General features: G+C 65.0%; 388 protein-coding genes, 9 tRNA genes, 2 rRNA genes, 41 pseudogenes, 1 riboswitch and 1 other annotated feature (1 of these 442 only partly in view). Of the genes and pseudogenes, 191 read left to right on the forward strand and 249 right to left on the reverse strand.

Annotated elements, in window-relative coordinates:
• The 13 genes and pseudogenes from I3K84_RS18450 to I3K84_RS18510 form a co-directional block, all read left to right on the forward strand.
• Window positions 1-2407 (forward strand): 23S ribosomal RNA (locus I3K84_RS18450); it begins 469 nt to the left of the window's first position.
• A 120-nt stretch (window positions 2408-2527) separates the two neighbouring features.
• Window positions 2528-2640, forward strand: a 5S ribosomal RNA gene (gene rrf / locus I3K84_RS18455).
• A 74-nt stretch (window positions 2641-2714) separates the two neighbouring features.
• Window positions 2715-3452, forward strand: coding sequence for a 16S rRNA pseudouridine(516) synthase (locus I3K84_RS18460; RefSeq protein WP_196995145.1), 738 nt, complete (start codon window positions 2715-2717; stop codon window positions 3450-3452).
• A gap of 159 nt (window positions 3453-3611) precedes the next feature.
• On the forward strand, window positions 3612-4586 hold the full coding sequence (locus I3K84_RS18465; RefSeq protein ID WP_196996135.1) for a YncE family protein: 975 nt from the start codon (window positions 3612-3614) through the stop codon (window positions 4584-4586).
• Window positions 4573-5409, forward strand: a complete 837-nt coding sequence (locus I3K84_RS18470) for a polysaccharide deacetylase family protein (protein WP_196995146.1) — start codon at window positions 4573-4575, stop codon at window positions 5407-5409. Before I3K84_RS18465 ends, I3K84_RS18470 begins: the two co-directional genes overlap by 14 nt.
• A 50-nt stretch (window positions 5410-5459) precedes the next feature.
• A complete protein-coding gene (locus I3K84_RS18475) occupies window positions 5460-6458 on the forward strand; it encodes a sterol desaturase family protein (RefSeq protein ID WP_047351605.1) in 999 nt (332 codons plus the stop codon).
• Between the two features lie 15 nt (window positions 6459-6473).
• Window positions 6474-7376, forward strand: coding sequence for an EI24 domain-containing protein (locus I3K84_RS18480; protein WP_011804619.1), 903 nt, complete (start codon window positions 6474-6476; stop codon window positions 7374-7376).
• On the forward strand, window positions 7373-8194 hold the full coding sequence (locus I3K84_RS18485) for a molybdopterin-binding protein (RefSeq protein ID WP_088887341.1): 822 nt from the start codon (window positions 7373-7375) through the stop codon (window positions 8192-8194). Before I3K84_RS18480 ends, I3K84_RS18485 begins: the two co-directional genes overlap by 4 nt.
• A gap of 156 nt (window positions 8195-8350) precedes the next feature.
• Window positions 8351-9766, forward strand: a complete 1416-nt coding sequence (gene glnA, locus I3K84_RS18490) for a type I glutamate--ammonia ligase (RefSeq protein ID WP_135147892.1) — start codon at window positions 8351-8353, stop codon at window positions 9764-9766.
• Window positions 9767-9972: 206 nt separating this feature from the next.
• A complete protein-coding gene (locus I3K84_RS18495; RefSeq protein WP_015912808.1) occupies window positions 9973-10476 on the forward strand; it encodes a hypothetical protein in 504 nt (167 codons plus the stop codon).
• Window positions 10477-10510: 34 nt separating this feature from the next.
• Entirely contained in the window at window positions 10511-11581 is a 1071-nt protein-coding gene (gene glnL, locus I3K84_RS18500; RefSeq protein WP_196996136.1) for a nitrogen regulation protein NR(II), read from the forward strand.
• A gap of 51 nt (window positions 11582-11632) precedes the next feature.
• Window positions 11633-13168, forward strand: coding sequence for a nitrogen regulation protein NR(I) (gene ntrC, locus I3K84_RS18505; protein WP_196995147.1), 1536 nt, complete (start codon window positions 11633-11635; stop codon window positions 13166-13168).
• 181 nt (window positions 13169-13349) lie between these two features.
• A pseudogene (locus tag I3K84_RS18510) lies at window positions 13350-14114 on the forward strand (PA2169 family four-helix-bundle protein); the annotation flags it as partial.
• 121 nt (window positions 14115-14235) lie between these two features.
• Here I3K84_RS18510 and I3K84_RS18515 read toward each other — a convergent pair.
• Window positions 14236-15688: pseudogene (locus I3K84_RS18515) on the reverse strand (IS5 family transposase).
• A gap of 92 nt (window positions 15689-15780) precedes the next feature.
• Between I3K84_RS18515 and I3K84_RS18520 the strand changes: the two are divergent.
• A pseudogene (locus I3K84_RS18520) lies at window positions 15781-15999 on the forward strand (PA2169 family four-helix-bundle protein); the annotation flags it as partial.
• A gap of 42 nt (window positions 16000-16041) precedes the next feature.
• Here the strand turns inward: I3K84_RS18520 and xth are convergent.
• The 8 genes from xth to I3K84_RS18555 form a co-directional block, all read right to left on the reverse strand.
• Window positions 16042-16818, reverse strand: a complete 777-nt coding sequence (gene xth, locus I3K84_RS18525; protein WP_011804626.1) for an exodeoxyribonuclease III — start codon at window positions 16816-16818, stop codon at window positions 16042-16044.
• A 70-nt stretch (window positions 16819-16888) separates the two neighbouring features.
• Window positions 16889-17383, reverse strand: a complete 495-nt coding sequence (locus I3K84_RS18530) for a dihydrofolate reductase (protein ID WP_196995148.1) — start codon at window positions 17381-17383, stop codon at window positions 16889-16891.
• Window positions 17384-17385: 2 nt separating this feature from the next.
• Entirely contained in the window at window positions 17386-18081 is a 696-nt protein-coding gene (locus tag I3K84_RS18535) for a phospholipase D family protein (RefSeq protein ID WP_011804628.1), read from the reverse strand.
• Between the two features lie 56 nt (window positions 18082-18137).
• Window positions 18138-18266, reverse strand: a complete 129-nt coding sequence (locus I3K84_RS22470; protein WP_255352815.1) for a hypothetical protein — start codon at window positions 18264-18266, stop codon at window positions 18138-18140.
• Window positions 18263-19225 carry an IS5 family transposase gene (locus I3K84_RS18540; protein ID WP_196995149.1) on the reverse strand — a complete coding sequence of 321 codons (963 nt, stop codon included), beginning with the start codon at window positions 19223-19225 and terminating at the stop codon, window positions 18263-18265. The genes I3K84_RS22470 and I3K84_RS18540 overlap by 4 nt, the downstream gene beginning before the upstream one ends.
• An 82-nt stretch (window positions 19226-19307) precedes the next feature.
• Entirely contained in the window at window positions 19308-20141 is an 834-nt protein-coding gene (locus tag I3K84_RS18545; protein ID WP_011804629.1) for a thymidylate synthase, read from the reverse strand.
• Between the two features lie 52 nt (window positions 20142-20193).
• A complete protein-coding gene (locus tag I3K84_RS18550; RefSeq protein WP_196995150.1) occupies window positions 20194-21618 on the reverse strand; it encodes an FAD-binding oxidoreductase in 1425 nt (474 codons plus the stop codon).
• A 41-nt stretch (window positions 21619-21659) separates the two neighbouring features.
• Entirely contained in the window at window positions 21660-22076 is a 417-nt protein-coding gene (locus I3K84_RS18555) for a DUF2069 domain-containing protein (RefSeq protein ID WP_123676570.1), read from the reverse strand.
• A gap of 21 nt (window positions 22077-22097) precedes the next feature.
• Between I3K84_RS18555 and I3K84_RS18560 the strand changes: the two genes are divergently transcribed.
• Window positions 22098-23387, forward strand: a complete 1290-nt coding sequence (locus I3K84_RS18560) for a YihY family inner membrane protein (RefSeq protein ID WP_011804632.1) — start codon at window positions 22098-22100, stop codon at window positions 23385-23387.
• A gap of 24 nt (window positions 23388-23411) precedes the next feature.
• Here the strand turns inward: I3K84_RS18560 and hpnE are convergent, their stop codons facing one another.
• Window positions 23412-24716: a hydroxysqualene dehydroxylase HpnE gene (gene hpnE / locus I3K84_RS18565; protein WP_196995151.1), complete on the reverse strand. Its 1305-nt coding sequence runs from the start codon at window positions 24714-24716 to the stop codon at window positions 23412-23414.
• Window positions 24713-25552, reverse strand: coding sequence for a presqualene diphosphate synthase HpnD (gene hpnD / locus I3K84_RS18570; RefSeq protein ID WP_011804634.1), 840 nt, complete (start codon window positions 25550-25552; stop codon window positions 24713-24715). Before hpnD ends, hpnE begins: the two co-directional genes overlap by 4 nt.
• A 147-nt stretch (window positions 25553-25699) precedes the next feature.
• On the opposite strand from hpnD, the gene I3K84_RS18575 reads away from it, so the two are divergent.
• Both I3K84_RS18575 and I3K84_RS18580 read left to right on the forward strand, forming a co-directional pair.
• Window positions 25700-26590: a UDP-2,3-diacylglucosamine diphosphatase gene (locus I3K84_RS18575; protein WP_011804635.1), complete on the forward strand. Its 891-nt coding sequence runs from the start codon at window positions 25700-25702 to the stop codon at window positions 26588-26590.
• A 5-nt stretch (window positions 26591-26595) separates the two neighbouring features.
• On the forward strand, window positions 26596-27762 hold the full coding sequence (locus I3K84_RS18580; RefSeq protein ID WP_196995152.1) for a glycosyltransferase: 1167 nt from the start codon (window positions 26596-26598) through the stop codon (window positions 27760-27762).
• Window positions 27763-27845: 83 nt separating this feature from the next.
• On the opposite strand, the gene hpnC is transcribed toward I3K84_RS18580, so the two are convergent.
• Window positions 27846-28736, reverse strand: coding sequence for a squalene synthase HpnC (gene hpnC, locus I3K84_RS18585; protein ID WP_196995153.1), 891 nt, complete (start codon window positions 28734-28736; stop codon window positions 27846-27848).
• Window positions 28737-28823: 87 nt separating this feature from the next.
• Between hpnC and I3K84_RS18590 the strand changes: the two genes are divergently transcribed.
• From I3K84_RS18590 to I3K84_RS18645, 12 genes and pseudogenes are all read left to right on the forward strand, one after another.
• Window positions 28824-30077, forward strand: a complete 1254-nt coding sequence (locus I3K84_RS18590) for an efflux RND transporter periplasmic adaptor subunit (RefSeq protein WP_196995154.1) — start codon at window positions 28824-28826, stop codon at window positions 30075-30077.
• Between the two features lie 11 nt (window positions 30078-30088).
• Window positions 30089-33238, forward strand: coding sequence for an efflux RND transporter permease subunit (locus I3K84_RS18595; RefSeq protein ID WP_196995155.1), 3150 nt, complete (start codon window positions 30089-30091; stop codon window positions 33236-33238).
• An 89-nt stretch (window positions 33239-33327) separates the two neighbouring features.
• A tRNA-Leu gene (locus tag I3K84_RS18600) sits at window positions 33328-33414 on the forward strand.
• A 78-nt stretch (window positions 33415-33492) separates the two neighbouring features.
• Complete coding sequence (gene tig / locus I3K84_RS18605; protein WP_047351258.1) at window positions 33493-34803, forward strand: trigger factor; 1311 nt, start codon at window positions 33493-33495, stop codon at window positions 34801-34803.
• A 123-nt stretch (window positions 34804-34926) separates the two neighbouring features.
• Window positions 34927-35535, forward strand: coding sequence for an ATP-dependent Clp endopeptidase proteolytic subunit ClpP (gene clpP, locus I3K84_RS18610; RefSeq protein WP_015912823.1), 609 nt, complete (start codon window positions 34927-34929; stop codon window positions 35533-35535).
• A 97-nt stretch (window positions 35536-35632) separates the two neighbouring features.
• On the forward strand, window positions 35633-36898 hold the full coding sequence (gene clpX, locus I3K84_RS18615) for an ATP-dependent Clp protease ATP-binding subunit ClpX (RefSeq protein WP_011804642.1): 1266 nt from the start codon (window positions 35633-35635) through the stop codon (window positions 36896-36898).
• A gap of 139 nt (window positions 36899-37037) precedes the next feature.
• The gene (gene lon / locus I3K84_RS18620) at window positions 37038-39458 is read left to right on the forward strand and encodes an endopeptidase La (RefSeq protein ID WP_172206602.1); all 2421 of its coding nucleotides are present in this window, start codon (window positions 37038-37040) and stop codon (window positions 39456-39458) included.
• A 97-nt stretch (window positions 39459-39555) separates the two neighbouring features.
• Window positions 39556-39631: transfer RNA gene (locus tag I3K84_RS18625), tRNA-Gly, on the forward strand.
• A 227-nt stretch (window positions 39632-39858) separates the two neighbouring features.
• Window positions 39859-41007 (forward strand): annotated as a pseudogene (locus I3K84_RS18630) (tyrosine-type recombinase/integrase); the annotation flags it as partial.
• A 181-nt stretch (window positions 41008-41188) separates the two neighbouring features.
• The gene (gene istA / locus I3K84_RS18635) at window positions 41189-42733 is read left to right on the forward strand and encodes an IS21 family transposase (protein ID WP_196995156.1); all 1545 of its coding nucleotides are present in this window, start codon (window positions 41189-41191) and stop codon (window positions 42731-42733) included.
• A 36-nt stretch (window positions 42734-42769) separates the two neighbouring features.
• Window positions 42770-43507, forward strand: coding sequence for an IS21-like element helper ATPase IstB (gene istB / locus I3K84_RS18640; RefSeq protein ID WP_011805003.1), 738 nt, complete (start codon window positions 42770-42772; stop codon window positions 43505-43507).
• A 153-nt stretch (window positions 43508-43660) separates the two neighbouring features.
• Window positions 43661-44464: pseudogene (locus tag I3K84_RS18645) on the forward strand (integrase); the annotation flags it as partial.
• 63 nt (window positions 44465-44527) lie between these two features.
• Here I3K84_RS18645 and I3K84_RS22345 read toward each other — a convergent pair.
• Together I3K84_RS22345 and I3K84_RS18655 are read right to left on the reverse strand one after the other, a co-directional pair.
• On the reverse strand, window positions 44528-44863 hold the full coding sequence (locus I3K84_RS22345; protein ID WP_231403488.1) for an isochorismatase family protein: 336 nt from the start codon (window positions 44861-44863) through the stop codon (window positions 44528-44530).
• A gap of 319 nt (window positions 44864-45182) precedes the next feature.
• Entirely contained in the window at window positions 45183-46301 is a 1119-nt protein-coding gene (locus I3K84_RS18655; protein ID WP_231403305.1) for an IS630 family transposase, read from the reverse strand.
• Window positions 46302-46433: 132 nt separating this feature from the next.
• Here I3K84_RS18655 and I3K84_RS18660 point away from each other — a divergent pair, with 132 nt between their 5' ends.
• Window positions 46434-47423, forward strand: a complete 990-nt coding sequence (locus I3K84_RS18660; protein WP_009516242.1) for a GlxA family transcriptional regulator — start codon at window positions 46434-46436, stop codon at window positions 47421-47423.
• 24 nt (window positions 47424-47447) lie between these two features.
• On the opposite strand, the gene I3K84_RS18665 is transcribed toward I3K84_RS18660, so the two are convergent.
• Complete coding sequence (locus I3K84_RS18665; RefSeq protein WP_035624309.1) at window positions 47448-48083, reverse strand: LysR substrate-binding domain-containing protein; 636 nt, start codon at window positions 48081-48083, stop codon at window positions 47448-47450.
• A gap of 119 nt (window positions 48084-48202) precedes the next feature.
• On the opposite strand from I3K84_RS18665, the pseudogene I3K84_RS22355 reads away from it, so the two are divergent.
• The 3 genes and pseudogenes from I3K84_RS22355 to I3K84_RS18675 form a co-directional block, all read left to right on the forward strand.
• Window positions 48203-48346, forward strand: a pseudogene (locus I3K84_RS22355) (transcriptional regulator); the annotation flags it as partial.
• A 68-nt stretch (window positions 48347-48414) separates the two neighbouring features.
• Window positions 48415-49641: an IS256 family transposase gene (locus I3K84_RS18670; protein ID WP_103738104.1), complete on the forward strand. Its 1227-nt coding sequence runs from the start codon at window positions 48415-48417 to the stop codon at window positions 49639-49641.
• Between the two features lie 39 nt (window positions 49642-49680).
• Window positions 49681-49836, forward strand: a pseudogene (locus I3K84_RS18675) (helix-turn-helix domain-containing protein); the annotation flags it as partial.
• 31 nt (window positions 49837-49867) lie between these two features.
• On the opposite strand, the gene I3K84_RS18680 reads toward I3K84_RS18675, so the two are convergent.
• From I3K84_RS18680 to I3K84_RS18690, 3 genes and pseudogenes are all read right to left on the reverse strand, one after another.
• Window positions 49868-50758: a LysR family transcriptional regulator gene (locus I3K84_RS18680; RefSeq protein WP_196995157.1), complete on the reverse strand. Its 891-nt coding sequence runs from the start codon at window positions 50756-50758 to the stop codon at window positions 49868-49870.
• Between the two features lie 208 nt (window positions 50759-50966).
• Window positions 50967-54086 carry an efflux RND transporter permease subunit gene (locus tag I3K84_RS18685; RefSeq protein ID WP_011804653.1) on the reverse strand — a complete coding sequence of 1040 codons (3120 nt, stop codon included), beginning with the start codon at window positions 54084-54086 and terminating at the stop codon, window positions 50967-50969.
• Window positions 54083-54286 (reverse strand): annotated as a pseudogene (locus I3K84_RS18690) (copper-binding protein); the annotation flags it as partial. The pseudogene I3K84_RS18690 and the gene I3K84_RS18685, both read right to left, overlap by 4 nt.
• A gap of 86 nt (window positions 54287-54372) precedes the next feature.
• Here I3K84_RS18690 and I3K84_RS18695 point away from each other — a divergent pair.
• Window positions 54373-55491: an IS630 family transposase gene (locus I3K84_RS18695; RefSeq protein ID WP_231403305.1), complete on the forward strand. Its 1119-nt coding sequence runs from the start codon at window positions 54373-54375 to the stop codon at window positions 55489-55491.
• Window positions 55492-55494: 3 nt separating this feature from the next.
• On the opposite strand, the gene I3K84_RS18700 is transcribed toward I3K84_RS18695, so the two are convergent.
• Window positions 55495-56475: a copper resistance protein B gene (locus I3K84_RS18700; protein WP_011804654.1), complete on the reverse strand. Its 981-nt coding sequence runs from the start codon at window positions 56473-56475 to the stop codon at window positions 55495-55497.
• Window positions 56476-56500: 25 nt separating this feature from the next.
• Entirely contained in the window at window positions 56501-58393 is a 1893-nt protein-coding gene (locus tag I3K84_RS18705; protein ID WP_011804655.1) for a copper resistance system multicopper oxidase, read from the reverse strand.
• A gap of 243 nt (window positions 58394-58636) precedes the next feature.
• On the opposite strand from I3K84_RS18705, the gene I3K84_RS18710 reads away from it, so the two are divergent.
• Together I3K84_RS18710 and I3K84_RS22360 are read left to right on the forward strand one after the other, a co-directional pair.
• Window positions 58637-59296: a heavy metal response regulator transcription factor gene (locus I3K84_RS18710; RefSeq protein ID WP_011804656.1), complete on the forward strand. Its 660-nt coding sequence runs from the start codon at window positions 58637-58639 to the stop codon at window positions 59294-59296.
• A 61-nt stretch (window positions 59297-59357) separates the two neighbouring features.
• Window positions 59358-59636: pseudogene (locus I3K84_RS22360) on the forward strand (transposase); the annotation flags it as partial.
• A gap of 9 nt (window positions 59637-59645) precedes the next feature.
• Here I3K84_RS22360 and I3K84_RS18715 read toward each other — a convergent pair.
• Window positions 59646-60806, reverse strand: a complete 1161-nt coding sequence (locus I3K84_RS18715; RefSeq protein WP_196995158.1) for an IS30 family transposase — start codon at window positions 60804-60806, stop codon at window positions 59646-59648.
• A 62-nt stretch (window positions 60807-60868) separates the two neighbouring features.
• Between I3K84_RS18715 and I3K84_RS22365 the strand changes: the two are divergent.
• Window positions 60869-61237, forward strand: a pseudogene (locus I3K84_RS22365) (IS3 family transposase); the annotation flags it as partial.
• 211 nt (window positions 61238-61448) lie between these two features.
• Here the strand turns inward: I3K84_RS22365 and I3K84_RS18725 are convergent.
• Together I3K84_RS18725 and cadR (I3K84_RS18730) are read right to left on the reverse strand one after the other, a co-directional pair.
• Window positions 61449-63383: a cytochrome c/FTR1 family iron permease gene (locus I3K84_RS18725; RefSeq protein WP_011804659.1), complete on the reverse strand. Its 1935-nt coding sequence runs from the start codon at window positions 63381-63383 to the stop codon at window positions 61449-61451.
• Between the two features lie 127 nt (window positions 63384-63510).
• Entirely contained in the window at window positions 63511-63945 is a 435-nt protein-coding gene (cadR, locus tag I3K84_RS18730; protein ID WP_011804660.1) for a Cd(II)/Pb(II)-responsive transcriptional regulator, read from the reverse strand.
• A gap of 94 nt (window positions 63946-64039) precedes the next feature.
• On the opposite strand from cadR (I3K84_RS18730), the gene I3K84_RS18735 reads away from it, so the two are divergent.
• The 3 genes from I3K84_RS18735 to I3K84_RS22600 all read left to right on the forward strand — a co-directional run bounded on the left by I3K84_RS18735 (window position 64040) and on the right by I3K84_RS22600 (window position 67902).
• On the forward strand, window positions 64040-66439 hold the full coding sequence (locus tag I3K84_RS18735; protein ID WP_009518529.1) for a heavy metal translocating P-type ATPase: 2400 nt from the start codon (window positions 64040-64042) through the stop codon (window positions 66437-66439).
• Window positions 66436-67530 (forward strand): signal peptidase II, encoded by a 1095-nt coding sequence (gene lspA / locus I3K84_RS18740; protein ID WP_196995159.1) that lies wholly within the window; start codon window positions 66436-66438, stop codon window positions 67528-67530. The genes I3K84_RS18735 and lspA overlap by 4 nt, the downstream gene beginning before the upstream one ends.
• A gap of 102 nt (window positions 67531-67632) precedes the next feature.
• Entirely contained in the window at window positions 67633-67902 is a 270-nt protein-coding gene (locus tag I3K84_RS22600; RefSeq protein WP_041835936.1) for an integrase core domain-containing protein, read from the forward strand.
• 24 nt (window positions 67903-67926) lie between these two features.
• On the opposite strand, the pseudogene I3K84_RS18750 reads toward I3K84_RS22600, so the two are convergent.
• The 3 pseudogenes from I3K84_RS18750 to mobH all read right to left on the reverse strand — a co-directional run.
• A pseudogene (locus I3K84_RS18750) lies at window positions 67927-68250 on the reverse strand (conjugal transfer nickase/helicase domain-containing protein); the annotation flags it as partial.
• Window positions 68251-68369: 119 nt separating this feature from the next.
• A pseudogene (locus I3K84_RS18755) lies at window positions 68370-69822 on the reverse strand (IS5 family transposase).
• Window positions 69823-69922: 100 nt separating this feature from the next.
• Window positions 69923-71506, reverse strand: a pseudogene (gene mobH / locus I3K84_RS18760) (MobH family relaxase); the annotation flags it as partial.
• A gap of 298 nt (window positions 71507-71804) precedes the next feature.
• On the opposite strand from mobH, the gene I3K84_RS18765 reads away from it, so the two are divergent.
• Genes I3K84_RS18765 through I3K84_RS18775 form a run of 3 tightly spaced genes read left to right on the forward strand, consistent with a single transcriptional unit; the run spans window position 71805 to window position 72984 of the window.
• Window positions 71805-72122 carry a type II toxin-antitoxin system PrlF family antitoxin gene (locus tag I3K84_RS18765; protein ID WP_038204260.1) on the forward strand — a complete coding sequence of 106 codons (318 nt, stop codon included), beginning with the start codon at window positions 71805-71807 and terminating at the stop codon, window positions 72120-72122.
• Window positions 72122-72580: a type II toxin-antitoxin system YhaV family toxin gene (locus tag I3K84_RS18770; RefSeq protein ID WP_011804662.1), complete on the forward strand. Its 459-nt coding sequence runs from the start codon at window positions 72122-72124 to the stop codon at window positions 72578-72580. Before I3K84_RS18765 ends, I3K84_RS18770 begins: the two co-directional genes overlap by 1 nt.
• A gap of 26 nt (window positions 72581-72606) precedes the next feature.
• Window positions 72607-72984 (forward strand): DUF3742 family protein, encoded by a 378-nt coding sequence (locus tag I3K84_RS18775; RefSeq protein WP_011804663.1) that lies wholly within the window; start codon window positions 72607-72609, stop codon window positions 72982-72984.
• 15 nt (window positions 72985-72999) lie between these two features.
• Here the strand turns inward: I3K84_RS18775 and I3K84_RS18780 are convergent, their stop codons facing one another.
• The 16 genes from I3K84_RS18780 to I3K84_RS18855 all read right to left on the reverse strand — a co-directional run bounded on the left by I3K84_RS18780 (window position 73000) and on the right by I3K84_RS18855 (window position 87043).
• On the reverse strand, window positions 73000-74517 hold the full coding sequence (locus I3K84_RS18780; protein ID WP_196995160.1) for a conjugal transfer protein TraG N-terminal domain-containing protein: 1518 nt from the start codon (window positions 74515-74517) through the stop codon (window positions 73000-73002).
• 14 nt (window positions 74518-74531) lie between these two features.
• Window positions 74532-74891 (reverse strand): hypothetical protein, encoded by a 360-nt coding sequence (locus tag I3K84_RS18785; RefSeq protein ID WP_009518522.1) that lies wholly within the window; start codon window positions 74889-74891, stop codon window positions 74532-74534.
• Window positions 74888-76282 (reverse strand): integrating conjugative element protein, encoded by a 1395-nt coding sequence (locus I3K84_RS18790; RefSeq protein WP_196995161.1) that lies wholly within the window; start codon window positions 76280-76282, stop codon window positions 74888-74890. The genes I3K84_RS18785 and I3K84_RS18790 overlap by 4 nt, the downstream gene beginning before the upstream one ends.
• Window positions 76283-76291: 9 nt before the next feature.
• On the reverse strand, window positions 76292-77239 hold the full coding sequence (locus tag I3K84_RS18795; protein ID WP_196995162.1) for a TIGR03756 family integrating conjugative element protein: 948 nt from the start codon (window positions 77237-77239) through the stop codon (window positions 76292-76294).
• Window positions 77236-77682 (reverse strand): TIGR03757 family integrating conjugative element protein, encoded by a 447-nt coding sequence (locus I3K84_RS18800; protein ID WP_011804667.1) that lies wholly within the window; start codon window positions 77680-77682, stop codon window positions 77236-77238. The genes I3K84_RS18795 and I3K84_RS18800 overlap by 4 nt, the downstream gene beginning before the upstream one ends.
• Before the next feature lie 163 nt (window positions 77683-77845).
• Window positions 77846-78340, reverse strand: a complete 495-nt coding sequence (radC, locus tag I3K84_RS18805) for a DNA repair protein RadC (protein WP_003119996.1) — start codon at window positions 78338-78340, stop codon at window positions 77846-77848.
• A 179-nt stretch (window positions 78341-78519) separates the two neighbouring features.
• A complete protein-coding gene (locus I3K84_RS18810) occupies window positions 78520-79284 on the reverse strand; it encodes a thioredoxin domain-containing protein (protein ID WP_196995163.1) in 765 nt (254 codons plus the stop codon).
• 24 nt (window positions 79285-79308) lie between these two features.
• Complete coding sequence (locus I3K84_RS18815; RefSeq protein ID WP_196995164.1) at window positions 79309-82200, reverse strand: conjugative transfer ATPase; 2892 nt, start codon at window positions 82198-82200, stop codon at window positions 79309-79311.
• Window positions 82200-82649 (reverse strand): TIGR03751 family conjugal transfer lipoprotein, encoded by a 450-nt coding sequence (locus I3K84_RS18820; protein WP_009516217.1) that lies wholly within the window; start codon window positions 82647-82649, stop codon window positions 82200-82202. The genes I3K84_RS18815 and I3K84_RS18820 overlap by 1 nt, the downstream gene beginning before the upstream one ends.
• Window positions 82630-84060 (reverse strand): TIGR03752 family integrating conjugative element protein, encoded by a 1431-nt coding sequence (locus tag I3K84_RS18825; RefSeq protein ID WP_011804670.1) that lies wholly within the window; start codon window positions 84058-84060, stop codon window positions 82630-82632. The genes I3K84_RS18820 and I3K84_RS18825 overlap by 20 nt, the downstream gene beginning before the upstream one ends.
• Window positions 84050-84958 (reverse strand): TIGR03749 family integrating conjugative element protein, encoded by a 909-nt coding sequence (locus I3K84_RS18830; RefSeq protein ID WP_009516219.1) that lies wholly within the window; start codon window positions 84956-84958, stop codon window positions 84050-84052. The genes I3K84_RS18825 and I3K84_RS18830 overlap by 11 nt, the downstream gene beginning before the upstream one ends.
• A complete protein-coding gene (locus I3K84_RS18835; protein ID WP_009516220.1) occupies window positions 84955-85647 on the reverse strand; it encodes a PFL_4703 family integrating conjugative element protein in 693 nt (230 codons plus the stop codon). Before I3K84_RS18835 ends, I3K84_RS18830 begins: the two co-directional genes overlap by 4 nt.
• Window positions 85644-86042, reverse strand: a complete 399-nt coding sequence (locus tag I3K84_RS18840) for a TIGR03750 family conjugal transfer protein (protein ID WP_009516221.1) — start codon at window positions 86040-86042, stop codon at window positions 85644-85646. Before I3K84_RS18840 ends, I3K84_RS18835 begins: the two co-directional genes overlap by 4 nt.
• 11 nt (window positions 86043-86053) lie before the next feature.
• Window positions 86054-86413, reverse strand: coding sequence for a TIGR03745 family integrating conjugative element membrane protein (locus I3K84_RS18845; protein WP_003090173.1), 360 nt, complete (start codon window positions 86411-86413; stop codon window positions 86054-86056).
• 16 nt (window positions 86414-86429) lie between these two features.
• Window positions 86430-86663 carry a TIGR03758 family integrating conjugative element protein gene (locus I3K84_RS18850; RefSeq protein ID WP_003050225.1) on the reverse strand — a complete coding sequence of 78 codons (234 nt, stop codon included), beginning with the start codon at window positions 86661-86663 and terminating at the stop codon, window positions 86430-86432.
• Window positions 86660-87043 (reverse strand): RAQPRD family integrative conjugative element protein, encoded by a 384-nt coding sequence (locus I3K84_RS18855; RefSeq protein WP_011804671.1) that lies wholly within the window; start codon window positions 87041-87043, stop codon window positions 86660-86662. The genes I3K84_RS18850 and I3K84_RS18855 overlap by 4 nt, the downstream gene beginning before the upstream one ends.
• Window positions 87044-87246: 203 nt before the next feature.
• On the opposite strand from I3K84_RS18855, the gene I3K84_RS18860 reads away from it, so the two are divergent.
• From I3K84_RS18860 to I3K84_RS18895, 8 genes are read left to right on the forward strand one after another with little or no spacing between them, the layout of a single operon-like run.
• Window positions 87247-87717, forward strand: a complete 471-nt coding sequence (locus I3K84_RS18860; RefSeq protein ID WP_003050245.1) for a helix-turn-helix domain-containing protein — start codon at window positions 87247-87249, stop codon at window positions 87715-87717.
• Window positions 87714-88289, forward strand: coding sequence for a PIN domain-containing protein (locus I3K84_RS18865; RefSeq protein ID WP_003153636.1), 576 nt, complete (start codon window positions 87714-87716; stop codon window positions 88287-88289). Before I3K84_RS18860 ends, I3K84_RS18865 begins: the two co-directional genes overlap by 4 nt.
• Window positions 88290-88306: 17 nt before the next feature.
• Window positions 88307-89221, forward strand: a complete 915-nt coding sequence (locus I3K84_RS18870) for an AAA family ATPase (RefSeq protein ID WP_003050256.1) — start codon at window positions 88307-88309, stop codon at window positions 89219-89221.
• Entirely contained in the window at window positions 89218-89688 is a 471-nt protein-coding gene (gene cap8 / locus I3K84_RS18875; protein ID WP_011804672.1) for a type III CBASS phage resistance system CD-NTase-associated protein Cap8, read from the forward strand. Before I3K84_RS18870 ends, cap8 begins: the two co-directional genes overlap by 4 nt.
• A complete protein-coding gene (cap7, locus tag I3K84_RS18880) occupies window positions 89685-90185 on the forward strand; it encodes a type III CBASS phage resistance system CD-NTase-associated protein Cap7 (protein ID WP_011804673.1) in 501 nt (166 codons plus the stop codon). The genes cap8 and cap7 overlap by 4 nt, the downstream gene beginning before the upstream one ends.
• Complete coding sequence (locus I3K84_RS18885; RefSeq protein WP_011804674.1) at window positions 90185-91087, forward strand: CBASS oligonucleotide cyclase; 903 nt, start codon at window positions 90185-90187, stop codon at window positions 91085-91087. The genes cap7 and I3K84_RS18885 overlap by 1 nt, the downstream gene beginning before the upstream one ends.
• 38 nt (window positions 91088-91125) lie before the next feature.
• On the forward strand, window positions 91126-91851 hold the full coding sequence (nucC, locus tag I3K84_RS18890; protein ID WP_003050273.1) for a CBASS effector endonuclease NucC: 726 nt from the start codon (window positions 91126-91128) through the stop codon (window positions 91849-91851).
• Window positions 91852-91860: 9 nt separating this feature from the next.
• Window positions 91861-94485 carry an AAA family ATPase gene (locus I3K84_RS18895; RefSeq protein ID WP_196995165.1) on the forward strand — a complete coding sequence of 875 codons (2625 nt, stop codon included), beginning with the start codon at window positions 91861-91863 and terminating at the stop codon, window positions 94483-94485.
• Window positions 94486-94525: 40 nt separating this feature from the next.
• Here I3K84_RS18895 and I3K84_RS18900 read toward each other — a convergent pair whose 3' ends face one another.
• The 8 genes from I3K84_RS18900 to I3K84_RS18935 all read right to left on the reverse strand — a co-directional run bounded on the left by I3K84_RS18900 (window position 94526) and on the right by I3K84_RS18935 (window position 101964).
• Window positions 94526-95275, reverse strand: a complete 750-nt coding sequence (locus I3K84_RS18900) for a TIGR03747 family integrating conjugative element membrane protein (protein WP_023108453.1) — start codon at window positions 95273-95275, stop codon at window positions 94526-94528.
• Window positions 95272-97464: a type IV conjugative transfer system coupling protein TraD gene (gene traD, locus I3K84_RS18905; protein WP_196995166.1), complete on the reverse strand. Its 2193-nt coding sequence runs from the start codon at window positions 97462-97464 to the stop codon at window positions 95272-95274. Before traD ends, I3K84_RS18900 begins: the two co-directional genes overlap by 4 nt.
• Window positions 97465-97468: 4 nt before the next feature.
• On the reverse strand, window positions 97469-98017 hold the full coding sequence (locus I3K84_RS18910; protein ID WP_196995167.1) for an integrating conjugative element protein: 549 nt from the start codon (window positions 98015-98017) through the stop codon (window positions 97469-97471).
• Window positions 98014-98604, reverse strand: a complete 591-nt coding sequence (locus I3K84_RS18915) for a transglycosylase SLT domain-containing protein (protein WP_196995168.1) — start codon at window positions 98602-98604, stop codon at window positions 98014-98016. Before I3K84_RS18915 ends, I3K84_RS18910 begins: the two co-directional genes overlap by 4 nt.
• Window positions 98586-99311, reverse strand: coding sequence for a TIGR03759 family integrating conjugative element protein (locus I3K84_RS18920; RefSeq protein WP_011804680.1), 726 nt, complete (start codon window positions 99309-99311; stop codon window positions 98586-98588). Before I3K84_RS18920 ends, I3K84_RS18915 begins: the two co-directional genes overlap by 19 nt.
• A 16-nt stretch (window positions 99312-99327) precedes the next feature.
• Window positions 99328-99963, reverse strand: a complete 636-nt coding sequence (locus I3K84_RS18925) for a hypothetical protein (protein ID WP_011804681.1) — start codon at window positions 99961-99963, stop codon at window positions 99328-99330.
• Window positions 99960-100526: a PilL N-terminal domain-containing protein gene (locus tag I3K84_RS18930; RefSeq protein WP_011804682.1), complete on the reverse strand. Its 567-nt coding sequence runs from the start codon at window positions 100524-100526 to the stop codon at window positions 99960-99962. Before I3K84_RS18930 ends, I3K84_RS18925 begins: the two co-directional genes overlap by 4 nt.
• A gap of 349 nt (window positions 100527-100875) precedes the next feature.
• Window positions 100876-101964, reverse strand: a complete 1089-nt coding sequence (locus I3K84_RS18935) for an IS5-like element ISDisp1 family transposase (protein WP_011803559.1) — start codon at window positions 101962-101964, stop codon at window positions 100876-100878.
• A gap of 79 nt (window positions 101965-102043) precedes the next feature.
• Between I3K84_RS18935 and I3K84_RS18940 the strand changes: the two genes are divergently transcribed.
• Genes I3K84_RS18940 through arsH form a run of 5 tightly spaced genes read left to right on the forward strand, consistent with a single transcriptional unit; the run spans window position 102044 to window position 105078 of the window.
• Window positions 102044-102340: a helix-turn-helix transcriptional regulator gene (locus I3K84_RS18940; RefSeq protein ID WP_196996137.1), complete on the forward strand. Its 297-nt coding sequence runs from the start codon at window positions 102044-102046 to the stop codon at window positions 102338-102340.
• Window positions 102341-102342: 2 nt separating this feature from the next.
• The gene (locus I3K84_RS18945) at window positions 102343-102837 is read left to right on the forward strand and encodes an arsenate reductase ArsC (protein ID WP_011804684.1); all 495 of its coding nucleotides are present in this window, start codon (window positions 102343-102345) and stop codon (window positions 102835-102837) included.
• Between the two features lie 10 nt (window positions 102838-102847).
• Window positions 102848-103924, forward strand: a complete 1077-nt coding sequence (gene arsB, locus I3K84_RS18950; RefSeq protein ID WP_011804685.1) for an ACR3 family arsenite efflux transporter — start codon at window positions 102848-102850, stop codon at window positions 103922-103924.
• A 16-nt stretch (window positions 103925-103940) separates the two neighbouring features.
• Window positions 103941-104363, forward strand: a complete 423-nt coding sequence (gene arsC, locus I3K84_RS18955; protein ID WP_011804686.1) for an arsenate reductase (glutaredoxin) — start codon at window positions 103941-103943, stop codon at window positions 104361-104363.
• The gene (gene arsH, locus I3K84_RS18960) at window positions 104356-105078 is read left to right on the forward strand and encodes an arsenical resistance protein ArsH (RefSeq protein WP_023108446.1); all 723 of its coding nucleotides are present in this window, start codon (window positions 104356-104358) and stop codon (window positions 105076-105078) included. The genes arsC and arsH overlap by 8 nt, the downstream gene beginning before the upstream one ends.
• Before the next feature lie 58 nt (window positions 105079-105136).
• On the opposite strand, the gene I3K84_RS18965 is transcribed toward arsH, so the two are convergent.
• The 17 genes and pseudogenes from I3K84_RS18965 to merT all read right to left on the reverse strand — a co-directional run bounded on the left by I3K84_RS18965 (window position 105137) and on the right by merT (window position 118727).
• Complete coding sequence (locus I3K84_RS18965) at window positions 105137-107416, reverse strand: helicase-related protein (protein WP_033986397.1); 2280 nt, start codon at window positions 107414-107416, stop codon at window positions 105137-105139.
• Window positions 107417-107552: 136 nt separating this feature from the next.
• Window positions 107553-107858 (reverse strand): hypothetical protein, encoded by a 306-nt coding sequence (locus I3K84_RS18970; RefSeq protein WP_011804740.1) that lies wholly within the window; start codon window positions 107856-107858, stop codon window positions 107553-107555.
• 89 nt (window positions 107859-107947) lie between these two features.
• Entirely contained in the window at window positions 107948-108268 is a 321-nt protein-coding gene (locus I3K84_RS18975; protein WP_003098896.1) for a hypothetical protein, read from the reverse strand.
• A 50-nt stretch (window positions 108269-108318) separates the two neighbouring features.
• The gene (locus I3K84_RS18980) at window positions 108319-109428 is read right to left on the reverse strand and encodes a DUF6094 domain-containing protein (protein WP_196995169.1); all 1110 of its coding nucleotides are present in this window, start codon (window positions 109426-109428) and stop codon (window positions 108319-108321) included.
• 64 nt (window positions 109429-109492) lie between these two features.
• Complete coding sequence (locus I3K84_RS18985) at window positions 109493-110140, reverse strand: hypothetical protein (RefSeq protein ID WP_003098901.1); 648 nt, start codon at window positions 110138-110140, stop codon at window positions 109493-109495.
• Window positions 110141-110216: 76 nt separating this feature from the next.
• The gene (locus tag I3K84_RS18990; RefSeq protein WP_003098905.1) at window positions 110217-110477 is read right to left on the reverse strand and encodes a hypothetical protein; all 261 of its coding nucleotides are present in this window, start codon (window positions 110475-110477) and stop codon (window positions 110217-110219) included.
• 16 nt (window positions 110478-110493) lie between these two features.
• Window positions 110494-110901, reverse strand: coding sequence for a hypothetical protein (locus tag I3K84_RS18995; RefSeq protein ID WP_003116821.1), 408 nt, complete (start codon window positions 110899-110901; stop codon window positions 110494-110496).
• Between the two features lie 104 nt (window positions 110902-111005).
• Complete coding sequence (locus I3K84_RS19000; protein ID WP_003116822.1) at window positions 111006-111347, reverse strand: hypothetical protein; 342 nt, start codon at window positions 111345-111347, stop codon at window positions 111006-111008.
• A 94-nt stretch (window positions 111348-111441) separates the two neighbouring features.
• The gene (locus tag I3K84_RS19005; protein WP_003116823.1) at window positions 111442-112131 is read right to left on the reverse strand and encodes a DUF3275 family protein; all 690 of its coding nucleotides are present in this window, start codon (window positions 112129-112131) and stop codon (window positions 111442-111444) included.
• Window positions 112132-112225: 94 nt separating this feature from the next.
• The gene (locus I3K84_RS19010) at window positions 112226-113053 is read right to left on the reverse strand and encodes a DUF932 domain-containing protein (RefSeq protein WP_196995170.1); all 828 of its coding nucleotides are present in this window, start codon (window positions 113051-113053) and stop codon (window positions 112226-112228) included.
• Window positions 113054-113197: 144 nt separating this feature from the next.
• Window positions 113198-114127 (reverse strand): DUF3577 domain-containing protein, encoded by a 930-nt coding sequence (locus tag I3K84_RS19015; protein WP_196995171.1) that lies wholly within the window; start codon window positions 114125-114127, stop codon window positions 113198-113200.
• Between the two features lie 399 nt (window positions 114128-114526).
• Window positions 114527-114890: pseudogene (locus tag I3K84_RS22370) on the reverse strand (XF1762 family protein); the annotation flags it as partial.
• Window positions 114891-115031: 141 nt separating this feature from the next.
• Window positions 115032-115334 (reverse strand): annotated as a pseudogene (locus tag I3K84_RS19025) (DUF3085 domain-containing protein); the annotation flags it as partial.
• Between the two features lie 27 nt (window positions 115335-115361).
• Window positions 115362-116368: pseudogene (locus I3K84_RS19030) on the reverse strand (Tn3 family transposase); the annotation flags it as partial.
• Window positions 116369-116377: 9 nt separating this feature from the next.
• The gene (merA, locus tag I3K84_RS19035; RefSeq protein WP_003098932.1) at window positions 116378-118066 is read right to left on the reverse strand and encodes a mercury(II) reductase; all 1689 of its coding nucleotides are present in this window, start codon (window positions 118064-118066) and stop codon (window positions 116378-116380) included.
• 10 nt (window positions 118067-118076) lie between these two features.
• Window positions 118077-118364 carry a mercury resistance system periplasmic binding protein MerP gene (gene merP / locus I3K84_RS19040; RefSeq protein ID WP_003116826.1) on the reverse strand — a complete coding sequence of 96 codons (288 nt, stop codon included), beginning with the start codon at window positions 118362-118364 and terminating at the stop codon, window positions 118077-118079.
• A 12-nt stretch (window positions 118365-118376) separates the two neighbouring features.
• Window positions 118377-118727, reverse strand: coding sequence for a mercuric ion transporter MerT (gene merT / locus I3K84_RS19045; protein WP_011804695.1), 351 nt, complete (start codon window positions 118725-118727; stop codon window positions 118377-118379).
• 71 nt (window positions 118728-118798) lie between these two features.
• On the opposite strand from merT, the pseudogene I3K84_RS19050 reads away from it, so the two are divergent.
• Window positions 118799-119140 (forward strand): annotated as a pseudogene (locus I3K84_RS19050) (MerR family DNA-binding protein); the annotation flags it as partial.
• Here I3K84_RS19050 and I3K84_RS19055 read toward each other — a convergent pair.
• The 4 genes from I3K84_RS19055 to hsdR all read right to left on the reverse strand — a co-directional run bounded on the left by I3K84_RS19055 (window position 119135) and on the right by hsdR (window position 125145).
• Complete coding sequence (locus tag I3K84_RS19055) at window positions 119135-120253, reverse strand: IS630 family transposase (protein WP_231403305.1); 1119 nt, start codon at window positions 120251-120253, stop codon at window positions 119135-119137. The pseudogene I3K84_RS19050 and the gene I3K84_RS19055 overlap by 6 nt on opposite strands.
• Window positions 120254-120295: 42 nt before the next feature.
• Window positions 120296-121072, reverse strand: coding sequence for a restriction endonuclease subunit S (locus tag I3K84_RS19060; protein ID WP_196995173.1), 777 nt, complete (start codon window positions 121070-121072; stop codon window positions 120296-120298).
• Window positions 121073-121083: 11 nt separating this feature from the next.
• Entirely contained in the window at window positions 121084-122562 is a 1479-nt protein-coding gene (locus I3K84_RS19065) for a class I SAM-dependent DNA methyltransferase (RefSeq protein WP_196995174.1), read from the reverse strand.
• A gap of 99 nt (window positions 122563-122661) precedes the next feature.
• Complete coding sequence (gene hsdR, locus I3K84_RS19070) at window positions 122662-125145, reverse strand: EcoAI/FtnUII family type I restriction enzme subunit R (RefSeq protein ID WP_196995175.1); 2484 nt, start codon at window positions 125143-125145, stop codon at window positions 122662-122664.
• Between the two features lie 371 nt (window positions 125146-125516).
• Here hsdR and I3K84_RS19075 point away from each other — a divergent pair, with 371 nt between their 5' ends.
• Window positions 125517-125819: a hypothetical protein gene (locus tag I3K84_RS19075; protein ID WP_196995176.1), complete on the forward strand. Its 303-nt coding sequence runs from the start codon at window positions 125517-125519 to the stop codon at window positions 125817-125819.
• 561 nt (window positions 125820-126380) lie between these two features.
• On the opposite strand, the gene I3K84_RS19080 is transcribed toward I3K84_RS19075, so the two are convergent.
• The 13 genes from I3K84_RS19080 to cadR (I3K84_RS19140) form a co-directional block, all read right to left on the reverse strand.
• Window positions 126381-126456 (reverse strand) — tRNA-His (locus I3K84_RS19080).
• A gap of 49 nt (window positions 126457-126505) precedes the next feature.
• The gene (locus tag I3K84_RS19085; RefSeq protein WP_015912839.1) at window positions 126506-128428 is read right to left on the reverse strand and encodes a SurA N-terminal domain-containing protein; all 1923 of its coding nucleotides are present in this window, start codon (window positions 128426-128428) and stop codon (window positions 126506-126508) included.
• A gap of 59 nt (window positions 128429-128487) precedes the next feature.
• Window positions 128488-128563: transfer RNA gene (locus tag I3K84_RS19090), tRNA-Val, on the reverse strand.
• A gap of 14 nt (window positions 128564-128577) precedes the next feature.
• Complete coding sequence (locus I3K84_RS19095) at window positions 128578-128850, reverse strand: HU family DNA-binding protein (protein ID WP_011805814.1); 273 nt, start codon at window positions 128848-128850, stop codon at window positions 128578-128580.
• Between the two features lie 406 nt (window positions 128851-129256).
• Window positions 129257-129823 carry a CDP-diacylglycerol--glycerol-3-phosphate 3-phosphatidyltransferase gene (gene pgsA, locus I3K84_RS19100; protein WP_041836028.1) on the reverse strand — a complete coding sequence of 189 codons (567 nt, stop codon included), beginning with the start codon at window positions 129821-129823 and terminating at the stop codon, window positions 129257-129259.
• Window positions 129824-129871: 48 nt separating this feature from the next.
• Window positions 129872-131845, reverse strand: a complete 1974-nt coding sequence (uvrC, locus tag I3K84_RS19105; RefSeq protein WP_011805816.1) for an excinuclease ABC subunit UvrC — start codon at window positions 131843-131845, stop codon at window positions 129872-129874.
• Window positions 131846-131945: 100 nt separating this feature from the next.
• A complete protein-coding gene (locus tag I3K84_RS19110) occupies window positions 131946-132566 on the reverse strand; it encodes a DUF6806 family protein (RefSeq protein ID WP_041836029.1) in 621 nt (206 codons plus the stop codon).
• Between the two features lie 12 nt (window positions 132567-132578).
• A tRNA-Leu gene (locus tag I3K84_RS19115) sits at window positions 132579-132670 on the reverse strand.
• Window positions 132671-132803: 133 nt separating this feature from the next.
• Window positions 132804-132879, reverse strand: a tRNA-Gly gene (locus tag I3K84_RS19120).
• A 114-nt stretch (window positions 132880-132993) separates the two neighbouring features.
• Window positions 132994-133067 (reverse strand) — tRNA-Cys (locus I3K84_RS19125).
• 628 nt (window positions 133068-133695) lie between these two features.
• A complete protein-coding gene (locus tag I3K84_RS19130) occupies window positions 133696-134280 on the reverse strand; it encodes a hypothetical protein (RefSeq protein WP_011804719.1) in 585 nt (194 codons plus the stop codon).
• A gap of 38 nt (window positions 134281-134318) precedes the next feature.
• Window positions 134319-136016, reverse strand: coding sequence for a site-specific integrase (locus tag I3K84_RS19135; protein WP_196995177.1), 1698 nt, complete (start codon window positions 136014-136016; stop codon window positions 134319-134321).
• Between the two features lie 298 nt (window positions 136017-136314).
• A complete protein-coding gene (gene cadR / locus I3K84_RS19140) occupies window positions 136315-136755 on the reverse strand; it encodes a Cd(II)/Pb(II)-responsive transcriptional regulator (RefSeq protein ID WP_011804717.1) in 441 nt (146 codons plus the stop codon).
• A 77-nt stretch (window positions 136756-136832) separates the two neighbouring features.
• Here cadR (I3K84_RS19140) and I3K84_RS19145 point away from each other — a divergent pair, with 77 nt between their 5' ends.
• The 10 genes from I3K84_RS19145 to I3K84_RS19190 all read left to right on the forward strand — a co-directional run bounded on the left by I3K84_RS19145 (window position 136833) and on the right by I3K84_RS19190 (window position 147873).
• Window positions 136833-139094 carry a cation-translocating P-type ATPase gene (locus tag I3K84_RS19145; protein ID WP_011804716.1) on the forward strand — a complete coding sequence of 754 codons (2262 nt, stop codon included), beginning with the start codon at window positions 136833-136835 and terminating at the stop codon, window positions 139092-139094.
• A gap of 7 nt (window positions 139095-139101) precedes the next feature.
• A complete protein-coding gene (locus tag I3K84_RS19150) occupies window positions 139102-139812 on the forward strand; it encodes a transglutaminase family protein (protein WP_011804715.1) in 711 nt (236 codons plus the stop codon).
• A 63-nt stretch (window positions 139813-139875) separates the two neighbouring features.
• Complete coding sequence (locus I3K84_RS19155) at window positions 139876-140238, forward strand: DUF2946 family protein (RefSeq protein WP_011804714.1); 363 nt, start codon at window positions 139876-139878, stop codon at window positions 140236-140238.
• Between the two features lie 164 nt (window positions 140239-140402).
• A complete protein-coding gene (locus I3K84_RS19160) occupies window positions 140403-141728 on the forward strand; it encodes a TolC family protein (RefSeq protein ID WP_011804713.1) in 1326 nt (441 codons plus the stop codon).
• Between the two features lie 58 nt (window positions 141729-141786).
• The gene (locus I3K84_RS19165) at window positions 141787-142347 is read left to right on the forward strand and encodes a hypothetical protein (protein WP_011804712.1); all 561 of its coding nucleotides are present in this window, start codon (window positions 141787-141789) and stop codon (window positions 142345-142347) included.
• A complete protein-coding gene (locus tag I3K84_RS19170; protein WP_011804711.1) occupies window positions 142344-143462 on the forward strand; it encodes an efflux RND transporter periplasmic adaptor subunit in 1119 nt (372 codons plus the stop codon). The genes I3K84_RS19165 and I3K84_RS19170 overlap by 4 nt, the downstream gene beginning before the upstream one ends.
• Window position 143463: 1 nt before the next feature.
• A complete protein-coding gene (locus tag I3K84_RS19175; RefSeq protein WP_196995178.1) occupies window positions 143464-146583 on the forward strand; it encodes an efflux RND transporter permease subunit in 3120 nt (1039 codons plus the stop codon).
• Between the two features lie 39 nt (window positions 146584-146622).
• Window positions 146623-147009: a hypothetical protein gene (locus I3K84_RS19180; RefSeq protein WP_011804709.1), complete on the forward strand. Its 387-nt coding sequence runs from the start codon at window positions 146623-146625 to the stop codon at window positions 147007-147009.
• 5 nt (window positions 147010-147014) lie between these two features.
• The gene (locus I3K84_RS19185) at window positions 147015-147551 is read left to right on the forward strand and encodes a hypothetical protein (RefSeq protein ID WP_011804708.1); all 537 of its coding nucleotides are present in this window, start codon (window positions 147015-147017) and stop codon (window positions 147549-147551) included.
• 4 nt (window positions 147552-147555) lie between these two features.
• Window positions 147556-147873 carry a YnfA family protein gene (locus tag I3K84_RS19190; RefSeq protein ID WP_011804707.1) on the forward strand — a complete coding sequence of 106 codons (318 nt, stop codon included), beginning with the start codon at window positions 147556-147558 and terminating at the stop codon, window positions 147871-147873.
• Window positions 147874-148120: 247 nt separating this feature from the next.
• Here the strand turns inward: I3K84_RS19190 and I3K84_RS19195 are convergent, their stop codons facing one another.
• From I3K84_RS19195 to I3K84_RS19210, 4 genes are all read right to left on the reverse strand, one after another.
• A complete protein-coding gene (locus tag I3K84_RS19195; RefSeq protein ID WP_041835938.1) occupies window positions 148121-148447 on the reverse strand; it encodes a type II toxin-antitoxin system RelE/ParE family toxin in 327 nt (108 codons plus the stop codon).
• Window positions 148444-148680, reverse strand: coding sequence for a type II toxin-antitoxin system ParD family antitoxin (locus tag I3K84_RS19200; protein WP_196995179.1), 237 nt, complete (start codon window positions 148678-148680; stop codon window positions 148444-148446). Before I3K84_RS19200 ends, I3K84_RS19195 begins: the two co-directional genes overlap by 4 nt.
• 100 nt (window positions 148681-148780) lie before the next feature.
• Complete coding sequence (locus tag I3K84_RS19205; RefSeq protein ID WP_041836223.1) at window positions 148781-151720, reverse strand: Tn3 family transposase; 2940 nt, start codon at window positions 151718-151720, stop codon at window positions 148781-148783.
• Window positions 151721-151888: 168 nt separating this feature from the next.
• The gene (locus I3K84_RS19210) at window positions 151889-152389 is read right to left on the reverse strand and encodes a DUF305 domain-containing protein (RefSeq protein ID WP_003098996.1); all 501 of its coding nucleotides are present in this window, start codon (window positions 152387-152389) and stop codon (window positions 151889-151891) included.
• A 450-nt stretch (window positions 152390-152839) separates the two neighbouring features.
• Between I3K84_RS19210 and I3K84_RS19215 the strand changes: the two genes are divergently transcribed.
• From I3K84_RS19215 to I3K84_RS19320, 22 genes are all read left to right on the forward strand, one after another.
• On the forward strand, window positions 152840-153586 hold the full coding sequence (locus I3K84_RS19215) for a hypothetical protein (protein WP_003120040.1): 747 nt from the start codon (window positions 152840-152842) through the stop codon (window positions 153584-153586).
• 118 nt (window positions 153587-153704) lie between these two features.
• Entirely contained in the window at window positions 153705-153917 is a 213-nt protein-coding gene (locus tag I3K84_RS19220) for an AlpA family transcriptional regulator (RefSeq protein ID WP_003090093.1), read from the forward strand.
• A gap of 42 nt (window positions 153918-153959) precedes the next feature.
• Window positions 153960-154835, forward strand: coding sequence for a ParA family protein (locus tag I3K84_RS19225; protein ID WP_003090095.1), 876 nt, complete (start codon window positions 153960-153962; stop codon window positions 154833-154835).
• Complete coding sequence (locus I3K84_RS19230) at window positions 154819-155088, forward strand: hypothetical protein (protein WP_003050422.1); 270 nt, start codon at window positions 154819-154821, stop codon at window positions 155086-155088. The genes I3K84_RS19225 and I3K84_RS19230 overlap by 17 nt, the downstream gene beginning before the upstream one ends.
• Entirely contained in the window at window positions 155081-156760 is a 1680-nt protein-coding gene (locus I3K84_RS19235; RefSeq protein WP_196995180.1) for a ParB family protein, read from the forward strand. Before I3K84_RS19230 ends, I3K84_RS19235 begins: the two co-directional genes overlap by 8 nt.
• Before the next feature lie 14 nt (window positions 156761-156774).
• Window positions 156775-157335: a DUF2857 domain-containing protein gene (locus tag I3K84_RS19240; RefSeq protein WP_196995181.1), complete on the forward strand. Its 561-nt coding sequence runs from the start codon at window positions 156775-156777 to the stop codon at window positions 157333-157335.
• Between the two features lie 3 nt (window positions 157336-157338).
• A complete protein-coding gene (locus tag I3K84_RS19245) occupies window positions 157339-158571 on the forward strand; it encodes an STY4528 family pathogenicity island replication protein (RefSeq protein WP_023113902.1) in 1233 nt (410 codons plus the stop codon).
• A 430-nt stretch (window positions 158572-159001) separates the two neighbouring features.
• The gene (locus I3K84_RS19250) at window positions 159002-159796 is read left to right on the forward strand and encodes a PFL_4669 family integrating conjugative element protein (RefSeq protein ID WP_003090099.1); all 795 of its coding nucleotides are present in this window, start codon (window positions 159002-159004) and stop codon (window positions 159794-159796) included.
• The gene (locus I3K84_RS19255) at window positions 159793-160320 is read left to right on the forward strand and encodes a DUF3158 family protein (protein ID WP_196995182.1); all 528 of its coding nucleotides are present in this window, start codon (window positions 159793-159795) and stop codon (window positions 160318-160320) included. Before I3K84_RS19250 ends, I3K84_RS19255 begins: the two co-directional genes overlap by 4 nt.
• A 73-nt stretch (window positions 160321-160393) precedes the next feature.
• Window positions 160394-160846, forward strand: coding sequence for a single-stranded DNA-binding protein (locus I3K84_RS19260; RefSeq protein ID WP_003120036.1), 453 nt, complete (start codon window positions 160394-160396; stop codon window positions 160844-160846).
• Window positions 160847-161121: 275 nt separating this feature from the next.
• The gene (locus tag I3K84_RS19265; RefSeq protein WP_033962290.1) at window positions 161122-163143 is read left to right on the forward strand and encodes a DNA topoisomerase III; all 2022 of its coding nucleotides are present in this window, start codon (window positions 161122-161124) and stop codon (window positions 163141-163143) included.
• 531 nt (window positions 163144-163674) lie between these two features.
• Window positions 163675-165285 carry a DNA cytosine methyltransferase gene (locus I3K84_RS19270; RefSeq protein WP_038204406.1) on the forward strand — a complete coding sequence of 537 codons (1611 nt, stop codon included), beginning with the start codon at window positions 163675-163677 and terminating at the stop codon, window positions 165283-165285.
• 243 nt (window positions 165286-165528) lie between these two features.
• Window positions 165529-166086 (forward strand): hypothetical protein, encoded by a 558-nt coding sequence (locus I3K84_RS19275; protein ID WP_023108433.1) that lies wholly within the window; start codon window positions 165529-165531, stop codon window positions 166084-166086.
• A 333-nt stretch (window positions 166087-166419) separates the two neighbouring features.
• Window positions 166420-166641 carry a hypothetical protein gene (locus tag I3K84_RS19280; protein WP_003120032.1) on the forward strand — a complete coding sequence of 74 codons (222 nt, stop codon included), beginning with the start codon at window positions 166420-166422 and terminating at the stop codon, window positions 166639-166641.
• Window positions 166642-166662: 21 nt separating this feature from the next.
• Window positions 166663-167055, forward strand: a complete 393-nt coding sequence (locus I3K84_RS19285; protein WP_003050375.1) for a hypothetical protein — start codon at window positions 166663-166665, stop codon at window positions 167053-167055.
• Window positions 167056-167237: 182 nt separating this feature from the next.
• Window positions 167238-167924 (forward strand): hypothetical protein, encoded by a 687-nt coding sequence (locus tag I3K84_RS19290; RefSeq protein ID WP_003116830.1) that lies wholly within the window; start codon window positions 167238-167240, stop codon window positions 167922-167924.
• An 83-nt stretch (window positions 167925-168007) separates the two neighbouring features.
• Window positions 168008-168745, forward strand: coding sequence for a hypothetical protein (locus I3K84_RS19295; RefSeq protein ID WP_011804696.1), 738 nt, complete (start codon window positions 168008-168010; stop codon window positions 168743-168745).
• A 97-nt stretch (window positions 168746-168842) separates the two neighbouring features.
• Entirely contained in the window at window positions 168843-169121 is a 279-nt protein-coding gene (locus I3K84_RS19300; RefSeq protein WP_003116828.1) for a hypothetical protein, read from the forward strand.
• A gap of 347 nt (window positions 169122-169468) precedes the next feature.
• Window positions 169469-170293, forward strand: a complete 825-nt coding sequence (locus I3K84_RS19305; protein ID WP_003098941.1) for a hypothetical protein — start codon at window positions 169469-169471, stop codon at window positions 170291-170293.
• A 144-nt stretch (window positions 170294-170437) separates the two neighbouring features.
• Window positions 170438-170626 (forward strand): hypothetical protein, encoded by a 189-nt coding sequence (locus I3K84_RS19310; protein ID WP_005408893.1) that lies wholly within the window; start codon window positions 170438-170440, stop codon window positions 170624-170626.
• 47 nt (window positions 170627-170673) lie between these two features.
• A complete protein-coding gene (locus tag I3K84_RS19315) occupies window positions 170674-171792 on the forward strand; it encodes an IS630 family transposase (RefSeq protein ID WP_231403305.1) in 1119 nt (372 codons plus the stop codon).
• A gap of 319 nt (window positions 171793-172111) precedes the next feature.
• On the forward strand, window positions 172112-172447 hold the full coding sequence (locus I3K84_RS19320) for an isochorismatase family protein (protein WP_231403488.1): 336 nt from the start codon (window positions 172112-172114) through the stop codon (window positions 172445-172447).
• 63 nt (window positions 172448-172510) lie between these two features.
• Here I3K84_RS19320 and I3K84_RS19325 read toward each other — a convergent pair.
• The 6 genes and pseudogenes from I3K84_RS19325 to lon (I3K84_RS19350) all read right to left on the reverse strand — a co-directional run.
• A pseudogene (locus tag I3K84_RS19325) lies at window positions 172511-173314 on the reverse strand (integrase); the annotation flags it as partial.
• A gap of 153 nt (window positions 173315-173467) precedes the next feature.
• A complete protein-coding gene (istB, locus tag I3K84_RS19330) occupies window positions 173468-174205 on the reverse strand; it encodes an IS21-like element helper ATPase IstB (protein WP_196995183.1) in 738 nt (245 codons plus the stop codon).
• Window positions 174206-174239: 34 nt separating this feature from the next.
• On the reverse strand, window positions 174240-175784 hold the full coding sequence (gene istA / locus I3K84_RS19335; RefSeq protein WP_196995156.1) for an IS21 family transposase: 1545 nt from the start codon (window positions 175782-175784) through the stop codon (window positions 174240-174242).
• A 181-nt stretch (window positions 175785-175965) separates the two neighbouring features.
• Window positions 175966-177114 (reverse strand): annotated as a pseudogene (locus I3K84_RS19340) (tyrosine-type recombinase/integrase); the annotation flags it as partial.
• 227 nt (window positions 177115-177341) lie between these two features.
• A tRNA-Gly gene (locus I3K84_RS19345) sits at window positions 177342-177417 on the reverse strand.
• Window positions 177418-177514: 97 nt separating this feature from the next.
• On the reverse strand, window positions 177515-179935 hold the full coding sequence (lon, locus tag I3K84_RS19350) for an endopeptidase La (protein WP_172206602.1): 2421 nt from the start codon (window positions 179933-179935) through the stop codon (window positions 177515-177517).
• A gap of 62 nt (window positions 179936-179997) precedes the next feature.
• Between lon (I3K84_RS19350) and I3K84_RS19355 the strand changes: the two genes are divergently transcribed.
• Together I3K84_RS19355 and I3K84_RS19360 are read left to right on the forward strand one after the other, a co-directional pair.
• On the forward strand, window positions 179998-181116 hold the full coding sequence (locus I3K84_RS19355) for an IS630 family transposase (RefSeq protein ID WP_231403305.1): 1119 nt from the start codon (window positions 179998-180000) through the stop codon (window positions 181114-181116).
• Between the two features lie 114 nt (window positions 181117-181230).
• Complete coding sequence (locus I3K84_RS19360; protein WP_231403305.1) at window positions 181231-182349, forward strand: IS630 family transposase; 1119 nt, start codon at window positions 181231-181233, stop codon at window positions 182347-182349.
• Window positions 182350-182566: 217 nt separating this feature from the next.
• Here I3K84_RS19360 and I3K84_RS19365 read toward each other — a convergent pair whose 3' ends face one another.
• The 6 genes from I3K84_RS19365 to I3K84_RS19390 all read right to left on the reverse strand — a co-directional run bounded on the left by I3K84_RS19365 (window position 182567) and on the right by I3K84_RS19390 (window position 188965).
• Complete coding sequence (locus tag I3K84_RS19365; protein ID WP_196995184.1) at window positions 182567-183235, reverse strand: mechanosensitive ion channel domain-containing protein; 669 nt, start codon at window positions 183233-183235, stop codon at window positions 182567-182569.
• Window positions 183236-183273: 38 nt separating this feature from the next.
• On the reverse strand, window positions 183274-184299 hold the full coding sequence (locus I3K84_RS19370; RefSeq protein WP_196995185.1) for a diguanylate cyclase domain-containing protein: 1026 nt from the start codon (window positions 184297-184299) through the stop codon (window positions 183274-183276).
• Window positions 184300-184372: 73 nt separating this feature from the next.
• Window positions 184373-185920 (reverse strand): lysine--tRNA ligase, encoded by a 1548-nt coding sequence (gene lysS / locus I3K84_RS19375; RefSeq protein WP_011806371.1) that lies wholly within the window; start codon window positions 185918-185920, stop codon window positions 184373-184375.
• A 35-nt stretch (window positions 185921-185955) separates the two neighbouring features.
• Window positions 185956-187032: a hypothetical protein gene (locus I3K84_RS19380; protein ID WP_231403367.1), complete on the reverse strand. Its 1077-nt coding sequence runs from the start codon at window positions 187030-187032 to the stop codon at window positions 185956-185958.
• A 71-nt stretch (window positions 187033-187103) separates the two neighbouring features.
• A complete protein-coding gene (locus tag I3K84_RS19385) occupies window positions 187104-187976 on the reverse strand; it encodes a glycosyltransferase (protein WP_196995186.1) in 873 nt (290 codons plus the stop codon).
• Window positions 187970-188965 (reverse strand): glycosyltransferase family 4 protein, encoded by a 996-nt coding sequence (locus tag I3K84_RS19390; protein WP_103737448.1) that lies wholly within the window; start codon window positions 188963-188965, stop codon window positions 187970-187972. Before I3K84_RS19390 ends, I3K84_RS19385 begins: the two co-directional genes overlap by 7 nt.
• A 30-nt stretch (window positions 188966-188995) precedes the next feature.
• Here I3K84_RS19390 and I3K84_RS19395 point away from each other — a divergent pair, with 30 nt between their 5' ends.
• Window positions 188996-189700, forward strand: coding sequence for a bifunctional 2-polyprenyl-6-hydroxyphenol methylase/3-demethylubiquinol 3-O-methyltransferase UbiG (locus tag I3K84_RS19395; protein ID WP_196995187.1), 705 nt, complete (start codon window positions 188996-188998; stop codon window positions 189698-189700).
• A gap of 3 nt (window positions 189701-189703) precedes the next feature.
• Here I3K84_RS19395 and I3K84_RS19400 read toward each other — a convergent pair whose 3' ends face one another.
• The 3 genes from I3K84_RS19400 to I3K84_RS19410 are packed head-to-tail and all read right to left on the reverse strand — an operon-like array spanning window position 189704 to window position 192771.
• A complete protein-coding gene (locus I3K84_RS19400; RefSeq protein WP_135148129.1) occupies window positions 189704-191017 on the reverse strand; it encodes an exopolysaccharide biosynthesis polyprenyl glycosylphosphotransferase in 1314 nt (437 codons plus the stop codon).
• Complete coding sequence (locus tag I3K84_RS19405) at window positions 191014-192117, reverse strand: glycosyltransferase family 4 protein (protein ID WP_196995188.1); 1104 nt, start codon at window positions 192115-192117, stop codon at window positions 191014-191016. Before I3K84_RS19405 ends, I3K84_RS19400 begins: the two co-directional genes overlap by 4 nt.
• Window positions 192118-192123: 6 nt before the next feature.
• Window positions 192124-192771 (reverse strand): LON peptidase substrate-binding domain-containing protein, encoded by a 648-nt coding sequence (locus tag I3K84_RS19410; RefSeq protein WP_015913951.1) that lies wholly within the window; start codon window positions 192769-192771, stop codon window positions 192124-192126.
• 85 nt (window positions 192772-192856) lie between these two features.
• On the opposite strand from I3K84_RS19410, the gene I3K84_RS19415 reads away from it, so the two are divergent.
• Window positions 192857-193405 (forward strand): YggT family protein, encoded by a 549-nt coding sequence (locus I3K84_RS19415; RefSeq protein WP_011806363.1) that lies wholly within the window; start codon window positions 192857-192859, stop codon window positions 193403-193405.
• 78 nt (window positions 193406-193483) lie between these two features.
• Here the strand turns inward: I3K84_RS19415 and accD are convergent, their stop codons facing one another.
• The 25 genes from accD to grpE all read right to left on the reverse strand — a co-directional run bounded on the left by accD (window position 193484) and on the right by grpE (window position 220177).
• On the reverse strand, window positions 193484-194356 hold the full coding sequence (gene accD / locus I3K84_RS19420; protein WP_011806362.1) for an acetyl-CoA carboxylase, carboxyltransferase subunit beta: 873 nt from the start codon (window positions 194354-194356) through the stop codon (window positions 193484-193486).
• Window positions 194357-194416: 60 nt separating this feature from the next.
• Complete coding sequence (gene trpA / locus I3K84_RS19425; RefSeq protein WP_047350757.1) at window positions 194417-195226, reverse strand: tryptophan synthase subunit alpha; 810 nt, start codon at window positions 195224-195226, stop codon at window positions 194417-194419.
• On the reverse strand, window positions 195223-196491 hold the full coding sequence (gene trpB, locus I3K84_RS19430) for a tryptophan synthase subunit beta (protein WP_011806360.1): 1269 nt from the start codon (window positions 196489-196491) through the stop codon (window positions 195223-195225). The genes trpA and trpB overlap by 4 nt, the downstream gene beginning before the upstream one ends.
• Complete coding sequence (locus I3K84_RS19435; RefSeq protein WP_011806359.1) at window positions 196492-197235, reverse strand: phosphoribosylanthranilate isomerase; 744 nt, start codon at window positions 197233-197235, stop codon at window positions 196492-196494.
• Complete coding sequence (gene truA / locus I3K84_RS19440; protein ID WP_172207931.1) at window positions 197232-198056, reverse strand: tRNA pseudouridine(38-40) synthase TruA; 825 nt, start codon at window positions 198054-198056, stop codon at window positions 197232-197234. The genes I3K84_RS19435 and truA overlap by 4 nt, the downstream gene beginning before the upstream one ends.
• A 70-nt stretch (window positions 198057-198126) precedes the next feature.
• A complete protein-coding gene (locus I3K84_RS19445; protein ID WP_041836077.1) occupies window positions 198127-200784 on the reverse strand; it encodes a FimV/HubP family polar landmark protein in 2658 nt (885 codons plus the stop codon).
• 268 nt (window positions 200785-201052) lie between these two features.
• A complete protein-coding gene (asd, locus tag I3K84_RS19450) occupies window positions 201053-202183 on the reverse strand; it encodes an aspartate-semialdehyde dehydrogenase (protein ID WP_011806356.1) in 1131 nt (376 codons plus the stop codon).
• 279 nt (window positions 202184-202462) lie between these two features.
• Window positions 202463-203236 carry an SDR family oxidoreductase gene (locus I3K84_RS19455; RefSeq protein ID WP_196995189.1) on the reverse strand — a complete coding sequence of 258 codons (774 nt, stop codon included), beginning with the start codon at window positions 203234-203236 and terminating at the stop codon, window positions 202463-202465.
• 162 nt (window positions 203237-203398) lie between these two features.
• Window positions 203399-204472 carry a 3-isopropylmalate dehydrogenase gene (gene leuB / locus I3K84_RS19460; RefSeq protein WP_011806354.1) on the reverse strand — a complete coding sequence of 358 codons (1074 nt, stop codon included), beginning with the start codon at window positions 204470-204472 and terminating at the stop codon, window positions 203399-203401.
• 96 nt (window positions 204473-204568) lie between these two features.
• A complete protein-coding gene (gene leuD, locus I3K84_RS19465; RefSeq protein WP_011806353.1) occupies window positions 204569-205219 on the reverse strand; it encodes a 3-isopropylmalate dehydratase small subunit in 651 nt (216 codons plus the stop codon).
• Between the two features lie 41 nt (window positions 205220-205260).
• Complete coding sequence (locus tag I3K84_RS19470) at window positions 205261-205668, reverse strand: hypothetical protein (RefSeq protein ID WP_011806352.1); 408 nt, start codon at window positions 205666-205668, stop codon at window positions 205261-205263.
• A 31-nt stretch (window positions 205669-205699) separates the two neighbouring features.
• Complete coding sequence (locus I3K84_RS19475; protein ID WP_011806351.1) at window positions 205700-205822, reverse strand: entericidin A/B family lipoprotein; 123 nt, start codon at window positions 205820-205822, stop codon at window positions 205700-205702.
• Window positions 205823-205835: 13 nt separating this feature from the next.
• A complete protein-coding gene (gene leuC / locus I3K84_RS19480) occupies window positions 205836-207257 on the reverse strand; it encodes a 3-isopropylmalate dehydratase large subunit (RefSeq protein WP_196995190.1) in 1422 nt (473 codons plus the stop codon).
• A gap of 40 nt (window positions 207258-207297) precedes the next feature.
• Window positions 207298-208254, reverse strand: a complete 957-nt coding sequence (locus I3K84_RS19485) for a LysR family transcriptional regulator (RefSeq protein ID WP_047350751.1) — start codon at window positions 208252-208254, stop codon at window positions 207298-207300.
• Between the two features lie 185 nt (window positions 208255-208439).
• Complete coding sequence (locus tag I3K84_RS19490) at window positions 208440-209804, reverse strand: MBL fold metallo-hydrolase (protein ID WP_196995191.1); 1365 nt, start codon at window positions 209802-209804, stop codon at window positions 208440-208442.
• A gap of 44 nt (window positions 209805-209848) precedes the next feature.
• On the reverse strand, window positions 209849-211009 hold the full coding sequence (locus tag I3K84_RS19495) for a cytochrome P450 (protein WP_196995192.1): 1161 nt from the start codon (window positions 211007-211009) through the stop codon (window positions 209849-209851).
• A gap of 64 nt (window positions 211010-211073) precedes the next feature.
• Window positions 211074-212558 carry a 4-hydroxy-3-polyprenylbenzoate decarboxylase gene (gene ubiD, locus I3K84_RS19500; protein ID WP_172207910.1) on the reverse strand — a complete coding sequence of 495 codons (1485 nt, stop codon included), beginning with the start codon at window positions 212556-212558 and terminating at the stop codon, window positions 211074-211076.
• A gap of 56 nt (window positions 212559-212614) precedes the next feature.
• Window positions 212615-213202: a UbiX family flavin prenyltransferase gene (locus I3K84_RS19505; RefSeq protein ID WP_011806345.1), complete on the reverse strand. Its 588-nt coding sequence runs from the start codon at window positions 213200-213202 to the stop codon at window positions 212615-212617.
• On the reverse strand, window positions 213199-213597 hold the full coding sequence (locus I3K84_RS19510) for a putative zinc-binding protein (protein ID WP_015913934.1): 399 nt from the start codon (window positions 213595-213597) through the stop codon (window positions 213199-213201). Before I3K84_RS19510 ends, I3K84_RS19505 begins: the two co-directional genes overlap by 4 nt.
• A complete protein-coding gene (locus I3K84_RS19515; RefSeq protein ID WP_172207908.1) occupies window positions 213594-214112 on the reverse strand; it encodes an SCP2 domain-containing protein in 519 nt (172 codons plus the stop codon). The genes I3K84_RS19510 and I3K84_RS19515 overlap by 4 nt, the downstream gene beginning before the upstream one ends.
• Window positions 214113-214137: 25 nt before the next feature.
• Complete coding sequence (locus tag I3K84_RS19520) at window positions 214138-215040, reverse strand: U32 family peptidase (RefSeq protein WP_011806342.1); 903 nt, start codon at window positions 215038-215040, stop codon at window positions 214138-214140.
• 109 nt (window positions 215041-215149) lie between these two features.
• Window positions 215150-216196: a peptidase U32 family protein gene (locus I3K84_RS19525; RefSeq protein WP_011806341.1), complete on the reverse strand. Its 1047-nt coding sequence runs from the start codon at window positions 216194-216196 to the stop codon at window positions 215150-215152.
• A gap of 190 nt (window positions 216197-216386) precedes the next feature.
• Window positions 216387-217517 (reverse strand): molecular chaperone DnaJ, encoded by a 1131-nt coding sequence (gene dnaJ / locus I3K84_RS19530; protein ID WP_135148585.1) that lies wholly within the window; start codon window positions 217515-217517, stop codon window positions 216387-216389.
• A gap of 95 nt (window positions 217518-217612) precedes the next feature.
• A complete protein-coding gene (dnaK, locus tag I3K84_RS19535; protein ID WP_196995193.1) occupies window positions 217613-219553 on the reverse strand; it encodes a molecular chaperone DnaK in 1941 nt (646 codons plus the stop codon).
• Window positions 219554-219640: 87 nt separating this feature from the next.
• A complete protein-coding gene (gene grpE / locus I3K84_RS19540) occupies window positions 219641-220177 on the reverse strand; it encodes a nucleotide exchange factor GrpE (protein WP_011806338.1) in 537 nt (178 codons plus the stop codon).
• Window positions 220178-220416: 239 nt separating this feature from the next.
• Here grpE and rpsF point away from each other — a divergent pair, with 239 nt between their 5' ends.
• The 5 genes from rpsF (at window position 220417) to dnaB (ending at window position 223477) form a co-directional block, all read left to right on the forward strand.
• The gene (gene rpsF, locus I3K84_RS19545) at window positions 220417-220794 is read left to right on the forward strand and encodes a 30S ribosomal protein S6 (protein ID WP_011806337.1); all 378 of its coding nucleotides are present in this window, start codon (window positions 220417-220419) and stop codon (window positions 220792-220794) included.
• 25 nt (window positions 220795-220819) lie between these two features.
• Window positions 220820-221110 (forward strand): primosomal replication protein N, encoded by a 291-nt coding sequence (gene priB / locus I3K84_RS19550; RefSeq protein ID WP_088886279.1) that lies wholly within the window; start codon window positions 220820-220822, stop codon window positions 221108-221110.
• Window positions 221111-221128: 18 nt separating this feature from the next.
• Window positions 221129-221410, forward strand: a complete 282-nt coding sequence (gene rpsR, locus I3K84_RS19555; RefSeq protein WP_011806335.1) for a 30S ribosomal protein S18 — start codon at window positions 221129-221131, stop codon at window positions 221408-221410.
• A 14-nt stretch (window positions 221411-221424) separates the two neighbouring features.
• Complete coding sequence (gene rplI / locus I3K84_RS19560; protein ID WP_011806334.1) at window positions 221425-221877, forward strand: 50S ribosomal protein L9; 453 nt, start codon at window positions 221425-221427, stop codon at window positions 221875-221877.
• Between the two features lie 181 nt (window positions 221878-222058).
• Entirely contained in the window at window positions 222059-223477 is a 1419-nt protein-coding gene (gene dnaB / locus I3K84_RS19565; protein ID WP_011806333.1) for a replicative DNA helicase, read from the forward strand.
• 71 nt (window positions 223478-223548) lie between these two features.
• On the opposite strand, the gene I3K84_RS19570 is transcribed toward dnaB, so the two are convergent.
• The 4 genes from I3K84_RS19570 to I3K84_RS19585 all read right to left on the reverse strand — a co-directional run bounded on the left by I3K84_RS19570 (window position 223549) and on the right by I3K84_RS19585 (window position 226861).
• Entirely contained in the window at window positions 223549-223914 is a 366-nt protein-coding gene (locus tag I3K84_RS19570) for a hypothetical protein (RefSeq protein WP_015913927.1), read from the reverse strand.
• Complete coding sequence (locus I3K84_RS19575) at window positions 223914-225677, reverse strand: PhoH family protein (protein WP_047349452.1); 1764 nt, start codon at window positions 225675-225677, stop codon at window positions 223914-223916. The genes I3K84_RS19570 and I3K84_RS19575 overlap by 1 nt, the downstream gene beginning before the upstream one ends.
• A gap of 155 nt (window positions 225678-225832) precedes the next feature.
• Window positions 225833-226321 carry a peroxiredoxin gene (locus tag I3K84_RS19580; protein ID WP_011806330.1) on the reverse strand — a complete coding sequence of 163 codons (489 nt, stop codon included), beginning with the start codon at window positions 226319-226321 and terminating at the stop codon, window positions 225833-225835.
• A 165-nt stretch (window positions 226322-226486) separates the two neighbouring features.
• Window positions 226487-226861, reverse strand: a complete 375-nt coding sequence (locus I3K84_RS19585) for an Mth938-like domain-containing protein (RefSeq protein ID WP_047349453.1) — start codon at window positions 226859-226861, stop codon at window positions 226487-226489.
• A gap of 152 nt (window positions 226862-227013) precedes the next feature.
• On the opposite strand from I3K84_RS19585, the gene I3K84_RS19590 reads away from it, so the two are divergent.
• The 6 genes from I3K84_RS19590 (at window position 227014) to moaD (ending at window position 233256) form a co-directional block, all read left to right on the forward strand.
• Window positions 227014-228246, forward strand: coding sequence for a pyridoxal phosphate-dependent aminotransferase (locus I3K84_RS19590; RefSeq protein ID WP_011806328.1), 1233 nt, complete (start codon window positions 227014-227016; stop codon window positions 228244-228246).
• 70 nt (window positions 228247-228316) lie between these two features.
• On the forward strand, window positions 228317-229678 hold the full coding sequence (locus tag I3K84_RS19595) for a homoserine dehydrogenase (RefSeq protein ID WP_088886284.1): 1362 nt from the start codon (window positions 228317-228319) through the stop codon (window positions 229676-229678).
• A 15-nt stretch (window positions 229679-229693) separates the two neighbouring features.
• Window positions 229694-231124: a threonine synthase gene (gene thrC / locus I3K84_RS19600; RefSeq protein WP_196995194.1), complete on the forward strand. Its 1431-nt coding sequence runs from the start codon at window positions 229694-229696 to the stop codon at window positions 231122-231124.
• Between the two features lie 79 nt (window positions 231125-231203).
• Window positions 231204-231755, forward strand: coding sequence for a molybdopterin-guanine dinucleotide biosynthesis protein B (gene mobB, locus I3K84_RS19605; protein WP_103737464.1), 552 nt, complete (start codon window positions 231204-231206; stop codon window positions 231753-231755).
• Window positions 231752-232996 carry a gephyrin-like molybdotransferase Glp gene (gene glp / locus I3K84_RS19610; protein WP_196995195.1) on the forward strand — a complete coding sequence of 415 codons (1245 nt, stop codon included), beginning with the start codon at window positions 231752-231754 and terminating at the stop codon, window positions 232994-232996. The genes mobB and glp overlap by 4 nt, the downstream gene beginning before the upstream one ends.
• A complete protein-coding gene (moaD, locus tag I3K84_RS19615) occupies window positions 232993-233256 on the forward strand; it encodes a molybdopterin converting factor subunit 1 (protein WP_047349457.1) in 264 nt (87 codons plus the stop codon). The genes glp and moaD overlap by 4 nt, the downstream gene beginning before the upstream one ends.
• A gap of 6 nt (window positions 233257-233262) precedes the next feature.
• On the opposite strand, the gene I3K84_RS19620 is transcribed toward moaD, so the two are convergent.
• From I3K84_RS19620 to I3K84_RS19630, 3 genes are all read right to left on the reverse strand, one after another.
• Window positions 233263-233592: a hypothetical protein gene (locus tag I3K84_RS19620; RefSeq protein WP_011806322.1), complete on the reverse strand. Its 330-nt coding sequence runs from the start codon at window positions 233590-233592 to the stop codon at window positions 233263-233265.
• A gap of 78 nt (window positions 233593-233670) precedes the next feature.
• A complete protein-coding gene (locus tag I3K84_RS19625; RefSeq protein WP_083766773.1) occupies window positions 233671-233811 on the reverse strand; it encodes a DUF3149 domain-containing protein in 141 nt (46 codons plus the stop codon).
• Window positions 233812-233923: 112 nt separating this feature from the next.
• On the reverse strand, window positions 233924-234178 hold the full coding sequence (locus I3K84_RS19630; protein ID WP_011806321.1) for a hypothetical protein: 255 nt from the start codon (window positions 234176-234178) through the stop codon (window positions 233924-233926).
• A 66-nt stretch (window positions 234179-234244) separates the two neighbouring features.
• Here I3K84_RS19630 and moaE point away from each other — a divergent pair, with 66 nt between their 5' ends.
• The 3 genes from moaE to I3K84_RS19645 all read left to right on the forward strand — a co-directional run bounded on the left by moaE (window position 234245) and on the right by I3K84_RS19645 (window position 237763).
• Window positions 234245-234721, forward strand: coding sequence for a molybdopterin synthase catalytic subunit MoaE (gene moaE / locus I3K84_RS19635; RefSeq protein ID WP_015913919.1), 477 nt, complete (start codon window positions 234245-234247; stop codon window positions 234719-234721).
• Between the two features lie 68 nt (window positions 234722-234789).
• Complete coding sequence (clpB, locus tag I3K84_RS19640; RefSeq protein WP_196995196.1) at window positions 234790-237393, forward strand: ATP-dependent chaperone ClpB; 2604 nt, start codon at window positions 234790-234792, stop codon at window positions 237391-237393.
• Window positions 237394-237457: 64 nt separating this feature from the next.
• Complete coding sequence (locus tag I3K84_RS19645) at window positions 237458-237763, forward strand: hypothetical protein (protein ID WP_047349461.1); 306 nt, start codon at window positions 237458-237460, stop codon at window positions 237761-237763.
• 83 nt (window positions 237764-237846) lie between these two features.
• Here I3K84_RS19645 and I3K84_RS19650 read toward each other — a convergent pair whose 3' ends face one another.
• Entirely contained in the window at window positions 237847-238251 is a 405-nt protein-coding gene (locus I3K84_RS19650) for a GFA family protein (protein WP_011806317.1), read from the reverse strand.
• A 115-nt stretch (window positions 238252-238366) separates the two neighbouring features.
• Here I3K84_RS19650 and I3K84_RS19655 point away from each other — a divergent pair, with 115 nt between their 5' ends.
• The 4 genes from I3K84_RS19655 to I3K84_RS19670 all read left to right on the forward strand — a co-directional run bounded on the left by I3K84_RS19655 (window position 238367) and on the right by I3K84_RS19670 (window position 242767).
• The gene (locus I3K84_RS19655) at window positions 238367-239803 is read left to right on the forward strand and encodes a coniferyl aldehyde dehydrogenase (RefSeq protein ID WP_196995197.1); all 1437 of its coding nucleotides are present in this window, start codon (window positions 238367-238369) and stop codon (window positions 239801-239803) included.
• Window positions 239804-239958: 155 nt separating this feature from the next.
• Window positions 239959-240480: a GNAT family N-acetyltransferase gene (locus I3K84_RS19660; protein WP_047349507.1), complete on the forward strand. Its 522-nt coding sequence runs from the start codon at window positions 239959-239961 to the stop codon at window positions 240478-240480.
• An 8-nt stretch (window positions 240481-240488) separates the two neighbouring features.
• Window positions 240489-241661: a class I SAM-dependent methyltransferase gene (locus I3K84_RS19665; RefSeq protein ID WP_196995198.1), complete on the forward strand. Its 1173-nt coding sequence runs from the start codon at window positions 240489-240491 to the stop codon at window positions 241659-241661.
• A gap of 95 nt (window positions 241662-241756) precedes the next feature.
• Complete coding sequence (locus I3K84_RS19670; protein WP_196995199.1) at window positions 241757-242767, forward strand: tRNA-dihydrouridine synthase; 1011 nt, start codon at window positions 241757-241759, stop codon at window positions 242765-242767.
• Here the strand turns inward: I3K84_RS19670 and I3K84_RS19675 are convergent.
• The 4 genes from I3K84_RS19675 to I3K84_RS19690 form a co-directional block, all read right to left on the reverse strand.
• On the reverse strand, window positions 242727-244457 hold the full coding sequence (locus I3K84_RS19675) for a phosphatidylserine/phosphatidylglycerophosphate/cardiolipin synthase family protein (protein ID WP_196995200.1): 1731 nt from the start codon (window positions 244455-244457) through the stop codon (window positions 242727-242729). The genes I3K84_RS19670 and I3K84_RS19675 overlap by 41 nt on opposite strands.
• 121 nt (window positions 244458-244578) lie before the next feature.
• Window positions 244579-245670: a bifunctional diaminohydroxyphosphoribosylaminopyrimidine deaminase/5-amino-6-(5-phosphoribosylamino)uracil reductase RibD gene (gene ribD, locus I3K84_RS19680; protein ID WP_370567755.1), complete on the reverse strand. Its 1092-nt coding sequence runs from the start codon at window positions 245668-245670 to the stop codon at window positions 244579-244581.
• 52 nt (window positions 245671-245722) lie between these two features.
• Complete coding sequence (locus I3K84_RS19685) at window positions 245723-246175, reverse strand: type IV pilin protein (protein WP_370567756.1); 453 nt, start codon at window positions 246173-246175, stop codon at window positions 245723-245725.
• Window positions 246176-246185: 10 nt separating this feature from the next.
• The gene (locus tag I3K84_RS19690; protein WP_196995202.1) at window positions 246186-249869 is read right to left on the reverse strand and encodes a pilus assembly protein; all 3684 of its coding nucleotides are present in this window, start codon (window positions 249867-249869) and stop codon (window positions 246186-246188) included.
• A 159-nt stretch (window positions 249870-250028) separates the two neighbouring features.
• Between I3K84_RS19690 and I3K84_RS19695 the strand changes: the two genes are divergently transcribed.
• Entirely contained in the window at window positions 250029-250991 is a 963-nt protein-coding gene (locus I3K84_RS19695; protein WP_011806097.1) for an IS5 family transposase, read from the forward strand.
• Window positions 250988-251116 (forward strand): hypothetical protein, encoded by a 129-nt coding sequence (locus I3K84_RS22475; protein ID WP_255352815.1) that lies wholly within the window; start codon window positions 250988-250990, stop codon window positions 251114-251116. Before I3K84_RS19695 ends, I3K84_RS22475 begins: the two co-directional genes overlap by 4 nt.
• Before the next feature lie 3 nt (window positions 251117-251119).
• On the opposite strand, the gene I3K84_RS19700 is transcribed toward I3K84_RS22475, so the two are convergent.
• The 4 genes from I3K84_RS19700 to I3K84_RS19715 are packed head-to-tail and all read right to left on the reverse strand — an operon-like array spanning window position 251120 to window position 254087.
• A complete protein-coding gene (locus I3K84_RS19700; protein ID WP_231403369.1) occupies window positions 251120-251944 on the reverse strand; it encodes a PilX N-terminal domain-containing pilus assembly protein in 825 nt (274 codons plus the stop codon).
• Complete coding sequence (locus I3K84_RS19705) at window positions 251944-252873, reverse strand: PilW family protein (protein WP_231403370.1); 930 nt, start codon at window positions 252871-252873, stop codon at window positions 251944-251946. Before I3K84_RS19705 ends, I3K84_RS19700 begins: the two co-directional genes overlap by 1 nt.
• A 12-nt stretch (window positions 252874-252885) precedes the next feature.
• Window positions 252886-253542 (reverse strand): type IV pilus modification protein PilV, encoded by a 657-nt coding sequence (gene pilV / locus I3K84_RS19710; RefSeq protein ID WP_196995203.1) that lies wholly within the window; start codon window positions 253540-253542, stop codon window positions 252886-252888.
• Window positions 253521-254087 carry a GspH/FimT family pseudopilin gene (locus tag I3K84_RS19715; protein ID WP_196995204.1) on the reverse strand — a complete coding sequence of 189 codons (567 nt, stop codon included), beginning with the start codon at window positions 254085-254087 and terminating at the stop codon, window positions 253521-253523. The genes pilV and I3K84_RS19715 overlap by 22 nt, the downstream gene beginning before the upstream one ends.
• A gap of 161 nt (window positions 254088-254248) precedes the next feature.
• On the opposite strand from I3K84_RS19715, the gene cbiB reads away from it, so the two are divergent.
• The 8 genes and pseudogenes from cbiB to I3K84_RS19755 all read left to right on the forward strand — a co-directional run bounded on the left by cbiB (window position 254249) and on the right by I3K84_RS19755 (window position 262232).
• Window positions 254249-255226, forward strand: a complete 978-nt coding sequence (gene cbiB / locus I3K84_RS19720; protein WP_196995205.1) for an adenosylcobinamide-phosphate synthase CbiB — start codon at window positions 254249-254251, stop codon at window positions 255224-255226.
• The gene (locus I3K84_RS19725; protein WP_196995206.1) at window positions 255219-256223 is read left to right on the forward strand and encodes an aminotransferase class I/II-fold pyridoxal phosphate-dependent enzyme; all 1005 of its coding nucleotides are present in this window, start codon (window positions 255219-255221) and stop codon (window positions 256221-256223) included. The genes cbiB and I3K84_RS19725 overlap by 8 nt, the downstream gene beginning before the upstream one ends.
• Entirely contained in the window at window positions 256220-257701 is a 1482-nt protein-coding gene (locus I3K84_RS19730) for a cobyric acid synthase (RefSeq protein ID WP_196995207.1), read from the forward strand. The genes I3K84_RS19725 and I3K84_RS19730 overlap by 4 nt, the downstream gene beginning before the upstream one ends.
• A gap of 30 nt (window positions 257702-257731) precedes the next feature.
• Window positions 257732-257924, forward strand: a riboswitch (cobalamin riboswitch).
• A 44-nt stretch (window positions 257925-257968) separates the two neighbouring features.
• Window positions 257969-258730, forward strand: a complete 762-nt coding sequence (bluB, locus tag I3K84_RS19735; RefSeq protein WP_123675944.1) for a 5,6-dimethylbenzimidazole synthase — start codon at window positions 257969-257971, stop codon at window positions 258728-258730.
• 105 nt (window positions 258731-258835) lie between these two features.
• The gene (gene cobT, locus I3K84_RS19740; RefSeq protein WP_196995208.1) at window positions 258836-259894 is read left to right on the forward strand and encodes a nicotinate-nucleotide--dimethylbenzimidazole phosphoribosyltransferase; all 1059 of its coding nucleotides are present in this window, start codon (window positions 258836-258838) and stop codon (window positions 259892-259894) included.
• Between the two features lie 423 nt (window positions 259895-260317).
• Window positions 260318-260554: pseudogene (locus I3K84_RS22375) on the forward strand (UDP-N-acetylglucosamine 2-epimerase); the annotation flags it as partial.
• A 50-nt stretch (window positions 260555-260604) separates the two neighbouring features.
• Window positions 260605-261384 (forward strand): polysaccharide deacetylase family protein, encoded by a 780-nt coding sequence (locus I3K84_RS19750; protein WP_231403371.1) that lies wholly within the window; start codon window positions 260605-260607, stop codon window positions 261382-261384.
• Window positions 261351-262232, forward strand: coding sequence for a hypothetical protein (locus I3K84_RS19755; RefSeq protein WP_231403372.1), 882 nt, complete (start codon window positions 261351-261353; stop codon window positions 262230-262232). The genes I3K84_RS19750 and I3K84_RS19755 overlap by 34 nt, the downstream gene beginning before the upstream one ends.
• Window positions 262233-262269: 37 nt before the next feature.
• Here the strand turns inward: I3K84_RS19755 and nth are convergent, their stop codons facing one another.
• Window positions 262270-262920, reverse strand: a complete 651-nt coding sequence (gene nth / locus I3K84_RS19760; protein WP_047349476.1) for an endonuclease III — start codon at window positions 262918-262920, stop codon at window positions 262270-262272.
• A gap of 104 nt (window positions 262921-263024) precedes the next feature.
• Between nth and I3K84_RS19765 the strand changes: the two genes are divergently transcribed.
• The 5 genes from I3K84_RS19765 (at window position 263025) to I3K84_RS19785 (ending at window position 266242) form a co-directional block, all read left to right on the forward strand.
• Entirely contained in the window at window positions 263025-264227 is a 1203-nt protein-coding gene (locus tag I3K84_RS19765; RefSeq protein ID WP_103737483.1) for a PLP-dependent aminotransferase family protein, read from the forward strand.
• 5 nt (window positions 264228-264232) lie between these two features.
• The gene (locus I3K84_RS19770) at window positions 264233-264448 is read left to right on the forward strand and encodes a SlyX family protein (RefSeq protein WP_103737484.1); all 216 of its coding nucleotides are present in this window, start codon (window positions 264233-264235) and stop codon (window positions 264446-264448) included.
• Window positions 264449-264524: 76 nt separating this feature from the next.
• Window positions 264525-265526, forward strand: coding sequence for an aldo/keto reductase (locus tag I3K84_RS19775; RefSeq protein WP_196995209.1), 1002 nt, complete (start codon window positions 264525-264527; stop codon window positions 265524-265526).
• An 18-nt stretch (window positions 265527-265544) separates the two neighbouring features.
• Window positions 265545-265991, forward strand: coding sequence for a CopD family protein (locus I3K84_RS19780; RefSeq protein WP_196995210.1), 447 nt, complete (start codon window positions 265545-265547; stop codon window positions 265989-265991).
• The gene (locus I3K84_RS19785; protein WP_196995211.1) at window positions 265991-266242 is read left to right on the forward strand and encodes a DUF3820 family protein; all 252 of its coding nucleotides are present in this window, start codon (window positions 265991-265993) and stop codon (window positions 266240-266242) included. Before I3K84_RS19780 ends, I3K84_RS19785 begins: the two co-directional genes overlap by 1 nt.
• A gap of 113 nt (window positions 266243-266355) precedes the next feature.
• Here I3K84_RS19785 and ytfE read toward each other — a convergent pair whose 3' ends face one another.
• Window positions 266356-267078: an iron-sulfur cluster repair protein YtfE gene (ytfE, locus tag I3K84_RS19790; RefSeq protein WP_015913884.1), complete on the reverse strand. Its 723-nt coding sequence runs from the start codon at window positions 267076-267078 to the stop codon at window positions 266356-266358.
• Window positions 267079-267167: 89 nt separating this feature from the next.
• On the opposite strand from ytfE, the gene I3K84_RS19795 reads away from it, so the two are divergent.
• Window positions 267168-267668, forward strand: coding sequence for an Rrf2 family transcriptional regulator (locus I3K84_RS19795; protein WP_047349478.1), 501 nt, complete (start codon window positions 267168-267170; stop codon window positions 267666-267668).
• Window positions 267669-267722: 54 nt separating this feature from the next.
• On the opposite strand, the gene I3K84_RS19800 is transcribed toward I3K84_RS19795, so the two are convergent.
• Window positions 267723-268634, reverse strand: a complete 912-nt coding sequence (locus I3K84_RS19800) for an HTH-type transcriptional regulator ArgP (RefSeq protein WP_047349479.1) — start codon at window positions 268632-268634, stop codon at window positions 267723-267725.
• 70 nt (window positions 268635-268704) lie between these two features.
• Here I3K84_RS19800 and I3K84_RS19805 point away from each other — a divergent pair, with 70 nt between their 5' ends.
• Window positions 268705-269340, forward strand: coding sequence for a LysE/ArgO family amino acid transporter (locus tag I3K84_RS19805; RefSeq protein WP_015913881.1), 636 nt, complete (start codon window positions 268705-268707; stop codon window positions 269338-269340).
• A 73-nt stretch (window positions 269341-269413) separates the two neighbouring features.
• On the opposite strand, the gene I3K84_RS19810 is transcribed toward I3K84_RS19805, so the two are convergent.
• The 4 genes from I3K84_RS19810 to I3K84_RS19825 all read right to left on the reverse strand — a co-directional run bounded on the left by I3K84_RS19810 (window position 269414) and on the right by I3K84_RS19825 (window position 274862).
• Window positions 269414-270199 (reverse strand): MetQ/NlpA family ABC transporter substrate-binding protein, encoded by a 786-nt coding sequence (locus I3K84_RS19810; protein WP_196995212.1) that lies wholly within the window; start codon window positions 270197-270199, stop codon window positions 269414-269416.
• Between the two features lie 54 nt (window positions 270200-270253).
• On the reverse strand, window positions 270254-270721 hold the full coding sequence (locus tag I3K84_RS19815; protein WP_196995213.1) for an ABC transporter substrate-binding protein: 468 nt from the start codon (window positions 270719-270721) through the stop codon (window positions 270254-270256).
• Window positions 270722-270904: 183 nt separating this feature from the next.
• Window positions 270905-273607, reverse strand: coding sequence for a molybdopterin-dependent oxidoreductase (locus I3K84_RS19820; RefSeq protein WP_196995214.1), 2703 nt, complete (start codon window positions 273605-273607; stop codon window positions 270905-270907).
• Window positions 273608-273773: 166 nt separating this feature from the next.
• Window positions 273774-274862: an IS5-like element ISDisp1 family transposase gene (locus I3K84_RS19825; RefSeq protein ID WP_011803559.1), complete on the reverse strand. Its 1089-nt coding sequence runs from the start codon at window positions 274860-274862 to the stop codon at window positions 273774-273776.
• A gap of 187 nt (window positions 274863-275049) precedes the next feature.
• Here I3K84_RS19825 and I3K84_RS19830 point away from each other — a divergent pair.
• Window positions 275050-276284 (forward strand): IS3 family transposase gene (locus I3K84_RS19830; protein ID WP_085947515.1). Its coding sequence is split into 2 segments (ribosomal slippage): window positions 275050-275338 and window positions 275338-276284, totalling 1236 coding nucleotides; the frame shifts between segments, so codons are not numbered across the junction.
• Window positions 275328-275444: a sequence feature (AL1L pseudoknot), on the forward strand. (Overlaps the previous gene by 117 nt.)
• Window positions 276285-276522: 238 nt before the next feature.
• Here the strand turns inward: I3K84_RS19830 and serB are convergent.
• The 7 genes from serB to mfd all read right to left on the reverse strand — a co-directional run bounded on the left by serB (window position 276523) and on the right by mfd (window position 287339).
• Window positions 276523-277236 carry a phosphoserine phosphatase SerB gene (gene serB, locus I3K84_RS19835; protein ID WP_196995215.1) on the reverse strand — a complete coding sequence of 238 codons (714 nt, stop codon included), beginning with the start codon at window positions 277234-277236 and terminating at the stop codon, window positions 276523-276525.
• Window positions 277237-277283: 47 nt separating this feature from the next.
• A complete protein-coding gene (locus I3K84_RS19840) occupies window positions 277284-280280 on the reverse strand; it encodes a DEAD/DEAH box helicase family protein (RefSeq protein WP_196995216.1) in 2997 nt (998 codons plus the stop codon).
• A gap of 14 nt (window positions 280281-280294) precedes the next feature.
• A complete protein-coding gene (locus tag I3K84_RS19845) occupies window positions 280295-282274 on the reverse strand; it encodes a site-specific DNA-methyltransferase (protein WP_196995217.1) in 1980 nt (659 codons plus the stop codon).
• Between the two features lie 89 nt (window positions 282275-282363).
• Window positions 282364-282996, reverse strand: coding sequence for a hypothetical protein (locus I3K84_RS19850; protein WP_196995218.1), 633 nt, complete (start codon window positions 282994-282996; stop codon window positions 282364-282366).
• 65 nt (window positions 282997-283061) lie between these two features.
• Window positions 283062-283475 (reverse strand): type II toxin-antitoxin system VapC family toxin, encoded by a 414-nt coding sequence (locus I3K84_RS19855; protein ID WP_196995219.1) that lies wholly within the window; start codon window positions 283473-283475, stop codon window positions 283062-283064.
• Between the two features lie 16 nt (window positions 283476-283491).
• Window positions 283492-283770 (reverse strand): hypothetical protein, encoded by a 279-nt coding sequence (locus tag I3K84_RS19860; protein ID WP_196995220.1) that lies wholly within the window; start codon window positions 283768-283770, stop codon window positions 283492-283494.
• A 71-nt stretch (window positions 283771-283841) separates the two neighbouring features.
• Complete coding sequence (mfd, locus tag I3K84_RS19865; protein ID WP_196995221.1) at window positions 283842-287339, reverse strand: transcription-repair coupling factor; 3498 nt, start codon at window positions 287337-287339, stop codon at window positions 283842-283844.
• A 101-nt stretch (window positions 287340-287440) separates the two neighbouring features.
• On the opposite strand from mfd, the gene ispD reads away from it, so the two are divergent.
• Both ispD and ispF read left to right on the forward strand, forming a co-directional pair.
• Window positions 287441-288280 (forward strand): 2-C-methyl-D-erythritol 4-phosphate cytidylyltransferase, encoded by an 840-nt coding sequence (ispD, locus tag I3K84_RS19870; protein WP_196995222.1) that lies wholly within the window; start codon window positions 287441-287443, stop codon window positions 288278-288280.
• A 20-nt stretch (window positions 288281-288300) separates the two neighbouring features.
• On the forward strand, window positions 288301-288780 hold the full coding sequence (gene ispF / locus I3K84_RS19875; protein WP_135148652.1) for a 2-C-methyl-D-erythritol 2,4-cyclodiphosphate synthase: 480 nt from the start codon (window positions 288301-288303) through the stop codon (window positions 288778-288780).
• Window positions 288781-288855: 75 nt separating this feature from the next.
• Here the strand turns inward: ispF and I3K84_RS19880 are convergent, their stop codons facing one another.
• Together I3K84_RS19880 and ompR are read right to left on the reverse strand one after the other, a co-directional pair.
• Window positions 288856-290361, reverse strand: coding sequence for an ATP-binding protein (locus I3K84_RS19880; protein WP_135148651.1), 1506 nt, complete (start codon window positions 290359-290361; stop codon window positions 288856-288858).
• An 83-nt stretch (window positions 290362-290444) separates the two neighbouring features.
• Window positions 290445-291176 carry a two-component system response regulator OmpR gene (gene ompR / locus I3K84_RS19885; protein WP_011806277.1) on the reverse strand — a complete coding sequence of 244 codons (732 nt, stop codon included), beginning with the start codon at window positions 291174-291176 and terminating at the stop codon, window positions 290445-290447.
• Between the two features lie 220 nt (window positions 291177-291396).
• Here ompR and I3K84_RS19890 point away from each other — a divergent pair, with 220 nt between their 5' ends.
• Window positions 291397-292110, forward strand: a complete 714-nt coding sequence (locus I3K84_RS19890) for an SIMPL domain-containing protein (RefSeq protein ID WP_196995223.1) — start codon at window positions 291397-291399, stop codon at window positions 292108-292110.
• Window positions 292111-292189: 79 nt separating this feature from the next.
• Here the strand turns inward: I3K84_RS19890 and I3K84_RS19895 are convergent, their stop codons facing one another.
• A complete protein-coding gene (locus I3K84_RS19895) occupies window positions 292190-292972 on the reverse strand; it encodes a 3-hydroxybutyrate dehydrogenase (protein WP_011806275.1) in 783 nt (260 codons plus the stop codon).
• A gap of 69 nt (window positions 292973-293041) precedes the next feature.
• Between I3K84_RS19895 and I3K84_RS19900 the strand changes: the two genes are divergently transcribed.
• From I3K84_RS19900 to rimO, 5 genes are all read left to right on the forward strand, one after another.
• The gene (locus tag I3K84_RS19900) at window positions 293042-293977 is read left to right on the forward strand and encodes an alpha/beta fold hydrolase (protein ID WP_196995224.1); all 936 of its coding nucleotides are present in this window, start codon (window positions 293042-293044) and stop codon (window positions 293975-293977) included.
• A gap of 26 nt (window positions 293978-294003) precedes the next feature.
• Complete coding sequence (locus I3K84_RS19905) at window positions 294004-296217, forward strand: bifunctional (p)ppGpp synthetase/guanosine-3',5'-bis(diphosphate) 3'-pyrophosphohydrolase (protein WP_231403491.1); 2214 nt, start codon at window positions 294004-294006, stop codon at window positions 296215-296217.
• A 60-nt stretch (window positions 296218-296277) separates the two neighbouring features.
• Window positions 296278-296354, forward strand: a tRNA-Val gene (locus I3K84_RS19910).
• 199 nt (window positions 296355-296553) lie between these two features.
• Window positions 296554-297123 (forward strand): polyhydroxyalkanoate synthesis repressor PhaR, encoded by a 570-nt coding sequence (gene phaR / locus I3K84_RS19915; RefSeq protein WP_011806272.1) that lies wholly within the window; start codon window positions 296554-296556, stop codon window positions 297121-297123.
• Window positions 297124-297150: 27 nt separating this feature from the next.
• Complete coding sequence (gene rimO, locus I3K84_RS19920) at window positions 297151-298542, forward strand: 30S ribosomal protein S12 methylthiotransferase RimO (RefSeq protein ID WP_015913872.1); 1392 nt, start codon at window positions 297151-297153, stop codon at window positions 298540-298542.
• 92 nt (window positions 298543-298634) lie between these two features.
• On the opposite strand, the gene I3K84_RS19925 is transcribed toward rimO, so the two are convergent.
• The 3 genes from I3K84_RS19925 to I3K84_RS19935 form a co-directional block, all read right to left on the reverse strand.
• Window positions 298635-298994, reverse strand: coding sequence for an FKBP-type peptidyl-prolyl cis-trans isomerase (locus I3K84_RS19925; RefSeq protein ID WP_011806270.1), 360 nt, complete (start codon window positions 298992-298994; stop codon window positions 298635-298637).
• A gap of 128 nt (window positions 298995-299122) precedes the next feature.
• Window positions 299123-299428, reverse strand: a complete 306-nt coding sequence (locus tag I3K84_RS19930) for a helix-turn-helix domain-containing protein (RefSeq protein ID WP_011806269.1) — start codon at window positions 299426-299428, stop codon at window positions 299123-299125.
• 174 nt (window positions 299429-299602) lie between these two features.
• Window positions 299603-300505, reverse strand: coding sequence for a LysR family transcriptional regulator (locus I3K84_RS19935; protein WP_047349488.1), 903 nt, complete (start codon window positions 300503-300505; stop codon window positions 299603-299605).
• Between the two features lie 111 nt (window positions 300506-300616).
• Here I3K84_RS19935 and I3K84_RS19940 point away from each other — a divergent pair, with 111 nt between their 5' ends.
• The 3 genes from I3K84_RS19940 (at window position 300617) to I3K84_RS19950 (ending at window position 303932) form a co-directional block, all read left to right on the forward strand.
• Window positions 300617-301588, forward strand: a complete 972-nt coding sequence (locus tag I3K84_RS19940; RefSeq protein ID WP_047349489.1) for a hydroxymethylglutaryl-CoA lyase — start codon at window positions 300617-300619, stop codon at window positions 301586-301588.
• A 37-nt stretch (window positions 301589-301625) separates the two neighbouring features.
• Window positions 301626-302834, forward strand: a complete 1209-nt coding sequence (locus tag I3K84_RS19945; protein WP_196995226.1) for a CaiB/BaiF CoA-transferase family protein — start codon at window positions 301626-301628, stop codon at window positions 302832-302834.
• Window positions 302835-302930: 96 nt separating this feature from the next.
• Window positions 302931-303932: a tripartite tricarboxylate transporter substrate binding protein gene (locus tag I3K84_RS19950; RefSeq protein ID WP_172207793.1), complete on the forward strand. Its 1002-nt coding sequence runs from the start codon at window positions 302931-302933 to the stop codon at window positions 303930-303932.
• A gap of 44 nt (window positions 303933-303976) precedes the next feature.
• Here the strand turns inward: I3K84_RS19950 and I3K84_RS19955 are convergent, their stop codons facing one another.
• From I3K84_RS19955 to dnaG (I3K84_RS19970), 4 genes are all read right to left on the reverse strand, one after another.
• Entirely contained in the window at window positions 303977-304435 is a 459-nt protein-coding gene (locus I3K84_RS19955) for an isoprenylcysteine carboxylmethyltransferase family protein (RefSeq protein ID WP_172207790.1), read from the reverse strand.
• A gap of 164 nt (window positions 304436-304599) precedes the next feature.
• Window positions 304600-305559 (reverse strand): ketopantoate reductase family protein, encoded by a 960-nt coding sequence (locus I3K84_RS19960; RefSeq protein ID WP_172207788.1) that lies wholly within the window; start codon window positions 305557-305559, stop codon window positions 304600-304602.
• A 204-nt stretch (window positions 305560-305763) separates the two neighbouring features.
• Window positions 305764-308157 (reverse strand): RNA polymerase sigma factor RpoD, encoded by a 2394-nt coding sequence (rpoD, locus tag I3K84_RS19965; RefSeq protein WP_196995227.1) that lies wholly within the window; start codon window positions 308155-308157, stop codon window positions 305764-305766.
• A gap of 285 nt (window positions 308158-308442) precedes the next feature.
• Window positions 308443-310389: a DNA primase gene (gene dnaG / locus I3K84_RS19970; RefSeq protein ID WP_196996142.1), complete on the reverse strand. Its 1947-nt coding sequence runs from the start codon at window positions 310387-310389 to the stop codon at window positions 308443-308445.
• Window positions 310390-310484: 95 nt separating this feature from the next.
• On the opposite strand from dnaG (I3K84_RS19970), the gene I3K84_RS19975 reads away from it, so the two are divergent.
• Both I3K84_RS19975 and I3K84_RS19980 read left to right on the forward strand, forming a co-directional pair.
• A complete protein-coding gene (locus tag I3K84_RS19975) occupies window positions 310485-312131 on the forward strand; it encodes an acyl-CoA synthetase (protein WP_196995228.1) in 1647 nt (548 codons plus the stop codon).
• A gap of 59 nt (window positions 312132-312190) precedes the next feature.
• Window positions 312191-313423, forward strand: coding sequence for a multidrug effflux MFS transporter (locus I3K84_RS19980; protein WP_196995229.1), 1233 nt, complete (start codon window positions 312191-312193; stop codon window positions 313421-313423).
• Between the two features lie 92 nt (window positions 313424-313515).
• Here I3K84_RS19980 and I3K84_RS19985 read toward each other — a convergent pair whose 3' ends face one another.
• Entirely contained in the window at window positions 313516-314568 is a 1053-nt protein-coding gene (locus tag I3K84_RS19985) for an Ldh family oxidoreductase (RefSeq protein ID WP_103739106.1), read from the reverse strand.
• A 432-nt stretch (window positions 314569-315000) separates the two neighbouring features.
• Between I3K84_RS19985 and I3K84_RS19990 the strand changes: the two genes are divergently transcribed.
• The 3 genes and pseudogenes from I3K84_RS19990 to I3K84_RS20000 all read left to right on the forward strand — a co-directional run bounded on the left by I3K84_RS19990 (window position 315001) and on the right by I3K84_RS20000 (window position 318821).
• On the forward strand, window positions 315001-316116 hold the full coding sequence (locus I3K84_RS19990; protein WP_011806257.1) for a TRAP transporter substrate-binding protein: 1116 nt from the start codon (window positions 315001-315003) through the stop codon (window positions 316114-316116).
• A gap of 127 nt (window positions 316117-316243) precedes the next feature.
• The gene (locus tag I3K84_RS19995; protein WP_011806256.1) at window positions 316244-316864 is read left to right on the forward strand and encodes a TRAP transporter small permease subunit; all 621 of its coding nucleotides are present in this window, start codon (window positions 316244-316246) and stop codon (window positions 316862-316864) included.
• Window positions 316861-318821 (forward strand): annotated as a pseudogene (locus I3K84_RS20000) (TRAP transporter large permease subunit). Before I3K84_RS19995 ends, I3K84_RS20000 begins: the two are co-directional and overlap by 4 nt.
• Before the next feature lie 36 nt (window positions 318822-318857).
• Here the strand turns inward: I3K84_RS20000 and I3K84_RS20005 are convergent.
• Entirely contained in the window at window positions 318858-319979 is a 1122-nt protein-coding gene (locus I3K84_RS20005) for a substrate-binding domain-containing protein (protein WP_011806254.1), read from the reverse strand.
• A 50-nt stretch (window positions 319980-320029) separates the two neighbouring features.
• Here I3K84_RS20005 and I3K84_RS20010 point away from each other — a divergent pair, with 50 nt between their 5' ends.
• The 3 genes from I3K84_RS20010 to I3K84_RS20020 are packed head-to-tail and all read left to right on the forward strand — an operon-like array spanning window position 320030 to window position 322361.
• Window positions 320030-320767, forward strand: a complete 738-nt coding sequence (locus I3K84_RS20010) for an ABC transporter permease (RefSeq protein WP_011806253.1) — start codon at window positions 320030-320032, stop codon at window positions 320765-320767.
• A complete protein-coding gene (locus I3K84_RS20015) occupies window positions 320764-321540 on the forward strand; it encodes a phosphate ABC transporter ATP-binding protein (RefSeq protein WP_231403374.1) in 777 nt (258 codons plus the stop codon). Before I3K84_RS20010 ends, I3K84_RS20015 begins: the two co-directional genes overlap by 4 nt.
• A complete protein-coding gene (locus I3K84_RS20020; RefSeq protein ID WP_196995230.1) occupies window positions 321537-322361 on the forward strand; it encodes a substrate-binding domain-containing protein in 825 nt (274 codons plus the stop codon). The genes I3K84_RS20015 and I3K84_RS20020 overlap by 4 nt, the downstream gene beginning before the upstream one ends.
• Window positions 322362-322687: 326 nt before the next feature.
• Here I3K84_RS20020 and modC (I3K84_RS20025) read toward each other — a convergent pair whose 3' ends face one another.
• The 3 genes from modC (I3K84_RS20025) to modA (I3K84_RS20035) all read right to left on the reverse strand — a co-directional run bounded on the left by modC (I3K84_RS20025) (window position 322688) and on the right by modA (I3K84_RS20035) (window position 325309).
• Complete coding sequence (modC, locus tag I3K84_RS20025; protein WP_370567757.1) at window positions 322688-323764, reverse strand: molybdenum ABC transporter ATP-binding protein; 1077 nt, start codon at window positions 323762-323764, stop codon at window positions 322688-322690.
• An 8-nt stretch (window positions 323765-323772) separates the two neighbouring features.
• Window positions 323773-324456, reverse strand: coding sequence for a molybdate ABC transporter permease subunit (gene modB / locus I3K84_RS20030; protein WP_047349501.1), 684 nt, complete (start codon window positions 324454-324456; stop codon window positions 323773-323775).
• 91 nt (window positions 324457-324547) lie between these two features.
• Window positions 324548-325309: a molybdate ABC transporter substrate-binding protein gene (modA, locus tag I3K84_RS20035; protein WP_196995232.1), complete on the reverse strand. Its 762-nt coding sequence runs from the start codon at window positions 325307-325309 to the stop codon at window positions 324548-324550.
• A 133-nt stretch (window positions 325310-325442) separates the two neighbouring features.
• Between modA (I3K84_RS20035) and I3K84_RS20040 the strand changes: the two genes are divergently transcribed.
• The 6 genes from I3K84_RS20040 to I3K84_RS20065 all read left to right on the forward strand — a co-directional run bounded on the left by I3K84_RS20040 (window position 325443) and on the right by I3K84_RS20065 (window position 331086).
• Window positions 325443-326228, forward strand: coding sequence for a TOBE domain-containing protein (locus I3K84_RS20040; RefSeq protein WP_196995233.1), 786 nt, complete (start codon window positions 325443-325445; stop codon window positions 326226-326228).
• A gap of 172 nt (window positions 326229-326400) precedes the next feature.
• A complete protein-coding gene (locus I3K84_RS20045; RefSeq protein ID WP_196995234.1) occupies window positions 326401-327171 on the forward strand; it encodes an ABC transporter ATP-binding protein in 771 nt (256 codons plus the stop codon).
• 1 nt (window position 327172) lies between these two features.
• Entirely contained in the window at window positions 327173-327886 is a 714-nt protein-coding gene (locus I3K84_RS20050; RefSeq protein WP_196995235.1) for an ABC transporter ATP-binding protein, read from the forward strand.
• Between the two features lie 44 nt (window positions 327887-327930).
• Complete coding sequence (locus I3K84_RS20055; protein WP_196995236.1) at window positions 327931-329133, forward strand: ABC transporter substrate-binding protein; 1203 nt, start codon at window positions 327931-327933, stop codon at window positions 329131-329133.
• A gap of 48 nt (window positions 329134-329181) precedes the next feature.
• Window positions 329182-330066, forward strand: a complete 885-nt coding sequence (locus I3K84_RS20060; protein WP_196995237.1) for a branched-chain amino acid ABC transporter permease — start codon at window positions 329182-329184, stop codon at window positions 330064-330066.
• 18 nt (window positions 330067-330084) lie between these two features.
• A complete protein-coding gene (locus I3K84_RS20065) occupies window positions 330085-331086 on the forward strand; it encodes a branched-chain amino acid ABC transporter permease (RefSeq protein WP_196995238.1) in 1002 nt (333 codons plus the stop codon).
• A gap of 201 nt (window positions 331087-331287) precedes the next feature.
• Here the strand turns inward: I3K84_RS20065 and I3K84_RS20070 are convergent, their stop codons facing one another.
• The 3 genes from I3K84_RS20070 to I3K84_RS20080 are packed head-to-tail and all read right to left on the reverse strand — an operon-like array spanning window position 331288 to window position 336164.
• Window positions 331288-332430, reverse strand: a complete 1143-nt coding sequence (locus I3K84_RS20070) for a lipocalin-like domain-containing protein (RefSeq protein ID WP_196995239.1) — start codon at window positions 332428-332430, stop codon at window positions 331288-331290.
• Window positions 332430-333521: a PLP-dependent cysteine synthase family protein gene (locus tag I3K84_RS20075; protein WP_196995240.1), complete on the reverse strand. Its 1092-nt coding sequence runs from the start codon at window positions 333519-333521 to the stop codon at window positions 332430-332432. Before I3K84_RS20075 ends, I3K84_RS20070 begins: the two co-directional genes overlap by 1 nt.
• 9 nt (window positions 333522-333530) lie before the next feature.
• Window positions 333531-336164: an ABC transporter permease gene (locus I3K84_RS20080; RefSeq protein ID WP_196995241.1), complete on the reverse strand. Its 2634-nt coding sequence runs from the start codon at window positions 336162-336164 to the stop codon at window positions 333531-333533.
• 135 nt (window positions 336165-336299) lie between these two features.
• Here I3K84_RS20080 and I3K84_RS20085 point away from each other — a divergent pair, with 135 nt between their 5' ends.
• Complete coding sequence (locus tag I3K84_RS20085) at window positions 336300-336728, forward strand: Hsp20/alpha crystallin family protein (RefSeq protein ID WP_196995242.1); 429 nt, start codon at window positions 336300-336302, stop codon at window positions 336726-336728.
• Here the strand turns inward: I3K84_RS20085 and I3K84_RS20090 are convergent.
• From I3K84_RS20090 to I3K84_RS20100, 3 genes are read right to left on the reverse strand one after another with little or no spacing between them, the layout of a single operon-like run.
• A complete protein-coding gene (locus I3K84_RS20090) occupies window positions 336725-337402 on the reverse strand; it encodes an ABC transporter ATP-binding protein (protein ID WP_196995243.1) in 678 nt (225 codons plus the stop codon). The genes I3K84_RS20085 and I3K84_RS20090 overlap by 4 nt on opposite strands.
• Window positions 337399-338370 (reverse strand): tRNA (adenosine(37)-N6)-dimethylallyltransferase MiaA, encoded by a 972-nt coding sequence (gene miaA, locus I3K84_RS20095; RefSeq protein ID WP_196995244.1) that lies wholly within the window; start codon window positions 338368-338370, stop codon window positions 337399-337401. Before miaA (I3K84_RS20095) ends, I3K84_RS20090 begins: the two co-directional genes overlap by 4 nt.
• The gene (locus I3K84_RS20100; RefSeq protein ID WP_172207733.1) at window positions 338360-339616 is read right to left on the reverse strand and encodes a multidrug effflux MFS transporter; all 1257 of its coding nucleotides are present in this window, start codon (window positions 339614-339616) and stop codon (window positions 338360-338362) included. Before I3K84_RS20100 ends, miaA (I3K84_RS20095) begins: the two co-directional genes overlap by 11 nt.
• A 144-nt stretch (window positions 339617-339760) precedes the next feature.
• On the opposite strand from I3K84_RS20100, the gene I3K84_RS20105 reads away from it, so the two are divergent.
• Window positions 339761-340750: a 2-hydroxyacid dehydrogenase gene (locus tag I3K84_RS20105; RefSeq protein ID WP_196995245.1), complete on the forward strand. Its 990-nt coding sequence runs from the start codon at window positions 339761-339763 to the stop codon at window positions 340748-340750.
• A 7-nt stretch (window positions 340751-340757) separates the two neighbouring features.
• Here the strand turns inward: I3K84_RS20105 and I3K84_RS20110 are convergent, their stop codons facing one another.
• The 3 genes and pseudogenes from I3K84_RS20110 to I3K84_RS20120 form a co-directional block, all read right to left on the reverse strand.
• Window positions 340758-341195, reverse strand: coding sequence for an HIT family protein (locus tag I3K84_RS20110; protein ID WP_015913835.1), 438 nt, complete (start codon window positions 341193-341195; stop codon window positions 340758-340760).
• Between the two features lie 420 nt (window positions 341196-341615).
• Window positions 341616-343448: a phosphodiesterase gene (locus tag I3K84_RS20115; RefSeq protein WP_196995246.1), complete on the reverse strand. Its 1833-nt coding sequence runs from the start codon at window positions 343446-343448 to the stop codon at window positions 341616-341618.
• Window positions 343449-343670: 222 nt separating this feature from the next.
• A pseudogene (locus I3K84_RS20120) lies at window positions 343671-344693 on the reverse strand (porin).
• A gap of 255 nt (window positions 344694-344948) precedes the next feature.
• On the opposite strand from I3K84_RS20120, the gene I3K84_RS20125 reads away from it, so the two are divergent.
• Entirely contained in the window at window positions 344949-345572 is a 624-nt protein-coding gene (locus tag I3K84_RS20125; protein WP_047351073.1) for a Crp/Fnr family transcriptional regulator, read from the forward strand.
• 247 nt (window positions 345573-345819) lie between these two features.
• Window positions 345820-347922, forward strand: coding sequence for a diguanylate cyclase (locus I3K84_RS20130; RefSeq protein WP_196995247.1), 2103 nt, complete (start codon window positions 345820-345822; stop codon window positions 347920-347922).
• A 35-nt stretch (window positions 347923-347957) separates the two neighbouring features.
• On the opposite strand, the gene xdhB is transcribed toward I3K84_RS20130, so the two are convergent.
• Together xdhB and xdhA are read right to left on the reverse strand one after the other, a co-directional pair.
• Window positions 347958-350363 carry a xanthine dehydrogenase molybdopterin binding subunit gene (gene xdhB / locus I3K84_RS20135; RefSeq protein ID WP_196995248.1) on the reverse strand — a complete coding sequence of 802 codons (2406 nt, stop codon included), beginning with the start codon at window positions 350361-350363 and terminating at the stop codon, window positions 347958-347960.
• Window positions 350360-351883: a xanthine dehydrogenase small subunit gene (xdhA, locus tag I3K84_RS20140; RefSeq protein ID WP_103739155.1), complete on the reverse strand. Its 1524-nt coding sequence runs from the start codon at window positions 351881-351883 to the stop codon at window positions 350360-350362. Before xdhA ends, xdhB begins: the two co-directional genes overlap by 4 nt.
• Window positions 351884-352063: 180 nt before the next feature.
• Between xdhA and I3K84_RS20145 the strand changes: the two genes are divergently transcribed.
• Both I3K84_RS20145 and I3K84_RS20150 read left to right on the forward strand, forming a co-directional pair.
• A complete protein-coding gene (locus tag I3K84_RS20145; protein WP_196995249.1) occupies window positions 352064-353665 on the forward strand; it encodes an ABC transporter ATP-binding protein in 1602 nt (533 codons plus the stop codon).
• A pseudogene (locus I3K84_RS20150) lies at window positions 353652-353990 on the forward strand (ABC transporter permease); the annotation flags it as partial. The gene I3K84_RS20145 and the pseudogene I3K84_RS20150, both read left to right, overlap by 14 nt.
• Here I3K84_RS20150 and I3K84_RS20155 read toward each other — a convergent pair.
• Window positions 353962-354225 (reverse strand): annotated as a pseudogene (locus I3K84_RS20155) (aldehyde dehydrogenase family protein); the annotation flags it as partial. The pseudogenes I3K84_RS20150 and I3K84_RS20155 sit on opposite strands and share 29 nt — an antisense overlap.
• A gap of 68 nt (window positions 354226-354293) precedes the next feature.
• Between I3K84_RS20155 and I3K84_RS20160 the strand changes: the two are divergent.
• Together I3K84_RS20160 and I3K84_RS22480 are read left to right on the forward strand one after the other, a co-directional pair.
• Window positions 354294-355256 carry an IS5 family transposase gene (locus I3K84_RS20160; protein WP_011806097.1) on the forward strand — a complete coding sequence of 321 codons (963 nt, stop codon included), beginning with the start codon at window positions 354294-354296 and terminating at the stop codon, window positions 355254-355256.
• On the forward strand, window positions 355253-355381 hold the full coding sequence (locus I3K84_RS22480; RefSeq protein WP_255352815.1) for a hypothetical protein: 129 nt from the start codon (window positions 355253-355255) through the stop codon (window positions 355379-355381). The genes I3K84_RS20160 and I3K84_RS22480 overlap by 4 nt, the downstream gene beginning before the upstream one ends.
• 27 nt (window positions 355382-355408) lie before the next feature.
• Here I3K84_RS22480 and I3K84_RS20165 read toward each other — a convergent pair.
• From I3K84_RS20165 to nagAa, 7 genes and pseudogenes are all read right to left on the reverse strand, one after another.
• Window positions 355409-356068: pseudogene (locus I3K84_RS20165) on the reverse strand (aldehyde dehydrogenase family protein); the annotation flags it as partial.
• Window positions 356069-356116: 48 nt separating this feature from the next.
• A pseudogene (gene nagB, locus I3K84_RS20170) lies at window positions 356117-356896 on the reverse strand (1,2-dihydroxy-1,2-dihydronaphthalene dehydrogenase NagB).
• A gap of 63 nt (window positions 356897-356959) precedes the next feature.
• Entirely contained in the window at window positions 356960-357544 is a 585-nt protein-coding gene (locus I3K84_RS20175; protein ID WP_196995250.1) for an aromatic-ring-hydroxylating dioxygenase subunit beta, read from the reverse strand.
• A gap of 14 nt (window positions 357545-357558) precedes the next feature.
• Window positions 357559-358902 (reverse strand): aromatic ring-hydroxylating dioxygenase subunit alpha, encoded by a 1344-nt coding sequence (locus tag I3K84_RS20180; RefSeq protein WP_196995251.1) that lies wholly within the window; start codon window positions 358900-358902, stop codon window positions 357559-357561.
• 106 nt (window positions 358903-359008) lie between these two features.
• Window positions 359009-359323: a non-heme iron oxygenase ferredoxin subunit gene (locus I3K84_RS20185; protein WP_011806222.1), complete on the reverse strand. Its 315-nt coding sequence runs from the start codon at window positions 359321-359323 to the stop codon at window positions 359009-359011.
• Window positions 359324-359387: 64 nt separating this feature from the next.
• Window positions 359388-359924 (reverse strand): annotated as a pseudogene (gene nagG, locus I3K84_RS20190) (salicylate 5-hydroxylase large oxygenase NagG); the annotation flags it as partial.
• 45 nt (window positions 359925-359969) lie between these two features.
• Entirely contained in the window at window positions 359970-360956 is a 987-nt protein-coding gene (gene nagAa / locus I3K84_RS20195; protein ID WP_011806220.1) for a naphthalene 1,2-dioxygenase/salicylate 5-hydroxylase systems ferredoxin--NAD(P)(+) reductase NagAa, read from the reverse strand.
• A gap of 116 nt (window positions 360957-361072) precedes the next feature.
• Between nagAa and nagR the strand changes: the two genes are divergently transcribed.
• On the forward strand, window positions 361073-361978 hold the full coding sequence (gene nagR, locus I3K84_RS20200) for a naphthalene degradation transcriptional regulator NagR (protein ID WP_011806219.1): 906 nt from the start codon (window positions 361073-361075) through the stop codon (window positions 361976-361978).
• Here the strand turns inward: nagR and I3K84_RS22380 are convergent.
• Window positions 361945-362256: pseudogene (locus I3K84_RS22380) on the reverse strand (hypothetical protein); the annotation flags it as partial. The gene nagR and the pseudogene I3K84_RS22380 sit on opposite strands and share 34 nt — an antisense overlap.
• A 145-nt stretch (window positions 362257-362401) precedes the next feature.
• Between I3K84_RS22380 and istA (I3K84_RS20210) the strand changes: the two are divergent.
• Window positions 362402-364006 carry an IS21 family transposase gene (gene istA / locus I3K84_RS20210; protein WP_034303860.1) on the forward strand — a complete coding sequence of 535 codons (1605 nt, stop codon included), beginning with the start codon at window positions 362402-362404 and terminating at the stop codon, window positions 364004-364006.
• Window positions 364003-364767: an IS21-like element helper ATPase IstB gene (gene istB / locus I3K84_RS20215; protein WP_011804279.1), complete on the forward strand. Its 765-nt coding sequence runs from the start codon at window positions 364003-364005 to the stop codon at window positions 364765-364767. The genes istA (I3K84_RS20210) and istB (I3K84_RS20215) overlap by 4 nt, the downstream gene beginning before the upstream one ends.
• A gap of 347 nt (window positions 364768-365114) precedes the next feature.
• Here the strand turns inward: istB (I3K84_RS20215) and I3K84_RS20220 are convergent, their stop codons facing one another.
• Entirely contained in the window at window positions 365115-368030 is a 2916-nt protein-coding gene (locus tag I3K84_RS20220; protein ID WP_003158660.1) for a Tn3-like element IS1071 family transposase, read from the reverse strand.
• A 145-nt stretch (window positions 368031-368175) separates the two neighbouring features.
• A pseudogene (locus tag I3K84_RS20225) lies at window positions 368176-369453 on the reverse strand (Tn3 family transposase); the annotation flags it as partial.
• 32 nt (window positions 369454-369485) lie between these two features.
• On the opposite strand from I3K84_RS20225, the gene I3K84_RS20230 reads away from it, so the two are divergent.
• Entirely contained in the window at window positions 369486-369686 is a 201-nt protein-coding gene (locus I3K84_RS20230; RefSeq protein WP_176430801.1) for a hypothetical protein, read from the forward strand.
• Between the two features lie 370 nt (window positions 369687-370056).
• On the opposite strand, the gene I3K84_RS20235 is transcribed toward I3K84_RS20230, so the two are convergent.
• From I3K84_RS20235 to I3K84_RS20260, 6 genes and pseudogenes are all read right to left on the reverse strand, one after another.
• A complete protein-coding gene (locus tag I3K84_RS20235) occupies window positions 370057-370365 on the reverse strand; it encodes a hypothetical protein (protein ID WP_011798712.1) in 309 nt (102 codons plus the stop codon).
• 228 nt (window positions 370366-370593) lie between these two features.
• Window positions 370594-370926, reverse strand: a pseudogene (locus I3K84_RS20240) (transposase); the annotation flags it as partial.
• 325 nt (window positions 370927-371251) lie between these two features.
• Complete coding sequence (locus tag I3K84_RS20245) at window positions 371252-372844, reverse strand: IS91 family transposase (protein ID WP_020229221.1); 1593 nt, start codon at window positions 372842-372844, stop codon at window positions 371252-371254.
• A gap of 62 nt (window positions 372845-372906) precedes the next feature.
• Complete coding sequence (locus I3K84_RS20250) at window positions 372907-373908, reverse strand: IS1595 family transposase (RefSeq protein ID WP_196995252.1); 1002 nt, start codon at window positions 373906-373908, stop codon at window positions 372907-372909.
• A gap of 136 nt (window positions 373909-374044) precedes the next feature.
• Window positions 374045-374239, reverse strand: a pseudogene (locus I3K84_RS20255) (hypothetical protein); the annotation flags it as partial.
• A 144-nt stretch (window positions 374240-374383) separates the two neighbouring features.
• Entirely contained in the window at window positions 374384-377086 is a 2703-nt protein-coding gene (locus tag I3K84_RS20260; protein ID WP_008344252.1) for a Tn3 family transposase, read from the reverse strand.
• A gap of 183 nt (window positions 377087-377269) precedes the next feature.
• On the opposite strand from I3K84_RS20260, the gene I3K84_RS20265 reads away from it, so the two are divergent.
• Window positions 377270-377407, forward strand: coding sequence for a hypothetical protein (locus tag I3K84_RS20265; RefSeq protein WP_196996147.1), 138 nt, complete (start codon window positions 377270-377272; stop codon window positions 377405-377407).
• A gap of 118 nt (window positions 377408-377525) precedes the next feature.
• A complete protein-coding gene (locus tag I3K84_RS20270; protein ID WP_008344252.1) occupies window positions 377526-380228 on the forward strand; it encodes a Tn3 family transposase in 2703 nt (900 codons plus the stop codon).
• Between the two features lie 345 nt (window positions 380229-380573).
• On the opposite strand, the gene I3K84_RS20275 is transcribed toward I3K84_RS20270, so the two are convergent.
• From I3K84_RS20275 to parA, 17 genes are all read right to left on the reverse strand, one after another.
• Window positions 380574-380837: an EexN family lipoprotein gene (locus I3K84_RS20275; RefSeq protein ID WP_023110645.1), complete on the reverse strand. Its 264-nt coding sequence runs from the start codon at window positions 380835-380837 to the stop codon at window positions 380574-380576.
• On the reverse strand, window positions 380834-381778 hold the full coding sequence (locus tag I3K84_RS20280; RefSeq protein ID WP_023110646.1) for a LysR family transcriptional regulator: 945 nt from the start codon (window positions 381776-381778) through the stop codon (window positions 380834-380836). Before I3K84_RS20280 ends, I3K84_RS20275 begins: the two co-directional genes overlap by 4 nt.
• Before the next feature lie 136 nt (window positions 381779-381914).
• Complete coding sequence (locus I3K84_RS20285) at window positions 381915-382364, reverse strand: hypothetical protein (RefSeq protein ID WP_023110647.1); 450 nt, start codon at window positions 382362-382364, stop codon at window positions 381915-381917.
• A 30-nt stretch (window positions 382365-382394) separates the two neighbouring features.
• Window positions 382395-382676: a hypothetical protein gene (locus I3K84_RS20290; RefSeq protein WP_023110648.1), complete on the reverse strand. Its 282-nt coding sequence runs from the start codon at window positions 382674-382676 to the stop codon at window positions 382395-382397.
• Between the two features lie 109 nt (window positions 382677-382785).
• On the reverse strand, window positions 382786-383493 hold the full coding sequence (locus I3K84_RS20295) for a hypothetical protein (protein WP_060092220.1): 708 nt from the start codon (window positions 383491-383493) through the stop codon (window positions 382786-382788).
• A 48-nt stretch (window positions 383494-383541) separates the two neighbouring features.
• Window positions 383542-384150 carry a hypothetical protein gene (locus tag I3K84_RS20300; protein ID WP_012584379.1) on the reverse strand — a complete coding sequence of 203 codons (609 nt, stop codon included), beginning with the start codon at window positions 384148-384150 and terminating at the stop codon, window positions 383542-383544.
• Window positions 384151-384186: 36 nt separating this feature from the next.
• Window positions 384187-384975, reverse strand: coding sequence for a CerR family C-terminal domain-containing protein (locus I3K84_RS20305; RefSeq protein ID WP_196995253.1), 789 nt, complete (start codon window positions 384973-384975; stop codon window positions 384187-384189).
• On the reverse strand, window positions 384938-387673 hold the full coding sequence (locus tag I3K84_RS22605) for a glycosyltransferase (RefSeq protein ID WP_370567759.1): 2736 nt from the start codon (window positions 387671-387673) through the stop codon (window positions 384938-384940). Before I3K84_RS22605 ends, I3K84_RS20305 begins: the two co-directional genes overlap by 38 nt.
• Window positions 387670-389415: an AarF/ABC1/UbiB kinase family protein gene (locus I3K84_RS20320; protein ID WP_196995254.1), complete on the reverse strand. Its 1746-nt coding sequence runs from the start codon at window positions 389413-389415 to the stop codon at window positions 387670-387672. Before I3K84_RS20320 ends, I3K84_RS22605 begins: the two co-directional genes overlap by 4 nt.
• A gap of 9 nt (window positions 389416-389424) precedes the next feature.
• Entirely contained in the window at window positions 389425-390915 is a 1491-nt protein-coding gene (locus I3K84_RS20325) for an efflux transporter outer membrane subunit (RefSeq protein ID WP_196995255.1), read from the reverse strand.
• Window positions 390908-394216 (reverse strand): efflux RND transporter permease subunit, encoded by a 3309-nt coding sequence (locus I3K84_RS20330; RefSeq protein WP_196995256.1) that lies wholly within the window; start codon window positions 394214-394216, stop codon window positions 390908-390910. The genes I3K84_RS20325 and I3K84_RS20330 overlap by 8 nt, the downstream gene beginning before the upstream one ends.
• Window positions 394213-395373: an efflux RND transporter periplasmic adaptor subunit gene (locus tag I3K84_RS20335; RefSeq protein WP_196995257.1), complete on the reverse strand. Its 1161-nt coding sequence runs from the start codon at window positions 395371-395373 to the stop codon at window positions 394213-394215. The genes I3K84_RS20330 and I3K84_RS20335 overlap by 4 nt, the downstream gene beginning before the upstream one ends.
• Before the next feature lie 185 nt (window positions 395374-395558).
• Complete coding sequence (locus I3K84_RS20340) at window positions 395559-397550, reverse strand: relaxase/mobilization nuclease and DUF3363 domain-containing protein (protein ID WP_196995258.1); 1992 nt, start codon at window positions 397548-397550, stop codon at window positions 395559-395561.
• A gap of 436 nt (window positions 397551-397986) precedes the next feature.
• Window positions 397987-398586: a S26 family signal peptidase gene (locus I3K84_RS20345; RefSeq protein ID WP_196995259.1), complete on the reverse strand. Its 600-nt coding sequence runs from the start codon at window positions 398584-398586 to the stop codon at window positions 397987-397989.
• Window positions 398583-399122, reverse strand: a complete 540-nt coding sequence (locus I3K84_RS20350; RefSeq protein ID WP_187576137.1) for a DUF2840 domain-containing protein — start codon at window positions 399120-399122, stop codon at window positions 398583-398585. The genes I3K84_RS20345 and I3K84_RS20350 overlap by 4 nt, the downstream gene beginning before the upstream one ends.
• Entirely contained in the window at window positions 399119-399403 is a 285-nt protein-coding gene (locus I3K84_RS20355) for a hypothetical protein (RefSeq protein WP_012249096.1), read from the reverse strand. Before I3K84_RS20355 ends, I3K84_RS20350 begins: the two co-directional genes overlap by 4 nt.
• The gene (gene parA / locus I3K84_RS20360; protein ID WP_196995260.1) at window positions 399400-400038 is read right to left on the reverse strand and encodes a ParA family partition ATPase; all 639 of its coding nucleotides are present in this window, start codon (window positions 400036-400038) and stop codon (window positions 399400-399402) included. The genes I3K84_RS20355 and parA overlap by 4 nt, the downstream gene beginning before the upstream one ends.
• 167 nt (window positions 400039-400205) lie before the next feature.
• Between parA and I3K84_RS20365 the strand changes: the two genes are divergently transcribed.
• Window positions 400206-401774 (forward strand): IS1182 family transposase, encoded by a 1569-nt coding sequence (locus I3K84_RS20365; protein WP_196995261.1) that lies wholly within the window; start codon window positions 400206-400208, stop codon window positions 401772-401774.
• Window positions 401775-402106: 332 nt separating this feature from the next.
• On the opposite strand, the gene I3K84_RS20370 is transcribed toward I3K84_RS20365, so the two are convergent.
• The 3 genes and pseudogenes from I3K84_RS20370 to I3K84_RS20380 form a co-directional block, all read right to left on the reverse strand.
• Window positions 402107-402964 carry a replication initiator protein A gene (locus I3K84_RS20370; protein WP_196995262.1) on the reverse strand — a complete coding sequence of 286 codons (858 nt, stop codon included), beginning with the start codon at window positions 402962-402964 and terminating at the stop codon, window positions 402107-402109.
• A 26-nt stretch (window positions 402965-402990) separates the two neighbouring features.
• Window positions 402991-403272, reverse strand: coding sequence for an AlpA family transcriptional regulator (locus I3K84_RS20375; RefSeq protein WP_003107109.1), 282 nt, complete (start codon window positions 403270-403272; stop codon window positions 402991-402993).
• Window positions 403273-403355: 83 nt separating this feature from the next.
• Window positions 403356-403571 (reverse strand): annotated as a pseudogene (locus I3K84_RS20380) (DUF2285 domain-containing protein); the annotation flags it as partial.
• A gap of 38 nt (window positions 403572-403609) precedes the next feature.
• Between I3K84_RS20380 and I3K84_RS20385 the strand changes: the two are divergent.
• A complete protein-coding gene (locus tag I3K84_RS20385; protein ID WP_231403305.1) occupies window positions 403610-404728 on the forward strand; it encodes an IS630 family transposase in 1119 nt (372 codons plus the stop codon).
• Here the strand turns inward: I3K84_RS20385 and I3K84_RS20390 are convergent.
• Both I3K84_RS20390 and I3K84_RS20395 read right to left on the reverse strand, forming a co-directional pair.
• Window positions 404726-405292: pseudogene (locus tag I3K84_RS20390) on the reverse strand (transcriptional regulator domain-containing protein); the annotation flags it as partial. The gene I3K84_RS20385 and the pseudogene I3K84_RS20390 sit on opposite strands and share 3 nt — an antisense overlap.
• Window positions 405293-405601: 309 nt before the next feature.
• Window positions 405602-405952 carry a DUF2958 domain-containing protein gene (locus I3K84_RS20395; RefSeq protein WP_196995263.1) on the reverse strand — a complete coding sequence of 117 codons (351 nt, stop codon included), beginning with the start codon at window positions 405950-405952 and terminating at the stop codon, window positions 405602-405604.
• Between the two features lie 243 nt (window positions 405953-406195).
• Between I3K84_RS20395 and I3K84_RS20400 the strand changes: the two genes are divergently transcribed.
• From I3K84_RS20400 to I3K84_RS20410, 3 genes are read left to right on the forward strand one after another with little or no spacing between them, the layout of a single operon-like run.
• Entirely contained in the window at window positions 406196-406486 is a 291-nt protein-coding gene (locus tag I3K84_RS20400) for a helix-turn-helix domain-containing protein (RefSeq protein ID WP_004355982.1), read from the forward strand.
• Window positions 406487-406494: 8 nt separating this feature from the next.
• A complete protein-coding gene (locus I3K84_RS20405; protein ID WP_004355979.1) occupies window positions 406495-407058 on the forward strand; it encodes a hypothetical protein in 564 nt (187 codons plus the stop codon).
• A 33-nt stretch (window positions 407059-407091) separates the two neighbouring features.
• Complete coding sequence (locus I3K84_RS20410) at window positions 407092-407928, forward strand: macro domain-containing protein (RefSeq protein ID WP_004355978.1); 837 nt, start codon at window positions 407092-407094, stop codon at window positions 407926-407928.
• A gap of 105 nt (window positions 407929-408033) precedes the next feature.
• Here I3K84_RS20410 and I3K84_RS20415 read toward each other — a convergent pair whose 3' ends face one another.
• The gene (locus I3K84_RS20415; RefSeq protein WP_004355976.1) at window positions 408034-408348 is read right to left on the reverse strand and encodes a DUF736 domain-containing protein; all 315 of its coding nucleotides are present in this window, start codon (window positions 408346-408348) and stop codon (window positions 408034-408036) included.
• 892 nt (window positions 408349-409240) lie between these two features.
• On the opposite strand from I3K84_RS20415, the gene I3K84_RS20420 reads away from it, so the two are divergent.
• On the forward strand, window positions 409241-409906 hold the full coding sequence (locus I3K84_RS20420; protein ID WP_004355974.1) for a hypothetical protein: 666 nt from the start codon (window positions 409241-409243) through the stop codon (window positions 409904-409906).
• 174 nt (window positions 409907-410080) lie between these two features.
• Here the strand turns inward: I3K84_RS20420 and I3K84_RS20425 are convergent, their stop codons facing one another.
• The 3 genes from I3K84_RS20425 to I3K84_RS20435 all read right to left on the reverse strand — a co-directional run bounded on the left by I3K84_RS20425 (window position 410081) and on the right by I3K84_RS20435 (window position 413320).
• Window positions 410081-410260, reverse strand: coding sequence for a hypothetical protein (locus I3K84_RS20425; RefSeq protein ID WP_004355972.1), 180 nt, complete (start codon window positions 410258-410260; stop codon window positions 410081-410083).
• A gap of 88 nt (window positions 410261-410348) precedes the next feature.
• Window positions 410349-412424 carry a ParB/RepB/Spo0J family partition protein gene (locus I3K84_RS20430; protein ID WP_196995264.1) on the reverse strand — a complete coding sequence of 692 codons (2076 nt, stop codon included), beginning with the start codon at window positions 412422-412424 and terminating at the stop codon, window positions 410349-410351.
• Between the two features lie 65 nt (window positions 412425-412489).
• A complete protein-coding gene (locus tag I3K84_RS20435; RefSeq protein ID WP_187576135.1) occupies window positions 412490-413320 on the reverse strand; it encodes a DUF932 domain-containing protein in 831 nt (276 codons plus the stop codon).
• A gap of 710 nt (window positions 413321-414030) precedes the next feature.
• Between I3K84_RS20435 and I3K84_RS20440 the strand changes: the two genes are divergently transcribed.
• On the forward strand, window positions 414031-414957 hold the full coding sequence (locus I3K84_RS20440; protein ID WP_012249084.1) for a hypothetical protein: 927 nt from the start codon (window positions 414031-414033) through the stop codon (window positions 414955-414957).
• 61 nt (window positions 414958-415018) lie between these two features.
• On the opposite strand, the gene I3K84_RS20445 is transcribed toward I3K84_RS20440, so the two are convergent.
• The 10 genes and pseudogenes from I3K84_RS20445 to dnaG (I3K84_RS20490) all read right to left on the reverse strand — a co-directional run bounded on the left by I3K84_RS20445 (window position 415019) and on the right by dnaG (I3K84_RS20490) (window position 426306).
• Window positions 415019-415369, reverse strand: a complete 351-nt coding sequence (locus I3K84_RS20445) for a DUF2958 domain-containing protein (protein WP_012249083.1) — start codon at window positions 415367-415369, stop codon at window positions 415019-415021.
• A 284-nt stretch (window positions 415370-415653) separates the two neighbouring features.
• Window positions 415654-416159 (reverse strand): annotated as a pseudogene (gene radC, locus I3K84_RS20450) (DNA repair protein RadC).
• Window positions 416160-416493: 334 nt separating this feature from the next.
• Window positions 416494-418290 carry a DUF2326 domain-containing protein gene (locus I3K84_RS20455; protein ID WP_012249081.1) on the reverse strand — a complete coding sequence of 599 codons (1797 nt, stop codon included), beginning with the start codon at window positions 418288-418290 and terminating at the stop codon, window positions 416494-416496.
• Complete coding sequence (locus I3K84_RS20460) at window positions 418277-418528, reverse strand: ABC-three component system middle component 8 (RefSeq protein ID WP_228708800.1); 252 nt, start codon at window positions 418526-418528, stop codon at window positions 418277-418279. Before I3K84_RS20460 ends, I3K84_RS20455 begins: the two co-directional genes overlap by 14 nt.
• A complete protein-coding gene (locus I3K84_RS20465; RefSeq protein WP_012249079.1) occupies window positions 418494-419474 on the reverse strand; it encodes an ABC-three component system protein in 981 nt (326 codons plus the stop codon). Before I3K84_RS20465 ends, I3K84_RS20460 begins: the two co-directional genes overlap by 35 nt.
• Window positions 419475-419508: 34 nt before the next feature.
• The gene (locus I3K84_RS20470) at window positions 419509-419829 is read right to left on the reverse strand and encodes a helix-turn-helix domain-containing protein (protein WP_012249078.1); all 321 of its coding nucleotides are present in this window, start codon (window positions 419827-419829) and stop codon (window positions 419509-419511) included.
• Between the two features lie 3 nt (window positions 419830-419832).
• Window positions 419833-420192 carry a type II toxin-antitoxin system RelE/ParE family toxin gene (locus tag I3K84_RS20475; protein WP_187576132.1) on the reverse strand — a complete coding sequence of 120 codons (360 nt, stop codon included), beginning with the start codon at window positions 420190-420192 and terminating at the stop codon, window positions 419833-419835.
• A gap of 38 nt (window positions 420193-420230) precedes the next feature.
• Window positions 420231-421439, reverse strand: coding sequence for a site-specific integrase (locus tag I3K84_RS20480; RefSeq protein WP_012249076.1), 1209 nt, complete (start codon window positions 421437-421439; stop codon window positions 420231-420233).
• A gap of 241 nt (window positions 421440-421680) precedes the next feature.
• Window positions 421681-424074 (reverse strand): RNA polymerase sigma factor RpoD, encoded by a 2394-nt coding sequence (gene rpoD / locus I3K84_RS20485; protein WP_196995227.1) that lies wholly within the window; start codon window positions 424072-424074, stop codon window positions 421681-421683.
• 285 nt (window positions 424075-424359) lie between these two features.
• Complete coding sequence (gene dnaG, locus I3K84_RS20490; protein WP_196996142.1) at window positions 424360-426306, reverse strand: DNA primase; 1947 nt, start codon at window positions 426304-426306, stop codon at window positions 424360-424362.
• Between the two features lie 95 nt (window positions 426307-426401).
• Here dnaG (I3K84_RS20490) and I3K84_RS20495 point away from each other — a divergent pair, with 95 nt between their 5' ends.
• Window positions 426402-428048: an acyl-CoA synthetase gene (locus tag I3K84_RS20495; protein WP_196995228.1), complete on the forward strand. Its 1647-nt coding sequence runs from the start codon at window positions 426402-426404 to the stop codon at window positions 428046-428048.
• A gap of 59 nt (window positions 428049-428107) precedes the next feature.
• Window positions 428108-429340: a multidrug effflux MFS transporter gene (locus I3K84_RS20500; RefSeq protein ID WP_196995229.1), complete on the forward strand. Its 1233-nt coding sequence runs from the start codon at window positions 428108-428110 to the stop codon at window positions 429338-429340.
• A 92-nt stretch (window positions 429341-429432) separates the two neighbouring features.
• Here I3K84_RS20500 and I3K84_RS20505 read toward each other — a convergent pair whose 3' ends face one another.
• Window positions 429433-430485: an Ldh family oxidoreductase gene (locus tag I3K84_RS20505; protein WP_103739106.1), complete on the reverse strand. Its 1053-nt coding sequence runs from the start codon at window positions 430483-430485 to the stop codon at window positions 429433-429435.
• Window positions 430486-430917: 432 nt separating this feature from the next.
• Between I3K84_RS20505 and I3K84_RS20510 the strand changes: the two genes are divergently transcribed.
• From I3K84_RS20510 to I3K84_RS20520, 3 genes and pseudogenes are all read left to right on the forward strand, one after another.
• Window positions 430918-432033, forward strand: coding sequence for a TRAP transporter substrate-binding protein (locus tag I3K84_RS20510; protein WP_011806257.1), 1116 nt, complete (start codon window positions 430918-430920; stop codon window positions 432031-432033).
• Window positions 432034-432160: 127 nt separating this feature from the next.
• Window positions 432161-432781, forward strand: a complete 621-nt coding sequence (locus tag I3K84_RS20515; protein ID WP_011806256.1) for a TRAP transporter small permease subunit — start codon at window positions 432161-432163, stop codon at window positions 432779-432781.
• Window positions 432778-434738: pseudogene (locus I3K84_RS20520) on the forward strand (TRAP transporter large permease subunit). Before I3K84_RS20515 ends, I3K84_RS20520 begins: the two are co-directional and overlap by 4 nt.
• Window positions 434739-434774: 36 nt before the next feature.
• Here I3K84_RS20520 and I3K84_RS20525 read toward each other — a convergent pair.
• Entirely contained in the window at window positions 434775-435896 is a 1122-nt protein-coding gene (locus I3K84_RS20525; protein ID WP_011806254.1) for a substrate-binding domain-containing protein, read from the reverse strand.
• A gap of 50 nt (window positions 435897-435946) precedes the next feature.
• Between I3K84_RS20525 and I3K84_RS20530 the strand changes: the two genes are divergently transcribed.
• The 3 genes from I3K84_RS20530 to I3K84_RS20540 are packed head-to-tail and all read left to right on the forward strand — an operon-like array spanning window position 435947 to window position 438278.
• On the forward strand, window positions 435947-436684 hold the full coding sequence (locus I3K84_RS20530) for an ABC transporter permease (protein ID WP_011806253.1): 738 nt from the start codon (window positions 435947-435949) through the stop codon (window positions 436682-436684).
• A complete protein-coding gene (locus I3K84_RS20535; RefSeq protein ID WP_231403374.1) occupies window positions 436681-437457 on the forward strand; it encodes a phosphate ABC transporter ATP-binding protein in 777 nt (258 codons plus the stop codon). The genes I3K84_RS20530 and I3K84_RS20535 overlap by 4 nt, the downstream gene beginning before the upstream one ends.
• A complete protein-coding gene (locus I3K84_RS20540; protein ID WP_196995230.1) occupies window positions 437454-438278 on the forward strand; it encodes a substrate-binding domain-containing protein in 825 nt (274 codons plus the stop codon). Before I3K84_RS20535 ends, I3K84_RS20540 begins: the two co-directional genes overlap by 4 nt.
• A gap of 326 nt (window positions 438279-438604) precedes the next feature.
• Here I3K84_RS20540 and modC (I3K84_RS20545) read toward each other — a convergent pair whose 3' ends face one another.
• The 3 genes from modC (I3K84_RS20545) to modA (I3K84_RS20555) form a co-directional block, all read right to left on the reverse strand.
• Entirely contained in the window at window positions 438605-439681 is a 1077-nt protein-coding gene (gene modC / locus I3K84_RS20545; RefSeq protein WP_370567757.1) for a molybdenum ABC transporter ATP-binding protein, read from the reverse strand.
• An 8-nt stretch (window positions 439682-439689) separates the two neighbouring features.
• Complete coding sequence (gene modB / locus I3K84_RS20550) at window positions 439690-440373, reverse strand: molybdate ABC transporter permease subunit (protein ID WP_047349501.1); 684 nt, start codon at window positions 440371-440373, stop codon at window positions 439690-439692.
• A 91-nt stretch (window positions 440374-440464) separates the two neighbouring features.
• The gene (gene modA, locus I3K84_RS20555; protein ID WP_196995232.1) at window positions 440465-441226 is read right to left on the reverse strand and encodes a molybdate ABC transporter substrate-binding protein; all 762 of its coding nucleotides are present in this window, start codon (window positions 441224-441226) and stop codon (window positions 440465-440467) included.
• 133 nt (window positions 441227-441359) lie between these two features.
• On the opposite strand from modA (I3K84_RS20555), the gene I3K84_RS20560 reads away from it, so the two are divergent.
• The 6 genes and pseudogenes from I3K84_RS20560 (at window position 441360) to I3K84_RS20585 (ending at window position 447012) form a co-directional block, all read left to right on the forward strand.
• Window positions 441360-442145 (forward strand): TOBE domain-containing protein, encoded by a 786-nt coding sequence (locus I3K84_RS20560; protein WP_196995233.1) that lies wholly within the window; start codon window positions 441360-441362, stop codon window positions 442143-442145.
• Between the two features lie 172 nt (window positions 442146-442317).
• Window positions 442318-443088 carry an ABC transporter ATP-binding protein gene (locus I3K84_RS20565; RefSeq protein WP_196995234.1) on the forward strand — a complete coding sequence of 257 codons (771 nt, stop codon included), beginning with the start codon at window positions 442318-442320 and terminating at the stop codon, window positions 443086-443088.
• A gap of 1 nt (window position 443089) precedes the next feature.
• Window positions 443090-443804: pseudogene (locus I3K84_RS20570) on the forward strand (ABC transporter ATP-binding protein).
• Window positions 443805-443848: 44 nt separating this feature from the next.
• A pseudogene (locus tag I3K84_RS20575) lies at window positions 443849-445054 on the forward strand (ABC transporter substrate-binding protein).
• 48 nt (window positions 445055-445102) lie between these two features.
• Window positions 445103-445990 (forward strand): annotated as a pseudogene (locus tag I3K84_RS20580) (branched-chain amino acid ABC transporter permease).
• An 18-nt stretch (window positions 445991-446008) separates the two neighbouring features.
• Window positions 446009-447012 (forward strand): annotated as a pseudogene (locus I3K84_RS20585) (branched-chain amino acid ABC transporter permease).
• Window positions 447013-447213: 201 nt separating this feature from the next.
• On the opposite strand, the gene I3K84_RS20590 reads toward I3K84_RS20585, so the two are convergent.
• The 4 genes and pseudogenes from I3K84_RS20590 to I3K84_RS20605 all read right to left on the reverse strand — a co-directional run bounded on the left by I3K84_RS20590 (window position 447214) and on the right by I3K84_RS20605 (window position 452097).
• Window positions 447214-448356, reverse strand: coding sequence for a lipocalin-like domain-containing protein (locus I3K84_RS20590; protein WP_196995239.1), 1143 nt, complete (start codon window positions 448354-448356; stop codon window positions 447214-447216).
• Window positions 448356-449181 (reverse strand): annotated as a pseudogene (locus tag I3K84_RS20595) (pyridoxal-phosphate dependent enzyme). Before I3K84_RS20595 ends, I3K84_RS20590 begins: the two are co-directional and overlap by 1 nt.
• Window positions 449066-449446 carry a hypothetical protein gene (locus tag I3K84_RS20600; protein WP_196995265.1) on the reverse strand — a complete coding sequence of 127 codons (381 nt, stop codon included), beginning with the start codon at window positions 449444-449446 and terminating at the stop codon, window positions 449066-449068. The pseudogene I3K84_RS20595 and the gene I3K84_RS20600 overlap by 116 nt, the downstream one beginning before the upstream one ends.
• Window positions 449447-449464: 18 nt before the next feature.
• Window positions 449465-452097 (reverse strand): annotated as a pseudogene (locus I3K84_RS20605) (FtsX-like permease family protein).
• Between the two features lie 135 nt (window positions 452098-452232).
• Here I3K84_RS20605 and I3K84_RS20610 point away from each other — a divergent pair.
• Window positions 452233-452661, forward strand: coding sequence for an Hsp20/alpha crystallin family protein (locus I3K84_RS20610; RefSeq protein ID WP_196995242.1), 429 nt, complete (start codon window positions 452233-452235; stop codon window positions 452659-452661).
• Here I3K84_RS20610 and I3K84_RS20615 read toward each other — a convergent pair.
• The 3 genes from I3K84_RS20615 to I3K84_RS20625 are packed head-to-tail and all read right to left on the reverse strand — an operon-like array spanning window position 452658 to window position 455549.
• Window positions 452658-453335, reverse strand: a complete 678-nt coding sequence (locus I3K84_RS20615; protein ID WP_196995243.1) for an ABC transporter ATP-binding protein — start codon at window positions 453333-453335, stop codon at window positions 452658-452660. The two genes, I3K84_RS20610 and I3K84_RS20615, sit on opposite strands and share 4 nt — an antisense overlap.
• Entirely contained in the window at window positions 453332-454303 is a 972-nt protein-coding gene (gene miaA / locus I3K84_RS20620) for a tRNA (adenosine(37)-N6)-dimethylallyltransferase MiaA (RefSeq protein WP_196995244.1), read from the reverse strand. Before miaA (I3K84_RS20620) ends, I3K84_RS20615 begins: the two co-directional genes overlap by 4 nt.
• Window positions 454293-455549 carry a multidrug effflux MFS transporter gene (locus tag I3K84_RS20625; RefSeq protein WP_172207733.1) on the reverse strand — a complete coding sequence of 419 codons (1257 nt, stop codon included), beginning with the start codon at window positions 455547-455549 and terminating at the stop codon, window positions 454293-454295. The genes miaA (I3K84_RS20620) and I3K84_RS20625 overlap by 11 nt, the downstream gene beginning before the upstream one ends.
• Window positions 455550-455760 lie beyond the last annotated feature (211 nt).

A 455760-nucleotide genomic window follows, 5' to 3' on the forward strand; every position in this document is an offset into this window, starting at 1 on the left:
GCGAAAAGAACCCCGGGAGGGGAGTGAAATAGATCCTGAAACCGCATGCTTACAAAAAGTCGGAGCCCTTAGGGGTGACGGCGTACCTTTTGTATAATGGGTCAGCGACTTACATTCAGTGGCGAGCTTAACCGAATAGGGGAGGCGTAGAGAAATCGAGTCCGAACAGGGCGTTCAGTCGCTGGGTGTAGACCCGAAACCAAGTGATCTATCCATGGCCAGGATGAAGGTGCCGTAACAGGTACTGGAGGTCCGAACCGACTAGTGTTGCAAAACTAGCGGATGAGCTGTGGATAGGGGTGAAAGGCTAAACAAACTTGGAAATAGCTGGTTCTCTCCGAAAACTATTTAGGTAGTGCCTCAAGTATTACCTGCGGGGGTAGAGCACTGTTTTGGCTAGGGGGTCATGGCGACTTACCAAACCAAGGCAAACTCCGAATACTGCAGAGTACAGCTTGGGAGACAGAGCACCGGGTGCTAACGTCCGGACTCAAGAGGGAAACAACCCAGACCGCCAGCTAAGGTCCCTAAAATTGGCTAAGTGGGAAACGAAGTGGGAAGGCTAAAACAGTCAGGATGTTGGCTTAGAAGCAGCCATCATTTAAAGAAAGCGTAATAGCTCACTGATCGAGTCGTCCTGCGCGGAAGATGTAACGGGGCTAAGCCAGTTACCGAAGCTGCGGATGTGCAATTTATTGCACGTGGTAGGAGAGCGTTCTGTAAGCCTGTGAAGGTGTCTGGTAACGGATGCTGGAGGTATCAGAAGTGCGAATGCTGACATGAGTAGCGTTAAAGCGGGTGAAAAGCCCGCTCGCCGTAAGCGCAAGGTTTCCTACGCAACGTTCATCGGCGTAGGGTGAGTCGGCCCCTAAGGCGAGGCAGAGATGCGTAGCTGATGGGAAACAGGTCAATATTCCTGTACCGATCAATAGTGCGATGTGGGGACGGAGAAGGTTAGCTCAGCCAACTGTTGGATATGTTGGTTCAAGCCTGTAGTCGTGCCTGGTAGGCAAATCCGCCGGGCTTAGATGAGGGGTGATAACGAGTCTGCTTGCAGACGAAGTGAGTGATACCCTGCTTCCAGGAAAAGCCACTAAGCTTCAGCTATTGACGACCGTACCGCAAACCGACACTGGTGCGCGAGATGAGTATTCTAAGGCGCTTGAGAGAACTCAGGAGAAGGAACTCGGCAAATTGATACCGTAACTTCGGGAGAAGGTATGCCGCAAGTAGGTGAACTTGTACAAAGGGAGCCCAAAGCGGTTGCAAAAAATCGGTGGCTGCGACTGTTTAATAAAAACACAGCACTCTGCAAACACGAAAGTGGACGTATAGGGTGTGACGCCTGCCCGGTGCTGGAAGATTAAATGATGGGGTGCAAGCTCTTGATTGAAGTCCCAGTAAACGGCGGCCGTAACTATAACGGTCCTAAGGTAGCGAAATTCCTTGTCGGGTAAGTTCCGACCTGCACGAATGGCGTAACGATGGCCACACTGTCTCCTCCTGAGACTCAGCGAAGTTGAAATGTTTGTGATGATGCAATCTCCCCGCGGAAAGACGGAAAGACCCCATGAACCTTTACTGTAGCTTTGTATTGGACTTTGAACGGATCTGTGTAGGATAGGTGGGAGGCTTTGAAGTGAGGTCGCTAGATCTCATGGAGCCAACGTTGAAATACCACCCTGGTGCGTTTGAGGTTCTAACCTAGGTCCATTATCTGGATCGGGGACAGTGCATGGTAGGCAGTTTGACTGGGGCGGTCTCCTCCCAAAGCGTAACGGAGGAGTTCGAAGGTACGCTAGTTACGGTCGGACATCGTGACGATAGTGCAATGGCATAAGCGTGCTTAACTGCGAGACTGACAAGTCGAGCAGATGCGAAAGCAGGACATAGTGATCCGGTGGTTCTGTATGGAAGGGCCATCGCTCAACGGATAAAAGGTACTCTGGGGATAACAGGCTGATACCGCCCAAGAGTTCATATCGACGGCGGTGTTTGGCACCTCGATGTCGGCTCATCTCATCCTGGGGCTGTAGTCGGTCCCAAGGGTATGGCTGTTCGCCATTTAAAGAGGTACGTGAGCTGGGTTTAAAACGTCGTGAGACAGTTTGGTCCCTATCTTCCGTGGGCGCTGCAGATTTGAGGAAGCCTGCTCCTAGTACGAGAGGACCGGAGTGGACACACCTCTGGTGTATCGGTTGTCACGCCAGTGGCATTGCCGAGTAGCTAAGTGTGGAAGAGATAACCGCTGAAAGCATCTAAGCGGGAAACTCGTTTCAAGATGAGATCTGCCGGGGCCTTGAGCCCCCTGAAGGGTCGTTGTAGACCACGACGTTGATAGGCTGGGTGTGGAAGTGCAGCAATGCATTAAGCTAACCAGTACTAATTGCCCGTGCGGCTTGACCCTATAACTTTGACTGCCAATCGCAGTTCAAGACTGTTATGCCAAGTACGCAATCAAATCCACGCTGATTCACAGACTCTATGAATTCGCTGTGCAGTCCTCACTGCTCAGCAACCCTTTATGCCTGATGACCATAGCAAGTTGGTCCCACTCCTTCCCATCCCGAACAGGACAGTGAAACGACTTCGCGCCGATGATAGTGCGGGTTCCCGTGTGAAAGTAGGTCATCGTCAGGCTCTTACAGCCCAAACCGCCCTCCCACTAACACAGTGGGAGGGCGTTTTGCTTTGCAGCGATAACGCCGTATTTCATGCAGCTTCAGGACATTCTCTATTCGCAAGGATTCGGCACGCGCCGCATTTGCGCCGGCTTGATTCAGCAGGGCAGAGTTGCCATTCATGCGACAGGCACCCTAGAGCCCACGATCTGCCAAGACGCGACGCAGGATATTGATGTCGAAGGTTTGGTGTTGCGCGTTCAAGGAGTGGATTGGCCATACCAACCCAGGGCCTATGTCATGCTCCATAAGCCTGCAGGAACCGAGTGTTCGCAAAAGCCATCGGCCTATCCCAGCATCTACACGTTGTTGCCCGCTCCGCTTAGGCAGAGGCCCAGCAAGGGTTCTGTGGATGGTGTGCAGGCCGTGGGGCGCTTGGACCAGGACACCACCGGTTTGCTGTTACTCAGTGACGATGGGCAATTCATCCACCGCATGAGTTCGCCCAAAAAGCATGTGCCAAAGGTGTACCGTGTGACTGCCAAGCATCCGCTGACCAAGGAGCAGGTCGACCGCTTGCTGGGAGGTGTGGTGCTCGATGATGACCCACGCCCTGTGCGGGCGGCTGCCTGCGCGCTAGTCGACGCGCATGTGCTTGACCTGACCCTGACGGAAGGGAAGTACCACCAAGTGAAGCGCATGATTGCCGCGGTAGGCAATCGGGTGGAAGCCTTGCATCGGTCGCACATCGGCCGTTTGGCATTGCCGGCGGATATGCAGCCGGGGGAGTGGCGTTGGCTCGGCGAAGAGGACCTCGCCCTGCTGCGGTAGCGAAAGACAGACAAGTGGTCTGCGCCCGTCGCGATCCAATAGGCGGTTGCGTCAACGTCGCGCACATCGCGTCCGTTGTCTGCAAGTCACTTCTGTGAGTGATGTCCGAATGTTCGCAGGCGGGTGCCCAGTAGGAAGGGGAGCAGGGTGGTCAATCAGATGATGAGGCGCGTGGCATGCGCGTGGTGGGCTGCTTGGCTGGTGTGGGGAACGTCCGCTGGTGCGAGTGAGCCACCGGTGTTCGTTCTCAATTCGCTGCAGGCGGACATCAGCGTCATCGACCCCGCGACCTGGACCGAAATCGGCCGTATTGCCACTGGCAAGGAGCCGCACCACCTGTACCTCACGCCTGACGAGAAATCGCTGATTGTTGCCAACGCGCTCGGCGATAGCCTGACCTTCGTGGACCCGGCCACTGCGCAAGTGCAGCGTACGGTGCGGGGGATCGTGGATCCTTACCACTTGCGGTTATCACCTGACATGAAATGGTTGGTCACGGCGGCCAACCGCCTCAACCATGTGGACTTCTACCGTTGGGACGGCAAGGAGCTCACGCTCGTGCAGCGCGTGTCCACTGGCAAGACGCCAAGCCACCTGTGGATCGATGCCGGCAGCCGCACGGTGTATTCGACCATGCAGGACAGCGATGAGCTGGTGGCCATCGATATATCGACGCAAAAGATCAAGTGGCGCACAAAGACAGGTGCCATGCCGGCGGATGTGTACGGCAGCCCCGACGGCAAGCATCTTTTTGTCGGCCTTACCGGCAGCGATAGCGTGGAGGTCTTCGACATTGTCGGTGAGCAGCCGCGCAGCGTGCAACGCATCAAGACGGGAGATGGCGCCCATGCCTTTCGCGCTGCGGGCGACGGTCGCCATCTGTTCGTGAGCAACCGAGTGGCCAATACCATCAGCAAGATCGACATGCAGGCGCTGCGCGTGGTGGATGGCTATCCGGCGCCCGGCGGGCCGGACTGCATGGATGTCTCGGCGGATGGTCGCTGGCTCTACGTCAGCGCCCGCTGGGCGCGCAAGATGCTCGTGATCGACACGGTGGAGCGCAAGGTGGCACGGGCCGTTCAAGTGGGCAAGTCTCCCCACGGCGTTTGGACACTCCGACATGCCAGGCGCTGAGCCACGCGGCCGCTCCCCCAGAGCACGGCGGAGGTGGCATATTTGTTGCGCTTCAATTTTGATAGCTGCTGGCGCTTATCCAGCAAGCGCTACAGGCCAAAATGACTGCAAAGGCGCTGTGTACCTGACTTTTGACACTGGCCACATGGGCGTTGCGCATCTGGTGGCCGAGGTGCTTCAGCGCCAGCAGGTCAAGGCGACCTTCTTTGCCGCAGACGAACCGACTCAGACGGGCGGCAGCAGCCTGGATGGCTACTGGGCGCCCTGGTGGCGCGCGCGCGCTGCAGAAGGGCACGAGTTCGCATCGCACACGCTGCACCATGTGTACTGGCGTGCCGACCAGGGGACGCCGCTGCAGCCGCGGTTCAAGGTCAGACCATCGGCCGGTCCTCAGGCAGGTCAGGACCTGACGATGACGGGGGCGCAATACTGCGCACAGATCGATGGCGCTGCGAGCCGGTTGCGTGTCCTGACGGGCCGGGAGCCGCTCCCGCTATTCCGCGCGCCGGGCGGCAAGACCTCGCAGCGCCTGCTGGAGGCTGCCAAATCCTGCGGTTATACGCATGTGGGATGGAGTGCTGCGGGATTCCTCGGGGACGAGCTGCCCAGCGACCACTACAGCAATACGGCCCTGCTGGAGCGTGCGTTGCGCACCGTTCGTGACGGCGACATCCTGCTGGCGCATCTGGGCATCTGGTCACGCAAGGATCCATGGGCACCCGCTGTGCTGGAGCCTCTCGTCAAAGGCCTGAAGGCGCGGGGCCTGTGCTTTCGCACGCTGCGCGAGCATCCTGTGTACGGAGCACAAGCGCAGAGAAAATGACACAACGCCCGGCTATGCTGCCGCGCACCCACGCAACGCCACGGTGACTCATGTCAGGGCTGACCTATTTATTCGATACCGCGCAGCAATGGCTGTTCGAGACGCTGGTACAGCCCGCGCTCTTCATGCTGGGCCAGGCCAATGTGCTGGAGGACGGTTATGCCGCCACCGGGTGGCTGCTGGTGGGACTGCTGCAACTGGGGGTGATGGTCGCGGTGATCGGGCCTTTGGAGCGTTGGCGCCCGGTGGAGCTGTTGCGCGACCGTGATGCCGTGCACGTGGACATGCTTTACACGCTGATCCATCGCCTGGGTCTTTTTCGCCTGGCACTGTTCTTCACCACGGAGCCTCTGTGGAATGCACTGTTTGGCGCCCTGCGCGCCCATGGCTGGAAGACCCTGCAGCTGGATGCGCTCTGGCCGGGTGTCTCCGACTTGCCCGTCGTGAGCCTGCTGCTATACCTGCTGGTGTTCGACTTCGTGGACTATGGGATCCACCGCGGCCAGCACCGCTTTGAATGGTGGTGGAGGCTGCATGCGCTCCACCATTCGCAGCGGCAGATGACGATGTGGAGCGACAACCGCAACCATCTGCTGGACGATCTGCTGCGCGATGCCATCATCGTGTTCGTCGCGCAGTGCATTGGTGTGGCGCCGGGGCAGTTTGTCGCCATCGTGGCCCTCACGCAGCTCAGCGAGAACCTGCACCACGCCAACCTGCGCCTGTGGTTCGGCCAGGTGGGCGAGCGCCTGTGGGTCAGCCCGCGTTTCCACCGCATGCACCACGCCATGGGCGTGGGCCCTGAAGCTGCACCTGGGCAGGGAACCGATCAGCACCTGCATGCGGCAGTGCCCGGGGGCAACAACTTCGGCGTGTTGTTGCCGTGGTGGGACATGTTGTTCGGTACGGCCAACTTCGAGCATCGCTACGAGCCCACGGGCGTGCGCGACCAGGTGGAGGCGGACGCGGACGGCCGCGTGCGTGATTACGGGCGGGGGTTCTGGGCGCAGCAGTGGCGCGGCCTGCTGCGGCTGGTGGGGCGGGCGTAGAGAGCCGATCGCGCTATGCTCGCGCGCATGGGGCTTTTCATCGATTCCTTCTGGCGCGCAGTGGGCTATTGCCTGATGCCGCGCGTCATTGCGCTGTCGCTGTTGCCGCTGGTGCTGATCACGGTGGTGGCGCTGGGCGGCGGCTACCTGTTCTGGACAACTGCCGTGGCCTGGACGCAGACGGCGCTGGAAAGCTCCACCTGGCTGGGCCTGCTGTGGGGGTGGCTGCACAACTTTGGCGTGGATAACCTGCCCGTGGCGCTAGCGCCGCTGCTGGTGCTCATGGGAGCCACGCCACTGATCGTCATTGTCTGCGTGCTCGCGGTGGCCGTATTGATGGCCCCTGCCATCGTGACTCTGGTGGCGCAGCGGCGTTTTGCGCAACTGCAGCGCAAGCGGGGCGGTTCATTCCTTGCCAGCGTGCTGTGGTCTCTGGGGTCGACCATCGCGGCGCTCATTGCGCTGGTGCTGTCCATGCCGCTGTGGCTGGTCCCGCCGCTGGTGTTGATCCTGCCTCCGCTCATCTGGGGATGGCTCACCTACCGTGTCATGGCCTTTGACGCACTGGCCGAACACGCGAGCAAGCCGGAGCGGCAGGAGATTTTCAAGCGCCATCAGCTCAGCCTGCTGAGCATTGGCGTGCTGAGCGGATTTCTAGGGGCCGCGCCCGGCATTGTCTGGGCGTCGGGCGTGGTGTTCGCAGCGGCGTTCCTCGTCCTGGTGCCGATCGCCATCTGGATCTACACGCTGGTGTTCGCCTTCTCATCGCTGTGGTTCACGCATTTCTGTCTGGCCGCGCTGCAACAGCTGCGCGAGCAGCGAGGCGAACGCCCGCCGGGCGATACGCCTGCAACCGCCGCGCCCGCAACGCCAGCGCCTTCTTTGCCATCCTCGTCTCACCTGCAGGACAACCCATGACACCGGCTTTCGGCCTCATCATCGTTGGCGATGAAATCCTCTCGGGCAAGCGGGCGGACAAGCACCTCGCCAAGGTCATCGAACTGCTTGCGGCACGCGGGCTTGCGCTGTCCTATGCGGACTACGTAGGCGACGACCGTCCGCGCATCACGGCGGCGCTGCAGCGCGCCTTCGCCTCGTCGGACATCGTGTTCAGCTGCGGCGGCATTGGTGCCACTCCCGACGACCACACACGCCAGTGCGCGGCGGCCGCGCTGCAGCGCCCGTTGGTCCTGCACCCCGAGGCCAAGCGCCTGATCACCGAGCGCATGCAGGATGTGGCACGGGAACAGGGCGAGGCGTTCGACCCCGACCGCGCCGACAATCTGCATCGGCTGAACATGGGCGTTTTTCCTGAGGGTGCGCGCATCATTCCCAACCCTTACAACAAGATCCCCGGCTTCTCGTGTGACGGCCCTGGGGGCGGCATGGTGCATTTCGTGCCGGGGTTCCCGGTCATGGCTTGGCCTATGGTGGACTGGGCACTCCAGCATTACTGTGCCCCGTGGTTCAACCAGCAGCCGCAGATGGAGCGCTCCGTCGTGCTTTACGGCGCGATGGAAGCCGCGCTGACCCCGCTCATGGAGCGGGTCGAGGCCGGACATCCGGGGATCAAGGTGTTCAGCCTGCCGAGCGTGGACCACCCGGTACACGGGCGCCATGTGGAATTGGGCGTCAAGGGGGCCGCTGCCTTGGTGCCTGCCGCGTGGCAGGCGCTGCAGGAAGGTTTGCACCAAACAGGTGCATCCATAGGCCCTGAAATGGTGCGCAAATGGTAAGAAGGCGGGCCACTTAAAATCCTGCACGCGTTTGGTGCGCCGTCGCAGGGCTCTGCGCCCGGCTTGCCCCGTACGGGTGTCCCCATTCGCTGGCACGCAAACTGCTTTTCTGTGCGCATCATTGTTGATGAGCACTTCTATCCCTGGAGAACCCTGATGGCCAAGACCGTTGCAGACGTGATGAAGATGGTGAAGGAAAACGAAGTCAAGTTCGTGGACTTCCGCTTCACGGATACCCGCGGCAAGGAACAGCACGTCACCGTGCCGATCTCGCACTTCGACGAAGACAAGTTCGCCTCGGGCCATGCGTTCGACGGCTCGTCGGTCGCCGGCTGGAAGGGGATCGAGGCGTCGGACATGCTGCTCATGCCCGATCCGAACACCGCCAACATCGACCCGTTCTTCGAAGAAACCACCATGATCATGGCGTGTGACGTGGTGGAGCCGGCCGACGGCAAGGCCTACGACCGCGACCCGCGCTCCATCGCCAAGCGTGCCGAGGCGTACCTGAAGGCCTCCGGCATGGGCGACACGGCCTATTTCGGCCCGGAGCCCGAGTTCTTCATCTTCGACGGCGTGCGCTGGAGCACCGATCCCAACCACACCTTCTACGAGATCGAAGAGTACGAAGCCCCCTGGAATACCGGCGCCAAGCTCGAAGGCGGCAACCGTGGCCACCGTCCCACCACCAAGGGCGGCTATTTCCCCGTGCCCCCGGTCGACAGCACGCAGGACATGCGCGCCGAGATGTCCCTGATCCTTGAATCCCTGGGCATTCCGGTCGAGGTGTTCCACCACGAAGTGGCCGGTGCCGGCCAGAACGAGATCGGCACCCGGTTCAGCACGCTGGTGGAGCGTGCCGACTGGACCATGCTGCAGAAGTACGTGATCCACAACGTGGCCAACGCCTACGGCAAGACCGCCACCTTCATGCCCAAGCCCTACCACGGCGACAACGGCTCGGGCATGCACGTGCACCAGTCGGTCTGGAAGGACGGCAAGAACCTGTTCGCCGGCGACGGCTATGCGGGTCTGTCGGACTTCGCGCTGTACTACATCGGCGGCATCATCAAGCACGCCCGCGCACTGAACGCCATCACGAACCCTGGCACCAACAGCTACAAGCGCCTGGTGCCGCACTTCGAGGCGCCGGTGAAGCTGGCCTACTCGGCCAAGAACCGCTCGGCCTCCATCCGCATCCCGTTCGTGGCCAACCCGAAGGGCCGCCGCGTGGAAGCGCGCTTCCCCGATCCGCTGATGAACCCCTACCTGGGCTTTGCGGCCCTGCTGATGGCGGGTCTGGACGGCGTGGAAAACAAGATCCACCCGGGCGAAGCCGCTACCAAGGACCTGTACCACCTGCCGCCGGAGGAAGACAAGCTGGTGCCCACCGTGTGCCACAGCCTGGACCAGGCGCTGGAAGCGCTGAACAAGGACCGCGCGTTCCTGACCAAGGGCGGCGTGTTCACCGACTCCATGCTCGACGCCTACATCGAGCTGAAGATGCAGGAAGTCACGCGCTTCCGCATGGCCGTGCATCCCGTCGAGTACGACATGTACTACTCGCTGTGATGGCAGGGGCTCAGGCCCCCGACTGTTGTCAACAAGGCGGCTCCGGCCGCCTTTTTCTATGGACGGGCTGCGTGCGGGGTTGACGGAGCACGGCAGCCCGTCGCACCAAAACCGCAGCGTTGGGCCGTCGCAATTGGCGGGTTGGAGTGATTGGGGGATACTCACCGGCACCGCGCATGCCCGACGCATGCCATGTGAGGAATTCGATGAAAAGCACTTTGTTCGCCCTGACCGTTATCGCCGCCGTGCTGCAGCCCGCCTGGGCGCAGGACCGCATCTACCGCTGCGGCAACGAATACACCAACAACGCCACGCAGGCCAAGGAGCGCGGCTGCAAGCTCGTGGAAGGTGGCAATGTGACGGTGCTGCAGGGTTCGCGACCGGCGGCGGCCTCCTCGGGCGGCAGCGCCGGCGCTTCCGGTGCCAGCGCCAGCAGTTCGCCCGCGAACGCTCCGCGCGTGGGCGCGGCCGACCAACGTGCGCGCGACGCCGATGCGCGCGCCATCCTGGAGTCTGAACTGAGCAAGGCGGAAACCCGCCTGGCCGAGTTGCGCAAGGAGTACAACGACGGCTCGCCTCAGCGCACGGCGCTGGAGCTGCGCAACCCGCAGGGCTACATCGAGCGCACGGCCGAGCTCAAGGCCAGCGTGGCCCGGGCCGAGGCCGATGTGGCCGGCATCAAGCGCGAACTCTCGCGCCTGAACAAGTAAACGCCGCGGTCCCCGCGTGCGGCACAAAGGCGCGATCATCCAAGAGCCCACCCCAACGGACCGCTACCAGGCGCTGGACCTCGTCTCCACGCTGATTGCCGTGCTGCACCCCGGCGGGGCGGCTATCTTCGTCAACGCAGCGCTGGAAAACGCCCTGGGCCTGTCGCGCCGCACGCTGGAAGGCGTGGACTTCGCCGGCCTGTTCACCGATCCGACCATCCTGCAGACGGCGCTGGCCGGCGCGCGCGGGCGCGACTTCGCGGCGCTGCGCTTCGAAGCCGTGCTGCGCCGCTCGCCGCAGGAGCCTTTGCCGGTGCACGCCAGCGTGGCGGTGGTGGAGCACAGCGGCGACGTGATCGTAGAGCTGTGGCCCCTGGAGGCGCAGGCGCGCCAGGACCGCGAGGAGCGGCTGCGCGAGCAGGCGCAGGCCAACAAGGAGCTGATCCGCAATCTGGCGCACGAGATCAAGAACCCGCTGGGCGGCATCCGAGGGGCGGCGCAGCTGCTGGAGATGGAGCTGGAAAGCCGCGACCTGACCGAGTACACCCAGGTCATCATCCACGAGGCCGACCGCCTGCAAAGCCTGGTGGACCGGCTGCTGGCGCCGCACCGTCACCCGCACCTCGTCGGCGATGTGAATATCCACGAAGTCTGCGAGCGCGTGCGCTCCCTGGTACTGGTCGAGCATCCGCAGGGCCTGGCCGTGCTGCGCGACTATGACACCTCCATCCCTGAGTTTCGCGGCGACCGCGCGCAGCTCATCCAGGCCGTGCTGAACATCGTGCAGAACGCGGCGCAGGCGTTGCACGAGCGCATTGCCGCGGGCGACGCGGTCATCACGCTGCGCACGCGCGTGGCGCGGCAGGTCACGTTCGGGCGCCAACGCTACCGGCTGGCATTGGAATTGCATGTCATCGACAACGGACCGGGCGTGCCCGAAGCCATCAAGGAGCGGATCTTCTATCCGCTGGTGACGGGGCGGGACGGGGGATCGGGACTGGGCTTGACGCTGGCGCAAACCTTTGTGCAGCGACACCATGGGCTCATTGAGTGCGAGAGCCAGCCGGGCCGCACCGACTTCCGCATCCTCATACCACTGCCTTGAGTCCCTGACACGCACGACCCCAACGGGTAAAGGTAAAGGGAGCTGGAACACATGAAGCCGATCTGGATAGTAGACGACGACCCTTCGATCCGCTTCGTCCTCGAAAAGGCGCTGGCGCGCGAAAACCTGCCCACGCGCAGCTTCACGCAGGCGCGCGATGTACTGGACGCGCTGGCCGATGTGGCCGCGGGCGACCCCACCCACCAGGGACCGCAGGTCCTGGTGAGCGATATCCGCATGCCGGGCGGCTCCGGCCTGCAACTGCTGGAGAAGGTGCGCGGCCTGCAACCCGGTCTGCCGGTCATCGTGATGACGGCGTATTCCGACCTGGACAGCGCCGTGTCCGCCTTCCAGGGCGGCGCCTTTGAATACCTGCCCAAGCCGTTTGACCTGCCCAAGGCGGTGGAGCTGATCCGCCGCGCCGTGGAGGAAAGCCAGCGCGAGGAGGTCGCCGAGCAGCAGCTCACCGCGATGCCCGAGATGCTGGGCCAGGCACCCGCCATGCAGGACGTGTTCCGCGCCATCGGCCGTCTGAGCCAGAGCGTGGTCACGGTGCTGATCACGGGCGAATCTGGCTCGGGCAAGGAACTCGTGGCGCGCGCGCTGCACAAGCACTCGCCCGTGGCGGGTGGGCCCTTCGTGGCCATCAACACTGCGGCCATCCCGAAGGACCTGCTGGAGAGCGAGCTCTTCGGCCATGAGCGCGGTGCCTTCACGGGTGCGCAGACGCAGCGGCGCGGGCGCTTCGAGCAGGCCGAGGGCGGCACACTGTTCCTTGACGAAATCGGCGACATGCCCTTCGACCTGCAGACGCGCCTGCTGCGCGTGCTGTCGGACGGGCAGTTCTACCGCGTGGGCGGCCATGCCGCCGTGAAGGCCAATGTGCGGGTGATCGCCGCTACGCACCAGAACCTGGAGCAGCGCGTGAAGGACGGTGCCTTCCGCGAGGACCTGTTCCACCGCCTCAACGTGATCCGCCTGCGCCTGCCGGCGCTGCGCGAGCGCAGCGAAGACGTGGCCATGCTCACACGCTACTTCCTGCAGCGCAGCGCAAGGCAACTGGGCGTGGAGCCCAAGCGCATCTCCGACGCAGCGCTGGCCCTGCTCACACGCTTTGCCTTCCCCGGCAACGTGCGCCAGCTGGAGAACATCTGCCACTGGCTGACGGTGATGGCGCCCGCGCAGGTCATCTCGGCGCAGGACCTGCCGCCCGAGGTGCTGGAGGCCACGCCGCATCCCGCCGCGCCGTTGCAGGGCGTGGCGGACGAGGTCGCCGCTGGCGCGACGAGCGCGTCGACCCCCGCGCTGCCGCCTGCGCCGGCGGGCCTGCGCACCGACCAGGCCGCTGCCCTGGATGGCATGGGCTGGGAGCCCGCGCTGGTGAGCGAGGCCCAGCAGCTGCTGCGCAGCGGCCAGGCCGACGTGTGGGACGTGCTCACGCGGCGTTTCGAGTCGCGCCTGATCCGCACGGCGCTGCAGGCCACGCACGGGCGGCGCATGGAAGCAGCGCAGCGCCTGGGCATCGGCCGCAACACCATCACGCGCAAGATCCAGGAACTGGGCCTGGATGCGCACGATGATGAGTGAAACAAGGCGCTGGCGCTTTAAGAGAAAGCGCTGGCAGCTATTGATTCGATAGCATAAGGCCTTGTGGCGCGCATGCACAGCGTGCGCGTGAGTCCTACAGGCAGGGGCTGCCGTCACCGACCCGATGGTGCCCGGGGGGCTTCAACAATGAATTCATTGTTCAACCAACCGGAGTCGATACATGTCGGATTTCAAGGATGCCAATCGTGACCCCCTGACCAATGAACCGGGGGCCCACCCCATCGGCACGGGCGTAGGCGCCGCGGGCGGAGCCGTTGCGGGCGCCGCCACGGGCGCCATCGGCGGCCCCATCGGTGCTGCCGTGGGCGGTGTGGCGGGAGCCATTGTCGGCGGTCTGGCCGGCAAGGCGGCGGCCGAGGCGGTCAACCCCACGGCCGAGGACGCCTATTGGCGTGAAACCTATCAGCGCGAACCGTACTACGTGACCGGCCGGGCCTACGAAGAATACCGCCCCGCCTATGAGATGGGCTGGAGCGCCGCCAGCCGCTACCCCGGTGATTTTGAAACGGTGGAGCCCGAACTGTCGCGCGACTGGGGCCGCGCCCGGGCCCAAAGCTCGCTGGAATGGGCGCAGGCCCAGCCCGCCGCGCGCGCCGCGTGGGACCGCGTGCGCCGCAACCCCACGGTAACCGCGTCGGGCACCGCGGCAGGCGCCACGCTGATGGACAACGAGGACGTGGTGGACGTGCTGGACGATCTGCTGGAATGCAGCCGCGACGGCGAGTACGGGTTTCGCACCTCGGCCGAGCGTGCGGATTCGCCCGAACTCAAGAGCCTGCTGGAGCGCCGCGCCCAGGAATGCGCAACCGCCGCCGCGGAGCTGGAGAGTGCGATCCGCAGCCACGGCGGCGAGCCCTCCAGCGGCGGCACCATGGCCGGCGCGCTGCACCGCGGCTGGGTGTCGGTGAAGGCGGCGTTGAGTACCTAGTCGGCCCTGAAATATTCATTTCAAGCCTGGGAGAGCCTGCCAGCCCCCAAGGTCAGCCGGTTGGCCAGGGCTGTGCACAGGGTTGATCGGGCATCAGCAGCCCAAGAGCGCATGTCCATCACAGCGGCCAGCCAAGAACGCTCCTGTGTGCTGGCTTGCAGCAGGCACAAAAAAACCACCTGCAAGAAGGCCACCCCCTTCTTGACGATCATGCGCAGCAGCCACTTGATGTTGTAGCCGGCCGCGCACAGCACCGCGTGCAGGCGGTCGCCCTGTTCGCCCTTGAGGTGGCAGCGACCCATGCGGTGATCGGCCTTGAGGTGCCCGATGATGGGTTCAATAGCCTGGCGCCGCCTGAGCAGCTTTCTTTCCTGCTCACTGATCCGCTTGGCCTTGCCCCGGTGCACGATGTGCACATCCGGGTTGTCCGCATCCACCCCCCGGTAGCCCAGATCAACGAACGCTGTCGCTGGTTTTGCATCGCTGTCCTGCATCAGGATCGTGGCCTGCTCCAGTTGCTCTGTGAGGGTGTGACCATCGTACGGGTTGCCGTGGAAGGCCCGGGCGCCCACGATCAGGTTGCCTTTGAGCGTGCTGGCAATGCCCACCTTCACGCCGAACTCGTAGGGCTGCTTGGCCTTGCCTTTGCTGATGCAGTCCACCTCCGGGGCATGCCAGGCGTACAGCTTGGGCTGTCCATCCACCGCCTTGCGCTGGCCGCTCTGGGCCACGATGCGCGCGGCCTTGCTCAATGTCTGGGCGAGCGCTTGGCGCACGGCTTGCCCGATGGCGCTGGCCCCAGTGGCGATCTTCCTCTCGATCTCGCGCTGCAGCCGCCCGACGATGGTGCGCTGGCGCTTGATGGCGCGGCGCATGCGCTTGAACTGGCGCGCGTGGGCATAGCGCCCGGCCTTGCGGCCCAGCTCCTTGCCTTCCTTGGCAAAGGTCTGCTTCAAGTCGATGCCGGCACCCTTGGCTGCTTCGACCAGCTTGACCCTGGCTGTCTCCAGCAGGCGGCTGTCGGTGGGGTGCGCAATCGCCTTGTGCTGCACCGTGCTGTCCACGATCACGCGAGAGAGCTCCTGCGGCTTGATCAGCTTGAGTTCAACGGCCACGTTGATGGTCTGCGCCAGCAGCTCTTCCACGCCTTCTTCGCCCAGCAACTGACGGAACTTGACCAGGGTGGTGGCGTCGCAGGGCTGGCGGTCTTCGTAGTACGCGCAGCCCGAGAAGAACTGCCAGCGCGGGGTGTCGGCCCAGCGGGCCACCACGCCCTCATCGGATTCGTTGAACGCGTGCTTGAGGTACAGCAGCGAGACCATGATGCGCAGCGCCACGCGCGGGCGCCCGGCCTTGCTGGCCGCAGCCTGGCGCTGGGGCTTCTCGCCGAACAAATCCAGATCGGGCATGGCCTGCCCGGCGTGGGCCTTGCGCACCAGCAGGTGGGCCACCCGCGCCTCGATCTCCTGCCAGGGCATGCGCGAAGACAGCACCGCCAGCGGATGGCGCAGATCGATCATCTGGTCGATGCGCGAGCGGAAGAAATCGTCGGTGGCGGGGCAGGTGAACATCACGGCACGAAACTCCCAGAAATCAAGGCGGATGCGCTATCAGAACGGGAGAAATTATACGCCGGAATGAAGAAAATATCCAGCAAAATCAATGGCTTACGAATAAATCAGGGGCGACTACCTATGACGACAAGGCTGTGCTGGAAGAGTGCGAGCGCGGCGAGGACGTGGCCATGGCCCGCTACAACAAGGCGCTGGAAAACGCACTGCCACCCGCCGTGCGCACCCTGGTCGAGCGCCAGGCCCAGGGCGTGAAGCGCAACCACAACGAAGTGCGCGCGCTGCGCAACCGTTACCAGGCCGCGTCCTGATGGCCTTCAGCGCGGGCGCCTGTCGCCCGCGTCGGCCACCTGTCAGCCCAGCGACACCACGACCGGCGCGTGGTCGCTGGGCTGCGGATTTTTGCGCGGCGCGCGGTCGATGCGGCAGGCCGTCACGGAGGGTCGCAGCGCAGCGCTGACCAGGATGTGGTCGATGCGCAGCCCGCGGTTCTTCTGAAACCCCAGCATGCGGTAGTCCCACCACGAATAGCTCTTCTCGGGCTGATCGAACAGGCGGAAGGCGTCGGTCAGACCCAGCCCCAGCAAGTCCTGGAAGTGCTGGCGCTCCTCTACCGTGTGGTGGATGGTGTCCTTCAAGCCCACGGGATCGAAGGAGTCGCGGTCCTCGGGGGCCACATTGAAGTCGCCCACCAGCACCAGCCGTGGATGCGCGGCCAGCTCGGTGCGCAGCCAGTCGCGCAGCGCCTCCAGCCACAGCAGCTTGTAGCTGAACTTCTCGGTCCCTGGCGCCTGGCCATTCACAAAGTAGCAGTTCACCAGGCGCAGCGGGCCTTCAGGCGTATCCAGCGTAGCGGCGATGACGCGGGCCTGCTCGTCGCCATGGCCCGGGATATTGCGCACCACGTCGCGCAGCGGCGTGCGGCTGAGGATGGCCACGCCGTTATAGGTCTTCTGGCCGAAGCACACCGCGTGGTAGCCCGCTGCTTCGAAGGCGTCGTGCGGGAATTTCTCGTCCACCAGCTTGAGCTCCTGCAGGCCGATGGCGTCCACGGGGTTGGCCTCCAGCCAGGCCAACACCTGCGGCAGGCGCACGGAGAGGGAATTGATGTTCCAGGTGGCGATTTGCATGTTTTTGGCCTCCAGCGCTTTTGCAGCAAGCGCAAGCAGCTATCAAAAATAGAGTGATAAAGGCGGGGCGTCAGCTGCGGCGCTCGAAGGTCACGAAGGCGTAGGGCAGGCCGCCCGCGCCCACATGGCTGCTGCGGGCCGTTTCCACCCATTCCGGTCCCAGGGCCGGCGCGTAGGCATCGCCCTCGTAGTCCTGCGCGATCTCGGTCACCTCGACGCGCGCCGCCAGGGGCAGGGCCTGGGCGTAGATCTGCGCGCCGCCGATGACCCATGCCGTGGTGCTGCCGGACTGCTGGGCCAAGGCGAGTGCCTCAGGCAGGCTGGATGCGCGCTGGGCGCCGCTTTCCTGCCAGTCGGCCTGGCGCGTCACGACGATGTTGGCGCGCCCCGGCAGCGGCCGAAAGCGCGGGGGCAGCGAGTCCCAGGTCTTGCGGCCCATGATCACCGGGTGGCCCTGGGTGAGCGCCTTGAAATGCGCCAGGTCTTCGGGCAAATGCCAGGGCATGGTGCCGTCCTTGCCGATCACGCCGTTGGCGGCGCGCGCGTAGATGAGGGCAGTTTGCATTGCTATTCGAATTGCAAATCGTCGGGCCAGATAAAGTAAGAGCCAAATTTTTTACTGAATTTGTACTCGCCACCTGCATCTTTACCCTTAGCCGTGAGGTGGGGCTTCCCATCTTTGAGTTCTAGATGCCCTGTGCCAATCAGACGTTCAATGAACTGAGCTGTTTTAAGGCCGTGTTTGGCTGCTATTTTGGATGAAGTTAATTTACTTCCCGGTTCTTCCTCTGTAGTTTCTTCGGAATCTTTTGAATTTATCCGCTCTAAAGATATTCTTACCTCTTCGCTGATCCGGATAATGCGTTGAGCCTCTTCGTAGGCGTCGCGATAAAGTTCTGGATCATCGGTGCGATTAAATAAAACTCCCATTTCGTTATTATTGACTTGACTGAATTCATAGAGATTCAGGCTTGTTACAATGCAAAACGATTCGTTTATGTAGCATTTTGCGTGCAAATTTTTACAAAAGCTTGTGCGGATGTAAGTGAGGTCATTTAGCCAGGAAATTTCCTCAGGCTGAAGTTCGCTTTTTCCGTAAACGATTCTTACATCAATTTTAAGCCTGTTTTTGTCTGCTAGAAGCTCCTTGATTCGATCGTTAAGTTTTAAAAAAGGACTGATTAAAACTAGGCGATCTTTCGCATCTTTGATTAGTTCTTCTAGAAAATAATTGGTTGCGCTAGTGTTCAAAAACTTAGCCATTGATATTGCTTGGTATTTAAGTTAAGGATGCCCTGAATAACTCGAATGCGTAAGTGCTACAAGGTCACCGGTTTCAGATAGTGCGATGGATGGCGTTTAGCCTGGGTCTTCGCACCACTTTCCACGCCCTTGCGGGCCATCTGCACCGCCTTTGCGGCCATTTGCCTGATTTCAGGGGCACTCATCCCTGCGCCTCCAGCAATTGATGGCGCACCATCCAAAGATTGGACAGCGCAAACAGCGTCTTGAGCTGCAACGTGTTCTTCTTCAATCCCCGGTAGCGCACCTTGGTGTATCCAAACTGTCGTTTGATCACCCTGAAGGGATGCTCCACCTTGGCACGGATGCTCGCCTTGATCTTCTCCACTTGGTCTATCAGCGCGTCAACGGGGTTGTTCTCTTTGTCCAGCGCTCTGCGTTTGCCTGGGCGCATCGCGATGTGCCAGGTGACGTCCTTCTTTGCATCCGGGCGCTTGTCGATACCTTGGTAGCCCGCATCACCAAACCCGTCTGTCTCCTGCCCGTGCAGCAAGCTGTTGCCCTCTACAACGTCGGCCACGTTACCCGAGGTGCCTATGACGGTATGCACGAGTCCCGAGTCTGCATCCACGCCGATATGGGCCTTCATGCCAAAGTGCCATTCGTTGCCCTTTTGGCTCGAATGCATCTCTGGGTCGCGCTTTCTGTCCTTGTTCTTGGTAGAGCTAGGCGCTGCGATCAGTGTGGCATCGACCGCAGTGCCTGCCTTGAGCAGCAAGCCCTGGGCTGCCAGAAGCTCGTTGACAGTGGCCAGAATCTGCTCGGCCAGCTTGTGTTTCTCCAGCCGATGACGAAACCTCAGGATGGTGCTCTCGTCAGGCACCCTCCCATGGACATCAAGACCTGCAAACTCCCGGTAGATCGGGGTGTCAAAGAAGGCCTCTTCCATCGCCAGATCTGACAGGGTGAACCACTGCTGCATGCAGTGGATGCGCAGCATGGTCTCCAGGGCAAAGGGTGGGCGGCCGTTCTTGCCTTCGGGGTAATAGGGCGCAATGAGTTCGACCAGAGCAGCCCAGGGCACCACCAAATCCATCTGGATCAGCAGTTCTTGCTTGCGGGTCTTTTTGGTGCTCAGTTTCAGGTCAAGGCTGCTTTGCTTCATGGGCGGGGAGGATGCCATGACTTCCTGGCTTCTAGCAGACTGCGTTCGGGGTTTTGCAGGATTTCCTTAATGAAAAGACTGGCTACACCGCCACCGGCGCCTTGATGGCGGGGTGGTGTTCGTAGCCCACCACTTCGAAGTCTTCGTAGGCGTAATCAAAGATGGATGCGGGCCGGCGCTTGATCTGCAGCGTCGGGTAGGCATAGGGCTGGCGCGCCAGTTGGGTCCGCACCTGCTCGAAATGGTTGCTGTAGATATGGCAGTCGCCGCCGGTCCAGATGAAGTCACCCACTTGCAGGTCGCACTGCTGCGCCACCATGTGCGTGAGCAGCGCGTACGACGCGATGTTGAACGGCACGCCCAGGAAGATGTCTGCGCTGCGCTGGTAGAGCTGGCAGCTCAGTTTGCCCGGCTCACCAGCCACCTGGGATGGCGCCACGTAGAACTGGAAGAATGCGTGGCAGGGCATGAGCGCCATCCGGTCCAGCTCGGCCACGTTCCAGGCGCTCACGATGATGCGGCGGCTGTCGGGGTGGGTCTTGAGGGTGTCGATCACCTGCTGGATCTGGTCGATGTGGCCGCCGTCCGGCGTGGGCCAGCTGCGCCACTGCACGCCGTACACGGGGCCCAGGCTGCCGTCGTCGCGCGCCCACTCGTCCCAGATGGTGCAGCCGCGCTCCTGCAGCCAGCGCACGTTGCTGTCGCCGCGCAGGAACCACAGCAGCTCCAGGATGATGCTCTTGAGGTGCACCTTCTTGGTGGTCACCAGCGGAAAGCCCTCGGAGAGGTCAAAGCGCATCTGGTGGCCGAACACGCTCTTGGTGCCCGTGCCCGTGCGGTCGCCCTTGGCCGTGCCATGTTCGAACACATGGCGCATCAGGTCTTCGTATTGGTGGCGGATGGGGCGTGGGGTCATGGTCTTGAATGAAAAGTGGCTCCAGCGCTTGCTAGACAAGCGCCAACAGCTCTCATTTTTGAAGAATGCAGCCCGGGTTCATGAGGCCCTGCGGGTCCAGGGCCTGCTTGATGGCGCGCATCAGCCCCAGGGCCACGGGCGACTTGTACTGCGCCAGCTTGTCGGCCTTGAGCACGCCCACGCCGTGCTCGGCCGAGAACGAGCCGTCGAACTGCGCCACCGCGTCGTACACCAGGGCGTTGACGCGGTCCTCCTGCGTGCGCAGGAACTCCCGCGCATCGCCGCCCGCCGGCGCCTGTACGTTGTAGTGCAGATTGCCGTCGCCCAGGTGGCCGAAGTTGACCAGGCGCACGCCGGGAATCTCGCGCTGCAGCAGCGCATCGGTGTGCTCCACGAACGCGGGGATGCGCGACGCGGCGATCGAAATGTCGTGCTTGATGTTCAGGCCTTCTTCGGCCTGGGCCAGCGGAATGCTCTCGCGGATATGCCACAGCTCATGCGCTTGCGACAGGCTCTCGGCGACCACGGCGTCCAGCACGCAGCCGTCCTCGAAGGCCAGTTCCAGCAGCGCCTCGAAGCGCTGGCGCGCGTGTTCTTCGGATTCGCTGTCGCTGTTTTCCAGCAGCACGTAGTAGGGTGGCGCGCCGTCCAGCCCGGCGAACGGCACGCGCAGCTGCGGCATGTGCTTGATGACCAGCGACAGCGCGAACTGCCCCATCACCTCGAAACCCGTGAGCCCGGCCCCCAGGTGCTGGTGCGACAGGCCCAGCAGGCGCACGGCCGCCCCCATCGACGGCACGGCGGCCCAGGCGGTGAGCTGCGCAGCGGGCTGGGGGAAGAGCTTCATGGTGGCCGCGGTGATGATGCCGAGCGTGCCTTCGCTGCCGATGTACAGGTCGCGCAGGTCGTAGCCGGTGTTGTCCTTGCGCAGGCCCGAGAGGCCGTTCCACACCTCGCCCCGGGGCGTAACCACCTCCAGGCCCAGGCACAGCTCGCGCGTGTTGCCGTAGCGCACCACCTGCGTGCCGCCGGCATTGGTGGACAGGTTGCCGCCGATGGTGCAACTGCCTTCTGCGGCAAGCGACAGCGGAAACAGCAGATCGGCTTTCTCGGCCGTCTCCTGCAGGGCCTGCAATATGCAGCCGGCCTCCACCGTCATGGTGAGGTTGTCGCGGTCGATGGCGCGCACCGCATTCATGCGCGTGAGGCTCAGCACCACCTGCGTGCCGCTGCCGTCGGGCGTGCTGCCCACCGACAGGCCGGTGTTGCCGCCTTGCGGCACGATCGCCGCGCCGGCATCGGCACAGGCGCGCACCACTGCTGCCACCTCGGCCGTGGAGCCCGGGCGCACCACGGCCAGGGACTTGCCATGGGAGCGCTTGCGCCAGTCCTGTTCATAGGCGGCAAGGTCGCCCTCGGTCAGTACATGGGCGGCGCCAACGATCTGGCGCAGGGTGTCGAGCAGGGCAGTGGTCATGGCGGTCAATCCAGTCGATGTCAGGCAAAGGCTCCGTACGCTCAGGCAGGCGCGGCGGCGCGGGCCGCCTTGGCGGCACGCTGGCGCAGCCGCACATGCAGCGCGCAGGCGGTGAACAGCAGCAGGCACAGCACGATCTCCAGGCCCGCCAGCCAGTTGCCGGGCGCCGGGTCGCTCCAGGCGCGCACCACCCCTTCGGTGAAATACAGCCACACCAGCAGGCTGACCCAGCGGTAGGTGTACATGCGCCGCTTGAGCAGCCCGGCCAGCGGCACCGCCAGCGGCAGGGCCTTGATCGCCAGCCACGAGCCGCCCGGGCGCACCGGCGCCAGCCACAGCTCCCAGGCCAGGCACAGCACGATCAGCGCCGCCAGGCTGCCCACGGCCAGCCAGCGCGTGGCCGCCACGTCGGTGGCGATGTGCAGGGCGGGGGCGGGGGGCAGGGTTTCGCGATGCATGGGGCTGGCATCATATCGGTCATGTCGTTGTCCCTACAGTCCATTGCAGTGCGTGCCGAGGAGTGGCTGGTGGAGCTTTCCCACTTCCCCTGGCGCACCACCGCGCAGACGCTGCGCGAGCGCTTTCGCGAGGACCGCCTGGGGCTGACGGCCAGCAGCCTCACCTTCACCACGCTGCTGTCGCTGGTGCCGTTCGTGACGGTGGCGCTGGCCATGTTCACCGTGTTCCCCATGTTTGCCGAGATGCAGCTCGTGCTGCAGCGCTGGCTGGTGGACAGCCTGGTGCCCGACAGCATCTCGCGCCCGGTGCTGGGCTACCTCACGCAGTTCGCCGCCAAGGCGCATGGCCTGGGCGCGGCGGGCTTGTCCATCCTCATGGTGACCGCGCTGGCGCTGATCCTCACCATCGACCGCACGCTCAACAACATCTGGCGCGTGCAGCGCCTGCGCCCGCTGGGCCAGCGCGTGCTGATCTACTGGGCCGCGCTCACGCTTGGTCCGCTGGTGCTGGCGGCCAGCCTGGCGCTGACCACCTCGGTCGCCAGCGCCGCGTCGCGCGGTATCGGCGACACGCTGCCGGGCGGAGCGCGCCTGCTGTTCGATGCGATCGAGTTCTTCGTGCTGGCCGCCGGCATGGCGGCGCTGTACCGCTATGTGCCCAACACCCAGGTGCATTGGCGCCACGCCTGGGCGGGCGGGGTGTTCGTCGCTGTGGGCATCGAGCTGGCCAAGAAAGTGCTGTCGCTGTACCTGGCGTCGGTACCCACCTATTCGGTGCTGTACGGCACGTTCGCCACGCTGCCCATCTTGCTGCTGTGGGTGTACGTGGCCTGGGTCATCGTGCTGCTGGGTGCGGTGGTGGCCGCCTATCTGCCGAGCCTGCTCGCCGGCGTGGCGCGCTGCGCCACGGGCGAGGGCTGGGCCTTCTTGCTGGCCGTGGAGGTGCTGCAGCAGCTGCACCGCGCGCGCCAGCAACCGCCCCACGGGCTGAGCGTGCTGGAGCTGGCCCAGCGGCTGCGCGTGGATGTGCTGCAGGTGGGGTCCGTGCTGCCGGTGCTGGCGGCGCTGGATTGGGTGGTGCGGGTGGACGAGACGGCCGCCGACGGGTCCGACGCAGCCGACGCACGCTACGTGCTGCTGGCCGAGCCAGCCACCACGCACATGGAGCCGCTGGTGCAGCGCCTGCTGCTGGCGCGCACCCCGCCGCTGGAGCGCCTGTGGGCGCACACGGGGCTGGAGGTGCTCACGCTGGCCGACGTGCTGCCGCGCGAATCCGCGCAGCGGCCGCCTGAGATGCTCCTTAAACGATAGCTGTTAGCGCTTGATGGGTAAGCGCTAGAGGCTGTTTTGGCCTAAATCATGCGCGGCCGCCGCGCCGTGCAGTACCGCGCCCTCCAGCGTGGCGGGGTAGGGCCCTGCCACGTAGTCGCCGCAGGCCTGCAGTCCTGGCGCAATCACGCGCGGCGGGCGCGCCAGGGCGGGCGTGCAGGCAAAGGTGGCGCGCTTTTCCACCACCGTCTGCACCGCGCGCAGGCCGGGCAGGGCCAGGTCCTCGGCCGCCTGGGCCAGCACGTCGCGCTCCAGCGCGGTGCGCTCGCCCTCGAAGGCGCTGACCACGAACGCCAGCAGCCCGGCCGGGCCGCCCAGCAGCGCGCGGTCGAAGACGAACTGCGCGGGCCGTTGTGCCCGCGCGCGCAGCGCCAGCATGGGGCGGGGCAGCAGCGGGGTGCGCGCTCCCGGCAGTTCGGCATACACGGTGGCGATGGCGCCAAAGCGCAGTGCCTGCGCACCGGCGGCCCAGGTCTGCAGGGCGGGGCGCTCGGCTGCGGGCACGGCGGCGTCGGCCACCAGGCGGGCGGACTCGGTGCTGCTGGTGGCCAGCAGCACGGCGTCGAACGCGCAGCCGTCCACGCGCCAGCCGGCCTCGTCGCGTGCGAGTGCCTGCACGCGTTGGCCGCGGTGCACCGCGTGGCCGCGCTGCTGCAGCCAGTGCGCCGCGGGCTCGGGGAACAGCGCGCCCAGGTCGGTGCGCGGCAGCAGCAGGTGGGAGCCGCCCCGGCCGGCGAACAGGCTGTCGTGCAGCACGCGCAGGAACACCTGGCCGCAGGAATCTTGCACGGGCGTGTTCAACGCCGACACGCACAGCGGCGCGATGAACTCGTCCACCAGCCGCTGTGGCAGGCCCGCGCACAAGTCCGCCACGCTGGTGCCCGGTGCGCACCGGAACCCCGCCAGCCGCCAGCGTGCGGCGCGCGCCAGCAGGGCCGCACGCTCGCGCAGGCTCCAGCCGCGTGCGCGGGCGATGCCGGCCAGCGCATCCCAGGGCGGCGGGGCATCGGGCAGGGCCAGGCCGCTGCCGTCGGGGAACACCAGCGCCAGGGGTAGGCGCAGCAGGGCGGAGTCGGGCGTGACGCCCACGGCGCGCATCAGGCGCAGGCATTCGGCATAGGCGCCGATGAGGATGTGCTGGCCGTTGTCCAGCACCAGGGGCGAGCCGTCTGCGCGCTGGCCGGCCACGGCGCGCGCGCGCCCGCCCAGGGTGCGGCTGGCCTCGAACACGCTGACCGTGTGGCCCGCCTGGACCGCATGCACGGCCGCGGCCATGCCGGCCCAGCCGGCGCCGACGATGGCAACCTTCACATCATCCCCAGCGCCTGCACCTTCCAGGCCAGCCAGAACTTGCGCAGCGGCGTGAGGCTGGTGCGCTGGTGCAGTACCTGGAAGTTGTCGGCCTCGATCTCGCGCAGCAGCGTGCGGTAGATGCTGGCCATCATCAGGCCGGGCTTCTGCGCGCGCCGATCCACGTCGGGCAGCAGCGCCAGCGCCTGGTCGTAGAAGAGGTGCGCGCGCTCGGCCTGAAAGCGCATCAGCGTGGTGAAGCGCTCGGAGTACTCGCGCTTGGTGATCTCGTGCGCCTTCACATCGAACTGCTGCAGCTCGGAAATGGGCAGGTAGATGCGCCCGCGCATGGCGTCCTCGCCCACGTCGCGGATGATGTTGGTGAGCTGGAACGCCAGGCCCAGCTTGTGCGCGTACTGCGTGGTGCGCTCATCTTGCTGGCCGAAGATGCGCGCCGCCACCTCGCCCACCACGCCGGCCACCAGGTGGCAGTAGCGCGCCAGACCCGCGAAGTCCAGGTAGCGCGTCTGCTCCAGGTCCATCTGGCAGCCCTCGATCACGGCCAGCAGGTGGCGCTGTTCGATGCCGTAGGCGGCCGCATGCGGCATCAGCGCCTGCATCACCGGGTGGCTGGGTTGCCCGGCAAAGGCCTTGGCCACCTCGCCCTGCCACCAGGCCAGCTTGGCCTGGGCCACGCTGGCTTCGGAGACTTCGTCCACCACGTCGTCCACCTCGCGGCAAAAGGCGTAGAAGGCCGTGATGGCCGTACGCCGCTCGCGCGGCAGGAAGAGGAAAGCGTAGTAGAAGCTGCTGCCGGAGGCGGCGGCCTTTTGCTGGACGTACTGTTCAGGACTCATGGGGGCGTGATTCTCCCATGGCCCTGGGCGGGGCTCGCGGGGGAAACATGCGCGGCGCAGGGCCTGAGCGCTGCGCCGCCGCAACGTCACGGGCCAGACGTGGAAATGTCATGCCGCTGTCGTGGCGCCGGCCCACCATGCCTGTTCATGATGCGCGACGATGCCTTCCTGAACGCCTGGAAATCCTCGGCGGCCCGGCCGCCGGACGACCCAGCGGATGATGCATGCGACCCGGCGCGCCCCCCGCTGCGCTACCGCACGCTCTGGATCTCCGACCTGCACCTGGGCACGCCCGGCTGCCAGGCGCAGGCGCTGCTGGACTTTCTCAAGCACACCGAGTGCGAGACGCTGTTCCTGGTGGGTGACATCATCGACGGCTGGCAACTGCGCCGCCAGTGGTACTGGCCGCAGGCGCACAACGACGTGGTGCAGAAGCTGTTGCGCAAGGCCCGCAAGGGCACGCGCGTGATCTTCATCCCCGGCAACCACGACGAGTTTGCGCGCCGTTATGTGCAGCTCAACTTCGGCGGCGTTGCCGTCGCCGAGGACTGGGTGCACGAGACGGCCGACGGCCGCGCACTGTGGGTGATCCATGGCGACCTGTTCGACGGCGTGATCCAGTGCGCCAAGTGGCTGGCCCATGTGGGCGACTCGCTCTACGAATTCACGCTCAAGCTCAACCGGCACCTGAACACCCTGCGCGCGCGCCTGGGGCTGCCGTACTGGTCGCTGTCCAAATATCTCAAGCTCAAGGTCAAGCGCGCCGTGAGCTACGTGGGCGACTTCGAGAACGCGGTGGCGCGCGAAGCGCGCAAGCGCGGCCTGCACGGCGTGGTGTGCGGGCACATCCACCATGCGGAGCTGCGAGACATCGACGGCATCCTGTATGCCAACGATGGCGACTGGGTGGAAAGCCTCAGCGCGCTGGCCGAGCACGCCGATGGGCGCCTGGAGATCCTGCACTGGGCGCAGCACATGCCCGTGCAGCGCAAGAGCGGCGCAGAACTACCGCAACCCATTCCTGTCACTACCGATTGAAGTCCATGGCGCCTGAAGCTGCCCCGTTGGTCGAGCTGATCTATTTCAATGCCGGGGGCGGACACCGCACCTCCGCGCTGGCGCTGGAAGCGGCCATCGCCCGCGCCGGGCTGCCGTGGCAGGTGTGCCGCACCAATCTCTTCGAGGTGCTGGACCCGAACGCGCGCTTTCGCCAGTGGACGGGCATGGAGCCGGAAGACGTCTACAACAAGCGCCTGGCCCGGGGCTGGACGCTGGGGCTGACGCACGAGTTGCGCCTGCTGCAGGGCATGATCCGCTGGAGCCACCAGCGGCTCATGCAGTCGCTGCGCCGGCACTGGGCGGCACGCCGGCCGGCGATGGTGGTGTCGCTGGTGCCCAACTTCAACCGCGCCATGGCCGACGCGCTGGAGCAGGCCCTGCCAGGCGTGCCCTACGTCACGGTGATGACCGATCTGGCCGACTGCCCGCCCAGCTTCTGGATGGAGCCGCAAACCCAGCAGATCGTGGTCTGTGGCTCGCCTTATGCCGTGGACCAGGCGCGCGCTGCGGACTTTCCGCCCCACCGCATCTGGGAAACCTCGGGCATGGTGCTGAGTGCGCAGTTCCATGCGCCGGTGGACCAGGATCGTGCCGCCGAGCGGGCGCGGCTGGGGCTGGACGAGCGCCCCGTGGGGCTGGTGCTGTTTGGCTCCGAGGGTTCCAGGGAGATGGTGACGATAGCCCGCCGCTTGACGGACACCCCGCTGATCCTGGCCTGCGGGCGCAACGCGGCCCTGGCGCAGGCTCTGCGGGTACTGCGCCGCAACGCGCCTACCGTGGTGCTCGAATACACGCGCGAGATGGCGCGCGTCATGCAGCTGGCGGACTTCTTCATCGGCAAGCCGGGCAGCGGCAGCCTGAGCGAGGCGGTGCACATGGGGCTGCCGCCCATCGTCACGCGCAATGCGTGGACCATGCCGCAGGAGCGTTACTGCACGGAATGGGTGGGTGAGCAGGGCCTGGGACTGGTGTTGCCGAGCTTCCGGTCCATCGCATCGGGCGTGCAGGCCCTGCTGGCCGACCTGCCGCGCTACCAGGCCGCGACGCGGCGCATGCACAACCGTGCGGCGGCCGAAGTGCCGCAGGCGCTGGCGCAGATCCTGCGCCATGCGCAGGCCCGCGCCGAATGGGCCGGGCGCTGGGTGGCCTGAGGGTTGCACGCGCGCCGCGCGATGCGGTGATGGGGGCCATTGACCCCCGCGCGCTCGCGCTGCTGCAGCGGGTGGGGCGGCCCTTACATGCGCGCGGCGCGCGCCAGCATGCGGGGCCAGTCGAGCGTGCCCAGCCGCGGCCGCGTGAGCAGGCTGGCGCCATCCAGCGCCTGCACCTTGTCCAGAATGCGCAGACCGCCCTGCACGACCAGGCGCAGCTCCCACCCCACACGGCCGGGCAGCCGGTGTACCAGGGGGCTGCCCTGGAGCATGAGAGCGCGGGCCCAGGCGGCGCAGTCCAGCACCAGTCGGTCGCTGGCGGCGGAGCGGCGCTGCGCCGCGAGGTCCGCGCGCGCCACGCCATGGGCGGCGCAGTCGGCATCGGTGAGGTAATGGCGCCCGCGGGGCAGATCCACGCTCAGGTCCTGCCAGAAGTTGATGAGCTGCAGCGAGCTGCAGATGGCGTCGCTCTCGCGCAGTGCGTCCTGCCCGTGCACGCCGTACAGGTGCAGCAGCAGGCGCCCCACGGGATTGGCCGAGCGGCGGCAGTAGTCCAGCAGCGCGGCGCGGTCGGCGTAGGTGGCGCCGGCCTCGGTCAGGGTGACGTCCTGCATGAAGGCGTCCAGCAGGTCGTCCAGCAGCGGCACGGGCAGCTGGTGGCTGCGCAACACCGCCTGCAGCGGCCCAAACACGGCGGCCCAGCGCGTCTGGGGGGAGTGCCCGGCCGCCACGGATTGAAGCTCGGCGCGGTAGGCACGCAGGTCGGCCAGGCGCTCGGCGGCGGTGGCCGTGCCCTCGTCGGCAATGTCGTCGGCCGTGCGCGCAAACGCGTAGATCGCGGCGATCGGCGGGCGCAGCCGTGGCGGGCAAAGCAGCGAAGCCACGGGAAAGTTCTCGTAGTGCGTGACCGGCGGCGCCTCGGCGGGCGCGGTGCGCGGATCGCGCAGGGGGGCGGGGGACTCGGGATGCTTCACGCGGCCATTGTCGTGCTTGACAAGAGCGAACGGCCTCTCATAGATTACTAACCAGTCAGTCAGTAATTTGGCATGCCGGATGTTTCCATGACCCACCCTGTCGCACAGCGCGCCGCGGGCCTGCCGGGCCCGTCTTCATTGCAACCCCGCCGCGGGGTTTTTTTGTGGCCGCCGCGTGGCGGCGTGGCGGGTGCTGCACTGGTGCTGGCCGTGACTGCCTTGGCGCTGGCGGGATGTTCGCGCCGCGAGCCGGCGCCAGAGCCGGTGCGCGCGGTGAAACTGCTCACCGTCGGCGTGGCGCCCCTGCAGATGCACCTGGAATACGCGGGCGAGGTGCGCGCGCGCGTGGAGTCGCGCCTGGGTTTTCGCGTGGCCGGCAAGATCGTGCAGCGCCAGGCCGAGCTGGGCCAGCGCGTGCAGGCCGGCCAGGTGTTGGCGCAGCTGGATCCGCGCGACTATGAGCTGGCTGCGCAGGCCGCGCGCGCCCAGGTGGCGTCCGCCACCACGCAGCGTGATTTGGCCGCGGCGGATTTCGAGCGCTTTTCCAAGCTGCGCGCGCAGAACTTCATCAGCGGGGCGGAGCTGGACCGCCGCCAGGCTCAGCTGAAGGCCGCGCAGGCTTCGCTGGACCAGGCGCGCGCGCAGCTCGCTTCCCAGGGCAACCAGACCGAGTACACGCGCCTGGTGGCGGATGCGCCGGGGGTGGTGACGTCGGTTGACGCCGAGCCCGGCCAGGTGGTGTCTGCGGGCACGCCGGTGGTGCGCATTGCTCGCGACGGCCCGCGCGACGCGGTGTTCTCGGTGCCGGAGGACAAGGTGGGCCAGTTGCGCGCAGGGCAGGCCGTGCAGGTGCGCGCCTGGTCGGGCGACGCGCTGCTGCAGGGCCGGGTGCGCGAGGTGGCGGCCAGCGCCGATCCGGTGACGCGCACCTTCCTCGTGAAAGTGGCGGTGGAGGGCGCGGACGTGCCGCCGCTGGGCGCCACCGTGTATGTGGCGCCGCAGGTGCTGGCGCGGGGCGGCGTGCAGGCGATCAAGCTGCCCACCAGCGCCCTGCGCCAGGAGGGCGGCCAGACGGTGGTGTGGGTCTATGAGGCCAAGAACGGCAGTGCCACCGGCACCGTGCGCCTGCAGCCGGTGCAGATCGCCACGGCCGACGGCAACGAGGCCGTGATCGCCGCCGGCCTCACCCCCGGCATGCAGGTGGTGGCCACGGGCGTGCATGTGCTGGCCCCGGGGCAGGTGGTGACGGTTTACAAGCCAAAAACGGCTCCAACGCCCGAAGGACAAGCGCTACCAGCTATTAATAATGAAGCGCCAGCGGCCTCCGCTGCCGCTCGCTGAGGAGCCGCCCCATGCAGCAGACGCAGCCCAAGCAGGGCTTTAACCTGTCGCGCTGGGCGCTGGAACATGCCGCGCTCACGCGCTACCTGATGGTGGTGCTGATGGTGCTGGGCATCGCCGCGTACTTTCAGCTGGGGCAGGACGAAGACCCGCCCTTCACCTTCCGCGCCATGGTGGTGCGCACCTACTGGCCCGGCGCCACGGCGCAGCAGGTGGCCGAGCAGGTGACGGACAAGATCGAGCGCACCCTGCAGGAGGTGCCCTACGCCGACAAGATCCGCAGCTACAGCAAGCCGGGCGAGTCGCAGATCATCTTCGAGCTCAAGGACTCGTCCAAGCCGGCGGAGGTGGCCAACATCTGGTACCAGGTGCGCAAAAAGGTGGGTGACATGCGCTACCAGCTGCCGGGCAATATCCAGGGGCCGTTCTTCAACGACGAGTTCGGCGACGTGTACGGCGTGATCTACGCCCTGCAGGGTGAGGGCTTCAGCTATGCCGAGCTGAAGGACTTCGCCGACGACGTGCGCCAGCAGCTGCTGCGCGTGAGGGACGTGGCCAAGGTCGAGCAGTTCGGCGTGCAGGACGAGCGCGTCTGGGTCGAGGTCTCGCAAAAGCGTCTGGCGCAGCTGGGGCTGGACTTCAACGCGGTGTTGCAGCAGCTGGGTGCGCAGAATGCGGTGGAGAGCGCGGGCGCGATCCAGTCGCCGCAGGACGTGGTGCAGGTGCGCGTGGGCGGGCAGTTCACCAGCGTGGAGCAGCTGCGTGACATGCCGATCCGCGGCGGCTCGGGAGCCCAGCTGCGCCTGGGCGACATCGCCGAGGTGCGAAGGGGCTATGTCGATCCGCCGGGGGTGAAGGTGCGCTTCCAGGGGCACGAGGTCATCGGCCTGGGCATCTCCATGGCCAAGGGTGGCGACATCATCCGGCTGGGCAAGGCGCTGCGCGCTGCAGCGGCCGACATCCAGGCGCGGCTGCCGGCCGGCGTGCAATTGCACCAGGTGCAGGATCAGCCAGCGGCCGTGGCCGATTCGGTGGGCGAGTTCATCAAGGTGCTGATCGAGGCCGTGGTGATCGTGCTGGCCGTGAGCTTCATTTCGCTGGGGCTGCACAAGGGCGGGCGTTTTGGCTGGCACGTGGACTACCGGCCGGGGCTGGTGGTGGCGATCACCATCCCGCTGGTGCTGGCCGTGACCTTCCTGGCCATGCACTATTTGGGAATAGGGCTGCACAAGGTGTCGCTGGGGTCGCTCATCATCGCGCTGGGGCTGCTGGTGGACGACGCCATCATTGCCGTGGAGATGATGGTGCGCAAGATGGAGGAGGGCTACGACAAGGTGCGCGCGGCCACGTTTGCGTATGACGTGACGGCCAAGCCCATGCTCACCGGCACGCTCATCACGGCCGCGGGTTTCTTGCCCATCGGCATCGCCAAGTCGGTCACGGGCGAATACACCTTCGCGATCTTCGCGGTGACGGTGATTTCGCTGGTGCTGTCGTGGATCGTGTCGGTCTATTTCGTGCCCTACCTGGGCACGCTGCTGCTGAAGGTGAAGCCGCATGCGCCCGATGCGCCGCCGCCCGAGGTGTTCGACACGCCGTTCTACCACCGCTTCCGCCACATGGTGGACTGGTGCGTGGCGCACCGGTGGATCACCATCGCCGCCACCATCGGCATCTTTGCGCTGGGGCTGGTGGGCATGGGGCGCGTGCAGCAGCAGTTCTTTCCCGACTCAAGCCGGCCGGAAATCATGGTGGACCTGTGGTTCCCCGAGGGCACCTCCTTCGCAGCCAACGAGGCCGTGGTGCGCCGGGTAGAGCAGCGGCTGATGGAGCAGGAAGGCGTGGCCAGCGTGGCCGCGTGGGTGGGTTCGGGCGCCCCGCGTTTTTACCTGCCGCTGGACCAGGTGTTCCCCCAGCCCAACGTATCGCAGTTCATCGTGCTGGCCAAGAGCCTGCCCGAGCGCGAGTCGCTGCGCCTGCGCCTGCCCCGGTTGTTGGCCGAGGAGGTCCCCGAGGCACGCGGCCGCGTGAAGCTGCTGCCCAACGGCCCGCCCGTGCCCTACCCGGTGCAGTTCCGCGTGGTGGGCAGCGACCCGGCCGTGCTGCGCGAGCGCGCCGACGAGGTGAAGGCGCTGATGCGCGGCAACGCCAACCTGATCGGCGTGAACGACAACTGGAACGAGTCGGTCAAGGTGGTTCGCCTGGAGGTGGACCAGGACAAGGCGCGCGCGCTGGGAGTGACCAGCCAGTCCATCGCCCAGGCTTCGCGCATCATGTTCAGCGGCTCCACGGTGGGGCAGTACCGCGAGGGCGACAAGCTCATCGAGATCGTGCTGCGCCAGGCGCAGGACGAGCGCGAGGCGATCTCCGACATCGGCAACGCCTACCTGCCCACGGCTTCGGGCCGCTCCATTCCGCTCACGCAGATCGCCAGGCCCGTGTTCACCTGGGAGCCGGGGGTGATGTGGCGCTGGAACCGCAACTACGCCATCACCGTGCAGGGCGACCTGGTGGAGGGGCTGCAGGGCGCCACCGTCACGGCGCAACTGCTGCCCGAGCTGCGCGCGCTGGAGGCCCGCTGGCAGGCGGCCGGTGAGAACGGCGTGCGCATCGAGGTCGCGGGTGCGGTGGAAGAGAGCAGCAAGGGCTCGGCCTCCATCGTGGCGGGCGTGCCCGTCATGCTGTTCATCGTGTTCACGCTGCTGATGCTGCAGCTGCACAGCTTCAGCCGCTCCGTGCTGGTGTTCCTCACCGGCCCGTTGGGGATTGCGGGAGTGGCGGCGGCGCTGCTGCTGCTGAACCGGCCCTTCGGCTTTGTGGCGCTGTTGGGGGTTATCGCTCTCATGGGCATGATCCAGCGCAATTCGGTGATCCTGATCGACCAGATCGAGCTCAACCGTGCGGCCGGCGTGCCCGCGTGGGACGCGATCGTGGCGGCGGCCGTGTGGCGCCTGCGGCCCATCGTGCTGACGGCGGCGGCGGCGGTGCTCGCCATGATCCCGCTGTCGCGCAGCGTGTTCTGGGGGCCTATGGCCGTGGCCATCATGGGTGGACTGGTCGTGGCCACGGTGCTCACGCTGCTGGCACTGCCCGCGATGTACGCCGCGTGGTTTCGTGTGCGGCGGCCCGATCCCGGAGCGCCGATAACCGATTCCATTTAAAGGCGGGCCGCAACAGGGTAAAATCTGCCGTTTGACCTATTTCACCGGGGTGGCCTGCTGTGCCTGCCATCCGGGTGGCTTTCAGAACTGCGCGGGTGGCGAAATTGGTAGACGCACCAGGTTTAGGTCCTGACGCCAGCAATGGTGTGGGGGTTCGAGTCCCCCCCCGCGCACCAACGTGAGACTTTGGCGGAACGTGGTGCAGGCTTGCACTGCAAGTCGGCACGGTCCACATCCAGACACTAGGAACAACCATGGCCGTAACTGTTGAAACCCTTGAAAAGCTTGAGCGCAAGATCACGCTGAGCTTGCCCCTGACCACGATCCAGACCGAAGTGGACGCGCGCCTCAAGCGCCTGGCCCGTACGGTGAAGATGGATGGTTTCCGTCCCGGCAAGGTCCCTATGAGCGTAGTGGCTCAGCGTTACGGCTATTCGGTGCAATACGAAGTGCTGAACGACAAGGTGGGCGAGGCGTTTGCACAGGCCGCCAATGAAGCCAACCTGCGCGTGGCAGGCCAGCCCCGCATCACGGAGAAGGACGGCGCGCCTGAAGGCGAAGTGACTTTCGAGGCCGTGTTCGAGGTGTTCCCCGAGGTCAAGATCGGCGATCTGTCCACCGCGGAAGTCGAGAAGCTCTCCGCCGAAGTGACCGACAGCGCCATCGACAAGACCTTGGACATCCTGCGCAAGCAGCGCCGTACCTTTGCACAGCGTGCCCTGGCCGCTGCTGCAGAAGACGGCGATCGCGTGACGGTGGATTTCGAGGGCAAGATCGACGGCGAGCCCTTCCAGGGCGGCAAGGCCGAGGACTTCCAGTTCCTGGTGGGCGAGGGCCAGATGCTCAAGGAATTCGAAGACGCAGTGCGCGGCATGAAGTCGGGCGAGAGCAAGACCTTCCCCCTGGCCTTCCCCGAGGACTACCACGGCAAGGACGTGGCTGGCAAGACGGCTGACTTCATGGTGACCGTCAAGAAGATCGAAGCGGCCCACCTGCCCGAGGTGAATGAGCAACTGGCCAAGTCGCTCGGCATTGCCGACGGCACGGTGGAAGGCTTGCGCGCCGACATCAAGAAGAACCTGGAGCGCGAAGTCAAATTCCGCCTGCTGGCCCGCAACAAGCAAGCCGTGATGGACGCTCTGGTGTCCAAAGCGGAACTGGATCTGCCCAAAGCCAGCGTGCAGGCTGAAATTGCCCGCCTGCTGGAGGCTGCACGCGCTGACCTCAAGCAGCGCGGCATCAAGGACGCCGACAAGGCCGAAATCCCCGAGGACGTGTTCCGCCCTCAGGCCGAGCGCCGCGTGCGCCTGGGCCTGGTGGTCGCCGAACTCGTGCGTGCCAATAACCTGCAGGCCAAGCCGGAGCAGTTGAAGGCCCACGTGGACGAGCTGGCTGCCAGCTACGAGAAGCCTGAGGACGTGGTGCGCTGGTACTTCAGCGACCGCAATCGCCTGGCTGAGGTGGAAGCCGTGGTCATCGAGAACAATGTGACCGACTTCGTGCTGGGCCAGGCCAAGGTGAACGACAAGGCCGTGTCCTTCGATGAACTGATGGGCCAGGCCTGAGTAGCTGGCCCTTGCCCCGGGCTTTGACCCAGGGGTGAGGACGAAACCCGGCGGGGCTTGTGCTTTGCGGCACAAGCCCCAATTCATTTTCTGGGTACAGTATCCGCCTGACTGGAGAAACGTATGAGCGCATTGGAAACGCAAGCCCTGGGCATGATCCCCATGGTCATTGAGCAGTCCGGCCGCGGCGAGCGGTCCTACGACATTTATTCGCGCCTGTTGAAGGAGCGCGTGATCTTCCTGGTGGGTGAGGTCAATGACCAGACTGCCAACCTGGTGGTTGCGCAGCTGCTGTTCCTTGAGAGCGAGAACCCGGACAAGGATATTTCGTTCTACATCAACTCCCCGGGTGGCAGCGTGACGGCGGGCATGGCCATCTATGACACCATGCAGTTCATCAAGCCGGATGTGTCCACGCTGTGCTGCGGCTTTGCGGCGAGCATGGGGGCTTTCCTGCTGGCTGCAGGGGCCAAGGGCAAGCGCTATTCGCTGCCCAACTCCAAAATCATGATCCACCAGGTGCTGGGCGGTGCCCGCGGACAGGCGACGGATATCGAGATCCACGCCCGCGACATTCTGCGTACCAAGGATCAGATGAACCGCATCCTGGCGGAGCGCACGGGACAGCCCATCGAGAAGGTGAAGGCGGATACCGAGCGGGACTATTTCATGACCGCGGACGAAGCCAAGGATTACGGCATCGTGGACCAGGTCATTGCCAAGCGCCCCTGAGTTTTGGCCGGCGCGCGCGGCGTTTCCCCCTGTGGGAAACGCCGTTTTTATTTCGTTATCATCTTGACAACATCCCCAGTCATAAGGCATTGCCCCCATGGCCGAGAAAAAAGGCTCCTCCAGCGAAAAAACCCTTTACTGCTCTTTTTGCGGTAAAAGCCAGCATGAAGTAAAGAAGCTGATCGCCGGTCCGTCGGTCTTTATCTGCGACGAGTGCATTGACCTGTGCAACGAGATCATCCGTGATGAGCTGCCCACCGGCGATGCCGGACGCGAAGGCCGCGGAGATCTGCCTACGCCTGCGGAAATCAAGACCAACCTTGATCATTACGTGATTGGCCAGGAAAAGGCCAAACGTACGCTGGCCGTCGCCGTGTACAACCACTACAAGCGCCTGCGCCACAAGGACAAGGCCGGTAAGGACGAGGTGGAACTGTCCAAGAGCAACATCCTGTTGATCGGCCCTACGGGGTCGGGCAAGACGTTGCTTGCGCAGACCTTGGCGCGGCAGCTCGATGTGCCTTTCGTGATGGCTGACGCCACCACGCTGACGGAAGCCGGCTATGTTGGAGAGGACGTGGAGAACATCGTCCAGAAACTCCTGCAAAGCTGCAACTACGATGTGGAACGTGCCCAGCGAGGCATTGTCTACATCGACGAAATCGACAAAATTTCGCGCAAATCCGACAACCCCAGTATTACGCGGGATGTCTCAGGTGAAGGTGTGCAGCAAGCGCTGCTCAAGCTCATCGAGGGGACCATGGCGAGCGTGCCTCCACAAGGTGGACGCAAGCATCCCAATCAGGATTTTCTGCAGATCGATACCACCAACATTCTGTTCATTTGTGGTGGTGCGTTTGCTGGGCTGGAAAAGGTCATTGAGAACCGTACTGAAGCTTCCGGTATTGGCTTTGGCGCGGCAGTGCGTAGCAAGAAGCAGCGTTCTTTGACCGAGGTGTTTCAGGATATCGAGCCTGAGGACCTCATCAAATTCGGCCTGATTCCAGAGTTGGTGGGTCGCATGCCCGTGGTCACAGCCCTGGCCGAACTGAGCGAGGACGCGCTGGTGCAAATCCTCACCGAGCCCAAAAACGCCTTGGTCAAGCAGTACAGCAAGTTGCTGGCGATGGAAGGCGTTGAGCTGGAAATTCGTCCCGCTGCGTTGAAGTCCATCGCGCGAAAAGCCATCGCACGCAAGACGGGTGCCCGCGGCTTGCGCTCCATTCTTGAGCAAGCGTTAATTGGCACCATGTTTGACTTGCCCAACGTCTCCAACGTGGAAAAGGTGGTGGTGGACGAGGCCACCATCGAAGAGAACAAGGCCCCTTTGCTGGTTTATCGCGAGGCCGCCAAGACCGCCTGAAAGCCGTGTGTCGCCGGGAGTCGCGCGCGTTAGTGATGCGCCCGGCGAGCCATGTTGCTAACACCTGGGTGCAGATGCTGCCGGGTTGAAAAATGTGGTCCATGGACCATATTCCATGGAACTACTAGAGGATTGCCCCATGTCCGGACACACACCCCTGCCCGATACGCCCCTGGATCTACCACTGTTGCCTTTGCGCGATGTGGTGGTCTTTCCTCACATGGTGATTCCCCTGTTTGTGGGGCGTCCCAAGAGCATCAAGGCGCTGGAAGCCGCCATGGATGCCGATCGACGAATCATGCTGGTTGCGCAAAAAGCAGCCGCCAAGGATGAACCGCAGGTTTCGGATATGTTCGAAGTCGGTTGCATATCCACCATCCTGCAGATGCTGAAGCTTCCCGATGGCACGGTGAAGGTGCTGGTGGAGGGGCAGCAGCGCGCCCACGTTCGCATGGTGCATGAATCGGACGTTCACTTCACGGCGACGGTTGAGCCCATGCAGGCATCCGCTGAGGACGCCGCTTCGAGTGAAATTGAAGCGCTACGCCGGGCGGTAATGCAGCAGTTTGATCAGTACGTCAAACTGAACAAGAAGATTCCCCCTGAGATTCTGACTTCCATTTCGGCCATCGACGATCCGGGGCGGCTGGCTGACACCATTGCCGCGCACTTGCCGCTCAAGCTGGAGAACAAGCAGGTTGTTCTCGACTTGGCAGGCGTCAAGCAGCGTCTGGAGAATCTGTTCGAGCAGTTGGACCGCGAAGTGGATATCCTCAATGTGGATAAGCGCATTCGCGGTCGCGTGAAGCGCCAGATGGAGAAAAACCAGCGGGACTTCTATCTCAACGAACAGGTCAAGGCGATCCAGAAGGAACTGGGCGAAGGCGAAGAAGGCGCGGATCTTGAGGAGATCGAGAAAAAGATCAAGGCCGCGCGCATGCCGGTCGAAGCGCGCAAGAAGGCGGAAGGCGAGCTGAAAAAGCTCAAGCTCATGTCTCCTATGTCTGCCGAAGCCACTGTGGTTCGCAACTACATTGATGTGCTCACGGGACTGCCCTGGAGCAAGAAGTCCAAGGTCAAGCACGATCTTGCCCATGCAGAGGCTGTGTTAAACGAGGACCACTATGGCCTGGAAAAGGTGAAAGACCGGATCCTGGAATATCTCGCCGTGCAGCAGCGGGTGGACAAGGTGAAGGCGCCCATCCTGTGCTTGGTCGGCCCACCGGGTGTGGGCAAGACTTCGCTCGGTCAGTCCATTGCAAAGGCAACGGGGCGCAAATACGTGCGTATGGCGCTGGGGGGGATGCGTGACGAAGCAGAGATCCGGGGTCACCGTCGTACCTACATTGGGGCGATGCCAGGCAAGGTGTTGCAGAGCCTGGGCAAGGTGGGGGCGCGCAATCCGTTGTTCCTGCTCGATGAAATTGACAAACTAGGCATGGACTTTCGAGGTGACCCCTCGAGCGCGTTATTGGAAGTCCTCGATCCTGAGCAGAACCACAAGTTCGGCGACCACTATGTAGAGGTCGACTTCGACCTTTCCGATGTCATGTTTGTCGCGACTTCGAACTCGATGAACATCCCGCCGGCGCTACTTGATCGCATGGAGGTGATACGTCTTTCCGGATATACCGAGGACGAAAAAACCAACATTGCCATCAAATATTTGCTCCCCAAGCAGATGCAAAACAACGGCGTGAAAGATGCCGAGTTGCAGGTCACGGAATCCGCCGTACGAGACATCGTGCGCTACTACACGCGTGAAGCGGGCGTCCGTTCCCTAGAGCGCGAACTCTCCAAAATCTGCCGAAAAGTGGTCAAGGCAATCCAGCTCAAGAAGCTGACGGCCCCCGTGGAGGTGTCGGCGGACAACTTGCCTGAATACTTGGGAGTGCGCAAGTACACCTACGGTCGCGCGGAACAGCAGAACCAAGTGGGACAAGTGGTTGGCCTGGCATGGACCGAAGTCGGCGGGGATCTGCTCACGATCGAGGTCGCGACCATGCCCGGCAAAGGCAACATCCTTCGCACAGGATCGCTGGGCGATGTCATGAAGGAGTCGGTCGAAGCGGCCCGCACGGTAGTGCGTAGCCGTGCGCGCTTACTTGGTATTCGCGATGAGGCGTTCGAGAAGCGAGATCTTCATATCCACGTGCCCGATGGTGCGACCCCTAAAGATGGTCCTAGCGCCGGCATTGCGATGACGACGGCGATCGTTTCTGCGCTGACCGGAATACCGGTCCGCGCAGATGTTGCGATGACGGGGGAGATCACATTGCGCGGAGAGGTCACAGCAATTGGTGGGCTCAAGGAGAAACTTTTGGCGGCATTGCGTGGAGGGATCAAGACGGTGTTGATTCCTGAAGAAAACGTAAAAGACCTCCAGGAAATTCCAGACAACGTCAAGATGGGGCTGGAGATCATTGCTGTGAAGTGGATCGACAAGGTGCTGGAGATAGCACTCGAGCGCAAGCCTGTTGCATTGGCAGAGGACGACGGTGCCCAAACCGTGACGGTGCCTGCACCCGCCGATGTGTCACGGGGCTCCGTGAAACATTGATGGAAAAAACTTTGCACTATTCTTGGAGCCCGCGAAAAGTACTCTATAATTTCACTTGTCGACGCTAAACATGCTACAGTGTGAGGCTTAGATAAATGCGGGAATAGCTCAGTTGGTAGAGCGCAACCTTGCCAAGGTTGAGGTCGTCGGTTCGAGACCGATTTCCCGCTCCAATTTATGATCTACAGACTTCCACTGACGTCTGTAAGTCATTGAAAAGAGGAGCTTCGGCTCCTTTTTTCATTCCAGCGAAAGCCACGGAAGTCCACTGACAGCCACCATTTTTGAGGCCAAAAACAAGGCCAAAGAATGCGGGTCGTGCCGGTTCCGGGTTGTTGCTGGGGTTGGATCGGGATGACAAGCAGCATCGGGCCTAAGTCCAAGACTTAGGAGCTTGATGATGACACTCTCTGATCTGACCGTGCGGCAAGCCAAGGCCGCCGAGAAAACCTACAGCATCCCCGACACCGATGGCCTCGGCCTGGTGGTCGCCCGCACCGGCGGCAAGTCGTGGCATTTGCGCTATTACTGGCTCGGCAAGCAAAAGCGCATCTCCCTGGGGAACTACCCCGAGATCGGTTTGCGCGAAGCGCGCACCTTGCGCGACGAAGCCCGGGCGCTTCTGGCAAAGGGCGTCAACCCCCATACCGATCGGAAACAGAAGCGACACGCGGTCAAGCTTGCGGCCGACTACACCTTCAAGGCCGTCTTCGATGCGTGGGTCGAGCATCGCCGCAAGGAAATCAAGGAGGGCAGGAACAGCACGCTGTCGCAGATCCTGCGGATCTTCAACAAGGACGTGCTGCCTAGCCTCAAGCAGATGTCGATCTACGACATTCGCCGGCCCCAACTCCTGGGCGTCCTGGCGAGGATCGAGGAGCGCAAGGCGTTCACCACTGCCGAGAAGGTCCGCACCTGGCTGGGGCAGTTGTTCCGCTATGCCCTCGTCATCGTGGAGGGGCTGGAAGCCAATCCGGCCTCCGACCTGGACGTGGTGGCCGAGCCCAAGCCCCCGGTGAACCACAACCCCTACCTGCATCTTCCGGAGCTTCCCGAGTTCCTGCACAAGCTCAGGCTCTACAACCCTCGTGGTTGGCAGACCCAACTCGGCATCCGGCTGCTGTTCCTGACCGGCGTGCGTACCGGCGAGCTGCGGCTGGCGACCCCGGACCAGTTCGATCTCGACCGTGGCCTGTGGATCATCCCGCCGCAGATCGTCAAGCAACTCCAGGACGAGATGCGCAAGGCCGGCAAGCGCCCGCAGGACGTTCCGCCCTACATCGTGCCGTTGTCCGTGCAGGCCATCGAGATCGTGCGCTACCTGTTGGGTGTGATGAGGCCGGCTCAGGTCCATCTGCTCACGCACCGCAGCGAACTCAAGAAGCGCATCAGCGAGAACACCCTCAACGCGGCCTTGAAACGAATGGGCTACAAGGATCAACTGACCGGTCACGGCATCCGCGGAACCATCTCGACGGCGCTCAACGAGATCGGCTATCCCAAGATTTGGGTGGACGCGCAGCTTTCGCACTCGGACCCGAACAAGGTGCGTATTCCACGCGATGGCGGACACGATTCCATGCTGATGGCGGACAGTGTTCCAGCGTGATGGCGGACAGTGTTCCACGCTGAAGGCGGACAGCATTCCAAACTGATGGCGGACACCTGCGGGGTGTTCTGAGTGACCCGAACGCGGCATACGCTGCCCGGTTTTTTGACCGGAACCAGCGATGCCCACACCCAGGGTCACCATGAGCAAACTACGACACACACTGCAACTGCTGCACCGCGGGGCCTTGAGCACCCGTCAAATCGGTGCCGCCCTCGGCATCTCCAAATCCACTGTCAGCGAGATAGCCAGCTACGCGCGCGTGGCCGGCGTGGACTGGGCACTGGCCCAGAGCCTGAACGACGACGAACTCCAGGCCCGGCTCTACAAGCCACCCGTGGCGCGCGAGTCCCGGCACCTTGAACCCGACCACGCCCACATCCACCGCGAACTGCGCCGACCTGGCGTGACGCTGCAGTTGCTTTGGGAGGAATACCAGCAACAGCACAGCGGGCAGGCGTACAAGTACAGCGCCTTCTGCGAGAAGTACAAGGCCTGGGCCCGGCGCCTGCAGCGCTCCATGCGCCAGACCCACACGGGCGGTGACAAGCTCTTTGTGGACTACGCCGGCCAGACCGTTCCCGTGGTGGATGCCGACACTGGCGAGATACGCCAGGCCCAGGTCTTCGTGGCCGTGCTGGGCGCATCGAACTACACCTACGCCTGCGCCACCGCCAGCCAGAAGGCCACCGACTGGGTGGCCAGCATCATTAGCGCGCTGGAGTTCATCGGCGGCGTGCCCCGCCTGCTGGTGCCTGACCAGCCGCGCGCCCTCATGGCCCGACCCGACCGTTACGAGCCCACCGCGCACCGCCTGCTCGAAGAGCTCTGTGCGCACTACAGCCTGGCCGTGATGCCCGCGCGCCCGGCCAAGCCACGCGACAAACCCAAGGTGGAGGTCGCTGTGCAGGTGGTCGAGCGCTGGATTCTGGCCAGGCTGCGCCACCAGACCTTCTTCAGCCTGGCCGAGCTCAACCGGGCGATTGCCGCCTTGCTGGTGGACTTGAACCAGCGCGCGTTCAAGAAGCTGCCGGGCAACCGCACCAGCGCCTTCGCCGAACTCGACCGGCCAGCCCTGCGCCCCCTGCCGCCGGTGCGCATGCCCATCGCGCGCTTCAAACCCGCCCGCGTCAACATCGATTACCACGTTGAGCTCGATGGCCACTACTACTCGGTGCCCCACGCCCTGGTGGGTGAGCCGGTGGAGTTGCGCATCACGGCCGGCACGCTCGAAGTCCTGCATGGCGGCAAGCGTGTGGCCGCCCACGCCCTCAATCCCCGACGGGGTGCACACACCACCACGCCCGAGCACATGCCGGCCTCGCACCGGGCGCACCTGCAGTGGACGCCGGCCAAGCTCATCGCCTGGGGTGAGCGCGTGGGCGCGGCCACCGCCGCCGTGGTGCGCTGGCAGATGGAGCACCGCCAGCATCCCGAGCAGGGTTACCGCTCCTGTCTGGGCCTCATGCGCCTGGGCCGTGAGTACGGGGCTGACCGGCTGGAGGCCGCCTGTGCGCGGGCGCAGTCGATTCGCTCACCGTCCTACAAGAGCATCGCCTCCATCCTGGGCTGCGGCCTGGACCAGCGGCCGCTGGATGCACCGATGGCCGTGCAGGCGAGCCTGCCGCTGCACGAGAACGTGCGCGGGCCGGGCTACTACCACTGAACTCCAACGTGCAAGCAAACCTAACAAGGAAGAACCATGCTCAACGAACAGACCTTGAACCAACTGCGCGCCCTGCGCCTGGACGGCATGGTGGCCGCCCTCAGCGACGCGGCCACCCACATCACGGCCAGCGAGCTGCCCTTTGAACAACGCCTGGCGCTGCTGGTGCAGCGCGAGGTGGACTGGCGTGACAGCAAGCGCCTGGAGCGCCTGTTGAAGGCGGCCCGCCTGAAGGTCTCCAGTGCCTGCCTGGAGGACATCGACTGGCGCGCCAGCCGGGGCCTGAGCCGAGAGGTCATCACCAGCCTGGCCGGCGGGGACTGGCTGCGCCATGGCCACAACGTGCTGCTGACCGGCGCCACCGGGTGCGGCAAGACGTGGCTTGCCTGCGCACTGGGGCAGCAGGCCGCACGCCTGGGCTTCTCGGTGCTCTACACCCGCGCGCCACGGCTGCTGCAGGAGCTGCACGTAGCCCACGGCGATGGCAGCCTGGGCAAACGGCTGGCGCAACTGGCGCGGCTGGACCTGCTCATCCTGGACGACTTCGGCATCGCGCCGATTGCCGCGCACGAGCGAAACGACCTGCTGGAGTTGCTGGACGACCGGGTGGGTACTCGCTCGACGCTCATCACCAGCCAGTTGCCAGTAACGGCCTGGCACGCCTGGCTGGACGAGCCCACGCTGGCCGACGCCATCCTGGACCGCATCGTGCACGGCTCACACAAGATAGCCCTCAAGGGCGAGTCGATGAGAAAGCTCACCAAGGCCGTCTGAGCCGGCCGCGCCGACCGCCATTCCACGCTGATGGCGGACACTTCGGCTACGATTTGAGCGTCACTCAGGACACCCGCGCAACGTGTCCGCCATCGCCTGGAACGCTGTCCGCGATGGGAATGGAATCACTGTCCGCCATCAGTGGAATGCGCAAACAAGGTGAGTTCGGCCTACAACCACGCCAAGTATGTTGAGCCGCGCCGCCGGATGATGCAGGACTGGGCGGATCGTCTCGATCTGCTCGAACAGGGCCAAGTGGAAGCGGCCAGCGCGCATCTGACGATGCGTATCGACGGGGTGCCGGCGATGGCGGAAACTGAGGACGTGGTGGACGCGGTCCCCATGGTGGCCGAGCCCGCTTCCCCTGGCGTCCCGCCGATGGTGGCCACGCCCATCGTCGTGACCCCGAACAGTGGCGAGATCACGTTCCAGCGGCTGTCGCAGGTGCCGCCACCGCCGACGCATGCTCCGGAGCCGGAAGTCTCCGCAATCCAGCGGGAGCGCGAGGAAATGCTGGCCATGTACGAGTCGCCGAACAATCTGCCGGTGCCGCTGTTCGGCAAGCTGGCCGGAAAGTCCAAGGACCAGATCAACCGGGAGCTGAAAGCCGGCAAGCTACTGTCCATCAGCCTGGGCAATCGGGGGCAGCGGGTTCCCGACTGGCAACTGGTGCCGCTCAAGCACAAGCTGGCTCAGGTGCTCATGAATCAATGTCCGCGGGCGGACTCGTGGGATCTGTATCGCATGCTCACCCGGCCACATCCGGACCTGGGTGATCGTGCCGCCATCGACATCGTGACGCCAAGCAATCTGGGCATGGTCGTCCGGGTCATCGCGGCCACCCACCAGCAGACAGGTGCGTCTGAGGCTGGCTTGCCGCCGAGGCTCATCCCCGAGGACGTCCAGCAGAGCGTTCGTCGGCTGGTGGACAGCGCTGCGATGCTTGAGACGGCGTAATCCGAGGTTCGACGGTACCGTGGCCAGCGGCACCATTCCTGTCGCTGACCACTGCATTTCGCCTTATTGCAACGATGTGCCCGAGCGCACCACGACGGCGTACAGATCGGCAATCGTCGCCAACGCGCCCTCATGCAGCACCTCGGCCGACACATTCACCACGCCCCTTCGGATGGGCCGCGTCGCGCATGCATCGGCCACCATGGTGGGCTGGTTGCCGCGTAGAAACGCACCCTCGGCGGTGAACGTCACGCACATGTGAGTCATTAATCCCATGACGATGACCTGTTTGTTACCGGCCGCCTCAACGCGCTCGCCCAAATCGGTGCCGACGAATGCATTGGGCGCCGTCTTGACGACCACGGGCTCGTTGGACAGCGGCGCGACGGCGGGATGAATCTGCCGATCTTGGCGGCGAGGTCGTAGGGCGAGCCCTCTCCACCATCGTGAACGACATGGATGCTGTTGGTGCCGGCGGCGCGCGCCCGGGTCAACAGTTCAGATGCCGAAGCCAGCGCCGGCTGCCAGCCGGCCAGTTCCATGACGCCGCGCGTGTAGGTGTTCTGGTAGTCCACGAGGATCAAGGTGGCACCGTCTAACGTGGCCGGTGTGGGGTCCAGTCCGTTGAGCTGGCGCAGCGTGGTCGAGGAGTTCATGGTTGTACTTCCTTGAATGGGAAATGGAGGATCCGGCCATCAGAAATGACCGCCTCGTCATGCTAGTGTAGTGTTGCATTCTGTTTGGAACTTAATCGGCTATTGGCGCGGATGACCTTTTGCAGGATGTCGCGAGCGTTCTTGGTCCAGATGAACGGCTTGGGGTTGGTGTTGTGATGCGCGATGTACTCATCGATGGCCGAGACGAGTTCGGGCACGCTGGTGAACACCCCGCGGCGTAGCCGGTTCTCGGAGATGTCGCGAAAGAAGCGCTCGACCATGTTCAGCCACGATGCCGAGGTCGGCGTGAAGTGCATGTTGAATCTGGGGTGCTTGGCCAGCCACTCCTGCACAGCTGGATGCTTGTGCGTGGCGTAGTTGTCGGCGATCAGATGCAGCGTCTTGTCCTTGGGCGTCTCCCGATTGATTTGACGCAGGAACTTCAGCCACTCGATGTGGGTGTGGCGCTGCTGGCACTGGCCGATGACCTGACCGTTGAGCACGTTGAGCGCAGCGAACAAGGTGGTTGTGCCGTTGCGCTTGTAGTCGTGCGTCATGGTGGCCGCGCGCCCCTTCTTGAGCGGCAGCCCGGGCTGCGTTCGGTCCAGCGCCTGCACCTGGCTCTTTTCGTCGCAGCACAGCACCAGCGCATGCTCGGGCGGCGACATGTAAAGCCCCACGATGTCTTCGAGCTTTTGCACGAACTGCGGATCGCGCGAGACCTTGAAGCCGCGCACGATGTGAGGCTTGAGACCGTGGGCCTGCCAATGGCGCATCACGGTGCTGGCGCTGACGCCCAACTCAGCGGCCATCGTGCGCGTGCTCCAGTGCGTGGCCGCCTCGGGCTTGGTCTGTGTGGTTAGCTTCACAAGCTTGGCCACATCCACCTTCACCGGCGGTGCGCCGCGCGGCAAGTCGCGCTCGATACCTTGCAGCCCCAATTGCAGGTAGCGTTCACGCCAGCGCGCCACCTGCACGCGCCCAATGCCAAGCTGCTCGGCAATATCCTTGTTTTGCAGCCCCTGCGCGGCCAGCAGCACGATCTGGGCGCGCTGGGCCAATCTGACGCTGGTGCGCTTGGAGCGCGCCAGCCGGCTCAGCTCGCTTTCCTCTTCATCCGTCAACACAATCGTCGGGGCAACTCGCAATTTTTCACTCCAATGCAAACCGTAGTAGAGCATTGGAGCGTGGTTGCTCAATTAAGTTTCATTAAGAATCAAACACTACACTAGAAGCGCAGCGGAATGTCGGCAATGTCATCTAACATGTAGATTCAGACATTGCGGTGCGCGGGCACCCACGGAGCTTGCAGCATGGCAAACATCAAGCGCCTCATCGTCATGGTGCTGTTCGAGCACGTCTATCTGCTGGACGTGACCGGTCCGGCCGAGGTGTTCTCACTTCTTCAGCGCGAGATGGACGAGCCGACGGGCTACGAGGTGGTGTTGGCGGCTGCGACGCTTGCGCCCGTCATGACTTCGGCCGGTGTGCGTGTACTGCCCGATACGACATTCGCCGACCTCGCCCCCCGTAGGATCGACACCCTCGTGGTGCCGGGCGCGGTCGAGGTCGATGCGCAGCGACGCGTGCGCGCCGTCGTAGCGCCTTCGGTGGTGGTATCTGTGAGGGCGCTTGCAGGCCATACCCGACGCCTCGCGTCCGTGTGCGTGGGCGCGCATGTCCTGGCTGCGGCAGGCCTGCTCGAAGGCCGTCGTGTCACCACACATTGGTCCACCGCGCAACAACTCGCTGACGAGCACCCGGAGGTCAAGGTGGATGCCGACCCGATCTTCATCCGCGACCGTGATGTCTGGACCGGCGCCGGCCTGACCGCCTGTCTGGACCTGGCGTTGGCTTTGGTCGCCGATGACTTCGGCGAGCGGTTGGCGCTGCGCGTGGCGCGCCAACTGGTGATGTTCCTAAAGCGCCCGAGTGGGCAAAGCCAATTCAGTGCCTCGCTGGAACCGGCGTCCAAGACCCGGCGCATGGATGCGCTGCGCCACTACATCATGCGCTGCATCGGTAAGCCCATGAGCATCGCGGAACTGGCCGAACAGGCACATGTAAGCGATCGGCAACTGACCCGCATCTTCAAGACGGAATTGAACATGACGCCGGCCGCTTACATTGAATCGGTGCGCGTGGAGATGGCGCGCAATCGGTTGGAAACCACCGACGAACCGCTTGAACGGATTGCCACAACCTGCGGCTTCAATACCACTGACGCGCTCAACCGCGCATTCCGCAGGACCCTGGGCACCACGCCGGCCGAGTACCGCAGCCGGTTCAGGACAGTGTGCTGATCGCGCCCGCCTCGCCTGTCACTATCAGATCGTAACTGCAACCTGCAGCGCTCTGCGCTCGAACCGCTCGGTCGCCGGAGTGGCTTGTACGTAGGGCCGCTGGAGGTACGTCACGACCTCGTAGGGGCCGTCGGCGAGCGATCGCATACTGAGTCCCCATCCGTGAGCGCGCTCGATGCGCGATTGCGTAGAGATTCCCACGCCATAGCCTGCGGCGACCTTGAGCGCCAGCATCTCGAAGGAAGCCACGTACTGCGTGCTCTGCTGCCTCACCGCAGGAAGTGAAGACAACCGCTGATCCAGCAAAGGGCAACTCTCTGCCTGCCAGCGGAAGACAGGGTGATCCAGCAAATCGGCGATCGCGAGCTTGGCGTGATCCATCAAAGAGGATCGCAACGGCATAGCAACTGCCATGTGCTCGATCCACAAGGGTTGTGTATGGAGAGCCGAATCGGTCGCTCCTTGAAGCGACATCGCTGCGTCGTAATGGCCATCCTTCAGTCCCGCAAGAATCTCGTCACCTCTGACCTCAAGGAGCGCTATGGTGACCTCTGGCTCTTCGGCGCGTTGGAGCGCAAGCAGGTCCGAAAGCCTCGATGACGTTACGCCTGGCGCTATCGCAAGCCTGAGATGGGGAGGTTGGCTGATGACGGTGGGCATGTGAGCCTATAAAAGCGAAAAAGCAGATCAGGTTCAGCCAACATGAATTAATAGAGTGAAGTTTAACGTCTATAACTTTAACGTGGTTAATTTTTGCGGATTATTCGACGCTTCTGCTGATGCAGAAGCCCACTATTCAGCCAGGTCGTCCCGCTGGCACATCTACGTATGAGTCCGCTCCAGCAATGGCGTTTGGGCAGGCCGTACGCGCAGCGCGTGTCGCTCAAGCAATCGCTCAAGACGAGTTCGCAGCCCTGGCAGGGAGGGTGTGCAGAATTTTGTGTAAACGGACAATCCACCGCCGGCGTAAGCCGGCCTGTCCGTAAGCACAATGAACACCAAGAAACACGACGTACCCGAAGAACTGCTGTCTGGCCTGCTGGCCAACTACAAGAAGCCCGAAGACCTCATCGGCGAGAACGGTCTGCTCAAGCAACTTACCAAGCTGCTGGTCGAGCGAGCCCTGGACGCTGAGCTGACTGAGCACCTGGGCCATGAACGCAACGAGGCGGTGGCCAACCCCGCTGGCAACACCCGCAACGGCAAGAGCAAGAAGACCCTCAAGGGCGAGTTCGGCGAATTGCCCATCGAAGTGCCACGCGACCGCCATGGCAGCTTCGAGCCTCAGCTCATCCCCAAGCACCAGACCCGCTGGGCCGGCTTCGACGACAAAATCATCTCGCTGTACGCCCGTGGCATGACGGTGCGCGAGATACAGGCCCACCTCGAAGAGATGTACGGCACCGAGGTCTCACCCAGCCTGATTTCCTCGGTGACAGATGCCGTGGCCGACGAGGTCAAGGCCTGGCAGGCCCGACCGCTGGAGCCGATTTATCCCATCGTCTATCTGGACTGCATCCATGTGAAGGTGCGCGAGGGCGCGGTGCGGGTCAAGGCGGTGTACCTGGCCATCGGCATCACCATGACGGGCGACAAGGAGGTGCTGGGCCTGTGGCTGGCCCAGACCGAGGGCGCCAAGTTCTGGCTGCAGGTGGTCACCGAGTTGCGCAACCGGGGCGTGCAGGACATCTTCATCGCCTGCGTCGATGGGCTCAAGGGCTTCCCTGACGCCATTGAGGCCGTCTTTCCCAAGGCGGTGGTGCAACTATGCATCGTTCACATGGTGCGCCACAGCCTGAACTACGTCTCATGGAAGCGCCGCAAAGAGGTGGCTGCCGACCTGCGCCGCATCTACACGGCCGCCACCGCCGAGGAGGCCGAGCTGATGCTCGGGGAATTCGAGGAGCGCTGGGATGCCGAGTACCTGCCCATTGGCCAGTCCTGGCGCAGGAACTGGAGCCGACTCATCCCGTTCTTTGACTACCCGCCGGAAATCCGCAAGGTCATCTACACCACCAACGCCATCGAGTCGGTGAACATGGGCCTGAGGAAGCTGACCAAGAACCGGGGCTCATTCCCCAGCGATGAGGCGCTGAGCAAGCTGTTCTACCTGGCCCTGCGCAACATCAGCCAGAAGTGGACCATGCCCATCCGGGATTGGAAGGCTGCGCTGACCCGCTTTACCATTCAGTTCGGAGACCGCATCTCCGTCAACTGAAGTCCGAACCGTTTACACAAAAATTCGGACACGCCCCTGGCAGGCATTTCGCGCTCGCACATGGGCAAGATCGAGCGTGGCGAGCATGTACCCACGCTCCCCCTCATACTTAAAATTTCCATGGCGCTCAAGATCAGTGCGGCCGAATTGATCGCGGCAACGGAAAGCAATCTTCGCAATCCAACCGAGGCCTGAGATCGAGCGTTCCGAAGGGCAGCACCTTCCCTCAGTCACCCGAGTGTTCGCGCAGGCGCACGATAAATCGCTCCAGCGCCTCCGGCAAGTCGTCGCTATCGGGCCGAAGCAGATAGGTGGTGATCACCGCCGAATCAACGGCCAGGGGACGGACTACGACATCAGGACGCTGGCTGACTGCGATCCTGGCCGCGGTTGTGAAGCCGACACCATAGCCTGCGCCAACCAAGGTGAGCATCATGTCGAGCGAAGACACCTGCTCAGCGACGTTGGGTTCACGTTCCAGCGGCCGCAAGAGCCGGGCCAGTTCACGGCAGTAGCCTTCGCATACCTGTGGGTTGCACAGCACCAGAGGATGGCAGGCGAGTTCGTGCAGGGGAATCTTCTTGTGCGACAACAGCGGGTGCCTAGGAGGCATCGCGACCACCAATGGATCCTGCCAGATTGTTTCGGCCACGATGCCTTCGCCCACATCGGCAGCGTGCGCAAATCCGATGGTGAAGTCGCCTGATCGGAGTCCTCGCACTTGCTCGGCCAAGGGCACTTCGGACAGGCGAATCTCGATCTCCGGCTCTTCCTCGCGACAATGGGCCAGGAACGCCGACAGCCGAGGATCAATCGCGCCGTCGGATACGGCGATGCGCAGGCTCCCTTGTGAGCCCGCTGCTACCGCTTTGACGTTCTCCCGTGCTTGTTCCAATACGGTAAACAATCTGCGAACGTCCTGCAGAAAGGCGACGCCCGCGGAGGTCAGCAGAGTTCCACGTCGATTTCGATCGAAGAGCACCACTCCTAACTCATCCTCAAGTTCCTTGATGGCTCGGGACAGCGGGGGTTGCTCGATATGCAGGCGCTCCGCCGCTCGGGTGAAATGCAACTCTTCTGCTAGGGCTACAAAACAACGAAGGTGTCGCAATTCCATGGATCAGTGCCCCAAGATTGAATGCATGAATTGCTTAACCATTGTTCAGGTCACCCCTGACAGAGTGATGAGCAGATGATTATTTTCTTGTAAAGATCAATGCAATAGGAAGTCCTTGCCAGAGAGAAATGCTCCCGGCTTCTGCGCGGGCGGCTTGATCCCTCGCGTCCAGCAGGGCCTCGTCGTGAGGCCCTGCCGCGTTGCAACGTTAGCGTGGCTTACGCATCAGCAGGTAGGCAGCCGGAATCACGAACAGCGACAGCAACGGTGCGGTCACCATCCCGCCGAGCATCGGGGCTGCTATGCGGCTCATGACTTCAGAGCCCGTGCCGCTGCTCCAAACAATGGGTACCAGGCCCGCCAGGATGACCGCAACGGTCATCGCTTTTGGGCGCACGCGCAGCACCGCCCCTTCCCGGATCGCATCGAGCAGTTCTTCTCGCGTCGGTTCGCGTCCATCGGGGCAACGTTCCGCCAAGGCCTGCTTCAGATAGATGAGCATCACCACGCCGAACTCCGCCGCCACACCTGCCAGCGCGATGAATCCCACGCCGGTGGCGATGGACAGGTTGTAATTCAGCAGGTACAGGAACCAGATGCCCCCCGTGAGCGCGAAGGGCAAAGTCGCCATGATCAAGCCCGCTTCGTCCACACGCGCGAAGGTCAGGTACAACAGAACGAAGATGATCAACAGGGTGGCAGGCTCCACAACCTTCAGGCGTGCATTGGCCCGCTCCATGTATTCGAACTGCCCGGAGTAGGTGATGCTCACACCCGGCTCCAGCTTGACCTGCTGCCCGATGGCATCGCGCAGTTCATTGGCCACCGAGGCTAGATCACGGCCGCGCACATCGACATAGACCCAACCGGAGGGCCGTGCGTTCTCGCTCTTGAGCATGGGCGGCCCATCGGTGATCGCGATGCGTGCCACGGTCCCCAACGTAATCTGCTGACCCATCGGCGTGAAGATGGGGAGTTCTGCCAGCCGTTGTGGTGAATCACGCCATTCTCGCGCGTAGCGCAGATTGATCGGAAAGCGGGCAAGCCCCTCGACCGTCTCCGAGACGTTTTCGCCACCCACCGCGCCGGCGATGACCGCCTGGATATCGGCGATGTTCAGGCCGTAGCGACCGGCGGCTACGCGATCGATCTGAACATCCACGTAGCGCCCGCCCGTCAAGCGCTCCGCGAGTGATGACGTCACGCCGGGAATGCCCTTGGCGACCTGCTCGACCTCTGCAGCGATGCGATCGATCACGCCCAGGTCGTTGCCAGTCACCTTCACCCCGATCGGGCTCTTGATGCCGGTAGCCAGCATATCGATGCGATTGCGGATAGGGGGAATCCATATATTGGACAGGCCCGGGATCTTCACGGCACGATCCAGCTCTTCCACGAGCTTCTCGGGCGTCATGCCTGGACGCCATTGTTCCCTGGGCTTGAGCTTCACCGTGGTCTCGAACATCTCCAGGGGCGCCGGATCGGTCGCAGTTTCGGCCCGTCCTGCCTTGCCGAACACCTTGTCCACTTCAGGTACGGTCTTGATCATGCGGTTGCTCAGCTGCAGCAACTCCGTGGCGCGCTGCGCCGAGAGTCCCGGCAGGGCCGAGGGCATGTAGAGCAGGTCCCCTTCGTCCAACCTCGGCAGAAACTCACCGCCGAGCCGCGCCAAGGGCCAGGCCGTGGTCGCCAAGGCCAGCACGGCGATCAGCAGCGTCGCCTTGGGCCGGCGCAGTACCCACTCCAGTGCTGGCCGGTAGGCTGCAATCAGGATGCGGGTAATGGGGTTCTTCTGCTCATCTGGGATACGCCCGCGAATCCAGTAGCCCATGAGTACGGGAATCAGCGTCACCGACAGCCCTGCGGCCGCAGGCATCGCGTAGGTCTTGGTGAATGCCAGCGGGCCGAACAGCCGGCCTTCCTGCGCTTCTAGGGTGAAGACCGGGATGAACGAGAGCGTGATGATGAGCAGCGAGAAGAAGAGCGCAGGACCGACTTCCTCCGCGGCCTGTGTGATCACGTCCCACCGTTCCTTGCCCTGCAGTCGTTGATTCGGGTGCGCGTGCTGCCAAGCCTCCAGCTTCTTGTGGGCGTTCTCGATCATCACCACCGCTGCATCCACCATCGCCCCCACGGCGATGGCAATCCCCCCCAGCGACATGATGTTGGCGTTGATGCCCTGGTAGCGCATGACCAGGAACGCCGTCATCACGCCCAGAGGTAGCGAGATGATGGCCACCAGCGCAGAACGAAGATGCCAAAGGAACAGTGCGCAGACCAGCGCCACCACCAGAAACTCTTCGCCCAGCTTGGTCGTGAGATTGCGAATGGCCCGCTCGATCAGCGCGCTGCGGTCGTAGGTGGTGACGATCTCGACGCCCGGCGGCAGGCTGCCCTGCAGCTCCGCCAGCTTGGCCTTGACGGCAGCGATCGTCTCCTGGGCATTCTTGCCGGAGCGCAGCACCACCACGCCGCCGGCGACCTCGCCTTCTCCGTCGAGTTCCGCAATGCCACGCCGCATCTCCGGGCCTATCTGGAGCATCGCCACATCCCCCAGCCGCACCGGCACACCGCCGCGTGCCGTCAAGGGGATCTCCCGGAACTCGTCCAGGGTCTTGAGGTATCCGCTCGCGCGGACCATGTACTCCGCGCCTGACAATTCCAGGACGGAGCCGCCGGTCTCCTGGTTGGCCGCCATCAGGGCATCGCGGACTTGAGCCTGACTGAGGCCATAGGACGCCAACTTGATCGGGTCGAGCACGACCTGGTACTGCTTGACCATGCCCCCCACCGATGCCACCTCGGCCACGTTGGGCAGGCTCTTGAGTTCGAACTTCAGGAACCAGTCCTGCAACGCACGCAGTTGCGCCAGATCGTTCTTGCCCGTGCGATCCACGAGCGCGTACTGGAAGATCCAGCCGACGCCTGTGGCGTCCGGACCCAGGGCCGGCTTCGCCGTGGCGGGCAATCGGCCCTGGACCTGGTTCAGGTATTCCAGTACCCGTGAGCGGGCCCAGTACAGGTCGGTTCCGTCCTCGAACAAGACATAGACGAACGAGTCGCCAAAGAACGAGAAGCCGCGCACGGTCTTGGCCCCTGGCACCGACAGCATGGTGGTGGCCAACGGGTAGGTGACCTGGTTCTCGACGATCTGCGGCGCCTGTCCTGGGTAGTTGGTGCGAATGATGACCTGCACGTCTGACAAGTCCGGCAGCGCATCCACGGGCGTGCTGCGAACGCCCCACACGCCCCATGCCGTGAGCATGGCGGTGGCCAGCAGCACCAGGAAGCGATTGGCCACCGACCATCGAATCAGCTTGGCGATCATGGCTGCACCTTTTCGATGGCCGTGATCACGTAGTCCTCACCTTGCTTGGAGAAGGTGAATCGCACCTGCTGCCGAACCGAAAGACCCGCGGCGAGCTGCGGGCTGCTCAGCTTGAAGCCCATGGTCATGGCCGGCCATTGGAGGGCCGGCACGGCCTCGTGCGCCAGCGTCAGCTCGGTGGGCGACATCTCCTCGATTGTTAATTTCCACGCAAAACTGACCCGCCTCAAACCCGCTAGTGTAGTGTTTGATTCTTAATGAAACTTAATTGAGCAACCACGCTCCAATGCTCTACTACGGTTTGCATTGGAGTGAAAAATTGCGAGTTGCCCCGACGATTGTGTTGACGGATGAAGAGGAAAGCGAGCTGAGCCGGCTGGCGCGCTCCAAGCGCACCAGCGTCAGATTGGCCCAGCGCGCCCAGATCGTGCTGCTGGCCGCGCAGGGGCTGCAAAACAAGGATATTGCCGAGCAGCTTGGCATTGGGCGCGTGCAGGTGGCGCGCTGGCGTGAACGCTACCTGCAATTGGGGCTGCAAGGTATCGAGCGCGACTTGCCGCGCGGCGCACCGCCGGTGAAGGTGGATGTGGCCAAGCTTGTGAAGCTAACCACACAGACCAAGCCCGAGGCGGCCACGCACTGGAGCACGCGCACGATGGCCGCTGAGTTGGGCGTCAGCGCCAGCACCGTGATGCGCCATTGGCAGGCCCACGGTCTCAAGCCTCACATCGTGCGCGGCTTCAAGGTCTCGCGCGATCCGCAGTTCGTGCAAAAGCTCGAAGACATCGTGGGGCTTTACATGTCGCCGCCCGAGCATGCGCTGGTGCTGTGCTGCGACGAAAAGAGCCAGGTGCAGGCGCTGGACCGAACGCAGCCCGGGCTGCCGCTCAAGAAGGGGCGCGCGGCCACCATGACGCACGACTACAAGCGCAACGGCACAACCACCTTGTTCGCTGCGCTCAACGTGCTCAACGGTCAGGTCATCGGCCAGTGCCAGCAGCGCCACACCCACATCGAGTGGCTGAAGTTCCTGCGTCAAATCAATCGGGAGACGCCCAAGGACAAGACGCTGCATCTGATCGCCGACAACTACGCCACGCACAAGCATCCAGCTGTGCAGGAGTGGCTGGCCAAGCACCCCAGATTCAACATGCACTTCACGCCGACCTCGGCATCGTGGCTGAACATGGTCGAGCGCTTCTTTCGCGACATCTCCGAGAACCGGCTACGCCGCGGGGTGTTCACCAGCGTGCCCGAACTCGTCTCGGCCATCGATGAGTACATCGCGCATCACAACACCAACCCCAAGCCGTTCATCTGGACCAAGAACGCTCGCGACATCCTGCAAAAGGTCATCCGCGCCAATAGCCGATTAAGTTCCAAACAGAATGCAACACTACACTAGGTTCTAGAACCAGAATCGCACGCCAGCCACCCAGCGCGTCTGCTGCGCACGGCCGCCTTCGGCACGCACATAGTCCGCGGTGCGTCCGAAGCTGCCCGCCCGTTCCACGCCGATATAGGGGGCGAACTGGCGACTGAATTCATAGCGCAGGCGCAAGCCAGCAGACGCTTCGGCCAGGCCCTTGCCGATACCGCGTTCCGGGTCGTCCTTGCCATAAAACTGCAACTCGGCGCGAGGCTCCAGAATCAGTCGCTGGGTCAGCAGCAGCTCGTAGCTGCCTTCGACACGCAGCGCCGTACGTCCACCACTTCCCAGGTAGCCCGTCGCCTCCAGCTCGAACCAGTAGGGGGCGAGGCCCTGGATGCCGAAAGCCAACCATTGACGGCTCGGGCCTTCCCCGTTATCCACCCGAACGCCGAGCTGGGTGTCCCAGTACGGTGCGACGGCGTGCCCCCAGAGAAGCTCGGTACGCGATTCTTCGAGCTTTCCTTTGGCGATATCGCCTTCGGCCTTCACGACGGCCTTGTTGTAGGTCGTCCCATACCACGCCTGGAGGTCGTAGGCCGTGGAGTCGTCTCCTTTGCGCGTGAAGCGGCGTTCCAGAGTTTCGCCGCGCAACGAAAAGAACCTGTGTTCGTCGGCCAGCATCAGCCGCGGCACACCGGGTACGGCGTAGTCGCCCGATCCCAATGTCAGGCCATTGGAGTAGCCATGCGGATCGCGGGCGTCAGGAGGCGCCGACCCGCCCTGCATCTGCATGTTGCCGTGATCCATGGCCGGGGCCGCGGTCGAGCCGCTCGCCGACGTCGCGTGACCCGCGTGCGGGTCGGCGGCAGGAGCCACGGTCTGAGTGGATGGCGCGGCCGTTTGAGCGTCGGCCTGGCCGTGCGCTGCATGGTCGTTCTGTGCTTGTGCCTGGGCGGCGACGCTTACCAGGGCCAGAAGCGTCGTGGCCAGTGCGCGAGTGGGGAGTGCTTTGGACATTCTTGGTCTTCCTTGTGCGCTGGGTTCAAGACACCACGACTTCGCGGAACATGCCGGCATCCATGTGGAACATCAGGTGGCAGTGCCACGCCCAGCGGCCGAGCGCGTCGGCTGTCACCAGGAAGCTGATGCGTTGTGCCGGCTGCACCGGCAGGGTGTGGCGGCGCGCAAGGAAGCGACCGTCGGGGCTTTCCAGCTCGCTCCACATGCCGTGCAGGTGCATGGGATGGGTCATCATGGTGTCGTTGTGCAGAATGACCCGCAGCCGCTCGCCGTGTTTGAAGTGCACCGGCGTGGACTTTCCGAACTCCAGCCCGTCCAGGGACCATGCGTAGCGTTCCATGTTGCCCGTGAGGTGCAGTTCGACCTCCCGGCCGGGGCCTCTCTTGTCCAGCGGCCCCGACGGGGTATGCAGATCCGCGAGGGTCAACACGCGCCGACCGTTGTTGCGCAGTCCGATGCCGGGGTCATCGAGGTTGGTGCGCGCCATGTCAACGCGCATGTCCGTGCTGGCACCATACTCGGTGCGAGCGTGGCGAGCAGTAGTGCTGGGCACGGCCAGTCCCCCCGCCGCCGCGGCGTGTTGGCTGTGATCCATCGCCATGCCACCGTGGTTCATGGCGCCGTGATTCATGCCTGCCATCGCCCCATGATCCATCCCGGACATCGAACCCGAGCCCATCCCGGTCATCCCGGTCATGCCCGTCATCCCGGTCATCTCCATGGCCTGGCCGGACCCGCCATGGTCCATGCCCCCCATCATGCCGCCCATCATGTCGTTCATGGTCAGCCATTCGACCGGATCGAGGGCAGGCACGGGAGCTTGAAGACCTTCACGCACGGCCAGCGTGGCACGCGCGTAGCCTGTCCGGTCCATCGCCTGGGCGAAGATCGTGTAAGCGTCATCCCGTGGCTGGACGATCACGTCGACGGTTTCGCCAGGACCGAATCGGAACTCATCGACGGTCACCGGCTCCACGTCAACACCATCGACGTGCACCACCGTGAGTTTCAGTCCTGGAATGCGTACGTCGTAGAAGGTGTTGCCCGCACCGTTGACCATGCGCAGCCGCACGCGCTCACCCGGTCGGAACAGCGCCGTCCAATTGCCGGCGGGGGTGACGCCGTTGGCCAGATAGGTCAGCGTGGCGGCAGACAGATCTGCGAGATCCGTCGGATTCATCCGCATCTCGTTCCACATCTTGCGCTTGTCGATCGCAGCGGCCGTGCCTTCGCGCGAGGCGTCCCGGAAGAAGTCGAAGACGGTAGGTTGGTTGTAGTTGTAATAGTCGCTTTGGGACTTGAGCTTGGTGAACACCCGCATCGGGTCTTCGTCGGTCCAATCCGAGAACAGCAGCACGTGGTCACGGTCGGCGTGGATGGTCTCGGCGCCAGCGGGGTCGATGATGATCGCCCCGTACATGCCCGTGAGTTCCTGAAAGCCGGAGTGCGAGTGGTACCAGTAGGAGCCGCTCTGCTGAACCTTGAAGCGGTACGTGAAGGTCTCGCCGGGAGCGATGCCATTGAAGCTGATGCCCGGCACGCCATCCATCTGATACGGCAGGATGATCCCGTGCCAGTGAATGGATGTGGCTTCACGCAGCTTGTTGGTTACACGGATTGTGACGGTGTCACCCTCGCGCCAACGCAATGTCGGTGCCGGCAGCGAGCCGTTGATGGTCGTAGCCACGCCTGGCTTGCCCGTGAAGTTCACGGGCGATTCGGCGATCACCAAGTCGAAGTCGGTGCCCTTCAGCACAGGGGCGGCACCGCGCGTCGCGGAGCCTTGCTGGGCAAATGCCTTGAACGCCGGCGTGGACAGCCCAGCGAGAACGCCGCCGGCGGCTAACCCTTGGACGAAACGCCGACGAGAAAGGCCCTGTGTGGGCACGATAAAAAAGGGTGAACGAGGCGGCATGGCCTGAAATCCTCCATAGATGACTCGGAAGTCGTTCTAAACGCCACCCCATCCTGAGCGGCACAGTTCGACGCAATGCAGGTCATGCTATGGGTTGGGCACTTTCCATCGAATGACCCCTGAATTACATTCATGTAATGTTCGTGGAAGCTGGCAACCAGTAAATTGCTGATTGAAAGTGGATGAATGCGTACATCGTGAGCGGCTATTTTTCCGCGCCGTAGCGATTTCATGGGACATGCGATGAAACTGCTGGTCGTTGAAGACGAGAACAAGACGGCGGATTACGTCCGCCAAGGTCTCATGGAGGCGGGATTCGTCGTGGATCTGGCGCGCAACGGATTGGACGGACACCACCTGGCCATGGGCGAGACATACGATCTGGTGGTCTTGGATGTCATGCTGCCGGATGTCGATGGCTGGCGCATCGTGCGTGCCCTTCGAGATGCCGGTAAACAGGTCCCTGTGCTCTTTCTGACGGCGCGTGGCGGTGTAGACGACCGTGTCAAGGGATTGGAACTGGGAGCGGACGACTACCTCGTCAAGCCATTCGCGTTCTCTGAGTTGCTGGCGCGGGTGCGGACGCTGCTGCGACGCGGAAGCGCTCCGAGCCAGCCTGATCGCATCCAGGTTGCCGATTTGGTGCTGGACTTGGCGCGCCGGCGCGCAACGCGCGCTGGCCAACGCATCAATCTCACCAGCAAGGAGTTCGCGTTGCTTGAGCTCCTGGCCCGTCGCCACGGGGAGGTCCTTCCACGTTCTCTGATCGCGTCGCAGGTATGGGACATGAATTTCGACAGCGATAGCAACGTCATCGATGTAGCCATCCGCCGTCTCCGCGCGAAGATAGACGATGCGTTCAATCCGAAGCTCATTCACACCGTGCGTGGAATGGGATACTGAGGTTGCCCCCGAATTTCGGAGTTCATAGCTCAACCCGGAGAATGCCGGTATGGAGCATGAGATGAATGAAGTGAAAAGCAGAGGGAAGTACACCCTGGAGTTCAAGCAGGAGGCCGTCAGGCAGGTGAAGGGTGGACGGGCAGCGTCGGTGGTGGCCAAGACGCTGAGGATGCCCAAGGCCAGTCTGACGAACTGGGTCAGGGCCGATGCCAAAGGCCAGTTGGGGATGTCCGCAGAAGGTAAACCCGTGGCGATGGTGACCCCCGAGCAGGGGGAGATCGCTCGGCTGCGAGCGGAACTGGCACGGGTAAAGATGGAGCGCGACATCGCAAAAAAAGCCGCCTTGGATTCAACCCGTCGCTGCAACGGCTCGCTGAAGTCTACTGGCAGGAGTTTCATAGTCCAGCGTTTTTCGAGGCCTCATGTTCAAACGCATGGAGATCGCGTCCAGGTCTTCCTGGCTGTAGACCGATAGGTCCGCACCCTTGGGAAGGTACTGACGCACCAACCCATTGGTGTTCTCGTTCGTTCCTCGCTGCCACGGGCTTCGTGGATCGCAGAAGAACACATCGACTTCAGTGGCCATGGAGAACGTTCGGTGCAGGGCCAGCTCCATGCCCCGATCCCAGGTCAATGATTTCATCAAGCCTCCTGGGAGTCGCTTGACTTCACGCGTCAAAGCCTGCACCACGCTGGCCGTGTCCTTGCCATCGACCTGGACCAGTAGCGCGAAACGTGAATGACGCTCCACCAGCGTCGCAATGTGGCTATTCTTTGCTCCCGTGACCAAGTCACCTTCCCAATGACCAGGAACCGCCCGGTCTTCGATCTGCGCGGGACGGCTGTGGATGGATACGGCGTCAGTGATCTGCCCACGAGGAGACTCCTTGCCCAGGCCTGCTCGCGCTCGCCGCATTGAGCGACGAGTACGAAGATGCGCCATCAGCTCCTTCTTCAGCACGCCGCGCGCCTGTACGAAGAGACTGCGATAGATCGTCTCGTGCGACACCTGCATGCAGGCAGTATCCGGGTGTTCTCGTCGCAGCCATCCAGCGATTTGCTGTGGAGACCACTGAAGTGCCAACTTCTGGGCCACAAGGCTGGTCAGCTCAGGATTCAGTGCCAACGCACAAGGTTTGGTGCGGCGTGCTTGCTCCCGGGCTCGCTCATCGGCCACAGCCGCACGATATCGCGCGGCACCACCATTGCGATGTACCTCTCGGCTGATCGTTGAAGGCGAACGACCAAGTTCCGCGGCGATCTGCCTGCAAGAGTGCCCCGCCGCCAAGCCGCGAGAGACCTGCTCACGATCATCTGCTGTCAACGCCGAGGCTGCCCGTTTCCGCGCTGGTCTATAGATGCCTCCGCCTAGCGCGAGAACCCCATGCACAGACCCAGGGTACTTGAACAACGCACGACCGATGTCGCTGATGGAATCCCCTGCCTTCCAGCGCTCCCACAACTCGCGCCTCTGCGCATCCGACAGTCCGGGACGTCCCAATCTCGCCATGAATTTTTACCTCGCTGCATCCTTGTACCAAAGGTGTTGCAGCGACGGGTTGAATCCAAGGCGGCGTACTTTGCACAGGACGTGTTGCAAGGTACGCCTGGATCAGGTCGATGAAGAGACGTTGGCCGATCACGCTGATGTGCGAGGTTCTGGAGGTCAGCCCCAGCGGGTACTTCAGCTGGCAAGCATCTGGGCGCGGGCCTGGACAAGGCCCCAGGCGCAGTCTTGGCGATGAGGCAGTGCTGGCGCACATCCGGGCCATCCACGCGCAGTTGCGTGGCGAATACGGCTGGCCGCGCATGCGCAAGGAACTGCTGTCGCGAGGCCATCGGGTGGGCAAGGAGCGGGTTCGGCAGTTGATGCAGCGCCACGGTATCCGGGCCAAGGGGCGCAGGAAGTTCGTGGTGACCACGGACAGCAAACATCGCCTGGACGCCCTTGCCCGCCAACTTCGCATGCCAACAACTGCGGCTGCCTGAAAACGGAATTGTTCAGGGCGGACTAGGTAATGGGTCACGCTGTTTGGCGTGCCAGCTGGCACGCGACGGAATTGCATCATGGGAAGTGGACGTCAACGCGGAGAGCATCCTTGGGGTAATCAGTGCGATGGTTTCGAGCCCAACGATTCAGGAGCACCGAACATCACGCCGCCTGCGACCGGCGAGCAGTCTGGGCATTCAGCGCAAAACCGACCAATGCAATGATGAGGATCACGGCTTGCGCTAAGGTGGTCTCTGCCGACGGATAAATCCCAAGCACTTCGATGCGTGGCCAATGGATCGGGCTGGCGCTCAGCCAACCGGCTTCTTGAAGACCCGCAACTCCCTTGCCCGCAAGCACTACAGCGAGGACAGCGACCAGAATCGAGCTGAGGCTGAAGAACTTTCCAATCGGCATACGGGCGCTGGTGCGCAGCATGAGCCATGCGAGGATAGTCAGGGCGGCCACCCCGCTCAGCAGTCCGCCGAGCAATGCACCGTTATTGCCGTCACCGGCCAAGGCCGAGTAGAAGAGCACCGTCTCGAAAACCTCGCGGTAGACGGCGATGAACGCCAGCGCGAACAACGCCCATGCCGAGCGGCGCGTCATGGCTGCGGAGAGCTTCTCCTTCAGATATGCCTGCCATTTACCGGCGGTGCTCTTCTGGTGCATCCAGAGGCCGACACTCAGCAGAACAATAGCAGCGAAGAGTGATGACACCCCTTCGGTCACCTCGCGGCTGGCGCCGCTGATGCTCACGAAGTAGGTTGCCATGGCCCAGGTCAAGCCTCCGCACGCGAGCGCCGTAAGCCAACCTCCATGGACGTAGGCCAGAACATCGCGCCGTTCGGCTTTCTTCAGGAATGCGAGCATGCCGACGACGATCAACAGCGCCTCCACGCCTTCGCGCAGCAGGATGGTGATCGAGGCAATGAAGGTGGTCAGTGGCTCGGCTTTGTCCGCCCCCAATTCGGTATCGACTTGGGCAAAAAGGTAGTCCAGCTTTTGGGCCGTGGCGTCGGCTTGCTCCAGCTTGCCACTGGCAAGTGCGCCGCGGTAGGCCAGCATGGCGTTTTCCACTTCAGTGAGAAGCGCCTGGTTGCGCGCGCGCAATGCCGGTTCCAGTGGTTCAAAACCATCCAGGTAGGCGGACAAACCCAAGCGCGTCGCGTTGGCCTGGTCGCCTGCGCGCGCTGCGGCAAGGCTCTCCTGAAGCCGTGCGCGGGCCAACCCCAGCCCGCCCGTGCCGTTGGCGGTGACGGTCACTTCTGGATGGCTGCGGACGTAGGCGGTCAGGTCGCGCGCCGCGTCGGGTGGCATCCGTTCGGACAAGGCGGCCTCGGTCAATGTGGCAGCGGCCGCCAGGTCGGGAAAGACGGCTTTGGCGGTGGCGTCTCGGCCCCAGGATTCTTCACCGCGCGCCCGCATGGCGTCGTCGTGCGACAGCGTTCCGGCGAAAAATGCCAATGCCCACCGATCCTCGTCGGAGAGCGTGGCGAAACTGGGCATCGACGTGCCGGCGACGCCTTGAGAAATGACTTGGTAGAGCGCGAGCACGCTGCGCGAGCGTGCCCGGCCGCGATCGGTGAACGCGATCGGCGGCGGGGTCAGCTTTGCGCCGAGCGGGCCATCGCCCCGGCCAGTCGCCCCGTGGCATGCCGCGCAGTTGGCTTCAAACAGCACCTTGGCGCGCGTGAGATCCGGCGGCGTGGAGGGGGAAAGCGGGAACGGGTACGCCTTGACCAGTGCCGCCGCCAGTGAATGGGCACTGTCGGCCACTGTCTTCGCGTCGGCCTTGGCTGCGATGAGTTCGCTCAGTGCCGTGGCCTGGCGTTTCAGTTCGGGAAGTGCAGGCGTGCTCGGCAATGTGGCGATCTGCTGCCCCGCTGTCGCGGCGAACTCCTTCATTTCTTCGTATTCGCTGGCACTTTGAACCTTGCCATCCCGCACAGCGCCGCCGTAATCGACCGCTAGGTAGTCCAGCAATTGCCAGGTTTGCTTAGCCTTGTCTTGCGTAGCCAGAGGATCGGCATGCGCGACAGAGATGACCATGAACCAAGAGAACAGAACGGCTGAGAGTATGCGCAGGGCTTGCATGAGGGCCTTACCGGCAGAAAGTTCGCATCACAAATGCGAATGATTATAATTCATTGTTCTTGCGGGCCGCCAGCATCAGGGAGCTGGCGGGGCCTGTTGTTATGGCATGATCGGCTCGGCCCACTGGTCACTTGACGGGAGCAGTTGCTTCCTGCGCATCACATGCGCATCCCGACAGCCCTTGCAGAATTCCGCACGCTTCGACAGGTCTGGCACCGGAACATGCATCGCGCAAATCGGCCAGCTGGTGTTCCAGCTCGCGCAGCGCTTCAATCCGTGATTTCACCTCCCGGATGCGCTCATCGAGAAGAAGGTTGACTTCACCGCAATCCTGCGCAGGCCGATCCCGGTAGCTCAGCAAAGTTCGCACGTCGCTCAATGGCATGTCCAGCGAACGGCAGCGAAGTATGAATTGCAAGCGCTCCACATGCGCCTCTCCATACAAGCGGAAGTTCCCCTGGCTGCGGCGAGCCTGCGGCAGCAGCCCCTCTCGCTCGTAATAGCGGATCGTCACCACCGGACAGGCAGTGCGTTTGGCAAGTTCTCCGATCTGGAGGTTCATGGTGCGGATTGGGATAAAAGGAAAAAGGACTTGACTCTATAGTAACTATAGAGTGTTAAATCATCAACCTCAGATCTACACAAGAGGAGTTGCCATGAGTGAATGTGGCTCCAAGGGATGTGGCTGCTCTACCGTTGTGGTGCCCAACCCGAAACCGAACATCGTCGAAGCAGCGTTGCCGCAGGTGCGCTACCGCATCGAGAACATGGATTGCCCGACCGAGGAAGCGTTGATTCGCGACAAACTCGGAAAGGTGCAGGGCGTGAGCAGCCTTGAATTCAATCTGGTGCAGAGAACACTGGGAGTCAGCCATCAGCTTGCCTCGTTGCGCCCTATCGAAGACGCGTTATCGGCCATCGGGATGCGAGCGGTTCGGATGGATGAGAAGGCAGCCCAGCAAAGTACCTGGTTATCCATCCAGCAGATGGACTGCCCCACCGAGGAGGCATTGATCCGCGGCAAGCTTGCCGGCGTGCCAGGCGTTGCGAATCTTGAATTCAACCTCGTCCAGCGCAGGCTGCACGTCGCACATACACCCGACGCACTTCCCAATGTGCTTGCAGCCCTGAAATCGCTCGGCTTCGACGCCGAGGTGCGCACTTCTTCGGCCCCTTCGGCAGCCGAGGCGCAAGCGCCTGCACGCACAAACTGGTGGCCGCTGGCAGTGTCAGGCGTCACCGCAACGCTGGCCGAGGTTGTGTACTGGCTCAACGGCGGCAACCACTGGGTCGTGGTCGCGCTGGCCGTGGTGGCCATCCTCACTGGCGGCCTCACGACTTACAAGAAGGGCTGGATTGCGCTCAGGAACCGCAACCTGAACATGAATGCGTTGATGTCCATTGCGGTCACTGGGGCCATGCTCATAGGCCATTGGCCCGAGGCGGCTATGGTGATGGTGCTGTTCGCACTAGCCGAGGTGATCGAGGCCAAGTCCTTGGATCGGGCTCGCAATGCCATCCGTGGCTTGATGGACCTCGCGCCGGATACCGCATTGGTTCAACAAGCGGACGGCAGTTGGGCTGCGGTGGACGCCAACGCCGTGCCCGTGGGCAGCCGTGTTCGCGTCAAACCTGGTGAGCGCATTGCCCTCGATGGGCTGATCGTCGAAGGCCGCTCCTCCGTCAATCAGGCGCCGATCACTGGTGAGAGCCTTCCGGTAGACAAGGCTGAGGGCGATTCCGTGTTTGCAGGCACGATCAATGGGGAGGGTTCGTTTGAATTCCGCGTCACCGCTGCCGCCAGCGCATCGACATTGGCCCGCATCATTCATGCCGTTGAAGCGGCTCAGGGAAGCCGCGCGCCGACGCAGCGTTTCGTCGATCAGTTTGCGCGGCTGTATACGCCTATCGTATTTGCGGTAGCCCTTGCCGTGGCGCTTGTGCCTCCGCTGGTATTCGGCGTGCCGTGGCTGGACTGGATCTACAAGGCGCTGGTTCTATTGGTCATCGCTTGTCCTTGTGCTCTGGTGATCTCCACGCCGGTGAGCATTGTGAGCGGTCTGGCTGCTGCCGCACGGCACGGCATCCTGATCAAGGGTGGCGTCTATCTGGAAGAGGGGCACAAGCTCAAATGGCTGGCCCTGGACAAAACGGGCACGATCACACACGGCAAGCCAGCGCAGACTGATTTCGCTGCATGGGGCAACGCCGATCCTGATGCGTCCAGATTGCTGGCCGCCAGCCTCGCAGCCCGTTCAGACCACCCAGTGTCCTTGGCAGTGGCCCGTGCAGCCGTCAACGATGGGTTGACACCGCGTGATGTAGCCGATTTCGCAGCGCTGCCTGGGCGCGGGGTTCGTGGCGACATCAACGGGCAGATCTATCACCTGGGTAACCACCGCCTGGTCGAGGAACTGGGCATGTGTTCGCCAGATCTGGAGTCCAGGGTGTCTGCGCTTGAAGCCGAGGGCAAAACCGTAGTGATGTTGACGGGACAGGAAGGAGTGCGGGCGCTCTTCGCAGTGGCTGACACGGTGAAGGACAGCAGCCGCCAGGCCATTGCCGAACTGCACCGACTGGGCATCAAAGCCATTATGTTGACCGGTGACAACCCGCACACTGCCGCTGCCATTGCCAGTCAGGTCGGCATTGACCGCAGTCGTGGCAATCTGCTGCCCGAAGACAAACTGCATGAAGTGGAGCGACTGTCGGCGGACGGGAAAACTGGCATGGTGGGCGATGGCATCAACGATGCCCCGGCGCTCGCGCGTGCGGACATCGGCTTTGCAATGGGGGCGGCGGGAACCGATACGGCCATCGAAACCGCCGACGTTGCGTTGATGGATGACGACCTGCGCAAGCTGCCGACATTCGTGCGACTGTCCAGTGCAACAGCTAGCGTTTTGAAGCAGAACATCGCCCTCGCGCTGGGCATCAAGGCGGTGTTCCTGATTCTGACTTTCACCGGGCAAGCCACGATGTGGATGGCGGTGTTTGCCGACATGGGGGCCAGTCTGCTGGTGGTCGGCAACGGGTTGAGGCTGTTGCGCCGATGAACTGGAAAGCCATTCTTTACGATTGGGGTGGCTTGAATAGCGCTCTGTTTCAGCTCGTCTACGAGGCCACGCCGCCGATTTTGATACCGCTGGCCTGGATCTTCAGCAACGTCCTGGGCAACTACTGGACTGCGCCCCTAGTGATGCTCGGACTGTGGGCATGGTCAAGATCAACGGCAGCAGCCGATCACGCCTTGGCAATTCGGCGGCAGCTTCTTCAATTCGTGATCGGCTTCGGCATCGCGATCGCAATAGCCTCCATCTTGAAATTTTGGCTCGATTTTCCGCGACCGGCAGCGGTATTTGGCCATTTGAATCACGTGCTTGGCACAGTGGAGGAGCACTATAGCCTGCCGAGCGGTCATTCCACTTACGCCGCACTTGTTGCCGGGGTGTTGTGGCCGCTGACAGGTGTACGCCACCGATTGGCGTTAGTTGCTTATGTCGTTCTGGTCGGCTGGTCGCGCATTGCTGCGGGCATGCACTTTCCCGCCGACGTGCTGGCCGGCTGGGGCATCGCCTCCGGCAGCCTTGCGCTTGCTGGTTCGCTGTTGACGATGCTGGCGAGTGCCTGGAGGCTGACGAGGCTGCGGGCAATCGGAATCTGGTACGGCTTGGCTGCCGCAGTGCTATTTGGCGATCAGGTCGCAAAGGCCGCCGTCTCGCTTTTTTTCGGCTATGGCGATCAAGTCGCTGTAACCCCTTTCTTCAATCTCGTCCACTTGAAGAACAACGGCGCCGCATTCAGCCTGCTGGCTGGTGCTGGTAGCTGGGCGCGTTTCGGTTTTGCCGCGCTTGCGCTGGGAGTCTCAATCTGGCTGATCCGCCTATTGCGTCAAGGAGTATCTAAATGGGAAGGCGTGGGTTATAGCCTGATCTTAGGTGGCGCGCTGGGTAACGCAGTTGACCGCCTGTTGCGAGGGGCTGTAGTCGATTTCCTCGATTTCCATTGGCACGGAGCGCATTGGCCCGCTTTCAATTTGGCTGACGTTGCAATATCCCTTGGCGCGATCTGCTTGCTTTCGGCCACCATGCACCAAGGAAAACGGGATGTCGCCGTAAGCGGACAAATTCCTATGAAAACTCCATAGTCGGATACAAGTCAAGGAATATGAGGCGCGTATCGGGTGTGATCGACACATAACTCAGGAGCCAGAAAGACTGATTTGGAGAATGCCGCTGGTGACCTTTCGATGGGATCGCTTGCTGAGCCAACGTCGGAGCCAGCAGTTGGTCTCCATAAGAGGAGGGTGAGTATCCGCTACATTAAGGACTGTCCGCTCCTGCCGATTTCGAAGGGCGCTGACAGCTTTCGCCGCTACGTCTTCGATTCACTGCAGGAGGTGCGTGACATGACGGCCGACTGGCTACACCGATACAACCACCATCGACCCCATGAAGCCCTCGGCCGAATCCCACCGGTCGAGTACCGTGTCAAACTGTTCCCCAATCTCTACTTCTGAGTGGCTCAGGTATTTGAGGGGACTTCAATGTTGACCCTCATTGCTTTCATGAAGTCCGCTTCCTGTGGTCTCACACAACAGGGATAAGTAGGGATTATTCGGCGGCGTTTCTAAGAAAAGCAGGCTTGAATCTTCCAAAAGGTATCCGTGCAGGTGACGGGACTTTCTAGGCCCGGTGACTTTACAGGTCCAGATATTCAGGCCGTTCGGCTGCTTGCGATGCAGTTGCAGCCTCTCGAAGCGCTTTTGTATCCACTGCCAGTCTTGCTGGCTCTCCTGCTTAGCCTGCGCGCCGACTTGCGGGTGCTCTTGCGCATAGCGCTGGAAGACCCCGGGACTGACCAGGTAGTCGGCCCTGAAATATTCATTTCAAGCCTGGGAGAGCCTGCCAGCCCCCAAGGTCAGCCGGTTGGCCAGGGCTGTGCACAGGGTTGATCGGGCATCAGCAGCCCAAGAGCGCATGTCCATCACAGCGGCCAGCCAAGAACGCTCCTGTGTGCTGGCTTGCAGCAGGCACAAAAAAACCACCTGCAAGAAGGCCACCCCCTTCTTGACGATCATGCGCAGCAGCCACTTGATGTTGTAGCCGGCCGCGCACAGCACCGCGTGCAGGCGGTCGCCCTGTTCGCCCTTGAGGTGGCAGCGACCCATGCGGTGATCGGCCTTGAGGTGCCCGATGATGGGTTCAATAGCCTGGCGCCGCCTGAGCAGCTTTCTTTCCTGCTCACTGATCCGCTTGGCCTTGCCCCGGTGCACGATGTGCACATCCGGGTTGTCCGCATCCACCCCCCGGTAGCCCAGATCAACGAACGCTGTCGCTGGTTTTGCATCGCTGTCCTGCATCAGGATCGTGGCCTGCTCCAGTTGCTCTGTGAGGGTGTGACCATCGTACGGGTTGCCGTGGAAGGCCCGGGCGCCCACGATCAGGTTGCCTTTGAGCGTGCTGGCAATGCCCACCTTCACGCCGAACTCGTAGGGCTGCTTGGCCTTGCCTTTGCTGATGCAGTCCACCTCCGGGGCATGCCAGGCGTACAGCTTGGGCTGTCCATCCACCGCCTTGCGCTGGCCGCTCTGGGCCACGATGCGCGCGGCCTTGCTCAATGTCTGGGCGAGCGCTTGGCGCACGGCTTGCCCGATGGCGCTGGCCCCAGTGGCGATCTTCCTCTCGATCTCGCGCTGCAGCCGCCCGACGATGGTGCGCTGGCGCTTGATGGCGCGGCGCATGCGCTTGAACTGGCGCGCGTGGGCATAGCGCCCGGCCTTGCGGCCCAGCTCCTTGCCTTCCTTGGCAAAGGTCTGCTTCAAGTCGATGCCGGCACCCTTGGCTGCTTCGACCAGCTTGACCCTGGCTGTCTCCAGCAGGCGGCTGTCGGTGGGGTGCGCAATCGCCTTGTGCTGCACCGTGCTGTCCACGATCACGCGAGAGAGCTCCTGCGGCTTGATCAGCTTGAGTTCAACGGCCACGTTGATGGTCTGCGCCAGCAGCTCTTCCACGCCTTCTTCGCCCAGCAACTGACGGAACTTGACCAGGGTGGTGGCGTCGCAGGGCTGGCGGTCTTCGTAGTACGCGCAGCCCGAGAAGAACTGCCAGCGCGGGGTGTCGGCCCAGCGGGCCACCACGCCCTCATCGGATTCGTTGAACGCGTGCTTGAGGTACAGCAGCGAGACCATGATGCGCAGCGCCACGCGCGGGCGCCCGGCCTTGCTGGCCGCAGCCTGGCGCTGGGGCTTCTCGCCGAACAAATCCAGATCGGGCATGGCCTGCCCGGCGTGGGCCTTGCGCACCAGCAGGTGGGCCACCCGCGCCTCGATCTCCTGCCAGGGCATGCGCGAAGACAGCACCGCCAGCGGATGGCGCAGATCGATCATCTGGTCGATGCGCGAGCGGAAGAAATCGTCGGTGGCGGGGCAGGTGAACATCACGGCACGAAACTCCCAGAAATCAAGGCGGATGCGCTATCAGAACGGGAGAAATTATACGCCGGAATGAAGAAAATATCCAGCAAAATCAATGGCTTACGAATAAATCAGGGGCGACCAGGTAGGTCGTGCCGCTCACCGTATGCACGAGCGCTTTTGCGTCGTTGATGATGAGTCGGCGGGACAAGATGCCCTGTTTCAGCCACGCCATGAAGTGCTCCCCGGATGGATGCGCTATCGAGGGCGCTGGCGCAGGCGACGACGGCAGTGACGCGGGCAAGGTTGGTATTTCGGGACGTGCGGCAGGCACCTGCTCTGAGAGCACTGCCGCGTCCTGCCCGATCGCGGGTAAGTCGCCGATACCCACCATCGAAAGCATGTCTTCCATCACGTCCGGCAAGGTTTGGAACTTGGACGAAGGAGCTGAAGATGAACGACCTCCTTCCCCTGGTGGATCTTCTTGGCCTTCCGGGGCGGCCAGCGGGCCGGCCGTCGAAATGGTGGTGAACACGTCAGCCTCTTTGTCCGTGGGCGCCACGTCGATCGCCACCGTGCCGGGGAACGGTGCCGGCCGCTCACGCGGCTCCCAGATCAGCGTGGGCGTTAGACGCAACAAGGTGAACGAGTGGGACCAGCCAGTCGTGCTGGTCACAGTCGCGCGCCAGACCGCCTTGCCGTCGGACGTCGGCTGCAACATGCCGTGATCCTGCAGGACGTTGAACACCGCGGTGTTGTTCGCTGGAATGCCGTCGATACCCTGAGACAGCAGGTGCGCACGCAGCTTGTCCGAGACTGTCTTGCTCACCAGCCACAGGGCATCCTCGGTGAGCCAGCCATCGGAGGCTTCCGGCTGGTTCAGTTTCAACTGTTCCTTGAGCAGGTAGCGCAACCCGTCGAGCAGCTTGCGCTGCAGCGCGTGCTTGGGCGCAGCCATGGCGCGGGCCGGATCGCCGCCCAGTTCCTGGGCCACCGAAGCCCGGTCGGCCTGCACGACAAGTTCGCCCAGCACGCCGGCGTGCTCGTACTGGCCGGCCAGGACGTAGAGCAGCGGTCCCCACAGGTCGGGATAGCCACTGAGCCAGTCCAGGGCATCACGGTCGAGGAGTTGGCGGTAGAGCAAACCTGTCGCGGCGCTGTGAAGCCGATATTCCCGATCGTCGCGGTAGCGGAAGCGGTACGGCTGGTGCAGCGGACCGTACCACGGGTGCCACAGCGAGCCATCGGCCAGTTCGACGTGCAGATCGACGGCGATCTTGCCGATGTCGTGCAGCAGCGCGGCATAGGCGACCGCGGCAGTCCAGGCTTCAGACTGCGCCGCCTGGTCTTCGGGACTGGCGCCAATCGGCAGCAGATGGGACTGCCGCAGTTTCAGGCTGTAGGCGACGATTTCCAGGCCGTGGTCCAGCATGCCGCCCGGGTAGGCATGGTGATGCGCCTCGGAGGCCGGGAAGGCCTGGACCAGCTCGGCGTAGCGCTCCAGGGGCGCCCGGTACAAGGTGGCGAACTGCTTACGTGAGAGCGACGTGCGCTGCCAGATGTGCTCCAGCAGCTTCTGCCGGCGCGGGGTGGCCAGCAGCGATGCGGCCGACTCGGGCCGCATCAACCCTTTCGGGAGGTCGGTGACCGATGGTGGCGTCGGAGCGGCAGCGACCGCGGGCCGTTTTCGCTGGAACAGAGAAAGCATGCGGGTGTCCTGTCGGGGGCCGAGCGGGAGGCCTTTTTGCCTTTTGGGGATAGAGCCTTTCCCCTTGCACTCCATTCCCTTGCCATTTCGACCCTTTGCGGCCTTTGGGTATAGGGCGACGGGTCCTGATCGTCCATCGCCAATGTGGGTTGCGGCAGGGCCGGATTGATGCAGGAAGGCTGGCTGTTCACGCCCTACGATGGGCCGATTCTTGGACCGGGAGAGCGCCATGAGGCTTCACATTGACAAAGTAAGGAAATTTCCTTACCATGCGGGTATCGCAATCAGGAGAGCCGCCATGCCTGCCATCCACGAAGTCGCCACGTTGACCTCCAAGGGCCAGGTCACGCTGCCCAAGCCTATCCGGCAGGCGCTGGGCGTTGATGCCGGCGGCAAGCTCGCGTTCGATCTGCGGGGCAGCGAAGTCGTCGTCACCCGTGTCGATGCCGAGCACGAGGACCCCGCCATCGGCGCGTTCCTGAGCCTGCTGGCCCGCGACATCGAAGCTGGCCGGAACGTCCAGGGCCTGCCCGAGGATCTGGCCCGCGCCATGCTGGAGCATGCTGGCCATGGCGTGAACCTGGACGAGGAGATCGACGGGGAAGTGGAACTCTGATGCAACGGCATGGCTGGACGCTGCTCTTCCACGACTGCGTGATTGAGCCGTTGCAGAAACTGCAAGCGGCCGCGAGGCGCGCGCAGGAGAACGACCCGAAAGGCTTCGAGTCCAATGCCAACGTCAAGCTGTTCCGGGCCTTGAGCCAGTTGATGTTGGAAGTAGTGCCAGGCGATCCGGCACGCGACGAGTACCGTCAGGGCAATACCTTGGGATCGGCCCACCGCCACTGGCGAAGGGCCAAAATCGGAAGGCGGTTCCGGCTGTTCTTCCGGTACGACTCGAAGGCGAAGGTCATCGTGTACGCCTGGGTCAACGATGAACAGACCCTGCGGTCTTCGGGTAGCAAGTCGGACCCGTATGTCGTCTTCGAGAAGATGCTCGGACGCGGGAACCCGCCAGACGACTGGCACGCGCTGATACAGGCAAGCAAGCAGGATTGGAGCAAACTGGAATAGGCATCCCTCAGTAGCAGGAGACGACCATGACCACCACGACCCGCATCAGTACCGCAGAACGACTCGGCCGCGCCTTGGGTCGCGGATGGCGTGCCTACGTGCGCGGCGAACGCCGGGTATCGAGCTGGTTGGTGTCCAAGGGGATGCCGGCGGCCGGTGCCACCGCGCTCGTGTGGGTGGTCAAGCTGGTTGCGCTCGGGGTGCTGCTGTACACCACCTTCTGGCTGGCGGTGTTACTACTGCTGGGCGTTGCGGCGGCATGGATGGCTGGCAATTCGGCTAGAGATGACGACCGCTGGGCGCAACAGGATGAACTGCGCAATGGCGAGGCGGGCTTTGGCCTGTATTCTTCCAATGGCCAGCGGCTCGACCCTCACGACCCGAACGATCCGTTCGATGACTGAGATTTGGCCTGTCCGTCACAGAACCTTGCCGGCTACCTTGTTTGCACCTGACCCGGCGCTATCACGCGCTTCCTTGGAGCCGACAGCAAGGTTCTGAGCAATCACCCCAGCCTTAACTCCGACCCACCCCAAGGCAGCGACCCAAAACGTCGGCAGGACCAGAAACATCGTGCCCGTGACGAACATCAGGAGCATGTCACCGAAGGCGTTGTTCAGTCCTACCAACGGGTCGAAATTGGTGTGCGGCCGGTTCCAGCCGAACCCCCAGCCATAAAGTGCGTCCAGGATCGTCGAATCGATCCAGCGCGCAAGCTGAAACCAGAAGTCCGTGAAGAACAGCGCGAACTGCACGACGCTGACCGTGACGACCGTCTTCAGGTCATAGGTGCCCACAACCAGCACGAGCGGGATGCAGATGACCAGCGCCATCTTGAGCAAGGCGAGCACCATGGGCAGGGCCTGTCTCACAACGTCCATGGCGGGAAATGCCGCAAGCGCGCCGACTGCCATCCCAACGTCTCCCGTGGCCCGCGTCACGATGTTCGGCAAGGTCTTGTCGATCTGGCCGCCGTAGTCCGTATAGACGCTGCCCTGGTTCAACTTCTGCTGCCTCGGCGACGCGATGGTGCGGATCACCGAGTCGTCCACCTCGGCCCGGCTCAGGAACCCGGCCCAGCCCGCCAGCCGATTGAGCAGGCTCGGGTCCACCTGTCCCAGCAGGCGTGCCCGCAGGCCATTGCTGCCATCAGCCCACCATTGCCTGCAGGTCGGGTAGCCACCGCCACTGGATACCTGGGCCAGCCCGGCGTCGCGGTTGCTGTCATAGGGCCAGTCATCGCGCGGCGTGCTGGAGCGATACGTGTCGTAGTAGCCGTTCGTGTCGGTGAAGAACCGCGATCCGATCCAGGTCACGTCGTGCATCTGCTGCTCATCAAGTTGAGGGCGCTGCATGAACAATTTGGCCCGTGCAGGCCCATAGCAATCCCGAGAGAAATCCGCTACTTCCTGAGCCAGCACCGGATCATCGATGCGCGTGGCGTCGATCTCCATGCGCATCTGCCGCAGGTCCGTGCCGCACGGGATTGCCGCCACCGAAGCGCCCGTGACGGCGCGCGAGAGCGCGTGCATGAACGCCCACCACACCGGCACCTTCGCCGACTGGTTGTTGATGGTGCTGAAGGACTGCGACCAGCCGGTATCCGCGGGCTGCGCCACGCTGACCTGGCACTGGGCCGAGCGCGAGCTGTCGTACTGGATGGTGTTCAGGTCCACGTCGATGAACGGAATGCCGGCGAACATCACCACCACGATGGCGACGAAGACCCGGTTCTCGATGCGGGCGGCGCTCAGCACGCCTTTATTGCCCTCGTCGGCACCTTCCGCACGGGCCTTCAACCACTCCTGCACGATGATGGCGACGAAAGGCAGCGCGAATACCCCGCTGGATACCAGCACCGCCCAGATGCCGTTGTTGACGATCCAGGACACCAGCGTCAGGTAGTACTCCAGGTAGTCGGTCGTGAAAAGCGTCATCGCGCCATCTCCCCTCAACCGGCCTGCATCAGCAGGCTGGCTTCCAGCGCCACGATGGCGACGACGCCCGCGACCTCGGTGCGCACCAGGCGGCGCCGCGCCTGGGCGTCGTCCTCACGTACCAGCAGCCGGCGCCGCATCCAGACCCAGCCATAGGCCGTCGCCCCGTACAGGCACAACCGCCACACGAAGAAGTAGCCCGATGCGGCCGCGAGCCACCGCTCCCAGCCGGCCACGCTCCCGACCAGGTAGATGCCGGCGACGTTGGCCCCCACCGCAGCGGCGACGATCACCACCGCCCACAGCAGTGCTTTCGCCGCGCGCCGGCTGAACAGCCAGCGCAAGGGGCGCCAGGTCATGCGCATTGCGCTCATGGCCTGACTCCCGGATTGCCCTTCTGCAACTGGTCGAGGCGGTCGGGCACCGGATCGCCCTCGTAGATGCCGCGCGAGCCGGCCGCGCGCGTACCATGGCGCTGGATGATCGCCATCGGCGAGTTGTTCGCCAGCTCGCGGCGCAGCTCCAGCTCCGTTTTCAGGTTGCGGATCTCCCGGTCGAGCGTGTCGCTCTCGTGGTTCACAGCCTCGACCGCCAACTCGTTGGCCGCCACGTTGGGCTCCTTCTTTCCCGTGAGCAGCGTGCGCTGGAGCAACAAGGCCTTCTCCAGCACCGACGACAGCGCCACCTCGGACGCAAGGCGCCGCGCCAGCAGGTCCTGGTCCGGCTCGTCGCGCAGCGCCTCGATCACGCCGCGGGTGATCGGCAGCGACGTGCTGCCGGCCTCGCGCAAGTTCTCGAAGGTGGTATTACGCGTGCCGGAAACCAGTTCCTGCAAGACTTCCAGTTTGGCTTCGTACTCCTCCTGGATCAGCGGCGTCAGCCCGACGCCGGGCACCGTCTCGGTCTTGGTGCAGGAATCGCACGTGCGCTGCACCTGTTCCCCGAGGACCCGGGTGGCCCATTCGGTCGCCTGCTGCGGCGACGTCCAGGTCTGGCAGGACAGGCTCGCGCAACTGGCGAGCGCGATGGAGGATGTGTCCGTCACGCCGCGCCCGTTGACCAGGTTGTAGCCCGCGCGGGTGACGTCGCCGACCACCCGAATGGCGGACTGGCCTGCGCCACCGGCATTGCTGCCGCCCACCCAGGGAACGCCGTCGTTGCCGCGGCGCGTCTCAGCCTGCTCGACGGCCGAAACGGCATCGTTGCTGCCAACCGCGTCACGCAGGGCCATGCCTTCGGCCATCTGGCTCCAGCCAAGCTGGCCGCCCGCCGTCTCGGCCATCTTCTCGGCCATCGCGCGGCACGTCAGCTTGGAGCGGTCGAAGTCCAGCCGCGCCTGCAGCACGCCGTTGGTCAGCAGGTTGTACAGGCCGGGATCGGCGCGCTGAATGATCAGCGCCGGCAGGGACGCCACCGCGCTGGTGGCGCTCTGGATCACGTTGCTCATGATCTGCTGGAAGCCGTTCGTGATGCCGTTGAGCTGGTTGCGCAGCGTGGTCTGGATGCTCATGTCGCCGCAGATCAGGTTGCTGTTCCACCCCAAGCCGACCCCGATGGAGCGCATGCCAGCCGCGCGGCCCATGGACACCGCGCTGCCGCCTCCGATCGAGTACATGACGTCATCGCCAATGACGGGGCCGCTGTTCTGGTATCCGACCTGCGCCCACGCCAGGCCGCAGACCAGAGCGAGCGTGCCGGCCAGCGCCGTCGGGCGCAGCAAGTAGCACGCCTTGGCGGAAAGGTTCATCGGTTCAGGACGCTTCATCGTGGCACCTCAGAGGAAATCGACGCTGCCCAGGAACACCTGCCCGCGGCGTTCGCAGCAGGCATACGGCCGCCACAGCGCCCAGGCGTAGTCGCCTTGCTGGGCCTGGGTCAGCGTGCCGCTGTGGGGGAAGACCACGCAGGTGTTCGACAGACGAGGGGTCAGCTCCTGCCACTTCCCGGTGGAGGTATCGCCTTCGACCAGCGCCCCGGCCGGCCAGTAGCCGTCACGGGCGTTGGCGAGCAGTGGCTGGTACACGTGCAACTGCCCGCGGCGCGTGACGACATCGCCCGCGCGCTGGGCCACCACCGCCCCGGATTTGTGGTCGTCGGTCTGGTGCAGGAAGCCACCGCGTGGATAGACATTGCCCCAGAGGTTCATCGTGGTGCGCGCACCGACCTCACGCATGCCCGGAATCAACGCCTCCGGGTAGGCCATCTCGGGCACGTTGTAGCGCCAGGCCAGCGTGTCCAAGGTGCTGAGCAGATACGGCATGAAGGCCGTTCCCGCGCCTTGGCAAAAATAGCCCGAGGACGAGGCGAACTGGTTGAACACCTCGCCGCCGGGATGGCCGATGACATCGGCGTTCTTGAATTTGGCGAGGTTGTTTTCGTGGTCTTCGTTGGTGGTGCCGTCGCCGCCTGCCTGGGCCGAGGCGTTCGGCATGCTCATCGCTCGCACTTCGACCCAGGGGTTCTCTCCGGTGTTGCTGTAGCTGGAGACGACCGCATCGGGCACGTAGTGCCTGACCTTGACCGACGTGCGCACCGAGCAGCCGCCATAGGTGCAGTACAGCCAGTAGCAGATGCCCACCACCCGGTACTCCAGGCAGTCCGGCGACATGACGGACGAGACGATCGTGGCGGTGTTCAAGGCGTAGCTGCCTGTGGCGGTGGCCAGCAGCAGCGAGGCCACGGGCACGCGCAGGCGGCGCAGCAGATCGAATGGGCGCGTCATGGCTGCGCCCTCCGGTGCTGCTTGATGCGCGCGATGGCGCGGGCGACGTCCGGCTCGCCATAGACCACATAGCGCTGGTCCACCACCACGGCCGGGATGGTCGTGACACCCAAACTCCATGCGTCGGTCACGCCTTGGTAGGCCATCGCGATGCGGCGCTGAAGGTCGGCGCCTCCCTGGTTCAGGCCTTGCCGGACGATGGCTGCTGCCCGCTCAGGGTCGGCTGGAAGATTCGCGGAAAGCTCGGCCTCCATCCGGGGCGTTTCGTCCAACTCGATCAGTCGCTCGCCACCCATGGTCTTGACCGGGTGGCGGCTGTCGGTGACGACCACCACGTCGGCGGCGAAGGTGGCCGGGCTGAACACCGCCAGAGACACCGGCAGCGCTACGGCCAGGCCAAGGGTTCGCCAGCTTGGTGCGAACCGGATAAAAGCTGCTGGCATGTCATGCGCCCCGGAAGTTGATCAGGGCCATAGTCAAACGCCGAACCCCATGCGGGCCCAACAAACAATGCGCATCGCGGCCACCCCGCATAGCTGCTTGTGTCGCCACGAAGAAAAAGCGGAGGCCGAAGCCTCCGCGCTGATCAACGAAGCAGTGCAACCTTTACAGCAGGCCGGACTCCGCAAAGGAGAACGGGGCGCCCTGGCCGATGATGATGTGATCCAGTACCCGCACATCGATGAGCGCGAGTGCGGCTTGCAGTTGCTGGGTCAGCATGCGATCCGCGCTTGACGGCTCGGTGATACCCGAGGGGTGCTGGTGGGCGAAGACCACCGCGGCGGCATTCAACTCCAGCACACGCTGTACGACGACACGCGGATAGACCGAAGTCGAGTTGATCGTGCCCCTGAACAACGGCTCGTAGGCCAGCACCTGGTGCATGCTGTCCAGGAACACAGCGGCGAATATCTCATTGGGCTCGGCGACCAGTTTCAGACGCAGGTAGTCCCGCACAGCGGCCGGTCGGCTGAGGCACGGCCCAGCTTTGAAAATCCGTCTCTCCAGCAGCACGATGGCTTGCTGGATGATCCAGTCCTCGTGTTGGGCAGCGATGGCGGAAAGCGACTCCAGGCAGGAGTCATTGACGACGAAAGACATGGCGAACCTCCAGACGGTGAGATCGGAGGGCGCGCGCCCTGGGAGGGCAAGCCCTCCTGGGGATGAGAATGAAAAGATGCATCCATCACCGCGATTGCAGTGACCGTTCGCGGCCAGGATGCGAGGCGAACGGGTTTCGGTCAGCGCAGTGGACTGCGCCGTAGCCTTGAAGACCGGGGCTACCTGGGCATGTCGCCGACGACGTCGGCAGGCATTTCCGATGTGGGTATGGCGGCGGGATCGCCGGCCGCGAGCATGTCCATGGCCGACAGCAAGGCATCGCCCTCGATCGGGCCCTGCAGCAGGATCGCCTTGCCGGTTTCGCGATCGTGCAGCCGCAGCGATGGCGTGGCGATCACGCCGCTGTTCGTGGCTTCCGCCGTCTGGGCGCGGATCGGTGCATCGGGCCGCTCGCTCGCCAGACACTGCTCGATCGCTGGAGTGAGGTCGGGGTAGCGCAGCCCTTCAGGCAAGCCCTGGCCGTCGCTCCGCGTGTGGGCATAGACCCATTCGACGGCTTGCCAAAAGGCGGCGCGGCCGCCGGCTTCGCCCGCGCATTCCGCCAGGCGCGCTTCGGCGGACGCGGCTGGCTCATGCGCGGCCAACGGCAGGTGGTGCCATTGCAAGGTCACGTCCGCATTGCCGGCCACCCAACGCTTGAGCACTGGAAAATAGGACCGGCAGAACGGGCATTCGAGGTCCGCGTAGAGCGTCAGCGTGAAACGCCCTTCCGGATTGCCCATCTGCCACGGAGGCCCAGCCACCTGCGTGTCGCTGACTGGCGCTGAAGTCTGAGGCGTGGACTGCCCGGGCCAACGGGACACGAGCCAGATCAGCAGCAGCGCAACCAGCACCGCGGCCAATGCCCAGGGCCAGCGGAACTGCCAGCGCCGACGACGGAACGCCTGGACCTGCATCGGAATGGATGGGCGTTTCTGTTCCATGGCGTTCTCCGGTGTACGGCAGATTCAGGGCAGGTCCAGGGCCGGCGACTCGATGCCGCGTGCCCGGTCGATCTTCTCGGCCACCTTGAAGGCGGCATCCAACTCGCTGACGCCGTGCTGCTGCATGAGTTGGTAGCGTTCTGCCTTCTCCTCGGGTTCGGTCTGCGCGAGCGCGAGATACAGGCTCGGCGGCACGGCGCGGAAGAGCACCTCCATGCTCTTGGAGAGGATGACGCCCTCGGTGAACTTGCCCGCTTCCTTGCGTGCCGAGAGCATCAGCGCTTTCTGCGCTTGGCTCAGTTCGCGGAACCGCGCGATCTTCTCCACTTCATCGGGGGGCATCGACAGGCAGATCCACCACTCGATCATGTTGAGCATCGGCTCCGCGGCGCGCGGTAGGTCGTCAATATTTTGTGTAGCTAGCCAGTACCAGGCCCCCAGCTTGCGCCACATTTTTGTAATTTTCACGGTATACGGCGCGAGCAGCGGGTTCTTGGTGATCACGTGGCCTTCGTCGGTCACGTTGATGATCGGGCGGCCGAGATACTGGTCACGCTCCGCGATGTTGTTCACCGTGCTGATGAGGCTGATGTACGCGATCGAGAGCTGCGCGTTGTAGCCCTCGCGGGCGTAGGTCGCCAGATCGACCAGCGTGATGTCGGCCTCGGGCCACGGCGTGCCGTCGCGGTCGAACATCTCGCCGTCCGTGCCTTGGCAGAACATGTCCATCGCGTCCGCCATCTCCAGCAGCCGCACGCGCCGCATCTCGGGCAACGTCGGGTCCTGGCCACGGATGCGCAGTGCATTGCGCACATCGCGCGTGAGCACGGTGCGCTTCTCCGCCACGCAATGTTCGGCGGCGTCGAGGATGCACTGGCGGATCAGCGAGCGGTCGGCCCGCGTCATCCGCGCTTCTTCCTTGTCTTCGCCGCCCGTGATCATCAGCCGTGCCGTGATCTCCAGTTCGCCGAGCACGTCGCGCTGCTCATCCGCCTCCATGGCCGAGGCATCCGGTGGCTGGTCTTCGTCCAGGGCATCGGCATCGAGCGTCTGCACGTCGCTGGGCGTTTCGATCAGCCGGCGTGCGTCGGCGAACGGCGCCAGGCTGATGCCCGATCCGGGGGCCAGCTTGACCCGGTTCACGGTCAGGCCCAGGCGCCGCGCGAAGTCGCTGAACAGGCCGAAGCTGTTGCCGGCTTCCACGATGAAAAGCCGCGGCCGGTAGATGGCCGTCACCTGGTTCAGCAGGTTGTTGAGCGTGGCGGACTTGCCCGAGCCCGTAGGGCCAAACAGAAACAGATGGGCATTCATCTGCCGATCCAACCTGTTCAAGGGGTCGAACGTAATCGGGCCGCCTCCGCGATTGAACATCGTGATGCCGGGGTGCCCCGTGCCCTGGGCGCGGCCCCACACCGGCGACAGGTTCGCCGCGTGCTGGGCGAACATCAGCTGCGTGTACCAGCGGCGCCGATCCTTGCCGGGGTTGTAGCAGCACGGCAGCCAGCGCAGGTAGCTGTTGAGCGGCGCCACCTCGTCGTCCTCGCGCACCGGTTGCAAGCCGGCGTTGAGCATGACGTTCGCGAGGTCCAGGCCGCGCCGATCCAGTTCCGCCTCGTCGCGCCCGCGCAGGTAGAACGCCAGCGTGCCCCGGTAGAGCTTGTGCGCGCTGCCGATCAGGGAGCGGGCCTCGTGCACGTCCTTGAGGGTCTGCTCCGACGCCAGCGTCTCGCCCACGGCCTTCTTCGCCAGGTGGTTCAGATCCGATTCCAGGACATCCTGCGGCGTGGCGACCATCGTGAGACACATCAAGGTGTCCTCGGGCATCTGGTCGAACAGCGTGTTGATCGCGTCCCCCTTGCGGGTCTCGCCGGTCAGGTGCCCCGTGCCGGGCGGCATGCGCAGCCGGTCGGTGATCAGCACGCGGTGCGGCATGCCGTCGAAGTACCAGGCCCCTTGCGCCACGTCCGAGCGCGGCTGCCCAAAGAACAGCCGCTGGCTGAAATCCCGCCCGCTCGCCAGCTCGATCTCGCCGGCCTCGCTTTCCTCGGTACTGTCCGGGTAGCGCGCCAGCGAGTAGAAGCGCTCCCGGTCCTCCGCCCCAGGACCGAGCAGCGTGGGGCGCGGGTTGAACCATCGCAGCAGCCAGTCGTGAACGTCCGCTGCAACCATGCGCCGGGCCTGGATGCCGGCATTCGCCAGCCCGCCGCACAGGCGATCGCAAACGATGCCCAGCATCTGCTCGGGTGTCTGGCCGCGGCGGTTTGCCTGTCCCTGACCGCTCGCGCGGCGGTACACCACCATGCGCACGCGCCGCGTCTGGCCGCGCCAGCGCAGCCGCGTGACCACCGTGTCCTCGAACAGGCCGCCGGGCTTGGCCACAGCGCGCATGTGGTGGCCGAAGAAGCGCAGGTAGAACTCGGTGAACGCCGAGCCGCGCGCACGTGGCTGCACGTAGTCGCGCAGCGTCTGCATGTACTGGTCGAAGCTCGGTTCGTCCTGGGCATAGAGCTGGAGCACCCAGGGGTTCTCGTCCAGTTCATCGAAACTGTCTTGGAGTGCGTTTTCCAGGGCGTCGCGGGCATGCGCGAGCCAGCCGGGTTCCCGGCCTTCGGTGCCCAGCGGCACCAGCTCGTAGAACGCCGCCACCGATTGGCCGTCCTCCAGGAGCATCGATTTCGACTCGGGCATGAACTCCACCCAGGGCAGCAGTTCCACGAAGGACGGCGCAACGTCGTACAGCGCCTGCTCGTCGGCCACGGTCGCTGGCTTGCGGCCGTGGACTGCCGAACCGGGTTCGGGGATGCCGGCCTGGCGCAAGGCCTCGACGTGGCGCTGCCAGCTGTCCGGCTGCTCATCGCTGGCCGGGCTACTGGAGCCGGCGCCGGCCAGCTTCGGCCATGGGAGTTTCCACCGCATCAGTAGTCCTCCACGCGCTCGCCCGGCATCGCGTACTGGATGCGCTGGTAGAGCGGGAAGACGGTGGTGTAGCCGGGCACCGGCACGGGATCGGTGCCGGCCAGGTGCGGGTACACGTACATCACGAGATCGGGATTGGGCAGGCGCTGGAACTGGCGGTGGACCTCATTGCGCGCGGTGCGCGTGTAGCGCATCTGCTCGACAGGTGCGGCCTGCACGTCGGCGTCGGTCAGGGGCCGACGCAGGCTCTGGCGCGCGTCGAGCAGCTGGCGGCCGGCGTTCCGTCCGGCTGCGCCACCGCCGTCGCCGGCCTCCTGCTGCCAGATGTCCATCATCGTGCGGTCACCGTGGGTCAGCAGCTTTTCCTTGCTGGTGGCGCAGCCGCCAAGCACCGCGACGGCGAGGGCCAGTGCCAGGCCACGGGCCAGGTTAGTCAAGTTCGAGTGCATGGCTTTTTCCTGCGCGGTGATCGACCTTGCGGCCTTCGGGATCGAAGTCGATGGCGAGCGGCTTTTCGAGGTGGACGGCCACCTTGGCGCCGGGTTGGACATAGACGGCGGCGAATGCCTGGCCGTACAACTTGTTGACCCAGGCCGACATGTCCCGCACGCCGCCCGCCAGAATCTGGCCGACCGCTTCCTGGCCGGTGATGCCCACGGTGCCGATGGAGCCGTCCGAGCCGACATAGGACATGCGGCCGCTGTCGCTCTCGATGAGCGAGGCCACACCGGCACCGGCCGCGGTGATCAGGGCCTGCGAGCCGAGGTATTGCTGGGCGTTGCTGCGCCGCTCGCCGCTGACGCACGGGATGCCGTGGGGATCGCTGATCCAGCCCAAGCCCCCACTTTGAGAGTTCTGCTGTTGGTTGTCCTGCTGGTTGCCCTCGCGGTCTTCGGGGATCGTGCGGATCGTGCCGTCGTGGAAGACGAACGTGATGCTGCGCACCTGACCGCGCACGCACGACAGCGTCCAGTCGCCCGAGGCGGTGCCGCTGAACACGGCGCCGGCCACGTCGGGAATGTCGATGCCATTGGCGGTCAGGTTGTCCGGCCCGACCAGGACTTTGAACGGATAGGGATCGTTGACCGTGCCGTCGATCGGCACGCGGCCGATCAGGGCCGTCATCGCCACCGATCCCATCAGCGTCGAGTTGGTCGGCACGGTATAGACCGGCTTGGCACTCTTGACCCCGGCGGCGCGGGCGCCCGCGTTGGCCACGGTTTCCGCGGTGGTTTCGAGCGTGCTCTGCGCCGGGCCGAAGCTCGTGGGGAAGCTCATGCCGCCGCTCGCGCCACGCCCCCCGTTGCGCCCCTCGGCGGGCTTTGCGTCGTCCGGCTCGACCCACCGCACGCCGCCCTCCATGCCGGCCTCGTCGCCGCCCTGCAGCCCCAGGCCCACGGGCAGGTCCGCATGGCCGCCGCCGCGCCCGCCGATGCTGTCCAGGCGCCGCTGCAGGTCGGCGAGCAGCCCTTCGGTCTGCTGGCGCGCGCTGGCCGCCTGCTCCTGGTCGCGGCGCAGGTTGGACCGCTCGGATTCGAGCGCCGAGTTGATGCGCTGGTCGATGGAGTTTTCGCGCTGACGCAGCCGCTGGTTCTCTTCACGCTGGGACTTGTTGTCCGAGAGCGCGGTCTGAAGCTCGGTGCGCAACTGCTTCACCTGCGCCACCAAGGTCGCCACGGTGTCGCGCGGGGTATCGCCCTCGATGCCGAGAGCCTTCATTTCATCGGGCGTGAGCTGGGCGCCGTTGTCCTCCGCGGGTGGCGCCGTGCTGCCTCCACCCGAGAACAGCCGGATACCGACGAACAGCACCAGGATGGCGACAGGGATCATCAGCCACTTGAGCAGGCCGTTACTGCGCATGGCGGGCCTCCTTGGTGTTCTCGTCGCCGTCCGGCTGCGGCAGATGCAGGGCAGGGTCGAAGCGGTGAATCGCCGGCAGCAGCGACTGCGCGAGGCCGCGGCCGCGCGTGACCAGGTACAGGACGGTCGTGTCCTCGGGCGTGCCGCGCGGGCCCAGCGCCTCGTGCTGGAAGGTGGCGGTGAGGAAATCGCCTTGCAGCACGCGCGGGTCGAGCGTGATCCAGCCGCCGCTGCCGTTGGTCAGGCGCACGGCTGTGACCCACTGGTCCTCCAGGCGCCACGACGCGAGCGCGACCGCGCGCACGGGCAGCGTTGGCATCAGTGTGTCCAGGTCGAGGTCGCGGGGCAGGTTGACCCGCATGACGCCCGGCAGCGGCTCCACGGTGCGCAACGGCGCGTAGAGGTTCTGCGCGGCGAAGCGCGTCAGGACGACAGGGACCGGGGTTTCGCGCCGCGCGGTCCGAGCACCTGCCTGGGCACGTGCTGGGGCATCGTCGGCGCCGCCTGCCTGATCGCCGTAGCGCGCTGGAGTGCTGCTGCCCTCGACGATGCGCACCGGCTCCAGCTCGGCCTCGCCGTCCTTGGGTGGTTCGGCCGCGATGTCCAGCAGGATCAGCGCGCCCGTGTCGGCGTCCTGCAGTTGCAACCGCGTGGGCTCGATCGGCTCGCTGGCGCGCAGGTACACCGCGCCGCCCGCGCTCTGTACGCGGAGGCGCTCGCCCACGCCCGCGGGCACGCCCACGCGCACGTCCCGGTCGATGAACACGATGCGTTCCTGACCGACCTTCAGCGGCACTGCCAGCGGCATGCGCTCCCAGCGCAGGATTTCCACTGCATGGGCGACGGGTGCCGCGGCCACGGCCAGCAGTCCCAGCAGCGCGAGTACAGGGTGCTTCATGGGGTGTTTCCTCCTTGAGGCGCTTGCGGAGACAGGCCACTCGGCGCCGGGCGCGTCGGCTCCGGTGCACTGATGCGCTGGGGCGCGCCGTCGTAGCAGTCCAGCGCCAGGCCGAACGGGTTGCGGGCGGGATCGACATCCACCCGCGTGACCTTGATCGGATAGCGCACCAGGGCGCGCTTGACCTGCTCGGCGCCGTAGTACTCGTCCGCCGTGATGTCCAGCGTCACCACCCAGTCGCGGTCGGACACGGTGCGCACGCGTGCCGTGGGGTCGTCGCCATAGCCGCGGCCGGGAATCTCGTAGATGCCGCGCACGCGCTGGCGCAGCTCGCCGGTGGAGCGGCGGTAGTCGTAGTCCGCCCGCAGGAAGGCCTGGCAGGATGGGGTGAGGTACGGCGAGAGCGTGTGGAGGTTGCGCGGGTAGTCCTCTTCGCCATTGGTCGGCCAGCGGTTCAACGTCTGGAACACGTAGAACGTGAACGCATAGACCGATTCGGGCGGCACCTCCCACCACTTGCGGGTACTGCCAGAGCGCAGGTCGGGCGGGACGTGGATGGTCAGGTCGCGCGGCGCGCTCCACCAGCCGCCGCCCATGACCAGGGCAACGACGACCAGCGCGCCCGCGCCCAGCCGCAAGGTCTTGATGTGCGCCTGCAGGTGGGCGATCTCGTTCTTGAAGCGGCTCATCGCATGCTCCTGCGGGTGGACCAGAAGCCCGAGCGCGAGATCAGCACATGGCCACCAACCCAGCCTGCCATCAGCGGATGGCGCGTGACGATGCGCCATTGCAGTTGTCGATACAGCCAAGTGTCGGGACGCCCACGCTTGAGGCGGCGCAGGATGCCGCCGCCGATGAAGACGCCGAGCGCCACACCCAGGACGACGAACGTCGGCGCCAGCGCGATCGTGCGGAACACCCAGGACAGGGGCGCGCCGACCAGCAGGCCGGCGGCGCCGGACAGGCCGCAGCAAATCCAGAGTTCATCGGCGGTGAGGCCGCGCACGACAACGGGATGGCGGTTGAGCCGGTGCGGAAGGAACGTCACGGTCCCGTCCGCACGGACGTGCTGCTGCTCGGACATACCGGCCTCGCTTACAGGATGCCGGTAGCTTCGGTGAGCAGCCAGATGCCGATCACCAGCAGCACGGCGCCGATGGCGACCGTGAGGCCGAACTGGCCCCACGTCTTGCGGCCGGTGTGGATCTCCGCGTAGGTCCCGTAGGCGTGGTAGCAGACGCCGATGAACATCGACGCCACCACCAGCAGGGCCACGAGCATGATGATGTCGTAGCCGTAGTTGCGGATGGTCTCCATGATGCCGTTGCCGGTGCCGCGCGTGGGGTTCTCCAATTGCGGCAGACCTTGCGCGAACGACAGCGCGGGCAGCGCGGCGGCGCCCAGGGCCACGGCGGCGCGCTGGGCAAAACGGGAAGTGAGGTTGCGGTTGTGCATGGTCGGGCCTTTCAGGTCAGGACAGAAGGAAGAAACTCAGGACGAGGTACATCGCGACGAAGCGGATGCAGACGCCGAGGAACTGGCGCTGGTTGAGGCGGCTCTCGGACCACCCCACGTAGGCCGTTCGGATGGCCCAGACGCCCCACACGAGCAGGACCGCGAACACGACGCCGACCAGGACGGTCGCCATTGCGGAAGGCGCGATGCCGCTGTTGGCTTGAAATGCCGAGACCTGGGCGCCGTTCATTGCTTGCCCCCCGCAGTCGTCGCCGGCAGCGGCTCGGCCGCCCGCTCGGTGCGGTAGTCGCCGGCCAGTTCGGAGGGGTCGCGCGGCTGAGCGCGCGATGGCGTCAGGTGAAACTGGATGCCGGCGCGAACGCGCGCCAGGTCAGCCAGCAGCCGCGGGTAGTCGAAGTGGTAGCGCTCGCCCGGCTGGATGGGGGCATGCGCGGCGCTGTCCGCGACGGTGCGCTCCAGCGCGTCGAGCTGGCGCAGTGCGGCGACCAGCTTCTGGCGCTGTGCCGGAGACTCGGCCAAGGCCATCTGGGACAGACCCAGCAGGAGGGCCGTCACGAGAAAAGTGGGCACGCCGCGATGCGCGGCGCGCAGCCAGATCGAAGCCACCATCGCGCCATTCCTGTGTGATCAGCAATGGGGTGATCGTGGAGATCAGGGCTGTTTTAGGCCGCAAACAATAGGAACTGGCGGACGACCGGATTGGGCATACCGCGAGCGAACCTACAAAAGCCCGGGTCGAGTTTCGATTATTGCGTTTTTCGAGTGTTTCGAATATGATCGGCTCTGCAACCGTTTTCGCTTAGGAGCTACCCATGACCACCGCCACTGCCCAATCCAAGATGACCCTTCCCGCCGCGGGAGAGGTTAAGGCAGCCGTCCAGGGTCAACGTGCCTTGGCGGCTTACCTCGCAACCCAGTTCGAGACGCAGCACATCCAGATCTTTGATGACCACAAACAGGCTCATCAGGTGGAACTGCCTACCTCGGCTTTACGCCTGCTGGTCGACATCCTGGCCGAGTTGGCCGATGGCAATGCAGTAAAGGTGGTGCCCGTCCATGCAGAGCTGACGACCCAAGAGGCGGCGGACTTGCTCAACGTGTCCCGTCCCCATTTCGTCAAGCTGCTAGAAGATGGGGTGTTGGCATTTCATCGCACCGGCAAGCACCGCAGGGTGAGGTTCGCCGATCTGATGCAGTACAAGGAAGCGCGCGAGCGCGCCAGTGAGCAGGCGATGGCCGAACTCGCTCAGCAGTCGCAAGAGTTGGGAATGGGATACGAATGAGGCATTCCCCATTCACCGCCGTCTACGACGCGTGCGTTCTATATCCCGCGCCACTGCGGGATTTCCTGATGTGGCTCGGCCTGTCTGGCCGCTTCCGGGCGCGGTGGAGCCAAGCCATTCATGAGGAGTGGAAACGCAATCTGTTGATCAACCGCCCCGATCTCACCCGGGTTCAGGTCGACAGGACGTCGGATCTCATGGACAGGGCCATTCCGGACGGCTTGGTGGAGGGCTACGAAGCGCTCGTGGCAGGCCTGACATTACCCGATCCGAACGATCGGCACGTCCTGGCTGCGGCGATTCGCTGCGGTGCGAGCGTGATTGTGACGTTCAACGAACGTGATTTCCCGAACGATCTGCTGGCTCCGTACGGCATCGAATCGCAGCACCCCGATGAGTTTGTGGACAACCTGCTGGATCTGGATGCGGCCGCCGTAGTGTCGGCTGCGCAGCGCCAGCGTGCCCAACTCAAGCATCCGCCGATCGATGTGGACCGCTATCTCGAAATCCTGCTGCGCCAAGGCCTTGTGCAAACGACCAAGGTGCTGGCGACCTATCGCACCATTCTCTGACCCGCCGAGAGCCACGGATGACCAAGAATCCTTCATCAGACGCCACTTTGCCGAAAGGCATCCATCGAAGCTGGAAGCTGCCGGATAAGTCGCTGGGTGACTTGTGGGATTCGATCGTGATGGACGAAGCCATCAAAAAACAGTTGCTGTCACAGGCGATCGTCAACTTCACGGTGCGCCCCAAGGTGGAGCGCACGGTACTCCCCCTGCACGGCGTGATCTTGTTGGTCGGCCCGCCGGGGACTGGGAAGACCTCCTTGGCACGGGGCTTGGCGCATCGTGTGGCCGAATCTTTTTCTTCTGCGAAGTTTCGATTGCTGGAAGTGGAGCCTCACACGCTGACGAGCTCTGCAATGGGAAAGACTCAACGCGCCGTGGCAGACCTGTTCTCGCAATCGATCGCAGAATCCGCAGCGGCGGGCCCGACGATCGTCCTTCTGGACGAGGTCGAAACGCTTGCGGCTGATCGAGCCAAGCTCAGCCTGGAAGCCAACCCGGTTGATGTGCACCGGGCCACCGACGCGGTGTTGGTGCAGTTGGACATGTTGGCCGAACGCAACCCGCATCTGCTGTTCGTGGCCACCAGCAACTTCCCACAGGCCGTCGACAGTGCCTTCCTATCTCGTTGCGACATGGTGATGGAGGTGCCACTGCCAGGCAAGGATGCCTGCAAGCAGATCCTGGTGGACTGCCTGAATGGCCTGGCAAAGACATTTCCGGGGATTGGCAAGCTTTCCTCGGCTCACCAGTTCGACGCGTGCGCTGGCGAGTGCGTCGGATTGGATGGTCGGGCCATTCGCAAGGTCGTAGCCAACGCCCTCGCGGCCGACCCGCAAGTGGCTATCGATCCGAACAAGCTTTCCGTAGAGCACCTGCGCAGTGCGATACGACAGGCAAAGCAAATGCGCCTTCAAGGAGGGAAGCAAAAATGACCACCGTTGTCAGCCGGACGTTTCGCAGCTCGCCGCACCGCGATGCGTTGCAGACGTGGGATGCCATTGTCGAACTGCTCACTCAGGGCAAGGACGGCACGGCTCGCTCTGAACTCAGGGCCGTGGCGGGCGTGGCCGCCAGCTTGATCGCCGACCAGGCACCCAAGAGCGCGCCCATCGTTGCGACATGCGATGGACCACGGACCAGGATCTACTGCCTCTTCGACGAAGACGCGATCGATGGTGATGATGCCAACGAAGATGTCTTGGGGTTCGAGCCGTTGAAGGGAGACTGGGGAGTCTCGCTGCCGTGTCCGAAGGAGCAGCTCGGCTGGGTGCAAACCGCGCTCAAAAAGCACAGTTCTCGCATCATTGCACGGGACTTGAGCCAAGGAATTGCCACGCAGGCGCAGGCCGATGCTGGGCAAGCGCTGTCGCTCGACCTCGGAGGTTTCCTCAAGTCATGAGCACCGTCGCCACCTACTCGTACACGCACTCGGTTACCTATGTGACCGACAACATCCTCAAGAGCTTGAAAGACATCATCCTGCTCAGTGGGCTGGACCCCGAGCACTTCGCGGATCGCTGGGAGAGCAATACCCGAGCCATCAAGACGTGGCTCGGGACCGGTGATCTGCGCAAGGTGATTCTGGAGATCTACAACCCGGCAGCCGACAAACTCGTGACCCGATGGGATATCGACATCGTGTATGGGTGGTCCGATGGCGACGGCAGCTTCTGGACAGATACCGAGCAGTTGAAGTACGCGATCAAGAAAGCTGGGCTGCTGCCATCGCAGGCCAAGTACAAGTTAATGCTCGATACAAAGCCAGGGCGGCCTGATGTGGAGGGGTGGAGCAAAGGAAGTTATCGCTCGACGGATGGAATGGTCAAGCAGAGCCTAGGCTCGACTGTCGAACACAGCGGCCTGGCGGGTCAGGCCGGATATTGGAGGCAACGCTGATGCTGTCGATCGATGAAGCTTTTCGCAAGTTCAAGTCGCGTCTGGAACTCAACGAACGCGAACAGAAGAATGCCTCGCAACGTCAGAACGAAGGGCGGGACTACCTGCAGACCAAGTTCGGCATTGCGCGCAGCTTCCTGACCGGGTCCTATGCTCGATACACGAAGACGAAGCCGCTCAAGGATATCGACATCTTCTTCGTGCTGAAGGACTCGGAGAAGCATTACCACGGCAAGGCCGCATCGGTAGTGCTGGATGATTTCCACTCTGCATTGGTGGAGAAATACGGTTCGGCGGCCGTGCGCAAACAGGCGCGCTCGATCAACGTGGATTTCGGTGTTCACATCGACGCGGAGGACAACACGGACTACCGGGTGGTCAGCGTGGATGCGGTGCCCGCATTCGACACCGGCGACCAGTATGAGATCCCCGATACGGCGTCCGGAAAGTGGATCAAGACGGACCCGGAGATCCATAAGGACAAGGCGACCGCAGCGCACCAAGCCTATGCCAATGAGTGGAAAGGTCTCGTGCGCATGGTGAAGTACTGGAACAACAATCCCAAGCACGGCGATCAGAAGCCGGTGAAGCCCTCGTTCCTGATCGAGGTAATGGCCCTTGAGTGTCTTTACGGCGGCTGGGGAGGATCGTTCGATCGCGAGATCCAGTCGTTCTTTGCCACGCTTGCCGATCGTGTTCATGACGAGTGGCCGGATCCCGCCGGACTTGGCCCGGCGATCAGCAACGATATGGATGCCGCGCGCAAGCAGCGCGCGCAGCAGCTGCTGTTCCAGGCGAGCCAGGACGCAAGCATCGCCATCGACCACGCGCGTCGTGGTCGCAATATCGAAGCGCTTCGCGCCTGGCGCGCACTGTTTGGCCCCAAGTTCCCACTGTCCTGATTCCATCGGCTTCCATACACGTCCCATCGAGGTACAGCATGTCCCAGTGGTCGCTTTCCCAGCTCCTGTCGTCCCTGCATGAAGACATCCAGCAGCGCTTGTCCGTAGTACGCAAGACCTTCGGTCACCCGGGTACGAAGGGGGATGCGAGCGAGAATGTCTGGATCGACATGCTGGATACCTATCTGCCCAAACGGTACCAGGCGGCGAAGGCGCATGTGGTGGACAGCCTGGGGAACTTCAGCCAGCAGATCGATGTGGTGGTGTTTGATCGGCAATATTCGCCTTTTATCTTCACCTACGAGAACGAGACGATCATTCCAGCCGAAAGCGTGTACGCCGTGTTCGAGGCCAAGCAGACGGCTGACGCGGGGCTTGTGGCCTATGCCCAGGAGAAGGTCGCCAGTGTGCGCAGGCTGCACCGCACGAGCCTGCCGATCCCGCACGCTGGCGGGACCTACCCAGCGAAGCCGTTGATTCCGATTCTGGGTGGCTTGCTCACCTTCGAGAGCGAATGGAGTCCTGCATTGGGCCCATCCATGGACAAGGCGCTGAATGCAAACCTCACCGAGGGGCGTCTGGACATCGGATGCGTTGCCGCCCACGGGCACTTTTTCTATGACCAAGCCAGCGGCGCGTACAGCTACACCAACGAAAACAAGCCGGCGACCGCGTTTCTTTTCAAGCTGATCGCGCAGCTTCAGTTCAGTGGAACGGTCCCCATGATCGATGTGGAGGCTTACGGTCAGTGGTTGACCAAGTGAGGGGTCGCTGTGGCAAGCATACGTTCGGAGTACCACCGGTTCCTGGCGCACTTGACGCAGCGGCACGTGCACGACGACGTGCGCCGGCTGGCGCACCTGGTGCTCGATCACCTGCAGCCACTGGCCGAGGTCGGTGCTGCACGCCGGGGGCGCTCCACGCGCTTGGCGCCGCTGGCCATCGCGCATCTGGCGCAGATGCCTGTCGCCTACGACGGGGACGCGCGCGGCCCCGAAAACGGGCCGGCGCTCGGGCGACTGCACCAGCTCGAAGTCGGGCCGTTTCGAGGATTCATGCGGCAGGAGACGTTCGACCTCAGCCATGACATCACCTTGGTCTACGGTGCCAACGGCACCGGCAAGAGCAGCTTCTGCGAAGCCTTGGAAGTGGCGATGCTCGGTTCGATCAGCGAAGCGCAGGCCAAGCGGGTCGACCAGCGGACGTACTGCAACAACGCTCGCCTGCGCCGCCACATCGCGCCAGTCCTGTCGTCTACGGCGGCGGGCGAAGCGCAGGCCGTCCAGCCCGACGAAGCTGAGTATCGCTTCTGCTTCATCGAGAAGAACCGCCTCGACGATTTCGCCCGAATCGCCGCGCGGACCCCGAGCGATCAGCGCCAGCTCATCGCCACCCTGTTCGGCGTGGACCAGTTCAGCGAGTTCGTGCGCGGCTTCAACCCCTCGCTCGATCAGGACCTGATGCTTGCCGGCGTGCAGGCGGCGCAGCTGGCGCAGCGTCGCCTGCGGTTGGCGAACTCCGAACAGACCATCGCCGCCTACCCGCAGAAGATCGCAGCGGTCGAGGGCCTGGAACAAGCTTTGGCGCAGCGCATGTCACCTGGCGCGACCTATCAAACCTGCGTGGACTGGCTGCTGGGTACGCCGCAGCAGCAAGGACGGCTACCGTATGTCCAGGCTCAGCTGGACGCCAACCCGCCTGCCATTCACGAGGTGACCCAGGCCCGCCTGCAAGCGTTGCTGGCAGAGGCCTACCGCGTCCAGGGACTGTGGCAAGCGTCTTCCGCGCAACTCGCGGCCCGCGCCGGCGAGGTGTCGTACGCGAAGCTCTACGAGGCCGTGCAAGCGTTGGCGGACGGGGCGACCGCGTGTCCGGCATGTGGAACCGGACTGGCCGCCGTGGCGCAGGACCCGTTCGCCAGGGCGCGAATGGGCCTGGAGCAGCTCGCGCAACTGGCCGTCCTGCAGCAGCAAGAGGCCGGGCATCGGACGCAGTTGAGCGAGGCGGTCCGAGCGCTGTGGGACGAAATGCGCCGCGTGGTGGCGGCGGCTGGGGTCGCTTGTCCTGCCGAATCGCAGGCCGCGGGCCTGCCACTGCTGCCTCCCACGTCGGCGGGCAATTGGCTCGGCGGCTGGGTGAATGGGGACCAGCGCGCCTGGCAAGCCCTCTTACGGATCGCACAGATCATCGAAGGCTTCGACGCGCAGGCGCGCGACGTGAATGCCCAGCGCGGCGCGATGGCCCAGGAGCGGGACCGCCTGCAACAGCATCAGCTGGAGATCGAACGGCTGCGGACCATGCGCACGACTGCGGATCAGGAGCTGGCGGCCGCCCGCCAAACCGTGGCCCAGTTCGACGACGCGAACCGCGGCCTGATCCAGGCGGCCACGGACGAAATGCCGGTGGTGGTGCACCATCAGCGGGTCAAGGCCGCCTACGACGGCTTCCTACCCGAGATTCAGGCATACCTGACCGCTCTGCCGGGGGTTCTGCTACAGGGGCTGGGAGACCAAGCCCGCCATCTCTACAACGCATTCAACCGGGCCGATCCGCCCGGCGATCTGCTGCACGCGCTGTGGTTGCCCGTGGCCGAGAACGGCAAGATCGAGGTGGAGTTCGCCGGCGAGCCGGGCGTGCGCTACGACGCGTTGATCGTCTTCAGCGAAGGGCACATCAAATGCTTGGGTCTGGCGATTCTGCTTGCCAAGAACCTCGCGCAGGGCTGCCCCGTGGTCATCTTCGATGACGTCGTCAATGCGATAGACGACGACCATCGCGATGGCATCTGGCGTACCTTCTTCGAGGACGGTTTGCTCCACGGCAAGCAGGTTATCCTCACCTCGCACGCAGAGGAGTTCCTGCACCGCATCCAGCAGGAGTTGGGCGTGCGCCGCGCCGCGGCCATCAAGCGCTACAAGTTTCTCCCGCATCAGGGAGAGCACGAACTGCGGGTCGACAGCGACCCGCCAGCGAAGAACTATGTTCTTCTGGCCCAGCAGGCGTTGGCGGCTGACGAGAAACGCGAGGCACTGCGCCAGGCCCGGCCGGCGCTGGAGAGTCTGACGGACCGCCTGTGGACGTGGCTGGGTCGGCGGGCGGACGGCCGGATCGACATCAAGCTGAGCGGGCCCCGCGCGCCTTGGGAGCTGAACAATAAATGCACCAAGTTGCGGTCGGCCGTCGAGCGTATCGCGGCGCAACATGCGGGTGCGCCGGATGCCGTAGGGGCGTTGGTCAGGCTGCTCAATGTCAGCGGTACGAGTATTGAATGGGGTTACCTCAATAGCGGTGTGCACGACGCTCAGCGCGATCATGAGTTCGATCGGGCGACGGTAAGAACGGTCGTCGAGGCGGTTACGGCGTTGGATGCTGCTCTTGATACCCTGCAGAACCGATGAACGGCACACGGCTTTGCAGAGCAGTGCCGCCCGTGTCACCTCATAAGTACTTCTTGAAGCTGCCTGCGGTCAGGCTGACTGCCATCCCCAGCAACGCCGCGCTGGGCAGCAGGATGACCAGAGGATGCACCGATATGGGCAGAGCGAGATAGGTGACCCAAGGCAGCACGGCCAACGGCATCAGGCTGGCCTTCGCGCGGTGGTAGATGAAGCCGGATTCGCGGCCGGCGCCGAACCGGCGCACATCCCGTCGCACCAGGCCGTCAATCAGGCCGACGAATGCCGCCGTGAGGATCAGGGGCAGCGTGAGCACCAGGACCAGCAGGCGCACCAGGAAGGTGAGCGTCGTGAAGGCCGCAGCGATCAGGTAGCTTTCGGCCCAGACATAGACTTGGCTGATGTAGTAGCGGAAGTTGCGGCTCTGCCCGTGGCTGGCCGAGCGGACGCGCTCGGCGGTCTGGCTCATGCGCTCCAGCAACCCCGAGCGCACGAACACCCACTCGTACCCGGTATCCACCAGCTCGTGCGCCGTGCGCCCCGGCTCCTGCACGACCACGCTGCGCGTGAAGTGGTCGGACAGGTGCCCGAGTTCGTACTGCAGCATCTGCTGGGAGTGGCGCCAGCCCTGGTCCTTCCAGAACAGGTGCATGCCGACGCACTCCACCGCGATCGAGAACAGCAGCGAGCCAATGAGCACCCCGAGCAGCCGGAACGGTAAGGTGATGGTGCCGACGATCAAGCCTTGGCGTTTGTTCTGCTCCCGCTGCGCGGTCGAGGCGGCATCCTTCATGGCACGGCCTCGTTGTCCGCGCCATCGTCGGCGCCGGTGGCCACCGCGCCGGGCTCGGCCGCAGCGGCATCGTCAAGCAGGTCGTCGGGCAAGGCCGGATCCTGCAAGGCCGACGAGCTGGTGAACTCCCACCACTGCGTGGCCTCGCTGTAGCTCTGGCGCATGTACCCGGCCAGTTGCTGCAGGTCCGCCGGCATCACTTCATCCGCGTCCGGCGCCGGCAGCGGCATGCGTACCTTCCAAAGCTGGCCGCCCTGCAGCAGCGCGAAGCACTGGCCCTTGGGCAGGCCGACGACGTGTGACGGCTCGATCATCGGCACGCTGGACATGCTGATGCGGTCCTGGGTGTTCGACGTGAAATCCGTCGCGCCGCGGATGTCTGAGCTGTCCGTCGCGCCCGAGACGATGGTAGTCGTATAGACCTCGACCTTCGGCAACTGCCTCGTCAGCAGTTCCGCGGTGGCCGTCTCGCGCACGCGCAACATGAACAGGTTGTTGAAATTCCCGATCACTTGGCCGGCCTTCGCGCGATTGCCGATGCGGGCCTCGATGTCCGAGAGCGTTTGCGTGTAGGCGGTGACTTGCAGGCCCGCGCCACCGCCCTTGTTGATGAGCGGAATGAACTCGTCACCCATCAATTCATTGAACTCGTCCGCATGCACGTTGATCGGCACGCGCGCACCAGCCGATGCACCCGGCAGTCCATCGTCGATCCCGTGCTTGTAGATGTGGCCTGCGACCGAAACCAGGTCGGAGAACATCGAATTGCCGACCGCCGCGGCGACCTCGGCATCGGACAGCGCATCCAGGCCCACATAGACGACGGCTCGCTTCCTGATCACCTGCATCCAGTCGAAGATCGGCCGTGGGTCGGCCAGGTCGGAGTAGTTCGGCGCCAGGAGCTGGGCGATCTTGCCGCTGGTGAGCTTTTCCAGCAGCGGCAGAAGCGATGCAACGATCTTGTCGAAGTAGGTCTTGTCGTAGCGGACCGCCGAGCGCAGCCCGTCGAGCACCGGGTCGTAGTTGCGCGCCTGGGAGAGGTACTGCTCCAGCGCCACCACGCGCTTCTCGCGCCCGATCATGTTCCTTGGGATGTTCTTCTCGTTGAGCTTGGCCTCGATCTGGACGATCACCTCCCAGGCCTTGGGCTCCGTCTTGGCGAAGTAGTGCTGGGCGTACTCGATGAACAGCGCGTCGATGTTGATGACGTGGCGCTGGATCAGCATGTAGTCCGGGCGCTGCCCCAGTTCCACCAGGGCGCGGGCGATGATGTTCACGAAGCGCCATGCGAACTCGCGGAACGCCGCGCTGTTGCCTTCGCCGGAGAGCTGCCCCGCCACCCGGGTCGCCACTTCGCTGATGCGGCCGAAGCGGCCCACCGCGTTGTAGCGTGCCGAAATGTCCGGCCAGCCCAAGTGGAAGACGTAGAACTCGCCTTCGCGGCCAGCGCGCTGGGCTTCGACGTACATCCGCTTCAAGAGATCGGCATCCCCCTTGGGATCGATGACGATGACGACCTCATGCTCGCCGGCAGCATTCCTGCGGCGGATGTCCTGCGTGACGAACAACTCGGCCAGGCGCGTTTTGCCCACCCGCGTGGTGCCCAGCACCAGCGAGTGGCCGACGCGCTCGCCCAGCGGCAGGCTGACATCCACCTCGTCGGGTTCGATGCCGTGCAGGCGCGGCAGGCCACCGACAGGCGGCAACGGGCGCACGGGGTTGAAAGGCACGTCCCAGCCGGTGAGCTTCGGCAGGCGCGAGAGCGGCAATGGCGCGAATTCCAGCCGTTCCTCCAGGCGCCTGGCCAGGCGGTAGGCCGGCGTCGGCTCGACGTAGCGGCGGAACTCGGGCCGGTACGTCTGCATCAGCCGATGCGTGTGCTTCTGCTCCCAGAGAAAGCCGCGCCCCACGAATAGGCGCTGCTGGCTGACCGGCACGTCCTTGCTGGTCATCACGTACCGCGGCAGACGGCGGATGTTGCGCCGGTAGCGCAGGATGATGCGGGCATCGCGGTAGCGGATCGCGCCGTAGGCGCCGAACGCCAAGGCGCTGCCGATGCCCATGGCCGGGCTCAGCGCGAGCGACCATGGGGCCACCAGGCACAGAAACGCGGCGCCTGCACACGCCGCGACGGTGTATAGCTCCACCGCTGGGCGTAGCAGAACCTCGACCGGCTGTTTGCCTGACATGGCTTCATTGCTCGATGCCGGTGGCCGTGATCAGCGCCGGGTAGTGCCGCAGGCCCAGGCGATCGGCCAGGTCGTCGCCGGCCACGGGCGCGAGCGGTACGCCAGGCACCAGGGCGCGCAGCCGCGCCAGGCCCTGCGCGGTCTCGACGTTGACCACCAGGCCGACCACGCCGCGTTCACGCAAAGCGGCGGCGCGGCGCTGCAACCAGGCCCGGGAAGCCTCGTCGTCGCCGATGACCACGAACGGCCGCAGGCCGGGCGCTTCGATCACCCGTCGCGCGACGGTGCCGGGCGTGAGCTTGGCGCTGCGCACCGGCAGCATCGCGGCTTCGTCCGCTGGCGTGGCGGGAACCCGGGGCGTCGGGATGGGCGGCCGCGCCGGTGCGTTGGCGCGCGGCTGCAGGTTCAGGGCTTCGTAGTACGGCAGCGCCGACGTGCCGCCGCGGTCCTCGACAACGATCAGTGGCTCGCCGGCACGCGAGGCCAGCGGCAGGCCTGACAGCAGCATGAGCAGGCCCGTGAACGCGAGATGGGCGGGATGGGGTTTCGTCATGGGGAGGTCTCCTGGCGCGCCGCGAGGACCGCGGCGGCTGGTCGCGTGCCCTGCACGCGGGCAAGGTGGCGCGACACGCTGCGCCGATAGCGGGCGGCGGGCTCGCCGCCTGCGGGGCGGTGGTAGCGGCCGATCGCCAGCAGCCAGTCCTCGCCGGGGGTGTGCTGCTCCTTCAGGATCTCGGCGGCAACGGCCAGGTTGCGATACGGATCCAGCAGGTCGCACGCGCCGGTAAAGCGGTGCTTGTGGTAGCCGAGGTTGATCTGGCCCAGGCCCGCATCAATGCGCGTGTGCGGCGTGGCGCGCATCGCCTGCTGCAGGTCAGCGCAGGCGTCGGCGCGCGTGGCGAAGCGGCGCGACTGGCCGGCGACGTTGAGGGACCACGGCCACGGCACCAGGCGCCCGTTGCGCCGGATGCCGCTCTCCTGCAAGGCCACGGCGTAGAGCACGGTCGAGGGGATGCCTGCGCGCTGGGCGGCAAGCTGGTAAGCCGGTGGCGGAACCTCCTGGGCCAGGGCGGCAACGGCATACAGGCCGGCAGTGAGCACCAGTGCGCGCAGGGGCATGGCTACGGCTGGCGCTGCCATTGGCCATTCACTTCGCGCACGGCGGCGGGCAGATCGCCGGGCAGGCCCAGCGACAGCCAGCGGCCGCCGTCGTGGTTGAGCGTGATGCTGCCGGCGCGCACGCGCGCCGGATCGACGTTCGCGCGCTTGGCCCAGTCGCGGATGCGCGCATCGTCCTGGCGGCTGCCGACCATGTAGAGGTCGAACTCGGCGCCCGAGGATTGCAGGCGCTGCACGAGTTGCCCGCAGGCCGCGCAGCCGTCCTTGACGAACACCGCCGTGCGGCTACTGCCGCGCACGCCTGCGGCGGTCGGCAGATCATCGGGGAGGTTCACTCGCTGCATGCCGGGGTTCAGGCGCTGCCACGCTTCGTCGTAGGCGCGCTGGTAGGCAAGCAACTTCTCGACGCGCCTTGCCTCGGCTTTCACCTGCATTTCGGCGTAGCGGCGCCGCTCTTCATCGGAGCGAGCCTCGACGCCCAGCGCGGAAAGCGGGTCCAGGTTGGGCGAGTAGATGCCCAGCGGCCCCTCCATCAGTTCGCGGTAGCGCGCCCACTCCTGCGGTTGCAGTCCCCAGTCGCTCGCCACGCGGTCGTCCAGGATGCGGCCGATCACGGGACGCTCCTGGCTCTGGGCATTGCGGGACTGGGCCGTGGCGGGCTGCTGCGCCCAGACGGGCAACTGCGCTGCGGCCAGCAGGAACAGGGTGAGCAAGATCGAGGGCTTCATGGCGGGACGGTCTCCGTCAGGGAATCGCCAAACGGCGGGTCTGCTCGCCGGCCTGGAAGACGGCGGTGTTGCCCTCGATCGCCTGCAAGCGCCACGGGCCGACCGCATCGCCGGGCAGCAGCACGTGAACCTGGTCGGCAGTGAACTCGCCCGTCGCTGGTGCAACGGAAAGGCTGCGCTGGCCGGCTCGCAGTTCGGCACCCACGATGCGGAGCGGCAACGGGAAAGGCTCAGGTTTGGCGGCGGCCTTGCTTGGTGAGCGCGGCTGCGCAGGCACAGCGGCACGAACCGTCGCTTGGCGAGCCTTGGCCTGCTCGACCTCGGCGCGCAGGGCCTGAAGGTCGTCGTTGGAGGCATGGCCGCCCAGCGCCTGTTCAACCTGCGCGATGCGGGCTTCCAGCGCCTGCCGGATGTGCTGCAATTCCGCCGCGGTTGCGGTAGCCGGCCGCTGCTGTACGGTCTCGGTCAGCCCGACCACCTGTGCTTCGAGCTGCTGCAGGCCGGAATCCACCCGTTCCTGGTCGGCCAGGCCATTCATCGCCTGGTGGTTCAGGGCAACGAAGACGCTCAGGCCGATCAGCCAAAGCCAGAGCAGGCTCTGCACGATCACGGCGGCGGTCGAGCGCTGGGAAGGCCGTGGTGCGTTGTTCATGGCTGACCTCCCGCGAGCGGGAACGTCTGCACCGCCTCGGTGGCGAGTGGTTCGGGAACCGGATCGGCATCTGCATCGCGGCCGTGCCGCTCGAAGCAGACCTGTCGCGTCCGGTCATCGGCGTGCAGGTCCCAGGCCGGGCCGGCAAGGGTGAGTAGCGCATCGCGCAAGGTCATAGGGCCGAGGTGCAGATGTGCCGCAGGCAACGGCAGCGCGTACAGCTCGATCACGGCATGCGCGGTCTCGCAAAGGCCATAGCCGCTGCGCTTGAGCACATGCCGCAGCCCGTCGCCAACCGTGGCGCGGGCATCCTCGGGCATGGACACGTCGATGGTCTGCAACAGCAGGTCGCGCTGCGCCGCCGTGGGTGCCAACTCGACCAGGGTGTAGCGGCCGTAGCGCACGACCGGGATGTACTCGGGCGCCTCGGGTTCGGGCGCGGCCGAGACTTCCTCGATGGCATCGGGTGCGAGCGGCGCCGTGGTGGTCGCGCAGCCGCTGGCCAAGGCTGCGGCCAGGAGGCCGGCGCCGACCAGGTGCCGGGATACATGGATTGCGGGCATGGCATCGGCTCTTCTGTTGCGATGCCGATACCTTGGCCGCGCGCGGCGGCGCGGTCAGTCAGGAATGCGAACTCGGAGCTACCCGCTTTTGCAGTCCAACACATAGCGCAACCCGCAAACCCAACCGTGGTTTGCACATTGATTCAATACTTGTTGTATTATCGAATCATGCAAGAAGATCAAGCCATTTCCGCCTTAACAGGCCGTTGAAAAAGTGCTTTTCGAACGCATCAGGGACGCTGAGTGCGAAGACACGAGCTGCCCAGACGCGTCTGCGCAGCGATTGCAACGGCCCATCTGGCCGGTTTGCAGGCCCTCCCGCCCATTTCGGGCGCACGTATCCCTGGGCTCACGCATGATGCGCGTCCCACCAGCCGCCGATGCTGCCCATTCGCACAAGGTTGTAGGTGGCAAAGCACAGCAGCGCCTGGCCCGTGAGCTTGGCCTGACCGATCAGCTTGGTCTTTGCCAGACCACCGACGGTCTTGATCCAGCCAAAGGCCTCTTCGATGCGCTTGCGCACCTTCAGGCTGGTCTTGTAGCCCTCGTGCCGTGTCACTCGCGCATCCACCGCCGAGTGTTTGTCCTTGGCCGCCACGTGGGGCGTGACTTTGAGCTTTCTGCAGCCTTTGATGAAGGCCTTGCTGTCGTAGCCCTTGTCGGCACCGACCGTGGCCCGTTTGTTCCTGTTGCCCCGACGCTCCAACATGGCCAGCGCCGCCTCGCGCTCGGCCGTGCCGCTGGCGTGGGTGATCTCGACATCCACGATCAGCCCGTTGCGGTTCTCCATGAGGATGTGCCCCATGTGGCACAGGCGGGATTTGTCGCCCTGGCTCTTCTTGAACAGCCGGGCATCGGCGTCCGTGGTGCTCTCGTGGGTGTCGTTGCAGCGCTCCTGCCCCTTGAAGTCCACCTCGGGGTTGCGCCCAGGCGGCGTGCCGCTGTCGTCGTCTTTGCGCTTGAAGCTCTTGTGCGAGGCCCAGGCGTCAATGAGCGTGCCGTCCACGCTGAAGTGCTCGTCGCTGGCGAGCTTGCCCCACTGGGCACTGAGCTTGACGCGCTCGAAGAAGGCGCGGGCGAGGTCTTCGTTGAACAGACGTTCGCGGTTGGCGCTGAAAGTGGAGTGGTCCCAGACCTTGTCTTCGATGTTCAGGCCCACGAACCAGCGGTACAGCAGGTTGTAGTTGATCGCTTCGACCAACTGGCGCTCGCTGCGGATGGAGAACAGGATCTGCAGCAGCAAGGCCTTGAGCAGCATCTCCGGTGGCACCGATGGGCGGCCACGGCGGGCGTACACCGCTTCGAACTCGCGGTTCATGGTTGCCAGCAGCGCATCAACCACCGCGCGCAACTTGCGCAGCGGGTGTGCCTGCGGCACGCGCTCTTCAAGGCTGATGTAGCTGAACATCGCCCCCTGGAAATCTTGACTGCCTCTCATCGTCCTCGTCTGGGTCGTTCACCGATGGCTTCAGATCGTAGCGGCCAACGCGGGCGTCGGCGGGGGATTTTTCAACGGCCTGTTAAACGCCCTGGCTCACACCCAGCGCCTGCGCGTGTTCCGCGCCTTGGTCGTTGCTGGGCCGGGCGGACTGACCCCGAGCACGCTAGCCGACCAGCTCGACGTGGCCCGCAACACCTTGTCGTTCCACTTGAAGGAGCTGGCCCATGCTGGCCTCGTCAGCATCGAGCAGCAGGGTCGCAACCTGATTTATCGCGCCGAGTACGGCCGCATGGACGGTCTGATCGGTTACCTGACCGAGCATTGCTGCCAAGGTGGCGTATGCGAGGTTTCTCCATCCAAGACCTGCTGCTGACCATGACCGATACCACTTACAACGCCTTGTTCATCTGTACGGGCAATTCGGCCCGCTCCATCCTCGCCGAAGGCATCCTCAACGACATAGGCCAGGGGCGGTTTCACGCCTGGTCGGCAGGCAGCCATCCGAAAGGCGAGGTTCACCCGCTGGCGCTCGCTACGCTAGAGCGGCTGCACCTGCCGACAACGGGCTACCGCAGCAAGAGCTGGGACGAATTCTTGAAGCCCGATGCGCCGGTGTTCGATTTCATCTTCACTGTCTGCGACAACGCCGCCGGCGAGGCCTGTCCGCTGTGGCCGGGCAAGCCGGTTTCGGCGCATTGGGGCGTGCCTGACCCGGCCGCGGTGGAAGGCACCCAGGAACGACAAAGCAAAGCATTCTTCGACACCGCCATGACGCTGCGCCGACGCATCGAGTTGTTCCTGTCGCTGCCGATCAAAAGTCTCGATGCCATGTCGTTGCAGCGCGAATTGCGCGACATCGGCCGTCAGTGAGGCCCGCGCGATGAGTGCAACCAATACCGCCGGCACCGCGCCCGCAAACTCCGCGATGAGCGGTTTTGAGCGTTACCTGACGCTATGGGTGGCGGTGTGCATCGTCGCCGGCATCGCGCTCGGCCAGTTCGCGCCCGCCGCATTCCAGGCCATCGGCCGCATGGAGATTGCCCAGGTCAACCTGCCGGTCGGCCTGCTGATGTGGGTAATGATCATCCCCATGCTGCTGAAGGTGGACTTCGCCGCGCTCGGCCAGGTGCGCCAGCATTGGCGGGGCATGGGGGTCACCCTGTTCATCAATTGGGCCGTCAAGCCGTTCTCAATGGCGCTGCTGGCGTGGATCTTCATCCGCCACGTCTTTGCCGACTGGCTGCCCGCCGATCAGCTCGACAACTATATCGCCGGCCTGATCCTGTTGGCTGCTGCACCGTGTACCGCAATGGTTTTCGTTTGGAGTCGGCTGACTGGCGGTGATCCGGTATTTACGCTGTCGCAAGTGGCCTTGAACGACACCATCATGGTGTTCGCCTTCGCACCCATCGTCGGCCTGCTGCTGGGCCTGTCGTCGATCACGGTGCCGTGGGACACCTTGCTGGTGTCGGTGGGTTTGTACATCGTCATTCCGGTCATCCTGGCCCAGCTCTGGCGCCGGGCGCTGCTGAGCAAGGGGCAGGCCGTGTTCGATCGAACACTGGAACGCATCGGCCCGTTGTCCATCGCCGCGCTGTTGCTGACGCTGGTGCTGCTGTTCGCCTTCCAGGGCGAGGCCATCATCCGGCAGCCGCTGGTGATCGCCATGCTGGCGGTGCCGATCCTGATCCAGGTGTTCTTCAATTCCGGTCTGGCGTACTGGCTCAACCGCCAGGCGGGCGAAAAGCACTGCGTCGCGGGGCCATCCGCGTTGATTGGTGCCAGCAACTTCTTCGAGCTGGCCGTGGCCGCCGCCATCAGCCTGTTCGGCTTCCATTCCGGCGCAGCACTCGCAACAGTGGTCGGCGTGCTCATCGAGGTGCCGGTCATGCTGCTGGTGGTGCGCGTGGTCAATCGCTCACGCGGCTGGTACGAACGCCGCGCGACCACTTCGTAATCTCCAAGAGGCATCCATGAGCACCATCACGATCTACCACAACCCAGCCTGCGGCACCTCGCGCAACGTGCTGGGCCTGATCCGCAACAGCGGCGAGGAACCGACCATCATCGAGTACCTGAAAACGCCGCCCGACCGCGACACGCTCCAGGCGCTGATCGCGGCGATGGGCGTTCCGGTGCGAGACGTGCTGCGCGAGAAAGGCACGCCCTATGCCGAACTCGACCTGGGCAACCCGAAGTGGAGCGACGACGACCTGATCGGCTTCATGCTCCAGCATCCCATCCTCATCAACCGGCCTATCGTGGTCACGCCGCTAGGCACGCGCCTGTGCCGGCCTTCGGAAGCCGTGCTCGACCTGCTGCCGCAGCCGCAGCGCGGCGCGTTCAGCAAGGAAGACGGCGAACCGGTGGTCGATCAGGATGGCCGCCGTGTCTGAATCCCGTCTCGACCTGCCGAACATCGACGCGGCGCTGTTCCAGCAATCGGACACCGAACACCTGTTCGCGCCGGCACGGGTCACGCACGCGCCGCGCTTCCTGCTGCTCTACGGCTCGCTGCGAGAACGCTCGTTCAGCCGCCTCGCCGCCGAAGAAGCGGCGCGCATCCTGCGGGCGCTGGGCGGCGAGACCCGATTGTTCAATCCGTCCGGCCTGCCGCTGGTGGACGATGCGCCAGCCGATCACCCCAAGGTGAAGGAACTGCACGAACTGGTGCAATGGGCCGAAGGCATGGTGTGGAGTTCGCCGGAGCGCCACGGCGCGATGACCGGCCTGATGAAGACGCAAATCGACTGGATTCCGCTGTCGGTCGGCGCGGTGCGCCCGACCCAGGGCAAGACGCTGGCAGTGATGCAGGTATCGGGCGGCTCGCAGTCCTTCAACGCCGTCAACCAGATGCGCGTGCTGGGCCGCTGGATGCGGATGCTGACCATCCCGAACCAGTCCTCGGTCGCCAAGGCGTACCAGGAGTTCGACGAGGCCGGGCGCATGAAGCCCTCGGACTATTACGACCGCATCGTGGACGTAATGGAAGAACTGATGAAGTTCACGCTGCTCACGCGCGACGCGGTCCCCTATCTGGTGGATCGGTACAGCGAGCGCAAGGAGAGCGCTGAATCACTGTCCAGGCGTGTACGGCAAGGTGCAATTTGACGCTGCGAGGCGCTGAAAAAAAGCCGACGACCTCTCGGTCGTCGGCATTGCGTGAAGTTCAGGCGGCGACCAATTGCCGGGCCAGTGCGACCTCGACGGAATCACCGTCCTGGTTGAGTACATCCAGCCCGGATTCGGGCACGTCGCCCGAGGTGGACTGCGAGACCATGATCTTCTTGGCCATCAGCTCCAGGCAGGTCATCTGCGAGGAACCGGAGTAGCCGAGGTAGATCACGCGCACCGGCTGCTTCTGCCCGATGCGCCAGGAGCGGCGTGCCGCCTGCTGGAGCGAGTACACGTTGTAGCCCGACTGCATGAATACGATCGTCGGGAAGTCCAACAGGTCCAACCCCGTCTTGACCAATTCGGGATTGGTGATGAGCACGTCGATGCCACGATCCAGTTGCTCCGCAATCCAGTCTTCGCGACGGCTGGCATCCACGCTTGCGCGCAGCACCGCCACCCGAAAACCTTCCTGCTCCAGCAGCACCTTCAACCGGCTGGTCGTGTCGCGTGTGCCGGTATAGACCGTGTAGGCCAGGACCTTGCGGCCCTGGGCCTTCTCTTCCTTGCAGATCTCGATCAGCTCACGCTCCTTGGGGCTGATCTCGAACTCGTTGAACTGAGCCGGGACGAACGCCAAGGTGTTGCGCGTGCGCGGATGCACCACGGTTTCCGACCGGAAGCAGCAATCCGGCCAGGCCAGCAGCACGTTGAGCACCACCCCCAGCAAGGTCGTATCGCGTCGCGCCAGAGCCTGTTTCAACTCCGCGGTCAGCCGACCCGCCAGATCGCGGTAGGCCGCGGCTTGCGCCGTGTCCATTGCGACCTCACGGAACTCTTCGTCATACGGCGGAAGCACGTTGCCGCCGATGTCTCTGAGCTTCAGGAAGATCGTGAACGGCAGGATGCAGCGCAACACGCCCTTGGGGCCGAAGCCTGGGGCCTTGACCGTTCTGACACTGACTTTCGTGCCTTTCGCGGTCTTGTGCGCCGTGCCGGTGCTCTCGGAATAAATGTCCTTCAAGACACCGTGATCGCGCATGAACGCCATCGCGGCCGAGGTCATGCTGCCGCTCGTGGTCGGGCGGTAGCCGTCTTCGATCATCCGCCCGGGAAGGGCTCGGAACAGCAGGTAGAACAGATCGTCGCCGTAGCCGCCCATCAGCGTGCCGGTCAGCAGCAAGGTCTTGCGAGCCTTCGCTGCCAGCACGCCCATGGCCTGGCCTTGGGCACTGCCACCGTTCTTGTACTCGTGGGCCTCGTCGGCGATGAGCAGGTCGAACGTGCCTTGCGGCAGGTAGCGTTTGATGAACTCGGACGGCTGGTAGCCGCCCTCGCCAAAGCCAAACTCCATATTGGCCATAGCGCGTTCCATGCGCGTAGCCTGGCGGTCGGAAAACACCAGCTCGCCGTTGCCGTCCATGAGGTTGATGAACTCATGGATGTTGTCGCCCAGCATCGACGCCAGGAACCCGTCACCGAACTTCTGCATCAGCTTCTGCGCAGTGACTTGCCCGATGGTCGGGATGCGCTTCAAGGCTTTCAGCACGGCCGAGGACTGGTCGCTGCCGGACAGGCTGCGCGGGCGGATCAGCGTCCACAGGGGCGCGGCGCAATGGCTGCACTTCCTGCGGTACTCCTCGGCTTCGAGCGCGACCGGGTTGACCGGCTCGCCGTCGAGGTCGGTGATGACCGTGCCGCAGTCAGGGCACGCTGCCACGTCGCCATGGCGGGTGCGCCGCGTGGTGAAGACGGGCTTCCAGTGGAATCCCATCCGCATCCGCACGCGCCCCAGGACAAAGAACTCCTGGCCCGTGGGCTGCACACCCAACTGCTCGCGCAGCTTGATGAGTTTGACCAGCGTATCCGGGCCGTTGAGCACCCAGACCTTGGCGCCTGCCACCGTCTCCTGGATCTCACGCCGCCACTTGTAAACAAGGTGCGGCGGCGAAAGTACCAGGGTGCGGCAGTAGCCTTCGGCGTTGAGAACGGCGGCCGTGGCGATGCCAACGGTCGTCTTGCCGCAGCCCATTTCGCCATTGACGATCGCGGCGCGTTCGCCACGGTCGATCAGCAGCTCGGCGGCGGCATGGACGACTTCGGCCTGAGCCTGGAACAGCTTGCGCTTGAGGCTGGCGACGACGAGTTGGCGATGCGCCTGCGGTTGGCCGGTATAGACCGGCGGGTTGGCGCGGTTGAGCGAGTCGAGCAGTTCGTCGCCGAACTCACCGACGAAATCCTGAAGGCTCAGGGTCAGAGGGGATGATTCCGCGTCGAGCAGTTCGCCCTGTACGGGCGCGGCGTCAGCGGCAGTGGTTTCGAGATCGAGGGACATGGTGATGCTCCAATGAAAAATGGGGCATGCACCACCCCCAGCGGGGCAATGGCACGCCCCGTGATGGGAAGTACATCGGCGCGCGGCCGAAGGTGGTTGAAGATGCTGGCCTGAGTGGCCTGCGGGTGAACCGTGCTCAGTCTTCGGACGGCAGCACGATGGCGGTGACACTGCGCCCCGCATCGGTGATGATGCGAATGGCGAGTCCCGGGTGGATCACATAGTGCGATTCCAGCGACGCGCCCGATTGAAGTGCAACGCCGTTGGCGTGCCATTGGTAGACGTTGACGTCACCCCAGTCGCCACGGGTGTGGCGCCTGAAGTACGGAATCGGGTCCAGGCGACCCGCGCGGACAAGGCGATCAATGCCTCGGCTGAAGATGAGCGCCCCGATGGGGAACGCCAGCCTCTGGCAGTAGGTTTCGATGCGATGCGATGCCATGGGCTCCTCCTTGAAAGGCTATTGAGCCACGACACCCCTGGCGGAGTGAAGTGGCTCCGTCAAGTGGATGGGATGACGAGGCGGCGCCTTCAGATCAGGTCGCGCTCTTCGGGAAGCTGGACCACCGTGGTCTGGTGGTCTTCGCTGGTCTTCACGAGCAACACCAGTTCCGGCGTGATCCGGTACTGGGAGATCATCAGGTTGTCCTGTTGGATTGCGACGTCGTTGGCTTGGCGGGTGGCCTCATCGATCTCGCCCCAGTCCCCGCGCACATGGCGCTGGACATAGGCCAAGGGGTCGATCAGGCCTCGCCGAGCCAGCCAATGCACCTTCTCGCTCAACTTCAACGTACTCGGTGCGAACAAGGGTTGCTTGCGCGGCGCAGGCCGCTTGAATGGATTGGGGAACATGGTGTTTCTCCTTCGAGGTGGTACAGCAGGACGGCAGCGCGTCCGGTGGATCAGCGGATGGTCAACACCTCGCCCCGTGTCGGGGAGCCAGGCGTCATGTCCCACGCGCGGATGACAGGCACGAACTTGTCGGTGAGGATGCGTGTCTCGGCGATGGAGCCGTCTTCGCGTTCGGTGAATTCCCGCTGGAGCGTCTTGTCCTTGTGGGTGTCACCTTTGACGACGAGCACGCGCCCCGTCTGGGAGCGCACGACGCCGGAGATCGCGCCCGCGGCCAGAGCCAGGGCGAGATGCCAGTGGGACAAGGCCCGCGCCGGTGGACGCAGCGACTGCTGCGCGGTCCCCAAGTGCGTGTCCAGCGACGGCCAAAGGCCTTGCAGCCGGCCAACCTCGTCGGCGAACTGTTCGGGCTCCATCGTCACGCGGAAGAAATGCTCCGGCTCGGCCGGACTGGCGGGGACGATGTACGGCAGGAACGGCCATTCGCTCGGCAGTTCCTCGGCTTCGACTTCGCCAAGCCCAACCTGCAGCAGCAGATTGCGCAAGGCTTTGACACCATCGGGAGTCTGTTCACGCTGCCGTACCCTGCGACCGAAGATCACCACCTGCTTGAACTGCGTCTCCACCGCTCGGTAGATGCGCAGATCGGTGTAGTGGCGTGTCAGCCAGCCGACCAGTTCTGCGTCGAGCACGTAGCCGGGAACGATGAAGACCAGCACGCCGCCGTACTGCAACAGCGACAGCGAACGTTGATAGAACAATTTTTCGAGGCGGGCACGGCCCTGACCCTGGTAGCCGATGTTGCCGTTCACATCCTTGGACAAGTCGCCATACGGTGGGTTGAGCCAGAGCAGCCCGAAGGACTGCTTGGAGACCATCGTATCCATCAGGTCCGCGTGCAGGCAGTGATCGACCAGGCCGCGGGCATGGCGTGCCCGCTCCGCGTCGAACTCGACGGCAAACGCCTTGGCCTGGTCACGCCCGAGGGCATGGGCGGCTTCGGCGATCGCCACGCCTTCGCCGGCGCAGGGATCGAGGATGCACATCGGCCCGTCGCCGGGCATCAGTGCGTTGAGGGTTCTTTCGAGCGTGGGTTCATCCGTGGGGAAGTAGCCGTTCCTGACGAAATTGCGGGCAAGCCGCGGGAACATGAGGGCCATGGAAGTCTCCTGGTTGGCGGGGAGGAATGGCGGAAGCACGCCAAGGCGTGCCTCCGAGGGTGGGTCAAGCCGCTACCGCTTCCGGCGTCCAAATCTTGGCCGGATAGGGATAGGCGGTGAGCGCGTCACTGCGGATCAGGGAGCCCAGCGCCAAGCTCAGCGCCGGCACGTCGATGGCGAGCCGATGGCCTTCCAGCGGCCCGAGGGCGAACGGAAGGCGGGCCAGCATCTCGCGGCTTTGCAGCAGTTCCAGCACGGTCTCGCGCCAGTGGTCGAGCAGCGGCAACGGGCAGGTGTCCCGCACCAGCATCCACAGGCGGTCAAGCCGGTGGGCGCTGTCACGTGGCAGCAGTGCCAATGCGCTGGCGTTGGCCTTGTCGGGCTTGACGCAGCGCCGGTCGAACAGCCACACGTTGGACAGCGAACCGAACAGCGTTCGCCGGTAGGCGCGCGTGATGCGCTTTTCCAGGCGATCGACGTTGCCGATGAATACCGGGACGCTGCCGCCCTGGTCGGTGATGACGTGGAACTGGTCCAGTCCCTGCTCGTCGCGCCCGAGGGTCAGGCGTGCAAGGAACTGCTGGACGGCGGTGTCCCGCGCCCAGATGGACAGGAAGATCAGGTTGCCCTGGTCATCGCCGACGCAGGCGTCGGCCATCACGTCCGGGCATTCGTCGATGCGGTACAGCGTGGAAGAAGTGTTTGCGGGCATGGTGGTGTCCTCGGATGAACGGGAACAGCACCGCCCGCTGGGGCAAGTACTGCCCCAGGGGGTGGAAGAAAACCGCTCAGTCCGGCTCGAACTGTTGGGTGTGCGGATTGAAGTGAAGCGCCTCGTCCACCGCGGTGATCGGCGTGAAGCCGTCCAGGTAGATGTTGTTGAGGTACTGGTCGCGGTAGGTCAGCGCCTGCCGTGCCTGCTCCTCGGTGAGGCCGTTGTCGATGAAGTACCCCAGCATTTCCTCGTCGGAGGAAACTTCGTCGTTGGACAAACTGCCTTCAACGAGCTTCAACAGCGAGAGCGGGAGTGCAGCCAGGATCGGGTCCATGTCGGTTCCTCCTGGCTCAGGCCATCGACGCCGCGGCGGATGCCGCGGATGCCGTGGGTGTGCGCCGCCGGGCGTGGTAGGCGCGAACGCCTGCACGCCAGTCGGCGGACTGCTCCGGTGCGAGGTCCAGATAGGACAGCGGGCACGTGTAGTAGTACGGGTGCATGGACTCGTCCAAGGACTTGTAGCCCCACTGGCCGCCGCTTCGTTCAAGCAGATCGCAGCGGATGTAGCGCAGGGACTGGCCCGGTGCGAGATCACGATGCACGCCTTCGACCTTGGCGGTCACTTCGGCGACGGACCACAGCACGTTGCCGCGCAGGGTGTGAGCGATGACCTTGACGCTGGCGCGCTCGGTCTCTTGCGGTGCGATCAGTTCCGCGATCAGTTCGGACCGCGATTGGTTTGAGAAATACCAGCCCATGAGAGGCCTCCTCGAAAAGTTGAGCTGAAGGCCTCCCCGTGGGGAAGAACCCCCAGCGGGTGATGGAATGCCGCATCTGCGGCGAAGGAACCTATGCGTCGCCCTCAATCCCAGTCGTCATCGTCTCGATCACAACCGGCCGGGCAGTAGCCGAACTCGATCCCGTGCGAGCAATAGCCATGCTCCGCATTCCAGTCCTGGGTTTCCTGCCGTTCGGCAGGTGTTGCGTAGTCCCATTCCTGGGCCGCGATTTCGAGAGCCTGAGCACGTTGCTCATCCGGCAAACGATTGGCCTGTGCGTCGATCGCCGAACTGAAGAGCGTCACGTAGTGGTCGTAGGACAAGCCGCAACCGCGCTGGGCGTGTGCGGCGGCCGCTTTGCAAAGGTCCCGCCACGCGGGTTCATCCAGCGTTGAACGCGGGGTATCGCAAGCGATGGTGGACATGATGGAGACCTCCAGAAAATGGCCAGGGCCTCCCCCGCATGGGAAAGGAACCCCGGCGGGTGGATGAAGAACACCGCGCATGCGGCGTCTGCGATCACGCAGGTTTTGGTTCGGCCTGGCGGCTCCACTCCTGCGTCTTGAAGTCCAGCGCGTAGCCCAGCTCGCCCAGGCGGGCGATCTGCGCGCGCAGGGTGCGGCGGTCGATGGTCGAATCCAGTTTCACGGACTCGCCCAGCGGCCACAGCAGGCCGAAGAGCGCGGCGTCACCGTCTTCGGTGCTGCCGGGGGCAGCGGCCGTAGCAGGCGGTGGCGCATCCACGCCGAAGGGCGTGGTATCGACCAGCGGGTCCGCGGACGCCTGCACGGGTGCGGGCTTGGCGGGCCTGGACGCTTTGGTGGGCTTGGCCGGCGTTGCCGCAGGCTGCGCCCCTTGCTCTTCATCGAGCGGATCGACGTCCTGGGTGGCGAAGCTGCGGGCTTCGTCGCGGCTGAGTTTGTCGATGCCGTTGAGCGTCATGCCGTCGAGGCTGGCACGGATCTCGAACCGCATGCCGCCGCCGACCGGATAGGACTTCGGGAAGATGTACCTGATGATGAATTCCCCGTCGTACTTGCCTTCGGGGTACTGCTCCAGCTCCGGGTCTTTGACCTCGAAAGTACCGAGGTGCGTCGCGAGGCGGCCAACCGTGAACGGGCCGTTCTTGCCGCGGATGGTACGCAGCGTGAGCTGGCCGGGGACGACGATGGGCGCAACCGATTTCTCGGAAGCCGATGGGGTTGCCATGATGGTTCTCCTGATGATGAATGACGGGCCGCCGACGGCACCCGGTGGATGAGAGGAAATGGCCTCGCCCGAGGTGGGCGAGGTCCGCGTGGCATCACGCCTTGAGCTGGCGCATGCCTTCGGCCAGCAGCCACAACGCCCGGTTCAGGCGCAGGTTCTGGTCGATGCCTTGCACCGGACGGGTGCGCTGATTGCGGCCGTTGGCCGTGCGTCCGTTCAGGCCCCCTTTGACTAGGTTCTCCTGGACGCGGTTGAAGACGGCCCACAGGTCGTTCTTGCGGTCGTCCCATCGCCGAGGGGCCAGCAGTTGGCTCTCGGTGACAGGCGTGGACTTGGCCGGATCGTCGTACTTGAGTGCGAGCGCAGAGTTCGCAAAGACCTCCGCTTCGCCCTCATCGAGGGTGATGGTGCGCATCGCATCGCGCGCGTTATGCACGCGCTCGAAACCTTCGAGGACTCCGTAGGCACCTTCGATCACCTGGCTGGCCACGTCGCCCTTGTGGGGAACGCGGATGTCTGCGGTGGTGTCACCGCAAACCAGGCCGTTGTGGCAGACGAACCGGAACATGCCGGCGAGCATCTGATAGCTGCTCGTGCCGTCATGGCTGTTGAGCAGGATGATCTCGTTCGCCTCGTCGCCGTTGATCTGGCTTGCATGGCGAAGTCGGATGAGGTGCTTCGTGTACTCGCGCCGGTCTTCGTTGCGCACGCGCGTCTGACACACCATGAAGGGCTCGAAGCCCTCCTGGCGCAACTTGGTCAGCACGGTCGAGGTCGGTATGTAGGCATACCGATCGGACCGGCTCCCATGTGGAGCGTCGGCGAAGATCGACGGAACGACGGCACGAATGCGGTCGTCCGAGAGTGGGCGATCAGAGCGCAGGATCGGGGATTGCGGAGCAAAACGGGATGCCAGAGACATGGCTGATCTCCTTTGAGAAATGCGACAACCGCGCGGCCGTGAGATCACGCGGAACTCGGGGGATGAAATGCGCAAGCGCGCGTCCTAGGGACGCGGCGGATGCGGGAAGAGAAGCGACAAGGCCCCGTGAGGGGCCATGTCGGATCAGAACGAAGCAGCCAATGCCGGCTCCTGCTCCTCGACTTGCGCCTCGGGCTCGCGCTCGGCGGGCTCGGCAGGCTGGTCTGCAGCGGGGTCGGCAGCAGTGTCGATGGCTTCGTCGGCTTCGGGCGCGGGTGCGTCCTCGGCCTGCGGCGCCTCGGCTTGCGCCTGGCTCGTCGGATAGACCTGGGTGCCGTCGATCTTGATCAGACCGATGTGGATCAGTGTCGATTCCAGGCTCGCTCCCGGCTCCCCGGCGCGCTCACCCTTGGTGCGGATGTACGGATCGATCTTCATGTCGTTCAACTTGAAGGCGATCAGCACCTTGCGGTCCCCTTCGATGGCCTGCACGCACCGGCGAACCAGGTGCTCGGCTTCAGGGGTGGCGACGATGGTGTCGAAGTACCGATAGTCCGGTTCACCGACAGGCCCGGCCAGAGCCGCGACGCAGCACGACAGGAACGGATCGCCATCCTTGGGGGTGACGTCCTTCGGACGGCTGAGGTAGCCGATGCCGCGGGTGATCAGCTCGTGCTGCTTGATGGAAGCCAGTTCGGCCCGGTCAAGCGGCTCGGTCTTGAGCAGTCGCGCCTTGAGGGACGCGGCGGCTTCACCCTTGCGCTCGCCCTTGTCGCGGATGTACGCATCGCCCCAGAGGTCGCCGAGGCGGAAGCGCACCAGCGGGCGCTGCTTGGGATCATCAACGCCGATATAGCGTTCGACCAGCTTCTTGGCCTCGGCACCGGAGACCTTGACATCGAAGTAGCGGTAGCTGGGGTCCTTTGCGGAGCCGACCAGCGCGGCAACGGTGCATGCCAGGAAAGGCTGCGCACGGCGGCCGCCCCGGACAGGCACTTCACGGACACGCTGGATGTAGCCGATGCCCGAGGTGTGGAGGTCGAAATACGACTTCTCGTTGGATGTGGTGTTCATGGTGAATCTCCATAGGGAAGAAGCGGAGACACACCAGCCCCACGCATGCGGGGAAAGGTGCGTAACCCCGCGGTGGGTTGATAAGGCGAAAGCATCCGCCACCAGAGACTGGTGGCCGCTCGCGGATGGATGCGGTGCGAGCTGGCTCGGTCACGCAGTGGGAACTGCGACGCAACCTCGAAGACCGATGGTTGCCTGGCATGTCGCTGACAACGTCAGCAGGCATGGGGTCAGCATGGCCGGGCCTCGCGCGCGCGACAGCAATCAATCGGCATCCGGGCGTTTCCCTTTGTCCGCGCCACCCGGCGCCTGTCACAGGCACTTGGCGCCGCGCAGGTGCTCGGGGGTATCGGCGCGCGGACGGCCGGGACGGCTCCAGGCGCCGCCACCGCGCGCGCCGATCAGCCGCCAGCCGGCGGCGCGCAGGCTGGCGCCACCTTCGTCGGGCATGGTGTAGGTGAGCAGGCGTATGTAGCCCAGCGCCCTTGCCGCCTGCCAGGCCGCGCCGTAGAGCTTGCTGCAGGCGCTGGGTGTGCCGTCGGTGCACAGCCGCGTGACTTCCAGCGTCCAGGTGCCGCGCGACCGGGCGGCCGACAATGGCCACGCCGTGGATCAGGTCGCTGTCGCTCAGCGTGACGGCCAGGGCGAACTTCGCGCCCTGGACCGGGCGGTGGTGGCGATGGTGCGACAGAACGAATGCATTGGCCGTGCGCAGCGACACCGGTAGGAGGTGCAGCCTCGGCGAGGTCGATGGCGTGTTCATGCGGTTGTCTCCGGTGGCATGCCGGCGTTGTGGCCGGCGGGGCGTGCCTCGGCGGCTGGAGACAAACGCGCACGCGCGGCGATGGCGGCGGTGCGAACAAAAGAAGGCCCCCGATGCGGGGGCTGCGAGGCGGTTGCCGCGTCAGGCGGGAGGCACCACTGCTAAGGACAGGTGCGTGGCGGTGGCGGAAAGCACGAGATCGTCCGCCGAGTGCTGGAGGCGCGTGAACAGGCCGTCCTTCGGGTCGAAATACTCCGCGAAGTCATCGCCGCCCAGCTCGCGGCCGGCGAGGTGCCACCAGTCATCGAACGGGTCGGTGTCCGGGTTGCATCCGACGGCGTAGGCGAGCAGTGCCTGGCGCCCATCCGGGCGACGCTCCCCACGCTCGGCGAGGAAGTACACGCCCTGATCCTTGACCAGGACAATGCGGCACTGATTGGGGACGTCTCAGAAAACGGAAAAAATCGTACGCTAAGCCGGTTGCAGCGGTCGTAGCGGCCTGAACTTGCCCGCGCCGATCTTGGCGCTGCTGCGCCAGAGGTAATCGCCGGTCAGGTTGATGTGCTCCCAGCCCAGCGGCGACAGGTACTGCAACAGGGCGTCATCGACAGTCTGGCCGTGACCGCGTAAGGCGTTTGAGGCCCGTTCCAGATAGACCGTGTTCCACAACACTATGGCCGCCGTCACCAGGTTGAGGCCGCTGGCCCGGTAGCGCTGCTGCTCGAAACTGCGGTCGCGGATTTCGCCCAGCCGGTTGAAGAACACGGCGCGGGCTAGCGCGTTGCGGGCTTCGCCCTTGTTCAGTCCGGCATGCACGCGGCGGCGCAGCTCGACGCTTTGCAGCCAGTCCAGGATGAACAGCGTTCGCTCGATGCGGCCCAGCTCGCGCAGCGCCACGGCCAGGCCGTTCTGGCGCGGGTAGCTGCCGAGTTTCCTGAGCATCAGCGAGGCCGTCACCGTGCCCTGCTTGATCGAGGTGGCCAGCCGCACCTTGGCGTTGATCGCCTTGCCGGACGCCTGGAACTGCTGCTGATGCTTGTGCTTGGCAGCGTTGAACAGCTTGCCCAGGATGCGGTCGTGCAGGTCGATGATTTCGTCGGTGACGGTGGCCATGCCCTCGATGGCGAGCGCACCAGGGTCGCGTAGCGGCGCTGTGCCTCGAACTTGGCCAGATCGGCGGGCGTCATCTGGCCGCCTTCGCGGGCGATCTTGAGCAGGCGGTTCTGGTGCACCGACCGCTCGATGCCGGAAGGCAGGTCGAGCGCCTGCCAGGCTTTGAGGCGCTCGATGTGTTCGAGTATGTGGCGCGAGTTCGGCTTGACGGGCGACTGGCGCAGCCAGGCCAGCCAGGTCGTCTTGCCGTTGTCGTGGCGCTTGAGCAGATCGTCGAGGCGGTGCCGGTGGGTGGCCGACAGGGGATCGGACAAGGCCGCGTAGATGCGGCGGTTGGCGCGGCTGTAGGCGTTCATCGAACACCTCCCTTTTCCTCATCCGGCGCAACAGGACAGTTGCTTCACGTCCTTGTTGAAGGTCTGCGCCGCGAGCTTCAGTCCCTCGACCATGGTCAGGTAGGGGAACAACTGGTCGGCCAGCTCCTGCACGGTCATCCGGTGGCGGATCGCCAGCGCGGCCGTCTGGATCAGTTCGCCCGCTTCCGGCGCGACCGCCTGTACGCCGATCAGCCGCCCTGAGCCAGCTTCCGCCACCAGCTTGATGAAGCCGCGCGTGTCGAAGTTGGCGAGCGCCCTCGGCACGTTGTCGAGCGTCAGCAGCCGGCTGTCGGTCTCGATGCCGTCGTGGTGCGCTTCCGCCTCGCTGTAGCCCACGGTCGCCACCTGCGGATCGGTGAACACCACCGCCGGCATCGCCGTCAGGTCCAGCGCCGCGTCGCCGCCGGTCATGTTGATCGCGGCGCGCGTGCCGGCCGCCGCCGCCACATAGACGAACTGCGGCTGGTCGGTGCAGTCGCCGGCAGCAAAGATGTGCGGTGCGCTCGTGCGCATGGCGCGGTCGATGACGATGGCTCCCTGCGCATTGACTTCGACGCCTGCCGCTTCAAGGTTCAGGCTGCGCGTGTTCGGCGCGCGACCGGTGGCGACCAGCAGCTTGTCGGCGCGCACTTCCCCCTGCCCGGTGGTGAGCACGAATTCCCCGCCCGCATAGGCAACGTGGCTCGCCTGGGTGTGGTCCAGCACCTCGATGCCCTCGGCGCGGAAGGCGTCTGTTACGGCTTCCCCGATGGCCGGGTCTTCTCGGAAGAACAGCGTGCTGCGCGCCAGGATCGTGACCTGGCTGCCCAGCCGGGCGAAGGCTTGCGCCAACTCGACCGCCACCACGGAGGAACCAATCACGGCCAGCCGCTCGGGGAGCGAGCTGCTTTCCAGCGCCTCGGTGGAGGTCCAGTGGGGTGTGTCCGCAAGGCCCGGGATTGGCGGAAGCGCCGGGCTCGCGCCGGTGGCAATCAGGCAGCGGTCGAAGTTCACCTCGTGCGTGCCGCCGTCAGCGGTCGCCACGGTCAGCGTGCGCGTGTCCCTGAACCGGGCCTCGCCGCGCAGCACGGTGATGGCCGGAGTGCTTGCCAGGATGCCTTCGTACTTGGCATGGCGCAGCTCCTCGACGCGGCCTTGTTGCTGGGCCAGCAGCCGCTCGCGCAGTACAGCGGGCGCTGCGGCCGGCAGGCCAGCATCGAACGGGCTTTCGCGGCGCAGGTGGACGATGTGCGCGGCGCGGATCATGATCTTGGACGGCACGCAGCCGACATTGACGCAGGTGCCGCCGATGGTGCCGCGCTCGATCAGCGTGACGCGGGCGCCTTGCTCCACGGCCTTCAAGGCAGCCGCCATCGCCGCGCCGCCGCTGCCTATCACAGCCACGTGCAGCGCTTGTTCACCGCCAACATGCTTCGTTTCGCCACCGAGCCAGCCCAGCGCCTTGTCTAGCAGGCCGGCAGGCTTGTTCGGCGTGTCGGTAAGCCGTGCGCGATAGCCGAGCGTGGCCACTGCGGCAACCAGCGGGGCCACGCTCACGCCTGCATCCGCCTCGATTTCGGCCTGCCGCTGCGGATAGGACACCGAGGCCGCGCGCACGCCGGGCACGTTCGTCAAAGCCTGCTGGACGTGCTCGGCGCACGACGTGCAGGTCATGCCTTCGATGTGGAGGGTGATCGCCTCGGCCATGATTACGCCCTCACTGCTTGACGCTGGACGGGTAACCCGCGTTTGCGGTGGCCTTGGTCAAGGCGTCGGCATTGGTCTTGGCCTCGTCGAAGGTGACGACGGCCTCCCGCTTCTCGAAGCTGACTTCGGCCTTCTCGACGCCGGCGACCTTGGACAGAGCCGTCTTGACCGTGATCGGGCACGCGGCGCAGGTCATGCCGGGCACCGACAGGGTGACGGTCTTGGTGGCAGCCCAGGCGGGCGCGCTTAGAGCGGCGGCCAGGGCGATGAGGGTGGTGAGGGTGGTGAGTTTCTTCATGGTGATCTCCTTTCAGTAGAACAGCGGCAGGACGTAGGGAAACGCGAGGGCAACCAGAACCAGGGCGGCCACGATCCAGAAGATCACCTTGTAGGCAGTCCGCACTTGGGGCACAGCGCAAACGTCGCCGGGCTTGCAGGCATGGGCTGGTCGGAAGATGCTGCGCCAGGCGAAGAACAGCGCGATGAGCGCTGCGCCGATGAAGATCGGCCGATACGGCTCCAGCACGGTCAGGTTGCCGATCCACGCGCCAGAGAAGCCGAGCGCGACCAGGACAAGGGGGCCGAGGCAGCAGGCCGAGGCGAGGACGGCCGCGACGCCGCCGGTCGCCAGTGCGCCGCGGCCGTTCTTGGGTTCCGACATAAGGTTCTCCTTCCGGGACTTCGCTTGATGCTGTAACGTTACTTCCGTAGTCAACTACGGAGTCAAGCGCCATGGAGAACGCTCAAGAGAATCTGACCATCGGGGCCTTCGCCAAGGCAGCCCGGGTCAACGTGGAGACGATCCGCTTCTATCAGCTCAAGGGCTTGCTACCCCAGCCGGAGCGGCCCTACGGTCGCATCCGCCGCTACGGGCAGGCGGACGTGGCGCGGGTGAAGTTCGTGAAGTCAGCCCAGCGCCTGGGATTCAGCCTGGATGAAGTCGGCCAGCTCCTGAAACTGGAGGACGGCACCCATTGCAGCGAGGCGGCCGAACTGGCTGCTCACCGGCTGGCCGATGTGCGCGCACGCATGGCGGACCTCACGCGGATGGAAGAGGCCCTGTCGACGCTAGTGTAGTGTTGCATTCTGTTTGGAACTTAATCGGCTATTGGCGCGGATGACCTTTTGCAGGATGTCGCGAGCGTTCTTGGTCCAGATGAACGGCTTGGGGTTGGTGTTGTGATGCGCGATGTACTCATCGATGGCCGAGACGAGTTCGGGCACGCTGGTGAACACCCCGCGGCGTAGCCGGTTCTCGGAGATGTCGCGAAAGAAGCGCTCGACCATGTTCAGCCACGATGCCGAGGTCGGCGTGAAGTGCATGTTGAATCTGGGGTGCTTGGCCAGCCACTCCTGCACAGCTGGATGCTTGTGCGTGGCGTAGTTGTCGGCGATCAGATGCAGCGTCTTGTCCTTGGGCGTCTCCCGATTGATTTGACGCAGGAACTTCAGCCACTCGATGTGGGTGTGGCGCTGCTGGCACTGGCCGATGACCTGACCGTTGAGCACGTTGAGCGCAGCGAACAAGGTGGTTGTGCCGTTGCGCTTGTAGTCGTGCGTCATGGTGGCCGCGCGCCCCTTCTTGAGCGGCAGCCCGGGCTGCGTTCGGTCCAGCGCCTGCACCTGGCTCTTTTCGTCGCAGCACAGCACCAGCGCATGCTCGGGCGGCGACATGTAAAGCCCCACGATGTCTTCGAGCTTTTGCACGAACTGCGGATCGCGCGAGACCTTGAAGCCGCGCACGATGTGAGGCTTGAGACCGTGGGCCTGCCAATGGCGCATCACGGTGCTGGCGCTGACGCCCAACTCAGCGGCCATCGTGCGCGTGCTCCAGTGCGTGGCCGCCTCGGGCTTGGTCTGTGTGGTTAGCTTCACAAGCTTGGCCACATCCACCTTCACCGGCGGTGCGCCGCGCGGCAAGTCGCGCTCGATACCTTGCAGCCCCAATTGCAGGTAGCGTTCACGCCAGCGCGCCACCTGCACGCGCCCAATGCCAAGCTGCTCGGCAATATCCTTGTTTTGCAGCCCCTGCGCGGCCAGCAGCACGATCTGGGCGCGCTGGGCCAATCTGACGCTGGTGCGCTTGGAGCGCGCCAGCCGGCTCAGCTCGCTTTCCTCTTCATCCGTCAACACAATCGTCGGGGCAACTCGCAATTTTTCACTCCAATGCAAACCGTAGTAGAGCATTGGAGCGTGGTTGCTCAATTAAGTTTCATTAAGAATCAAACACTACACTAGCTGGCCCTTGGCCTCCAGCGCATCGCACAGGCGCATGAGGGCTGCGACGCGGGTGACGATGCGGGATTGTTCGGAGAGAGGGGGAACCGAAAGAACCACGTTGGCGAAGTCCTTCCCGGAAATTTCCTTGAAAGTCGTGCCAGAGGCTTCGGAATCAATTTTTCGAGCTAACTGCTTGAGATGCCAATACAAGTAATGACTCAGCCCTGCTAAGTGAGGCACGCAAGACTTAAAGCCCTGATTCGTAGCAAGTGAATTCGCAGCAATCGCCACGTAGCCAATTGGTGCCCTGCTCGAAAACAAAACTGTGCCTGAAGGCAGTACCCTCGCAGATGAGGAAGCCAAACCCTCGGCACTAATGTCGCGTCTACCCTCAGCAATGGTGACTTCTCGCCGGCCGTAAAGATCAGCGGGTGTCAGCCATGGAATGCCTTTACTTGCCCAATACTTCGGCTCGTCAGACCTCGGGGTGCCGCCGCCAACTACTTCGCCCAACTCGCCGATGCGCGCCCAGCACCACCCCACCGGCAACTCAAACGACTTTTCCTCGTCCGCAATCGCCTCCAGCGGCTTGTCCCGCTTGATCTTCCCTTCGGCAATCAGCCGATCCTTCTCCGCCCGAATCTTATGCAGCAGCACACTGGCCGGTTCATCGGCCGGGTCTTGCGGCACCAGCTTGCCTTGCACGGCCAGGGTGAGGATGAGTTCGCGCAGTTTGGCGACGCCACCGGGGGCGGTGGCGAGTAGCTCCATATTTGATAGCAGCATGCGCTTATTCCTCAAGCGCTAGCGGCTGTTTTGGCCAAAGACTGGGAGAGGATGCCTTTCAACTCATCGCGCAGGGCCTGGGCCTCGGCCTGCAGGCGGGCGTAGTCGGCCAGCAGCGCGTCGGGGTCGTGGCTTTGCTGTTCGCCGATGTGGGGGTTCTTCTGGTCCAGGTTGTAGCCTGCGGCCTTGATCTGGTCGATGCCGACCTTCCAGGCCCGTTCGTTTTCCACGCGGGCGGCAAAGCCGTCCTGCTCGGTGCCCCACCAGGCTTTCTCGGCGTCGAACTCGTCGATGCGGATGGGTTTGGTCTTGTTGTAGGTTTTGACGCCCTGGGGGTAGGGGTGTTCGTAGTACCAAATGTGCTGGGTGGGCTGGCCCTTGGTGAAGAACAGCAAGTTGGTTTTGATGCCGGTGTAGGGCGCAAACACGCCGTTGGGCAGGCGCACGATGGTGTGCAGGTTGCAGTGCTGCAGCAGTTGCTCTTTGATGCGGGCCTTGACGCCTTCGCCAAACAAAAAGCCATCGGGCAGCACCACGGCGGCGCGGCCGCCGGGTTTGAGCAGGTGCTGGATGAGCACGAGGAAGAGGTCGGCGGTTTCCTTGGTGCGCACGTCGGCGGGGAAGCCCGCCTCGATGCCCGGCTCTTCAATGCCGCCAAAGGGCGGGTTGGTGAGGATGACGTTGACGCGGTCTGCCGCCGTGTAGTCGCGCAGCGGGCGGGCCAGGGTGTTGTCGTGCACGATCTGGCTGGGCACCTCGATGCCATGCAGCAGCAGGTTGGTAACGCACAGCATGTGCGGCAGCTGCTTTTTCTCCACGCCGCGGATGCTGTTTTGCAGCACGGCTTCTTGCTCTGCGTTGTGCACTTGTTTGCGCAGGTACTCGATGGCGCAGACGAGGAAGCCGCCGGTGCCGGTGGCGGGGTCCATCACGCTTTCGCCCAACTGGGGGTTGGTCATGTCCACCATGAACTGGGTGACGGCGCGGGGGGTGTAGAACTCGCCCGCGTTGCCCGCGCTTTGAAGGTCGCGCAGGATCTTTTCGTACAGGTCGTTGAACTGGTGGCGTTCGGCCTGGCGGTTGAAGTCGATGGCGTTCAGCTTGTTGACCACCTGGCGCAGCAGGTGGCCGCTTTTCATGTAGTTGTAGGCGTCTTCAAACACGCCGCGCACCACGAAGCCGCGTGGGTTGCGCTGTGGGTCGGCGCTCAAGCCCTTGAGGGCGGGGAAGAGCTGCTTGTCCACAAAGTCGAGCAGGGCGTCGCCGGTCATGCCCTCGGCATCGGCCGCCCAGTGGCGCCAGCGCAGGTGCTCGGCAATGGGGCTTTGGTAGTCGTCGCGGGTGAGTTCGAGTTCTTCTTCCAGCGCGTCAAACACCTTGAGGAACAGCAGCCAGGTGAGCTGGCTGATGCGCTGGGCGTCGCCATCCACGCCAGAGTCCTGGCGCATGATGTCTTGGATGGATTTGATGACGGGGGTGAGGTTGGACATGGGGTGCGGGCTTTAAGAAAAAATGGGCTCTAGCGCTTATCCATCAAGCGCCAGCAGCTATCAAATCAGGAGTATTTGGCGGTACTCAGCGGCACACCGCTAGTGGGCCGGGTGCGTAGCGTACAGCGCTTGCTCCAGCGCCTGCAGTGCGCTGAGGTATTGCGGACGGCCGCCGAAGCTGCGCACCAGCTCTACGGGGCTGCCTAGGTCGGTGAGGGGCGGGAGTTTGAAGACGTCGTTGCTCTCGATGGTGGCGATGCCTTCGTCGGCGTATTTGTCGAGCAGGGCGTCGAGCACCTTGCGGGCGACGGGGCCGTATTGGGTGAAAACGTTGCGCTTTTGCACGCGGCGGGCGCGTTCGCGGCGGGTGAGCGGGGGCTGGTCATAGGCCACATGCAGCAGCAGATCAAATGGGTCGAGGTCTTTGCCTACCTCGTCGGCCAAGGCCTCCAGCGGCACGCCCTGCCCTTCGAGCTCTTGCAGGAGCACGGCCTTGCGGTCGGCCTGCTGCCAGGCCTGCAGGAACTGGTCGAGCGAGTCGTATTGCTTGCGCAGGTTGATGCGGGTGTAGTCGCGCAGGCTTTCGGTGATGAGCTTGCCCTGGGCGTTGAGGTACTGCACGCGCTCGCGGGCCACGGACACGGTGACGTTGTTGCCGAGGACATATTTCTTGGGGCCGGCACCCGCACCACCGCCGCCCGCGAAGGGGCCAAGAGGGTTCAGAGGGTCAAGAGGGTTCAGAGGGTTTGACGCACCGCCGGGCGTGCCTGCGTCGCCCGGAATGTCGCCTGGCATTGCCGGCTCGGGCGGCGCCACGGGCTGCCCGCTGCCCGGCTCGTAGATTTGCACGGGCTCGCCATCAAAGTCCTTGTCGGCAAACAGTTCAGTGGCGCGCTTGAAGTCGAGGATGGTGAACCAGGTCTTGCCCAGGTCTTCGCGCAGGCGGGTGCCACGGCCGATGATCTGCTTGAACAGCGTCATGGACTTGATGGTCTGGTCCAGCACGATGAGCTTGCAGGTCTGGGCATCCACCCCGGTGCTCATGAGCTTGGAGGTGGTGGCGATCACCGGGTAGGTTTTCTCGGGGTCGATGAAGTTGTCGAGTTCCAGCTTGCCTTCGATGTTGTCGCCGGTGATCTGCACCACATATTTGGGCTGCGTGGCGCACAGGTCGGCGTTGGCGTTGCTCAGCGCTTGGCGCATGCGCGCGGCGTGGTCGATGTCTTCGCAAAAGACGATGGTCTTGGCGTAGCGGTCGGTGGCCTTGAGGTATTCGGTGATCTTGGCGGCCACCACGGCGTCGCGCTGCTCCAGCACCAGCTTGCGGTTCATGTCGGCGCCGGTGTAGATGCGGTCTTCGATGGCGTGGCCGTGTTTGTCGGTCATGCCCGCCGTGGGGCGCCAGCCAAAGGTGTCTTTGTCCAGATCGACGCGGATGACCTTGTACGGCGCCAGGTAGCCGTCTTCGATGCCTTGCTTGAGGCTGTAGGTGTAGACGGGCTCGCCGAAGTAGTCGGTGTTGGAAACGTCCTTGGTTTCTTTGGGCGTGGCGGTGAGGCCGATCTGCGTGGCGCTGGCAAAGTAGGTGAGGATGTCGCGCCAAGCGGAGTCTTCGGCCGCGCTGCCCCGGTGGCATTCGTCCACCACGATCAGGTCGAAAAAGTCGGGGCTGAACTGCTTGTAGATGTTGCGCTCTTCCTCGGTGCCGGTGACGGCCTGGTACAGCGACAAGTAAATCTCGTAGCTCTTGTCCACCAGCTTGGTGGTTTTGTTGACAGCCAAGTCCACGTCTTCGACCGACACCGCGCCCTGCGCATCGACACGCTCCACGCCCTTGGCGTTGGGGCTGAGCTTGGCCATGGCGCCCTTGAAGGGGCGAAAGTCGTTGACCATGGTCTGGTCGATGAGGATGTTGCGGTCGGCCAGGAACAAGATGCGCTTCTTGGCGCCGCTCTTCCACAGGCGCCAGATGATCTGGAAGGCGGTGTAGGTTTTGCCGGTGCCAGTGGCCATGACCAGCAGCACGCGGTCTTGCCCTGCGGCAATGGCCTCGACGGCGCGGTTGACGGCGTTGAGCTGGTAGTAGCGCGGGGTCTTGTTGGGGGCGTAGTCAAAGCCGGCGATGCGGCTTTCTTCGGCGGACCAGCCCTTCCAGGCGCAGTAGCGACTCCACAGCTCGGCAGGTGACGGAAATTCCTCCAGAGTCAGGTTGCGCTCCAGCACACCATCGGCCAGCGTGGCATCACGGAACACGAAGCCATCGCCATTGCTGGCGAAACTGAACGGCACGCCCAGCAGCTCGGCATATTGGATGGCCTGCCCCATGCCTGCGCCCACGGCATGCTGGTTGTCCTTGGCCTCCACCACGGCCAGGGGGATGTTGGCCTTGAAGAACAGGGCGTAGTCGGCACGCAGCACGGTGCTTTTGTCGCGCTGGGCCTGCTTGCCGCGCACCACCACACGGCCCGCGCGCAACGGGTACTCCCGGTAGATCTGGTCCATGCCGTCCCAGCCCGCCTGCTCCATGGCCGGCCGGATGAACTTTTCGCAAATGTCGCTTTCGGAGAGTTTGGTTTTATCCATTCGGCAGTTCGCACCATCCCAGTGCATGCAAAGGCGGCGTGTGGTTGTTACCGGATACTACCGCCCCTGCCCGAGACCACCGAAAGAATCACTACCATTAAAGCCGTCTCATAGCGTGTCCTAAGCGCCACAAACGAGACGCACCGAAAATGATGGTACTTTTCAAAATCGAAAGTACGAAACGTAGCATCTGTGCGGCTTTCAAGGCGTTATGTGAACTCGTCCGGGCTTCGAGTGTGCCTCCGCATCCTGGAGAAGACGTCTCTCTGCGGCCGAAGTGCCACTGTCGGGCGGAAATGCGGGACGCCGTCCGACACCCTACAGCGCGTTGCGCGCTCTATGGTCTTGCTACCCCTTCACAGGAGAAGACCATGCTCAAGCGCCTCTTTGATCCCGCTGCCATGTATGCCCACCGTCTCGAGACCAGCCTGAATGAGGCGCGAATGGGGGCATTCGAACACGAAAACGCTGCCGAACACCATGCTGCACTGGCACGGATGTACCGGCAGCGCATTGCACGGCTGGAAGCCGAGCTGGCTCCCGCAACTGCGGGCATACCTTCGCGGTTGATCCTCGACCCTGCGGGGCCCATTCCTCATGTGACACCGCTCAAAAAGCCTCGCGAGCCGCACCAACGCATGCCAGCTTATCTGCCTCAAGGGGCGGGAGGATAGTGTGCGGTGCGACTGTGCAGAGCAACCTTTGGTACCCCGCCCCGTTCCCAGGACTCACGCCATGACTCCCCAGGACCCGAAAGAACACCCGCTGCACACTGTGCCAGACGACTTACCGCGCCCGCCCGGTGATCTGCCACCGGCCCCACCACCGGCCTCGCCACCGCGGCAGCCCAACGAGGAAATACCAGCCAACTTACCGGGTTAAACCACCTGCAGGCTCCACTAGCTTGGTTCTTGCATAGGGTCACCGGGCAGTTCGATGGGCGGCGTATTGTCGGGCGGATCAATGGGAATAGGTCGCGGCGGCACCTCGCCGGGATTTGGCGGGACGGGCGGGACCGGTTGAGGGGCGGGGGTTGCTGGCATGGGGCATCCTTTGTGCTGGTTGTAGTGCCTTTGCACTTGGCACTCCCGTCGGACAAAACCGTATGCAGGCGAACGACTTCCGGCACGATCAGTCTGCTGTTCGGGAGTGCCTCTTCAGTCAGGCCACCGGTCACACCAACCTTGTTGAATGCAAAGGCCCCCGCAGCTTGCGCTGCGGGGGCCTTTGTTATTTGGGGTGGCTGATGGGACTCGAACCCACGACGACAGGAATCACAATCCTGGACTCTACCAACTGAGCTACAGCCACCGTAGCCTTGAATTATAGCCTGATAAATCTACCCGCTGAGGTAACCGGCTTAGTTTTGTAGCTCTGCCTGGGCCACCGGTCGGGGGGCCTTGATCTGGACCTTGAAACGCTGCTTGAGCAAATCGTAATACGCTAGCGCCTCGGCCGACGCCCACGATTGCAAGTATTGCTCTCGCTCCATACGCGCACGAGCGTCGTCCACACCGTCCCGGGGAACGACGCGGTTGATTTTCACCACGGCATAGCCCTGCGCACCAAGGTCCACACCTGTCCAGGCCGGGAGTTGGTCCACATTGGCACGCAAGGCGGCATCCACCACGGAACGAGGTTGATCCTGCAGCCGGTCCCGCGACACCGTCAACGCAGCAGTCAACCCGGAGGCTGCGTCCGGCGCGGCCTTCCAAGCGGTCAGTTTGGCTTGGCCTTCCTGCCGCGCAAGTTCAGCGGACTTCTCGGCGATATAGATCGCGCGCACCTGGTCGCGCGCCTTGTCCAGCGGCAGCGTCATGGCGGGCTGGTATGCCGTAACGCGGCCGGCTGCCAGCACACTTGTACCGATCTCGATAGCCTCGGTATTGCGCTTGTTCTGCAGCGAGTCCGACTGGAACAGCGCCTCCAGGAAGCGTGCGTTGGCAAGCGGCCCCGCGCCGCCCGCAGCCGGAGTACGGGTAACCCCGTCGGCCGTCTGAATCTTGAGCTTGAGCTTGTCGGCGACGGGTTGCAGGCTGTCCGCCTGTTCATACACACCATTGGCAAACGCCTCGGCCACTTCGGCGAACTTGCGTTGGGCCTGTTGCTGCTTGAGTTCTGCCTCGAGCGAGGGGCGCAGCTCCTCGAAACTAGGCTGGCGCGGAGTCTTGATATCGGAAAGCAGGATGATGTGGAAGCCGAAGTCGGTTTCCACTACGTCGCTGATCTCCCCCTTCTTCATGGAAAAAACGGCGTCTTCAAAGGGTTTGACCATGGCTCCCCGGCCAAAAAAACCGAGGTCACCGCCGGACGGTGCTGAGCCCGGGTCCTGCGACTCCTTTTTGGCAATCTCCGCGAAGCTGCCCGGCGCTTTGCGTACCTGCGCGAGCAGTTCCTCCGCCTTGGCCTTGGCCTGGGTGCGCGCATCCGCAGGGGCGTCCTTGCTGGCGTTGATCAGTATGTGACTTGCGCGACGCTCCTCCTTGCCCGCGAGGCGATTCAGGTTTTCCTTGTAATAGGTGCGCAGGTCATCTTCGCTGAGCGTGATTCCCGCTTTCACGGCATCAAGGTCAAGCACCACATACTCCACTGACGCTTGTTCAGCCTGCTGGAATTTCGCAGGATGGGCGGTGTAATAGGCCTCCAGGTCGGCATCCGTCACCACGACCTTGGACACAAACGCCGAAGCATTGAAACGAGCGATTTGGATTTCACGGCGCTGGAACAGTGCATCCAGTGCCAAACGTGCTTCCGCCGGGCCGCTGAATGCTGAACCCATGACACCGCCCATGACCTGGTTGACCGACAAGTCCTGCCGGATGCGTGCTTCAAGCCCCTCAGGGGTGAGTCCCTGCGCACCAGCCAGGGCGCGATAGGCTTCGGCATCCAGCGTGCCGTCAGCTCGTTTCAACGCCGCTATCTGCGGAATGCTCTGCAGCTCGCGTGCCAACCGCGCATCGCTGGTCAGCATGTGCATGTCCTGCGCCGCGACTTGCAGCACGCGGTCACGCACCAGCCGCTCCAACGTGGCATAGCGTGCCTGCGGTGAATCCAGCAGCTTGGCGTCGATACCTGGCGACTGAGCGCGGATTCGATCACTCTCCATACGGTGAGCGTTGTCCCAGTCGGCTTGGGTGATGTCCTTGCCATCGACCCGCGCTACCACCGGGCTTCCTCCGCTGAAATAGTTGCTGTCGATACCCACGAGGATGAACGACGGGATGATCAGCAAGAACAACAAGAACATGACGATCTTGGAGTGCTTGCGGATGGATTCGAACATGGTCAATCTTTCAACAGCTGCAAAAGAAAAGGCGAACTTGCGTTCGCCTTTGAATGGGGTGGTGGGTGCTAACGGGGTCGAACCGCTGACCTACGCCTTGTAAGGGCGCCGCTCTACCAACTGAGCTAAGCACCCCCCATATTTCACAATCAGTTCAAAGCATCTTTCAGTGCTTTGCCTGGACGGAACTTTGGAACTTTAGCAGCCTTGATTTTAATCGTAGCCCCCGTGCGGGGATTACGACCAGTGCGCGCAGCGCGCTTGCCGACGGCGAATGTGCCGAAACCGACGAGCGACACCGTGCCGCCCTTCTTGAGAGTCTTCTTAACCGCTTCGATCGTGGACTCCAGTGCGCGCGCAGCTGCAGCCTTGGAGATATCAGCGTTGTTGGCGATGTGCTCAATCAATTCGGTTTTATTCACAAGAAGCCTCTCGGGAAAAGAGTGGATGAATGTCTTTATGCAAATCTGGCCTCCGCGCCCCCTGCAACGGAAGCGGTCCGAAAGGCAGAGGCGGAGGGAACTGAAGCAGCGTCAGAAATTGCTGTGTCAGATTAAAGCCATCGCACTGTAGGGTGTCAATAAGACGTACCGCGTGGGCGACAGCGTGGGAGCGAATTCTAGTCGTATTTGATCCCCGTCCCGGATTCGAGCACCGCTTTTGTTTCGACCTTGCGCGCTAGGCGCATTCCGTATTGACAAGCACTTTCGCCCTGCGGTGCCGAGTTGCCGCCACCAGCCGTCTCCATGTGGGCGCGGATTGCCTTGCTATGTCATATATAGCAATGAACCCTTTTGACACAAGGCTCTCCCAGCAGTAGCAAGAAACTTAACGGACTCTCGCTCGAATTTCTGGCAGTGCTTTTTGCAGGTAATAAACCATGGACCACACCGTCAGCACTGCGGCGCCCCAGATCAGCCAGGTACCCCATACACCCGTGTCAATGACGCCAAACAACTGCCCGTCATACAACAGGAAAGGAATGGCAATCATCTGCACCGTGGTCTTGAGCTTGCCGATCATGTGCACGGCCACACTCTTGCTCGCCCCGATCTGCGCCATCCATTCCCGCAAGGCACTGATAGCGATTTCGCGGCCGATGATGATGAGTGCCACGAACACATCGGCACGTTGCATATGCACGAGTACCAATAGCGACGCACATACCAAGAACTTGTCAGCCACGGGATCCAGAAACGCCCCGAACGCGGAGGTCTGGTTGAGCTTGCGTGCAAGAAACCCATCGAGCCAATCGGTGGCCGCAAAAACGATGAACATCACCGTGGCGATGAGGTTGCGCATCGCAGGGTCCAGCGGCGCATAGAACACTCCCACGATCAAGGGTATCGCGACAATGCGCGTCCAAGTCATGATGGTGGGAATAGTGAAAAACATGGGTGCCAATTGTGGCACGCGCGGCAATGCCCCGGGCCGTCAACCGGGTCAGCGCAGCGCGCGATAGATCTCTTCAGCCAAGTCGTGAGATATGCCCTCGACCGTGGCGAGGTCGTCTACGCTGGCATCTGCCACGCCGCGCACGCCCCCAAAGCGCTGAAGCAGCCTTGCCCGTTTTTTAGGCCCCACACCGGGTATATCTTCCAATCGGCTGCCGCCTACGCGTACTTTTGCACGAGCGGCGCGCATTCCGGTGATGGCGAAGCGGTGGGCCTCGTCACGGATCTGCGCCACGAGCATCAGCGCAGCCGAGTCTCGCCCCAGATAGACTTTGTCGCGTCCATCCGCAAAGACCAGTTCTTCCAGCCCCACCTTGCGGCCCTCCCCCTTTTCGACACCAACGATGCGTGAGATATCCAGGCCCAGTTCCTGGAACACATCGCGCGCCATGCTTACTTGCCCCTTGCCACCGTCCACCAGCACCAGGTCCGGCAAGCGCGGGGCATTTGTCACCTCCGCTCCCCCTGCCTCACGCTGTGCTTCGGCAACCTTGCTGTAGCGACGCATGAGTACCTGACGCATAGCTGCATAGTCATCGCCCGGGGTAATGCCCTCGATTTTGAAACGGCGGTACTCGCCACTTTGCATTTTGTGGTGATGAAAAACCACGCAGGAAGCCTGGGTCGCCTCCCCTGCAGTGTGCGAAATGTCGAAACACTCGATGGTGAGGTCATCCAAGCTCTCTGCCTCCAGATCCAGCGCTTCCGACAGGGCACGCGTGCGCGCCCGCTGGGAACCCTCCTCCGCCAGCAACCGTGCCAACTGAATCTGTGCGTTCTGCTCCGCCATTTCCAGCCAGATTCGCCGTTGCTCGCGCGGCTGGTGGACGACTGTCGCTCGCACCCCCGTCTGCTGTGCCAGCACCCAAACCAATGCGGGGTCGACTGGCTCGCTCGTGATCAGTGTCGGTGGCAACGGTACTCCCAGGTAGTGCTGCGCAATGAACGCAGCAAGGATCTGCGCCGGCACCGACTGCTCGAGTCCGCCAGCCTCCTCTACCATCAGGTTATCCGGGGCATCCTCGCGCGTTTCCAGTTGGAAGACACCTGTCGCTTCCTCTACGTGAACCGGAAAGTAAGGCCTGTCGCCAAGGTGCCGGCCACCGCGCACCATCGCCAGGTTGACGCAGGCACGGCCGCCAGCCACTTTAACGGCGAGTATGTCCACGTCCTTGTCCGATGCCGTCTCCACCGCTTGTTGGTGCAACACACGTGCGAGTGCCGTGATCTGGTTGCGGACCTCGGCAGCCTGTTCAAACTCCAGCTTCTCGGCGTACGCGAGCATGCGTTCTTCCAGCGTTTGAAGCAGTTCCTGGGTTTCACCCAGCAGCATCGACTCCGCACTGCGGACATCTGCTGCATAGGCCGTTGGGGAAATCAAACCCACACACGGAGCGGAGCAGCGTTTGATCTGGTACAGCAAGCAGGGACGCGTGCGATTCGCAAACACCGTGTCTTCACAAGTACGCAACCGAAAAACCTTCTGCAGTAGCTGAATGCTCTCTTTGACGGCCCATGCGCCAGGGTAAGGACCGAAGTATCGGTGACGTTTATCCACTGCCCCGCGGTAATACGCCATGCGCGGGTAGCACTGTCCCGGAGCATCCCCCGTACCGTCCTTTGCCGAGACACCGGTGATCTTGAGATAAGGGTAGCTCTTGTCGTCCCGAAAAAGAATGTTGTACTTCGGGCCCAGGGACTTGATGAGATTATTTTCCAGCAGAAGCGCTTCGGCCTCGGAGCGCACCACCGTCGTTTCCAGCCGCGCAATTCTGCCCACCATATGGCCAATGCGCGTGCCTCCGTGCTGCTTGCTGAAGTAGCTGCTGACCCGCTTTTTCAGGTTGCGCGCCTTGCCGACATATAGCAAGACATTCTGTGCATCGAAGTAGCGGTACACCCCGGGCAAAGGTGGCAGCGCCGCCACCTGTGCCAGAAGCTCATCCGAATAGGTTGTGGTCATGACGCTATTGTGGGCACGCGTCGAAAGCCTCTTCTATACCGTGCGAGGGGAGCACTGCAGCTCACGCCATGGTGCTCGACACAGAGATTTGTCGAGCACGTTAGTGAAGGTGACGCGGCCGGCGTCCGCCGCCATGCCCGCTGCCACCCAGACCTCGTGGCGGTTTACCAATTTCAAGCGAACTCACCAGCGCATCAAAACGTTGAGAGAAGAGCTTGTCAATCTCTGAGACAACGCCACCGAGCTCCGAGCCGTCGAAGTGCCGCTCCATCAGATTGACCACGTCTTGCACAAGAAGGTCACGTTGTACTTGCATGATGGCGGCGGGAGTGGGGCCCACAAACAGCATCACGAAATCATCACGCGCCTCTTCGTCCTCGGGTGCCTCATCCTCATCGAACTCGGCATCGTAGAACGTCACCTCGATGGCTGCGCCCTGCTCAGCCAATTCATTGAGACTCATGCACATTTCATCCAGAGACTGGCGGAAGTCTTCGTCGCCACGCACCGTCCAGCACATCTGCAAGATGTGCTCCTTGGCATCGAACTGTATGCCCGGCTCCTCCTCATAGGCGCTCGAAGCTCCATCCGCGAGAGAACGCGCACCAGCGTACTTCCACAATGGCTTGAGTGCTTCCTGAAGCTGACTGAAGTCCACATCAGCACGCAATTGCACTTGACCATGGACGTGGATTTCAAAGGGAGCGTTGTAATGTGACATAGCGAATCCAGATGGTGCCCCGAGCCGGGGTCGAACCGGCACGCCCCTTCTCAGGAAGCGGCGGATTTTAAGTCCGCAGTGTCTACCAATTTCACCATCGGGGCGCCGGTCGGTATGCAAGCCCTGAAGACAGAGTAGCGGGGCCGGCATTGTTGCGCAACACCACACACGAACCGACTTCTTGCACCAGCACTTCGACCAATAAAAAAGGGAAGCCGTAGCTTCCCTTTCAAATTTTGGAGCGGGAAATCGGTCTCGAACCGACGACCTCAACCTTGGCAAGGTTGCGCTCTACCAACTGAGCTATTCCCGCATTTTCCGCCGCCAACTGGCACCGGAAAGACTTTTATTGTAGCATCAATTTTCCACCATTAGGCTTCCAATTGACCCTTTGAAGAAGCTTGCGCCTCCTCTACATAACACCATCTGGAGGCGCGGCCCGGAGTCGAACCGGGCTAAACGGATTTGCAATCCGGTGCATAACCGCTTTGCTACCGCGCCAGGTCTTGCGCCTTGATGAAAAGCGGAAGCACTGCCTCCTCTTTTCCTGGATATGGAGCGGGAAACGAGTCATGCACTAGAGCGCTAAGTCTCTGTTTCCCAATCACTTTCTCCACTGTGGTGATCAGCGAAGAACTCAATTATAGCCTTGTTTTTCGCCCTCGGCAACAAAGTTCATCCAACCACTTCCACCAGCGTCCAAGGATGATCCATCCACCCGTCGTTACGCCTGATGCGTCCAGCTGCTGAGCGGGTTCGCTATCGAACTCCAACTTGCGACGATCATGACTTGCGCTCGCTCCGCAGGCAGCGCGGGGTGGTGTCGCGTGGACTGCCTGGCACCTGGACGGCTGTAGGACACAACCGCCGGCATCGGAACACCGCAAGTACTCATCTTTACATCGCTGCGGCTAACTTCGCCGGAGCGCAACGCGGCGCCAGTGTAGTGGCAGCCGGGGTAGTCGTACTTTTCGTGCAGATTGGTGCGCTTTGCTCCGAAAACCCGTTGCACGACAAGCACTTACGTTTCCCGCACTTTCGGGCGCTTCGCATTTTTCGTGCAGATTGGTGCGCTTCGTCCCAGGCACCCTATGAGGCCGCACCCTGCGGTTTCCCGCGATCTGCCGGGTCAGACCTCGTCGCTTCGGTCGCGAAACTCCAGCTTGAACTGCCAGCCCTCGAAGGCCGCCACCATGCGGCCGAGTTCGTCCCAGGAGATCTCGCGACCATCGATGACGACCATCGGCACTCGGTGGTCCTCGTCGGGATCGCTGTCGACGGTGCCGCGCAGGATCAGGCGATCGTTCACCTGCGGCCCGTGGTCGGTGTCCTCAAGATGCGTGAGAGCCAGGGCCCGGCGCATCTTGCCAATGAGCTTGCCCAGCAACTCCAGAGGGTCGTCGTCAGGCTCGCCGATCACCTGAAACCGATACCCGGCCGGGCAGCCATCGCGCAGCTCGAACGCGTCGATCGCCATACCGGGCCCGAACAGTCGGGTGCGAAACCGGAACTCGTGCTCGACGCCACGCCCGTCGATCATGCGCACGGGCTCGAAGACCACGTGCTCAAACCCATGCAGACCGAGGCGGCTGGCGGCGGCCTCGTTGAAGCATCGGCCGCAAAGCTGCCGGTAGCCGCCCTCCGTCGACCCGTAGTTCACGACATCGTGGCTGAGCGCGGGCTGACGGCAGGCGTCGCAGGTGATTGGCTGCATGGGTGATGCGGTGTGCGTGTAGGCGAGACAACTTTAGGCTACGAACGCGGCACCGCGAACCGATCAGCCACCTGCTTGGCCCGTCGGGCATCGTCGGTGTGCAGGTACATCGAGGTCGTGGCGAGCGAGGCGTGCCGCAGGTTGTCGCGCACCGTGGTCAGCTCGGCGCCGCCTTCGAGCAGGTGGGTGGCATGCGTGTGCCTCGTCCAGTGCGGCGTGGCCAGGCGCAACTTCTCGGCAAGGGCCGGGGTGGCTTCCTCCACGACTTCGGCCGCCGTGGCGAAGAACCGCTTCATCACTCGCCATAGCCGCCACGAGGAGATCCCACTTCCATCCTCTCCAAGGCTGCCAATCAGCGGGGTCGATGGACGCCACTTCGAAGGCGTCACGGGCAGCCCCCGTTGAACGAGGTAGCGATCAAGGGCGGCCCGGGCCAGCGGCGGGAGCACGACCTTGCCGGCCTTGTGTCCCTTGCCGACGACCCCGATCCACGTGTCGCCGTGTGCGTCCGAGTCGACCGCGCCGAGTCGTGCGCCCACGAATTCGCTGATTCGCAGGCCCGTGGCGTATGCGAAGTCCAGCATGAAACGCAGCCGCTGCGCTGCCGGCTCGCTCCAGCCGTAGGACCATTCCAGGCCGTCGGCGACGACCCGGAGGAGCTTCCACTCGTGCTCGGTGAACGCGTGTGACGTGTCGAGCTGCGCCGGCCGGCTCCCTCGCACCTTGACGCCGGCGAAAGGGTTGGCCAGCACGTAGCGCTGCTCGATGAGCCAGCGGTACAGGGCGTTGAGTACCGACAGCGCGTAAGCCGCGGAGCGCGCCGAGAGCTCTCCCGCGAAGGGGCGCCACGCGGGCGACAACCGCGGCTGTGGTGCGCCGACCCAGCGCGCGCGAGGGCCCGGGTGACGCAGGAAGGCGCGGTAGGCAATGGCGTCCTCGGTGGTCAGCGATGAAAGGGCCCGCCCTCGCTCGACGATCGCCCACAGGATCAGCCGTTCGGCTTCCTTGCGGTAGGCCCGCTGGGTCGCCGCCGACTCGTGCAGCGACAGCCAGGCGTTCACGGCCTGGTAATCGTTGCTGGCGTCGAGCGCACAGCTGGCTTGCGGCGCTCGGAAGGTACCCCGTGAGCCATCGACGTCGTCGGGGACGACCAGTCGCTCCCAGGGGATCAGTTCCTGCGCCTGGTTCACTGTGATCAGCGCGCGAGCGCGTTCGGTGAGCGCAGGATGTTGGGCAAAGAATGCCTCGATGTGGCGGGCGCCGGCCGGCCCGAGCCCCGCGATGCCGGCCCACCAGCGCCGGCGCCTGGGCACGCGCAGGGTCAGGTCGGCCAGCGTGCGAATGCCCGCCGCGTGCAGTACGTCCACGAGCCGCACGGGTAGCCAGCGCTCGACGGCGTCGCCGATGAGGGGCTGCGGCCGCGGCATCCCTCGCAGCGTCTCGATGGCGGCTGTCGCTGCCCTGGCGAGTTTCCGATCCGATGGACTGGCCGCCGCGAGTGTGGAAGCCAGTTCCGCCTGCGCACGGCTCGTCGCGAAGGCCACGAGCTGGCGCTTCACCCGCCCGATCACGGAGCGCGCCGATGCGCCGGCAGTCCGGCGATCAGGCAAATAGCGATCCACCGCGGCGCGGGTCGGCACCCCTTGAAGCCAGGCGCGGAATGCGGCCAACGAAGCCTCGTCCGGCCAGGTCGGGGCTGTGAGCATGCTGGGCGGCGCTGACAGCGCGTTTTCCATCCGCGCCAGTTTAGACCCGCGGCATGCATGCCACGCTAATGTTGTTTATCTTGGCATCACTGCTGATGAATATGCTCGCCAGCGAACTCTCACCGCGGTGAGAGTCTTGGCAGACTCAGCACGGGGTGCCGTTGCACGCCGAGGTGATCACGATAGACCCCAAGTTCGATGCCCGGGAGGTGGGTGCAGCCCCAACTGAGGCTCCAGGAAGCTGCCGCTCGCGGAGACCAGCCATCGGCCACAAGCGGTCGGCCCCGCCAGCACCAGAAACCCGTCGCTCACCGACCCCAGGCAATGCTCAGTGAGCGCCGCGCACATGGCGCTTGGAAGCCGCCGCAGGTTTCGCACCTGCGTGATCGATGCCCTGGAGGATGCCGCAGTCGGCAGAGGCATGAGGCACGGGGCAGGCCGCCCGCAGCGCCCTCAGCTCCTTCTCAAGGGCGCGCAGGGCCTTGATCCGCTCGGCCACATGGCCGATGTGCTCGTCCAGCAGGCTGTTCACCTCGCCGCAATCGGCCAAGGGTTGGTCCTTGAAACGCAGCAGCACCCGCACCTCGTCAAGCGTCATGTCCAGGCTGCGGCACTGGCGGATGAACCCCAGCCGATCCGCATGCTGCGGGGTGTAGATGCAGTAGTTGCCCTCCGTGCGCGCGGCGGCCGGCAGCAGCCCCTCTCGTTCATAGAAGCGGATCGTCTCGATGGGCGTTCCGCTGGCCTGGGCCAGTTCGCCGATGCGCATGTGCGGTTCCCCTTGTGCCGGTGACAGTTCGCGACGCACCTTGACTCTATACCCACTTCAGGGTTTTCAATGTCGGCATGGCCCACGATCACCCCCACGACATCAAGCCGGATCCGGCCGGCGCACTGCAACCGGCTGGCTGCGGCGCCTGCTGCGGCGCTTCCGACCACGCACCTGCTGCCTCTGCCTCGGTCCCCCTGGGTGGTGGCCAGCGCTTCCGCATTCCGGCGATGGACTGCGCCAGCGAGGAGTCCGAGATCCGTCGCGCTGTCGAGGGCATCCCCGGCGTCCTGGGGCTACGCTTCCAGCTGGGCGAGCGCAGCCTGCGCATAGCCGGCGAGCCGCAGGCAGCGCTGGCGGCAGTGGAAGCCATCCGGAACTCCGGATTCGAGGTTCACGCCTGGCCCGACGCGACGGAGTCGTCCAACGCCGGTGATGGATCGGATCACGGCCACGACGCAGCAACCGGGTCCGGCCTGCCCCGCCTGCTGGCTGCCCTCGCTCTTGCGACGGCTGCCGAGGCCCTGTCCTTCCTGGCACCGGACGCGCCCTGGTCCAAGTGGGCTGGCCTGGCCGTTGCAGCCGCGGCCATCGGGCTGGCCGGCTTCGGCACGTTCCGCAAGGGCCTGTCCGCCCTGCGGCACGGCCGCCTGAACATCAATGCACTGATGTCAGTGGCGGTCGCGGGAGCCTTCGTGATCGGCCAGTGGCCTGAGGCGGCCATGGTCATGGCGCTGTACGCGATCGCCGAACTGATCGAGGCGCGGGCCGTCGACCGCGCGCGCAATGCAATCAGCGGCCTGCTGGCGCTGTCGCCCGACACCGCCGACCTGCGGCAGCCCGACGGCACCTGGAGATCCGCGCCCGTCGGCAGCGTACCTATCGGCGCCACGGTCCGGGTCAAGCCGGGCGAACGCGTGGCCATGGATGCCATCGTCACCGACGGCAGCACCGCCGTGGACCAGGCGCCCGTCACCGGCGAGAGCCTGCCGGTCGACAAGGGGCCGGGCGATGCGGTCTTCGCCGGCACCATCAACCAGACCGGCACCATCGAGTGCCGTGTCACCGCCGCGGCGTCGCAATCGACGCTGGCCCGCATCATCCACGCGGTCGAACAGGCCCAGGGCAGCCGTGCGCCCACGCAGCGCTTCGTCGACCGGTTCGCGGCCGTGTACACACCGGCGGTGTTCGTGCTGGCACTGGCCGTTGCCATCGCCGGCCCGTGGCTCTTCGGCTGGACGGTGCTGGCCGCGGTCTACAAGGCGCTGGTGCTGCTGGTCATCGCCTGCCCGTGCGCCCTCGTGATCTCGACGCCCGTCACCGTCGTCAGCGGGCTGGCGTCGGCGGCCAGGCGGGGCATTCTGATCAAGGGCGGCGTCCACCTCGAACAGGCGCGCCTGCTCAAGGCGGTCGCGCTCGACAAGACCGGCACCATCACCGAAGGCAGGCCGCGCCTCGTCGAGTGGGAGATGCTGTCCACCAGCCTGCCCAAGCCGCAGGCCGAACACATCGCAGCCGCGCTGGCGGCGCACTCGGACCACCCGGTGTCGCGCGCCATCGCCGCGGGGCTGACGCCGAACAGCGTCGAGGCCCGCAACTTTGCCGCGCTGTCCGGGCGCGGCATCGAAGCCGACATCGGCGGCCAGCGCTACGTGCTGGGCAACCACCGCCTGATCGAGGAGCGCGGCCAGTGCTCCGCCGAGATCGAGGCCGTGCTCCACCGTCACGAGGAAGCGGGCCGCACGGTCAGCCTGCTGGCCACCGCGTCCGGGGTGCTGGCGCTCTTCGCGGTGGCCGACACGATCAAGCCCTCGTCGGCCGCCGCCATCGGCGAGCTGAAGGCGATGGGCATCACGCCGGTGATGCTGACCGGTGACAACCAGGCCACCGCCGAGGCCATCGGCCGCGAGGCCGGTATGACGGACATCCGCGGCAACCTGCTGCCCGAGGACAAGCTCGCCGCGATCCAGGCCATGCAGAAGCAGTATGGGGCGACGGCGATGACCGGCGACGGCATCAACGACGCACCCGCGCTGGCGCAGGCCGACATCGGCGTGGCGATGGGCGCTGCCGGCACCGACATCGCGATGGAAGCGGCCGACGTGGTGGTGATGAACGACGATCTGCGGCGCATTGCCGAGACGGTGCGCCTGTCGCAACGCACGCACGCCGTGCTGTGGCAAAACATCGCGCTGGCTCTCGGCATCAAGGCCGTCTTCCTGGTGCTCGCGCTGTTCGACAACGCCAGCATGTGGATGGCCGTGTTCGCCGACATGGGGGCCAGCCTGTTGGTGGTCTTCAACGGCCTGCGCCTGTTGCGAAACCCCGAACGAAGCTGAGGCGACCATGGAGGCCAAAGCCCAACTGCTACAGCCCACGCGGCTGCTCGATTTCACGCACCCCGCCATCGAAGCGCTGGTCGAGAAGCGGGGGTGGCGGCCGTTGCCGATGTATGACCGTATCGGCGCCGTCTACGACTTCGTGCGCAACGAGATCGCCTTCGGCTACAACGCTGGCGACGAGTTGCCGGCATCGGCGGTGCTGGCCGATGGCATCGGCCAGTGCAACACCAAGGGCACGCTGCTGATGGCCTTGCTGCGCGCCGTGGGCATTGCCTGCCGCTTCCACGGTTTCACCATCGACAAGCCGCTGCAGAAGGGTGCGATCACGGGGCTCGCCTATGTGCTGGCACCGCGACGCATCATCCACAGTTGGGTCGAAGTGGCCTTCGAGGGACGGTGGGTGAACCTGGAAGGCTTCATCCTCGATGCACCCTACCTGACCAGCCTGCAGCGGCGCTTCCCGGTCCGACAGCGGTTCTGCGGCTACGGCGCGGCCACGCCCGACCTGTCGGCGCCTGGCGTTGAATGGCGCGGCCAGGACACGTACATCCAGAAGGACGGGATCGCTGACGACTTCGGCGTGTTCGACAGCCCGGACGAGTTCTATGCGCGCCACGGCTCGAACCTCTCCGGCCTCAAGCGTTGGCTCTTCACGCAGGTCATCCGGCACCGCATGAACGCCCAGGTCCGACGCATCCGCGCCGAAAAGTGGTGATGCCGGTCACGGCGATCAGCCCGGCGAACCCGTCTCAAACTCTGTAGCTGCTAGACTCTTTTCATGCGCCGTTGGCTCGCGATCCTCATGCTCGCCCTGCTGCCGCTCCAGTTCAGCTGGGCGGCAGTGGCGGCGTATTGCGGGCACGAAACCGGCCAGCATGTTCAGCACCTGGGCCATCACGAGCACCAGCACACGGATGAGGCCACGGCCGACCAGGGCAGCGCGCCGGCAGATCAGAGCGCGCCGGCTGGGTTCGATTTCGACTGCGGCCATTGCCACGGCACCTGCGCCAGCATGCCCGCGCCCATGGGCGACATTTCGCCGCTGACTCTGGCCTCCCACCCGGTAACGCCTGTCGAAGGCACCGTGCGAACCCTCGCGCAAAGCCCGCCCGAACGCCCTCAGTGGCTGCCCCTCGCCTGATCGGCGAGGCGGGTTCCTTCTCCTTCTGAAGCCCGTTCGCGCCTGCGTGCGCGCCGCCCGACACATGGGTCAGCGGCGCCGCTCGAGGCCCGATCCGACCCTGAGTTCCTCAGCGTCGACTCTCGCCGATCTCCTGTGGGTTGTTTTCAACACTGGAGCATCGGATGCACCGAAGAAGAATCATGCCGGCCGGGCGCTGGCATCACGCCGCCCGCGCCACCCTGGCGACCGTAGCCAGTACGGCACTCACCGCAGCGCTGATGGGCGTCGCGATCGAAGCGCGTGCGCAGACCCCTGCTGCACCCAGCGAGCCGACCCCGCCCACGCTGCGAGCAGCCTTCGAAACCGCCTGGGCGCGGCAGCCCGAAGCGCAAGCGCTGGCAGCGCGGCGCGACGCGGCACGCGCGCAGCGGGACGCGGCCCAAGCATGGACGCCCGAGCCAGTGGCGATGGAGCTGTCCACCAAGACGGACCGCCTGAACCGAAACCTCGGCACCCGTGAGGTCGAGGTCGGCGTGGCCATCCCATTGTGGCTGCCGGGCGAACGTGGCCGCAGCCAGGCCCTGGCCGACGCCGAGGGCCGTGCCATCGAGAGCCGTACCACGGCGGCACAGCTGCGCGTGGCTGCCGCTGTGCGCGAAGCGTGGTGGGCGTGGCAGCGGGCCCGTGTGGAGCTCGATGCCGCACGCGGCCAGCTCGACAACGTTCAACGCATTGCCGCCGATGTCGGCAAGCGGCTCAGAGCCGGTGACCTGGCCCGTGCCGACCAGCACCAGGCCGACGGCGCCGTCGCGGCGGCCGAAGCGGCCGTGGCGCAGGCCGAAGGCGCGCTCACGGCCGGCTGGCAGCAGCTTCGTCCCCTCGTCGCCATGCCAGCGGCTGCCGCACCCAGCGCCGCGCCCGGCGCCGACGCCGAACCCGAGCCGTCCACGGCGACCGGTCCTGCAGACGGCCTGGACACGCATGCCGAACTGCTCTCGTTGAAGGACCGCTCCGCCGTCGCCGACGGCGTGGCTGCACTCGCGGCCACGCAGTCTCGCGCCAGCCCGGAACTCACCATCGCCGCCACCCGCGATCGGGGCACTTACGGAGAGTCCTACCAGCAGACCTTCACGGTCGGTGTGCGCATCCCCTTCGGCGCCGGTCCCCGGCACGATGCCCGCGTGGCCTCTGCGCGCGCCGAGGCGGTCGAACTGCAGGCGCAGATGGCATTGGAACGTGCCCGCCTGGCGGGCGAGCGCGAAGCCGCTCGCGCGCGCACCGACGCGGCGCGGGCGCAGCTGGCCGCTGCCGATCGTCGCGCCCAACTGGCGCGCGAATCGCGCGGCTTCTTCGACAAGTCCTTCCGCCTGGGCGAATCCGACCTGCCCACGCGCTTGCGCATCGAGGCCGAGGCCGCCGACGCCGAGCGACAGGCCGTGCGCGCCCGCATCGAACTCGCCGCAGCCATCTCGGCGTGGCGGCAGGCCCTGGGCCTGCTGCCGCAGTGAGCCGACGGCACACGCCCCCACGAACACGCTCAGCGAACCCCATCAGGAATCCCATCCCATGAAGTCTTCCCACTCCCTGGCTGCGCTCTGCCTTGCATCCGTGCTGCTCGGCAACGCCCTGCCGGTCATCGCCGGCGATGGCCATGACCACGGCGACACCGCCCCGGCCGCCACGGGCACCGCGCTGCCCCGCTTTGCGGCGGTGTCCGAGACCTTCGAGCTCGTCGGCGTGCTCGATGGCAAGCAGGTCACGCTCTACCTCGACCGATTCGTCGACAACACCCCGGTGCGTGGCGCGCAGATCGAACTCGAGATCGACGGGACCAAGTTCAAGGCCGAGGCCCATGGCGACGACGCGTATGAAGTGGTGCTCAAGGAAGCGCCCAAGCCCGGCGTGCTGCCGATCACCGCGACCGTGACCGCTGGGGCGGAGGTCGATCTGCTGGCCGGCGAACTCGACTTGCACGAGGCCGCCCACACCGACGAGCCTGCGCATGAACTTTCATGGAAGGAGGTCGGCGGATGGGCCTCCGGCGGCCTGGCCGTCCTTGCCGTGCTGGTATTTGGCGGGAGACGCCTGATGGCCGCCCGCCAGGTTCGCGCCGGAGGTGCAGCATGAAGCGCGCTTCTTTGCATCGCCTGGCCTGGCTCGGCGTGGTGCTGGCACTCGTGGGCCCACTGACCGCGCAGGCCGGGGAAGGCCATGACCACGGCGACGCACCCGCTGCGCCGAGCGCAAACGGCCCCCAACGCCAGCCCGACGGCAGCGTGTTCCTGCCCAAGCCGGCCCAGCGCCAGCTGGGAGTACGTACGATGGTGGCTGCTGAGGCCGAGCTGCCGCGCTCGGTCGAGCTGAACGGCAAGGTGCTGATGGATCCCAACGCCGGCGGCAAGGTGCAGCCGCTGAACGCCGGCCGCATCGAGCCCGGTCCACGCGGCCTGCCCAACCCGGGACAGGTGGTGCGCAAGGGCGAGGTGCTGGCCTACGTGGTGCCCTCGACCGCGCCCATCGAGAGATCGAATCAATCCGCGCAATTGGCCGAGTTGCGCGCGGCCAAGTCGCTCGCCGACAAGCGCGTGACGCGGCTGAAGGAGTTGTCGGATACCGTGCCGCGCAAGGACATCGAGGCGGCCGAAAGCGAGGCAGCCAGCCTGGCCGAGCGCATGGCGGCCGTTGGCGGCGGCCTGGCAACGCGGGAAGCGCTGGTGGCCCCGGTGTCGGGCGTGATCGCCTCGGCCCATGTGGTGGCCGGTCAGGTGGTCGATGCCCGCGAACTGCTGTTCGAGATCATCGACCCGAGCCGCTTGCGCATCGAGGCACTGGCCTTCGAGCCCTCGCTCGCGGCCAATGTCGGCAGTGCCACGCTGGCAGTCGGTGACCAGCGTGTGCCGCTGGAGTACCTGGGTGCGGCGCGCAGCCTGCGCGAGCAAGCGCTGCCGCTGGGCTTCCGCGCTCAGGGTGCGGCCCTGAACGGCTTGGCCGTAGGACAACCCGTGCGCGTCTTCGTGCAGACGAAGCAGAAGGTCAAGGGCATCGCGGTCCCGGTCGCGTCGCTGATGAAGAACCCGGCCAACCAGACCGTCGTCTGGGTCAAGACTTCGCCCGAGCGCTTCGAGCCTCGCAGCATCACGACCGAGGCCCTCGATGGTGTGAACGTCGCGGTCACATCGGGCCTGAAGGCCGGGGACCGCATCGCCACCCAAGGCGCCACCCTGATCAACCAGGTGCGCTGACATGTTCAAGTGGCTACTCGACAACAGCCTGACGAACCGGCTGCTGGTGATCATCGCCAGCGTCGTTCTGATGGCCTACGGCGCGTTCACGCTCTCGCGCACCCCGGTGGACGTGTTCCCCGACCTCAACAAGCCGACCGTCACCATCATGACCGAGGCCGGCGGCATGGCCGCCGAGGAGGTGGAGCAGCTCATCACCTTCCCGCTGGAGACGACCATGAACGGTCTGCCCGGCGTCGAAAGCGTGCGCTCGACCTCGTCGGCCGGCCTGTCCTTCCTCTACGTCACCTTCGACTGGAGCACCGACATCTTCCGCGCCCGGCAGCTGGTGTCGGAGCGGCTGTCCTCGATGGAGGAAGGCATCGCCGAAGGCGTGGTGCCGCGCATGGGCCCGATCAGCTCGATCATGGGCGAGATCATGCAGATCGCCATTCCGGTCGATCCGAGCAAGATCAGCCCGATGGCGGTGCGCGAGTACGCCGACTGGGTGCTTCGACCGCGCCTGCTCTCGGTGCCAGGCGTCGCGCAGGTCATCCCGATCGGCGGCGAGGTGCGGCAGTTCCAGGTGCAGCCGAACACCGCGCGCATGGCCGAGCTGGGCATCACGCACGACCAGCTCGAAAGCGCGCTCAAGGGCTACTCGTCGAACACCTCGGGTGGCTTCCTGGAGCTGAACGGCCGCGAGTACCTGATCCGCAACCTCGGCCGCACGTCCCGGCTCGACGACCTGAAGAACCTCGCGCTCGCGGCCAAGGGCGGCCAACCCATCCTCCTGCGCCAGATCGCCGAGGTCACGTTCGCCGCGGCACTCAAGCGCGGTGACGCAGGATTTGAGGGCAAGCCGGCGGTGATCCTGGGCATCCAGAAGCAGCCGACTGCCGACACCATCGCGCTCACCAAGTCCATCGAAGACGCCCTCGTCGGACTGAAGGCTTCGCTGCCGGCCGGCATGGAGGCGCCTCGCGTCACCTTCCGTCAGGCCAGCTTCATCGAGGCCTCGATCACGACGCTGCAGGGCAAGCTGATCGGCGCCTCGATCTTCGTCGCGGTGATCCTGTTCTTCTTCCTCGGCACCTTGCGGCCGACCGTCATCGCGCTGACGGCCATTCCGGTATCGATCTTCATCACCGCTCTGGTCTTCAAGTACTTCGGCCTGTCGATCAACACGATGACGCTGGGCGGCCTGGCCATCGCCATCGGCGGTCTCGTCGACGATGCGGTGGTGGGTGTCGAGAACGTGCTGCGGCGGCTGAAGGCCGACCGGGCCAACCATCCGCACAGCCGGCTGCACCTGATCGAGATCGTCGCGCACGCGACGATGGAAGTGCGATCGGCCATCCTCTATGCGACGGTCATCATCGTGCTCGTCTTCATCCCGCTGTTTGCACTGCCGGGGCTGGAGGGCAAGCTGTTCGTGCCGCTGGGCATCGCCTTCATCGTCTCGACGCTGGCTTCGCTGATCGTCTCGGTGACGGTGACGCCGGTGCTCAGCTTCTACCTGCTGCCGCGGATGAAGAACCTGGACCACGGTGACACCAAGGTCCTGGCCTGGCTGAAGGCACGCTACCGCAGCGGCCTGCAGGGCGTGCTGGACCGGCCCAAGGCCGCCATGGCGGCGGCCGGTGCGGCCGTGCTGGTGGCCGCAGTGGCGGTGCCGTTCTTCCCGACGACCTTCCTGCCGCCGTTCAACGAGGGCACGCTGCTGATCGGCCTGCGCCTGAACCCGGGTGTCACCTTGACGGAGTCGTCGGCCTTGGCACGCCAGGCCGAGGTACTGGTCAAGCAGGTGCCCGAGGTGACGCACGTCGGTCGCCGCAGCGGCCGGGCCGAGCTGGACGAACACGCGGAAGGCGTGCACGTCAGCGAGCTCGACGTGGGCCTCAAGCCCACCGCCGAGCTGACGCGCAGCATGGACGAGATCAAGGCCGACATCCGCAAGCGCCTGATCAACCTGCCGGCTGCGCTGGAGATCGGCCAGCCCATCTCGCACCGCATCGACCACATGCTCTCGGGCGTGCGCTCGCAGATCGCGATCAAGATCTTCGGCGAGGACCTCGACGCGCTGCGAGGCCAGGCAGATGCCCTGCGGGCCAAGCTGGCCACGATCCCAGGCATCGCCGACCTGCAGATCGAGAAGCAGGTGCTGGCGCCGCAGATCAAGGTGCGCATCGACTACGCCGCCGCGGCGCAGTACGGCGTGCCGGCGCCGCAGGTGCTCTCCGCATTGCAGGCGCTGGTCGAGGGGGAGAAGGTCACCCAGATCGTCGAGGGAGGCCGGCGCTTCGCACTCGTGGTCAAGCTGCCCGAGTCGGCGCGTTCGGTCGAAGGCCTGGGCCAGATCCTGATCGAGACGCCGAACGGGCGCATCCCGCTGTCGAAGATTGCGGCGATCGAGGACGGCGACGGCCCCAACCAGATCAGCCGTGACGACGGCAAGCGGCGCATCGTGCTGTCGGCCAATGCGTCCGGGCGCGCGCTGTCGGAGATCGTGGCCGACATCCGCAAGGTGGTGGCCGAGACGAAACTGCCCGAGGGCTACTTCATCACCCTGGGCGGCCAGTTCCAGGCCCAGGAGGAGGCCTCGCGGCTCGTCGGCCTGCTGTCCATCGTGTCGCTGACGCTGATGTTCGTGGTGCTCTACAGCCGCTACAAGTCGGCGGCGCTGTCGGCGCTGATCATGGTGAACATCCCGCTGGCGCTGGTGGGCGCAGTCATCGGCCTGTGGCTGTCGGGCCAGCCACTGAGCGTCGCCGCTCTCGTCGGCTTCATCACGCTGGCCGGCATCTCGGTACGCAACGGCATCCTGAAGGTCAGCCACTACATCAACCTGATGCGCTTCGAGGGCGAGTCCTTCGACCAGAAGATGATCCTGCGCGGCTCGCTGGAGCGGCTGAGCCCAGTGCTGATGACCGCGCTGGTCACCGCCTTTGCGCTGGCCCCGCTGCTGTTCGAGGCCGAGCAACCCGGCACCGAGGTGCTGCACCCGGTGGCCGTAGTGATCTTCTCCGGCCTCATCAGCTCGACCCTGCTCGACACCTTCCTCACGCCCGCGATGTTCTGGCTCTTCGGGCGCAAGCCGGCCGAAGCGCTGATGGACGACAAGGACGCCGAGGCGCTTTGAGCGGCTTCCTGTTCACCCCCAAACCCTGAAAGGACTCTCATGAAGACGCAATCCATCCTCGCCTCCATCACCCTCGCCCTGGCTGGTTCTGCCTTTGCCGCCGGCGACAAGCACAACCACGCCCACGAGCACAAGCCGCTGCATGGCGGCGTCGTGGTCGAGGTCAAGGACATGGACTACGAACTGGTGGCCAAAGCCACCGTGATCCAGCTCTACCTGCGCGACCACGGCAAGCCGGCCGACGTGTCCAAGGCCAGCGCGAAAGTGACGCTGCTGACCGGCACCGAGAAGCAGGAGGTCGAGCTGAAGCCCGCGGGCGACAAGCTCGAAGCCTCCGGCAGCTTCAAGGTCGGCCCCGGCACCAAGGCCGTCGCTGTCGTGATCGTCGGCGGCAAGCCCGCCACCGCACGCTTCACAGTGAAGTGAACGCCATGACTGCCGACCGATTGACCTGTGCCTCGGTGGTCTTGGTGGCTGGGCTGCTGGCGGGCTGCGCCACGCCGCCCGCACCCGATCCCACCGTCGAGATCCCGTACTGCCACAAAACCAACAAGGGCCGGGTGATCGCCTGCACCACGGCTCCGGCGCCGAGCCTGAACGCCGATGCGCAGGCCAAACAGTTCGCGCCTGACCCGAACGCCCTCACCGTGTACGTCGTGCGGCGCAACTGGGGCGACGGCCGGAACTTCGTGAAGGTTCAGGCCGACGGCGGAGCCGCCGTCGAGACCCTGCCGAACACGATGGTGCGCTACCGGCTGAAGCCGGGTTCGCACTCGATCGCCTTCGACTTCGAGGGGCAGCGTCCAGCGACGACGGTCGCGGGCAAGGCGGGCGAAGTGCGGTTCGTCCGGCTCGACGGCATGGTCTGGGCCTGGAAGAGCACGTTCACCTGGGCGACCGAATCCGAGGACGCGATCCGCGAACGAGCGCTGAAGGCAAGGCTGGTGGCCGACTTGGCGGTACGCTGACCCCATGAGGACATTTGCCCTGTTCATCGCCACGGCCCTGGCCGAGATCGTTGGCTGCTATCTGCCCTACCTGTGGCTGAAGCAGGGCAGGTCCGCGTGGTTGCTCGTTCCGGCGGCGGCGAGCCTGGCCCTCTTCGCCTGGCTGCTCACGCTGCACGAGACGGCGGCGGGGCGGGTGTATGCGGCGTACGGCGGGGTCTACATCGGCGTCGCGCTGCTTTGGCTGTGGATCGTGGACGGCATCAGGCCGACGGCATGGGACGTGGCGGGCGTCGCCGTCGCGCTGACGGGCATGGGCCTCATCATGTTTCAGCCGCGCTGATGATCAGTTCGATGCCGTAGCGTGCAGCTTCTTTGCCGGTCTGCGCGCGGCCGACCCCGGCTTGAGTGACTCCGCCGCTGTCAATCGACAGGTACATGTGATGCGCGAGCTAACGACTTGCGAACGTCTGCTTAGACGCGATACGACTGACTACAACGGGTCGATTTCGGCCAGCCAACTCGACGAACAGTCTGCCGTAGACCGGTCATTGAGCTCCGGCCCTGCGCCCGCCGCGACGTGAGTAACGTTAGTTCGAAGCGAACTCATCGCCCAAGATCGCTGCGAGGTCCTGGCGCTCGCCCAGCAGCCGGACGACATCCAGGTCATCTCCGCGTTCGAAGTAGCACCACAGCAGCGGGAACTTTGCGACCCGCCAGGTCCGAAGCCCTGGAATGCCAAGAAGCTTTCCGAGCGTCGGTGAGCCGATGCCAGGGTCGAGTTCGATCTGGTCAAGCGCGGCGTTGGTGGCCTTGGCCACCTTCACCGCCACGCGGGTGCCACCCTCCTTGCGGTAGTAGCGGACTTCGCCCTGCTGGTCGCGCAGCGCCTGCGGGCGCAGAACCGCCGGCTTCAATCGATCTCGCCGCGAGCGATCGCCAGCAGTTCCTTCTCGTCCGCCTTGGTGCGACGCCGGCCGGGCCCGGATGCCAGCCCTTCTTCGATGAGGTCGCGAAGCCGCTTCTTGGCCTGCTCTTCCTGGTCGCGCCGGACCAAGTCGCGGATGTACTCGCTGGTGTTGCCATAGTTGCCGGCGGCGACCCGGTTGTCGATGTACTCGCGCATCGACTCGGGCAAGGCGAAACTCATGGTTTGTCGGCTCATGTGGGCATCTTGGGCGGTTTGACAACCGTTGTCAACTCCGCCGGCTGACCTTCTTCCAGTTCTGCGTGTGCGGGAGCGGGTCCCGTCACGAAGCAGACCGAGTTGCCTGGCCCGGCACGCGTTGGATCAGCGCCGCCGCGAACTTCTCGATGCCGAATCTCATCGTGCCGCGGAAATTGATGTGCGAGAAGTGCGCCGGGCCGATGCGGCGCAGCCAGTAGTCCTCGACTGGGATCCCGTCTCGCTTGAGCCTCTCGACCACCTCGTGCATACGGGCAGTGTTCCAGGCCAGCACGATGTTCGTCAGCAGGGCGTGTGAGCCGGAGATCGCCTTCATCTCGTCCCGCCGCCGGCCGCGTTCGGGCGCCACCTTGCCTGAGTACACGGCGCGCTGCAGCTGATGCACCGACTCGCCACGGTTCAGCAAGGTATGGATCTCGCGGCGGAAGTCCTCGATGGCGATGTAGTCGCACAGGAACACCGTTCGCAGCAGCCGGCCCAGGTGCTCCGCCGCCCGGTGCAGTGGATCCCCCTGGGCAGCCGACCCGAAGCGCTGCAATGCCAGCGTGGCGGAGACACGTCCCGAGCGGATTGACGCCGCCAGGCGAAGCAATTCATCCCAACCGCGCTCGATGGCGGCCAAAGACACGCGCCGAACGGTGACGACTTCCAAGCCATCGGGCACGGTGAATCCACGAGGCAGGTAGAGCTTTCGTTCGGCCAGGTCCCGCAGGCGGGGGCACAAGTCAAATCCCAGCAGCTTGGAGATGGCCATCGCCGGATTCGTGTAGCCGTGCGTGTCGACCGCCAGCAGCGAGATCCGAATCCGATCCGCCGCGCTGTTGTGCTGCTCGATGCCCTCGATGGCGACGCCGGCCTGTCGTTCGTTGAGCACGATGGGTTGGTCGTAGACGATGCCCCAGCGGTCGCGCACATGGGTGTAGAGGCCTGCGGCGTAGGTGCGCCGGCGTGGGTCCACACGGGCGTTCCACAGGTGGCGCGAAACGTCCAGCGACATCATGTCGGCTGATGCCTTGTCCCCGTTGCCCCACAGTGCCGCGATGGGGATCCGGCTCTGGAACTCGGCCACGCGCTCGTTGGCGCGGCGCAGGCGGCCACTTCCTTCCAAGGCGCGCATGGCCACAGTGACTTGTGTGGGCTCCAGACCAGGGATCATCGACGCCACGCCCTTGGCGTCCGCATCGGTACCGTGCGCCAGCAACGCGCCGTACAGGGCCACGAGTTCGCCGGTGGACTGCGCGCGGTGGCCGAGCAGCGCTTCGCTGTACCCGGTGGCGGCATCCACCTCCAACAGCATGTCCGGAAACTGTACGCTGCCAATCAAGTTGTAGATGGTCTCGCGTGTGCGCACCGGCTCGCCTTGATCCGGCAGTGCCGTGATCGCAGGCAGGTGGAGCATGCCGTCGGCGCCGATCTCGACCTTGCCGCGCCGCTGGGCCTCTGCCACCGCAGACATAGCGGCCATCAAGTTGGCCAGCAGGGGCTCCAGGAATTCGGCCGCCGACTTGGGCATGCCCAGCAACTCAACCTGCTCGTCCCGTTGCAAGACCCAATCCGCCGGCGGGATGAGCATCTGGTCTCGCTCCCGAAAACTCAGCGAGTGGTCCAGCCAGACACTGCCTCGGCGAAGGCTCTTGCGCAGCGACATCATCGTGCAGGCCTCAAACGCCCGAAACCCTGAGCGGGGGTCCAGATCGCGGACCAGGCCGTGCCAGGCTGTGCCAACATCTGGCAGCGGTACGCCCTCCTTCAGCTCGGTCACACCCTTGCGCTGCAGATCCGTCCAGGACTTCCACTGTTCGAAGCCCGGATCGCCGGGGCGGCCACCGAGGTCCAGATCTTTCAGCGCTCCCAGGCAAGCGCGCACGCGCTGGCTGTCTTCCGCCAAGGCCTTGCGAACCAAGGACACGAAGCTGCCGCTGGCGGCTTCGCCGAGCTCGGCGAGCAGTTCTCTGGCTTCCAGGACTCTCGCCTGCCAGGTCTTCGTTTCGTCGTACAGGACGGATCGCGCCTTGGCCGCCTGCTGGATCAGGCCTGTCGTGCCCCGGATACGGTTTGATTGCGCCTTGTCCGCCGCCTCGCGGAACAGTTGCTGGCTGCGCCGGCTGGTTTGCAAGAGGGCGACATCGGTGAGTTCGAGCAGCGTCACCCGCAGGAAGCACACCAACTCGATCAGCTGGCGCGATGGCTTGATCTCCCGCGTCTTCACGGGGCGCCTGGCCTGGACCTGACGGGCATAGGCCTGCTGCTTTGCCAGCGACACGGCATTCAGGTTCCAGTCGTGGGCACCGAGCTCTTTCAGGTAGCGGACCTTGTCGATGGTCTCCGCAAGGGTGCTCGGGCCGTGACGCTTGGACGGCGTCTTGAGCCACTCCAGGCACGTCGTGTCGGTGCCCGGCCGCGTGCTGTATGCGGCGTCGACAACCTTCTGCGCCGCTGCCGGTGGTACGGCGGCATTCACCGCGCTGAGGATCTGCGCCTCCACCGCGGCGAATGCATCTCGGGCCCAGTCCTGCAGGCGGCGCGCTCCTGGGATCAGGATGCGCCGCGTGAACAGCCAGTGGCTGGCCGACTGGACCAGGTCATCGGCGTGGGAGGCGTCGGCTGCTTGGGCCAGCAGGGCCGCGGTCAGCGCGACTTCGTCGTCGATTGCAAGTTCGCGCAGGCCGAGATAGGTCTTGGCCCAGAGCTGGTGCTTGAAGAGGGTCTGCCGGCGCTTGTAGATCGACCGCAGGCTGGCGATGGACGGCGGCGACACGGCCAGGACCTGGGCGGTGTGCCGGAGGAGGTTTCGGGGCAGCACGTTGAAACCGTCGAGCGGTCGGCCGGCCACGCGCATGAACATGAGCATCAGCGCGGCGGGCAGGCGGCGGTCGCTGCGGAACTGCTCCCGGAGGGCCGCCACGTCCGCCGACGTGAGCGAAAAGAACTGCTCCCGATCAAACTCACTCAGGCGAGGCGGCAAGGCCTCTTGGCCGACGAAGCGCAGGGCGAAGGCGGGCATGGGGTTGGGCAGCGGCAGGTGGGCGGTCAATGTACCGCCGCGGCTTCCGTCAACCCAACTGAGTGATCAGCTTGCGGGGGTGGCGACCCGCGGGAACCCGCATGGATGTTGGGCTTCAGGCGAAAGCGCACCAATCTGCACGAAAAGTACGACCACCCCCAGCCAGCCTCAACGAAGGCGTGCAGCAATCCGGTTCATCTGCTCGATCTCCGCGCGCTGGCCATCGGAAATCGCTTGGCATAGGTTGACGAGTTCCGGATCTGAGAGCTGCGCCTCGCGGCACATGAGGATCGCTCCCGAATGGTGCGGGACCATAGACGCGATGAACTGTCGATCGCCGATTCCGGTTTGAGCACGGGTCGCGGCAAAAGAACCGAGTGTGAGAACGGCAAACAAGCCGTACAGCACGAGATTGAGCCGCCGGTTTGGAAACATGCCGGGCATTGTCGCTAGCATGAAGATGCCCATTGGCGCCCACATAGTGACCGCCATGTAGAGCATGTTGAGATTGTTTCTGAAGTCCCTGGCGCCGTCGATCATGCTGAACATTACGAAGTACATGACGACGAGGCCCAACACCATGTTCACCCAGAACTTGGCGTATGGTCGGCCGTGCTTACCCATCTGACCGGATGTGTGATGTTGATGTTCATGGGAATGTTCAGCCATCTCCGTCTCCTATGTGCTGGGGCAACCTGGCAGGGTCACTGGTACTGCGGCAGATACTTTGTCGATATATCAGCATGTGGAGCGATGCATCACTAACCGCTGATTTCCAGTCACCAACTGGACGTAGGGGCGTCGAACGCTTCAACTCGCTGGTCTTGAACCGTCTGGATATCAGACCATACCAAATCGGTCTTGATGGGCTTTGCGCCACCTATGACGCTGGTACCGTGAGCGCCAATATCGAGCTTGCGTCCTCATCGCTCGATGGGCCGGCAACTGATCGATTCTTGCATATCAAGCAAGACAAGGCCACCTGCGGCGGACGCCAATGGCCTCCTCCGCCTTCGCTTAGGGCATCGCCTCAAGCGTCCGTCGCAGGCCATAACGACACAACAGCCCTTGGGCAAGAAAGGAGCCGGTGATGTAGCGCACCCGAAAGGAGACGAAGACATGCACAAGGACATTTCAACATCAAAGGTGTTCTATCGTCCCATCGAGGCGGCCATCCGATGGGCTGGGTTGCTGCGGTATCTCCCGATGATCCTGGCCACGATCGCGTCACCGCGTGTCCTGCCTCGGTCGCTGAACTGCCCTCGATGGAATGAGTGCCGGCTGCACTCGGAACGTATCTATGACGGCATCCTCAACGGAGAGCTGCCCTACGGCAAGAACGGGATCACGCTCAATGATCCGAAGCTGCTCAATTCTCTGGATCTGACTGTTCGCCATGTCGATCTAAAACGCTGGATGCGCACCCACTATCCCGAGCACCGGCCAGGATTTCTGTTCAGCCGTGGCGAACGCATGGCGCATCCTTTCATCACCATGGAAACAGGACAGGCGATCCTCGTGGAGCGGCTGGCCCTTCAGGCCGCGCTTGAACAAGCCCGACGTGAGATGCGAGAACTGCAGGAGCAGCACGACACGCTACTCAAGCAATCCTCGGTGCTGTTGGCATCCAAGCAATGCGAGATCAGCGAACGGGCGGAAACGACCTATCTCAACATCATTGGAGGGATGTTGACGCTGATGCTGAGCCAGTCGCCTTCAGGCGTGCCCTATTCCAGCTTCAAAACGCAGGAGGCCCTTGTCTCTGCATTGGTCGCCCACTACGGCGGCACCATGGGCATCACTGAGCGCACCTTAAACGGAAAGTTCGCCAACGCTAAGAGGTACGTTCGTAGCGCAAGCGCATGAGGTTATCCAGCTTGTATGTGCAATCGCGGAGATTGCATTTGCAATGTCTTTCCGCAGCCAGGTCTATTGAATAGAGGTCACGCCAACAAACGCCACCGAGCGTTCAGGAGTGACCGCCATGTCGCAGACCCCTGTACTCCCTCCGAACGAGCGCCGCATCCTGCGGCTCGATGAAGTCGAAGCGAAGTCCGGCTTCAAACGCGCCCACATCTACAACCTGATGAAGAAGCGCCAGTTCCCTCAGGCGCTGCGCCTGGGCGTGCGCGCTGTCGGCTGGGATTCGATCGAAATCGACCAGTGGATCGCCGAGCGCCTCAACCACCGGACCTGAGCCGCTCTCCCGCGGACTTCCCATTCCCAGCCGGAGAGCGCCATGCAGGTCGTGTCCATCATTTCAACGAAGGGCGGCGTCGGCAAGACCACGACGGCCGCCAACCTGGGCGGGCTCGCCGCGGACGCGGGCCTGCGCGTGCTGCTGCTCGATCTCGACGTGCAGCCCACCTTGTCCTCCTACTACGAACTGACCCAGCGCGCGCCGGGCGGCATCTATGAGCTGTTGGCCTTCAACGAGCGCGACCTTGGCCAGCTCGTGTCCCGCACGATCATCGCGGGCCTGGACCTGGTGCTGTCCAACGACCACCGGGGCGAGCTGAACACGTTGTTGCTGCATGCGCCGGATGGCCGCCTGCGGTTGCGGCATCTGCTGCCAGCACTTGCTCCCCTCTACGACCTGGTGCTGATCGACACCCAGGGCGCGCGTTCCGTGCTGCTGGAGATGGCGGTGCTCGCCTCCGATCTCGCGCTGTCGCCCGTCACGCCGGAAATCCTCGCGGCACGCGAGCTGCGGCGCGGCACCATGCAGTTGCTCGAAGACATTGCGCCGTACCGGCACCTGGGTATCGAACCGCCGCCGCTGCACTTGCTCATCAACCGCGTCCACCCGGTGTCCGCCAACGCACGGCTGATCCAGCAGGCCCTGCGCGACCTGTTCCAGGACAGCGCCGGCATCCGCGTGCTCGCCACCGACGTGCCGGCCATAGAAGCGTATCCACGTGCCGCAACGCGCGGCCTGCCGGTGCATCGGGTCGAGCACCGCCAGCCGCCCGGCAGAGTCGCCCCTGCCGCGCTCGACACGATGCGCGCGCTCGCCAGCGAGTTGTTCCCGCAATGGCAGGACCGACTGGCTCAAGTATCCGGCCGCCCGCAGCGACCTCTTGATCCTGGGAGGCCCCATGGCGAACGCACATGAGCTGGCCCGCGGCCACAAGCGGCTGCGCGCCCTGATCGAGTTCGCGGTCGGTGAGGGCTGGCACGTCAAGCGCACGCCGGGCGGGCACCTCAAGTTCACCAAGGCCGGCTGCGCGGCGATCTACACGAGTTCGACAGCGAGTGACCACCGGGCCGAATTGAACGCCCGTGCGCAGATCCGCCGCGCCGAGCGAGAGGCCCGCATGGCGCCGGCCGGCGGTCGTGGGGACTGCGAGGGGTGCGGCCATGGCTGACATGACCTCGCAGGACATGGCAGGCAAGCTGCTCGCGGCCGGCTTCGAGCGCAGCGGCCCAGCGGCTACGGCCTTGAGCGACCCGATCGCGGACACGCCCATGGTCGTGACGCTGGACCAGTTGCGGCCCTACGACCATGACCCGCGCATGAAGCGCAACCCGGCTTACGAGGAAATCAAGGCGTCCATCCGCGAGCGCGGCCTGGACGCGGCGCCGGCTATCACGCGCCGGCCCGGCGGGGACCACTACATCATCCGCAACGGCGGCAACACGCGGCTGGCGATCCTGCGCGAACTCTGGTCGGAGACCAAGGAAGAACGCTTCTTCCGCATATCGTGTCTGTTCCGACCATGGCCGGAGCGCGGTGAAATCGTCGCGCTGACCGGGCATCTTGCCGAGAACGAACTGCGCGGCGGCCTCACGTTCATCGAGCGCGCGCTCGGCGTCGAGAAAGCACGGGAGTTCTACGAGCAGGAGAGCGGCGCCGCCCTGAGCCAGTCGGAACTGGCCCGCCGCCTGGCGGCCGATGGCTTCCCCGTCCAGCGGTCGCACATCACCCGCATGGCCGACGCGGTGCGCTACCTGCTGCCCGCCATTCCCACCGTGCTTTATGGCGGCCTTGGGCGCCACCAGGTCGAGCGGCTGTCGGTCATGCGCACGGCCTGCAAACGCACCTGGGAGCACTACGCCAAGGACCACTCGCTGCCGCTGGACTTCGACAGCTTTTTTCAGGAGGTGCTGGCGCAGTTCGACACGCAGGGCGACGAGTTCGCGCCGCAGCGCGTGCAAGACGAGCTGATCGGCCAGATGTCCGAGCTGCTGGGCATCGGCTACGACGTGCTGGCGCTGGACCTGACCGAATCGGAAAGCCGCCACCGGGCGCTGGTCAGTGACCCGACGCCACCTGCGGCGCAGCCGGCGTTGCCTTCGCCCACCGCCGGCACGCCGACTCCGCCGGGCGCAGCATCGTCCATCGCCACGCCTGCAGCGGCGGCCGGTCCTCCACCCGCCAGCCCTCCGGCGTCCGAGCCCACCTTGCGCCACGACGACACGGCGGCTGGCGAAGCGGCCACGGGAAGCCCGGCGGCTGCACCGAGCGATCTGCTTCGTGAGCACATCGTCTCGCCGGCACCGACGACCGAACGGCTGCAGTCGATCCAGCGCATGGTCGCCGACCAGTTGGGCGATGCGCTGCCGCCCGACTTCTCGGCGAGCGTGTTGCAGTCCATCCCGGTGCAAGCCGGCGGACTCTATCCGATCTCCGATGTCTGGTACATCGACGCCGGCCTGGACACGCCCGATCGGCTGCGCATCCACATCGCGCAGTTCGCGCGCGAGATCGCCGGGGAGGCAGGCCTGGACGAGTACATCGAGGATCGCGCCGATGGCATCGGGTTTGCGTGCCGCGCCCGCGGCCAAGCCCCGTCGCCGCTCGGCCGCGCGGTGCTGACGCTCCTCACTTCGCTGACGGGTCAGCCCGTCGCCGAAGCGGGCCTGGACGGCGCGCAGCTCGCCGCCGACCTGCCGACCCTGTTGCACGGCCAGAGCCAAGGCCATGGCAGCGGCGCAAGGCGCTTGAGCGACACCGCGTTGGTCAAGCTCTTTCGGCTGCTGCGCTTGGCCCGGCGTCTGCTGGACCTGGAAGCCGGCACCACGGCGCCCGGGACGTGAGCGAGGGAGGTCGCATGTCCACATCGCATCCGCTCAACCAGGCCGTGATCGCCCAGGCGCTGTATGACCTTCGCAACGGCCAACTGCGCCGCTGCAAGGCCATGGGCTTCGGCGAGGCCGAGCTGGATGCGCTCAAGCACCCCGCGCTGATCAGCGTGCTGGCCAACGCCAGCGTCTCGTGGTGCTCGGTCACGGTCAACCGCGAAGTGCTGCAGCGCCTGCTCAACCAGGCACAGGACGTGGAGAAGGAAATCGCCACGGTCGATCGCATGCTGCGGCTGGGGGCCAGCACGGAGATGGTCAGCCGCTTCTATGGCCTGACCCATCAGGAAGTCGCCCTGCGGCGGGAGATCCTCGGCCTGCCCAAGCGCAAGGGGCGCCACCCCGTCCTGGACGAGACCCAGGACACCGAACTGTGGCGGCAATGGAAAGCCGTGATCAGCAGCAGGAACGTCGATCTGGAGGACGAGACCTCGATTCTCGATGCGGCCATGGACCTGGCCGAGGGTATGTCACTGCCGCTCTCGGTGGTCTGGGCCGCGATCAGGAACTGGGTCGATCAGGGATTGGGCTAGGCCATGGCCGTGGACGACACCGCCCCACGAGCCCCGCGTCAAGGCCCCGTCGCACTCGCCGACCTGTTCGACGCTGCGCTGAAGGACCTCACGCCCAAGCCACATCCCAGCGCGCCAGCGCCCATGGCAGTGCCCACGCCTGCCGCGTCCGGCGACGCCTTCCTGTTCAGTGGCAATCGGCACGAGAGCGTGCCGCGGCGGCTGTTCCTCGACCGCCGCCTGACACCGCTGGAGCGCAACGCCTGGCAGGTGTTCCGGCTGATGCTCAACGACGACGGCGTCACGGCGTTCCCGACCTATGAGCAGTTGCGCCCCTGGCTGGCGTCCATGCCCTGCGCGGGACAAGCCTCCCACGAGACCGTCGCGCGGGCGCTGACGCTGCTGCGCCTGACGCGCTGGCTGAGCCTCGTGCGACGACGGCGCGACCCCAAGACCGGCCGCATCCTCGGAAACCTCTACGTCCTGCATGACGAACCCCTGACACCGTTCGAGGCCATGCAGCTCGACGCCGACTACCTGGCCCTGGTCAGCCAGTCGCTGGGGCATTCGGCCAAGGCCGTTCAGGTGGTGGGACTCAACACCCTCCAGGAGATCGCGGACGACCCGATGTTGTCCGGACGCACCTTGCCGTCGCGGCTGCAAGTGCTCGCCGAGCGCCTGGCCGACCAGGGCATCACCGCCACTCAAAGTTATCCACAGGAGGATGCGATCCACGATTCCGAAGAAGGGCCCGCGAGCCTTCTTCGGAATGGCGAACGCCCCTCTTCGGAATCCGAAGCAGGGCCGAAACCCGCGCCAGACGGCGCTCTTCGGAATCCGAAGCAGGACCGTACAGTACGTAGTAGTCGTATTAATGAAGTACGTACTACCGCGCAGGCGCGTGCGCTGGGCGACCTGCAATGGCCCAAGCGCTTCGCGGAACTGAAGGCGGAACAGCAGGCCGGAGCCAGGATGGCGTTGCAGCAGGTGGACGCTGCCCTGGGGCAGGCCGTGCTGGACGAATGGGCCGCACGGTGCGGCAAGCATGGCATCCGCAACCCCGCCGGATATCTGTTCGGCATCATCCAGCGCGCCATGCGCGGCGAGTTCAATGCGTGGGCCAAGCAGACCGGCCCGGCACCGCCAACACCATCGGCGGCGCGAGCGCCACCATCCGAGCCGCCGCGCAACGTCGTGCCGCCCGAGGTGGCCCGGCAGCACATCGAGCGCCTGCGCGACCTGCTGCGCAAGACCTGAGCACAGGGCTCGTCAAAGCCGTGAAGTAGATCTCCATGGCGGTCGGCAGAAACGGTCCCCTGGGGACGGCTGTGCGGTGAAGCGCCGGGTGACGGCGCGACCTGCTGCGCGAAACCTGGGCAAAGCGCCTGGCAAGGCCATGAAGCAAACCTCCATGGCGCTCAGCGGAACGGTCCCCTGGGGACGGCCGTGCTGCGAAGGATGGTGTCGAACGACAGCGCGACGTGCGGTGCAGCACGCAACCCGTCGACGACCGAGGCCCGGAGCGCCAACGTGAATGCCCATCTGCGGAGCGGTCCCCAGGGGACCGTTGCGCGCTGCGCCGCCAGCGCGCACAGAACCGGGGGCCGGCTCATTTCGGTTTGTTGACTGACTGCCTTCCGCCGCATGCGGATGCTGGCGGCTCCCTGTCCACCAGCGAGCGATCACCATGGCAACCAGCAACGAACCATTGCAACTCAACCTCGGCTCCCTGCGCAGCGCAATGTCGCTGACGCTGCACACCCACCACGCCTCGCGCATCTGGCATGGCCGCGCCGCCGCCGAGGGGCGACCGGGCATCGTCGGCCTGAACGGCTACATCGCCGTCATGAACAAAATGAAGCGCGGCTCGGAGCAGGACGACCCGTACAGCGACTGGTGGATGCTGCGCATCGAGGACAAGCTCGACCAGACCAAGACCACGCTGCAGACGCTGCGCGAACAGGTGGACCAGGCCCTGGCCGGCGTGCCCGCCGCGTTGACCCTGGGCGAGAACCTCAACGTGCAGCCCGTCAAGCTGCCGCTGTTCGTCAATGCGCAGTTGGGCTTTGCCGCTGTCTATCTCCTGGCCGACTACGACGACATCGCGCGCAAGCTGATCCTCGCCCACCACACCGCGCTGATCGACCGCAGCACCTTAGAGCGCTGGCTCAACGAGGGCGCGCACGCGCTGCGCAGCCTGTTCTCGCTGGCCCAGCAGTATCGCTATTCGGGCTGCACCCGCGACGATTTCGCGGCGAAGAATGCGGCAGCGCGGGCCGCGCTGGAGAAGTTCGGCGAGTTGCCGCAGGACGTGCTCGAAGGCACGCGCCGCTCGAAGTTTGCGCCACCCATCGTGCGCCGTGGTCTGCAACAGCGCGGTGAGAGTCCTGCCGCAGCCGCTACCAGCGTCGATGGTGATGCGGCCGCTGCTGCCGACCCGTCCGAAAACGCAGCCACTGCCGGCGAGGACGAATCCGCATGAGCGATCTGAACCAGCCGACCCGCTACTTCCGGGGCCTGCAACAGGGAGCCTTCATGCGCCTGGAACACGCGGCCTCTCTAAAAGGCCTTTTAAAGCCTTTTAAAGGTAAAGGGGACTTGGAGGCCTGGGCCGGCCAGTGCTTCGCCATGCGCGACGAGTTGATCGGCTTGGCGCAGCGACAAGTGCTGCAACAGGCCAGTGGGCATCCCTTCCACCTGCTGCCCGTGGAACTGGCCCAGCAGACCACTGGCGCGGGAACGACGTTCCTGCGCTGGCGCAGGCACGACCGCTCGGCCATGGGCGTGGCCCTGTGGCAGGAGCTGATGGCGAGCACCAGCACGCCGGTCAACCTGCTGGCCGACCTGCACGCGATCGAGCTGCAGCGCATCACGCTGAACATGCAGATCAGCCTGTTGCACACCCTGGGCAGGCAGGCGCAGGAGTGCGCCAGCAAGGCCGCCGAGGCGGAAGACGCCTACCTGCGCCGGCTCGCGTCCATACCCCCCGGAGTGCGCGATCGGTGATCGCGTCGGGCACCCCAGCACGCGCCCGACGCCGACATGGCACGGGTATTTCAACCACCAAGGAGATTGCACCATGAGCACGCATTTTTCGGGCGAAGGCAACATCGGCTCGCCCCCCGAGTACCGGGAGTTCCCCAACGGCAACGACGAACCGCGGCGCTTGTTGCGGCTGAACGTGTATTTCGACAACCCCGTTCCCACCAAGGGCGGCGACTATGAGGATCGCGGCGGCTTCTGGGCGCCGGTGGAAATCTGGCACCGCGACGCCGCGCACTGGAAGGACCTCTACCAGAAGGGCATGCGCGTGCTGGTCGTCGGCCGCATGGAGCGCGAACCCTGGACCGACAACGAGGATCAGCCACGTGAGACTTGGCAGATCAACGCGCGCAGCGTCGGCATCCTGCCGTTCCGCATCGAGTCCGTCGTCCTGAGCCCCAAATCGCAGGAGACCGCACAGGACGCGCAGCCCAAGCCCCAGGCCGCCCAGGAACCGGCTGCGCCGAAGGAGCCCAAGCGCAGGAAGTGATCCGACGGGGGGCGGCCGCAGTACGTTGCCGCCCCCCATGTCCTCGCGAGCTATCCCCAGGGGACAGCGCCACCAGCGTCCACCGGCTTCCACGCGCTCCCGAACATCGCGGCTCCCGACTCGCACATCGCCGGCCGCACGCCATCCCCGCCTCAGCCATCCCATCTCGTGAAAGCGGTCGCTGCCGCATGCAGCTTGTTTGCTGCTGCCCCAACAGGCGCTCGGCATCCTCGATCCCAGCAACTCCATGAACAACGGGAAGCGGATGGACGGACATGCGGCTGTTTCTGTGCGAGAAGCCCTCCCAGGGCAAAGACATCGGCCGGATTCTCGGCGCCACGCAGCGCGGTGAAGGCTGCCTCAACGGCTCCGGCGTCACGGTCACCTGGTGCATCGGCCATCTCGTCGAAGCGGCAGCACCCGAGGTCTATGACGCGGCGCTCAAGCGCTGGTCGTTGGAGCAGTTGCCCATCATCCCTCAGCAGTGGCGGGTCGAGGTCAAACCGCAGACCGCCACGCAATTCAAGGTCGTCAAAACGCTTCTGGCGAAGGCGACCCATCTCGTCATTGCCACCGATGCCGACCGCGAGGGTGAACTGATCGCCCGCGAGATCATCGACCTGTGCGGATACCGCGGCCCCATAGCACGCCTGTGGCTGTCGGCGCTCAACGATGCATCCATCCGCACCGCGCTCGCCAAGCTGCGGCCCTCGGCCGAGACGCTGCCGATGTATTACTCGGCGCTGGCGCGCTCGCGCGCCGACTGGCTCGTCGGCATGAACCTCAGCCGGCTGTTCACCGTGCTCGGGCGGCAGGCCGGCTACGACGGCGTGCTGTCGGTCGGGCGTGTACAGACCCCGACGCTCAAACTCGTGGTGGACCGCGACCGAGAGATCGCGGCCTTCGTGTCCGTGCCGTACTGGGCCATCGACGTGTCCCTGTCCGCAGGCGGTCAGACGTTCACCGCGCAGTGGGTGGCACCCGACGCCAGCACCGACGACGCCGGCCGCTGCCTGCAGCAGCCCGTCGCACAGCAGGCCGCGCAACAGATCCGCGCCGCGGGCAGTGCCCAGGTGGTGTCGGTCGAGACCGAGCGCGTGCGCGAAGGCCCGCCGCTGCTGTTCGACCTGGGCACCTTGCAGGAAGTCTGTTCCAAGCAGCTTGGGCTGGACGTGCAGGAAACCTTGGAGATCGCCCAGGCTCTGTACGAGACGCACAAGGCCACGACGTACCCGCGCTCGGATTCGGGCTACCTGCCCGAAAGCATGTTCGCCGAGGTGCCCACGGTCCTGGACAGCCTGCTCAAGACCGATCCCACGCTGGCCCCGATCATGGGCCAGCTCGACCGCGCCCAGCGCTCGCGCGCCTGGAACGACAGCAAGGTGACGGCGCACCACGGCATCATCCCGACGCTCGAACCCGCGAACCTCTCCGCCATGAGCGAGAAGGAGCAGGCGGTGTACCGGCTGATCCGGGCGCATTACCTGGCCCAGTTCCTCCCGCACCACGAGTTCGACCGCACCGTGGCGGACCTCTCCTGCGGCCAGCAGAAGCTGGTGGCCACGGGCAAGCAGGTCGTCGTCAAGGGCTGGCTCCTGGTGCTGGCCGAGCCAGAACGTGAAGGCAGCGCCGACGAGGACGGCGATGCCCCGCGCAGCCAGGTGCTGCCCGCATTGCGCGACGGGATGGCATGTCAGGTCGCCGGGGCCGACATCAAGGCCCTCAAGACGATGCCGCCCAAGCCCTATACCCAGGGCGAACTGGTCAAGGCGATGAAGGGCGTTGCGCGTTTCGTGACCGACCCGCGCCTGAAGCAGAAGCTCAAGGACACGACGGGCATCGGCACCGAGGCGACCCGGGCCAACATCATCAGCGGGCTGATCGCCCGCGGCTACATCGTGAAGAAGGGACGCTCCATCCGCGCATCGGATGCGGCGCTCACGCTGATAGACGCCGTGCCCGCGGCGATTGCCGACCCCGGCACCACCGCCGTCTGGGAACAGGCGCTGGACATGATCGAGGCCGGACAACTCACCCTGGATGTGTTCATCGGCAAGCAGGCTGCATGGATTTCGCAGTTGATCGCGCAGTACGGCAGCACGTCCCTGTCCATCAAGGTGCCCCAAGGACCGGCTTGTCCGCAGTGTGGCGCGCCCACGCGCCAACGCACCGGCAAGAGCGGCCCGTTCTGGTCGTGCAGTCGCTATCCCGACTGCAAAGGCACGCTGCCGGTCGAAACCGGCACGTCCAAGCGTGGTGCCTCGCGCCCACGCAAGAGCGGCCGCAAAGGCTCCTGACCGACCCCCGTTCCCCGTGAGCCGTGCCCGCCATCGGCGGCGTGGCCCGTGTTCCGCATGCCCTGCGGGACGCCCAGCGCGCAACGCCTTCTTGTCCGTGTGCGCGTCCCGTTCAGCCGCCCCCGGCCGCGGGACCTGAAGGTAGCTTCTCCGCGAACCGCACCCCGCGCGTTCTCCCCGTCCGCATCTCTTCCGCACGCTGCGAAGGGTCCCCCGATGGCTTGCCTGTGCGAGCCACCCGGAGACCCTTCGTGGTCAGCGGTATTCGGTGCCGGTGCCCGCCGGCGCAAAAACGGGCTCCCTTTGTGCGCGGATGTGCGCCAGACGATGCCGGCCCCAGCCACGACATGGGCCGGGTGTGATTGCTGGATGAGCAGACGGTTCTAGCGACGACCGGGCCTGCCAATCAGCCCACGGGTGGTTCTTCTTTCCTCCCGAGCCGAAGGCCCCTGGGGCCTTCGGCGCCTTTCTCCTGCCTTTCAACGCCCCGGCCAGGGCGATGGCCCTGCGCCATACGAACAGGAGACCGACATGCACCCGAAACTTTGCGCACCGCCACGCAACACGCCGCTGCTCTACGGCAGCGTCTGCAGCGGCATCGAGGCCGTGAGCCTCGCTTGGCAACCGCTCGGCCTCGAAGCCGCGTGGTTCGCCGAGATCGAGCCGTTCCCGAGCGCCGTGCTCGCCCACCGTAACCCCCTCGTGCCCAACCTGGGCGACATGACCACGATCGCCCGCCAGGTCCGCGCCGGCACCGTGCCCGCGCCAGACCTCCTGGTCGGCGGCACGCCGTGCCAGTCGTTCAGCGTGGCCGGCGCCCGCCGTGGCCTGGCTGACCCGCGCGGCGCCCTGACCCTTGCCTATGTGGAGCTTGCAAATGCCATCGACCAAACCCGCCGCCAAGACCGCCGCCCGCCGGCAACGCTCGTCTGGGAAAACGTCCCCGGCGTCCTCAGCGACTGCAGCAACGCCTTCGGACACTTCCTGGGCGCACTGGCCGGCGAAAGCCGTGCGCTCGAACCGCCAGGGCAAAAATGGGCGCACGCAGGTTGTGTGTCTGGACCCCGGCGCCGCATCGCCTGGCGCTTGCTCGATGCTCAATATTTCGGCGTCGCCCAACGGCGCCGTCGCGTGTTTCTTGTGGCAAGTGGTGGAGGTGGCGTCGATCCCGCCGAGGTACTTTTTGAGCGCCCAGGCCTGCGCGGGGATTCTTCGCCGGGCTTCGCGCCGTGGCAAGACGCTGCCGGCGCTGCTGGATCGGGCGCTGCGGCAGCAGGCTGGTACTCGGGATATGCAGGACTGAAGCAGCCCTACGGCAAGGCCACGGTGACGTTCGGATTCGGCGGGGGCAACACCGCAGGACCCATCGACGTCGCGGCCTGCCTGACCGCGGCGCCCGGCCCGAAGAACGACTTCGAGGTCGAGACCTTCGTGGCGCAGTCCATCGCGGGCAGCATCAGCCACACGCTCAGCACCGCCAACGGCGGCAAGGGCTGCAGCGAGGACGGCACCGGCAAGGGTGTGCCGATCATTGCCTTCACCGCACAGGGCTGCGGGGCGGATGCGACGACGAACCATGCACCGACGCTGCGTGCCGGCAGACATCGCCTCAGCCACGCGAACGCCGGCGTGGTGCCGGCCATCGCGTTCGCGCAGAACTCGCGCGGCGAGCTGCGGCTGGAATCCGGCCACGGCCAGCTTGCCGGGACGCTCTCCACGGGTGGCGGCAAGCCGGGCCAAGGCCGGCCGATGGTGATCGGCGTGGCGCTGCGCGGTCGCACCGAAGGCCTGGCCGCTGAACTGGGCGATGGCGTCTCGACCGCGCTGCGCACCAGCAGCGGCGGTGCCGACAAGCCCCATGTGCTGGCACCGGACTTCGAGGCACATTTCCGCTACGACTGGAATAACCCCGGTCCGGGCGACTGGTCGCAGTGGCGGGTGCGTCGGCTGATGCCGGTCGAATGCGAGCGGCTTCAAGGCATGCCCGACGACTACACGCTGGTGCCGTACCGCGGCAGGCCCTCCGCCGACGCGCCGCGCTACAAGGCGATCGGCAACTCCATGGCCGTGCCGTGCGTCGCGTGGCTGGGCCAGCGGCTGGTGCAGTGCCTGCACAAGACGGGATCGAGCGCTTCGGATTGATGCACGACGCGGCCGGCGGGCCGCGTGATCCTCTCTCCTGCATTGCCGACGCATCGGCAACAGCCAGCAGCCAGGGTGTCAAGGCTGCCGTGGGTTCCTCCCACGCCACCCGCCAGTTCGCCCCGGCATCTCTCCGGCGAACGCTGCCCACCGGGCATCGATGCCACCTTCCTCCAACCCACGGGATGTATGCCGCGTCCCGTCAGGGGCGTGTCGTCAACCCGGTCGATATCAGGACTTTCCATGGACACCATCACCCGACAAGACCGCATCACGCTCAAGAACCTCAAGGTCGCGGATTTCGCGAGCGAGGAAACGCTGTGCTTCACCGCCACCGTCATGTTCGACGGCAGGCCCATCGCCGAAGCCCGCAATGACGGACACGGCGGCTCGACGTTCGTGCGCGCGTTGCAAGGCCAGGCCGCGCTGCTGGCCCAAGCCGAGGAATTTGCCAAGAGCCTGCCGCCGGCATCGCTCGACGTCGAGCGCGAGGACGACGAGCCACTTCTCATCGACATGACGCTCGACTTCCTCGTGGACCAGTTGGCCGATGCCATGCACGCAGAGCGCAAGCTGCGCACCGCGTTCAACCGCGACATCGGCAACAAGGTGCTGTTCATCAAGGACGGCCGGCTGCTGTTCCTCAAGGGCATCAAGCTCAAGGCCATTGCCGAACGCGCGGCATATTTCGCAAAGCTGCGCAGCCGACAGGACCAGCCCATCGTCATCCTGGCCGAGCTGCCAGCGGACGAGGCATTCGCCATCTGGAAGCAGCATGTCCTGGGCGACAAGCCCCGCTGATCCAGCCTCACCGCACCGTCATGACCGCCCCGCACTCGTTGCGGGGCTTTTCTTTGTCCCTGCGCACATCAATCGGGGCTGGACCAGATGCCGATTTCCAACTGACGTGGCGCGGCACCCTCACGAAGCTGTCCGCATGTTCGCTGATTCGTCAGCACATGCCAGCAGCCAGGGTTTCAGGCTGCCGCGGGGTTCTCTCCGCGCAACCCACCAGTCCGCATCGCATCCATTGCGCGGACGCGCGTCCCCAAGACGCTGATGCTTTTTTTCAACCGCGTGCGGGAGCTGCCATCCCGTGAGGGACAGGGCCCCGCTTTTCCAAGGAGCCCATCCATGTCCCAGCAAGCCTCTTTCGGCCGATTCGGTCAATTGGCCTTGACCTACTGCGGCAAGTTCCTGCCGCTCGAAGTCCTGCACAGCGCCGCCGGCCACTACATCGGCACGCGCGATACCGAAGGTCCCGTCTCGCGGGAATCTCGTGAGTACTTCCGCAGCCATGCCGCGGCTCAACGTGCCCTCGAAAGAGGCGGCTGGTCCCAGCTCGCCATTCCCTGATCCAACTGGAGGAATCACGTCATGAACCAGCTACTGCCACAGGAAGTCGTCGATCAGATCGTTCGGGAAGAACGGCATTTCAGCGCCGCGCCCCAAGCCTTTTTCGAGGCATGGAAGCGTGGTGTCGAGATCGCCGGCCCGCAATGGTTTGGCGATGGCACCCGTGAAGGTCTGAACCAGGCCAAGAGCAAGTGGGATCTGCGTCCCGACATGCTGCGCCTCAACGACGCCCTCGGCGTCCTGAGCAGCGGGGAACGCATGTTCCTGTCCGCGATGGTCAGCTTCTACAACGCGCGCGAGGGCGGTGCCATGCTCAAGCGCTGCCACTTCAACGGGTTGTCGGACTTCGACGGCCTCGATCTGCCACGTCGCCAGGTGATCGCCGACCTGCTGCTGAACTACAGCGGTTGGTGAGCCGGTCCCTGGCACACCTTCATCACTGCGTTCACGGGACCCCATGAGGGACATGCGCCTCGTTCGAGGCCATGTCCCTCGCGTTTTCTCCCCGCCCAGCGCCATCCGGCATCAGGCGGTTTCCCCTGCGGATGCCATCGTCCGCAAGGGCTGGCTCCGTTCATTCATCGAAAGGAGCCTTCATGGCCAACAACTACTACGAAGCCACCGGCGTTCTCGTGCTCGACCGTGTGACGCCCGTCATCCAGGCGCTGTTCGGCGCCTTCGCGCTGGACGAGAGCCACCCCGGCAACGGGCAGGCCTACATCGCCCAGATCGCCGAGACCACCAATCCGCAATGGCCGGACGTGCTCGATGGCCTGGAAGACCTGGCCACGCAACTCGGTATTCCGATGCCGGACGACGAAGGGCTGTCGATCCCGCCGCTGCTCGAACTGCTCGCCGTGCACTTCCGTGCCGATGAGGACGAAGAGCTGGGGAACTTGATCGACCGTCATTCGTTCGAGGACACCGCCGATCTCGACGCATTGTTTCTGATCGCCACCCGGTTCGATGACGGGCACCACCTGACCGCCATCCAGTTCGAGGGCTGCTGGTACTGCAGCAAGCCGCGGCTGTTCGAGTTCGGCGGCAACGGCTGCTACCTGAGCCGCGAGGTCCGCTTCATCAGCTCCTCCTCCCAGGCCCTCCAGCTCGGCGACCAATTGCGCAAGACCATTGTGGCCGCCGACATCGAAGAGGCTTCGGCCCTGATCGCGCTGGAGACCATCAATCTGCTGGCGGGCGTCAGCGACGAGCCATTCCGCATGAATTTGCGCCGGCGCGTCGCCGAGCGATTGGCCCAAACGCCAACGATCAGCGTCACCTGACGCTGTTTCCTTTCTTTCCACCCACCGGGGTCAATTCCCGGTGGCGGGGATTTGCTCCATCATTATTCTGTTGGAGAAATCCCATGTCCCAGAATCCCAATCCCTTTCTACGCGGCTACTGGAATCTGAAAATCGTCCGCACGCTGTCCATCAGCTACGAGGACGGAAGCCCGCATTTCTGGCGAAACATCCACCCGAGCCAGCAGCACCTCTGCGACGCGGCGCTGGTTTCTTCTCCTTGCATCATCACCAGCGACTTCGCGGTGGTCAGGACTGGCACCGAACCTGTCGGCGCCGCACTGATCGCCGAATGCGACGCGGCTGAAGGGGGCAGCGGCGAAGGCATGGTGGGTGCCGTGGTGTACGCGATCCACGGCGACGACTTCGACGGCCGCCCCGTCCACATTGGCGACACCTATTCGGCCGAGGCCGCACGGGAAGTCGTGCAGCGGTTGAGCTTCGAGACCGGCTACTACAGCCGGTGCTGGGAAATCAGCAGCGCGCACATCAGCCGCGAAACCGGCCAGTACCTGGCCAACCTGGCTGACCTCGCGACGCCGGAGGCCTTTTTGTTCATCGCGTTCCGGATTCCCTACAGCCCGGCGATCGGCGTCAAGCTGATCTCCACGCCCTGGACGGACCAGCACCTGCAGGACGTCGAGGGGATCGCCGCCGAGCAGCTTCGGCAGGAGCACCGCAGCAAGGGCATGCCGGTCGAGCTGGCACAGATCCTTGAACTGGCCGGCCAGGCCGACGTGCGCATCCTCATCCTCGATGCCGACGCACCCGTGTTGCCGGGCCTATCGCTGGCCGGCGAATAGCCGCCACACACATCCCCGGCCTTCCTTGTCCTCACCGCATGCCGGCCCGGTCTCCCGCCAGAGAGCCGGGCCGGCGCACTTTCACAGGAGCGATCCCATGTTCCCCGACCTCATCACACCCGCATCCGACTTCGAGCACCAACTCGGAGCCTGCGTCAACGCCATGAGCCAGGAAGATGCCATCGGCCAGATCCTGGTATTCGAGCGCATGAGCGGCACGCTGCACATGCGCCATATCGCCAGCGCCGACCTGGTGGACACCGACGTGGACGACTACGAAATGGTCGTCTTCGACGGTGGCAACACAAGCGGCGACACGTGGAAACACGTGTTCTTTCCGCGTCAGCGCGAGCACTACTTCGTGTACCAAGCCTGATTCCTCCAGCCCCTTTCGAGGGGCTTTTTCTTGCCCGCAGCACAGGAAAACGGTTGTGGTGCGGTGCCGTTTCCTGCGGGCAGGCAGACCGCCCCAGGGCCATGCTTGCCCCATGTTCGTCGGCGTTGCCGGCACATGCCCAGGCAGTCGAGACCTTCGAGGCTGCAAGCGCGGGAAACCGTGCTGGTCGTTTCTTCCTACGGACCTACCGCGTCCATCCACGCCACCCACAAGGGACCTCTCCCTTGCGGGCGGGGAATCCCTTGTTTTTCCTCAAGGAGTCCACCCACAAGGGACCTCTCCCTTGCGGGCGGGGAATCCCTTGTTTTTCCTCAAGGAGTTTCCCCATGGATCGTTCCCTCATCAAATCCATGATGCCTTCGCTGGTCGCAGGCCATGTGCCCCGCAACGTGCGGTCGTTCAAGTACCGCGTGTTCGATGATCAGCCGCTGTCCTCAACGCTGGGCTTCGCCATCGACCCCCAACCCTTCGACGGCAAGGTGGTCGCCGCGACCGACGATGCCATCGTCGTCAAGCTCAAGCCTTCCGAGTTCGCGGTGCTCGATCCCAGCCTGGTGACCACGGTTCCTGCCGAAGGCGCCAAGGTGCATGTCCAACCCTATGCCCGTCGTCGCTTCGACGGACTGCGCGCGGACACGCCGGAGGTCATCACCGAGGAGACTTCGGACGGCACGCCGTACACCATCACGAGGCACATCCTCGGCTCGGCGCCGGCCAAGCTGCCCATTCCCACGCCGCAGTGCATGGAGTTGGGCCAGCTCATCGAGCAGTTGGAGGAGATGCCGGCCCCCGATCGCTTCCGGCGCATCACCCACATGCTGGTGGATGCCGGTGCCCGCGACTTCACCTGGGTCGATCCCACGCCCTCCAAGATCATCGAGACCCCGCCGGCGATCAGCTTCACGGTCTCGACCGCGAAGTTCGAGGGCCGGGTGACGATCCTCTACGACCGCGGCGGAGACACCTACGTGGTGGAACTGCACCGTCAGAACGGTGAATCGGTCGAACTGGTCGATCGGCACGACGAGGTGTATTTCGACATGCTCGGCGAAGTGCTGGAGAGGCTCATCGACGACGGGCGCTGGCGCCAGATCGACGTGAGCATCCTCGACGCGAAAGCGGCCCGCAAGCGCCAGGCCGTCCCGGCATGACGCCCCGCAGCGAAACCAGGCGGTCCTGCGGCTGACCCGAGGCATCCGCCACGGCGTTCCAGCCGTTCCGGCCGCGTGCACTACAGGCCCTTCATCCCATCGGATGGAGGCCTTTCTCATTCTTCCACACAGGAGATTTCATCCATGTCACTGCGATTCAAAGGCGCTGACCTGCGCCCCGTGCTGACCGAAGCCATCGCCAATCAGGGGTCGTCTCAGAAAACGGAAAAAAATCGTACGCTAAGAGCCGAAGTGGGCCCTTTAGCAGCAATGCAAAGCTGCGATCAACGGGCAGGAAACATTGCCATGGTGCGCGTTGCACTCTCTCACTAGTGTAGTGTTTGATTCTTAATGAAACTTAATTGAGCAACCACGCTCCAATGCTCTACTACGGTTTGCATTGGAGTGAAAAATTGCGAGTTGCCCCGACGATTGTGTTGACGGATGAAGAGGAAAGCGAGCTGAGCCGGCTGGCGCGCTCCAAGCGCACCAGCGTCAGATTGGCCCAGCGCGCCCAGATCGTGCTGCTGGCCGCGCAGGGGCTGCAAAACAAGGATATTGCCGAGCAGCTTGGCATTGGGCGCGTGCAGGTGGCGCGCTGGCGTGAACGCTACCTGCAATTGGGGCTGCAAGGTATCGAGCGCGACTTGCCGCGCGGCGCACCGCCGGTGAAGGTGGATGTGGCCAAGCTTGTGAAGCTAACCACACAGACCAAGCCCGAGGCGGCCACGCACTGGAGCACGCGCACGATGGCCGCTGAGTTGGGCGTCAGCGCCAGCACCGTGATGCGCCATTGGCAGGCCCACGGTCTCAAGCCTCACATCGTGCGCGGCTTCAAGGTCTCGCGCGATCCGCAGTTCGTGCAAAAGCTCGAAGACATCGTGGGGCTTTACATGTCGCCGCCCGAGCATGCGCTGGTGCTGTGCTGCGACGAAAAGAGCCAGGTGCAGGCGCTGGACCGAACGCAGCCCGGGCTGCCGCTCAAGAAGGGGCGCGCGGCCACCATGACGCACGACTACAAGCGCAACGGCACAACCACCTTGTTCGCTGCGCTCAACGTGCTCAACGGTCAGGTCATCGGCCAGTGCCAGCAGCGCCACACCCACATCGAGTGGCTGAAGTTCCTGCGTCAAATCAATCGGGAGACGCCCAAGGACAAGACGCTGCATCTGATCGCCGACAACTACGCCACGCACAAGCATCCAGCTGTGCAGGAGTGGCTGGCCAAGCACCCCAGATTCAACATGCACTTCACGCCGACCTCGGCATCGTGGCTGAACATGGTCGAGCGCTTCTTTCGCGACATCTCCGAGAACCGGCTACGCCGCGGGGTGTTCACCAGCGTGCCCGAACTCGTCTCGGCCATCGATGAGTACATCGCGCATCACAACACCAACCCCAAGCCGTTCATCTGGACCAAGAACGCTCGCGACATCCTGCAAAAGGTCATCCGCGCCAATAGCCGATTAAGTTCCAAACAGAATGCAACACTACACTAGCATGACGAGGCGGTCATTTCTGATGGCCGGATCCTCCATTTCCCATTCAAGGAAGTACAACCATGAACTCCTCGACCACGCTGCGCCAGCTCAACGGACTGGACCCCACACCGGCCACGTTAGACGGTGCCACCTTGATCCTCGTGGACTACCAGAACACCTACACGCGCGGCGTCATGGAACTGGCCGGCTGGCAGCCGGCGCTGGCTTCGGCATCTGAACTGTTGACCCGGGCGCGCGCCGCCGGCACCAACAGCATCCATGTCGTTCACGATGGTGGAGAGGGCTCGCCCTACGACCTCGCCGCCAAGATCGGCAGATTCATCCCGCCGTCGCGCCGCTGTCCAACGAGCCCGTGGTCGTCAAGACGGCGCCCAATGCATTCGTCGGCACCGATTTGGGCGAGCGCGTTGAGGCGGCCGGTAACAAACAGGTCATCGTCATGGGATTAATGACTCACATGTGCGTGACGTTCACCGCCGAGGGTGCGTTTCTACGCGGCAACCAGCCCACCATGGTGGCCGATGCATGCGCGACGCGGCCCATCCGAAGGGGCGTGGTGAATGTGTCGGCCGAGGTGCTGCATGAGGGCGCGTTGGCGACGATTGCCGATCTGTACGCCGTCGTGGTGCGCTCGGGCACATCGTTGCAATAAGGCGAAATGCAGTGGTCAGCGACAGGAATGGTGCCGCTGGCCACGGTACCGTCGAACCTCGGATTACGCCGTCTCAAGCATCGCAGCGCTGTCCACCAGCCGACGAACGCTCTGCTGGACGTCCTCGGGGATGAGCCTCGGCGGCAAGCCAGCCTCAGACGCACCTGTCTGCTGGTGGGTGGCCGCGATGACCCGGACGACCATGCCCAGATTGCTTGGCGTCACGATGTCGATGGCGGCACGATCACCCAGGTCCGGATGTGGCCGGGTGAGCATGCGATACAGATCCCACGAGTCCGCCCGCGGACATTGATTCATGAGCACCTGAGCCAGCTTGTGCTTGAGCGGCACCAGTTGCCAGTCGGGAACCCGCTGCCCCCGATTGCCCAGGCTGATGGACAGTAGCTTGCCGGCTTTCAGCTCCCGGTTGATCTGGTCCTTGGACTTTCCGGCCAGCTTGCCGAACAGCGGCACCGGCAGATTGTTCGGCGACTCGTACATGGCCAGCATTTCCTCGCGCTCCCGCTGGATTGCGGAGACTTCCGGCTCCGGAGCATGCGTCGGCGGTGGCGGCACCTGCGACAGCCGCTGGAACGTGATCTCGCCACTGTTCGGGGTCACGACGATGGGCGTGGCCACCATCGGCGGGACGCCAGGGGAAGCGGGCTCGGCCACCATGGGGACCGCGTCCACCACGTCCTCAGTTTCCGCCATCGCCGGCACCCCGTCGATACGCATCGTCAGATGCGCGCTGGCCGCTTCCACTTGGCCCTGTTCGAGCAGATCGAGACGATCCGCCCAGTCCTGCATCATCCGGCGGCGCGGCTCAACATACTTGGCGTGGTTGTAGGCCGAACTCACCTTGTTTGCGCATTCCACTGATGGCGGACAGTGATTCCATTCCCATCGCGGACAGCGTTCCAGGCGATGGCGGACACGTTGCGCGGGTGTCCTGAGTGACGCTCAAATCGTAGCCGAAGTGTCCGCCATCAGCGTGGAATGGCGGTCGGCGCGGCCGGCTCAGACGGCCTTGGTGAGCTTGCGCATCGACTCGCCCTTGAGGGCTATCTTGTGCGAGCCGTGCACGATGCGGTCCAGGATGGCGTCGGCCAGCGTGGGCTCGTCCAGCCAGGCGTGCCAGGCCGTCACCGGCAACTGGCTGGTGATGAGCGTCGAGCGCGTGCCCACCCGGTCGTCCAGCAATTCCAGCAGGTCGTTTCGCTCGTGCGCGGCAATCGGCGCGATGCCGAAGTCGTCCAGGATGAGCAGGTCCAGCCGCGCCAGTTGCGCCAGCCGTTTGCCCAGGCTGCCATCGCCGTGGGCTACGTGCAGCTCCTGCAGCAGCCGTGGCGCGCGGGTGTAGAGCACCGAGAAGCCCAGGCGTGCGGCCTGCTGCCCCAGTGCGCAGGCAAGCCATGTCTTGCCACAACCAGTGGCGCCGGTGACCAGCACGTTGTGGCCATGGCGCAGCCAGTCCCCGCCGGCCAGGCTGCTGATGACCTCCCGGCTCAGGCTCCGGCTGGCGCGCCAGTCGATGTCCTCCAGGCAGGCACTGGAGACCTTCAGGCGGGCCGCCTTCAACAGGCGCTCCAGGCGCTTGCTGTCACGCCAGTCCACCTCGCGCTGCACCAGCAGCGCCAGGCGTTGTTCAAAGGGCAGCTCGCTGGCCGTGAGGTGGGTGGCCGCGTCGCTGAGGGCGGCCACCATGCCGTCCAGGCGCAGGGCACGCAGTTGGTTCAAGGTCTGTTCGTTGAGCATGGTCGTTGGTGCTTTGTTTGTCTGTATCGCGGTGTCAGTGGTAGTAGCCCGGCCCGCGCACGTTCTCGTGCAGCGGCAGGCTCGCCTGCACGGCCATCGGTGCATCCAGCGGCCGCTGGTCCAGGCCGCAGCCCAGGATGGAGGCGATGCTCTTGTAGGACGGTGAGCGAATCGACTGCGCCCGCGCACAGGCGGCCTCCAGCCGGTCAGCCCCGTACTCACGGCCCAGGCGCATGAGGCCCAGACAGGAGCGGTAACCCTGCTCGGGATGCTGGCGGTGCTCCATCTGCCAGCGCACCACGGCGGCGGTGGCCGCGCCCACGCGCTCACCCCAGGCGATGAGCTTGGCCGGCGTCCACTGCAGGTGCGCCCGGTGCGAGGCCGGCATGTGCTCGGGCGTGGTGGTGTGTGCACCCCGTCGGGGATTGAGGGCGTGGGCGGCCACACGCTTGCCGCCATGCAGGACTTCGAGCGTGCCGGCCGTGATGCGCAACTCCACCGGCTCACCCACCAGGGCGTGGGGCACCGAGTAGTAGTGGCCATCGAGCTCAACGTGGTAATCGATGTTGACGCGGGCGGGTTTGAAGCGCGCGATGGGCATGCGCACCGGCGGCAGGGGGCGCAGGGCTGGCCGGTCGAGTTCGGCGAAGGCGCTGGTGCGGTTGCCCGGCAGCTTCTTGAACGCGCGCTGGTTCAAGTCCACCAGCAAGGCGGCAATCGCCCGGTTGAGCTCGGCCAGGCTGAAGAAGGTCTGGTGGCGCAGCCTGGCCAGAATCCAGCGCTCGACCACCTGCACAGCGACCTCCACCTTGGGTTTGTCGCGTGGCTTGGCCGGGCGCGCGGGCATCACGGCCAGGCTGTAGTGCGCACAGAGCTCTTCGAGCAGGCGGTGCGCGGTGGGCTCGTAACGGTCGGGTCGGGCCATGAGGGCGCGCGGCTGGTCAGGCACCAGCAGGCGGGGCACGCCGCCGATGAACTCCAGCGCGCTAATGATGCTGGCCACCCAGTCGGTGGCCTTCTGGCTGGCGGTGGCGCAGGCGTAGGTGTAGTTCGATGCGCCCAGCACGGCCACGAAGACCTGGGCCTGGCGTATCTCGCCAGTGTCGGCATCCACCACGGGAACGGTCTGGCCGGCGTAGTCCACAAAGAGCTTGTCACCGCCCGTGTGGGTCTGGCGCATGGAGCGCTGCAGGCGCCGGGCCCAGGCCTTGTACTTCTCGCAGAAGGCGCTGTACTTGTACGCCTGCCCGCTGTGCTGTTGCTGGTATTCCTCCCAAAGCAACTGCAGCGTCACGCCAGGTCGGCGCAGTTCGCGGTGGATGTGGGCGTGGTCGGGTTCAAGGTGCCGGGACTCGCGCGCCACGGGTGGCTTGTAGAGCCGGGCCTGGAGTTCGTCGTCGTTCAGGCTCTGGGCCAGTGCCCAGTCCACGCCGGCCACGCGCGCGTAGCTGGCTATCTCGCTGACAGTGGATTTGGAGATGCCGAGGGCGGCACCGATTTGACGGGTGCTCAAGGCCCCGCGGTGCAGCAGTTGCAGTGTGTGTCGTAGTTTGCTCATGGTGACCCTGGGTGTGGGCATCGCTGGTTCCGGTCAAAAAACCGGGCAGCGTATGCCGCGTTCGGGTCACTCAGAACACCCCGCAGGTGTCCGCCATCAGTTTGGAATGCTGTCCGCCTTCAGCGTGGAACACTGTCCGCCATCACGCTGGAACACTGTCCGCCATCAGCATGGAATCGTGTCCGCCATCGCGTGGAATACGCACCTTGTTCGGGTCCGAGTGCGAAAGCTGCGCGTCCACCCAAATCTTGGGATAGCCGATCTCGTTGAGCGCCGTCGAGATGGTTCCGCGGATGCCGTGACCGGTCAGTTGATCCTTGTAGCCCATTCGTTTCAAGGCCGCGTTGAGGGTGTTCTCGCTGATGCGCTTCTTGAGTTCGCTGCGGTGCGTGAGCAGATGGACCTGAGCCGGCCTCATCACACCCAACAGGTAGCGCACGATCTCGATGGCCTGCACGGACAACGGCACGATGTAGGGCGGAACGTCCTGCGGGCGCTTGCCGGCCTTGCGCATCTCGTCCTGGAGTTGCTTGACGATCTGCGGCGGGATGATCCACAGGCCACGGTCGAGATCGAACTGGTCCGGGGTCGCCAGCCGCAGCTCGCCGGTACGCACGCCGGTCAGGAACAGCAGCCGGATGCCGAGTTGGGTCTGCCAACCACGAGGGTTGTAGAGCCTGAGCTTGTGCAGGAACTCGGGAAGCTCCGGAAGATGCAGGTAGGGGTTGTGGTTCACCGGGGGCTTGGGCTCGGCCACCACGTCCAGGTCGGAGGCCGGATTGGCTTCCAGCCCCTCCACGATGACGAGGGCATAGCGGAACAACTGCCCCAGCCAGGTGCGGACCTTCTCGGCAGTGGTGAACGCCTTGCGCTCCTCGATCCTCGCCAGGACGCCCAGGAGTTGGGGCCGGCGAATGTCGTAGATCGACATCTGCTTGAGGCTAGGCAGCACGTCCTTGTTGAAGATCCGCAGGATCTGCGACAGCGTGCTGTTCCTGCCCTCCTTGATTTCCTTGCGGCGATGCTCGACCCACGCATCGAAGACGGCCTTGAAGGTGTAGTCGGCCGCAAGCTTGACCGCGTGTCGCTTCTGTTTCCGATCGGTATGGGGGTTGACGCCCTTTGCCAGAAGCGCCCGGGCTTCGTCGCGCAAGGTGCGCGCTTCGCGCAAACCGATCTCGGGGTAGTTCCCCAGGGAGATGCGCTTTTGCTTGCCGAGCCAGTAATAGCGCAAATGCCACGACTTGCCGCCGGTGCGGGCGACCACCAGGCCGAGGCCATCGGTGTCGGGGATGCTGTAGGTTTTCTCGGCGGCCTTGGCTTGCCGCACGGTCAGATCAGAGAGTGTCATCATCAAGCTCCTAAGTCTTGGACTTAGGCCCGATGCTGCTTGTCATCCCGATCCAACCCCAGCAACAACCCGGAACCGGCACGACCCGCATTCTTTGGCCTTGTTTTTGGCCTCAAAAATGGTGGCTGTCAGTGGACTTCCGTGGCTTTCGCTGGAATGAAAAAAGGAGCCGAAGCTCCTCTTTTCAATGACTTACAGACGTCAGTGGAAGTCTGTAGATCATAAATTGGAGCGGGAAATCGGTCTCGAACCGACGACCTCAACCTTGGCAAGGTTGCGCTCTACCAACTGAGCTATTCCCGCATTTATCTAAGCCTCACACTGTAGCATGTTTAGCGTCGACAAGTGAAATTATAGAGTACTTTTCGCGGGCTCCAAGAATAGTGCAAAGTTTTTTCCATCAATGTTTCACGGAGCCCCGTGACACATCGGCGGGTGCAGGCACCGTCACGGTTTGGGCACCGTCGTCCTCTGCCAATGCAACAGGCTTGCGCTCGAGTGCTATCTCCAGCACCTTGTCGATCCACTTCACAGCAATGATCTCCAGCCCCATCTTGACGTTGTCTGGAATTTCCTGGAGGTCTTTTACGTTTTCTTCAGGAATCAACACCGTCTTGATCCCTCCACGCAATGCCGCCAAAAGTTTCTCCTTGAGCCCACCAATTGCTGTGACCTCTCCGCGCAATGTGATCTCCCCCGTCATCGCAACATCTGCGCGGACCGGTATTCCGGTCAGCGCAGAAACGATCGCCGTCGTCATCGCAATGCCGGCGCTAGGACCATCTTTAGGGGTCGCACCATCGGGCACGTGGATATGAAGATCTCGCTTCTCGAACGCCTCATCGCGAATACCAAGTAAGCGCGCACGGCTACGCACTACCGTGCGGGCCGCTTCGACCGACTCCTTCATGACATCGCCCAGCGATCCTGTGCGAAGGATGTTGCCTTTGCCGGGCATGGTCGCGACCTCGATCGTGAGCAGATCCCCGCCGACTTCGGTCCATGCCAGGCCAACCACTTGTCCCACTTGGTTCTGCTGTTCCGCGCGACCGTAGGTGTACTTGCGCACTCCCAAGTATTCAGGCAAGTTGTCCGCCGACACCTCCACGGGGGCCGTCAGCTTCTTGAGCTGGATTGCCTTGACCACTTTTCGGCAGATTTTGGAGAGTTCGCGCTCTAGGGAACGGACGCCCGCTTCACGCGTGTAGTAGCGCACGATGTCTCGTACGGCGGATTCCGTGACCTGCAACTCGGCATCTTTCACGCCGTTGTTTTGCATCTGCTTGGGGAGCAAATATTTGATGGCAATGTTGGTTTTTTCGTCCTCGGTATATCCGGAAAGACGTATCACCTCCATGCGATCAAGTAGCGCCGGCGGGATGTTCATCGAGTTCGAAGTCGCGACAAACATGACATCGGAAAGGTCGAAGTCGACCTCTACATAGTGGTCGCCGAACTTGTGGTTCTGCTCAGGATCGAGGACTTCCAATAACGCGCTCGAGGGGTCACCTCGAAAGTCCATGCCTAGTTTGTCAATTTCATCGAGCAGGAACAACGGATTGCGCGCCCCCACCTTGCCCAGGCTCTGCAACACCTTGCCTGGCATCGCCCCAATGTAGGTACGACGGTGACCCCGGATCTCTGCTTCGTCACGCATCCCCCCCAGCGCCATACGCACGTATTTGCGCCCCGTTGCCTTTGCAATGGACTGACCGAGCGAAGTCTTGCCCACACCCGGTGGGCCGACCAAGCACAGGATGGGCGCCTTCACCTTGTCCACCCGCTGCTGCACGGCGAGATATTCCAGGATCCGGTCTTTCACCTTTTCCAGGCCATAGTGGTCCTCGTTTAACACAGCCTCTGCATGGGCAAGATCGTGCTTGACCTTGGACTTCTTGCTCCAGGGCAGTCCCGTGAGCACATCAATGTAGTTGCGAACCACAGTGGCTTCGGCAGACATAGGAGACATGAGCTTGAGCTTTTTCAGCTCGCCTTCCGCCTTCTTGCGCGCTTCGACCGGCATGCGCGCGGCCTTGATCTTTTTCTCGATCTCCTCAAGATCCGCGCCTTCTTCGCCTTCGCCCAGTTCTTTCTGGATCGCCTTGACCTGTTCGTTGAGATAGAAGTCCCGCTGGTTTTTCTCCATCTGGCGCTTCACGCGACCGCGAATGCGCTTATCCACATTGAGGATATCCACTTCGCGGTCCAACTGCTCGAACAGATTCTCCAGACGCTGCTTGACGCCTGCCAAGTCGAGAACAACCTGCTTGTTCTCCAGCTTGAGCGGCAAGTGCGCGGCAATGGTGTCAGCCAGCCGCCCCGGATCGTCGATGGCCGAAATGGAAGTCAGAATCTCAGGGGGAATCTTCTTGTTCAGTTTGACGTACTGATCAAACTGCTGCATTACCGCCCGGCGTAGCGCTTCAATTTCACTCGAAGCGGCGTCCTCAGCGGATGCCTGCATGGGCTCAACCGTCGCCGTGAAGTGAACGTCCGATTCATGCACCATGCGAACGTGGGCGCGCTGCTGCCCCTCCACCAGCACCTTCACCGTGCCATCGGGAAGCTTCAGCATCTGCAGGATGGTGGATATGCAACCGACTTCGAACATATCCGAAACCTGCGGTTCATCCTTGGCGGCTGCTTTTTGCGCAACCAGCATGATTCGTCGATCGGCATCCATGGCGGCTTCCAGCGCCTTGATGCTCTTGGGACGCCCCACAAACAGCGGAATCACCATGTGAGGAAAGACCACCACATCGCGCAAAGGCAACAGTGGTAGATCCAGGGGCGTATCGGGCAGGGGTGTGTGTCCGGACATGGGGCAATCCTCTAGTGTAGTGTTTGATTCTTAATGAAACTTAATTGAGCAACCACGCTCCAATGCTCTACTACGGTTTGCATTGGAGTGAAAAATTGCGAGTTGCCCCGACGATTGTGTTGACGGATGAAGAGGAAAGCGAGCTGAGCCGGCTGGCGCGCTCCAAGCGCACCAGCGTCAGATTGGCCCAGCGCGCCCAGATCGTGCTGCTGGCCGCGCAGGGGCTGCAAAACAAGGATATTGCCGAGCAGCTTGGCATTGGGCGCGTGCAGGTGGCGCGCTGGCGTGAACGCTACCTGCAATTGGGGCTGCAAGGTATCGAGCGCGACTTGCCGCGCGGCGCACCGCCGGTGAAGGTGGATGTGGCCAAGCTTGTGAAGCTAACCACACAGACCAAGCCCGAGGCGGCCACGCACTGGAGCACGCGCACGATGGCCGCTGAGTTGGGCGTCAGCGCCAGCACCGTGATGCGCCATTGGCAGGCCCACGGTCTCAAGCCTCACATCGTGCGCGGCTTCAAGGTCTCGCGCGATCCGCAGTTCGTGCAAAAGCTCGAAGACATCGTGGGGCTTTACATGTCGCCGCCCGAGCATGCGCTGGTGCTGTGCTGCGACGAAAAGAGCCAGGTGCAGGCGCTGGACCGAACGCAGCCCGGGCTGCCGCTCAAGAAGGGGCGCGCGGCCACCATGACGCACGACTACAAGCGCAACGGCACAACCACCTTGTTCGCTGCGCTCAACGTGCTCAACGGTCAGGTCATCGGCCAGTGCCAGCAGCGCCACACCCACATCGAGTGGCTGAAGTTCCTGCGTCAAATCAATCGGGAGACGCCCAAGGACAAGACGCTGCATCTGATCGCCGACAACTACGCCACGCACAAGCATCCAGCTGTGCAGGAGTGGCTGGCCAAGCACCCCAGATTCAACATGCACTTCACGCCGACCTCGGCATCGTGGCTGAACATGGTCGAGCGCTTCTTTCGCGACATCTCCGAGAACCGGCTACGCCGCGGGGTGTTCACCAGCGTGCCCGAACTCGTCTCGGCCATCGATGAGTACATCGCGCATCACAACACCAACCCCAAGCCGTTCATCTGGACCAAGAACGCTCGCGACATCCTGCAAAAGGTCATCCGCGCCAATAGCCGATTAAGTTCCAAACAGAATGCAACACTACACTAGTAGTTCCATGGAATATGGTCCATGGACCACATTTTTCAACCCGGCAGCATCTGCACCCAGGTGTTAGTGTAGTGTTTGATTCTTAATGAAACTTAATTGAGCAACCACGCTCCAATGCTCTACTACGGTTTGCATTGGAGTGAAAAATTGCGAGTTGCCCCGACGATTGTGTTGACGGATGAAGAGGAAAGCGAGCTGAGCCGGCTGGCGCGCTCCAAGCGCACCAGCGTCAGATTGGCCCAGCGCGCCCAGATCGTGCTGCTGGCCGCGCAGGGGCTGCAAAACAAGGATATTGCCGAGCAGCTTGGCATTGGGCGCGTGCAGGTGGCGCGCTGGCGTGAACGCTACCTGCAATTGGGGCTGCAAGGTATCGAGCGCGACTTGCCGCGCGGCGCACCGCCGGTGAAGGTGGATGTGGCCAAGCTTGTGAAGCTAACCACACAGACCAAGCCCGAGGCGGCCACGCACTGGAGCACGCGCACGATGGCCGCTGAGTTGGGCGTCAGCGCCAGCACCGTGATGCGCCATTGGCAGGCCCACGGTCTCAAGCCTCACATCGTGCGCGGCTTCAAGGTCTCGCGCGATCCGCAGTTCGTGCAAAAGCTCGAAGACATCGTGGGGCTTTACATGTCGCCGCCCGAGCATGCGCTGGTGCTGTGCTGCGACGAAAAGAGCCAGGTGCAGGCGCTGGACCGAACGCAGCCCGGGCTGCCGCTCAAGAAGGGGCGCGCGGCCACCATGACGCACGACTACAAGCGCAACGGCACAACCACCTTGTTCGCTGCGCTCAACGTGCTCAACGGTCAGGTCATCGGCCAGTGCCAGCAGCGCCACACCCACATCGAGTGGCTGAAGTTCCTGCGTCAAATCAATCGGGAGACGCCCAAGGACAAGACGCTGCATCTGATCGCCGACAACTACGCCACGCACAAGCATCCAGCTGTGCAGGAGTGGCTGGCCAAGCACCCCAGATTCAACATGCACTTCACGCCGACCTCGGCATCGTGGCTGAACATGGTCGAGCGCTTCTTTCGCGACATCTCCGAGAACCGGCTACGCCGCGGGGTGTTCACCAGCGTGCCCGAACTCGTCTCGGCCATCGATGAGTACATCGCGCATCACAACACCAACCCCAAGCCGTTCATCTGGACCAAGAACGCTCGCGACATCCTGCAAAAGGTCATCCGCGCCAATAGCCGATTAAGTTCCAAACAGAATGCAACACTACACTAGGGCTGTTGCCGAAAGACGGGCAGCGTTGTCCGCGGGGCTTACGGCGGACTGACATGCGCGGGGGCGATAGGGTTTTGCCCGTCACCCGGGGCGCAGTGACCGCGCTGTGCGGCCGTGGGGTGCCCGAATATATGTCAAAAAGGCCTGCAGCGCCCGCCCATCAAGCGCGGACAGCTATATTTTGATGAGCATCAACCCCGTCGATGTACTTGGGCCATCAAGGAAAGCTCGCCGGCTTGGGCGCGGGCGTGCTGGCGGGCTCGCGAGCGGTGGCGGCGCAGGCGGCGGAATCCGGAGCAGGATGTAGCCGTGACTCCGGCACCGGCGTGCCGGCACGCCAGCGGCGCACCACGCGCTGGAAGATCAGTGTGTTGGGAATCTGCAGCAGCGTGCCAGGCTCGGGGGCGGTGGCGTCCTCCAGCGTGATGTAAAGCAAGTTGATGTCCATCACGCGGCCCAGGGCGCCGGGCTTGTCGGCGGTGTCCAGCAGTTCGATGTGGTCTCCCACGCGGAACGGGCCAACGGTGAAGATCAGAAAGGCGCAAAACAGATTGGACAGCACGCTCCATGCCGCGAAGAACGCCACCGCGCCCACTGTGGCGAAGCCGGTGAAGGCCGTCCACAGCACGGCCGCTGACACCCCCAGGCGCTCCAGTACCAGCAGGCCGGCGCTGCCCAGGATGAGCCAGCGCACCACGGCGTTGATGGGTATGAGCAGTTCGTGCGGGAACTGGTAGTGGTCGCTGGCCCGCATGATGATGCGCAGCAGTAGGCGCTGCAGCAGCAGCGCGGCCAGGACGATGAGCACAATCTGCACACCGGGCACGATGATGTCGAGCCAGTCGTGCATCCAGAGGGGGAGGGCGGTTTTCAGTCGCGGCAGCATGTCGGGGGAACGAACGGGTGGGCAAGCGCCGGCGCGGCTCAAATCTGCCGCTGCTCGATGGTGTCCATCTGCATCTCGAAGCTGAAGAAGCGGTCCCGGCCCTGGGCCTTGGCGGCATACAGGGCCTGGTCGGCGCGCATGAGCATGGTCTCGGCGCTGGTACCGTCGTCGGGCACGCACGTGGTAATGCCACCCGACAGCGTGAGCGTTTCGCCGTTGGGCGAGCCCGGATGGGCGATGGCGCGGGACTTCAACAGCTTGCCCAGCGCGCGCGCGAACGTCATGGCACCCGAGCGCGGCGTGTTGGGCAGGATCAGTGCAAATTCTTCGCCGCCATAGCGCGAGGCCACGTCGCGCGGTCGCATGCAGACGTCGTGCAGCACGCGGCCGACCTCCTTCAGGCAGGCATCGCCCTGCACATGGCCCAGGGTGTCGTTGTATCTCTTGAAATGGTCCAGGTCGCACAGCATCAGCGTGAGCGGCACTCCGTCGCGCCGCGCGGCGAGGATCTCGCTGTGCAGGATGCGGTCGAAGCCGCGGCGGTTGACCAGCCCCGTAAGCGGGTCCATCTCCACCATTTCGTTGAGGTGCTGGTTGGCCACGTGCAGCTCTTCGGTCAGTTCCACGAGGCGCCTGCGCATGTCGCGCAGCCGGCGCATGGCGCGCAGCTTGGCGGCCAGAACGATCGGCTTGACGGGCTTGACGAGATAGTCGTCTCCGCCGGCTTCGATGCCGCGCCACACATCCAGGTCGCCATCCAGCCCCGAGAGGAAGATGATGGGCGTCCAGCCGCCGGGTTCTGCCTCGCGCATGCGCTGGGCCACCCAGTAGCCGTCGTTGCCGCCAGGCAGGCGTATGTCCAGCAGCACCAGGTCGGGACGCCGCAGCTTGAACAGCTGTAGCGCCGCGTCGGCCGAGGCGGCCTCCAGTACTTCCGACACCCCCACATGGCGCAGCTCGCCTGCCAGTGTGGCGCGCACGGACGCCTGGTCCTCCACCAGCAGCACGCTGAAGGGCTCATGCAGGAACTGCGGAAATGCGTTGGCGCTGGCAGGAGGGCTCATGAGGTGGCGCAGTGGAGGCCGCTGGTGCGGCGGGATGTCAGCGTGGCCACGTACGGCCACGCATGCCCACGGGTCAGTGCTCGCGCCGCAGGGCCGGGAACAGGATCACGTCACGGATGCTCGGGCTGTCGGTGAGCAGCATCATCAGCCGGTCGATGCCGATGCCGCAACCACCTGTGGGCGGCATGCCGTATTCCAGCGCACGTACGAAGTCGTGGTCGAAGAACATGGCCTCGTCATCGCCCGCGTCCTTGGCAGCCACCTGCGCATGAAAGCGGGCGGCCTGGTCTTCGGCATCGTTCAGCTCCGAGAAGCCATTGCCGAACTCGCGGCCGGTGATGTAGAGCTCGAAGCGTTCCGTCACCTCGGGGCGCAGGTCGTTGGCGCGCGCCAGAGGGCTGATCTCGGTCGGGTGCTCCATGATGAAGGTTGGCTGCCAGAGCTTGTCCTCCACCTCTTCCTCGAAGTAGAGCACCTGCAGGCTGGCGAGGGTCCGGGTGGACAGGCGGTCCTTCTCCTCGGTCATGCCCAGTTTCTTGAGCGCGCTGATGAGCCAGGCGGCATCGTCCACATGTGCGCCGGCCTCGGTGTGCTGGTAGATGGCCTCGCGGATCGTGAGGCGCTGGAAGGGCTGGGCCAGATCCACCGCGCGGCCACCGTAGGTGAGCTGCAGCGTGCCCGTGGCCTTGAGTGCGGCATCGCGCACCAGCGCCTCGGTGAAATCCATCAGATCGCGGTAGTTCCAGTAGGCCGCATAAAACTCCATCATCGTGAACTCGGGGTTGTGGCGCACCGAGATGCCTTCGTTGCGGAAGTTGCGGTTGATCTCGAACACGCGCTCGAAGCCGCCGACGATCAGGCGCTTGAGGTACAGCTCGGGCGCGATGCGCAGGAACATCTCCTGCTCCAGCGCATTGTGGTGGGTGACGAAGGGCTTGGCGTTGGCGCCGCCGGGAATGGGGTGCAGCATGGGCGTTTCCACCTCCAGGAAGCCGTGCTCCATCATGAAAGAGCGGATGCTGCCCACAGCCTTGCTGCGCGCGACGAAGCGGCGGCGCGCGGCCTCGTCGGTCATCAGGTCCACGTAGCGCTGGCGGTACTTGACCTCTTGGTCGGCCACACCGTGGAACTTGTCGGGCATGGGGCGCAGGCTCTTGGTGAGCAGGCGCAGGCGCGACACCTTGACCGATAGCTCGCCGGTCTTGGTCTTCATCAGCGTGCCTTCGGCACCCAGGATGTCACCGAGGTCCCAGCGCTTGAAGTCGGAATAGGCTTCCTCGCCAATGGCGTCGCGTGTCACGTAGAGCTGGATGCGCCCGCCGGTGTCACCCAGCGATCCATCCTGCAGGGTCGCGAAGCTGGCCTTGCCCATGACGCGCTTGAGCATCATGCGACCGGCCACGCTCACCGTGATCGCCTGCGCTTCGAGCGCTTCTCCATCCAATGTGCCGTACTGCTGCTGCAGCACTGCGGCATGGTGCTGGGGCTTGTAGTCGTTGGGAAATGCCACGCCTTGACCCTGGGCCTGGTTCTCGCGCAGAGCCTTGAGCTTTTCACGGCGTTCGGCGATGAGTTGGTTTTCGTCCTGGGGGGCTGGTGCAGGAGTGGCTTCAGTGGACATGGCGGAGTGCTGGCTGGAACTTGGGCAGAAACCCTCTATTTTGCCATCCAGGCCGACAGCATCAGCAGCCCAGCGGTGCAAAGGCCGGCGAGCCACCACAGGTGCACCTGCGGCGTCCAACCCATGGGGGCGAGCAGCACCATTATCTGCATGATATTGAAACCTATGGTCAGCAATGAGTAGCGGCGCGCCAGTCCCTGCTGGAAGGGCCGATGGCTCAGGGCCGCGAAGATGCATGCGCTACCCTGCCATAGCATGATGGGCAGGATATAGGGCAGCAGGCCCTGCCATGGAGGCGCCAGCAGTGTGGTCTGCAGTACGGCGGCGCTCCCCAGACCGATCAGCCCTGTGACCAGGGCAGCTGCCATCCCTACGCCCAGCGACTTCAAGCGTGAGGGCCGCGCTTGTGCCAGCAGCACTTGTGACCAAGCCGCGTGCACGATGGCGGGCATTAAGCCGAACAGCCGTAGCAGCACTGCCAGATAGCTGGCGTCCGCCGTGCCATGCTGCCGCTGCCAGGCCAACACCAGAGCTACGCCGGCCACTGCATCCATTACCGCGTGCGCCATGCGCAAGAGAGCGCTGCGGCCGTCGGATTGCCTTGCTGCGGATTGAGGTGGATGGTCGGTGCGGCTACCGTGAAGCAACCAGAGCGCCCCCACTGCATAGCCGCACGCCGCCGCGGCCAGTAGGCCGGTGGCGTTGTCAGCGTTTCCACGCATACCCAGCCCGGCGGCCAGCGCCAGCGCCAGCAAGGGGGGGGCTGTGCGTACGCAGGCGGCGGACATCGGTGATGCCGTACGCAATACCCAGGGCTGGGCCAGGTACCAGCCCATTTGCAACAGCGCTAGCAGCCCGGCCCAGGCCACCACGGTGGCCAAAGGGAGGACGGGACTCGACCACCATAGGGCTGCGGCCACCAGGGGCAGCAGCAGTATCCAGCGCAGCAGGCTGGCGCGCAGAGCAGCACGTAGCGCCCGCTGTGGGGGCAGGTGTGCGTCGGCAAGGAACTGAAGTGGGCTTTGTGCCAGTGCCAGCGTGACCCAGAAAAACGCCACTTGTGCTACGACGGCGAAGTGGCCTGCCGCCGTGGGCGTGAAGAAGTGGAGCATGGCCGCACCCATGAGCGCTTGTGCGATCAGCGCGATCAGGCTGGCTCCGGCCATCAGCAGCGAGGTGCGGTTCACGGGCACAGCCCCAGGCGGCGCCAGAGTGCCAGTCGTTCAAGTACGCGCGGCCATGCCAGTGTGGATACATCAGGCACCACGCAGCCAGCCATGTCTGGTATGGGCAGGTAGGCAAAGCGCGCTCCGTGCTGCGCTTCGAAGGCCCGCACCCAGTCGTAGTCGGTGCTGACCACTGGCAAACCTGCCGCGCAGTATTCGATGAGTTTGGTGGACGTCTGTTGGCTGTACGGCAATTGGTCAGGAACCAGGTTCAGTCCGTAGCGCGCGCGGCGCAGCAGGGTGGGTACCTGACCGTGCGGAACGCGACCCGTGACGTGCCCCAAGGTGTGCAGTGTTTCACGCAGATCGACAGGCGGCTCGCCAATCAGCAGAGTGCGCTGGCCTGCCTGTTGTAGTGCGGTCAAGAGTGGCACAAACTGCCGCAGGCGTTGCATGTCCCCCAGATAGACTCCGTCGAACTCGGGCGCAGCCCGTCTCGCACACGTGGCAAGAAAGGACGGCTCCACGCCCATGTCACGGAACTCGTACGGCACGCCGTCGGAAAATCCCAGCCGATCGCGCACCCAGGTATTCTGGAAAAGGCGGTACTGCGGCACGGGCTGCAGGGCGCGCTTGGCCCGGTCCTTGACCTTGGGCCAGGGCGGCACTGAAGCCGATGCGTATTCATGGATGTGAAAGGCATGGCTGAGCCGCCGCGCCGCGTCGTGCGGCACGCGGCCGCACATCCACCAACAGATGACCGCATCTGCAGGCACGCTCGCAGGGCGGGAATGCACCTGCGCGCTGTGCCCCAGCGCCGCAAGGAAGTCGCCATATGCCGCCAGTTCGGGCAGGTAAGCGCTGCCGGGGTGAATGAAGTGGATCAGCACGCCGCCTCCTGCAGCACGCGTTGCCAGTTATGCGAAAAGCGCTCAGGACTGTAGCGGCGCAGCACCTGGGCCATGTCGTGCGCCAGTTGTTCGGGTGGCATGGCGCACACGGTTTGCACGGCGCGAGCGAGCGCAGCCGCGCTGCAGTCGTGGGCCAGCGCATAGGGCATGTCTGGCCCCAACATTTCGCGCAGCGCGGGGATAGGCAGGCCTACGCAGGGCCTGCCAGCGGCCAGCGATTCCAGCGCTGCCATGGGGCAGCCTTCGTAGAGCGATGCGAGCACGGTAACTTGCCATGGGGCGTACACCGAGGCCTGTACGAGGTGAAAAGGGCGCAACTCCAGCCGGCCGACTTGCTGCAGGTCAGCACCGGCTGCACACAGCGCCGGTTGTGAAGGGCCATCGCCTACCATGCAAAGCCGATAAGTAGTCGGCAGCAAGCGCAGCATCTGCACCAGCAATTCGGGCTGCTTCTCCGGCGCAAGCCTGCCCACGAAACCCAGGTATTGCGGTGACGCGCCCATTGGCGCGGGCTGCCAATCAGGATGGGCGTTAGGAATCACCTCCAGGCGTTGCCCTGCCGCTGCACCGCCCGTGAATTCAAGGAACGAGTCGCGTGTGTGGGCTGAGACGAACACCACCCAGCGTAGTCGGCGATACAGCCAGCGCAGCCAGGCGCGTTTGGCAGCACTGGCATGGGCGTGCTCCAGCACCTCCTGCGTGGGGCCGTGAAGCCATGCCACCACGGGCCGGCGCAGCAGCATGCCCAGCAGCCAGGCTGCATAGGACGGCAGAAAGCCGTTCGTGGCTACGATGATGTCGGCCCGCCAAACGGCACGCAGTAGCGCTCCGATGTGCGTATTGCGCAGGGCCAAGGCGACCGGTATCTGGCCTGCGCACCGCAGTGCATTCGCCAGCGTCTGTGTGGCGGTGTGAATACCGCCAACGGCCATGTCTTCTTGCAACAGCAGGATGTAGCGCGTGTGCATTCTGGTGGAGGGCGCGCCAATAATCGCACGATGCCACACATTGAAACCTATTTGCTGGGCGAGGCTTTCAGCGACGATTTGCCTTTCAGGCCGGGGATTATCGGACATGCCCAGCCACGCGGTGATTTGCTGGCCGGCTGGGTCGCGCAGCAGTGCGTGCTGCATGTGGGCTTTGCCGACCATGCACCACTGATTGCACGCCGCGCCTCCGACGGCAGTTGGTTGCACGCGCTTCTCAGCCGCAACGCACGGATCTGCCATGGTATCGACATCAACGCCACCGCTGTGGACACGGCGCGCAGCCTGGGTTTTGACCACGTGCAGCAGCTCGACGTGTTCGCTCCCGAGGCCCCGCAGGTGCTGGCCCGGTGTGCGCCCGACATGGTGCTGGTGCCTGATGTAATTGAACACCTGCCTGACCCCGCCGCGTTCCTGCGGCGGCTGGCGCAGTGCCTGCCAGAGGCGGAGTTCGTCGTCAGTGTGCCCAATGCGTTGTCCCTGCGCAATGCGCTTCACAGCGTGTGCGGGGTGGAGCATGTCAACACCGACCATCGGGCGTGGTTTTCACCCTTCACACTACTGAAGGTGCTGGCGGATGCAGGGCTAGTGGGCGCCGAACTGCACAGCTGCCAGGTGGCGGCGCCGGGGACGATGAAGGGACGCCTGTTGCATCGGCTGGCAGTGCGCAGGCCGTTGTGGGCGGATGTGCTGGTTGCGCGAGTGAAGGCACGTTGACAACTAGCGCGCTCCGAAACCTGTGAGCACCGTGCGCACCGTCTTGTAGGCAATGAGCAGATCCAGAGCCATGGAGCAGTGCGTCACGTAATACAGGTCATAGCTCAGCTTGATAGCGGTCTGCTCGGCGCTATCGGTATAGCCATGCTGCACCTGCGCCCAGCCCGTGAGACCGGGGCGCACCAAGTGGCGGTAGGGGTAGGCGGGCATGGCTGCGGCAAAGTGGTGCGCGAACTCTGCCTGCTCGGGACGCGGGCCGATGAGGCTCATTTCTCCGCGCAGTACGTTCCAGAGCTGGGGTAGTTCATCGAGCCGCGTGCGGCGGATGAAGCGGCCAACTGACGTGATACGGTCGTCCTGCTGTTTGGCGAACTGAACGATGTGGCTGGCAGGCTCGTGACGCATGCTGCGCAGCTTCCATATGCGGAAGCTGCGTCCGTGGCGACCCATGCGCTGCTGCGAGTACAACATGGGGCCGGGTGAATCGAACTTCACTGCCAGCCCCGCGGCCATACACAGCGGAACCCATAGCGGCACCGTGATGAGGGTCAGGCCCAAGTCCAGCATGCGCTTGGCGATGTCGTAAGCAGGGTAATTGGTCAGTTGCCATAGATCTTGCTCGCCCAGCGTCCCGGTGATTTTGCGGCCCGACAGCATTTCCGCTGCCGCTTCTGCGCTGTAGAGAGGGATGCGCTGGAGTTTGAGCTCGCTGATCCACTGTTGGCGTTGCGGGTCGGGATCAGCCAGCCGGTCTAGCACCACACCGTCCACGGCTGCGCGCTGTTTTCGCGCTGGTAGTCCGGCCACCCAGCTGGTCAGGCGCAGTCGGTCATCGCCTTGCTCCTGCGGGCGCAGCATTTGACGCAGAACGTAGGGTAAGTCGGCATCCACGTAGGCCAGGTGCAGCGTACGACGGGTCCCCCACAGCGCATGCCCGCACAGCAGCCAAGCCAAGGCCAGCATGTAGGCCATCAATACGGCGCCGCGCGAATAGGGCGCTTGCAGCAGTGCAAAGCCCAACGGGGTGAGCAGAAAGGCCACCGTGATCACCACCAGCAAAAAGCCACCCTGCTCCCGCGGCGGTAGATGGGCGCCCTGGTGCAGCCAGCGTGTTGCCAACAGGTAGGACACCGCACACCACAGCACGGTGGCGGGGAACAGCGGTGTGACCCAGCCTGCGTGTTGCATCTTGTGCGCTATGGCGTAACCCAGCGCTTGAGGCAACAGGCCGAGCAGGCTCCACCACAGCAGCGCGCCATCACGCCGTGCCGGGTCGGGTTCGGCGCAGGGTCGGGAGGTGACAACAGGCTGGGTCATGCACGGACCTGGGTGTAGATGGCGAGTATGGCCGACGCCATGCGTTCCGGGGCATGATGTTCTTCGTAATGGCGGCGGGCCATTCGGCCCATTTGCTCGCGCAGCGCGGGGCTGCGGATTAGGCGCTCCATGGCTTGAGCGATGGCCTCCACGTCATTGGACACCAGGAATCCGTATTGTTCGGAGGGGAGCAATTCCGCCATCCCAGGCAGTCGACTGACCACGACGGGCAGCCCCGCCCGCATGGATTCGATCACGGAGATGGGAAGACCTTCGTGGTCAGACAGCAACACGAAAAGGTGGTGCTGCGCGAGGCGCTGGGGCACGTCATCCACGTCGCCCACAAAACTCACTTGAAATAAGCCCAACCCGGATGCCAGCGCCTGCAAGGCCGTGCGATCCGGGCCATCGCCTATGATGCTGGCCGCTACCTCATGCCCCAGGCCATCGCGCAGCCGGACCAGGGCATGCAGGAGCAGGTCGGGGCGCTTGGGTGCGGCCAGCCGGGCTACCATGGCGACGCGCACGGGTTCCAGCCCAGGCTGAGCGCGTTGGCTATTGTTTTCTATGGCATTGGGTACGACGGTCAGCCGGTCAGCGCGAATCGGCAAACCTCGGGCCAGTTGTCGCTCGTGCTGCGATACACACACCATGTGCTCCGTCCAACGCGCCAGCAACCATTCACAGCACCACGCCACTGTGCGGCGTACCCGGGGTACTTCGGGTTTGAAAGCGAAGCCATGCACTGTGTAGATCACGGGCTTGCGGCACAGTCTGCCCGCCAGGCGTGCGACTACGCCCGATACGGCGCTGTGCGCGTGCAGCATGTCGGGTTCGTGCTCGCGGATCAGGGCGCGCAGTTGCAGTACCGAACGTAACAGATGCCAGGGCGCCAGCGAATTGCGCAGGCTTGGCAGGTGGTAAATCGGCAGTCCCAGCGTGTGTAGGTCGCTTTCGAGCGGTGTGGGACCCGTGCCGCCAATGACAGCGCTGAAATGGATGCGGGAGGCCAGAGCCTGGCACAAGGTGCGCACATGGGTCTGGGCACCTCCTCGTTCGCCCTTGGTGATCACTTGCATCACCTTCAGTTTGGCCTGCATGCAATGCTAGCCAGAAATGCCGGTGCGTTCCAGGATGTCACTCACCAGCTCCAGCCGCACCAGCGGGTTGTCCAGTTGCATGAGCTGCTGCTTGAGTTCCAACGGAATGGGCAATAACTCGCACCAGCGATTGGCAAGCCAACCGCAGTCTTGGAGATCTGTGCGTGAGGGCTGTGCGTGTGCGGCTGGTCCCCCGGCTGCTCCTGCCGCCTGCTCGCGCAATGACGACAACACCTGCGTCAGTGTGCTAGCTGCACGCTGCAAGTCTGGGGGAACTTGGACCGGCGTGTCGCAAGGGATCTGTTCCACGTTGGCGGTCCACAGCCCGTGGGGCAGCAGTTGTTGGCGCACGACACGAAAGCGGGCGATCCCCCGGCAACGTACGTGCATCAGCCCCGCTTGCAGTTCCTCTAAATGCTCGATCATGGCCAATGTGCCGACGCTGTACAGGCTTTCCGGCAGGGCTCCCGCCTGGCGCACCTCGTGGCCGCGGGCCAGGGCCACGACGCCGAAGGGGGCACCCGCGCGGTGGCATTTGCGCACCATGTCCAGGTAACGCACCTCGAACACACGCAGCGGTAGAACACCACCGGGAAACAGCACGGTGTTGAGCGGAAACAGGGGCAGGGAGGTCAGCGTGAGGGGATCGGACATGGCGGCATGCGTAGCGTCGCTATCATCCCACGTTGAACCCGTGTGCGGCGCACCGCAACGGGGTCGACCTATTTGCTAATCGGCCATGCTGTTTCAAATTCTGTCTTTTCTCCTCGACGTTGCCAGCGGCCTGCTCACCGGGGCTTGCCTGTTGCGGCTGTACATGCAGCTGCAGCGGGTGTCGTTTGCCAATCCCGTGGGCCGTCTCGTGTTTGCCCTGAGCGACTGGCTGGTGCTGCCACTGCGCAAGCTCGTTCCGTCGGCGGGGCGGTGGGATCTGTCCTGCCTTGCGGCGGCGGTGCTGCTGCAACTGGTCCAGTATCTGCTGCTGTGGCTTCTGGTGGGCGGGGGGATAGGACTGGCCTGGCTGCCGTGGATGGCGCTTTTTGGCCTGGCGCGCGTGGCCGTGTCGGGACTGATGGGCTTGCTGATCGTTTATGCCGTGCTCTCGTGGGTGCAGACGCGATCGCCCATCAGCGATGTGATCACCCGCCTGTGCGAGCCGTTGTTGCACCCCGTGCGCCGTGTTCTGCCGTTACTGGGCGGGGTGGACCTGTCGCCGCTGGTGGTTCTGGTGTTGCTGCAGGTCGTGATGATCGTGCTGGGGCATCTGCAGGCCAGCGTCATGATGTAGCGACACTGTTCTCAATAAAAATAGCTGCTAGCGCCCGTCCAGCAAGCGCTAGCAGCTATTGTTTTTGATGCCAGTGGTTCAGGCTATCGCGTCGGCCGGCAGGCGCTGCAGCATGGACAGGCATTGCGCCACGGTCTGGCGCAGTTCGCGGCGGTCGCAGATGAAGTCCACAGCGCCCTTGGTCTGCAGGAACTCCGCGCGCTGGAAACCCTCGGGCAATGTGACGCGCACGGTGGATTCGATCACGCGCGGGCCGGCAAAGCCGATCAGGGCCTTGGGCTCGGCAATCACGATATCCCCCACGAAGGCGAAGCCGGCCGACACGCCACCCATGGTAGGGTCGGTCAGCACGCTGATGTAGGGCAGGCCTTTCTTGGCCAAACGGGTGAGGGCCGCATTGGTCTTGGCCATCTGCATCAGGCTGAGCAGGCCTTCCTGCATGCGTGCGCCGCCCGTGGCGGTGAAGCAGATGAAGGGCACCTTCTGCTCGATGGCGGTTTCCACGCCGCGGACGAAGCGCTCGCCTACCACGGAACCCATGGAGCCGCCCATGAAATCGAATTCGAAGCAGGCCACCACGACGTTGATGCTCTTGACCGCGCCGCCCATCACGATGAGCGCGTCGGTCTCGCCGGTGTTCTCCAAGGCTTCCTTCAGGCGTTCGGGATACTTGCGGCTGTCCTTGAACTTGAGAGCGTCGACCGGCAGCACTTCCTGGCCGATCTCATAGCGTCCCTCGCCGTCCAGGAAGGCGTTGAGCCGCGCACGGGCACCGATGCGGTGGTGGTGGCCGCACTGGGGGCAGACGTTTTCGTTGTGCTCCAGATCGGTCTTGTAGAGCACGTTCTCGCAGCTCGGGCACTTGATCCACAGGCCCTCGGGCATCTGGCGACGCTCGGTAGGGTCGGTCTGCTGGATTTTGGAGGGCAGGAGTTTTTCGAGCCAGGACATAGGTTTCCTCTGTTCAGATCGCGGCTGCGCGCGGGCCGTGGCCGGCGCGCAGGGCCGTCATTATGCGTCCAGCGCCTTGCGCACCCCGCGCAGAAAGTCCACGGTGATGCCGACCACTTTCTCATGGGGCTGGTCTTCGATGAGCTGGATGATGCGGCTGCCGATGACCACCGCATCGGCCACGCGGCCGATGGCCTGCGCGGTGGCGGCATCGCGAATGCCAAAGCCCACGCCGACGGGGACCTTCACATGCTCGCGGATGCGCGGCAGCATGGCCTCGACGGCGGCCGTGTCCAGCGCGCCGGAGCCGGTTACGCCCTTGAGCGAGACGTAGTAGACGTAGCCGCTGGCTACGCGAGCCACCTGCTGCATGCGTTCCGGCGTGGAGGTAGGCGCCAGCAGGAAGATCAGGTCGATGCCGTGGCCGCGCAGGTCGGCGGCGAACTGCTCGCACTCCTCGGGCGGGTAGTCCACGATCAGCACACCGTCCACGCCGGCTTCGCCCGCGTCGCGGGCGAAGGCGCCCTTGCCGTGGCGCTGCTCGTAGCGCTCCACCGGATTCGCGTAGCCCATCAGCACCACGGGCGTGGTGCTGTTGCGCAGGCGGAAGCTGCGCACCATCTCCAGCACCTGGGCCAGGCCCACGCCCAGTGCCAGGGCCTTCTCGCCCGCCTTCTGGATGACGGGGCCGTCGGCCATCGGGTCGGAAAAGGGCACGCCCAGTTCGATCACATCGGCGCCGGCCTCGACCATGCCGTGCATCAGGGCCGGTGTGATGTCGACGAAGGGAAAGCCTGCTGTGACGTAGGGGATGAGCGCCTTGCGGCCCTTGGACTGCAGCTCTGCAAAAGTGTCAGCGATGCGGCTCATGCGGCGGGTCCTCCCTTGACGGTCAACCCGCGCATGGAGGGACGGTCGTAGAAGTCCACGCCAGACAGGTCGGCCACGGTGCCGATGTCCTTGTCGCCGCGGCCGGACAGGTTCACAAGGATGGATTGCTGGGGCGTCATGGTCTTGGCGAGCTTGAGCGCGTAGGCCACGGCGTGGCTGGATTCCAGGGCCGGGATGATGCCCTCGGTGCGGCACAGGTAGTGAAAGGCTTCCAAAGCTTCCGTATCGGTGATGCCCACGTACTCGGCTCGCTTGATTTCCTGCAGCCAGGCGTGCTCGGGGCCTACGCCGGGGTAGTCCAGGCCGGCGCTGATGCTGTGCGTCTCCGTGATCTGGCCATTCTCATCTTGCAGGATGAAGGTGCGGTTGCCGTGCAGCACGCCACTGGAGCCGCGCTGCAGGCTCGCGGAATGCTTGCCGCTGTCCAGGCCTTCGCCTGCGGCTTCCACGCCGATCAGGCGGGTTTTCTCGAACGGGATGTAGGGGTGGAAGATGCCCATGGCATTGCTGCCACCGCCCACGCAGGCCACGACGGCGTCGGGTTGCTCGGCGGCGATCTTCTGTTCGGCCAGCATGGTGGGCATCTGCGTGAGGCATTCCTTGCCGATCACGCTCTGGAAGTCACGCACCATCATGGGATAGGGGTGGGGGCCTGCCACGGTGCCGATGATGTAGAAGGTGTTGTCCACGTTGGCTACCCAGTCGCGCATGGCCTCGTTGAGCGCATCTTTCAGCGTCTTGCTGCCCGACTCGACGGGCACCACGGTGGCGCCCAGCAGCTTCATGCGGTAGACGTTGGGGCTTTGGCGCTTGACGTCCTCGGCGCCCATGTACACCACGCACTCCAGGCCATAGCGCGCGCAGATGGTGGCGGTGGCCACGCCGTGCTGGCCGGCGCCGGTCTCGGCAATGATGCGCGGCTTGCCCATGCGCTTGGCGAGCATGGCCTGGCCGATCACGTTGTTGATCTTGTGTGCGCCGGTATGGTTCAGGTCTTCGCGCTTGAGGTAGATCTGCGCGCCGCCCATCTCGCGGCTGGTGCGCGCCGCGTGGTAAACCGGCGAGGGGCGGCCCACGAAGTGCGCAAGCTCATAGTGGAATTCCTTGAGGAACTCCGGGTCGTTCTGGTAGCGCGCATAGGCTTCGCGCAGTTCGTTGATGGCGTGCGTCAGCGTCTCGGAGACGAAGCTGCCGCCATAGGGGCCAAAATGGCCCGAAGCATCGGGTTGGGTATATGCAGGCATTTACAAATAAGGAACTGGTGCCGCATCGGCCGCGCGTACGGCGGCGATGAAGCGGTCGATCTTGCCGGCGTCCTTGATCCCCTTCAGGGGCAGACCATCGGGGCCCGTGGCCTCCACGCCGGAACTGACATCAACGGCCAGCGCCCGGCAACGCGGGCGCACTTGCCGTATGCCATCGGTCACGTTTGCAGGCGTGAGTCCACCAGACAAAACGAGATGACAGTCGACGTTTGTTGGAAGGAGTGACCAATTGAATGCCTTGCCACCGCCGCCATAGCCCTCGACATGGGCGTCGAGCAGGATGGCGCGGGCGTGAGAGTGATCGTGAGCGTATTTTACGAGGTCGAACCGTGCCGCACCTTCGCCCAGGGGAATGCGCGCGGCGCGCAGGAAGGGAATGCGACCCCCGTCGCTGGAGCGCAGGCAGTCCTCGGGCGTTTCGTCACCATGGAATTGCGCTGTAGCGCCCGGTACAGCAGCGCAGGCAGCTATCACATCAGTAGCATGGGCATTCACGAACAACAGCACTGGCGTGACAAAGGGCGGCAGCCGCCGGGCCAGTTGCGCTGCGCGCTCTGGGGTGACTGCGCGCGGGCTCGCGGGATAGAGCACGAAGCCGACGGCGTCGGCACCGCTGGCGACGGCCGCGTCCACGTCCTGCTCGCGCGTGAGGCCGCAGATCTTGATGCGTGTGCGCGCGGTGGAGTGGACGGGGGGGCTCAGTGGCGCGGTCGGGCTGCTCATGGCAGCCAATCATACGCAGCCGTGCGCGTCGGCAGGCCCCATTCCGCGCCGTATACCGGGCCCTGGAAGTACAGGCCATCGGGCGAAAAGGTAGGAGCAGCCGCGTCGCGCGACCGCGCCTCCAGCACCGTGCGCATCCATTCGGGCGGATACAGCCCCTGGCCAATGGCGACGATGCAGCCCATGATGTTGCGGATCATGTGGTGCAGGAACGCATTGCCTTCGAATTCAAAGCGCCAGTAGCAGGGGACACACCCGTGGGTGCCGGTGGATTCGCCCGCTGGCGGAGCCCGGCGCGTGATGTCGATGCGGTGCAATGTCTTCACCGGCGACTTGGCCTGGCAGGCCGAGGCGCGAAATGACGTGAAGTCATGCTCGCCCAGCAAATGCTGCACGGCCTTGTGCATGGCCTGCTCATCGAGGGCATGAAAGACCCAACCCACGCGCCCGGCATCGACGCTGGGGCGTACGGGCGACTGCAGCAATACGTAGGCATAGCGCCGGGCCACGGCGCAGGCGCGCGAATGAAAGGCATCGGGAACGGGTTGCGCCCACTGCACGGCGATGTCCGCCGGCAGGAAGGTGTTGGTGCCGCGGACCCATGAAAACGGCGCACGCTGCAGTTCCGTATCGAAGTGCACCACCTGCATCAGCCCGTGCACGCCGGCGTCGGTGCGCCCGGCACAGATCGTGTGCACCTCCTGCGTGGCAAAGCGACCCAGGGCCGCTTCCAGACGGTCTTGCACCGTTTTGCCAGAGGGCTGACTCTGCCAGCCGTTGTATGCCTGACCGTTGTAGCTGACGCCGAGGGCCACCCTCATCGGATGCTCCTTTCGGAGGGCAATGGCACGTCAGCGCGGCAATGGCCGCGTGCCCACCGCCGCATGGACATCAGCCCAGTTCGGCGAGCAGTCGCTGGGCGCGGGCCTTCAGCTCACCGGACGATTCGGCGATGACCTCTTCCACCAGGGCCCGCGCGCCTTCGCTGTCGCCAATGGTGTTGAACTCTTCCGCCAGTGCGAGCTTGGTGGCCAGAGGGTCGTCCGGCAGCGCGTCGGCAGCGGAGGACGCTGCCTTGGCGGCGACCGAGGGCGCGACGGGAGCGGCCGCCGTGGGGGTGTCAAGGTCCAGCGACAGATCGCCGAGGTCGAATTCCAGGGATTCCGAGGTGACAGCCTTCGCGTCGCGGCTGGTCAGGGGGGCGACGCCGGAGTCCATCAGGGACAAGTCATCGTCCAGGTTCAACGGAAGAGGCTCGCTTTGCACGTCGGGCTCTGTCGTCGCCTGCGGCGTCACCGCTGGCTCGTCCCAGGAGGCCTGGGGTAGTTCCAGGTCGCCCAGATCCAGGGACGGGACGGGCGCCTGGGCGGCCGACACTACCGGCGCGGCTGCGGCGGTGTTGTTGGCTGCGGCCATGGCAAACGTGCTTGGCGCCGGGGCCGGGGCCGACGGTGCTTCGTGCAGGTCGAGATCCAAGTCCAGATCGAGGTCTGGCAGCACAGAGTCCGGTCCGCCCGTGGGTGTCGCGGGAGCAGTTGCTGCGCCCAGCGTGCTTGCAAAGGCCGCGGTCGATGCAGCGGCCGCTGTGGCGCTGGCGGCAACGGCAGGACGGCCACCGGGCTGATACAGCGGATTTTCAGGGTCGAGCGTACGGCCCAGGTCGGACACGCGGGTCCAGTCGGGCCCCTGGCCGTTGGTGAGCCGGAACACGTCGTTGGCGACGGACTCCAGCGCCTTGCGGTCCTGGCGCTTGGCATAAATCTCGGCCAGTTTGGCGGGGATGGAGACGCGCTCCGGATGGTGGCGCAGCGCCTCCTTGAGAATTTCCTCCGCCTGCAGGTCACGGCCGTAGGCGAGGTAGACGTCGGCTTCCGCCACCGGATCCACATCGCCACCGGCATCCAGTTGGCTGGGCGAATAGGTCATGAACGAGGAGCCGGTCGTGAGTTCGCTGTTGGCCGTGTCCACACGCTGGCCGCCACTGGCGCCGAAGAAGGAATCCGGCTGCAGGCTGCTTTCCGAGAACGAACTGTCCAGGGCACCCTGGTTGCGGCGGCTTTGGACCACGCGGTAGCCGCCATAGCCCAGCAACGCAAGTACGAGCGCCAGCGCGCCTCCAGCCAGCAGCGGGTCCTCCGTGAGGGCATCCAGGAAGCTGGGCTCTTCGTAGGGAACGGGCTGGGGGGCTGGACGCGGGGCCACGGCGGCGGGAGCGGGTGCTGCGGCAGAAGCCTGGGATGCTGCTTCGGCGGGAACAGCCGCCTCGGCGGCAGAGGCCTCGGGCGCTGGTGCGGCAGCTTCTGCCGTGGCAGTGCTCATGTCGGCGCTTGCAGCCGCGGTAGCGGGTGCGGGCAGCCCCCCGGCGGCGGGTACTGCCACCGCCGGCTGGCTGGCAGGGGCGGAAGGCGCCGTGGCTCTTGGCGCAGCTGCGCCAGCGCCGGCTGGCGCGGAGGCGCCGCTGAGCTGGTTCAGGTCCGAGATGTTCTTGGACAGCTCTGCCATGCGGGCGCTGTTCTGTTCGGCCTGCTTGTCGCGGGCCATCTGCTCCTCGGTCTTCTGGGCCTGAACGCTGCCTTTGGAGAGAGTGAGCTTATCGGGGCCGGCAGCGGCGGGCTTGCTCTCGTCCACCTGGGTCTGCACAGTGCCGCGCGCGGAGCGCTCTGCGGCTGCAACCTCGGCCTTGGGCGCTGTCGCTGCCATGCGGCGACGGAATTCATTGAAATCGCGGCTTTGCGCGGCGACGATCTTGCGAGCTTCGGTGGCGTCCGTGGCTTGCGCCTCCGTTTCGCTAGGCATCTGCAGCACTGCGCCGGAACGCAGACGATTCACATTGCTGTTGACGAACGCGTCCGGATTGGCGCGCATCATTGCTACCAGCATCTGGTCCAGCGAGACGCCAGCGGGGCGATGGGCTTCCGCGATGCGGCCGGCCGTGTCCCCGGGGCGCACGCGAATCTCGTCACCGCCAGCGAACGCGGGTGCCTCTGCGGGGGTGGGACGGCCGGCTACGGCGGGTGCGGGAGGGGTTGCTGGGCGTGCGGCAGGCGCGGGCGCCGCGGTGGTGGCGGGGGCGCGCGGCGCAGTTGCCGCGGCACGGGGTGACGTTACCTGAGGTGCGGCGGTCACCGCCGCCTGCGGGCGGCTCGCCGGCGGGTCGAACAGCATCGTGTAGCTACGCACGATATGGCCGGAACTCCAGGTCGCATCGATAACCAAATCCACGAAAGGATCGTTGACCGGGCGGGTACTGCTCAAGCGCAGCACCATGGAGCCATTCGTGCGGCGGTGCAGTTGCACTTGCACGCTATGCGCAGCGGGGGAATATTCCATGCCCTGGCTGCGGAAAACTTCAGGGCTGGCGGTGCTCACGCGCAGCGATTCGGCCTCGGCAGCAGTGATCTGGGGCAGTTCGATTTCCGCGCGCAGGGGCTCGCCAAGCGCCGACTGGACATTCACGCGGCCCAGGGCGAGAGCACTTGCATCGGTGGTGTAAAGACCAGCCGAGAGGATGGCCGCGGTGGCCAGGACAGAAAATTTCCAGCGATGCATGTGTGCGACGAATGAAGAGATGGATGGTGCCGAGGGGGCGGTATTTTTCTGGTCGTGATCGAGCCGCCCAGGCGCGTGAAAATATGTAAAAAGCACCATAGCATCAATGTTTTGCACTGACAAGCTGAGGTGTCGCGCCACGTTTTATACGGTGCGGGAAGAGGCCGGGACGGCCTTATTCCTGTTGGTAATGGACAACGATCGGTAACGGGCCGTATCAATCTATGACCTCGAAAAAACGCCACCCGAAGGTGGCGTTGAATCTGCGTCAGGCGTCTAGCAGGATGCGCAGCATGCGGCGCAGCGGCTCGGCGGCGCCCCACAGCAACTGGTCGCCGATGGTGAACGCGCCCACATACTCCGGACCCATGGCCAGCTTGCGGATGCGGCCGACGGGAATGGTCATGGTGCCGGTGACGGCCACGGGAGTCAGGTCCTTCAGCGTCGCCTCACGCGTATTGGGAACCACCTTCACCCACTCGTTGTCGGCAGCGATCATGGCCTCGATGTCGGCTACGGGCACATCCTTCTTGAGCTTGAAGGTCAGTGCTTGGCTGTGGCAGCGCATGGCGCCTACGCGCACGCAGAAACCGTCCACCGGCACTGCGGCGGTGTTGAAGCCTTCCCCCTGGCCCAGGATCTTGTTGGTCTCGGCCATGCCCTTCCACTCTTCCTTGGACATGCCGTTGCCCAGGTCCTTGTCGATCCACGGGATGAGTGAGCCGCCCAGCGGCACGCCGAAATTGGCCGTCTCCGCGCCCGACAGGCTGCGCTGCTTGGCGATGACCTTGCGGTCGATTTCCAGAATGGCGCTCTTGGGATCGTCGAGCAGGGCCTTCACCTCGGCATTCAGCGTGCCGTACTGCGTCAGCAGTTCGCGCATGTGCTGCGCGCCGCCGCCGCTGGCCGCCTGGTAGGTCTGGGTGCTCATCCACTCGACGAGCCCGGCCTTGTACAGCGCACCCACGCCCATCAGCATGCAGGACACGGTGCAGTTGCCGCCAATCCAATCCTTGCCGCCGTTCGCCAGTGCGTTCTTGATGACGGGCATGTTCACCGGGTCGAGCACGATGACCGCGTTCTTTTCCATGCGCAGGGCGGAGGCGGCGTCGATCCAGTGGCCGTTCCAGCCGGCCGCGCGCAGCTTGGGGTACACCTCGTTGGTGTAGTCGCCGCCCTGTGCGGTGAGGATGATGTCGCAGCGCTTGAGCTGTTCGATGTCGAACGCGTCCTGCAGCGTGGTCTCGTTCTTGGCCTGGGCGGGCGCCTTGCCGCCTGCGTTCGAGGTGGAGAAGAACAGGGGCTCGATCAGATCGAAGTCCTTTTCCTGCGCCATGCGGTCCATCAGGACCGAGCCGACCATGCCGCGCCAGCCGACCAAACCTACCAACTTGCTCATTTCATCGCCCTTTCAAAGTAAAAAACAGTACGCACGCGACCGGTGGCTGCTTTCTTCCGCCCCCGGCTCGTCTAGGCCAGGGAGGGCGCACGACGATGCCGGAGCTGGATCAGCCCGTAATGGTCGTGGTTTTGGTGATTGCGCGCGCAGCCTTGCGTGCCTTGGCGGCAGAGGCGGTGTTCAGGGCAAACGGGCGGGCGGCAAACATAGCTGGGCATTGTAGCGGAACCCATGCGGGCCATGGCTGGACATGCCGCCGCCATCGCCGCTGCGCTGCGGTCAGCCCCGCTGGATGGACACCCCGCCATCCACCAGCATGGCTGTCCCGGTGACGAACGATGCCGCGTCGGACGCCAGGTACAACGCGGCCTGGGCAATCTCCCGGGGCTGCGCCAGGCGCTTGAGTGCATGCAGTTGGGCGACCTGGGACAGCGCCTCGGGTGTTCCGTTCATGGCGCGCGCCATGGGGGTGAGGGTGCCGCCGGGCAGCAAGGCATTCACACGGATGGCCTTCGCTCCGAACTCCGTGGCCAGTGCCTGGGTCAGGCCGATCAGGCCGGCCTTGCTCGCGGCATACGCGGCCGTGCCCGCAAATGCGGCGGTATACCCCACGAAGGTGGAGGTGAGGATGATCGAACCACCTCCGCGCGCCAGCATTGCGGGAATCTGGTGCTTGGCGCCCAGGAAGGCACTGGTGAGGTTGGTCTCCAGGGTGTCGCGCCCATCGCTCGACTGCACGTCCGGCGTGGGTTGCAGCGGCCCCATGGTGCCCGCGTTGTTGAAGGCGATATCGAGGCCGCCAAAAAGCTCCACGGCAGTGGCGACGAGCGCTTGTGCGTAGGCCTCGTCGCGCACGTCGCCGGCCACTGCCGAAGCCGACCCTCCCTGCTGGGTGATGGCAGCGACGAGTTGGTCCAGCTCCGCTTGGCGCCGTGCGCCCACGACGACGGCCGCGCCGGCCTCCGCGAAAAGCAGGGCCGCTGCGCGGCCGATGCCGGAACTGGCGCCGGTGACGATGGCGACGCGATGGGAGAGGGACGGTTGGTGGGACATGGGACGCTCCTTCGGGTTGGGTGAAGGAAGAGTCTCCCGGCCCGTGGGCGATGCGTCTGGCCGGATCCGGACTTGCGATGCCGCGTGGCCGCTTGTGCTGCTTGCGCGCCACGAAAAAGCGGCCCCGAAGGGCCGCTGTCGCGTTGTGCGGGAGGCCGCCCGTCAGGCAGCGAGGGCCTTCACCACGGCATCGCCCATCTGCGCCGTGCCCACCTTGGTGGTGCCGTCGCTGTAGATGTCAGGCGTGCGCAGGCCTTGGGCCAGCACCTGCTGCACCGCGGCTTCGATGCGGCGCGCGGCTTCTTCCTGGTTCAGGCTGAAGCGCAGCATCATGGCAGCGCTGAGGATGGTGGCCAGGGGGTTGGCCACGCCCTTGCCGGCGATGTCGGGGGCGCTGCCGTGGCTGGGCTCGTACAGGCCTTGCTTCTTGTCGTTCAGGCTGGCCGAGGGCAGCATGCCGATGGAGCCGGTGAGCATGGAGGCTTCGTCGGAGAGGATGTCGCCGAACATGTTACCGGTGACGATCACGTCGAACGCCTTGGGCGCTTTCACCAGCTGCATGGCCGCGTTGTCCACGTACATGTGCTGCAGCTCCACGTCGGGATAGTCCTTGTGCACCTCGGTCACGACGTCCTTCCAGAACTGGAAGGTTTCCAGCACGTTGGCCTTGTCCACGCTGGTGACCTTCTTGTTGCGCTTGCGCGCGGCCTCGAACGCGACGCGGGCGATGCGCTCGATCTCGGGCTTGCTGTAGCGCATGGTGTCGAATGCTTCCTCGGCGCCGGGGAAGTGGCCGTCGGCGGCGGTGCGACGCCCGCGCGGCTGGCCGAAGTAGATGTCGCCGGTCAGCTCGCGGATGATGAGGATGTCCAGGCCGGCCACCAGCTCGGGCTTGAGGCTGGAGGCGTGCGTGAGCTGCTCGTAGCAGATCGCGGGACGGAAGTTGGCGAACAGGCCCAGGTGCTTGCGCAGGCCCAGGATGGCCTGCTCGGGGCGCAGCGGGCGCGCCAACGTGTCGTACTTCCAGTCGCCCACGGCGCCGAACAGGATGGCGTCGGCACTCTTGGCGAGATTCAACGTGGACTCCGGCAGCGGGTGGCCCGCGGCCTCGTAGGCGGCGCCGCCCACGGGTGCCGTCTCCATCTCCAGCTTCAGGTCCAGGGCTTCGAGCACCTTGACGGCCTCGGCGACGATCTCGGGGCCAATGCCGTCACCCGGCAGAACTGCGATTTTCATGGTCATTCACTTCTGTTTTGATAGCTGTCAGCGCTTGATGGATAAGCGTCGGAGGCTGTTTTTGCTTGTAATCAATCGGCCAGAGCCCGGGGCGGGTCACGCGGCCATGGTGTGGCTCAGCCACGGCTTGCTGGCCAGGCGTGCGGCTTCGAACGCGCGGATCTTGTCGGCATGGCGCAGCGTCAGGCCGATGTCGTCAAACCCGTTGAGCAAGCAGTACTTGCGAAACGGCACCACGTCGAAGGGGATCTCCTCGCCCTGGGGACGCACCACCACCTGGCGCTCCAGGTCGACGGTGAGCTGGTAGCCGGGGAAGGCGGCCGCTTCGTTGAACAGCTGGTCCACCGTGGCTTCGGGCAGCACGATGGGCAGCAGGCCGTTCTTGAAGCAGTTGTTGAAGAAGATGTCGGCGAAGCTCGGCGCGATGATGGCGCGAAAACCGTATTGGTCCAGCGCCCAGGGCGCGTGCTCGCGGCTGGAGCCGCAGCCGAAGTTCTTGCGCGCCAGCAGGATGCTCGCGCCCTGGTAGCGCGGCTGGTTCAGCACGAAGTCGGGGTTGGGCTTGCGCTGGGATTCGGGCACGCCCGGCTCGCCCTTGTCGAGGTAGCGCCACTCGTCGAACAGGTTGGGGCCGAAGCCCGTCTTCTTGATCGACTTGAGGAACTGCTTGGGGATGATGGCGTCGGTATCGACGTTCTCGCGGTCCATGGGGGCGACGAGGCCCTTGTGGAGGGTGAATTTCTGCATGGTGGTGTGTCCGGAAAGAAGTGGCGTTGGGGCCCGCGGGCTTACTGGCCGTTGGTCCAGGTGCCGGCCTTGATCTGTGCGCTGGAGGTTTCGCAGGCCTTGCGCTTGTCCTGCAGCGCATCGGCGGTCAGGTTGTAGTAGTAGGCATCCACGGGCTGACCCATCAGCCCCTTGCAGGCGCCGCTGGCCGGGCGCGGGCACTGCGGCAGGTAGCTCACCTTGCCGGGCTTGCCGCCCAGTTGGGCGGACATCTGCGCCAGGCCGCCGCAGCTGCCCTTGATCTGGTCGTCGGGCACGCCGGCGGCGAATTCCATGCAGTCCTTGACCTGCGTGGTCTTGCCACTGAAGGTGATGCTGCCTTCGATGACGCAGGCGCGGTTGGCGGCCCACGACAGGGCGGGGCTGGCCAGCAGCAGCGTGGTGGCGAGGCAGGCGAGGGCTTTCTTCATGCGGAGCTCCTGGGATGGCGGTGTGGAGGACTTACTTGGCGGCGCGTTCGATGGCGCTGCCGGCGCGCTGCACGTCCTGGCCCATGCCCTTGACGGTGTTGCAGCCGGCCAGCACGAAGGCCAGCGCGAGCAGGGCGGCGAGAGACTTGTTCATGGTGGGAGGCTCCTTAAGCAAACTGGCGGATGTCCACGAAGTGGCCATGGATGGCGGCGGCCGCGGCCATGGCGGGGCTCACGAGGTGCGTGCGCCCGCCCGCGCCCTGGCGGCCTTCGAAGTTGCGGTTGGACGTGGAAGCGCAGCGCTCGCCGGGCTCCAGGCGGTCGGCATTCATGGCCAGGCACATGGAGCAACCGGGCTCGCGCCATTCAAAGCCCGCGGCCTTGAAAATCGCATCCAGCCCCTCGCGTTCGGCCTGTTCCTTCACCAAGCCCGAGCCAGGTACCACCATGGCCAGCTTGATGTTCTTGGCGACCTTCTGGCCGAGCTTCTTCACCACGGCGGCGGCTTCGCGCATGTCCTCGATGCGGCTGTTGGTGCACGAGCCGATGAACACCTTGTCCACGAAGATGTCATCCATCGGCTTGCCGGGCTGCAGACCCATGTAGGTCAGCGCACGTTCGATGGCGCCGCGCTTGGACGGGTCCTTCTCATTGTCCGGGTCGGGCACCACGGCGTCGATGCCCAGCACCATCTCGGGGCTGGTGCCCCAGGTGACCTGCGGCACGATCTCGACGGCGTTCAACTCCACCACCGCGTCGAACTTGGCGTCCGCGTCCGAGTGCAGCGTCTTCCAGTACGCCACGGCCTGGTCCCACTCCACGCCCGTGGGTGCGAGCGGGCGGCCCTTCACGTAGTTGATCGTCTTGTCGTCCACCGCCACCAGGCCCGCGCGCGCGCCGGCTTCGATGGCCATGTTGCACACGGTCATGCGGCCTTCCATGCTCAGGTCGCGGATGGCTTCACCGGCAAATTCAATCGTGTAACCCGTGCCGCCGGCGGTGCCGATCCTGCCGATGATGGCCAGCACGATGTCCTTGGCCGTGATGCCAGGGGCGACCTTGCCATTCACTTTGACCAGCATGTTCTTGGCCTTCTTGGCCAGCAGGGTCTGCGTGGCCATCACGTGCTCCACCTCGCTGGTGCCGATGCCGTGGGCCAGCGCGCCGAATGCGCCGTGGGTGCTGGTGTGGCTGTCGCCGCAGACCACGGTCATGCCCGGGAGGGTGGCGCCGTTCTCGGGGCCGATCACGTGCACGATGCCCTGGCGCTTGGACAGGAAGGGGAAGAACGCTGCCGCACCGGATTCCTGGATGTTCTTGTCCAGCGTGACGATCTGCTCCTTGCTGATGGGGTCGGCAATGCCGTCGTAGCCGCGCTCCCAACCGGTGGTGGGGGTGTTGTGGTCGGCCGTGGCCACGATGGAGCTCACGCGCCAGACCTTGCGGCCCGCCTCGCGCAGGCCTTCGAAGGCCTGCGGGCTGGTCACCTCATGCACCAGGTGGCGGTCGATGTAGAGCACGGCGGTGCCGTCCTCTTCCGTGTGGACGACGTGCTCGTCGAAGATCTTGTCGTACAGGGTGCGTCCCATGGCAATCTCGTTTCTTGGGTTCAGTGGGGTGGTGAGAATTCTAGGTGGGGGTGTCGCCGTCCTCGGCGGGCGTCGCGGCAGGCGCGGGCGCCAGGTGTTCGACCAGCAGCCGTGCCGTGACGGGCAGGGCCTCGAAGTCGCGCGCCACCAGGCGCAGCGCGCGCCGGGCCCAGGGTTCGTCCAGCGGCACGGCGGCCAGTTGCCCCACGCCGCGCATCAGCGAAAACGCCCGGTCGGGCAGCAGGCCCACGCCCAGGCCGTTGTCGATCATGCGGCACATCGCGTCCAGGCTGGTGACCTGGATGCGCTGGCGCAGCGGACGCGCGGCCTGCGCGGCGGCCTGGCGCATGGCCAGGCTGATGCTGCTGCCCGCGTGCAGCCCGACGATGTCCCAGTCCAGCACTTCTTCAAAGCGGATCGATGCGCGGGTCGACAGGGCGTGCGTCTGGGGCACGACCAGCACCAGCCGGTCGCTGCGGTAGGGGCGGCTTTGCAGGCCTTCGTGGGCGGCCGTGGCGGGTACGTTGCAGATCCCCAGATCCGCCGCGCCTTCGTGCACGGCCTGCAGCACGTCGGGCGAGAGGTGCTCCTGCAGATCGATCTTGATCTGGCTGTGTGCCTGGGCGAACGCGCCCAGGTCCTCGGGCAGGAACTGCACGATGGCAGAGATGTTGGCGTGCATGCGCACATGGCCGCGCACGCCGTCGGCGTACTCGGAAAGCTCACCCTGCATGCGCTCCAGCCCGAACAGCACGTTGCGCGCGTGGTGCAGCAGGCTTTCGCCAGCGGGGGTCAGCGTCACGCCGCGGCTGTGGCGGTACAGCAGGGCCGTGTCGACCGCAGCCTCCAGGTCGGACAGGCGCTTGCTCACCGCCGAGGCGGCGATGAACTCCCGCTCGGCCGCGCGGCCGATGCTGCCCAGTTCGCAGACGGCCACGAACAGTTGCAGCGAGGTGAGGTCAATGCGGCGCGCAAAGCTGCGCTCTGAGCTTTTCATCGGGGGTGGAGCGACTTCTCGTTTGACGAGGTGATTCCCCTATTTTCCCCTGTATATCCGCTGGTTGTCATCGCGATACGCGATGGCTCACATGCCGCTGGATGAGACATAGCGGCGGATTTGCTATGAAAAATATAGCTTGAAGCGCTCATCAGATAAGCGCTGGAGGCTGTTTTGGCTCTTGTTTAGAGCGTCACGCTGTCGCCATGCTCGGGAACCTCCACGGGCCAGCCCAGCGCATGGTCGATGCGCTGGCGCAGCATGTCGGCCGCAGCCATCTCCCCATGCACCACGTACACCTGACGGGGTGTGGAGGGCATGGAGCGCAGCCAGGCCACCAGTTGGTCGCCATCGGCGTGGGCCGAGGCCGTGGCCAATTGCACCACCTCGGCACGGATGGCCACGTCGCGCCCGTGGATGCGGATGGTTTTTTCGCCCGCGGCGATGCGGGCGCCGCGCGTACCGCCCGCCTGGTGGCCGGTGAGGATGATCATGTTGCGATGGTCGCCCGCGTGCAGCGCCAAATGGTGCAGCACGCGCCCGCCCGTGGCCATGCCGCTGGCCGACAGGATCACGCGCGGCCCGTGCAGACGGGCCAGCGCCTTGGACTCGTCCACGCTGTGCACCAGCGTCGTGCCGCGCGCCATGGCGTGCAGTTCGGAGCGGTTGATCCGGGTCTCGCTCAGGTGGTTCTGGAACAGCTCCGTGGCGCTCACGGCCATGGGGCTGTCCAGGTACACGCGCAGTCCGGAAGGCACTTCGCCGCGGGCCTTCAACTGGGCGATGGCGTACATCACCGTCTGCGCGCGCCCCACGGCGAATACCGGCACCACCGCCACGCCGCCGCGTGCAGCCAGGCGTGCCAGCGCGGGCCCCAGCTCGTCCAGCACCGTGCCGGGTGGGTGGCTGCGGTCGCCGTAGGTGGACTCGATGAGCACGGTGTCGGCCGCGGGCGGCGCGTCGGGCGCATGCATCAGCAGGTCGTCCGGGCGGCCCAGGTCGCCAGAGAACAGGATGCGCCGCCCTCCCACCTCCAGCAGCACGCTGGCCGCACCCAGGATGTGGCCTGCGTTCTGGAAGGTGGCGCGCCAGCCGCGGATGGGCTCGAAGGTCTGGTGCGTGGGCTGCACTTGCAGCAGCGACAGGCAGTGCTGCGCGTCCAGGCGCGTGTACAGCGGCAGGGCGGGTTCGTGCTTGCTGAGCTTGTGCCGGTTGAGGAAAGCCGCGTCTTCTTCCTGCAGATGGCCGCTGTCGGGCAGCAGGATGGCGCATAGATCGCGCGTGCCGGCCGTGCAGAACACCGGCCCGCCAAAGCCGTCCTTGGCCAGCAGCGGCAGGTAGCCCGAGTGGTCCAGGTGGGCATGGGTGAGCAGCACGGCGTCAATGTCCTGCGGCGCCACCGGCAGCGGGTTCCAGTTGCGCAGGCGCAGCGGCTTGTAGCCCTGGAACAGGCCGCAGTCCACGAGCAGCGCCTGGCCGCCGTGGCGTACGAGGTATTTGGAGCCGGTGACGGTGCCGGCCCCGCCGAGGAAAGTGATGCTGACGGACATGGAATGGCTTTGTGAAGTGACGACCGTCAGCGTAGCAGACGGCGCTACGCGGGTGTTTGATGCAAACGCACCCGCAACGTGGCGTAGCCGGCGTCCGGGGCTGTGGCCCGCGTAGGCGCATGGCCTGCGGGCAGTGCGATGGCGCTGGTGCGCGCCAGCAACTCCTCCATCAGCACCCGCAGTTCCAGCCGCGCCAACGGCGCGCCGGGGCAGACGTGGATGCCTGCGCCATACAGCAGGTTGAGCGCGGGATCGCGGTCCATGCGAAATTCATCCGGGTCGCCGAACACGCGCGGGTCGCGGTTGGCGGCGATCCAGTGGATGGACAGGCGCTCGCCCATCGGCACGGGGCAGCCGCCCAGCGTCACGTCGCGGGTGGTGATGCGGCGGTTGGCAACGAGCGGGCCGTCGATGCGCAGCACCTCGTCGATGGCCGTGGGCAAGAGGCCGGGCTGCGTGCGCAGGCGTTGCTGCCAGTCGGGGTGGCTCGCCAGCCAGTGCAGCAGGATGCCGATGGAGGCCGCAATCGTGCCGACCTCGCCCACCGTCCAGTTGCGCAGCACGCTGGCAAGCTCGCGCAGGTCCAGCAGGCGGCCCTCCACACGGGTGTGCATCAGTTCGCTGGTGATGTCCTGCGTGGGCGGCGCCTCCAGGCGGGCCTGGCGCACGCGCCCGACCAGGTCTTCGAACTCCTGCGCAACGGCCGAGGTCTGCGTGCGGTCGCCCGAGCGGGTGGCGGCCTGGCTGCGGCGCAGCCAGCCGAGCAGCTCGTCTTGCAGCAGCGTGGGCCAGCCGAGGAACGCGGACTGCACGCGCACCGCGAAGGGCAGGGCGAACTCGTGGGTGATCTCCAGCTCGCCGCCCAGGGCCAGGGCCTCCTGCACCGTGGCGGCCGACAGCGCGCGACACACGGGCTCGAAGTGCGCCATGCGCTCGGGGGCGAAGAACGGGTCGAGCGCGCGGCGGTACTGCGTGTGCAGGGGCTGGTCGTAGCCATTGGGCACGGCCGGGTGGGCGGACACCGCACTGCTGAAGGTGGCATGGTCGCCGAGCACCTGCATGACCTCGGCGTGTCGCAGCACAGACCAGTGCTGTGCGTCGCTGTGCGCCAGCGGGCAGCGCTCGCGCAGCTGGTCGTAGGCGGCGCGCTGGTCGCGCAGGACTTCGGGGGCTTGCGGGTCCCAGCGGGGCGGTGTCGTGGACATGGGGGGTCTCCTTGGAAGGCTTCCTGCGGCTTCGCCCACCCGGCGAGGCGATCGCAGACGGGTTCTACAGTCCCAGCGCGTCGGCCAGCGCGTTCATGCGCTGGCTCACGCCGGCATCCATGGCCATGGGACGGCCCCATTCGCGCTGGGTCTCCCCGGGCCATTTGTTGGTGGCGTCCAGCCCCATCTTGCTGCCCAGGCCTGCCACGGGCGAGGCGAAGTCCAGGTAGTCGATGGGCGTGTGCTCGATCAACAGGGTGTCGCGCGCCGGGTCCATGCGTGTGGTCAGGGCCCAGATGACTTCCTTCCAGTCGCGTGCGTCCACGTCTTCGTCCACCACCACGATGAACTTGGTGTAGAGGAACTGGCGCAGGTGGCTCCACACGCCCATCATCACGCGCCGTGCATGGCCCGCATAGGCCTTGCGGATGCGCACCACCGCCATGCGATAGCTGCACGCCTCGGGCGGCAGGTAGAAGTCGATGATCTCCGGGAAGGCGCGCTGCAGCAGCGGCACGAACAGCTCGTTCAGCGCCAGGCCCAGCATGGCCGGCTCGTCGGGCGGCTTGCCCGTGTAGGTGCTGTGGTACAGGGCGTCCTGGCGCTGCGTGATGCGCTCGACGGTGAACACGGGGAACTCGGCGCACTCGTTGTAGTAGCCAGTGTGGTCGCCGTAGGGGCCTTCCAGCGCGTGCTGCCAGCCGCTCTTGTCGTTGGCATCGGGATGGATGTGGCCTTCCAGCACGATCTCGGCGCTGGCCGGTATCGACAGCGGCACGCCTAAAGCGGGCGCCACCTCGGTGCGCGCGCCGCGCAGCAGGCCGGCGAACTGGTATTCCGACAGCGTGTCGGGCACGGGCGTGACGGCGCCCAGGATGGTGGCCGGGTCGGCCCCGATGGCCACGGCCACCGGGTAGGGCTGGCCGGGGTTGAGCCGGCAGTGGTCGGCAAAGTCCAGCGCACCGCCGCGGTGCGACAGCCAGCGCATGATGAGCTGGTTCTTGCCCAGCAGCTGCTGGCGGTATATCCCTAAGTTCTGGCGTGCCTTGCGCGGCCCGCGCGTGATGGTGAGACCCCAGGTGACCAATGGCGCCACGTCGCCAGGCCAGCAGTGCTGGATGGGCAGGCGGGTCAGGTCGACGTCGCTGCCCTCCCACACCACCTCCTGGCAGGGCGGGCGGCGCACGGTGGCAGGGGCCATGCTCCACAGCGTCTTGAGCAGATCGCGCTTGCCCCACAGGTCCTTCATGCCGCGTGGCGGCTCGGGCTCCTTGAGCTGAGCCAGCACCTCGCCGAAGGCGCGGATCTCCGGCAGCCCCGCCACGCCCAGCGCGCGCGCCACGCGCCCGGGCGTGCCGAACAGGTTGGCGAGCACCGGCATGGTATGGCCCGTGGGGTGCTCGAACAGCAATGCGGGGCCGCCCGCGCGCAGTACGCGGTCGGCCAGCGCGGTCATTTCCAGGTGAGGGGATACGGGCTCGGCAATGCGGCGCAATTCGCCCGCGGCCTCCAGCTGGGCCATGAAGTCGCGCAGGTCGCGGTAATGCATGCTTTGAATGAAATCAGGCTCCAGCGCTTATCCAGCAAGCGCTAGCAGCTATTGTTTCAGGAGTCCAACGGCAGGCCCTGCCATTGCGGCGCCAGGGCGTGCTCCAGCCCCAGCAGGTCCAGCACGCGGGCCACGCTGTGGTCCACGATCTCGCCCACGCTGGTGGGGCGCTGGTAGAACGCGGGCATGGGCGGGCACACGATGCCGCCCATCTCGGTCACCGTCGCCATGTTGCGCAGGTGCACCAGGTGCAGAGGGGATTCGCGCACCATCAGCACCAGGCGGCGCCGCTCCTTGAGCACCACGTCGGCCGCGCGCGTGAGCAGGTTGTCCGCCAGGCCGTGGGCCACGGCCGCCAGCGTGCGCATGGAGCAGGGCGCCACCACCATGCCGTGCGCGGCGAACGAGCCGCTGGCAATGCTGGCGCCCACGTTGGCGAGGTCGTGCACCACGTCCGCCAGCGCCTCGACGCTGGCGCGGTCCATGTCCAGCTCGTGGCGCAGGTTGCGCCAGCCGGCGTCGGAGACGACCAGGTGCGATTCCACGTTGGGCATGTCCTGCAGCGCCTGCAGCAGGCGTGCGCCATACACGGCGCCGCTGGCACCCGAGATGCCCACGATCACGCGGCGGGGCGGCTGGCTCATGCGGCGGCCTTGGAGCGCAGGGGATGGTCGTGCAGGTCGGCCTGGATGCGCGCCAGCACCTGGGCGGCCTCGGCCGGGTCGAAGTCCTGGTGGTTGCGCTTCTTCACGCCGTATTCATGCAACTGGAAGTGGCGTGCCGGCGTAATGCCGTGGCGCGCCAGGCTGCTTTTCACGCACACCAGGGGGCAGCCGTCGAGCGCGATGATGGGACGGCCCGAGCGCGCCAGCTTGACCAGCTTGGGCACGTCGCCCCCCACGCCAGCGATGCACGACATCTCCGCCACGCCCTCACGGTCCAGCCGCACGGCGACATGGTTGGCCAGCTGCGCGGCGCTGGAGCAGCCGGAGCAGGAATAGACCAGCGGGTGGACATCGCAAGGGGCAGGTTCCGTCACGAACGACCTCCAAAGAAGGGCGCAAGAGGCGGCAATTGTCGCGCAAGCTGCGGGGCCCAGCGCGAGAGCACGGCGCGCGGCGCCCAGTGGCGCGGGTCGAGCACGGGCAGGTCGATGGCGTCCAGCGCGTTCTTGACCACCAGGCCCAGCTCGGTGTCGCCCTCCATCACCAGGCGGCGGTTGAAGAACAGCGTGTCCGGGTCCTGGCGGCGTTGCGCCAGCAGCACGAAGTCCTGCGCATTGGCGCTGATCGCGAGGTCCGGGTTGCCCTGCGGCGCGCTGGGCGCAAAGCGTTGGCCGTTCCAGGTGAAGTCGAAGGCCACGCGCGCGTCGCGCACGCGGATGGACAGGCGCTTGTCCTTGAGCAGGTCCTTCACGTCCTGCGGCAGGTGGCGCGACAGGGCCAGGTTGATGGCCGTAACCAGCAGGACCGAGCCCGGATAGGCGGGCAGACGCGAGAGCACGGCGCCCACGGGGCGCGGCAGGGTGAACGGTGCGGGTGGGGTAGCGGTCATGGCTTGAAGGAGTAAGTGCGGTGGCTCAGGATGTCACGGCGGGCTGCACCAGATCCAGCCCGGGCTTGCCGTGCCAGTAACCGTTGCAGGGGGCCTCGGGCATCAGGGGGCGCATGCGGTCAAGGGCACCTGCATCGGGTTGGGGCGCCTTGCGGGCCGCGTCGAAGGCGGCAATGACCTCTGCCATGTGCTGCGATTGGGGGGACAGGCGCAGCAGTTCCACGCCCAGCGCGCGCAGCGCAGGTACGTCCTGTATGAGGTTGTGCACGCGCGCCGACTGGGTCTGGATGCCGTTGAGCACCAGGAAGCCCTCGCCTTCGCGGGTGGCCAGCAGCTGGCCGTCCGGGTGCTCGATGCAGCGAAAACCGCAGTCGTCCTTGGGCAGGTTGTGGTGGCGTGCCGTGAAGCAGCGCGCCGAGAACGCCAAGGGCATGCGGCCGTAGGCGAAGACTTCGGTCTCCAGCCCCGCGGGTTTGTGCTGCTGCAGCACGGCCAGGTCGGCCTGGCGCATCTCCAATGGCATGACCCAGCGGCTGGCGCCCAGGCCGACCATCCAGTTCAGCGAATCGGCATTGAACAGGTTGAGCTGGGGGCCGGCGACGAAGGCGCGCTTGCCTGCGAGCTGGTGCACGGCGCCCATGTCGTTCGCCTCGATGAGGAATTCCTCGTCCTGGGCGATCTTGTGCATGGCGGATACGTCGGAGGTGGACTCCAGCAGCACCATGGTGGAGAGCACCGCCTGCTTGCCGGCGTCGCGCAGCATGCGTGCGATGTCGATCCAGTCGCTCTGGCGCAGCTCGCGGCGGCGCGAGCACACGGCTTCGCCAAGGTAGACGACGTCCACCGGCGTCTCGGCCATGGCCTGGTAAAAATCAAAAACGGTATCGCGCGGCCAGTAGTACTGCAGCGGGCCCAGGGCTAGTTTCATCTTGATGCTCTCAGTTCTTCAGGGGGCCAAGCGCAGTCCCCGCCGCATAAATCGGCGTGACCCAGGCCCAGGCTGCCGGGCAACGGCACAGGGGGGTGTTCTTCGCACTTCATTTCCAGGGGCGGTGGTAGGCGCCCAGCGTGTGCTGCTGGCCCTCGGCCACCTGGTCCAGGCTGGCCATCCAGGCGGTCTTGGGGCTGTACAGGTGGCCTTGCGCCATGCAGTGGTCGATGGCCTCGCGCCAGACCTTGGTCACCTGGGCCACGTACGCGGGGCTGCGCTGACGGCCCTCGATCTTGAAGGCACGCACGCCCATCTTCACAAGCTTGGGCAGCAGTTCCAGCGTGTTGAGGCTGGTGGGTTCCTCCAGCGCGTAGTAGTTGCTCTCGTCGCCCACGTCGAAGCGGCCCTTGCACAGCGTGGGGTAGCCGGCGTTCTCGCCGTTGCCGTAGCGGTCGATGAGCACGCCATTCAGGCGCGACTCCAGGCCCTTGGGCGTCTCCTGCCAGCGCACGAACTTCGCGGGTGAGCACACGCCGTGCGTGTTGGGCGACTCACCCGTGGCATAAGACGACAGCGCGCAGCGCCCTTCGACCATCACGCACAGGCTGCCGAAGGCGAACACCTCGATCTCCACCGGCGTGCGGTCGATCACCTGGCGCACCTGCTCCAGCGAGAGCACGCGCGGCAGCACGGCGCGCTGGATGCCGAACTGCTGGTGGTAGAAGTTGATGGCGTCGTGGTTGGTGGCCGAGCCCTGCACCGACAGGTGCAGCCGCAGCTGCGGATGGTGGCGCATGGCGTATTGCATAAGGCCGGGATCGGCCATGATCACGGCGTCGATCCCCCAGGCGGCCGCGCGGTCCAGGGCGGCGCGCCAGGGGGCGGGGTTGGCGGCCTGCGGGTAGGTGTTGAGTGCCAGCAGCACCTTGCGCCCGCGCGCATGGGCGTAGGCAATGCCGTTCTGGATGGCCGCCTCGTCAAAGTTCAGACCCGCGAAATTGCGTGCATTCGTCGCGTCGCGCAGTCCGAGGTAGACACAGTCGGCTCCGCCGTCAACGGCCGCCTTGAGTGCAGGCAGGCTGCCGGCGGGGCAGACCAGTTCGGGTGCGGAAGGGATGTCGGGGGAAGTCGGTTGGCGGGCTGGGTCGGTCACGGGGGCGCTCTTTCGGCTGGCTTGTGCGCGGATCGTCTGATCCTGCGCAGGCTGCGTACCTTAGGTCGCGGTGAATACCCATAACCTGATTTTTGTCAACGATGGGCCGGTCGTTCCTGAATAAACAGATCGGGATTGACCAAAGCCCAGGCAAAAAAAGGCCCGCTGTCCGCGGGCCTTGTCCAGGGGGTCAGCTGAAGAAGCTCTTGAGCCGGTCGGTCCAGCTCTCGGTGGACGGCGAATGCTTGGCACCGCCCTTCTTGAGCGACTCGTCCAGTTCCTTGAGCAGCTTGCGCTGGTGCTCGGTGAGCTTGACCGGGGTTTCCACGATGATGTGGCAGTACAGATCGCCGGGGTAGCTGGAGCGCACCCCCTTGATGCCCTTGCCCCTCAGGCGAAACTGTTTGCCGGCCTGTGTGCCTTCGGGGATATCGATGGCCGCCTTGCCCTGCAGCGTGGGCACCTCGATCTCTCCACCCAGCGCCGCGGTGATGAAGCTCACCGGAACCTGGCAGTGCAGATCGTCGCCGTCGCGCTCGAAGATGTCGTGCTTCCTGATGCGGATCTCGATGTACAGGTCGCCCGGCGGCCCGCCATTGGTGCCCGGTTCCCCGTTGCCGGTGGAGCGGATGCGCATGCCGTCGTCGATGCCGGCGGGGATCTTCACCTCCAGCGTCTTTTGTTTCTTGACCCGGCCCTGGCCGTGGCAGGCCGTGCAGGGCTCGGGAATGATCTTGCCCGTGCCGCGGCAGTGGGGGCAGGTCTGCTGCACGCTGAAGAAACCCTGGCGCATCTGCACCGTGCCAGAGCCCTGGCAGGTGCCGCAGGTCTTGGCGCTGGTGCCGGGTTTGGCGCCGCTGCCGTGGCAGGTCTCGCAGCTTTCCCAACTGGGAATGCGGATCTGCGCTTCCTTGCCCTTGGCGGCTTCCTCCAGCGTGATTTCCATCGCGTAGGAGAGGTCGTTGCCGCGGTACACCTGCCGGCCGCCGCGCCCGCGCGCGCCGCCGAACATGTCGCCGAAGATGTCTCCGAAGGCTTCGGCAAAGCCACCAAAGCCCTCGGCGCCACCCATGCCGCCACGCATGTTGGGGTCTACGCCCGCGTGGCCGTACTGGTCGTAGGCGGCGCGTTTCTGTGCGTCGGACAGGATCTCGTAGGCTTCCTTGGCCTCCTTGAACTTCTCTTCGGCAGGCTTGGCAGCATCACCCTGGTTGCGGTCAGGGTGGTACTTCATCGCGAGCTTGCGATAGGCTTTCTTGATCTCATCGTCCGAGGCGTTCTTGGGAACGCCAAGGACCTCGTAAAAATCTCTCTTGGACATGGGCAATCTTCAGGCCGGTTGGGAGCACGAACGCCGCGCGAACCCCGGCTGGCGGGGCCCGACGCGGCGGCTAGGCACGGGATGCGCTGGCGCGATCAGTCCTTCTTGACTTCCTTGACCTCGGCATCCACCACGTTGTCGTCCTGCGCGGCGGCGCCGGCGGAGCCACTGGCGGCAGCTTGCGCACCCGCAGCCTCGGCCCCTTGAGCGGCCTGCGCATCGCCGTACATCTTCTCGCCGAGCTTCTGGCTGGCAGCCATCAGTGCGGTGGTCTTCTCGTCGATGGCGGCCTTGTCCTCGGTCTTGAGGGCAGCTTCCAGGTCCTTGACGGCGGCCTCGATCTTTTCCTTCTCACCGGCGTCCAGCTTGTCGCCGTGCTCGGACAGGCTCTTGGTCACGGTGTGCACGGCGGCCTCACCCTGGTTGCGGGCCTGCACCAGCTCCAGCTTCTTCTTGTCGTCGGCGGCGTTGAGCTCGGCGTCCTTCACCATCTTCTGGATCTCGTCCTCGGACAGGCCGGAGTTGGCCTTGATGGTGATCTTGTTCTCCTTGCCCGTGCCCTTGTCCTTGGCGCCCACGTGCAGGATGCCGTTGGCGTCGATGTCAAAGGTCACTTCGATCTGGGGCGTGCCGCGCGACGCCGGGGGAATGCCTTCCAGGTTGAACTCGCCCAGCAGCTTGTTGGCGCTGGCAATCTCGCGCTCGCCCTGGAACACCTTGATCGTCACGGCGGGCTGGTTGTCCTCGGCCGTCGAGAAGGTCTGCGCGAACTTCGTCGGGATCGTGGTGTTCTTCGTGATCATCTTGGTCATCACGCCGCCCAGGGTCTCGATGCCCAGCGACAGCGGCGTCACGTCCAGCAGCAGCACGTCCTTGCGGTCGCCCGACAGCACCTGGCCCTGGATGGCTGCGCCCACGGCCACGGCTTCGTCGGGGTTCACGTCCTTGCGGGGTTCCTTGCCGAAGAATTCCTTGACCTTTTCCTGCACCTTGGGCATGCGGGTCATGCCGCCGACCAGGATCACGTCGTCGATGTCGGACACGGAGATGCCGGCGTCCTTGATGGCCGTGCGGCAGGGCGCGATGGTGCGCTCAATCAGGTCTTCTACCAGCGATTCCAGCTTGGCGCGGGTCAGCTTGATGTTCAGGTGCTTGGGACCCGAGGCATCGGCCGTGATGTAGGGCAGGTTGATGTCGGTCTGCGAGGAGTTCGACAGCTCGATCTTGGCCTTCTCGGCGGCTTCCTTCAGGCGCTGCAAGGCCAGCACGTCCTTGGACAGGTCCACGCCCTGTTCCTTTTTGAACTCGCCGATGATGTAGTCGATGATGCGCTGGTCGAAGTCCTCGCCGCCCAGGAAAGTGTCGCCGTTGGTGGACAGCACTTCGAACTGCTTTTCGCCATCGACGTCGGCGATCTCGATGATGGACACGTCGAACGTGCCACCACCCAGGTCATACACGGCGATCTTGCGGTCGCCCTTGTCCTGCTTGTCCAGGCCGAAAGCCAGCGCGGCGGCGGTAGGCTCATTGATGATGCGCTTCACATCCAGGCCCGCGATACGGCCGGCGTCCTTGGTGGCCTGACGCTGAGCGTCGTTGAAGTATGCGGGAACCGTGATCACGGCCTCGGTCACCGGCTCGCCCAGGAAGTCCTCGGCGGTCTTCTTCATCTTGCGCAGCACTTCCGCGGAGATCTGCGGGGGGGCCAGCTTCTGGCCGCGCACTTCCACCCAGGCATCGCCGTTGTCGGCGCGGGTGATGGTGAAGGGCATCAGGTCGATGTCCTTCTGCACTTCCTTCTCGTCGAACTTGCGGCCGATCAGGCGCTTGGCGGCGTAGATGGTGTTCTTGGGGTTGGTCACGGCCTGCCGCTTGGCAGAGGCGCCCACCAGAATCTCACCGTCTTCCTGGTACGCGATGATGGACGGCGTGGTGCGCGCGCCTTCGCTGTTCTCGATCACGCGCGTGTTGTTGCCTTCCATGATGGCCACGCAGCTGTTGGTGGTGCCCAGGTCAATACCGATGATTTTTCCCATGTTTTTCTCCGTGATGTCTGAAATGGCTGGATAGCCAGTAACTTGTGGATAACTTGCCCGTCTTCAAGCGGCGGTGCTGAGATTTATTTACTTGGGCGCGGCCACCGTGACCAGCGCAGGGCGCAGGACGCGGTCAAAGATCAGATAGCCCTTTTGCAGCACGCTCACGACGGTGTTGGCTTCCTGGTCGGCGGGCACCATGCTGATGGCCTGGTGCTGGTGCGGGTCGAACTTGGTGCCGGCCTCGGGGTTCACGATGACCACCTTGTTGCGCTCCAGCGCCGACATCAGCTGGCGCAGGGTGGCGTCCGACCCCTCGCGCAGTTGCTCGGCCGTGGCGTTCTCGATGGCCAGGGCGGCGTCCAGGCTGTCGCAGACAGGCAGCAGGCTTTCGGCGAAGCTCTCGATGCCGAACTTGCGGGCCTTGGCTACCTCATCCTCCGCACGCCGTCGGGCATTCTCGGCCTCGGCCTTGGCGCGCAAAAATTGATCGGCCAGGTCGGCGCTCTTGGCTTTGAGCTCGGCCAGTTCGCCCTGCAGGCGGTTCAGTTCGTCGGCGGCATTGGCGGACATCGCTGCTTCAATCTCTTCAGGAGAGGGAGGGGGATTCTGGTTCTCGGACATGTCGACTTGGGTTGAATTGGAATGCTTATGCGCGCCAGTTAGGGGCGCATCCGCGGTTTTCAAGCGCGAATGGTGCAAATGGCGTTCTTTGCGTGCAACGCGGGGGCTTTGGCGTGCCGCGTGCAGGAGTGTGGACGGTGCGCAGTGTACAAGGTGAGCGCGCGTTGCTATAATCTCGCGCTTTGCCTTGCCACACCGCTACACGACGCGGCGGGTGGTGTCATCCAAAAGGAGTTTGCATGCGTCACTACGAAATCATTTTGTTGATCCATCCGGATCAGAGCGAACAGGTTCCGGCCATGCTGGAGCGCTACAAGGGCATGATCGTTGCCGGCGGCGGCCAGGTGCACCGTGTGGAAGATTGGGGTCGCCGTCAACTGGCTTACCTGATCAACAAGCTGGCCAAGGCCCACTACCTGTGCCTGAACATCGAAGCCGACCAGGCTGTGATGGCCGAACTCGAGCACGCCTTCAAGTTCAACGACGCCGTGCTGCGTCACCTGACGGTGCAGAAGAAGAAGGCCGAAACGGGCGCGTCCTCCATGATGAAGACCGTCGAGCGCGAAGAAGCACGCAAGGCCAGCCAGGCCGAGTTTGCCGCTTCGAACGAGCGCTGATCGACCAGCCTGTCAGCCAGGAGGTGTGAACAACCATTGGGTCCTGACAGCCTGTATCGCCGAGGTCCAGCCTCTGCGCTACACGCCCGCCGGCCTGCCGGCGCTGGATATACGACTCGAGCACGAGTCGCTCCAGCGGGAAGCCGGGGCGGATCGGCAGGTCAAGGCCAGCGTGAAAGCCCTCGCATTTGGCGCTCTTGCGGAGCGCCTGGCCCGGCAAGCGCTGGGAAGCGTCTGGAAGTTCCAGGGCTTTTTGGCCACGGGGCGCGGCGGCAAGGGATTGGTGTTCCACATCCAGGATATTCAACAAGATTAATTTTCAAGAGGTCCGAAAATGGCCACGTTCAAGAAATTCAACAAGGACAAGCGCCCGAAGCGCAACACCCAGTCGCTGCTGTTCAAGCGCAAGCGCTTCTGCCGCTTCACGGTCGCAGGCGTCGAAGAAATCGACTACAAGGATGTCGACACCCTGCGTGACTTCATCGCAGAGAACGGCAAGATCATCCCCGCGCGCCTGACCGGCACGCGCGCGATCTACCAGCGCCAGCTCAACACCGCCATCAAGCGCGCCCGCTTCCTGGCTCTGTTGCCCTACAGCGACCAGCACAAGATCTAAGGAGCACGATTACCATGCAAATCATCCTGCTCGACAAGGTCGTGAACCTCGGTAACCTCGGCGAGATCGTCAAGGTCAAGGACGGTTACGCCCGCAACTTCCTGATCCCCACGGGCCGCGCCCGCCGCGCCACCGAAGCCGCCAAGGCCGAGTTCGAGGCCAAGCGCGCCGAACTTGAAAAGGCCGCCGCCGAGAAGCTGGCTGCCGCCCAGGCACAAGGCGAAAAGCTGGCCGGCACCACCGTCAAGCTGACGCAAAAGGCTGGCGTGGACGGTCGTCTGTTCGGCTCCGTGACCAACCATGACATCGCCGAAGAGCTGAACAAGCAAGGCTACAACGTGGTGAAGTCGCAAGTCCGCCTGCCCAACGGCCCGATCAAGGTCGTGGGCGACAACACCGTCACGGTGGCCCTGCACACCGACGTGGCCGTTGAAGTCACCGTGTCCGTCTACGGCGAAACGGCCTGATCGGTTCACACCCTGGCTCTGCCATACAAAGCCGCCCTTGGGCGGCTTTTGTTTTTTCACCCGCACCTGTGCACCTGCTGCCCACTGCCTTTGCACGCCTTATCCACAGAGTTGTGCAATGACGGGCGTGGCACCGCCCGCTAGCATCGTCTGCTTGCCCTCCTGAAAGCCCCTGAGTCCCATGTCTGCCGTTGTGCCCACCCTTCCTGACGGTTATGCCGTCCCATCGCTGGATCGCGAGGTGGCCCAGTTGCGCGTTCCGCCCCATTCCATCGAGGCAGAGTCCAGCGTGCTGGGCGGCCTGTTGCTGGACAACATGGCGTGGGACCGCGTGGGTGACCTGCTGGTGGATGGCGATTTCTACCGCCACGAGCACCAGCAGATCTACGCCGCCATCGGCGCGCTGATCAACGCCAGCAAGCCCGCGGACGTAATCACGGTCTACGAGCATCTGCAGGGCATGGGCAAGGCCGAGGAGATCGGCGGGCTGGCCTATCTGAACAGCCTGGCGCAGTACGTGCCCAGCGCCAGCAACATCCGCCGCTACGCAGAGATCGTGCGCGAGCGCGCCATCCTGCGCAAGCTGGTGACCGCCAGCGACGACATCGCCACCAACGCCTTCAATCCCCAGGGCCGGCCGGTGGAGCGCATCCTGGACGAGGCTGAGCAGAAGATCTTCGCCATCGGCGAAGAGGGCTCGCGGATGAAGCAGGGCTTCCAGTCGCTCGATTCGCTCGTGATCGACCTGCTGGACCGCGTACAGGAGATGGCCGACAACCCCATGGACGTGACCGGCGTGCCCACGGGCTTCGCCGACCTGGACCGCATGACCAGCGGTCTGCAGGCAGGCGACCTGGTGGTGCTCGCGGCGCGCCCCTCCATGGGCAAGACCTCGTTCGCCGTGAACATTGCCGAGCATGTGGCGCTCAACGAGGGCCTGCCGGTGGCCATCTTCTCGATGGAAATGGGCGCCGCCCAACTGGCGGTGCGTATCGTGGGCTCGATCGGGCGCGTGAACCAGGGCAACCTGCGCACCGGCAAGCTCAGCGACGAGGAGTGGCCGCGCCTGACCGAAGCCATCGAGCGGCTGCGCACCGTGAGCCTGCACATCGACGAGACGCCGGGCCTGACCCCATCCGAGCTGCGCGCCAACGCGCGCCGCCTGGCGCGCCAGTGCGGCAAGCTCGGCCTGATCGTGGTCGACTATCTGCAGCTCATGAGCGGCTCGGGCAGCAACAGCTCCGACAACCGCGCCACTGAGCTGGGCGAGATCTCGCGGGGCCTGAAGATGCTGGCCAAGGAGCTGCAGTGCCCGGTGATCGCGCTGTCGCAGCTCAACCGTTCGGTGGAGCAGCGCACCGACAAGCGTCCCATGATGAGTGACCTGCGCGAATCGGGCGCCATCGAACAGGACGCGGACATCATCATGTTCATCTACCGCGACGACTACTACAACAAGGAGTCCAAGGAGCCGAACATTGCCGAAGTCATCATCGGCAAGCAGCGTAACGGCCCCACGGGCACGGTGAAGCTGTTCTTCCAGAAGAACCAGACGCGCTTTGAGAACCTGGCGGTGGGCGCAGGTGACGATTACTATTAAGAGTCAAAAATGGCTCTAGCGCTTACTGGGTAAGCGCTAGTAGCTATTTATTTAGTAGTGATTGAGCGGTCTTAACGCGACAGTGCCCAGGCGAGCAGCGCCAGCGTGCATACGCCGAGCCCGCAGACGGCGAGCAGCAGGTGCAGGCTGCGCCGGCGCAACCCATCGACGGCGCGCACCAGTTGGGCGTTCTGCTCGGCCAGCGATTCGATCAGCGCGGCGGACGCGCGCTGGTCTTCCTCCAGCTGGGCCATCCGCGCTTGCAGTACTGCCAGTTGATCGGGCGTGCTGTCGATCCGCTGCGCGGGCGCCTCGGGCGGCGGCGCCTTGCGCGTGTTGCTGATGAGTTTGCGCGCGGCCTGCATGATCTGGGGCGTGGCCTCGATCACGTCGCCCCAGGGCACAAGCTTCAGCGCGGACATCCAGCCCACGGCCATCAGAGCACCTCGCTGGCGAAGTCGGCCAGGCGCGAGCGCTCGCCGCGCGCGAGCAGGATGTGCCCGCTGTGCGGCCAGCCCTTGAACCGGTCCACCGCATAGGTCAGGCCGGAGGAGCCTTCCGTGAGATAGGGCGTGTCGATCTGTGCCAGGTTGCCCATGCAGATGATTTTGGTGCCGGGGCCCGCGCGGGTGACCAGCGTCTTCATCTGCTTGGGCGTCAGATTCTGCGCCTCGTCGATGATGACGTACTTGTTCAGAAAGGTACGCCCGCGCATGAAGTTCATGCTCTTGATCTTGATGCGGCTGCGGATCAGCTCATTGGTGGCCGCGCGACCCCACTCGCCAGCATTGCCCCCGTCGCCCTTGGCAAGAAATTCCAGGTTGTCGTCCAGCGCGCCCATCCAGGGGCCCATCTTTTCTTCCTCCGTACCGGGCAGGAAGCCGATGTCCTCGCCCACGCTCACCGTGGCGCGGGTCATGATGATCTCGGTATAGCGGCGCTCGTCCAGCACCTGGGTCAGGCCCGCGGCCAGCGCCATCAGCGTTTTACCGGTGCCGGCCGTGCCGGTCAGCGTCACGAAGTCCACGTCGGGGTCCATGAGCAGGTTCATGGCGAAGTTCTGCTCGCGGTTGCGGGTGTTCACACCCCAGACCGTATTCTTGGACGAGCCATAGTCCTTGAGCGTCTCCAGTACCGCCGTCTTGTCCCGGATCTCGGTCACGCGCGCATACAGGCTGGGCTCGCCCGGCGCCTCGAAATACACAAACTGGTTGATCATCAGCTGCGCCACCACGGGGCCGCTGATGCGGTAGTACATGTGCACGCCGCTCTGCCAGCTTTCGACGTTCTTGCCGGCCTTGGTCCAGAAGTCCGTCGGCAGCGCAAGGCTGCCCGAATAGAGCAGGTCGCCGTCTTCCAGCGTCTTGTCGTTCTGGTAATCCTCCGCGACCAGGCCCAGGGCGCGCGCCTTCACGCGCATGTTGATGTCCTTGGACACCAGCACCACCTCGCGCGGCGCATGCAGCTTGCGCAGCGCTTCCACCACGCCCAGGATCTGGTTGTCGGCCTTGCCCTGGGGCAGGCTGGAGGGCAACTGGTAGTTCAGGGGGGCGGTCTGGAAGTACAGGCAACCGCCGGCGGCGCGCTGGCCCGTGGAATCCAGGCGCAGGCCCAAGGCCATGTCGGCGCTGCCATGGGCTGCCGCCAGCGCATCCAGCGTACGGCTGGCCTGGCGGCCGTTGCGGGCCACTTCGGTCATGCCCTTCTTGTGGCCGTCGAGTTCCTCCAGCACGATCATTGGCAGGAAGATGTCGTGTTCTTCGAAGCGGAACAGGCTCGTGGGATCGTGCAGCAGCACGTTGGTGTCGAGCACGAACATTTTCTTCGGCCCGGCAGCACGCTTCTTGCGAGGTGCAGCGTCCGGTGCGGCGCGCGGCGCGGCAGCCGGGGGCACTGCGGTGACGGGGGGCCTCATGCGCACTGCGCCCTCATCCGCAGGGCGTGCGCGCGAATGGGCGGGTGCAGCAGATACCCCTGCTTTGGTCGAGCGGCCTGCACCGGATGGGATGGCGGTATCAGGTGCGGCGGCTTTCTTGGCGGCGCTGGTCTTGGTGGCCGCGCGCTTGCGAGTGGGAGCGGCCGCTGTAGCGGGCGGGGCCGCGGAAGCCTCCGCGGCCTCGTCATCCTCGAAAACCGTCATGCGATAGGCGTCTGGTTTGAGCAGGGCGGCGCGCTGGGTCGGGGCGGGGGGCAGGGGCATTGCAGGGAGCCTTGAGGAAAGTAACGTTCAAAAAGCACAAAGCCGCCTAGGAGACCGAGGCGGCTTTGGATTGCGGGGAGCGTGTTGCGTTTCTCAGCAGCATTGACCCATTATGCATGCTCCCCGTGACGGCCCACGGTAGAGCCGTCAGGTGTTCAGGCGGCTTTCTTGACAGGGGCTTTGATCGCCTTCACGGCCTTCAATACCTCGTCCACGTGGCCCGGCACCTTCAGGCCGCGCCATTCCTGCACCAGAATGCCTTCGGGATTGACGAGGAAGGTGCTGCGCTCGATGCCCTTGACCTTCTTGCCGTACATGATCTTGTTCTTCACTACGCCGAACATGTGGCACATCTTCTCTTCGGTGTCGGCGATCAGCTCGAAGGGCAGCTCCAGCTTTTCCTTGAAGTCGTCATGCGACTTCATGTTGTCGCGCGACACGCCGAAGACCACGGCACCGGCCTTCTCGAAATCCTTGAATTTGTCGCGGAACTGCATGGCCTCGGTGGTGCAGCCCGGGGTGTTGTCCTTCGGGTAGAAATACAGAATCAGAATCTGGCCCTGGTGCGAGACGTTGGAAACCTTGATTCCGCCAGTCGCGTTGGCTTCAAATTCAGGAAGGGGTTTGTTGACAACGATCGCCATGGCACTTCTATCTCTCACGAATTAGTCGAAGAAAAGCCGGGGGAGTGGGGGTGTACTCTTTTTTGGGTGGTGCCCCCGACCGCAACAGGCTATTTTACCCCGAAACCCCCTCCAGGAGAAACGGCCGCCCTGGCACCCGGATACGGCGACAGGGGAAATCTGCCGTTACTCGGTTTCCAACAGCAGGGCTGCGACCACGTTGCGCCCTTCGCCTGCCAGGACGTTGTAGGTCCGGCAGGCGGCCTGGGTGTCCATGGTTTCCAGGCCGATACGCCGCGCCATCAGTGGCTGCAACCAGGCGGGCGGTGGAAAGCGGTTGCGCAGGCCGCTGCCGAAGATCACCACCTCGGCGTCCAGTTCGGCGAGTTGCGCGAAGTGCGCGGCAGTCAGGTCCTCGAAGCGGCGGCAGTCCCAGGCGATGCGCTGGCCGCGCGCACCGATGATGACGCTCTCGGTCACCCGATCGGCGTCCACGCCGATCCAGTCCGGCCCGTAGGCGGTGATGGACTGGGTATCGGGGCGTTCGGGCTGGAATTTCATGGGCGTTGCGGAGGCTGCCCGCACCCTGCGCGGTTGTGCGGCGGCCGGGGCCTTGGGTGGAACTGTGGTCAAATTATAGGTTTCACCGAGGCGCCCTGCGCCCGGCGGGGCCGCAGCCCCACTTGTGCCCCTCTCCTCACGCCTGCCCGCACATGAAGCCCATCCGCAAATCCGCCAAGCTCAACAATGTTCTCTACGATGTCCGGGGCCCCATCGTGGACGCGGCCAAGCAGATGGAGGACGAGGGCCAGAAGATCATCAAGCTGAACATCGGCAACCTGGCGCCGTTCGGCTTTGACGCGCCCGAGGAGATCCAGCAGGACATGATCCGCAACCTGCCCAACTCGGCGGGCTACTCGGACAGCAAGGGCATCTTTGCGGCGCGCAAGGCCGTGATGCACTACAGCCAGCAGCAGGGCGTGGCCGGCGTGACGCTGGACGATATTTACCTGGGCAACGGCGCGAGCGACCTGATCACCATGGCCACCAACGCGCTGCTCGACGACGGCGACGAGCTGCTGGTGCCCGCACCCGACTATCCGCTGTGGACGGCGGCGGCCAGCCTGTCGGGCGGTCGGCCTGTGCACTACCTGTGCGATGAAGACAACGGCTGGATGCCCAGCCTGACGGACATCCGCGCCAAGATCACCCCGCGCACGCGCGGCATCGTGGTCATCAACCCCAACAACCCCACGGGCGCGCTGTACTCGGACGAGCTGCTCAAGGGCATCGTGCAGATCGCGCGCGAGCACAACCTGGTGCTGTTTGCCGACGAGGTGTACGACAAGGTGCTGTACGACGGTGTCAAGCACACGGCCATGGCCAGCCTGTCGACCGACGTGGTCACGCTCACGTTCAACTCGCTCTCCAAGGCCTACCGCTCCTGCGGCTACCGCGCCGGGTGGATGGTGATCTCGGGCGACAAGACGGCCGCGCGCGACTACATCGAAGGCATCAACATGCTGGCCAACATCAAGCTCGGCTCCAACGTGCCGGGCCAGTGGGCCATCCAGACCGCGCTGGGCGGCTACCAGAGCATCAACGACCTGGTCAAACCCGGCGGGCGCCTGTGCCGCCAGCGTGACCTGGCCTACGAGCTGATCACCGCCATCCCCGGCGTCACCTGCGTCAAGCCGCAGGCGGCGCTGTACATGTTCCCCCGCCTGGACCCCGAGATGTACCCCATCGCGGACGACCGCCAGTTCTTTATGGAAGTGCTGCGCGCCACGCGGGTCATGCTGGTGCAGGGCTCGGGCTTCAATTACCCCGACAACCAGCACTTTCGCATCGTGTTCTTGCCGCACGAAGACGACCTGCGCGAGGCCATCGGCCGGCTGGCGGGCTTCCTGGCCGCCTACCGGCAGCGCCACGCCAAGGCGGCGTGAACTTCATTTTTGATAGCTGCCGGCGCCCGTCAATAGGGCGCTGGGGCCTTTTTTGACGGGTAACCCTGATATGAAACCGATCCAAGTGGGCCTGCTGGGCATTGGCACCGTGGGCAGCGGCGTGTTCAACGTCCTGTCGCGCAACCAGGAAGAAATCCGCCGCCGCGCCGGCCGCGGCATCGAGATTGCTTGTGTGGCCGACCTGGACACCGCCCGCGCACGCGCCATCGTGGGCGAGAACGCCCGCGTGGTGGGCGACGCACGCGAAGTGATCGCCAACCCTGAGATCGACATCGTGGTCGAGCTGATCGGCGGCTACGGCATCGCCAAGCAGCTGGTGCTGGAGGCGATCGCCGCCGGCAAGCATGTCGTGACGGCCAACAAGGCCCTGCTGGCCGTGCATGGCACGGAGATCTTCAAGGCCGCGGCCGAGAAGGGGGTGGTGGTCGCCTACGAGGCGGCGGTGGCCGGCGGCATCCCGATCATCAAGGCGCTGCGCGAGGGGCTGGCGGCCAACCAGATCCAGTGGGTGGCCGGCATCATCAACGGCACCACCAACTTCATCCTGTCCGAGATGCGCGACAAGGGCCTGGACTTCGACGTGGTGCTCAAAGAAGCGCAAGCGTTGGGCTACGCCGAGGCCGACCCCACCTTCGACATCGAGGGCGTGGACGCCGCGCACAAGGCCACCATCATGAGCGCCATCGCCTTCGGTATCCCGGTGCAGTTCGACAAGGCCTACGTGGAGGGCATCACCAAGTTGTCCGCCGTCGACATCCGCTATGCCGAGCAACTGGGCTACCGCATCAAGCTGCTGGGGATCGCCAAGCGCCGCCAGGGCGACGCGACCAAGCGCACGCCCGATGGCGTGGAGTTGCGCGTGCACCCCGCGCTGGTGCCGGCCAAGCGCCTGATCGCCAATGTCGAAGGCGCGATGAACGCCGTGGTGGTGCACGGGGACGCCGTGGGCACCACGTTGTACTACGGCAAGGGCGCGGGCAGCGAGCCCACCGCCAGCGCCGTGATCGCCGACCTGGTGGACATCACCCGCCTGATCGAGGCCGACCCCGCGCACCGCGTGCCGCCGCTGGCCTTCCAGAGCCACACGCTGCGCGAGGCGGGGCAGGAGCTGCCCGTGCTGCCCATGGCCGACGTGGTCACCAGCTACTACCTGCGCATCCGCGTGGCCGACGAGGCCGGCGTGCTGGCCAAGATCACCGGCATCCTGGCCGGGGCGGGCATCAGCATCGACGCCGTGCTGCAGCGCGAGGCCGACGAGGTGGGCGGCGAAGGCAGCACGCAGACCGACCTGATCATCCTCACGCACGACACGCGCGAGGGCGACATGGACGCCGCGCTCGCCCAAATCCAGGGCCTGCCCACGGTGCTGGCCAGCATCACGCGCATCCGCAAGGAAGAGCTCAACAACTAAGAGGGGCTGCACGCCATGCTGTACCTGTCCACCCGCGGCCACGCGGACCGCAAGCATTTCTGCGACATCCTGCTCGAAGGCCTGGCGCCCGACGGCGGCCTGTATCTGCCCGAGCGCTACCCGCAGATCAGCGACGCCGAGCTGACCGCGCTGCGCACCGCCTATCACACGCAAGGCTATGCCGAGCTGGCCTTCCGCATCCTGTCGCTGTACATCGACGACATCCCGCCCGCGGACCTGAAGCGCCTGTGCGAGAAGACGTACACCGCCGAAGTGTTCGGCACGGGTGAGATCGTGCCGCTGCGCCACCTGGAAGACGGCCTGTGGATCGAGGCCCTGTCCAACGGCCCCACGCTGGCCTTCAAGGACATGGCCATGCAGCTGCTGGGCAACCTGTTCGAGTACGAACTGGGCCGCCGCGGCGAGCAGCTCAACATCCTGGGCGCCACCAGCGGCGACACCGGCAGCGCGGCCGAGTACGCCATGCGCGGCAAGCAGGGCGTGCGCGTGTTCATGACCAGCCCGCACGGTCGCATGAGCCCGTTCCAGCAAGCGCAGATGTTCAGCCTGCAGGACGCGAACATCCACAACCTGGCCATCGAAGGCGTATTCGACGACTGCCAGGACATCGTCAAGGCGGTGAGCAACGACCACGCGTTCAAGGCCCAATACAAGATCGGCACCGTCAACTCGATCAACTGGGCGCGCCTGCTGGCGCAGGTGGTGTACTACTTCGCGGGCTACATCCAGGCGACGGAGACGAACGGCCAGAAGGTCAGCTTCACCGTGCCCAGCGGCAACTTCGGCAACATCTGCGCCGGCCATGTGGCGCGCCAGATGGGCCTGCCCATCGACCGCCTGATCGTTGCCACCAACGAAAACGACGTGCTCGACGAGTTCTTCCGCACAGGCGCCTACCGCGTGCGCGGCGCGGCCGACACGCACGAGACCAGCAGCCCCAGCATGGACATCAGCAAGGCCAGCAACTTCGAGCGTTTCGTGTTCGACCTGCTGGGGCGCAATGCGGAGCGCACGCGCGAGCTGTTCGCCGAGGGCGTGGCCAAACAGGGCTTCTTCGACCTGGGGAGCGACCCCGTGTTCCGAGACGCACGCGCCAAGTACGGCTTCGAGAGCGGCAAGAGCACGCACGCCGACCGCCTGGCCACCATCCGCGACACGTACGAGCGATTCGGCCAGATCATCGATACCCACACCGCCGACGGCGTGAAGGTGGCGCGCGAGCACCGTGGCGATCCCGCTGTGCCCATGATCGTGCTGGAGACGGCCCTGCCCATCAAGTTCGCCGAGACCATCCAGGAAGCCCTGGGCCGCGCGCCCGAGCGCCCGGCCAGGTTCGAGGGCATCGAGCAATTGCCCAAGCGCCTGCAGGTGCTGGCGGCCGATGCCGAGCAGGTCAAGGCCTATATCGCAGCCCATTGCGATTAGGGATCAAATCGGCCTCTGGCGCTTATCCATCAAGCGCTGGTAGCTATTAATAGATGAGTGAAACTGAAGGAGTGTCGGGATGAAGGTGGTTGGCTTTGCCGGCTATTCAGGCAGCGGCAAGACCACGCTGGTGGAGCAGCTGATTCCCGAACTGCGCCTGCATGGCCTGCGCGTGTCGGTGGTCAAGCATGCGCACCACAAGTTCGACATCGACCATGTGGGCAAGGACACCTGGCGCCACCGCGAGGCCGGCGCCTACGAAGTGGCCGTGGCCTCCGACCGGCGCATGGCGCTGATGCGCGAATTCGAGCAGGAGCACACGCCCAGCGTGCACGAACTGCTGGCCGAGCTGGATCCGCGCGTGGACTGGGTGCTGGTGGAAGGCTTCAAGGAAAGCGACCTGCCCAAGATCGAGATCTGGCGCGCCGCATCACCCGATTACCGCGAACGGCCCGCACTCTATCCGCACGATCCCTGCATCGTCGCCGTGGCCACCGACGCGCCGCTGCCGCCGGTGGCCACCGCGCTGCCGGTGCTCAACCTGGACGACCCTCACGCCGTGGTGCAATGGCTGCTGGCACAGGGCGCGCGTTTTGACTATGTGCCCGACCGGGCGGAGGCCTGCGAATGAAACCCCAAGCGCGTGCACCCCTCAAGCCACTGGACGAAGCCCTGGCCGAACTGCTGGCGCAGGCCGCCCCGCTGGCAGGCACCGACACCGTCAACACCTTCGACGCCGACGGTCGCGTGCTCGCGCAGGCCGCCACCTCGCCGCTGCAGGTGCCGCCCAACGACAACAGCTCGATGGACGGCTACGCCGTGCGCTGCGCCGACGTGCCGGCAGCGGGGGTGGAGTTGCCGGTGGCGCAGCGTATTCCCGCGGGCGCCTTCGGCGTGCCGCTGGCGGCGGGTACGGCGGCGCGCATCTTCACGGGCGCGCCGGTGCCCGAGGGGGCCGATGCCATCGTGATGCAGGAAGACTGCGAGGCGCTCGACGGGGATCGCGTGCGCGTGAATGCCGTACCGGCCCAGGGTCAGTGGATTCGGCGCGCGGGCGAGGACATCACCCGGGGTGCTGAGGTGCTGGCCGCTGGCACGCGCCTCACTCCCGCAGAGCTGGGCCTGGCTGCCAGTATCGGCTTGGGCACCCTGCAGGTGGCGCGCCGGCCCCGCGTGGCGCTTTTTTCCACGGGCGACGAACTCGTCATGCCGGGTGAAGTGCCGCCCGCGCAGATGAAGCCGGGCGCCATCTACAACAGCAACCGTTTCTTCCTGCGCGCCATGCTGCTGCGCCTGGGCTGCGAGGTGAGCGACTTAGGGATAGTGCCCGACCGGCGCGAGGCCACCGTGGCCGCGCTGCGCGAGGCTGCCCAGGGACATGACCTGATCCTGACCAGCGGCGGCGTGAGTGTGGGCGAGGAAGACCACATCAAGCCGGCGGTGGAGCGCTTGGGCACGCTGCAGCTCTGGCAGATCGCCATGAAGCCGGGCAAGCCCTTCGCCTACGGCCAGATTCCCCACGCGGGCGGCAGTGCACACTTCATGGGCCTGCCGGGTAACCCCGTGTCCAGCTTCGTCACCTTCGGCCTGCTGGTGCGCCCCTTCCTGTTGCGCCTGCAGGGCGTGCTTGATGTTGCTCCTAAAGCGATAGCTGCTACGGCTGGATTCAACTGGCCCCGGGCCGATAAACGCCGTGAATTCCTGCGCGTGCGCCAGGGCGCCGATGGCACGCTGGAGCTGTTTCCCAACCAAAGCTCGGGCGTGCTTACCTCGGCCGCCTGGGCGGACGGCGTGGTGGACAACCCCGCCGGCCAGACCATTGCGCGCGGCGACACCGTGCGCTTCCTGCCATTTGCGGAGTTGCTGTCATGACCACGCCCTTCACGATCACGGTGCGCTACTTCGCCTCCATCCGCGAGGCCGTGGGCACGGGGCAGGAGACGGTGCAGACCGGCGCCACCACGCTGGGCGCCTTGCGCGATGAACTCATCGCCCGTGGCGAGCCCTGGGCCACCTGCCTCTCGCGCGGGCGTGCTGTGCGCGTGGCCCTCGACCAGACCATGGCGCATGACGCCACGCCGCTGGCGGCAGGCGCCGAGGCGGCGTTCTTTCCGCCCGTCACGGGCGGCTGACGGCGTTCAAGGCTGCTGCACCGCCAGGGCGGGCAGCTCGGGGCTGCGCCACCCCAGCAACTCGGCCAGGCGCAGCGTGATCCAGCGCGCCTCGGCCGGGGTCACGCCCGCGTCCGGACCGGCCAGGCCGGCGTGGATGCCCAGCAGCACCCCTTCTTCCGACCGCGCACCGCCGTGGTACAGCTGCTGCGCCTGTTCCACCAAGTGGCAGGCCAGGTCCTCGCACCACTCGTAGCGCGCCCGCACCTCGGCGGCAGGCGCCTGCAGGCGTGCGCGTGTGTCGCTGTACAGCGCGATGAAGGAGGGCGGGACCAGGATCTGGTTGTCGTCGTGCATCTGCCTATTGTCTGGCACGGCGAAAAAACACAGGCGCCGCTCTTGCCGGAGACGGCGCCCGCGCGGGTCTGGAGCGGATCAGCGCTTTGGCTTTGCCGGGGGCGCATCGTTGCGCGTGAACAGCCAGATGAAGAAGCCCCCCATGCACAGCATGAAACCGATGCCTATGGCGCTGAACAGACCCACCTCGGTGGTGAAGAGTTGCTTGAGCAGTTGCATGGCGTTTTTCCTCCGTCGTTATGTGATGGAGCCATTGCAGCGCAGCCCGGCGGGAGCCCCTTTGAGACAAGTCAAAAATCCGGGTATACCCCACTATTGTCGTCAAGTACCTTCAATCAGGCACGAACAGGCGCTCAAAGCGCTGCTGGTCGCCTTCCAGCTCGAAGGTCACGAGCTGGCCCATCTTCGCGTCAGCCTTGCGGTGGGCGGAGAACAGGCTGTAGCGGCCCGCCAGGTCGAAGCTGGGCAGATCGATCAAGGCATAGGGGTGGGGCACGAAAGTCTGGAACTCAAACACCACACGGTGCGCATTGCGCGGCGAGGGGTAGAGCAGGTAGTCGTCGGTGGTGATGGTCTGCAGGGCCATGGTGTGCAAGTGTGGGGTGGGCGTTAAAGTGCCGTCAATCCCGCAATTCTGCCGCTGACCACTGCCATGCACCGCGTTTCCATCCAGACCCATGACTTCGACGTTTCCACCGAGCTGGCGGCGCTGCGTGCGCGGGACGCGCGCGTGGGGGCGGTGTGCTGCTTCGTGGGCACGGTGCGCGACCGCAACGAAGGGGACAGCGTGGCCTCCATGGAGCTGGAGCACTACCCGGGCATGACCGAGAAATCCATCGAGGCCATGGTGGATGCGGCGTTTGCACGTTTTAACCTCTATGGCGTGCGCGTGATCCACCGCGTGGGGCTGCTCGCGCCCATGGACCAGATCGTGATGGTGGCCGTGACCTCGGCGCACCGCGGCGAGAGCTTTCAGGCCTGCGAGTTCGTCATGGACTACCTCAAGACCCAGGCGCCGTTCTGGAAGAAGGAGCAGACGCCAGATGGTGCGCGCTGGGTGGATGCGCGCGTGAGCGACGATGCGGCGCTGGCGCGCTGGGGCATCGCCGCGCCGCCCCAGGTGGGCTGACTTTTATCGTCCGGCGGCTTGAAATCGAGGCCCCGGAGCCCTAGCTAGTGACAAGTTGGAGGTTTCACATGCGTCTCGATAAATTCACCACGAAGTTCCAAGAAGCGCTGTCTGATGCACAGTCGCTGGCCCTGGGACATGACAACGCCTACATAGAGCCCGTGCACATGCTGGTGGCCATGCTGCGCCAGGATGAAGGCCCGCGCGCGCTGCTGCAGCGTGCCGGCGCCAATGTGCCGGGCCTGCTGGCCGCGGCCGAGGCCGCCGTCAAGCGCCTGCCCCAGGTGCAGGGCCAGGACCAGGTGCAGGGCAGCCCCGAGCTGGGCCGTGTGCTGCAGGCCACCGAGAAGGAGGCCATCAAGCGCGGCGACCAGTTCATCGCCAGCGAATTGTTTTTGCTGGCGCTGGTCGACAGCAAGGGCGAGGCCGCGCAGCTGGCCAAGGACAACGGCGTGACCCGCAAGAGCCTGGAGGCGGCCATCGACGCCGTGCGTGGCGGCCAGAAGGTGGACAGCGCCGAAGCCGAGGGCCAGCGCGAGGCGCTGAAGAAATACACGCTGGACCTGACCGAGCGCGCCCGCCAGGGCAAGCTGGACCCGGTGATCGGCCGCGACGACGAGATCCGCCGCGTCATCCAGGTGCTGCAGCGGCGCAGCAAGAACAACCCCGTGCTGATCGGCGAGCCCGGCGTGGGCAAGACCGCCATCGTCGAGGGGCTGGCCCAGCGCATCGTCGAGGGCGAGGTGCCCGAGACGCTGAAGAACAAGCGCGTGCTGGTGCTGGACATGGCCGGCCTGCTGGCGGGTGCCAAGTACCGCGGCGAGTTCGAGGAACGCCTGAAGTCCGTGCTGAAGGAAGTGGCGCACGAGGAAGGCCGCATCATCCTCTTCATCGACGAGATCCACACCATGGTTGGCGCCGGCAAGGCCGAAGGCGCCATGGACGCGGGCAACATGCTGAAACCCGCACTGGCGCGCGGCGAGCTGCACTGCATCGGCGCGACCACGCTGGATGAATACCGCAAGTACATCGAGAAGGATGCCGCGCTGGAGCGGCGCTTTCAGAAGGTGCTGGTGGACGAGCCCAGCGTGGAAGACACCATCGCCATCCTGCGCGGCCTGCAGGTGCGCTACGAGGCGCACCACGGCGTGGACATCACCGACCCGGCCATCGTGGCCGCGGCCGAGCTGTCGCACCGCTACATCACCGACCGTTTTTTGCCTGACAAGGCCATCGACCTGATCGACGAGGCCGCGGCCAAGATCAAGATCGAGATCGACTCCAAGCCCGAGTCGATGGACAAGCTCGAGCGCCGCATGATCCAGCTCAAGATCGAGCGCGAGGCGATGAAGAAAGAGACCGATGAGGCCTCGCAAAAACGCCTGCAGCTCATCGAGGAAGAGTTGGGCAATGTGGAGCGCGAGTACGCCGATCTGGAAGAGGTCTGGAAGGCCGAGAAGGCCAGCGCGCAGGGCTCTGAGCAGATCCGCAAGGACATCGATGCCATCCGCACACAGATCGACGACCTGAAGCGCAAGGGCGACTTCAACAAAGTGGCCGAGCTGCAGTACGGCACGCTGCCAGAGCTGGAAAAGCGCCTGAAGGAAGCGCAGGACAGCGAGGCCGGCGGCACGGGCACCAAGCACAAGCTGCTGCGCACCCAGGTGGGTGCCGAGGAAATCGCCGAGGTGGTCAGCCGCGCCACCGGCATTCCCGTGGCCAAGATGATGCAGGGCGAGAAGGACAAGCTGCTGCACATGGAGGAAAAGCTGCACGAGCGCGTGGTGGGCCAGGACGAGGCGATCTCCGCCGTGGCCAACGCCATCCGCCGCTCGCGCTCGGGCCTGTCGGACCCCAACCGGCCGCTGGGCAGCTTCCTGTTCCTGGGCCCCACGGGCGTGGGCAAGACCGAGCTGTGCAAGGCGCTGGCCGGGTTCCTCTTCGACAGTGAAGAGCATCTGGTGCGCATCGACATGAGCGAGTTCATGGAAAAGCATAGCGTCGCGCGCTTGATTGGTGCGCCTCCCGGCTATGTGGGCTATGAAGAGGGCGGCTACCTGACCGAGGCCGTGCGCCGCAAGCCCTACAGCGTGCTGCTGCTGGATGAGGTGGAAAAGGCACACCCCGACGTGTTCAACGTGCTGCTCCAGGTGCTGGACGACGGCCGCCTGACCGATGGCCAGGGGCGCACCGTGGATTTCAAGAACACGGTGATCGTGATGACCAGCAACATTGGCTCGCACCTGATCCAGGCCATGGTGGGCCAGGATGCCGAGGACATCAAGGAAGCCGTGTGGGGGGAACTCAAGGGCCATTTCCGTCCCGAATTCCTCAACCGCATCGACGAGACGGTGGTGTTCCACGGGCTGGATGCCAAGCACATCGAAGCGATTGCACGCATTCAGTTGCGTCTGCTGGAGTCGCGGCTGGCCAAAATGGACCTGGCCCTGGAGGTGTCGCCGGCCGCGATGGGCGAACTGGCCAAGGTGGGGTTCGACCCGGTGTTCGGGGCGCGTCCGCTCAAGCGGGCCATCCAGCAGCGCATCGAGAACCCGCTGTCCAAGCTGCTGCTGGAGGGGCGCTACCCGCCCAAGAGCGTGATTCCGGTGGATGTCGATCCTGTGACAGACCCAGGGGTATTCCACTTCGGCGAGGCCCGCCCCGCGGGGTGAGGTCTACCATTGAACGAGGGCGCGGGCCTTTCCCGCGCCCTCATCTGCCAGAAAGGGGCATGGTTTGAACGACATTGTGGCCGGCGCGATCCGGTGGACGTTGCAGCTCGTGGTCGTCGCCATGGGTGCACTTTTTTTCCTGAGTCTGCTGGCCGCAGCCGCCGTTCTGGCACTCGTGTGGGGCGCACGCGCCGTGTGGGCGCGCCTCACGGGCCGCCCGGTCATGCCCTGGGCCATGCGCATGAACCCGCGCGAGGGGTGGAGCACCGTGTACCGCAGCACGGCGCGCTGGACGGCGCCCGGCCCGACGGCGCATGCCCCGCAGCGCAGCACGGACGTCACCGACGTCGTGCCGCGCGAAGTGCATTGATTGCTATTGAAAAATGAGCTGCTTGCGCTTGCTGGATAAGCGCTGGAGGCTTAAAAGGCTATAACACTCTTTGCCCCGCGCATTCAGCCGTTGGGCGGCCCGTATTGCGCGATCACCTGTTGCTCGGTGAGCGTCGGCGTCTGGTTCGCGAAGGCGTAGTACGCGGGCTTCTTGTCGATGTAGATCTGGCTGGCCAGTTCGAAGTCCTGCGTCTCGAAGGCCCCGGCGGGAATGAAATATTCGCCCGTCGCCAGCAGCTTGTAGTACAGGTGTGTTCCGCAGCGCGTGCAGAAGGCCCGCTGTGCCCAATCAGAGGACGCATACACGCCGATATGCTCCTCACCCGTGAACTCCACCTCCGGCCCGCAATGCACGGCCAGCAGCGGCCCGCCACCCCAGCGGCGGCAGAAGCCGCAATGGCAGGCGCCGATTTCCTTGGCCGCGGGGGACGTGAAGTGGACTGCGCCGCAAAGACAATGACCGTTCATCTCGTGTTCCTTTCAAGCGGGAGGGCAGGGGCGCATCTTACGGGGGCAGGGCGGCAACACAATGTCACGCGCGGCTCGGTCTGGCGGTGGGGTGGCGAGCCCTATCATGCACGGCATGAGCCCTGATGACATCCGCCACCTGTTCGACCTCCAGCGCCAAGCCAGCCGCGCCCACCCCGATGTGCCCTTGATGGTGCGTCGAGAGCGCTTGCTGCGGCTGTCCAAGATGCTGGACGAACATGGGCCGGTGCTGGCAGCGGCGGTGCAGGCGGACTTTGGCATGCGCTCACAGCGCCTGACGGAGGTGGCCGACCTCTTCGTGCTGCGCGCGGAACTGGGGCACACGCTCAGGCATCTGGCGCGCTGGAGTCGGCGCACCAAGGTGCGCACGCCGCTGTTCCTACAGCCCGCACGCGGCTGGATCGAGCGCCAGCCGCTGGGCGTGGTGGGCATCATCTCGCCGTGGAACTACCCGGTGCAGCTGGCGCTGGGGCCGGCCATTGGTGCGCTGGCCGCGGGCAACCGGGTGATGCTCAAGCCGAGTGAGCTCACGCCCCACACGTCCGCCCAACTGGCCGCTCTGGTGGCGCAGTTCTTCGCACCCGAAGAGTTCTGCGTGGTGCAGGGCGACGCGGCCACGGCCGCGCTCGTGGCATCGCTGCCGTTCGACCATCTGGTGTTCACCGGCTCCACCGCCGTGGGGCGCAAGGTGGCGCAGGCGGCGGCCGCCAATCTCACGCCGACCACGCTGGAGCTGGGCGGCAAGTCGCCGTGCATCATCGATGCGGACTGCGACATGCAGGAGGCCGCGCTCAAGATCGCCCATGGCAAGCTGCTCAACGCGGGCCAGACCTGCATTGCACCCGACTACGTGCTGCTGCCGCGTGGCAACGAGGCGGCCTTTGCCGAGGCGTTCCGCGTGGCGGTGGCGCGGCTGTTTCCGTACTTCGAGGGCAACCCGGACTACGCCTCCATCATCAGCACGCGCCACCTCGCACGGCTGCGCACCATGCTGCAGCAGGCCCAGACGCAAGGGGCGGAGGTACACGTGCTGCATCCCGTGCCGGGCGCACCCCCGCCACCGCCTCCGGGTATCGGCGACGGGGTAGGGCGGCAGATGGCGCCAACGCTGGTGTTCGGTGCCAGCCCGAACATGCAGCTCATGCAGGAAGAGATCTTCGGGCCCGTGCTGCCCGTGCTCAGCTACGAGCGCCTGGACGATGCCATTGCCCACATCAACGCGCACCCGCGTCCGTTGGCGCTGTATTGGTTCGGGCGCAGCGAGGCGGTGCGCGACGATGTGCTGCGGCGCACCGTGAGCGGCGGCGTCTCGGTGAACGACACGCTGATGCACATCGCGCACGACGCGCTGCCTTTTGGCGGCGTGGGTGACAGCGGCTGGGGCGCCTACCATGGCGAGGCGGGCTTTCTGCGCTTTTGCCACCAGAAGTCGGTGCTGGCGCAGTCGCGCTGGTCGCTGGGACACCTGCTATACCCGCCCTATGGCGCGCGTTTCGACCAGGTGATGGCGCTGCTGCGCCGCCTGATGTAGCGCGGCGTGGCCGTGGCATGTGCGCTATGCCACAGATGGCCGCGTTTGCGTGCAATGGCGGGGTTGGCAAGGTGGAAACTGCGGGGCATGAGAGGCGAAGCGGCATTTGCGCGAAAATGCTGGGTTTTTCGCTTTTCACCTGCTTTCGTTTTCCCATGTCCAGTATCCAGGTTCGTCCCGCCACCCTTCGCGATGCCAAAGCCATTGCCCAGGTTCATACCTCCGCCGCGTTGGAAGCTTACCGAGGGCTGCTGCCTGACGATCAGTTGAAGTCCATGTCGTCCGTCGAGAAGCGCCAAGCCTACTGGCGCGAGGCGATCGAGTATTGCGAGCCCCAGGTCCAGGTGGCCGTGGACGGCGACAAGATCGTCGGTTTCGTCGGCTTCGACCGCTCGCGTGATGAAAAGACGCGCAACACCACCGGTGAAATCTGGGCCATCTACGCGGCCCCCTCGCATTGGAACAAGGGTGTGGGCGTGGCCCTGTGGGACGCCGCGCGCGAGGGCCTGCACGAAGAGGGCTGCACCACCGTGACGGCCTGGGTGCCGCTGCGCAATGAGCGTGCCCTGCGCTTTCATGAACTTGCCGGCTTCAAGCGCGAGATGACGACCGCCAAGACCGCTGTGGTCGGCGGCGTGAAGATCGAGGAAGTGCGCCTCAAGCGCCCGATCAACTGAGCCCCGCCATGATCCATTGGAGCGAACACGGCGAGGACCGCAGCGCGCCGTGGCGCTCCGAAAGCGGCGCCAGCGCGCCGCGCCGGGTGGTGTTGGCTGACGACACGCTGGCTGCCGATGCGGCCTATCGCCTGGTATGCGAAGGCACGGGCCTGCTGTGGCGCGGCGACTTTCAGAACGCGCGCCATCTGCTGGACGCGCTCAAGCGCCGTATCGAACGTCCGCGCAAGAGCGGCAAAGGCGGTCGGAACAGCGCCGTGCCCGCGGCGGAGTTCCCGCACGCCTTTCATCTACATCGCCAGGCGCAGGCACAGCGCGCCCGCCTGCTGGGGCTGCTGCTGATCGAGCTGCAGCCCGACTGGGGCATCGCCCTGCGCCGCGCGCCCGACTGGCGCGCGGCCTGCGCCGAGGCCTGGGGCCCGGCGCTGCATGAGTCCACCATTGTCTCGCTGCGCGAGTTGCTGGGCGCCGTGGGGGCGCACGAATGGCGCCGCAAGGGCGTGGATGTGCCCGCTCTGGGTGCACGCATTTACCCGCATTACGGCGTGTTTTCGCCCGTGCGGGGCGAGTATGTGGACCTGGTCGCCCAGGCCCCGCTGCCGCCGGGCGCGGATGCGCTCGCTTTCGAGATTGGCACCGGCACCGGCGTGCTGGCCGCGGTGCTGGCACGGCGTGGCGTGGCCCGCGTGGTGGCGACCGAGTTGGACCCGCGTGCCCTGGCCTGCGCGCGGGACAACCTGACGCGGCTGGGCCTGGAGGACCGCGTGCAGCTGCTGCAGACCGATCTGTTCCCGCCCGCGACCACCTTCGGGCGGGCGCCACTCATCGTCTGCAACCCGCCCTGGCTGCCGGCCAAGGCCAGCGCGCCCATCGAGCGCGCGGTGTATGACGAAGACAGTCGCATGCTGCGTGGTTTTCTGACGGGGCTGCCTGCGCACCTGGCGCCGCACGGCGAGGGATGGCTCATCCTGTCGGATCTGGCGGAGCATTTGCGCCTGCGCACCCGCGATGCACTGCTGGGCTGGATTGGCGCCGCGGGGTTGCGGGTGCTGGGCCGCCACGACATCCGCCCGCGCCACGCCAAGGCCACCGCCGGTGGCGATGCACTGGCCGGCGCGCGCGCGGCCGAGGTCACGTCGCTGTGGCGCCTGGGTTTGGCGAGTCCGACGCAACAGTCCTGAATCGCATGCGCTCGGGCGGTATGACGCTCCTGTTTTTATAGCTTACAGCGCTTGAACAGTAAGCGCTAGAGGCTTGTTTGACCCATAAACTGCTGATGAGCACGCCCGCACCACTGCTGCTCGCCCCCATGGAAGGGCTGCTCGACTTCGTGCTGCGCGACGTGCTCACACGGGTGGGCGGGGTGGACCGCTGTGTGTCCGAGTTCATCCGCGTCACCGGCAGCCTGCTGCCGGACAAGGTGTTCCTGCGTTCCATACCCGAGCTGAACCACGGCGGCCGCACGCTGGCAGGGGTGCCCGTGCGGGCGCAGCTGCTGGGATCGGACCCGGTCAGCATGGCCGAGAACGCGGCCCGGCTGGCAGAGCTGGGTCCGGAAGGCATTGACCTGAATTTCGGTTGCCCCGCCAAGACGGTGAACCGCCATGGGGGTGGCGCGGCCCTGTTGCGCGAGCCCGAGCGCATCGCGGCGGTGGTGGAGGCGGTGCGCCGCGCCGTGCCCGCGCATGTACCGGTGTCCGCCAAGATGCGCCTGGGCTACGACGATGCAGGCCTGGCGCGTGAATGCGCGCAGGCCATGGCACGCGGCGGCGCCTGCGAGCTGGTGGTGCATGCGCGCACGAAGGCCGACGGCTACCGCCCGCCCGCGTACTGGGAGCAGATCCCCGCGATTCGCGAGGCGGTGGGCATTCCGGTGGTGGCCAACGGCGAGATCTGGACCGTGCAGGACGCGCTGCGGTGCCGCAGCGTGTCGGGCTGCGACGCTCTTATGCTGGGCCGCGGCATCGTGGCAGACCCGGGCCTGGCACTGTCTATCCGCGCGCACGACCGCGGTGCGCCTGCACAGGGCCTGCCCTGGGAAGACCTGCTGCCGCACATGGCGCGCTTCTGGCATCTGGTGTGCGAAGACCTGGAGCCGCGCCAGCGCGCCGGCCGGCTCAAGCAGTGGCTGAACCTGCTGCGCCGCCGTTACCCGCAGGCGCAGGCCGCGTTCGACGAGGTGCGCGTGATGACCGACCAGCAGGCCATTACCGCGTGGGTGGCGCGCGTCTGCGCTGGGGCATCTGTCACAGCAGGTGGTCGGGCGCCAGCGGCCCCAGCAGCTTGAGCAACAGCCGCAAGGCCAGGCTGCTGTCGGGGTCGGTGTGCGCATCCTCCAGGCCGCTGCCCTGCGGCGCGCGCCAGACCAGGTCACCGTCGGCGCTGCGTTGCAGGTGCCACGCCCCCTCGCGCATGGCGGTGTCGATTTGCTGCGCAGCTTCGGCGGCCAGGGCGCGGCTGCGAATCAGCAGGGCGATCTCGGTGTTGTGCAACTGGGAGCGCAGATCCAGGTTCATGGAGCCGACCACCACCATGCGGCCGTCCACGACCATGACCTTCGAATGCAGCATGGAGCGCGAAGCCCCCGCCGCGCTGGCGCCCGAACTGCCAAAGGCCGAGCGCAGGCCGGCCTGCTCGCTGCGCAGTTCGTACAGCTCCACACCCATGGCCAACAGGTCTTTGCGGTGGCGGGCATAGCCCACGTGGGCAATGGGCGCGTCATTGGACGCTAGCGAATTGGTGAGCAACCGCACACGCACGCCGCGCTGGCGCGCTCGTGCAAAGGCGCGCTTCATGTCGTCGCCTGGAACGAAGTAGGGTGAGATGATGAGCAGCTCGCGCCGTGTACGGTCCATGAGGGTGAGCAGCCCGTCCACCACCGTGTCCCCGCTGGACACGGGCGCTGCGGGCGCCGGCGGTGCCTGGGGCGTGTCGCTGGCTTCCGGATGGGCGCCCGGCGTTGTGCCCGCGCGTATCGCGGCCGATGGTGGCGGTTCGTCACCCTCCAGCGGAATCTTGGTCGGCTCGTCCACCAGCATGGCGGCGGGCGCCCATATGAAATCGACGGTGCGCAGGTCCATGGGCTGCGTGTCCCACTGGGGCGATGAGGCGCTGGGGCGGTCTGCAGGGGTGGTGGAGCCGGGCGAGCCGGCTTGCGCGCCTGCCTTCTCGCCACTGCTGCGCACCTGCGCACGCAAACGGTCCAGCTCTTCTCGGCTGACGAGCGACTGCACGGGATAGGCGCGCGGGTTGTTCCAGTAGCTGTCAAAACTGCGCGACATGTCGGCCACGATGGGGCCGACGGCCAGCACGTCCAGGTCAACAAAATTCTCGGCCTCTGCCTTGCCGAAGTACGCGTCGCCCAGATTGCGCCCTCCGGTCACGCCCATCATGTTGTCGGCCAGGAACAGCTTGTTGTGCATGCGCTGCTGCACACGCGAAAAATCGCTGACCGCGCCCCACATCCGGCCCAGGAACGATGCGCGGGGGCCCGCCACCGGGTTGAACATGCGCATCTCGATGTTGGGCTCGAACGCCATGCGCATGACCAGCGCGTTGCGCCCCGTGCTGTGGAAGTCGTCGAGCAGGATGCGCACGCGTACGCCGCGCCGCGCTGCGTTCACCACGCTGCGCAGCAGGTGCGCGGAACTGGCATCGGCATGGATGGCGTAGTACTGCAGGTCCAACGTCTTTTGGGCCGACTGCACCAGCGCGAGCCGGCTGCCATAGGCCTCCTGCGGGCCGCTCAAGAGGGAGAATCCTGACGCATGGCGGGCGCCTGCCTTCTGGCGCAGCTGTTGCACTATGGTGGCTAACTCCGTAGGCTCGCCCGCCGTGTCCAACGCCATGGACACGGGCCGGTCCACATCCTTGGGCAACCCACCGCAACCGCCGAAGGACAGGACCAGCAAAGCCATGATCGGCCAGCGCGACCAGGTGCGATGGCGAAGGTGGCGGAGCAGGTCTATGAAGGACATCGAACGCAATAAGGTGAGGTGACGACAGGGGTATAGCGCGAAACTCGGCAGCGCGACTGTCGGACAACGGCATGCAAGCACGCGGGCGTGTGGCGCATCGCCTGGACTGCGCAGGGGGAATTCAGAAGTCCGCGCGCCCCGCGATGCGGGCCGCCACCCGTAGATCGGGCCCCACCTGCTGCACGGTTTGGAATTGCATCGGAATCCCGTCGGCCAGCGTCTGCAACGGCCCCCAGTTGGACAGGCCCTGGGCTCCCTGGCCTAGCATGAGCGGGGCCAGATAGAGCAGCAACTCATCCACGAGCCCTTCCCGCAGGAAGGAGCCGTTGAGCTTGTGACCGGCCTCCAGGTGCAGTTCATTCACGCCTTCGCGGGCCAGGTCGCGCAGCAGGGCGGGCAGATCCACCTTGCCCTGGTCATTGGGCAGTTCGGTGATCGTGGCGCCGCGTGCCCGCAGCGCCGCGGCGCCAGCGGCATCTGGCCGGGCGGTGTAGATCAGTACACGCCGGTCGGCAACGTCGAACAGCCGGGCATTCGCAGGCGTCTGCAGCAGGCTGTCGACAATCACCAGATGCGGCTGGCGTGGGGTAGCGATCTCCCGCACATCCAGGCGCGGATCATCCGCCAACACGGTACCGATGCCTGTCAACACGGCGCAGGCGCGGGCACGCCAGGCATGCCCGTCGGCACGGGCCGCCGGGGATGTGATCCATTGGCTGGTGCCATTGGCCAATGCGGTCACGCCATCGAGCGAGGCCGCGGCCTTCATGCGCACCCAGGGGATGCCGCGCACCATGCGGCTGAAGAAGCCGATATTCAGTTCGCGCGATTGCGTACCGCCGGGGCCCACCTCCACCTGCACTCCCGCAGCCCTCAGCCGCGCGAACCCTTGACCCGCCACCAGCGGATTGGGGTCGGCGATGGATGCCACTACGTGTGCAATGCCGGCCTGAATGAGCGCATCGCAACAGGGGCCGGTGCGCCCCTGGTGTGCGCACGGCTCCAGCGTGACGTATGCGGTGGCGCCGCGCACGTCGCATCCCCGCGCGGCTGCGTCACGCAAAGCCATCACCTCGGCATGGGGTGCCCCTGCGCGCTGGGTAAAGCCCTGGCCCAGCATGTTGCCGTTAACGTCGGTGATGACGCATCCCACGCGGGGGTTGGGATTGGAAAGAAAAAGCGCCTGGGCGGCGAGCCCAAGCGCTTGGTTCATGTAGGGGGAAATCTCAGTCATGGCGCCGCGATGGTAGCGCCCTGGGCTGAATTTATTTGCCCCAGCAGTCGGGGTCGTAGCCGCTCTCTCCGGACTTCTTGCCGGCGGCTCCTCGCACGCCGGTATTGCTGAGGGTGTATGTGCCGCATTTGTCGCTGGCTTGTGGCCCAGGATTCTTAGGGGTCGCGGTCAGTGTGAAAGCTGAATTTGTATTTCCGTTGGCAAAACCAATGACATAGCGCTTCGTTGGATCAGGTGTCCCATCGGCCAGGTGCCATTGGAGTGGGTTGGGTAGAACGGTGGGGTAGACACCGGTGGCGGTGGCCGCTCGCTCTAGCCATTGCTGAGCCTGAAGCAGCCCCGCTCGCGCATCGGCGCGGTGGCCGCGTCGCACGTATTCGGTGTAGCTGGGGTAAGCAATTGCAGAGAGAATGCCGACGATCGCCACCACGATCATTAGTTCGATGAGAGTGAATCCTCTCTGCTTGGTTATTTGCCGCATCATCAATTACCTCTTATTTGAGTTGGCGCCAGCTTGGGCGCAACGATTGCTCTGGCATACGGTTCAAATTGTCGTTCTTGCCTGAGCCAAGACCTCCCCCAGTCAGGTCTGTGATGCGATCGCGTTTTGTGATCAGAACCGGCGTGCCAGTCTTCACGGCTGCCCGTGCCACGTTCTTGTCGCCGGAGTTGTAGATGCCATTGTTGTCATAGTCCACTAGCTGAACCGACGGGCGTTTGCCATCCATGATGTTGATCAGTGTGCGGAACTGACTTCCTGCACTAGTGTCTACTTTGACCGGCACACAGCTTTCATTAATGTTGTCGCTTTCGCTGTTTTTGGTGCCAGCAGGTGATTCGCTGTAGACAGCGAGAATATTGCTGCCGTCAAAAAATTGCAGGGGTTTCAGCAGTCGCTCGCCACTGAATGGCAAGTCGAGGTACCAACCCCCATAGTCCTTCCAAGTTTCTTTCTTCAATTCTTGCGTGGCCGTTACGGTGCCAAAATCCCCGTCCACTGTCGTGATGGTTTGCTTGGCAAGGGGCTTGTTGACAGGGGCAGGTGTGGGCACGCCATCACCATCGCCGGGGTGAACCTCTAGCGAACTTTTGTCCGTCTTCAAGCGATAGCGCGTGTTATCCAGTACGGAATACAGCGTTTGCACAGGCTGCGTAATATCAGTGCGCCGATCGTTCGATGTGAGGTTTCGGCCCGTACCGAAGGCAACCATAATTCCTCCCACCGGAACTGTCTTGGCACTGGTGCCGGTGCCCACGGTCATGGCGCGGTCGTTGGGGCGGACAATCGGGGGAGCGGTGATCGGTTGCACCGTGTTGCGAGGGCTGCCGGTATTGTTGGTGGCGGGGCCGCGGGCGGTAAAGAGTGGCTGGTTATTACCGAAGGCAACGCTCCAATCGCTCTCGGTAGCGCTGGTCACGTCAAACTTCCAAAGGTTACCTAAGTTGTCGCCGGCATAAACCACATCGGTCTTGCCATCGCCGTCCAGATCGACCAAAGCTGGCGATGCCAGACCGTTGTCAATAGCGTTGCCAGTTCCAGTCGTGTCGGTTGTGGCCTGGATACGGATGAGCTTTTTGTCGCCATCTAGGTATTGGACCAACAGCACCGGGCGCTGGTTGGTGCTGTTGTACCCGTTGCCCATCACCACCGCCCACCGCCCATTGTTCATGCGCGTGATCTGTGTGGCTTCTTGCAGGTTGGCGGGGTTGCGGCCCGGCTTGGCGACTATGTTGCCAATGTCTTTGCTCTCCTCTACGGCTATCGCGCAGGCTGTTTTTGCATCGCCCGAGAGCGCGCCGCAGTTTGGTGCGGCTTCGCTATTACCACGCGTGCGGTCCAATTGCACGAGATCAGCGGCGGCAGTGCCAAAACTGGCTGGGTTAGTCACGTCCAGCACAAAATATCCCTTACCACCGGCACCCAGCGAGCCAACTAGCAAGGTTTTCCAATTAGCACCGTCCTTGATGTCACCGGTCATGGGTGACCCATCGACGTAGTAGCGATGCTGATAATCTTTGTCAGCAAGGGCTTTTAATCCACCCACCACGCCACGAGGGACATACGCGATCAACTCTTTGCCGTCGGTTGCCGAGAACCCGTGCAGCATGCCATCGTTGCCGCCGACATAAATAATGGGCGTGCGATCTTTTTGGGCTGCAACGAAGGATGAATAGCCCATCGCATAGTTGCTGGACGGTCGGCCGGTGTACCAGATCTCAGAATTGACGATGTCGCCTTGCCGGCTGTACCGCACGCGTAACGGCCTTTCTGGCGTGGTTCCTTCCAGCCTGCGGTCACCGCGAATGTAGTTGACGAGATTGATGCCCTCGGTCTTCAAAGGATCCTGCGTGGTGTCGCCCGAAGTAACGCCAAGCAGTGCTAGTTTCTGAGCTGTGCTGTAACCGATCGCTGTGCTGCTGTTCCATTTGAACGGAATGCCACGATTTGTGTCGTCACTCCAACTCAGAACTAACCTGGTATCCACCGAGCCATCCACAGGCCAAGCCTCATCGAGCCGCTCTGCTGTGGATTTGCCTTCCCACCCCGCCGTGGTGTCAGGAAAACGGATGCACTTGAGAGTCGGGTCATCTTTTGTAGGGCATGAGTATTCTTCTGGTTCCACTGCGCGCGTTGCCGTTATGAAACCGCTCCAGCCTCTCTTTGGACTGTAGACCGACGCAAAAATTCCCGCGTTGTTCTGCGAAACGTTGTAGCCGCTGGTACTGCCGCCGCCGGCAATTTCGTCGGGTAGGGGGGCACTTTCTTCATTGATCTTGCCGATGATTTCGGTGAAAGCCTTTGCAAGATCTTGCGCTTCCGTTACAGCGTAAAAGCGACCACGTCCATTGATGGCAGCATGCCAAAGATCCAGGGCGCGATCTGAGTTCGAATCACTCTTGTGATGATTACTGGAGAGCAAGTCTGGCCATTGTGCCCAGCCTGTTACTAAGTCCACGAAACCATCGGTGTATGCAAATGGAACTTTTTCTGCGGGTGCCGTAATGCTGGGGCTCAATTGCCATTTCGTCGCTTGCTCACTGAAGCCAATCGTATACGTGACCATGTGTGGCCAAGTGGCAGGATTATATTTTGGGTTCCAATATTTTTCAAGAGTGATTGACTTGGTTTCGGTGCCATCTTTTATTGTGCAAAGATTTGTATAAGAATCCCATGTCCCCGGCATAGCTTCGCACTTAGAGCGCTTGCTGGACCCCGAAATTGTAATACTCTTGAATTTGTCTCTTGTTGCGGAAAAACTTTCGGTGGCGGGAGCTTCTTCATAGATTTTAGAGGGTTTTAACTTATCTGCATCCTTCAAACTCCCCGAAGGTTGTAAAGGCTCCATCCAGCTTTTGAAAGCCCAGTCGGCCACCATATCGGAAAAACTGTCACGATAAACGCGGGTTTGATCTGAGGTGGTGGTGTAAACTTTTCGATCATTTAACGCGATCCAGTCTTTTCCATCTTGTTCGCCGCTTTTATAGGAATCGTCAAGGCTGTTCCATACCCCATCTGTCATCATGATGTGATAGTTGCGACGGCAACCTAGATACTCAGTGCTTTTGCTTCCGGTGCCCCCTGGATCAGTGGACCAAGGGCTGTTTTTGCTAAGAGTTCGTCGCATGTAAGCATCAGCCTTGCTGAACATCTCATGGGAAGGGGTCCCATTATTCGCGCTGAGCTTGCTGATAAAATCCAAGAAATTTGTGCGGTGAGTCGTAGTTCCTACAGTGGCATCTATAGGGCGCATGGAATTGGTGTTCATCTTGTCGCTATTAACACTGGCTGCGCCACTGGACTGTCCATTATTGTGCATTGCCTGCCATGCAATGCGCAATTTGTTTTCTGGTATCAGCTCCTTATTGCTGAAAACAGTTTGCAGAGCAAACTTAAGGACATTGATGCGTTTGGCATCGCTCGCCCACGTTCCATCATCTTTAGGTTCGGTGTAGCCTTTGCCAGTTTCTGAAGAGCCAGCGCTGGTGGTTTTTACGCCCCAATTCATACTTCCTGAGTCATCAACCGAGATAATCACGTTTGGTGCCACAAAAGCAGATTTGGATGTGGGTAGCGGTGGTTCCTGCACCAATTCCAGCGCCCAAGCAGGGCTCAGGGCGCAGCCAGTAGCGATAGCCAAAAGATTTTTCTGAAGGGGGAAATTCTGAGTGCGGTGCATGAAGTGCTCCTTCTGCGTAGAGTCAGTGCAAGAGATCTCAATCTTTGGTGCGTTGACGTGCATAGGTTTCCTGGAGCACGACGGTAGTGTTAGGGAAATCCTGCAAAACCCCGAACGCAGTCTGCTAGAAGCCAGGAAGTCATGGCATCCTCCCCGCCCATGAAGCAAAGCAGCCTTGACCTGAAACTGAGCACCAAAAAGACCCGCAAGCAAGAACTGCTGATCCAGATGGATTTGGTGGTTCCCTGGGCTGCTCTGGTCGAACTCATTGCGCCCTATTACCCCGAAGGCAAGAACGGCCGCCCACCCTTTGCCCTGGAGACCATGCTGCGCATCCACTGCATGCAGCAGTGGTTCACCCTGTCAGATCTGGCGATGGAAGAGGCCTTCTTTGACACCCCGATCTACCGGGAGTTTGCAAGTCTTGATGCCCATGGGAGGGTGCCTGACGAGAGCACCATCCTGAGGTTTCGTCATCGGCTGGAGAAACACAAGCTGGCCGAGCAGATTCTGGCCACTGTCAACGAGCTTCTGGCAGCCCAGGGCTTGCTGCTCAAGGCAGGCACTGCGGTCGATGCCACACTGATCGCAGCGCCTAGCTCTACCAAGAACAAGGACAGAAAGCGCGATCCAGAGATGCATTCGAGCCAAAAGGGCAACGAATGGCACTTTGGCATGAAGGCCCATATCGGCGTGGATGCGGACTCGGGACTCGTGCATACCGTCATAGGCACCTCGGGTAACGTGGCCGACGTTGTAGAGGGCAACAGCTTGCTGCACGGGCAGGAGACAGACGGGTTTGGTGATGCGGGCTACCAAGGTATCGACAAGCGCCCGGATGCCAAGGAGGCAGTGCGGTGGCACATCGCGATGCGCCCAGGCAAACGCAGAGCGCTGGACAAAGAGAACAACCCCGTTGACGCGCTGATAGACCAAGTGGAGAAGATCAAGGCGAGCATCCGTGCCAAGGTGGAGCATCCCTTCAGGGTGATCAAACGACAGTTTGGATACACCAAGGTGCGCTACCGGGGATTGAAGAAGAACACGTTGCAGCTCAAGACGCTGTTTGCGCTGTCCAATCTTTGGATGGTGCGCCATCAATTGCTGGAGGCGCAGGGATGAGTGCCCCTGAAATCAGGCAAATGGCCGCAAAGGCGGTGCAGATGGCCCGCAAGGGCGTGGAAAGTGGTGCGAAGACCCAGGCTAAACGCCATCCATCGCACTATCTGAAACCGGTGACCTTGTAGCACTTACGCATTCGAGTTATTCAGGGCATCCTTAGGTTTGATTCCCTTGGCTACTGCAGTAATGCGATAGACCACGTACACATCCAAATTCAACGGTAATTGGTTGGTGCTTGAGTCCACGATCAAGCTGGCGGTCTTGGCCTTCTCGCTGTAGCGCAGGATTTCGATCCAATACCACCCACCTTGGCCTTCAGTGCGGTCAGCTAGGATGGGGTTGGCGGGCTGGTCCGTGGTGCCTAAACCAGCACCGGTGAACTGGCCATATCGGGCTCCTACGCTCTCCTTCGTGAGATCGGTCAGTGGTACTTCACCCAGGCTGGTATCTGCGGCAGGGGTGACTGTGGTCGAGCTCTTCTCGTAATTCCAGAAGTCCTGTCTTCCGACGCGTCGCGCACACAGGCCATCTTTACAGCGCGTGGGTTCCGCCTCAAGTTTCGTAATCAAGGGATTGATTTCGTTGGTGTCGCCCGGGAACTGCAGTGCGCTGGAGTACCCCCGACATGGGGGGGCACTGCATGGCGAACCATCAGCCATTTCGCCGCGAATGTCGAGTTCTGCGTCTTGCAACAAGGCTTGAGCTGCTTCAAATGCGCGTTGGTAGTCAGCGTCGTTGCTCACCACCATTTCATTGAACAGTGAGGTGCGTGATGCCCACAGTGCCAAGAGCATCGAGAGCATGACAAACACTATGACCACGAAAAGTGCAACGCCTCGTTGCCGGCGCGGCAGATCGCGCTTGTGGGCACCATAGCGAATTCGGCGCGACGCGGCTGAGCCCAAGCGGGTAGACATAGTTGCTGTTGAATGAATTTTGGAACGGGAGGGCATCAGATCAACCCTTGACTGCGCAACTGGTAGGTGGCACGAAAGAGCAGATGCATGCGGTTCCTGCGCTCTCCTGCAAGAGCGGTCATGTCTACGCTCGTGCCCGTACAGTCGGTGTAGCTGCTTCCGGCCGGCATGTTGATCGTCTCACTGCCGTAGAGCACCATGCACACCTGAACGCCCTGCACGCGCCGCCATCTGTCAGTGGCGCTACTTGCGGGCATGTCACTGCCTTTTGTGTACTGCACCTTGCTACCTGTGCCGGCTGCTACCGTCTGCTCTAGATAGCTAACTTGGAATTGCGCGACGTTGCGCGTAATCGCCTGTGAGGCTGCGCCATTTCCGGCGCATTTCAATTCGTGCTTGGTGCTATCAAGAGTGAAGATGCTTTCAACGCGTTGATCAGTGCTGCTGTTACCTGGCGCACCCACGCAGTTGCGAGCCAGATAGTCGGTTCCTGCGCTGGTGGCTGTGGCATTGGCGGCTTTGAAAACGGTGTCCGGGTACCGGCGAAAACCTGTTGTGAGGGCGTCGGCACTGCCTGACAGTGTGTCGTTTTGATCGAAACTGTTGCCGCTGTCCTGCGCCGTAGCACTGATTTCAAACACCACAGGACTCAGCACATCAGTGGAGGCACCTCCGATCGGATCGGGGTTCAAATACAGCGAGCCTGCCTGCCGCAGTTGCTGGCTGATTATTCTGAGCGTAAATGCCGCCTGTTGTTGAATGGTGCTGGCATCGCTCACCGTGCCGGAAATTCCGCGAGAGGCCATCAACGCACCCATGGCGACCGCGACGACCAATAAGCCGATAGCTAGGCCGACCATGAGCTCCAGCAGTGTTACGCCGCGCTCCCTTTTTGGTGGAATGCTATTTTTTGTGAGGAAAGGCTGATCAGGTTGGTGCGAAGTGCTAGTTTTTTTTGAGATCACGCATCACCTCCTTCACGAGCAATAGAGCGTCATCGTGCCGCTGCCATCCGCATAGGGGGCACAGCGCGCAGCCACCGGGATGTATTGCAGGTGGCAGGTTTTTTCCGCAGGGCAGGCATTGGCGTCGTCGGTTCCCGCAGAAAAGGTGTCGTCGGCGGCGCGGACTTTGGTAGCGTCGATGGCGTCGTTCTTGGTTCCGTCTCGCTCGTTTTCACGCCAAGCGATGATCACGCCCAGTTGTCTGCGGTTTGCGTCGACGGTTTCGCCTGGCGTCAAAAAGAGGCTCGCCTGTCCCCCTGGGAGGGCTTGTTCTACCGTAGTTTTCCATTGCTTCAGGTCGTACCCCGCCTGTTCGGCGGGGACACACGCTGATTTACCGCAGTCAGAGGCTGATAGATCTCCCGCCTTTTCGCCGAAACCTGACTCGTAGTTCCCAAGATTCAACAATGCATTGGGGCTGGCCCGCATGCGCTCGCCTAAATCTTCAATCAAGCGGATGGCCTGCGCGCGGCGCACCGTCGTTTGTGTGTCGGCCAGCGTACGCATTTGCACGCCTACGATACCCAGAATGCCCAATGCCGCAATGACGATGGCAACGAGGGATTCGATCAGCGTGATCCCTCGTTGTTGATGGAAGTGGAACGATCTTACGAATTTGATGCGGAGCATGGAATGTCCTCGGGGGGAATAACCTTGACCCGCCCGCCAGAGCTCATGCAGACACCGCGTGCGGCCGGATCAGAATTTGATTTGTTCAGCGGAACTAGGCTGAAGCCAAGCCATGTGCCATCCACTAAACCCCAGCGATTGAGCTGGATGGTTTCGCCACCGCCAGTTCGCGTGACTTGAACCCTTGAGGGCGTGTCGAAACTCTGCAATACAGCTTCGGTGTTGTCGCACTTGCCGTTGTTGTTAGCGTCTTCACACACGAACCAACCGCAATCCCACTCCTGTTTGGCGCTTGTTGTGCATTGGGCGGTGTTAGCACTTTTCTGTATGACGATGCCGCCACTGCGCTTGATGGCCTCTGATCGTGCAAAGTAGATGGAGGACTGCAGTTCTTCCACCGCTTGCCGCACGCGCCACCGTTCGATAATCGGCATAAAACTGGGCGCCGCCAAAGAGGCCAGGACGGCCAGGATGGCTACAGCGACCATCAACTCGATCACAGTGAAGCCACGCTGCAAGGTCCCATGACCAGAATGCTGCGGCATGTGCGAGGGGCAGGGTAGGTGCAACGATTGCATGCTGCTGATGCTATTCGTGACATTTGCCCTGGGCATCCCCCTGAAGGATGGACGGAGCAACTGCGCTGACAAGCGGTATGTGAGCGATGCCTGGATTTCAGGCTCCCATTTCACTGTAGGCTCCCCCTATGTCCTTCTGGATATCAGATATAGCTGCATCAGCCTCAGCCCTGCTGGTGGCGCTCGCTATCGACCGCCGGTGGGGCGAACCTCCCGCGCGGTGGCATCCCGTGGTTTGGATGGGGCGGGCACTGCAAGCCTGCGGAGCGCATGTGGCACCTTTGCGGGACACTGGGCGTGATTTATGGTTATTTGGGAGCGCTGCGGCTTGCTGGTGCGCTTTGGCAGCTATTATTTTGGTAGTAGCGTTTGCGCTGCAGGGGGCTGCTCTCGCTTGGCTGCCCAACTGGGGGGCGGGGGTAGTACTCGGATTGCTGCTAAAACCTCTGCTGGCCTGGCGCATGCTGCGCGGGGAAGTGCTGGCGGTGGAAGATGCGCTGGCGCAGTCGCTGGATGCGGGGCGCGAGCGACTGTCCTGGCTGGTCAGCCGTGATGTGCAAGGGCTCGATGCGGCGGCCGTGCGCGAGAGCGCCATTGAATCCCTGGCCGAGAACCTCAGCGACTCCGTGATTGCGCCGCTGTTCTGGTTCGTGCTGCTGGGCCTGCCCGGTGCGGCGCTTTACCGCTTTGCCAATACGGCCGACGCGATGTGGGGATACCCCGGCATGCGCGGTGGGCGCTACTGGCAATGGGCGGGCAAGTGGGCGGCGCGTGCGGACGATGTGCTGTCCTGGCTGCCCGCGCGCATCACGGCGGTGCTGTTGTGGGGTGTGTCGCGTGGCAACGGCGCCCGCTGGACTGATCTGCGCGCGCAGTCGCGTCTCACGCCGTCGCCCAACGGCGGGTGGCCCATGGGGGCGATGGCGCTGGCGTTGGGGGTGCGCCTTTCCAAACCAGGTGTGTACGTGTTGAACGCCCCCGGGCATGCGCCCCAGGCCGCGGACACGCAGCGTGCGGTGCATTTGGCATCAAAAACACTGCTAGCGATTGCAGCGCTTGCGGTAGCAGCTCTGTTATTGATAGCTATAGTGCACACCCATGTCTGACCATGCGCCACAGCACGGCGGCCCGGATGCGCTGGGCGTGCCGCTGCATGACTTCTCCACCAACGCCAACGCCTGCGGTCCTTGTCCGCAGGCCATCGCGGCGCTCCGGCAGAGTGACTTCATCCACTACCCCGACCCGGCCTACACCGCGCTGCGCGCGCAGATCGCCACGTTCCACGGCGTGGCGGTGCAGCGCGTGGTGCTCGCCGCCAGCGCCAGCGAGTTCATTCATCGCATCACCGCGCACGCGGCACGCAGCGGCGTGCGCCAGGTCGCTGTGCCCGCGCATGGCTACGGCGACTACACCCGCGCGGCCCAGGTGTGGGAGCTGGACTGCCGCCATACACCTTCTTCTGAGCCGGCGCTGCACTGGGCGTGCGAGCCCGCCAGCCCGTTGGGAACGACCGATGCTGCACTGGCGGCGTGGTGCGCCCCGGCCCCTGTCGGCGTGTTGCGCATACTGGACTGCGCCTACGCACCACTGCGCCTGGAGGGAGCCGCCACCGTAGCGCCTGATGCCGCCTGGCAGATGTGGACGCCCAACAAGGCGCTGGGCCTGACCGGTGTACGCGCGGCCTATGCCATTGCGCCGAGTGCCGCGGTCCCCGATGGCAGTGTCGCCGCTGTGCAGGCGCTGGCGGCCTCCTGGCCGGTCGGTGCCGACGGTGTTGCCCTGTTGGCGGCCTGGGTCCGGCCGGATACGCAGGCATGGCTCGCGCAATCGCTGGCGACCCTGCGCGAATGGAAGGCCGCGCAACTGGCGCTGTGCGCGGCCCTGGGCTGGGCCGTTGCGCCTGGCAGTCTCGCCAACTTCTTCACGGCATGTCCGCCGGTGCAGGATATGGGGACCTTCCTGCAATGGCTGCGCGCGCGTGGCGTCAAGCTGCGCGACTGCACCTCGTTTGGCCTGCCCGGGCACGTGCGCCTGGGCGTGTTGCCACCGCAGTCGCAGCGGGCGCTGGAGGTATCGTGGCGCCTCTACAAGGAATCGCAATGAACAAGACCCGACCCGGGCCGGCGCGCTGCGTCATGGTGCTGGGCACCACCAGCGGTGCGGGCAAGAGCTGGCTGGCCACCGCGCTGTGCCGCTACTACAGCAACCAGGGCCTGAAGGTGGCGCCTTTCAAGGCGCAGAACATGAGCAACAACGCGCGCGTGGTGGCTGCACCGGGCGAGCAGTTCGGCGAGATTGGCAGTGCCCAGTATTTCCAAGCGCTGGCAGCGCGGGCCGTGCCCGACGTGCGCATGAACCCGCTACTGCTCAAGCCCGAAGCGGACACTAAGAGCCAGGTGGTGCTGTTGGGACAGGTGAGCGATGAGCTTTCGCAACTGCCATGGCGCGGCCGTAGCCAGCGTGTGTGGCCGCAGATCGCGGCGGCGCTGGACGCGCTGCGGGCCGAGAACGACGTGGTGGTCATCGAAGGCGCGGGCTCGCCGGCAGAGATCAATCTGCACGCCAGCGACGTGGTCAACATGCGCGTGGCGCGCCATGCTGAGGCGCGCTGCCTGCTGGTGACGGATATCGACCGCGGCGGCGCCTTTGCCCACCTGTTTGGCACATGGGCGTTGCTGCCCGAGGAAGAACGCGCGCTCATCGCAGGCTTCGTGCTCAACAAGTTCCGGGGCGACGAGGCACTGCTGGCGCCCGCGCCGCAAATGCTGCAGGACAAGACCGGCGTGCCCGTCGTCGCCACCATTCCGATGCAGTGGAACCACGGCCTGCCCGAGGAGGACGGCGTGTTCGACATGCGCTCCACCGCCGCGGGTGCCGTGCATACGCGCATCGCCGTGGTGGCGTATCCGCGCATCAGCAATCTGGACGAATTCCAGCCGCTCAAAAATGTGCCGGGTGTGCGTTTGTCCTGGGCGCGCAGCCCCGCGGATGTGGAGGGCGCCGACTGGATCGTCCTGCCCGGCAGCAAGGCCACGGCGGCTGACCTGGCCTGGCTGCGCGCACAGGGGTTGGACGCGGCGATTGCTGCGCATGCGGCACGCGGTGGCCGTGTGCTGGGAGTCTGCGGTGGACTGCAGATGCTCGGCGAGGCGTTGATCGACACCGTGGGGGTGGACGGCAATGGCCCCGGCCTGGGCCTGCTGCCGTTGGTGACGAGCTTCGAGGCCACCAAGACCGTGCGGCCCACGCGCCAGTGCTTCGGCGCCGTACAAGGCGCCTGGCGGCATCTCGCCGGCGTGGCTGTGCAAGGCTACGAAATCCACCACGGCCAGACTGCTCAGCACCCGGCCATGGCCGCCAGCGGCGATGTGGCGCGCGAACTCATGCCCGGGTTGGCGTGGCAGAACCCGGGGGGCAATGTGCTGGGCCTGTACCTTCACGGCCTGTTCGAGGACGCAACCGTGCTGCGGGCACTGTTCGGTGCCGATGCTCCGACGCTGGATGCGGTGTTTGACAGGCTGGCCGCCGGCATCGCACGGCACTTCGAGCCTGGGGTGTTGGATGCCCTCGCTGCGCAGTAAAGGACGATAACTGCGGTTGAATTGCGGTTGTTATCATCCCCGTCCTCAGGTGCCCGCTGCCGCAAGGCAAAGGGAGAATCGGGAAGGCGGTTGGAGTCCGCCGCGTGCCCAACGCTGTAAGGAAGATGACCCCCGCTCAATGCCACTGGCCGCCAAGGCCGGGAAGGCGCGGCGGGTCAGATGAATCCAAGCCAGAAGACCGGCCTGAACGTTCATCGCGCTGCAAGGCCAGGCAGCGTGCGACCTATTCACGCACAGGGGACTGCCATGAATACCGCGCAGGCGCAAGCCACGCAAAGCGTTCACGCCTTTACGCAAGAGGCCCGCGACGCCATTTACCACACCATCTTTTCACGCCGTGATGTGCGGGGGCAGTTTCTGCCCACCCCGGTACCGGACGAGGTGCTCAGCCGCATCCTGACCGCGGCGCACTATGCGCCTTCCGTAGGCTTCATGCAGCCATGGAACTTCCTGGTGGTGCGATCGCAGGACACCAAGCGCCGGGTGCATGATGCCTTCGCCAAGGCCCATGCCGAAGCGGCCGGTATGTTCGAGGGCGACAAGCGCGCGGTGTACCAGCGTCTCAAGCTCGAGGGCATTCTGGAGTCGCCCATCGGCCTCTGCATCACGTGCGACCGCGAGCGCACCGGTCCGGTGGTGGTAGGGCGTACCCACATGAAAACCATGGACCTGTACAGCAGCGTCTGTGCCGTGCAAAACCTGTGGCTCGCCGCGCGCGCCGAAGGGCTTGGGGTGGGATGGGTGAGCATCTTTCACCAGGCTGACCTGCAGCAGGCGCTGGGTATTCCCAAGGGTATCACCCCCATCGCCTACCTGTGTGTCGGCTACGTCAGCCACTTCCACGCCAAGCCCGAACTGGAAACCGCTGGCTGGCTGCCACGCCTGCCCGTGGAAGACCTGGTGTACTTCGAGCAATGGGGGCAGCGCGACGACCAGCAGCCGCTCATCGCGCATCTGCGGTGCGACCAGGCTGCGGCGCAGTGCAGTCGCCAGACCGCACCGGCATAAGCCAGCCACAAGGCATGGGGCCCGCCCCGCAATACGGCCACCTCTTGATATGCGCCCCGTGAGTCGGGGCCGCGCTGGACCTTTTTTTGACAATCGAAACACGCCATGATCATCGACCTGCCTTTCGTTGCTGACTTCACCGATCTGCCACTGACGCAGGCCCTGCAACACAAGCTGGACAACAAGACCAAACCACTGGGTGCGTTGGGGCGCCTGGAGCAACTCGCCCTCCGTCTGGGCCAGATCCAAGGTACCGAATCACCCATGCTGCAGGCGCCGCAGATGCTGGTGTGCGCGGGCGACCATGGCCTGGCGGCCAAGGGCGTATCGGCCTACCCGAGCGACGTGACCTGGCAGATGGTCGAGAACTTTCTGGCAGGCGGCGCAGCCGTGAGCGTGCTGGCGCGCCAGCACGGCCTTCAGCTCACCGTGGCCGACTGTGGCGTGGCGCGCGCAGTACCCGCGCGCGACGTCGTTCCCGGTGCGCCCCGCCTGGTGCACTGCCGCGTGGCGGCGGGCACGCAGGACGCGAGCGTCGGCCCTGCGATGACCGACGCGCAGTGCGCCCAGGCGCTGCGCAACGGCATGGATATCGTGCGCGCCATGCCCGGCAACGCGCTGCTGCTGGGCGAGATGGGCATCGGCAACACGTCCGTGGCGTCGCTGCTGTTGGCGCGTCTGGCAGGCGTGCCGCTGACCGAGTGCACGGGTGCCGGTACGGGACTGGATGCGGCAGGCATCGCGCGCAAGCAAGCCGTGCTGGAGCAGGCGCTGGCGGCCAACGCCGGTGCTACGCAGCCCTTGGAGGCCCTGGCCGCCCTGGGTGGTTTTGAAGTCGCCACGCTCACCGGCGCCGTGCTGCAGGCCGCCGCCGAGCGTCGTGTGATCGTGGTCGACGGCTTCATCACCTGCGCGGCTGTGCTGGTGGCCGTGCGCCTGGCGCCTGCCGTGCTGCAGCGCTGTGTGTTTGCCCATCGCTCCGGCGAACGGGGCCATGGCCACATGCTGCAGGCTTTGCAGGCGCAGCCGCTGCTGGACCTGGGGCTGCGCTTGGGAGAAGGCTCAGGTGCCGCTCTGGCTTGGCCGTTGCTGGAGTCGGCATGCCGCGTGCTGCGCGAGATGGCGAGTTTTCAAGCGGCCGGGGTGGACGGAGCGATGCGCTAAGTGTCTTGCCGGCACTTGCCATCTTCAGGATGGGCGCATGAGGAATTCGAAGGGGCTGTGCAACCAGAAGCCGTCCTATCACGCACCGGTAAATAGTTAAATACTATCGATCTAATTTGCCAATTGATGAAAAAGTGGTAAGAATCGTCTCTACCAAGTGACCTATTGAAGCCCTGGTAAGGGTGCGTGAAAATCACGGCGCGTGTCGCCAGCGGCGACGCGGCAGAGGCCCCCGGGGGCTGCTGATCGATAGGTTGAAGGGAAGAGAGGCACCTTATGACTTGCATCGATGAACAGCCCGCTCCCGTCCTGATCATTTCCGGCACGCGCCCCGAGATCATCAAGCTGGCACCGGTATATCACGCCCTGCGAGGCGCGCAAAGCGTTCGCCCCGTGTGGCTGCACACCGGCCAGCACAGCGACATGGCCGTGCAGATGCTGGACTGCTTCGATATCCGGCCCGACCATGTGCTCGAGCGCCAGGGAAGCACGCTCCTGGATTTCAGCCTCGGGTGCCGCCGCCAACTGGAAGGCGTGATGGGGCAGCAGCCCTGGAGCGCCGTCATCGTGCAGGGCGACACCGAAAGCGCGTTCCAGGGAGCGCTGGCGGGTTTCTCCCATGGCCTGCCGGTGTTGCATGTCGAGGCTGGGCTGCGCACCTACAACCTGCGCCGCCCGTTCCCCGAGGAAGGACTGCGTTTGAGCGCAAGGTGCCCTTCTCGGTGGGGGTGGTACCGCACTACAAGGACCCGCTGGGCGCCCAAAGCGCGGGCGTGCCCACCGACATTCCCATGGCGAACGCCCTCAACCTGCGGCTGGCGCTGGACTACGCGCTGGCGCGTGGCGGCGAGATCCTGCAGCACGGCACCACGCACCAGACCGAGGGCATGATCAACAATGCATCGGGTGCCACGGGCATCGACTACGAGTTCTGGGACACCGTCAACGACCGCCCGCTGCCCGGTGATTCCGTGGACTGGGCGAAGAACCGCATCAACAACGGCCTGCGCCAGATGCTGGACCTGGGCTATATGCCCGTGGCGTGGGAGACGCCGCACTACGTGGGCTCGCCGTCCACGCTGCAGGCCGTCGCGCAGATCTACGAGATGGGCTACCAGCGGCACACGTACTACACGTCCGACCAGCCCGACCTCAAGGCCGGGGACTACATGGTGGACCAGTTCTTCCCCTTCGTCATCGAGCGCGACCGCTATGGCCTGCGCGTGCTGCCGGAGAACCTGGGCAACCTGCAGTATTTCGAGTTCGGGGCGGATGAGGAGCTGACATCCAAGGAGGTGCTGGAAAACGCGCGCTACCAGAAGGTCGTGCGTGACGGCTTTGCCTCGTTCTTCTTCCACCCCTTCCTGGCGGTTGAGTCCCAGGCGCAGAAGTATGACGGGCGCGGTTATACGCACCTGAAGGAAATCGTGGATGGCCTGACGGCCATGGGCTACACGTGGACCTCACCCAGCCGCCAACGCAAGCCCTGACCCTGACACGGCGCGCGGCCATGGTGGCCATGCTGCCGTGCGCGGTGTCTTGGCCGTCGTCGTCCGGCGCGCCATTGCGCCACCTCGGCGGCATGGTGTGGCAGCCCAGCCTGCGCACGCTGCGCCCCCAGGGCAACTGGGCGCAACTGGGCGTTCGCCGCCTGTTGGTGCAATGGACGGTGGTGGATTCACAGGCTTTTGTGCCGGGCACCGGCTTGCCTCCGATCGCGGCTGAGCTACCCGACTGGGAGCGCATCGCCGCCGAGCCCTGGGCCCAGGAGGTGATCGTGGGCCTGGCGGCCATGCATGGCGAGGCGCAGGCACGTGCCTCGGTGGCGCTGCTGGTGGAGCAGGCGCACGCCCTGGTGCCCATCGTGCAGCGGCTCCCGCTGAAGCTGGGTGGCTGGTATTTCCCCCTGGAGGTGGATCCCACCTGGCTGCCGGGGCCAGAGTGGTCCCAGGGCCTGGCGCAGTTGCCACGCCCGCTGTGGATCAGCGCCTATGACAGCGCCAACCTTGGCCCGCACGCGCTGGCGGACTGGATCGAGCGCTGGCTGCCGGCCGATGTAGGGGTGTTCTTCCAGGACGGCGTGGGCGTGCATGCGCGCAGTCCGGAGGTTGCGCTGAAGTACTTGCAGGTGCTGACCTACCGCCTGGGTCAGGCGCGCGTGCAGATGATTGCCGAAGCTTTTCGCCCCGCGCCAGAAGGCGGGTTCCGCAGCGCCACGGCGGCGGAGTTCCTGCCGCAGATCGATGCCTACAAGGGGTGGGAGGTGCTGGCCTTCGACGGCCCGCACTACCTGGGAGAGCCGCTGGTGGCTGAGCTGGTGGCGCAGGGCGTGCGCTGATGCCGGCGGCTGCCGCGGCAGCACCCCGCAAGGTTGATCAACCCGCGTTGAACGGCGCCGGCGTCTTCGGCTCGTAGTCGCACCAGGGTGCGACCACGCATTCCCAGCAGCGCGGTTTGCGTGCCTGGCACACGTAGCGGCCCAGCAGAATCAGCCAGTGGTGGGCGTCCACCAGATACTGCGGTGGCACGCGCTGCAGCAGCTGCATCTCCACGGCCAACGGGTTCTTGCCGGGCGCCAGGCCGGTGCGGTTGCCCACGCGGAAGATGTGTGTGTCCACCGCCATGGTGGGCTGGCCGAACGCCACGTTCAGCACCACGTTGGCGGTCTTGCGGCCCACGCCGGGCAGGGCTTGCAGCGCCTCGCGCGTGCGCGGCACCTGGCCGCCGTGCTGCTCCACCAGGATGCGGCAGGTCTGCATCAGGTTCTTCGCCTTGGTGCGGTACAGGCCGATGGTCTTGATGTAACCCTCCAGGCCGTCCAGGCCCAGCTCCAGAACGGCCTGCGGTGTATTGGCGACGGGAAACAGCCGGCGCGTGGCCTTGTTCACACCCACGTCGGTGGCCTGCGCCGACAGCAGCACGGCGGCCAGCAGCTCGAATACGTTGGTGTATTCCAGCTCGGTGTTGGGCTGCGGGTTGGCGGCCTGCAGCGCCGCGAAGAAGGGCTCGATGTCCTGGGGCTTCATGGGCGGCGATTGTCGCCGGCTGAGGGGCGCGCCGCAGGAAAGCTGCGCGGCAATTGGCGACAATGGGGGCTACCGTCTTTCACCCATCCACCCGATTGCCGTCCATGCCGCTTGCCTTTGCCGACCGCCTGAATAACGTTGAAACCTCCGCCATCCGCGAACTGTTCAAGCTGCTGGGCAAGCCCGGCATCATCAGTTTTGCGGGCGGCTTCCCGGACAGCGCCATGTTCGACGTGGCCGGCATCCGCGCCGCCAGCGAGCGCGTGCTGGCCGAGGAGCCCGGCGCCGCGCTGCAGTACGGCGCCACCGAGGGCTACCAGCCGCTGCGCGAGCAACTGGCCACCTTCATGCAAGGCAAGGGCGTGGCGGGGCTGGCGCCCGAGCAGCTCATCGTCACCACGGGCAGCCAGCAGGCGCTGGACCTGCTCGGCAAGACCATGATCGACCCCGGCGACAAGGTGATCGTCGAGGGCCCCACCTTCCTCGCGACCATCCAGTGCTTTCGCCTCTATGGCGCCGAGGTGATCAGCGCGCCCGTGGACGGCGAGGGCGTGCAGCCCGATGCGCTGGAGCGGCTGATCGTCGAGCACCGCCCCAAGCTGGTCTACCTGATTCCTACCTTTGGCAACCCCAGCGGCGCCACCTTGAGCCTGGAGCGCCGCAAGCGCGTGCTGGAGCTGGCCGCGCGGCACCAGGTGCTGGTGGTGGAGGACGACCCCTATGGCGACCTGTACTTCGGCGAGGCGCCGCCGGCCAGCCTGCTGGCGCTCTCGGCCCAGGTGCCGGGCAGTCGGGAGTGGCTGGCGCACTGCGGCAGCCTGAGCAAGGTGCTGTCCCCCGGCCTGCGCGTGGGCTGGCTGATCGCACCGCCCGAGCTGCTGGCGCGCGCCGTGATGTGCAAGCAGTTCAGCGATGCGCATACCAGCACCTTTGCCCAGGCCACGGCCGCGCAGTACCTCAAGAGCGGCGCCATGCCCGCGACGCTGGCCCATGTGCGCGCCGTGTATGCCGAGCGCGCGCAGGCCATGGGCGATGCGCTGCGTGCGGAACTGGGCGATGCGGTGGAGTTCGTGCAGCCGCGCGGCGGCCTGTTCCTGTGGGTGCGCCTGACAGGGGCGCGCGGGCTGGAGCGTGATGCCGGCGCATTGGCCAAACGCGCGATCGACAAGGGCGTGGCCTTCGTGCCCGGCACGCCGTTCTTCAGCCAGAACCCCGATGCGGCCACGCTGCGCCTGTCGTTCGCCACGGCCGATGTGGCCAAGATCCGCGAAGGCGTGGCGCGCCTCGGGCAGGCGCTCAAGGGTTGAAGGCGATGGTGGACGCACGCACGCAGGAGCGGGTGGAAGCGCTGGAGGTCAAGGCCGCCTTCACCGAAGACCTGCTGGACCAGCTCAACCTGACCATCTACCGCCAGCAGCAACAGATCGACGAGCTGGCGCGCATCGTGGCGCAGTTGCGCCAGCAGGTGCCCGAGGGGGGCGGCGCCACCGTGCGCAGCCTGCGCGACGAACTGCCGCCGCATTACTGAGGTTTACGTCAAATTGGCCGCTAGCGCTCGTCCATCAAGCGCTAGCAGCTCTTATTTATATAGCGAAGGCTGCCCCATGCAATACCGCTTTCTTGGCAAGAGCCAGCTCCAGGTGTCCACGCTGTGCCTGGGCACGATGATGTTCGGCGACCAGACGGATAAGGCCGAGGCCGCTTCCATCGTGGCCCACGCGCGTGCGCATGGCGTGAACTACATGGACACGGCCGACGTGTACACCAAGGGCGCGTCCGAGCGCATGCTGGGCACGCTGCTGCAGGGCCAGCGCCACGACTGGGTGCTGGCCACCAAGCTGGGCAACAAGATGTCCGAGCGGCCCAACGAGGGCCGCTACTCGCGCGCCTGGATGCTGCGCGAGGTGGAAGCCAGCCTGACGCGGCTGCAGACGGACCATGTGGACATCCTCTACCTGCACCGCGACTACGAGGGCATGGACCTGGAGGAGCCGCTGTTCGCCATCGATGCGCTGCTGCGCGCGGGCAAGATCCGCTACTGGGGCGTGTCCAATTTCCGCGGCTGGCGCATTGCCGAGCTGGTGCACGGTGCGCGCCGCATCGGCATGCCCGGCCCCGTGGTGTGCCAGCCGTACTACAACCTGCTCAACCGCATGCCCGAGGTGGAGATCCTGCCGGCCTGCCAGCATTACGGGCTGGGCGTGACGCCCTACAGCCCCGTGGCGCGCGGTGTGTTGACCGGCAAGTACCTGCCAGGCCAGCCACCCCAGCAAGGCACACGTGCCGGGCGCGGCGACCGCCGCATGGGCGAGACCGAGTTCCGCGAGGAGTCGCTCCAGATCGCCCAGCAGCTCAAGCTGCATGCCAAGGCCCGGGGCATCACGCTTGCGCAGTTCGCCACGGCCTGGGTGCTGGCGCACCGCGGCGTCAGCTCCGTCATCGCCGGGCCGCGCACGCTGGCGCAGTGGCAGGACTACCTGCCGGCGCTCGACTATGCGGTCACGCCCGAGGACGAGGCGCTCATCGACAGCCTGGTGGCCCCCGGCCATCCGTCGACGCCGGGCTTCACCGACCCGGCCTATCCGCTGCAGGCGCGCCGCGCCTGACGCCCGAGGACCGGCGCCATGTATCCCTACGTCTTTGCATTGCACCTGCTGGCCGCCACCGTCTGGACCGGCGGCCATCTGGTGCTGGCATTCACCGTGCTGCCGCGCGCGCTGCGCCAGCGGTCGCCCCAGGCGCTGCTGGACTTCGAGCAGGGCTACGAACACGTGGGCATGCCCGCGCTGCTCATCCAGGTTGCCACCGGGCTGTGGATGGCCTTGCAACTCGTGCCCGACTGGGGGCGGTGGTTCAGCCCTGATGCGCCACTGGAACGCGCCGTATCGCTCAAGCTCGCGCTGCTGGCCGCCACGCTGTTGGTGGCCACCCATGCGCGGTTGCGCGTCATTCCCACGCTGAGCGCACGCACGCTGCCGCTGATGGCGTGGCACGTGGCGGCCGTCACGCTGCTGTCGGTGGGCTTCGTGCTCACGGGCATCGCGTTCCGCTACGGCGGACTGGGAATGTGATGGAAGGGGCGGGCCCTGCGGCGCCGGGCTGCGATGCGCGGCGCCTGCAGTTGCTGCTGACGCGCGAGATGCCGTTTGGCAAACACCGTGGCACGGTGATTGCCGATCTGCCCGCCAACTACCTGCATTGGTTCGCCCGCGAGGGGTTTCCGCGCGGCGAGATCGGCCAGCTTCTCGCGCTGATGTACGAGCTGGACCATAACGGCTTGCGCGATCTGCTGGCCCCGCTGCGCGCTGCGCCAGGGCGGTGAGCGGCAGTCGCGGGCCGCTTTCACGCTTTTTACGCAAGGGCGCGGAGCGCCGCCATGCGGGCCCCGTCCGCGCCTACCGGCTCACGCCCGTTGGCGCGCGCCGCTGACGGGCATCAGCCGCCGCTGCACGAACATGCCGAGCCGCTGCCGCAGCCCTGCGAGGCGCCGGCCTCGAACTGCGGGAACAGCACGTTGTTCTCCAGGTGGATGTGGTTCACCAGGTCGTCGCTGAGCTGCGCGAGGCCCGCATACAGCGCGCGCCAGGTGTTGCAGGCGCCCATGGGCGGGGTGATGTCGTTGGTCAGGCGCGCGATCTGCTCCAGTGCCTCGCCGTGGTCCACGTGCTCGCTGCGCATCATGCCGATGGGCTGGGTCACGAAGGCGTTGCCGCCGCTGCGCAGCATGGGGAACAGGATGGCTTCCTCCTTGTGCATGTGGGTCAGCAGCTCCTGCTGCATCTCTTCCAGCGCGTCGGCCAGGCCGTGCGGGGTGTTGGGGTTGTCGCGGTGCACGGCTTCCACGCGGCGCGCCATGCGCACCAGCTCGGGCAACTGGGCGCGGTGCACCTCGTGGTAGCGCGCGACGATGTGGTCGATCAGTTCCGTGGGTGTGCCCGCGTCGGGCAGTTCGTTGGGGCGTTGCAGGGCGGAAAGCTCATCCACCACGGCCTGCAGGTCCAGGCCCTTGTCCGCGGCCGCCTGTTCCAGCGGCACTTGGCCGCCGCAGCAGAAGTCCAGCTTCAGGCGGCGGAACACGGCGGTCGCGCCAGGCAGTTCAACGGCAATCTGGCCGATGGCCTGACGGGGGTCGAGGGAGGGAGATGTGGCGGTATTCATGGGGCTTCCTTAAAGGTTCACTTGTGATGAATATTTTATTCATTAAAATCCACATAGAGTGAATCTTTGTGTGAACCCTTGGTGCAACCATGCGACTGACCCAGTGGACCGACTACACGCTGCGCGTGCTCATGTACTGCGCCGCCTGCCAGGAGCGCGAGCAGCCCGTGACCATCAGCGAGGTGGCCGAGGCACACGGCATCTCGCGCAGCCATCTCACGAAGATCGTGCAGCAACTCGCGGCCCAGGGGCTGCTGGACACCACGCGCGGGCGTGGCGGCGGCATGCGCCTGATGAAGCCGGCCAGCGAGATCAACCTGGGCCAGATCGTGCGCATGACGGAGACCGACTTCGACATGGTCGAGTGTTTCAATGCCGAGTTGAACCAATGCCGCATGAGCAGCCACTGCCGTCTGCAAGCCGTGCTGTCCGACGCCACGCGGGCCTACCTTGCAGTGCTGGACAGCTTCACCGTGGCCGATCTGGTCACCCCGTCCATCGCTGCGCAGCGGCAGGGCGGGGCGGCGCTGGTGCAGTCCATGCGCTGGGTGCCAGGGTTGCCCATCACCCGCGCCGAGACATTGGCGTAAAAACGGGCTCCAGCGCTTTACCTGCAAGCGCGAAGCGCTCTACTTTTTGATGATTCAGGCCGCCAGCGGCGGCTCCAGCCACTGGCGCGCCGCCGCCATCACGCACTGGGTGAGGCGCTCCAGCGCCACCTGCGCCGTGCGCGGGTGGGCCCAGTACAGCGGCACGTCCATGGCGGTGTTCGGCAGCAACTGCACCAGACGGCCCTCGGCCAGTTGCTGGCCGATCAGCGTCAGCGGGTGCATGCCCCACCCCATGCCCACCTCGCAGGCGCGCACGTAGCCAAAGTTGGACGGCAGGAAGTGCCTGGGTGCATGCGTGCGCGACGTGAGGCCGTGCGCCTGCATCCATTGGTCTTGCAGCCGGTCCTTGCGGTCGAAGGTCATGATCGGCGCGCGCGCCAGCGTGGCCGCCGTCACACCGTCGGCAAAGTGCCGCGCAATGAACCCGGGGCTGGCGGCGGCCACATAGCGCATGGTGCCCAGCGGCCAGGTGTTGCAGCCGGCGATGGCCGTGCCCGTGGCGGTGACGGCGGCGATCACTTCGCCCTGGCGCAGCCGCTCGCCCGTGTGCTCCTGGTCGTCGATGCGCAGGTCCAGCAGTTCGTTGCCGCCCGCGGTGAAGGCGGCCATGGCGTCCATGAACCAGGTGGACAGCGAATCCGCGTTGACGGCCAGCTTGAGCGTTGGTGCCGGCGCGGGCATGTCGGGCAGCAGGTCGGGGTTGGTACGGCGCAACTGGTTTTCCAGCAGCGCCACCTGTTCCAGGTGCAGGCACAGCCGGCGTCCGGCGTCGGTGCCGGTGCAGGGGCTGCCGCGCTGCACCAGCACCTGTCCCACGCGCTCCTCCAACTGCTTGATGCGCTGCGACACGGCCGATGGCGTTACGTGCAGGCGGCGCGCCGCCCGCTCGAAGCTGCCTTCGCGCACCACGGCGGCCAAGGCTTCCAGTCCAGCGTAGTCCAGCATTCAGTTTTGCTTAATATCGGTTAGAAGTTTGAAGTGTACTTAAATGAATGCGCGGCCTACCATCGGGCGCATGTTCACTCAACACGCCGCCGCTTCCTCCTGGCTCACGGGTTTCACCGTGTGCCTGTCGCTCATCGTCTCCATCGGAGCGCAGAACCTGTACGTGCTGCGCCAGGCCGTGCAGGGTCAACACGTGCGCGCCTGCGTGGCGTGGTGCGTGGCCAGCGACGCGCTGCTGGTGGCGCTGGGCGTGGCCGGCATGGCGCAGGTGCTGGGCCGTTCGCCCACGCTGGCGCATGCGCTGCAACTGGGCGGGGCGCTGTTCCTGCTGGCCTACGGCTTGTTTGCCTGGCATCGCGCTTTCTTTGCACCGGATGCGGGGCTGAACGCCTCGGGTGGCGAACGCGTGGCGCGCGGGGTGCTGGGCGTGCTCAGCGGCCTGGCCGTCATCACGCTGCTCAACCCGCATGTGTACCTGGACACGGTGGTGCTGATCGGCTCCATCGGTGCGCGCCAGGATGGTTGGCTCAAGTGGGTGTTCGTGCTGGGGGCGGCGTCGGCCAGTCTGACCTGGTTCGTGGTGCTGGCTTTCGCCGGGCGGCGCCTGCAGGGCGTGTTTGCCAACCCGCGCGCCTGGCGCGTGCTGGACACGCTGACGGGCGCGATGATGTTCGTGCTGGCCTGGTGGGTGTGGCAGGGTGCCTGACGTCGTGCCCGCACCCATGAAAAAAGCGCTGCCGCGGCAGCGCTTTTCTTCGTACAGCGTTGCCGCTGCGCGGTCAGAACGCGGGGACCACGGCGCCCTTGTACTTGTCCTGGATGAACTTCTTCACCTCGGGCGTGCGCAGCGCCTTGATCAGCTTGGCGATGTTGGGGTCGTTGGCGCGGTCGGCACGGGCCGCCACGATGTTGGTGTAGGGCGAGTCGGCGCCTTCGATGAACAGCGCATCCTTGGTGGGGTTGAGCTTGGCTTCGATCGCGTAGTTGGTGTTGATCAGGGCCAGGTCCACATCGGCCAGCGCGCGCGGCAGCAGCGGGGCTTCGAGCTCCTTGAACTTGAGCTTCTTGGGGTTCTTCACCACGTCCAGCGGGGTGGGCGTGAGGCTCTTGGGGTCCTTGAGCTCGATCAGGCCCTGCTTGGCCAGCAGGATCAGCGCGCGGCCGCCGTTGGACGGATCGTTGGGGATGGCCACGGTGGCGCCGTCCTTCAAGTCCTTCACGTTCTTGATCTTGTTGGAGTAGGCGCCGAAGGGCTCCACGTGGATCTTGCCGTTGGGCACGGCCACCAGGCTGCTCTTGCGGTCCTTGTTGTAGCTGTCCAGATAGGGCTGGTGCTGGAAGAAGTTGGCGTCCAGCTGCTTGTCCTCGACAGCCGCATTGGGCTGCACATAGTCGCTGAACTCTTTGATTTGCAGATCCAGGCCCTGGGCCTTGAGCTGGGGTTTGATGAAGTTGAGGATCTCGGCGTGCGGCACGGCGGTGGCGGCCACCTTCAGCACATCGGCGGCGTGGGCGCTGATGGCAAGCGTGGCAATGGCCAGGGCGGACAGGGTTTTCTTTAGCATGGTGTTTGTATCGTGGTTAAAAGTGCAGTGGGGGGACGTGCTGGGGCAGCGTGATCACTTGCCGGCAGCAGCGCGTGCGGCCTCGGCCTTCAGGCGGGCTTCTTCGGCTTTCTTCTGCAAATCCTGGGCTTCTTTCTCGGCGGCCAGGGCTTCGGCCTCCTTGGCCTTGGCGTCTTTATCGGGGGTCATGGCGCCAGCCAGGGCGTTGCCCGCCAGCGAGCCGGCCACAGCGCCAACGGCGGCTGCGCCCAGCGTGCCCATCATTCCCGATCCGCCAGGCGCTGCGGCGGCAGGTGCTGCGGCGGTGGCCGCCGGTGTGGCTGCCGGTGTAGCTGCTGCAGCGGGTGCCGTAGGCGCTTTGGGCGCTGCCGGTGCGGCGGGCGTGGCGGGTGCCGGGGCCTTGCCGATGCGCGCGGGCGCCACAGACTTGCCAAAGCGCTTGGCGTGCGCCAGCGAGGGCAGGGTCAGCGATGCGACGGTCAGGGCAATCACGCCCGCGGCGGTGCGAAAAGAAGGGTTCACGGTGTTTTCCTGGGTCAAAAGCGATGGTTGATCGGTGATGGCAAAGATAAGGCAAGGACCAATCACGCAAGCATAGATGGGGTTTGCTGCGCCAATCGCAAGCGCGGTGCGCGCCGGGTGGGTGCCCATGGTTGGCGCAAAAAAAAGCCCCGGGGTGTCCCGGGGCCCTGGCTGCGCAGCGGCTTAGTGTTTAGCGTTTTGCAGCAGGAAGTCGAGCACGATTTTCTGCTCGTCTTCGGTCAGGCCGGCGCGCTGGAACATGCTGGGTGTGATGCCCTTCCACTGCTGCTCGGTGAACTGACCAGGCTCGCGTGGGCCGTGGCAGACGGTGCAGCGCTGGTAGTAGATTTTTTCGGCGGGCAGCATCGATGCGGTGGCCTTCTCGCGCAGCGCCATGGCCCGTTCCAAGCCAAAGAACTTTTCGTCAAACTTGACGTCGCTCTTGGTGATTTTGGGCGGGTCAAACGCCTTGGTGCCGCCCGGGTCGGCATCGGTGCATTTGCGGATTGAGGCGATGCAGGTGTTGGCCGTGGTGGCTTGCGTCAGGCCGCTGGAGCGCCGGCTGGAGGTCAGGAAGTTGATCAGCCCGTTGTTGCAGCGGCCCTTGCTGTCAAGCTGCGGCCAGGCGCCTTCGTACAGGCTGACCACGCCGGGCATGATCTTGTCGGACACGCGCGCACCCACCACCACCGCACCGCGATCGTTGAACAGCTCCACCAAATCGCCATTGCGGATGTTGTTGCGCTTGGCATCTTCGACGCTGATGGTCAGTGGCTCGCGCGTCTGCACGGTGTAGCGCTTGCGCAGGCGCTCGGAGTTGTTCATCTGCGAGTGCAGGCGCCAGTACGGGTGCGGGCTGACCACATGCACCTGGCCCTTGCGCGCGTTGCCCAGGTACTCGCCGGGCTCTTGCCATGTGGGCATGGGCGGCATGTCTGGGATGTCCATCTTGGCGATGGTGGCCGAGTACATCTCGATCTTGCCGCTGGTGGTGTGCAGCGGGTTTTTTGCCGGGTCGGCGCGGAAGTCGCCGTGGCGCACCCACTTGTGCGCCTCGGGCGGCACCGGAATGCGCGCCATGCCCTCGGCCCAGAACTTGTCAAACGGCGTGTATTTGGACGCGCTGCTGGCTTCGTAGGCAGCCTTGACGTAGTCCATCTGCGTCTTGCCCTCGGTGAAGGCGTATTCCACGCCGCACAGCGCGGCCAGGCGGCGGAAGATTTCAAAGTCGTCCAGCGCGTCGTGCTGCGGCGCGATGACCTGCTTCATCGCATACACCTTGTCGATGCTGTAGGTGCCGGCAGAGCTGATGTCGTTGCGCTCCAGCGTGGTGGTGGCGCCCAGCACGATGTCGGCCCAGCGCGCCGAGCCATTCCACCAGGGCTCGTGGCAGATGATGGTGTCCACGGTCTGGATGGCGCGTGCCAGCTCGTTGAGGTCTTGCTGGTGCGAGAACGCGTTGTTGCCCGCGTTGTAGATCAGCTTGACGGTGGGGTAGGTGTATTTGGTGCCGTTGTAGGTGAACTCTTTGCCGGGGTTGAGCAGCATCTCGCTGATGCGCGAGGCCGGGCAAATCTTTTTGACCGGGTTGCGCCCTTGCGACAAGCCCGTGGGCGCCGTGCCGCCCGACTGCGCGGTGCCGCCGCCGCCGTAGTGCCAACTGAAACCCACGCCCTGCCCGGGCAGACCGATGTTGCCCAAAATACAGGCAAAGTTGACGATGGCCCAGTAAGGCATTTCGCCATGGTGGGCGCGCTGAATGGCCCAGGAGCCGCACAGCTGGGTGCGCTTGGATGCCATCAGCTCGGCCATGGAGCGGATTTTTTTCGCCGGAATACCGGTGATTTTGGACGCCCACTCGGGTGTTTTGGGCGGCGTGCCGTCCTTGCCTTCGAGGTGGGCGCGGTACTTGTCAAAGCCCACCGTGTATTTGTCGATGAAGGCCTGGTTCTGCTTGTTCTGGCTGAGCAGGTGGTAGCCCATGGCCATGAACAGCGCCGTATCGGTATTGGGGATGATGCGCACCCACTCCGAGCCCATTTTTTCGTCGGTGGTGGTCACCTGCGGGTTGATGGACATGAATTTGCAACCGGCCTTTTTGATGGCATCCCAGCCAGCGTACATCTCGTGGTCGCACACGGTGTATTCGACGCGGTTGTTCTTGTCGGGGTCGCAGCCCACAAACACCACCAGCTCAGTGTTGTCACGCAGCTGCTCCCAGGCGGTCTGGGCGGAATACACCTCCATGTCGCCAATCACCATGGGCATGATGATCTGGCCGGCGCCAGTGGAATAGTCGCCCGTGGTCATGGACGAGCCGCCCAGCAGGTTGAAAAAGCGCCCCTGCAACACGTTGGGCCGGAAGATGCCCGCATGCGACCAGCCGCCATACGAGCTGGAGAAGCACCCTTCGTTGCCGTATTTTTCAATGGTGTCCAGGATGGCCTTGGCGGTCAGGCCCAGGGCGGTGTCCCAACTCACCTGCACCCACTCGTCCTTGCCGCGCAGCTCGGGCTTGTTGCTCCCCTTGCGGCCGTTTTGCTCCCACTCCAGGTAAGACTTGCGCACCATGGCGCCAGCGACGCGGGTTTTGTCGTAGGTGCGATCGAGCACGCCCTCCAGCATGATGGGCGTGGGCATTTTGTCGGTGTCTTGCGCGTCAATCTTGACGATGCGGCCGTTCTCCACGGTGGCAATCAGCGGGCCGTAGTGGGTGGCGTGCGGCACTTTGCCGCTGAACGATTTCAACGCCGCCAGCTGGGCGGCTGGGTCCGCCTCGGTGGCGGCCACAGCTTGCGCGATGGGGCTCAGTTTGATGCCGGAGGCTACGGCGCCCAGCATGCCTGCTGCGCCTGCGCCCATCCATTGGCGACGTGTGAAGTTCATGTGACGTTCCCCTTAACAGGCCGTTGAAAAAGTGCTTTTCGAACGCATCAGGGACGCTGAGTGCGAAGACACGAGCTGCCCAGACGCGTCTGCGCAGCGATTGCAACGGCCCATCTGGCCGGTTTGCAGGCCCTCCCGCCCATTTCGGGCGCACGTATCCCTGGGCTCACGCATGATGCGCGTCCCACCAGCCGCCGATGCTGCCCATTCGCACAAGGTTGTAGGTGGCAAAGCACAGCAGCGCCTGGCCCGTGAGCTTGGCCTGACCGATCAGCTTGGTCTTTGCCAGACCACCGACGGTCTTGATCCAGCCAAAGGCCTCTTCGATGCGCTTGCGCACCTTCAGGCTGGTCTTGTAGCCCTCGTGCCGTGTCACTCGCGCATCCACCGCCGAGTGTTTGTCCTTGGCCGCCACGTGGGGCGTGACTTTGAGCTTTCTGCAGCCTTTGATGAAGGCCTTGCTGTCGTAGCCCTTGTCGGCACCGACCGTGGCCCGTTTGTTCCTGTTGCCCCGACGCTCCAACATGGCCAGCGCCGCCTCGCGCTCGGCCGTGCCGCTGGCGTGGGTGATCTCGACATCCACGATCAGCCCGTTGCGGTTCTCCATGAGGATGTGCCCCATGTGGCACAGGCGGGATTTGTCGCCCTGGCTCTTCTTGAACAGCCGGGCATCGGCGTCCGTGGTGCTCTCGTGGGTGTCGTTGCAGCGCTCCTGCCCCTTGAAGTCCACCTCGGGGTTGCGCCCAGGCGGCGTGCCGCTGTCGTCGTCTTTGCGCTTGAAGCTCTTGTGCGAGGCCCAGGCGTCAATGAGCGTGCCGTCCACGCTGAAGTGCTCGTCGCTGGCGAGCTTGCCCCACTGGGCACTGAGCTTGACGCGCTCGAAGAAGGCGCGGGCGAGGTCTTCGTTGAACAGACGTTCGCGGTTGGCGCTGAAAGTGGAGTGGTCCCAGACCTTGTCTTCGATGTTCAGGCCCACGAACCAGCGGTACAGCAGGTTGTAGTTGATCGCTTCGACCAACTGGCGCTCGCTGCGGATGGAGAACAGGATCTGCAGCAGCAAGGCCTTGAGCAGCATCTCCGGTGGCACCGATGGGCGGCCACGGCGGGCGTACACCGCTTCGAACTCGCGGTTCATGGTTGCCAGCAGCGCATCAACCACCGCGCGCAACTTGCGCAGCGGGTGTGCCTGCGGCACGCGCTCTTCAAGGCTGATGTAGCTGAACATCGCCCCCTGGAAATCTTGACTGCCTCTCATCGTCCTCGTCTGGGTCGTTCACCGATGGCTTCAGATCGTAGCGGCCAACGCGGGCGTCGGCGGGGGATTTTTCAACGGCCTGTTAAAAAACATGCTGTTCATTAAGCAGTAATTCACGGGATTCGGCAATGGGTGGTTGAACCGCCCCGGGTTTTGAGGAGGCTCCAACACTTGAGAAGATGGAGCTATGAACAAGTCACCGAAGTTCTCCCCGGAAGTGCGCGAGCGCGCCGTGCGCATGGTGCAGGAGCACCGAGCCGACTACCCGTCGCTGTGGGCAGCGATTGAATCGATTGCCCCCAAGATTGGCTGCGTGCCACAGACCTTGAACGACTGGGTCAAGAAGGCCGAGGTCGACAGCGGCCAGCGCCCCGGCACCACCACCTCGGATGCGCAGCGCATCAAGGAACTGGAGCGTGAGGTCAAAGAATTGCGCCGGGCCAACGACATCCTGAAGACGGCCAGCGCGTTTTTCGCGCAGGCGGAGCTCGACCGCCGACTCAAGTCGTGAAGGCCTACATCGACCGCCACCGTGATGACTACGGGGTCGAGCCCATCTGCCGGGCGCTGCAGATGGCCCCGTCGTGTTACTGGCGCCACGCAGCCCGGCAACGCAACGCGCAACTGCGCAGTGCACGCGCCCAGCGTGACGAGGGTTTGAAGGCCGACATTCAGCGCGTGTGGCACGCCAACTGGCAGGTCTACGGAGCCGACAAGGTCTGGCTGCAGATGAACCGCGAGGGCATCGTGGTGGCGCGCTGCACGGTCGAGCGTCTGATGCGTGCCATGGGCTTGCAAGGGGCACGCCGTGGCAGGGCGGTGCGCACCACCACGCCGGATACCTCGGCCCCGTGCCCGCTGGACCACGTCAACCGGCACTTCCATGCCAGCCGTCCCAACGAGCTATGGGTGTCGGACTTCACCTATGTCTCCACCTGGCAAGGCTGGTTGTATGTGGCCTTTGTGGTGGATGTGTACGCTCGGCGCATCGTGGGCTGGCGCGTCAGTCGCAGCATGCAGACGGACTTCGTGCTCGATGCCCTGGAGCAGGCTCTGTACGAACGCCAGCCAGCGGCCCATGTCTTGACGCACCATTCCGACAGGGGCAGTCAGTACGTCAGCATCCGCTACACCGAACGCTTGGACCAGGCGGGCATACAACCTTCGGTGGGCAGCAGGGGAGACAGCTATGACAACGCGCTGGCCGAGACCATCAACGGTCTGTACAAGGCCGAGTTGATTCACCGCCGGGGACCTTGGAAGACCAGGGAATCCGTGGAACTGGCCACCCTGCAATGGGTGCACTGGTTCAACCACGTCCGACTGCTCACGCCGATTGGGGGCATCCCTCCGGCAGAAGCTGAGGCAAACTACTGGAGGCAACTCGCCGCCAGCGACACCTCGACAGAAGTGTCAACTTAAACCAATCGGCCTCCTCGAAAGCCGGGGCGGTTCAGGTAGCAGTTTTTTATCCGGTTTGTGCCATCTCAAAAAAGAGTAAAAAAAGGCTTTGGCCCTCGTCAAATAAGTGCTGGAAGCTACATTAAAAGTAGCGATCAAGGTCCGCTGTAACGCACTGTTGCATGCTGTAGCCGGCCTGCGATCGCCCGCCTGTACGCAGCAGCCGTGTGCGGGGTGGAATCAGAAAGCGCTGTGGGCGTTAATGCAACACTTCCAGCAGGCGGTCCAAGCCGCCTTCGTGGATGGCCACCTGGGCCTGCTCGCGCACTTTGGGTTTGGCGTGGTAGGCCACCGACAGGCCGGCCGCGCCCATCATGGGCAGGTCGTTGGCGCCGTCGCCCATGGCGATGCACTGCGCGGGCGCAATGTCCAGCAGGCTGGCCACCTCCAGCAGCGTGCGGCGTTTTTCGGCGCCGTCGCAGATGTCGCCCCAGCACTGCTCCACCAGACGGCCGGTCAGCACGCCGTGCGCGTCGGTCTCCAGAATGTTGGAGCGGGTGAAGTCGATGCCCAGCCGGTCGCGCACGCGGTGCGCAAAAAAGGTAAAGCCGCCCGACACCAGCAGCACCTTCAGGCCGGCGGCCTTGCAGGCGTTGATCAGCTCTGCCGCGCCGGGGTTGGGGCGCAGACGCTCGTCGTACACGCGCTGCATGTCGGCCAGCGTTACGCCTTTGAGCAGCGCCACGCGGCGGCGCAGGCTGTCCTTGAAGTCGGTGATCTCGCCGCGCATGGCGGCCTCGGTAATGGCAGCCACCTCGGCCTTGCGACCCACGGCATCGGCAATCTCATCGACACACTCGATGTTGATGAGGGTGGAGTCCATGTCGAAGGCGATCAGCTTGTAATCGGACAGCTTGCGTAGCGCGGGCAGGTTCTGGACGGTGAGGCCGGGGGCGAGTTCTTGGAGGATCATGAATGTTGCTATTGATTTAAGAGCTAACGCCGCTACTATTGATTGGTTTAGAGGCCAATTTGTCGCATGATTTGCAGCAAGCCATCGCGGTTGAGTTTGGTGGTAAAGCGCACGTTGACGCCTTCTTGCTGCAGCGCCTGGAAGAAACGTTTGGCGGCATCGATTTTCATGCGCTCCCTGTCTGGGATGTCGCCGTACTGGTCGTAGCCCTTGGTTTCCACCACCAGGTACATCGCCTGGGCTTGGTCGCCCTGCAGCAGCGCGTAGCCAAAGTCGGGGTTGTATTTGCCCGCCGGTGTCGGAATGTCCACCTTGGGCAGCTTGGCAAACACGGCAATGCTCTGCGCCTGGGACTCGTCCACCGTGTCGCGTTCGATCTGGCTGTCCACCGGCATCTGGTCTTCGGCGTACAACGACTTGGCCTGCACTGCCGGGTTGGCGATGGCGTGCATTTCTGCGCCGCACAAGGCTGCTGGAAGGGTGGCCAGCAGCGCCCCTGTGGTGTCGGTCAATGCCGTTTTCACCTTGGTCTCGCGCAGCTGGTAGGTCACCTTGTGGACCAGCAGCTCATGCACGCAGCGGGTCATGGTGTCGCGCAGCGTGGCAAAGGCCCGGCCTTCGTTGTGCTGGATTTGGGCGAATTTCTCTGCGGGCATCCGTGCCAACACGGTGGCCACGGTATGCACGCTCAAATGCGTGGCGTTGGCCAAGTCCGTGACAAATTCGCCCAAGGTGAACACCTTGTGGGGTTTGACCTGGTAGCTGGTTTGCGTGCTTTCGGCGCGTTGCACGTCCTGCACCTGCTCGGTGCGGGTGATGTTGATGGTCAGCGGCAGCACCTGAAAGTCCCGCGCCAGCCGGGCCACGATGGCTTCGACCAGCGCTGGCGTTTCCAGCTCGTAGTGCATCACCGCATCGCGGTTGAGGGCGGCCCACAGCGCCTTGAATTTTTCGTATTGCGTGGGGTTGATCTTCAGGATCGACTTGGCTTTGTCTTCCTTGCGCTTGACCTGGCCGTGGCCCTCGTAATACGCATCCAGATAGTCCAGCATGGCCTTGGGGCCGGTCGCTTCCAAATGGGGCACTTGGGCCAGCACTTGGGCCAGGCGAGCCCTTTGGGCTTTGAACACCGCTGCGTCGGGCTGCAGGGTCAGTGTGCCTGCTGCCATGTCCAGCACACCTGCGCCGTGGCTGGCCAGCGTTTGCATCAGCCCGACCAGGGCAAAACCGTTGTCGCTCACCCCGCTGGCCAGCAAAGAGGCCAGGCTCACGGTGCGGCTGACCTGCTTGACGCTGTGCGCCGCAATTTCGCTCTGAATGGCCGCCACAAAATCGCCTTCGCTGGCGGGCACCACCACCGTCAGTTCGTTGATGTGCTCAAAAGCCGCATCGTCGCTGTGTACACGCTGCAAATCCTGGTTCACGGCCAGGCGCAGGCCCCGGCCAATTTGCTGCAGCTTGGTGATTTGCGAGTTGCTGGGCGCCAGCTTGCACAGGGTGAACACATTGGGGTTGTCCCAGCCCTCTTGCAGCGCCCACATCGAGAAGATGAAGCGCAAGTCGGTGTCGAAGCTCAGCAGCTTTTCTTTTTCTTGCAAGATGAGCTTGATGGCTTCTTCCTCGCCCTTTTCGCTGTGCGAGCGGGCAAAGTAGCCCTTGTGCACCTTGCCAATATCCGCCGCGCTGCGCTCCAGGTACGCGCGGTAGGGTGGGTGCAGGTCGGGGCGCGCGAGTGTGCGCTGCAAGTGGGTGCGGTAGTGCGCCTCGAAAGCCTCGCGGATGACGGCAGGTTTCTGGCCTTCGGGCAGGTACTTGGCCACGGCGTCGATAAAGAACAGGCTCAGGCTTTTGATGCCGCGCTGGAACAGGTCTTCCTCGCGCTCGAAGTGGTTGGCAATCGCCCGCTCGATGATCAGCCCCTGCGTTTGCTCGGCCAGCATGCCGTAGGCCATGGCTTCGCCCAGGGGCAGGGCAAAGCCGTTGGTGAACAGCAGCTCTTTGGTGGTGACGGTCTCCACCACATGCCCGTCCAGAAAGCCCAGCCCAGTTTTGTCGCCCAGGTTGTCTTTGGCGCGCAGCTCTACTGTGGCGCTGCCGCCGGCGGGCTTGGTGTACTGCACCAGCGCGCAGCGCTCCTTGGCCGTGCCGTGGTGCGACAAATAGCACAGGCTTTGCGCGGCATCGGCACTGCCCACCGTGTCCACCACAATGCCCTTGACCAGCCGTTGGCGAAAGGCATCCAGGCTGTCGAGCGTATAGACCAGGTTTTTGTATTTCTCGTTGTCGTTCTTGCCCTTGAAGGTGGCGCCAAACCGAATCGTCAGCAGCGGGTTGAACTTGGCCAGGTACTCCTGCGTTTGCGCGCCCTCAAAGCGGTGCGGTTCGTCAATGATGAGCACGGGCCGGATCACGGCCAGCGCTTCCATGAAGCTCCTGGCCTGGCCAAACAGATTGGCCTCCACCCCGCGTTTGTTGATGAGCTTGCTGTCGCCCGCAAACGACTGGTAGGTCGCCACCATCACCGAAATGCTGGCCGCCCCTGCCGAGGCCGCGTGGATAAAGCCACCCACCGTTTTGGCGGAGTAGTTGAAGACGTTGATGTGCTGCTCGTACTGCTTGGCGAAAAACGCCGCCGTGGTCTGCAGGCTTTTGAGCGTGCCCTGGCGAATCGCGTTGGACGGCACCAGCACGATGAATTTGCACAGCTTGTGCTCGCGGTGCAGGCGGTGGATGGTCTCGATGAAGGTAAAGGTCTTGCCCGTGCCGGTTTCCATCAGCACGTCCAGGTTCAAAGCGGGCGTGGCGGTATCGGGCACATGCACCGTGCCGGCGCGCACGCCGTTGCGCTGGCGCACCGCTGCCAGATTGGCCTTGAGCGTGGCCGCCGCCTCGCGCGGCACATAGCTGGGGTTGGCGTGGACGTTGGCTGGCGGAGCAAAGCGCACATCGGCCAGCACATCGGCAATGGACTGCACCGCCGCCGTCTGGTGCGGCAGAGTGGTGTATTGGAACTGGGGCGGAGCGGGCATGAGGGGGGCGGTCATCGCAGCAGGCCCCTTCAGCGCACGCCGCGCAGGCGCAGCTTGTCTTGAGAAAAGCCCAGCGTGTCGGCCACCGAGCGGATGCCCAGCAAAAAGTTGTCGTCCTGCACCCAGGGGGCATACACCGTCAGGTAGTTCAGTGGTCCGGCGGCGGTGTGTTGCGCTTGCTGTGCGCGGATGGCATCGGTCAGCGCGTCCATGGCCAGGGCTTTGACGACGATGAGCACGTCCGCCGCGCGGTACAGGTGGCCCTCGGGCACCGTGGCGGTGGTGACGGGCGTGATGTGCGTGGTCAGCGGCAGCCCTTCGGCAAACAGCAGGTTGTGCAGCACGCGCGGCAGTTGCTCGGGCTGCGGCGTGGCAATGCGCGCTTGCAGGGCCAGCAAGTCGGCCTGGGTGCTGTCTTGCAGCGGTTGGGCCAGCACCAGGGCGTCGGGGTCGTCCACCAGCTCGAAGACGCGAAAGCCGGTGTCTAGCGTGGGGGCATCTTCGCCAAACAGGCCACCGCTTTCGGCGGCTTTGGCGGCTTGTTCCGCCTCCAGCTTGGCCCCGGCGCGGCGCAGGCGCTCGGCGGTGATTTCAAAAATCGTGGCCTCGGATTTACCCAGCGTTTCTTTGACGAAACTGTGGGCTTCTTTTTGTTTTTTCGGGTCGATGGGCTGGGGGATTTGCACCAGGATAAATTGGCGCTGGCCGCCGTCTTCGGCGTTTAGGCGCATGACCGCCTCACCGGTGGTTCCGCTGCCGGCGAAGAAATCTAAAGTGATGTCGTTTTTGTCGGTGGCAAGTTGAAGAATTCGTTTGATCAAACGAACAGGCTTTGGTGTGTCAAAAACTGCCCCTTCCGGAAAGAGATTATTAACTTCTTTCTTTGCATCCTGATTATGTCCTACCTCCGAATGCTTCCAAATCGTTTGGCAGGCGGTTCCTTGCTTAACTTCCGTGAGAAAGCGCTTGATGGCAGGGACGTTGTTGCCATCTGTGCCAAACCAAATCCGGTTGTCGTCAACCATTTCTTTAAATACTGGCTCGGTATAAAGCCAGCAGCGACCGTTTGGTAATTGATGCCGTTTGCCATTGGGAGCAATCAGCTCATAAAACTGACTTTTGGTTCCGTGTCCAGCTTGTGCAGTGGAATCAACAGGTTTCCATACTCCGCGTGGATCGTTGTCAGGGTTCTTGTAGCGATCGTTCATCTCGTTGGATCGCTCTAAGAGGTTTGGAATCCAATTTTCTTTGTTCTTCGCAATGGCCAATAAAAAATCGTGTGATTCTGAAAACCATTTCACAGCATTTTGTGGGCTATAACGCTTTTCCCAGATGACAGTGTTAACAAAATTATCCAGCCCAAAAACCTCATCACACAGCAGTTTTAACTGCGCCTGCTCGTTGTCATCAATCGAGATAAAAATGACCCCATCGTCGCGCAGCAAATCCTTGGCCAGCAGCAGGCGGGGGTACATAAACGACAACCAGCCGCTGTGCGTGCGGGCGCCGTAAATGTTTTTGATGTAGTCGATGTTTTTTTTGGCGTAGCCCAATTGCGCCAAAACCTCGGTTTGTTTGGCGGTGAAATCGTCGCGGTAAATAAAGGCGTCGCTTTGGGTGTTGTAGGGCGGGTCGATGTAAATCAGTTTGACCTTGCCAAAGTAGTTATGGCGCAGCAGGCGCAGGGCGTCCAGGTTGTCGCCTTTGATGAGCAGGTTGCCGGTGCTGTCCCAATTTTTGCTTTGCTCCGGCAGCGGCTGCACGATTTTTTGCGGTGGCACAAAGGCGCTGTGGTAGGCCTCGCGCTTGCCCACCCAGCGCAGCTCGTAGCCGTCTTCCTCCACCTGCACGCCCGCTGGGTTGCTGGGATCCACGGCCAGTTGCAGCGCGGCGGCGTTGATGCGGATGCGGCCTTGTGCATCGGCCTCCACCGCGCCGGGAAAGTGCTGGCGCAGCAGCTCCAGCTTGTGTGCGTTGGGCGTGGGGGTATCCAGAATGGTTTGAGGCATGAAAAATACTCTCTTTTTAATAGCTGCTTGCGCTTATCCAGCAAGGGATAGGGACTGATTTGACTAAAAATTGAACGCGGGCGATGGCTTCAGCGGGGAGGCTTGCGCAAATACAGCTTGTCCGACCAGGTGGCCAGCCAATGCGGTTTGAAGGCCACGAAGATGGCCGTGAGCATGCCGGTCATGAAGGCATCGCCCCAGGCCATGAGCCAGCGCGCCACCATCGACAGGCCTTCGTCCACGCCGGGCAGCAGCTGGCCGGTCCACTGCGCCAGCGCGCCGGTGGCAAACAGGCACACCGCCGTGCCCAGAAAGCCGCGGCCCAGCACGTACACAAACAGATGTTCGCCCGTCAGGCGCCGCAGCAGCGCGCCCAGGCCCAGCGCCAGCGTGGCGGGCAGCACGCCCTGCCACAGGGCCATGCCCAGGATGGCATCTGGCGTCGGGCTGCCACTCAATACGCCTGCCACCACGGCCACCAGTATCAGCGTGGGCACGGCCAGCGGCCAGCCCAGCATCAGCAGCACCATGCAGGCGCCCGATATTTGCAGTTGCAGTGGCATGGTGTGCAGCCGGGGCAAAGCCCACAGCCAGGGCAGCACCACCAGTGTGGCCAGCACGGGCGTGAGCAGCGCGCCGCCGCGCAGCAGCCGCCAGGGGCGCAGCCACAGGGCAATGGCCAGCACGCTGGCGTCCACAAGGGCTTCGTCGGTGGGTAGCATGGAGTGGTTGTGTTGCGAGTGCGCCAAGGTGCAATGGGGACACTGTGGGGCGCCGTGGGGTGGGGCTAGGCGGGCGCCTCGTCGCTGTACCAGTCGGCCAGCGGCAGGCCGGGCACGCGGGCAAATTCAGCGGTGTTGTGCGTCACCAGGGTCAGGCCGTGGGCCAGGGCAATGCCCGCAATCAGCAAGTCATACGGGCCGATGGGCTGGCCCAGGCGCTCCAGCGTGGCGCGCAGCTGGCCTGCGCACTGGGCGGCTGCAGCGTCCAGCGGTGCCAGCGGGTGGCGGCTGAGAGTGGCGCTCAAAAACAGCCGCAGCGCCTGCGGGCGGGCAGATTTGGCAATGCCGCGTTCGATTTCAAAAATGTTGATCGGGCAGATATGCACCTGTGCCGGGTCGTGCGCATCCAACCGCTGGCGGCAGCCGCCCCGGTTTTGGTAGGCATAGACCAGGATGTTTGTGTCGAGCAGGTACGGCATGTCGTGCAGGGCGCTGTCAGTCGTCGAACGAGATGCGCCGTGCGTCCACGCCCAGGTCGGCATCGCGGCAGCGGGGGTTGGTCAAATAGTCCAGCAGGCGATCTTCGGTTGCAGGATCGGGGCCACGCAGGGCGTCAATTTCTTGCCAGAACTTGTGCCGGTCGGCGCTCAGGCTGGCTTTTTCAGCTTCGGCAAACTGGGCGAACCATTTGCTCACCGAGATATGCGCCCGCGCCGCTGCGGCCCTGACGGCTTGCAGTGTGTCTTCATCAAGGTAAATCGTCACTTGCGACATGGCAGTTCCTTGGCGGGTTGATTGGCAGTTGTTGGTGCTGTAATTGGCTGGAAATTATATTTTGAACCGCTTCACGCGCTGACCGCCTCGGCCACCAGCGGCTGGCCCAGGCTGCGCAGCACGTCGCGCACCATCTGGGCGCGGGCGACTGGCTCGGGCAGTTCACGCTCGATGCGCAGCTTCTCGTTGCCGGCCAGCTTGATGTGCCTGTTCTTCTGGATCAGATGGATGATGGCCATGGGGTCCACCGGCGGCTGCGGCTTGAAGGTGATGGTGATGACGCCCGGCGCCGCGTCCACCTTCACCACGCCGTAGGGCGCGGACAGCACGCGCAGGCGGTGCACGTCGATCAGCGTTTGCGCCTGCGGCGGCAGCTTGCCGAAGCGGTCCACGATTTCTTCCAGCAGCGCGTCGATCTGGTCGCTGGTCTTAGCCGTGGCCAGCTTTTTATAAAACGACAGGCGCAGGTGCACGTCGCCGCAGTAGTCGTCGGGCAGCAGGGCGGGGGCGTGCAGGTTGATGTCGGTGGCGGCCTGCATGGGGGCGAGCAGGTCGGGTTCCTTGCCGGCCTTGAGTTGCTTCACCGCCTCGGCCAGCATCTCGTTGTAGAGCTGGAAGCCGATCTCCATCATGTTGCCGCTCTGGCTCTCGCCCAGCACCTCGCCCGCGCCGCGGATCTCCAGGTCGTGCATGGCCAGGTAGAAGCCGCTGCCCAGCTCCTCCATCTGCTGGATGGCGTCCAGGCGCTGCTGCGCCTGCTTGGTCAGGCCGTCGATGTCGGGCACCATCAGGTAGGCGTAGGCCTGGTGGTGGCTGCGGCCCACGCGCCCGCGCAATTGGTGCAGCTGCGCCAGGCCGAACTTGTCGGCGCGGCTGATGATGATGGTGTTGGCCGTGGGCACGTCGATGCCGGTCTCGATGATGGTCGAGCACAGCAGGATGTTGTAGCGCTGGGCCACGAAGTCGCGCATCACGCGCTCCAGCTCGCGCTCGGGCATCTGGCCGTGGGCCACGGCGATGCGCGCCTCGGGCAATATCTCTTCGAGCTTCTGGCGCCGGTTCTCGATGGTCTCGACCTCGTTGTGCAGGAAGTAGCACTGGCCGCCGCGCTTGAGCTCGCGCAGCACGGCCTCGCGGATCACGCCCGTGCCTTCGTTGCGCACGAAGGTCTTGATGGCCAGGCGCCGCTGCGGCGCGGTGGCGATCACGGACAGGTCCCGCAGCCCCTCCAGCGCCATGCCCATGGTGCGCGGGATCGGCGTGGCGGTGAGCGTGAGCACATCCACCTCGGCGCGGAACTGCTTCATCGCCTCCTTGTGGCGCACGCCGAAGCGGTGTTCTTCGTCGATGATGAGCAGGCCCAGGTTCTTGAACTGGGTCGATTCGCTGAGCAGCTTGTGCGTGCCCACCACGATGTCCACCGTGCCGTCGGCAATGCCCTTCACGGCGGCGGTGATCTCCTTGCCCGAGCGAAAGCGCGAGACCTCGGCCACCTTCACGGGCCACTTGCTGAAGCGGTCGCTCAGCGTGCGGTAGTGCTGCTCGGCCAGCAGCGTGGTGGGCGCCAGGAACGCCACCTGCTTGCCCCCGGCCACGGCCACGAAACAGGCGCGCAGTGCGACCTCGGTCTTGCCAAAGCCGACGTCGCCGCAGACCAGCCGGTCCATGGGGCGCGGGCTGATCATGTCCTGCACCACGGCGTGGATCGCGGCCTTCTGGTCCGCGGTCTCCTCGAAGCCGAAGTCGTTGGCGAACTGCTCGTAGTCGTTGGGCGAGTAGCGGAAGGCATGCCCCTCGCGCGCGGCGCGGCGGGCGTAGATGTTGAGCAGCTCGGCCGCGGCGTCGCGCACCTGCTCGGCGGCCTTGCGCTTGGCTTTTTCCCACTGGCCGCTGCCCAGCTTGTGCAGCGGGGCCTCGTCGGCAGACACGCCCGTGTAGCGGCCGATAAGCTGCAGCTGACTCACGGGCACGTAGAGCACGGCCTTGTCGGCGTATTCCAGGTGCAGGAACTCCTGCAGCGCGGGGCTGCCGTCGGGGTTCTTGTTGCCCACATCCATGTGGATGAGGCCGCGGTAGCGCCCGATGCCGTGCTGGTTGTGCACCACCGGGTCGCCCACCTTCAGCTCGGACAAGTCCTTGATCAGCGCTTCGACGTCGCTGGCCTGCTCCTGCTTCTTGCGCCGGCGCGTGGTGGAGCCGGCGGCGAACAGTTCGGTCTCGGTGACCAGGTCCAGGCCTTCTTCCATCCACGCGAAGCCCGAGGCCAGCGCCGCCGTGGCGATGCCCACACGTTCCTCGGGCGTGGACTGGAACTCAGCCAGCGAGTCGAAGGCCGGCGGGTTCAGGCCCGAGGCGCGCAGAAAATCCAGCAGGCTCTCGCGCCGGCCGTCGCTCTCGGCCAGCAGTAGCACGCGCTGGCCCGTGGTCTGTGTGGCGCGGATGTGGGCCTGCAGCCGTGCCAGCGGATCGTCGGCGCCGCGCACCACGGACAGGTCGGGCAGCTTCTGAAACTGCGCGTTGTCGGCCACGTCTTCCACGCCCGGGCGCAGCGACAGCTGGGCGTGCGGCTTGGCCTGGCCGTAGAACTGCTCGGCCGACAGAAACAGCGCCTCGGGCGGCAGGGTGGGGTGGTCCGGGTCGCCCTGGATCAGGCGGTAGCGATCGCGCGTGTCCTGCCAGAAGCGCTGGAAGGCCGTCTCCAGGTCGCCGTGCAGCACCACGGTGGCTTCGTTGCCCAGGTAATCGAACACGGTGGCCGTCTCGTCGAAGAACAGCGGCAGGTAGTACTCGATGCCGGCCGTGGCCACGCCGTTGCCCATGTCCTTGTAGATGCGGCTCCTCGTGGGATCGCCCTCCAGCAGCTCGCGCCAGCGCTGGCGGAACTTGGCGCGCGCCGCGTCGTCCATGGGGAACTCGCGCCCGGGCAGCAGGCGCACCTCGGGCACCGGGTAGAGGCTGCGCTGGCTGTCGGGGTCGAACGTGCGGATGGAGTCGATCTCGTCGTCGAACAGGTCCACCCGGTACGGCACGGCCGAGCCCATCGGGAACAGGTCGATCAACCCGCCGCGCACCGCGTATTCGCCATGGCCCACCACCTGGGACACATGCTGGTAGCCCGCGAGCGTGAGCTGGGCGCGCAGCTTGGCCTCGTCCAGCTTCTGCTTCACCTTGAAATGGAAGGTGTAGCCCGCGAGGAACGACGGCGGCGCCAGCCGGTACAGCGCCGTGGTGGCCGGCACCAGCACCACGTCGGCGCCCGTGTCCTTGTCGCGCTGCTGGATGCGCCAGAGTGTGGCCAGCCGCTCGCTGATCAGGTCCTGGTGCGGCGAGAAGCTGTCGTAGGGCAGTGTTTCCCAGTCGGGAAACAGCGCGCAGCGCAACTCGGGCGCGAAGAAGGCCATCTCGTCGATGAGGCGCTGGGCGTCGGTTGCATCGGCGGTGACGATGGCGGTGGTGCGGCCTGCGGCCTTTTCCCGCTCGCCCAGGCGGGCCAGCAGCAAGGCGTCGGCGCTGCCCACGGGGCGGGGCAGGGTGAATCGTTTTCCGGGGGAGAGTTTGGGCAGCTGCATGCAGGTGGCGTCGCCCCATGGTGTGGGATAGGGCGCAGGACACGGAGCAGTGTGCGCCACGAGGCTCAAGACGACGATCGGGGATTTTAGAATGCCCGCCCATGACCGACCTGCTGCCGCCCACCACCCCTGCTCGCCCTGTGGCCGGGCGCTTCTGGGGGCTGGTGCCCTGCGCCGGCACCGGCACGCGCGCCGTGCGCAGGGGCGGGCAGGACGGCCCCCCCGTGCCGCCCAAGCAGTACCACACGGTGGCCGGCCATCCGATGGTGCTGCACACGCTGGCGGCCTTTGCGGGCGTGGCGCGCCTGGCGGGCACGCTGGTGGCCGTGGCCGCGGGCGACACCTTCTTCGACGGTCACCCCCACCCGGCCTTCTTTGCCGTGCCCTGCGGCGGGCCCACGCGCGCCGACACGGTGCTGGGCGGCCTGAAGGCCCTGCAATCGCGCGGCGCGCAGGACGAGGACTGGGCGCTGGTGCACGATGCGGCGCGCTGCCTGGTGACGGCGCAGCAGATCGATGCGCTCATCGACGCCTGCCAGCACGACAGCGTGGGCGGGCTGCTGGCGCACAAGCTGGCGGACACGCTCAAGGTGGCGAGCGACGGCCCCGGCGGCGTGCGCGTGGCCGCCACCGTGGACCGCAGCGACAAATGGCTGGCGCAGACGCCGCAGATGTTCCGCATCGGTGCGCTGCGCCATGCGCTGGAGCGGGTGGGCGCCACCGCCACCGACGAGGCCAGTGCCATGGAGGCCATGGGCCTGCGCCCGCGCCTGGTGCCTGGCGGCGCGCAGAACTTCAAGGTGACCTACCCCGAGGACTTCGCGCTGGCCGAGGCCGTGCTGGCCCAGCGCATGCACGGCGCCACGCTGGAGCGCTTTGGCGGCGAACGCGGCGCCGCGGCGAGCGATCCGGTCAAGACTTTCTTTTCTTCCAAGGCATGAGGGCGGCGAACGCAATGGGCATGAATTTCAGAATCGGCGAAGGGTGGGACGTGCATGCGCTGGTGCCCGGGCGGCGCCTGGTCATCGGCGGGGTGGAGATCCCGCACACCATGGGCTTGCTGGGCCATTCCGATGCCGATGTGCTGCTGCATGCCATCACCGATGCGCTGCTGGGCGCGGCGGCGCTGGGCGACATCGGCAGCCACTTCCCCGACACCGACGCGCGCTTCAAGGGCGCGGACTCGGTGGCGCTGCTGGAGGAGGCGGCGCGCCGCGTGGGCGACACGGGCTACGCCATCGGCAACATTGACAGCACAGTCGTTGCGCAGGCACCGCGCCTGGCGACGCACATCCCCGCCATGCGCGAGCGCATTGCCGCCGCGCTGGGCCTGGTGCTGGACCAAGTGAACGTGAAGGCCAAGACCGCCGAGCGCCTGGGCCCCGTGGGGCAGGGCCTGTCCATCGAGGCGCGCGCCGCCGTGTTGCTATTCAAAAAATAGCTGCTTGCGCTGGAAGAGTGCCGGTTTTCGGCAGAAAACGCTGTAAATCAGCCACGCAGCAAGCGCTGGCTGCTATCAATTTTGCTGGGATGACGGCACACCGCTGCGCGGTGGCAGGTGGCGCTTGATCTGCGGGCGCTGCAGGCGCTGCTGGGGGTCCTGGCCCTGCCGTTGATTCATCGCGCGCTGCAACTGGATGTGGGCCACCAGCCCGCCCGAGCCCGAGTTGGCCAGCGCGAAGATGCCCCCCATGCGCTGCACGGTCTTGTCCACGATCGACAGGCCCAGGCCCGCGCCGGCCGCGGCCGTGCGCGCGGAGTCGCCGCGAAAGAACGGTTTGGTGAGGTTGGCCAGTTGCTCGGGTGGTGCGCCGGGCCCGTGGTCGCGCAGCTTCATCAGCACCCACTTCTCGCGCGCCTTGGCGGCGATGTCCACGGTGGTGATGCCGGTTTCGCGGTTCTTGCCGTAGCGACGGGCGTTCTCCAGCAGGTTGGAGATCACGCGCGCCAGCTCCACCTCGTCGGCCATCACGATCAGGTCCTCGGGCACGTTCATCGAGATCTGCAACTCGCGGTGGTCCTGCACCGCGTACACGCAGGACGACACCACGCCATGCAGGTTGACGGGGCTCAGGGCCACCGTGGTGTCGGGCCGCGCATAGTCCAGGAACTTGTCGATGGTGGCGTCCAGTTGCACGATGTCGGCCACCATGTGCTCGCGCGCCACGTCGTCGGTGACGCTCATCTCGGTTTCCAGGCGCAACCGCGCCAGCGGCGTGCGCAGGTCGTGCGAGATGCCGGCCAGCATCACCGCGCGGTCCTGCTCCAGCTTGGCGAGCTTTTGCGCCATGCGGTTGAAGCCGATGTTGACCTCGCGGATCTCGCTGGTCACGGCCTCTTCGTCCAGGCGGCTGTTGGCAAAGTCGCCGTCGCGCACGCGGTTGGCCGCGTCGCTGAGCTGCTTGAGCGGACGGTTGATCAGCCGCGCGATGACGGCGGCACCCGCCAGCGACAGCGCGCCTGCGGTGATCAACCAGATCATCCAGGTCTTGCCGCCAGCGGCACTCAGGCGCGAACGGTCCATCAGCATCCAGTTGGGGTCGCCATTGATGGTGAAGCCCACCCACAGCCCCTTCTCGCCATTCACGCTGGCGGCCACGATGGTGCCGGGCCCCAGGCGCTGGGTGAGTTCTTCGGTCAGGCGCGAGCCGAGCGGGGAGGGCGAGAGCAACTCGAACTTGTCACCCGGCTCGCGCGGCAGGATGCGCACGCCCTCCTGGTCGGCCATGGTCTTGAGCAGCGACACGCGCGCGATGGCGTCGGAGTGGATGAGCGCCGCGCGGCTCAGGTTGACCAGCGATGCAATCTGCTGCGCCGTCTGCAGGGCGCGGGGCTCGAACTCCAGCGCGCGCAGCGTCTGCAGCCACGCCATGATGCTGCCGATCAGCAGCACCGCCAGCAGGAAGAAGGTGCGCCAGAAGAGGTTCAGCCCCACGCGCGCACGCTGGGCCCGCCGGCTGGCGGACGTTTCCAGCGGCGCGGGGCTGGTGGCATCGGAAGGCGCGTCGTGGGTGGCGCTCATGTCAAGGTGGCGTGCAAGCGGTCATGCAGGGCACGGCGTGCCGATGGAGTGGGCCGCCGTTCCTTTCGGATGGGATGCCCTGGTCAGTTCGTGCCGTCCGGCACGAACACGTAGCCCACGCCCCACACGGTCTGGATGTAGCGCGGCGCGGCGGCGTCCACCTCGACCAGCTTGCGCAGGCGCGAGATCTGCACGTCCAGGCTGCGGTCGAACGGCTCGAACTCGCGCCCGCGCGCCAGCAGCGCGAGCTTTTCGCGCGACAGCGGCTGGCGCGGGTGGCGCACCAGGGCTTTCAGCATGGCGAATTCGCCCGTGGTCAGCGGCAGTTCCTCGCCGTTCTTTTGCAGCGCGCGCGTGCCCAGGTCGAAGGTGAAGGGGCCGAAGGTCACCACTTCATTGTCGCCCGACGGTGCGCCCGGGGCCTCCTGCGGCGGGCGGCGGCGCAGCACGGCGTGGATGCGGGCCAGCAGTTCGCGCGGGTTGAAGGGCTTGCCCAGGTAGTCGTCGGCGCCCACTTCCAGGCCCACGATGCGGTCCACGTCCTCGCCCTTGGCGGTCAGCATGATGATGGGCGTGCGGTCATTGGCCGCGCGCAGGCGCCGGCAGATCGACAGGCCGTCTTCACCCGGCATCATCAGGTCCAGCACGATCAGGTCCACGGTCTCGCGCAGCAGGATGCGGTTGAGGGCCTTGCCGTCTTCCGCGACCATAACTTCAAAGCCTTCCTGGGTGAGGTAGCGGCGCAGCAGGTCGCGGATGCGCGCATCGTCATCCACCACGAGAACTTTGTCGGTACGGTTGGTTGTTGAAGCCATGCTTTCTTTCCCAGTCCAATTTGTAACAGAGCCGATTCTGACCAGCTTGCGAACGGAAAGTCCGGTTTTACCCCGGGGTCTGACCAACTGTTACAGGTTTTGCGACACCTCGCAACGACATTACCGGGCATTCATGCCAGCGCTGCGCTGACGCGGTTAGCGTCGGTCCTGGGGCATGCTGCACATGCCCGTACAACGTCAACCCAAGAAAAGGAACACCATGCAAAGAACTATAAAAACAATAGCTGCTTGCGCACTGATGGCGGGCGCTGTGGCCGCTTACGCTCAGAATCCTTCGGCGCCGCCGCAGAACGTGCTGCAGCTCTCCGCATCGGGCACGGTGCAGGTGCAGCAGGACTTGCTGGTGCTGACGCTGGCCGCCACCAAGGAAGCCGCGGACGCCGCAGGCGTGCAAACGCAACTCAAACAGGCGCTGGACGCCGCGCTGGCCGAAGCCCGCCGCGCCGCCCAGCCGCAGCAGATGGACGTGCGCACGGGGGCCTTCGGCATGTACCCGCGCTATGGCAAGGACGGCAAGATCACCGGCTGGCAGGGCCGCGCCGAGCTGGTGCTGGAAGGGCGCGACTTCCCGCGCATCACGGCCACGGCGGGCAAGATCCAGAGCATGTCCATCAGCCAGATCGCATTCGACCTGTCGCGCGAGGCGCGGGCCAAGGTGGAGACCGAGGCCCAGGCGCAGGCCATCGAGGCCTTCAAGACACGCGCCTCCGAACTGGCGCGGGGCTTCGGTTTTGGCGGCTACACGCTGCGCGAGGTGGCGGTGAACAGCAACGAGATGTCGCCCGGCCCGCGCCCGCGCATGATGGCCATGGAGGCCAAGGCAGCATCCTATGCGTCCGACGCTCCCGTGCCCGTGGAGGCCGGCAAGGCCCAGGTGGTGGTGACGGTGGCTGGCTCGGTACAGCTCAAGTGACCCCAGCGTTCGCTATCAGCCATTTTGGCCTGCAGCGCCCGCCAGCCGGGCGTTACCAGCTATCTTTTTGATAGCGGTCTTACTGCGCCACCCAGCCGCCGTCCATATTCCATGCCACGCCGCGCACGTTGTTGGCGGCGGCCGAGCAGAAGAACACGGCCAGCTCACCCAGCTCTTCGGGTGTGGTGAACTGCATGGAGGGCTCCTTTTCGCCCAGCAGCACTTTCTTGGCTTCTTCATTGGAGATGCCCAGCGCGGCGGCCTTGGCGTCCACCTGCTTTTGCACCAGCGGCGTGAGCACCCAGCCGGGGCAGATCGCGTTGCAGGTCACGCCCGTCGGGGCGGTCTCCAGCGCCGTCACCTTGGTCAGGCCCACGATGCCGTGCTTGGCCGCCACGTAGGCCGACTTCTGCGCCGATCCCACCAGGCCGTGCACCGACGCCACGTTGATGATGCGGCCCCAGTCATTGGCCAGCATGCCGGGCAGTGCCAGGCGCGTGGTGTGGAAGGCGCTGGTCAAGTTGATGGCGATGATGGCGTCCCACTTTTCCACGGGGAAGTCCTGCACGCTGGCCACGTGCTGGATGCCGGCGTTGTTGACCAGGATGTCCACGCGGCCGAACTGGGATGCGGCGTACTTGAGCATGTCCTCGATCTCCGCGGGGCGGCTCATGTCCGCGCCGTGGTAGGCCACGCGGGCGCCTGCGGCCTCGCCGGCGGCCAGCACCTCGGCGCGCGGACCGTCCACGTCGCCAAAGCCGTTGAGCACGATGTTCGCCCCCTGGCGCGCGAGCGCCTTGGCGATGCCCAGGCCGATGCCGCTGGTGGAGCCGGTGACGAGGGCGGTTTTGCCGTTCAGCATGAGAGTCTCTCCGAATGAATTAGGATGCAGCGCAGGCATTATCGAGCGCTGCATGACGGTACCGTTTCCATGATTCAACCTACGCTGAAATACGTACCGTGCCCCGGCCCCGCGGCCGTCGGCCACCCGGAACAAGGCCATCGCATGGCCTACTGGGAGTGGAACGAGACGGGCGACGCGGCCCATCCCCATGTGATCGTCTGCGTCCACGGGCTGGCACGCCAGGGGCGGGACTTCGACACCCTGGCACGCGCGCTGGCCCGCCATGCGCGCGTGGTCTGCCCCGATGTCGTGGGGCGCGGACGCAGCGATTGGCTGGCCGATCCGATGCAATACCAATTGCCGGTGTACGCGGCCGACATGCGGGCCTTGCTGGCGCAACTGCACGCGCAAGGCCCCATCGCCACCCTGGATTGGGTGGGCACGAGCATGGGCGGGCTCATTGGCATGGGCCTGTGCGGCCAGACGGGGGTGTTGCCGGTACCCGTGCGGCGCCTGGTGCTCAACGATGTGGGGCCGCGGGTGGAGTGGCAGGCGCTCGCGCGCATCGGCCAGTACCTGGGCCAGCCCGCGCATTTCGCGACGCTGCAGCAGGCGGCCGACGCGCTGTGGGCGGTGTCGCGCAGCTTCGGGCCGCACACACCTGCGCAGTGGCTGGAACTGTCTCGCGCCATGGTGCGCGAGGCGCCCCAAGGGGGCTTGGCCCTGCACTACGACCCGGCGATCGCCGTGCCCTTTCGCGCCCTCACGCCCGAGGCCGCGCTGGCGGGTGAGCAGCAGCTATGGCAGCTGTACGACCAGATCCCGGCCCAGGTGCTGCTGCTGCGCGGCGCGGACTCGGACCTGCTGTCCAGCGCCACGGCGCGCGAGATGACCGCGCGCGGCCCGCGTGCGCGGCTGGTGGAGTTCGCCGGCGTGGGCCACGCGCCGACGCTGGTGCAGCCAGACCAGGTGGCCGTGGTCGCGCAGTTCCTGCTGGAGCGGCAGGAGGAGTTGACAGCATGAAGAGCAGTTCCATCGGCCATCTGCCCATGGGGCAGGGCGCGGCCGCCGGGCCCCGACCCGAGGCGGTGCCGCAGCTCATCGCAGCCACCGCGCAGGCGGGACCGGAGCATGCCGACGCACTGGTACGCGCCCGCGCCTTTGCCGAGCCGCTCTTGATCGGCGAAACGTTGGAAACCGGAGAGAACACCCTCGTCCATGCCGATGCGGTGTCCGCCATCCTCAAGCACCTGGGCGGCTCGGAAACCATGCAGGCGGCGGTCTATCTGGTGTATGCCTGCTCGCACCTGAACAAGCCCGAGGAAGTGATCACCAAGGCCTTCGGCAGCAATTTCGCCGCGCTGGCGCTGGAGACCACCAAGCTCATGCGCGTGCAACTGCAGGCGCGCGAGGCGCAGGTGACGGGCCAGCAGGTGGACGATGCGGCCACGCAGACCGAGAACGTGCGCAAGATGCTGCTGGCCTTCTCGCGCGACCTGCGCGTGGTGATGCTGCGCCTGGCGTCCCGCCTTCAGACGCTGCGCTTTTATGCCGCAGCCAAGCGCCCGGTATCGCCGGCCATCGCGCGCGAGGCGCTGCAGGTGTTCGCGCCGCTGGCCAACCGCCTGGGCATCTGGCAGATGAAGTGGGAGCTGGAAGACCTGGCCTTCCGCTTCCTGGAGCCCGAGACCTACAAGGAAGTGGCCCGCCTGCTCGACGAGAAGCGCGTGGAGCGCGAGCTGTACATGGAGCAGGTGCGCAGCCGTCTCGAATCCGAGCTGCGCGCGCGCAGCATCAGTGCCAGCGTGCAGGGCCGGCCCAAGCACATCTACAGCATCGTCAAGAAGATGCGCGGCAAGTCGCTGAACTTCGACCAGGTGTTCGACATCCGTGCGCTGCGTGTGGTGGTGCCCAGCGTCAAGGACTGCTATGCGGCTTTGAGTTGGGTGCACAGCCAGTTCAAGCCCATCGAGGCGGAGTTCGACGACTACATCGCCCGCCCCAAGCCCAACGGCTACCAGTCGCTGCACACCGTGGTGCGCGACGAGGCGGGCAAGGCCATCGAGATCCAGATCCGCACCCAGGCCATGCACGACCATGCCGAGCATGGCGTGGCCGCGCACTGGGCCTACAAGGAGGCGGGCACCAAGGGCTACGCTGGCGTGTCGGCCAGCAGCGAGTACGACGCCAAGATCGCCGTACTGCGCCAGCTGCTGGCGTGGGAGCGCGACCTGGTGGGCTCCGCCAGCCGCAGCGGGTTGTTCGAAGACCGCATCTATGTGCTGACCCCGGACGCGGCCGTGGTGGAACTGCCCCAAGGCGCCACTCCCGTGGACTTCGCCTATGCCGTGCACACCAGCGTCGGCCACCGCTGCCGGGGCGCGCGTGTCGACGGCAACATGGTGCCGCTGAACACGCCGCTGCAAAACGGCCAGACGGTGGAGATCACCACCGTGAAGGAAGGGCGTCCTTCGCGCGACTGGCTCAACCCGGAACTGGGCTACCTCACCAGCAACCGCGCGAAGGCCAAGGTGCGCGCGTGGTTCAACGCACAGGCCACCCATGCCACGGTGGCGCGCGGCCGCGAGCTGGTGGAAAAGCTGCTGCAGCGCGAGGGCAAGACGGCCCTCAAGCTTGACGACCTGGCGGTGCAGCTGGGCTTCAAGTCGGCCGAGGCCTTGTTCGAAGTGGTGGGCAAGGACGAATTCTCGCTGCGCAGCATCGAGACCCTGTTGCGCCCACCCGAGCCGGCGGTCGATGAGCCTGACGTGCTGCTCAAGAAGGCGCGCACACCCGACGGCGCGCCCAAGGGCGGCGTGCTGGTGGTGGGCGTGGATTCCCTCATGACGCAGTTGGCCAAGTGCTGCAAGCCCGCGCCGCCCGATGAGATCCGTGGTTTCGTCACGCGCGGCAAGGGCGTGAGCGTGCACCGCGCCGACTGCAGCAACTTCCGCGAGATGGCGGCGCGCAATGCGGAGCGCGTGATCGACGTGGAGTGGGGAAAGTCGCAGCGCGCTGCCGGAGAAGCCGCCGTCTACCCCGTGGACGTGGCGGTGGAAGCCTCGGACCGCCAGGGCCTGCTGCGCGACATCTCGGAAGTGTTCGCCCGTGAGAAGACCAACGTCATTGGCGTGCAGACACAGTCCGTCAAGGGAACGGCATGGATGACCTTCACCGTGGAGGTGTCCGATGCGGGGCGGCTCAACAAGGTGCTGGGTATCGTGGCCGCGGTGCAGGGGGTGCGCTCGGCGCGCCGGCGATGACGGCCGCCAGGGCCGAGGCGGCATTTTTTGCTGCTATACTCCCGCTTCTCGAACAAACACAGGCGCGTAGCTCAGCTGGTTAGAGCACCACCTTGACATGGTGGGGGTCGTTGGTTCGAGTCCAATCGCGCCTACCATTTCTCTCTGCTGAAGCCACCCAGACTTCAGCATGCAAAGAGAGAAATTCTGTACAAAACGCCGCTCGACAGAGCGGCTTTTTTGTTTCCGGATCCCCCGCATTCCGCCTGGAGCAGGCGGTCGTGCAGGCCATCAGGGTATTCCTGCGCGCTGCGCGGGTGCGGCCTGCCTAGAATCTGCTGCACTGCAATACAAGCCATGACGGGCCATGTACCCGAGGAGCCGCCTGTGCCAGACAAGAACCCAGCACCCGATCCAAAAACCGCCCAGCGCGTGATCAAGAAGTACCCCAACCGCCGGCTGTACGACACGTCCACCTCCACCTATGTCACGCTGGCCGAGGTCAAGCAGCTGGTGATGCAGGGCGAATCCGTCGTGGTGCGCGACGCCAAGACCAGCGAAGACCTCACGCGCAGCATCCTGCTGCAGATCATCCTGGAGGAGGAGGCAGGCGGCGCGCCGATGTTCAGCGAGGCGGCGCTGGCCAACATCATCCGCTTCTATGGCCATGCCATGCAGGGCTTCATGGGTGCGTACCTGGAAAAGAACGTGCAGATGTTCACCGAGATCCAGGCCAAGCTGGCCGAGCAGTCGCAAGGCCTCACGCCCGAGATGTGGACGCAATTCATGAATCTGCAGTCGCCCATGATGAAGGGGCTGATGGGCAACTACGTGGAGCAGTCGCAGAACATGTTCCTGCAGATGCAGGACCAGATGCAGAAGCAGACCGAGCAGATGCTGGGCGCGTTTGGCCTCAAAAAGCGCTGAGCCCGGCAGAACTGGGAAAATGCGGGGATGAGCCAAGCACTCTCCCCCGCCAAGACCCCCAAGATCGGGTTCGTCAGCCTCGGCTGCCCCAAGAACCTCACCGACTCCGAACTCCTCCTCACGCAACTCAGCGCCGAGGGCTACGAAACCTCCAAGACCTTCGAGGGCGCAGACCTCGTCATCGTCAACACCTGCGGCTTCATCGATGAAGCCGTGAAGGAAAGCCTGGACACCATTGGCGAGGCCTTGGCCGAGAACGGCAAGGTGATCGTTACCGGCTGCCTGGGCGCGCGCGCCGGCGAGACGGGCGGCAACCTCGTGAAAGAGGTACACCCCAGCGTGCTGGCCGTGACCGGGCCGCATGCGGCGCAGGAAGTGATGGAGGTCGTGCATACCCACTGCCCCAAGCCGCACGACCCCTTCCTTGACCTGGTGCCGGGCAGCTTCGGCGAGGCGGGCATCAAGCTCACGCCGCGCCACTATGCCTACCTGAAGATCAGCGAGGGCTGCAACCACCGCTGCACCTTCTGCATCATCCCCTCGATGCGCGGCGACCTGGTGTCCCGCCCGGTGGGCGATGTGCTCAAGGAAGCCAAGGCGCTGTTCGAGGGCGGGGTGAAGGAACTGCTGGTCATCAGCCAGGACACATCGGCCTATGGCGTGGACGTGAAGTACCGCACGGGCTTCTGGGACGGCAAGCCCGTCAAGACGCGCACGCTGGAGCTGGTGCAGACGCTGGGCGAGATGGCCGCCACCTACGGCGCGTGGGTGCGCCTGCACTATGTCTACCCCTACCCGAGCGTGGACGACATCATTCCGCTGATGGCGCAGGGCTTGGTGCTGCCGTACCTGGATGTGCCCTTCCAGCACAGCCACCCTGACGTGCTCAAGCGCATGAAGCGCCCCGCCAGCGGCGAGAAGAATCTGGAGCGCATCCTGCGCTGGCGCGAGGCCTGCCCGGAGATCGTGATCCGCAGCACCTTCATCGCGGGCTTCCCCGGCGAGACGGAAGAAGAGTTCCAGCACCTGCTGGACTTCGTGCGCGAGGCGCAGATCGACCGTGCGGGCTGCTTTGCCTACAGCGACGTAGAGGGCGCCGCCGCCAACGAGCTGCCGGGCATGCTGCCCATGGAACTGCGCGAGGAGCGCCGTGCGCGCTTCATGGCGGTGGCGGAGGAAGTCTCCACCGCCAAGCTGCAGCGCCGCGTGGGCCAGACCATGCAGGTGCTGGTGGACCAGGCCGTGGGCCTGGGCAAGAAGGGCGGCGTGGGCCGCAGCTACGCCGATGCGCCCGAGATCGACGGCGTGGTGCACCTGCTGCCGCCCGAGAAATTCAGCAAGACCTACAAGGTGGGCGACTTCGTGAAGGCGCGCATCGTGGGAACGCAGGGGCATGACCTGGTGGGCGTGCCGGTGTAATCAACGGCGGCCATACACGCCCACAAAAAAGGGAACGTGCGAACCACGTTCCCTTTTTTTCGGGCGCCCCGCCAGCGGGGCGCGGAGTTCCGTCAGACGCCGACGGCCAGCAGCTCCACGTCGAACTTCAGCGTGGCGTTGGGCGGGATCACGCCGCCGGCGCCGCGTGCGCCGTAGCCCAGGGCTGCCGGGATGATCAGTGTGCGCTGGCCGCCGATCTGCATGCCTTGCACGCCCTCGTCCCAGCCCTTGATGACCATGCCCGCGCCCAGGGGAAACTCGAACGGGTCGTTGCGGTCGCGGCTGGAATCGAACTTGGCGCCTTGCTGGCCGTCGTTGTAGAGCCAGCCGGTGTAGTGCACGCGCACCGACTGGCCGCGCGTGGCCTGCGCGCCGGTGCCGACGACGGTGTCTTCATACTGCAGGCCGGAGGCGGTGGTGGTGAATGCCATGGTGAACGGTTCCTTGATTTGATTCAAAAAAGATAGCTGTTAGCGCTTATCCAATAAGCGCTAGGGGCCAAAAAGACCAAAACCCGCACACGGCGGGCTGGTGGGGGCCGAAGGGCTTGCGGGGCGCTTTACTTCTTCACGCGCGCGGCGGACCAGCGGGTGGCAAAAGCCTGCACATCGGACAGGCGCTTGAGCAGATCCTGGCCCACGGGGGTGACGGTGTAGCCGTCGCTGCCGTGGTCCAGCAGCCCGCACTCGCGCAGTTCTTTGATGCGGGTGTTGAGCGTGTTGGGCGTGATGCCGCCGACGCTGTCTTGCAGCAGGCGGAACGTCTGCGGATGGCCGTCGCGCAGGGCCCACAGCACGCGCAGCGCATAACGGCATTCGAGTTTCTCGAACAGCTGGTTGACGGCGGCGTTTTCCTTGGAGCTCATGAACGCTTCTCCTTGCGCATAGGGTGGTGGGGTGCCGCGCCGCGCAGGCGCGGAGCGGCAGTGGTTGCAAAAAACGATAGCAATATAGCCTGGAAATGTACCTGCTACAAGTTTAGTAGCTCGTTGCGTCCGGCTGACATGTGCAAACCCTGAAAAATGGGGTAGCCATGCGGCTCACTCCGGCGCCCTGCGCACGAGGTGCTCCACCAGCAGCCGGGCGGCGGGTGACAGGCCCTCCTCGCTGCGAAAGCAGATGGCAAAGCGCCGCCGTGCCCAGCCGTCGGCCAGCGGAATCACCCGCACGCCGGTGGCGGCGGCAAACGGCTCGGCCACTTCGCGTGGGATCACGCTGATGGCCAGGTTGGCGCGCACCACGCGCAGCGCAGCGTCGAAGTTGGACACCTGCACGCGGTGTGCCAGCATCTTGCCCTCCACGGCCGCGGCGCGCGCCAGCAGCACCTGCACGGCGCTCAGCGCCGGCATGCTGACGAACTCATGCCCCAGCACGTCGGCAAAGCGCACGCGCGCTGACTGGGCCACGGGGTGATCGGGGTGCGCGACGATGGCCAGATGGTCGTGGCGGTAGCTGCGGGTCTGCAGCCCCTGCAGGTCCGCCGCGTCCCAGCAGATGCCCACGGTGGCGCTGCCCTCGCGGATGCCGCGCACCACCTCGGGGCTCACGCGCTCCTCCATGCTCACCTGGATGTCGCGGTGCGCGGGGTCCTGCAGGAACGCTGCTACGTCGTCGGCCAGCGACTCGGCCATGACCGAGGCGGTGACCAGCATGCGCACCTGTCCGCGGATGCCGGTGTTGAACGCGGCCATGTCCCGCTCGATGCGCCCCACGCTGGCCAGCATCTCGCGCGCATGCTCCAGCAGCGCCTCACCCGCCGGGGTGGGCGCCACGCCATGCCGGCGGCGCACCAGCAGGCGCGCGCCCACGGTGTCTTCCAGTTGCGCCAGCCGCTTGCTGACGGCCGAGCCCACGATGGCCTCCTGCTGCGCAGCACGCGCAATGTTGCGGTGCTCGCACACGGCGACGAACAGCTTGAGCGAGAGCAGGTCGGGCAGACGCATGAAAATTTCCGTTTGGGAACGCGTGGGGTTCCAAAATTGAGGTTTCGTAGTTTGCTGGAATTTTTAAAATCCACAACGGCACTGACGCACATCAACCCTCCAGGCAATTCCATGGCTTCGCTACCCACCCTCTGCGACCCGCGCCCCGGCCACGCCACCGTGCGCGAGGTGGGCCTGCGCGATGGCCTGCAGAGCATCGCCACCACGCTGCCGACAGCACACAAGATCGCCTGGCTGGACGCCGCCTATGCCGCAGGCCAGCGCGAGATCGAGGTCGGCTCCTTCGTACCCGCGCGCCTGCTGCCGCAACTGGCCGACACCGCCGAGGTGCTCGCGCATGCGCTCACGCTGCCGGGTTTGGTGGCCTCGGTGCTGGTGCCCAACCTCAAGGGGGCCGAGCGCGCCATCGACGCGGGTGCGCACTGGATGATCGTGCCGCTGTCGGCCAGCCATGCGCACAGCCTGGCCAACCTGCGCAAGACGCCCGACGAGGTGGTGGCGGAGGTGGCCCGCATCCGCGCCACCCGCGATGCGGCGGGCAGCGCGTCGCGCATCGAGGGCGGCGTGGGCACGGCCTTCGGCTGCACGCTCCAGGGCGACGTGGCCGAGGACGAGGTGCTGCGCCTGCTGCAGGCCCTGCTGGATGCCGGTGCCGACCGCGTGAGCCTGGCCGACACCGTGGGCTATGCCGATCCGGCCGGCGTGCAGCGCCTCTTCGAGAAGGCGCGCACGCTGGTGGGCGACCGCCTGGCCGCCGCGCATTTTCACGACACGCGCGGCATGGGGCTGGCCAACTGCTACGCCGCCTGGCAGGCGGGCATCACGCGCTTCGACGCCTGCCTGGGCGGTATCGGCGGCTGTCCGCATGCGCCCGGCGCCAGCGGTAACGTGACCACCGAAGACCTGGCCTTCATGCTGGAGCGCATGGGGCTGTCCACGGGACTCGACGTGGCCGCGCTGCTCGCGCTGCGCCAGCGCGTGCAGGGCTGGCTCGCGGGCGAGACGCTGCATGGCACGCTGTGGCAGGCCGGTCTGCCGCGCCACACGGGCGCTTCTGTTTCCACCCTGGCGCAGCCTGCCTGAGCGGGCGCGCCTGTTTTAGCTTCTTCTTTGGGACACCATGAATTCCAACGCTTCCTCTTCTCCCCGGCTGCCCCTGGAGGGCCTGCGCGTGGTGGAGTTCACCCACATGGTCATGGGCCCCACCTGCGGCATGGTGCTGGCCGACCTGGGCGCCGAGGTCATCAAGGTCGAGCCCGTGGATGGCGACCGCACACGCCACCTGCTGGGCGCGGGCGCGGGCTTCTTTCCCATGTTCAACCGCAACAAGAAGAGCATCGCCATCGACCTGCGCAGTCCCGCGGGGCTGGAGGTGGCCATCCGCCTGGCCTCGTCGGCCGACGTGGTGGCGCAGAACTTCAAGCCCGGCGTGATGGCCAAGTACGGCCTGGACTATGCGGCCCTGTCGCGCCTGAACGAGCGCCTGGTGTATGTGAACCACACGGGTTTCCTGCCCGGCCCTTACGAGCACCGCACGGCGCTGGACGAGGTGGTGCAGATGATGGGGGGGCTGGCCTACATGACCGGCCGCCCGGGCGACCCGCTGCGCGCCGGCAGCAGCGTGAACGACATCATGGGCGGCATGTTCGGCGCCATCGGCGCCATGGCGGCGCTCATGCAGCGCCAGCAGACCGGGCGCGGCCAGGAGGTGGACTCGGCGCTGTTCGAGAACAACGTGTTCCTGGTCGGCCAGCACATGATGCAGTACGCCGTCACCGGCCAGCCCGCCGCGCCCATGCCCGACCGCATCTCGTCCTGGGCGGTGTACGACGTGTTCAGCGTGAAGGACGGCGGCCAGATCTTCCTGGCCGCGGTGAGCGACGCGCAGTGGCAGACCTTCTGCGACGCCATGGGCTATGCCGACCTCAAGGCCGACCCGCGCTATGCCACCAACAACGACCGCGTGCGCGCGCGGCCCACGCTGTTGCCCGAGCTGCGCCAGCGCCTGGCAGCGCACACCGCCGATGCACTGGCGGCGGTCTTCGAGCGCCATGGCCTGCCGTTCGCACCCATCCTGCGGCCCGAGCAATTGTTTGACGACCCGCACCTCAACGCCACGGGCGGCCTGGCCGAGATCACCCTGCCCGACGGGGAGCGCGCGGGCGGCACCGCACGCACCACGCTCATGCCGCTGCGCCTGGACGGCCAGCGCATGGGCGTGCGCCTGGACCCACCGCGGCTCGGCCAGCACACGCAGGATCTGCTGGCAGGCCTGGGCTACACGGCCGAGCAGGTGGCCGCGCTGCGCGCGTGCGCGGCCGTGGCCTGAGGGGTATCAATCGGGCCACGGCCTTGTGCATGCGTGGCCCGCCAATCCCTGAGTCCGCGCTTTCTGAGACCCCTATAAAAACCACCGGAGACACCCATGCCCCTCGATGCATTCCCCGCACCCCGCCGCCTCACGCGCCGCCAGGCGCTGGCCTGGAGTGCTGCCCTCTGTGCGCCCGCGCTGGCGCATGCGCAGGGCCCCGGTGCGGCCGACCGGCCGCTGCGCGTGATCCTGCCGCTGTCGGCCGGCTCGGGCGCGGACGGTGCCATCCGCGCCATTCAGGCCAGCCTGTCCAGGGCGCTGGGCCAGGCGGTGGTGATCGAGAACCTGCCCGGCGCGGGCGGCATCACGGGCACCACGCAGCTCGTGCGCGCGCCCAAGGACGGCTCGGTGATCGGCGTGGTGTCCAACAACCACGTGGTGAACCCGCATGTGTACCCATCGGCGCCTTTCGATGCCATCGAGGACATCACGCCCATCACCGTGATCGGCGCCACGCCCTTCGTGCTCGTCGCCCATCCCTCGGTGCAGGCCCGGAACGCGCGCGAACTCATCGCGCTCGCCAAGGCCAAGCCCGGGGTGCTCAACTACGGCTCATCGGGCAACGGCACCATCCTGCACCTGGGCGCCGCCATGTTCGTGGACCAGGCGCAGCTGGACATCAAGCACATCCCCTACCGCGGCATGGGCCCGCTGATGAATGACATCCTGGGCGGGCAGGTGCAGCTGGGCGTGGTGGCCGTGGCGCCGGCGGCCGCGCACATCAAGTCCGGCAGCCTGCGCGCGCTGGGCGTGACCACGGCTGCCCGCGTCCCCTCGCTGCCCGGCGTGCCCACCCTCGCCGAACAGGGCCTGCCGCGCTATGAACTGGAGGGCTGGATCGCCGCCGTGGCGCCTGCCGGCGTGCCCCCGGCGGACGTGGCGCGGCTGTACCACGGCTTCAAGGCCGCGCTGGCCATGCCGGAGGCGCGCGACGCGCTGGTGGCGCAGGGCTACGAGATCAAGCTCACGCCGCCCGATGCCTCGGCCGCGTTCTTTCGCAGCGAACTGGCGCGCATGGGGCAGGTGGTGAAGAGCGCCAGCGTGAAGATGGACTGACTTCGCTATCGTTCAAGGAGCTGTCAGCGCTTGCTGGATAAGCGCTACAGCCACCTGCGCACCCTGGATCGATAGGCGGCGAATTCCGGCCCGAACTTCTGCGCCAGCACCCGCTCTTCCGGAACGATCTGAAAGCGCGTGATGTAGGCCACGAACGCCGCAACGCCCAGCAGCGCCAGCGGCGCACCCAGGTACACCGTCCATGCGAGCAGCAGGAGGGCGAGGCCCACGTACATCGGGTTGCGCGTGACGCGGTACACGCCGCCCACCACCAGCGCCGAAGCACCGCCCGGCCGCAGCGGGTTGACGGTGGTGCGCGCGCGCCGAAACGCGTGCAGGCCGGCCACGTCGAACGCCAGGCCCACCAGCGCGAGCAGGACGGCCGCCGCGGTGCGCGGCGCGCTGTCCGTCACGCCGCCGCTGGCCTGCGCGGTGAACCACATCGCCACGCCGGCAAGGGCGGCGACGAGCGGCGGAGGGATCTTGTGTTCAAGCCAGTGCATGGGTGTGGGCCGCCGGACGCCCGGCAGCGGAAAAGGTGGTGGACGCACGCGCAGCCAGTGTAGGCCGGTCCCGAGGCGGCGCCCAGCCCGCGGTGCGGCGCGTCTGCGTTGTGGCGATTCAGAATGTTTTTGGCCTCCAGCGCTTACCTATCAAGCGCTGGCAGCTATGTTTTTTGATGGTCCTGGGGGCCACGCACGCCACTGGCCTCGGCCATGCGTACCAGCACCAGCAGCGCGCGGTTGACCGGCGTGGCGACACCCAGCGCGGCGCCGCGCTGCACCACGTAGCCATTCAGGTGGCCGATCTCGGTGGGGCGGCCCCGTGCCAGGTCCTGCGCGGTGGAGGACCGTTGGCCCGCCATGCTCTGCGCGATGCCGCGCACGGCCGCGTGGATGTCTGCGGGAAGGTGCACTCCGTCCGCCTGCGCCACGGCCAGGCATTCGGCCACGACGTCGGCGATCACATCGGTCGCGCCGTCCTGCTGCACCAGCCAGCCGTAGGGCTGCTGCACGATGGCCGACAGCGCGTTGTAGGCGCAGTTGATGACCAGCTTGGCCCACAGGGCGCTGCGCACGTTGTCCGACACCTCGGCGGGGATGCCCGCGTCGCACAGCTCCCGCGCCACGCGCGCGCTGGCGGGCGACGGGCCGATCACCAGCTCACCCCGCCCGAAGTGACGCACGTGCCCAGGCCCGGCCATGGCAGTCGCCACATACACCACGGCGGCCGCCACGGGGTGCGCCGCGCCCAGCACGGCGCGGGCGCGCTCGTCGTTGTCCACGCCGTTTTGCAGCGTGAGCACCAGCGCGCCCGGTGCCAGGTAGGGCTGCATCTGGCGCGCCGCTGCTTCGGTGTCGGTGGACTTCACGCACAGCAGCACCACGTCGGCGCCACGCACGGCGCTGGCATCGGTACTGGCCTCCAGTGGCACATGGGTGTCCTGCGTGGCGGTTTGCAGTCGCAGGCCGTGGGCCTGGATCGCCTGCACGTGGTCCGGGCGGCCGATGAGCGTGACCGCGTGGCCCGCACGCGCCAGCAGGGCGCCAAAGTAGCAGCCCACCGCGCCTGCGCCCATCACGGCGAAGCGCAGACGGCCGGTGTGCGAAGGGGTGTTCAGAGGCATGGCGGGCAGCTTTCAGGAAGGACGGGACGGCCATTGTCCACCGATCGGGCGTTCCATGTTTTGCTATCAAAAATATAGCTGCTGGCGCCTGCTGTATAAGCGTGAAAAGCCGATTTGGCTTGAAACCCTGACGCGCAATAAAAAACGCCCCGGCCGAGCGGCGGGGGCGTTGGCAGCGCGAGGTGTGCGCGGAAGATGCGTGGCTTACAGCGAGTCGATGAAGCTGCGCAGCTTGTCCGAGCGGCTCGGGTGCTTGAGCTTGCGCAGCGCCTTGGCCTCGATCTGGCGGATGCGTTCGCGCGTCACGTCGAACTGCTTGCCCACTTCTTCCAGCGTGTGGTCGGTGGACATTTCGATGCCGAAGCGCATGCGCAGCACCTTGGCTTCGCGCGGGGTCAGGCCGTCGAGGATGTCCTTCACCACGTCGCGCAGGCCGGCCTGCATGGCGGCGTCCACGGGTGCGGTGTTGTTGCTGTCCTCGATGAAGTCGCCCAGGTGGCTGTCGTCGTCGTCGCCGATGGGGGTTTCCATCGAGATCGGCTCCTTGGCGATCTTCATGATCTTGCGGATCTTGTCCTCGGGGATCTCCATCTTCGCGGCCAGGATGGACGCATCGGGCTCGAAGCCGAACTCCTGCAGGTGCTGGCGGCTGATGCGGTTCATCTTGTTGATGGTCTCGATCATGTGCACCGGGATGCGGATGGTTCGAGCTTGATCCGCGATGGATCGTGTGATCGCCTGGCGGATCCACCACGTGGCGTAGGTCGAGAACTTGTAGCCGCGGCGGTATTCGAACTTGTCCACCGCCTTCATCAGGCCGATGTTGCCCTCCTGGATCAGATCCAGGAACTGCAGGCCGCGGTTGGTGTACTTCTTGGCGATCGAGATCACCAGGCGCAGGTTGGCCTCGATCATCTCCTTCTTGGCGTCGCGCGAGCTGGCTTCACCCGCGTTCATGCGCTTGTTGATCTCCTTGAGCTCGGACAGCGGCACCACCACGCGCGACTGCAGGTCGATCAGCTTTTGCTGCAGTTCCTGGATCGGCGGGATGTTGCGCTGCATCACGGCGCTCCAGGGCTTGCCGGCGGCGGCCTGCTTCTCGACCCACTGCAGGTTCAGCAGGTTGGCCGGGAATTCCTTGATGAAGGTCTCCTGGGGCATACCGCACTTGTCCACGATGATGCGGCGCAGCTCGCGCTCCATCTTGCGCACGTCGTCCACCTGGGCGCGCACCATGTCGCACAGCTTCTCGATGGTCTTGGCCGTGAAACGGATGGTCATCAGCTCTGCCGAGATCTCGTGCTGCACCTTCATGTACGCGGGACCGCCGTAGCCGTCCTTGTCGTAGATCTTGTGCATCTTCTCGAACAGCGCGCGCAGCGTGTCGAAGCGGCGCAGGGCCTCGTTCTTGAGCTCTTCCAGCTTCTTGGTCAGCGCCTTGGAGCCGCCCTTGCCGTCGTCGTCGTCTTCCTCGTCGAACTCGTCGAAATCCTCCTCGGCCACGTAGTCGTCGGCCTCGTTGGGATTGGAGAAGCCGTCCACCACGGTGGAGATGACGACCTTGCCCTCGCGGATTTCCTCACCCATGTTGAGGATCTCGGCGATGGTGGCGGGCGAGGCGCTGATGGCCTCCATCATGTCCATCAGGCCGCCCTCGATGCGCTTGGCGATCTCGATCTCGCCTTCGCGCGTGAGCAGCTCCACCTTACCCATCTCGCGCATGTACATGCGCACGGGGTCGGTGGTGCGGCCGAATTCCGAGTCCACGGTGGACAGGGCGGCCTCGGCTTCTTCCTCGGCCTCCTCCACGGTGGTGGCCGTGGGGGTCACGTTGTTCTGGAACAGGGTTTCCGCGTCGGGCGTTTGCTCGTACACGGCCACGCCCATGTCGCCCAGCATGGCGACCACGACTTCCATGGTTTCGGCGTCCACCAGCTTGTCGGGCAGGTGGTCGGAGATTTCCACCTGCGTGAGGTAGCCGCGCGTCTTGCCCAGCGTGATCAGCTTCTTGAGCTGCGAGCGGCGCTTGGCCATGTCCTCTTCGGACAGGACGGTTTCGTCCAGGCCGAACTCCTTCATCAAGGCGCGTTCCTTGGCCTTGCTGATCTTCATGCGCAGGGGCTTGGCCTTCTCGACCGGGGCGGCTTCGGCGGCCTCAACCACCTCGGCTTCGGGCTCGCCTTCGAGGTCGGACTCGATGTCGGACAGGTCGGCGTCGTCCTCCAGGCCTTCTTCCTTGGCCTTGGGCTTGCGGCCGCGCTTGGCAGCAGCGGTGGTGCCGGCGGCCTTGGCGGGGCGGCCGGGCTTCTTCTTGGGCGCCTCTTCGGCGACTTCGGGCTCGGCAGCAGCCGCCTTGGCGCGCGCGGGCTTCTTCTTCAACAGTTCATCAGCGGCTTTTTTCAGCTCGGCAGCAGTTTTCGGCGTGGACACAGTCTTGACTTTCGGCGCAGCCTTGGGCGCGGCGGCAGCGGCCTTGACAGGGGCGGCTTTCGCGGGCGCCTTAGCGGCGGCTTTCACAGTGGTTGCGGCTTTGGAAGCGGCCTTCGCGGGGGTGCCAGAGGCAGACTTGGGCGACTTCGCGTACTTTTGAACGGGCATGGACAACCTCAGGGTCAAAAACGGACACACAAAGAAAACACAAGCGCCAAGGAACCCGGCGCGGGCAGGCACGGCGAAGGCAGGGGCCTTCGCGGTTCGAGGGGCAAATCCTCAGGGGCAAGATGTCTGGGCGAACATTTGGTGTGCAGTCCTTGCGGTGGGGGAGGGCGGTTGTGCGCGTTTGTCACGGTTGCCTGGTCCGGAGGTGCTGCTGTCGCTCTTGCCGACAAACCGTACATTATACCGGCGCAGCAAAATTCAAGGGGCTTTGTCAAGCCCCCGAGGTCATTTTGTAAGCCCCTCTTCCAGCGCGCGGCGGCGCTCCTGCAATTGCCGGTAGCGCTCGATGGCCGCCGGGTCCTGCGAGGCCGCGGCGATCAGGGCGTTCTGCTGCAGCTTGATGGCTTCGATGAGCATGCGGTTGAGCAAGCCACGCAGTTCGGCGCGCAACTCGGTCTCGTCCCCCTCGGTCTGGGCGTGGGAGCCAGTCATCACCCGCTCGGCCAGGGCCTGGCAGTCATGGCCTGCCAAGGCCTCGCGCAGCACCGCCCAGGACTGGGGTCCGTGCTCGTGCAATTGCCCTTCCAGCCAGACGAACAGCGCGCCGTGCGGCGCGGGCTGGTCGCACAGCAGCGTGTGATCTTCGTGCGACAGCTCTTCGAGGAATTCCATGTGCGACAGCAGCAGGCGCGCGGCATGGTCGGCGCGCCCCGTGAGGGGGCGGCGCGGCAGCGGCGGCTGTGGGGGGCGCTGCTCTTCGCGGCGCCAGCGCCCGCCCTTCCATTCGCCGCCCTTGCGCCAGCGGCGTGCGGGCTCGCCACCGGCGGGGCTGCCGTATTCCATGCCCGGCGGTTCCTGCCCCCAGGGCGGCTCGTCGCCGAAGGGGGCGCCGTCGTGCGCGGGCGGGTGCGCGGCGGAGCCGGGGCGCGGGCTCTCCTGCGCCCAGAGCTGGGCCAGATCCGGCGCGGGCAACTGGCCCAGTTCACCCAGCTCGGTCAGCAACTGGCGCTTGAGCGCGCCGTCGGGTAGCGCTGCCCACAGCGGGCGCGCGTTGCTCAGCATGTGGGCGCGGCCCTCGGCCGTTCCCAAGTCGCAGCCCTCGCGCGCAGCCTCCAGCAGGAAGCGCGACAGCGGCACGGCGTCGCCCACATGGCGCGCGAACGCCTCCGGTCCATAGGCGCGCACGAAGCTGTCGGGGTCGTGCTCGGGCGGCAGGAACAGGAACTTGATGCTGCGTGTGTCGCTCGCGTAGGGCAGGGCGCCGTCGAGCGCTTTGCGCGCCGCGCGGCGGCCGGCCGCGTCGCCGTCGAAGCTGAAGACCACCACGTCGGTGAAGCGGAACAGCTTGTGCACATGCTCGGGCGTACATGCCGTGCCCAGCGTGGCCACGGCATTGGGAAAGCCCAGTTGCGCCAGCGCCACCACGTCCATGTAGCCTTCGGTGACCAGGGCGTAGCCGTGTTCGCGGATGGCGTTGCGCGCCTCGTACAGGCCGTAGAGTTCGCGGCCCTTGTGGAACACCGGAGTCTCGGGGGAGTTGAGGTACTTGGGCTTGTCGTCGCCCAGCACGCGCCCGCCAAAGCCGATGCACTCGCCCTTGACGTTGCGAATGGGGAACATCACGCGGTCACGGAAGCGGTCGTAGCGCTTGCCGTCTTCCTCGTTCACGATCACCAGGCCGCTTTCCTCCAGCAGCGGGCTGTCGTACTCGGGGAACACGCTGGCCAGGCCCCGCCAGCCCTCCGGCGCGTAGCCCAGGCCGTAGCGCTTGGCCACCTGGCCTGATACGCCCCGGCCCTTGAAATACTGGACGGCGCGCGGTGACTCGCGCAGGTGGCGTCGCCAGGCGTCGCCGGCCTTCTCCAGCACGTCGGTCAGCGTGGCCTGCTTCTGGCGCTGGGCGGCGGCGCGTTCGCGGTCCTGGGGCGAGGTGTTCTCGTCGTCGGGCACCTGCATACCGATCTGCTGGGCCAGGTCCTGCACGGCCTCGCGAAAGCCCATGCCCGCGTGGTCCATGAGAAACCCGATCGCATTGCCGTTCTTGCCACAGCCAAAGCAGTGGAAGAACTGCTTGGACGGGCTGACGCTGAATGAGGGCGATTTTTCCCCGTGGAAGGGGCACAGGCCCATGAAGTTGGCGCCGCTCTTCTTGAGCTGCACATAGCGGCCGACCACATCGACGATGTCAACGCGCGCAAGCAACTCCTGGATGAACGACTGGGGGATGGACACCGGGGTATTTTCCATCAGCCCGCCGTCAGCTGGCTTTGCTCTAATGAACGGGTCTTGCATTCCCGGCCTGAACAAGAAACAAAGGAGCCCCGCACGTGACCAGCATGTACGACCAGAATCTGCCGCGCACCGAAGCCAACCATGCGCCGCTGTCGCCCCTGTCCTTCATCGAACGCACGGCCGAGGTTTACCCCGACCGCCTGGCCATCGTGCATGGCGAGCTGCGCCAGACCTGGGGGCAGACCTACGCGCGCTGCCGCCGCCTGGCCAGCAGCCTGCGCCGCGCGGGCATCGGCAAGAACGACACCGTGGCCGTGATGCTGCCCAACACCCCGCCGATGGTGGAGGCGCATTTCGGCGTGCCCATGGCGGGTGCGGTGCTCAATGCGCTGAATACCCGGCTGGACCCGGAGACCATCGCCTTCATGCTGGACCACGGCGAGGCCAAGGCGGTGATCGTGGACCCCGAATTCGCCCCCGTGATGGCCAAGGCGCTGGCGCTGCGCCAGTCGCAGGCGCCGCTGCTGCGCATCGACGTGGAAGACGCCGTGTACGGCCCGGCCGCGCAGCGCCTGGGCACGCTGACGTACGAGGACTTCCTGGCCCAGGGTGACGCGCAGTTCGCGTGGGAACTGCCCGGCGACGAGTGGGACGCCATCGCACTCAACTACACCTCGGGCACCACGGGCAACCCCAAGGGCGTGGTCTACCACCACCGCGGCGCGCACACCAATGCCGTCAGCAACGTGCTGGAGTGGGACATGCCCAAGCATGCCGTCTACCTCTGGACGCTGCCCATGTTCCACTGCAACGGCTGGTGCTTTCCCTGGACGGTTGCGGCGCGCGCGGGCGTCAATGTGTGCCTGCGCCGGGTCGAGGCGCAGGCCATCTTCGACGCCATTCGCAACCACGGCGTCACACACTACTGCGGCGCGCCCATCGTGCATGGCCTGCTGGTCAACGCGCCTGCGGCGATGAAGGAGGGCGTTCCCGCGGGCGTGAAGGCCATGGTGGCCGGGGCAGCGCCGCCGGCCTCGATGATCGAGGGCATGGAGCAGATGGGGTTCGACCTGACCCATGTGTACGGCCTCACGGAGGTGTACGGCCCGGCCACCGTCTGCGCCAAGCACGCGGCCTGGGACGCGCTGGACATCGGCGAGCGTGCGCGCCTCAATGCCCGCCAGGGCGTGCGCTACCACCTGCAACGCGCGGCCATGGTGCTCAACCCAGACACCATGGAGCCCGTACCGCACGACGGCGAGACCATGGGCGAGATCATGTTCCGCGGCAACATCGCCATGAAGGGTTACCTGAAGAACCCCAAGGCCACCGAGGAGGCCTTCCGTGGCGGCTGGTTCCACAGTGGTGACCTGGCGGTGCAGTACCCCGACGGCTACATCAAGATCAAGGACCGCAGCAAGGACATCATCATCTCGGGCGGCGAGAACATCTCCTCCATCGAGGTCGAGGACGTGCTCTACCGCCACCCCGACGTGCTGGCCGCCGCCGTCGTCGCCAAGCCCGACCCCAAGTGGGGCGAGACGCCCTGCGCCTTCGTGGAGCTGAAGGTGGGCGCGCAGGCCACGCCCGAGGACATCGTGGCGCACTGCAAGAAGCACCTGGCCGGCTTCAAGGTGCCGCGTGCCGTGGTGTTCGGCGAACTGCCCAAGACCAGCACCGGCAAGATCCAGAAGTTCGAACTGCGCAAGCAGGCGGGATCGGCCGCGGCCATCGACGTCTGACGTCCGCCGAGGGCCGGCGGCGGCAGCCAGCGCCACGGCCTGGCTGCTAACCTTCCGCGATGCGCGCGTCCCCTTCGCCTTCTGCCGGCGCACCCCCGCTGTGGCTGCTGGTGCTCATCACCCTGAGCGGCACCCTGGCCATGCACATGTTCGTGCCTGCGTTGCCCGACGCGGCGCGCGCGCTCGGCGTGGGGCCCGCGGCGGTGCAAGCCACGATCAGTATCTACATCGTCGGGCTGGCGCTCGGGCAGCTGGTCTACGGCCCCTTGTCCGATGCGTTGGGACGGCGTCCCCTGCTGCTGGGCGGGCTGGCGCTGTACGCGGCGGGCAGCATCGCTGCCATGCTGGCGCCGACCGCACCGGCCCTGATCGCTGCGCGGTTCATCCAGGCGCTGGGCGGCTGCGCCGGGCTGGCGCTGGGGCGCGCCATGGTGCGCGACACCAATGGCCCGGTGGAGGCCGTGCGCACCCTGGCACTGCTCAACCTGATGATGATGGTCGGCCCCGGCATGGCGCCGCTGGCGGGTTCGGGCCTGGTGGCGCTGGGCGGCTGGCGGGCGGTGTTCGTGGCACTGGCCTTGGCCGGTGTGGCGACGCTGCTGCTTTCCTGGCGCAAGGTGCCCGAAACGGGTACGCCCACGGGCCGTGTGAGCCCGGGCCGGCTGGCACGCGCCTACGCCGCGCTCTTGCGCTCGCCCACCTTCCTGGCCTATGCGGTGGGCGGTGGTTGCGCGACCACGGCGGTGTATGCCTTCATCGCGGCGGCGCCGTTCATCATCACCGAGCAGTTGGGGCACCCGCTGCGCGACGTGGGCATTGCCCTGGGCGTGGTGATGGTGGGCATGGCGATCGGCAATGCGCTCACGCGGCGCCTGGCACTGAGCATGCGGCTGGGCCGGCTGCTGGTCTGGGGCAACGCGGTGAGCGTGGCCTGCGCGCTGGTCTTTCTGGCGCTGGAGCTGCTGGGCTACCTGACGCTGGAAGCCACCGTGGGGCTGATGCTGCTGTTCGTGCTGGGTGCCGGCATGGCCAGCCCGGCGGCGCTGTCCAAGGTGCTGACGGTGGATGCGCGCCACGTCGGCGCGGCTGCCGGGTTGTACGGTTTTGCGCAGATGGCGCTGGGCGCGCTGTTCACCCTGCTGGTGGGTTGGGGCTCCAACCCGGCGCTGGCCTCGTCCTGCGTGCTGCTGGGCGCGGCGCTGGTGGGGCAGGGGTGTCTGCAGTTCGCGCTGCGGCGCGAGAAGCGGGTGCGCGGCGAGCGGGCGCGCGGCGAGCGGGTGCGCGGCGAGTAGACGGGGTTCCCGGAGTAAACCCTGAACGCTATTGTTTTAATAGCTGTTGGCGCACGTTGATTGGGCGCTGCAGGCCCATTTGATTCAATTTTCTAAATTGACCCGTCGGCGAGGCGCTGCAGCTCGGCCCAGGTGGTGGCAGGCAGCGGTACGCCGTCCTTCAGCGACCGCGCGCGCTGGCGGTAGCGGCGCTCGCCGGGCTGGCGCGTCTGGCCCGCGGCCGCCATGGCCTGCACCAGGTCTTCGCAACGCTGCGCAAAGCTGCGGCCCGCGCTCTTGGCTGGGTCGATGGCGATGATCAGCTCGCCCGTCCAGGGCGTCTGTGCGCCGGGGTGGCCGCTCCAATCGAACTCGAACGAGAAGTTGCCGCCCGTGAGCGCGGCCGCCAGCAGCTCCACCATCATCGACAGGGCCGAGCCCTTGTAGCTGCTGTGCACGCCGCCGAAAGGCAGCAGCGCGCCGCCGTCCAGGATGGCGCGCGGGTCGTTCGTGGGCTGGCCGTGGCGGTCCACGCCGTGGCCGTCGGGCAGCAGGCGGCCCTCGCGCGCGGCGATCTGCACGTCGCCGTGGGCGATGGCGCTGGTGGCCAGGTCGAACACCAGCGGCTCATGGCCCGCGCGGGGCGCGGCGAAGGCGATGGGGTTGGTGCCGAAGAGCGCCGTGGTGCCGCCACTGGGCACCACGCAGGCCATGCTGTTGACGAGTGCCAGCGCCACCAACCCGTCGTCAGCCAGCGGCTCCACGTCGGGCCACAGCGCCGCAAAGTGGTGCGAGTTGCGGATTGCCAGCAGCGCCACGCCGTTCGCGCGCGCTTTGGCCACCAGCGCCGAATAGGCGGCCCGGTAGGCGGGTTGGGCAAAGCCATTGCCGGCATCCACCGCCAGGTAACCGGGTGCCACATCCTCCACACGCGGCACGGCGCGGCCGTCCACCCAGCCGCTGGCCAATGTCGACAGGTAGCCGGGGATGCGGAACACGCCATGGCTGTGCGCGCCGTCGCGTTCGGCGCTGGCGCAGTTGTGGGCCAGCACGGCGGCCACTTCGGCGCTGGTGCCGTGCCGCTCGAAGATGCGCGCGAGCGTGCCGCGCAGGTCATCGAAAGGCACGTGCTGGACGTCGCCGCTGGCGGTGTGAGAAAGGGGCATGCAGAGGTCTCCTGTGTGGGGCGCGTAAGTGGTGTGCAGGGGGGTCTTGCTTCCAAAAGCATAGCTTCTCGCGCTCTCCCACTATGGGGTTAACGGTGTTTTTGCTTCAATCTTCGCATGATCCGACCCGCTGGGGCGCGTGTGGTGCGCATGCCGCTAAACGCCGAGTGGGTCCTGCGTGCTGCGCCGCAGTAATTGCAGGGCCATACCCCACCACCATGCTTCGGAATTCGTAGCGCCCTGCGTCAGATATGAACGGCATTGCACAGGTGCGGTGCGCTGGAGCTGCGCAGGTGTGCACTGCGCAAAAAGCGGCGGAACGCCGTGGTGGGGTGCGCGATGCTTCGCGTAAACCCTCTTTGGCGTGCGTTTGCAACCCGCCAAAGATGCGGGTCTGGATTGTCCAGGCATCCCAATCAAGGAGTGAAGTAGATGACAGAGCAGACCAAGACCCCAGGCCGCCGAAACCTACTCAAGGGTGCTGCGGTTGCCGCGGGAGCCATGTCCGTGCCCATGATCAGCACGGCCCAGACCACGGTGTTCCGATTCCAGAGCACCTGGCCCGCCAAGGATATCTTTCACGAGTTCGCGGGAGACCTGGCCAAGAAGATCAACGACATGGCGGGCAGCCGCCTGAAGATCGAGGTGTTGCCCGCGGGCGCCGTGGTGCCGGCCTTCCAGTTGCTGGATGCCGTGGCCAAGGGCACGCTGGACGGTGGCCACGGCGTGGTGGCCTACTGGTACGGCAAGAACCAAGCCGTGGCGCTGTGGGGCTCGGGCCCGGCCTTTGGCCTGGATGCCAACGGCGTGCTCGCGTGGCATTACTACGGCGGCGGTAAGGAACTGCTCGACGAGATCTACAAGAGCCTGAACCTGGACGTGGTCTCCAAGCTCTACGGCCCCATGCCCACGCAGCCGCTGGGCTGGTTCAAGAAGCCGGTGGCACGCGTGGAAGACCTCAAGGGCCTGAAGTTCCGCACCGTGGGGCTGGCGGTGGACGTGTTCACCGAGATGGGCGTGGCCGTGAACCCGCTGCCCGGCGGCGAGATCGTGCCCGCGCTGGACCGCGGCCTGCTGGATGCGGCCGAGTTCAACAACGCCTCCAGCGACCGCGTGCTGGGCTTTCCCGACGTGGCCAAGAACTGCATGCTGCACAGCTTCCACCAGTCCAGCGAGCAGTTCGAAGTGCTGTTCAACAAGAGCAAGTACGACGCGCTGTCGTCGGAGCTGAAGGCGGTCATCGACTACGCCGTGCAGGCCGCCAGCGCCGACATGAGCTGGAAGGCCGCCGACCGCTACGCCAAGGACTACGCCGAGATGCAATCCAAGCAGGGGGTGAAGTTCTACAAGACGCCGGACGCCATCCTGCGCGCGCAGTTGGCCGCCTGGGACAAGGTCACGGCCAAGAAAGCCGAAGAGAACGCCATGTTCAAGAAGGTGATGGACTCCATGCGCACCTTTGCGCAGAGGAGCGGCCGCTGGAAGAACGACACCGACGTCGACTTCAAGATGGCCTGGAACCACTACTTCGCGCAGCGCAAGAGCTGATGCCGCGGCAGGCCCGGCGGGCCTGCCTTTCATTCTGACGAGGGCCGGGGGCGCGCGCAGGCGGTGCCGCCCGGGCCAGCGTGTATCCGTTCATTGCCCCGCGGGGCCGCAGCGTTCTCTTCCAGCCATGCAAAAACTCTTACTCGGCATCGATGCCGTGTCCACCTTCATCGGCAAGGCGGCGGCCTGGGCCGTCGTGGGCCTGACGGCCCTGATCTGCTGGGAGGTCTTCTCGCGCTACGCGCTGAACAACCCCCATGCCTGGGTGCTGGACGCACAGATCATGCTGTACGGCACCATGTTCATGCTGGCGGGCGCCTACACCCTGGCCAAGAACGGCCACGTGCGCGGCGACGTGCTGTACGGATTCTTCAGCCCGCGCGTGCAGGCCGGGCTGGACCTGCTGCTCTACATCCTGTTCTTCCTGCCGGGTGTGCTGGCCATGACCTGGGCCGGCTGGACCTATGCGCAGGAATCGCTGGCCATCCGCGAGCAGACGTTCTCCGCCACGCCGCTGCCGCTGTACCCCTTCAAGTTCGTGATTCCCCTGGCGGGCGCCGTGCTGCTGCTGCAGGGGCTGGCGGAGATCGCGCGCTGCGTGATCTGCCTGCGCCAGGGCGCGTGGCCCCGGCGCGGCGAGGACGTGGAAGAGGTGGACGTCGAGAAGCTCAAGGAGATGGTGCACGTGAACGACAGCGACCTGCAGGTGCCGGCTCCCGCATCCGCCGCACAGGGGGGCAAGCCATGAAGATGCGCAAGGAACTGTGGTTCGGCTTTGCCATCATGGCGCTGGTGGTGGCCGGCGCCGTCGGGATGCTGCTGGGCGTGGAGACCGTCACGCGCGGCCACCTGGGCTTGCTGATGCTGTCGCTGGTGGTGGTGGCCATCATGGTGGGTTTTCCCACCGCGTTCACGCTCATGGGCATGGGCATGATCTTCACCTGGCTGGCGTACGACCGCGACATCACGCGCACGCTGGACCTGATGGTGCAGGCAGCTTACAAGAGCATGGCCAACGACGTGCTCATCGCCATCCCGTTGTTCGTGTTCATGGGCTACCTGGTCGAGCGGGCCAACCTGATCGAAAAGCTTTTCAAGAGCCTGCACCTGGCCATGGCGCGCGTGCCGGGTTCGCTGGCCGTGGCCACGCTGATCACCTGCGCCATCTTCGCCACCGCCACGGGCATCGTGGGCGCGGTGGTCACGCTGATGGGCCTGCTGGCGCTGCCGGCCATGCTGCGCGCGGGCTATAGCACGCCCATGTCGGCCGGCGCGATCACGGCGGGTGGCTGCCTGGGCATCCTGATTCCGCCGTCGGTGCTGCTGATCCTGTATGGCGCGACGGCGGGCGTATCGGTGGTGCAGTTGTACGCGGGCGCCTTCTTCCCCGGCATCATGCTGGCGGGCCTGTATGTGATGTACGTGATTCTGATGGCCAAGCTCAAGCCGGCCTGGGCGCCGCCGCTGTCGGCCAAGGAACGGCAGGTGGTGCTGCCGGCCATGACCGCCGCGCTGCCCGCCGAGACGCAGCAATATGCCCCCGTGCGCTTGCTGGATGCCCTCAAGGGCAAGCGCAATGCGCAGGTACCCACGGCCTATGTGCTGCGGCAACTGGCACTGGTGGTGATGCCGGGGCTGCTGTTCGTACTGCTGGCCACCAGCAGCTGGCGTGCGGTCACCACGGTGTCGGTGGAGGAGGCGTACGGCATCCAACCCATCGGCTTCAACGACAACTCGCCCCGGTGGCGTCGGAGTTTGGCTTGCAGGAGCCGCCGGTGGAGGGCGGCCTGCAAGAACCGCCGCAGGAATCCACGGGCCTGCAGGAGCCTCCGGGCGCGGACAGTGGTGCGCTGGCCGAGCCCCCCGGTGCCGAGCCCGCACAGTCCGCCCCATCCGCAGTGGGGGAGCCGCCCGGCTCCACCGCAGGTGCCACGCCCCAGGCCGCCACGCAACCCGCGCCCACCTGGTGGTGGGTCATGTTTGGCGTGCTGGGTGCGGCCACAGCGCTCTTCTATCTGTTCCTGAGCTTCGCGCGGCTGGAAATCTTCAAGATGCTGCTGGGCTCGTTCTTCCCGCTGCTGACACTGATCATGGCCGTGCTGGGCTCCATCGTGTTCGGTCTGGCGACGCCGACCGAGGCGGCGGCCATGGGGGCGTTCGGCGGCTTCGTGCTGGCCGCGGCCTACAAGCGTCTGAGCATGGATGTGGTGCGCGAGTCGGTGTACCTCACGGCCAAGACCTCGGCCATGGTGTGCTGGCTGTTCGTGGGCTCGGCCATCTTCTCCGCGGCCTTCGCGCTGCTGGGTGGGCAGGAGCTCATCGAGCAGTGGGTGCTCTCCATGAACCTGAGCAAGATCGAGTTCATGGTGCTGTCGCAGGTGGTGATCTTCCTGCTGGGCTGGCCGCTGGAGTGGACGGAGATCATCGTGATCTTCATGCCCATCTTCATTCCGCTGCTGAGCCACTTCGGCGTGGACCCGCTGTTCTTCGGCCTGCTGGTGGCGCTGAACCTGCAGACCGCCTTCCTGTCGCCGCCCGTGGCCATGTCGGCGTTCTACCTGAAGGGCGTGGCGCCGCCGCATGTGACGCTCAACCAGATCTTCCTGGGCATGCTGCCGTTCATGGGCATCCAGGTGCTGGCGATCGTGCTGCTGTATGTGTGGCCGCAGATCGGTCTGTGGCTGCCGCAACTGCTCTACAAGTGATGCCGGGCCGGGGACTGCGGTCCCCGCCTCATGGCGTCAACGCGCCGCGGCCCTGCGGCGCGTGAAGTTCCACCACGGCAGCACGCGGCTCATGGCCAGCACTTCGCCGCAGTGCATGGGCGCATAGCCGGGCATGGCAGCCATGCGCCGTTGCCAGGCAGGGGTCTGCAGCAGTTCGCGCAGCGCGCGCGTGGCCGGCTGCTCCAGTGAGGACTTCAGGCAGGCCAGGTGGTAGCGCTCGTACACCAGCGGCACGAAGTCCAGCCCGCGCGCACGCGCCGCCAGCTCGATGCCCATGCCCACGTCGGCACTGCCGGCGGCGATGGCCTGCGCCAGCGCGGCGTGCGAGGGCTCATCGCGGTCGTAGCCCTCGATCTCTGCGGGTTCCAGGCCCGCCTGCGCGAGCAGGTCGGTCAGCAGCACCCGCGTGCCCGTGCCCAGCGGGCGGTTGACGAAGCGCGCGCCCGTGCGCGCCACGTCCGCCAGCGAGGTCAGGCCCAGCGGGTTGCCGCGCGCCACGATCAGGCCCTGCGCGCGGCGCGCGAAGCCGATCACCTTGTGCAACCCCGGCTGCAGCAGCGGGCGGTAGGTCTGCGCGGCCAGGGTATCCATGCCCGGCTCCTCCAGCGTGTGAAAGCCGGCGATGGTGCACCGCCCTTCGTTGAGTGCGCGGATCGCGTCCACGCTGCCGGTGAAGCGGATGTCCAGATGCAGCGCGCCGCCCTGGCCCGCGTGGGCGGGCGCGGTGGCGAACGCACGCAGCACGGACAGCGCATCGTCGTGGCTGGCATACAGCGTGAGCACGTGGGCATGTTCGTCGAACGCCACGGCAAACGCGCGCTCCAGATCGGCGCGCAGCGCCTCGATCTGCGGCGCGAGCCGCGCCTGCGCCTGGCGCTCGGCCCACAGCAGCTTGGTGCCGAATTCGCTGAGCTGGGCGGACTGGCCCTTGCCCCAGATGATGAGCTCGCTGCCCAGTTGTTCTTCCCAGCGCTTGAGTGCGCCCCACACGTGGCGGTACGACAGGTCCAGCGCGCGCGCCGCGCCCGAGATGGAGCCCTGCTGCGCCACGGCCTGCAGCATGTCGAGCAGGGGATTGCGGATCAGCGCGTCGTCCGCGTCGCGGTCGAGCGTGTAGTGGAGTTGGATCCTATGCACAAGTTTTCATATCGCCGGGTATTGGATTGCTGCATACGATAGCCCAACCCATGTCCACAATGACCCAGAGCGTCGCCACGGCGCTGCACCTCATCACCTCCGCCGATGCCGCCTTGTGGACCATCGTCGTGCGTTCGCTCGCCGTGAGTGCCACGGCCTGCCTGCTCGCCTGCGGCGCGGGCGTGGTGCTGGGGGCATGGCTGGGCGTGGCGCGCTTTGCCGGGCGCGACGCGGTGCTCGCGGTGCTCAATACCCTGCTGGCCGTGCCCTCGGTGGTGGTGGGCCTGGGCGTGTACCTGCTGCTGTCGCGCACCGGCCCGCTGGGCAGCCTGGGCTGGCTGTTTTCTTTCAAGGCGATGGTGCTGGCGCAGGCGCTGCTGGTGTTGCCCGTGGTCACCGCGCTTACGCGCCAGGTGGTCGAGGACGTGGACCGCCTGCATGGAGAGCAGTTGCGCTCGCTGGGCGCCGGCACCCTGTTGCGTGCCCTGTTGGTGGCATGGGACGAGCGCTATGCGCTGCTCACGGTGCTGATCGCCGCATTCGGCCGCGCCATCTCGGAGGTGGGCGCGGTGATGATCGTGGGCGGCAACATCGACGGCTTCACGCGCGTCATGACCACCGCCATCGCGCTGGAGACCAGCAAGGGCGACCTGCCGCTGGCGCTGGCGCTGGGCCTCGTGCTGCTGGGCGTCGTGTTGTTGCTCAACGTGGGCATTGCGCTGCTGCGCCGCTGGCGTGAACGCGTGGATGGTGCCGCCGTGGGCGGCCTGGCCGGGGTGGGGGCATGAGCGCGCTGCCGTCACCCGTCTTCCCCGGGGAGGAGAGCCCGGGCGACGTTTCCACCATCGAGCCGCCGTTGTTTGCACTGCGCGAGCTGTCCGTGCGCTACGGCGCGGTGCAGGCGCTGGCCGGCATCAATCTGCGTGTGATGCCCGGCGAGCGCGTGGCTCTGGTGGGTGCCAACGGCAGTGGCAAGAGCACGCTGCTGCGCGCATTGCACGGCCTGGTGCGCCCCAGCGCGGGACAGCTGCGCCGCGACGGCGCGCCGCGCGTGGCCATGGTGTTCCAGCGGCCCTTCGTGCTGCGCACCAGCGCGCTGAACAACGTGGCGCTGGGCCTGTGGCTGCGCCGCGTGCGATGGCAAGAGGCGCGTGCGCAGGCGGCCGCCGCACTGCAGCGCGTGGAATTGCAGGCCATTGCCCGACAGAACGCGCGCACCTTGTCGGGCGGGCAGCAGCAGCGCCTGGCCTTTGCGCGCGCTTGGGCCCTGCGGCCCGACGTGCTGCTGCTGGACGAGCCCACCGCCAGCCTGGACCCGCATGCCAAGCGCGAGATCGAATCGCTGATGGCCGACTTTGCCGCCAGCCACGGCAGCGCTGGCCCCGATCAGCCGGTGACCATGCTGTTCAGCAGCCACAACCTGGGACAGGTCAAGCGCCTGGCCAGCCGTGTGCTCTACCTGGAGCACGGGCGCGTGCTGGCGGACCTGCCCGTGCACGATTTTTTCAACGGCCCCCTGCCCGAGGCCGCCCGTCTGTTCGTCAAAGGAGAAATGGCATGAAGAGTTACAAGCGTTTTTGGCCCCTGGCGCTTACCCAGACTGCGGTAGCAGCTATTGCTTTGGTAGCTTATGGCAGCGCTGCGGCACAGGCCATCACGATGGCGTCGACCACCTCGACCGAACAGTCGGGCCTGTTCACCCACCTGCTGCCGGCCTTCAAGCAGGCCACCGGCATCGATGTAAAAGTGGTGGCCGTGGGCACCGGCCAGGCGCTGGATATGGCGCGGCGCGGCGACGCCGACGTGCTGTTTGTGCACGACCAGGTGGCTGAAGAAAAGTTTGTGGCCGACGGCTGGGGCGTGAAGCGCTACCCGGTCATGTACAACGACTTCATCCTCGTGGGCGGCAAGGGCGACCCGGCCGCCACCAAGGGCAACGACATCGGCGTCGCACTCAAGAAGATTGCCGCGGCCAATGCCGAATTTGTCTCGCGTGGCGACAAGAGCGGCACCCATGCGGCCGAACTGCGCTACTGGAAGATCGCCACTGACGGCGTGAAGGGCAACGGCTACAAGGAATGCGGCTGCGGCATGGGCCCGGCGCTGAACATCGCGGCCTCCAGCGGCGCGTACGTGCTGTCGGACCGCGGCACCTGGCTCAACTTCAAGAACCGCGACAACCTGGCGGTGCTGGTGGAGGGTGACAAGCGCCTGTTCAATCAGTACGGCGTGATGCTGGTCAACCCCGCCAAGCATCCGCACGTCAAGCAGGCCGAGGCGCAAAAGTTTGTGGACTGGGTGATCTCGCCCGCGGGCCAGAACGTCATTGCCAGCTACAAGATCAACGGCGAGCAGCTGTTCTTCCCGAATGCCAACCAGTGAGTAAGGCCGCGCTTTGGTTTGCGGGCGTTACTGCGGGTTAATGGGGGTTAGATTCCAATTCTTTTTTGGCTTTTGGGTCTGAAAGTGGCTTTGGCGCTTGCTCTGTGGGCGTGAGTAGCTATTGTTTTTGAGTCGATGTGGGGTGTTTTCATGTCGCTGGCCGGGATATGCGCCCGGCCAACAACATCAAAAACAATAGCTACCCGCGCTCATCCCACAAGCGCTGCAGCCACTTTTGACCAATCAACTCCAATTTAATTGGAATCTGACCCCCATTAACCCCCGGGTCGCACGAAGCAGGTTGCCGCATTGACGGCGCAACCGCCTCAATCCACCAGAGCTACACCCTTGACCTGCGCAAACACCTCATCGCCCACGGCCAGCGCCAGCGTGCGGCAGGAGCGCAGCGTGATGCGCGCCAGCAGCGTGGTGCCCGCCACGTCCAGCGCCACCAGCACCTGACCGGGGCCGTCGTCGGCCAGTTGCGTGATGCGCGCGGGCAGCAGGTTCAGGATGCTGCTGTCCGGTGCGCGCGTGCGTGCCAGGCTCACGTCGCGCGCCAGCATGCGCAGGCGCACGGTCTCGCCCACGGCGCGGGGGCGGCCGCTGGCCAGCTGGATTTGACCGCCGGCTATGGCCACTGTGAGTAGCTGGTCGCGCGCGTCGTGCGCCAGCACACGGCCTTGCACCAGTGCGGCGGCCGCGTCGCCGTGCGCCAGGGGCAGATCCAGGCGCGCCATCAGCTCGGCCGTGGGGCCCTGGGCGGTCACGCGGCCGGCCTGCAGCAGCACCATGTGCGATGCCAGCCGGGCCACCTCGTCGCTCGAGTGGCTCACGTAGAGCACGGGAATGTCCAGGCTGCGCTGCAGGCGCTCCAGGTAGGGCATGACCTCGGCCTTGCGCGCGGCGTCCAGTGCAGCCAGGGGCTCGTCCATCAGCAGCACGCGCGGGCTGGTGGCGAGAGCCCGCGCAATCGCCACGCGCTGGCGCTCGCCGCCCGAGAGGGTGTGGGGCATGCGCTGCAGCAGCGCGCCCAGGCCCAGCAGTTCCACCGCCTGCTCCAGCGACACCTGGCGGCGTGCGGGCGGCTGGCGGCGCAGGCCGTATTCCATGTTGCGGCGCACGTCCAGGTGCGCGAACAGGCTGGCCTCCTGGAACACATAGCCCAGCGCGCGCTGGTGCGTGGGGCGCCACTGGCCGGTGGCGTCGTCCTGCCAGACTTCGCCGTTGACCTGTACGCTGCCGCGCGCGCGCTCCAGCCCCGCCAGCGCGCGCAGGCAGGTGGTCTTGCCGCAGCCCGAGGGGCCGAACAGCGCCGTCACCCCATGGCCCGGCAGCGCCAGCTGCACGTCCAGCGTGAAGTCCGGCCGCACCAAGGACAGCCGGGCGTGAATGCCGTTCATTGCGCCCGTCATCGCCCCCCCCTGGGCTGCAGCCAGTGCAGCAGCATGAGCACGATGAACGAGAACGCCACCATGCCGCCGGCGAGCCAGTGCGCCTGGGCGTACTCCAGGGCTTCCACATGGTCGTAGATCTGCACCGACACCACGCGCGTCACCCCGGGGATGTTGCCGCCCAGCATGAGCACCACGCCGAACTCGCCCACCGTGTGCGCAAAGCTCAGGATGGCGGCCGTCACGAACCCGGGGCGCGCCAAGGGCAGGGCGACACTGAAGAACCGGTCCAGCGGGCTGGCGCCCAGCGTGGCCGCCACCTCCAGCGGCCGGCGGCCCAGCGCTTCGAAGGCGCGCTGCAGCGGCTGCACGGCGAACGGCAGCGAATACACGAGGGAGCCGACGACCAGCCCCGGGAAGGTGAACGGCAGCCGTCCCAGGCCCAGCGCCTCGGTCAGCTGCCCGATGGCGCCGCCTGGCCCCATGCTCACCAGCAGATAGAAGCCGATCACCGTGGGCGGCAGTACCAGCGGCAGCGCCACCACGGCCCCCACGGGGCCGCGCCAGCGCGAGCGCGTGTGGGCCAGCCACCAGGCCAGCGGCGTGCACAGCACCAGCAGCAGCACGGTGGTGACGCTGGCCAGCTGCAGCGTGAGCCAGATGGCGGCCCAGTCGTCAGGGCCGATCAGGGGTGTGTTCAATGCTATTAAAACAAGAGCTGTTGGCGCTTGATTTATCTGGTTTTTCAGTCGGATTGGCTGGGAAACGCCCCGCCATCATGCGCAAGGCGCTTCAAAAATCATAGCCGTAGGCACGGATGACGGCGCGCGCTTTCTCGCCGCGCAGGTACTGCATGAGCGCGTCGGCCGCGGGGTTGCCCTCGCCCCGCTGGAGCACGATGGCGTCCTGGCGGATCGGTGCGTGCATGGTGGCGGGCACGACCCAGGCCGAGCCTTCGCGCAACTGGCCGTTCTCCATCACCTGCGAGAGCGCCACGAAGCCCAGTGGCGCGTTGCCCGATGCGGCGAACTGGTAGGTCTGGCCGATGTTCTCGCCCGTGACCACGCGTGGCTGCACCTGCGCCGCAAGGCCCAGCTTGTCCAGCGTCTGCATCGCGGCCAGGCCGTAGGGCGCCAGCTTGGGGTTGGCGATGGCGATGTGCTTCCAGTCGCCGGTGCGCAGCACCTGGCCTTCGGCATCCACATAGCCGGGCTGCTTGCTCCACAGCACCAGCCGGCCGATGGCGTAGGTGAAGCGCGTGGCGCCGTTACCCAGGCCCTCGCGGGCGATCTTCCGCGGCGTGGCGTCGTCGGCCGCCAGCAGCACCCCGAACGGCGCGCCGTTGGCGATCTGCGCGTAGAACTTGCCCGTGGCGCCAAAAGACAGCACGGCCTTGTGGCCCGTGTCCTGCTCGAACTGCGCGGCGATCCGTTGCATGGGCGCGGTGAAGTTGGCGGCCACGGCCACCGACACCTCACCCGCCTGCGCTGTCGGCAGCAGGGCAGCGGCAGCCAGAGCGGACCACAGGATGGAGCGGACAGGGAAACCGGACATGAGAGGACCTCGTTATTCCATTTGTGAATAGCGAGAAGTATAGCTACCCACCCGTGCATGCCGTTTGCCGTTTGCCGTTTGCAGCATGCCGCGTGCGCCCCAAGCGCCTTGGCGCCCGTGCGCGCAAGGCGGCATGATCGCGCCCATGCAGCATTCCCTATCGTTCCTCGACGCCCTCGGCCATGGCATGGCCGACAAGCGCATCGACATCCTGCGCCAGATCGGGCAGGGCGGCTCCATCTCCCAGGCGGCGCGTGCCGTGGGCGTCAGCTACAAGGCCGCGTGGCAGGCGCTGGATACGCTGACCAACCTGGCCGGCGCACCGTTGGTGGAGCGCGTGGTGGGCGGCGTGGGCGGCGGCGGCGCGCGCATCACGCCCGCGGGGCGGCAGTTGCTGGAGGCGGCCGATGCGATGCGGCAGGTGCGTGCCACGGTGCTGGCTGGGGTGGGCGAGGGCGGCGGCGCACAGGCGGTCGCCGCGCGGCTGGCGGTGCGCACCAGCATGCGCAACCAATGGCCCTGCATCGTGCAAGGCATGCAGTCGTGTGGGCAGATCGTGCGCGTGCATCTGCGTGGGGCGGGCGACGCGGCGCAGCTGCAGGTGTTTTCGCGCATCACGCGCGAGAGCGCCGAGCTGCTGGGCCTGCGCCCGGGCGTGCCCGTGCAGGCGCTGTGCAAGGCCACGGCCGTGCGTGTGCTGGCTGCGGCACGTGCGCCTGCGCTGGGTGCCGCCAATCACTGGGCCGCGCGGGCCGCGCGCGTGTCGCGCGGCGAGTTGGGAGACGAGGTCGCGGCGCAGTTGGAAGCGGGCATGCAGATGGTGGGATTCGCTGCCGCGGGATCGGGGCTGCGCGTGCGCTCGCGTGTCGTCATGGTGGCCGAGGAGTCGGCCATCGTGATCGCCGCCGAGAGCGCATGAATGACCCGCAAGGCCCCGTGTTGGCCGGGGGCATGAAGCGTTCCTACGTAGGCGTTTATACATAGGCATTTCTCCCAGTTATGGCGCACGGGGTGGCACTTTAGGATGCGGTGCAACATAAACATGGAGACGGTCTGTGTCGCGCACCCCGCGCGGCGCGTGCCTGATGACAATGAGCGACGTCATACTGCAAACATCCCGCCTCACCAAGGAATTCAAGGGCTTCACCGCGGTCAGCGATGTGAATCTGAGCGTGCGCCGCGGGTCCATCCACGCATTGATCGGCCCCAACGGCGCAGGCAAGACCACCTGCTTCAACCTGCTGACCAAGTTCCTGGAGCCCACATCGGGCACCATCCATTTCAACGGCCACGACATCACGCGTGAGCAGCCGGCGCAGATCGCGCGGCGCGGCGTGATTCGCTCGTTCCAGATCTCGGCGGTGTTCCCTCACCTCACGCTGATGGAGAACGTGCGCCTGGGCCTGCAGCGCAAGCTGGGCACGAGCTATCACTTCTGGCGCAGCGAGCGCAGCCTCAGCCAGCTCAACGACCGTGCGGTGCAACTGCTGACCGAGGTCGGCCTGCAGGAGCTGGCCGACGAGGTCACGGTGAACCTGCCCTATGGCCGCAAGCGTGCGCTGGAGATCGCCACCACGCTGGCCATGGAGCCCGAGCTCATGCTGCTCGACGAGCCCACGCAGGGCATGGGCCACGAGGACGTGGACCGCGTCACGCAGCTCATCAAAAAGGTGTCGGCCGGCCGCACCATCCTCATGGTGGAGCACAACATGAAGGTCATCGCGACCATCGCCGACCGCATCACGGTGCTGCAGCGCGGCGCCGTCCTGGCCGAAGGGCCCTACGAAGAAGTCTCGAAGAATCCACAAGTCATGGAAGCGTACATGGGCACGACCGACGGCCAACTGCAGGGGGCGCACTGACATGGCCGGCACCCCCGCACTGGAAATCAAGAACCTCGAAGCCTGGTACGGCGAGTCGCACGTGCTGCACGGCGTGGACATGGTCGTGCAGCCCGGCGAGGTGGTCACCCTGCTCGGGCGTAACGGCGCGGGGCGCACGTCCACGCTGCGCGCCATCATGGGCCTGACCGGCGCACGCAAGGGCTCGGTCAAGATCAACGGCGTGGAAACCATCAACATGCCCACGCACCGCATCGCGCACCTGGGCGTGGGCTACTGCCCCGAGGAGCGCGGCATCTTCTCCAGCCTGTCGTGCGAGGAGAACCTGCTGCTGCCTCCCGTGCTCAAGACCGGCACGCAAGGCATGCCGGTCGACGAGATCTATGCCATGTTCCCCAACCTGGCCGAGCGCAGGAACAGCCAGGGCACGCGCCTGTCGGGCGGCGAGCAGCAGATGCTGGCCGTGGCCCGCATCCTGCGCACCGGCGCCAAGCTGCTGCTGCTCGACGAAATCTCCGAGGGCCTGGCGCCCGTGATCGTGCAGGCGCTGGCCCGCATGATCACCATGCTGCGCGAGAAGGGCTACACGGTGGTGATGGTGGAGCAGAACTTCCGCTTCGCCGCGCCGCTGGCCGACCGCTTCTACGTCATGGAGCACGGCCAGATCGCCCTGCAGTTCGGCGCCGACGAGCTGGAGGCCAAGATGCCCGTGCTCAACCAGTTGCTGGGCGTCTGACCGACCCCTTTCCCATTCGTTTCGCACCCACCAAGGAGACAACAATGCAAAAGACACTCAAGACACTGGTCGCAGTGATGGGGGCCGCCGGCCTGGCGGTATCCGCCATGCAGGCCCATGCACAGGACAAGGTCAAGATCGGTTTCATCACCGACATGTCCAGCCTTTACGCCGACCTGGAAGGCAAGAACGGCGTGGTAGCGATCCAGATGGCCATCGACGACTTTGGCGGCAAGGTGCTGGGCAAGCCGATCGAGCTGCTGTCCGCCGACCACCAGAACAAGGCCGACATCGCCGCCAGCAAGGCGCGCGAATGGATCGACACGCAGAACCTGACCATGCTGTTTGGCGGCACCAACTCCGGCACCGCGCTGGCCATGGCCGAGGTGGCGAAGGATAAGAAGCGCGTCTATTTCAACAACGGCGCGGGCTCCTCGGCGCTGACCAACGCCCAGTGCAGCCCCTACACCGTGCACTACGCCTACGACACCGTGGCACTGGCCAAGGGCACCGGCGGCGCCGTGGTCAAGCAAGGCGGCAAGGACTGGTTCTTCCTGACGGCCGACTACGCCTTCGGCCAGGCGCTGGAGAACGACACGGCCGCGGTCGTGAAGGACAACGGCGGCCGCGTGCTGGGCAGCGTCAGGCACCCGCTGAACGCATCCGACTTCTCTTCGTTCCTGCTGCAGGCGCAAAGCTCCAAGGCGCAGATCCTGGGCCTGGCCAACGCGGGCGGCGACACCATCAATTCCATCAAGGCCGCCAAGGAATTCGGCATCACCAAGACCATGAAGCTGGCCGGTCTGCTCGTGTTCCTGACCGACATCCACAGCCTGGGCCTGCGCAACACCGAGGGCCTGCTGCTGACCACCAGCTGGGACTGGAACCTGAACGACCAGACGCGCGCCTTCGGCAAGAAGTTCTTCGCCAAGACCAAGCGCATGCCCACGGACATCCACGCCGCCGACTACTCGGCCACGATGAACTACCTGAAGGCCGTGCAGGCCGCGGGCACCACCGACGCCGACAAGGTCATGGAAAAGCTCAAGTCCACGCCGATCGACGACTTCTACGCCAAGGGCGTGATCCGTCCTGACGGCCGCTTTGCGCACGACATGTACCTGATGCAGGTGAAGTCGCCCGCAGAGTCCAAGGAACCCTGGGACTACTACAAGGTCGTGGCCAAGCTGCCTGCCGACCAGGTCTGGACCACCAAGGCCGAGAGCAAGTGCGCGCTGTGGAAGTAACGCTGCGCTGACCGAACCCTCCCACATCACCCGTAGCGTCTAGTTCAAATGGAAATCTTTGGTGTATCAATGTCGGCCATGCTGAGTCAGCTCCTCCTGGGGCTGGTCAATGGCTCGTTCTACGCGATCCTCAGTTTGGGGCTGGCCGTCATCTTCGGCCTGCTCAACGTGATCAACTTCGCGCACGGTGCGCTGTTCATGCTGGGGGCGCTGATCACCTGGATGGCCATGAACTATTTCGGCGTCAACTACTGGGTGATGCTGATCTGTGCTCCGCTGATCGTAGGGGTGATCGGCGTGGTGATCGAGCGGCTCCTGCTGCGCTGGATCTACAAGCTCGACCACCTGTACGGCATGCTGCTCACGCTGGGCCTCACGCTGATGATCGAGGGCGTGTTCCGCTCGATCTACGGCGTCTCCGGCCTGGGCTACGACACGCCCGAGTTGCTCGAAGGCGCCACCAACCTGGGCTTCATGGTCATGCCCAACTACCGTGCCTGGGTGGTCGTGGCCTCCGTCACGGTGTGCATTGCCACGTGGTACGTGATCGAGAAGACCAAGCTGGGCGCCTACCTGCGCGCCGGTACCGAGAACCCCCGCCTGGTGGAAGCCTTCGGCGTCAATGTGCCCGTCATGGTGACGCTGACCTACGCCTTCGGCGCAGCGCTCGCGGCCTTTGCCGGCGTGCTGGCGGCGCCCGTGTACCAGGTCACGCCGCTGATGGGCCAGAACCTCATCATCGTCGTGTTTGCGGTGGTGGTGATTGGCGGCATGGGCTCGATCATGGGCTCCATCCTCACCGGCCTGGGCCTGGGCGTGATCGAGGGCTTCACCAAGGTGTTCTACCCCGAAGCCTCGTCCACCGTCGTGTTCGTCATCATGGCCATCGTCCTGCTCATCCGCCCCGCCGGCCTGTTCGGCAAAGAGAAGTAAGCCAACGGGGTGAACCACATGAACGTCAATAAATTCGCTCCCATTGGCTACGGCCTGCTGCTGCTCGGCCTGATCGTCGCGCCCTTCCTTGGCGCCTACCCGGTGTTCGTGATGAAGCTGCTGTGCTTCGCGCTGTTCGCCTCGGCCTTCAACCTGCTGCTGGGCTACACGGGCCTGCTGTCCCTCGGCCATGCCGCGTTCCTGGGCGGCGCGGCCTACGTGACGGGCCATGCCGTGAAGGTGTGGGGCGCCACGCCCGAGCTCGGCCTGCTGGCCGGCCTGCTGGCCGGCGCGCTGCTGGGGCTGGTGATGGGCTTCTTCGCCATTCGCCGCCAGGGCATCTACGCCACCATGATCACGCTGGCGCTGGCGCAGATGCTGTTCTTCGCGGCGCTGCAGGCGCCCTTCACGGGCGGCGAGGACGGCCTGCAGGGCGTGCCGCGCGGCAAGCTGTTCGGCGTGCTCGACCTGTCGAGCGACCTGACCATGTACTACGTGTGCCTGATCGTGGTGGTGGTGGCCTTCCTGCTGATCGTGCGCACCATCCACTCGCCGTTCGGGCAGGTGCTCAAGGGCATCAAGGAAAACGAGCCGCGCGCCATCTCGCTGGGCTACGACACCAACCGCTTCAAGCTGCTGGCCTTCGTGATCTCGGCCGCCATTGCGGGCCTGGCCGGCGCGCTCAAGACCCTGGTGCTGGGCTTCGCCACGCTGACCGACGTGCACTGGAGCGCCTCCGGCCACGTCGTGCTGATGACGCTGGTGGGGGGCCTGGGCACGCTGAGCGGCCCGCTGGTGGGCTCGGCCGTGGTGGTGCTGCTGGAGAACAAGATCGGCGAGCTGGGCACGCTGCTCGCGCAACTCACGACCATCGACTGGTTCAACACCCTGGGCGAGTCGGTGACCATCGTCACGGGCCTGATCTTCGTGGTCTGCGTGCTGGCCTTCCGCCGCGGCATCATGGGCGAGATCATCGCCTGGCTGGAGCGCCGCCGCACGGGGGGCAGCGGCAGCCACTGACGCCCTCGTCACCGCATGCCGGCTGGGCCAAGCCCCAGGCCGGCGGCACCCTCGGCCATGCGCGGCAACCGCCCTGCATGGCCGCTTTGTTTTTGATAGCTGGCGGCGCTTGTTGTGTCTAGGTTTTAGATACAAACCGGGTGGAAATGCCCAAAAGCAAAGCGCTGGCAGCTATCACATGCATAGCGACGGGCCGCGCCGTCAGCCCAGCCGCAGGCGCTGCGCGTAGCCCGTCATCTCCAGATAGCCGCGCCCCACCTCGGGGCCGGCCGGTTCGCCCGCATCGCCCCGCGCCCGCGCTGCATGCAGCGTGCTCAGCCCTTCCCAGTAGATCGCGCCGGTGGAGCCGCGGCTGTCCAGCTCCTGCGCGTCCAGCAGCGCACGCACGATGAAGCCGCCCGCGGGCGTGTCCACGCGCCACTGCACCGGGTAGCGCGCGCCGCTGGCCGGGCTGTGCCAGTGGCGCAGCGGGGAGAACACCACGGCCTCGGATGCGAACACCTGCGCGGCGTCCGCTCCTGCGGGCCGCCAGGAACCCCCGGTCCAGAGCGTGCTGCCGTCGGCGCGCCGCAGGCGGAACGCGGTGAGTGCGGCGCCGTCGTGCAGGTTCATGCCGATCCAGTCCCAGCCCACGGCCTCGGGGTGCATCAGCGCCTCGCTCCACTCATGGTCCATCCAGGCGCGGTTGGCGGGCGCGGCCAGTGGTTGCACCGGCATGCGCCGGCCCGCGAGGGTGATGGCGCCCGTCACGGCCAACTGGGGCTGGCTGTAGTAGTAGCTGGCCTGCGCCGCGTCGGGCCCCTTGCGCGACAGGCCGGCCTGGCCCTGCAGCAGCACGGGCTGGGTGCTGGCGCAGTCCAGCTCCAGCGCAAACCCTTCTGCCTGCGCGCGCACCTCGTAGCGGCTGCCGCCCGGCGCGCTGCTGGCATGGCGCGTGAGCGACCAGTCGCGCAGGCGCACCTGCGTGTCGCCCTCCAGCGCCTGGGCAATGCCGAAGCCCGCGCGGGCTATGCGCTGGTCGTGCAATTGGCGACGGCCTTGCACGTCGGTCAGCGCCGCGTGCGCAAACACGAGCTGGCGCGCGGCGAAGGCCGACTGCATGCCCTGCGTGGCCTCCACGCGCGTGCGAAAAAAGGTGATCTGAAAGCCCCACAGCCGCTCGTCGGCCTGCGCATGGCCGGTGATGTACCACCACTCGGTGCGCAGATCGGGGTGGCTGCCGTGGTCGCGCGGGAAGGCCAGCGTGCGCGGCGCCAGGGCCCAGGCGGGAGCAGCCCAGCCGCAGGCAGCACTGCCCAGCGCGCCCTGGGCCGCGAATGCCAGCAGCGCGCGGCGCCCGATCATCAGGCCAGCAGCGCCTGCAGCCGCCCGTGCGAGGCCGCGCAGTCGCCCAGGCAGCGCTGCACCCAGGCGTCGTCGTGGTAGGTGGGCAGGTAGCGCTCGCCCGCGTCGCACAGCAGCGAGAGGATCGACCCCCGCTGCCCCTGCGTGCGCATCTCCTGCGCCAGCCGCAGCATGGCGACGAAGTTGGTGCCCGTGGACGGGCCGACGCGCCGCCCCAGCAGGGCGGACAGCGCGCGCATGGCGGCGACGGAGTCGTCGTCGGCCACTTCCTCCATGCGGTCCACCAGCGTGCGGATGAAGCTCGGCTCTACGCGTGGGCGGCCAATGCCTTCGATGCGCGAGCCCGGCGCGGTGAGCGTGGCGTCGCCCGTGCGGTGGTAGGCGCCGAACACCGAGCCCGCCGGGTCGGCCACGCATACCTGCGTGGCGTGGCGCTGGTAGCGCAGGTAGCGGCCGATGGTTGCGCTGGTGCCGCCCGTACCTGCACCCACCACGATCCAGCGCGGCACCGGGTGGCGCTCGCGCTGCATCTGGGTGAACATGCTCTCGGCGATGTTGTTGTTGCCGCGCCAGTCGGTGGCGCGCTCGGCGTAGGTGAACTGGTCCATGTAGTGGCCGCCCGTGTCGGCGGCGATGGCGCGCGCAGCGTCGTACACGTCGCCCGCACGCTCCACGAAGTGGCAGCGCCCGCCGTAGAACTCGATCAGCGCGATCTTCTCGGCCGATGTGCTGCGCGGCATCACCGCCACGAAGGGCAGGCCCAGCAGGCGCGCGAAATAGGCCTCGCTCACGGCGGTGGAGCCGCTCGATGCCTCCACGATGGTGGAACCCTCGCGCACCCAGCCATTGCATAGCGCATACAGGAACAGCGAGCGCGCCAACCGGTGCTTGAGGCTGCCCGTGGGATGGGTGGATTCGTCCTTCAAATACAGGTCGATGCCGGCGCTGGCGAACGCGGGCAGCGGCAGCGGGATCAGGTGGGTGTCGGCGCTGCGCTGGTAGTCGGCCTCGATGCGGGCGATGGCCTCGTGCAGCCAGCCGCTGCCGGCCGCCGGGGCGGAAAGAGAGGAGGGGGACAACATGGCCCGCATTGTCGGCGACTACCAGTCTTCCTTGACCGCCATCACCGCGTCGCGCCCCGCGGCCAGGCGGCCTGCCAGCCAGGCGGTCAGCGAGCCTACCGCCACCACGGCCAGGGCCAACGCGCCCAGGCGCGGCCAGGGAACGGCCAGGTCCATGGTCCAGTGAAAGCTCTGCGGGTTCACCACATGTACCAGCACCGTCGCCACGGCCAGGCCCAGCAGCGTGCCGGCCACCGCGCCCACGGCCGTCCAGGCCGCGCCCTCGCCGGCGACCACCGCCAGGATCTGCCGCCGCGTGAGCCCCAGGTGGGCCAGCAGCCCGAACTCCTTGCGCCGCGCCAGCACCTGCGCGCTGAAGCTGGCCGCCACGCCGAACAGCCCGATGCCGATGGCCACCGCCTGCAGCCAGTAGGTGACGGCGAAGCTGCGGTCGAAGATCGCAAGCGACCGTGCGCGGATCGCATCGGCCGAGGTGAATTCCAGTGCATCCGCCGCCGAGGCGCCCAGACTCTCGCGGGCCTGCTCCAGCACCTCGCTGCGCAGCGCGCCGGCCTCGCGGCCCGGCATGGGCCACAGCGCCAGGTCGCTGGCGCGCGCGTCACCCGTCAGGCGCGCGAAGTCCTGCAGGTCCAGCGCGATAGCGCCGTGCTGGCGCACATAGTCGCGCCACACACCAGCTACGAAAAATATAGCTGCCGGCGCTTTTCCAGACTGCGCTGGAGGCCTGAAAACCTCTGAAAGCCGCGGCCAGTCCGCGCCTGGGCGGGCGCCGTACAGGTCCACCACCGCCTCGCTCACATACACGCCGACGCGCCCTGGCGGCACGGGGCGCGCAGGGTCCACCAGTGGCAGAGCGCGGGCCGGGTCGCTCTCCAGCGGCCGGGCCAGCAGCGCGACGGGGGCGCGGTCGGGTGCCAGTTGCAGGCTGCTGGTGCGCAGCGCCTGCACGCGCGCCACGGCGGGCAGGCGCGCCACGGCATGGACGAAATCCGGGGGGAATACCGCGGCCTCGTCGCCGCTGGCGCCGCCGGCCGCGCGCAGGTACAGCGGCGCGGGCAGCACGCTGTCCAGCCACTGGCTGACCGAGCCGCGAAAGCTGCCCACCATCACCGTCAGCGCCACGGCCAGGCTCAGCGCCGCCACCACGCCGCCCACGGCCACGGCGGCGCTGGCGCGCATGCGGCGGGCGCGCTCCAGCGCCAGCAGGGCCAGGGCATGGCCCGCCGCCAGCGGCTGCAGCCGCGCCAGCAGCGCCTGCACCAGCCAGGGCAGCAGGGCAATGCCGCCGATCAGCAGCAGGCCCACCGCCACGTAGGCCGCCAGCGGTATGCCAAGAATTGGCGGAAGCTTTGCCAGTAAAGCGCTAGCAGCTATCAAAACAAGACCGATCCAGGCGCGCGCGCCGCGCCCGGCCTGCGCACCCAGGCCCTTGAGGGTCTGCGCCGGCGGCAGGTGCTGTGCATGGCGCGCGGGCCACCAGCCGCCGATCAGCGCGGCCGCTACGCCCAGCAGGCCGTAGAGGAGCGCCGCCGGTGTACTCCACTGCAGCGCAGGTTGTGCGCCGGTGAAGTAGCCGCCGCCCAGGTCGCCACCCAGCAGGGTGAGCGCCAGCGCCGCCAGCGCCGTGCCCAGGGCGATGCCGGCCACGCTGCCGATGAGGCCCAGCGCGCAGGATTCCAGCAGCACCAGCGCCTGGCGCTCGCGCGGCGTGGTGCCCAGCACGGCCAGCAGCGCGAACTGCGGCGCGCGCTGCGCCACGCTGAGCGCCAGCACCGAATACACCAGGAAGCCTCCGGTGAACAGCGCCACCAGCGCCAGCACCGTGAGGTTGACGCGGTACGCGCGCGAGAGGCTGTCCACCCGCTGTACATCGTCCTGCGGCGCGGCGAACTGCACGCCCGCCGGCCAGCCGGGCAGGGCGGCCAGCGCCTGCTGCACGCTGGCGGGCGTGCTGCCGGGCTGCAGTCGCAGGTCGATGCGGGTGAGTTGCCCCGCGCGGCCGAACAGATCCTGCGCGGCGCCGATGTCCATCACCGCCAGGGGCGCGCCGCCCGCGGCCACCGTGCCCGCCACGCGCACGGGGTGCGCCGCCAGGCCTGCCTGCAGTGTGATGGCCGGGGTGTGCGCGTCGATGGCGCCCAGGCCCAGCGCCTGTTGCGCCGCCGGGTTGAGGAACACGCTGGCGGGCGCCAGCATGGCCAGGCGGTCGGCGCCGTCGTAGGCACGCGGCGCCAGGGCCGGCGCCATGGCGGGCAGCAGCAGCGCATCGGCGCCCAGCACGCGCAGCGCCACGGGTGTCTGGCCGCGGGTCGCGGACGCCCGTACCGGCACTTCCAGCCACGGGCTGGCCAGGCGCACCTGCGGCTGGCGGGCAACCTCGCCATAGAGCGATTCGGGCAGCGCGCCGCGTGTGGCGCGCAGTTCCAGGTCGGGCTGGCCGTTCACCGCGCGCACGGCCTGGGCGAATTCGTCCAGCGCCGACGCATTGATCACATGCACTGCGAACCCCAGCGCCACGCCCAGCATGACGGCGGCCACGGCGGCTGCGCTGCGCCAGGGGTGGTGGCGCAGCGCACGCCAGGAGAAGGTGCGCAGCAGGGCGGTCAGCATGCCGCGATTGTGCGGGCCGCGGCGCGTGGAGTTGCGCTGCATCAAATTCAAACGTGCGGGGGTTCTTGAACCGTGGCGCGACAGCGCCTATATAGCCTGAAGACGGCGGGGCCGACCCGCCGGACGGATGGCCCGTGCGGGCCGCTTCACCTTGTTCTCGAAAGAAGGAGTTTCATCATGAATTCACTGGTCACCCGTGGCAGCTTGTTTGACGATTTCTTCAAGGACTTTGCGCCGGGCTTCTATGTCCGCCCGTTGCACGGCGATGGGCTGCCCACGCCGTCGCAGATCAAGATCGATGTGAAGGAGGATGACGCCGCCTACACCGTGCATGCCGAGGTGCCCGGCGTGCCCAAGGAGGACATCCATATCTCCATCGATGGCAACGTGGTCAGCCTGCGCGCCGAGGTGCGCCAGCACGACGAGAAGAAAGAAGGCGAGAAGGTGCTGCGCAGCGAGCGCTACTTTGGTGCCGTGGCTCGCAGCTTCCAATTGCCTGTGGATGTGGATGCGACCCAGGCCAAGGCCAAATACGACAACGGCGTGCTCACGCTCACCTTGCCCAAGAAGCAGGGCAACAAGACGCAGCGCCTGATGATCGACTAAGCAGTTCCTGCCGGGCGGATGCCCTGTGCCGTGAGGCGCAGCGCCCGGTCCGCCCGCGCCGCGGCGGCCTGCGAATGGGTCACCAGCACCAATGCGGCGCCGTGCTCGCGGGTCTGGGCGATGAGCAGATCCATGACCAGCGCCGCCGTGGTGGGGTCCAGGTTGCCCGTCGGCTCATCGGCCAGCAGCAGAGCGGGGCGGTGCACCAGCGCGCGGGCAATGGCCACGCGCTGCAGCTGTCCCCCGCTGAGTTCCTGCGGCAGCCGCTCGCCCAGGCCTTCCAGGCCCACGGCGGCCAGCATGTGCTGCACGCGCTGCGCATCTGGGCGGTTGAGCAACATCAGCGGCAGGCCCACGTTCTGCGCCACGTCCAGATGCGGCAACACATGGAAGGCCTGGAACACGAACCCCACGTGGGCGCGACGCCACAGAGCGCGCTGCGTGTCGTCCAACTGCCCCAGATCTACGCCCTCGTGCAGCACCTGACCGGCATCCCAATGGTCCAGTCCCGCCAGGCAGTTGAGCAGCGTGGACTTGCCCACGCCCGAGTCGCCAACGATGGCGACGAACTCTCCGCGCTGCACCTGCAGATCCACGCCCTCGAACACCGCCTGCCCGCCGTAGCGCTTGGCAAGGCCGCGCACCTGCAGCAGGGACGTGGGTTGGGCGCTCATGCGCCGCCACCCCACACGCGCGCGCGCACGGCCTGCACCAGTTGCGCAGTGGCGTCGGGCGCGTCGCAGGCGATCGAATGGCGCTGGGGCATGCTGCGCAGCCAGGTGATCTGGCGCTTGGCCAACTGGCGCGTGGCGGCAATGCCGCGCTCGGGCAGGCTGGCCATGGGATGCAGGCCGTCCAGCGATTCCCAGGCCTGGCGGTAGCCCACGCAGCGCATGCTGGGCAGCTCGGCGTGCAGGTCGCCGCGCGCACGCAGGCGCAGGACTTCGTCCAGAAAGCCGGCGGCCAGCATGGCGTGAAAGCGCTCGGCAATGCGCCCATGCAGCCAAGCGCGGTCGTGTGGTTCCAAGGAAAAAAGGCTTGCAGCGCTCATCGGGCGGCCGCTGGCTGCTACGGTTTTGGTCGTGTGAAAGCTCGACAGCGGCCGGCCCGAGACATGCCACACCTCCAGTGCGCGCTGGATGCGCTGGCTGTCGCCGGGTGCCAGGCGCGCGGCGGTTGGCGGGTCCACGCGCGCCAGTTCGGCATGCATGCCGCTCCAGCCGATGGCGGCGGCCTGGGCCTCCAGGCGCGCGCGCACGGCGGCGTCGGCGGGCGGCATGTCGTCGATGCCGTCAAACAGCGCCTTGAAGTACAGCATGGTGCCGCCCACCAGCAGCGGTAGCGCGCCGCGCGCGCGGATCTCGCCGATCAGGCGCGTGGCGTCCTGCACGAACTCGGCCGCGCTGTAGGCCTGCAGCGGGTCGCGGATGTCGATCAGGTGGTGCGGCACGCGCGCCTGCTCGGCGGGCGTGGGCTTGGCGGTGCCGATGTCCATGCCGCGGTACACCAGGGCCGAGTCCACGCTGATGATCTCCACCGGCAGCCGGGGGGCAAGTGCGTCGGCAATCGCAAAGGCTGCAGCCGTTTTGCCCGAGGCTGTGGGCCCGGCCAGTGCGAGCGCGGGAATGTGGTCAGCGGGCATGGGCAACCTCCTGCGGGGCATGGCGCTGCACCAGCGTCCAGGCAATGGCGGCCAGCAGCAGCGACCACAGGGCCACGCCTTGCACCAGCGGCCACACGCTGCCGTCCAGCGCCCCGCCCAGCCACTGGCCGATGGCGAAGCCCGCCAGCATCATCATGAAACCATTGAGCGCCGAGGCCATGCCCGCCGCCTGCGGGAACGGTCCCACCGCGCCCGACTGCCCGCAGGGCTGGTGGATGCCGTGGCCCACCATGTAGAGGTAGAACGGCGGCAGCAGCGCGGCCACGCTATGCCAGCCCAGCGCGGCGGCGAGCAACATCAGCAGGCCGCCGCTGGCCGACAGCGCGCCGGCGATGGCGACCGTGCGCTTGAGGCCCTGGCGCGCCAGCAGCCGCCGACACAGCAGCGTGCCCAGCAGGTACGCCACGGCCGTGGACAGCAGCGCCAGCCCGTACTGCGTGCGCGAAATGCCCAGCACGTCGAGATAGACAAAGGACGAAGCAGCCAGGAAGGTGAACAGCCCGCCATAGCTGGCCGTGGTGAGCAGCGAGAACGCCCAGAACGCGGGCGTGCGCAATACCTGCGCCGCGGTGCCTGCCAGCATGGCGGGGCGCAGGGCGTGCGGGTTGCGCTGGTGCAGCGTCTCGGGCATGCGCAGCGCCACCAGCGCCAACGTGCCCATGGCGTAGCCGGTGAGCGCCAGCAGTGCCGCGCGCCAGTTGAACCATTCGGTCAGCAACCCGCCCAGCGGCGCGCACAGGCAGGCCACGAGCCCCAAGCCGGTCAGCGCCTTGGACATGGCGCGTGCGCCCGCCAGCGGCGTGTACAGGTCGCGCACGATGGCGCGCGCGCACATCACCACGGCACCCATGGCCACGCCCTGGGCCGTGCGCCAGGCAATGAGCACCGCCATGGACGGCGCCAGCGCCGCACCCACCGCCGCCAGCGTGTACAGCGCCAGCCCGGTGAGCAGCACCGGCCGGCGGCCGAATCGGTCGGACAGTGGCCCCCATGCCAGTTGCGAGCAGCCAAAGGCCAGCAGCAGCGCGGACAGCGTGAGTTGGCCTGCGGCCACGGGTGCGTTCAGGCTGCGCGTGAGCGCGGGCAGGGCGGGCAGGTACAGATCGGTGGTGACGGGCTGGATGCTCAGCAGCAGGGCCAGCACCAGGATGGCCAGGCCGGGAGGCACAGGCACGGGTACCGCAGGCGCCTGCTGCGGGCCGATGGCGGCGGACGGGACGGACATGATGCGCGCGAGGGTAGCAGAGTCGATGGCGCGAAAGACCCAAGGCCCCGCACCCCCGCCGGGGCTTGGATCGGTGCGCAGGGCAGGCCCAACGCATTTGGATGAAAATGGCCTGTACCGCCCTATGGACAAGCGCGAGCAGCTATGAAAAACATAGTCCACTGCGCGCATTCAGCTTCGAGCAACGCCGTGACCTCCACCACCCGCATTCCCTTGCTTATCCTCAACGGCATGACGCCGCAGCACCTGGACCAGATCGGCCAGCGTTTTGACGTCTGCTATGCCCCCACGCCCGACGCGCGCGCCCAGGCCATCGCACAGCAGGGCGCGCGCTTCAGGGCGGTGCTGACCATCGGCGCCGTCGGTCTCACGGCGCAGGAGATCGCCGCCATGCCCGCGCTGGAGCTGGTGTGTGCCCTCGGCGCGGGCTACGAGAACGTGGCGCTGGACGCCGCCCGCGCGCGCGGCATTGCGTTGGCCAACGGCGCGGGCACCAACGACGACTGCGTGGCCGACCATGCGTTCGGGCTGCTGATTGCCATCGTGCGCGGCATGCGCACCCTGGACCAGCAGTGCCGCGCCGGCGTGTGGCGCGACGCGATCGGCCTGCCGCCCAATGTCTCGCGCAAGCGGCTGGGCATCTTCGGGCTGGGCACCATCGGCCACAAGATCGCGCGCCGCGCCGCAGGCTTTGACATGGAGATCGGCTACCACAACCGCAGCCCGCGCGCGGAGGTGCCGCACCGCTACTTCCCCAGCCTGCAGGAGCTGGCCGCCTGGTGCGACGTGCTGGTGTGCGCCACGCCGGGCGGGGCGTCCACGCGCCACCGCGTCAATGCCGAGGTGCTGCAGGCGCTGGGCCCGCAGGGCTACCTGGTGAACATCGCGCGCGGCAGCGTGGTGGACACGCAGGCCCTGGCGGCTGCGCTGCGCGAGCGCCGCATTGCCGGCGCGGGGCTGGATGTGTACGAGAGCGAGCCCGCGCCGCCGCAGGAGCTGGTGGGCCTGGACAACGTGCTGCTCACCCCGCACGTGGCCGGCTGGTCGCCCGAGGCCGTGCAGGCCAGCGTGGACCGCTTCCTGGCCAACGCCGAGGGCCACTTTGCGGGCCGCGGCGTGGTCTCGCCGATCTGACCGCGGACTACAGCGCCGCGCGCAGGCGCTCGGCATAACCGGCCAGCACGGCGGCTGGCGGCTCCTGGCGTGGCCAGGTGAAGGTGATGCCGTCGTCCTCGTGGCGCGGCACCACGTGCAGGTGCACATGCGCCACGGTCTGCCCGCCCAGCGCGCCATTGGCCTGCAGCAGCGTGAGCCCCGGCGGGTCGAAGGCGGTGCGCACCGCCAGCGCGACGCGGCGCGCGGTCTGCATCAGCGCCGCGGCCTCTTCGGGGGTCGTGTCGAGCAAGGTGGCCGCATGCCGTTTGGTCGCGACGAGGACATGGCCCGGCGTGACCTGGCCGATGTCCATGAAGGCGATCGTGAGCGCGTCCTCATAGACCTTGGCACTGGGGATCTCGCCGGCCACCAGCCGGCAGAAGATGCATTGGCCGGGCGGCGAGGTGTCAACGAACATGGGCACGGGCGGTCTCTCCTGTAGGTTGGAATATCCAGGTTGGCCGCGGATGGGGATGCGGCGACCCTGTCGCGCTGGAGTGTAAGGACCTAGGGCCTGTTCACACTATTTTTGCCAGATGCGTTGCGATCAAAAAGGGCCAGGCGCAAGGCGCCAAACGAAGCTGGGGTGCTACCCCAGCGAGGCTTGGCAACGCCGCGAATGGCCCTTTTTGATCGCAACCCGGAGGGAACGGAGTGAAAACCGCGCCATTCGTCGTTGCCCTCCTAGCCAAGGCCCCGGCCTTGGCGTCGTCACGCGCCTAGATTGGCGCGGTTTTCACGCCATTCGCACTGGCAAAAATAGTGTGAACAGGCCCTAGTGCGCGCCGGCCTGGGCCCGCGGCGCGGCGCGCGCCGCATCGATGGTCGTCAAAGGCGATTGCAGTCAGACCAGCCCGCCTGGGCCGGCGTCGCGCCAGGCGATGCCCGCGTGCGACTGCTTGGCATCGCGCTTGGCCAGCGCCGCGAGGTTGGCCACCTCTTCGGCATGCTCCATGCTGCCCGGCGACACGCGCACCGCGCCGATCGACAGCGTGGTGCAGCGAAAGAAACGGTTCACGCCATGCCGGTCCTCGGCCCAGATGCCGCCTTCTTGGCGCGCGGATTCATCGAACAGGGCGATGGCCTCGCGCGCGAACGAGTCCACGATGCGCTGGCAGCGCGCCAGCCAGTCGCTGCTCTGGAACAGCAGCATGAAGTCGTCACCACCCACATGGCCCACGAAGTCGGCCCGCGGGTCGCAGTGCGTCAGCGCCAGCCGCGCCACCAGGCGGATCATCTGGTCGCCGCGCCAGTAGCCGTAGTGGTCGTTGAAGGGCTTGAAGTGGTTCAGGTCGGCGTAGCAGGCGACGAAGGCCGCGCGGTGGTCCAGCAGGCGCTGCATGTGCAGGCTGATGGGGATGTTGCCGGGCAGGAAGGTGAGGGGGTTGGCGTGGCGCGCGGCCTCGATGCGCGCTTCGGTCACGCCGCGCACCAGTTGCTCGCCGGTGCCCAGGCCCGCGTAGCGCCCGTTGTCGGTGACGATGAAACCGTCGTTGAGGTAGCGCTGGTCCTGCGAGGTGAGGATGCCCACCAGATGCTCCACGTCGCAGTCCATCTCCACCACGCGCGGCGACGTACTGGCGAACGCCATGCAGGGCTTGCGGCCGTGCACCTCGCGAAAGTACAGCGTGGCGTAGTGGTTCATGAACTCTTGGCGGTTGATGAGCGCCACGGGGCGTTCGCCCTCCAGCACCGCAATGGCGTGCAGATCGCCATGCGTGCGAAACAGCTCGGCCACCGCGTCGTTGCTGGTGCAGGGCGTGACGGTGGGCGCCTGCGCCATGAGCAGGTTGCGCAGGATGCCCGGGCGCATGGGCTGGCCGCCGTGCGGCAGCACGGCCACGCGGCGGTCCCGCAGCACGGCCAGCGCGGGCGGCTCGATCGCCAGGCGAGCGGTACGCGCGGGCCGGCCCAGCAGGTAGCCCTGGCCGTAGGAAATATCGAGGTCGCGCAGCGCGCGCAGCTCGTCGCTGGTCTCGATGCCTTCGGCCACCAGCGTGGTGCCGAACACTTCGGCAATGCCGCGGATCGCCTGCAGCATCTGCAGCTTCTCGGGGTGCTGGCCGATGTCGCGCGTGAAGTACTTGTCGATCTTCACGAAGTCGGGGCGCACCTCCGACCACAGGCGCAGGCTGGAATGGCCGTCGCCGAAGTCGTCCAGCGCCAGGCGCATGCCACTGGCGTGCACCTGGCGCAGTGCGTCGCGCAGCGGCACCAGGTCGTGCACGCGCTCGTGCTCGGTGATCTCCAGCACCACCATGTGCGGCGACACGCCCAGCCGGCGCACCACGTGGGCCAGAGGCTCCGCGCCGCACAGCCCGACGCCCCAGACCAGCGCGTCGGCGCTGATGTTCACGAACAGCCGGCCCGGCGTGGCCTGCTGGCCCCATTGGGTGAGTGCCTGCGCGACGCACAGCAGTTCGAAGTCGTGCAGCAGGTCTTCGGCGCGTGCCTGGGCCAGCAAGGCGTCGGGCGACTGCAGCGCCGAGTTTTCCGGGCCGCGAATCAGCGCCTCGTGTGAATAGATGTTCCCCTCGCGCAGGTCGGCCAGGGGCTGGAATACGCAGTGCAGCCCACCCGCGCGCAGCAGCCGCGCCAGCGGCCCTTCGCCCCGCCGCACCCTGGGTGACAGCGAAGGCAGCAGTGCGCGCAGAGACAGCCGCGGAGCATCAGGCATCGGTAGCAATTGGTAACTGTTAAAAGGGGAGCGTAGGCCTTCCGGGTGACAGGCCCGTGACGCGCATGCGCCTGGCAAGGGCGATGGACAGTATTGAATTGATAGCTGCCGGCGCTCTTTTCGTGAGCGCCAGGGCCACTTTTCATTGGTATTTGCAGGCGAAAAAAAAGCACGCGGCGCCATGCGCCGCGTGCCGTGCAGTGGCCGACAGGGCCGGCTTCGTCAGAACCGGTGGCGGATACCCACGCCGAAGCTGTTGCCCGTGGACTGGTTGGTGATCTTGTCGTTCATGTACATCGCGTACACGTCCGTGCGCTTGGACAGGTTGTAGTCATAGCCCAGCGTGAAGGTCTTGCGGTCCAGGTCCGAGTCCGTCAGCTCGGTCTTGACCCAGGAAGCCAACAGGCTGCCGCCGCCCAGCGGGGCCGATGCGCCGACCTGCATCGTCTTGGCCTTGCCGGGGCTGTTGTCGGCCTTGGTCTGGCCGTAGCTCAGGTACGGCTTCACGACGTTGAAATCGTAGGCTGCGGCCAGCATCCAGTCCTTCTTGGTCGTGCCCAGGTAGGTGCCCTGGCCGGGGTTGCTGATCTGGTCGCGCTCGTATTAGCCAGTCAGCGTCAGCGGGCCGCCGAAGTAGAAGAAATTAGCGCCGACGTTCTTCTTGCCGTTATCGCCCGGCAGTTCGCCGAACTGGTACTGCAGGTTGGCCTTGAAGCCGCCGATGTCGGGCGTGCTGTAGGCGATCTGGTTGCTCCAGCCTGTGTCGGATGGGGTCGTGGCCTGCCAGCCGGAGGCGTTGAACAGCGGCACGTTCTTGTGCAGGATCAGCGGCGAGAACGTGAACGAGTCGCCCAGCGGGTTGCCCACCACGGACGGCAGGAAGTTGGGTGCCATCCAGCGGCCCAGCAGCACGGAGCCAAAACTGCCCGACAGGCTCACGTTGGCGTCGCGCGAGAAAAACGTATCGCCCGGAAAGCGGCCCTGCGTGCCGGCATCCACCTGGATGAACGAGGTGAGCTGGAAGTTGGCCTTCAAGCCGCCGCCCAGGTCTTCGGAGCCGGTGAAGCCGAACCACGAGGTAGTCATGCCACCGCTATTGACCACCGAGCGGCGGTCGGCGTCGCCGGCCATCTTCATGGAGCCGACGTAGACGTCGGTCAGACCCGAAAGCGTGACGGAGGTTTGGGCGTGCGCCGTGGCCGCGCACAGCGTGGCGGCGGCAAGGGCGATCAAATGGCGGTACATGGGTTCTCCTCTGTAGGGCGGGGATGCGCGGCTGGCGCAGGGGTTGTTATGACGGTTTCGTGTCAGGCAGCGATTGTGGTCAAGCAAACATCATGCCGCCAGCCTTTTTCGTGTTTTTGCAACACTGCGAACGCAAGTTGTTGCGCCCGGACCCGCCGGAACGGCGCGTGAGGCGGCCCGGCACGCCGGCGGTTGCACGTTCACTTTTGATTTCGCTCAAAGCAGGACGGGCGGTGCGCCGGCACAGTGGCGGTCATGTTCCCCCTACCGTCCTCCGACCAGTCCGCACAGATCGAGGTGGCCACCGCGGGCGAGGTGCTGCGTGAGCGCCACCAACAACCTGCGTCCGTGCTCTACCTTGACAGTGGCCGCGTGCTGCTGGGCGTGCGCGAGGACGGCGTGATGCGCCACCAGCTTGGTGTGGTCGAAGGGCCGTTCTGGCTCGACGCCGCCACCGCGCTGCTGGAGCAGCCCTGCGCCGTGGACATGGTGGCGGACACCCGCGTGCAGTTGCGCCGGCTACCGCTGGAGGACTTCAAGCGCACCTTTGATGAGTTGCCCGTGGGCGCACAGGCGCTGCTGCGCGACATGGCCACCGGTTACTGCCAACAGACGGAACTGGCCGTGAGCCGCCTGGCCCAGGACGCAGAAGCCCGCTGCGCCCAGTGGCTGCTGCGCCATGCGCAAAACAGTGAAGACGGCGGCTTGCGCGTTACGCTGCACCAGCGCAAGCGCCTGATTGCGGCGCAGTTGGGCATTGCGCCCGAGACGCTCTCGCGTGTGCTGCGCCATCTGCGCGAGCACGGCCTGATCGCTGGCACGGGCAACGTGCTGAGCCTGCCGCAGCCCCGCGCGCTGCAGATGGTGGCCGGCGCCTGAGCACACGCTGGGCACTCCGCCCGATGGGGCCGCTGCGGCGGCCCTTTTGCATCCAGTTGTTACCACTCTCTACCTGAAGGCCTGAGGCGTCAGGGTTTTTCCCGCGCCGTCCCAGGGTTCCACCCAGTCTGGAGCTGGGGGTGCCTGCGTATATTGGTTCGAGCCTCTGGTGAGGCAGTCCCCCTACGACCATGGTTCGCGCCTTCCTCGATCCTCTCGTTTCGGGCGCTTCGAACGCGGAGCGCCCATGACACCGCCCGAGCATGTTGCCGCGTGGGAAGACGTGGCGCCCGAGCGGGAGCCTGAAGGCTTCGCATGGCTGCCCGGTCCGCTGGTGGGCAAGCTGCTGGCGGTGGCGGCGCTGGCCATCGTGCTCTGCGCAATGCTCACCGTGTGGGTGCTGTCGCGCGCCGCGGGCCAGGAGGTCATGCAGCGCCTGGTCAGCCAGCAGAACGACGAGGTGGAACTGGTGGCGCGGTTGCTGGCCAGCAAGATCGAGCAGAGCCAGAAGGTGCTTGCCACCGTGGCCGAGGGCATTACCCCCGAGCTGTTGGAGTCCCCCGCGTCGCTGGAATGGCTGCTGCAGCAGGGCCTGCCGGCCGTGCGCTTCTTCGACGCCATCCAGGTTGCGCGCAAGGACGGCAACCTCGCCATCAACCTGCGCTATGGCAAGCTGGAAAAGGCCTCGGGTCTGGACCCGGGCGAGCGCGATTACCTCGTGCGCACGCTGCTGGACGGCAAGCCGCTGGTGTCGGGCCTCATCGGCGCCACGCCGGCCGAGGCGCGCGTGATGTTCACCATGCCGCTGCTGCGGGGGGAGGGGCGCGTCATCGGGGCCGTGGCGGGCGTGCTGCGGCTGCAATCGCAGGGACTGCTGCCGCATTCCCTGGCGCTGCCTGCGCGCAGCGACTCGCAGCTGGTGGTGTTCACGCGCGACGGGGTGATCCTGGCGCACCCCAATATGGAGCGCGTGCTGGGCCAGGTGGCCGATGAGCCCGGCCTGGGCGAGGCCTATGCGCGCTGGCGCCGTGCGGACGATGCACCGCTGGCCGGGCGCGCACAAACCACCGTGCAGGCGGACCATGTGGTGAGCTTGGCCAGCGTGCCCATGCCGCAATGGGTGGTGGCCCGGGTGAGCGCTTCGCAGGCCGTGCTGGCGCCAATGCAGGGCGTCCAGCGCCGGGCCTGGGCGCTCGCGGCCGCGGCCGCGGCGCTGGTGGCCCTGTTGGCGCTGGGCGCCATGCTGTGGATCGCGCGCCCGCTGATCCTGCTGCGCCAGCGTGCCCGAGCGCTGATGGACGCGGAGGCCGCTGGTGCGCCGGCGGGCGGGTCCGCCGGGCATGACGGCCCATGGCCGCACAGCCCTGGCGAGGTGGACGATGTGGTGCGCGTCTGCACCCGGCTGCTGGAACACCGGCGGCTGCAACAGCGCGGGTCGGAAGCGTCGGCGCGCCAGCTGCGTGCGGTGCTGGCGCACGTGCCGCTGGGCATCGTCGTCAGCCGCGACGAGCAGGTGGAGGTCGTGAGCCAGCAGGCCGGCCGCATGCTGGGCTATGCGCCGGCGCAGCTCCAGGGGCGCCGGCTGACGGATCTGCTGGCCTCGCCGCCCGGCGCAGTGGATGTGGCCCAGCAGGTGCGTGCGCGGTTTGCGGCCCACGGCAGCTTCGATGGCGAACTGCCGCTGCTGCGCAAGGACGGCAGCACGCTGTGGGTGCGCGCGCAGGGGCAACTGGTGGAGCCCGGCGTGCCGGCCAGCGGCCTGGTGTGGACGCTGGAGGACTTCACTGCGGAGCGTGCAGCGCGCCAGCAGCAGTCCTGGGAGCGCGCCCACGACCCCTTGACCCAACTGCTCAACCGCGCGGAGTTTGAGTTGCGCCTGCAGATGCTGCTGGACGCGCGTGCTGCGCGGGGCCCGCGGGGTGTGCCGGAGGAAGACGGCGGGGTGCTGCTGTTCATGGACCTGGACCATTTCACCGTGGTCAACGACGTTGCCGGCCATGATGCGGGCGATGACGTACTGCACCATCTGGCACGTCTGCTCGAATCGGAAGTGCGGCACAACGGCTGGGCTGCGCGCGTGGGCGGCGATGAGTTCGCCATCGTGCTGCCCGGCAGCTCCTTGGCGCGCGGGCAGGCCGTGGCCGAGCAGTTGCGCGCCGCCGTGCAGGCGTGGGAGCCCGCATATGGCGGGCGCAGCTTCACCCTGGGCCTGAGCGTGGGGCTGGTCCCGCTGGCGCCCGGTGCGCACGGTGTGGCGGCGCTGCTCTACGCCGCCGACATGGCCTGCTACCAGGCCAAGCGCGCCGGGCGCAACCGCATCGCCGTAGGCAGCGTGCAGGTACCGGCCTGAACGGCTCGGCTGGCATGGCCGCACACGGCGGCGGGTTACTCCAGCCGCCCGATCGCGCGCAGCACGTTTTCTGCCGTGGCGGGCGCGCTCAGTTGCACGGGCGCGCGCGCATCGGCGCCGCCGTCCCCCCGGGCCGCAGCGACTGCATTGCGCAGTGCTTCGTACACGCTGATGGCCAGCATGAACGGGGGCTCGCCCACGGCCTTGCTGCCGCCCACGTTGTCCTCGCGGTTGGGCTGGTGCCACAGCTGCACGCGCAGGTGCTCGGGCACGTCGCCCGTGGCGGGGATCTTGTAGGTGCTGGGGGCGTGCGTGGCCAGGCGTCCTTCGTCGTTCCACACCAACTCCTCGGTGGTAAGCCATCCCATGCCCTGCACGAAACCGCCCTCGATCTGGCCGAGGTCGATGGCCGGGTTGATGCTGTGGCCCACGTCGTGCAGGATGTCCACGGCCAGCACGCGGCTCTCGCCGGTGTGGGTGTCGATGGCCACCTCGGTGCAGGCGGCGCCATAGGCGAAGTAGTAGAAGGGCCGGCCGGTGAGCGTGGTCTTGTCGTAGTGGATCTTGGGCGTGCGGTAAAAGCCGTCGCTCCACAGCTGGATGCGGTTGGCGTAGGCCTCCTTCACCACGTCCTCCCAGCGCCGCGTGCGCTTGGGGGATATGACCTGTCCACCCGCGAAGCGGATGGCGCCCGCGCCGCAGCCGTCCAGCCCGCAGACGAACGCCGCCAGGTTGTCGCGCACATGGCGGGCCGCGAACTGCGCGGCGCGGCCGTTCAGGTCGGTGCCGCTGCTGGCAGCGGTGGCGCTGGCGTTGGGCACCTTGCCGGTGTCGCTGGCAGTGACCAGCACACGGGAGAGGGGCACGCCCAGCTCATCGGCCACGATCTGCGCCACCTTGGTGTGCAGGCCCTGGCCCATCTCGGTGCCACCGTGGTTCACCTGCACGCTGCCGTCGGTGTACACATGCACCAGCGCCCCGGCCTGGTTGAACAGCGTGGCCGTGAAGCTGATGCCGAACTTCACCGGCGTCAGGCCCAAGCCGCGCTTGAGCACGGGGTTCGCGGCGTTCCATGCCGAAACGGCCTCCTGCCGTTGCCTGTAGAGCGCGGACTGCTCCAATTGCGGTAGCAAATCGTGCAGGATGTTGTCCTCCACGGTCATCAGGTAGTGGGTCACGTTGCGCTCATGCAGCCCGTAGAGGTTGGCCAGGCGCACGTCCAGCGCGTCCCGGCCCAGGGCGCGGGCGATGTCGCCCAGAATGGTTTCGATGGCGATCACCCCCTGCGGCCCGCCAAAGCCGCGGAACGCGGTATGGCTCTGGGTGTGCGTCTTGCAGCGGTACGAGGCGATCTCCACATGCTCCAGGAAGTACGCGTTGTCGCAGTGGAACACCGCGCGGTCGGCTACGGGGCCCGACAGATCGGCGCTGAAGCCGCAGTTGGCGGCCATCATCAGTTTGAGGCCGGTGATGCGCCCGGCGTCGTCAAAGCCCACATCCCATTCGTAGGCGAAGGGGTGGCGCTTGCCGGTGACCATGAAGTCGTCGTCGCGGTCCAGGCGCAGCTTGACGGGCCGGCCGAACTTGTGCGCCGCCAGCGCCGCCCACACGGCCAGGTGGCCGGCCTGCGTTTCCTTGCCGCCAAAGCCGCCGCCCATGCGCCGGCACTCCACGCGCACCGCGTGGCTGTCGATGCCCAGCGCATGCGCCACCCAGTGCTGCACCTCGCCGGGGTGCTGGGTGCTGGAGTGGATCAGCCACTGCCCCTGTTCCTGCGGCAGGGCATAGGCGATCTGACCCTCCAGATAGAAATGCTCCTGCCCGCCGACTTCCAGACGCCCCTGCAGGCGGTGCGGCGCCTGCGCCAGCGCCTGGGCCGCGTCGCCCCGGCGCACGTGCACGGGCGGTAGAACATAGCTCTCGGCGGCCAAGGCGTCCCGTACGGTGAGGATGGCGGGCAGGGCGGTGATGCTCAGCTTCACCTGCCGCGCCGCGCGCCGCGCCTGCATCACCGAATCGGCCACCACCAGGCCGATCACCTGGCCGATGTGTTGCACCGTAGCCTGCGCGAACACCGGCTCATCATGGGCGAACGCCGCCAGTACCGGATCGCCCGGAATGTCCTGTGCCAGCACCACGCCGTGCACGCCCGCGAGCTGCAGCGCGGCTTGCGTGTCCACGCTTTCCAGCCGCCCGTGCGCCACGGTGCTGAGGATGGGGGCGGCGTAGAGCGTGCCCTTTACCTCGGGCAGGTCGTCGATGTAGTGGGCGCTGCCCGCCACCTGTGCGCGTGCGCTCTCGTGCGCGTGGGGCTGGCCCATGGCGGGCTGGCCCATGGCGGGCTGGCCCATCGCGGGTTGGGTCATGGCCGGTGGGTTGCCAGCGGCCGCGCGGCCAGCGGTCGTGCGCGCAGTGGGAGCGTGGTCGTCATCGCGCTTCATGGCGTGGCCTCCAGCGTCAGGGGTTGCAGGCGCTCCAGCGCTGGGGTTTCCGCACCGCCGCGGGTCTCGCGCCAAAAGCGGCGCACCAGCGCGCCTAGCACTTCACGGCGATAGGCGCCGCTCGCGCGCATGTCGCTGATGGGGTTGAATTCGGCCTGCAGCACGGCGGCGGCGCGCTCCGCCGTGGCGGCGGTCCAGGGCTGGCCGGTCAGCGCAGCCTCGGTCTGGCGGGCGCGTGCCGGGGTGGCGGCCACGCCGCCCGCGCCGATGCGCGCCTGGGTGATGGTCTGCCCTTCGATGCGCAGCTGGATGGCCAGGCACACGGCAGAGATGTCGTCGTCGAAGCGCTTGGAGACTTTGTAGGCCGCCAGCCGCTGGTCCGCCAGCCCCTGGTCCGGCGTGGGCAGAGGTAGGTGGATGAAGGTGAGCAGCTCGTCTGCTGCCAACTGGTTCTGCCGGTAGCCGGTGTAGAAATCCTCCAGGGGCATGCGCCGGCTGCCGCGCGTGCTGGCCAGCTCCACCTGCGCCCCCAGCGCGATCAGCAGCGGCATCGAGTCGCCAATGGGCGAGCCGTTGGCCACGTTGCCCCCCAGCGTGCCGCTGTTGCGCACCGGCAGACCCGCAAAGCGCGCGGCAAAGCGGTGCAGTTGCGGCCAGCGGGCCTGCAGCGCAGAGAAGGCATCGGTGAGCGATACGGCCGCGCCCAGCGTGAGCTGGCCGTCGTGCTCGACCACGCCGGTCAGTTCCGCGGCGCGCGTCACGTCCAACAGGCGCGGGAAGCGGCGGTGCTGCTTGGTGATCCACAGGCCCAGGTCGGTGGCGCCGGCCACCAGTTGCGCGTCGGGGTGGGCGGCGCGCGCGGCCAGCAGATCAGGGAGCGTGGCCGGCGAGATATAAGAGAAATCGGCCTCTAGCGCTTGCGGGGCAAGCGCGAGTAGCTCCAATTGCTGTAGCAATGCGGTTTCGTCCACCTGCACGCGCGGCAGTTGCTGCATCTGCTGTGCGGCATCCAGGATGGGGCGGTAGCCCGTGCAGCGGCACAGGTTGCCCGACAGTGCCTCGGCCGCCTGCGCGCGCGTGATGCCTCGGTTCTGGCAGACCTCGTTCTGGTACAGGCCGAACAGGCTCATGGCAAAACCCGGCGTGCAAAACCCGCATTGCGAGCCGTGGCATTGGACCAGCGCCTCCTGCACGGGGTGCAGTGCGCTGCCCTTTGGGCCGGACGCGGGCCGGATCAGCGGGTCGTGCGCCAGGTCCTCCACCGTCCACAGCGCCATGCCGTCGATGGAATGGGCCAGGCGGATGCAGCTGTTGACGGCCTGGTAGTGCATGCGGCCCTGGCGCGCCTCGCCCAGCACCACGGTGCAGGCGCCGCAGTCGCCTTCGCCGCAGCCCTCCTTGGTGCCGGTGGCGCCCAGGTCCTCGCGCAGAATCTCCAGCAGGGTGCGGTCGGGCGCGATGCCGTGCAACTGCACGGTGCGGCCGCGGCGGACGAAGCGTATGGGGCGGGGCGTTGTCATGTACCCAAGGGTATGCCGCAGGCGCCGGCTTGACCATAGGGCGGTACACACAACCCCGCCGGCGTGGTTGGTGGCCGACGGTTTGCTATAAAAAAAGTAGCTGCTGGCGCCCGGTGGGTCGGCGCTGCATGCTGTTTTGATTCCAGGCAGCCGTCCAAAAAACTAGGAGACAATCGCAGGATGAATCCCTCACCCCCTTCTGCCCCCGCCACCGGCGCGCCGCGGCTGCAGCTGACGGGCATCACCAAGCGATACCCGGCCGTGGTGGCCAACGATGGCGTATCGCTCACGGTGCAGCCCAGCGAGGTGCATGCGGTGCTGGGCGAGAACGGCGCCGGCAAGTCCACGCTGATGAAGATCATCTACGGCGCCGTGAAGCCCGACGAGGGCCAGATGCTGTTCGACGGCCGCCCGGTGCAGGTGCGCAATCCGCAGGAGGCGCGCCAGCTGGGCATTGCCATGGTGTTCCAGCATTTCAGCCTGTTCGACACCCTGACCGTGGCCGAGAACGTCTGGCTGGGCCAGGACAAGAGCGTGCCGCTGGCCGAGGTGGAGCGCCGCATCCGCGCCACGGCCTCCGAGTACGGCCTGGGTATCGACCCGCTGCGGCCCGTGCACACCCTGAGCGTGGGCGAGATGCAGCGCGTGGAGATCATCCGCGCGCTGCTCACGCAGCCCAAGCTACTGATCTTGGACGAGCCCACCTCGGTGCTCACGCCGCAGGCGGTGGACAAGCTCTTCGTGGTACTCAAGCAATTGGCCAGCGAGGGATGCAGCATTCTCTACATCAGCCACAAGCTGCATGAAATCCGCGCGCTGTGCACGGCCTGCACGGTGATGCTCGGCGGGGTGGTCACAGGCGTGTGCGATCCTTCGCAGGAGTCCAACGCGTCGCTGTCGCGCATGATGATCGGCGCCGAGCCGCCGGCCCTGGCGCACCGTGAGGTGACCACGGGCGAGGTGATGCTGCGCGCCAGTTCCTTGAGCCTGCCGGCGGCCGACCCCTTCGGCGTGCCGCTCATCGACATCGACCTGGAGGTGCGCGCGGGCGAGGTGGTGGGCATTGCCGGCATCTCGGGCAATGGGCAGAAAGAGTTGCTCTACGCCCTGTCGGGCGAGGACCAGCGCGCCGCGCCCGCCATGGTGCAGGTGGCGGGGCCGCAGGGGCTGGTGCCCGTCGGCCGCATGAACCCGCGCCAGCGCCGCGCGCTGGGCCTGCACTTCGTGCCCGAAGAGCGCCTGGGCCGCGGCGCCGTGCCCAGCATGGGGCTGGCGCACAACCTGCTGCTGACCCGCACCGATGCGGTGGGCGCTTTCGGCTGGCTGCGCATGGGGCAACTGCAGGCGCAGGCGCGCGCCATCATCGCGCGCTTTCAGGTCAAGGCGGGCGGGCCGAATGCGGCGGCCAAGTCGCTGTCGGGCGGCAACCTGCAGAAATTCATCGTGGGGCGCGAGATCGACGCCGGCCCGCGTCTGCTCATCGTCTCGCAGCCCACCTGGGGCGTGGACGTGGGCGCTGCCGCGCAGATCCGCGGCGAGATATTGAAGCTGCGCGACCAGGGCTGTGGCGTGCTGGTGCTCAGCGAGGAGTTGGACGAATTGTTTGAAATCTGTGACCGGCTGCACGTGCTGGCCAAGGGGCATCTGTCGCCGTCCGTGCCACGCGCCGAGGCGACGGTGGAGCGCATCGGCGAATGGATGAGCGGCCTGTGGCACGCCGAGGTGCAGGCGCACCTGCGCGAGACCAGCGCACCCGAGGAGGCCGGCCATGCTCAAGCTTGAGGCGCGCCCCGAGGCGTCGCGCCTGTTCGTTTTTGGCTCTCCGCTGCTTGCGCTGGCGATCACGGTGCTGATCGGCGTGCTGCTGTTTGCGGCCCTGGGCAAGGACCCGGTGCGCGGGCTGCAGGTGTTCTTCTGGGAGCCGATCAAGTCGCCCTATGCGTTGGGCGAATTGGCCGTGAAAGCCACCCCGTTGCTGCTCATCGCGCTAGGACTGGCGGTGTGTTTTCGCTCCAATGTCTGGAACATTGGCGCGGAGGGGCAGTTCGTGATCGGCGCCGTGGCTGCGGGCGGCGTGGCTCGACGAACTTCGCGACAAATTCGTCCGCGATCTTCTCGTCGACCACCAGGCGTTCGGTGGACATGCAGATCTGGCCTTGGAACAGGAAACTGCCAAACACCGCTGCCTTGACCGCCGCGTCGATGTCCGCGTCGTCCAGAACGATCAGCGGGGACTTGCCACCCAACTCCAGCAAGCAGCGCTTGAGATGTTGGGCCGCTTTCTGGGCGATGATGCGCCCCACGCGAGTGGAGCCCGTAAAGTTGATGCGACGAATCTCTTTAGGGAAATCCTGCAAAACCCCGAACGCAGTCTGCTAGAAGCCAGGAAGTCATGGCATCCTCCCCGCCCATGAAGCAAAGCAGCCTTGACCTGAAACTGAGCACCAAAAAGACCCGCAAGCAAGAACTGCTGATCCAGATGGATTTGGTGGTTCCCTGGGCTGCTCTGGTCGAACTCATTGCGCCCTATTACCCCGAAGGCAAGAACGGCCGCCCACCCTTTGCCCTGGAGACCATGCTGCGCATCCACTGCATGCAGCAGTGGTTCACCCTGTCAGATCTGGCGATGGAAGAGGCCTTCTTTGACACCCCGATCTACCGGGAGTTTGCAAGTCTTGATGCCCATGGGAGGGTGCCTGACGAGAGCACCATCCTGAGGTTTCGTCATCGGCTGGAGAAACACAAGCTGGCCGAGCAGATTCTGGCCACTGTCAACGAGCTTCTGGCAGCCCAGGGCTTGCTGCTCAAGGCAGGCACTGCGGTCGATGCCACACTGATCGCAGCGCCTAGCTCTACCAAGAACAAGGACAGAAAGCGCGATCCAGAGATGCATTCGAGCCAAAAGGGCAACGAATGGCACTTTGGCATGAAGGCCCATATCGGCGTGGATGCGGACTCGGGACTCGTGCATACCGTCATAGGCACCTCGGGTAACGTGGCCGACGTTGTAGAGGGCAACAGCTTGCTGCACGGGCAGGAGACAGACGGGTTTGGTGATGCGGGCTACCAAGGTATCGACAAGCGCCCGGATGCCAAGGAGGCAGTGCGGTGGCACATCGCGATGCGCCCAGGCAAACGCAGAGCGCTGGACAAAGAGAACAACCCCGTTGACGCGCTGATAGACCAAGTGGAGAAGATCAAGGCGAGCATCCGTGCCAAGGTGGAGCATCCCTTCAGGGTGATCAAACGACAGTTTGGATACACCAAGGTGCGCTACCGGGGATTGAAGAAGAACACGTTGCAGCTCAAGACGCTGTTTGCGCTGTCCAATCTTTGGATGGTGCGCCATCAATTGCTGGAGGCGCAGGGATGAGTGCCCCTGAAATCAGGCAAATGGCCGCAAAGGCGGTGCAGATGGCCCGCAAGGGCGTGGAAAGTGGTGCGAAGACCCAGGCTAAACGCCATCCATCGCACTATCTGAAACCGGTGACCTTGTAGCACTTACGCATTCGAGTTATTCAGGGCATCCTTAGACGAAATCAGCGCATCGGCGATATCGGGCGAGCGGTCCGGGGACGAGTTCAGATAATTGAGCACGCCAGCGGGCAGGCCGGCCTCCTGTACGCACTTCGCGATCAACGCGTGCGTGCCGGGGCTGAACTCGGAGCCTTTGAACACCACGGTATTGCCGCAGACCAACGGATACGCGATGGCCCGCGCCGCGAGCACTGCGGTGCCGTTCCATGGCGCGATACTCAAGATGGGGCCGACCGGCTGACGCAGCGTCATCGACAGGGTGTCAGGCTTGTCCGTCGGAATGGTTTCGCCTTGAATTTGGGTGGCCAGTGAGGCGGCTTCCCGGAATACATTGGCCGACAGGTGCACGTTGAACCCCGCCCACAGCGCGGAGGCTCCCACTTCCTTGGCCATCACTTCGATGAACTCGGGCGTTTTGCTCTCCATGACGTCTGCCACCTTCAAAAGAAGGCGCCGCCGCTACGAGGGTCCGACGGCCTTCCAGGACTTGAACGCCTCTTGAGCGGCTCGAGCCGCATTGACCGCATCGTCCACCGTGGCGTTCGCGCATTGGGTCACGACCTCGCCACTGACAGGGTGCTTGCGATCAAAGTATTTTTTGTCACCTGAATCGATCCAGGCGTCGTTGATAAACAATTTCGTCTTCATGGGGTGTCTCCTGAGAACGGGGTTGATAAATTTGCTTCAGTTAAAAATTCACTTGCGGCCGAGCGCCATGCCGCCATCAATGCTGATCACCGTGCCAGTGATGAACTTCCCTTGTTCTCGGGAGGCCAGCAAAAGGTACGGTGCCACCACGTCCTCGGGCCTTGCCGCGAACCCCAGGGGAGTCAGGCCTTTGATCATGTCATCGATGCCGGGCATGTCTTTCATTTTGGTTTTGTCGAAGCCAGCGCTTGCCGGGCCAGCCAAAGAAGTGATCGTGCCACCTGGCGCAACGCCATTGACCCGGATGTGCGGAGCCAATTCGTAGGCCAAAGCCTTGACCATGCCCAGCAACGCATGTTTGCTGGCAATGTAGCAAGAACCGCCGCCACCGACCGCATAGGAAGAAACGGAAGCCGTCACTACGACCGATCAGTTCGTCTTTTTGAGCTCCGGCAAGGCCGCGCTGATGCCGCTGAAATAGCTTTTGACGTTGATGTCAAATATCTCGTCGAAACTGCCCGAGAATTTCTCCCAGGCATCATCGATGCTCAGCATGTAATCCCATATCCCGGCATTTCCGATGAAGCAATCCAGGCGCCCGAACTTGGCAACCGTCTGTTTAACCAGCTTCTCATTGGTGGCGTGATCACGGACATCGCCCGCCACGATCTCAATGTCGTCTTTGAATTCACTGCGAAGACCCGCCTCTTGCTCCTCGTTGCGAACGAGTGCAGATACGCGATAACCGGCTGCCTTAAAAGAGCGAACCAACTCGAAACCAATGCCCGAGCCGGCGCCAGTGATGGCAACAACTTGCTGTGTGTTCATGGCAATAAATTTCTGTTAAAAATAATCACGAATGCCCGCCATCCAGGCAGGCATCCCCAGGGTTCACAGGAAGACCAACAGGTTGTGGGTCTGGGGAATGCGCTCCGGGTAGTCCACAAAGCGTTCGACCAATTTGATACCACCACCTTCGATGCGTTTCCATTTGTCTTCACGCGTTGCATAGAAGACGTCAACTTGGTTTTCTCGTCTGGCGCGATGGAGAATGAGGTTGGACCGCACATGCAGCATTTCCGGTGCGCTCTTGTCCTTGGCCGCCGTGACATTGGTGACGAAGCGGGTGTAGCGGATCTTCGGGTTGTTGGCCCAGTTCTGAGGATCCATCTGGTGTTCAACTCGAACTTTCAGCTGTTGATAGTTCTCGTTGTAGAGATTCACCGCATCATTCAGTTGGTATCGACGCTCGGAAGTGGAGCGAAGTTCTCGCGAGATCACTTGGTATTTGATCTCGGGGGCAACGCAGTGTTCAAGCCAGGCTTTGTAGGCCTGAATGTCCAGCAGGTGCGCTTCGCGGGTCAGGAGCGTGTTGACTTCTTGCAGTAGTGCATCATCTTGTACGATGAAGAAACGGTGAAATTCTTCGGCGTCGTGCGCGGAGACCAGCTTGTCTTCCTGGGTATTGATCATCATGGTTGGCTCCTGGATTAGCGATCAGTTGTCTTGGTGAGTTCGATGTGCCAATTTCGGGAGGCATTTTCGAACTCGGCCCAATTGGAGCTGCTGATGTGAGCCTGGTAGGCACGGTAGAATCCGCGATAGCTGGTTTCGCTCATTGCCGATTTGCCAACGACGCCCGGATAGCATTCGTCGCCGTAGACGTCCTTGCCGAAACCCAAACTGGCAATCTGATCAATGTTGTTGGATTGGTATTTCTTGGCATTTTGCGACAACGTCTCCATGTTTTCGTTGTCGTCGCTTTCCCAGAATCCTGCTGGTCCGATACTGCGCTGAACCGCGTCAGCCAAGCGACGCTTTAAGTCCTCAGGCATGTCTTTTTCTACGAAGGCATACGTCCAAACCTCGGTCGTGTTTTCATCGATCGGGTTCCAGACCTTGAAGGAAGCGGAGCCGGTCAAAAAGCTGTTGTTCGGGAAAACCGTGCCGTTCAGTAAGCTGCGGTAAATCCGTGCCCGGACATCGCCGATTTCCTTGGCGAGTTTTTCCTGTTTTGCGGCGCCGAATGCCATCAGATCGGGAACCATATCAGCGCTGAAGTTACCGGCGTAGTAGTCCCACGTTAAGCCCATTCCACTGCCATACTTGCTGGTCATTTGCAAGCCCGCGCCTTCGGGTGGAGGCTTAGCGTTGCCCGCAATAGGACTAAACACCGACTGCCCTGCGCGCAAAGCCGCTGCGTGCGTCCAACCAACGTGGTATTCGTCACCTACAAAGTTTTCCGCAAAAGGCTTCCAGTTGGCCTTAACCACCACTTTGCCGGGGGGGCCTACAAGTTCCAGGCCACCAGCGTGCTTGAAGGTGGGTTCCAGGTACCAGGCTGCATCACCCAGATAATCGATGAGCGGGGGAGCTTCTGCATCAAAACAGCCATAGATAAAGCCATGAAAGCTTTCGATGCGGGGGACTTCTTTCAAGCCCAGGCATTTCTTTTTGATCGCATCTCCGTACAACTCTTTTTCAAAGGGAACGCTTTGCAGTTCGCCGTTGGAACCGTAGCCCCAGCCGTGGTAGCCGCACACAAAGCCTTTCGCATTTCCGGCTTCAGTGTGAACTAGTGTCTTGCCCCGGTGACGGCAAACATTCAAAAAGGCTCGCACCGAGCCATCGTTCTGGCGGGAGACGATGACTTCATCGACGCCCATTTTGGCTGTGACATAGTCGCCGGGGGAGGGAATCAGACTGTCATGGGTCAGAAAAAGCCAGTTCCGCGCGAAGATGGTCTTCAATTCGTGCTGGAAAAGTTCTTTGTCGCCATGAATCAGGAGCTTTTGCGTCAGCCCTGCTTCACTCACTAAGTTTTGGTAACTCATAATTGCTTATCTCCTCTTGTTTGAAAACGGGTAGTGATTGGGTTGGGTGGGGTGATTTCCGGATTTGGCTTTCCTCCTGCAAAGAATTTTAGTCCAGCTTGAGCATTTAGTCCAGCTTGAGCATCACGCGCATGTTTTCGATTTTTACGGGGTAGGTTTTGATGTCCTGTGTCAGGGGTGTGCACAAGGCTTTACCCGTGCAAACATCGAATCGGCCTTGATGCAAAGGACATTCAATTTCCCGGCCTTCGAGAAAGCCGTCGCTCAAGCGCGCAGCCCCGTGGGTACACAAGTTGTCGGTGGCGAAGACCTCACCTTCCACCTCATAGAAGGCAATGTCTTTGCCTGCCACGATGACTCCGACCACATCGCCCTCAGGCACAGCGTCCCGTGCGATGGCATCAATCCAGTTCTCGGACATGTTCTGCAACCTCAAATGGGGTAGATGAGGGAGTTGGGGATCATCTCGCTGTCGTACACGCACAGTCCTCGAAAGGCTCGACATCGTGGTCGAAAGAGGCAAACACTGCACCGCCTCGGGCGGCCACCTTGAGCTTGGTCAGGCCGTGTTCTTCGAGTTTGAAGTCCTTGGGCATGCCGCCGTTGACCTTGCCGTCCTGCTTGACGCCACGGCGGAAGGGCACGCCCTGCAGGTCACCCTTGAGGCTGTAGTTCCACTGGTGGTAGGGGCAGAAGAAGTCCTTGGCGTTGCCGTGGCGCTCGCGGCAAAAGCGCATGCCACGGTGGGCGCAGACGTTCTCCACCACGTTGATGCCGCCATCCGGATCACGCACCATGATGACCGAGCGCTCACCGATCACCGTTCGCTTGAAGTCGCCTGGATTCGGAATCTCGGCTTCCAGGCCTACATAGCACCAGTGGTTTGCATAGAACAGGCGCTCCAATTCGCGCTTGTACAGGTCTTCGCGGGTGTAGGCCCAGAAGGGAACGCGGCTGCTACCTTCGCCCGGCCATTTCGGATCTTGGGGAAACACGGGTTTTAATCGTTGGGGTTCACTCATGGCTTGGTATCCTTGGGTTGAATTGGGTTCGCATGGTGCCTTCGCTCAGACGCCGCTGGGATAGAACGCATCGGCATGGATGTGCCCGGGTACTATGCCTAGGCGAGCAACGAGCAGGTTCAGGGCCTCGACCATGGCCGGAGCGCCACACAGGTAGGCGCGCCATCCCGCCAAATTGGGCAAGTCACGGCCGATCAGATCGGTGACCAGGCCGGATCGATGACCAGGGCCGGCAGGGCCTGTTGCAACAACGACATTCACCTTGAGATTCGGAAACCTTGCAGCCAATGCGTGAAGGCGTTCCTCGTCATAGATGTCCTGCTCGCTCCGCACACCGAAGTACAGATGGATGGGGTTGCTCATCCCGCTTTCCAGTGCGCCTCGAACGATCGAAAGGACGGGCGCCAGACCTGTTCCACCCCCCACACAAAGCATGGGGCCGGTGTGCGTGCGCCGCAGATAGGCCGTTCCGAGGGGGCCGCTGATCCGCACCGAAGCGCCTACGGACAGTTCATTGAAAACGTAGTTGCTGACATGCCCGCCCGGAACCGCGCGAATCTGAAACTCCATTTCCGCATCGCTAGGCAGCCCGGCCATCGAATAGGGGCGGACGCATTCGGGCGTGAACTGCACCGTTGCGTACTGGCCAGGGCTGAACTCAAGCGGTTTGGCCAGTTTGATGCGCAGGCGCCGGATGTCATGGGTGGCTTCGTCTATCGCTGTGACCGTCCCCTTGACGATGCGCGCCGGGTGAACCACGATCTCGTCAGATTCAGGAATCTCGATCGTGCAGTCTTCGGTCAGAACCGCCTGACAGGCCAGGACATAGGCCCCCTTTCCTGCCTGCGGGCGCCCTGTCTCGGAGCCGTTATCGCGAAGATGGCCGGCAATCACACGGCAACGGCAAGTGCCGCAGCGGCCCGACATGCAGCTATAAGAAATGGGGACCTCGTTGGACCTGAGCACGTCAAGCAGGGTGCTGCCGGTCTCCGCGTTCAGATGCAAATTGAGGGGTTCTACTACCAGTTCCATGCAAGCTTTTTTTTCAGTTGTCTCCGAATGGCTGCGATACTGGCGCGTCGATCGGTATAGCGCTATAGATCAAGTCTGATAGTTAAAATCACCAGCATGAATAATGGTGAGGCATCATGGATCTGCGCGACATCGACTTGAATCTGCTGGTGGTCTTCAACCAGCTACTGCTCGACCGGAGCGTATCGACGGCCGGCGAAAAACTGGGGCTGACGCAGCCTGCCGTCAGCAATTCACTTAAACGGCTGCGTGCGGCGCTAAAGGACGATTTGTTCTTGCGCACCTCAAAAGGCATGGAGCCGACACCGTATGCACTGCATCTTGCGGAGCCCGTGGTCTATGCGCTCAACACGCTGCAGACGGCACTGACGACCCGTGACTCTTTCGACCCATTTGCCAGCACGCGCACCTTCAACTTGGCAATGACCGACATCGGCGAGATGTACTTCATGCCCCCACTGATGGAAGCGCTTGCGCAACGAGCTCCTCACATCCAGATCAGCACGCTGCGCCCGAATGCTGGCAATCTGAAGGAGGATATGGAATCCGGTGCGGTTGATCTCGCCTTGGGTCTTCTGCCAGAGCTACAGACCGGATTCTTCCAGCGGCGCCTCTTTCGCCTCCGCTACGTATGCATGTTCCGCAAGGACCATCCAAGCGCCAAATCCCCCATGAGCCTGAGGCAGTTCAGTGAATTGGAGCATGTCGGCGTGGTCGCACTCAACACCGGACACGGTGAGGTCGATGGCCTGCTTGAACGCGCAGGCATCAAAAGGCGCATGCGACTGGTGGTGTCGCATTTCATTGCGGTCGGCCCCATTCTGCACAGCACCGACCTCATCGCGACCGTGCCGCAGCGTTTTGCCGTTCGCTGCGAAGTGCCTTTTGGTCTGACGACATCCCCGCACCCGGCCAAGCTGCCCGACATCGCCATCAACCTGTTTTGGCATGCCAAGTACAACCGGGATCCGGGCAACATGTGGCTACGTCAGTTGTTCGTCGAGCTTTTCTCTGAAGCATAAGCTTCCAGCAAACCCATATTGACTGCCGCGGTCGGCCATGGCTGAGGATCAGGATGTCGGTGGTCTGCCAACCGGTGCGGCGCAGTTCTCCCATGCGACTGGTCTTGTGCGTAGGCAGCCGGGTCGGAACTGCCATCGTCCGCCAGTTTGAACACCGCCACCGTCTGCACCAGCTCTTCGGACTGACCCTTCAGTCTGGAGGCCGCGGCGGCCATCTGCTCGACCAGCGCCGCGTTCTGTTGCGTTGCCTGGTCCATATTGGTGACGGCCTCGCCCACCCCCGGCGGCCACCCAAACTCCCCCACTGATGGCCACCTCAAACTCCCCCACCTGAGTTGATCGGGGACAGGGGGTAAACGCCGGCGCCGCTGGCACCTGTTGGCAGGACAGTAGTTCTGGTCTTCCCCGAGGGGAGGCCAAGGAGTGAATGTCTTGAAACCCAACCAACGGGCCACCGTCTACACGCTGCTCGAGCGTGGCAGCACCCAGCGCGAGATCGCGCGCATCACCGGAATCGACCGCAAGACCGTCAGGAGTTACCAACGTCGCCGGCAGGCCGAGCAGTCAAATTCCCCCGGGGTGGCCACCGGCCCTGATGCCATGGCCGCTCACGTGGCCGCGCAAATTCCCCCACCCTGGCCACCGGCTCCCACGTCAGTGGCCGCCTCCCTATGCGAGCCGTACCGCGACTTCATCGAGGCCCAACTGCGTCTCAAGCGCAACGCCACGGCCATCTACCAGGACCTGGTCGATGTCCACGGCTTTGCCGGCCAGTACAACTCGGTCAAACGCTTCGTGGCCCGGCTGCGTCACAAGGAGCCCGAACAATTCGACCGCCTGTCCTTCCTGCCCGCAGAGGAGATGCAGGTGGACTACGGTGAGGGTGCACCCACCCGGGTGCCGGGCAGCAACCGGTACCGCAAACCGCGCCTGTTCGTGGCCACGCTGCGCTACTCGCGGGCCAGCTTTCGGCACGTGGTCTGGAAGTCCAGCCAGCAGGTCTGGGCCGAGCTGCACGAGCGCGCGTTTCGCCACTTCGGTGGCTGCCCGCAGTACGTGGTGCTGGACAACCTCAAAGAGGGCGTCATCAAACCCGACCTGTATGAGCCCGAACTCAACCCGGTCTATGCCGCCACCCTGGCGCACTACGGCGTGGTGGCCGACCCGGCCCGGGTGCGTGACCCCAACCGCAAGGGTACGGTAGAGCACGCCATCGGCCACACCCAGGCCACGGCCTTGAAGGGCCGGCGCTTTGAGTCCATCGAAGAGCAGAACACCTTCCTGGCGCAATGGGAGAAGAATTGGGCAGCCAAGCGCATCCACGGCACCGAGCGGCGCCAGGTGCAGGCCATGTTCGCGGAAGAACGCCCCCACCTCAAAGCTTTGCCACTGCTGGGCATGCAGTATTTCGAAGAGGTCCAGCGCACGGTGTGCGACGACAGCTGTGTGCGGGTGGAGCACAGCAGCTACGCCGCGCGCCCGGCGGTCATCGGATCGAAGGTGCGGGTGCGCATCTTCGCCCAGCGCATCCAGATCTTTGATCTGCAAACCGGCACCTTGCTGCGCAGTCACCCCAAGGCTGAACGCCCCGGCACCGTGGTGCTGCCCCAGGATGAGCGGGTGTTCAACCCCTCGCGTGAGACCCGCCTGATCCTGCGCCAGGCCGGCCAGATTGGCGAACACGCCGCCCGGCTGTGCCAGTTGCTCTTTGCCATCGAGGGCCGGGTGGGCCAGCGCAAGCTCTGGGGCATCGTCGGCCTGGTGCGCCGATATCCGGCGCATTGTGTCAACGCCGCTTGCGCCCAGGCTCTGGAGCAGGGCATCTACAGCTTCAAGCGCGTCCAGGCATTGACAGAGGCGCTCTTTGCCGATGCGCTTGAAGCCATCGAGACCCAGGCCGGTGGCGAGCATGTAACGCCCACCACGGCGACCCTGACCCAGCAGCACGAGCTGATCCGCGATGCCGATGAATACGGTGACCTGTTTGCCCACGCTGCGGCCACCGCCGCAGTTGGGAGCCAGCCATGAACATGGTCGAGATCGAGCGCGCGCTGCGCCAGCTGCGCCTGTCGGGTATTGCCGAGACCCTGTCGACCCGCGTGATGCAGGCCCAGGTCGCCCAGGAGCCATTTCTGCAGACCTTCGCCGCCATGCTTCAGGATGAGCTCGACCGGCGCCGATCGCGCCTGACAGAGCGCCGCTACAAGCGCTCGGGTCTGGACGAGAAGGTCAGCCTGGCCGACTTCGACTGGCGTTTCAACCCCAAGCTGCCCCGCGCGGCCTGCTTTGAGCTGCACACCCTGAAGTTCATCGCCGAGGGTTCCAACGCGCTCATCGTCGGTAAACCCGGCACCGGCAAGTCTCACATTGCCAAGGCCATCGCCTACCAGGCCACGCTGGGCGGCCACGATGTGCGTTACCTCGAGGCCGACGCCGAATTCGCCCGCTACGCGCTGGCAAGTGCCACCGAGCGCATCGGCCTGCTCAAGGAGTGGGTGGAGCCTGACCTGATCATCTTGGACGATCTGTTCCTGGCCAGGCGTATCAGCGAGCACGCCGCCGAGGTCCTGCAGGCCATCGTGCATCAGCGCTACAAGCTGCGCCGCGCCATCGTGGTGACCTCCAACCGCGTGGTGCAGGACTGGGGTCGCTATCTGGGCGACGCCACAATGGCGACCACCATCCTGGACCGCCTCATGCACCGCTGCACGATGCTGGAATTCGAGGGCAAGAGCTACCGGCTCAAAGAGGCCGCCGCACGCATCGCCATCGGCACTGAGTCGTCATAATCCAACCGGTCTTGCCTGGGGAATTTGGGGTGGCCACAGGTGGGGGAATTTGGACTGGCCATCGGGGGGAAGCGCGCGGCCTTGCCAAGGAATCGCCCCCCCAACATCACCAGCAGTGACACCGTGAGCACGGCGACCATGCCGAACAAAAATTTCTGGCGCAGGGTGAATTGGGGCATGGGTTGTGTTCTTTCAGTGGAAACGGGGGTCTCCTCGTTTTCAGTGCAATAAGTGACGGTACGAAAAGCTAGCACTGGCGCGGAGGTGGTGTTGGTAGATCGTTGATTTCATTGACTTTCCTGTTCACTTTCAAATCTGCGATTCGTGGCGTCAAACCGTGGTCGGTTTCATCCATTGGTGCCAGTTATCGATGCATTTGGCCGCGAAGGCAGGATTTGGTCAGCATAGCGGTCAACCGGGAAGCGAAACACACCCCGCAAGTTGATGCTCTCCAGCCTGGTGGGCGCAATCTTCCCGATCAGTTCCGGTGGAATGACCTGGCGGCGGTTCGACCAGCGATCCAGGACCGCCTGCATCTGTGAGGTATTCCACGCCATCACGATGTTGGCCATCAGGCTCAACGCATCGGCCACAGCCTGCATTTCATCGACACGTTTGGCCTGCGCCGGGCTGATCCGGCCGGTATAAATGGCGCGCTTGAGGGCGTTAACAGCCTCGCCCCGATTGAGCACCCGGCGCAACTCGTTCCTGAAAGCGTCCTTGACAAAGTAGTCAGCCAAAAACGCCGTACGCAGCAACCGCCCCAATTGCACGCCAGCCTCATAGATTGGATCGCCCTGGGCGGCAGAACCGAACCGCGCAAGAGCTGCCACCGCACTGGCATGTCCGCTCATGACCGAGGCTGCCAGGTGCACCAGACTATCCCAATGCTTTTCGATCAAAGCGACGTCGACATTGGCTTCGCACACCGCAGCGATTTCTGCGGGCACTTTGGTGCCGCGTGGCACAAAGAGGTGGCGCTGTTTGAGTTCCTTCAACCGCGGGCAAAGATCAAAACCAAGCAAACGGGCATGTGACATGGCAAAGTCGGTGTAGCCATGGGTATCCACAGCAAGCTGGCTGGTCTCCAGCTTTTCTTGGCGGATGACACCTTCAATGGCCACGCCCGCCTGGCGCTCATTGAGCACAAAGGGCTGCGCATGGAAGATGCCCCACCGGTCTTTTACATGGGAGTAGATTCCAATGGAAGGTGTGTTGCGCCGAGGATCAAGCCGGGCTTGCCACACCCGTTTGGTGGTCTCCATGGTCATCATGTCAGAAGATGCCAAATCGGACCGCCCCCAGGTGGCGGCAATCGGGTGTCGCTGCATGAATTCCAGCACAGCCTGGCAGGCCTGGCTCAGACGCCGTTCGTCCCGCGCCCAGCGCATGGCCTGGCGAATGCTGGTGGCAGACAATTGCGGAATCATGCGCGCGCATTCGACCGCAGTCAGACTGGTGCCGTGGGCCATGATGCCGGCATAGACCATCAGCAGCTCGTCGGTAGAGCGCGGCTCACGTCCGAGCATGATCCAGCTAAAGCGCACCTGGGCGTCAACGGCCAGAATCACTTCCGGCAATTGAACCTCACCGATGCGGTGATCCAAAGCCGCGCGCAGCTTGGTCACTTCTGGGTCTTCGTCCTCTGCGGGCAATGGCGACAAATGGAGTTCATCATCCACGCGCAGTACGCCACTGCGGGCTGCAGCGGCCACCGCATCGACACCGGCAGTTACTCTGGCCAGCAAAGGCTTCAAGAAAGTGGCAGCCTTGCTGGGTAACGATAGACGGGCATAGTGTTTCTTGGACTCTGCCTGCCAACGCTCGTCCGTGAAGAACAAGCGCGCACGACCCCGAAAGCTCAGGCTGTGCTCAATCCAGACCGAGCCATTGCGCACCGCGCGGCGCAGGGCAAACAGGGTGGCCACCTCCAACGCCTGAAACGCCCGTTCCCGGTCTGGGCTGGAGATCGAAACCTGCCAGATCATTCCCAGACTTGGTGCCACCACTTCAACTGGCAGCTTTCTGGATCCTTTGAGATATAAAGCTTGCAGCTTGGCAAGGTACTCGATGGCAGGATGCTCGCCGGTGGCCTGCCAGGGCAGCTTTGCAATGGCGACGAGCAACGACCGCACGGGGCGAATTCCATCAATCAATCCCTCGCGGACCAGGGAGGCCCTGCTCGGTGGTTTGCGTTTCTGGGTTTCGGTGATCAAGGCTTCAAGACGGGCACGCAACTCAGCATCTGGCACCGCACCTTGCGCGCTCAAGGCAACAAGTTCGCCGAGCAGCGTTTTGTACATTGCGGCCCAATTGACGGTAGCGGGGACATCGGCGGCAGCCTGACGCCACAGATCGGCGATCCGGCGCTGCACCATAAGGATCAACTGGTCTGTGGTGGTGAACAGGCAATACCGAAGAAAGCATGCGACCTCCACGGTGCGCGCTGGCTCTTTGATCTTGGCTCCGGCTGAGGGCGGCCTGGAGACAAGTCGGCGCGCGTAGCGGCGCAAGATGAGATCGGGGATGTCTGCCAGGTGCTTATGAACGTCCAGCGTGTAAAGCAGGTCGATGCGCTCCAGTACCTCGCTGATTTGGCGGGTTGAGTGTTTCGCCGGTGCAGCCCATAGCCAACTCTGCTGGGTTTGTCCATCTGGGCGCAGCTCTGAAACTGAGGCTCGCCAGCGATCAAGTGTTGCTGGATCAACGCTGGCGGCGATGGCGGTGCCTGTTTCAACTTCAAGCTGGGCAAGTGCCGCCGCAATCAGTGTCCGAATTGCCCGCTCGTGCACGATCACCAGCTTGTTCTTGTACAGCCATTGACGCGCCCGCACGAGTAGCTGATCGCGGTCGGCGCAGCGCGCCACTTCGTCGCGCAGTTCACGTACCAGTGAGCGGCGCTGGTGCTCGCTCATCCACTGGAATCCAAGGACCGTGCAGGCTACTTGTTGGTGATCGAATAGCGTGCGCCCGCGTTCATACATGGCTCTCAGCGAGGCGACTTCTGGTGCTGCAATGCCAAGCTCGTTGCCAAGGTGGCGCCACAAGGCTACTGGAATTACCCGAAAGGCACCGAGCAAACGCCCACTCATGCGCAGGAAACCAATATGGAGCGCCAGACCAAGCTTGTGGGAATCACCTCGGCGTGCATTGATTGCGTCGCGCTCGGCACCATCGAAGGTGAAAAATGCCTTCATCTCGAAGTCGCTGATATCGCGGGGGAGCCCACGCATCCCCAAAAACGTTGTGTGCCAACCCTGCATCGTGAACCTCAAAAGTGGGAGGCCACCATACCCGTTTACAAAGCGAACAGGAAAGTCAATGAAATCAACGGTCTACCCAGACCACCCCCGCGCCAGTGCTAGCTTTGCGTACCGTCACTTATTGCACTGAAAACGAGGAGACCCCCCGGTAGCGCTGCTGCTCGAAACTGCGGTCGCGGATTTCACCCAGGCGGTTGAAAAACACTGCCCTGGCCAGCGCATTGCGCGCCTCGCCCTTGTTCAGGCCGGCATGCACGCGGCGGCGCAGTTCCACGCTTTGCAGCCAGTCCAGGATGAACAGCGTGCGCTCGATGCGGCCCAGCTCGCGGAGCGCCACGGCCAGGCCGTTCTGGCGTGGGTAGCTGCCGAGCTTTCGGAGCATCAGGGAGGCCGTCACCGTGCCCTGCTTGATCGAGGTGGCCAGCCGCAGGATTTCGTCCCAATGGGCGCGGACGTGCTTGATGTTGAGCGTGCCGCCGATCATGGGTTTCAGCGCGTCATAGGCGGCGTCGCCCTTCGGGATGTAGAGCTTGGTGTCGCCCAGGTCGCGGATGCGCGGCGCGAAGCGGAAGCCCAGGAGGTGCATCAGGGCGAAGACGTGATCGGTGAAGCCCGCCGTGTCGGTGTAATGCTCCTCGATCCGCAAGTCGGACTCGTGGTACAGCAGGCCGTCGAGCACGTAGGTCGAATCGCGCACGCCGACGTTCACGACCTTGGTGTGAAATGGCGCGTACTGGTCAGAAATGTGGGTGTAGAACGTCCGCCCTGGGCTGCTCCCGTATTTCGGGTTGATGTGGCCGGTGCTCTCGGCCTTGCTGCCGGTGCGGAAGTTCTGGCCGTCCGACGATGAGGTGGTGCCGTCGCCCCAGTGCTCGGCGAAGGGATGGCGGAACTGTGCGTTGACCAGATCGGCCAGCGCCGCCCCGTAGGTTTCGTCGCGGATGTGCCAGGCTTGCAGCCAAGCCAGCTTGGCGTAGGTCGTGCCGGGGCAAGACTCCGCCATCTTGGTCAGGCCCAGGTTGATCGCGTCGGCGAGGATCGTGGTCAGCAACAGGTTCTTGTCTTTGGCCGGGTCGCCCGATTTCAGATGCGCGAAATGCCGAGTGAAGCCCGTCCATTCGTCCACCTCCAGCAGCAGTTCGGTGATCTTGACGTGCGGCAGGATCATTGCCGTCTGGTCGATCAGCGCTTGGGCGGTGTCGGGTACCGCCGCGTCGAGCGGCGTGATCTTCAAGCCTGACTCGGTGATGATGGCGTCCGGCAGCTCGTTGGCCGTCGCCATACGGTTGACGGTGGCAAGCTGTGTTTCCAGCAGCGTCAGCCGGTCGTTCAGGTACCGGTTGCAGTCGGTGGCCACGGCCAGCGGCAATTCGCTGGCCTGCTTGAGGCTGGCGAATTTCGCGGGCGGCACCAGGTAGTCCTCGGCCGCGCAGCCCCGAGCAGAAGCGCCGTGCGATGAGCTGGGCGCAACGGCTCAAGCGGGTCTTTTCCATCGACGTCACCACCTGCGCCCACTGCGGCGGCGCGGTGCGGATCGTCGCCAGCATCGAAGACCCCAAGGCCATTCGCGCCATCCTCGCCCACTTCGAGAAACACGGCGCGCTGGAGCAAGCGCACTACCGGCCCGCAGCGCGCGCCCCGCCGCCCGCCGCGTGATGAGGCGCCGGCCACACAGCCGGCAGCCAAGCCAGAGTCCGATCCGATGCGGCCACGACCCCGCAGGGCTGCGCTCGGCCCTGTGCCGGGATTCGGTGAGAAATGGCTACGCACTGAGCCGCTGCGTGGCCCCGCGATGTCGAAAACCCACGCATGAACCCCCGATCTGTGCCCGATCTGTGCCCAAAGCGGCGCTTGCGCGGCCGCTTCCTACCCGCCAGACTCGCCAAAAAGGGCGGTTGAACTTCCTATACCCGCGCCGCCGGCGCCGAGCACCTTTCTTCTTGAGACCAGGAAATCGGACGGGTGGGTCACGGCGCTGGTCGACTTGTCTGGCGCGATGACAGGGCGCGTGATTTGACGTGGGGGATCATGATGGTTCGAAGATCCTTTCCACTACGTAGCGCTTCATCTCGAAGGTCGCCGGGTCGAGTACCGCTTTGAACGGTGCCGAGGCTGCGTCAGTGGGGAACGCCGCCATCGAGGCTTCCGCGTCGGTAATGGTCGCCCAGTCAACGATCACGGCCCAGTCCCCGTCATCCCCTCGAAGCAGAGTTCGTCGGATGAAACCCTGCCGGTGCCGCACGTAGTCCTGCTCGAACACCTCGCTCGCGGCGAGGAATGTCTCCTCGTCCACGCCCTCTGCGGGTCGAAGCCGAACGATCTCGGTCACTGCCATCTCAGTTCTCCTCATAGTTGACCGCGTCTTGCCGGAAACCCAGCCCAGCTCGGCGAGACGCTGCTCGAGCGACGGTCGGTCGCAATTGTGTTCGGGTGTCACGATTCCATCGGTTCGTTGCGTCGGACAACCGCTGGCGAGATCGGGATAATCGAAGAGTAACGACCCGCCGAGAGTTTGTCAAGAATTTTGTGTAAGTGAGTCGATCTCTTTACTTTGGGTTGTGGGTTAGAGGTAGGGGTTGATGCGGTCGGGGTAGGCGATCGCGAGCTGGGCCAGGGCCTGCTTCCAGTTGGTGACGACCTGTCCTTCGACGAGTCGGGGTTGGGCCTTGCGTTCGGCGGCGGGCTTGCCGCGGTCCTTGGCCCGGTCGCGGGCTCTCTTGTCCTCGATGTTGCAGATCGCTAGCCACAGCAGCTTGATCACGGCGTCGTCGTTGGGGAAGTGGCCGCGGTTCTTGGTGACCTTGCGCAGCTGGTAGTTCAGCGACTCGATGCTGTTGGTCGTGTAGATCACCCGGCGCAGCTCGGGCGGGAAGGCCAGGAACGGGATGAACCGTTTTCGTCGTTTAGCGGCCCCGGCATTTCTCGTCCTATCATCGTTCTACAGACGGCGAATAGCTGCGCCCCGTAGCCCCGCCTGTAGAACGCGAAAAGCCCCGCCACCTTGAGGGGTCGCGGGGCTGCGGTTAAAACCGTTTTAAGGCGGATAGGAAATCCAACCACAGGAGGACGATTATGGCCCAGGTTTTGGGCATCACAGGCCTTCAGGCTGAGCCTGCCTGAGCGCTTGATCAGCGCCAGTAGCCCGAGATTTTTCGGTTTGCACATTTTTTGGCAGTGACAGACGCAGCCCTGCCGCGCGGCCAAACCGCTGCTGCCTTCCCTTACCAACTGACGCGCTGATCGACCTCAAAGTCCGGCGCCGGTTGGGCCGCCTCGCCCCAATCTGGCTCAACCTCGACACCATCGCCCATCGGCACATCGCACCCATCCCACAGCGGCGGCCCGCGTGCTGGCGCGATGCGAGGCGGCTCTGTCTCCACCCCGATGTGCTCCAGGATGTGCCGGAGGTCGGCACTGTAGGTGATGAAAGCGATGATGCGCATCTGGCCACCGCAGAGCGGGCACAACAGCGGCAACACCTCGTAGATGCGGGCGATCAGCACCGCCCACAGAATGTGAGCTGAGCGTTTGGGCAGAGCTGGCTGGGTGGGCTCGGGCTGGCTGGGACCACCGACCGTGGCCACTCCCATGGCATCCACCGCTGCGGTCACACCGCCTGGCTCGGGCTGTGCCGTGCCCGTGCCCGCGCCTGCGGTTTGGCCTGCGCCCAGTGCAACCGCCGCAGCCCGCAGGGGTGAATTGGGCGCCAGCACGCCGTAGTACCGGTGGCGGTGCGCACGCGGTGGCGGCACCAGCGCGGCAAGGCGGTCGATGAGTTCGAGCGGCGTGAGGTGCAGTTCGTCGGCCCGAACACCTCGCTTTGCCTTGCGTTGGTCGCGCCGGTCACTGCCAGGCTCGCTGTGCTGCTTGGCGCAGCGGTAAATGAGCTCACTGCCCGCTTTGCGCAGCCTATCCAGCGCAAACGGGGGCCGTGCGCAGTAGCGCAGCAGGCGCTCCAGGCCCGCTCGGTCTTGTGCTGCTATGCACACGCTGGTGTCTACCGAAAACCCACTGTGTTTGTACCCCAGCATCTCCTGGGCCTCGAAGCCTTCGAGCAGGCCCCGGCCCACAAAGGCGCGCAGGATGCGCCGACGCAAACTGGCCTGGGCTTGGGTCACCGCTTCGGGGTCGATGCCGATAGCCGGGTGAAACATGACGCTGATCGCTGTGGTGCGGGTGCCCTGCTCACTCGCCTCCCCTGCCACCGCCTCAAACATGCCATCGACCACGCACACATGGAAATGCACATGCTCGTTCAGGCTGGAGCCAAAGCGGTGAATGAAGGCGACTGCACCGATGTGCAGGGCGGCCTTGTTCGCATGCGCTGCGCATGGGCTGTTGGCTTGCAGGGTTTGCTCAATGACGCGCAAGAAGATGCGCAACACCATGCCCAGCACCACGCTGTCGCGTTGCATAAAGTAGCGCAGCCGCTTGGGAACCGACAGCACCCACTGGCGCACTGGCAGGCGGGGGAAGACGTGGTCGGTGAGGTGTGCCGCTGTCTCGGCCATGCGCCGCGTGGTGCACGAGGGGCAGACGCCCCGGCCTTTGCAGGAAAAGGCCACCAGAAAGTCGTGTCCGCAGTCGTCGCAGCGGGCACGGGCAAAGCCGTGGGCAAAGATGCCGCATTCCAGGTACTTGGCAAACGCTTGGCGCACATAGGGCTTGGGGCTGCGGTGGTCGCCCTGGCCGTCGAACTGGCCGGCGCTGGCCAGATCAAGCCAGGTCTCGTAATGCTCGGCCACCGTTTGGTAGAGCAGCGTGCGCTCGGGGTGGCGCGGGTTGTAGAGCTTGGGCTTGGAGGTGGCTGGCATAAATACTGTGTAAATACAAGGGGTATCCACTTAGCTCCAGCGTCACCCCTGATGCTGTGTTTTTATCCAGCAATGGTATCTGACTCCCGCTCGTCTGTCTTCTTGCTCACCACATCCGCATAAGTCACCGGCGGCGTGACCACCGCTTGCTGCAGCAAGCGATAAAACAGCATCCCCCGCGAGTTCGAGGTTCGCCGGTTAAAGCGGAACACGAATTCATCGAGATAGGCGTCCAGGTGCTCGGGCTGCACGGACCCGTGATGCGTCCCCAGCACCCAGCGCTGCACCAACGAGGCCACCCGATGCACTCCCGCCATCGACACATGGGCTGGCACACCTGAACCCAGCATGACGGTGCGCTGGTGGGTGTATCCCAGCTCTTCCAGCGCGCGGTAGGCTGCTGAGCCGTCCGTGCGTACATGGGCCCCGGGCTCGACCACCTCCTGAACAAAGGGAACGACGTAGGAGGCGGAGTCTCGGGCTATGCGACGCAGCCGGATGCGTCCAAACCCCTTGGGCTCCACGACCTCCACTGCCATGGCCACCAACACTTTGGTGGTGCTGCTCTTGCGCCCTACAGGGGTGATGGGTTTTTTGCGGTCCGTGATGGACAGGTAGGTTTCATCCACCTCGACAAGCCCCTTGAGCTTGTCCCTGCCTGGTCGAACCATGGCGCGTCGAAACCGGTGCAGCATGGTCCAGGCTGTCTGGTAACTGCCCAAGCCCAGAACGCGCTGCAGCCCCAAAGCGCTCACGCCTTGCTTCTGATTGGTCAGATACCAGGCAGCTGCCAACCACACCCGCAGTGGCGTTCGGGTCTTGTCAAAGATGGTCCCGGAGGTCACTGTTCCCTGGTACTGGCAAGCCCGACACATCAGGCGGGTGCGGCTGGCGCGGTACACATCGCCAGCGTTGCCGCAACGCGGGCAGACGAAGCCTTGGGGCCACCGAAGCTTCTCCAGGAACGCCTGGCAAGCCTCTTCGGTGGCAAACCAGTCAAGAAATTCGTTCCAGGTGCGGGGGTAGTCCCCTCCAGGAGTTGGCGTTAGCATCTGGGTTTCCATCCAGCTATTCTCACGTCACTGGAGCTAAATAGATACCCCTTGTAAATACACAGCATTCTGCAGACTTCTCCTCAGCCAGGCTACGCAGCAAAACGGCCCCGAAGGGCCGTTTGTTGTTTCAGGGAGCCATCGCCGCTCAGGCAGTCGCTTCCTTGGCGTTCTCCACATATTCTTCGATCTGGTCGAAGTTCAGGTACTGGTAGATCTTGTCGCTGCTCTGGTTAATGACGCCCACGTCGGCCAGATATTCTTCCTTGCTGGGAATACGGCCCAGCTTGGAGCAGATGGCCGAGAGTTCGGCTGAGCCCAGGTACACATTGGTGTTCTTGCCCGGGGTCTCCTCGTTTTCAGTGCAATAAGTGACGGTACGAAAAGCTAGCACTGGCGCGGAGGTGGTGTTGGTAGATCGTTGATTTCATTGACTTTCCTGTTCACTTTCAAATCTGCGATTCGTGGCGTCAAACCGTGGTCGGTTTCATCCATTGGTGCCAGTTATCGATGCATTTGGCCGCGAAGGCAGGATTTGGTCAGCATAGCGGTCAACCGGGAAGCGAAACACACCCCGCAAGTTGATGCTCTCCAGCCTGGTGGGCGCAATCTTCCCGATCAGTTCCGGTGGAATGACCTGGCGGCGGTTCGACCAGCGATCCAGGACCGCCTGCATCTGTGAGGTATTCCACGCCATCACGATGTTGGCCATCAGGCTCAACGCATCGGCCACAGCCTGCATTTCATCGACACGTTTGGCCTGCGCCGGGCTGATCCGGCCGGTATAAATGGCGCGCTTGAGGGCGTTAACAGCCTCGCCCCGATTGAGCACCCGGCGCAACTCGTTCCTGAAAGCGTCCTTGACAAAGTAGTCAGCCAAAAACGCCGTACGCAGCAACCGCCCCAATTGCACGCCAGCCTCATAGATTGGATCGCCCTGGGCGGCAGAACCGAACCGCGCAAGAGCTGCCACCGCACTGGCATGTCCGCTCATGACCGAGGCTGCCAGGTGCACCAGACTATCCCAATGCTTTTCGATCAAAGCGACGTCGACATTGGCTTCGCACACCGCAGCGATTTCTGCGGGCACTTTGGTGCCGCGTGGCACAAAGAGGTGGCGCTGTTTGAGTTCCTTCAACCGCGGGCAAAGATCAAAACCAAGCAAACGGGCATGTGACATGGCAAAGTCGGTGTAGCCATGGGTATCCACAGCAAGCTGGCTGGTCTCCAGCTTTTCTTGGCGGATGACACCTTCAATGGCCACGCCCGCCTGGCGCTCATTGAGCACAAAGGGCTGCGCATGGAAGATGCCCCACCGGTCTTTTACATGGGAGTAGATTCCAATGGAAGGTGTGTTGCGCCGAGGATCAAGCCGGGCTTGCCACACCCGTTTGGTGGTCTCCATGGTCATCATGTCAGAAGATGCCAAATCGGACCGCCCCCAGGTGGCGGCAATCGGGTGTCGCTGCATGAATTCCAGCACAGCCTGGCAGGCCTGGCTCAGACGCCGTTCGTCCCGCGCCCAGCGCATGGCCTGGCGAATGCTGGTGGCAGACAATTGCGGAATCATGCGCGCGCATTCGACCGCAGTCAGACTGGTGCCGTGGGCCATGATGCCGGCATAGACCATCAGCAGCTCGTCGGTAGAGCGCGGCTCACGTCCGAGCATGATCCAGCTAAAGCGCACCTGGGCGTCAACGGCCAGAATCACTTCCGGCAATTGAACCTCACCGATGCGGTGATCCAAAGCCGCGCGCAGCTTGGTCACTTCTGGGTCTTCGTCCTCTGCGGGCAATGGCGACAAATGGAGTTCATCATCCACGCGCAGTACGCCACTGCGGGCTGCAGCGGCCACCGCATCGACACCGGCAGTTACTCTGGCCAGCAAAGGCTTCAAGAAAGTGGCAGCCTTGCTGGGTAACGATAGACGGGCATAGTGTTTCTTGGACTCTGCCTGCCAACGCTCGTCCGTGAAGAACAAGCGCGCACGACCCCGAAAGCTCAGGCTGTGCTCAATCCAGACCGAGCCATTGCGCACCGCGCGGCGCAGGGCAAACAGGGTGGCCACCTCCAACGCCTGAAACGCCCGTTCCCGGTCTGGGCTGGAGATCGAAACCTGCCAGATCATTCCCAGACTTGGTGCCACCACTTCAACTGGCAGCTTTCTGGATCCTTTGAGATATAAAGCTTGCAGCTTGGCAAGGTACTCGATGGCAGGATGCTCGCCGGTGGCCTGCCAGGGCAGCTTTGCAATGGCGACGAGCAACGACCGCACGGGGCGAATTCCATCAATCAATCCCTCGCGGACCAGGGAGGCCCTGCTCGGTGGTTTGCGTTTCTGGGTTTCGGTGATCAAGGCTTCAAGACGGGCACGCAACTCAGCATCTGGCACCGCACCTTGCGCGCTCAAGGCAACAAGTTCGCCGAGCAGCGTTTTGTACATTGCGGCCCAATTGACGGTAGCGGGGACATCGGCGGCAGCCTGACGCCACAGATCGGCGATCCGGCGCTGCACCATAAGGATCAACTGGTCTGTGGTGGTGAACAGGCAATACCGAAGAAAGCATGCGACCTCCACGGTGCGCGCTGGCTCTTTGATCTTGGCTCCGGCTGAGGGCGGCCTGGAGACAAGTCGGCGCGCGTAGCGGCGCAAGATGAGATCGGGGATGTCTGCCAGGTGCTTATGAACGTCCAGCGTGTAAAGCAGGTCGATGCGCTCCAGTACCTCGCTGATTTGGCGGGTTGAGTGTTTCGCCGGTGCAGCCCATAGCCAACTCTGCTGGGTTTGTCCATCTGGGCGCAGCTCTGAAACTGAGGCTCGCCAGCGATCAAGTGTTGCTGGATCAACGCTGGCGGCGATGGCGGTGCCTGTTTCAACTTCAAGCTGGGCAAGTGCCGCCGCAATCAGTGTCCGAATTGCCCGCTCGTGCACGATCACCAGCTTGTTCTTGTACAGCCATTGACGCGCCCGCACGAGTACTGGAATTACCCGAAAGGCACCGAGCAAACGCCCACTCATGCGCAGGAAACCAATATGGAGCGCCAGACCAAGCTTGTGGGAATCACCTCGGCGTGCATTGATTGCGTCGCGCTCGGCACCATCGAAGGTGAAAAATGCCTTCATCTCGAAGTCGCTGATATCGCGGGGGAGCCCACGCATCCCCAAAAACGTTGTGTGCCAACCCTGCATCGTGAACCTCAAAAGTGGGAGGCCACCATACCCGTTTACAAAGCGAACAGGAAAGTCAATGAAATCAACGGTCTACCCAGACCACCCCCGCGCCAGTGCTAGCTTTGCGTACCGTCACTTATTGCACTGAAAACGAGGAGACCCCGACGAGGAATCAGCGCAGGGGAAATCGGAGGCCAGTGAATGCAAGCTCAGGGCGTGCTGTTCGGGCAGATCGCCGCCGTCTTCGGCATCGTGATCGCCGGTGTGTGGAGTGCAACGCAATGGACAGCCGCCGCCCTGGGCTATCAACTAGGGGTCTCCTCGTTTTCAGTGCAATAAGTGACGGTACGCAAAGCTAGCACTGGCGCGGGGGTGGTCTGGGTAGACCGTTGATTTCATTGACTTTCCTGTTCGCTTTGTAAACGGGTATGGTGGCCTCCCACTTTTGAGGTTCACGATGCAGGGTTGGCACACAACGTTTTTGGGGATGCGTGGGCTCCCCCGCGATATCAGCGACTTCGAGATGAAGGCATTTTTCACCTTCGATGGTGCCGAGCGCGACGCAATCAATGCACGCCGAGGTGATTCCCACAAGCTTGGTCTGGCGCTCCATATTGGTTTCCTGCGCATGAGTGGGCGTTTGCTCGGTGCCTTTCGGGTAATTCCAGTACTCGTGCGGGCGCGTCAATGGCTGTACAAGAACAAGCTGGTGATCGTGCACGAGCGGGCAATTCGGACACTGATTGCGGCGGCACTTGCCCAGCTTGAAGTTGAAACAGGCACCGCCATCGCCGCCAGCGTTGATCCAGCAACACTTGATCGCTGGCGAGCCTCAGTTTCAGAGCTGCGCCCAGATGGACAAACCCAGCAGAGTTGGCTATGGGCTGCACCGGCGAAACACTCAACCCGCCAAATCAGCGAGGTACTGGAGCGCATCGACCTGCTTTACACGCTGGACGTTCATAAGCACCTGGCAGACATCCCCGATCTCATCTTGCGCCGCTACGCGCGCCGACTTGTCTCCAGGCCGCCCTCAGCCGGAGCCAAGATCAAAGAGCCAGCGCGCACCGTGGAGGTCGCATGCTTTCTTCGGTATTGCCTGTTCACCACCACAGACCAGTTGATCCTTATGGTGCAGCGCCGGATCGCCGATCTGTGGCGTCAGGCTGCCGCCGATGTCCCCGCTACCGTCAATTGGGCCGCAATGTACAAAACGCTGCTCGGCGAACTTGTTGCCTTGAGCGCGCAAGGTGCGGTGCCAGATGCTGAGTTGCGTGCCCGTCTTGAAGCCTTGATCACCGAAACCCAGAAACGCAAACCACCGAGCAGGGCCTCCCTGGTCCGCGAGGGATTGATTGATGGAATTCGCCCCGTGCGGTCGTTGCTCGTCGCCATTGCAAAGCTGCCCTGGCAGGCCACCGGCGAGCATCCTGCCATCGAGTACCTTGCCAAGCTGCAAGCTTTATATCTCAAAGGATCCAGAAAGCTGCCAGTTGAAGTGGTGGCACCAAGTCTGGGAATGATCTGGCAGGTTTCGATCTCCAGCCCAGACCGGGAACGGGCGTTTCAGGCGTTGGAGGTGGCCACCCTGTTTGCCCTGCGCCGCGCGGTGCGCAATGGCTCGGTCTGGATTGAGCACAGCCTGAGCTTTCGGGGTCGTGCGCGCTTGTTCTTCACGGACGAGCGTTGGCAGGCAGAGTCCAAGAAACACTATGCCCGTCTATCGTTACCCAGCAAGGCTGCCACTTTCTTGAAGCCTTTGCTGGCCAGAGTAACTGCCGGTGTCGATGCGGTGGCCGCTGCAGCCCGCAGTGGCGTACTGCGCGTGGATGATGAACTCCATTTGTCGCCATTGCCCGCAGAGGACGAAGACCCAGAAGTGACCAAGCTGCGCGCGGCTTTGGATCACCGCATCGGTGAGGTTCAATTGCCGGAAGTGATTCTGGCCGTTGACGCCCAGGTGCGCTTTAGCTGGATCATGCTCGGACGTGAGCCGCGCTCTACCGACGAGCTGCTGATGGTCTATGCCGGCATCATGGCCCACGGCACCAGTCTGACTGCGGTCGAATGCGCGCGCATGATTCCGCAATTGTCTGCCACCAGCATTCGCCAGGCCATGCGCTGGGCGCGGGACGAACGGCGTCTGAGCCAGGCCTGCCAGGCTGTGCTGGAATTCATGCAGCGACACCCGATTGCCGCCACCTGGGGGCGGTCCGATTTGGCATCTTCTGACATGATGACCATGGAGACCACCAAACGGGTGTGGCAAGCCCGGCTTGATCCTCGGCGCAACACACCTTCCATTGGAATCTACTCCCATGTAAAAGACCGGTGGGGCATCTTCCATGCGCAGCCCTTTGTGCTCAATGAGCGCCAGGCGGGCGTGGCCATTGAAGGTGTCATCCGCCAAGAAAAGCTGGAGACCAGCCAGCTTGCTGTGGATACCCATGGCTACACCGACTTTGCCATGTCACATGCCCGTTTGCTTGGTTTTGATCTTTGCCCGCGGTTGAAGGAACTCAAACAGCGCCACCTCTTTGTGCCACGCGGCACCAAAGTGCCCGCAGAAATCGCTGCGGTGTGCGAAGCCAATGTCGACGTCGCTTTGATCGAAAAGCATTGGGATAGTCTGGTGCACCTGGCAGCCTCGGTCATGAGCGGACATGCCAGTGCGGTGGCAGCTCTTGCGCGGTTCGGTTCTGCCGCCCAGGGCGATCCAATCTATGAGGCTGGCGTGCAATTGGGGCGGTTGCTGCGTACGGCGTTTTTGGCTGACTACTTTGTCAAGGACGCTTTCAGGAACGAGTTGCGCCGGGTGCTCAATCGGGGCGAGGCTGTTAACGCCCTCAAGCGCGCCATTTATACCGGCCGGATCAGCCCGGCGCAGGCCAAACGTGTCGATGAAATGCAGGCTGTGGCCGATGCGTTGAGCCTGATGGCCAACATCGTGATGGCGTGGAATACCTCACAGATGCAGGCGGTCCTGGATCGCTGGTCGAACCGCCGCCAGGTCATTCCACCGGAACTGATCGGGAAGATTGCGCCCACCAGGCTGGAGAGCATCAACTTGCGGGGTGTGTTTCGCTTCCCGGTTGACCGCTATGCTGACCAAATCCTGCCTTCGCGGCCAAATGCATCGATAACTGGCACCAATGGATGAAACCGACCACGGTTTGACGCCACGAATCGCAGATTTGAAAGTGAACAGGAAAGTCAATGAAATCAACGATCTACCAACACCACCTCCGCGCCAGTGCTAGCTTTTCGTACCGTCACTTATTGCACTGAAAACGAGGAGACCCCTCGTCAGAAAGCGGCACAAGGACGTGCCGCATAGCGCGAGGATCAGTGCCGAGTCAGTGCCGGTCAAAGACCGTTATCGGAAGCAAGATGATGAAAAAAACAAGGTTTCAGGCTGCGAAGAAACCAATAAAAACGCCGCAGGCGCGAGCGCGCTGCGGCGTGTTTGCAAAGAAGGGCAGGATTTATTGCAGAGAACTGACGATCAGAACTTCGGTGGCGTTTCCGATGGTGTGTAGGGCGTCTTTCCGTCGCCGTAGAACCGCTTGCGCGTGGCCTCGGCAACGCGATTGCACAACACGTCGCCAAGCATTACGCGGTCGGTCTTGCATTGCTGGCGCAACTCCTTCAGCCGCGACGGATCGGCGGCCAACTCATCCACGGTCGGCACGTTGGCCTGCTTGGGGGCCTCAGACGGGCCACAAGCGGTTAGCAGCACGACCAGCAGGAACAGGATGGATTTCTTCATAGGTCGGTTTCCTCCTGGAGATCAGGTTCAGGTGGTAGAGCGGACCTCATGCCTTCGGACAAATCGATGGCTTGCACCCGCTCGATGAATCGGGACAGCACTTCCGAAATCTCGCCTTCGCGCCGCAGCAGGTAGGTCAGCAGCATGGGCGAACGTCCCGCCAAGGGTCGAGCTACTACGCCGGGCTCCCGGCTTGCCGCGATGTGCGGGCCGCCTGCCAGTCCCAAGGCGAAGCCGGCTGAAACCACCACCATCATCAGCTCGAACGAGGCGACGCGCTCGACGATCAGCGGTTCCCGGTCAGAGCGGCGCAGAACACGCTCGACTTGTCGCGCGAGGCCCTCGCACGCCTGCGGGTCGCATAGCACGAGAGGAAAGTGCAGCACTTCATCCAGTGGAATTCGCTTGTGCTTCAGTAGATGGTGCCGCGCCGGCACCGCCACCATCAGCGGGTCGCTCCACACTGCGTCAGCCGCGATGCCATCGCCCACTTCATCGGACTGTGCAAAGCCCACGTCATACAGATCGTCTTGCAACCCCTTGATCTGCTGTGACAGCGGCACTTGGAACAATCGAATCTCAACCTCGGGTTCCTCCTGCCGACACATCGCCAGCAAGGTCGGCAAGCGTGAGGGCGTGATGCCATCGGACAGCGCAATGCGCAATTGGCCGTGGAAGCCACTGGCTGCCGCCTTCACGCTGTCGCGGGCCTGCTGCAAGGCGGAGAACACACGCGGCACGTGCTCCAGAAACAGTCTGCCGGCCCGCGTCAGACGTGTGCTGCGGCTAGTACGGACGAACAACTGCTCGCCCAGGTCTTCTTCCAGTTCCTTGATGGTGCGCGATAGCGGCGACTGCTCGATGTGCAGCCGCTCGGCCGCACGGGCGAAGTGGAGTTCTTCGGCCACGGCCAGAAAGCAGCGCAAGTGACGAAGTTCCATGTGTCCCCTTCCTCACTGGGTGGCTGGCAAATCCTTGCCGTGATAACTGAGTTCCGCGTTGGCACAGATCTACGTCTCGCGGTGCGTTCTTCTTGTGAGTACTCACCGGCACAGCCGGTCGGTTGCGCCCCGTTCTTTAAGGCTTTCGAGAAGCCAGGAGCTTGCGAAGCGCGCCCAGCATGCCAACGCCAAGAGTCAAGCTGCTGCCAAGATTCTCGATGCGGTGGCCGGCTGCGGTGGCCAGTTGCACGATGCCTTGCGTATCGGCCGTGACTGTTTCAAGCGCGGCGGCCTCCATTTCGGCAAGTGCCTCCAGTTCAGGGGAATGTGGCTCATGCAAGGTGTAACCCAGCAAAATGAGCGCCGCCACCAAGTAAAGGGTAGCGATTGCCAGTGTTGCCCCGAGATCACCGAGAGGAGCTTTGATGGCCAGGAACAGCGCATAAGTCGCCAGCCCGGAGGTGGCGATGAACGCCGCGATAGCCAGTGCGGCGGTGATACTGCGCCGAATGAGCTGTCGAAGCAGGACTTGGCGGCGCAGCAATGCTATGCGGCCGTAGAGTTTTGCAGAGTTGAGAGTCGACATAGGAGACCTTTCAAGGAAAGCACAAATCGGTTATCGAGCCTGGTAACCGATGACGACGCCCGCAGCCAGGCCGATGCCAAGCGCGGCCAGCGCCGTCAAGCGCGGGTGCCTATTCAGATCGTCCGCAAACTCGTCAAGGGTTTCGTTTACAGCTTTCAAGAAAGCGTCGGCATCGTGTAATTGAGAACGTGCTTCGCTGACGCAGCTCACTTCTTCGGTGGGGGGCGGGGCTTCATCTTGCGGCTTCGTCCGTTGGCGAGCTTGCTCGGCGATCTCTACGCCAAGGGCTTTGATTTCACTTGTCAGATTCATCGCCTTTCCCCTTCAATAGAATTTTCCGGCTGTCACCTTCCCATGCATCTGCACATGCGCCAGAGACGAGAATGCGCAGGACATGCCTGCGTCTCCGGCATTAGGGAAATTACTTTTTGGCCTCGTCGATGGACTGGCGGATAGACGCATAGGTTTCGGAGAAAAGCCGCTGGGCTTCCCCATAGCTCTTTTTCGTGGTCTCCCATACCTCGGACGAGGCTTTCGAGACCCGGGCCTTGGTCTCCTCCACATCTGCATTCAGTGCAGCAATACGCCCTTCAATGGCTGCGCGCTGATCCGCCGCGAGCTTGGCCGCGTCGGCACGCAATCCAGCAAGCGCTTTCTGCTGCGCATTCAGTTCCGCCTCCAGTACGGCACGCTGCGTAGCGATGCTGGCCTTGCTTTCCTCAAGATATTTGTCTCGGGTGGCCTGGAAGGTGGCCCAATCGTTGTCAAGTGCCTGACGTGCTTCGGCGATCTGGGCATCGCTCCAGTTCTTTGCGTTGGCTGCGGCATCTTGAGCCCGGTGGCGATAGGTATCCCGCTGCTTGCGCAGGTCCGCCAACGCCGCATCGGCCTTGGTGCGCGCCTCGCCCCGGAGCCTGCTGGCGTCTTTTTCCAGGGCAGTAATGTTGGCATCAAGCTGGGCCAGCCGATCCTGCGACCACGCCAGTGCTTGGTGAACCCTTGAGGGCTCCTTCTGTGCGGCGGCTGAATCGGCCTGTGCTTCTGCATTCTGTGCCAAGGCGGGAGGAGCTGACAGCAACGCTGTCTGAGCAAGCAGCGCCAAGGCGATTGTGGAAAAGCGAAGTTTCATGGTGATTTCTCCTGATAAGCCAAAACAAAAGCAACGTGGCGCCTAGGTTCAAAGAACCTTGGAAAAGGCATCCTTGATCTTCTGGACCGTGACGTCGTGAGCTGCCTTGGCATTGGTGAACCCCTGCTTGACGGCACGCCAGGATTCATCGCCGGCGTCCTTGACCTCACCGATACGTGCCTGAAATTTCTCGGCCTCAGTGGAAAGGTGATCGAACGCGGCATCGAGTTCGCCGCGGGCTTTCTCGACGGCATCGGCCGCCTGGTCACGCAACTCCTTCAGGGAGTTTTGCCACGCTTGCCGCTGTGCGCGCGCACGGACGACGACGATGCTGCGCACGGTTTTCACTTGGTCGCCGGTCGTGGCGACAAATTGCTGGAGGGCGGACTCGACCTCGACCCATTCGGCTTCGAGCTTGTCCTGAATCTCGCCCGCTTCCTGCTTCGCGGTATCCGCCTGGGCGCGCAGATCATCGTAGTACTGCTGCAGCTTCGCGCGGGATGCCGCGAGGCGTGCGCGAGCTGTATCGGCTTGCTTGCGGGCATCCTCCTTGATACTGGCGGCCGATTTCTCGACCTCGGAGAGAATGGCATCGGTCTCATCGAGACGCTGCTTCGCCCATGCGATGGTCTGGTGTACGTAGGATTGGAGAGTCATAGTGCATTTCCTTTCAGTTGAGAGGGATTGATGGAGTCAAGTGGGGCCTGTTTTTCGGTTCGCGCTGTCATCAGCCGGCCGAACAGCAAGAAAGCCGCTTCGGCAGAGATCGCGGACCATGTCCGTGATCTGCCTGACGGCTTCGTTCTGAATGCTTTGCCAGTCCATGCCACGGAGCATCACGCCGCGCAGAAACCTGAAACTGAAAATTGCCGTCAGAATTGCGATGACGCGCAGCCGCAGTGCCTCGTCATCGGAAGATCTGCCGCTAAACTGGCTGGCGGCATGCACTAGACGCTCCTGCAGCGGAGCGATTGCGCGTCCGTAAATCAGGGCGAAGGCGTCGTCGTTGTCGTAAGCGCAGCGGGCCACGAATGCCGTCCAGGCATGCGGCTCGGCTTCCTCCAGCATGGTGTGGAGCAGTTGGATCAGTGCGAGTTCGAAGCGAGCGGAAAGCCCGACGTCCGACGTATCGTCAAGCAAGGCTGCGGCTTCCGCGAAGCGAATGGCCGCATATTCGGCGATCATGTCCGCTGCGGCCAGATAGAGTTCCTTCTTGCTGCCGAAATGGTAGGGAATGGCCGACAGCGTGGTTTTAGCCGCTTGGGACAAGGCACGTGTGGTTGCCCCCTCGTAGCCAACGGCAGCGACAACGTCAATCGTCGCTTCGATCAACTGCGATCGGGTCTTGGCACTGCGGGCCTCGTGGCCGCTGGTTGTTTCGGCATGATTTGGCATACATCCTCCGACTGTTCCGATGAAAATATAGTTCATACGAACGATCTTTTCAATGGTAATGGAATTGCGAAAAATCGGGTGCCTCATGGTCAGTGGCAACGGTCATAGGGGTCTCAAGCCGATGAGGGACGTCGCCTGGCTGATCCGAAGCTCCTTTGAGGGCTTCGCCGCCTGGACCCAGACCTACCAGGCTGACAGCCTCCTGGAAGCCCTGAATGGGTTTTTCCAGGCCACCAAGCGTCAAGCGCGTGGCCGGATCGGCTTCAAGAGGATGTGCACCGTGCTCTTTCGCATCGCCGTTGGGCTCGACTTCGCCCGAATCAATCCGCATGCCGCTGAACCCCTTCACCCCCCTGCTGCGAGGGTGCGACCGCGCACCGGTGCGAGCGAGTGCCGCCATCCTGTGCCACCAGGCGGGCAGGAGCGCCCACGAAGGACCGGCGGGCACGAGTTCACGTCCGAGCGCCGACTCGAACGCCCGAAGCCGCGCAAGGTATGACCGCACACGGCGCGACTCCAAACGCTGCGGGTCAATCCGCCCGTAGTCCTCCACGAGCCGGGTGAACAGCGCGCGCAGGCGATCGGTGCGGGGACGCACATCATCTTCCACATGTTCGGTGGCGAGCCGGGCGAGCTGGAGCCCGCGGCCGACGAGACGGTGGAACTCGTGCGCGGCGGGAAAGCTGCCCAGGCGTTCGATCCGCCTGAGCGGCAGTTTCACGCATACCGCGAGCAGGCGCCGCAGATCGGCGAGGATGGCCTGCTCCAGCGCCAAATGAGGACGGCCGGTCAAGGAGGAGTCCGCAGATTCCGAAGCTGGCCAGCATGCCCGCAGGTCCTCCACGTAGAGCCGCCGGTCGCCGAAATAACCAGTGACCTGCCGGGTCGTTGCCTGTTCGAGCGCATCCGGCTGCGCATCGCTCAGGACGCGCGCCATCGAGCGCAATGGCTGCCCGACCGACAGCGGAAAACGGGAGAAGCGGTAGCTTGCCTGCGTTCCTGGCAGCAATCGGTAGGCCACCAGTTCTTTCCGCAAGGAAGTATCGGCCTCGAAGTGCGCCCGCATCCGCTCGAACAAATCCAGCGGCATGCTCGGCAGACCCGCCCGGTCGTACAGGGAGCGGTCGTCGTAGCCACCGGCGGCGAGAATTCGCGCAACCACGTCGGCGCAATTGAGATCGCTCCTGCTCCAGCGCAGGCTTGCGTCCCGGAATCCGTTTTCGATGCGGTGGGCCTCGACCACCATCGCCGCACGGCGCTCGGCGGGAATGCCTTGGACCCGCAGCCCGAGCGTCTCACGGCCATAGGCCATGCCGTAGGTGTTGGTGTGAACTTGCGAATAGGACGGACGATGGATGCCGTACAGGTAGTCCGCCAGGCTCACATGCTGCAGGAAGTTCGGATCGACGGACGGGTCCGCGATGTAGTTCGCGCTGTAGACGGTGTCGCCGATGCGGACGGCAAGATGCCCGAACGGGTTTTCGAGAACGACCCGTTGCGGCGTTTTGGACGTGGCGTAGGACAACAGCAGCTCGACCTCTGCCGGTGCTTCGGAATCCAGTTGCGCCAGCGCCTGATCGATGCCCTGGACGGGCGCGCCGTTCTCGACGCCATAGCCGGGCAGCGGGCGGCCTGGCCTGAAGCCATCGTCCAGCGCAAACCGCACGATGCTTGCGATGTCGATGCCCTGCCGGAACTCCTGCTGGGCCCGCAGCATGGCCTCGCGCTCGGCGGGGTCGCCCAGCAGTTCCATCACGGATCTGCCCGCATCGTCGGCGCTGGCCGCGAACCGGGCCAGGCCCTGGCGCTGGAACAGCGCGGCGTTTTCGCGTTCATGGCCGCTGATCACGTCGAGCAGCACGGTCGGCACCCCGAGGGCAAAAGCCTCTGCGGGCGTCATCCCGCCGGCCTTGGTGACCAGGATGTCGGTGGCTGCCATGCACGACGCCATCTCGCTGCGCGGCAGCAGCCCCAGCGGCTTCAACGTCACCGTGTCCGGCAGCCTTTCGCGCAGATCGGCAAGCGCCTCGTATTGCCGCGTATTCGTGCCGCACACCGCGATGATCTGCAGGCGGCCCGGGCAGCGGCGAACGATGCTTTCGACGACCCCCAGATAGTCGCCCGCCCCTTCCTTGCCGCCGGTCAGCAGCAGGGTCGGCACGTCCACCGACAGCCCTAGGCCCTGGAGCGTGGCACGGCGGGCGTCGGCGGATGCCGCGGGAATCCGCACCGGCATGCCACTGGTAACGACTTTGTCGGCCGGAACGCCCGCGGCCAGCCAGCGCGTTTCCAGTTCCGGGTGGGCAAGAAAGGTACGGTCGATCCGCTTGGAGATGCGTGGGAAATAGCCCTCGAAGAAGTCCGTGTGCAGCCAGCCGATTCTCGTGTCGGACAGCAGTCCTTTTTCCCGCAATGTTCCCAGCACCTGGGCTGCCCCGTAGTGGGTGGCGAGAACGGCATCCGGCCGCTGCGCGGTCAAGTAGGCCGATACGCTCTCTTCCGGATAGTCATTGGGCAGCATCGACAGCGAGGCCACACGACTGCCGCGCGCCTGCATCGCACGGAACAGACTATCGAAGCACGCTGGCAGATTGTTGGCTACGAACCAGTACAGGCGCTCGTCAACCCGTCGCCACACCGGATGCATGAACGTACGGATGTCCTGCAGCAGCACCCGGGTCGCCGGAGATTGCCGCCGTATCTCGTCCTGAATGGATTGCGCGGCACTGATGTGTCCGTATCCGATGGAGGAATAGAAGATGACGACCTTCCCGATGCTGCTCATCGTCCTCTCCCGCTGCGCAGAATGGAAAGCAGAAGCCATAGGCTGCCGGCCACCGCGCCCAGGAATCCGACAAGACCGAAGACCGGCAACCCCAGAAGCGTCGGTCCTCCCGGCACGGTCATGACGATGGACGAGCCGACGATGAGCGCGGCGACGACGATCCCGATCACCAGGCGGTTGGCGGCATTGTCGAGTTGATCGCCGACCCGTCTCAGATGGGTGACGTCGATGTGTACCTCCAGACGGCCGCGGCGGGCGGCTCGCAGCAGCCGGGAGATGTCCTGGGGCAAGCCTGCCAGCAACGAGAAGATGTCACCGGCCGCCCGCCGCCCCCGTCTGAGCAGCGCTGCCGGGGAGTAGCGCGCGTGCATGGCACGCTCCAGCAGCGGCAGTGCCTGGTTGGCCATGTCGAAGCCGGGATCGAGTTCGCGGCCCAAGCCTTCCAGTGTGACGAAGGCTTTTATCAGCAAGGACAGATCGTTGGGCAGGACGAGGTGATGCTGGCGCGGGATCGCCACGAGGTCGGACAACATTACGCTCAACCGCAGTTGCTTCAGTGGCACGCCGTGGTAGCGATCGATGAAAGACTGGACTTCCGACAACAGATCCTGCTCATTTGCCACACCGTCGCTCGTCCATTCGAGCATGACGTCGACGACGCTGCGGGCGTCGTTCCTCACCAGCCCCAGCAGCAGGCGGATCAACTGGTCGCGGCGTTCCTCCTCCAGCCTGCCAACCATGCCAAAGTCGATGAAGGCGATTCGATTGCCCGGCAAATAGAACACGTTGCCCGGATGGGGGTCAGCGTGAAACACCCCGTCCTCGACGATCATCTTCAGTACGGCATTGGCGCCACGCCGTGCGAGCATCTTGCGGTCCAGGCCAGCCTGGTCCACGGCCTGAAGCCTGCGCCCGGAAATACCACCAATGAATTCCTGTACGCAGACCCGCTCGCCGGTCCACTGCCAATACACGCGGGGAATGACGATGATGGGATGTGCGCCATCCGCGTCCGGCTTCTCCTCGCCCGGGACGACAGGAGGAGAGTCCTGATCGGTATAGCCGGTGAAGTTCTCGGCGATGCGTTCGGCATTGCGGCATTCGCCGGCGAAATCGAGTTCATTGCGCAGCGACTGGCCGAACTGGCGCACCATCTCGCGCGGATGCAGGACGCGCCATTCCGCGCTCTCCGTCTCAGCGAGTTCGGCCAAGCGCGCAAGCCAGCGCAGATCGGCTTCCAGAATGGGCCGAATGCCGGGCCTGCGCACCTTGACCACGACTTCGCTGCCATCGTCGAGACGCGCCCGATGCACCTGCGCAATGGAAGCGGCCGCCAAGGGCTCGGGATCGAAGGCCGCGAAGATTTCCTCGGGCGGCGCGCCGAGGTCTTCGGTGAGCTGCTGATGTACGGCTGCCCAGGGAGCGGGCGGCGCGCTGTCCTGTAATTTCCCGAATTCGGCGGTCCACTCGGGTTCGAGTAGATCGACCCGGGTAGCGAGCACCTGGCCGAGTTTGACGAAAGTCGGCCCCATCTCCTCCAGCGCCCGCCGCACTCGTTCAGGGGGCGTCATGTGGGCGAAGTCTGTCGCTTCGTTCCAGTGCAGTGCCGTCCCCGCCCGCTCCAAGGCGTTGGACAGCCCCATCCGGCGCACCATGTCGCCAAACCCGTAGCGGATCAGGATCGAGGCGATTTCGTGCAAACGCCGTAGATCACGCATCGCGGTCAGTGCCTGCCAGAGCATTGCGCCTCCTCATCTTTTCGGGGGCTGGTTGATGCCACCGCCCAGCGCTGCGTACAGCCCGATTTGGCTTGACAATGCCGCCCTGCGTACCTGCACCAGTTGCTGCTCGACGGCAAGCAGGTCGCGCTCGGCGTCCAGCACCTCCAGGTGCGCCGCCGAGCCGGCATCGAACAGCGTTCGCGCCAGTTTCAAACGCTCACTCTGCTCGGCGTGGGCCTGGCGTGCCACGATAAGCTGCTCGGTGAGCTTCTGCCTTGCGGCCAGGGCGTCGGAAACGTCGCGAAACGCTGCCTGGATCGCGCGTTCGTATTCGGCAATGGCGATGTCACGCCGCACGACGCTAACGTCGAGATTGGCCTGTCGCATGCCGGCATCGAAGATCGGTAGTTCGATCGTCGGCTGGAACAACCACGCCCGGGTGCCCGACGAAAACAGGTCGCTCAGGCTGGTGCTGACCGAGCCGGCACCACCGGTCAGTGCGATGCGCGGGAAGAATGCGGCGCGCGCCGCACCGATGTTGGCTTGGCGTGCCCGCAGCGCATGCTCGGCGGCCAGGATGTCCGGGCGGTTGACCAAGAGGTCCGATGGCAGCCCGGGCCTCAGTTCGGGCATGACCAGGGCTTCATCCATCGGGGCCGATGACGGCGGCAATTGGGGTTCGCTGCCGAGCAGTAGCGCCAGGGCATTGCGCTGCTGTTCGCGCGCAAGCTCCAGTTGCACCTGCAGGGCTTTGCCCTGGCTGAGCAGGGTGCGCACTTGGGTCAGTTCCAGCCGCGAGCCATGGCCCAGCTCCAAGCGCTTCTGGAAGATTTGCGCCAGCTCTTGCTGGTTTTCAACCGTGCGCCTTGCCAGCGAAATGCGCTCGTCGAGTTCGCGCAGGCCCAGGTAGGCATCAGCGACCTGGGCGACCAGCGCCAATTCCACGGCGCGCTGGCCCTGCTCGGTGGCCAGCCATTGCTCCAATGCGGCGGTCTTCATGCTGCGTACGCGGCCCCACAGGTCCAGCTCCCAACTGCTGATGCCCACGGAGGCTACGTTGACCTCCAGGACCGAGCGGCCCGCCAGCGGCTGTAGCCCATCGGGCAGGCCGGCGCGGATTTGCTGCGCCCCCACGCCGACCATTGGCGCCTGCTGCGCACGCTGGATGCGAAAGGCGGCACGCGCTTCCTCGGTGCGCAGCACCGCCACGCGCAGATCGCGGTTGTTTTCCAGCGCGGTCTCGATCAGCGCCTGCAAGGCCGGGTCGGTGAAGTACTCGCGCCAGGCCAATTCAGTCGCGGCCGCACCACTTGGCGCGTCAGGCTGCGTCCGCCAGTTCGATGCGACGGGGAGTGCGATGGGATCGAGCGCGGGTGCCAGCGAGGCGCAACCGCTCAGCATCGCCAGCACTGCCACGGCCAGCGTGCCGACGAGCCGATGGTGAACCGACGGGCCGGTTTCATGGCCTGCGCGGGCTTGGCGATGGCTAGCCGATGATGTGCCGTGGTCCTTCTCATGCATGATCTGCTCCTGGGGACGTAGGGGCCGCATGACGTTTTGCATGCAACTCATAGAGCAGCGGCACGACGAACACAGTCAGCGCAGTCGAGACCAGCGTGCCGAAGATCAGCGAAATGGCCAGCCCCCCGAAGACTGGGTCGGTCACCATGATGGCCGAGCCGAAGATGATCGCCAGCAACGTCAGCAGGATCGGCCGCAGACGCACCGCGCCGGCCTCGCGTACGGCATCCTCCAGCGGCATGCCGTGCCTGATGTTGTCCTGGATGAAGTCGATGATCAGCAGCGAGTTGCGGATCACCACCCCCGCCAGCGCGATGATGCCGACCATGGATGTCGCGGAGAAATCCATGCCGACCAGCCAGTGCCCCGGAAAGATGCCGATGATGCCGAGCGGCACGGCCGACATGGCCACCAGCGGAACGATGAACGAGCGGTAGTAGGCGACCAGCGCGAAATAGATGATGAGCAGGGCGCCGCTGAGGGAGAGGGAGAGATCCCGGTACACGTCCAGCGTCATGCGCATCTCGCCGCCCCACAGCAACTGATAGCCGTCGATGGTGTCGGGCACGTCCTCCTTGAAGCGCAGGTTGCCGGTGCGCAGCGGACGTCCGTCCGGCGCGGTGATGCCATGCAGGCGCCGCTGCAGGTCGAGCACGGCGTACAGCGGCACCGAGTCCGACAGTTCCGCACCGACGAAGGAGACCTTCTCGTTGTCGCGGTGCAGGATGGGACGATCGACCGATGCGGGAACCACTTTGACCAACTCCACCAGCGGCACGGGCTGGCCGGCAGCGTTGTCCACGAATACCCGGTCGAGCCGGCCGGGATCGACCTCGAAGCGGCGCGGCACGAAGGCCCTGACTGGCACCGGCAGTTTCTCGTCCGGCAGGTGGGCGCGGCCGAGGGTGGTGCCGCCGTAGACCAGCGCCAGCGCCTCGGCAATCTGCGCAGTCGAGACGCCGGAGAGCGCGGCCTTGTCCTTGTCCGGCACGATGCGGTGCTCCCGCACATCTTCTGGTTCGGTGTCGGTGATGTCGACGGTGTCGTAGGTTTGTGCGAAGGCCCCGCGTACCTGGGCCGACAGCGCGCGCAGACCCTCGGCGTCGGGGCCGTAGATTTCCGCCAAAACGGTCGAGCGCAGCGGCGGACCCGGCGGCTGCTCGACCAGCGCCACCTCGGCACCGGGCCAGGCAGCGCGAATGGTCTCCACTTTGGGACGCAATTCGCGCACGATGTCGATGGAGCTTTCCTTGCGGTGACGCTTGTCGATGAGGTTGACGCGGATTTCCGCGATGTGGCTGCCGGCACGCGCGGCCGTGCCCTTGAACAGGCCGTTGAAGTCGGCTACACCAGCCTGGCCGACCCAAGTCTGGTAGTTGAGCACGTGCGGCTCCTGTGCCAGCACCGTGGCGACCTGGCGCACCAGGCGATCGGTGTCTTCCACCGGCGTGGTTTCCGGCATCGAAACCACCACGTTGAAGGTGTTCTGGTCGTCCTTGGGCAGAAAGCCGATCGGCACGCCCAGCGCGGACACGGCCCCGCCCACGCCCGCCGGACGGACGAACTGCCAGGCGCCTTGCATCAGCGAGACCGTCATCAGCAACAGCACCGCCAGACCGAAGCCGATGCGCACGTTTCTGTGCTGCTGCAGGGGGCCGAACAGGCGCAGGTAGAGGCGTTCGATCCGCCCCGGTGCGCCATGACCATGGGACTGTTGCCCGTGCGCTGATTCTTCCTGCCGGATGTCGTGGCGATGAAGCCAGCGATTGGATGCCCACGGCACGACGATGTAGGCCACCACGATGGAAGCGGCCATGGCGACCGGCACAGTGACCGCGACCGGGAAAAAATACTGGCGCGGCATGCCGGTCAGGGCCAGTAGCAGGGTGATGAAGACCAGCATCACCGCGAAGGTGGCCAAGTTGGTGGCGTTGCCGATCTCGTTGGTCGCCAGCACGGTTTCCGCTTCCTTGTCCGCCTTCGGTTTGCGGCTGGCGTAGTGGCGGTGGATGTTTTCGATGACCACGATGGCGGCATCCACCAGCAGCCCCAGCGCCAGGATCAGCGCGAACAGCGTGACGCGGTTGATGGTGACGCCGCCCAGCAGGTTGGCCGCCAGCGTGATGCCCATGATCAACGGCACCGTGATCATCACGATCAACGCCTCGCGCCAGCCCAGGAAGAGGATCAGCACCAGGCCCACGGTGACCAGGGCGATCGCCAAGTGTTCCAGCAGCAGGTTGACCGCGTCGTCGGCTTTCTGGCCGTCGTTGCGCGTCACCACGACCTGAATGTCCTGGGGCACGAAGGTGGCCTGCATGCGCTGCATGCGGTCGATCACTGCATTGGCGACCACCACGGCATTGGTGCCCTTCTTTTTGGCCACAGCGATGGTGACGGCGGGCAGGTCTGTGGCATCGGCCGTGCCAAAGCGTGGATCGCCGGGACCGAAGGAGAGGCGGCTGGCCGTGGTTGGCTCCGACGGCGGGCCGTCGGTGACGGTGGCCACGTCGCGCACGTAAACCGGCCGCTTATCGCGCACGGCGATGAGCTGGTTACGCACATCCTCGGCCGAGGTGTAGGCCGCATCCAGCTTGATGGCTTGTACCTGGCCGTCACGTACGGTGGGCGGCAGTGGCAACGTCAGGTTGCTGATTGGGAAGGCCGCTCGGGCTTGGCCCAGGGTCACGCCGTAAGCCTGTAGGCGATCGGGGTCCAGTTCGATGGTGATTTCGCGGTGCTGCCCGCCGCGCAAGGAAACCACCGAGACGTTTTCGGTACTGCGCAGGCGCTCGGCCATGCGTTCGGCCATGCGGTTGAGCGCGTAGTCATCGTATTTCGACGAAGCCAGCGTGAAGGTGACGATCGGCACGTCGTCCGCGTCGACGCTTTGCACCAATGGCGTCGTGGCATCGGCAGGCAGCCAGGCACGGCTGGCCATCACGCGGTCATAGAGCTTGACCAGTGACTGCTCCTTGGATTCGCCGACCTTGAATTGCACCTGAACGATTCCCTGTGAGTTGCGGGAAGTGCTCTCGATGTGATCGACGCCGGGCAGTTCGCTCAGGATGCCTTCGAGGGGCGTGACCACCAGCGATTCGACCTCACTGGCAGAGGCGCCCGGCAAGCCGACCATAACGGCGGCGGCGGGCACGATGATCTGCGGGTTCTCCTCGCGCGGCGTCTGCAGCACCGCCATGACGCCCATCAGCGCCACCGCGATGATGAACACCAGGGTCAGCTTGGAGGTGATGAAATACTGTGCCAGCAGGCCGGCGAAGTTCAGGCGCGGCGACGTCATTGCGCGCCCCCGGCAGCGCGGATCGGCGTGCCGTCGAACACCGTGTCGGCGGCGCGCGCGAGGATGGTCTCGCCATCCGACAGACCGGCGGTCACTTCCAGCGCATCGCCCAGCTCGCGGCCGGTGCGCAGCCAGCGAAAGCGGGCCACGCCGTCCCGCACCACGAACACACCGTCCAGGCCGCCGCGGCGCACAAGGGCCGCACGCGGCACCGTGACGGCCTGTTTCTCGTCCAGCAGGATTTCGAGGCGGCCGAACATTCCCGGCAGCAGGCGCGCGTCCCGCGGCAGCACGATGTCCACCTCATAGCGACGGGTCACGCCATCGCCCGATGGCACCACGCCCCGAACCCGTCCCTTGAAGCGCTCATCGCCCAGCGCGTCGATGCGCACGGGAATCGAGTCGCCGGACTTGATTGCCGCCAGGCTGCGCTCGGGCACGAACGCCTTGAACAGCAAGACCTCGCGCGACTCCACCGTCATCAGCGGCGCGCCGGGAGTGGCCATCTCACCGCTGCGCCGGGCCACCGAGACGACCACGCCATCCACCGGACTGGTGATGGCCACGTAGTTGCGCTGCGCTTGTGCCGCCGCCAGCGCCGATTGCGCTTGCTCCAGCGTCGCGCGGGTGGTTTCCTCCCGCACCCTGGACTTGCGCAGCGCGTCGGCCGAGATCGCGCCAGCCGGCACCAGTTGCGCATTCTGGTTCACGTCGTACTGCGCGTCCTGCCAGGCTTCGCGGGCGGCCTGCACCCCGGCGCGTGCCTGCATGATGGCAGCATCGATGTCGGCGGCGTCGATGCGCACCAGGAGTTCGCCGCGCTTGACCGCCTGGCCCTCGCGCACGTCGAGCTGGCGGATGAAGCCGGTCACGCGCGAGGCGACGTCGATGCGCCCATCAGAGACTACGCTGCCAGTCACATCGTTGGTAACAGGTAATCGTGCCTGCCGTACCACAGCGACTTCTGCAGCCACCGGCGTGGCCACGGATCTAGACGAGATTGAGCCATCAGTGCAGGCAGCGAGCAGAAGTACACACATGGACAGCACGGCCACCGTGCACGCCTGCACGCTCCTGCCCGTGCTCAAAGTGCCAGTCTCCCGGACCGACGGCACGGGTCTATGGAGGTCGAGCGCATAGGTAGTCAAGCGATTCATGAGTGTCTCGAAGGTCTTGGTTATGTCAGATTCTAATAGAGTTCGTACGATCGAACTATATTTTATCGAATAATTTGGTCAAGTGCGGAACGAGCGGATGACCTCCGTGCTCGCTCGATGTTTTCTTGATCGGAAGGTGTGCAAGCCCTCCGTATCGTGTTGCTAGCTGCGTTTTGTTTACCGCCTCAACTGATAGCAGGCCCGCGTGCGCGCCCAATCTCCCAAGACACCCCGCCACCGCGCACTGTGGCCGCGAGCTGCTGGCCCAGCCGCTGTTCGATCACTGGCTTCCACGGCACCAAGCTGAACCCCATGCCGTCATCGAGCATCGCGTAGCGCCCGCTGGCGAGCATGATGCTGCGCCGGTAGATACCGGCCACGCGCTGGCCGTCGGCCACCGGACGGTGCTCCAAGCCGGATTCGGCGGCAATGTCCTTGGCGGCCTGCGCCAATTCCCGATTGCGCAGCGTGCCCAACAGGTTCCGGGCTAGGATTACGCGCTGCCCGCGCCGCTCGACCAGCCCCTGTTCGGCCAGGAAGTCGGCGCGCTGCTGCATCGCCTGTTTGGCCTCGCTGCCGAAGCCCAGGTCGCCCAGGCCAGAGCCGCCGCCGATCAGTTGCTGGTCGAGCCAAGTGGCCCCGATCACGCGGGCCTGCCGCTCGATAGGCAGGTGCGATTTCAGTTCCACGGCCACGCCGCCCAGGCGCTGCGCGTCGTAGCGGCGGCCCTGCTCCGGCAGATCGTGCGGCACCTTCCATAGACCTTCGGCCACGCGCTCCACAATGCCGGCCCGGCGCAGGGCTTCCAGCCGGCGGACGTGGGCCGCGACGACTTCGTGCGGATCACGACCCGGCACAGCCTGACCCTGCGCGACGGCCAGATGATGGTCAGTGCGGTACAGGCCACCGCTCGCCAGTGCGGTGATGTTCCTGTCGGCTGCGCGCACGTCGGCCGATCCCTTCACCTCCACCACGGCGCCGGTCGGATAGTTCGCCAGCTCGTCGTGGGCGTTGAGCGCGACGTAGTGGGCCTTGCCGTCCACGCCGTCGATGACCAGATAGCCCCGATCGCGCAGCTCGTCGGCCAGCCCCTTCGCGGCTACGCGGCCGAGGATGGTGCGGCCGTCGTCGCCCGGCTCGAATACCGCCAGCTCACGCGGCTCGCCGCGCATGGCCCGTTGCATGGTGCGGATGATGTCGCCACGCTCGCCCAGGGCGCGCAGGGTCTTTTCCGCGTCGGCATGGACAGCCCATGTGCCGGGCTGCATCTCGCCGGCCAGGCCCAGGCGCTGCAAGCGTTGCAGGCGGCCGATCAGCAACAGGCGCTGGCGTTGCAGCCGCGGTTCGTTGAAGCGTTCGATCTGCACTCGGCCGTCCTCGCCGGCCTCGCGTTGCAGGGTGCGATCCAGGCTCGTCCACCGCTCTTGTTCCACCTCGCGCTGCAAGGTCTGCTGGATTTCGAGCTCCGTGCGCGGCCCCAGCCATTCGGTCGCCAGCTCAGCAGCGCGATGGCGGAAGCCATCGGCGATGTAGTCGCCCGCGATGATGAGGTCTTTGCCGGTGTCGTCGCGCCCACGCACGACGATGTGCGTGTGCGGGTTGTCGGTGTTCCAGTGGTTGACGGCTACCCAATCGAGGCCCGTGCCCAGGTCGGCCTCCATGCGACCCATGAGGTGCCGCGTATAGGTGCGCAGGTCTTCCAGCTCCGCGCCATCCTCAGGCGAGAGGATGAAGCGGAAATGGTGCCGGTCGTCGGCGCAGCCCTCCGTGAAGACGTCGAGGTCGGCAGCATCGGTCTGTGGCCCGTAGGCTTGGCCAGGCTCGCCTTCGCGGCCTACGCCATCGCGCTCGATGTAGCGAAGGTGCTTGGCGAGCGACTGCGGGCTGGCCTGGCGCTGATTGACCAGCAGCGTCTTGATGGTTACGCGCCGCGACATGGGAGTGAGCTTCGCGCCCGCGAAGCGCGCCGCCGTGTGGCCGCGCCCGAGGCGCGAGCCGGGCCGCTGGCCGGAGTGCTGTCCGTTGCCGCCAGTGCGAGGACGGCGCATCGCCGATTTGCCGCCGCTGGCCTTGCCCGCCTGCTTGAGCACCTTCGAGACGAAGCCCTGGCCCCGGTTCATCGGGGCCTTTGGAGGGTTCGGGCGGATACGGAAATCGTCGTCTCGGCGGTCACTCATGGCTGTGCTCCCTGCAAGCTCTGGCGTGTCCGGTCGTGCAAAGCACGCGGACACACCCGCATTGGCGCGGGCCTCGCGCCACAAGCGGCACGGCGGCGAAGCCGCTGTGTGCCGCGCCACCCCCATGTGCAGACTGGCTTTCGACGCGGCCCGGTGCCGCGTCCTTTTGTCTTGCCTTCCGCCTTTGCCCCTCGCTGGCGCTTCGGGCAGCGGTTGCCCGGCGGCGCTACTGCGCGAGCAGCCAGCGCGCCGGCGAACGCGGCGACGGCCATAGGCCGGGCGCATTCGAGGCAAGACGCCTGCACATGGGAAGGCAGCGCGAAGTGCAGCGCGGATGCGCTCGCACTGCACACGCGACGACATGCGGAAAGCCACCGGATCGGCACGCCCGATGGCACGATGAGATGCACGGCAACGTGCAGCGAATCGGCGGCCATCATGGGCGGGCCTCCAGCCAGATCGGGCGCGCGACGCCGATCACGGCGGATGCGCTGACCGGCCCGAAATATCGGCTGTCGAACGACGCCGGATTGGTCACACTGAGAAGGAACAGTTCGCCAGGCCGAAGCTGCCGGCACTGCGGCCAGGATGGCAGCGGACGGCCCAGTCGGTCGGCGGGCCGCACGGCGGCCACAGGAACGCCGTCGATCCACACCAGCGCATCGAAAACGCAAACCTGCTGTGGCGCGACCGCACCCACGCGCTTGAGCAGTGGCACGCGCGCCGGCAGGTAGCCGCGCTGCGCGGCCAGCGCGGCGGCTTCTGGCGGCAGCGTGGTCAGGACGATGCTGCCCACGGACGACGGACGTGGCAGCGAGCCGGGCCGATGGTGCAGCGGATCGACGCGATACCAGCCGACGGCCACGCTGTCGGACGGGTTATAGATCAGGCGCGGCAGCGGCTGCACGAACGAAGCCCAGGCCAGCGCAGCGAGGCCGCAGGCGGCGAAGCCAGCGAGCACGATGCGAGCGCGCAAGCGTGAGCGGGCGTGCGAGCGAGGACGCGGCGCGGTGCCGCCAGTGGAAACGGCGGTCATGGCAGCGCCCTCCCGGTCAGCCAGGCGGCGTGCCGCTCGGCGGTGTATTCGGGCAGCGGCAGGCGCGCGGCGAGCCGGTTGGCGAGCGTGCGCCAGTACGCGGGCGAAACGGCGACAGGCGCGATGCCCAGCGCCTCGATGGCGTCGATGCGTTCCAGCACGGCGCGCACTTGCCCGTCGCCTTCGGCGTGCAGCAGCAGGCGCGCGCCCGGCTGCACGCCGGGGATGCGCTGCGCCTCGTCCAGCGGGGTGCAGGCTTGCATCACCATGAGCTGCCAGCGCACGGTGCCGTAGTCGTTGGCCTGCCAGCGGATGCGGCAGAACACAGCGCCCGGCAGGAACACCGCACTGCGCCGCCAGCGGTCGAGCTGGTGCGCGCGCGTGGGTTCGCCGAAGCGCAGGTAGAGCTTGAAACGGGCCTCGATGTAGGCCAGCGCCACGCGCGTCAGCGGCGCGCTGGCGGGCTGGCTGGAAGGCGCTACAGGCGCGGCCGCGACAGCGGCAGGCGCGGTGACTGGTGCAGTGGATGCGGTCATGGTGTGTTCTCCCTGCGGTTCTCGGGAAACTCTCGCTCCAGCAGGCCGCGCAGCAGATCGGCCACGGTCACGCCTTGCGTGAAGGCCGATACCTTGATGCGCGCCCGCATGGCGGGCGTGATGTCGAGCGTGAGGCGGGCGGTGTAGAGGTCGCCCTTGCCCAGCGCATCGGCGTCGCCTTGCCGAATCCACGCCTCGGCGTGCGGATTCGCGGGCGGACGCGCGCCGATGCCGACGCGCTTTGCCGCACGTTTGCTGTTCGGTGGTGACTTCGCTGTCATGTCGTCCACCGCAGCAGTTCGTCCACCAGCGCGGTGATTTCCCGCGCGGCGGCGCTGTCCGGTGCCGTCTCGCGTGCAAGCCGGCCAGCGGCCACGCTGTCGGCGAACACGATGCGCTGATGCACTTCCGCGCGCAGCGCAGGAAGCGGCTGGTCGGCGAGCGCCTGGCGCGCTTCGCGCCCTATCACGGTGGTACTGACGCGCCGGTTGATGACGAAGGCCGCGCGCAGCGCAGGCCGAAAGACTTGCGCCTCGCGGATCAGCACCACCATCTCGGCGCTGGCCCACAGGTCGTAGGGGCTGGGCTGCACCGGGATCAGCACGCGCTCGGCCGCCAGCAGCGCGGAGCGCGCCAAGGCGGCGATGCGCGGTGGGCCGTCGATGACGACGTGATCGGCGCGGCGTGCCAGCTCCGGGGCTTCCTGATGCAGCGTTTCGCGTGCGAGGCCCACGGCGCTGAAAAGCCGTGGCAAGCCTTGCTGGCTTCTGCGCTGCGTCCAGTCCAGCGATGACCCCTGCGGGTCGGCGTCCAGCAGCACGACGTGCTGGCCGCGCATTGCCAGTTCGCCAGCGATGTGGGTGGCGAGCGTGGTCTTGCCCACGCCGCCTTTCTGGTTGAGCAGCGCGACGATCATGGCCTGGCCCTCCGTGTTGGAAAGCCCGGCTGTTGCTGCTGCGTTGGTGGCCGCGTGGCGGTTATCCACCGCAGCGGCGCTTCCTTACTAAAAGTTGAGGCTGTAAAAAAACTCTCGTGCCCGTCAGCCCATGGGAGCCGCAGGCCGTTGTGTTTGGAGCCCCCTACATGCAGCACGCCATGGCCCGCTACAAACCCCAAGATCGCAATGGCCTGTTCCTGCCGGTGATCCTTTCCGAGCAGATCGTTCCCGGCAGCTTCGCCTTCGCGCTGGACTACCTGGTCGAGCACGAACTCGATCTGTCCGAGCTGGATGCCCGGTTTCGCAACGACGAGGTGGGCGCCAGCGCGTATGACCCGCGCGTGATGCTCAAGATCGTGCTGTACGCCTACAGCCAGGGCATGATCTCCAGCCGGGCCATCGCGCGGGCCTGCCTGCACAACGTCCAGTTCATTGCCCTGAGCGGCAACAGCCAGCCCAGCCACGCGCACATCGCCAAGTTCGTCAGCGGCATGGGAGAGCAGATCAAGTCCTTGTTTGCCCAGGTACTGATGACCTGCGACGCACAAGGCCTGATCGGTGGCGATCTCTTCGCCATCGACGGTGTGAAGCTGCCCAGCAACGCCAGCAAGGAGCGCAGCGGAACCTTCGAGGAGCTGCTTCAGCGTGCGCGGCGTCTCGAACGTGCCGCCGACAAGATCGTCGAGATGCACCGTGGTCAAGACTTTTGCGCGCCGGAAGATCAGATGGATGCTCGCCGTCAGGCACGCGTGAATGCTCTGCGCCAGGAGGCCGCGCGCACCCGGGAATTCGTCGCAGTCTCTTCGGAGATGCCCAATCGCAAGGGCACCGAGATCAAGACCAACGTCACCGACCCGGACAGCGGCAAGATGGCCACCGGCAAAGGCGTCATCCAGGGCTATGCCGCACAAGCGGCCGTCGATGCGCAGCACCAGGTGATCCTCGCGGCCAATGTCGTGGGCTCGGTCTCCGAGCACGACATGCTGCTGCCCATGATCGAGCAGACCAGTACCTATCTGCAGCCAGACACCGTGATCGTGGCCGATGCGGGCTACCACAGCAAAGACAACGTCAATGAGTTGGCACGGCTGAACATTGCCGCCCTGATTGCCGACAAGCAGATGCGCAAGCGCGACGAGAGGCTGGCCGGCCAAGGACGTTTCAAGCCCGCCACTCCAACGCTGCACAACAAGATGGCCCCCGGGGCTGGCCCAGTTCCAAAGCGCTTTGATGTGAGCGACTTCCAGTTGAAGAATCCACGCATCTGCATCTGCCCCGCCGGAAAGAAGCTTGTGGGCACGGGGCGCGTCTATCGCTACGGCGAGGGGAAAAGCCATCGGTTCTTCAAGGCTGACATGACGGACTGTGCAGCTTGCGAGCTCCGCTCGTTGTGCCTGCGAGACCCTGGTCAAACCACACCGCGCTCCATCAGAGTCAGTCGAGAGACCACCCGCCGGATAGCTGCCAAGAAGGACAAGGCCAATCAAGTGCGCGCCATCGATCTCATGCGTCAAGCTATCGACACGCCGGGTGGCAGGGCCCTGTACAGCCGGCGCATCGGCACGGTGGAGCCGGTGTTCGCCAATCTGCGGCACAACAAGGGCTTCTCGCGCTTCAATCTGCGTGGCCGCGACAAGGTCAACACGCAGTGGCATCTGTACTGCATGGTCCACAACATCGAGAAGCTCGCCGCCAGTGGCTGGAAAAAGGCCTGAAGGCCTTTCTTGCGCGACATCCCTCGTGCATTCGCGTTGTGCCTGCGCTGTCTTGCGCTGCGAAGCTTTTTTGTGCTGAGCACTGGTTTGCAGATATGCTCCAGCAAGCTCGAACTCATGGGCATGCCGGTTGCTATCTCTTCGATCACCGGCGGGGTTATTTAACAACCTCGTTAGAGAAATTAAGTTAGGGAAGTTAGAGGGCGCGGAAACCCAGTGCTGGCGCGGGTTTGCGGCCGATTGGCACGCCTGATAGCACGATAGTCCCACGCCTGATAGCACGATACCCCGCACGCCTGATAGCACGACACGATTCACAGGCTCTCCCGGAGTTATCCCCGTGCCGTATGCGGCACGGGCCGGAAGGTCAGCAGCTCGGCGCCGCTGTCCGGCATCCGCTCGATGCCCAGAACGTAACCGGGCAGCGACTGCCGCGCGACAAGCGTGCGCAGGTCGCAGGCGAAGTCGTAGGGCTTGGCGGTGCTGCCGGATTTCTGGTGCAGGTAGCGGAAATCGAACTGCCAGCCGTATGCCTGCTTGCCGCCGTGCTTGCGCACCAGCCGGTACAGCCATCGCTCGATGCCGCCGGTCAGCCGGAAATACGCCGGGTCGATGGTCAGCACCAGGGCGGCATCCAGCACGCCCGTATAGAACCAGTCCGGCAAGATCAGCTCGATGCCCAGCGGCGTGCCGCTGGCATCGGCCAGTTCCTTCCATTCGTTGATCCACGAGAAGCGGTGCAGGCGTCGCCCGGTTGTCTCGCGGATGGACGTGGCCACCGTGGTCGATTGCAGGCGATCCAAGGCCGCTTTGAGGCGCTGGTAGTCGCGCAGCGACTTGCCGCGCCCGATGAAGCGCAGGATCTCGTAGGGCGTCGCGCGCATCAGCCGCGACGGGCGCAGGCCCGCGTCCTTCGCTTCCACGATCTGCGAGGCCGCCCATATCAGCACGTCCGCATCCCAAATCGTGGCGATGCCGTGCTCCTGCGTGCCCTCTACGCGGATCGTCACGTTGCCCGCGCGGAAGTCGATGGGTTTGACCCGCTTGGACTTGCCGAGCGAGAAGAACGGATAGGCCATCAAGTCCTGGCTGTCGCGCGGCGCCATGTCGCCGGGCAAGGCGCGGAACAGGTCGAGCTGTTCGCGCTCCTGCAACGACCGCTGCCGGAACGGCAGCGCGGAGCTGGACATGGTGATGGCCTGCCGCGCGCCGCCGATCAGCGCGCACGGCTGTCGGCCGAGTGGTGCTCGGCGTACTCGGGATCGGAAGTCGTCTCGAAGCTGCGATCGGCGGCCCAGGCATCGAGGTCGGCCACGGCGTACATGACGCGCCGGCCGAACTTGCGAAAGCGCGGACCACCACCGATCACGCGCTGCTTTTCCAGCGTGCGCGGCGACAGCCGCAGGTACTCGGCGGCTTCGTCGTTGGTGAGATAGCGTTGGGGCTGCGCGGCAGCGGTCGAGACAGTGGCGGCAGGCCGCAAAGGAGCGGGACGCATGGTGTGAACCTCCATAGCTTTCAAAGCTCCGGCCACACAGCGCAACCGGATGGAGGCAGTCTCAGAAAACCAAGCTGTCCTGCTCAGGGCCGTTTTGCGTCGTCCTCAAAACGACCCTTCTCAAGCGGCGGAAGCTGTGCTAGGCGGCGATAGCCGCCGCGCATCAGCGCATCGCCGCGCCGTACCAAGCGGCGTACCTTGGAGCGCAGGCCGCCGTCGCTGTACCAATCGGCTGCGGCATCGCCGCCGAACAAGCCTTCGGCCACCTCGCGCAAGGACGCACCCGCTAGTGTAGTGTTTGATTCTTAATGAAACTTAATTGAGCAACCACGCTCCAATGCTCTACTACGGTTTGCATTGGAGTGAAAAATTGCGAGTTGCCCCGACGATTGTGTTGACGGATGAAGAGGAAAGCGAGCTGAGCCGGCTGGCGCGCTCCAAGCGCACCAGCGTCAGATTGGCCCAGCGCGCCCAGATCGTGCTGCTGGCCGCGCAGGGGCTGCAAAACAAGGATATTGCCGAGCAGCTTGGCATTGGGCGCGTGCAGGTGGCGCGCTGGCGTGAACGCTACCTGCAATTGGGGCTGCAAGGTATCGAGCGCGACTTGCCGCGCGGCGCACCGCCGGTGAAGGTGGATGTGGCCAAGCTTGTGAAGCTAACCACACAGACCAAGCCCGAGGCGGCCACGCACTGGAGCACGCGCACGATGGCCGCTGAGTTGGGCGTCAGCGCCAGCACCGTGATGCGCCATTGGCAGGCCCACGGTCTCAAGCCTCACATCGTGCGCGGCTTCAAGGTCTCGCGCGATCCGCAGTTCGTGCAAAAGCTCGAAGACATCGTGGGGCTTTACATGTCGCCGCCCGAGCATGCGCTGGTGCTGTGCTGCGACGAAAAGAGCCAGGTGCAGGCGCTGGACCGAACGCAGCCCGGGCTGCCGCTCAAGAAGGGGCGCGCGGCCACCATGACGCACGACTACAAGCGCAACGGCACAACCACCTTGTTCGCTGCGCTCAACGTGCTCAACGGTCAGGTCATCGGCCAGTGCCAGCAGCGCCACACCCACATCGAGTGGCTGAAGTTCCTGCGTCAAATCAATCGGGAGACGCCCAAGGACAAGACGCTGCATCTGATCGCCGACAACTACGCCACGCACAAGCATCCAGCTGTGCAGGAGTGGCTGGCCAAGCACCCCAGATTCAACATGCACTTCACGCCGACCTCGGCATCGTGGCTGAACATGGTCGAGCGCTTCTTTCGCGACATCTCCGAGAACCGGCTACGCCGCGGGGTGTTCACCAGCGTGCCCGAACTCGTCTCGGCCATCGATGAGTACATCGCGCATCACAACACCAACCCCAAGCCGTTCATCTGGACCAAGAACGCTCGCGACATCCTGCAAAAGGTCATCCGCGCCAATAGCCGATTAAGTTCCAAACAGAATGCAACACTACACTAGGGTTGCGTCGAGCGCCTGCAAGGTGTGTAGCTCAAGCAGCGCGGCGGGTGCCGGCCTGGGCTTCGCAGAAGCCAGGGCCGCGCCGAGCGCATGGTTGCGCGCAGGTGCGGCGGCGCCGCCGCGGCGGGCATAGGCGACAGCCATCCCGTCTTCCAGGCCGGGCGCCAGCGCGAAGCGCAGGCAATGACCTGGGCTGTGCGCCATCAGCGCCAGCCCTTTGCCGTCATGGAGCAGTTGCTTGTGCCCGGCAATGCGCCAAAACGTGAACGCGGGAGCATACTGCGGCGGATCGGCGTCGGGATAGAGCTGCACCACGGCCACATGGCCGGGCAACCAGGCTGGATGCGCGTCGCGCGCATCCAACGCCGGATCTTCCAGCAGGCGCAAGCCCCAGCGATGCGCCGCCTGCTGCGCGGCTTTCGGCCGGCGATGATGGCGCAGCCAGTCGAGCCGGTAATCGGGGTTTCTGCGCAGATATTCCCAGGCCGTCCCAAGGTCGTCCAAGTGCAGCACGTACAGATACGCGGCAGTCGGATACCAGTGCTCGGCGCTGCGATCGACCATGACGCAACCTCCCTGCGAACAGGACTGGCCGCGACGGAAGAACTACGTGCTACATCGGTGTCATCAGAACGAAATGGGTTAAGGGAATAGTTGGGCTGTCAAGTCCGACTGGCTCCGATGCGTTGCGGTATTCGTCTCAATGCTGCGGCGGCAGCGTCCCTCCCGTGGGACGCCGTACAGGCCAGCCTGCCGCAGTCCGCGTCAGGCATCATGTCCGTTTGGATCAGACTGGCGCGGCTACGCCGCAAGAATCTCGATTGAGACCTGCCCGGTATGACACCAGACTGAAAAAGTCACAGTAGGCTGTGTTCAGTCCGGGATAGCCCCGTCGCGCTCGGCCAGCCGGGTGTATTCCGACAGCGTGCGCGTGGGCCGGAAGTAGCGGTCGCGCATCACGGGCTGCTGATGCGGCCCGACGATGCCAGCCAGCTCGGACAGCTTGACGGTTCCTTGCGCCGGCATTCCGATTCCCAGGTCGATGAGGCCCCAGGCGGTGTCGCCATCGGCGGGATCGAGTGCGGCCAGCAGCCAGGTCACATGCGCGTCCGGCGTGAACAGCCGCACCACGGGCACCGGGTCGATGGCCTGGCCGGCGGCACGAGCCTCGCCGTTGGCGAGCAGTTGCGCACGCTCCGAGTCGGTGGCAAGTGGCTGGGGCATGGTCGGAAATCCCACAAGTCCAATGATGCACGGATGCGGTTTCACGCCGAAGCGCAGAACCGCGAAACCGGATTTGCGCCTTCGTGCTCAAGCACGGATGCGCTTGCGTGGCTTTGCTGGAACCCGCCGATGCGGATTTCCGTAAAGTCACGAAACCGGAAAATAACATAAGATGAACACTATAGATTGTAGCTCTATAGAGCGCAATAAGCTGTCATCTTGGTTTTCGAAGGGAAACCATAGGTGGCGGCTCGGTACTCATTGGCGAAGGCGTTGAAGACGGTCAGAAAAGCGCGGGGCTTGAGCCAAGAAGCGTTTTCGGACGTGTCGAGCCGCACCTACATGAGCACCCTTGAGCGCGACCTTAAAAGCCCGACCTTGAACAAGCTGGCCGAGCTGTGCAAGGTCATGGAAGTGCATCCGCTCACGCTGCTGACGCTGGCCTATGCCGGGGACAGCACGAGCAAGGCCGAGGAGTTGTTGGCGCAGGTGCGCCGTGAACTTGAGGCGGTATTGAATTCAGATGGAGATTGAGAAGCGCAATGGCATATAGAAATGGAAACTACACCGCCTTTTATGTTGCAGAGCCATTCAATCCCAGCTCGCTGGGCGCCAATGCGACAAAAGATTTTCAGTATTATAATGTCCTGCGGATGTGGAAAGGCGCTGATGCGACGTTCCCCTTCGTCGATTCGCACGATAAAACATACAGTGTCCGTGATGGCAGCGATTGGGAATACACCCTGAAACCGAGACTTAGGGAACGCCTTCGGAACTCGAAGAACATCATCCTCATATTGAGTTCGATCACGACCAACTCCCGTGCCCTCCGAGAAGAAATCGACTACGGGATCAACGACCAGGGGCTACCCGTCATCGTCGTCTACCCTGAATATTCCACCAAGGAAAGCCTGCTTATCGGTGGATCATTGAAGCAGGCTGTCAAGAACCTGTGGGAAAATCTTCCGGTGCTCCGGGATTCGATGAGCAAAGTTCCTACGCTTCATGTTCCGATGGACAAGGCGCTCATTAAGAGTGCCTTGCAGGATGGTGGATTCATGGTTGGGAGTAAGAAGACCCCAGATATCTATAGGTACAACCCATAATCATTTGGCACGTCGGAGCAAACGGCCCACGTCATGGTGAAGGTCAACTTTTTTGACAAGCGGGTCATCAAGAAATTCCTTGAGGTCACCGCTGTCGTCAGCGGTACGCTGTCATTCGTGGTTATTTTTGTTGACGTCCCTGCCGAGTGGAAGCTGAAGGCTGGATTGGCTTTCTTGGCAATACTGGCACTCACCTACTTGGCGATATGGCTCTGGTCGAACAACCTAAACAGTATCGACATCAATGTCGAGGGCAGCGATGTCGCGATCAAGACTGGCGATATTTTCCAGCAGCCTGGATTGAAGGCAATCGCCTTCAATGAATATTTCGATACGCAGGTGGACAACAAGATAATTGGGGAGACTTCCCTCAACGGCGTTTTCATCCAGAAGCATCTCGGCGTCCCGCTCTCCGAGCTAGACCGTCACATCGAGGAATACGCTTTTGATAACAGCGAAGTCCTGGATGAAAACGAGGCCAGGAAACAGGGGAAGAAGAAAAGGTATCAGATTGGCACAATCTGCCTATACAAAGACTACCTCCTGACCGCGTTCTCCAAGTTCGACGAGAACAACAAGGCGCTGCTGACAATGCCGGAGTACCTTGAGTTTCTCATCAATTTCTGGGACAAGGTAAACAACATCTACGCCCAGCAAAGCGTATCTACCACGATCTTCGGTTCGGGAATAACGCGGATCAAGGGACACAAAAACATCTCCGACGAGGATCTCCTGAAGATAATGCTGTGGACGTTCAGAATCAGCGAAATGCGATTCAAGTACCCCGCGAAGCTGACCATCGTGATTCACGAAGACAAGATTGACCAGATCAATCTTCTCGATATTAAATCCGCCAGGAACGGCGTGTAATCTCCAATAGGAGTTCGGGGCGAACCTGCTGCTCATGGGTGCTGTCTGGGCAGGTACTGCATCAGCAGCACAGCGCCCCGCCGCGTGGGCGGGACGCTGCGGCGGTCACGCCGCCTGGGGCTTGCTGCGCGACCAGATCAGATCGTGCGTGCCGCCCTCGCCTTCGATCAGGCGGGCATAGACCGTGGCCGGGAACGAAGGATCGTCGAGGGTCACGGAGATGTACTCCCGCCCGGCCTCGCTGGTCTTCTTCCACGCCGCGCCGATGTCGTGGCCGGCGGCCTGCAGGCGGAAGTCCGGGGCCTTCTCGTTGTCCCCCTTGTCGTTGGGCACCAGCTTGACCTTGACGTTGAGCGTCAGGGTGCGAAGCGTGCCGGTGAAGCCGTCTTTGTCGGTGGTGAAGGTGCCGATGTTGGCCATGATGGATCTCCTTTCGGTTGAACAAGGTTCGCGCCCATCGCGTCCTTGTTGTGATCCGGCCGGCGGGGGACGGGCGGGCTGCACCGCTTGCGGCCGCAACGCTGTGGAGGGCCGGGAGGCGAAAAGAATTTGTCCCGCGAGGAATCTGCGCAGCAGAGGGGAAATTGTTTTCGCCGGACGGTTGCAGCCACGAAGCCCGAGGCGCAGCCGCGCCACCGCCAGGATTCACAACGAGACAAGGATGCTTTGGGCCGAACCGCTCCGAAAGGAGATAGGGCCGGCTCGACATCCCCGCACGAATGCTTCTCCGGCTCGCACATTGACGCGGGCCAGGTCATTCCCCCAACGACAAGCGAGAACGCCCCTGCCGCACCTTGCGGCGCCGGTTTTGAGGCGTGGCGTGGAAGCTCCATAGCGATGCCGGGCGGGTTGTCCGTGAACCGTCCTTCGTGACGTGATGGGCAGGAACCGCCAGCGTCGAGGACGGTACGCATCCGCACAACCTGCCGGAGAAAGCGCCAGCGTGTTCACCAGCACCCCGTCCCCTCGCCGCGGGGCGCTGGTCGGGCCGATCCAGCGCAGCCGGTTCGGCCGCATCGAGGGGCGCCAAGCTGTGCGCGGCGGGGATAGCCCGCAGGGCTTTCCCCTGGAGGCAAGTAGAGCGCGCAGCGCCGCAGGCGCGAAGGCGTGAGGGATTGGAGCCGAATGGCCGTGACGACAAAGACGGCACGGGGCGCAGCCCGCAAAGCCCGGCGGTGCAAGGCACCGACACGCCCAGGAGCGTCGCAGCATCATTCTGCCATATGCGCAACAAATATATTTGGCGCACAAAACATCATTTTCATGCAAAAATATCGACCATCATGCACAACATAGCCAACTGAGGTGAATCATGACCTTCCGAGCAGATGAAGCAGCACGCGCCGGGTACGAGGAAGTGGAGAAGTACCTTGTCCCCCGTCCCCGGGACGCCGATGAGGCCCAGCGGGCGCGAAGCAGGAGGGCGCTAGAGGACATAGCTGACGGGCTGGGGCCAGTCGTTGACCGATACCCTTCGTGGCATCCGCTGGTGCGCAATCACGATAGCCGCCATCCCGTCACCGTCCCCAGCGATCGTTGCGGCTACAAGGGGCTGGATCACACGAGGTTCTTCGTCAACGGATTCATCACCTGCCCGTATGGTGATGGCCAAGAGGTTTTAGATTCCGTTCTGGCACTTCCCCGCCACCACGCGGCCTACATCACGGCGGAAAAGCTGGATGTGCAGTTCTACAACCCGCAGACGACGCCCATTCTGGTCAAGTGTCATTGGGAAGAACTTTTCCCAGACCACATGATTCCGCTGTCTGTCGCTGTCCCCCTGCTTCTGGAGAAGGAAGTCCCCTGCTGGACGTGGTCGCAAGTCGCCGAGACCTGGGAGTCGATGCGCTCGTATTTCCTGGGTGCGCCTCACGGTGCCCGGTCATCGCTGTTCGTAAGCCAGGAAACTGGACAAGGCATCAAAAAGGTCTGGGAGACGCTGATCTACACAGGGATGTTTGGCCCGATCAAGGTGTGATGGACGCAACGAGGCATCTCAAGTGATACGCCAACGCCGCCTGCGCATAAGCGTAGGCAGCGGCGTTCTCGTTCGGCTGTTGGCCTTGAACACCGGGCGCGGCCACTGCCGCGCCCGGATTTTTGCGCCCACCGCGCCCAGGACGGAGCGGCCTGGGCGCGGTGCTGATCGCGGCTATTCCTTCGTCTCGATGATCCACCACACGGCCCGCGCCAAGGCGCAGCCCGTGACGGGGTGAATGTCGGTGAGGTCGGCGTATGCCGTCCAGCCCGAGGGCGGACGATAGCCGCACACGTCGCCTTCGCCGTGCCAGCGGCGGGCGCGTACCGTGCCGGGGGCGTAGATCGCCGCCATGCGCGGGCGGCTGGTGGTGGTGTGGGTGGCGGTTCTCCTTCTAGCGAAGCGCCTCGGTCGGGGCCGGGGCGCTTCCCTTCGGCGCGGGTCAAGCGGCCAGCGCCTCGGCGGGTTCATCCGCCATTGCTTCTGCATCCTCCGGGGCGTCCTGCTCCGGGCCTTCTTCCTGCGCGCCTTGCTGCGTTGCCTGCTGCGGACCTGCGACCTTGAAGATGGCGGGCATCCACCCCGTGCCATCCGCCAGCCGTTCGGCTTCGCTGGCAATGTCGGCCTTCTTGAGCTTCGCCAGCCGGTTGACCTGCTCGGGCGCGTACTCGCCCACGGCATCCAGAATCACGGCCTTGGAAACGTGCTTGAAGTAGCCTTCTGCGGTTGGCTTCCACCATGCGGCCATATCGAGGCCCACGGCCTGCGCCAGTTCCTCGCCGCGTTGGTGCGTCGTGGCGCGGGGCGTCACCACGTCCACCGTTGCGGCAACGCATACCGCCAGCAGGCGTACCAGCTCGTCTTGCGGCTTCGCCAGCAGCACGGCGAACAGTTCGGCGCTGTCCTCCGGCAAGCCTTCACCGGCCACCTGTTGCAGTTCGCGCAGCGCCACGGCGGCAAGCGATTGCGGCCAGTCCGGGGCCATGCCTTCCAGTCGGTCTTGCACCGTGAGGCGCACGCCCAGCGGCAGATTGTGGCCGTAATGGCTCCCCTGCAAGACAGTCTGCACCATGCCATGCACCACGGCAGCCAGCGCCGCTTGCGGATGCCGGGCCACTTCGATTTGCAGCGCGGCGGTGCGATGGGCGCTCAACCGTTGCGCCAGCCGGTCGGACATGGCTGCGGTCTTGGGCTGACTGTCGTCGTCTCCGTCCTCGCCTTCGTCATCGTTATCGGCATCCTCGCCGCCGGAACCTTGCCGCAGCCGTTCCAGCGTGCGCAATGCCTTGGCCTCAGCCTCGCGCATCAGGCCGCGATGAATGACGGCCTCGCCATTACGGTCGATGGTGACGATGGCACCGGCTGCAGCCTTCACGTTCGAGCCGTAGCCTTGCAAACTATCTTCCAGCGCCTGCAACTGCTCGCCCAGGGCTTCGCCTTCCTCCTGCAAGGCGTCGGCCTTATCCTCGTCGTCGGCATCCATCGCCGCATCCACGGCTTCACCGATGGCCCGCATCTTCTCCTGCAGCCGCTCGATGCGCTGCGCCTCGCGCTTGGACGGCTCGCGCCGTTCCCTCGGTGCGCGCTGGAAGACGTGCAGGTCGGCATGGGTCACGCCCGGCGTGGCATCCACCCAGGCCCAGCCCTCGGCCTTCACCTCGGCGGCAATGCCCGCCAGCCGGTCTTGTGCCAGCTTGTCCAGCAGCGCGGAATCGATCAGATACACGCCCGCGTCACCTTCCGCGAACAGGTCACGGCGCACGCCACCGCCTGCGGCTTCGTAGGTATCCAGTCCCACGAATCGCACCAGCGGGTGCCGGTTCGCGTCAATCTCGCGCTCGGTGAGGCGTTCGCGCAAGTTGGACGGGTGCCGCTGCCAAGTCGGCGCATCGTAGAACGCGCTTTCCTGCGCGGCGTGGTCGTCGGTGATGGCAAGGGCCATCAATTGATCGAGTGTGACGGCATCGGCGCGATAGTCGGCCATCAGGCGCGGCGAGACGTTCGCCAGCTTCAAGCGGCGCTGCACCACCAGCGGCGTCACGCTGAAATCCGCCGCAATGTCCTCGATGGGCCGACCTTCGGCCACCAGCGCGGCGAACGCCTCGAACTGGTCTGCCGCGTGCATGGCTTCGCGCTGCACGTTCTCGGTGAGGCTGGCGGTACGGGCGGTGCCATCGGCTACCAGCAGGCAAGGCACTTCCCATTCCTTGCCGATACGGTGTTTCTTCGCCAGCAGCTTCAACGCGGCGAGGCGACGGCCACCCGCGACCACCTCGTAATGCTCGCCATCGGCGGATGCGATCACGATCAGGTTTTGCAGCAGGCCCACGCGCTGGATGCTCGCGGCCAGTTCGGGGATGGACATGCGCGGGGTCTTGCGCACGTTGCGGCCCGTGGGGCGCAGCACCAGCCGCGACAGCGGAACCAGAATCAGGTTCTTGGTCGGGTCGGCGGCTTCCAGCGGGACAGCGGCGGCGGCATTGACGGCGCGGGCTTCGGTTTGCGTAGTGGCGTTCATGGTGAATCTCCAATCGAGTGAAACAAGGGAATGGAGGGGAACCGCCCCTCCGGCGGGGGAACGGTTCAGGCTTTCAACTGGCGCAGGCCATCGGCCAGCATCCAGAGGGCGCGATTGAGGCGCACATCGGAATCAATGCCCTGCACAGGGCGGGTCTGCTGGCGGCGTCCGTTGGCGCTGCGCCCGGACAGTCCGCCCTTGGTCAAGTTCTCCTGCGTGCGGTTGAACACGCTCCACAGGTCAGGGCGGCGGTCTTCAAACCGGCGCGGCATCAGGATTTGCGATTCGGTGATGGGCGCGGGCTTGTTGTCGGTGGGGTCGTACTTGAGGGCCAGCGCGGCGCGTGCGAAGACTTCGGCCTCGCCATCGTCCAAGGTGATGCCGCGCATCAGGTCGCGGGATTCCTTCACACGCTCGAAACCGCGCAGCACCTCGAACGCGCCTTCGATGACTTGGCCCGCCACGTCGCCCTTATGGGGTACGCGCACATCGGCCACGGTGTCACCGCAGACAAGGCCATTGCTGCAAACAAAGCGGAACTGGCCCGCCAGCATCTGATAGCTGCTCGTGCCATCGTGCGAGTTCAGCAGGATGATTTCATTGGCTTCCGAGCCGTTGATCTGGCTGGCATGGCGCAGGCGCAGCATGTGTTTCGTGTGCTCGCGCTTGCCTTCATCGCGCACGCGGGTTTGCGTCACCATGAAGGGCTGAAACCCCTCCTTGCGAAGTTCGGTCAGCACCGCCGCCGTGGGGATATAGGCGTATCGCTGCGAACGGCTCTCATGCGGGGCACCCGCGAAGATGGACGGCGCTACACGGTGAATCTGGTCATCGGACAGCGGGTAGTCGCTGCGCAGCGAGGGGGAGCGGGAAGCGAAACGGGATGCGAGTTGCATGGTCTTTCTCCTGACAAAAAGAGGTTTGCTGTTCACACCGCACACCGGATTCCTAGATTCGGAGCCCAGCCTTTCGGCTGTTCGGTGCGGTCGGCACGAGGAACCCGGTTGGCCCTGTTGCCACCGTCTTTCCTGAGTTCATCGCCCGCGACGGTCAGGAGCGCGCGGACGGGGGCCGTCAAGGAGAAAAGCGCAGGGTTGGTGCGGCCCGCAGGCGCAGCCGAGGACACGGCCCTGCGCGCCTTGATGGCACACGGGAGCGGGCTACAGTCGCGGACAAGGTGATGGAGTCAGGGAAGACGGCTGGACATGGCAACGGCCTTCCCCCTGCGCTGACCGCACGGCAAGCGAAGCGCGCAGGCCCGAAGCGGGAAGCCGGGCCGGAGGCGTCAGCCGAGCGGAGCGAGGGAACGATGGAAGCCCGGAAGGGGCGAGACGCCGCAGGCGGCTCGATGCGCTACGCGCACGACAGCGCGACCGGCCATCTCCCAGGTGGCCGGGGACGCCCAGCAGTTTGGGCATCGCGGAATTTGTCTTTGGTCGATTTTTCGCGGACAATGTGGGCAAGGCCCTGTCCGCCTGAGCTTCGAGCGGCTCAATCAAGACTGCGTTCTGCTTTCCCCCGTATTTCTTGCCACCACCATGCGATATCGCCTGGGCGTAGGCCAAGTAATCGCTCGATTGGTCTGCGCTGAAATCAGGAGAATCGTATGCCCATCGGCATTTCCGACCTTGCCCATTCCGTTCGCAAGAACAGCGCTTCCGTGGCCGCACCTGTGCAGCTTGGCCACGCGCAGCAACTCATCGTTGCTGCACTTGGCTACAAGAGCCTTGCCGCCTACCAGGCTGCGCAGGTAGCCGCGGTCGAACCCCAGGATTTGGGCAACGTCCACCACGTTGTAGTCGACTACGACCAGCTCGATCAGCGCGCCAGCGAACTTGGCGCGGCCCCCACGCCAAGCCAACTGCACGAGTTGATCGACGCAGCCTTCAAAGAGCGGGCGCCTCGTACACACATTCACGCCTCTCATGCGGACTTCGACAACTACTTGCGTGAGCATGTGGATCAGGTGGTCATCGAAGACGATGACGTGAACAGCGAGATGGCCAACGCCAATTACGATGGCATTGATGAGGTCTATTTCGATTTCGAGGTCGAGTCTGAAAACGTACCCGTTGGCGGCTCGCTGGAAATCAACCTGGATGGCCATGTTGGCCTGGGAATCGACACTGAGCGCCCCTACGCGGGCCACAAAGTGAACGTGGAAGGCTTCCTGACAGTGGATCGATTGGGTAGCCAGTGCTTTGGGTCAGTGGACTGCCAAGTCACCAAAGCGGAACTCGATACGAACTGGGGAGATGACGACTACGATGGCGAGCCACCGCCGCGCAGCGTATCGCAAGCCTATGCCGAACTGCTGGGCCTCGAACTGCATGAGGTTGGCAATCTCGCCGATGTAGAAGCAATGGAGCTGGACGGCAGTAGCGGTGAAATGGTCTATGGCTACCTCCTCGACTTCACGGACTACGCATCGCCCGAGATAGCGCAGAAGATCTTGCGCCGCCACTCCTCACTGCGTATCGAAGTCGGCCCTGGCTTCTTTGAAGGTGTTCGCAGCGACGACTGGCCTCGCTGACGATGTAGTAAAGCGCATCCCGATATGGGATGCGCTGCTGGGCCATTCGCCCAGGGCCGGGTTAGACAACGATCCGCCCGGCCAGCCGCGCATCGCGCGCATAAGCGCTCAAGCGCTTCTCGGCGCGGAACGACAGGTCACGCTCGATCGGCAGGCCCAGCCCGCCACGCACCGTTGCCAGCTCGCCCAAACTGACCCAGCCGATTTCCGGCATCCCCAGGCCCAGGTCGCAAAGGCCAAAGGCGTGGTCGTGGTCATCGGGATCAATCTCGGTCAGCAGCCAGGTCGCACCGGCGTCCGGCGTGAACAGCTTGACCACGGGGGCCGGATCGAAGTCCGGGTTCTCCAAGGATTCGCGGCCGTTGGCCAGTAGCACGATGCGCTGCTCGTCAGTGATAAGTGCGTTGTTCATGGTGAACTCCTGAAAGGATGCCGGGCGGAATTGCCCGACCCTTCCGGGGCACGACGCAGCGCAAGCAGTCAGGGGTCAACGACGGCCGCCAGGACGCAAGCGTGCAAGCACGCGCAGCCCTTGAAGGCGAGAACGCCGTGGTACGATGAAGGGAACAGCAAGACCGCCTCCCTCGCACCTCCACGCACCCCGGTTTTCGGCAAGTGCGCAGCACGCGCAGGCCCGCAAGGGCCGGAGCTGCGCCACCGGGCGCAGCAAAAAAAGGGGGCCGAAGCCCCCGAGGGTCAAAGCAGGCCGCATTCGGCGAATGACGTGGTGCTGCTGCCCTCGACGATGATGTGATCCAGCGTGCGAACCTCCACCAGCGCCAGCGCCTGCCGAAGCTGCGCGGTCAGAGCTTTGTCAGCCGCGCTCGGCTCGGGGTTCCCGCTGGGGTGATTGTGCGAAATGATGACCGCCGCCGCATTGAGCCGCAGCGCCTGTTCACTACTTCGCGCGGATGTACCTCGGCCGAGTCGATCGTGCCGTGGAACATCTCCACGTAGTCGATCAGCCGATGGCGCGTGTCGAGGAACAGCATCGCAAAGACTTCGTGCTCGTAGCCGGCCAGCTTGGCGCGCAGGTAGTCCTTCACCGCCTCCGGCGACGTGAACGTCTCGCCGCGCTGCATCTTCTGTTCGATGACCTGACGCGCAGCTTCCAGAATCTGGTCGGCGTCCGCCGGCCGATAGCGGCCACGGCCATCGCGCACCATTAGCGGAGTATCGAGAGAGAGGGAAAGTTGCGACATGATCGTGCTCCGGTTACTCGGGCGGAATTGCCCGGAACCGTGGGAAACACGGCGCAGCGCAAGCAGTCAGGGGTCGCAGACGGCCGCCAGGACGCAAGCGCGCACCAGCGCGCGCCGCCCTTGACGGCGAGAACGCCGTGATACGGTGAAGGGAACAGCAAGACCGCCCACATCCCGCCCACTGCACACACTCGGCTTTGGGCAAGCGCAGCGCGCAGGCCCGAGAGGGCCGGAGGCGTCAGGGATCAAAGCCGGATGGCCGCGATTCGGCACGAAGCGCGGGGCGCAGCCCGCGAGCCCGACGGCAGCACGCCGGGACGCATGGATGATTGAATTACCACCCTCTCATCTTGAAAATTCGGCCTCGATCGCCCTCATCGTGCAGCGTGACGACGATTTCGCCTGCTGTAAAAACAGGGGCATCATCTTCTGCACGTACAGGCAAATCTGAGTCGATCAGCGTGATGACCGGCTGCAATCCCAAATCTGCATAGCGACGTACAACCGTCAGCAAATTCTCTTTCTTGCGGTCATCCAGCGACTCCAACACTCCGTCGTGATACACAAAGCGTGGGAACTTCTCGCTCAGGTGTGCTCGCAGCACGGCCATATCGAAAGCGACACACAGCAGCTTGCGGTATGTGTGCCCCAGGTCAGCACTGGTGGCGTTGCCCGATCCATCAAGAATTTCCGCTTTGAAGTCCAGGTGACCTACCTGGTTGATCGCCACGCTCAACAGTGCCTTGCGATCAATGACTTCCTCAACAATTTCGCTGAAGAAAACGCGGATCGTGGAGAACGGGCTTGCCTGATCCGAGTTCTGCTTATCCACGTCGGCTTCGATCCGCGCTTGCAAATGGTCGCGCTCTTCCGTCAAGGATCGAATCTCAGCGCGCAACTCCTGGAGGCGATGCAAGTGGCCTTTCTGGTGCTCCAACGATGTGATGTCCGCGCGCAACGTCACCATCTCATCCGAGAGCTGTTTGTACTTGGTGAAAACATCCGTTCCGCTCAGGAAGGAGAGCATTTCCGAGCGCTTTTTTCCTAGCGCATTCAATTCTGCATTCACCCGCTTCAGCTCACCTTCGATTTCCGCGAACTCCTCTTGGAGATAGCCACGGCGCTCATCCGTGATGGCCCGATTGAAAGCAATCAACTGCTGGAAATCTTTCTTGATCTGCCCCTGGAACAACACGCCGGCTTCGCCAAACAACCTCTGCGCCTCATCGGGACTGAAAAGGATTTGATCTTCCTGCAACGATGCTTGCACCTTCTTCCTGTTTTGACTCAAGGAATAACGTTCCGAATTCAGCGCGGCAATTCGCTCATCGACTTCATCAACCACCTTTTTGGTGCGATCTTTGTCTTGGGCGCGAAAATCGAAAGCATCCAACAGCACTTGCTTCTTCTCTGCGTCTTTTTGCTTGAGCAGAAGAATGCCTTCAATTTTGCTGATGTCCTCGACCGAGCCTCCTAGTTCATTTTTAATGGTTTGCGCTGTCTCCTGCTTTTTGGCGAGTTCGTGCTCTTTCGCATAGTGGTCAGCGATCAGCTTGGCATCGAAGCCCAGAAGATGTGCAAGGAATGGCTTCCAGTCGGCGTGTTTAGAGGCGAACTTGCGAAGTTGGAAAACTTCACGAAAATCCTCTTGCGAACGCAGCAGGTAACCAAGCGCTTTCCGGTACGACCACGGCTTGAGAGCACGCCAGTCGAGCAGGCCGTCAAGCAGTTCGCGTGCGCGTTCAAAAGGAACGTCCCGATGTCCCCATTCTGCGAGCGCCAAAGCCGAAAAGTCCTGGTGGCCTGCTTCATGCTGCTTGAAGGCAATCTTGGTTGCGTCTTCTACGCTGCGTCGGATCGTGATGAAAGAGCCGTCTTCCAGTTCAATTTCAAGGAAAAAAACGAAATCCTTGAACAAGTCAAAATGCTTGAAGAGGAAGAACTTAGGGTCTTTGCCTGCCAGGAAGCAAAAATCCAAAAGACGCCCCAGCGTGGTCTTCCCAAGATTATGGGTGTCCTTGTTTCGATTCTCCGGCAGACGAATTTCAGCCATGACGACGTTCAGCCCAGGAGCAAAGTCCACGGGCTCGAACACATCCGGCTTGTTCGAATAGAGTTTAGATAGCTTCATTTGGCCCCACGTATTCCACTGCGTCAGTCTTGGGGCGATATTCAACTAAGCCCATCAAATAGAGAAAGTTGAGCGCGGGCAGGAAAAGTACATCGCCACCCACGACGTGCTTCTTCGCAAATTTGCGCAGCACATCGTATTCATCGACACGACGATCTTTCAGTCGCGACAGGAGCAGCAGAGAAACGTTAATAACTGTGCGATCAGGATGTGAGTGTTTGGTTGGCCGCAGCATCATCCACCTCCCCAATGTCACAATTCCAATACATGTAGAAAAGAATGGCTCGCGTCAGTCGCTTGTGCGCGTGCTGCCGAAGAACCGGGTCACGATTGAACAGCAGATCTACCAGATACTCCATGACCTCGTCGAAGGTCTGGTAGTCCTTGCGCTTCGCAAGAATCTTGAGCTGAAACTCATCGACCACAGATTCGTACATGCGCAGCAATTCGATATTCTCTGGCGCAGCAAGAAACGTGCGAATTTGCGCCGTTTCCTTCAGGTATTTTCGCCTCTGCTCCTTTGCGTACGCTGCCGTCATATTGTTCAGCGTGTTCTTTTCCTCATACGTCACACGTACGGTGGGTGGGTCGTCGAGTAACGCCGTCAAACCATCCTTCTGCCGTGCTAGCGCCTGGACAACCTCTGCAAGATCATCTGGACTAACAATCAACGGCGAGTCCACCGCATCCAAATTCGCCTCCTGGGCCACCTCTGGAAAGCGTTTCAGCCAAAGTTCCAGTTGTTCCAAGCCGCAAAGATAGATAGACGAAGCAGGGACGCCGCATTCGGCGGCGATGTGGTCACGGATTTCCGTCTCGGAATTGCCGGTCAGGCGGCGATTCGCAAACAGCATGTAGTGGTCGAGTTGCTTGGCCTCGCGCAGCTTCTTGATGCGTGGTACTTCTTTGCCGACCACCGTATTGCTGCTAGACGTGCTGTAGAAGTCCAGTTCCGAAAAACTGCGGTTGTACCCGTTGGTATGCTTGGCCTGAACGATGACTGTGCCTACCCACGGGGCTGTCTTGCTAGGATGCAGCTCGGCCGTGCCGACGAATTTTGCGTCACGCCCGCCATCCGGCCCTTTTGCGAATCCCTGAACGGCGATACCGAGCAAGCGCTGGCACAAGAGCACGATCAGTACCTCGAACTGATCGTCGCTCAAATCTTCATAAGCAAACTTCATTCTCCCCATCCCCCTCTATGCAGGCCCCATCGACTCATGCAGCAACCGTAATGCACGCCGAATGAGTACGCCGCGCAGGCTGCACCACAATCTCCACACGCTGGTCCAGTGACACCAGTGCCTGCATCAGCCGTTCCAGTGAAATGTTCTGGAGCTTGTAGCGGCGGACTTGGGACACTTTCGGTTGAGTCATGCCCGTGATCGCCGCAGCCTCCGTCTGGCTCAGGCCGCGATGGTCAATCAATTCATTGAGCTTGAGCGCGAGCGCTGCCTTTGCCGAAAGCTCTTCAGCATCGTCAAAGCCCAAATCTCGCAGCACGTTGTCAGTGCCTTGCGAATGGTCACTACGCTTCATCGTTTATCTCCCGCTCGTCTTGTGACGGGCCAGCACGGCCTTCAACCGCTTCTCGATCAGTTCCAAGTCCGGCTGCGGCGTGGCGATGCCGGACTTGGACTTCTTCTGGAACGCATGTAGTACATGTACCGCATCGCCCATCTTCACTGTATAGACCGCCCGGAAAGTATCGCTCCGATGGTCTTCCACCAATTCGTACACACCGGAGCCCAACCCCCTCCAGGGCTTGGCCGAATGTGGTGTGCTGCCCAACTGAACGATGAACAACGCCACACCCATGTCCTTCTGTACATCGACGGGAAACTCCTTGAAGTCCTTCTTCGAGGAGCCTTCCCAGTACAGCAGCTTGCGTTTCTGAACCATGATTATATCCGTTCGGGTATGAATCGCAAGAAGTTGGCTTAAGTAGCTGCTGTTTCCACCGGATCAGTTCGCCTCGCGCCAGTGATGGCTTGGCGTCGGCTGGCCACCAGTTCGGCCGCATCGCGCACCGGCTTGTCCTCGGTGTGGACGTAGTGCATGAACATCGCCACGGTCTTGTGGCCCGTTAACTTCATGCCTACTTTGGTGGGTACGCCCGAATTGGCAATGTCGGTCGTCGAGCGGTGGCGGATGCCGTGCGTGCCGACGTGCGGCACGCCGGCGGCCTTGAGCACCCGGCACCAGCCGCCATAGTGCTCGCCAAAAGTCAGGTGCTTGTCGGGGTTGTGGGGCGAAGGCAGGACATAGGGGCAGCCTTCCCGACGCGGAGCTGTCGAAAGCAGCCGATAGGCTTCCGCACTCATGGGCTTGGACATGCCGCCGGTCTTGCTGTCAGGCCAAACCACGCGGCGGTTCTCGAAGTCCAGCCAAGTCCATTCGAGCGGGCAGACTTCGGAGCGACGCGCGGCAAACTCAAATTGCAGCCGGATCGCCAGCGGGATGACGTAGTTCTCCAATCCTTCGGCCTCCAGCTTGTCCAGGTGGCGGTAGATCAGCGCCAGTTCGCCGTCCACGATGAGCCGGGTTTCCTTTCCCGGCGGAAACATCGGGACATGGCGGCACGGGTTGGTGCCGTCCGGGCGGTAGCCCCACACCTCGGCCAGATTGAACATCTTGCGCAGTACGCCGAATGCCTTATTTGCCTCGGTCGGCTTGTACGAGAGCTTTTCCATCAGCCCGGCAATGTCGGGGCGCTTCACATCAAGCACTTTCTTGCGGCCCAGCAATGGGATGATGCAGCGGTCGATGACGCCCTGATAGCCTTCCTGCGTGCTGGGCTTGTTGCGCTTCTTGGAGTAGTCCTCCATGAACTTCTTGCACAACTCCGCGATAGTGGGGGCCTTGCGCGCCTCGGTCTTGGCACCGCCGGGATCGCCACCCCGGCGAACCTCGGCCAGCCAGTCCTGGGCCATAACGCGGGCTTGCTCGACGGTCAGCTCCCCAAACAGGCCCAAGGCGGGTTTGCGGCGCTCCCCGGCATTCGTGCGGTACTGGAGCATGAACACCCGGCGACCCGCCGGGGTGATCTTGCACAGGAAGCCCGGCACCACGGTATCCCGCAGTTCGACCGCCTGCGCCTGGGGCTGCGCCGACTCCACAGCGGTCTTGGTGAGTTTGATCTTGGCCATGATGACTCCTCGGAAAGACCCGTTTCCAAGAGCCACATGGGAGCCATGAGAGTGGAAGCCGGGTCAGGTTTCAGAAAGCACCGGCATATGATGGACGCGCGTAAGTTATTGATAAACCTGCTGTATCCAGCTTCAGCGCAGTCCAGCGAAGTGCCAGGCTGGAGTCATCGTGAAATAAAAAACGCCCCGGCCGAGCGGCGGGGGCGTTGGCAGCGCGAGGTGTGCGCGGAAGATGCGTGGCTTACAGCGAGTCGATGAAGCTGCGCAGCTTGTCCGAGCGGCTCGGGTGCTTGAGCTTGCGCAGCGCCTTGGCCTCGATCTGGCGGATGCGTTCGCGCGTCACGTCGAACTGCTTGCCCACTTCTTCCAGCGTGTGGTCGGTGGACATTTCGATGCCGAAGCGCATGCGCAGCACCTTGGCTTCGCGCGGGGTCAGGCCGTCGAGGATGTCCTTCACCACGTCGCGCAGGCCGGCCTGCATGGCGGCGTCCACGGGTGCGGTGTTGTTGCTGTCCTCGATGAAGTCGCCCAGGTGGCTGTCGTCGTCGTCGCCGATGGGGGTTTCCATCGAGATCGGCTCCTTGGCGATCTTCATGATCTTGCGGATCTTGTCCTCGGGGATCTCCATCTTCGCGGCCAGGATGGACGCATCGGGCTCGAAGCCGAACTCCTGCAGGTGCTGGCGGCTGATGCGGTTCATCTTGTTGATGGTCTCGATCATGTGCACCGGGATGCGGATGGTTCGAGCTTGATCCGCGATGGATCGTGTGATCGCCTGGCGGATCCACCACGTGGCGTAGGTCGAGAACTTGTAGCCGCGGCGGTATTCGAACTTGTCCACCGCCTTCATCAGGCCGATGTTGCCCTCCTGGATCAGATCCAGGAACTGCAGGCCGCGGTTGGTGTACTTCTTGGCGATCGAGATCACCAGGCGCAGGTTGGCCTCGATCATCTCCTTCTTGGCGTCGCGCGAGCTGGCTTCACCCGCGTTCATGCGCTTGTTGATCTCCTTGAGCTCGGACAGCGGCACCACCACGCGCGACTGCAGGTCGATCAGCTTTTGCTGCAGTTCCTGGATCGGCGGGATGTTGCGCTGCATCACGGCGCTCCAGGGCTTGCCGGCGGCGGCCTGCTTCTCGACCCACTGCAGGTTCAGCAGGTTGGCCGGGAATTCCTTGATGAAGGTCTCCTGGGGCATACCGCACTTGTCCACGATGATGCGGCGCAGCTCGCGCTCCATCTTGCGCACGTCGTCCACCTGGGCGCGCACCATGTCGCACAGCTTCTCGATGGTCTTGGCCGTGAAACGGATGGTCATCAGCTCTGCCGAGATCTCGTGCTGCACCTTCATGTACGCGGGACCGCCGTAGCCGTCCTTGTCGTAGATCTTGTGCATCTTCTCGAACAGCGCGCGCAGCGTGTCGAAGCGGCGCAGGGCCTCGTTCTTGAGCTCTTCCAGCTTCTTGGTCAGCGCCTTGGAGCCGCCCTTGCCGTCGTCGTCGTCTTCCTCGTCGAACTCGTCGAAATCCTCCTCGGCCACGTAGTCGTCGGCCTCGTTGGGATTGGAGAAGCCGTCCACCACGGTGGAGATGACGACCTTGCCCTCGCGGATTTCCTCACCCATGTTGAGGATCTCGGCGATGGTGGCGGGCGAGGCGCTGATGGCCTCCATCATGTCCATCAGGCCGCCCTCGATGCGCTTGGCGATCTCGATCTCGCCTTCGCGCGTGAGCAGCTCCACCTTACCCATCTCGCGCATGTACATGCGCACGGGGTCGGTGGTGCGGCCGAATTCCGAGTCCACGGTGGACAGGGCGGCCTCGGCTTCTTCCTCGGCCTCCTCCACGGTGGTGGCCGTGGGGGTCACGTTGTTCTGGAACAGCGTCTCGGCGTCGGGCGTTTGCTCGTACACGGCCACGCCCATGTCGCCCAGCATGGCGACCACGACTTCCATGGTTTCGGCGTCCACCAGCTTGTCGGGCAGGTGGTCGGAGATTTCCACCTGCGTGAGGTAGCCGCGCGTCTTGCCCAGCGTGATCAGCTTCTTGAGCTGCGAGCGGCGCTTGGCCATGTCCTCTTCGGACAGGACGGTTTCGTCCAGGCCGAACTCCTTCATCAAGGCGCGTTCCTTGGCCTTGCTGATCTTCATGCGCAGGGGCTTGGCCTTCTCGACCGGGGCGGCTTCGGCGGCCTCAACCACCTCGGCTTCGGGCTCGCCTTCGAGGTCGGACTCGATGTCGGACAGGTCGGCGTCGTCCTCCAGGCCTTCTTCCTTGGCCTTGGGCTTGCGGCCGCGCTTGGCAGCAGCGGTGGTGCCGGCGGCCTTGGCGGGGCGGCCGGGCTTCTTCTTGGGCGCCTCTTCGGCGACTTCGGGCTCGGCAGCAGCCGCCTTGGCGCGCGCGGGCTTCTTCTTCAACAGTTCATCAGCGGCTTTTTTCAGCTCGGCAGCAGTTTTCGGCGTGGACACAGTCTTGACTTTCGGCGCAGCCTTGGGCGCGGCGGCAGCGGCCTTGACAGGGGCGGCTTTCGCGGGCGCCTTAGCGGCGGCTTTCACAGTGGTTGCGGCTTTGGAAGCGGCCTTCGCGGGGGTGCCAGAGGCAGACTTGGGCGACTTCGCGTACTTTTGAACGGGCATGGACAACCTCAGGGTCAAAAACGGACACACAAAGAAAACACAAGCGCCAAGGAACCCGGCGCGGGCAGGCACGGCGAAGGCAGGGGCCTTCGCGGTTCGAGGGGCAAATCCTCAGGGGCAAGATGTCTGGGCGAACATTTGGTGTGCAGTCCTTGCGGTGGGGGAGGGCGGTTGTGCGCGTTTGTCACGGTTGCCTGGTCCGGAGGTGCTGCTGTCGCTCTTGCCGACAAACCGTACATTATACCGGCGCAGCAAAATTCAAGGGGCTTTGTCAAGCCCCCGAGGTCATTTTGTAAGCCCCTCTTCCAGCGCGCGGCGGCGCTCCTGCAATTGCCGGTAGCGCTCGATGGCCGCCGGGTCCTGCGAGGCCGCGGCGATCAGGGCGTTCTGCTGCAGCTTGATGGCTTCGATGAGCATGCGGTTGAGCAAGCCACGCAGTTCGGCGCGCAACTCGGTCTCGTCCCCCTCGGTCTGGGCGTGGGAGCCAGTCATCACCCGCTCGGCCAGGGCCTGGCAGTCATGGCCTGCCAAGGCCTCGCGCAGCACCGCCCAGGACTGGGGTCCGTGCTCGTGCAATTGCCCTTCCAGCCAGACGAACAGCGCGCCGTGCGGCGCGGGCTGGTCGCACAGCAGCGTGTGATCTTCGTGCGACAGCTCTTCGAGGAATTCCATGTGCGACAGCAGCAGGCGCGCGGCATGGTCGGCGCGCCCCGTGAGGGGGCGGCGCGGCAGCGGCGGCTGTGGGGGGCGCTGCTCTTCGCGGCGCCAGCGCCCGCCCTTCCATTCGCCGCCCTTGCGCCAGCGGCGTGCGGGCTCGCCACCGGCGGGGCTGCCGTATTCCATGCCCGGCGGTTCCTGCCCCCAGGGCGGCTCGTCGCCGAAGGGGGCGCCGTCGTGCGCGGGCGGGTGCGCGGCGGAGCCGGGGCGCGGGCTCTCCTGCGCCCAGAGCTGGGCCAGATCCGGCGCGGGCAACTGGCCCAGTTCACCCAGCTCGGTCAGCAACTGGCGCTTGAGCGCGCCGTCGGGTAGCGCTGCCCACAGCGGGCGCGCGTTGCTCAGCATGTGGGCGCGGCCCTCGGCCGTTCCCAAGTCGCAGCCCTCGCGCGCAGCCTCCAGCAGGAAGCGCGACAGCGGCACGGCGTCGCCCACATGGCGCGCGAACGCCTCCGGTCCATAGGCGCGCACGAAGCTGTCGGGGTCGTGCTCGGGCGGCAGGAACAGGAACTTGATGCTGCGTGTGTCGCTCGCGTAGGGCAGGGCGCCGTCGAGCGCTTTGCGCGCCGCGCGGCGGCCGGCCGCGTCGCCGTCGAAGCTGAAGACCACCACGTCGGTGAAGCGGAACAGCTTGTGCACATGCTCGGGCGTACATGCCGTGCCCAGCGTGGCCACGGCATTGGGAAAGCCCAGTTGCGCCAGCGCCACCACGTCCATGTAGCCTTCGGTGACCAGGGCGTAGCCGTGTTCGCGGATGGCGTTGCGCGCCTCGTACAGGCCGTAGAGTTCGCGGCCCTTGTGGAACACCGGAGTCTCGGGGGAGTTGAGGTACTTGGGCTTGTCGTCGCCCAGCACGCGCCCGCCAAAGCCGATGCACTCGCCCTTGACGTTGCGAATGGGGAACATCACGCGGTCACGGAAGCGGTCGTAGCGCTTGCCGTCTTCCTCGTTCACGATCACCAGGCCGCTTTCCTCCAGCAGCGGGCTGTCGTACTCGGGGAACACGCTGGCCAGGCCCCGCCAGCCCTCCGGCGCGTAGCCCAGGCCGTAGCGCTTGGCCACCTGGCCTGATACGCCCCGGCCCTTGAAATACTGGACGGCGCGCGGTGACTCGCGCAGGTGGCGTCGCCAGGCGTCGCCGGCCTTCTCCAGCACGTCGGTCAGCGTGGCCTGCTTCTGGCGCTGGGCGGCGGCGCGTTCGCGGTCCTGGGGCGAGGTGTTCTCGTCGTCGGGCACCTGCATACCGATCTGCTGGGCCAGGTCCTGCACGGCCTCGCGAAAGCCCATGCCCGCGTGGTCCATGAGAAACCCGATCGCATTGCCGTTCTTGCCACAGCCAAAGCAGTGGAAGAACTGCTTGGACGGGCTGACGCTGAATGAGGGCGATTTTTCCCCGTGGAAGGGGCACAGGCCCATGAAGTTGGCGCCGCTCTTCTTGAGCTGCACATAGCGGCCGACCACATCGACGATGTCAACGCGCGCAAGCAACTCCTGGATGAACGACTGGGGGATGGACACCGGGGTATTTTCCATCAGCCCGCCGTCAGCTGGCTTTGCTCTAATGAACGGGTCTTGCATTCCCGGCCTGAACAAGAAACAAAGGAGCCCCGCACGTGACCAGCATGTACGACCAGAATCTGCCGCGCACCGAAGCCAACCATGCGCCGCTGTCGCCCCTGTCCTTCATCGAACGCACGGCCGAGGTTTACCCCGACCGCCTGGCCATCGTGCATGGCGAGCTGCGCCAGACCTGGGGGCAGACCTACGCGCGCTGCCGCCGCCTGGCCAGCAGCCTGCGCCGCGCGGGCATCGGCAAGAACGACACCGTGGCCGTGATGCTGCCCAACACCCCGCCGATGGTGGAGGCGCATTTCGGCGTGCCCATGGCGGGTGCGGTGCTCAATGCGCTGAATACCCGGCTGGACCCGGAGACCATCGCCTTCATGCTGGACCACGGCGAGGCCAAGGCGGTGATCGTGGACCCCGAATTCGCCCCCGTGATGGCCAAGGCGCTGGCGCTGCGCCAGTCGCAGGCGCCGCTGCTGCGCATCGACGTGGAAGACGCCGTGTACGGCCCGGCCGCGCAGCGCCTGGGCACGCTGACGTACGAGGACTTCCTGGCCCAGGGTGACGCGCAGTTCGCGTGGGAACTGCCCGGCGACGAGTGGGACGCCATCGCACTCAACTACACCTCGGGCACCACGGGCAACCCCAAGGGCGTGGTCTACCACCACCGCGGCGCGCACACCAATGCCGTCAGCAACGTGCTGGAGTGGGACATGCCCAAGCATGCCGTCTACCTCTGGACGCTGCCCATGTTCCACTGCAACGGCTGGTGCTTTCCCTGGACGGTTGCGGCGCGCGCGGGCGTCAATGTGTGCCTGCGCCGGGTCGAGGCGCAGGCCATCTTCGACGCCATTCGCAACCACGGCGTCACACACTACTGCGGCGCGCCCATCGTGCATGGCCTGCTGGTCAACGCGCCTGCGGCGATGAAGGAGGGCGTTCCCGCGGGCGTGAAGGCCATGGTGGCCGGGGCAGCGCCGCCGGCCTCGATGATCGAGGGCATGGAGCAGATGGGGTTCGACCTGACCCATGTGTACGGCCTCACGGAGGTGTACGGCCCGGCCACCGTCTGCGCCAAGCACGCGGCCTGGGACGCGCTGGACATCGGCGAGCGTGCGCGCCTCAATGCCCGCCAGGGCGTGCGCTACCACCTGCAACGCGCGGCCATGGTGCTCAACCCAGACACCATGGAGCCCGTACCGCACGACGGCGAGACCATGGGCGAGATCATGTTCCGCGGCAACATCGCCATGAAGGGTTACCTGAAGAACCCCAAGGCCACCGAGGAGGCCTTCCGTGGCGGCTGGTTCCACAGTGGTGACCTGGCGGTGCAGTACCCCGACGGCTACATCAAGATCAAGGACCGCAGCAAGGACATCATCATCTCGGGCGGCGAGAACATCTCCTCCATCGAGGTCGAGGACGTGCTCTACCGCCACCCCGACGTGCTGGCCGCCGCCGTCGTCGCCAAGCCCGACCCCAAGTGGGGCGAGACGCCCTGCGCCTTCGTGGAGCTGAAGGTGGGCGCGCAGGCCACGCCCGAGGACATCGTGGCGCACTGCAAGAAGCACCTGGCCGGCTTCAAGGTGCCGCGTGCCGTGGTGTTCGGCGAACTGCCCAAGACCAGCACCGGCAAGATCCAGAAGTTCGAACTGCGCAAGCAGGCGGGATCGGCCGCGGCCATCGACGTCTGACGTCCGCCGAGGGCCGGCGGCGGCAGCCAGCGCCACGGCCTGGCTGCTAACCTTCCGCGATGCGCGCGTCCCCTTCGCCTTCTGCCGGCGCACCCCCGCTGTGGCTGCTGGTGCTCATCACCCTGAGCGGCACCCTGGCCATGCACATGTTCGTGCCTGCGTTGCCCGACGCGGCGCGCGCGCTCGGCGTGGGGCCCGCGGCGGTGCAAGCCACGATCAGTATCTACATCGTCGGGCTGGCGCTCGGGCAGCTGGTCTACGGCCCCTTGTCCGATGCGTTGGGACGGCGTCCCCTGCTGCTGGGCGGGCTGGCGCTGTACGCGGCGGGCAGCATCGCTGCCATGCTGGCGCCGACCGCACCGGCCCTGATCGCTGCGCGGTTCATCCAGGCGCTGGGCGGCTGCGCCGGGCTGGCGCTGGGGCGCGCCATGGTGCGCGACACCAATGGCCCGGTGGAGGCCGTGCGCACCCTGGCACTGCTCAACCTGATGATGATGGTCGGCCCCGGCATGGCGCCGCTGGCGGGTTCGGGCCTGGTGGCGCTGGGCGGCTGGCGGGCGGTGTTCGTGGCACTGGCCTTGGCCGGTGTGGCGACGCTGCTGCTTTCCTGGCGCAAGGTGCCCGAAACGGGTACGCCCACGGGCCGTGTGAGCCCGGGCCGGCTGGCACGCGCCTACGCCGCGCTCTTGCGCTCGCCCACCTTCCTGGCCTATGCGGTGGGCGGTGGTTGCGCGACCACGGCGGTGTATGCCTTCATCGCGGCGGCGCCGTTCATCATCACCGAGCAGTTGGGGCACCCGCTGCGCGACGTGGGCATTGCCCTGGGCGTGGTGATGGTGGGCATGGCGATCGGCAATGCGCTCACGCGGCGCCTGGCACTGAGCATGCGGCTGGGCCGGCTGCTGGTCTGGGGCAACGCGGTGAGCGTGGCCTGCGCGCTGGTCTTTCTGGCGCTGGAGCTGCTGGGCTACCTGACGCTGGAAGCCACCGTGGGGCTGATGCTGCTGTTCGTGCTGGGTGCCGGCATGGCCAGCCCGGCGGCGCTGTCCAAGGTGCTGACGGTGGATGCGCGCCACGTCGGCGCGGCTGCCGGGTTGTACGGTTTTGCGCAGATGGCGCTGGGCGCGCTGTTCACCCTGCTGGTGGGTTGGGGCTCCAACCCGGCGCTGGCCTCGTCCTGCGTGCTGCTGGGCGCGGCGCTGGTGGGGCAGGGGTGTCTGCAGTTCGCGCTGCGGCGCGAGAAGCGGGTGCGCGGCGAGCGGGCGCGCGGCGAGCGGGTGCGCGGCGAGTAGACGGGGTTCCCGGAGTAAACCCTGAACGCTATTGTTTTAATAGCTGTTGGCGCACGTTGATTGGGCGCTGCAGGCCCATTTGATTCAATTTTCTAAATTGACCCGTCGGCGAGGCGCTGCAGCTCGGCCCAGGTGGTGGCAGGCAGCGGTACGCCGTCCTTCAGCGACCGCGCGCGCTGGCGGTAGCGGCGCTCGCCGGGCTGGCGCGTCTGGCCCGCGGCCGCCATGGCCTGCACCAGGTCTTCGCAACGCTGCGCAAAGCTGCGGCCCGCGCTCTTGGCTGGGTCGATGGCGATGATCAGCTCGCCCGTCCAGGGCGTCTGTGCGCCGGGGTGGCCGCTCCAATCGAACTCGAACGAGAAGTTGCCGCCCGTGAGCGCGGCCGCCAGCAGCTCCACCATCATCGACAGGGCCGAGCCCTTGTAGCTGCTGTGCACGCCGCCGAAAGGCAGCAGCGCGCCGCCGTCCAGGATGGCGCGCGGGTCGTTCGTGGGCTGGCCGTGGCGGTCCACGCCGTGGCCGTCGGGCAGCAGGCGGCCCTCGCGCGCGGCGATCTGCACGTCGCCGTGGGCGATGGCGCTGGTGGCCAGGTCGAACACCAGCGGCTCATGGCCCGCGCGGGGCGCGGCGAAGGCGATGGGGTTGGTGCCGAAGAGCGCCGTGGTGCCGCCACTGGGCACCACGCAGGCCATGCTGTTGACGAGTGCCAGCGCCACCAACCCGTCGTCAGCCAGCGGCTCCACGTCGGGCCACAGCGCCGCAAAGTGGTGCGAGTTGCGGATTGCCAGCAGCGCCACGCCGTTCGCGCGCGCTTTGGCCACCAGCGCCGAATAGGCGGCCCGGTAGGCGGGTTGGGCAAAGCCATTGCCGGCATCCACCGCCAGGTAACCGGGTGCCACATCCTCCACACGCGGCACGGCGCGGCCGTCCACCCAGCCGCTGGCCAATGTCGACAGGTAGCCGGGGATGCGGAACACGCCATGGCTGTGCGCGCCGTCGCGTTCGGCGCTGGCGCAGTTGTGGGCCAGCACGGCGGCCACTTCGGCGCTGGTGCCGTGCCGCTCGAAGATGCGCGCGAGCGTGCCGCGCAGGTCATCGAAAGGCACGTGCTGGACGTCGCCGCTGGCGGTGTGAGAAAGGGGCATGCAGAGGTCTCCTGTGTGGGGCGCGTAAGTGGTGTGCAGGGGGGTCTTGCTTCCAAAAGCATAGCTTCTCGCGCTCTCCCACTATGGGGTTAACGGTGTTTTTGCTTCAATCTTCGCATGATCCGACCCGCTGGGGCGCGTGTGGTGCGCATGCCGCTAAACGCCGAGTGGGTCCTGCGTGCTGCGCCGCAGTAATTGCAGGGCCATACCCCACCACCATGCTTCGGAATTCGTAGCGCCCTGCGTCAGATATGAACGGCATTGCACAGGTGCGGTGCGCTGGAGCTGCGCAGGTGTGCACTGCGCAAAAAGCGGCGGAACGCCGTGGTGGGGTGCGCGATGCTTCGCGTAAACCCTCTTTGGCGTGCGTTTGCAACCCGCCAAAGATGCGGGTCTGGATTGTCCAGGCATCCCAATCAAGGAGTGAAGTAGATGACAGAGCAGACCAAGACCCCAGGCCGCCGAAACCTACTCAAGGGTGCTGCGGTTGCCGCGGGAGCCATGTCCGTGCCCATGATCAGCACGGCCCAGACCACGGTGTTCCGATTCCAGAGCACCTGGCCCGCCAAGGATATCTTTCACGAGTTCGCGGGAGACCTGGCCAAGAAGATCAACGACATGGCGGGCAGCCGCCTGAAGATCGAGGTGTTGCCCGCGGGCGCCGTGGTGCCGGCCTTCCAGTTGCTGGATGCCGTGGCCAAGGGCACGCTGGACGGTGGCCACGGCGTGGTGGCCTACTGGTACGGCAAGAACCAAGCCGTGGCGCTGTGGGGCTCGGGCCCGGCCTTTGGCCTGGATGCCAACGGCGTGCTCGCGTGGCATTACTACGGCGGCGGTAAGGAACTGCTCGACGAGATCTACAAGAGCCTGAACCTGGACGTGGTCTCCAAGCTCTACGGCCCCATGCCCACGCAGCCGCTGGGCTGGTTCAAGAAGCCGGTGGCACGCGTGGAAGACCTCAAGGGCCTGAAGTTCCGCACCGTGGGGCTGGCGGTGGACGTGTTCACCGAGATGGGCGTGGCCGTGAACCCGCTGCCCGGCGGCGAGATCGTGCCCGCGCTGGACCGCGGCCTGCTGGATGCGGCCGAGTTCAACAACGCCTCCAGCGACCGCGTGCTGGGCTTTCCCGACGTGGCCAAGAACTGCATGCTGCACAGCTTCCACCAGTCCAGCGAGCAGTTCGAAGTGCTGTTCAACAAGAGCAAGTACGACGCGCTGTCGTCGGAGCTGAAGGCGGTCATCGACTACGCCGTGCAGGCCGCCAGCGCCGACATGAGCTGGAAGGCCGCCGACCGCTACGCCAAGGACTACGCCGAGATGCAATCCAAGCAGGGGGTGAAGTTCTACAAGACGCCGGACGCCATCCTGCGCGCGCAGTTGGCCGCCTGGGACAAGGTCACGGCCAAGAAAGCCGAAGAGAACGCCATGTTCAAGAAGGTGATGGACTCCATGCGCACCTTTGCGCAGAGGAGCGGCCGCTGGAAGAACGACACCGACGTCGACTTCAAGATGGCCTGGAACCACTACTTCGCGCAGCGCAAGAGCTGATGCCGCGGCAGGCCCGGCGGGCCTGCCTTTCATTCTGACGAGGGCCGGGGGCGCGCGCAGGCGGTGCCGCCCGGGCCAGCGTGTATCCGTTCATTGCCCCGCGGGGCCGCAGCGTTCTCTTCCAGCCATGCAAAAACTCTTACTCGGCATCGATGCCGTGTCCACCTTCATCGGCAAGGCGGCGGCCTGGGCCGTCGTGGGCCTGACGGCCCTGATCTGCTGGGAGGTCTTCTCGCGCTACGCGCTGAACAACCCCCATGCCTGGGTGCTGGACGCACAGATCATGCTGTACGGCACCATGTTCATGCTGGCGGGCGCCTACACCCTGGCCAAGAACGGCCACGTGCGCGGCGACGTGCTGTACGGATTCTTCAGCCCGCGCGTGCAGGCCGGGCTGGACCTGCTGCTCTACATCCTGTTCTTCCTGCCGGGTGTGCTGGCCATGACCTGGGCCGGCTGGACCTATGCGCAGGAATCGCTGGCCATCCGCGAGCAGACGTTCTCCGCCACGCCGCTGCCGCTGTACCCCTTCAAGTTCGTGATTCCCCTGGCGGGCGCCGTGCTGCTGCTGCAGGGGCTGGCGGAGATCGCGCGCTGCGTGATCTGCCTGCGCCAGGGCGCGTGGCCCCGGCGCGGCGAGGACGTGGAAGAGGTGGACGTCGAGAAGCTCAAGGAGATGGTGCACGTGAACGACAGCGACCTGCAGGTGCCGGCTCCCGCATCCGCCGCACAGGGGGGCAAGCCATGAAGATGCGCAAGGAACTGTGGTTCGGCTTTGCCATCATGGCGCTGGTGGTGGCCGGCGCCGTCGGGATGCTGCTGGGCGTGGAGACCGTCACGCGCGGCCACCTGGGCTTGCTGATGCTGTCGCTGGTGGTGGTGGCCATCATGGTGGGTTTTCCCACCGCGTTCACGCTCATGGGCATGGGCATGATCTTCACCTGGCTGGCGTACGACCGCGACATCACGCGCACGCTGGACCTGATGGTGCAGGCAGCTTACAAGAGCATGGCCAACGACGTGCTCATCGCCATCCCGTTGTTCGTGTTCATGGGCTACCTGGTCGAGCGGGCCAACCTGATCGAAAAGCTTTTCAAGAGCCTGCACCTGGCCATGGCGCGCGTGCCGGGTTCGCTGGCCGTGGCCACGCTGATCACCTGCGCCATCTTCGCCACCGCCACGGGCATCGTGGGCGCGGTGGTCACGCTGATGGGCCTGCTGGCGCTGCCGGCCATGCTGCGCGCGGGCTATAGCACGCCCATGTCGGCCGGCGCGATCACGGCGGGTGGCTGCCTGGGCATCCTGATTCCGCCGTCGGTGCTGCTGATCCTGTATGGCGCGACGGCGGGCGTATCGGTGGTGCAGTTGTACGCGGGCGCCTTCTTCCCCGGCATCATGCTGGCGGGCCTGTATGTGATGTACGTGATTCTGATGGCCAAGCTCAAGCCGGCCTGGGCGCCGCCGCTGTCGGCCAAGGAACGGCAGGTGGTGCTGCCGGCCATGACCGCCGCGCTGCCCGCCGAGACGCAGCAATATGCCCCCGTGCGCTTGCTGGATGCCCTCAAGGGCAAGCGCAATGCGCAGGTACCCACGGCCTATGTGCTGCGGCAACTGGCACTGGTGGTGATGCCGGGGCTGCTGTTCGTACTGCTGGCCACCAGCAGCTGGCGTGCGGTCACCACGGTGTCGGTGGAGGAGGCGTACGGCATCCAACCCATCGGCTTCAACGACAACTCGCCCGGGTGGCGTCGGAGTTTGGCTTGCAGGAGCCGCCGGTGGAGGGCGGCCTGCAAGAACCGCCGCAGGAATCCACGGGCCTGCAGGAGCCTCCGGGCGCGGACAGTGGTGCGCTGGCCGAGCCCCCCGGTGCCGAGCCCGCACAGTCCGCCCCATCCGCAGTGGGGGAGCCGCCCGGCTCCACCGCAGGTGCCACGCCCCAGGCCGCCACGCAACCCGCGCCCACCTGGTGGTGGGTCATGTTTGGCGTGCTGGGTGCGGCCACAGCGCTCTTCTATCTGTTCCTGAGCTTCGCGCGGCTGGAAATCTTCAAGATGCTGCTGGGCTCGTTCTTCCCGCTGCTGACACTGATCATGGCCGTGCTGGGCTCCATCGTGTTCGGTCTGGCGACGCCGACCGAGGCGGCGGCCATGGGGGCGTTCGGCGGCTTCGTGCTGGCCGCGGCCTACAAGCGTCTGAGCATGGATGTGGTGCGCGAGTCGGTGTACCTCACGGCCAAGACCTCGGCCATGGTGTGCTGGCTGTTCGTGGGCTCGGCCATCTTCTCCGCGGCCTTCGCGCTGCTGGGTGGGCAGGAGCTCATCGAGCAGTGGGTGCTCTCCATGAACCTGAGCAAGATCGAGTTCATGGTGCTGTCGCAGGTGGTGATCTTCCTGCTGGGCTGGCCGCTGGAGTGGACGGAGATCATCGTGATCTTCATGCCCATCTTCATTCCGCTGCTGAGCCACTTCGGCGTGGACCCGCTGTTCTTCGGCCTGCTGGTGGCGCTGAACCTGCAGACCGCCTTCCTGTCGCCGCCCGTGGCCATGTCGGCGTTCTACCTGAAGGGCGTGGCGCCGCCGCATGTGACGCTCAACCAGATCTTCCTGGGCATGCTGCCGTTCATGGGCATCCAGGTGCTGGCGATCGTGCTGCTGTATGTGTGGCCGCAGATCGGTCTGTGGCTGCCGCAACTGCTCTACAAGTGATGCCGGGCCGGGGACTGCGGTCCCCGCCTCATGGCGTCAACGCGCCGCGGCCCTGCGGCGCGTGAAGTTCCACCACGGCAGCACGCGGCTCATGGCCAGCACTTCGCCGCAGTGCATGGGCGCATAGCCGGGCATGGCAGCCATGCGCCGTTGCCAGGCAGGGGTCTGCAGCAGTTCGCGCAGCGCGCGCGTGGCCGGCTGCTCCAGTGAGGACTTCAGGCAGGCCAGGTGGTAGCGCTCGTACACCAGCGGCACGAAGTCCAGCCCGCGCGCACGCGCCGCCAGCTCGATGCCCATGCCCACGTCGGCACTGCCGGCGGCGATGGCCTGCGCCAGCGCGGCGTGCGAGGGCTCATCGCGGTCGTAGCCCTCGATCTCTGCGGGTTCCAGGCCCGCCTGCGCGAGCAGGTCGGTCAGCAGCACCCGCGTGCCCGTGCCCAGCGGGCGGTTGACGAAGCGCGCGCCCGTGCGCGCCACGTCCGCCAGCGAGGTCAGGCCCAGCGGGTTGCCGCGCGCCACGATCAGGCCCTGCGCGCGGCGCGCGAAGCCGATCACCTTGTGCAACCCCGGCTGCAGCAGCGGGCGGTAGGTCTGCGCGGCCAGGGTATCCATGCCCGGCTCCTCCAGCGTGTGAAAGCCGGCGATGGTGCACCGCCCTTCGTTGAGTGCGCGGATCGCGTCCACGCTGCCGGTGAAGCGGATGTCCAGATGCAGCGCGCCGCCCTGGCCCGCGTGGGCGGGCGCGGTGGCGAACGCACGCAGCACGGACAGCGCATCGTCGTGGCTGGCATACAGCGTGAGCACGTGGGCATGTTCGTCGAACGCCACGGCAAACGCGCGCTCCAGATCGGCGCGCAGCGCCTCGATCTGCGGCGCGAGCCGCGCCTGCGCCTGGCGCTCGGCCCACAGCAGCTTGGTGCCGAATTCGCTGAGCTGGGCGGACTGGCCCTTGCCCCAGATGATGAGCTCGCTGCCCAGTTGTTCTTCCCAGCGCTTGAGTGCGCCCCACACGTGGCGGTACGACAGGTCCAGCGCGCGCGCCGCGCCCGAGATGGAGCCCTGCTGCGCCACGGCCTGCAGCATGTCGAGCAGGGGATTGCGGATCAGCGCGTCGTCCGCGTCGCGGTCGAGCGTGTAGTGGAGTTGGATCCTATGCACAAGTTTTCATATCGCCGGGTATTGGATTGCTGCATACGATAGCCCAACCCATGTCCACAATGACCCAGAGCGTCGCCACGGCGCTGCACCTCATCACCTCCGCCGATGCCGCCTTGTGGACCATCGTCGTGCGTTCGCTCGCCGTGAGTGCCACGGCCTGCCTGCTCGCCTGCGGCGCGGGCGTGGTGCTGGGGGCATGGCTGGGCGTGGCGCGCTTTGCCGGGCGCGACGCGGTGCTCGCGGTGCTCAATACCCTGCTGGCCGTGCCCTCGGTGGTGGTGGGCCTGGGCGTGTACCTGCTGCTGTCGCGCACCGGCCCGCTGGGCAGCCTGGGCTGGCTGTTTTCTTTCAAGGCGATGGTGCTGGCGCAGGCGCTGCTGGTGTTGCCCGTGGTCACCGCGCTTACGCGCCAGGTGGTCGAGGACGTGGACCGCCTGCATGGAGAGCAGTTGCGCTCGCTGGGCGCCGGCACCCTGTTGCGTGCCCTGTTGGTGGCATGGGACGAGCGCTATGCGCTGCTCACGGTGCTGATCGCCGCATTCGGCCGCGCCATCTCGGAGGTGGGCGCGGTGATGATCGTGGGCGGCAACATCGACGGCTTCACGCGCGTCATGACCACCGCCATCGCGCTGGAGACCAGCAAGGGCGACCTGCCGCTGGCGCTGGCGCTGGGCCTCGTGCTGCTGGGCGTCGTGTTGTTGCTCAACGTGGGCATTGCGCTGCTGCGCCGCTGGCGTGAACGCGTGGATGGTGCCGCCGTGGGCGGCCTGGCCGGGGTGGGGGCATGAGCGCGCTGCCGTCACCCGTCTTCCCCGGGGAGGAGAGCCCGGGCGACGTTTCCACCATCGAGCCGCCGTTGTTTGCACTGCGCGAGCTGTCCGTGCGCTACGGCGCGGTGCAGGCGCTGGCCGGCATCAATCTGCGTGTGATGCCCGGCGAGCGCGTGGCTCTGGTGGGTGCCAACGGCAGTGGCAAGAGCACGCTGCTGCGCGCATTGCACGGCCTGGTGCGCCCCAGCGCGGGACAGCTGCGCCGCGACGGCGCGCCGCGCGTGGCCATGGTGTTCCAGCGGCCCTTCGTGCTGCGCACCAGCGCGCTGAACAACGTGGCGCTGGGCCTGTGGCTGCGCCGCGTGCGATGGCAAGAGGCGCGTGCGCAGGCGGCCGCCGCACTGCAGCGCGTGGAATTGCAGGCCATTGCCCGACAGAACGCGCGCACCTTGTCGGGCGGGCAGCAGCAGCGCCTGGCCTTTGCGCGCGCTTGGGCCCTGCGGCCCGACGTGCTGCTGCTGGACGAGCCCACCGCCAGCCTGGACCCGCATGCCAAGCGCGAGATCGAATCGCTGATGGCCGACTTTGCCGCCAGCCACGGCAGCGCTGGCCCCGATCAGCCGGTGACCATGCTGTTCAGCAGCCACAACCTGGGACAGGTCAAGCGCCTGGCCAGCCGTGTGCTCTACCTGGAGCACGGGCGCGTGCTGGCGGACCTGCCCGTGCACGATTTTTTCAACGGCCCCCTGCCCGAGGCCGCCCGTCTGTTCGTCAAAGGAGAAATGGCATGAAGAGTTACAAGCGTTTTTGGCCCCTGGCGCTTACCCAGACTGCGGTAGCAGCTATTGCTTTGGTAGCTTATGGCAGCGCTGCGGCACAGGCCATCACGATGGCGTCGACCACCTCGACCGAACAGTCGGGCCTGTTCACCCACCTGCTGCCGGCCTTCAAGCAGGCCACCGGCATCGATGTAAAAGTGGTGGCCGTGGGCACCGGCCAGGCGCTGGATATGGCGCGGCGCGGCGACGCCGACGTGCTGTTTGTGCACGACCAGGTGGCTGAAGAAAAGTTTGTGGCCGACGGCTGGGGCGTGAAGCGCTACCCGGTCATGTACAACGACTTCATCCTCGTGGGCGGCAAGGGCGACCCGGCCGCCACCAAGGGCAACGACATCGGCGTCGCACTCAAGAAGATTGCCGCGGCCAATGCCGAATTTGTCTCGCGTGGCGACAAGAGCGGCACCCATGCGGCCGAACTGCGCTACTGGAAGATCGCCACTGACGGCGTGAAGGGCAACGGCTACAAGGAATGCGGCTGCGGCATGGGCCCGGCGCTGAACATCGCGGCCTCCAGCGGCGCGTACGTGCTGTCGGACCGCGGCACCTGGCTCAACTTCAAGAACCGCGACAACCTGGCGGTGCTGGTGGAGGGTGACAAGCGCCTGTTCAATCAGTACGGCGTGATGCTGGTCAACCCCGCCAAGCATCCGCACGTCAAGCAGGCCGAGGCGCAAAAGTTTGTGGACTGGGTGATCTCGCCCGCGGGCCAGAACGTCATTGCCAGCTACAAGATCAACGGCGAGCAGCTGTTCTTCCCGAATGCCAACCAGTGAGTAAGGCCGCGCTTTGGTTTGCGGGCGTTACTGCGGGTTAATGGGGGTTAGATTCCAATTCTTTTTTGGCTTTTGGGTCTGAAAGTGGCTTTGGCGCTTGCTCTGTGGGCGTGAGTAGCTATTGTTTTTGAGTCGATGTGGGGTGTTTTCATGTCGCTGGCCGGGATATGCGCCCGGCCAACAACATCAAAAACAATAGCTACCCGCGCTCATCCCACAAGCGCTGCAGCCACTTTTGACCAATCAACTCCAATTTAATTGGAATCTGACCCCCATTAACCCCCGGGTCGCACGAAGCAGGTTGCCGCATTGACGGCGCAACCGCCTCAATCCACCAGAGCTACACCCTTGACCTGCGCAAACACCTCATCGCCCACGGCCAGCGCCAGCGTGCGGCAGGAGCGCAGCGTGATGCGCGCCAGCAGCGTGGTGCCCGCCACGTCCAGCGCCACCAGCACCTGACCGGGGCCGTCGTCGGCCAGTTGCGTGATGCGCGCGGGCAGCAGGTTCAGGATGCTGCTGTCCGGTGCGCGCGTGCGTGCCAGGCTCACGTCGCGCGCCAGCATGCGCAGGCGCACGGTCTCGCCCACGGCGCGGGGGCGGCCGCTGGCCAGCTGGATTTGACCGCCGGCTATGGCCACTGTGAGTAGCTGGTCGCGCGCGTCGTGCGCCAGCACACGGCCTTGCACCAGTGCGGCGGCCGCGTCGCCGTGCGCCAGGGGCAGATCCAGGCGCGCCATCAGCTCGGCCGTGGGGCCCTGGGCGGTCACGCGGCCGGCCTGCAGCAGCACCATGTGCGATGCCAGCCGGGCCACCTCGTCGCTCGAGTGGCTCACGTAGAGCACGGGAATGTCCAGGCTGCGCTGCAGGCGCTCCAGGTAGGGCATGACCTCGGCCTTGCGCGCGGCGTCCAGTGCAGCCAGGGGCTCGTCCATCAGCAGCACGCGCGGGCTGGTGGCGAGAGCCCGCGCAATCGCCACGCGCTGGCGCTCGCCGCCCGAGAGGGTGTGGGGCATGCGCTGCAGCAGCGCGCCCAGGCCCAGCAGTTCCACCGCCTGCTCCAGCGACACCTGGCGGCGTGCGGGCGGCTGGCGGCGCAGGCCGTATTCCATGTTGCGGCGCACGTCCAGGTGCGCGAACAGGCTGGCCTCCTGGAACACATAGCCCAGCGCGCGCTGGTGCGTGGGGCGCCACTGGCCGGTGGCGTCGTCCTGCCAGACTTCGCCGTTGACCTGTACGCTGCCGCGCGCGCGCTCCAGCCCCGCCAGCGCGCGCAGGCAGGTGGTCTTGCCGCAGCCCGAGGGGCCGAACAGCGCCGTCACCCCATGGCCCGGCAGCGCCAGCTGCACGTCCAGCGTGAAGTCCGGCCGCACCAAGGACAGCCGGGCGTGAATGCCGTTCATTGCGCCCGTCATCGCCCCCCCCTGGGCTGCAGCCAGTGCAGCAGCATGAGCACGATGAACGAGAACGCCACCATGCCGCCGGCGAGCCAGTGCGCCTGGGCGTACTCCAGGGCTTCCACATGGTCGTAGATCTGCACCGACACCACGCGCGTCACCCCGGGGATGTTGCCGCCCAGCATGAGCACCACGCCGAACTCGCCCACCGTGTGCGCAAAGCTCAGGATGGCGGCCGTCACGAACCCGGGGCGCGCCAAGGGCAGGGCGACACTGAAGAACCGGTCCAGCGGGCTGGCGCCCAGCGTGGCCGCCACCTCCAGCGGCCGGCGGCCCAGCGCTTCGAAGGCGCGCTGCAGCGGCTGCACGGCGAACGGCAGCGAATACACGAGGGAGCCGACGACCAGCCCCGGGAAGGTGAACGGCAGCCGTCCCAGGCCCAGCGCCTCGGTCAGCTGCCCGATGGCGCCGCCTGGCCCCATGCTCACCAGCAGATAGAAGCCGATCACCGTGGGCGGCAGTACCAGCGGCAGCGCCACCACGGCCCCCACGGGGCCGCGCCAGCGCGAGCGCGTGTGGGCCAGCCACCAGGCCAGCGGCGTGCACAGCACCAGCAGCAGCACGGTGGTGACGCTGGCCAGCTGCAGCGTGAGCCAGATGGCGGCCCAGTCGTCAGGGCCGATCAGGGGTGTGTTCAATGCTATTAAAACAAGAGCTGTTGGCGCTTGATTTATCTGGTTTTTCAGTCGGATTGGCTGGGAAACGCCCCGCCATCATGCGCAAGGCGCTTCAAAAATCATAGCCGTAGGCACGGATGACGGCGCGCGCTTTCTCGCCGCGCAGGTACTGCATGAGCGCGTCGGCCGCGGGGTTGCCCTCGCCCCGCTGGAGCACGATGGCGTCCTGGCGGATCGGTGCGTGCATGGTGGCGGGCACGACCCAGGCCGAGCCTTCGCGCAACTGGCCGTTCTCCATCACCTGCGAGAGCGCCACGAAGCCCAGTGGCGCGTTGCCCGATGCGGCGAACTGGTAGGTCTGGCCGATGTTCTCGCCCGTGACCACGCGTGGCTGCACCTGCGCCGCAAGGCCCAGCTTGTCCAGCGTCTGCATCGCGGCCAGGCCGTAGGGCGCCAGCTTGGGGTTGGCGATGGCGATGTGCTTCCAGTCGCCGGTGCGCAGCACCTGGCCTTCGGCATCCACATAGCCGGGCTGCTTGCTCCACAGCACCAGCCGGCCGATGGCGTAGGTGAAGCGCGTGGCGCCGTTACCCAGGCCCTCGCGGGCGATCTTCCGCGGCGTGGCGTCGTCGGCCGCCAGCAGCACCCCGAACGGCGCGCCGTTGGCGATCTGCGCGTAGAACTTGCCCGTGGCGCCAAAAGACAGCACGGCCTTGTGGCCCGTGTCCTGCTCGAACTGCGCGGCGATCCGTTGCATGGGCGCGGTGAAGTTGGCGGCCACGGCCACCGACACCTCACCCGCCTGCGCTGTCGGCAGCAGGGCAGCGGCAGCCAGAGCGGACCACAGGATGGAGCGGACAGGGAAACCGGACATGAGAGGACCTCGTTATTCCATTTGTGAATAGCGAGAAGTATAGCTACCCACCCGTGCATGCCGTTTGCCGTTTGCCGTTTGCAGCATGCCGCGTGCGCCCCAAGCGCCTTGGCGCCCGTGCGCGCAAGGCGGCATGATCGCGCCCATGCAGCATTCCCTATCGTTCCTCGACGCCCTCGGCCATGGCATGGCCGACAAGCGCATCGACATCCTGCGCCAGATCGGGCAGGGCGGCTCCATCTCCCAGGCGGCGCGTGCCGTGGGCGTCAGCTACAAGGCCGCGTGGCAGGCGCTGGATACGCTGACCAACCTGGCCGGCGCACCGTTGGTGGAGCGCGTGGTGGGCGGCGTGGGCGGCGGCGGCGCGCGCATCACGCCCGCGGGGCGGCAGTTGCTGGAGGCGGCCGATGCGATGCGGCAGGTGCGTGCCACGGTGCTGGCTGGGGTGGGCGAGGGCGGCGGCGCACAGGCGGTCGCCGCGCGGCTGGCGGTGCGCACCAGCATGCGCAACCAATGGCCCTGCATCGTGCAAGGCATGCAGTCGTGTGGGCAGATCGTGCGCGTGCATCTGCGTGGGGCGGGCGACGCGGCGCAGCTGCAGGTGTTTTCGCGCATCACGCGCGAGAGCGCCGAGCTGCTGGGCCTGCGCCCGGGCGTGCCCGTGCAGGCGCTGTGCAAGGCCACGGCCGTGCGTGTGCTGGCTGCGGCACGTGCGCCTGCGCTGGGTGCCGCCAATCACTGGGCCGCGCGGGCCGCGCGCGTGTCGCGCGGCGAGTTGGGAGACGAGGTCGCGGCGCAGTTGGAAGCGGGCATGCAGATGGTGGGATTCGCTGCCGCGGGATCGGGGCTGCGCGTGCGCTCGCGTGTCGTCATGGTGGCCGAGGAGTCGGCCATCGTGATCGCCGCCGAGAGCGCATGAATGACCCGCAAGGCCCCGTGTTGGCCGGGGGCATGAAGCGTTCCTACGTAGGCGTTTATACATAGGCATTTCTCCCAGTTATGGCGCACGGGGTGGCACTTTAGGATGCGGTGCAACATAAACATGGAGACGGTCTGTGTCGCGCACCCCGCGCGGCGCGTGCCTGATGACAATGAGCGACGTCATACTGCAAACATCCCGCCTCACCAAGGAATTCAAGGGCTTCACCGCGGTCAGCGATGTGAATCTGAGCGTGCGCCGCGGGTCCATCCACGCATTGATCGGCCCCAACGGCGCAGGCAAGACCACCTGCTTCAACCTGCTGACCAAGTTCCTGGAGCCCACATCGGGCACCATCCATTTCAACGGCCACGACATCACGCGTGAGCAGCCGGCGCAGATCGCGCGGCGCGGCGTGATTCGCTCGTTCCAGATCTCGGCGGTGTTCCCTCACCTCACGCTGATGGAGAACGTGCGCCTGGGCCTGCAGCGCAAGCTGGGCACGAGCTATCACTTCTGGCGCAGCGAGCGCAGCCTCAGCCAGCTCAACGACCGTGCGGTGCAACTGCTGACCGAGGTCGGCCTGCAGGAGCTGGCCGACGAGGTCACGGTGAACCTGCCCTATGGCCGCAAGCGTGCGCTGGAGATCGCCACCACGCTGGCCATGGAGCCCGAGCTCATGCTGCTCGACGAGCCCACGCAGGGCATGGGCCACGAGGACGTGGACCGCGTCACGCAGCTCATCAAAAAGGTGTCGGCCGGCCGCACCATCCTCATGGTGGAGCACAACATGAAGGTCATCGCGACCATCGCCGACCGCATCACGGTGCTGCAGCGCGGCGCCGTCCTGGCCGAAGGGCCCTACGAAGAAGTCTCGAAGAATCCACAAGTCATGGAAGCGTACATGGGCACGACCGACGGCCAACTGCAGGGGGCGCACTGACATGGCCGGCACCCCCGCACTGGAAATCAAGAACCTCGAAGCCTGGTACGGCGAGTCGCACGTGCTGCACGGCGTGGACATGGTCGTGCAGCCCGGCGAGGTGGTCACCCTGCTCGGGCGTAACGGCGCGGGGCGCACGTCCACGCTGCGCGCCATCATGGGCCTGACCGGCGCACGCAAGGGCTCGGTCAAGATCAACGGCGTGGAAACCATCAACATGCCCACGCACCGCATCGCGCACCTGGGCGTGGGCTACTGCCCCGAGGAGCGCGGCATCTTCTCCAGCCTGTCGTGCGAGGAGAACCTGCTGCTGCCTCCCGTGCTCAAGACCGGCACGCAAGGCATGCCGGTCGACGAGATCTATGCCATGTTCCCCAACCTGGCCGAGCGCAGGAACAGCCAGGGCACGCGCCTGTCGGGCGGCGAGCAGCAGATGCTGGCCGTGGCCCGCATCCTGCGCACCGGCGCCAAGCTGCTGCTGCTCGACGAAATCTCCGAGGGCCTGGCGCCCGTGATCGTGCAGGCGCTGGCCCGCATGATCACCATGCTGCGCGAGAAGGGCTACACGGTGGTGATGGTGGAGCAGAAACTTCCGCTTCGCCGCGCCGCTGGCCGACCGCTTCTACGTCATGGAGCACGGCCAGATCGCCCTGCAGTTCGGCGCCGACGAGCTGGAGGCCAAGATGCCCGTGCTCAACCAGTTGCTGGGCGTCTGACCGACCCCTTTCCCATTCGTTTCGCACCCACCAAGGAGACAACAATGCAAAAGACACTCAAGACACTGGTCGCAGTGATGGGGGCCGCCGGCCTGGCGGTATCCGCCATGCAGGCCCATGCACAGGACAAGGTCAAGATCGGTTTCATCACCGACATGTCCAGCCTTTACGCCGACCTGGAAGGCAAGAACGGCGTGGTAGCGATCCAGATGGCCATCGACGACTTTGGCGGCAAGGTGCTGGGCAAGCCGATCGAGCTGCTGTCCGCCGACCACCAGAACAAGGCCGACATCGCCGCCAGCAAGGCGCGCGAATGGATCGACACGCAGAACCTGACCATGCTGTTTGGCGGCACCAACTCCGGCACCGCGCTGGCCATGGCCGAGGTGGCGAAGGATAAGAAGCGCGTCTATTTCAACAACGGCGCGGGCTCCTCGGCGCTGACCAACGCCCAGTGCAGCCCCTACACCGTGCACTACGCCTACGACACCGTGGCACTGGCCAAGGGCACCGGCGGCGCCGTGGTCAAGCAAGGCGGCAAGGACTGGTTCTTCCTGACGGCCGACTACGCCTTCGGCCAGGCGCTGGAGAACGACACGGCCGCGGTCGTGAAGGACAACGGCGGCCGCGTGCTGGGCAGCGTCAGGCACCCGCTGAACGCATCCGACTTCTCTTCGTTCCTGCTGCAGGCGCAAAGCTCCAAGGCGCAGATCCTGGGCCTGGCCAACGCGGGCGGCGACACCATCAATTCCATCAAGGCCGCCAAGGAATTCGGCATCACCAAGACCATGAAGCTGGCCGGTCTGCTCGTGTTCCTGACCGACATCCACAGCCTGGGCCTGCGCAACACCGAGGGCCTGCTGCTGACCACCAGCTGGGACTGGAACCTGAACGACCAGACGCGCGCCTTCGGCAAGAAGTTCTTCGCCAAGACCAAGCGCATGCCCACGGACATCCACGCCGCCGACTACTCGGCCACGATGAACTACCTGAAAGGCCGTGCAGGCCGCGGGCACCACCGACGCCGACAAGGTCATGGAAAAGCTCAAGTCCACGCCGATCGACCGACTTCTACGCCAAGGGCGTGATCCGTCCTGACGGCCGCTTTGCGCAACGACATGTACCTGATGCAGGTGAAGTCGCCCGCAGAGTCCAAGGAACCCTGGGACTACTACAAGGTCGTGGCCAAGCTGCCTGCCGACCAGGTCTGGACCACCAAGGCCGAGAGCAAGTGCGCGCTGTGGAAGTAACGCTGCGCTGACCGAACCCTCCCACATCACCCGTAGCGTCTAGTTCAAATGGAAATCTTTGGTGTATCAATGTCGGCCATGCTGAGTCAGCTCCTCCTGGGGCTGGTCAATGGCTCGTTCTACGCGATCCTCAGTTTGGGGCTGGCCGTCATCTTCGGCCTGCTCAACGTGATCAACTTCGCGCACGGTGCGCTGTTCATGCTGGGGGCGCTGATCACCTGGATGGCCATGAACTATTTCGGCGTCAACTACTGGGTGATGCTGATCTGTGCTCCGCTGATCGTAGGGGTGATCGGCGTGGTGATCGAGCGGCTCCTGCTGCGCTGGATCTACAAGCTCGACCACCTGTACGGCATGCTGCTCACGCTGGGCCTCACGCTGATGATCGAGGGCGTGTTCCGCTCGATCTACGGCGTCTCCGGCCTGGGCTACGACACGCCCGAGTTGCTCGAAGGCGCCACCAACCTGGGCTTCATGGTCATGCCCAACTACCGTGCCTGGGTGGTCGTGGCCTCCGTCACGGTGTGCATTGCCACGTGGTACGTGATCGAGAAGACCAAGCTGGGCGCCTACCTGCGCGCCGGTACCGAGAAACCCCCGCCTGGTGGAAGCCTTCGGCGTCAATGTGCCCCGTCATGGTGACGCTGACCTACGCCTTCGGCGCAGCGCTCGCGGCCTTTGCCGGCGTGCTGGCGGCGCCCGTGTACCAGGTCACGCCGCTGATGGGCCAGAACCTCATCATCGTCGTGTTTGCGGTGGTGGTGATTGGCGGCATGGGCTCGATCATGGGCTCCATCCTCACCGGCCTGGGCCTGGGCGTGATCGAGGGCTTCACCAAGGTGTTCTACCCCGAAGCCTCGTCCACCGTCGTGTTCGTCATCATGGCCATCGTCCTGCTCATCCGCCCCGCCGGCCTTGTTCGGCAAAGAGAAGTAAGCCAACGGGGTGAACCACATGAACGTCAATAAATTCGCTCCCATTGGCTACGGCCTGCTGCTGCTCGGCCTGATCGTCGCGCCCTTCCTTGGCGCCTACCCGGTGTTCGTGATGAAGCTGCTGTGCTTCGCGCTGTTCGCCTCGGCCTTCAACCTGCTGCTGGGCTACACGGGCCTGCTGTCCCTCGGCCATGCCGCGTTCCTGGGCGGCGCGGCCTACGTGACGGGCCATGCCGTGAAGGTGTGGGGCGCCACGCCCGAGCTCGGCCTGCTGGCCGGCCTGCTGGCCGGCGCGCTGCTGGGGCTGGTGATGGGCTTCTTCGCCATTCGCCGCCAGGGCATCTACGCCACCATGATCACGCTGGCGCTGGCGCAGATGCTGTTCTTCGCGGCGCTGCAGGCGCCCTTCACGGGCGGCGAGGACGGCCTGCAGGGCGTGCCGCGCGGCAAGCTGTTCGGCGTGCTCGACCTGTCGAGCGACCTGACCATGTACTACGTGTGCCTGATCGTGGTGGTGGTGGCCTTCCTGCTGATCGTGCGCACCATCCACTCCGCCGTTCGGGCAGGTGCTCAAGGGCATCAAGGAAAACGAGCCGCGCGCCATCTCGCTGGGCTACGACACCAACCGCTTCAAGCTGCTGGCCTTCGTGATCTCGGCCGCCCATTGCGGGCCTGGCCGGCGCGCTCAAGACCCTGGTGCTGGGCTTCGCCACGCTGACCGACGTGCACTGGAGCGCCTCCGGCCACGTCGTGCTGATGACGCTGGTGGGGGGCCTGGGCACGCTGAGCGGCCCGCTGGTGGGCTCGGCCGTGGTGGTGCTGCTGGAGAACAAGATCGGCGAGCTGGGCACGCTGCTCGCGCAACTCACGACCATCGACTGGTTCAACACCCTGGGCGAGTCGGTGACCATCGTCACGGGCCTGATCTTCGTGGTCTGCGTGCTGGCCTTCCGCCGCGGCATCATGGGCGAGATCATCGCCTGGCTGGAGCGCCGCCGCACGGGGGGCAGCGGCAGCCACTGACGCCCTCGTCACCGCATGCCGGCTGGGCCAAGCCCCAGGCCGGCGGCACCCTCGGCCATGCGCGGCAACCGCCCTGCATGGCCGCTTTGTTTTTGATAGCTGGCGGCGCTTGTTGTGTCTAGGTTTTAGATACAAACCGGGTGGAAATGCCCAAAAGCAAAGCGCTGGCAGCTATCACATGCATAGCGACGGGCCGCGCCGTCAGCCCAGCCGCAGGCGCTGCGCGTAGCCCGTCATCTCCAGATAGCCGCGCCCCACCTCGGGGCCGGCCGGTTCGCCCGCATCGCCCCGCGCCCGCGCTGCATGCAGCGTGCTCAGCCCTTCCCAGTAGATCGCGCCGGTGGAGCCGCGGCTGTCCAGCTCCTGCGCGTCCAGCAGCGCACGCACGATGAAGCCGCCCGCGGGCGTGTCCACGCGCCACTGCACCGGGTAGCGCGCGCCGCTGGCCGGGCTGTGCCAGTGGCGCAGCGGGGAGAACACCACGGCCTCGGATGCGAACACCTGCGCGGCGTCCGCTCCTGCGGGCCGCCAGGAACCCCCGGTCCAGAGCGTGCTGCCGTCGGCGCGCCGCAGGCGGAACGCGGTGAGTGCGGCGCCGTCGTGCAGGTTCATGCCGATCCAGTCCCAGCCCACGGCCTCGGGGTGCATCAGCGCCTCGCTCCACTCATGGTCCATCCAGGCGCGGTTGGCGGGCGCGGCCAGTGGTTGCACCGGCATGCGCCGGCCCGCGAGGGTGATGGCGCCCGTCACGGCCAACTGGGGCTGGCTGTAGTAGTAGCTGGCCTGCGCCGCGTCGGGCCCCTTGCGCGACAGGCCGGCCTGGCCCTGCAGCAGCACGGGCTGGGTGCTGGCGCAGTCCAGCTCCAGCGCAAACCCTTCTGCCTGCGCGCGCACCTCGTAGCGGCTGCCGCCCGGCGCGCTGCTGGCATGGCGCGTGAGCGACCAGTCGCGCAGGCGCACCTGCGTGTCGCCCTCCAGCGCCTGGGCAATGCCGAAGCCCGCGCGGGCTATGCGCTGGTCGTGCAATTGGCGACGGCCTTGCACGTCGGTCAGCGCCGCGTGCGCAAACACGAGCTGGCGCGCGGCGAAGGCCGACTGCATGCCCTGCGTGGCCTCCACGCGCGTGCGAAAAAAGGTGATCTGAAAGCCCCACAGCCGCTCGTCGGCCTGCGCATGGCCGGTGATGTACCACCACTCGGTGCGCAGATCGGGGTGGCTGCCGTGGTCGCGCGGGAAGGCCAGCGTGCGCGGCGCCAGGGCCCAGGCGGGAGCAGCCCAGCCGCAGGCAGCACTGCCCAGCGCGCCCTGGGCCGCGAATGCCAGCAGCGCGCGGCGCCCGATCATCAGGCCAGCAGCGCCTGCAGCCGCCCGTGCGAGGCCGCGCAGTCGCCCAGGCAGCGCTGCACCCAGGCGTCGTCCGTGGTAGGTGGGCAGGTAGCGCTCGCCCGCGTCGCAACAGCAGCGAGAGGATCGACCCCCGCTGCCCCTGCGTGCGCCATCTCCTGCGCCAGCCGCAGCATGGCGACGAAGTTGGTGCCCGTGGACGGGCCGACGCGCCGCCCCAGCAGGGCGGACAGCGCGCGCATGGCGGCGACGGAGTCGTCGTCGGCCACTTCCTCCATGCGGTCCACCAGCGTGCGGATGAAGCTCGGCTCTACGCGTGGGGCGGCCAATGCCTTCGATGCGCGAGCCCGGCGCGGTGAGCGTGGCGTCGCCCGTGCGGTGGTAGGCGCCGAACACCGAGCCCGCCGGGTCGGCCACGCATAGCCTGCGTGGCGTGGCGGCTGGTAGCGCAGGTAGCGGCCGATGGTTGCCGCTGGTGCCGCCCGTACCTGCACCCACCACGATCCAGCGCGGCACCGGTGGCGCTCGCGCTGCATCTGGGTGAACATGCTCTCGGCGATGTTGTTGTTGCCGCGCCAGTCGGTGGCGCGCTCGGCGTAGGTGAACTGGTCCATGTAGTGGCCGCCCGTGTCGGCGGCGATGGCGCGCGCAGCGTCGTACACGTCGCCCGCACGCTCCACGAAGTGGCAGCGCCCGCCGTAGAACTCGATCAGCGCGATCTTCTCGGCCGATGTGCTGCGCTGGCATCACCGCCACGAAGGGCAGGCCCAGCAGGCGCGCGAAATAGGCCTCGCTCACGGCGGTGGAGCCGCTCGATGCCTCCACGATGGTGGAACCCCTCGCGCACCCAGCCATTGCATAGCGCATACAGGAACAGCGAGCGCGCCAACCGGTGCTTGAGGCTGCCCGTGGGATGGGTGGATTCGTCCTTCAAATACAGGTCGATGCCGGCGCTGGCGAACGCGGGCAGCGGCAGCGGGATCAGGTGGGTGTCGGCGCTGCGCTGGTAGTCGGCCTCGATGCGGGCGATGGCCTCGTGCAGCCAGCCGCTGCCGGCCGCCGGGGCGGAAAGAGAGGAGGGGGACAACATGGCCCGCATTGTCGGCGACTACCAGTCTTCCTTGACCGCCATCACCGCGTCGCGCCCCGCGGCCAGGCGGCCTGCCAGCCAGGCGGTCAGCGAGCCTACCGCCCACCACGGCCAGGGCCAACGCGCCCAGGCGCGGCCAGGGAACGGCCAGGTCCATGGTCCAGTGAAAGCTCTGCGGGTTCACCACATGTACCAGCACCGTCGCCACGGCCAGGCCAGCAGCGTGCCGGCCACCGCGCCCACGGCCGTCAGGCCGCGCCCTCGCCGGCGACCACCGCCAGGATCTGCCGCCGCGTGAGCCCCAGGTGGGCCAGCAGCCCGAACTCCTTGCGCCGCGCCAGCACCTGCGCGCTGAAGCTGGCCCGCCACGCCGAACAGCCGATGCCGATGGCCACCGCCTGCAGCCAGTAGGTGACGGCGAAGCTGCGGTCGAAGATCGCAAGCGACCGTGCGCGGATCGCATCGGCCGAGGTGAATTCCAGTGCATCCGCCGCCGAGGCGCCCAGACTCTCGCGGGCCTGCTCCAGCACCTCGCTGCGCAGCGCGCCGGCCTCGCGGCCCGGCATGGGCCACAGCGCCAGGTCGCTGGCGCGCGCGTCACCCGTCAGGCGCGCGAAGTCCTGCAGGTCCAGCGCGATAGCGCCGTGCTGGCGCACATAGTCGCGCCACACACCAGCTACGAAAAATATAGCTGCCGGCGCTTTTCCAGACTGCGCTGGAGGCCTGAAAACCTCTGAAAGCCGCGGCCAGTCCGCGCCTGGGCGGGCGCCGTACAGGTCCACCACCGCCTCGCTCACATACACGCCGACGCGCCCTGGCGGCACGGGGCGCGCAGGGTCCACCAGTGGCAGAGCGCGGGCCGGGTCGCTCTCCAGCGGCCGGGCCAGCAGCGCGACGGGGGCGCGGTCGGGTGCCAGTTGCAGGCTGCTGGTGCGCAGCGCCTGCACGCGCGCCACGGCGGGCAGGCGCGCCACGGCATGGACGAAATCCGGGGGGAATACCGCGGCCTCGTCGCCGCTGGCGCCGCCGGCCGCGCGCAGGTACAGCGGCGCGGGCAGCACGCTGTCCAGCCACTGGCTGACCGAGCCGCGAAAGCTGCCCACCATCACCGTCAGCGCCACGGCCAGGCTCAGCGCCGCCACCACGCCGCCCACGGCCACGGCGGCGCTGGCGCGCATGCGGCGGGCGCGCTCCAGCGCCAGCAGGGCCAGGGCATGGCCCGCCGCCAGCGGCTGCAGCCGCGCCAGCAGCGCCTGCACCAGCCAGGGCAGCAGGGCAATGCCGCCGATCAGCAGCAGGCCCACCGCCACGTAGGCCGCCAGCGGTATGCCAAGAATTGGCGGAAGCTTTGCCAGTAAAGCGCTAGCAGCTATCAAAACAAGACCGATCCAGGCGCGCGCGCCGCGCCCGGCCTGCGCACCCAGGCCCTTGAGGGTCTGCGCCGGCGGCAGGTGCTGTGCATGGCGCGCGGGCCACCAGCCGCCGATCAGCGCGGCCGCTACGCCCAGCAGGCCGTAGAGGAGCGCCGCCGGTGTACTCCACTGCAGCGCAGGTTGTGCGCCGGTGAAGTAGCCGCCGCCCAGGTCGCCACCCAGCAGGGTGAGCGCCAGCGCCGCCAGCGCCGTGCCCAGGGCGATGCCGGCCACGCTGCCGATGAGGCCCAGCGCGCAGGATTCCAGCAGCACCAGCGCCTGGCGCTCGCGCGGCGTGGTGCCCAGCACGGCCAGCAGCGCGAACTGCGGCGCGCGCTGCGCCACGCTGAGCGCCAGCACCGAATACACCAGGAAGCCTCCGGTGAACAGCGCCACCAGCGCCAGCACCGTGAGGTTGACGCGGTACGCGCGCGAGAGGCTGTCCACCCGCTGTACATCGTCCTGCGGCGCGGCGAACTGCACGCCCGCCGGCCAGCCGGGCAGGGCGGCCAGCGCCTGCTGCACGCTGGCGGGCGTGCTGCCGGGCTGCAGTCGCAGGTCGATGCGGGTGAGTTGCCCCGCGCGGCCGAACAGATCCTGCGCGGCGCCGATGTCCATCACCGCCAGGGGCGCGCCGCCCGCGGCCACCGTGCCCGCCACGCGCACGGGGTGCGCCGCCAGGCCTGCCTGCAGTGTGATGGCCGGGGTGTGCGCGTCGATGGCGCCCAGGCCCAGCGCCTGTTGCGCCGCCGGGTTGAGGAACACGCTGGCGGGCGCCAGCATGGCCAGGCGGTCGGCGCCGTCGTAGGCACGCGGCGCCAGGGCCGGCGCCATGGCGGGCAGCAGCAGCGCATCGGCGCCCAGCACGCGCAGCGCCACGGGTGTCTGGCCGCGGGTCGCGGACGCCCGTACCGGCACTTCCAGCCACGGGCTGGCCAGGCGCACCTGCGGCTGGCGGGCAACCTCGCCATAGAGCGATTCGGGCAGCGCGCCGCGTGTGGCGCGCAGTTCCAGGTCGGGCTGGCCGTTCACCGCGCGCACGGCCTGGGCGAATTCGTCCAGCGCCGACGCATTGATCACATGCACTGCGAACCCCAGCGCCACGCCCAGCATGACGGCGGCCACGGCGGCTGCGCTGCGCCAGGGGTGGTGGCGCAGCGCACGCCAGGAGAAGGTGCGCAGCAGGGCGGTCAGCATGCCGCGATTGTGCGGGCCGCGGCGCGTGGAGTTGCGCTGCATCAAATTCAAACGTGCGGGGGTTCTTGAACCGTGGCGCGACAGCGCCTATATAGCCTGAAGACGGCGGGGCCGACCCGCCGGACGGATGGCCCGTGCGGGCCGCTTCACCTTGTTCTCGAAAGAAGGAGTTTCATCATGAATTCACTGGTCACCCGTGGCAGCTTGTTTGACGATTTCTTCAAGGACTTTGCGCCGGGCTTCTATGTCCGCCCGTTGCACGGCGATGGGCTGCCCACGCCGTCGCAGATCAAGATCGATGTGAAGGAGGATGACGCCGCCTACACCGTGCATGCCGAGGTGCCCGGCGTGCCCAAGGAGGACATCCATATCTCCATCGATGGCAACGTGGTCAGCCTGCGCGCCGAGGTGCGCCAGCACGACGAGAAGAAAGAAGGCGAGAAGGTGCTGCGCAGCGAGCGCTACTTTGGTGCCGTGGCTCGCAGCTTCCAATTGCCTGTGGATGTGGATGCGACCCAGGCCAAGGCCAAATACGACAACGGCGTGCTCACGCTCACCTTGCCCAAGAAGCAGGGCAACAAGACGCAGCGCCTGATGATCGACTAAGCAGTTCCTGCCGGGCGGATGCCCTGTGCCGTGAGGCGCAGCGCCCGGTCCGCCCGCGCCGCGGCGGCCTGCGAATGGGTCACCAGCACCAATGCGGCGCCGTGCTCGCGGGTCTGGGCGATGAGCAGATCCATGACCAGCGCCGCCGTGGTGGGGTCCAGGTTGCCCGTCGGCTCATCGGCCAGCAGCAGAGCGGGGCGGTGCACCAGCGCGCGGGCAATGGCCACGCGCTGCAGCTGTCCCCCGCTGAGTTCCTGCGGCAGCCGCTCGCCCAGGCCTTCCAGGCCCACGGCGGCCAGCATGTGCTGCACGCGCTGCGCATCTGGGCGGTTGAGCAACATCAGCGGCAGGCCCACGTTCTGCGCCACGTCCAGATGCGGCAACACATGGAAGGCCTGGAACACGAACCCCACGTGGGCGCGACGCCACAGAGCGCGCTGCGTGTCGTCCAACTGCCCCAGATCTACGCCCTCGTGCAGCACCTGACCGGCATCCCAATGGTCCAGTCCCGCCAGGCAGTTGAGCAGCGTGGACTTGCCCACGCCCGAGTCGCCAACGATGGCGACGAACTCTCCGCGCTGCACCTGCAGATCCACGCCCTCGAACACCGCCTGCCCGCCGTAGCGCTTGGCAAGGCCGCGCACCTGCAGCAGGGACGTGGGTTGGGCGCTCATGCGCCGCCACCCCACACGCGCGCGCGCACGGCCTGCACCAGTTGCGCAGTGGCGTCGGGCGCGTCGCAGGCGATCGAATGGCGCTGGGGCATGCTGCGCAGCCAGGTGATCTGGCGCTTGGCCAACTGGCGCGTGGCGGCAATGCCGCGCTCGGGCAGGCTGGCCATGGGATGCAGGCCGTCCAGCGATTCCCAGGCCTGGCGGTAGCCCACGCAGCGCATGCTGGGCAGCTCGGCGTGCAGGTCGCCGCGCGCACGCAGGCGCAGGACTTCGTCCAGAAAGCCGGCGGCCAGCATGGCGTGAAAGCGCTCGGCAATGCGCCCATGCAGCCAAGCGCGGTCGTGTGGTTCCAAGGAAAAAAGGCTTGCAGCGCTCATCGGGCGGCCGCTGGCTGCTACGGTTTTGGTCGTGTGAAAGCTCGACAGCGGCCGGCCCGAGACATGCCACACCTCCAGTGCGCGCTGGATGCGCTGGCTGTCGCCGGGTGCCAGGCGCGCGGCGGTTGGCGGGTCCACGCGCGCCAGTTCGGCATGCATGCCGCTCCAGCCGATGGCGGCGGCCTGGGCCTCCAGGCGCGCGCGCACGGCGGCGTCGGCGGGCGGCATGTCGTCGATGCCGTCAAACAGCGCCTTGAAGTACAGCATGGTGCCGCCCACCAGCAGCGGTAGCGCGCCGCGCGCGCGGATCTCGCCGATCAGGCGCGTGGCGTCCTGCACGAACTCGGCCGCGCTGTAGGCCTGCAGCGGGTCGCGGATGTCGATCAGGTGGTGCGGCACGCGCGCCTGCTCGGCGGGCGTGGGCTTGGCGGTGCCGATGTCCATGCCGCGGTACACCAGGGCCGAGTCCACGCTGATGATCTCCACCGGCAGCCGGGGGGCAAGTGCGTCGGCAATCGCAAAGGCTGCAGCCGTTTTGCCCGAGGCTGTGGGCCCGGCCAGTGCGAGCGCGGGAATGTGGTCAGCGGGCATGGGCAACCTCCTGCGGGGCATGGCGCTGCACCAGCGTCCAGGCAATGGCGGCCAGCAGCAGCGACCACAGGGCCACGCCTTGCACCAGCGGCCACACGCTGCCGTCCAGCGCCCCGCCCAGCCACTGGCCGATGGCGAAGCCCGCCAGCATCATCATGAAACCATTGAGCGCCGAGGCCATGCCCGCCGCCTGCGGGAACGGTCCCACCGCGCCCGACTGCCCGCAGGGCTGGTGGATGCCGTGGCCCACCATGTAGAGGTAGAACGGCGGCAGCAGCGCGGCCACGCTATGCCAGCCCAGCGCGGCGGCGAGCAACATCAGCAGGCCGCCGCTGGCCGACAGCGCGCCGGCGATGGCGACCGTGCGCTTGAGGCCCTGGCGCGCCAGCAGCCGCCGACACAGCAGCGTGCCCAGCAGGTACGCCACGGCCGTGGACAGCAGCGCCAGCCCGTACTGCGTGCGCGAAATGCCCAGCACGTCGAGATAGACAAAGGACGAAGCAGCCAGGAAGGTGAACAGCCCGCCATAGCTGGCCGTGGTGAGCAGCGAGAACGCCCAGAACGCGGGCGTGCGCAATACCTGCGCCGCGGTGCCTGCCAGCATGGCGGGGCGCAGGGCGTGCGGGTTGCGCTGGTGCAGCGTCTCGGGCATGCGCAGCGCCACCAGCGCCAACGTGCCCATGGCGTAGCCGGTGAGCGCCAGCAGTGCCGCGCGCCAGTTGAACCATTCGGTCAGCAACCCGCCCAGCGGCGCGCACAGGCAGGCCACGAGCCCCAAGCCGGTCAGCGCCTTGGACATGGCGCGTGCGCCCGCCAGCGGCGTGTACAGGTCGCGCACGATGGCGCGCGCGCACATCACCACGGCACCCATGGCCACGCCCTGGGCCGTGCGCCAGGCAATGAGCACCGCCATGGACGGCGCCAGCGCCGCACCCACCGCCGCCAGCGTGTACAGCGCCAGCCCGGTGAGCAGCACCGGCCGGCGGCCGAATCGGTCGGACAGTGGCCCCCATGCCAGTTGCGAGCAGCCAAAGGCCAGCAGCAGCGCGGACAGCGTGAGTTGGCCTGCGGCCACGGGTGCGTTCAGGCTGCGCGTGAGCGCGGGCAGGGCGGGCAGGTACAGATCGGTGGTGACGGGCTGGATGCTCAGCAGCAGGGCCAGCACCAGGATGGCCAGGCCGGGAGGCACAGGCACGGGTACCGCAGGCGCCTGCTGCGGGCCGATGGCGGCGGACGGGACGGACATGATGCGCGCGAGGGTAGCAGAGTCGATGGCGCGAAAGACCCAAGGCCCCGCACCCCCGCCGGGGCTTGGATCGGTGCGCAGGGCAGGCCCAACGCATTTGGATGAAAATGGCCTGTACCGCCCTATGGACAAGCGCGAGCAGCTATGAAAAACATAGTCCACTGCGCGCATTCAGCTTCGAGCAACGCCGTGACCTCCACCACCCGCATTC

Origin of the sequence: Diaphorobacter sp. JS3051 (genome assembly GCF_015832135.1) — a bacterium.
In the GTDB taxonomy this organism is placed as follows: domain Bacteria; phylum Pseudomonadota; class Gammaproteobacteria; order Burkholderiales; family Burkholderiaceae_C; genus Diaphorobacter; species Diaphorobacter nitroreducens.

Excerpts from the sequence above, each read along its gene's own strand:
- I3K84_RS19955 (WP_172207790.1), bottom strand. The coding sequence starts at position 304,435 with ATGCACTGGCTTGAACACAAGATCCCTCCGCCGCTCGTCGCCGCCCTT.
- I3K84_RS19925 (WP_011806270.1), bottom strand. The coding sequence starts at position 298,994 with ATGGCATTCACCACCACCGCCTCCGGCCTGCAGTATGAAGACACCGTC.
- I3K84_RS20330 (WP_196995256.1), bottom strand. The coding sequence starts at position 394,216 with ATGACGTCGCCGCGCCTGAACTTCGCCGGCCTGCTGGCACAGTATTTC.
- I3K84_RS18810 (WP_196995163.1), bottom strand. The coding sequence starts at position 79,284 with ATGGAACAGAAACGCCCATCCATTCCGATGCAGGTCCAGGCGTTCCGT.
- I3K84_RS20470 (WP_012249078.1), bottom strand. The coding sequence starts at position 419,829 with ATGAAGCGTAGTGACCATTCGCAAGGCACTGACAACGTGCTGCGAGAT.
- I3K84_RS19130 (WP_011804719.1), bottom strand. The coding sequence starts at position 134,280 with ATGCAGCCAATCACCTGCGACGCCTGCCGTCAGCCCGCGCTCAGCCAC.
- I3K84_RS18885 (WP_011804674.1), top strand. The coding sequence starts at position 90,185 with ATGCTGTCGATCGATGAAGCTTTTCGCAAGTTCAAGTCGCGTCTGGAA.
- I3K84_RS20075 (WP_196995240.1), bottom strand. The coding sequence starts at position 333,521 with ATGCGGGCCATGTTGTCCCCCTCCTCTCTTTCCGCCCCGGCGGCCGGC.
- istA (WP_196995156.1), bottom strand. The coding sequence starts at position 175,784 with ATGCCCACACCCAGGGTCACCATGAGCAAACTACGACACACACTGCAA.
- I3K84_RS18665 (WP_035624309.1), bottom strand. The coding sequence starts at position 48,083 with ATGCCCACCGTCATCAGCCAACCTCCCCATCTCAGGCTTGCGATAGCG.
- hpnD (WP_011804634.1), bottom strand. The coding sequence starts at position 25,552 with ATGAGTCCTGAACAGTACGTCCAGCAAAAGGCCGCCGCCTCCGGCAGC.
- I3K84_RS19390 (WP_103737448.1), bottom strand. The coding sequence starts at position 188,965 with ATGCACACGCGCTACATCCTGCTGTTGCAAGAAGACATGGCCGTTGGC.
- I3K84_RS20590 (WP_196995239.1), bottom strand. The coding sequence starts at position 448,356 with ATGATCGGGCGCCGCGCGCTGCTGGCATTCGCGGCCCAGGGCGCGCTG.
- I3K84_RS20625 (WP_172207733.1), bottom strand. The coding sequence starts at position 455,549 with ATGTCCGTCCCGTCCGCCGCCATCGGCCCGCAGCAGGCGCCTGCGGTA.
- I3K84_RS20365 (WP_196995261.1), top strand. The coding sequence starts at position 400,206 with ATGCAGCACGCCATGGCCCGCTACAAACCCCAAGATCGCAATGGCCTG.
- rpsF (WP_011806337.1), top strand. The coding sequence starts at position 220,417 with ATGCGTCACTACGAAATCATTTTGTTGATCCATCCGGATCAGAGCGAA.
- nagR (WP_011806219.1), top strand. The coding sequence starts at position 361,073 with ATGGATCTGCGCGACATCGACTTGAATCTGCTGGTGGTCTTCAACCAG.
- I3K84_RS19775 (WP_196995209.1), top strand. The coding sequence starts at position 264,525 with ATGCAATACCGCTTTCTTGGCAAGAGCCAGCTCCAGGTGTCCACGCTG.
- I3K84_RS19985 (WP_103739106.1), bottom strand. The coding sequence starts at position 314,568 with ATGCCCCTTTCTCACACCGCCAGCGGCGACGTCCAGCACGTGCCTTTC.
- I3K84_RS19145 (WP_011804716.1), top strand. The coding sequence starts at position 136,833 with ATGGCCCACGATCACCCCCACGACATCAAGCCGGATCCGGCCGGCGCA.
- I3K84_RS22605 (WP_370567759.1), bottom strand. The coding sequence starts at position 387,673 with ATGAGCAGCATCGGGAAGGTCGTCATCTTCTATTCCTCCATCGGATAC.
- I3K84_RS18785 (WP_009518522.1), bottom strand. The coding sequence starts at position 74,891 with ATGAGCGCAATGCGCATGACCTGGCGCCCCTTGCGCTGGCTGTTCAGC.
- I3K84_RS19765 (WP_103737483.1), top strand. The coding sequence starts at position 263,025 with ATGCCGCTTGCCTTTGCCGACCGCCTGAATAACGTTGAAACCTCCGCC.
- I3K84_RS22475 (WP_255352815.1), top strand. The coding sequence starts at position 250,988 with ATGAGTGCCCCTGAAATCAGGCAAATGGCCGCAAAGGCGGTGCAGATG.
- I3K84_RS19950 (WP_172207793.1), top strand. The coding sequence starts at position 302,931 with ATGCCCCTCGATGCATTCCCCGCACCCCGCCGCCTCACGCGCCGCCAG.
- radC (WP_003119996.1), bottom strand. The coding sequence starts at position 78,340 with ATGTCTTTCGTCGTCAATGACTCCTGCCTGGAGTCGCTTTCCGCCATC.
- moaD (WP_047349457.1), top strand. The coding sequence starts at position 232,993 with ATGACCACGCCCTTCACGATCACGGTGCGCTACTTCGCCTCCATCCGC.
- moaE (WP_015913919.1), top strand. The coding sequence starts at position 234,245 with ATGCACCGCGTTTCCATCCAGACCCATGACTTCGACGTTTCCACCGAG.
- I3K84_RS18770 (WP_011804662.1), top strand. The coding sequence starts at position 72,122 with ATGCAACGGCATGGCTGGACGCTGCTCTTCCACGACTGCGTGATTGAG.
- I3K84_RS19235 (WP_196995180.1), top strand. The coding sequence starts at position 155,081 with ATGGCTGACATGACCTCGCAGGACATGGCAGGCAAGCTGCTCGCGGCC.
- I3K84_RS19175 (WP_196995178.1), top strand. The coding sequence starts at position 143,464 with ATGTTCAAGTGGCTACTCGACAACAGCCTGACGAACCGGCTGCTGGTG.
- I3K84_RS19505 (WP_011806345.1), bottom strand. The coding sequence starts at position 213,202 with ATGAGCCAGCCGCCCCGCCGCGTGATCGTGGGCATCTCGGGTGCCAGC.
- I3K84_RS19670 (WP_196995199.1), top strand. The coding sequence starts at position 241,757 with ATGAGCACGCCCGCACCACTGCTGCTCGCCCCCATGGAAGGGCTGCTC.
- I3K84_RS20065 (WP_196995238.1), top strand. The coding sequence starts at position 330,085 with ATGAACGTCAATAAATTCGCTCCCATTGGCTACGGCCTGCTGCTGCTC.
- I3K84_RS18980 (WP_196995169.1), bottom strand. The coding sequence starts at position 109,428 with ATGGCCCTCATGTTCCCGCGGCTTGCCCGCAATTTCGTCAGGAACGGC.
- I3K84_RS20010 (WP_011806253.1), top strand. The coding sequence starts at position 320,030 with ATGTCCACAATGACCCAGAGCGTCGCCACGGCGCTGCACCTCATCACC.
- I3K84_RS20425 (WP_004355972.1), bottom strand. The coding sequence starts at position 410,260 with ATGGCGGCGATCTACGCCCCCGGCACGGTACGCGCCCGCCGCTGGCAC.
- I3K84_RS19405 (WP_196995188.1), bottom strand. The coding sequence starts at position 192,117 with ATGCAGGCCAAACTGAAGGTGATGCAAGTGATCACCAAGGGCGAACGA.
- I3K84_RS20500 (WP_196995229.1), top strand. The coding sequence starts at position 428,108 with ATGCGCGCGTCCCCTTCGCCTTCTGCCGGCGCACCCCCGCTGTGGCTG.
- I3K84_RS20475 (WP_187576132.1), bottom strand. The coding sequence starts at position 420,192 with ATGGTTCAGAAACGCAAGCTGCTGTACTGGGAAGGCTCCTCGAAGAAG.
- I3K84_RS20015 (WP_231403374.1), top strand. The coding sequence starts at position 320,764 with ATGAGCGCGCTGCCGTCACCCGTCTTCCCCGGGGAGGAGAGCCCGGGC.
- I3K84_RS18835 (WP_009516220.1), bottom strand. The coding sequence starts at position 85,647 with ATGAGCCGCTTCAAGAACGAGATCGCCCACCTGCAGGCGCACATCAAG.
- I3K84_RS19230 (WP_003050422.1), top strand. The coding sequence starts at position 154,819 with ATGGCGAACGCACATGAGCTGGCCCGCGGCCACAAGCGGCTGCGCGCC.
- I3K84_RS20265 (WP_196996147.1), top strand. The coding sequence starts at position 377,270 with ATGCAAGCTCAGGGCGTGCTGTTCGGGCAGATCGCCGCCGTCTTCGGC.
- I3K84_RS18800 (WP_011804667.1), bottom strand. The coding sequence starts at position 77,682 with ATGCCAGCAGCTTTTATCCGGTTCGCACCAAGCTGGCGAACCCTTGGC.
- I3K84_RS18485 (WP_088887341.1), top strand. The coding sequence starts at position 7,373 with ATGACACCGGCTTTCGGCCTCATCATCGTTGGCGATGAAATCCTCTCG.
- I3K84_RS19290 (WP_003116830.1), top strand. The coding sequence starts at position 167,238 with ATGGCCAACAACTACTACGAAGCCACCGGCGTTCTCGTGCTCGACCGT.
- ytfE (WP_015913884.1), bottom strand. The coding sequence starts at position 267,078 with ATGAATACCGCCACATCTCCCTCCCTCGACCCCCGTCAGGCCATCGGC.
- I3K84_RS19010 (WP_196995170.1), bottom strand. The coding sequence starts at position 113,053 with ATGTCTCTGGCATCCCGTTTTGCTCCGCAATCCCCGATCCTGCGCTCT.
- I3K84_RS19370 (WP_196995185.1), bottom strand. The coding sequence starts at position 184,299 with ATGAGCCCTCCTGCCAGCGCCAACGCATTTCCGCAGTTCCTGCATGAG.
- I3K84_RS19850 (WP_196995218.1), bottom strand. The coding sequence starts at position 282,996 with ATGCTACCCACCGACGAAGCCCTTGTGGACGCCAGCGTGCTGGCCATT.
- I3K84_RS19280 (WP_003120032.1), top strand. The coding sequence starts at position 166,420 with ATGTCCCAGCAAGCCTCTTTCGGCCGATTCGGTCAATTGGCCTTGACC.
- I3K84_RS19000 (WP_003116822.1), bottom strand. The coding sequence starts at position 111,347 with ATGTCCACCATCGCTTGCGATACCCCGCGTTCAACGCTGGATGAACCC.
- I3K84_RS19730 (WP_196995207.1), top strand. The coding sequence starts at position 256,220 with ATGAACAAGACCCGACCCGGGCCGGCGCGCTGCGTCATGGTGCTGGGC.
- I3K84_RS18580 (WP_196995152.1), top strand. The coding sequence starts at position 26,596 with ATGGCGCCTGAAGCTGCCCCGTTGGTCGAGCTGATCTATTTCAATGCC.
- I3K84_RS19650 (WP_011806317.1), bottom strand. The coding sequence starts at position 238,251 with ATGAACGGTCATTGTCTTTGCGGCGCAGTCCACTTCACGTCCCCCGCG.
- I3K84_RS19295 (WP_011804696.1), top strand. The coding sequence starts at position 168,008 with ATGTCCCAGAATCCCAATCCCTTTCTACGCGGCTACTGGAATCTGAAA.
- leuC (WP_196995190.1), bottom strand. The coding sequence starts at position 207,257 with ATGGGACGCACCCTGTACGACAAGATCTTCGACGAGCACGTCGTCCAC.
- clpX (WP_011804642.1), top strand. The coding sequence starts at position 35,633 with ATGGCCGAGAAAAAAGGCTCCTCCAGCGAAAAAACCCTTTACTGCTCT.
- I3K84_RS18925 (WP_011804681.1), bottom strand. The coding sequence starts at position 99,963 with ATGAACAACGCACCACGGCCTTCCCAGCGCTCGACCGCCGCCGTGATC.
- I3K84_RS19170 (WP_011804711.1), top strand. The coding sequence starts at position 142,344 with ATGAAGCGCGCTTCTTTGCATCGCCTGGCCTGGCTCGGCGTGGTGCTG.
- I3K84_RS19210 (WP_003098996.1), bottom strand. The coding sequence starts at position 152,389 with ATGGCTGAACATTCCCATGAACATCAACATCACACATCCGGTCAGATG.
- I3K84_RS19110 (WP_041836029.1), bottom strand. The coding sequence starts at position 132,566 with ATGTCACATTACAACGCTCCCTTTGAAATCCACGTCCATGGTCAAGTG.
- I3K84_RS19820 (WP_196995214.1), bottom strand. The coding sequence starts at position 273,607 with ATGAACTTCACACGTCGCCAATGGATGGGCGCAGGCGCAGCAGGCATG.
- I3K84_RS19570 (WP_015913927.1), bottom strand. The coding sequence starts at position 223,914 with ATGGCCGTGGGCTGGATGTCCGCGCTGAAGCTTGTGCCCTGGGGCGAC.
- I3K84_RS19215 (WP_003120040.1), top strand. The coding sequence starts at position 152,840 with ATGCACAAGGACATTTCAACATCAAAGGTGTTCTATCGTCCCATCGAG.
- ubiD (WP_172207910.1), bottom strand. The coding sequence starts at position 212,558 with ATGCATTACCGCGACCTGCGCGACTTCATGGCCCAGCTGGAGGCCGCG.
- I3K84_RS18775 (WP_011804663.1), top strand. The coding sequence starts at position 72,607 with ATGACCACCACGACCCGCATCAGTACCGCAGAACGACTCGGCCGCGCC.
- I3K84_RS18670 (WP_103738104.1), top strand. The coding sequence starts at position 48,415 with ATGAACACCAAGAAACACGACGTACCCGAAGAACTGCTGTCTGGCCTG.
- I3K84_RS19690 (WP_196995202.1), bottom strand. The coding sequence starts at position 249,869 with ATGCACCGCACTCAGAATTTCCCCCTTCAGAAAAATCTTTTGGCTATC.
- I3K84_RS19575 (WP_047349452.1), bottom strand. The coding sequence starts at position 225,677 with ATGCCCCTGCCCCCCGCCCCGACCCAGCGCGCCGCCCTGCTCAAACCA.
- I3K84_RS19300 (WP_003116828.1), top strand. The coding sequence starts at position 168,843 with ATGTTCCCCGACCTCATCACACCCGCATCCGACTTCGAGCACCAACTC.
- I3K84_RS18915 (WP_196995168.1), bottom strand. The coding sequence starts at position 98,604 with ATGGCAGCGCCAGCCGTAGCCATGCCCCTGCGCGCACTGGTGCTCACT.
- I3K84_RS22470 (WP_255352815.1), bottom strand. The coding sequence starts at position 18,266 with ATGAGTGCCCCTGAAATCAGGCAAATGGCCGCAAAGGCGGTGCAGATG.
- I3K84_RS19455 (WP_196995189.1), bottom strand. The coding sequence starts at position 203,236 with ATGTCCCACCAACCGTCCCTCTCCCATCGCGTCGCCATCGTCACCGGC.
- I3K84_RS19355 (WP_231403305.1), top strand. The coding sequence starts at position 179,998 with ATGCTCTACTACGGTTTGCATTGGAGTGAAAAATTGCGAGTTGCCCCG.
- clpB (WP_196995196.1), top strand. The coding sequence starts at position 234,790 with ATGCGTCTCGATAAATTCACCACGAAGTTCCAAGAAGCGCTGTCTGAT.
- I3K84_RS19395 (WP_196995187.1), top strand. The coding sequence starts at position 188,996 with ATGCCACACATTGAAACCTATTTGCTGGGCGAGGCTTTCAGCGACGAT.
- I3K84_RS19315 (WP_231403305.1), top strand. The coding sequence starts at position 170,674 with ATGCTCTACTACGGTTTGCATTGGAGTGAAAAATTGCGAGTTGCCCCG.
- I3K84_RS20130 (WP_196995247.1), top strand. The coding sequence starts at position 345,820 with ATGACACCGCCCGAGCATGTTGCCGCGTGGGAAGACGTGGCGCCCGAG.
- I3K84_RS19695 (WP_011806097.1), top strand. The coding sequence starts at position 250,029 with ATGAAGCAAAGCAGCCTTGACCTGAAACTGAGCACCAAAAAGACCCGC.
- I3K84_RS18945 (WP_011804684.1), top strand. The coding sequence starts at position 102,343 with ATGACCGATACCACTTACAACGCCTTGTTCATCTGTACGGGCAATTCG.
- I3K84_RS19250 (WP_003090099.1), top strand. The coding sequence starts at position 159,002 with ATGGCAACCAGCAACGAACCATTGCAACTCAACCTCGGCTCCCTGCGC.
- I3K84_RS18935 (WP_011803559.1), bottom strand. The coding sequence starts at position 101,964 with ATGAGAGGCAGTCAAGATTTCCAGGGGGCGATGTTCAGCTACATCAGC.
- I3K84_RS20260 (WP_008344252.1), bottom strand. The coding sequence starts at position 377,086 with ATGCAGGGTTGGCACACAACGTTTTTGGGGATGCGTGGGCTCCCCCGC.
- I3K84_RS18910 (WP_196995167.1), bottom strand. The coding sequence starts at position 98,017 with ATGACGAAACCCCATCCCGCCCATCTCGCGTTCACGGGCCTGCTCATG.
- I3K84_RS19155 (WP_011804714.1), top strand. The coding sequence starts at position 139,876 with ATGCGCCGTTGGCTCGCGATCCTCATGCTCGCCCTGCTGCCGCTCCAG.
- I3K84_RS20295 (WP_060092220.1), bottom strand. The coding sequence starts at position 383,493 with ATGAAACTTCGCTTTTCCACAATCGCCTTGGCGCTGCTTGCTCAGACA.
- I3K84_RS19665 (WP_196995198.1), top strand. The coding sequence starts at position 240,489 with ATGATCCATTGGAGCGAACACGGCGAGGACCGCAGCGCGCCGTGGCGC.
- ompR (WP_011806277.1), bottom strand. The coding sequence starts at position 291,176 with ATGGCTTCAACAACCAACCGTACCGACAAAGTTCTCGTGGTGGATGAC.
- ntrC (WP_196995147.1), top strand. The coding sequence starts at position 11,633 with ATGAAGCCGATCTGGATAGTAGACGACGACCCTTCGATCCGCTTCGTC.
- I3K84_RS19005 (WP_003116823.1), bottom strand. The coding sequence starts at position 112,131 with ATGGCAACCCCATCGGCTTCCGAGAAATCGGTTGCGCCCATCGTCGTC.
- I3K84_RS19490 (WP_196995191.1), bottom strand. The coding sequence starts at position 209,804 with ATGTCCGTCAGCATCACTTTCCTCGGCGGGGCCGGCACCGTCACCGGC.
- I3K84_RS20180 (WP_196995251.1), bottom strand. The coding sequence starts at position 358,902 with ATGAGTTACCAAAACTTAGTGAGTGAAGCAGGGCTGACGCAAAAGCTC.
- I3K84_RS18990 (WP_003098905.1), bottom strand. The coding sequence starts at position 110,477 with ATGGACCCGATCCTGGCTGCACTCCCGCTCTCGCTGTTGAAGCTCGTT.
- I3K84_RS19595 (WP_088886284.1), top strand. The coding sequence starts at position 228,317 with ATGAAACCGATCCAAGTGGGCCTGCTGGGCATTGGCACCGTGGGCAGC.
- I3K84_RS18865 (WP_003153636.1), top strand. The coding sequence starts at position 87,714 with ATGAGGCATTCCCCATTCACCGCCGTCTACGACGCGTGCGTTCTATAT.
- I3K84_RS19780 (WP_196995210.1), top strand. The coding sequence starts at position 265,545 with ATGTATCCCTACGTCTTTGCATTGCACCTGCTGGCCGCCACCGTCTGG.
- I3K84_RS18695 (WP_231403305.1), top strand. The coding sequence starts at position 54,373 with ATGCTCTACTACGGTTTGCATTGGAGTGAAAAATTGCGAGTTGCCCCG.
- I3K84_RS18545 (WP_011804629.1), bottom strand. The coding sequence starts at position 20,141 with ATGACCCCACGCCCCATCCGCCACCAATACGAAGACCTGATGCGCCAT.
- xth (WP_011804626.1), bottom strand. The coding sequence starts at position 16,818 with ATGCAAATCGCCACCTGGAACATCAATTCCCTCTCCGTGCGCCTGCCG.
- I3K84_RS19805 (WP_015913881.1), top strand. The coding sequence starts at position 268,705 with ATGTTCACTCAACACGCCGCCGCTTCCTCCTGGCTCACGGGTTTCACC.
- leuD (WP_011806353.1), bottom strand. The coding sequence starts at position 205,219 with ATGCAGAAATTCACCCTCCACAAGGGCCTCGTCGCCCCCATGGACCGC.
- I3K84_RS19655 (WP_196995197.1), top strand. The coding sequence starts at position 238,367 with ATGAGCCCTGATGACATCCGCCACCTGTTCGACCTCCAGCGCCAAGCC.
- I3K84_RS19485 (WP_047350751.1), bottom strand. The coding sequence starts at position 208,254 with ATGAAAAGCTCAGAGCGCAGCTTTGCGCGCCGCATTGACCTCACCTCG.
- I3K84_RS18830 (WP_009516219.1), bottom strand. The coding sequence starts at position 84,958 with ATGAAGCACCCTGTACTCGCGCTGCTGGGACTGCTGGCCGTGGCCGCG.
- cap7 (WP_011804673.1), top strand. The coding sequence starts at position 89,685 with ATGAGCACCGTCGCCACCTACTCGTACACGCACTCGGTTACCTATGTG.
- I3K84_RS19905 (WP_231403491.1), top strand. The coding sequence starts at position 294,004 with ATGGGGCAGGGCGCGGCCGCCGGGCCCCGACCCGAGGCGGTGCCGCAG.
- I3K84_RS20435 (WP_187576135.1), bottom strand. The coding sequence starts at position 413,320 with ATGCAACTCGCATCCCGTTTCGCTTCCCGCTCCCCCTCGCTGCGCAGC.
- I3K84_RS20355 (WP_012249096.1), bottom strand. The coding sequence starts at position 399,403 with ATGACAGCGAAGTCACCACCGAACAGCAAACGTGCGGCAAAGCGCGTC.
- nucC (WP_003050273.1), top strand. The coding sequence starts at position 91,126 with ATGTCCCAGTGGTCGCTTTCCCAGCTCCTGTCGTCCCTGCATGAAGAC.
- I3K84_RS18655 (WP_231403305.1), bottom strand. The coding sequence starts at position 46,301 with ATGCTCTACTACGGTTTGCATTGGAGTGAAAAATTGCGAGTTGCCCCG.
- I3K84_RS19880 (WP_135148651.1), bottom strand. The coding sequence starts at position 290,361 with ATGAGCGCCACCCACGACGCGCCTTCCGATGCCACCAGCCCCGCGCCG.
- I3K84_RS20430 (WP_196995264.1), bottom strand. The coding sequence starts at position 412,424 with ATGAACGCCACTACGCAAACCGAAGCCCGCGCCGTCAATGCCGCCGCC.
- I3K84_RS19435 (WP_011806359.1), bottom strand. The coding sequence starts at position 197,235 with ATGAGCAGCCCGACCGCGCCACTGAGCCCCCCCGTCCACTCCACCGCG.
- ispD (WP_196995222.1), top strand. The coding sequence starts at position 287,441 with ATGACCGACCTGCTGCCGCCCACCACCCCTGCTCGCCCTGTGGCCGGG.
- I3K84_RS19660 (WP_047349507.1), top strand. The coding sequence starts at position 239,959 with ATGTCCAGTATCCAGGTTCGTCCCGCCACCCTTCGCGATGCCAAAGCC.
- I3K84_RS19725 (WP_196995206.1), top strand. The coding sequence starts at position 255,219 with ATGTCTGACCATGCGCCACAGCACGGCGGCCCGGATGCGCTGGGCGTG.
- I3K84_RS19675 (WP_196995200.1), bottom strand. The coding sequence starts at position 244,457 with ATGTCCTTCATAGACCTGCTCCGCCACCTTCGCCATCGCACCTGGTCG.
- I3K84_RS20085 (WP_196995242.1), top strand. The coding sequence starts at position 336,300 with ATGAATTCACTGGTCACCCGTGGCAGCTTGTTTGACGATTTCTTCAAG.
- uvrC (WP_011805816.1), bottom strand. The coding sequence starts at position 131,845 with ATGACCACAACCTATTCGGATGAGCTTCTGGCACAGGTGGCGGCGCTG.
- I3K84_RS20510 (WP_011806257.1), top strand. The coding sequence starts at position 430,918 with ATGACAGAGCAGACCAAGACCCCAGGCCGCCGAAACCTACTCAAGGGT.
- I3K84_RS18970 (WP_011804740.1), bottom strand. The coding sequence starts at position 107,858 with ATGGCATCGCATCGCATCGAAACCTACTGCCAGAGGCTGGCGTTCCCC.
- xdhB (WP_196995248.1), bottom strand. The coding sequence starts at position 350,363 with ATGAAGCGCGATGACGACCACGCTCCCACTGCGCGCACGACCGCTGGC.
- I3K84_RS19225 (WP_003090095.1), top strand. The coding sequence starts at position 153,960 with ATGCAGGTCGTGTCCATCATTTCAACGAAGGGCGGCGTCGGCAAGACC.
- I3K84_RS18595 (WP_196995155.1), top strand. The coding sequence starts at position 30,089 with ATGCAGCAGACGCAGCCCAAGCAGGGCTTTAACCTGTCGCGCTGGGCG.
- I3K84_RS20270 (WP_008344252.1), top strand. The coding sequence starts at position 377,526 with ATGCAGGGTTGGCACACAACGTTTTTGGGGATGCGTGGGCTCCCCCGC.
- I3K84_RS18815 (WP_196995164.1), bottom strand. The coding sequence starts at position 82,200 with ATGCGGTGGAAACTCCCATGGCCGAAGCTGGCCGGCGCCGGCTCCAGT.
- I3K84_RS20285 (WP_023110647.1), bottom strand. The coding sequence starts at position 382,364 with ATGTCGACTCTCAACTCTGCAAAACTCTACGGCCGCATAGCATTGCTG.
- lspA (WP_196995159.1), top strand. The coding sequence starts at position 66,436 with ATGAACTGGAAAGCCATTCTTTACGATTGGGGTGGCTTGAATAGCGCT.
- modA (WP_196995232.1), bottom strand. The coding sequence starts at position 325,309 with ATGTCCGGTTTCCCTGTCCGCTCCATCCTGTGGTCCGCTCTGGCTGCC.
- I3K84_RS19590 (WP_011806328.1), top strand. The coding sequence starts at position 227,014 with ATGAAGCCCATCCGCAAATCCGCCAAGCTCAACAATGTTCTCTACGAT.
- I3K84_RS19310 (WP_005408893.1), top strand. The coding sequence starts at position 170,438 with ATGTCACTGCGATTCAAAGGCGCTGACCTGCGCCCCGTGCTGACCGAA.
- miaA (WP_196995244.1), bottom strand. The coding sequence starts at position 454,303 with ATGCCCGCTGACCACATTCCCGCGCTCGCACTGGCCGGGCCCACAGCC.
- I3K84_RS18930 (WP_011804682.1), bottom strand. The coding sequence starts at position 100,526 with ATGCCCGCAATCCATGTATCCCGGCACCTGGTCGGCGCCGGCCTCCTG.
- rpoD (WP_196995227.1), bottom strand. The coding sequence starts at position 308,157 with ATGCCCGTTCAAAAGTACGCGAAGTCGCCCAAGTCTGCCTCTGGCACC.
- I3K84_RS19495 (WP_196995192.1), bottom strand. The coding sequence starts at position 211,009 with ATGTCCACGACACCGCCCCGCTGGGACCCGCAAGCCCCCGAAGTCCTG.
- I3K84_RS18530 (WP_196995148.1), bottom strand. The coding sequence starts at position 17,383 with ATGCAAACTGCCCTCATCTACGCGCGCGCCGCCAACGGCGTGATCGGC.
- istB (WP_196995183.1), bottom strand. The coding sequence starts at position 174,205 with ATGCTCAACGAACAGACCTTGAACCAACTGCGTGCCCTGCGCCTGGAC.
- I3K84_RS19930 (WP_011806269.1), bottom strand. The coding sequence starts at position 299,428 with ATGAGCTCCAAGGAAAACGCCGCCGTCAACCAGCTGTTCGAGAAACTC.
- I3K84_RS19770 (WP_103737484.1), top strand. The coding sequence starts at position 264,233 with ATGGTGGACGCACGCACGCAGGAGCGGGTGGAAGCGCTGGAGGTCAAG.
- I3K84_RS18840 (WP_009516221.1), bottom strand. The coding sequence starts at position 86,042 with ATGTCCGAGCAGCAGCACGTCCGTGCGGACGGGACCGTGACGTTCCTT.
- arsB (WP_011804685.1), top strand. The coding sequence starts at position 102,848 with ATGAGTGCAACCAATACCGCCGGCACCGCGCCCGCAAACTCCGCGATG.
- serB (WP_196995215.1), bottom strand. The coding sequence starts at position 277,236 with ATGATCCTCCAAGAACTCGCCCCCGGCCTCACCGTCCAGAACCTGCCC.
- I3K84_RS20560 (WP_196995233.1), top strand. The coding sequence starts at position 441,360 with ATGATCGCGCCCATGCAGCATTCCCTATCGTTCCTCGACGCCCTCGGC.
- I3K84_RS18680 (WP_196995157.1), bottom strand. The coding sequence starts at position 50,758 with ATGGAATTGCGACACCTTCGTTGTTTTGTAGCCCTAGCAGAAGAGTTG.
- I3K84_RS20305 (WP_196995253.1), bottom strand. The coding sequence starts at position 384,975 with ATGAGGCACCCGATTTTTCGCAATTCCATTACCATTGAAAAGATCGTT.
- I3K84_RS19075 (WP_196995176.1), top strand. The coding sequence starts at position 125,517 with ATGCTCAAGCGCCTCTTTGATCCCGCTGCCATGTATGCCCACCGTCTC.
- ispF (WP_135148652.1), top strand. The coding sequence starts at position 288,301 with ATGAATTTCAGAATCGGCGAAGGGTGGGACGTGCATGCGCTGGTGCCC.
- arsC (WP_011804686.1), top strand. The coding sequence starts at position 103,941 with ATGAGCACCATCACGATCTACCACAACCCAGCCTGCGGCACCTCGCGC.
- I3K84_RS20515 (WP_011806256.1), top strand. The coding sequence starts at position 432,161 with ATGCAAAAACTCTTACTCGGCATCGATGCCGTGTCCACCTTCATCGGC.
- accD (WP_011806362.1), bottom strand. The coding sequence starts at position 194,356 with ATGTCCTGGCTCGAAAAACTCCTGCCCTCCAAAATCCAGCAGACCGAC.
- I3K84_RS18555 (WP_123676570.1), bottom strand. The coding sequence starts at position 22,076 with ATGCATCGCGAAACCCTGCCCCCCGCCCCCGCCCTGCACATCGCCACC.
- I3K84_RS18900 (WP_023108453.1), bottom strand. The coding sequence starts at position 95,275 with ATGAAGGATGCCGCCTCGACCGCGCAGCGGGAGCAGAACAAACGCCAA.
- ribD (WP_370567755.1), bottom strand. The coding sequence starts at position 245,670 with ATGAACCAAGCGCTTGGGCTCGCCGCCCAGGCGCTTTTTCTTTCCAAT.
- I3K84_RS19585 (WP_047349453.1), bottom strand. The coding sequence starts at position 226,861 with ATGAAATTCCAGCCCGAACGCCCCGATACCCAGTCCATCACCGCCTAC.
- I3K84_RS18725 (WP_011804659.1), bottom strand. The coding sequence starts at position 63,383 with ATGCAAGCCCTGCGCATACTCTCAGCCGTTCTGTTCTCTTGGTTCATG.
- cadR (WP_011804717.1), bottom strand. The coding sequence starts at position 136,755 with ATGCGCATCGGCGAACTGGCCCAGGCCAGCGGAACGCCCATCGAGACG.
- grpE (WP_011806338.1), bottom strand. The coding sequence starts at position 220,177 with ATGTCCGAGAACCAGAATCCCCCTCCCTCTCCTGAAGAGATTGAAGCA.
- I3K84_RS18470 (WP_196995146.1), top strand. The coding sequence starts at position 4,573 with ATGCCAGGCGCTGAGCCACGCGGCCGCTCCCCCAGAGCACGGCGGAGG.
- nagAa (WP_011806220.1), bottom strand. The coding sequence starts at position 360,956 with ATGGAACTGGTAGTAGAACCCCTCAATTTGCATCTGAACGCGGAGACC.
- I3K84_RS19620 (WP_011806322.1), bottom strand. The coding sequence starts at position 233,592 with ATGCACGACGACAACCAGATCCTGGTCCCGCCCTCCTTCATCGCGCTG.
- I3K84_RS18705 (WP_011804655.1), bottom strand. The coding sequence starts at position 58,393 with ATGCCGCCTCGTTCACCCTTTTTTATCGTGCCCACACAGGGCCTTTCT.
- I3K84_RS18765 (WP_038204260.1), top strand. The coding sequence starts at position 71,805 with ATGCCTGCCATCCACGAAGTCGCCACGTTGACCTCCAAGGGCCAGGTC.
- rplI (WP_011806334.1), top strand. The coding sequence starts at position 221,425 with ATGCAAATCATCCTGCTCGACAAGGTCGTGAACCTCGGTAACCTCGGC.
- I3K84_RS20535 (WP_231403374.1), top strand. The coding sequence starts at position 436,681 with ATGAGCGCGCTGCCGTCACCCGTCTTCCCCGGGGAGGAGAGCCCGGGC.
- mfd (WP_196995221.1), bottom strand. The coding sequence starts at position 287,339 with ATGCAGCTGCCCAAACTCTCCCCCGGAAAACGATTCACCCTGCCCCGC.
- cap8 (WP_011804672.1), top strand. The coding sequence starts at position 89,218 with ATGACCACCGTTGTCAGCCGGACGTTTCGCAGCTCGCCGCACCGCGAT.
- I3K84_RS19800 (WP_047349479.1), bottom strand. The coding sequence starts at position 268,634 with ATGCTGGACTACGCTGGACTGGAAGCCTTGGCCGCCGTGGTGCGCGAA.
- I3K84_RS18790 (WP_196995161.1), bottom strand. The coding sequence starts at position 76,282 with ATGAAGCGTCCTGAACCGATGAACCTTTCCGCCAAGGCGTGCTACTTG.
- I3K84_RS19630 (WP_011806321.1), bottom strand. The coding sequence starts at position 234,178 with ATGGCCCTGCAGACCATCACCACCGACGACTACCTGCTCTACCCCTCG.
- rpsR (WP_011806335.1), top strand. The coding sequence starts at position 221,129 with ATGGCCACGTTCAAGAAATTCAACAAGGACAAGCGCCCGAAGCGCAAC.
- pgsA (WP_041836028.1), bottom strand. The coding sequence starts at position 129,823 with ATGTTTTTCACTATTCCCACCATCATGACTTGGACGCGCATTGTCGCG.
- asd (WP_011806356.1), bottom strand. The coding sequence starts at position 202,183 with ATGAGCAAGTTGGTAGGTTTGGTCGGCTGGCGCGGCATGGTCGGCTCG.
- I3K84_RS20455 (WP_012249081.1), bottom strand. The coding sequence starts at position 418,290 with ATGAAGCTATCTAAACTCTATTCGAACAAGCCGGATGTGTTCGAGCCC.
- pilV (WP_196995203.1), bottom strand. The coding sequence starts at position 253,542 with ATGCTCCGCATCAAATTCGTAAGATCGTTCCACTTCCATCAACAACGA.
- I3K84_RS19205 (WP_041836223.1), bottom strand. The coding sequence starts at position 151,720 with ATGCCCGCCTTCGCCCTGCGCTTCGTCGGCCAAGAGGCCTTGCCGCCT.
- dnaK (WP_196995193.1), bottom strand. The coding sequence starts at position 219,553 with ATGGGAAAAATCATCGGTATTGACCTGGGCACCACCAACAGCTGCGTG.
- I3K84_RS18465 (WP_196996135.1), top strand. The coding sequence starts at position 3,612 with ATGATGAGGCGCGTGGCATGCGCGTGGTGGGCTGCTTGGCTGGTGTGG.
- I3K84_RS20320 (WP_196995254.1), bottom strand. The coding sequence starts at position 389,415 with ATGCTCTGGCAGGCACTGACCGCGATGCGTGATCTACGGCGTTTGCAC.
- I3K84_RS20375 (WP_003107109.1), bottom strand. The coding sequence starts at position 403,272 with ATGCGTCCCGCTCCTTTGCGGCCTGCCGCCACTGTCTCGACCGCTGCC.
- I3K84_RS20540 (WP_196995230.1), top strand. The coding sequence starts at position 437,454 with ATGAAGAGTTACAAGCGTTTTTGGCCCCTGGCGCTTACCCAGACTGCG.
- I3K84_RS18700 (WP_011804654.1), bottom strand. The coding sequence starts at position 56,475 with ATGTCCAAAGCACTCCCCACTCGCGCACTGGCCACGACGCTTCTGGCC.
- I3K84_RS19960 (WP_172207788.1), bottom strand. The coding sequence starts at position 305,559 with ATGCCTCTGAACACCCCTTCGCACACCGGCCGTCTGCGCTTCGCCGTG.
- I3K84_RS19305 (WP_003098941.1), top strand. The coding sequence starts at position 169,469 with ATGGATCGTTCCCTCATCAAATCCATGATGCCTTCGCTGGTCGCAGGC.
- I3K84_RS19245 (WP_023113902.1), top strand. The coding sequence starts at position 157,339 with ATGGCCGTGGACGACACCGCCCCACGAGCCCCGCGTCAAGGCCCCGTC.
- I3K84_RS19515 (WP_172207908.1), bottom strand. The coding sequence starts at position 214,112 with ATGACCGCTACCCCACCCGCACCGTTCACCCTGCCGCGCCCCGTGGGC.
- I3K84_RS19785 (WP_196995211.1), top strand. The coding sequence starts at position 265,991 with ATGGAAGGGGCGGGCCCTGCGGCGCCGGGCTGCGATGCGCGGCGCCTG.
- I3K84_RS19470 (WP_011806352.1), bottom strand. The coding sequence starts at position 205,668 with ATGAAGAAAGCCCTCGCCTGCCTCGCCACCACGCTGCTGCTGGCCAGC.
- I3K84_RS20185 (WP_011806222.1), bottom strand. The coding sequence starts at position 359,323 with ATGTCCGAGAACTGGATTGATGCCATCGCACGGGACGCTGTGCCTGAG.
- hsdR (WP_196995175.1), bottom strand. The coding sequence starts at position 125,145 with ATGGATAAAACCAAACTCTCCGAAAGCGACATTTGCGAAAAGTTCATC.
- dnaJ (WP_135148585.1), bottom strand. The coding sequence starts at position 217,517 with ATGTCCAAGAGAGATTTTTACGAGGTCCTTGGCGTTCCCAAGAACGCC.
- merT (WP_011804695.1), bottom strand. The coding sequence starts at position 118,727 with ATGTCGGAACCCAAGAACGGCCGCGGCGCACTGGCGACCGGCGGCGTC.
- rimO (WP_015913872.1), top strand. The coding sequence starts at position 297,151 with ATGAGCCAAGCACTCTCCCCCGCCAAGACCCCCAAGATCGGGTTCGTC.
- merA (WP_003098932.1), bottom strand. The coding sequence starts at position 118,066 with ATGGCCGAGGCGATCACCCTCCACATCGAAGGCATGACCTGCACGTCG.
- I3K84_RS20060 (WP_196995237.1), top strand. The coding sequence starts at position 329,182 with ATGGAAATCTTTGGTGTATCAATGTCGGCCATGCTGAGTCAGCTCCTC.
- I3K84_RS19220 (WP_003090093.1), top strand. The coding sequence starts at position 153,705 with ATGTCGCAGACCCCTGTACTCCCTCCGAACGAGCGCCGCATCCTGCGG.
- I3K84_RS19520 (WP_011806342.1), bottom strand. The coding sequence starts at position 215,040 with ATGAAACTAGCCCTGGGCCCGCTGCAGTACTACTGGCCGCGCGATACC.
- I3K84_RS20175 (WP_196995250.1), bottom strand. The coding sequence starts at position 357,544 with ATGATGATCAATACCCAGGAAGACAAGCTGGTCTCCGCGCACGACGCC.
- I3K84_RS18965 (WP_033986397.1), bottom strand. The coding sequence starts at position 107,416 with ATGTCCCTCGATCTCGAAACCACTGCCGCTGACGCCGCGCCCGTACAG.
- I3K84_RS19825 (WP_011803559.1), bottom strand. The coding sequence starts at position 274,862 with ATGAGAGGCAGTCAAGATTTCCAGGGGGCGATGTTCAGCTACATCAGC.
- dnaB (WP_011806333.1), top strand. The coding sequence starts at position 222,059 with ATGTCTGCCGTTGTGCCCACCCTTCCTGACGGTTATGCCGTCCCATCG.
- I3K84_RS20280 (WP_023110646.1), bottom strand. The coding sequence starts at position 381,778 with ATGGAACTTCGTCACTTGCGCTGCTTTCTGGCCGTGGCCGAAGAACTC.
- I3K84_RS19285 (WP_003050375.1), top strand. The coding sequence starts at position 166,663 with ATGAACCAGCTACTGCCACAGGAAGTCGTCGATCAGATCGTTCGGGAA.
- I3K84_RS20565 (WP_196995234.1), top strand. The coding sequence starts at position 442,318 with ATGAGCGACGTCATACTGCAAACATCCCGCCTCACCAAGGAATTCAAG.
- I3K84_RS18560 (WP_011804632.1), top strand. The coding sequence starts at position 22,098 with ATGTCGTTGTCCCTACAGTCCATTGCAGTGCGTGCCGAGGAGTGGCTG.
- I3K84_RS20370 (WP_196995262.1), bottom strand. The coding sequence starts at position 402,964 with ATGTCCAGCTCCGCGCTGCCGTTCCGGCAGCGGTCGTTGCAGGAGCGC.
- I3K84_RS19700 (WP_231403369.1), bottom strand. The coding sequence starts at position 251,944 with ATGCCCTCCCGTTCCAAAATTCATTCAACAGCAACTATGTCTACCCGC.
- I3K84_RS20415 (WP_004355976.1), bottom strand. The coding sequence starts at position 408,348 with ATGGCCAACATCGGCACCTTCACCACCGACAAAGACGGCTTCACCGGC.
- I3K84_RS20395 (WP_196995263.1), bottom strand. The coding sequence starts at position 405,952 with ATGCCCCAGCCACTTGCCACCGACTCGGAGCGTGCGCAACTGCTCGCC.
- traD (WP_196995166.1), bottom strand. The coding sequence starts at position 97,464 with ATGTCAGGCAAACAGCCGGTCGAGGTTCTGCTACGCCCAGCGGTGGAG.
- I3K84_RS18480 (WP_011804619.1), top strand. The coding sequence starts at position 6,474 with ATGCTCGCGCGCATGGGGCTTTTCATCGATTCCTTCTGGCGCGCAGTG.
- I3K84_RS19260 (WP_003120036.1), top strand. The coding sequence starts at position 160,394 with ATGAGCACGCATTTTTCGGGCGAAGGCAACATCGGCTCGCCCCCCGAG.
- I3K84_RS20610 (WP_196995242.1), top strand. The coding sequence starts at position 452,233 with ATGAATTCACTGGTCACCCGTGGCAGCTTGTTTGACGATTTCTTCAAG.
- truA (WP_172207931.1), bottom strand. The coding sequence starts at position 198,056 with ATGAGGGTGGCCCTCGGCGTCAGCTACAACGGTCAGGCATACAACGGC.
- mobB (WP_103737464.1), top strand. The coding sequence starts at position 231,204 with ATGAAGGTGGTTGGCTTTGCCGGCTATTCAGGCAGCGGCAAGACCACG.
- I3K84_RS19810 (WP_196995212.1), bottom strand. The coding sequence starts at position 270,199 with ATGCTAAAGAAAACCCTGTCCGCCCTGGCCATTGCCACGCTTGCCATC.
- I3K84_RS19275 (WP_023108433.1), top strand. The coding sequence starts at position 165,529 with ATGGACACCATCACCCGACAAGACCGCATCACGCTCAAGAACCTCAAG.
- I3K84_RS20070 (WP_196995239.1), bottom strand. The coding sequence starts at position 332,430 with ATGATCGGGCGCCGCGCGCTGCTGGCATTCGCGGCCCAGGGCGCGCTG.
- xdhA (WP_103739155.1), bottom strand. The coding sequence starts at position 351,883 with ATGACAACGCCCCGCCCCATACGCTTCGTCCGCCGCGGCCGCACCGTG.
- I3K84_RS20245 (WP_020229221.1), bottom strand. The coding sequence starts at position 372,844 with ATGCCAGCCACCTCCAAGCCCAAGCTCTACAACCCGCGCCACCCCGAG.
- I3K84_RS18860 (WP_003050245.1), top strand. The coding sequence starts at position 87,247 with ATGACCACCGCCACTGCCCAATCCAAGATGACCCTTCCCGCCGCGGGA.
- I3K84_RS20220 (WP_003158660.1), bottom strand. The coding sequence starts at position 368,030 with ATGCAGGGTTGGCACACAACGTTTTTGGGGATGCGTGGGCTCCCCCGC.
- I3K84_RS20040 (WP_196995233.1), top strand. The coding sequence starts at position 325,443 with ATGATCGCGCCCATGCAGCATTCCCTATCGTTCCTCGACGCCCTCGGC.
- I3K84_RS19840 (WP_196995216.1), bottom strand. The coding sequence starts at position 280,280 with ATGACCGCCCCCCTCATGCCCGCTCCGCCCCAGTTCCAATACACCACT.
- I3K84_RS20055 (WP_196995236.1), top strand. The coding sequence starts at position 327,931 with ATGCAAAAGACACTCAAGACACTGGTCGCAGTGATGGGGGCCGCCGGC.
- I3K84_RS19400 (WP_135148129.1), bottom strand. The coding sequence starts at position 191,017 with ATGACCCAGCCTGTTGTCACCTCCCGACCCTGCGCCGAACCCGACCCG.
- I3K84_RS19365 (WP_196995184.1), bottom strand. The coding sequence starts at position 183,235 with ATGCTGCCGCGACTGAAAACCGCCCTCCCCCTCTGGATGCACGACTGG.
- I3K84_RS20465 (WP_012249079.1), bottom strand. The coding sequence starts at position 419,474 with ATGAAGTTTGCTTATGAAGATTTGAGCGACGATCAGTTCGAGGTACTG.
- I3K84_RS19900 (WP_196995224.1), top strand. The coding sequence starts at position 293,042 with ATGATTCAACCTACGCTGAAATACGTACCGTGCCCCGGCCCCGCGGCC.
- glp (WP_196995195.1), top strand. The coding sequence starts at position 231,752 with ATGAAACCCCAAGCGCGTGCACCCCTCAAGCCACTGGACGAAGCCCTG.
- tig (WP_047351258.1), top strand. The coding sequence starts at position 33,493 with ATGGCCGTAACTGTTGAAACCCTTGAAAAGCTTGAGCGCAAGATCACG.
- I3K84_RS20340 (WP_196995258.1), bottom strand. The coding sequence starts at position 397,550 with ATGAGTGACCGCCGAGACGACGATTTCCGTATCCGCCCGAACCCTCCA.
- I3K84_RS18715 (WP_196995158.1), bottom strand. The coding sequence starts at position 60,806 with ATGGCGAGATTGGGACGTCCCGGACTGTCGGATGCGCAGAGGCGCGAG.
- I3K84_RS19940 (WP_047349489.1), top strand. The coding sequence starts at position 300,617 with ATGGCTTCGCTACCCACCCTCTGCGACCCGCGCCCCGGCCACGCCACC.
- miaA (WP_196995244.1), bottom strand. The coding sequence starts at position 338,370 with ATGCCCGCTGACCACATTCCCGCGCTCGCACTGGCCGGGCCCACAGCC.
- I3K84_RS19165 (WP_011804712.1), top strand. The coding sequence starts at position 141,787 with ATGAAGTCTTCCCACTCCCTGGCTGCGCTCTGCCTTGCATCCGTGCTG.
- rpoD (WP_196995227.1), bottom strand. The coding sequence starts at position 424,074 with ATGCCCGTTCAAAAGTACGCGAAGTCGCCCAAGTCTGCCTCTGGCACC.
- cbiB (WP_196995205.1), top strand. The coding sequence starts at position 254,249 with ATGTCCTTCTGGATATCAGATATAGCTGCATCAGCCTCAGCCCTGCTG.
- I3K84_RS18710 (WP_011804656.1), top strand. The coding sequence starts at position 58,637 with ATGAAACTGCTGGTCGTTGAAGACGAGAACAAGACGGCGGATTACGTC.
- I3K84_RS19190 (WP_011804707.1), top strand. The coding sequence starts at position 147,556 with ATGAGGACATTTGCCCTGTTCATCGCCACGGCCCTGGCCGAGATCGTT.
- I3K84_RS20345 (WP_196995259.1), bottom strand. The coding sequence starts at position 398,586 with ATGACCGCCGTTTCCACTGGCGGCACCGCGCCGCGTCCTCGCTCGCAC.
- merP (WP_003116826.1), bottom strand. The coding sequence starts at position 118,364 with ATGAAGAAACTCACCACCCTCACCACCCTCATCGCCCTGGCCGCCGCT.
- I3K84_RS18535 (WP_011804628.1), bottom strand. The coding sequence starts at position 18,081 with ATGGCTAAGTTTTTGAACACTAGCGCAACCAATTATTTTCTAGAAGAA.
- nth (WP_047349476.1), bottom strand. The coding sequence starts at position 262,920 with ATGAAGCCCCAGGACATCGAGCCCTTCTTCGCGGCGCTGCAGGCCGCC.
- I3K84_RS20050 (WP_196995235.1), top strand. The coding sequence starts at position 327,173 with ATGGCCGGCACCCCCGCACTGGAAATCAAGAACCTCGAAGCCTGGTAC.
- I3K84_RS19980 (WP_196995229.1), top strand. The coding sequence starts at position 312,191 with ATGCGCGCGTCCCCTTCGCCTTCTGCCGGCGCACCCCCGCTGTGGCTG.
- I3K84_RS18495 (WP_015912808.1), top strand. The coding sequence starts at position 9,973 with ATGAAAAGCACTTTGTTCGCCCTGACCGTTATCGCCGCCGTGCTGCAG.
- clpP (WP_015912823.1), top strand. The coding sequence starts at position 34,927 with ATGAGCGCATTGGAAACGCAAGCCCTGGGCATGATCCCCATGGTCATT.
- I3K84_RS19185 (WP_011804708.1), top strand. The coding sequence starts at position 147,015 with ATGACTGCCGACCGATTGACCTGTGCCTCGGTGGTCTTGGTGGCTGGG.
- I3K84_RS19015 (WP_196995171.1), bottom strand. The coding sequence starts at position 114,127 with ATGAACACCACATCCAACGAGAAGTCGTATTTCGACCTCCACACCTCG.
- I3K84_RS20460 (WP_228708800.1), bottom strand. The coding sequence starts at position 418,528 with ATGATGCTGCGGCCAACCAAACACTCACATCCTGATCGCACAGTTATT.
- I3K84_RS18460 (WP_196995145.1), top strand. The coding sequence starts at position 2,715 with ATGCAGCTTCAGGACATTCTCTATTCGCAAGGATTCGGCACGCGCCGC.
- I3K84_RS20145 (WP_196995249.1), top strand. The coding sequence starts at position 352,064 with ATGAATCCCTCACCCCCTTCTGCCCCCGCCACCGGCGCGCCGCGGCTG.
- I3K84_RS18735 (WP_009518529.1), top strand. The coding sequence starts at position 64,040 with ATGAGTGAATGTGGCTCCAAGGGATGTGGCTGCTCTACCGTTGTGGTG.
- I3K84_RS19360 (WP_231403305.1), top strand. The coding sequence starts at position 181,231 with ATGCTCTACTACGGTTTGCATTGGAGTGAAAAATTGCGAGTTGCCCCG.
- I3K84_RS19995 (WP_011806256.1), top strand. The coding sequence starts at position 316,244 with ATGCAAAAACTCTTACTCGGCATCGATGCCGTGTCCACCTTCATCGGC.
- I3K84_RS20420 (WP_004355974.1), top strand. The coding sequence starts at position 409,241 with ATGACCTTCCGAGCAGATGAAGCAGCACGCGCCGGGTACGAGGAAGTG.
- I3K84_RS20615 (WP_196995243.1), bottom strand. The coding sequence starts at position 453,335 with ATGAGCGCCCAACCCACGTCCCTGCTGCAGGTGCGCGGCCTTGCCAAG.
- I3K84_RS19580 (WP_011806330.1), bottom strand. The coding sequence starts at position 226,321 with ATGGCGATCGTTGTCAACAAACCCCTTCCTGAATTTGAAGCCAACGCG.
- I3K84_RS18685 (WP_011804653.1), bottom strand. The coding sequence starts at position 54,086 with ATGATCGCCAAGCTGATTCGATGGTCGGTGGCCAATCGCTTCCTGGTG.
- I3K84_RS19990 (WP_011806257.1), top strand. The coding sequence starts at position 315,001 with ATGACAGAGCAGACCAAGACCCCAGGCCGCCGAAACCTACTCAAGGGT.
- I3K84_RS20600 (WP_196995265.1), bottom strand. The coding sequence starts at position 449,446 with ATGTTGTCCCCCTCCTCTCTTTCCGCCCCGGCGGCCGGCAGCGGCTGG.
- I3K84_RS20125 (WP_047351073.1), top strand. The coding sequence starts at position 344,949 with ATGTTCCCCCTACCGTCCTCCGACCAGTCCGCACAGATCGAGGTGGCC.
- I3K84_RS19860 (WP_196995220.1), bottom strand. The coding sequence starts at position 283,770 with ATGTCGCAAGTGACGATTTACCTTGATGAAGACACACTGCAAGCCGTC.
- istB (WP_011805003.1), top strand. The coding sequence starts at position 42,770 with ATGCTCAACGAACAGACCTTGAACCAACTGCGCGCCCTGCGCCTGGAC.
- I3K84_RS19855 (WP_196995219.1), bottom strand. The coding sequence starts at position 283,475 with ATGCCGTACCTGCTCGACACAAACATCCTGGTCTATGCCTACCAAAAC.
- I3K84_RS20445 (WP_012249083.1), bottom strand. The coding sequence starts at position 415,369 with ATGAACAACGCACTTATCACTGACGAGCAGCGCATCGTGCTACTGGCC.
- I3K84_RS20335 (WP_196995257.1), bottom strand. The coding sequence starts at position 395,373 with ATGAATCGCTTGACTACCTATGCGCTCGACCTCCATAGACCCGTGCCG.
- I3K84_RS19685 (WP_370567756.1), bottom strand. The coding sequence starts at position 246,175 with ATGATGCGGCAAATAACCAAGCAGAGAGGATTCACTCTCATCGAACTA.
- modC (WP_370567757.1), bottom strand. The coding sequence starts at position 439,681 with ATGAACGGCATTCACGCCCGGCTGTCCTTGGTGCGGCCGGACTTCACG.
- I3K84_RS19625 (WP_083766773.1), bottom strand. The coding sequence starts at position 233,811 with ATGCAACTGCTCAAGCAACTCTTCACCACCGAGGTGGGTCTGTTCAGC.
- I3K84_RS19180 (WP_011804709.1), top strand. The coding sequence starts at position 146,623 with ATGAAGACGCAATCCATCCTCGCCTCCATCACCCTCGCCCTGGCTGGT.
- I3K84_RS18820 (WP_009516217.1), bottom strand. The coding sequence starts at position 82,649 with ATGCACTCGAACTTGACTAACCTGGCCCGTGGCCTGGCACTGGCCCTC.
- I3K84_RS20440 (WP_012249084.1), top strand. The coding sequence starts at position 414,031 with ATGCCCATCGGCATTTCCGACCTTGCCCATTCCGTTCGCAAGAACAGC.
- I3K84_RS20090 (WP_196995243.1), bottom strand. The coding sequence starts at position 337,402 with ATGAGCGCCCAACCCACGTCCCTGCTGCAGGTGCGCGGCCTTGCCAAG.
- I3K84_RS18855 (WP_011804671.1), bottom strand. The coding sequence starts at position 87,043 with ATGGTGGCTTCGATCTGGCTGCGCGCCGCGCATCGCGGCGTGCCCACT.
- I3K84_RS19265 (WP_033962290.1), top strand. The coding sequence starts at position 161,122 with ATGCGGCTGTTTCTGTGCGAGAAGCCCTCCCAGGGCAAAGACATCGGC.
- I3K84_RS20230 (WP_176430801.1), top strand. The coding sequence starts at position 369,486 with ATGAGCTGGGCGCAACGGCTCAAGCGGGTCTTTTCCATCGACGTCACC.
- lon (WP_172206602.1), top strand. The coding sequence starts at position 37,038 with ATGTCCGGACACACACCCCTGCCCGATACGCCCCTGGATCTACCACTG.
- I3K84_RS19255 (WP_196995182.1), top strand. The coding sequence starts at position 159,793 with ATGAGCGATCTGAACCAGCCGACCCGCTACTTCCGGGGCCTGCAACAG.
- I3K84_RS18850 (WP_003050225.1), bottom strand. The coding sequence starts at position 86,663 with ATGAACGGCGCCCAGGTCTCGGCATTTCAAGCCAACAGCGGCATCGCG.
- I3K84_RS19065 (WP_196995174.1), bottom strand. The coding sequence starts at position 122,562 with ATGTCCAACCTCACCCCCGTCATCAAATCCATCCAAGACATCATGCGC.
- I3K84_RS22480 (WP_255352815.1), top strand. The coding sequence starts at position 355,253 with ATGAGTGCCCCTGAAATCAGGCAAATGGCCGCAAAGGCGGTGCAGATG.
- I3K84_RS18920 (WP_011804680.1), bottom strand. The coding sequence starts at position 99,311 with ATGAAGCCCTCGATCTTGCTCACCCTGTTCCTGCTGGCCGCAGCGCAG.
- modA (WP_196995232.1), bottom strand. The coding sequence starts at position 441,226 with ATGTCCGGTTTCCCTGTCCGCTCCATCCTGTGGTCCGCTCTGGCTGCC.
- I3K84_RS19055 (WP_231403305.1), bottom strand. The coding sequence starts at position 120,253 with ATGCTCTACTACGGTTTGCATTGGAGTGAAAAATTGCGAGTTGCCCCG.
- I3K84_RS22600 (WP_041835936.1), top strand. The coding sequence starts at position 67,633 with ATGGGATCGCTTGCTGAGCCAACGTCGGAGCCAGCAGTTGGTCTCCAT.
- I3K84_RS20290 (WP_023110648.1), bottom strand. The coding sequence starts at position 382,676 with ATGAATCTGACAAGTGAAATCAAAGCCCTTGGCGTAGAGATCGCCGAG.
- istB (WP_011804279.1), top strand. The coding sequence starts at position 364,003 with ATGAACATGGTCGAGATCGAGCGCGCGCTGCGCCAGCTGCGCCTGTCG.
- I3K84_RS18475 (WP_047351605.1), top strand. The coding sequence starts at position 5,460 with ATGTCAGGGCTGACCTATTTATTCGATACCGCGCAGCAATGGCTGTTC.
- I3K84_RS19270 (WP_038204406.1), top strand. The coding sequence starts at position 163,675 with ATGCACCCGAAACTTTGCGCACCGCCACGCAACACGCCGCTGCTCTAC.
- I3K84_RS19845 (WP_196995217.1), bottom strand. The coding sequence starts at position 282,274 with ATGCCTCAAACCATTCTGGATACCCCCACGCCCAACGCACACAAGCTG.
- I3K84_RS20350 (WP_187576137.1), bottom strand. The coding sequence starts at position 399,122 with ATGACCGCATCCACTGCACCAGTCACCGCGCCTGCCGCTGTCGCGGCC.
- I3K84_RS19445 (WP_041836077.1), bottom strand. The coding sequence starts at position 200,784 with ATGCATCGCTGGAAATTTTCTGTCCTGGCCACCGCGGCCATCCTCTCG.
- phaR (WP_011806272.1), top strand. The coding sequence starts at position 296,554 with ATGACGGGCCATGTACCCGAGGAGCCGCCTGTGCCAGACAAGAACCCA.
- I3K84_RS18540 (WP_196995149.1), bottom strand. The coding sequence starts at position 19,225 with ATGAAGCAAAGCAGCCTTGACCTGAAACTGAGCACCAAAAAGACCCGC.
- I3K84_RS18985 (WP_003098901.1), bottom strand. The coding sequence starts at position 110,140 with ATGCCCGCAAACACTTCTTCCACGCTGTACCGCATCGACGAATGCCCG.
- I3K84_RS19795 (WP_047349478.1), top strand. The coding sequence starts at position 267,168 with ATGCGACTGACCCAGTGGACCGACTACACGCTGCGCGTGCTCATGTAC.
- I3K84_RS20160 (WP_011806097.1), top strand. The coding sequence starts at position 354,294 with ATGAAGCAAAGCAGCCTTGACCTGAAACTGAGCACCAAAAAGACCCGC.
- I3K84_RS19945 (WP_196995226.1), top strand. The coding sequence starts at position 301,626 with ATGAATTCCAACGCTTCCTCTTCTCCCCGGCTGCCCCTGGAGGGCCTG.
- I3K84_RS19895 (WP_011806275.1), bottom strand. The coding sequence starts at position 292,972 with ATGCTGAACGGCAAAACCGCCCTCGTCACCGGCTCCACCAGCGGCATC.
- I3K84_RS19150 (WP_011804715.1), top strand. The coding sequence starts at position 139,102 with ATGGAGGCCAAAGCCCAACTGCTACAGCCCACGCGGCTGCTCGATTTC.
- leuB (WP_011806354.1), bottom strand. The coding sequence starts at position 204,472 with ATGAAAATCGCAGTTCTGCCGGGTGACGGCATTGGCCCCGAGATCGTC.
- I3K84_RS20105 (WP_196995245.1), top strand. The coding sequence starts at position 339,761 with ATGAAAAACATAGTCCACTGCGCGCATTCAGCTTCGAGCAACGCCGTG.
- I3K84_RS18780 (WP_196995160.1), bottom strand. The coding sequence starts at position 74,517 with ATGACGCTTTTCACGACCGACTACCTGGAGTACTACCTGACGCTGGTG.
- I3K84_RS20325 (WP_196995255.1), bottom strand. The coding sequence starts at position 390,915 with ATGCATGAGAAGGACCACGGCACATCATCGGCTAGCCATCGCCAAGCC.
- I3K84_RS20275 (WP_023110645.1), bottom strand. The coding sequence starts at position 380,837 with ATGAAGAAATCCATCCTGTTCCTGCTGGTCGTGCTGCTAACCGCTTGT.
- I3K84_RS20045 (WP_196995234.1), top strand. The coding sequence starts at position 326,401 with ATGAGCGACGTCATACTGCAAACATCCCGCCTCACCAAGGAATTCAAG.
- trpB (WP_011806360.1), bottom strand. The coding sequence starts at position 196,491 with ATGCCTGCATATACCCAACCCGATGCTTCGGGCCATTTTGGCCCCTAT.
- I3K84_RS19935 (WP_047349488.1), bottom strand. The coding sequence starts at position 300,505 with ATGCGTCTGCCCGACCTGCTCTCGCTCAAGCTGTTCGTCGCCGTGTGC.
- I3K84_RS20385 (WP_231403305.1), top strand. The coding sequence starts at position 403,610 with ATGCTCTACTACGGTTTGCATTGGAGTGAAAAATTGCGAGTTGCCCCG.
- I3K84_RS19415 (WP_011806363.1), top strand. The coding sequence starts at position 192,857 with ATGCTGTTTCAAATTCTGTCTTTTCTCCTCGACGTTGCCAGCGGCCTG.
- lon (WP_172206602.1), bottom strand. The coding sequence starts at position 179,935 with ATGTCCGGACACACACCCCTGCCCGATACGCCCCTGGATCTACCACTG.
- I3K84_RS20505 (WP_103739106.1), bottom strand. The coding sequence starts at position 430,485 with ATGCCCCTTTCTCACACCGCCAGCGGCGACGTCCAGCACGTGCCTTTC.
- I3K84_RS19060 (WP_196995173.1), bottom strand. The coding sequence starts at position 121,072 with ATGCTGCTATCAAATATGGAGCTACTCGCCACCGCCCCCGGTGGCGTC.
- thrC (WP_196995194.1), top strand. The coding sequence starts at position 229,694 with ATGCTGTACCTGTCCACCCGCGGCCACGCGGACCGCAAGCATTTCTGC.
- I3K84_RS20410 (WP_004355978.1), top strand. The coding sequence starts at position 407,092 with ATGGTGAAGGTCAACTTTTTTGACAAGCGGGTCATCAAGAAATTCCTT.
- I3K84_RS18825 (WP_011804670.1), bottom strand. The coding sequence starts at position 84,060 with ATGCGCAGTAACGGCCTGCTCAAGTGGCTGATGATCCCTGTCGCCATC.
- I3K84_RS20235 (WP_011798712.1), bottom strand. The coding sequence starts at position 370,365 with ATGGCAGTGACCGAGATCGTTCGGCTTCGACCCGCAGAGGGCGTGGAC.
- I3K84_RS18550 (WP_196995150.1), bottom strand. The coding sequence starts at position 21,618 with ATGACCACTGCCCTGCTCGACACCCTGCGCCAGATCGTTGGCGCCGCC.
- I3K84_RS18795 (WP_196995162.1), bottom strand. The coding sequence starts at position 77,239 with ATGACGCGCCCATTCGATCTGCTGCGCCGCCTGCGCGTGCCCGTGGCC.
- cobT (WP_196995208.1), top strand. The coding sequence starts at position 258,836 with ATGATCATCGACCTGCCTTTCGTTGCTGACTTCACCGATCTGCCACTG.
- I3K84_RS19160 (WP_011804713.1), top strand. The coding sequence starts at position 140,403 with ATGCACCGAAGAAGAATCATGCCGGCCGGGCGCTGGCATCACGCCGCC.
- I3K84_RS19715 (WP_196995204.1), bottom strand. The coding sequence starts at position 254,087 with ATGCCGCAGCATTCTGGTCATGGGACCTTGCAGCGTGGCTTCACTGTG.
- I3K84_RS20480 (WP_012249076.1), bottom strand. The coding sequence starts at position 421,439 with ATGGCCAAGATCAAACTCACCAAGACCGCTGTGGAGTCGGCGCAGCCC.
- glnA (WP_135147892.1), top strand. The coding sequence starts at position 8,351 with ATGGCCAAGACCGTTGCAGACGTGATGAAGATGGTGAAGGAAAACGAA.
- I3K84_RS20405 (WP_004355979.1), top strand. The coding sequence starts at position 406,495 with ATGGCATATAGAAATGGAAACTACACCGCCTTTTATGTTGCAGAGCCA.
- I3K84_RS19135 (WP_196995177.1), bottom strand. The coding sequence starts at position 136,016 with ATGGAAAACGCGCTGTCAGCGCCGCCCAGCATGCTCACAGCCCCGACC.
- I3K84_RS19380 (WP_231403367.1), bottom strand. The coding sequence starts at position 187,032 with ATGCTCCACTTCTTCACGCCCACGGCGGCAGGCCACTTCGCCGTCGTA.
- bluB (WP_123675944.1), top strand. The coding sequence starts at position 257,969 with ATGAATACCGCGCAGGCGCAAGCCACGCAAAGCGTTCACGCCTTTACG.
- cadR (WP_011804660.1), bottom strand. The coding sequence starts at position 63,945 with ATGAACCTCCAGATCGGAGAACTTGCCAAACGCACTGCCTGTCCGGTG.
- lysS (WP_011806371.1), bottom strand. The coding sequence starts at position 185,920 with ATGTCCACTGAAGCCACTCCTGCACCAGCCCCCCAGGACGAAAACCAA.
- I3K84_RS18870 (WP_003050256.1), top strand. The coding sequence starts at position 88,307 with ATGACCAAGAATCCTTCATCAGACGCCACTTTGCCGAAAGGCATCCAT.
- modC (WP_370567757.1), bottom strand. The coding sequence starts at position 323,764 with ATGAACGGCATTCACGCCCGGCTGTCCTTGGTGCGGCCGGACTTCACG.
- I3K84_RS19410 (WP_015913951.1), bottom strand. The coding sequence starts at position 192,771 with ATGTCCGATCCCCTCACGCTGACCTCCCTGCCCCTGTTTCCGCTCAAC.
- I3K84_RS18845 (WP_003090173.1), bottom strand. The coding sequence starts at position 86,413 with ATGCACAACCGCAACCTCACTTCCCGTTTTGCCCAGCGCGCCGCCGTG.
- I3K84_RS18975 (WP_003098896.1), bottom strand. The coding sequence starts at position 108,268 with ATGTTCCCCAATCCATTCAAGCGGCCTGCGCCGCGCAAGCAACCCTTG.
- I3K84_RS20115 (WP_196995246.1), bottom strand. The coding sequence starts at position 343,448 with ATGCCTGATGCTCCGCGGCTGTCTCTGCGCGCACTGCTGCCTTCGCTG.
- I3K84_RS19890 (WP_196995223.1), top strand. The coding sequence starts at position 291,397 with ATGCAAAGAACTATAAAAACAATAGCTGCTTGCGCACTGATGGCGGGC.
- I3K84_RS19475 (WP_011806351.1), bottom strand. The coding sequence starts at position 205,822 with ATGAACAAGTCTCTCGCCGCCCTGCTCGCGCTGGCCTTCGTGCTGGCC.
- I3K84_RS20300 (WP_012584379.1), bottom strand. The coding sequence starts at position 384,150 with ATGACTCTCCAATCCTACGTACACCAGACCATCGCATGGGCGAAGCAG.
- I3K84_RS19085 (WP_015912839.1), bottom strand. The coding sequence starts at position 128,428 with ATGTTCGAATCCATCCGCAAGCACTCCAAGATCGTCATGTTCTTGTTG.
- trpA (WP_047350757.1), bottom strand. The coding sequence starts at position 195,226 with ATGAGCCGCATCGCTGACACTTTTGCAGAGCTGCAGTCCAAGGGCCGC.
- I3K84_RS18575 (WP_011804635.1), top strand. The coding sequence starts at position 25,700 with ATGATGCGCGACGATGCCTTCCTGAACGCCTGGAAATCCTCGGCGGCC.
- I3K84_RS20250 (WP_196995252.1), bottom strand. The coding sequence starts at position 373,908 with ATGGAAACCCAGATGCTAACGCCAACTCCTGGAGGGGACTACCCCCGC.
- I3K84_RS18590 (WP_196995154.1), top strand. The coding sequence starts at position 28,824 with ATGACCCACCCTGTCGCACAGCGCGCCGCGGGCCTGCCGGGCCCGTCT.
- parA (WP_196995260.1), bottom strand. The coding sequence starts at position 400,038 with ATGATCGTCGCGCTGCTCAACCAGAAAGGCGGCGTGGGCAAGACCACG.
- I3K84_RS20020 (WP_196995230.1), top strand. The coding sequence starts at position 321,537 with ATGAAGAGTTACAAGCGTTTTTGGCCCCTGGCGCTTACCCAGACTGCG.
- istA (WP_196995156.1), top strand. The coding sequence starts at position 41,189 with ATGCCCACACCCAGGGTCACCATGAGCAAACTACGACACACACTGCAA.
- I3K84_RS19240 (WP_196995181.1), top strand. The coding sequence starts at position 156,775 with ATGTCCACATCGCATCCGCTCAACCAGGCCGTGATCGCCCAGGCGCTG.
- I3K84_RS18995 (WP_003116821.1), bottom strand. The coding sequence starts at position 110,901 with ATGGGCTGGTATTTCTCAAACCAATCGCGGTCCGAACTGATCGCGGAA.
- I3K84_RS19200 (WP_196995179.1), bottom strand. The coding sequence starts at position 148,680 with ATGAGTTTCGCCTTGCCCGAGTCGATGCGCGAGTACATCGACAACCGG.
- I3K84_RS18660 (WP_009516242.1), top strand. The coding sequence starts at position 46,434 with ATGGCAAACATCAAGCGCCTCATCGTCATGGTGCTGTTCGAGCACGTC.
- I3K84_RS20080 (WP_196995241.1), bottom strand. The coding sequence starts at position 336,164 with ATGCAGCGCAACTCCACGCGCCGCGGCCCGCACAATCGCGGCATGCTG.
- I3K84_RS20530 (WP_011806253.1), top strand. The coding sequence starts at position 435,947 with ATGTCCACAATGACCCAGAGCGTCGCCACGGCGCTGCACCTCATCACC.
- I3K84_RS20100 (WP_172207733.1), bottom strand. The coding sequence starts at position 339,616 with ATGTCCGTCCCGTCCGCCGCCATCGGCCCGCAGCAGGCGCCTGCGGTA.